384 protein-coding genes, 1 tRNA gene and 16 pseudogenes (2 of these 401 cut by a window edge) are annotated in these 461,373 nt (G+C 71.9%); 194 read left to right on the plus strand and 207 right to left on the minus strand.

The genetic code is table 11. From position 1 onward, the window contains the following. The 4 genes in view from NI25_RS07010 to NI25_RS39350 are tightly spaced (at most 41 nt apart) and all read left to right on the plus strand, a layout consistent with a single transcriptional unit that may run on beyond the window. Positions 1–786 carry the 3' end of a type IV secretory system conjugative DNA transfer family protein gene (locus NI25_RS07010; protein ID WP_061441611.1) on the plus strand. 1,005 nt of this gene lie to the left of the window's left edge, so the window shows 786 of its 1,791 coding nt (coding positions 1,006–1,791); the start codon falls outside the window, past its left edge; its stop codon occupies positions 784–786. Then, on the plus strand, positions 783–1,241 hold the full coding sequence (locus tag NI25_RS07015) for an XF1762 family protein (RefSeq protein WP_107071646.1): 459 nt from the start codon (positions 783–785) through the stop codon (positions 1,239–1,241). The genes NI25_RS07010 and NI25_RS07015 overlap by 4 nt, the downstream gene beginning before the upstream one ends. A 41-nt stretch (positions 1,242–1,282) precedes the next feature. Then, positions 1,283–1,873 carry a hypothetical protein gene (locus NI25_RS38340; RefSeq protein ID WP_233520693.1) on the plus strand — a complete coding sequence of 197 codons (591 nt, stop codon included), beginning with the start codon at positions 1,283–1,285 and terminating at the stop codon, positions 1,871–1,873. Further along, positions 1,870–2,337, plus strand: coding sequence for a hypothetical protein (locus NI25_RS39350; RefSeq protein ID WP_061441612.1), 468 nt, complete (start codon positions 1,870–1,872; stop codon positions 2,335–2,337). Before NI25_RS38340 ends, NI25_RS39350 begins: the two co-directional genes overlap by 4 nt. A 5-nt stretch (positions 2,338–2,342) precedes the next feature. On the opposite strand, the gene NI25_RS07030 is transcribed toward NI25_RS39350, so the two are convergent. After that, a complete protein-coding gene (locus NI25_RS07030) occupies positions 2,343–3,545 on the minus strand; it encodes an IS110 family transposase (protein WP_061441613.1) in 1,203 nt (400 codons plus the stop codon). Positions 3,546–3,761: 216 nt separating this feature from the next. Between NI25_RS07030 and NI25_RS07035 the strand changes: the two genes are divergently transcribed. From NI25_RS07035 to NI25_RS07080, 9 genes and pseudogenes are all read left to right on the plus strand, one after another. Further along, positions 3,762–4,046 (plus strand): hypothetical protein, encoded by a 285-nt coding sequence (locus NI25_RS07035; protein WP_148315106.1) that lies wholly within the window; start codon positions 3,762–3,764, stop codon positions 4,044–4,046. Positions 4,047–4,237: 191 nt separating this feature from the next. Next, a complete protein-coding gene (locus NI25_RS07040) occupies positions 4,238–4,963 on the plus strand; it encodes a DUF317 domain-containing protein (protein WP_228126025.1) in 726 nt (241 codons plus the stop codon). Positions 4,964–5,150: 187 nt separating this feature from the next. Continuing rightward, a complete protein-coding gene (locus NI25_RS07045; protein ID WP_061441615.1) occupies positions 5,151–5,753 on the plus strand; it encodes a hypothetical protein in 603 nt (200 codons plus the stop codon). A gap of 58 nt (positions 5,754–5,811) precedes the next feature. Then, positions 5,812–6,351: a hypothetical protein gene (locus NI25_RS39355; protein WP_061441616.1), complete on the plus strand. Its 540-nt coding sequence runs from the start codon at positions 5,812–5,814 to the stop codon at positions 6,349–6,351. Between the two features lie 92 nt (positions 6,352–6,443). Further along, positions 6,444–7,184 carry a tryptophan synthase subunit alpha gene (trpA, locus tag NI25_RS07055; protein WP_061441617.1) on the plus strand — a complete coding sequence of 247 codons (741 nt, stop codon included), beginning with the start codon at positions 6,444–6,446 and terminating at the stop codon, positions 7,182–7,184. Beyond that, the gene (locus tag NI25_RS07060) at positions 7,177–7,635 is read left to right on the plus strand and encodes a hypothetical protein (RefSeq protein ID WP_061441618.1); all 459 of its coding nucleotides are present in this window, start codon (positions 7,177–7,179) and stop codon (positions 7,633–7,635) included. Before trpA ends, NI25_RS07060 begins: the two co-directional genes overlap by 8 nt. Positions 7,636–7,687: 52 nt before the next feature. Next, positions 7,688–8,275: pseudogene (locus NI25_RS40020) on the plus strand (hypothetical protein); the annotation flags it as partial. 34 nt (positions 8,276–8,309) lie between these two features. Further along, positions 8,310–9,359: a tyrosine-type recombinase/integrase gene (locus tag NI25_RS37280; RefSeq protein WP_078884529.1), complete on the plus strand. Its 1,050-nt coding sequence runs from the start codon at positions 8,310–8,312 to the stop codon at positions 9,357–9,359. Then, positions 9,356–11,536 (plus strand): tyrosine-type recombinase/integrase, encoded by a 2,181-nt coding sequence (locus NI25_RS07080; RefSeq protein WP_233520694.1) that lies wholly within the window; start codon positions 9,356–9,358, stop codon positions 11,534–11,536. Before NI25_RS37280 ends, NI25_RS07080 begins: the two co-directional genes overlap by 4 nt. Before the next feature lie 24 nt (positions 11,537–11,560). Here the strand turns inward: NI25_RS07080 and NI25_RS37285 are convergent, their stop codons facing one another. Both NI25_RS37285 and NI25_RS40735 read right to left on the minus strand, forming a co-directional pair. Then, entirely contained in the window at positions 11,561–11,770 is a 210-nt protein-coding gene (locus tag NI25_RS37285; protein ID WP_078884530.1) for a hypothetical protein, read from the minus strand. A gap of 611 nt (positions 11,771–12,381) precedes the next feature. Then, a complete protein-coding gene (locus tag NI25_RS40735) occupies positions 12,382–12,528 on the minus strand; it encodes a hypothetical protein (RefSeq protein ID WP_194279839.1) in 147 nt (48 codons plus the stop codon). On the opposite strand from NI25_RS40735, the gene NI25_RS07090 reads away from it, so the two are divergent. The 3 genes from NI25_RS07090 (at position 12,529) to NI25_RS07100 (ending at position 16,348) form a co-directional block, all read left to right on the plus strand. Next, a complete protein-coding gene (locus NI25_RS07090; RefSeq protein WP_061441620.1) occupies positions 12,529–13,800 on the plus strand; it encodes a DNA cytosine methyltransferase in 1,272 nt (423 codons plus the stop codon). Then, positions 13,800–14,915 (plus strand): DnaB-like helicase N-terminal domain-containing protein, encoded by a 1,116-nt coding sequence (locus NI25_RS07095; RefSeq protein WP_078884531.1) that lies wholly within the window; start codon positions 13,800–13,802, stop codon positions 14,913–14,915. The genes NI25_RS07090 and NI25_RS07095 overlap by 1 nt, the downstream gene beginning before the upstream one ends. Before the next feature lie 65 nt (positions 14,916–14,980). Further along, a complete protein-coding gene (locus NI25_RS07100) occupies positions 14,981–16,348 on the plus strand; it encodes a DUF317 domain-containing protein (protein WP_061441621.1) in 1,368 nt (455 codons plus the stop codon). 178 nt (positions 16,349–16,526) lie between these two features. On the opposite strand, the gene NI25_RS07105 is transcribed toward NI25_RS07100, so the two are convergent. Together NI25_RS07105 and NI25_RS07110 are read right to left on the minus strand one after the other, a co-directional pair. After that, positions 16,527–17,423, minus strand: a complete 897-nt coding sequence (locus tag NI25_RS07105) for a DUF5655 domain-containing protein (RefSeq protein ID WP_061441622.1) — start codon at positions 17,421–17,423, stop codon at positions 16,527–16,529. Between the two features lie 387 nt (positions 17,424–17,810). Continuing rightward, on the minus strand, positions 17,811–18,419 hold the full coding sequence (locus NI25_RS07110) for a TetR/AcrR family transcriptional regulator (protein WP_061441623.1): 609 nt from the start codon (positions 18,417–18,419) through the stop codon (positions 17,811–17,813). 106 nt (positions 18,420–18,525) lie between these two features. Between NI25_RS07110 and NI25_RS07115 the strand changes: the two genes are divergently transcribed. Continuing rightward, entirely contained in the window at positions 18,526–19,923 is a 1,398-nt protein-coding gene (locus NI25_RS07115) for an MFS transporter (protein WP_061441624.1), read from the plus strand. Between the two features lie 352 nt (positions 19,924–20,275). On the opposite strand, the gene NI25_RS07120 is transcribed toward NI25_RS07115, so the two are convergent. The 10 genes from NI25_RS07120 to NI25_RS40030 all read right to left on the minus strand — a co-directional run bounded on the left by NI25_RS07120 (position 20,276) and on the right by NI25_RS40030 (position 31,077). Next, complete coding sequence (locus NI25_RS07120; RefSeq protein ID WP_061441625.1) at positions 20,276–21,550, minus strand: MFS transporter; 1,275 nt, start codon at positions 21,548–21,550, stop codon at positions 20,276–20,278. A gap of 81 nt (positions 21,551–21,631) precedes the next feature. Beyond that, on the minus strand, positions 21,632–22,162 hold the full coding sequence (locus NI25_RS07125) for a carboxymuconolactone decarboxylase family protein (protein WP_061441626.1): 531 nt from the start codon (positions 22,160–22,162) through the stop codon (positions 21,632–21,634). A gap of 20 nt (positions 22,163–22,182) precedes the next feature. Further along, a complete protein-coding gene (locus tag NI25_RS07130; RefSeq protein WP_061441627.1) occupies positions 22,183–23,043 on the minus strand; it encodes a hypothetical protein in 861 nt (286 codons plus the stop codon). 625 nt (positions 23,044–23,668) lie between these two features. Further along, entirely contained in the window at positions 23,669–25,090 is a 1,422-nt protein-coding gene (locus tag NI25_RS07135; RefSeq protein ID WP_061441628.1) for an NADH-quinone oxidoreductase subunit N, read from the minus strand. Next, entirely contained in the window at positions 25,087–26,592 is a 1,506-nt protein-coding gene (locus tag NI25_RS07140; protein WP_061441629.1) for a complex I subunit 4 family protein, read from the minus strand. The genes NI25_RS07135 and NI25_RS07140 overlap by 4 nt, the downstream gene beginning before the upstream one ends. A 5-nt stretch (positions 26,593–26,597) precedes the next feature. After that, positions 26,598–28,475 (minus strand): NADH-quinone oxidoreductase subunit L, encoded by a 1,878-nt coding sequence (locus NI25_RS07145; RefSeq protein WP_061441630.1) that lies wholly within the window; start codon positions 28,473–28,475, stop codon positions 26,598–26,600. Next, the gene (locus NI25_RS07150; protein WP_061441631.1) at positions 28,472–28,777 is read right to left on the minus strand and encodes an NADH-quinone oxidoreductase subunit NuoK; all 306 of its coding nucleotides are present in this window, start codon (positions 28,775–28,777) and stop codon (positions 28,472–28,474) included. The genes NI25_RS07145 and NI25_RS07150 overlap by 4 nt, the downstream gene beginning before the upstream one ends. Further along, a complete protein-coding gene (locus NI25_RS07155) occupies positions 28,774–29,343 on the minus strand; it encodes an NADH-quinone oxidoreductase subunit J (RefSeq protein ID WP_061441632.1) in 570 nt (189 codons plus the stop codon). The genes NI25_RS07150 and NI25_RS07155 overlap by 4 nt, the downstream gene beginning before the upstream one ends. A 14-nt stretch (positions 29,344–29,357) precedes the next feature. Continuing rightward, positions 29,358–30,287 carry an NADH-quinone oxidoreductase subunit H gene (locus NI25_RS07160; protein ID WP_228126027.1) on the minus strand — a complete coding sequence of 310 codons (930 nt, stop codon included), beginning with the start codon at positions 30,285–30,287 and terminating at the stop codon, positions 29,358–29,360. Next, positions 30,280–31,077, minus strand: a complete 798-nt coding sequence (locus NI25_RS40030) for a hypothetical protein (protein ID WP_228126028.1) — start codon at positions 31,075–31,077, stop codon at positions 30,280–30,282. Before NI25_RS40030 ends, NI25_RS07160 begins: the two co-directional genes overlap by 8 nt. A 6-nt stretch (positions 31,078–31,083) precedes the next feature. On the opposite strand from NI25_RS40030, the gene NI25_RS40035 reads away from it, so the two are divergent. Continuing rightward, complete coding sequence (locus tag NI25_RS40035; protein ID WP_228126029.1) at positions 31,084–31,695, plus strand: hypothetical protein; 612 nt, start codon at positions 31,084–31,086, stop codon at positions 31,693–31,695. Here the strand turns inward: NI25_RS40035 and NI25_RS07170 are convergent. The 3 genes from NI25_RS07170 to NI25_RS07180 all read right to left on the minus strand — a co-directional run bounded on the left by NI25_RS07170 (position 31,659) and on the right by NI25_RS07180 (position 34,725). Then, the gene (locus tag NI25_RS07170; protein WP_061441634.1) at positions 31,659–32,009 is read right to left on the minus strand and encodes an NADH-quinone oxidoreductase subunit A; all 351 of its coding nucleotides are present in this window, start codon (positions 32,007–32,009) and stop codon (positions 31,659–31,661) included. The genes NI25_RS40035 and NI25_RS07170 overlap by 37 nt on opposite strands. A gap of 314 nt (positions 32,010–32,323) precedes the next feature. Beyond that, positions 32,324–33,577, minus strand: a complete 1,254-nt coding sequence (locus tag NI25_RS07175) for an MFS transporter (protein ID WP_061441635.1) — start codon at positions 33,575–33,577, stop codon at positions 32,324–32,326. Next, entirely contained in the window at positions 33,574–34,725 is a 1,152-nt protein-coding gene (locus tag NI25_RS07180) for a PLP-dependent cysteine synthase family protein (protein ID WP_061441636.1), read from the minus strand. Before NI25_RS07180 ends, NI25_RS07175 begins: the two co-directional genes overlap by 4 nt. Positions 34,726–35,556: 831 nt before the next feature. Between NI25_RS07180 and NI25_RS37305 the strand changes: the two genes are divergently transcribed. The 3 genes from NI25_RS37305 (at position 35,557) to NI25_RS07190 (ending at position 37,711) form a co-directional block, all read left to right on the plus strand. Next, positions 35,557–35,958 (plus strand): DUF6153 family protein, encoded by a 402-nt coding sequence (locus NI25_RS37305; protein WP_078884535.1) that lies wholly within the window; start codon positions 35,557–35,559, stop codon positions 35,956–35,958. Between the two features lie 121 nt (positions 35,959–36,079). Beyond that, positions 36,080–36,715 (plus strand): DUF305 domain-containing protein, encoded by a 636-nt coding sequence (locus NI25_RS07185; protein ID WP_061441637.1) that lies wholly within the window; start codon positions 36,080–36,082, stop codon positions 36,713–36,715. Positions 36,716–36,808: 93 nt separating this feature from the next. Further along, positions 36,809–37,711, plus strand: a complete 903-nt coding sequence (locus NI25_RS07190; RefSeq protein ID WP_061441638.1) for a F510_1955 family glycosylhydrolase — start codon at positions 36,809–36,811, stop codon at positions 37,709–37,711. 442 nt (positions 37,712–38,153) lie between these two features. Here NI25_RS07190 and NI25_RS07195 read toward each other — a convergent pair whose 3' ends face one another. From NI25_RS07195 to NI25_RS07210, 4 genes are all read right to left on the minus strand, one after another. Beyond that, positions 38,154–39,593, minus strand: a complete 1,440-nt coding sequence (locus NI25_RS07195) for an MFS transporter (protein ID WP_061441639.1) — start codon at positions 39,591–39,593, stop codon at positions 38,154–38,156. Between the two features lie 835 nt (positions 39,594–40,428). Next, positions 40,429–41,877, minus strand: coding sequence for an MFS transporter (locus NI25_RS07200; protein ID WP_199560842.1), 1,449 nt, complete (start codon positions 41,875–41,877; stop codon positions 40,429–40,431). Positions 41,878–42,307: 430 nt separating this feature from the next. Further along, positions 42,308–44,566, minus strand: coding sequence for a heavy metal translocating P-type ATPase (locus NI25_RS07205; RefSeq protein ID WP_061441641.1), 2,259 nt, complete (start codon positions 44,564–44,566; stop codon positions 42,308–42,310). Between the two features lie 89 nt (positions 44,567–44,655). Beyond that, entirely contained in the window at positions 44,656–44,934 is a 279-nt protein-coding gene (locus NI25_RS07210; protein WP_061441642.1) for a heavy-metal-associated domain-containing protein, read from the minus strand. 176 nt (positions 44,935–45,110) lie between these two features. Between NI25_RS07210 and NI25_RS07215 the strand changes: the two genes are divergently transcribed. Beyond that, complete coding sequence (locus NI25_RS07215; RefSeq protein ID WP_061441643.1) at positions 45,111–46,067, plus strand: hypothetical protein; 957 nt, start codon at positions 45,111–45,113, stop codon at positions 46,065–46,067. Between the two features lie 27 nt (positions 46,068–46,094). Next, the gene (locus tag NI25_RS07220) at positions 46,095–46,376 is read left to right on the plus strand and encodes a metal-sensitive transcriptional regulator (protein WP_061441644.1); all 282 of its coding nucleotides are present in this window, start codon (positions 46,095–46,097) and stop codon (positions 46,374–46,376) included. A 243-nt stretch (positions 46,377–46,619) separates the two neighbouring features. On the opposite strand, the pseudogene NI25_RS07225 reads toward NI25_RS07220, so the two are convergent. Both NI25_RS07225 and NI25_RS37310 read right to left on the minus strand, forming a co-directional pair. Next, positions 46,620–47,827: pseudogene (locus tag NI25_RS07225) on the minus strand (MFS transporter). 7 nt (positions 47,828–47,834) lie between these two features. Then, positions 47,835–47,960 (minus strand): annotated as a pseudogene (locus tag NI25_RS37310) (glyoxalase/bleomycin resistance/dioxygenase family protein); the annotation flags it as partial. 53 nt (positions 47,961–48,013) lie between these two features. Here NI25_RS37310 and NI25_RS07230 point away from each other — a divergent pair. The 3 genes and pseudogenes from NI25_RS07230 (at position 48,014) to NI25_RS07245 (ending at position 50,879) form a co-directional block, all read left to right on the plus strand. Further along, entirely contained in the window at positions 48,014–48,349 is a 336-nt protein-coding gene (locus NI25_RS07230) for an ArsR/SmtB family transcription factor (RefSeq protein WP_061441645.1), read from the plus strand. After that, entirely contained in the window at positions 48,349–49,074 is a 726-nt protein-coding gene (locus NI25_RS07235) for a cation diffusion facilitator family transporter (RefSeq protein ID WP_061441646.1), read from the plus strand. Before NI25_RS07230 ends, NI25_RS07235 begins: the two co-directional genes overlap by 1 nt. Before the next feature lie 306 nt (positions 49,075–49,380). Then, positions 49,381–50,879 (plus strand): annotated as a pseudogene (locus tag NI25_RS07245) (DHA2 family efflux MFS transporter permease subunit). A 196-nt stretch (positions 50,880–51,075) separates the two neighbouring features. Here NI25_RS07245 and NI25_RS07250 read toward each other — a convergent pair. The 5 genes from NI25_RS07250 to NI25_RS07270 form a co-directional block, all read right to left on the minus strand. Further along, positions 51,076–51,612, minus strand: a complete 537-nt coding sequence (locus NI25_RS07250; protein WP_061446800.1) for a DUF4240 domain-containing protein — start codon at positions 51,610–51,612, stop codon at positions 51,076–51,078. A gap of 79 nt (positions 51,613–51,691) precedes the next feature. Next, entirely contained in the window at positions 51,692–53,158 is a 1,467-nt protein-coding gene (locus NI25_RS39360; protein ID WP_153176673.1) for a hypothetical protein, read from the minus strand. Positions 53,159–53,160: 2 nt separating this feature from the next. Next, positions 53,161–53,487, minus strand: a complete 327-nt coding sequence (locus NI25_RS07260) for a helix-turn-helix domain-containing protein (protein ID WP_061441649.1) — start codon at positions 53,485–53,487, stop codon at positions 53,161–53,163. Beyond that, positions 53,487–54,605 (minus strand): tyrosine-type recombinase/integrase, encoded by a 1,119-nt coding sequence (locus NI25_RS07265; RefSeq protein WP_061441650.1) that lies wholly within the window; start codon positions 54,603–54,605, stop codon positions 53,487–53,489. Before NI25_RS07265 ends, NI25_RS07260 begins: the two co-directional genes overlap by 1 nt. Before the next feature lie 307 nt (positions 54,606–54,912). Continuing rightward, on the minus strand, positions 54,913–55,236 hold the full coding sequence (locus NI25_RS07270) for a hypothetical protein (protein WP_228126030.1): 324 nt from the start codon (positions 55,234–55,236) through the stop codon (positions 54,913–54,915). A 110-nt stretch (positions 55,237–55,346) separates the two neighbouring features. Here NI25_RS07270 and NI25_RS07275 point away from each other — a divergent pair, with 110 nt between their 5' ends. Continuing rightward, on the plus strand, positions 55,347–55,664 hold the full coding sequence (locus NI25_RS07275; protein WP_061446802.1) for a hypothetical protein: 318 nt from the start codon (positions 55,347–55,349) through the stop codon (positions 55,662–55,664). On the opposite strand, the gene NI25_RS40040 is transcribed toward NI25_RS07275, so the two are convergent. The 13 genes and pseudogenes from NI25_RS40040 to NI25_RS07335 form a co-directional block, all read right to left on the minus strand. Continuing rightward, positions 55,580–56,119 (minus strand): methyltransferase family protein, encoded by a 540-nt coding sequence (locus tag NI25_RS40040; RefSeq protein WP_309475073.1) that lies wholly within the window; start codon positions 56,117–56,119, stop codon positions 55,580–55,582. The genes NI25_RS07275 and NI25_RS40040 overlap by 85 nt on opposite strands. A gap of 27 nt (positions 56,120–56,146) precedes the next feature. Then, the gene (locus tag NI25_RS40045; RefSeq protein WP_228126032.1) at positions 56,147–56,392 is read right to left on the minus strand and encodes a hypothetical protein; all 246 of its coding nucleotides are present in this window, start codon (positions 56,390–56,392) and stop codon (positions 56,147–56,149) included. Beyond that, on the minus strand, positions 56,389–57,123 hold the full coding sequence (locus NI25_RS07285) for a cation transporter (RefSeq protein ID WP_061441651.1): 735 nt from the start codon (positions 57,121–57,123) through the stop codon (positions 56,389–56,391). The genes NI25_RS40045 and NI25_RS07285 overlap by 4 nt, the downstream gene beginning before the upstream one ends. Beyond that, positions 57,123–57,457: pseudogene (locus NI25_RS07290) on the minus strand (ArsR/SmtB family transcription factor). Before NI25_RS07290 ends, NI25_RS07285 begins: the two are co-directional and overlap by 1 nt. A gap of 100 nt (positions 57,458–57,557) precedes the next feature. Next, positions 57,558–58,217, minus strand: a complete 660-nt coding sequence (locus NI25_RS07295) for an SCO family protein (protein ID WP_061441652.1) — start codon at positions 58,215–58,217, stop codon at positions 57,558–57,560. A gap of 7 nt (positions 58,218–58,224) precedes the next feature. Beyond that, positions 58,225–58,614 carry an ArsR/SmtB family transcription factor gene (locus NI25_RS07300; protein ID WP_228126033.1) on the minus strand — a complete coding sequence of 130 codons (390 nt, stop codon included), beginning with the start codon at positions 58,612–58,614 and terminating at the stop codon, positions 58,225–58,227. Between the two features lie 45 nt (positions 58,615–58,659). Continuing rightward, positions 58,660–59,412, minus strand: a complete 753-nt coding sequence (locus NI25_RS07305; RefSeq protein WP_061441653.1) for a cytochrome c biogenesis CcdA family protein — start codon at positions 59,410–59,412, stop codon at positions 58,660–58,662. A gap of 5 nt (positions 59,413–59,417) precedes the next feature. After that, complete coding sequence (locus tag NI25_RS07310) at positions 59,418–60,023, minus strand: TlpA family protein disulfide reductase (RefSeq protein ID WP_107071648.1); 606 nt, start codon at positions 60,021–60,023, stop codon at positions 59,418–59,420. 48 nt (positions 60,024–60,071) lie between these two features. After that, positions 60,072–60,716, minus strand: coding sequence for a vitamin K epoxide reductase family protein (locus NI25_RS07315; protein WP_078884537.1), 645 nt, complete (start codon positions 60,714–60,716; stop codon positions 60,072–60,074). Continuing rightward, positions 60,713–61,381: a DsbA family protein gene (locus NI25_RS07320; protein WP_061441654.1), complete on the minus strand. Its 669-nt coding sequence runs from the start codon at positions 61,379–61,381 to the stop codon at positions 60,713–60,715. The genes NI25_RS07315 and NI25_RS07320 overlap by 4 nt, the downstream gene beginning before the upstream one ends. 134 nt (positions 61,382–61,515) lie before the next feature. After that, positions 61,516–62,016, minus strand: coding sequence for a signal peptidase II (locus tag NI25_RS07325; protein WP_061441655.1), 501 nt, complete (start codon positions 62,014–62,016; stop codon positions 61,516–61,518). Continuing rightward, entirely contained in the window at positions 62,013–62,726 is a 714-nt protein-coding gene (locus NI25_RS07330; RefSeq protein WP_061441656.1) for a cation transporter, read from the minus strand. Before NI25_RS07330 ends, NI25_RS07325 begins: the two co-directional genes overlap by 4 nt. After that, complete coding sequence (locus NI25_RS07335) at positions 62,723–63,100, minus strand: ArsR/SmtB family transcription factor (RefSeq protein WP_061441657.1); 378 nt, start codon at positions 63,098–63,100, stop codon at positions 62,723–62,725. The genes NI25_RS07330 and NI25_RS07335 overlap by 4 nt, the downstream gene beginning before the upstream one ends. Before the next feature lie 227 nt (positions 63,101–63,327). Between NI25_RS07335 and NI25_RS07340 the strand changes: the two genes are divergently transcribed. The 11 genes from NI25_RS07340 (at position 63,328) to NI25_RS07390 (ending at position 76,001) form a co-directional block, all read left to right on the plus strand. Further along, complete coding sequence (locus NI25_RS07340) at positions 63,328–64,020, plus strand: response regulator transcription factor (protein WP_061441658.1); 693 nt, start codon at positions 63,328–63,330, stop codon at positions 64,018–64,020. A gap of 42 nt (positions 64,021–64,062) precedes the next feature. After that, positions 64,063–65,481 carry a sensor histidine kinase gene (locus tag NI25_RS07345; protein ID WP_061441659.1) on the plus strand — a complete coding sequence of 473 codons (1,419 nt, stop codon included), beginning with the start codon at positions 64,063–64,065 and terminating at the stop codon, positions 65,479–65,481. Positions 65,482–65,669: 188 nt separating this feature from the next. Beyond that, entirely contained in the window at positions 65,670–67,931 is a 2,262-nt protein-coding gene (locus NI25_RS07350) for an MMPL family transporter (protein ID WP_181849655.1), read from the plus strand. 432 nt (positions 67,932–68,363) lie between these two features. Next, complete coding sequence (locus tag NI25_RS07355) at positions 68,364–69,497, plus strand: acyl-CoA dehydrogenase family protein (protein WP_061441661.1); 1,134 nt, start codon at positions 68,364–68,366, stop codon at positions 69,495–69,497. 178 nt (positions 69,498–69,675) lie between these two features. Further along, entirely contained in the window at positions 69,676–70,752 is a 1,077-nt protein-coding gene (locus NI25_RS07360; RefSeq protein ID WP_061441662.1) for an SDR family oxidoreductase, read from the plus strand. Then, on the plus strand, positions 70,749–72,035 hold the full coding sequence (locus NI25_RS07365) for an aspartate aminotransferase family protein (RefSeq protein WP_061441663.1): 1,287 nt from the start codon (positions 70,749–70,751) through the stop codon (positions 72,033–72,035). The genes NI25_RS07360 and NI25_RS07365 overlap by 4 nt, the downstream gene beginning before the upstream one ends. Before the next feature lies 1 nt (position 72,036). Next, positions 72,037–72,531, plus strand: a complete 495-nt coding sequence (locus NI25_RS07370; protein WP_061441664.1) for a type II toxin-antitoxin system RatA family toxin — start codon at positions 72,037–72,039, stop codon at positions 72,529–72,531. After that, entirely contained in the window at positions 72,528–73,058 is a 531-nt protein-coding gene (locus tag NI25_RS07375; RefSeq protein ID WP_199560844.1) for a flavin reductase family protein, read from the plus strand. Before NI25_RS07370 ends, NI25_RS07375 begins: the two co-directional genes overlap by 4 nt. Positions 73,059–73,088: 30 nt before the next feature. Next, positions 73,089–73,931 (plus strand): SDR family oxidoreductase, encoded by an 843-nt coding sequence (locus NI25_RS07380; protein WP_061441665.1) that lies wholly within the window; start codon positions 73,089–73,091, stop codon positions 73,929–73,931. Beyond that, complete coding sequence (locus NI25_RS07385; RefSeq protein ID WP_061441666.1) at positions 73,928–74,587, plus strand: sterol desaturase family protein; 660 nt, start codon at positions 73,928–73,930, stop codon at positions 74,585–74,587. The genes NI25_RS07380 and NI25_RS07385 overlap by 4 nt, the downstream gene beginning before the upstream one ends. Positions 74,588–74,780: 193 nt before the next feature. After that, positions 74,781–76,001: a nitric oxide synthase oxygenase gene (locus NI25_RS07390; RefSeq protein ID WP_078884538.1), complete on the plus strand. Its 1,221-nt coding sequence runs from the start codon at positions 74,781–74,783 to the stop codon at positions 75,999–76,001. Between the two features lie 177 nt (positions 76,002–76,178). On the opposite strand, the gene NI25_RS39365 is transcribed toward NI25_RS07390, so the two are convergent. Together NI25_RS39365 and NI25_RS40050 are read right to left on the minus strand one after the other, a co-directional pair. Beyond that, complete coding sequence (locus tag NI25_RS39365; RefSeq protein ID WP_153176674.1) at positions 76,179–76,346, minus strand: hypothetical protein; 168 nt, start codon at positions 76,344–76,346, stop codon at positions 76,179–76,181. A 319-nt stretch (positions 76,347–76,665) separates the two neighbouring features. Beyond that, positions 76,666–76,902: pseudogene (locus tag NI25_RS40050) on the minus strand (TerD family protein); the annotation flags it as partial. Positions 76,903–77,109: 207 nt separating this feature from the next. Here NI25_RS40050 and NI25_RS07395 point away from each other — a divergent pair. The 4 genes from NI25_RS07395 (at position 77,110) to NI25_RS40055 (ending at position 82,882) form a co-directional block, all read left to right on the plus strand. After that, positions 77,110–77,766: a hypothetical protein gene (locus NI25_RS07395; RefSeq protein ID WP_228126034.1), complete on the plus strand. Its 657-nt coding sequence runs from the start codon at positions 77,110–77,112 to the stop codon at positions 77,764–77,766. Further along, a complete protein-coding gene (locus NI25_RS07400; protein WP_061441668.1) occupies positions 77,753–79,726 on the plus strand; it encodes a hypothetical protein in 1,974 nt (657 codons plus the stop codon). Before NI25_RS07395 ends, NI25_RS07400 begins: the two co-directional genes overlap by 14 nt. Before the next feature lie 31 nt (positions 79,727–79,757). Beyond that, positions 79,758–81,830 (plus strand): hypothetical protein, encoded by a 2,073-nt coding sequence (locus NI25_RS07405; protein ID WP_061441669.1) that lies wholly within the window; start codon positions 79,758–79,760, stop codon positions 81,828–81,830. A 785-nt stretch (positions 81,831–82,615) separates the two neighbouring features. Continuing rightward, on the plus strand, positions 82,616–82,882 hold the full coding sequence (locus NI25_RS40055) for a hypothetical protein (protein WP_228126035.1): 267 nt from the start codon (positions 82,616–82,618) through the stop codon (positions 82,880–82,882). A 51-nt stretch (positions 82,883–82,933) separates the two neighbouring features. On the opposite strand, the gene NI25_RS07415 is transcribed toward NI25_RS40055, so the two are convergent. The 5 genes from NI25_RS07415 to NI25_RS07435 form a co-directional block, all read right to left on the minus strand. Further along, positions 82,934–83,905, minus strand: a complete 972-nt coding sequence (locus NI25_RS07415; RefSeq protein ID WP_181849656.1) for an arsenic resistance protein — start codon at positions 83,903–83,905, stop codon at positions 82,934–82,936. A 137-nt stretch (positions 83,906–84,042) separates the two neighbouring features. Further along, positions 84,043–84,354, minus strand: coding sequence for a hypothetical protein (locus NI25_RS07420; RefSeq protein ID WP_228126036.1), 312 nt, complete (start codon positions 84,352–84,354; stop codon positions 84,043–84,045). Further along, entirely contained in the window at positions 84,351–85,745 is a 1,395-nt protein-coding gene (locus tag NI25_RS40610; RefSeq protein WP_324610067.1) for a heavy metal-responsive transcriptional regulator, read from the minus strand. Before NI25_RS40610 ends, NI25_RS07420 begins: the two co-directional genes overlap by 4 nt. A 318-nt stretch (positions 85,746–86,063) precedes the next feature. Then, on the minus strand, positions 86,064–87,311 hold the full coding sequence (locus NI25_RS07430) for an MFS transporter (RefSeq protein WP_061441672.1): 1,248 nt from the start codon (positions 87,309–87,311) through the stop codon (positions 86,064–86,066). Then, positions 87,308–88,447, minus strand: a complete 1,140-nt coding sequence (locus NI25_RS07435) for a PLP-dependent cysteine synthase family protein (protein WP_061441673.1) — start codon at positions 88,445–88,447, stop codon at positions 87,308–87,310. The genes NI25_RS07430 and NI25_RS07435 overlap by 4 nt, the downstream gene beginning before the upstream one ends. A gap of 1,020 nt (positions 88,448–89,467) precedes the next feature. Here NI25_RS07435 and NI25_RS07440 point away from each other — a divergent pair. Next, positions 89,468–89,866, plus strand: a complete 399-nt coding sequence (locus NI25_RS07440) for a hypothetical protein (protein ID WP_309475074.1) — start codon at positions 89,468–89,470, stop codon at positions 89,864–89,866. 192 nt (positions 89,867–90,058) lie between these two features. Here NI25_RS07440 and NI25_RS07445 read toward each other — a convergent pair whose 3' ends face one another. The 7 genes from NI25_RS07445 to NI25_RS07475 all read right to left on the minus strand — a co-directional run bounded on the left by NI25_RS07445 (position 90,059) and on the right by NI25_RS07475 (position 96,678). Beyond that, positions 90,059–90,799, minus strand: coding sequence for a DUF1775 domain-containing protein (locus tag NI25_RS07445; RefSeq protein ID WP_061441675.1), 741 nt, complete (start codon positions 90,797–90,799; stop codon positions 90,059–90,061). Positions 90,800–91,563: 764 nt separating this feature from the next. Beyond that, complete coding sequence (locus tag NI25_RS07450) at positions 91,564–92,028, minus strand: DUF3093 domain-containing protein (protein ID WP_061446809.1); 465 nt, start codon at positions 92,026–92,028, stop codon at positions 91,564–91,566. A 32-nt stretch (positions 92,029–92,060) separates the two neighbouring features. After that, on the minus strand, positions 92,061–92,585 hold the full coding sequence (locus tag NI25_RS07455; protein ID WP_061441676.1) for a carbonic anhydrase: 525 nt from the start codon (positions 92,583–92,585) through the stop codon (positions 92,061–92,063). Positions 92,586–92,607: 22 nt separating this feature from the next. Then, a complete protein-coding gene (locus tag NI25_RS07460; protein WP_061441677.1) occupies positions 92,608–93,279 on the minus strand; it encodes a DsbA family protein in 672 nt (223 codons plus the stop codon). Then, the gene (locus NI25_RS07465) at positions 93,276–95,318 is read right to left on the minus strand and encodes a cytochrome c oxidase assembly protein (protein WP_148315107.1); all 2,043 of its coding nucleotides are present in this window, start codon (positions 95,316–95,318) and stop codon (positions 93,276–93,278) included. Before NI25_RS07465 ends, NI25_RS07460 begins: the two co-directional genes overlap by 4 nt. Continuing rightward, positions 95,308–95,913 (minus strand): copper resistance CopC family protein, encoded by a 606-nt coding sequence (locus NI25_RS07470; protein WP_061441679.1) that lies wholly within the window; start codon positions 95,911–95,913, stop codon positions 95,308–95,310. Before NI25_RS07470 ends, NI25_RS07465 begins: the two co-directional genes overlap by 11 nt. 87 nt (positions 95,914–96,000) lie before the next feature. Beyond that, positions 96,001–96,678 (minus strand): hypothetical protein, encoded by a 678-nt coding sequence (locus tag NI25_RS07475; protein ID WP_061441680.1) that lies wholly within the window; start codon positions 96,676–96,678, stop codon positions 96,001–96,003. Positions 96,679–96,952: 274 nt separating this feature from the next. Between NI25_RS07475 and NI25_RS07480 the strand changes: the two genes are divergently transcribed. Continuing rightward, complete coding sequence (locus NI25_RS07480) at positions 96,953–97,864, plus strand: cation diffusion facilitator family transporter (RefSeq protein WP_061441681.1); 912 nt, start codon at positions 96,953–96,955, stop codon at positions 97,862–97,864. A gap of 100 nt (positions 97,865–97,964) precedes the next feature. Here NI25_RS07480 and NI25_RS07485 read toward each other — a convergent pair whose 3' ends face one another. Together NI25_RS07485 and NI25_RS07490 are read right to left on the minus strand one after the other, a co-directional pair. Continuing rightward, positions 97,965–98,603, minus strand: a complete 639-nt coding sequence (locus NI25_RS07485) for a DUF305 domain-containing protein (RefSeq protein WP_107071650.1) — start codon at positions 98,601–98,603, stop codon at positions 97,965–97,967. Then, positions 98,600–99,247: a DUF3105 domain-containing protein gene (locus tag NI25_RS07490; protein WP_061441683.1), complete on the minus strand. Its 648-nt coding sequence runs from the start codon at positions 99,245–99,247 to the stop codon at positions 98,600–98,602. Before NI25_RS07490 ends, NI25_RS07485 begins: the two co-directional genes overlap by 4 nt. 672 nt (positions 99,248–99,919) lie before the next feature. On the opposite strand from NI25_RS07490, the gene NI25_RS07495 reads away from it, so the two are divergent. The 3 genes from NI25_RS07495 to NI25_RS07505 are packed head-to-tail and all read left to right on the plus strand — an operon-like array spanning position 99,920 to position 101,624. Next, the gene (locus NI25_RS07495; RefSeq protein ID WP_061441684.1) at positions 99,920–100,255 is read left to right on the plus strand and encodes an ArsR/SmtB family transcription factor; all 336 of its coding nucleotides are present in this window, start codon (positions 99,920–99,922) and stop codon (positions 100,253–100,255) included. Beyond that, positions 100,255–101,013 carry a cation transporter gene (locus tag NI25_RS07500; RefSeq protein WP_061441685.1) on the plus strand — a complete coding sequence of 253 codons (759 nt, stop codon included), beginning with the start codon at positions 100,255–100,257 and terminating at the stop codon, positions 101,011–101,013. Before NI25_RS07495 ends, NI25_RS07500 begins: the two co-directional genes overlap by 1 nt. Continuing rightward, positions 101,010–101,624, plus strand: a complete 615-nt coding sequence (locus NI25_RS07505) for a methyltransferase family protein (RefSeq protein WP_061441686.1) — start codon at positions 101,010–101,012, stop codon at positions 101,622–101,624. Before NI25_RS07500 ends, NI25_RS07505 begins: the two co-directional genes overlap by 4 nt. A gap of 41 nt (positions 101,625–101,665) precedes the next feature. On the opposite strand, the gene NI25_RS07510 is transcribed toward NI25_RS07505, so the two are convergent. From NI25_RS07510 to NI25_RS07520, 3 genes are read right to left on the minus strand one after another with little or no spacing between them, the layout of a single operon-like run. Then, entirely contained in the window at positions 101,666–102,874 is a 1,209-nt protein-coding gene (locus NI25_RS07510; protein WP_061441687.1) for an MFS transporter, read from the minus strand. A gap of 7 nt (positions 102,875–102,881) precedes the next feature. After that, positions 102,882–103,319, minus strand: coding sequence for an ArsI/CadI family heavy metal resistance metalloenzyme (locus NI25_RS07515; protein ID WP_061441688.1), 438 nt, complete (start codon positions 103,317–103,319; stop codon positions 102,882–102,884). Between the two features lie 29 nt (positions 103,320–103,348). Beyond that, positions 103,349–104,725 (minus strand): NAD(P)-binding domain-containing protein, encoded by a 1,377-nt coding sequence (locus NI25_RS07520; RefSeq protein ID WP_181849372.1) that lies wholly within the window; start codon positions 104,723–104,725, stop codon positions 103,349–103,351. Positions 104,726–104,853: 128 nt separating this feature from the next. On the opposite strand from NI25_RS07520, the gene NI25_RS07525 reads away from it, so the two are divergent. Both NI25_RS07525 and NI25_RS07530 read left to right on the plus strand, forming a co-directional pair. Further along, the gene (locus NI25_RS07525) at positions 104,854–105,909 is read left to right on the plus strand and encodes a flavin-containing monooxygenase (protein WP_061441689.1); all 1,056 of its coding nucleotides are present in this window, start codon (positions 104,854–104,856) and stop codon (positions 105,907–105,909) included. Between the two features lie 39 nt (positions 105,910–105,948). Then, positions 105,949–106,320, plus strand: coding sequence for an ArsR/SmtB family transcription factor (locus tag NI25_RS07530; protein WP_061441690.1), 372 nt, complete (start codon positions 105,949–105,951; stop codon positions 106,318–106,320). A 10-nt stretch (positions 106,321–106,330) separates the two neighbouring features. Here the strand turns inward: NI25_RS07530 and NI25_RS07535 are convergent, their stop codons facing one another. Genes NI25_RS07535 through NI25_RS07545 form a run of 4 tightly spaced genes read right to left on the minus strand, consistent with a single transcriptional unit; the run spans position 106,331 to position 109,009 of the window. Beyond that, positions 106,331–107,395 (minus strand): ArsO family NAD(P)H-dependent flavin-containing monooxygenase, encoded by a 1,065-nt coding sequence (locus tag NI25_RS07535; RefSeq protein WP_061441691.1) that lies wholly within the window; start codon positions 107,393–107,395, stop codon positions 106,331–106,333. After that, positions 107,392–107,595: a DUF2180 family protein gene (locus NI25_RS40740; protein WP_078884541.1), complete on the minus strand. Its 204-nt coding sequence runs from the start codon at positions 107,593–107,595 to the stop codon at positions 107,392–107,394. Before NI25_RS40740 ends, NI25_RS07535 begins: the two co-directional genes overlap by 4 nt. Further along, entirely contained in the window at positions 107,595–108,704 is a 1,110-nt protein-coding gene (gene arsB, locus NI25_RS07540; protein ID WP_061441692.1) for an ACR3 family arsenite efflux transporter, read from the minus strand. The genes NI25_RS40740 and arsB overlap by 1 nt, the downstream gene beginning before the upstream one ends. Then, positions 108,701–109,009 carry an ArsR/SmtB family transcription factor gene (locus tag NI25_RS07545; RefSeq protein WP_061441693.1) on the minus strand — a complete coding sequence of 103 codons (309 nt, stop codon included), beginning with the start codon at positions 109,007–109,009 and terminating at the stop codon, positions 108,701–108,703. The genes arsB and NI25_RS07545 overlap by 4 nt, the downstream gene beginning before the upstream one ends. A 92-nt stretch (positions 109,010–109,101) precedes the next feature. Between NI25_RS07545 and NI25_RS07550 the strand changes: the two genes are divergently transcribed. The 6 genes from NI25_RS07550 (at position 109,102) to NI25_RS37330 (ending at position 115,604) form a co-directional block, all read left to right on the plus strand. Next, complete coding sequence (locus tag NI25_RS07550) at positions 109,102–109,515, plus strand: arsenate reductase ArsC (RefSeq protein ID WP_061441694.1); 414 nt, start codon at positions 109,102–109,104, stop codon at positions 109,513–109,515. Continuing rightward, positions 109,512–110,492 (plus strand): thioredoxin-disulfide reductase, encoded by a 981-nt coding sequence (gene trxB / locus NI25_RS07555; RefSeq protein WP_061441695.1) that lies wholly within the window; start codon positions 109,512–109,514, stop codon positions 110,490–110,492. The genes NI25_RS07550 and trxB overlap by 4 nt, the downstream gene beginning before the upstream one ends. A 35-nt stretch (positions 110,493–110,527) precedes the next feature. After that, positions 110,528–110,851 carry a thioredoxin gene (trxA, locus tag NI25_RS07560; protein WP_061441696.1) on the plus strand — a complete coding sequence of 108 codons (324 nt, stop codon included), beginning with the start codon at positions 110,528–110,530 and terminating at the stop codon, positions 110,849–110,851. Positions 110,852–111,294: 443 nt separating this feature from the next. Continuing rightward, positions 111,295–112,278 carry an AAA family ATPase gene (locus tag NI25_RS07565; RefSeq protein WP_061441697.1) on the plus strand — a complete coding sequence of 328 codons (984 nt, stop codon included), beginning with the start codon at positions 111,295–111,297 and terminating at the stop codon, positions 112,276–112,278. Next, positions 112,271–114,919, plus strand: coding sequence for a S8 family peptidase (locus tag NI25_RS07570; RefSeq protein ID WP_078884542.1), 2,649 nt, complete (start codon positions 112,271–112,273; stop codon positions 114,917–114,919). Before NI25_RS07565 ends, NI25_RS07570 begins: the two co-directional genes overlap by 8 nt. Before the next feature lie 409 nt (positions 114,920–115,328). Continuing rightward, on the plus strand, positions 115,329–115,604 hold the full coding sequence (locus tag NI25_RS37330; RefSeq protein ID WP_078884543.1) for a helix-turn-helix domain-containing protein: 276 nt from the start codon (positions 115,329–115,331) through the stop codon (positions 115,602–115,604). A 301-nt stretch (positions 115,605–115,905) separates the two neighbouring features. Here the strand turns inward: NI25_RS37330 and NI25_RS07575 are convergent, their stop codons facing one another. Continuing rightward, the gene (locus tag NI25_RS07575; protein ID WP_061441699.1) at positions 115,906–117,006 is read right to left on the minus strand and encodes an IS110 family transposase; all 1,101 of its coding nucleotides are present in this window, start codon (positions 117,004–117,006) and stop codon (positions 115,906–115,908) included. Between the two features lie 917 nt (positions 117,007–117,923). Here NI25_RS07575 and NI25_RS40745 point away from each other — a divergent pair. Beyond that, positions 117,924–118,126: pseudogene (locus tag NI25_RS40745) on the plus strand (hypothetical protein); the annotation flags it as partial. 391 nt (positions 118,127–118,517) lie between these two features. Continuing rightward, positions 118,518–119,456 carry a DUF1963 domain-containing protein gene (locus NI25_RS07580; protein WP_061441700.1) on the plus strand — a complete coding sequence of 313 codons (939 nt, stop codon included), beginning with the start codon at positions 118,518–118,520 and terminating at the stop codon, positions 119,454–119,456. A gap of 393 nt (positions 119,457–119,849) precedes the next feature. Here the strand turns inward: NI25_RS07580 and NI25_RS07585 are convergent, their stop codons facing one another. From NI25_RS07585 to NI25_RS07600, 5 genes are all read right to left on the minus strand, one after another. Further along, the gene (locus tag NI25_RS07585) at positions 119,850–120,758 is read right to left on the minus strand and encodes a DUF1963 domain-containing protein (protein WP_061441701.1); all 909 of its coding nucleotides are present in this window, start codon (positions 120,756–120,758) and stop codon (positions 119,850–119,852) included. Between the two features lie 335 nt (positions 120,759–121,093). Beyond that, positions 121,094–121,555, minus strand: a complete 462-nt coding sequence (locus NI25_RS40070) for a LamG-like jellyroll fold domain-containing protein (RefSeq protein WP_107071652.1) — start codon at positions 121,553–121,555, stop codon at positions 121,094–121,096. Next, positions 121,534–122,811, minus strand: coding sequence for a serine/threonine-protein kinase (locus NI25_RS07590; protein WP_233520696.1), 1,278 nt, complete (start codon positions 122,809–122,811; stop codon positions 121,534–121,536). The genes NI25_RS40070 and NI25_RS07590 overlap by 22 nt, the downstream gene beginning before the upstream one ends. A 287-nt stretch (positions 122,812–123,098) precedes the next feature. Continuing rightward, entirely contained in the window at positions 123,099–123,434 is a 336-nt protein-coding gene (locus NI25_RS07595; protein ID WP_061441702.1) for a beta/gamma crystallin domain-containing protein, read from the minus strand. A 459-nt stretch (positions 123,435–123,893) separates the two neighbouring features. Beyond that, complete coding sequence (locus NI25_RS07600; RefSeq protein ID WP_061441703.1) at positions 123,894–124,304, minus strand: RidA family protein; 411 nt, start codon at positions 124,302–124,304, stop codon at positions 123,894–123,896. Between the two features lie 79 nt (positions 124,305–124,383). On the opposite strand from NI25_RS07600, the gene NI25_RS07605 reads away from it, so the two are divergent. The 4 genes from NI25_RS07605 to NI25_RS07620 all read left to right on the plus strand — a co-directional run bounded on the left by NI25_RS07605 (position 124,384) and on the right by NI25_RS07620 (position 130,130). Next, positions 124,384–124,755, plus strand: coding sequence for a winged helix-turn-helix transcriptional regulator (locus tag NI25_RS07605; RefSeq protein WP_061441704.1), 372 nt, complete (start codon positions 124,384–124,386; stop codon positions 124,753–124,755). Positions 124,756–125,074: 319 nt separating this feature from the next. Next, positions 125,075–126,013 carry a DUF2071 domain-containing protein gene (locus NI25_RS07610; protein WP_061441705.1) on the plus strand — a complete coding sequence of 313 codons (939 nt, stop codon included), beginning with the start codon at positions 125,075–125,077 and terminating at the stop codon, positions 126,011–126,013. 104 nt (positions 126,014–126,117) lie between these two features. Continuing rightward, complete coding sequence (locus NI25_RS07615; protein WP_107071653.1) at positions 126,118–127,482, plus strand: SWIM zinc finger family protein; 1,365 nt, start codon at positions 126,118–126,120, stop codon at positions 127,480–127,482. Then, positions 127,479–130,130, plus strand: a complete 2,652-nt coding sequence (locus NI25_RS07620) for a DUF6493 family protein (RefSeq protein ID WP_061441706.1) — start codon at positions 127,479–127,481, stop codon at positions 130,128–130,130. Before NI25_RS07615 ends, NI25_RS07620 begins: the two co-directional genes overlap by 4 nt. Before the next feature lie 379 nt (positions 130,131–130,509). Here the strand turns inward: NI25_RS07620 and NI25_RS07630 are convergent, their stop codons facing one another. Next, a complete protein-coding gene (locus NI25_RS07630) occupies positions 130,510–131,271 on the minus strand; it encodes an SDR family NAD(P)-dependent oxidoreductase (protein ID WP_061441708.1) in 762 nt (253 codons plus the stop codon). Next, positions 131,268–131,690, minus strand: coding sequence for a VOC family protein (locus NI25_RS07635; protein WP_061441709.1), 423 nt, complete (start codon positions 131,688–131,690; stop codon positions 131,268–131,270). The genes NI25_RS07630 and NI25_RS07635 overlap by 4 nt, the downstream gene beginning before the upstream one ends. Positions 131,691–131,840: 150 nt before the next feature. Between NI25_RS07635 and NI25_RS07640 the strand changes: the two genes are divergently transcribed. From NI25_RS07640 to NI25_RS07650, 3 genes are all read left to right on the plus strand, one after another. Beyond that, positions 131,841–132,518 (plus strand): GntR family transcriptional regulator, encoded by a 678-nt coding sequence (locus tag NI25_RS07640; protein ID WP_061441710.1) that lies wholly within the window; start codon positions 131,841–131,843, stop codon positions 132,516–132,518. Positions 132,519–132,890: 372 nt separating this feature from the next. Continuing rightward, entirely contained in the window at positions 132,891–133,766 is an 876-nt protein-coding gene (locus tag NI25_RS07645; RefSeq protein WP_061441711.1) for a helix-turn-helix transcriptional regulator, read from the plus strand. Positions 133,767–133,853: 87 nt separating this feature from the next. Next, positions 133,854–134,726, plus strand: a complete 873-nt coding sequence (locus tag NI25_RS07650) for a helix-turn-helix transcriptional regulator (RefSeq protein WP_061441712.1) — start codon at positions 133,854–133,856, stop codon at positions 134,724–134,726. A gap of 191 nt (positions 134,727–134,917) precedes the next feature. Here the strand turns inward: NI25_RS07650 and NI25_RS07655 are convergent, their stop codons facing one another. Then, positions 134,918–135,217: an Atu4866 domain-containing protein gene (locus tag NI25_RS07655; protein ID WP_061441713.1), complete on the minus strand. Its 300-nt coding sequence runs from the start codon at positions 135,215–135,217 to the stop codon at positions 134,918–134,920. Between the two features lie 384 nt (positions 135,218–135,601). Here NI25_RS07655 and NI25_RS07660 point away from each other — a divergent pair, with 384 nt between their 5' ends. The 3 genes from NI25_RS07660 to NI25_RS07670 all read left to right on the plus strand — a co-directional run bounded on the left by NI25_RS07660 (position 135,602) and on the right by NI25_RS07670 (position 139,319). After that, complete coding sequence (locus NI25_RS07660; protein ID WP_061441714.1) at positions 135,602–136,369, plus strand: Atu4866 domain-containing protein; 768 nt, start codon at positions 135,602–135,604, stop codon at positions 136,367–136,369. 211 nt (positions 136,370–136,580) lie between these two features. Continuing rightward, complete coding sequence (locus tag NI25_RS07665) at positions 136,581–137,975, plus strand: amidohydrolase family protein (RefSeq protein ID WP_061441715.1); 1,395 nt, start codon at positions 136,581–136,583, stop codon at positions 137,973–137,975. Between the two features lie 228 nt (positions 137,976–138,203). Beyond that, positions 138,204–139,319 (plus strand): MFS transporter, encoded by a 1,116-nt coding sequence (locus NI25_RS07670; RefSeq protein ID WP_233520697.1) that lies wholly within the window; start codon positions 138,204–138,206, stop codon positions 139,317–139,319. 800 nt (positions 139,320–140,119) lie between these two features. Here NI25_RS07670 and NI25_RS07675 read toward each other — a convergent pair. Then, positions 140,120–141,709, minus strand: a complete 1,590-nt coding sequence (locus NI25_RS07675) for an alpha/beta hydrolase (protein ID WP_061441717.1) — start codon at positions 141,707–141,709, stop codon at positions 140,120–140,122. A 312-nt stretch (positions 141,710–142,021) separates the two neighbouring features. Here NI25_RS07675 and NI25_RS07680 point away from each other — a divergent pair, with 312 nt between their 5' ends. The 3 genes from NI25_RS07680 (at position 142,022) to NI25_RS07690 (ending at position 146,591) form a co-directional block, all read left to right on the plus strand. After that, positions 142,022–144,085: a sensor histidine kinase gene (locus NI25_RS07680; RefSeq protein ID WP_107071654.1), complete on the plus strand. Its 2,064-nt coding sequence runs from the start codon at positions 142,022–142,024 to the stop codon at positions 144,083–144,085. Between the two features lie 140 nt (positions 144,086–144,225). Beyond that, positions 144,226–144,897 (plus strand): response regulator, encoded by a 672-nt coding sequence (locus tag NI25_RS07685; protein WP_061446811.1) that lies wholly within the window; start codon positions 144,226–144,228, stop codon positions 144,895–144,897. Positions 144,898–146,123: 1,226 nt separating this feature from the next. Next, positions 146,124–146,591: a cupin domain-containing protein gene (locus NI25_RS07690; protein ID WP_078884544.1), complete on the plus strand. Its 468-nt coding sequence runs from the start codon at positions 146,124–146,126 to the stop codon at positions 146,589–146,591. A 359-nt stretch (positions 146,592–146,950) separates the two neighbouring features. Here the strand turns inward: NI25_RS07690 and NI25_RS07695 are convergent, their stop codons facing one another. The 3 genes from NI25_RS07695 to NI25_RS38370 form a co-directional block, all read right to left on the minus strand. Next, the gene (locus NI25_RS07695; protein ID WP_061441720.1) at positions 146,951–147,463 is read right to left on the minus strand and encodes a GNAT family N-acetyltransferase; all 513 of its coding nucleotides are present in this window, start codon (positions 147,461–147,463) and stop codon (positions 146,951–146,953) included. 423 nt (positions 147,464–147,886) lie between these two features. Further along, on the minus strand, positions 147,887–148,198 hold the full coding sequence (locus tag NI25_RS07700; protein ID WP_061441721.1) for a hypothetical protein: 312 nt from the start codon (positions 148,196–148,198) through the stop codon (positions 147,887–147,889). 118 nt (positions 148,199–148,316) lie between these two features. After that, a complete protein-coding gene (locus NI25_RS38370) occupies positions 148,317–150,467 on the minus strand; it encodes an ATP-binding protein (RefSeq protein WP_061441722.1) in 2,151 nt (716 codons plus the stop codon). A gap of 304 nt (positions 150,468–150,771) precedes the next feature. On the opposite strand from NI25_RS38370, the gene NI25_RS07710 reads away from it, so the two are divergent. Further along, the gene (locus NI25_RS07710; RefSeq protein WP_061441723.1) at positions 150,772–152,133 is read left to right on the plus strand and encodes a sensor histidine kinase; all 1,362 of its coding nucleotides are present in this window, start codon (positions 150,772–150,774) and stop codon (positions 152,131–152,133) included. Between the two features lies 1 nt (position 152,134). On the opposite strand, the gene NI25_RS07715 is transcribed toward NI25_RS07710, so the two are convergent. Continuing rightward, positions 152,135–154,108, minus strand: a complete 1,974-nt coding sequence (locus tag NI25_RS07715) for an ATP-binding protein (RefSeq protein WP_061441724.1) — start codon at positions 154,106–154,108, stop codon at positions 152,135–152,137. A gap of 410 nt (positions 154,109–154,518) precedes the next feature. Between NI25_RS07715 and NI25_RS07720 the strand changes: the two genes are divergently transcribed. Then, a complete protein-coding gene (locus NI25_RS07720; RefSeq protein ID WP_148315108.1) occupies positions 154,519–155,220 on the plus strand; it encodes a hypothetical protein in 702 nt (233 codons plus the stop codon). Positions 155,221–155,277: 57 nt separating this feature from the next. Here the strand turns inward: NI25_RS07720 and NI25_RS07725 are convergent, their stop codons facing one another. After that, positions 155,278–155,961 (minus strand): response regulator, encoded by a 684-nt coding sequence (locus NI25_RS07725; protein WP_061446812.1) that lies wholly within the window; start codon positions 155,959–155,961, stop codon positions 155,278–155,280. A 527-nt stretch (positions 155,962–156,488) separates the two neighbouring features. Between NI25_RS07725 and NI25_RS07730 the strand changes: the two genes are divergently transcribed. Continuing rightward, a complete protein-coding gene (locus tag NI25_RS07730) occupies positions 156,489–156,914 on the plus strand; it encodes an OsmC family protein (RefSeq protein ID WP_061441726.1) in 426 nt (141 codons plus the stop codon). Positions 156,915–157,610: 696 nt separating this feature from the next. On the opposite strand, the gene NI25_RS07735 is transcribed toward NI25_RS07730, so the two are convergent. Next, the gene (locus NI25_RS07735; RefSeq protein ID WP_061441727.1) at positions 157,611–158,432 is read right to left on the minus strand and encodes an Lrp/AsnC family transcriptional regulator; all 822 of its coding nucleotides are present in this window, start codon (positions 158,430–158,432) and stop codon (positions 157,611–157,613) included. A 203-nt stretch (positions 158,433–158,635) separates the two neighbouring features. On the opposite strand from NI25_RS07735, the gene NI25_RS07740 reads away from it, so the two are divergent. Further along, on the plus strand, positions 158,636–159,871 hold the full coding sequence (locus NI25_RS07740; protein WP_107071657.1) for an IS701 family transposase: 1,236 nt from the start codon (positions 158,636–158,638) through the stop codon (positions 159,869–159,871). A gap of 117 nt (positions 159,872–159,988) precedes the next feature. Next, positions 159,989–160,893 (plus strand): IS5 family transposase gene (locus NI25_RS37335; RefSeq protein WP_420710806.1). Its coding sequence is split into 2 segments (ribosomal slippage): positions 159,989–160,363 and positions 160,366–160,893, totalling 903 coding nucleotides; the frame shifts between segments, so codons are not numbered across the junction. A gap of 18 nt (positions 160,894–160,911) precedes the next feature. Here the strand turns inward: NI25_RS37335 and NI25_RS40075 are convergent. The 5 genes and pseudogenes from NI25_RS40075 to NI25_RS07770 all read right to left on the minus strand — a co-directional run. Then, positions 160,912–161,028, minus strand: a pseudogene (locus NI25_RS40075) (short-chain dehydrogenase); the annotation flags it as partial. A gap of 130 nt (positions 161,029–161,158) precedes the next feature. Further along, on the minus strand, positions 161,159–161,482 hold the full coding sequence (locus NI25_RS07755; RefSeq protein WP_061441728.1) for a putative quinol monooxygenase: 324 nt from the start codon (positions 161,480–161,482) through the stop codon (positions 161,159–161,161). Between the two features lie 66 nt (positions 161,483–161,548). After that, positions 161,549–162,373 carry an alpha/beta fold hydrolase gene (locus tag NI25_RS07760; RefSeq protein ID WP_061441729.1) on the minus strand — a complete coding sequence of 275 codons (825 nt, stop codon included), beginning with the start codon at positions 162,371–162,373 and terminating at the stop codon, positions 161,549–161,551. 160 nt (positions 162,374–162,533) lie between these two features. After that, on the minus strand, positions 162,534–165,317 hold the full coding sequence (locus NI25_RS07765) for an ATP-binding protein (protein ID WP_061441730.1): 2,784 nt from the start codon (positions 165,315–165,317) through the stop codon (positions 162,534–162,536). A gap of 79 nt (positions 165,318–165,396) precedes the next feature. Then, positions 165,397–166,211 (minus strand): annotated as a pseudogene (locus tag NI25_RS07770) (helix-turn-helix transcriptional regulator). A 76-nt stretch (positions 166,212–166,287) separates the two neighbouring features. Between NI25_RS07770 and NI25_RS07775 the strand changes: the two are divergent. Then, a pseudogene (locus NI25_RS07775) lies at positions 166,288–167,000 on the plus strand (SDR family oxidoreductase). A gap of 97 nt (positions 167,001–167,097) precedes the next feature. Here the strand turns inward: NI25_RS07775 and NI25_RS07780 are convergent. The 3 genes from NI25_RS07780 to NI25_RS07790 all read right to left on the minus strand — a co-directional run bounded on the left by NI25_RS07780 (position 167,098) and on the right by NI25_RS07790 (position 170,200). Then, entirely contained in the window at positions 167,098–168,333 is a 1,236-nt protein-coding gene (locus NI25_RS07780) for a low temperature requirement protein A (protein WP_078884547.1), read from the minus strand. Continuing rightward, entirely contained in the window at positions 168,330–168,614 is a 285-nt protein-coding gene (locus tag NI25_RS07785) for a hypothetical protein (protein WP_061441732.1), read from the minus strand. The genes NI25_RS07780 and NI25_RS07785 overlap by 4 nt, the downstream gene beginning before the upstream one ends. A gap of 128 nt (positions 168,615–168,742) precedes the next feature. Beyond that, a complete protein-coding gene (locus tag NI25_RS07790; protein WP_061441733.1) occupies positions 168,743–170,200 on the minus strand; it encodes an aldehyde dehydrogenase family protein in 1,458 nt (485 codons plus the stop codon). 544 nt (positions 170,201–170,744) lie between these two features. Between NI25_RS07790 and NI25_RS40080 the strand changes: the two genes are divergently transcribed. Further along, positions 170,745–171,761: an RHS repeat domain-containing protein gene (locus tag NI25_RS40080; protein ID WP_233520699.1), complete on the plus strand. Its 1,017-nt coding sequence runs from the start codon at positions 170,745–170,747 to the stop codon at positions 171,759–171,761. 600 nt (positions 171,762–172,361) lie between these two features. Here NI25_RS40080 and NI25_RS07800 read toward each other — a convergent pair. The 6 genes from NI25_RS07800 to NI25_RS07825 all read right to left on the minus strand — a co-directional run bounded on the left by NI25_RS07800 (position 172,362) and on the right by NI25_RS07825 (position 179,604). After that, positions 172,362–173,390: an IS110 family transposase gene (locus tag NI25_RS07800; protein ID WP_078884548.1), complete on the minus strand. Its 1,029-nt coding sequence runs from the start codon at positions 173,388–173,390 to the stop codon at positions 172,362–172,364. 1,002 nt (positions 173,391–174,392) lie between these two features. Then, positions 174,393–174,848 carry a hypothetical protein gene (locus NI25_RS07805; RefSeq protein ID WP_199560846.1) on the minus strand — a complete coding sequence of 152 codons (456 nt, stop codon included), beginning with the start codon at positions 174,846–174,848 and terminating at the stop codon, positions 174,393–174,395. Positions 174,849–175,287: 439 nt separating this feature from the next. Further along, complete coding sequence (locus tag NI25_RS07810; RefSeq protein ID WP_061441736.1) at positions 175,288–176,175, minus strand: RNA polymerase sigma-70 factor; 888 nt, start codon at positions 176,173–176,175, stop codon at positions 175,288–175,290. Positions 176,176–176,208: 33 nt separating this feature from the next. Continuing rightward, positions 176,209–177,414 carry an NAD(P)/FAD-dependent oxidoreductase gene (locus NI25_RS07815; protein WP_061441737.1) on the minus strand — a complete coding sequence of 402 codons (1,206 nt, stop codon included), beginning with the start codon at positions 177,412–177,414 and terminating at the stop codon, positions 176,209–176,211. A gap of 178 nt (positions 177,415–177,592) precedes the next feature. Then, complete coding sequence (locus NI25_RS07820) at positions 177,593–178,807, minus strand: glycosyltransferase (RefSeq protein ID WP_061441738.1); 1,215 nt, start codon at positions 178,805–178,807, stop codon at positions 177,593–177,595. Next, positions 178,804–179,604, minus strand: coding sequence for a MerR family transcriptional regulator (locus NI25_RS07825; RefSeq protein ID WP_061441739.1), 801 nt, complete (start codon positions 179,602–179,604; stop codon positions 178,804–178,806). The genes NI25_RS07820 and NI25_RS07825 overlap by 4 nt, the downstream gene beginning before the upstream one ends. 198 nt (positions 179,605–179,802) lie before the next feature. Between NI25_RS07825 and NI25_RS07830 the strand changes: the two genes are divergently transcribed. The 4 genes from NI25_RS07830 (at position 179,803) to NI25_RS07845 (ending at position 183,139) form a co-directional block, all read left to right on the plus strand. Then, positions 179,803–180,240 carry an Rrf2 family transcriptional regulator gene (locus NI25_RS07830; protein ID WP_061441740.1) on the plus strand — a complete coding sequence of 146 codons (438 nt, stop codon included), beginning with the start codon at positions 179,803–179,805 and terminating at the stop codon, positions 180,238–180,240. Positions 180,241–180,360: 120 nt separating this feature from the next. Beyond that, the gene (locus tag NI25_RS07835) at positions 180,361–181,359 is read left to right on the plus strand and encodes a quinone oxidoreductase family protein (RefSeq protein ID WP_061441741.1); all 999 of its coding nucleotides are present in this window, start codon (positions 180,361–180,363) and stop codon (positions 181,357–181,359) included. A gap of 28 nt (positions 181,360–181,387) precedes the next feature. Then, on the plus strand, positions 181,388–181,870 hold the full coding sequence (locus NI25_RS07840) for a GNAT family N-acetyltransferase (protein WP_061441742.1): 483 nt from the start codon (positions 181,388–181,390) through the stop codon (positions 181,868–181,870). Between the two features lie 354 nt (positions 181,871–182,224). Then, on the plus strand, positions 182,225–183,139 hold the full coding sequence (locus tag NI25_RS07845) for an aminoglycoside phosphotransferase family protein (RefSeq protein ID WP_233520700.1): 915 nt from the start codon (positions 182,225–182,227) through the stop codon (positions 183,137–183,139). A 528-nt stretch (positions 183,140–183,667) separates the two neighbouring features. Here NI25_RS07845 and NI25_RS39640 read toward each other — a convergent pair. The 3 genes and pseudogenes from NI25_RS39640 to NI25_RS07855 all read right to left on the minus strand — a co-directional run bounded on the left by NI25_RS39640 (position 183,668) and on the right by NI25_RS07855 (position 185,308). Next, the gene (locus NI25_RS39640) at positions 183,668–184,093 is read right to left on the minus strand and encodes a VOC family protein (protein ID WP_061446818.1); all 426 of its coding nucleotides are present in this window, start codon (positions 184,091–184,093) and stop codon (positions 183,668–183,670) included. Beyond that, a pseudogene (locus NI25_RS39645) lies at positions 184,094–184,396 on the minus strand (transposase); the annotation flags it as partial. A 42-nt stretch (positions 184,397–184,438) separates the two neighbouring features. Beyond that, positions 184,439–185,308: an aldo/keto reductase family oxidoreductase gene (locus NI25_RS07855; RefSeq protein ID WP_061441743.1), complete on the minus strand. Its 870-nt coding sequence runs from the start codon at positions 185,306–185,308 to the stop codon at positions 184,439–184,441. A gap of 129 nt (positions 185,309–185,437) precedes the next feature. Here NI25_RS07855 and NI25_RS07860 point away from each other — a divergent pair, with 129 nt between their 5' ends. After that, on the plus strand, positions 185,438–185,872 hold the full coding sequence (locus NI25_RS07860) for a winged helix-turn-helix transcriptional regulator (protein ID WP_061446819.1): 435 nt from the start codon (positions 185,438–185,440) through the stop codon (positions 185,870–185,872). A 351-nt stretch (positions 185,873–186,223) separates the two neighbouring features. Here NI25_RS07860 and NI25_RS07865 read toward each other — a convergent pair whose 3' ends face one another. After that, a complete protein-coding gene (locus NI25_RS07865) occupies positions 186,224–186,700 on the minus strand; it encodes a hypothetical protein (protein ID WP_061441744.1) in 477 nt (158 codons plus the stop codon). A 361-nt stretch (positions 186,701–187,061) separates the two neighbouring features. Between NI25_RS07865 and NI25_RS07870 the strand changes: the two genes are divergently transcribed. The 8 genes from NI25_RS07870 to NI25_RS07905 all read left to right on the plus strand — a co-directional run bounded on the left by NI25_RS07870 (position 187,062) and on the right by NI25_RS07905 (position 197,936). Then, positions 187,062–187,988 carry a hypothetical protein gene (locus tag NI25_RS07870; protein ID WP_061441745.1) on the plus strand — a complete coding sequence of 309 codons (927 nt, stop codon included), beginning with the start codon at positions 187,062–187,064 and terminating at the stop codon, positions 187,986–187,988. Between the two features lie 16 nt (positions 187,989–188,004). After that, positions 188,005–188,940: a hypothetical protein gene (locus NI25_RS07875; protein ID WP_148315109.1), complete on the plus strand. Its 936-nt coding sequence runs from the start codon at positions 188,005–188,007 to the stop codon at positions 188,938–188,940. A 40-nt stretch (positions 188,941–188,980) separates the two neighbouring features. Continuing rightward, positions 188,981–189,361, plus strand: coding sequence for a hypothetical protein (locus NI25_RS07880; RefSeq protein ID WP_061441747.1), 381 nt, complete (start codon positions 188,981–188,983; stop codon positions 189,359–189,361). A 31-nt stretch (positions 189,362–189,392) separates the two neighbouring features. Beyond that, the gene (locus tag NI25_RS07885; protein WP_061441748.1) at positions 189,393–189,758 is read left to right on the plus strand and encodes a hypothetical protein; all 366 of its coding nucleotides are present in this window, start codon (positions 189,393–189,395) and stop codon (positions 189,756–189,758) included. A 37-nt stretch (positions 189,759–189,795) separates the two neighbouring features. After that, a complete protein-coding gene (locus tag NI25_RS07890; protein ID WP_061441749.1) occupies positions 189,796–191,214 on the plus strand; it encodes a hypothetical protein in 1,419 nt (472 codons plus the stop codon). A 3-nt stretch (positions 191,215–191,217) separates the two neighbouring features. Next, entirely contained in the window at positions 191,218–192,246 is a 1,029-nt protein-coding gene (locus NI25_RS07895; RefSeq protein ID WP_061441750.1) for a polyprenyl synthetase family protein, read from the plus strand. Between the two features lie 86 nt (positions 192,247–192,332). Next, positions 192,333–194,132 carry a hypothetical protein gene (locus NI25_RS07900; protein ID WP_061441751.1) on the plus strand — a complete coding sequence of 600 codons (1,800 nt, stop codon included), beginning with the start codon at positions 192,333–192,335 and terminating at the stop codon, positions 194,130–194,132. 81 nt (positions 194,133–194,213) lie between these two features. Then, positions 194,214–197,936 carry a hypothetical protein gene (locus tag NI25_RS07905; protein WP_061441752.1) on the plus strand — a complete coding sequence of 1,241 codons (3,723 nt, stop codon included), beginning with the start codon at positions 194,214–194,216 and terminating at the stop codon, positions 197,934–197,936. Here NI25_RS07905 and NI25_RS07910 read toward each other — a convergent pair. Next, positions 197,911–198,885 (minus strand): hypothetical protein, encoded by a 975-nt coding sequence (locus NI25_RS07910; protein ID WP_148315110.1) that lies wholly within the window; start codon positions 198,883–198,885, stop codon positions 197,911–197,913. The two genes, NI25_RS07905 and NI25_RS07910, sit on opposite strands and share 26 nt — an antisense overlap. Then, positions 198,882–200,420, minus strand: coding sequence for an FAD-binding oxidoreductase (locus NI25_RS07915; protein WP_061441754.1), 1,539 nt, complete (start codon positions 200,418–200,420; stop codon positions 198,882–198,884). The genes NI25_RS07910 and NI25_RS07915 overlap by 4 nt, the downstream gene beginning before the upstream one ends. A gap of 429 nt (positions 200,421–200,849) precedes the next feature. On the opposite strand from NI25_RS07915, the gene NI25_RS07920 reads away from it, so the two are divergent. The 7 genes from NI25_RS07920 (at position 200,850) to fdh (ending at position 211,467) form a co-directional block, all read left to right on the plus strand. Further along, a complete protein-coding gene (locus tag NI25_RS07920; RefSeq protein WP_061441755.1) occupies positions 200,850–201,323 on the plus strand; it encodes a MarR family winged helix-turn-helix transcriptional regulator in 474 nt (157 codons plus the stop codon). Positions 201,324–201,492: 169 nt separating this feature from the next. Next, positions 201,493–203,085 carry an MFS transporter gene (locus tag NI25_RS07925; RefSeq protein ID WP_061441756.1) on the plus strand — a complete coding sequence of 531 codons (1,593 nt, stop codon included), beginning with the start codon at positions 201,493–201,495 and terminating at the stop codon, positions 203,083–203,085. Positions 203,086–203,529: 444 nt separating this feature from the next. Next, positions 203,530–205,029 (plus strand): hopanoid C-3 methylase HpnR, encoded by a 1,500-nt coding sequence (hpnR, locus tag NI25_RS07930; protein ID WP_061441757.1) that lies wholly within the window; start codon positions 203,530–203,532, stop codon positions 205,027–205,029. Positions 205,030–205,135: 106 nt separating this feature from the next. Then, the gene (locus NI25_RS07935) at positions 205,136–206,194 is read left to right on the plus strand and encodes a 4Fe-4S dicluster domain-containing protein (RefSeq protein ID WP_061441758.1); all 1,059 of its coding nucleotides are present in this window, start codon (positions 205,136–205,138) and stop codon (positions 206,192–206,194) included. Next, positions 206,191–207,234, plus strand: coding sequence for an NrfD/PsrC family molybdoenzyme membrane anchor subunit (gene nrfD / locus NI25_RS07940; protein ID WP_199560850.1), 1,044 nt, complete (start codon positions 206,191–206,193; stop codon positions 207,232–207,234). The genes NI25_RS07935 and nrfD overlap by 4 nt, the downstream gene beginning before the upstream one ends. Before the next feature lie 250 nt (positions 207,235–207,484). Next, a complete protein-coding gene (locus NI25_RS07945) occupies positions 207,485–208,108 on the plus strand; it encodes a hypothetical protein (RefSeq protein WP_061441759.1) in 624 nt (207 codons plus the stop codon). 98 nt (positions 208,109–208,206) lie between these two features. Next, positions 208,207–211,467, plus strand: coding sequence for a formate dehydrogenase (gene fdh, locus NI25_RS07955; RefSeq protein WP_233520701.1), 3,261 nt, complete (start codon positions 208,207–208,209; stop codon positions 211,465–211,467). Positions 211,468–211,476: 9 nt separating this feature from the next. Here fdh and selD read toward each other — a convergent pair whose 3' ends face one another. Beyond that, on the minus strand, positions 211,477–212,502 hold the full coding sequence (selD, locus tag NI25_RS07960; RefSeq protein ID WP_061441762.1) for a selenide, water dikinase SelD: 1,026 nt from the start codon (positions 212,500–212,502) through the stop codon (positions 211,477–211,479). A gap of 88 nt (positions 212,503–212,590) precedes the next feature. On the opposite strand from selD, the gene NI25_RS39225 reads away from it, so the two are divergent. Continuing rightward, positions 212,591–212,683: transfer RNA gene (locus tag NI25_RS39225), tRNA-Sec, on the plus strand. Between the two features lie 83 nt (positions 212,684–212,766). Here NI25_RS39225 and NI25_RS07965 read toward each other — a convergent pair. The 3 genes and pseudogenes from NI25_RS07965 to NI25_RS39650 form a co-directional block, all read right to left on the minus strand. Further along, positions 212,767–214,503 (minus strand): annotated as a pseudogene (locus NI25_RS07965) (GTP-binding protein); the annotation flags it as partial. 5 nt (positions 214,504–214,508) lie between these two features. Next, complete coding sequence (gene selA, locus NI25_RS07970; protein WP_061446821.1) at positions 214,509–215,861, minus strand: L-seryl-tRNA(Sec) selenium transferase; 1,353 nt, start codon at positions 215,859–215,861, stop codon at positions 214,509–214,511. A 162-nt stretch (positions 215,862–216,023) separates the two neighbouring features. Continuing rightward, entirely contained in the window at positions 216,024–216,998 is a 975-nt protein-coding gene (locus NI25_RS39650; protein ID WP_061441764.1) for a DUF6215 domain-containing protein, read from the minus strand. A 226-nt stretch (positions 216,999–217,224) separates the two neighbouring features. On the opposite strand from NI25_RS39650, the gene NI25_RS07980 reads away from it, so the two are divergent. From NI25_RS07980 to NI25_RS07995, 4 genes are all read left to right on the plus strand, one after another. Then, on the plus strand, positions 217,225–218,088 hold the full coding sequence (locus NI25_RS07980) for a TetR/AcrR family transcriptional regulator (RefSeq protein ID WP_061441765.1): 864 nt from the start codon (positions 217,225–217,227) through the stop codon (positions 218,086–218,088). 48 nt (positions 218,089–218,136) lie between these two features. Further along, positions 218,137–219,030, plus strand: coding sequence for a 3-keto-5-aminohexanoate cleavage protein (locus NI25_RS07985; RefSeq protein ID WP_061441766.1), 894 nt, complete (start codon positions 218,137–218,139; stop codon positions 219,028–219,030). A gap of 214 nt (positions 219,031–219,244) precedes the next feature. Next, complete coding sequence (locus NI25_RS07990; protein ID WP_061441767.1) at positions 219,245–220,231, plus strand: 3-hydroxyacyl-CoA dehydrogenase NAD-binding domain-containing protein; 987 nt, start codon at positions 219,245–219,247, stop codon at positions 220,229–220,231. Beyond that, positions 220,228–220,707 carry a thioesterase family protein gene (locus NI25_RS07995; RefSeq protein ID WP_061441768.1) on the plus strand — a complete coding sequence of 160 codons (480 nt, stop codon included), beginning with the start codon at positions 220,228–220,230 and terminating at the stop codon, positions 220,705–220,707. Before NI25_RS07990 ends, NI25_RS07995 begins: the two co-directional genes overlap by 4 nt. 427 nt (positions 220,708–221,134) lie before the next feature. Here NI25_RS07995 and NI25_RS08000 read toward each other — a convergent pair whose 3' ends face one another. The 3 genes from NI25_RS08000 to NI25_RS08010 all read right to left on the minus strand — a co-directional run bounded on the left by NI25_RS08000 (position 221,135) and on the right by NI25_RS08010 (position 224,585). Beyond that, positions 221,135–222,310, minus strand: a complete 1,176-nt coding sequence (locus NI25_RS08000; protein WP_061441769.1) for an enolase C-terminal domain-like protein — start codon at positions 222,308–222,310, stop codon at positions 221,135–221,137. Continuing rightward, positions 222,310–222,489, minus strand: a complete 180-nt coding sequence (locus NI25_RS08005; RefSeq protein ID WP_061441770.1) for a hypothetical protein — start codon at positions 222,487–222,489, stop codon at positions 222,310–222,312. Before NI25_RS08005 ends, NI25_RS08000 begins: the two co-directional genes overlap by 1 nt. A gap of 221 nt (positions 222,490–222,710) precedes the next feature. Further along, a complete protein-coding gene (locus tag NI25_RS08010) occupies positions 222,711–224,585 on the minus strand; it encodes an ABC transporter ATP-binding protein (RefSeq protein WP_061441771.1) in 1,875 nt (624 codons plus the stop codon). 164 nt (positions 224,586–224,749) lie between these two features. Between NI25_RS08010 and NI25_RS08015 the strand changes: the two genes are divergently transcribed. Continuing rightward, positions 224,750–225,418, plus strand: a complete 669-nt coding sequence (locus tag NI25_RS08015; protein WP_061441772.1) for a GntR family transcriptional regulator — start codon at positions 224,750–224,752, stop codon at positions 225,416–225,418. A gap of 1 nt (position 225,419) precedes the next feature. Here the strand turns inward: NI25_RS08015 and NI25_RS08020 are convergent, their stop codons facing one another. The 13 genes from NI25_RS08020 to NI25_RS08080 all read right to left on the minus strand — a co-directional run bounded on the left by NI25_RS08020 (position 225,420) and on the right by NI25_RS08080 (position 242,003). Further along, on the minus strand, positions 225,420–226,421 hold the full coding sequence (locus NI25_RS08020; RefSeq protein WP_061441773.1) for a proline racemase family protein: 1,002 nt from the start codon (positions 226,419–226,421) through the stop codon (positions 225,420–225,422). A 2-nt stretch (positions 226,422–226,423) separates the two neighbouring features. Continuing rightward, positions 226,424–227,320 carry a dihydrodipicolinate synthase family protein gene (locus NI25_RS08025; protein ID WP_061441774.1) on the minus strand — a complete coding sequence of 299 codons (897 nt, stop codon included), beginning with the start codon at positions 227,318–227,320 and terminating at the stop codon, positions 226,424–226,426. After that, complete coding sequence (locus NI25_RS08030; RefSeq protein ID WP_061441775.1) at positions 227,317–228,864, minus strand: NAD(P)/FAD-dependent oxidoreductase; 1,548 nt, start codon at positions 228,862–228,864, stop codon at positions 227,317–227,319. Before NI25_RS08030 ends, NI25_RS08025 begins: the two co-directional genes overlap by 4 nt. After that, complete coding sequence (locus NI25_RS08035; protein ID WP_061441776.1) at positions 228,857–229,111, minus strand: (2Fe-2S)-binding protein; 255 nt, start codon at positions 229,109–229,111, stop codon at positions 228,857–228,859. The genes NI25_RS08030 and NI25_RS08035 overlap by 8 nt, the downstream gene beginning before the upstream one ends. Beyond that, the gene (locus NI25_RS08040) at positions 229,108–230,277 is read right to left on the minus strand and encodes an NAD(P)/FAD-dependent oxidoreductase (protein ID WP_061441777.1); all 1,170 of its coding nucleotides are present in this window, start codon (positions 230,275–230,277) and stop codon (positions 229,108–229,110) included. The genes NI25_RS08035 and NI25_RS08040 overlap by 4 nt, the downstream gene beginning before the upstream one ends. A 128-nt stretch (positions 230,278–230,405) precedes the next feature. Beyond that, the gene (locus NI25_RS40085) at positions 230,406–232,286 is read right to left on the minus strand and encodes an SWIM zinc finger family protein (protein ID WP_420710807.1); all 1,881 of its coding nucleotides are present in this window, start codon (positions 232,284–232,286) and stop codon (positions 230,406–230,408) included. 737 nt (positions 232,287–233,023) lie between these two features. Next, on the minus strand, positions 233,024–236,125 hold the full coding sequence (locus NI25_RS08050; protein ID WP_078884551.1) for a DEAD/DEAH box helicase: 3,102 nt from the start codon (positions 236,123–236,125) through the stop codon (positions 233,024–233,026). A gap of 102 nt (positions 236,126–236,227) precedes the next feature. Further along, positions 236,228–236,809: a hypothetical protein gene (locus NI25_RS08055; protein WP_061441778.1), complete on the minus strand. Its 582-nt coding sequence runs from the start codon at positions 236,807–236,809 to the stop codon at positions 236,228–236,230. Continuing rightward, complete coding sequence (locus NI25_RS08060; RefSeq protein WP_061441779.1) at positions 236,806–237,954, minus strand: ROK family glucokinase; 1,149 nt, start codon at positions 237,952–237,954, stop codon at positions 236,806–236,808. Before NI25_RS08060 ends, NI25_RS08055 begins: the two co-directional genes overlap by 4 nt. A gap of 90 nt (positions 237,955–238,044) precedes the next feature. Next, complete coding sequence (locus NI25_RS08065) at positions 238,045–238,860, minus strand: ATP-binding cassette domain-containing protein (RefSeq protein WP_061441780.1); 816 nt, start codon at positions 238,858–238,860, stop codon at positions 238,045–238,047. Continuing rightward, a complete protein-coding gene (locus NI25_RS08070) occupies positions 238,857–239,897 on the minus strand; it encodes an ABC transporter permease (RefSeq protein WP_061441781.1) in 1,041 nt (346 codons plus the stop codon). The genes NI25_RS08065 and NI25_RS08070 overlap by 4 nt, the downstream gene beginning before the upstream one ends. Further along, positions 239,894–240,898, minus strand: coding sequence for a sugar ABC transporter substrate-binding protein (locus NI25_RS08075; RefSeq protein WP_061441782.1), 1,005 nt, complete (start codon positions 240,896–240,898; stop codon positions 239,894–239,896). The genes NI25_RS08070 and NI25_RS08075 overlap by 4 nt, the downstream gene beginning before the upstream one ends. 367 nt (positions 240,899–241,265) lie before the next feature. After that, positions 241,266–242,003, minus strand: coding sequence for a myo-inositol degradation transcriptional regulator (locus tag NI25_RS08080; RefSeq protein WP_107072027.1), 738 nt, complete (start codon positions 242,001–242,003; stop codon positions 241,266–241,268). A 129-nt stretch (positions 242,004–242,132) separates the two neighbouring features. Between NI25_RS08080 and NI25_RS08085 the strand changes: the two genes are divergently transcribed. Both NI25_RS08085 and NI25_RS40465 read left to right on the plus strand, forming a co-directional pair. Next, the gene (locus NI25_RS08085; RefSeq protein WP_061441784.1) at positions 242,133–243,146 is read left to right on the plus strand and encodes a Gfo/Idh/MocA family oxidoreductase; all 1,014 of its coding nucleotides are present in this window, start codon (positions 242,133–242,135) and stop codon (positions 243,144–243,146) included. Between the two features lie 58 nt (positions 243,147–243,204). Continuing rightward, entirely contained in the window at positions 243,205–243,381 is a 177-nt protein-coding gene (locus tag NI25_RS40465; protein WP_324610068.1) for a transposase, read from the plus strand. 21 nt (positions 243,382–243,402) lie between these two features. Here NI25_RS40465 and NI25_RS08090 read toward each other — a convergent pair whose 3' ends face one another. From NI25_RS08090 to NI25_RS08100, 3 genes are all read right to left on the minus strand, one after another. Then, positions 243,403–243,858, minus strand: a complete 456-nt coding sequence (locus NI25_RS08090) for a VOC family protein (protein ID WP_061441785.1) — start codon at positions 243,856–243,858, stop codon at positions 243,403–243,405. Between the two features lie 129 nt (positions 243,859–243,987). Beyond that, positions 243,988–244,677: a response regulator transcription factor gene (locus NI25_RS08095; RefSeq protein WP_061441786.1), complete on the minus strand. Its 690-nt coding sequence runs from the start codon at positions 244,675–244,677 to the stop codon at positions 243,988–243,990. Positions 244,678–244,732: 55 nt separating this feature from the next. Then, on the minus strand, positions 244,733–245,992 hold the full coding sequence (locus NI25_RS08100; protein WP_061441787.1) for a sensor histidine kinase: 1,260 nt from the start codon (positions 245,990–245,992) through the stop codon (positions 244,733–244,735). 170 nt (positions 245,993–246,162) lie between these two features. On the opposite strand from NI25_RS08100, the gene NI25_RS08105 reads away from it, so the two are divergent. Together NI25_RS08105 and NI25_RS08110 are read left to right on the plus strand one after the other, a co-directional pair. Then, positions 246,163–246,363, plus strand: coding sequence for a hypothetical protein (locus NI25_RS08105; protein WP_061441788.1), 201 nt, complete (start codon positions 246,163–246,165; stop codon positions 246,361–246,363). Between the two features lie 296 nt (positions 246,364–246,659). Next, complete coding sequence (locus NI25_RS08110; protein WP_061441789.1) at positions 246,660–247,049, plus strand: ribonuclease domain-containing protein; 390 nt, start codon at positions 246,660–246,662, stop codon at positions 247,047–247,049. A gap of 358 nt (positions 247,050–247,407) precedes the next feature. Here NI25_RS08110 and NI25_RS37360 read toward each other — a convergent pair whose 3' ends face one another. Both NI25_RS37360 and NI25_RS08120 read right to left on the minus strand, forming a co-directional pair. Continuing rightward, the gene (locus NI25_RS37360; RefSeq protein ID WP_078884552.1) at positions 247,408–249,708 is read right to left on the minus strand and encodes an MFS transporter; all 2,301 of its coding nucleotides are present in this window, start codon (positions 249,706–249,708) and stop codon (positions 247,408–247,410) included. After that, positions 249,705–250,106: a MarR family winged helix-turn-helix transcriptional regulator gene (locus tag NI25_RS08120; RefSeq protein WP_158508436.1), complete on the minus strand. Its 402-nt coding sequence runs from the start codon at positions 250,104–250,106 to the stop codon at positions 249,705–249,707. The genes NI25_RS37360 and NI25_RS08120 overlap by 4 nt, the downstream gene beginning before the upstream one ends. A 357-nt stretch (positions 250,107–250,463) precedes the next feature. Here NI25_RS08120 and NI25_RS08125 point away from each other — a divergent pair, with 357 nt between their 5' ends. Further along, positions 250,464–253,298, plus strand: a complete 2,835-nt coding sequence (locus NI25_RS08125; protein ID WP_148315111.1) for a helix-turn-helix transcriptional regulator — start codon at positions 250,464–250,466, stop codon at positions 253,296–253,298. Positions 253,299–253,389: 91 nt separating this feature from the next. On the opposite strand, the gene NI25_RS08130 is transcribed toward NI25_RS08125, so the two are convergent. The 3 genes from NI25_RS08130 to rfbB are packed head-to-tail and all read right to left on the minus strand — an operon-like array spanning position 253,390 to position 256,496. Continuing rightward, positions 253,390–254,622, minus strand: coding sequence for a macrolide family glycosyltransferase (locus tag NI25_RS08130; protein ID WP_061441792.1), 1,233 nt, complete (start codon positions 254,620–254,622; stop codon positions 253,390–253,392). Between the two features lie 15 nt (positions 254,623–254,637). Beyond that, positions 254,638–255,507 carry a glucose-1-phosphate thymidylyltransferase RfbA gene (rfbA, locus tag NI25_RS08135; protein WP_061441793.1) on the minus strand — a complete coding sequence of 290 codons (870 nt, stop codon included), beginning with the start codon at positions 255,505–255,507 and terminating at the stop codon, positions 254,638–254,640. Positions 255,508–255,527: 20 nt separating this feature from the next. Further along, on the minus strand, positions 255,528–256,496 hold the full coding sequence (rfbB, locus tag NI25_RS08140; RefSeq protein ID WP_061441794.1) for a dTDP-glucose 4,6-dehydratase: 969 nt from the start codon (positions 256,494–256,496) through the stop codon (positions 255,528–255,530). A 367-nt stretch (positions 256,497–256,863) separates the two neighbouring features. Here rfbB and NI25_RS08145 point away from each other — a divergent pair, with 367 nt between their 5' ends. From NI25_RS08145 to NI25_RS08175, 8 genes and pseudogenes are all read left to right on the plus strand, one after another. Beyond that, entirely contained in the window at positions 256,864–257,889 is a 1,026-nt protein-coding gene (locus NI25_RS08145) for a methyltransferase (RefSeq protein WP_148315112.1), read from the plus strand. An 11-nt stretch (positions 257,890–257,900) separates the two neighbouring features. Next, complete coding sequence (locus NI25_RS08150) at positions 257,901–258,734, plus strand: hypothetical protein (RefSeq protein WP_061441796.1); 834 nt, start codon at positions 257,901–257,903, stop codon at positions 258,732–258,734. Positions 258,735–258,827: 93 nt separating this feature from the next. Continuing rightward, entirely contained in the window at positions 258,828–261,071 is a 2,244-nt protein-coding gene (locus NI25_RS08155) for a condensation domain-containing protein (RefSeq protein WP_148315113.1), read from the plus strand. A gap of 250 nt (positions 261,072–261,321) precedes the next feature. After that, positions 261,322–273,702, plus strand: a complete 12,381-nt coding sequence (locus tag NI25_RS38410) for a type I polyketide synthase (RefSeq protein ID WP_148315114.1) — start codon at positions 261,322–261,324, stop codon at positions 273,700–273,702. A 55-nt stretch (positions 273,703–273,757) separates the two neighbouring features. Then, entirely contained in the window at positions 273,758–284,620 is a 10,863-nt protein-coding gene (locus NI25_RS08165) for a type I polyketide synthase (RefSeq protein ID WP_420710808.1), read from the plus strand. A gap of 49 nt (positions 284,621–284,669) precedes the next feature. After that, positions 284,670–292,772 (plus strand): annotated as a pseudogene (locus tag NI25_RS08170) (SDR family NAD(P)-dependent oxidoreductase); the annotation flags it as partial. Between the two features lie 1,482 nt (positions 292,773–294,254). Continuing rightward, a pseudogene (locus NI25_RS40750) lies at positions 294,255–294,479 on the plus strand (acyl carrier protein); the annotation flags it as partial. Positions 294,480–294,520: 41 nt separating this feature from the next. Beyond that, on the plus strand, positions 294,521–295,270 hold the full coding sequence (locus NI25_RS08175) for a thioesterase II family protein (protein WP_061441801.1): 750 nt from the start codon (positions 294,521–294,523) through the stop codon (positions 295,268–295,270). 291 nt (positions 295,271–295,561) lie between these two features. Here NI25_RS08175 and NI25_RS08180 read toward each other — a convergent pair whose 3' ends face one another. The 3 genes from NI25_RS08180 to NI25_RS08190 all read right to left on the minus strand — a co-directional run bounded on the left by NI25_RS08180 (position 295,562) and on the right by NI25_RS08190 (position 299,275). Next, positions 295,562–296,545 (minus strand): aldo/keto reductase, encoded by a 984-nt coding sequence (locus tag NI25_RS08180; protein WP_061441802.1) that lies wholly within the window; start codon positions 296,543–296,545, stop codon positions 295,562–295,564. A 43-nt stretch (positions 296,546–296,588) separates the two neighbouring features. Then, positions 296,589–297,587, minus strand: a complete 999-nt coding sequence (locus NI25_RS08185; RefSeq protein ID WP_061441803.1) for an NAD-dependent epimerase/dehydratase family protein — start codon at positions 297,585–297,587, stop codon at positions 296,589–296,591. A 224-nt stretch (positions 297,588–297,811) separates the two neighbouring features. After that, positions 297,812–299,275 (minus strand): NDP-hexose 2,3-dehydratase family protein, encoded by a 1,464-nt coding sequence (locus tag NI25_RS08190; RefSeq protein WP_233520703.1) that lies wholly within the window; start codon positions 299,273–299,275, stop codon positions 297,812–297,814. A 197-nt stretch (positions 299,276–299,472) separates the two neighbouring features. On the opposite strand from NI25_RS08190, the gene NI25_RS08195 reads away from it, so the two are divergent. Continuing rightward, entirely contained in the window at positions 299,473–299,754 is a 282-nt protein-coding gene (locus NI25_RS08195; protein ID WP_061441804.1) for a hypothetical protein, read from the plus strand. Positions 299,755–299,770: 16 nt separating this feature from the next. Next, positions 299,771–301,195, plus strand: coding sequence for an amidase (locus NI25_RS08200; protein WP_199560851.1), 1,425 nt, complete (start codon positions 299,771–299,773; stop codon positions 301,193–301,195). Between the two features lie 543 nt (positions 301,196–301,738). Here NI25_RS08200 and NI25_RS08205 read toward each other — a convergent pair. Both NI25_RS08205 and NI25_RS08210 read right to left on the minus strand, forming a co-directional pair. Further along, the gene (locus NI25_RS08205) at positions 301,739–303,613 is read right to left on the minus strand and encodes a non-ribosomal peptide synthetase (RefSeq protein ID WP_148315115.1); all 1,875 of its coding nucleotides are present in this window, start codon (positions 303,611–303,613) and stop codon (positions 301,739–301,741) included. Positions 303,614–303,642: 29 nt separating this feature from the next. After that, positions 303,643–304,452, minus strand: a complete 810-nt coding sequence (locus NI25_RS08210; protein ID WP_061441807.1) for a hypothetical protein — start codon at positions 304,450–304,452, stop codon at positions 303,643–303,645. A gap of 269 nt (positions 304,453–304,721) precedes the next feature. Between NI25_RS08210 and NI25_RS08215 the strand changes: the two genes are divergently transcribed. Next, the gene (locus tag NI25_RS08215) at positions 304,722–305,498 is read left to right on the plus strand and encodes an SDR family oxidoreductase (RefSeq protein ID WP_061441808.1); all 777 of its coding nucleotides are present in this window, start codon (positions 304,722–304,724) and stop codon (positions 305,496–305,498) included. Between the two features lie 110 nt (positions 305,499–305,608). Here NI25_RS08215 and alc read toward each other — a convergent pair whose 3' ends face one another. Together alc and allB are read right to left on the minus strand one after the other, a co-directional pair. After that, entirely contained in the window at positions 305,609–306,748 is a 1,140-nt protein-coding gene (gene alc / locus NI25_RS08220; RefSeq protein WP_061441809.1) for an allantoicase, read from the minus strand. A 64-nt stretch (positions 306,749–306,812) separates the two neighbouring features. After that, positions 306,813–308,150 (minus strand): allantoinase AllB, encoded by a 1,338-nt coding sequence (gene allB, locus NI25_RS08225; protein WP_061441810.1) that lies wholly within the window; start codon positions 308,148–308,150, stop codon positions 306,813–306,815. 256 nt (positions 308,151–308,406) lie between these two features. Here allB and allR point away from each other — a divergent pair, with 256 nt between their 5' ends. After that, positions 308,407–309,243 (plus strand): allantoin degradation transcriptional regulator AllR, encoded by an 837-nt coding sequence (gene allR, locus NI25_RS08230; protein WP_061441811.1) that lies wholly within the window; start codon positions 308,407–308,409, stop codon positions 309,241–309,243. Positions 309,244–309,266: 23 nt separating this feature from the next. On the opposite strand, the gene NI25_RS08235 is transcribed toward allR, so the two are convergent. Continuing rightward, entirely contained in the window at positions 309,267–309,581 is a 315-nt protein-coding gene (locus NI25_RS08235; protein ID WP_061441812.1) for a DUF5955 family protein, read from the minus strand. A gap of 162 nt (positions 309,582–309,743) precedes the next feature. On the opposite strand from NI25_RS08235, the gene NI25_RS08240 reads away from it, so the two are divergent. Then, positions 309,744–310,367 (plus strand): nucleotidyltransferase family protein, encoded by a 624-nt coding sequence (locus NI25_RS08240; RefSeq protein WP_061441813.1) that lies wholly within the window; start codon positions 309,744–309,746, stop codon positions 310,365–310,367. Between the two features lie 184 nt (positions 310,368–310,551). Beyond that, positions 310,552–312,174: a malate synthase A gene (gene aceB, locus NI25_RS08245; protein ID WP_061441814.1), complete on the plus strand. Its 1,623-nt coding sequence runs from the start codon at positions 310,552–310,554 to the stop codon at positions 312,172–312,174. Positions 312,175–312,236: 62 nt separating this feature from the next. Here the strand turns inward: aceB and NI25_RS08250 are convergent, their stop codons facing one another. From NI25_RS08250 to NI25_RS08265, 4 genes and pseudogenes are all read right to left on the minus strand, one after another. Continuing rightward, positions 312,237–313,151, minus strand: a complete 915-nt coding sequence (locus NI25_RS08250) for a HipA family kinase (RefSeq protein ID WP_061446824.1) — start codon at positions 313,149–313,151, stop codon at positions 312,237–312,239. 37 nt (positions 313,152–313,188) lie between these two features. After that, positions 313,189–313,374, minus strand: coding sequence for a copper chaperone PCu(A)C (locus NI25_RS08255; RefSeq protein ID WP_061441815.1), 186 nt, complete (start codon positions 313,372–313,374; stop codon positions 313,189–313,191). Beyond that, a complete protein-coding gene (locus NI25_RS08260; RefSeq protein WP_061441816.1) occupies positions 313,371–314,057 on the minus strand; it encodes a maleylpyruvate isomerase family mycothiol-dependent enzyme in 687 nt (228 codons plus the stop codon). The genes NI25_RS08255 and NI25_RS08260 overlap by 4 nt, the downstream gene beginning before the upstream one ends. A 54-nt stretch (positions 314,058–314,111) precedes the next feature. Continuing rightward, positions 314,112–314,599: pseudogene (locus tag NI25_RS08265) on the minus strand (ATP-binding protein). A gap of 149 nt (positions 314,600–314,748) precedes the next feature. On the opposite strand from NI25_RS08265, the gene NI25_RS08270 reads away from it, so the two are divergent. Together NI25_RS08270 and NI25_RS08275 are read left to right on the plus strand one after the other, a co-directional pair. After that, positions 314,749–315,582, plus strand: a complete 834-nt coding sequence (locus NI25_RS08270; RefSeq protein ID WP_061446825.1) for a helix-turn-helix domain-containing protein — start codon at positions 314,749–314,751, stop codon at positions 315,580–315,582. After that, positions 315,579–315,830 (plus strand): DUF397 domain-containing protein, encoded by a 252-nt coding sequence (locus NI25_RS08275; RefSeq protein ID WP_061441817.1) that lies wholly within the window; start codon positions 315,579–315,581, stop codon positions 315,828–315,830. The genes NI25_RS08270 and NI25_RS08275 overlap by 4 nt, the downstream gene beginning before the upstream one ends. A gap of 23 nt (positions 315,831–315,853) precedes the next feature. Here NI25_RS08275 and NI25_RS08280 read toward each other — a convergent pair whose 3' ends face one another. Then, positions 315,854–316,711, minus strand: coding sequence for a helix-turn-helix transcriptional regulator (locus NI25_RS08280; protein WP_078884558.1), 858 nt, complete (start codon positions 316,709–316,711; stop codon positions 315,854–315,856). A 139-nt stretch (positions 316,712–316,850) separates the two neighbouring features. Between NI25_RS08280 and NI25_RS08285 the strand changes: the two genes are divergently transcribed. The 3 genes from NI25_RS08285 to NI25_RS08295 all read left to right on the plus strand — a co-directional run bounded on the left by NI25_RS08285 (position 316,851) and on the right by NI25_RS08295 (position 318,808). After that, positions 316,851–317,117, plus strand: coding sequence for an Atu4866 domain-containing protein (locus NI25_RS08285; RefSeq protein WP_061441818.1), 267 nt, complete (start codon positions 316,851–316,853; stop codon positions 317,115–317,117). A 68-nt stretch (positions 317,118–317,185) separates the two neighbouring features. Next, positions 317,186–317,944: an SDR family NAD(P)-dependent oxidoreductase gene (locus NI25_RS08290; RefSeq protein ID WP_061441819.1), complete on the plus strand. Its 759-nt coding sequence runs from the start codon at positions 317,186–317,188 to the stop codon at positions 317,942–317,944. Between the two features lie 75 nt (positions 317,945–318,019). Beyond that, positions 318,020–318,808, plus strand: coding sequence for an SDR family NAD(P)-dependent oxidoreductase (locus NI25_RS08295; RefSeq protein ID WP_061441820.1), 789 nt, complete (start codon positions 318,020–318,022; stop codon positions 318,806–318,808). A gap of 43 nt (positions 318,809–318,851) precedes the next feature. On the opposite strand, the gene NI25_RS08300 is transcribed toward NI25_RS08295, so the two are convergent. Continuing rightward, complete coding sequence (locus tag NI25_RS08300) at positions 318,852–320,381, minus strand: IucA/IucC family protein (protein ID WP_061441821.1); 1,530 nt, start codon at positions 320,379–320,381, stop codon at positions 318,852–318,854. A 161-nt stretch (positions 320,382–320,542) separates the two neighbouring features. On the opposite strand from NI25_RS08300, the gene NI25_RS08305 reads away from it, so the two are divergent. The 3 genes from NI25_RS08305 (at position 320,543) to NI25_RS08315 (ending at position 324,203) form a co-directional block, all read left to right on the plus strand. Next, positions 320,543–322,069 carry an IucA/IucC family protein gene (locus NI25_RS08305; RefSeq protein WP_061441822.1) on the plus strand — a complete coding sequence of 509 codons (1,527 nt, stop codon included), beginning with the start codon at positions 320,543–320,545 and terminating at the stop codon, positions 322,067–322,069. 62 nt (positions 322,070–322,131) lie between these two features. After that, the gene (locus NI25_RS08310) at positions 322,132–323,397 is read left to right on the plus strand and encodes a VWA domain-containing protein (RefSeq protein ID WP_061441823.1); all 1,266 of its coding nucleotides are present in this window, start codon (positions 322,132–322,134) and stop codon (positions 323,395–323,397) included. Beyond that, positions 323,397–324,203, plus strand: a complete 807-nt coding sequence (locus NI25_RS08315) for a hypothetical protein (RefSeq protein ID WP_061441824.1) — start codon at positions 323,397–323,399, stop codon at positions 324,201–324,203. Before NI25_RS08310 ends, NI25_RS08315 begins: the two co-directional genes overlap by 1 nt. Before the next feature lie 41 nt (positions 324,204–324,244). On the opposite strand, the gene NI25_RS08320 is transcribed toward NI25_RS08315, so the two are convergent. Further along, the gene (locus NI25_RS08320; protein WP_061441825.1) at positions 324,245–324,907 is read right to left on the minus strand and encodes a winged helix-turn-helix transcriptional regulator; all 663 of its coding nucleotides are present in this window, start codon (positions 324,905–324,907) and stop codon (positions 324,245–324,247) included. Between the two features lie 87 nt (positions 324,908–324,994). On the opposite strand from NI25_RS08320, the gene NI25_RS08325 reads away from it, so the two are divergent. The 4 genes from NI25_RS08325 to NI25_RS08340 all read left to right on the plus strand — a co-directional run bounded on the left by NI25_RS08325 (position 324,995) and on the right by NI25_RS08340 (position 328,072). After that, complete coding sequence (locus NI25_RS08325; RefSeq protein ID WP_061441826.1) at positions 324,995–326,203, plus strand: pyridoxal phosphate-dependent aminotransferase; 1,209 nt, start codon at positions 324,995–324,997, stop codon at positions 326,201–326,203. 56 nt (positions 326,204–326,259) lie between these two features. Continuing rightward, entirely contained in the window at positions 326,260–326,859 is a 600-nt protein-coding gene (locus NI25_RS08330) for a histidine phosphatase family protein (protein ID WP_061441827.1), read from the plus strand. 85 nt (positions 326,860–326,944) lie between these two features. Further along, positions 326,945–327,595, plus strand: a complete 651-nt coding sequence (locus tag NI25_RS08335) for a hypothetical protein (protein WP_061441828.1) — start codon at positions 326,945–326,947, stop codon at positions 327,593–327,595. 54 nt (positions 327,596–327,649) lie between these two features. Continuing rightward, positions 327,650–328,072 carry an acyl-CoA thioesterase gene (locus NI25_RS08340; protein ID WP_061441829.1) on the plus strand — a complete coding sequence of 141 codons (423 nt, stop codon included), beginning with the start codon at positions 327,650–327,652 and terminating at the stop codon, positions 328,070–328,072. Between the two features lie 28 nt (positions 328,073–328,100). On the opposite strand, the gene NI25_RS08345 is transcribed toward NI25_RS08340, so the two are convergent. From NI25_RS08345 to NI25_RS08380, 8 genes are all read right to left on the minus strand, one after another. Continuing rightward, positions 328,101–329,489, minus strand: a complete 1,389-nt coding sequence (locus tag NI25_RS08345; RefSeq protein ID WP_061441830.1) for a nucleobase:cation symporter-2 family protein — start codon at positions 329,487–329,489, stop codon at positions 328,101–328,103. 237 nt (positions 329,490–329,726) lie between these two features. Further along, a complete protein-coding gene (locus NI25_RS08350) occupies positions 329,727–331,145 on the minus strand; it encodes an 8-oxoguanine deaminase (RefSeq protein ID WP_061441831.1) in 1,419 nt (472 codons plus the stop codon). 72 nt (positions 331,146–331,217) lie between these two features. After that, positions 331,218–332,678 carry a nucleobase:cation symporter-2 family protein gene (locus NI25_RS08355; protein WP_061441832.1) on the minus strand — a complete coding sequence of 487 codons (1,461 nt, stop codon included), beginning with the start codon at positions 332,676–332,678 and terminating at the stop codon, positions 331,218–331,220. A 64-nt stretch (positions 332,679–332,742) separates the two neighbouring features. After that, the gene (pucL, locus tag NI25_RS08360) at positions 332,743–333,678 is read right to left on the minus strand and encodes a factor-independent urate hydroxylase (RefSeq protein ID WP_061441833.1); all 936 of its coding nucleotides are present in this window, start codon (positions 333,676–333,678) and stop codon (positions 332,743–332,745) included. Between the two features lie 7 nt (positions 333,679–333,685). Next, on the minus strand, positions 333,686–334,087 hold the full coding sequence (uraH, locus tag NI25_RS08365) for a hydroxyisourate hydrolase (protein WP_061441834.1): 402 nt from the start codon (positions 334,085–334,087) through the stop codon (positions 333,686–333,688). Positions 334,088–334,089: 2 nt separating this feature from the next. Then, on the minus strand, positions 334,090–334,599 hold the full coding sequence (gene uraD, locus NI25_RS08370; protein ID WP_061441835.1) for a 2-oxo-4-hydroxy-4-carboxy-5-ureidoimidazoline decarboxylase: 510 nt from the start codon (positions 334,597–334,599) through the stop codon (positions 334,090–334,092). A gap of 149 nt (positions 334,600–334,748) precedes the next feature. Beyond that, complete coding sequence (locus tag NI25_RS08375; protein ID WP_061441836.1) at positions 334,749–335,117, minus strand: helix-turn-helix domain-containing protein; 369 nt, start codon at positions 335,115–335,117, stop codon at positions 334,749–334,751. Continuing rightward, positions 335,114–335,380: a hypothetical protein gene (locus NI25_RS08380; RefSeq protein ID WP_061441837.1), complete on the minus strand. Its 267-nt coding sequence runs from the start codon at positions 335,378–335,380 to the stop codon at positions 335,114–335,116. Before NI25_RS08380 ends, NI25_RS08375 begins: the two co-directional genes overlap by 4 nt. A gap of 141 nt (positions 335,381–335,521) precedes the next feature. Here NI25_RS08380 and NI25_RS08385 point away from each other — a divergent pair, with 141 nt between their 5' ends. The 5 genes from NI25_RS08385 to NI25_RS08405 all read left to right on the plus strand — a co-directional run bounded on the left by NI25_RS08385 (position 335,522) and on the right by NI25_RS08405 (position 340,429). Continuing rightward, positions 335,522–336,361 (plus strand): TIM barrel protein, encoded by an 840-nt coding sequence (locus tag NI25_RS08385; RefSeq protein WP_061441838.1) that lies wholly within the window; start codon positions 335,522–335,524, stop codon positions 336,359–336,361. A 49-nt stretch (positions 336,362–336,410) separates the two neighbouring features. Further along, a complete protein-coding gene (locus tag NI25_RS08390) occupies positions 336,411–337,301 on the plus strand; it encodes a 2-hydroxy-3-oxopropionate reductase (protein WP_061441839.1) in 891 nt (296 codons plus the stop codon). 214 nt (positions 337,302–337,515) lie between these two features. Further along, positions 337,516–338,979, plus strand: a complete 1,464-nt coding sequence (locus NI25_RS08395; protein ID WP_061441840.1) for a catalase — start codon at positions 337,516–337,518, stop codon at positions 338,977–338,979. A 459-nt stretch (positions 338,980–339,438) separates the two neighbouring features. After that, positions 339,439–339,708, plus strand: coding sequence for a hypothetical protein (locus tag NI25_RS08400; protein WP_061441841.1), 270 nt, complete (start codon positions 339,439–339,441; stop codon positions 339,706–339,708). A gap of 67 nt (positions 339,709–339,775) precedes the next feature. Continuing rightward, entirely contained in the window at positions 339,776–340,429 is a 654-nt protein-coding gene (locus NI25_RS08405; protein WP_061441842.1) for a TIGR04222 domain-containing membrane protein, read from the plus strand. Positions 340,430–340,499: 70 nt separating this feature from the next. On the opposite strand, the gene gcl is transcribed toward NI25_RS08405, so the two are convergent. Next, positions 340,500–342,284 (minus strand): glyoxylate carboligase, encoded by a 1,785-nt coding sequence (gene gcl / locus NI25_RS08410; RefSeq protein WP_061441843.1) that lies wholly within the window; start codon positions 342,282–342,284, stop codon positions 340,500–340,502. A gap of 147 nt (positions 342,285–342,431) precedes the next feature. Between gcl and NI25_RS08415 the strand changes: the two genes are divergently transcribed. Beyond that, on the plus strand, positions 342,432–343,118 hold the full coding sequence (locus NI25_RS08415; RefSeq protein WP_061441844.1) for a hypothetical protein: 687 nt from the start codon (positions 342,432–342,434) through the stop codon (positions 343,116–343,118). A 13-nt stretch (positions 343,119–343,131) separates the two neighbouring features. Here the strand turns inward: NI25_RS08415 and lbuL are convergent, their stop codons facing one another. After that, positions 343,132–344,745, minus strand: a complete 1,614-nt coding sequence (gene lbuL, locus NI25_RS08420) for a linear/branched/unsaturated fatty acid:CoA ligase LbuL (protein WP_061441845.1) — start codon at positions 344,743–344,745, stop codon at positions 343,132–343,134. Then, complete coding sequence (gene ibuL, locus NI25_RS08425; protein WP_061441846.1) at positions 344,742–346,418, minus strand: isobutyrate:CoA ligase IbuL; 1,677 nt, start codon at positions 346,416–346,418, stop codon at positions 344,742–344,744. Before ibuL ends, lbuL begins: the two co-directional genes overlap by 4 nt. Positions 346,419–346,551: 133 nt before the next feature. Between ibuL and NI25_RS08430 the strand changes: the two genes are divergently transcribed. Together NI25_RS08430 and NI25_RS08435 are read left to right on the plus strand one after the other, a co-directional pair. Continuing rightward, complete coding sequence (locus tag NI25_RS08430) at positions 346,552–347,400, plus strand: helix-turn-helix transcriptional regulator (protein ID WP_061441847.1); 849 nt, start codon at positions 346,552–346,554, stop codon at positions 347,398–347,400. Positions 347,401–347,594: 194 nt separating this feature from the next. Beyond that, complete coding sequence (locus tag NI25_RS08435; protein ID WP_107071664.1) at positions 347,595–350,426, plus strand: helix-turn-helix transcriptional regulator; 2,832 nt, start codon at positions 347,595–347,597, stop codon at positions 350,424–350,426. Between the two features lie 459 nt (positions 350,427–350,885). Here NI25_RS08435 and NI25_RS08440 read toward each other — a convergent pair whose 3' ends face one another. The 4 genes from NI25_RS08440 to NI25_RS08455 are packed head-to-tail and all read right to left on the minus strand — an operon-like array spanning position 350,886 to position 353,560. Next, a complete protein-coding gene (locus NI25_RS08440; RefSeq protein ID WP_061441849.1) occupies positions 350,886–351,470 on the minus strand; it encodes a hypothetical protein in 585 nt (194 codons plus the stop codon). Continuing rightward, the gene (locus tag NI25_RS08445) at positions 351,467–352,786 is read right to left on the minus strand and encodes a DUF6286 domain-containing Asp23/Gls24 family envelope stress response protein (protein ID WP_061441850.1); all 1,320 of its coding nucleotides are present in this window, start codon (positions 352,784–352,786) and stop codon (positions 351,467–351,469) included. The genes NI25_RS08440 and NI25_RS08445 overlap by 4 nt, the downstream gene beginning before the upstream one ends. Continuing rightward, complete coding sequence (locus NI25_RS08450) at positions 352,783–352,968, minus strand: hypothetical protein (RefSeq protein ID WP_061441851.1); 186 nt, start codon at positions 352,966–352,968, stop codon at positions 352,783–352,785. Before NI25_RS08450 ends, NI25_RS08445 begins: the two co-directional genes overlap by 4 nt. A gap of 55 nt (positions 352,969–353,023) precedes the next feature. Beyond that, on the minus strand, positions 353,024–353,560 hold the full coding sequence (locus tag NI25_RS08455) for an Asp23/Gls24 family envelope stress response protein (RefSeq protein WP_061441852.1): 537 nt from the start codon (positions 353,558–353,560) through the stop codon (positions 353,024–353,026). A 169-nt stretch (positions 353,561–353,729) separates the two neighbouring features. On the opposite strand from NI25_RS08455, the gene NI25_RS08460 reads away from it, so the two are divergent. From NI25_RS08460 to NI25_RS08470, 3 genes are read left to right on the plus strand one after another with little or no spacing between them, the layout of a single operon-like run. Next, positions 353,730–354,272, plus strand: a complete 543-nt coding sequence (locus NI25_RS08460; protein WP_061441853.1) for an RNA polymerase sigma factor — start codon at positions 353,730–353,732, stop codon at positions 354,270–354,272. Then, complete coding sequence (locus tag NI25_RS08465) at positions 354,263–354,973, plus strand: Asp23/Gls24 family envelope stress response protein (RefSeq protein WP_061441854.1); 711 nt, start codon at positions 354,263–354,265, stop codon at positions 354,971–354,973. Before NI25_RS08460 ends, NI25_RS08465 begins: the two co-directional genes overlap by 10 nt. Beyond that, the gene (locus NI25_RS08470) at positions 354,970–355,308 is read left to right on the plus strand and encodes a hypothetical protein (protein ID WP_061441855.1); all 339 of its coding nucleotides are present in this window, start codon (positions 354,970–354,972) and stop codon (positions 355,306–355,308) included. The genes NI25_RS08465 and NI25_RS08470 overlap by 4 nt, the downstream gene beginning before the upstream one ends. 69 nt (positions 355,309–355,377) lie before the next feature. On the opposite strand, the gene NI25_RS08475 is transcribed toward NI25_RS08470, so the two are convergent. Continuing rightward, the gene (locus NI25_RS08475) at positions 355,378–359,193 is read right to left on the minus strand and encodes a hypothetical protein (protein ID WP_078884559.1); all 3,816 of its coding nucleotides are present in this window, start codon (positions 359,191–359,193) and stop codon (positions 355,378–355,380) included. 324 nt (positions 359,194–359,517) lie between these two features. Between NI25_RS08475 and NI25_RS08480 the strand changes: the two genes are divergently transcribed. The 4 genes from NI25_RS08480 to NI25_RS08495 all read left to right on the plus strand — a co-directional run bounded on the left by NI25_RS08480 (position 359,518) and on the right by NI25_RS08495 (position 362,763). After that, on the plus strand, positions 359,518–359,904 hold the full coding sequence (locus NI25_RS08480) for a hypothetical protein (RefSeq protein WP_061441856.1): 387 nt from the start codon (positions 359,518–359,520) through the stop codon (positions 359,902–359,904). Then, a complete protein-coding gene (locus tag NI25_RS08485; RefSeq protein ID WP_061441857.1) occupies positions 359,901–361,262 on the plus strand; it encodes a hypothetical protein in 1,362 nt (453 codons plus the stop codon). The genes NI25_RS08480 and NI25_RS08485 overlap by 4 nt, the downstream gene beginning before the upstream one ends. A gap of 87 nt (positions 361,263–361,349) precedes the next feature. Then, positions 361,350–362,312, plus strand: a complete 963-nt coding sequence (locus tag NI25_RS08490) for a polysaccharide pyruvyl transferase family protein (protein ID WP_061441858.1) — start codon at positions 361,350–361,352, stop codon at positions 362,310–362,312. Between the two features lie 142 nt (positions 362,313–362,454). Continuing rightward, positions 362,455–362,763, plus strand: a complete 309-nt coding sequence (locus NI25_RS08495; RefSeq protein WP_061441859.1) for a DUF3040 domain-containing protein — start codon at positions 362,455–362,457, stop codon at positions 362,761–362,763. A 36-nt stretch (positions 362,764–362,799) separates the two neighbouring features. Here the strand turns inward: NI25_RS08495 and NI25_RS08500 are convergent, their stop codons facing one another. The 12 genes from NI25_RS08500 to NI25_RS08555 form a co-directional block, all read right to left on the minus strand. Then, on the minus strand, positions 362,800–363,696 hold the full coding sequence (locus NI25_RS08500) for a glycosyltransferase family 2 protein (protein WP_061441860.1): 897 nt from the start codon (positions 363,694–363,696) through the stop codon (positions 362,800–362,802). Further along, positions 363,693–364,625, minus strand: coding sequence for a glycosyltransferase family 2 protein (locus NI25_RS08505; RefSeq protein WP_061441861.1), 933 nt, complete (start codon positions 364,623–364,625; stop codon positions 363,693–363,695). The genes NI25_RS08500 and NI25_RS08505 overlap by 4 nt, the downstream gene beginning before the upstream one ends. Continuing rightward, positions 364,622–365,656: a glycosyltransferase family 9 protein gene (locus NI25_RS08510; RefSeq protein WP_061441862.1), complete on the minus strand. Its 1,035-nt coding sequence runs from the start codon at positions 365,654–365,656 to the stop codon at positions 364,622–364,624. Before NI25_RS08510 ends, NI25_RS08505 begins: the two co-directional genes overlap by 4 nt. Before the next feature lie 283 nt (positions 365,657–365,939). Next, positions 365,940–367,319: a D-glycero-beta-D-manno-heptose 1-phosphate adenylyltransferase gene (gene rfaE2, locus NI25_RS08515; RefSeq protein WP_061446828.1), complete on the minus strand. Its 1,380-nt coding sequence runs from the start codon at positions 367,317–367,319 to the stop codon at positions 365,940–365,942. A 5-nt stretch (positions 367,320–367,324) separates the two neighbouring features. Then, positions 367,325–367,957, minus strand: coding sequence for a D-sedoheptulose-7-phosphate isomerase (locus tag NI25_RS08520; protein ID WP_061441863.1), 633 nt, complete (start codon positions 367,955–367,957; stop codon positions 367,325–367,327). Then, a complete protein-coding gene (locus NI25_RS08525; protein ID WP_061441864.1) occupies positions 367,954–369,174 on the minus strand; it encodes a glycosyltransferase family 4 protein in 1,221 nt (406 codons plus the stop codon). The genes NI25_RS08520 and NI25_RS08525 overlap by 4 nt, the downstream gene beginning before the upstream one ends. Next, positions 369,171–370,121 (minus strand): glycosyltransferase, encoded by a 951-nt coding sequence (locus NI25_RS08530; RefSeq protein WP_061441865.1) that lies wholly within the window; start codon positions 370,119–370,121, stop codon positions 369,171–369,173. The genes NI25_RS08525 and NI25_RS08530 overlap by 4 nt, the downstream gene beginning before the upstream one ends. Continuing rightward, positions 370,118–371,125, minus strand: coding sequence for a glycosyltransferase family 9 protein (locus tag NI25_RS08535; RefSeq protein ID WP_061441866.1), 1,008 nt, complete (start codon positions 371,123–371,125; stop codon positions 370,118–370,120). Before NI25_RS08535 ends, NI25_RS08530 begins: the two co-directional genes overlap by 4 nt. Next, entirely contained in the window at positions 371,122–371,802 is a 681-nt protein-coding gene (locus tag NI25_RS08540) for a D-glycero-alpha-D-manno-heptose-1,7-bisphosphate 7-phosphatase (protein WP_061441867.1), read from the minus strand. The genes NI25_RS08535 and NI25_RS08540 overlap by 4 nt, the downstream gene beginning before the upstream one ends. Further along, positions 371,799–372,833: a glycosyltransferase gene (locus NI25_RS08545; RefSeq protein ID WP_061441868.1), complete on the minus strand. Its 1,035-nt coding sequence runs from the start codon at positions 372,831–372,833 to the stop codon at positions 371,799–371,801. Before NI25_RS08545 ends, NI25_RS08540 begins: the two co-directional genes overlap by 4 nt. Then, positions 372,830–374,470, minus strand: coding sequence for a carbamoyltransferase (locus NI25_RS08550; protein ID WP_061441869.1), 1,641 nt, complete (start codon positions 374,468–374,470; stop codon positions 372,830–372,832). The genes NI25_RS08545 and NI25_RS08550 overlap by 4 nt, the downstream gene beginning before the upstream one ends. 120 nt (positions 374,471–374,590) lie before the next feature. Continuing rightward, positions 374,591–375,583: an NAD-dependent epimerase/dehydratase family protein gene (locus NI25_RS08555; RefSeq protein WP_061446829.1), complete on the minus strand. Its 993-nt coding sequence runs from the start codon at positions 375,581–375,583 to the stop codon at positions 374,591–374,593. Between the two features lie 144 nt (positions 375,584–375,727). Here NI25_RS08555 and NI25_RS08560 point away from each other — a divergent pair, with 144 nt between their 5' ends. The 3 genes from NI25_RS08560 (at position 375,728) to NI25_RS08570 (ending at position 377,998) form a co-directional block, all read left to right on the plus strand. Continuing rightward, the gene (locus NI25_RS08560) at positions 375,728–376,552 is read left to right on the plus strand and encodes a polysaccharide deacetylase family protein (RefSeq protein WP_078884560.1); all 825 of its coding nucleotides are present in this window, start codon (positions 375,728–375,730) and stop codon (positions 376,550–376,552) included. 21 nt (positions 376,553–376,573) lie between these two features. After that, positions 376,574–377,014, plus strand: coding sequence for an SRPBCC family protein (locus NI25_RS08565; RefSeq protein WP_061441871.1), 441 nt, complete (start codon positions 376,574–376,576; stop codon positions 377,012–377,014). Between the two features lie 102 nt (positions 377,015–377,116). Next, positions 377,117–377,998 (plus strand): endonuclease/exonuclease/phosphatase family protein, encoded by an 882-nt coding sequence (locus NI25_RS08570; RefSeq protein ID WP_199560853.1) that lies wholly within the window; start codon positions 377,117–377,119, stop codon positions 377,996–377,998. 45 nt (positions 377,999–378,043) lie between these two features. Here NI25_RS08570 and NI25_RS08575 read toward each other — a convergent pair whose 3' ends face one another. The 5 genes from NI25_RS08575 to NI25_RS08595 form a co-directional block, all read right to left on the minus strand. Continuing rightward, complete coding sequence (locus NI25_RS08575) at positions 378,044–379,195, minus strand: XdhC family protein (protein WP_061441873.1); 1,152 nt, start codon at positions 379,193–379,195, stop codon at positions 378,044–378,046. Between the two features lie 78 nt (positions 379,196–379,273). Then, entirely contained in the window at positions 379,274–380,731 is a 1,458-nt protein-coding gene (locus tag NI25_RS08580; protein ID WP_061441874.1) for an NCS2 family permease, read from the minus strand. Between the two features lie 137 nt (positions 380,732–380,868). After that, entirely contained in the window at positions 380,869–383,340 is a 2,472-nt protein-coding gene (locus NI25_RS08585; RefSeq protein ID WP_061441875.1) for a xanthine dehydrogenase family protein molybdopterin-binding subunit, read from the minus strand. Then, positions 383,337–383,939, minus strand: a complete 603-nt coding sequence (locus NI25_RS08590; RefSeq protein WP_061441876.1) for a (2Fe-2S)-binding protein — start codon at positions 383,937–383,939, stop codon at positions 383,337–383,339. Before NI25_RS08590 ends, NI25_RS08585 begins: the two co-directional genes overlap by 4 nt. Then, entirely contained in the window at positions 383,939–384,829 is an 891-nt protein-coding gene (locus NI25_RS08595) for an FAD binding domain-containing protein (RefSeq protein WP_061441877.1), read from the minus strand. The genes NI25_RS08590 and NI25_RS08595 overlap by 1 nt, the downstream gene beginning before the upstream one ends. 306 nt (positions 384,830–385,135) lie before the next feature. Here NI25_RS08595 and NI25_RS08600 point away from each other — a divergent pair, with 306 nt between their 5' ends. Both NI25_RS08600 and NI25_RS08605 read left to right on the plus strand, forming a co-directional pair. Further along, positions 385,136–386,845 (plus strand): PucR family transcriptional regulator, encoded by a 1,710-nt coding sequence (locus NI25_RS08600; RefSeq protein WP_061441878.1) that lies wholly within the window; start codon positions 385,136–385,138, stop codon positions 386,843–386,845. A 172-nt stretch (positions 386,846–387,017) separates the two neighbouring features. Beyond that, a complete protein-coding gene (locus NI25_RS08605) occupies positions 387,018–387,806 on the plus strand; it encodes a hypothetical protein (protein WP_061441879.1) in 789 nt (262 codons plus the stop codon). A gap of 22 nt (positions 387,807–387,828) precedes the next feature. Here NI25_RS08605 and NI25_RS08610 read toward each other — a convergent pair whose 3' ends face one another. The 4 genes from NI25_RS08610 to NI25_RS08625 form a co-directional block, all read right to left on the minus strand. Continuing rightward, on the minus strand, positions 387,829–388,479 hold the full coding sequence (locus NI25_RS08610) for a hypothetical protein (protein ID WP_061441880.1): 651 nt from the start codon (positions 388,477–388,479) through the stop codon (positions 387,829–387,831). 843 nt (positions 388,480–389,322) lie between these two features. Next, positions 389,323–390,147, minus strand: coding sequence for a rod shape-determining protein (locus tag NI25_RS08615; protein WP_061441881.1), 825 nt, complete (start codon positions 390,145–390,147; stop codon positions 389,323–389,325). Next, complete coding sequence (locus NI25_RS08620; protein WP_061441882.1) at positions 390,144–390,524, minus strand: TraR/DksA family transcriptional regulator; 381 nt, start codon at positions 390,522–390,524, stop codon at positions 390,144–390,146. The genes NI25_RS08615 and NI25_RS08620 overlap by 4 nt, the downstream gene beginning before the upstream one ends. A 51-nt stretch (positions 390,525–390,575) precedes the next feature. Next, on the minus strand, positions 390,576–390,902 hold the full coding sequence (locus tag NI25_RS08625) for a TraR/DksA family transcriptional regulator (protein WP_061441883.1): 327 nt from the start codon (positions 390,900–390,902) through the stop codon (positions 390,576–390,578). A gap of 401 nt (positions 390,903–391,303) precedes the next feature. Here NI25_RS08625 and NI25_RS08630 point away from each other — a divergent pair, with 401 nt between their 5' ends. The 4 genes from NI25_RS08630 to secD all read left to right on the plus strand — a co-directional run bounded on the left by NI25_RS08630 (position 391,304) and on the right by secD (position 395,985). Beyond that, positions 391,304–392,251, plus strand: a complete 948-nt coding sequence (locus NI25_RS08630) for a HAMP domain-containing sensor histidine kinase (RefSeq protein WP_061441884.1) — start codon at positions 391,304–391,306, stop codon at positions 392,249–392,251. An 8-nt stretch (positions 392,252–392,259) separates the two neighbouring features. Further along, a complete protein-coding gene (locus tag NI25_RS08635; protein ID WP_107071666.1) occupies positions 392,260–393,024 on the plus strand; it encodes a response regulator in 765 nt (254 codons plus the stop codon). A gap of 104 nt (positions 393,025–393,128) precedes the next feature. Beyond that, positions 393,129–393,518, plus strand: a complete 390-nt coding sequence (locus tag NI25_RS08640; RefSeq protein ID WP_107071667.1) for a hypothetical protein — start codon at positions 393,129–393,131, stop codon at positions 393,516–393,518. A 79-nt stretch (positions 393,519–393,597) separates the two neighbouring features. Continuing rightward, the gene (secD, locus tag NI25_RS08645) at positions 393,598–395,985 is read left to right on the plus strand and encodes a protein translocase subunit SecD (protein WP_061441886.1); all 2,388 of its coding nucleotides are present in this window, start codon (positions 393,598–393,600) and stop codon (positions 395,983–395,985) included. Positions 395,986–396,031: 46 nt separating this feature from the next. Here the strand turns inward: secD and NI25_RS08650 are convergent, their stop codons facing one another. Then, a complete protein-coding gene (locus NI25_RS08650) occupies positions 396,032–396,958 on the minus strand; it encodes a GntR family transcriptional regulator (RefSeq protein WP_061441887.1) in 927 nt (308 codons plus the stop codon). 168 nt (positions 396,959–397,126) lie between these two features. On the opposite strand from NI25_RS08650, the gene NI25_RS08655 reads away from it, so the two are divergent. Then, positions 397,127–397,972 carry a (2Fe-2S)-binding protein gene (locus NI25_RS08655; protein ID WP_061441888.1) on the plus strand — a complete coding sequence of 282 codons (846 nt, stop codon included), beginning with the start codon at positions 397,127–397,129 and terminating at the stop codon, positions 397,970–397,972. Positions 397,973–398,229: 257 nt separating this feature from the next. Beyond that, positions 398,230–399,303 carry a DUF2637 domain-containing protein gene (locus NI25_RS08660; protein WP_061441889.1) on the plus strand — a complete coding sequence of 358 codons (1,074 nt, stop codon included), beginning with the start codon at positions 398,230–398,232 and terminating at the stop codon, positions 399,301–399,303. Between the two features lie 56 nt (positions 399,304–399,359). Here NI25_RS08660 and NI25_RS08665 read toward each other — a convergent pair whose 3' ends face one another. From NI25_RS08665 to NI25_RS39655, 3 genes are all read right to left on the minus strand, one after another. Continuing rightward, positions 399,360–399,785 (minus strand): ATP-binding protein, encoded by a 426-nt coding sequence (locus NI25_RS08665; protein WP_061441890.1) that lies wholly within the window; start codon positions 399,783–399,785, stop codon positions 399,360–399,362. A gap of 146 nt (positions 399,786–399,931) precedes the next feature. After that, on the minus strand, positions 399,932–401,674 hold the full coding sequence (locus NI25_RS08670; protein ID WP_061441891.1) for a pyruvate dehydrogenase: 1,743 nt from the start codon (positions 401,672–401,674) through the stop codon (positions 399,932–399,934). Positions 401,675–401,702: 28 nt separating this feature from the next. After that, on the minus strand, positions 401,703–403,904 hold the full coding sequence (locus NI25_RS39655; protein ID WP_061441892.1) for a protein phosphatase 2C domain-containing protein: 2,202 nt from the start codon (positions 403,902–403,904) through the stop codon (positions 401,703–401,705). A 288-nt stretch (positions 403,905–404,192) separates the two neighbouring features. On the opposite strand from NI25_RS39655, the gene NI25_RS08680 reads away from it, so the two are divergent. Next, positions 404,193–405,170 (plus strand): helix-turn-helix transcriptional regulator, encoded by a 978-nt coding sequence (locus NI25_RS08680; protein ID WP_061441893.1) that lies wholly within the window; start codon positions 404,193–404,195, stop codon positions 405,168–405,170. A gap of 60 nt (positions 405,171–405,230) precedes the next feature. After that, positions 405,231–405,713 carry a DUF456 domain-containing protein gene (locus tag NI25_RS08685; protein WP_061441894.1) on the plus strand — a complete coding sequence of 161 codons (483 nt, stop codon included), beginning with the start codon at positions 405,231–405,233 and terminating at the stop codon, positions 405,711–405,713. Here the strand turns inward: NI25_RS08685 and NI25_RS08690 are convergent. The 5 genes and pseudogenes from NI25_RS08690 to NI25_RS08710 all read right to left on the minus strand — a co-directional run bounded on the left by NI25_RS08690 (position 405,676) and on the right by NI25_RS08710 (position 410,947). Further along, a complete protein-coding gene (locus NI25_RS08690; protein WP_061441895.1) occupies positions 405,676–406,209 on the minus strand; it encodes a methylated-DNA--[protein]-cysteine S-methyltransferase in 534 nt (177 codons plus the stop codon). The genes NI25_RS08685 and NI25_RS08690 overlap by 38 nt on opposite strands. Then, a complete protein-coding gene (locus tag NI25_RS08695; protein ID WP_061441896.1) occupies positions 406,206–407,690 on the minus strand; it encodes an AlkA N-terminal domain-containing protein in 1,485 nt (494 codons plus the stop codon). Before NI25_RS08695 ends, NI25_RS08690 begins: the two co-directional genes overlap by 4 nt. Before the next feature lie 28 nt (positions 407,691–407,718). Next, positions 407,719–408,828: a ribosome small subunit-dependent GTPase A gene (gene rsgA / locus NI25_RS08700; RefSeq protein WP_061441897.1), complete on the minus strand. Its 1,110-nt coding sequence runs from the start codon at positions 408,826–408,828 to the stop codon at positions 407,719–407,721. A gap of 253 nt (positions 408,829–409,081) precedes the next feature. Further along, positions 409,082–409,456 (minus strand): annotated as a pseudogene (locus NI25_RS08705) (ATP-binding cassette domain-containing protein); the annotation flags it as partial. A 171-nt stretch (positions 409,457–409,627) separates the two neighbouring features. Next, a complete protein-coding gene (locus NI25_RS08710) occupies positions 409,628–410,947 on the minus strand; it encodes a radical SAM protein (protein ID WP_061441898.1) in 1,320 nt (439 codons plus the stop codon). A gap of 107 nt (positions 410,948–411,054) precedes the next feature. On the opposite strand from NI25_RS08710, the gene NI25_RS08715 reads away from it, so the two are divergent. Beyond that, positions 411,055–412,311, plus strand: a complete 1,257-nt coding sequence (locus tag NI25_RS08715) for an FAD-binding protein (RefSeq protein ID WP_061441899.1) — start codon at positions 411,055–411,057, stop codon at positions 412,309–412,311. A gap of 1 nt (position 412,312) precedes the next feature. On the opposite strand, the gene NI25_RS08720 is transcribed toward NI25_RS08715, so the two are convergent. The 3 genes from NI25_RS08720 to NI25_RS08730 all read right to left on the minus strand — a co-directional run bounded on the left by NI25_RS08720 (position 412,313) and on the right by NI25_RS08730 (position 415,935). Next, positions 412,313–413,581, minus strand: coding sequence for an MFS transporter (locus tag NI25_RS08720; protein ID WP_061441900.1), 1,269 nt, complete (start codon positions 413,579–413,581; stop codon positions 412,313–412,315). 117 nt (positions 413,582–413,698) lie between these two features. Then, positions 413,699–414,223, minus strand: a complete 525-nt coding sequence (locus NI25_RS08725) for a hypothetical protein (protein ID WP_061441901.1) — start codon at positions 414,221–414,223, stop codon at positions 413,699–413,701. Further along, the gene (locus tag NI25_RS08730; protein WP_061441902.1) at positions 414,220–415,935 is read right to left on the minus strand and encodes a PHP domain-containing protein; all 1,716 of its coding nucleotides are present in this window, start codon (positions 415,933–415,935) and stop codon (positions 414,220–414,222) included. Before NI25_RS08730 ends, NI25_RS08725 begins: the two co-directional genes overlap by 4 nt. Positions 415,936–416,086: 151 nt before the next feature. Here NI25_RS08730 and NI25_RS08735 point away from each other — a divergent pair, with 151 nt between their 5' ends. Further along, a complete protein-coding gene (locus NI25_RS08735; protein ID WP_061441903.1) occupies positions 416,087–416,689 on the plus strand; it encodes a TetR/AcrR family transcriptional regulator in 603 nt (200 codons plus the stop codon). Positions 416,690–416,871: 182 nt separating this feature from the next. On the opposite strand, the gene NI25_RS08740 is transcribed toward NI25_RS08735, so the two are convergent. Both NI25_RS08740 and NI25_RS08745 read right to left on the minus strand, forming a co-directional pair. After that, a complete protein-coding gene (locus NI25_RS08740; RefSeq protein WP_061441904.1) occupies positions 416,872–417,624 on the minus strand; it encodes an isocitrate lyase/PEP mutase family protein in 753 nt (250 codons plus the stop codon). Next, positions 417,621–418,091 (minus strand): hypothetical protein, encoded by a 471-nt coding sequence (locus NI25_RS08745; RefSeq protein WP_061441905.1) that lies wholly within the window; start codon positions 418,089–418,091, stop codon positions 417,621–417,623. Before NI25_RS08745 ends, NI25_RS08740 begins: the two co-directional genes overlap by 4 nt. 107 nt (positions 418,092–418,198) lie before the next feature. Between NI25_RS08745 and NI25_RS08750 the strand changes: the two genes are divergently transcribed. Then, entirely contained in the window at positions 418,199–418,735 is a 537-nt protein-coding gene (locus tag NI25_RS08750; RefSeq protein WP_228953742.1) for a hypothetical protein, read from the plus strand. A 16-nt stretch (positions 418,736–418,751) separates the two neighbouring features. On the opposite strand, the gene NI25_RS08755 is transcribed toward NI25_RS08750, so the two are convergent. The 3 genes from NI25_RS08755 to NI25_RS08765 are packed head-to-tail and all read right to left on the minus strand — an operon-like array spanning position 418,752 to position 421,404. Further along, positions 418,752–419,411: a response regulator gene (locus NI25_RS08755; protein ID WP_061441906.1), complete on the minus strand. Its 660-nt coding sequence runs from the start codon at positions 419,409–419,411 to the stop codon at positions 418,752–418,754. Further along, positions 419,408–420,565 (minus strand): sensor histidine kinase, encoded by a 1,158-nt coding sequence (locus NI25_RS08760; protein ID WP_061441907.1) that lies wholly within the window; start codon positions 420,563–420,565, stop codon positions 419,408–419,410. Before NI25_RS08760 ends, NI25_RS08755 begins: the two co-directional genes overlap by 4 nt. Beyond that, positions 420,562–421,404 (minus strand): CPBP family intramembrane glutamic endopeptidase, encoded by an 843-nt coding sequence (locus NI25_RS08765; RefSeq protein ID WP_061441908.1) that lies wholly within the window; start codon positions 421,402–421,404, stop codon positions 420,562–420,564. The genes NI25_RS08760 and NI25_RS08765 overlap by 4 nt, the downstream gene beginning before the upstream one ends. A gap of 164 nt (positions 421,405–421,568) precedes the next feature. Here NI25_RS08765 and mmuM point away from each other — a divergent pair, with 164 nt between their 5' ends. The 7 genes from mmuM (at position 421,569) to dacB (ending at position 428,667) form a co-directional block, all read left to right on the plus strand. Next, on the plus strand, positions 421,569–422,513 hold the full coding sequence (gene mmuM, locus NI25_RS08770; protein ID WP_061441909.1) for a homocysteine S-methyltransferase: 945 nt from the start codon (positions 421,569–421,571) through the stop codon (positions 422,511–422,513). Between the two features lie 73 nt (positions 422,514–422,586). Next, positions 422,587–423,555 (plus strand): DUF4129 domain-containing protein, encoded by a 969-nt coding sequence (locus NI25_RS08775; protein WP_061446832.1) that lies wholly within the window; start codon positions 422,587–422,589, stop codon positions 423,553–423,555. Further along, positions 423,552–424,148, plus strand: a complete 597-nt coding sequence (locus NI25_RS08780) for a hypothetical protein (RefSeq protein ID WP_061441910.1) — start codon at positions 423,552–423,554, stop codon at positions 424,146–424,148. The genes NI25_RS08775 and NI25_RS08780 overlap by 4 nt, the downstream gene beginning before the upstream one ends. Beyond that, a complete protein-coding gene (locus NI25_RS08785) occupies positions 424,145–425,143 on the plus strand; it encodes an AAA family ATPase (protein ID WP_061441911.1) in 999 nt (332 codons plus the stop codon). The genes NI25_RS08780 and NI25_RS08785 overlap by 4 nt, the downstream gene beginning before the upstream one ends. A gap of 160 nt (positions 425,144–425,303) precedes the next feature. Continuing rightward, the gene (locus tag NI25_RS08790; protein ID WP_233520704.1) at positions 425,304–426,503 is read left to right on the plus strand and encodes a DUF58 domain-containing protein; all 1,200 of its coding nucleotides are present in this window, start codon (positions 425,304–425,306) and stop codon (positions 426,501–426,503) included. Beyond that, positions 426,500–427,120: a hypothetical protein gene (locus tag NI25_RS08795; protein WP_061441912.1), complete on the plus strand. Its 621-nt coding sequence runs from the start codon at positions 426,500–426,502 to the stop codon at positions 427,118–427,120. Before NI25_RS08790 ends, NI25_RS08795 begins: the two co-directional genes overlap by 4 nt. A gap of 191 nt (positions 427,121–427,311) precedes the next feature. After that, positions 427,312–428,667, plus strand: a complete 1,356-nt coding sequence (gene dacB, locus NI25_RS08800; RefSeq protein ID WP_061441913.1) for a D-alanyl-D-alanine carboxypeptidase/D-alanyl-D-alanine-endopeptidase — start codon at positions 427,312–427,314, stop codon at positions 428,665–428,667. Positions 428,668–428,957: 290 nt separating this feature from the next. On the opposite strand, the gene NI25_RS08810 is transcribed toward dacB, so the two are convergent. After that, positions 428,958–430,469 (minus strand): carboxylesterase/lipase family protein, encoded by a 1,512-nt coding sequence (locus NI25_RS08810; protein ID WP_061441914.1) that lies wholly within the window; start codon positions 430,467–430,469, stop codon positions 428,958–428,960. A 165-nt stretch (positions 430,470–430,634) separates the two neighbouring features. On the opposite strand from NI25_RS08810, the gene NI25_RS08815 reads away from it, so the two are divergent. Continuing rightward, on the plus strand, positions 430,635–430,949 hold the full coding sequence (locus NI25_RS08815; RefSeq protein WP_061441915.1) for an STAS domain-containing protein: 315 nt from the start codon (positions 430,635–430,637) through the stop codon (positions 430,947–430,949). Positions 430,950–430,978: 29 nt separating this feature from the next. Here NI25_RS08815 and NI25_RS08820 read toward each other — a convergent pair whose 3' ends face one another. Further along, entirely contained in the window at positions 430,979–431,632 is a 654-nt protein-coding gene (locus NI25_RS08820) for a hypothetical protein (protein WP_061441916.1), read from the minus strand. Between the two features lie 1,312 nt (positions 431,633–432,944). On the opposite strand from NI25_RS08820, the gene NI25_RS08825 reads away from it, so the two are divergent. Beyond that, a complete protein-coding gene (locus NI25_RS08825; RefSeq protein WP_061441917.1) occupies positions 432,945–433,220 on the plus strand; it encodes a hypothetical protein in 276 nt (91 codons plus the stop codon). A 127-nt stretch (positions 433,221–433,347) separates the two neighbouring features. Here NI25_RS08825 and NI25_RS08830 read toward each other — a convergent pair whose 3' ends face one another. Continuing rightward, positions 433,348–433,677, minus strand: a complete 330-nt coding sequence (locus tag NI25_RS08830; protein WP_061441918.1) for a hypothetical protein — start codon at positions 433,675–433,677, stop codon at positions 433,348–433,350. Positions 433,678–433,800: 123 nt separating this feature from the next. On the opposite strand from NI25_RS08830, the gene NI25_RS08835 reads away from it, so the two are divergent. Both NI25_RS08835 and NI25_RS08840 read left to right on the plus strand, forming a co-directional pair. Next, positions 433,801–434,205, plus strand: coding sequence for a VOC family protein (locus tag NI25_RS08835; protein WP_107072037.1), 405 nt, complete (start codon positions 433,801–433,803; stop codon positions 434,203–434,205). 87 nt (positions 434,206–434,292) lie between these two features. Next, positions 434,293–435,285, plus strand: a complete 993-nt coding sequence (locus NI25_RS08840; RefSeq protein ID WP_061446833.1) for an alpha/beta hydrolase — start codon at positions 434,293–434,295, stop codon at positions 435,283–435,285. Here NI25_RS08840 and NI25_RS08845 read toward each other — a convergent pair. The 5 genes from NI25_RS08845 to NI25_RS08865 form a co-directional block, all read right to left on the minus strand. After that, positions 435,282–435,992, minus strand: coding sequence for a helix-turn-helix transcriptional regulator (locus NI25_RS08845; protein ID WP_061441920.1), 711 nt, complete (start codon positions 435,990–435,992; stop codon positions 435,282–435,284). The two genes, NI25_RS08840 and NI25_RS08845, sit on opposite strands and share 4 nt — an antisense overlap. A gap of 125 nt (positions 435,993–436,117) precedes the next feature. After that, positions 436,118–437,050: an AraC family transcriptional regulator gene (locus NI25_RS08850; protein WP_061441921.1), complete on the minus strand. Its 933-nt coding sequence runs from the start codon at positions 437,048–437,050 to the stop codon at positions 436,118–436,120. A 33-nt stretch (positions 437,051–437,083) separates the two neighbouring features. Then, positions 437,084–437,863 carry a copper homeostasis protein CutC gene (locus NI25_RS08855; protein WP_061441922.1) on the minus strand — a complete coding sequence of 260 codons (780 nt, stop codon included), beginning with the start codon at positions 437,861–437,863 and terminating at the stop codon, positions 437,084–437,086. Then, complete coding sequence (locus NI25_RS08860) at positions 437,860–439,395, minus strand: M81 family metallopeptidase (RefSeq protein WP_061441923.1); 1,536 nt, start codon at positions 439,393–439,395, stop codon at positions 437,860–437,862. Before NI25_RS08860 ends, NI25_RS08855 begins: the two co-directional genes overlap by 4 nt. A 112-nt stretch (positions 439,396–439,507) precedes the next feature. After that, positions 439,508–440,731, minus strand: coding sequence for an ROK family protein (locus tag NI25_RS08865; protein WP_061441924.1), 1,224 nt, complete (start codon positions 440,729–440,731; stop codon positions 439,508–439,510). Positions 440,732–440,941: 210 nt separating this feature from the next. Between NI25_RS08865 and NI25_RS08870 the strand changes: the two genes are divergently transcribed. The 5 genes from NI25_RS08870 to NI25_RS08890 all read left to right on the plus strand — a co-directional run bounded on the left by NI25_RS08870 (position 440,942) and on the right by NI25_RS08890 (position 447,308). Further along, positions 440,942–442,750: a peptide ABC transporter substrate-binding protein gene (locus tag NI25_RS08870; RefSeq protein ID WP_061441925.1), complete on the plus strand. Its 1,809-nt coding sequence runs from the start codon at positions 440,942–440,944 to the stop codon at positions 442,748–442,750. Positions 442,751–442,814: 64 nt separating this feature from the next. Continuing rightward, entirely contained in the window at positions 442,815–443,774 is a 960-nt protein-coding gene (locus NI25_RS08875) for an ABC transporter permease (RefSeq protein WP_061441926.1), read from the plus strand. Continuing rightward, the gene (locus NI25_RS08880) at positions 443,771–444,664 is read left to right on the plus strand and encodes an ABC transporter permease (protein ID WP_061441927.1); all 894 of its coding nucleotides are present in this window, start codon (positions 443,771–443,773) and stop codon (positions 444,662–444,664) included. The genes NI25_RS08875 and NI25_RS08880 overlap by 4 nt, the downstream gene beginning before the upstream one ends. Then, positions 444,661–446,385 (plus strand): dipeptide ABC transporter ATP-binding protein, encoded by a 1,725-nt coding sequence (locus NI25_RS08885; protein ID WP_061441928.1) that lies wholly within the window; start codon positions 444,661–444,663, stop codon positions 446,383–446,385. The genes NI25_RS08880 and NI25_RS08885 overlap by 4 nt, the downstream gene beginning before the upstream one ends. Further along, entirely contained in the window at positions 446,382–447,308 is a 927-nt protein-coding gene (locus tag NI25_RS08890) for an ROK family protein (protein ID WP_061441929.1), read from the plus strand. The genes NI25_RS08885 and NI25_RS08890 overlap by 4 nt, the downstream gene beginning before the upstream one ends. Positions 447,309–447,339: 31 nt before the next feature. Here NI25_RS08890 and NI25_RS08895 read toward each other — a convergent pair whose 3' ends face one another. After that, a complete protein-coding gene (locus NI25_RS08895) occupies positions 447,340–448,512 on the minus strand; it encodes a YihY/virulence factor BrkB family protein (protein WP_199560856.1) in 1,173 nt (390 codons plus the stop codon). A 100-nt stretch (positions 448,513–448,612) separates the two neighbouring features. Between NI25_RS08895 and NI25_RS08900 the strand changes: the two genes are divergently transcribed. From NI25_RS08900 to NI25_RS08955, 13 genes are all read left to right on the plus strand, one after another. Further along, the gene (locus NI25_RS08900; RefSeq protein WP_061441930.1) at positions 448,613–450,256 is read left to right on the plus strand and encodes an acyl-CoA dehydrogenase family protein; all 1,644 of its coding nucleotides are present in this window, start codon (positions 448,613–448,615) and stop codon (positions 450,254–450,256) included. Between the two features lie 242 nt (positions 450,257–450,498). Beyond that, positions 450,499–451,788, plus strand: coding sequence for a GAF domain-containing protein (locus tag NI25_RS08905; protein WP_061441931.1), 1,290 nt, complete (start codon positions 450,499–450,501; stop codon positions 451,786–451,788). 232 nt (positions 451,789–452,020) lie between these two features. Then, the gene (locus NI25_RS08910) at positions 452,021–453,334 is read left to right on the plus strand and encodes a hypothetical protein (RefSeq protein ID WP_061441932.1); all 1,314 of its coding nucleotides are present in this window, start codon (positions 452,021–452,023) and stop codon (positions 453,332–453,334) included. Between the two features lie 84 nt (positions 453,335–453,418). Next, the gene (locus tag NI25_RS08915; RefSeq protein WP_061441933.1) at positions 453,419–453,991 is read left to right on the plus strand and encodes a GNAT family N-acetyltransferase; all 573 of its coding nucleotides are present in this window, start codon (positions 453,419–453,421) and stop codon (positions 453,989–453,991) included. 148 nt (positions 453,992–454,139) lie between these two features. Then, a complete protein-coding gene (locus tag NI25_RS40615; RefSeq protein WP_309475039.1) occupies positions 454,140–454,223 on the plus strand; it encodes a putative leader peptide in 84 nt (27 codons plus the stop codon). A 150-nt stretch (positions 454,224–454,373) separates the two neighbouring features. Further along, positions 454,374–456,071 (plus strand): nitrite/sulfite reductase, encoded by a 1,698-nt coding sequence (locus tag NI25_RS08920; RefSeq protein WP_061441934.1) that lies wholly within the window; start codon positions 454,374–454,376, stop codon positions 456,069–456,071. Continuing rightward, positions 456,068–456,247, plus strand: a complete 180-nt coding sequence (locus NI25_RS08925) for a hypothetical protein (protein ID WP_061441935.1) — start codon at positions 456,068–456,070, stop codon at positions 456,245–456,247. Before NI25_RS08920 ends, NI25_RS08925 begins: the two co-directional genes overlap by 4 nt. Then, a complete protein-coding gene (locus tag NI25_RS08930; RefSeq protein WP_061441936.1) occupies positions 456,244–456,954 on the plus strand; it encodes a phosphoadenylyl-sulfate reductase in 711 nt (236 codons plus the stop codon). The genes NI25_RS08925 and NI25_RS08930 overlap by 4 nt, the downstream gene beginning before the upstream one ends. Position 456,955: 1 nt before the next feature. Further along, positions 456,956–457,564: an adenylyl-sulfate kinase gene (gene cysC / locus NI25_RS08935; RefSeq protein WP_078884563.1), complete on the plus strand. Its 609-nt coding sequence runs from the start codon at positions 456,956–456,958 to the stop codon at positions 457,562–457,564. After that, positions 457,561–458,499 (plus strand): sulfate adenylyltransferase subunit CysD, encoded by a 939-nt coding sequence (gene cysD, locus NI25_RS08940; RefSeq protein WP_061441938.1) that lies wholly within the window; start codon positions 457,561–457,563, stop codon positions 458,497–458,499. Before cysC ends, cysD begins: the two co-directional genes overlap by 4 nt. A 2-nt stretch (positions 458,500–458,501) precedes the next feature. Next, the gene (locus NI25_RS08945) at positions 458,502–459,857 is read left to right on the plus strand and encodes a sulfate adenylyltransferase subunit 1 (RefSeq protein ID WP_061441939.1); all 1,356 of its coding nucleotides are present in this window, start codon (positions 458,502–458,504) and stop codon (positions 459,855–459,857) included. Between the two features lie 233 nt (positions 459,858–460,090). After that, a complete protein-coding gene (locus NI25_RS08950) occupies positions 460,091–461,194 on the plus strand; it encodes an aliphatic sulfonate ABC transporter substrate-binding protein (RefSeq protein ID WP_061441940.1) in 1,104 nt (367 codons plus the stop codon). Positions 461,195–461,227: 33 nt separating this feature from the next. Continuing rightward, on the plus strand, positions 461,228–461,373 hold the 5' end (the start) of the coding sequence (locus tag NI25_RS08955; protein ID WP_061441941.1) for an ABC transporter ATP-binding protein. Its footprint extends 649 nt past the window's final position; the window shows 146 of its 795 coding nt (coding positions 1–146); its start codon is at positions 461,228–461,230; its stop codon lies beyond the right edge, outside the window.

A 461,373-nucleotide genomic window follows, 5' to 3' on the forward strand; every position in this document is an offset into this window, starting at 1 on the left:
GACGGCATCTACGAGACTGCCCGCCAGTACGCCGCCGCCCTGCTGAACAACGAGATCGCCGCCTGGGTCACCCCGCAGAAGGACGTTCCCGAGTTCCGCCCGTCGGAGTTCGTCACCTCCACCGACACGCTGTACCTGCTGAGCAAGGACGGGGGAGGCGGGGCCTCGGCACTGATCGCCGCGTGCGCGGACTCCGTCATGCGCGCGGCCACCGCCCAGGCCGAACGCGCCGGCGGACGCCTGGACCCGCCCATGCTGGCGATCCTCGACGAGGCCGCCAACGTGTGCAAGATCAGCGACCTGCCGGACCTGTACTCCCACCTCGGCTCCCGCGGAATCATCCCGATCACCATCCTCCAGTCCTACCGCCAGGGCCAGAAGGTCTGGGGAGACGCGGGCATGGACGCCATGTGGTCCGCCTCGACCGTCAAGGTCATCGGCTCCGGCATCGACGACCCCGACTTCGCCGACAAGCTCTCCCGCCTGATCGGCGACCACGACGTCGAGACCACATCGACCTCGCACTCGGAGTCCGGCAAGAGCACGTCGGTGTCGATGCGGCAGGAACGGATCCTGCCCGCCGACGCGATCCGAGCCCTGCCCAAGGGCACCGCCCTGTGCTTCGCCACCGGCATGCGCGCCGCCATGCTCGACCTGCGACCGTGGTACCGAGAGCCAGGAGCCGGGGAACTGTCCGCGGCGTCCGCCCGCGCGTCGAAGGCGATCACGGCTCGCGCCGTCGCGAAGCACGCGCCGACACAGTCCGACTTCGGGACGGCCGCGTGAGCGACATACCGCTGCACCTGGTGCCGGTCCGCTCCCGTGAGGCGAAGGACTTCGTGCGCACCTGGCACCGTCACCACCCGCCGCCCGCAGGACAGATCTTCGCGGTCGGCGCCGCCGACGAGAGGGGCACGCTGCGCGCCGTGGCCATCGTCGGCAGGCCGGTGGCCCGGCACCTGGACGACGGCGCCACCCTCGAAGTCACCCGGACCGCCACCGACGGCACCCGCAACGCCAACTCACTGCTCTACGGGGCCGCGTGGCGGGCGGCGAAAGCCCTCGGCTACCGACGACTGGTCACCTACACGCAGGACGGCGAGAGCGGCGCATCCCTGCGCGGCGCCGGGTGGCGCGTGATCGCCAGCCGGCCGCCCCGCGCCGGATGGCACACCCCGTCCCGCCCACGAGCCGGCCACGGCAACGACCACGTCACCCGCCTGCTGTGGGAAGCCCTGTGACCGAGCCCGTTCCTGCACAGCAACGGACCGAACATCTCACCTTGCCCCGTACCGCCCCGCGTCCTCCCGGAGTTGTCCTGCACACCGTTGACCTGACCGAACACACCCGCCTTCTCGGCGAGGTGGCCCCCGCCCTGAAGGAGCTGTCCGTGGAGGCGGCACGCATCCGGGAGGGCGAGATCGCCAAGCCCGTCCGAGAGATCGCACCCCTGAGCCTGCGGGTGCACGAGCTGGCGATGAAGTGCACGCGGCAGGTGCACGACCTGTCGGTCAGCCAGTACCCCGCAATGAAGGACGGGGCCGACAACCTGGCGCTCCTCGCCGGCGCCTGCTCCCAGATCTCACTGGCCGCCACCCTGTGCAACCTCGCCATCCATCACCGCACCGAAATCCTGCTGTACGAGGACGCCGATCCCACCCCGGCGACCAGTCGTGATCAGCTTCGCCGTGCCGGTGTCGAGATGCAGCAAGCGGCCACCACTTATCGCGCCGTAGCGCGACGGCTCTCCCGACGCCTCGCCTCATTCTCGGCGCGCGCTGAAGACCGGCAACTCATCGCCGAGGCCCAAAGGCCCAGCCCGCAGAAGGCGCCCTCCACACCGCCCGTGCTCGCTGCCCGGCGCCGCGTATGACGACGCCGCCCGAGGACTTCCTGTTCGACGTGGCCGCCCCGCCGACGCCGGTTGAACGCCTGCTGCTGCTCGCAGACCAGTACGTGCAGCACAACGACATGCTCGACCGTCTCCTGCGGGCCCATCCGCCATCCGAGCCCAACGCCCACGCCGCCTCCGCCCAGCGACTCGCTTCTGCGACCCGCACCGCCCTCAAAGCGGTCACCGACGTACGCCTCTTCCGCAGTCCCGACCTGTCGGACGCAGTGGTCCGCCTTGAGCAGCTCGCCTTCCTGAGCAGTGCCTCCGCGGACCAGCAGCTCCCGATGGCACGCACTCTGACCGCCTTGGCACCCGAAGCCGCGATGGGCTGCGCCAACACCCTCGCCTACGAAATCCGACGCCGCGGGGGGACGGCAGCAGGCGACGGTCCGGAGCACACCCTGACCGCCGCTCACCACACCGCCCTGTGGGAGTCTCAATGACGAAGTCAAGCCGCCTGCGTGACTGGCGGGGCGGTCGTGAACATTCGTCCGTCACGAAGTAATGCCCACAACACGCTCGCTCGTCGGCGAGCCAGGGCGATGATGGCTTGGACGTGCTTGCACCCCTCGCCACGCTTCTTGAGGTAGAAGTCCCGATTAGGGCCCTCGCGGATGATGCTGGTCTGCGCGGACAGGTAGAACACCCTTCGCAGACGGCGGCTGTAACGCTTGGGCCGGTGCAGGTTCCCAGTCCGCCGGCCGGAGTCGCGTGGCACAGGTACAAGTCCGGCCGCTGACGCCAGGTGACCAGCGTCCGCGTAGGCGGTCAGGTCACCTGCCGCCACGACGAACTCGGCCCCGAGCATGGGCCCCATGCCGGGCAGCGACTCGATGATCTCCGCTTGTGGATGGCTGCGGAAGGTCTCGCGGATACGCTTCTCGATGCGCTTGAGCCGCTCATCCAGGGCCAGGATCTGTTCGGCTAGGTCAGCGACGATTTGGGCGGCGACCTCCTCGCCGGGCAGCGCGGTCTGCTGGGTCCGGGCAGCCTCGAGAGCAGTGACCGCGACGGCGTCAGCGCTGCGCACGCCCCGGTTGGCCAGCCAGGCCGTGAGCCGGGCTCGGCCGCGGCGGCGGATCGCGGCGGGGGTCTGGTAGCCGGTCAACAGCACCAGGGCACCTTTGTGAGCCGAGTAGTCGAAAGACCGTTCCAGAGCGGGAAAGACGCCGGTCAGGACATCGCGGAGACGGTTGATCATTCTCACCCTGTCTGCAACCAGGTCAGAGCGATGGGCGGTCAACAGGGCTAGTTCGGCCGCCAGTTGGGCGGGCACATCGATGGTCGCAAAGTCCCGGCGGTGCCGGGCGGTCTCGGCGATGATGTAGGCGTCACGGGCATCGGTTTTCGCCTCGCCCCGGTAGGCCCCGGCCATCCGGTTGACCGTGCGGCCGGGAACGTAGACGGCCTGCTGGCCGTGCGCCGCGAGCAGGGCCAGAAGTAGCGCGGAGGCCGTGCCGGAGATGTCAACCGCCCAGCGGACCTCATCCGCCAGGTCCAGGATCTCGCCGAGCGCGCTCAGGATCGCCGACTCGTCATTGTCGACCTTCTTCGACCACAAGGTCGCCCCGGTCTCGTCGACTGCCGCAGTCCAGTGGTGGCCCTTACCCGCGTCGATGCCGGCCCAGACGCAGGCCCGTCGCTTGCTCACTTGCCCCTCCTCGTTCCACACGGCATGCCGTCGGCCCGAGGAACACCCCGCTGTCATCTCCGTAATCAGCGACCGAAGCGCACATCTCAATCAGCAGCCAGGGCGCCCCGGAGGGCCGGGCGGCCACTCCCACAGAGCCACTGCAGACAAGAACGCCTGTGCCACACCCAGCCCTCCCGGGCCACCCAACAACTTACGGAGATCGCCTGCGGGAACGTGGTGGTCACCAGCTCCCTGGGACGGCAAAGCATCCACTACCGCGACGAGCGCGTGCTCCTGGGCACACTGCGGGCGTTGGAGGCAAAGGGGCTCGCGGAGCGCGTTCCGCAGTCCGCGCCTGCCGCCTATGTGGGCGGCCCGCTCCAGGACCGAGTCCGCCTCACTCCCGCCGGCACCACCGCGCTGGCCACAGCCATCAGCATCCCGCCCACTCGCAGGGCGCCCGGCACGACGCCCGCGCCCGCACCCACCGCTGCGAAGACGGCCGCCCGCAGCCGTTAACTGACCCATCGGAGCCCACAGCAGCCTATGACCTCGCACAACCGCGCCCAACACCCGGATCCACCCCGCGCCCGGGTGGACGGATACGAGGCCCCGCCCGCACGCGTCCCAGACGTCTCCTGCACACCGGCACCGACGCGCTGCACCCGATCAGTCCTGGCCCACTGCCGCCTGCGGTACAAGGCCCGGCGGTGAGGCCCTTCGGGCCCCAGGACCGGGTCCTGGTCTCCCCGCGCTATCTGGCGGGAGCGGGCATCGACCGGCTCGCCGATGCGATCGGCCCGCTGGTCCACCTCTTCGGCTGGCAGAGCGAGCACGATCGCGCAAGCGGACGCATCAGCGTCCACAGCCCCGACGGCAGCCTGTTCGTCAACTTCAACTCCCGGCATACCCACGGCCACTGGTGGTCCCTCGCGCACCACGAGCCGTACTGGGAAGCCCGCTTCACCCGGCAGACCCCGATCGAGGCCATCGCCGCCGTCACCCAGGCTCTGCCCCAGCTGCTCGGCGACGACCGGCACATCGACCGGATCCCGCTCACCACCACCCCCCTCGCGCAGATCGCCGAACTGAACCACTGGCACCGCGAGGACGACACGTTCACCTCGCCCGACGGCCACTGCCACCTGCAGCACACTCCGGCGGAAGACACCCCGTGGCGCTTCCGGCACCACGTGTACGACGGCTTCGACACCCACTGGGACGCCTCCTTCACCCAGGACACCCCCGAGCGGCTCGTCGCCCAGTTCTTCACCCACCTCGCGACGACCACCCCGGTCGAGCGCACCTTCCGTGACGTCCCCTACCTCGTGCAGAACCTGGACGACGCGCTCATCACCCCCGTGCACCGAGCCGCCGTGAACCCACACGTCCACCACGCCGGCGCCCAGCTCGGCCGCGTCGTACACCGCCGCTGACACCGGCCTCACCGAAACCCGTCATCCCCAGCTGAACGAGCCGACTGGGCCGGCCGAGCACCTCCTGCTCCTCGCCGGCTACTTCACCCGGCACAACGCCGCCCTGACTCGGCTGCACGTACCCGTCCGTTGCCGCGAGCGCACTGCCATTCCTCCCGGCCTGCACTTCCGAATCCCTTGGACCACCGTGTCACTCCTGGACATCCCCGACGTATTCATCGGGTCCACCGACGACGGCCACACCTTCGTCATCCTCAACCGCCCCATCCGCGACGCCGACCGGCTGCTCACCGACGCCGGCTTCCTCCCTCGTGAACACCACGGCCGCAGGCTCCACCTGCTGCCTCCAGGCATCGCGCAGGACGTACACGAGCGCGCCGGCGTGGCGATGTACGGGCTCTTGGCCCACACCCACGACCTCGTCGACCTTTCCTGGACCACCCGCTGGAGTCCCGACCAGCCGGCAGGCGGCCCAGACCTGCACTTCCAGGTCAGGGACGGCACGGTTGCCGTGACTGCCTCGACCACCGCCGCCCGGTTGCTGCTGGAGCAACACGGCTTCGTCCCCACAGCAGACGGCGCGTCCTACCGCACTCGGGACGGGCTGGACGAGCGCCAACTGCTCAGCGCCGTCACCGCTGCCGAGGCACACGCGTACACCCACGGTCTCAGCGCGCGTGTCCACCTGGGCATCCCCACACCAGCCGACATCCCCGCCAGCACCCGCCGCCGCTCAGCTCCCGCCACCGGTCCACGAATCACACCATCAGCCCCTCGCCGCACCCGCTGACCACCCCAACGCATCCGGCACCGCCATCCGAGGAGCTTCCACGTCCGACACCCCCACCGTGCATGATCTCGCCCGTGCCCTCGCCGACCAGCTCCACCCCGGTGCCGCTCCCCGGGACGTGACCGTCAGCTTCGGCGCCCGCCGGCAAGCCCCCATCGAGTACCGCAGCCGCGGTCGGGGCGGACCCGTGACGGTCTACGCCCAAGCACTGCACGCCGCCCTCTACGGCCTTCCCACGCCCGGCGAGTCGCTGCCCACCGCCCTGGACGCGCTTCTGCAAGCCACACACACCGCGACCGTCCCGGAACAGAAAACCGCCGTCCTGCGGCAGGTCGCCGAGCAGCTGCGCAACGCCGCCGAGATCATCCAGCGCTACCAGTACCGAGCCCAGTGGGACCGGTTCCCCACCGATGTTGCCGAGCAGCTCGCTACTGCTCACGACCAGGCCCGGCAGATCGCCCAGGCCCTCGACCGCGTGGCCCCCGCCTTCGGCCACCAGCCCACCACGAACACCACGCCCCGTGCCCGGGCCGCCCACGGCCAGAGCGCCACCACCCTCGTAACCTCCTCGCCTTCACCGGCCCCACGCCACCGCTGACCTGCCGCGACAGCGCCCTCCGAGAAAGACATCTCCTGGCCACCACCGACTCCCTCCAAGCTCTCCTCGCCCAACCCCGCTGCGCGCTCGGCGTGTTCGTCCCCGCCGGACTGCATCCGGCCCGCGCCGAGCGCCGTCAGCTCGACCAGATCGCCCGAGCCGGCGCCGACCTGTTCGAGATCGGCCTCGCCCACCATGACGCCGGCCTCGACGGGCCCATCATCCAAGCCGCCTACCGCCGCGCCCTGAGCCGCGGAAACGTCCTCGCCCGCGCCCTGCGCGCGGTCGAGCACGCCGCTGGCCTTCGGCCGACCGTCGTTATGACCTACTGGGATCCAGTCCACCGGCACGGCCCCGAACGCCTGGCCCGGCTGCTCGCTGACGCGGGTGCCGCCGGGGCAATGGTCGTCGACCTGCCCGACGACCAGGCAGAGCGCTGGCAGGCCGCAGCGAAGGCCACGAACCTCTCCACCCCACGCCTCGTCCCGCGCCACCTCGCCGACACCGGTCTCGCCACCGTGGCCGCCGGTGCGTCGGGATGGCTCTACGCACCCGCCAGCACCGGCCCCACCGGCTACCGCGGCCCGCTCGACGTGCCCGCGCTCGCCGACTTCACGACACGCCTGCGTGCCGCGAGTCCCCTGCCCGTCGTGTCGGGCGTGGGGATCTCCACCCCGGCCCTCGCGGAACGCGTGGCGCCACTGGTGGACGCCGTCGTCATCGGCACCCCCGTCGTCCGCGCCCTGATGGCCTCCCCCGAGCAGGCCCCAGTGCTCACCACCGCGTTCGCCCACGCCCTGTACCCGTACGCCACCACGGAGACCCGTGCCTGACTCCGCCGACCCGGCCCCGGTCCTCGCCCGCATCTCGTCCGATGCGGCCTCGCTGCACCAGGCCCTGTATTTCCTGCCCGCCGAACGAGGCGCATCCGCATCCACACTGGCCGCGCGCCTCACTGACGCCCAGGACCTCGCCGGCACCGCTTTGCGGCTGTTTCTCACCCTCAGCCGCCAGACGACGCGGCCCTCCCCTCCGGACCTGCTGCTCCTTCACCGCGTCGCGCAGATCGCCAAGGCCGCCCAGGACGCCGCCGCCGAACTGACGGCTGCTCTTGCCCGCGCCGTGGAGAACCAGCGCCGCCAGGCCGCCGCCACATCACGGCGGGTGGTTCTGATCGGGCCGACACCGCAGCAGTTCATCGAGTCGGCCACCGACCTCGTCGACCGCATCCCCGCCCTCTGCGACGCCGTATCCCGCGACCGGCCGCAATCCCCCTGCCGCTGACGCGACCGCGATTCGAGCACTCCCTCCCCTTTCCCTAAACCCAGGACAGACCATTTCAGATCAGCCCCGATTCCGCGCCCTCTCCCTCGGTGCGGGAGTTCAATCCAGCACGCTCCTTGCCCTGTCAGCCGAGGGCATTCTCCCCAGGGTCGACTATGCGATTTTCGCCGACACCGGATGGGAACCCGAAGCGGTTTATGCACACCTTGACCGCCTGGAAGAAGAGATAGCCGCCCCCGCCGGGATACCCGTACTGCGCGTGTCGGCCGGAAATATCCGAGACGACGCCCTGAACCCGGATCACCGGTTCGCCTCCATGCCGCTCCACATCCTCAATCAGGACGGGCGACCTGGGATGACCCGGCGGCAGTGCACCGGCGAATATAAGGTCAAGCCAATCAAGCAGAAGGTCCGCGAACTGCTCGGCTACCCCTATCCGGCACGCATCCCGAAGGGCGTTTTCGTCGAGCAGTGGGTAGGAATCTCCACGGATGAATTCCACCGCGCGAAGGACGCGGACGTCAAGTACATGCGTAACCGGCATCCCCTTCTGGACATGTCCTGGAGCAGGGCCGACTGTGCACGCTACCTGACTTCCCTCGGTCTTGCCGATACCCCGAAGTCGAGTTGCCTGGGATGCCTTATGTGGAATCGGAGGGGTCTAACCTGCAGTCATGGCCCCGATACCGTGGGGCAAGTTCCCCACAGTTGCAGAGCATCAACTGGCCCGCCGCTGGTTGCAGTTCACAGCCAACATCGGTCGAGCACCCAACACGATCGACGCGTACGGGCGGGCGGTCGAGGACCACCTGCGGTTCTGCGAAGCGCAAGGCACGGACCCGCTGCTCGCCCGCGCAGACACCGTCGCCGCCTGGATCAGAGACATGCTGGACCGGCCACCACGCCAGCGGTCGAGAAGCCTGCCTCTGCCTCGGACCGAGACAGGTTTGGCGAACGCAACCATCCAGCAGCGCCTGGTCGCGGTCCGATCCTTCTACGAGTACCTGGTGGAGGATGGCCTGCGTGAGCAGAACCCGGTTCGCCAAGGGCAGGCAGGCCGTGGCGGCCGCAGACCCCGCCAGGGCCTCGTACGGCATATCGAGCAGGCTCCCTGGATCCCCAACGAGGATGTCTGGCAGCGGATCCTGACCGCCTGCGCTACGGGATCACTGCGTAATCGGCTGATGGTCACGCTCGCCTACGACGGTGCTCTGCGTCGCGAGGAGCTTGTCCAGCTCGACGTCGAGGACTTCGAGCCCGCCCACCGTCTGATCCATCTGCGGGCGGAGACCACCAAGTCCCAAAGGGCCCGGGAGGTGGCCTTCGGTATCACCTCGTCGCAGCTGTTTGTGGCCTACCTCCGTGAACGCCGCGCCCGGTTCGGCCGTATCGACGGGCCGCTGTTCCGGTCGACGTCCAACCGCAACTACGGTGCCCCGCTGGGCGCTTCCAGCTGGTCGAAGGCCGTCGAAGGCATCGCTCGACGCGCTGAGGCCGCCCGGCTGTCCACCCACACTTTCCGGCACCTGCGGCTGACCGACCTGGCCCGTGCCGACTGGACCATCGACCAGATCGCTCAGTACGCCGGCCACCGCGATCTGGCGACCACCATGCGCTACATCCACCTGTCCGGCCGCGAGCTGGCCGCCCGTTTCCACCGCGCGAACACCACGATTAACGCCGACCGTGAACGACTGCTCGCCTCACTGCTGGAGGAGCGATGAACCCAGCCGACCGCCGCCAAGCACCGGCCGCGCCGATAGAGCCCCAGGCCCTGCTCGACCTGATGCGGCCCGTCGACGACGCCGTACGGGAGTGGCCCCGAAAGTCGGGCCGCACTGCACGCACCCACGTCTTCGACGCCGTCCGCACCCGCGGCCTCTCCTACCAGTCGTGGGACGAAGCCACCTGGGCGGAGGTCTCACGCACGGCCGGACCGGCTCGTCTGCACATCATCGCCCTTGGGCACTCCCTCGGCGGGCATCACCGACTGCATCACACCGCCGGGATCAACCAGTTGCGAAGGCTGGCGGACCTGGTTTTCGGCTCCGGAGCCACGGAGCCCGCACTGCGTGAGGTCGAGCAGACGCTGAGTTCTTGGCAGACCTCTGCGCACCTGCTGGAGTGGCAGGTCGGCAACGCGGTCCTCGATGCCCTCCTCAGCGCTGGAAGTCCTCGCCTGGAAGACCTCACCGACACACTGGTGCGCCAGTTGGTGGCCGAGTACGACAAGGTCGACGGCCTGCACAGCCGACGCCGCGGTCTGATCAAGCTCTCCCGGGTGCTCGCGAGCAAGGGCATCATCCCCGCCCCACTGCACAGCAACGAGAACAAGGCCGGGCCCCGTTCCGACATGCTCTCCACCGTCCCGCCGCAGTGGGCCGAGTGGGCCCTTCGCTGGCGGAAGTACTCCACGCACGAGCCCGGCACCATCCGCTCGATGTTCTCCGTCATCCTCATCGCCGGACGCTGGGCCGCGGAAAAGCACCCCGATGTCCTCACCCCGGACCAGTGGACCAGGGACATGGCAGCCGAGTACGTCGCCGACACGATGCAGGCCACTGTCGGCCAGTGGGCGGGGCACAACCGCAACCGCAGCCGTTTCGGCCAGCCCATCTCCGCCGCCGGGCGGGCCATGCGCATCGACAGCATCCGAGGCTTCTTCTGCGACCTCATCGAATGGGAATGGATCAAACCGCGCTTCGACCCGCGCCGCGCGATGAGCATGCCCCTGTCCCTGCGCGCCCAGATGGGCCCGAATCCGAGGATCATCGACGATGCGTCATGGGCGAAGCTCATGGCCGCTGGGCTGACCCTGAACGCCGAGGACCTCAAGCCCTACGGCTCCGGCCGGGCCCGCAAGGCCGGCTGGAAGGCCACCTACTACCCCGTCGAGATGGTCCGCGCGATGGTCGGCGTCTGGCTCTTCGGCGGCTGCCGCATCGACGAGATCCGCCGCCTCGAACTGGACTGCGTCACCTGGGACGAAGGCACCGACGACACCACCGGACAGCCCTTCACCATCTGCCTCCTACACATCCCGCAGAACAAGACATCCCGTCCATTCAACAAGCCGGTCGACCCAGTCGTCGGCCAGCTCATCGACGCCTGGAAGATGATCCGGCCGCCTCAGCCCGACCTCATCGACCGCAAGACTGGGCAGAAGCGACAGCACCTGTTCTGCCACCGCGGCCAGCTCGTCGGCAAGGAGTACCTCAACCACAACATCCTTCCCGCCCTCTGCCGCAAGGCCGGCATTCCGCAGACCGACTCCCGCGGCGCGCTGACCAGTCACCGGGCCCGCGCCACGATCGCGACCCAACTCCTGAACGCACGCGATCCGTTAACCCTCAACGACCTGCAGCAATGGCTCGGCCACAAACACCCCGCCAGCACCCGCTACTACGCCGCGATCCTGCAGCGCACCCTCACCGCCGCCTACAAGAAGGCCGACTACTTCGCCCGCAACGTGCGCACCATCCAGGTCCTGATCGACCGCGAGTCCATCCTCACCGGCGCCGCCGCCGGCGGAGAACAGCCCTGGAAGTACTACGACCTGGGCGAGGGCTACTGCAGCTACGACTTCTTCGCGAAGTGCCCCCACCGGCTGGCCTGCGCGCGCTGTCCGTTCTACGTCCCCAAGCAGTCCAGCCGCGGACAGCTCCTGGCCGTCAAGGACGGCATCGACCAGATGCTTGAACAACTCGACCTGACCGACGACGAACGCGAAGCCCTCGAAGGAGACCGCGAAGCCGTTACTGCTCTCGCCAAACGGCTCGCGGACACCCCCACCCCTGCCGGCCCCACCCCCAGGGAACTCGGCACGGACGACACCTTCATCCCCCTCACCCAGCTCATGCAGAGAATCTCCCCCGACAAAGGCGACGAAGACTCCCCCTGACCGCCACCCGCACCACCGAATCCGTCATCGCGATCCATCAATACCTGCGGACGGCGGACGCTGATCCTCCGGCCCTGGGCCGTGATCAGAGTGGGAGCCGCGGGCTTCATCCACGACGCGGCGCCACGACCGAATCACATCGGGAATCTGGTCGAGCAGGCCCTTCAAGGCGAACAGAAAGGCGGACATAACGCCAGCCGCGCCCAGAATGCCTAGGACGATCTGCAGCTCCACGCTCGGGTCCCTCCCTTGGATGGAGGGTGGCCGAGCTGAGCGCAAACCGCATGCAGGATGGCAGGTGTCTCAGGTCGACCACCCTGAACACGGTGATCAACTGAGGCCCTGCCGACGTACAGGCCGCGTGTGAAGTTGTTGCGATTGACGCAGCGCCAACTTCCGTGGCAACCACGCCCGAAAGGGACGTCGGACCCATTCCCGTCGCAGCCAGCCCAGCTGGCCGTGCCCTACGGACTCTAGCCGCAAGTTCCCCCGACTGTCTGCTCCACCGCCGCTTCCGCCGTCAGACAGCGCGATCCCGCGGCGTCACGCCCCAGAACAAGCGATCACAGCCACGAGCCTTCATGCCCCCACACACAGACGAAGCAGCCCCTCAACCCGACCAGAAAGGTCTCAACCCTGTCTCGATTCTCAATAACTTGTCCGTTCCATGGAAATGCGCAGTGGCGGCATATCAGGGACACATCTCCGTCCGAGTGGGCGGACGTCGTCGAATTCGACGCGGCCATCCGGCAGGGCAATGCCCGTGCCAACGCCACCGGCAACAGACTGCTCGGCGAGGCGTTCCTGCACCGCTCCCGCGTCCCGCTCAGCGAAGCCCCCATCGATCACGTCACCGCCGCCGAGCGGGCCGCCCTGCGGATCAGCGCGGAGGAGGCCGACGTCCTGGAGAACGGTGTCGAAGACGGCTGCTCGCCCTGGGCGTGCCGGGGCGACGCCGACGCGCTGACGCAGGACGACTTCGGGCTGGCCACGTGATACTCGACCTCTTCGCGGGGCCGGGCGGCTGGAGCAGGGCGCTGCACGTCCTGGGCGTGCGCGACGTCGGCCTGGAATGGGACCCGTGGGCATGTAAGACCCGTGCTGCGGCGGGTCAGTTGACCATCCGGTGCGACGTGGCGAGGTATCCGGTATGGCCGTTCGTCGGCCGCACCCGCGGTGTGATCGCTTCGCCGCCGTGTCAGGCGTGGAGCATGGCCGGCAAGCGCCTCGGCCTGGTCGACCAGCCGCTGGTGCACGCGGCGGTCGAGGATCTGGCCGCCGGTCGCGATACCCGCGAGCGCCTCCTCGCCGCCTGCTGTGACGAGCGCTCCCTGCTCGCCGCCGAGCCGATGCGCTACCTGTACGCGCTGCACGCGGTCGGCGAGCCCGACTGGGTGGCCATGGAGGAGGTACCGGACGTGCTGCCCTTGTGGAAGCAGTACGCGGCCGTCCTGCGCGGGTGGGGGTTCTCCGTCTGGTGCGGGATCCTCAACGCCGCCGACTTCGGCGTCCCGCAGACCAGGAAGCGGGCAATCCTTCTGGCCTCCCGCGTCCGCACGGCGCAGCCGCCCACGCCCACGCACGCCCAGCTCGGCGAGCCGGAATCGCTGTTCGGTCCGGGCCGTGCCCGCTGGGTCAGCATGGCCGAAGCTCTGGGGTGGGGCGCGACCGACCGGCCCGTCCCTACCGTCTGTGCAGGAGGTGGGCCTGGCGGCGGCCCCGAGCCGTTCCCGTCGGGCTCTCGCAAGACGCTGTCCGACGCGCGGGAGCGCGGCACCTGGATGCCGCGGCCGGACGGGGTGGTTCTGCAGTCCCGCCGGGAAGGCGCGGGGTGGGCGGCCCGGCACGGCATGCGCGAGAATCGTGCGGCCGACGCTCCGGCGCCCACGTTCACCGCCGAGGCGCACCGCTGGTCCTGGTCCCTGCGCAGCAACAACCAGGCCAACGCCACCGTCCGGTCCATCCAGGAGCCGGCTGGCACGCTGTTCTTCGGGCACCGCGCCAACGAGTGCACCTGGGTCGCCGAACCCGCCACACCCTCGGCCACGGACACCGATGCGCCGGCCGTTCCCGAACCGATCCGGATCACCGCCCGCGAGGCGGGCCTCCTGCAGACCTTTCCCGCCGACTACCCCTGGGCCGGCAACAAGGGCCAGCAGTTCTCCCAGATCGGCAACGCCGTTCCCCCGCTGCTCGCCGGCCACCTCCTCGCCCCGCACCTCGGCGTCACCCTCGACCCCGACGACTTCGCCCTCGCCGCCTGATGCCCCACACCCCCGAACCCGACGAAGACGACCTTGACGCCGTCCCACCGCCCCAGCCGGTGTTCCACGTCGAGCAGGCCCTCCTGGGGGCTCTCCTCCTCGACCCGCACCGCCTGGACGACGTGAACGGCATCGCCGCCGACTCGTTCTCCACCGCCGCGCACGCCGCCCTGTATGCCGCGATCAGTACCCTGCCGCGGCCCGATCCCGCCGAGCACGCGAAGAACACCACGTGGCTCGACCGCGTACTCGCTACCGCCCTGGAGGAGGCGCGCGGACTGACCGCTTCCTACCTGCACGCCCTCGTTCAGGTCTGCCCCTGGCCCCGCCACGCCCCCGCGTACGCCCGGATGGTCGAGGCCGAGCACGCCCGCCGTCGCCTGCTGACGGCCGCCGAACGCCTCGTCCACACCGTCCACGACGCCTCCGTCCCGCACCCTGTCCAGACAGCGCTCGCCGAGGCGGATGCACTTGCCGCGGTCGTGGACGACATCGCGAACCGCTTCCCCCCGCGCTCCGGTGTCCTTCCCCGCACCCCGGCACCTCCTCCCACCGCCGCCGACGACACCGAGGCGGTCGAGGAGGAGCAGCTCCTGCTCGCGACCGCCACCGCCCGCCCGGACGACATCGACGCCGTCCGGTGGCTGCTCCCCGACGACCTCACCCTGCCCCTGCACGCCGGCCTGTGGCAGTGCCTGACCACCCTCGCCCGCCGCGACGAGCCCATCGACCCCGTCACCGTCCTGTGGGAAGCCCAGCAGCGCGGCCTGCTCGACTACGGCCGTGAACCAGGCGAGGTCCTGCGCATGCTGGCCGAACCCGCCGGATCCGTCGAGCACTGGGCCGAACGCGCCCTGCGGCGCTCCCTGCTGGCAACGGCCGAACACACCGGACGGCGCGTCGAGGCGTACGCCGGCGACTCGGCGAACACCCCCTTCCAGCTCGTCGCCGGGGCCCGTCGCGCTCTCGCTGACATCGCCGCCGTCCGCACCCGCTGGCAGCACGCCGCCGGAGCCACTCCGCCGCAGCAGCGGCGAGCGGCCCCTGCCACCCGCGCCGGCCCGCCGACCACCACGGCCGCACACGCCGCCCGGCCCACACGAGCAACCCGATAACTCCCGATTACGCCGGTGGCCGGGCCCGCGAGTCCGGCCACCGGCAGAACGGATGAGACCCCCACGTGACTGCCTCCATCGACGCCCATGTCCGCCTCGACACCCACCCCACTCACCCGAGCGCCGTGCAAGCCCACCTGACCGGCACCCAGGCCCACGTCGCCTCCACGGCTCTGGAGGCTGCCGGCTGGAGTGCCGCCGCCACAAACGTCCTGGTCCTGGCCCGCATCGATCACGAGGAGCCCTACTGGGCCGCCGACGCCGCCCAGCACCTGACCGCCGAAGGCATCACCGTCGAGATCACCCCACGGCTCCAGGAGGCCATCGACGAGGAATGGACCTGGCCGAACTACCCGATGCCCTGGTGCACGCGCAGCGAAATCCGCGAGGTCTCCAACCAGGCGCAGAAGATCCACGACGACATCCGCAACGGCCACCTCCTGATACACGCCCACGCCCACGACGGCCACACCACCGTCGCGGTCGGCACATACCTCCACCAGGGCGGCAAGACCGTCTACCTCCACGGCGAGGACCATCTGCGTCAGATCGCCGACACCTTCGACTCACCCGCGGAAGCACTGGTGGCCTTCGAGAACGCCCACGCGGCCGAAATGCGCCCCGGCCCAGCGCCCCTGACCGACACCGAACGCGCCGCCACCGCAGCGCGTTCCGTCTTCGACATCACCACAGCCAAGCCCGAACCGCCCCGCCCCCAGCTGGAGGCCGTCCCTATCTACCTGGCCGATGCCGACGACCACGACGCCCTCCTCGACACCTTCCTCGACACGCACGGCGAGTTCGAAAAGTGGCGCACCTGGTCCGATGAAACGACCCACGCCATCCACGAAACGCAGACCCTGCGCATCGAACGCGTCCACGAAACCCAGGCCCGCGAGACCGCCTGGACCGTAGCCGCCTACGAAACGCCTGTCTCCGACCGCATGTGGCACCTCACCGCGAGCGGCGCCACCCCCGCCCCAGTACTGCAGAATCTGCTGAACCACCTCGCCGACGGAGACGGCTGGGACACGGTCATCGGCGTCCCAGTGGGCGAGAGGACGGTCACCACAGCCACGCAGCCGCTCACTGAGGCCGGGTGGAAGCACACCCTGACAGGGCACGGGATCCGGTGGACGTCCCCCGACGGGCAGGCAGGCGTCCGGTTTGACCCACTGACCGCGCAGGCCCCCCAGAGCCCAGCCACCTGGACCATCTGGGCCGGCCCCGACCCGGACCGGCCCACCTGGGCCATCACCGCGTCCCCGCACACCCCGAGTTCGCTACTGGCCGACCTCTCCGAAACTCTCGCCCACGAGACCGGCACACGCCAGCCCCAGCCGGGCCGCCGCGATCACAGGACCCGCCTCGCAGCCAGTGCGCCGGCGGCTCCGGCGGTCACGGCCGGCCGACCCGCCAGCCGTTCACGCTGATCATCACCCCCGCACGAGCGGGGCAACATAGCTTGGGATCGCCGGTTGGCCAAACCGGCGATCCCACGCACCATAGATAGTCCACCGCCACGCCCTGCCCGCACGTCGAGAGGCTCCTCCCACGACCGCAGACACCACACGTAGCGCAGCCCGTCACGAGGCCGGGAGCGCCGGGCGATCACGCCGCCGCGTAGCTCGCCCGGAACAAGTCCTGCGCCCGCTCCACGTCCCTCAGCGTACGGAGCTGGACCTCCAGATCACCCGTGCCGTGGTGACCGAGACCGGACACGTCCCGAGTGAAGCCCGGAACAAGATCGACGTTCTTCGGATCGACCTTCAGATAGACCAGCAGCTTGCTTCGCTGCGGCGGGCACAGGCAGGCAAAGTTGCGCAGCCGCTGATACGCCCGGTAGGTCTTGCGCTCCACCCGGTTCACACCATCCCCGAGCCCGAGCAGGACCTCGTCGACCGCACCCGCCAACTCGCGCATCGCCGCGCCCTGGACATCAGCCGCCGACTGGGCAACCGCCTGGCGCCGTGCCCGACGGGCCACCTGCACGCCGCCGCTCACGGAGGCCACGGTCTCAAGCCCGAGCAGGTCCCTGCCGAAGAGTCGGTAGCGAACCAGGTCGATCGACCTCCGGTGCTCGCGCACGGCATGCACGTCGTAGCGGGTGAAGTCGCCGGCGATGCAGATCAGGCGTGGTCCGCTCCACAGGACCTGGGACGCGGCCGTCACCCCGAGCCGGTCGCGGACCAGGTGCTCGAACTCCGCCCGGTGGTCCATCAGCCAGGCCAGGTAGAACAGGCCCTGGTTGATGACGCCGGCGTCCGTGCCGCGCTTGTACTCAATGATGACCGGCGATCCGTTCTCGTCCAGCCCGAGCGAGTCGATCCGGCCCCCGTGGGCGGGCCCCGTGCTGTACTCGCTCGCCAGGAAGCGGACGCCCAGCAGCGTCTCCATGTGCGCCTCGACGAGAGCCTGCACATCGGCCTCGATCTCAGCAAGACGCGGCATGACCTCCGTCATGCCGCTGTTCGTCGTGTCCGTGCGGAACAGCTTCAGGCCCGACACCTTCCCCTCCTCGGCTCGGTGATCACCAACGCCGACGGGGTGCGGGATTGTTTCCGCGAGAGCCTTCGGGGGCGTGAAGATAGTGTGAGACCCTACGTACTGCTCGACCAGGGAGCTCGCGCCCCCCGGTGACCGGGAATCCACGATTCCCCCATGTGTCCCCCGCGACCTGGGGGACAGCTCCCGGAAGCTGCGTTTACGCAGGTCAGCCCCCGTAGCTCAGCGGATAGAGCACGTGCCTTCTAAGCGCCTGCTCGACGGCAACGGCTCACCGCGTACACCTGCAGAGTGTGAGCTGTAGAGAAAGGTGGGCCGTCGGTCGTCCAGTAAGCCGTGCTCGGCCGAGCTGCTGTCGTCGCCGTTGCCGCAGCAGGATGCCAGGAAGCGTCACGTGCCCGCACCGGGTTCGGGCACCGGCCTGCCCGGCGGGGTGAAGGCGGCCAGCACCGTGGCGGTGATGTGGCCGGCGGCATGCTCGGAGGTGAGACGGCCCGCACGGATCTCGTCGGCGGCACTGTGCATGACCGAGTGCAGGACGTTGACCAGCCACGCGATCGGCAGGTCGGTGCGGAAGACCCCCTCAGAACGGCCACGGGCGATGAGCGTCTCGACCCGGGCGGCCGGGCCGCTGTGCAGCTCGCGGATGCGACCAGGAGGCAGTTCCCTCTGGGCAGCGACCAACAGCGCACGCGCCTGGTCCACCAGACGCCAGCTGGCCTCGACATAGCGCGCCAGCGCGAGCAGCGGATCACCGGCCAGATCGACCGCGTCCAGTGCCTGATTGCCCCGGTCCACTGCGCGGCTCATCGCCGCATCGACGACCTCCGCCCGGGAGGCGAAGTGCGCGTACAGCGTCACCCGGCCCACGCCCGCGGCGCGCGCGATCTCGCTGAGGCTCGCCTCCGGGTTCTGTCCCAGGCACTCGGCCGCGGCCTTGACGATCGCGTCGATGCTCCGCAGGGCGTCGGCGCGTTTGACGGTGCTTCTACTGCCCATGCCCCACACCCTACCGGAATAAGTCGAACATAACTGTTTGGCTTAGGCGGGCTGCAGGTCTAACCTGAACAGCACTGTACGGATTATCCGTCGAGAGGTGAGCGTCATGAGTGACACGGAAACCGCGAGCACACACACGCCGCAGACACCCCATCCACGGCGCTGGCCGGTCCTCGGCCTGCTGGGACTGGCCCAGCTGATGCTCATCCTCGACATCACCGTGGTCGCCATCGCACTGCCCCACATGGGCACCGAACTGGACCTGGACCGCGCCGCCCTGACCTGGGTGGTCAGCGGCTACGCCCTCACCTTCGGCAGCCTGATGCTGCTCGGCGGCCGGGCCGCCGACCTGTTTGGCGCCAAGCGCGTCGTCCTGGCAGGGCTCACCCTGTTCACCGCCGCGTCCCTGGCCGCCGGACTGGCCACCGGCGCTCCCCTGCTGCTGGCCGCCCGGATCGCCCAGGGCGCGGGCGCCGCGATGCTCTCGCCGGCGGCCCTGTCGGTCGTGGTGAGACTGTTCGACGGCGACGAACGCAACAAGGCACTGGGTATCTGGTCGGCGCTCGGCGGCGGCGGCGCCGCCCTCGGCGTGCTGCTGGGCGGGCTGATCACCGCCGGGCCCGGCTGGGCCTGGGTCTTCTTCATCAACGTCCCCGTCGGCCTGGCCGTACTCGCCGCACTCGCCCGGATCCTGCCCACCCTGCCCAAGGCGGCCGCCGACTCCCTCGACGTGCCCGGCGCCGCCCTCGTCGCCGCGGCCACCGGTGCTCTCATCTACGCCCTGATCCGTGCCGGCGACCACGGCTGGCTCGACGCCCTCACCCTCGCCCTGTTCGCCGCCTCGGCAGCCGCATGCGCAGCTTTCACCGCCTGGCAGCGCCGGACGGCGGCACCGCTGATGGACCTTCGCCTGCTCAGCCGGCGCCCGGTACTGGCGGGCATCTTCATCATCGCGGTGGCCACGGCCCTGATGGTGGGTGTCTTCTTCCTCGGCTCCTTCTACCTGCAGAACCACCAGGGCCATGGCGCCTTGATGACCGGGGTGCTGTTCCTGCCGGTGGCGCTGGTGACCATGGCTGCCGCCACTACGGCCGGCCGCGTGATCGGCCGCCTCGGGGCCCGACTGCTGGCAACGGCGGCCCTGGTCCTCGCGGCCGCCGGATTCCTCGTCCCAGTCCTCTGGTCCGGCACCGCCGCCATGGTCACCGGCGTGAGTATCGCCGCGGCCGGTCTGGGCACCCTGTTCGTGGTCGCCTCGGCCACCGCCCTAGGCAGCGTCGCCCCACACGAGGCCGGGGTGGCCTCAGGAATCATCAGCACCTTCCACGAGTTCGGCGCCTCCACAGGCGCCGCCGCCGTATCCAGCGCCGCAGCCGCCAGCATCGCCACCCACACCCCCTCCGCCGCCGCGACCGGGTTCGACAACGCCTTCCTCGTCGCCACAGGCATCGCCGCGGCCTCCGCCCTCATCTCCCTGTGGCTGATCCCAGTCCAAATGGCCTGAGCCGAGCAGAATGCGGCTGCCAACCCGCGGCGGCCCCGACCTGCCCGCGACGGCTGCGGAGGTTGGGGGTGGAGTGGGCGTAGCCAGCACGGCACGGCCTCGCCGCCGAAGGCGCCGGCCACCTCCACCATCGTGGTGCCAGCCACCATCCCGGGCGTGCTCATTAGCCGGGGCGCAGGGTGCCCGGCCCAGTGCGACGTCGTTGAACACGGCATCGCATGCATGCACGCCCGCCCCCGCGGAGTACCCGAGTGAGCCCCGGACCGCCTGGCGGCCCGGGGCGTGAAGCCTGTCGGTACACGAGACACTGGTCAGCCCGGTGATCACAGCCCACGGCCGGGTCTGCGGCACTTCACGCGGCCTTGGCCAGGGCGGACCGTTCTTTGCTGGGCACATGGCGGGCGGGAGTCGAGAGTCTCGTCATGGTTCCTCGTCCGTCGTGGCGCGGCCACAGGAGGAGGGCACCGATCGCTCCCGCTCCGGCAAGGATCGCGAGGACGGACCAGGCGAGGGGGAGGCCCGCGTTCGTTCCGAGCCACCCCGCGATGGGATAGGTGATCAGCCAGGCCAGGTGCGACAGAGAGAATTGGGCGGCGAATGCCTCGGGGATCGCGTTCCGTCCGACGGAGGCACGCAGGACCTTGCCGGTCGGAGTGATGATCAGCGCCATGCCGACACCGATCGCGGTCCAGGTGATCGCCGTACCGGTCCATGTGGCGAGCCCAGTCACGACGAGCGTCACCGCGGCACCCGTGGCGCCGACGAGGACTCCGGCGCCGGTCATCATGACGGTGCGGGCGGAGACCCGGTCGAGGACGCGGGGCAGTACGAGGGCGGCCAGGAGGGTTCCGGTGCCGGAGGCGGCGAGCATCCAGGCGACGTCCGGCTGCGAGCCGCCGAGCCGGTCGCGGACGTGGTTGACAGTGTTGACGACGACGATCGACCCTGCCGCCGCAACCACGAGATTGAGTGCCATGAGGCCGCGCAGTCGAGGCGTGCGGAGGAAGGTCCTGATCCCCGCTGCCGCCTTGTCCCACGCCTTGGTGTGGGTACTGGGGCGGGCGTCGGGGACGCGTGCCGACAGGACGAGCAGGCCGGAGACGAGGAAGCCGGCGGAGGTTCCCAGGAACAGTCGGTCGAAGCTCATGAACGTCAGGGCGACGGCCGCCAGCACGGGGCTGAGCAGGCTCTCCATGGTGGAGGCGACTTGGGAGGCGGACAGGGCACGCGTGTAGGCGGACTCGTCGGTGACGATGTCGGGGATGACGGCTTGGAATGTCGGGGTGAAGGCCGCGGAGGCGGTCTGGAGCAGGCCAATCAGGACGTAGACGTGCCAGACCTCGGTGACCAGCGGCAGTACCAGGACCACCGCACCGCGGACCACGTCGAGGAGGACCAGGAGCGTTCTTCTGGGAAGCCGGTCGACGTACGCGGCGGCCAGGGGCGCGATGACCACGTACATGACCATCTTGATGGTGAGGGCCGTACCGAGGACCATGCCGGCGTGCGGACCGGCGAGGTCGTAGGCGAGCAGGCCGAGGGCCACTGTGGTCAGCCCGGTGCCGAACAGGGCGATGACCTGGGCACTGAACAGGCGGCGATAGTCGCGGAGGGCGAACAGACGCATGGCGTTTTCCTTCCGTGTCCATGCGGCGGGGCACGGCTCCGGAGCGGAGGCCGTGCCCCGCGGGTACAGGCGGGCAGGTCTCTAGGCACGGGCGGCGCTTTCCGGGGTGAGGCCGGCGAGCAGGTTGAAGGCGCCGGTGAGGATGTTGAGTGCGACGACGCCGACGACGTCGGCGATCGCGCGGTCGCTGTAGCCGTGCTCGCGCAGGGCGGTGACCTGGTCGTCGGTGATCGACGCCGGCTCGCGGTAGATCTGGGGGGCGAGGGTAATGACCGCGGCGATCGCGGGGTCGGCCGAGGTGCCCGCGCGGGCTCGCTCGATCTCCTCCTCGTCCACGCACAGGGCGCGGGCGGCGCTGACGTGCGCGTCGAGGCACAGTCCGCAGCCCTGCTGGGCCTGGACGGCGATCGAGACGCGTTCGCTGATCCGGCGGTTCAGCTTGGCGCGGCCCATGGCCCGGCTGAGTTGGAGGTAGCCGCCGAGCACGGCCGGGGAGTGCGCCATCGTGGCGACCATGTCACCGACTTGGCCGTGGCGGGAGACCAGGTCGGCGAGGAGATCGCGGGAGGCGCCAACCGCCGTGTCGGGTGTGAGGCGGGTCAGGCGGGGCATGACGCTCCTTCTGCTTATGGTCAGTGGTGGGCGTGGTGTGTGTGGTGGCCGTGGTCGTGGCCCGCGTGCCCGGGTGCGGTGACCGAGTTGACCGACGTGACCGCGGCGGGCTCGGTGGTCCGCACGGTGAACTCGGCGGTCCGGACGATGTCGGCGTGCTGGAAGTCCAGGTACAGCCGGTAGGTGCCGGCCGTGGGCGCTACGGCCATGAAGGAGATGCCGGGTCCCGGCGCGGTGGTGCCGTCACCGGGCTCGCCCTCCGGGTGGACGTGGAGGTAGCCCAGGTCGCCGACCCGCAGCGCGACCAGGTGCCCGTACGCGGCCAGGTAGGGCTGCAGATCGGTGACGGGGCGGCCGTTCCGGCTGACGGTGAGGGTCAGCTCGCTCGCCTCGCCGGGCACGAGCGTGCCGTCGAGCGCGACGGTGTACTCGCCGATCCGCGCGATGCCGGTGGCCTCGGGGAGCGGCTGTGGGGCGTACGGCCCGGCGACCGCGGCGTCGATCCCGAGCGTCAGGGTGCCGTCGTGGCCGACCGGGTGGATGTCGGCGAAGAACCTCCAGTCCCCCGGTTCCAGGGTCAGTTCGGTGCTCCAGGTGCCCTTCTCGTCCCGCACGGGGTGGACGTGCTGGAATCCGGCCGTGTCGCGCCGTACGGCGATGAAGTGCAGTTCCTTCTCGTGCTCAGGCACGAACTCGGTCACCGCCCGCCCGTCGGGGCCGATCACCCGGAAGCTGACCGGCTGCACGCCGGCGGCGAGGATCGTCGAGTCGAGCTCGAGGGTGTACCCGTTCTCGGAGACCGACAGCCCACCGGGCTGGGCCCCGCCGTGGACACCGTGGACACCGTGGCTGGTGTGGCCGTGGCCAGCGTGATTCGTCATGGCATCTCCCATGGTTGTGATGCGCCTTCGGGCGTTGTCCGTTCAGGACGTTGATCGCAACCATATACCCCCCCGGGGTATTCCGGTACCTCGATGATTGAAATCTCGCGAGAGGGCTTCGAGGCGGATCTGCCAGATGCACCCACCCACCTGTCCCGGCGCCGTGACGCCAGCGTGCCGGCACGGCTGGCTCTGCGGTGACTCCCGCGAACGGCAGCAGAACGACAGGGCACCTGGTGACGCGCGGCAGAGAAACTGGCGCCGCCTACGCGAACGCGGTCCATGCAGGGGGCAGGCGGGCAGCACCCGGTGCTCGGACGACTTCGACGCATCGAGGGATGGGCGAGAGGCCAGGCAGGAGAATGGTGGAAGAGGGCACTCACTGGAGAGGAAAGTCTCCGGAGAAGACGCCCGCGTCGGCATCGAAGGCCACTTCCCGGTCCGTCTGAGGGCTCGCCGGGTCCTTCTCATCGAGGGAAGGTCTGCCCGGCGGCAGCGCAGTCGGCAGCGCTATCGGCGGGACGACAGGCTCCTCTTTCCGCACCCAGCCGTGGCGGCGCAGCGGCCGGTGTCCCCTGTCTGCAACCTCAGGGAGATGCCGACTTACGAAGGAGGCGCGGTTGCTTCAGGGCAGCAGCGGTCCTTCGGCGATGGTGAGTACGGCTTGTCCGGCGATGCCGAGTGTGAGGGAAAGGGTGCCCGCTAGGTGAGCGGTGGCAGCGGACCAGCGTCGTGGGCCGGTCTGCGTATCGGTGGGTGCCGTGCCGGTGGTGAGGAACAGGGGGCCGAGCCAGCGCAGGTAGTAGAAGAGCGAGGCGACGGTGTTGGCGACGGCGAGGGCGGCGAGCCAGGTGTAGCCGCCGTCGATGGTCGCGCTGAAGATCTCCAGTTTGCCGAGGAAGACGCCGGTAGGCGGCGTGCCGACCAGGCCCAGGAGACAGACGACGAGCACGGCCGCGAGGTCGGGGCGGCGGCGGGCGAGGCCGCGGTAGTCGGTGAGGGCACGGGCCCGCGGAAGTGTCGCAACGACCGCGAAGGCGCCGAGGTTGGTGACGGCGTAGGCGGCCAGGTAGAGCAGCAGGCTCCGCTGAACGGTGCCGCTGCGGGTGGTGACGGCCAGGGCCATGAGCAGGTAGCCGACCTGACTGATCGTGGAGTAGGCGAGCAGGCGTTTGACGGAGGTCTGGAAGAACGCCGCGAGATTGCCCAGGGTCATGGTGACCGCGGCGAGAATCGCGAGAAGCAGCGGCCAGTTGACGTCGCTGTCGGCGAGTGCCTGTTGCAGCAGCCGGTAACCGGCGATCAGACCACCGACTTTGGGCAGGGTGGTGACGTACGCGGCGACGGGTGCCGGCGCCCCGTCGGTGACGTCGGGCACCCAGAAGTGGGCCGGTACGGCGCCGATCTTGAAGAGCAGGCCGGCGAGGACGCCGACGAGTCCGACGGCGACGAGTCCGTAGGGCGCGGAGGGCAGGGTCTTGGCGAGTTCGCTGTAGTGGGTGGCGTGGCCGGCGCCGTAGAGGAGCGCGGTGCCGGCGAGCATGGTGATGCCCAGCAGGGCGCCCATAAGGTAGTACTTCAGGGCGGCTTCGGTGCCGGGGGCGTCCTTCGCGAACCCGGCGAGTGCGTAGGCGGGGACGCTGGCCAGCAGGTAGGCGGCGAAGAGCATCAGCAGGTCGTTCGCGCCGGTGAGGGCGAGGGTGCCGGCGCCGGTCATCAGGAGCAGCACCCAGTACTCGGCCTCGCGTTTGTGGCGCCGTACGGTCTCCACCGACATGCAGATGATCAGCAGCAGAGCGACGAGCACGATGAGCCGCCCGGTGTCGGTGGCGGCGTCGACGGCGAACGCGGCGGCGAAGACGGTCTGTTCGCGGTCGGTGACCATGGTGACGGCGGTGGCCGTCAGGCCGGTCGCGCAGGCGGCCGCGGCGAGTACGGCCACGAGCCACTGACGGCGGCGGGGCAGCCAGGAGCCGGCCAGGAGGCCGATGACGGCGGCGCCGAGGAGGGCGATTTCGGGGATGAGGGCGGCCAGGTTCTCGTTCACCGTGCGACCAGGCCCGTCAGGGTGCGGCTGGCGGGTTCGATGACGTCCAGCAGCCAGCGCGGTGCGATGCCGATCACCAGGGCCACCGCGAGCAGCGGCACCGTGGACAGCGCCTCGGCCTTTCTCAAGTCGCGGACAATGCCGGTGGGGATGGTTTCGGGAAGGCGCGGGGTACCGAGGAACATGCGCCGCAGTGCGGTCAGGAACAGGGCGGCGGTGATGAGGATGCCGGTCACGGCGATGGCGGTGGCAATGGCGTGGGAGGCCAGGCTGCCGGTGAAGATCTGGAATTCGGCGATGAAGCCGGAAAAGCCTGGAATGCCGAGGCTGGCGAACGCGGCGACGGCGGTGACCGCCGCGAAGCGCGGGGCATGCGCGGCCAGGCCGGAGTACGAGTCCATCGTGTATGTGCGTCCGCGGTCGTAGAGCACCCCGGCGAGCAGGAACAGAGCGGCGGTGATCAGTCCGTGGCTGACCATCTGGGTGACGGCTCCGGTCACCGCCAGGGTGCGCGCCTGGGCGTCGCTGCCCGCGAGTGTCCCGGCGGCACCGACGGCCAGGACGACGTAGCCCATGTGGTTGACCGACGTGTAGGCGATCATGCGTTTGAAGTCCGTCTGCGCCAACGCCACCAAGGCCCCGTAGACGACGGACACGGCGCCGACGATCACGATGACGAGCGCGTAGTGGCGCCAGCTGCCGGGCAGCAGGGGCATGGCGATGCGGACGAACCCGTAGGTGCCCATCTTCAGCAGGACTCCGGCGAGGATCGCCGAGCCGGTGGCGGGGGCGTCGGTGTGGGCGGGCGGCAGCCAGGTGTGGAAGGGCACGGTCGGCGTTTTGACCGCGAGACCGACGCCGATGGCCAGCAGTACGAGGCCCGCGTACAGGCCGCGTCCGGCGAGCGGGTTCGCGCGGGTGAGGTCGACGATGTCGAAGGTGTGCGGGTCGGCCGCCAGGTAGAGGCCGATGAAGCCGAGGAGGAGGGCGAGCGAGCCGACGAAGGTGTACAGGAAGAACTTCAGCGCCGCGGCCCGGGCTCGTTCGCCGTGTCCCCATCCCGCGATGACGAAGAACATGCCGACGATCGACAGGTCGAAGAAGACGAAGAACAGAATGAGGTCGAGGGCGACGAACAGACCGATGCTGACGGTCTGCAGGAACAGGAAGAGGCAGACGTAGGAGCGTACGCGCCGCGTCTCGCGCAGGGAGTGGACCGCGACGGCCAGGAACAGCAGGCAGGTCAGGGCGACCAGGGGCAGGGACAGTCCGTCGACGCCCACGTGGTAGCCGACTCCCGCGCTGGGGATCCAGCGCACCCGCTGCTCGTACTGCATCCCGCCGTCGGTGTCGTAGCCGGTCCACACGCCGACGACCAGGGCCAGGTCCACGGCAGCGGTGGTGATCCACACCCATACGTACGCCCGCTCGGGGAGAGTGCGCGGCAGGAGCAGCAGTACCGCGCACACCAGCAGCGGCAGGAACGTGACGACGGTCAGCACAGGGGTTACCTCACCAACAGGATGATCAGGACCAGTACGGCGAAGCCCGCGGCGGCCTGGGCGTAGTACTGATGCAGCAGTCCGGTCTGCGGGCGGCGCGCCCACCGGCCCAGGCTCCGCGCACCGGTCGCAACGGCACGGACTCCGGCGTCGATGCCGCCGTCGTCCAGACGGCGTGCGAGCCGGGCCGCCGCGAGGCCGCCCCGGGCGGTCTGCCGTACGGCGCCGTCGACGACCCGATCGTCGAAGTCGGCCAGCGTGCGCGCGAGGCCCAGCACCGGGCGGACCACGACGAGCCGCGCGGCCCGCTCCAGGTACAGCCACCCGTGAGTCCATCGGACGGCCGCGCGCGACAGCCCTGCGGATGCAGGGCGGGAAGCCCACCGCCAGGCCAGGCCGACGGCGGCGAGCGCCACGGCGGCGGACAGTCCGAGTTCCCACGGCTCGGGGGACGGTTCGCCCTGGGCGCCGACCAGCCCCTTCAGCCAGGACGCCGGTCCCGGCAAGGCCAGTACTCCCAGTACCGCCGCGGCGAAGGTGAGGGCGAGGAGCGGGGCGGGTGTCGAACCGGCGACGCGACGGGTGCCGCGCTCCTCGGTGTCGTATCCGAGTTCCGCGTCGGCAGGGAGGGGACGGGTGACGTACCAGACGGCTTTGACGCTGTACACGGCGGCGACGGCAGCCGCCGCGAGGCCCACCGCGTACAGCGCGGTCGACTCGGTGCGGGCGGCGGCGAGGACCTCGTCCTTGGCCGCCCACAGGGACAGGGGCGGCAACCCGGCCAGGGTGAGCGCGCCCACCGCGAAGGCCACGCCGACCAGTGGGTGGACGCGGGCCGCCCCACGCAGTGCCGGCAGTTGCTTGGTGCCCAGCGCGGTCAGCCAGGCGCCCGCGGCGAGGAACAGAGCCGACTTGGTGGCGGCATGGGAGACGAGCTGGGTGGTGCCCGCGGCGACGCCGCCGCTGCCCGCGGCCAGCACCATGAAGCCGATCTGGGCGGAGGTGGAGGCCGCGAGGAGCTGCTTGAGGTCGGTCTGGGCCACCGCGACCAGCCCCAGGACGAGGGCGGTGGCCGCGCCGGTCCAGGCGACCAGCGGCCCGGCCCAGGCCGTGGCGTCCAGCAGCGAGACGAGTCGCAGCAGCAGGTAAGCGCCCGCGGCGACCATGGTCGCCGAGTGCAGCAGCGCCGAGACCGGGCTCGGACCCTGCATGGCGCGCGACAGCCAGAACGAGAACGGCAGTGCCGCAGACTTGCCGAGGGCGGCCACCACCACGCCCGCGGTGATCACGTGCAGCCAGGGCGCGTCCGCGTCCGGGAGAGCGTCCAGGCGCAGCGAGCCGATGCCGCCGGCCATCGCGGCGCCGGCTGCCAGGTACAGGCCGAGGTCGGCGGCGCGGGTGGTGAGGAACGCGACGTCGGCGGCCTCCGCCCGCTCCGGCTGCCGCCACCAGTAGCCGATCAGTGCCCAGCTGGTGGCCCCCATCACTTCCCAGGCCATCAGCAGCAGCGGCAGGGTGGTCGCCGTGACGGTGACGAGCATGGCGCCGGCGAAGAGCAGCATGAGCCCGAAGAAGCGGCCCCGGTTCTCGTGGGCGGCGAACTCGCCCACGGCGAAGGCCAGCACGGCGGTGGTGACCGCGGCGACGGTGACCACCATCACCGCGGACAGGCCGTCCACCGCCAGTCCCGCCTCCATCCCGGCGAACAGCGGCGCGCTCGCTTTCGGCCGGGTCAGCGCGGCGGCGACCGCCGCACCGAGCGTGGCGACAGCGGCCGCCACACCGGCGGCGGGGACCAGGCCGCCTCGGCGGGGTCCCGTGAGGGCGAGGACCGCTCCCCCGCCCAGGGGGAGAGCGATGAGCAGCCAGAGCACCGCGCTCATCCCTTCAGGTCCTCGGCCATGTCGGTCATGTCGACCTGGCGGGCGCGGTAGATGGCGGTGGTGACGGCGAAGCCCATGGCCATCTCCACGGCCATCGCCACCACGGCCGCCACGATCACGACCTGGCCGCTGCCGGCGGCGGGGGCGAGGAAGTACCAGAAGTCGGCGGCGGCGACGATGACGCCGCCGATCATCAGCTCGATCCCCATCATGATCATGACGATGGACTGCTGGGAGAGGGCACCGAACAGGCCGGTGCAGAAGAGCCCGGCCGCGAGGACCAGCAGGAGTTCGAACGTCATCGGCCCACTCCCCCGCCGGCCGAGTCGTTCGCAGGCCGCTGATCGAGGTCGTCTCCGAAACGGTCGTACCGGCCGCGGCGGGTGGCGAGGACGGTGGCACCCACCATGGTGGCCAGGAGTACGAATCCGAGCGTGACCATGGTCAGCATCTGGTCGCCCATCAACGACATCCCGACCTGGAACGTGGTGTCCTCGAGCCGCGCTCCCGTGCGGTCGGGCCACGGCACCAGGAAGATCCCCACGACCAGGGCGGCGAACACGAGGCCGCTGATGACCAGTGAGCCGCGCTTGTTGTGCAGCATCGACATCGGCATCAGACCGGCCGGATTCATCATGTACGCGATCATGAAAACCGCCATGATCACCATCTCCATGACCATCATCAGCACGATCACCACGCCGAGATACGGCAGCCGCAGCACGGTCACCACCCCGCCCACGCACACCAGGGAGCCCAGGAGGGCGAACGTGACCCGAGCCATGGAGTTCAAGGTGAAGACCAGGACGCCGCCGACCAGGGCGAGCACGCCCAGTACCCACAGCAGCACCGTGCTCGTCGTGCCCATGACGCGTTCCTTTCCTAACGGGTGAGACTGACCAGGGCCGGCACCAGGGCCTGGAGGACGGACAGCGGCAGGAGCACCACCCAGGCCAGTTCGACGTACCGGTCGGCGCGGAGCATGGGCAGCCGCCGCAGCGTCCACACCAGCACCGCCAGTACCAGCAGGGTCTTGACCAACGACCAGGCCCAGGCGGGCAGCCCCGGCCCGGCGCCGCCGCCCAGGAACAGCGGCACCGCCATCGCGGCCCCGGCCGCCAGCCACAGCCACCGCCCTGCCTGCAGCAGCAGCCGGTCCACCCCGCTCGTCTCCCCCAGTACGCCGTCGGCGACGTCCCGCCCGAGCGGATACGCGAACGGTCCCAGGAAGCTGAAGGCCAGAACTCCTGCCAGGTAGAGGACGAAGGCGAACGGCATCCACACCGCGTACCACAAGCCGTGCTGGGCGCCGACGATGTCGGTCACCCGCAGGGACTCGGCGCCCGTGGCGGCCGAGATCAGCGCGAACATCAGCGGCAGCTCGTAAGCCAGGCCCAAGGCGAGGAAGCGGTAGCCGCCGACCAGGGAGAAGGCGGCGTTCGGACCCCAGCCGGCCAGCCACAGCCCGGCCCAGGTCAGCACCTCCATGGCGTTGAACCACACCACCCCGACCGACAGATCGGCGACGACGCGGTTGCCGAACGGGATGACCAGCGTGGCCAGTACCGCGGCCACCGGGACGGTGATCACACCCGCCCGCCACAGCAACCGATCCGGTGCGGGCAACCGCCGCGGCTGCGCCAGCAGCGCCCGCGGCACGGCGAGAAGCGGCCGCACCGCAGTATGGGCGGTGATCCGACGGCCCGCGTTCCGGGCGTCCAGTGCCGCGTCGGCCGCCACTGCCAGCACCGCGAAGACGAGCAGCATCGCCGGGGCGGCCGGCAGCGCCCACCACGTCCCCGCCTCAGCCACGGGCCACCTCCAGCCGACACGCGGTCAGTTCGTCCGGGTCCGGGTCGAGGCTGGCGACGACGAGACGGGCCGCGCCCAGTTCGGCCCCCACCAACAGGCGGGGAAGCAGCTTCACCAGGGCGGCCGACGGCGGGCGTTCGGCGTCCCACCGACCGCGCGGGCTCTCCTGCGCCACCGGATTGAGCGGGGCGGTCGCGTCCAGCTGCCGTACGGCGTCCATGACCTCGGTGAGCCATTGGCGGTAGCGGGCCGGTACATCCCCGCCGGCCGCCCGTACGGCGGGACCGGTGACACTTGCGGCTCGTGCGTCGGCCGCGCTCAGCAGACCGACGCCTCGCGTCAGCCAGTACAGGGTGCGTGACCGCCCGACCCGCCGGGTGAAGCGCTCCGCCCGGGGCAGGATCGCCGAGGCGGGCGCCTCCTCCAGCAGGTCGTCGCGCAGCCGCCGGGCCGTCACCGCCTCGGCGGGCCAGCCGGCCACCGACAGCAGTCGGCCCAGGCTGTCCAGGTGCGCCGCGGCCCGCCGCCGGGCCGCCTCCCCCACGCACACCGGCTCGCCCGTGGTGGCTCGCAGCCACGGCCGGCTCCAGAAGGGGTCGGCTGGTCCGCCGGCGGGCGGATCGTCGAGGTCGGCACGTTGGACGACGTCGCCCTGAAGCACCACGCGAAGGGTCAGGCCGGCGGGCCAGTCGGCCAGAAAGGGCCCCAACGGCACGTGCAGGCGGTCCAGCGTCAGACCGTCGCGGTCCTCCCCCGGTTCGGCCATGGCCAGTCCGCCCGGCATCTCCATGCCACCATGCCCATGACCGTGACCGGTGTGTCCGTGACCGTCGTGACCATGACGGGCGTGGTCGTCATCGCCGTCCCCGTGACCGGTGCCGCCATGACCGGCGTGCTCACCGCCGTGGCCACTGGCCTCCGGGCCATCGTCGTGATGCCGCGCGTGTGCGCCGCCTTCGAAGCCGCGATCGTCTTTCGCGTGATCGGCTCGCACCGATTCCGCGTCGTGCTTTCCGGGCTCTCCGTGCCCGTGCTCTCCCGCGGTGCGGTCGGCCCCGCCCCGGTCGCCCTCTGGTGTGGCCAACCGAGCGCGGCCGGCTTCGAGGACCGATGCCACCTCGTCGGCCGTCACGGCTCGCACGCGCACGCGCGGCCGCGGCATGTCCTGCCACAACCGTTCCAGCGCCGGACCCAGCCGCGAGCAGTCAGGACCCGCCACCAGCATCAAGTCGGCTCCGGCCGGGGTCGACGCCGACGGCCAGTCCCGGGACCGCAGTTCCTTCTCGGCGGCCAGCCGCACCGGCGTACCGCCCGGCGTGGTCACCAGCAGGACGCGTGGCCGGGCGGCCGCTGCGCGGGTCAGGGCGGCGGTCAGGCCCACCGCAGTGCTCCTTCCCGCCATGCGTAGATCACACCCGTGAGCAGGACGGCGAGGAAGACGAACATCTCGATCACCGCACTGGGTCCCATCGCGGAGATCACCAGTGTCCACGGGTACATGAAGACCATCTCCATGTCGAAGGCGAGGAAGAGCATCGTCACCGTGTACCAGCGCATGTGGAAACGGCTGACCGCGTGTTCCGTCGGCTCCAGTCCCGATCCGAACGGCTGCGCGGGCAGCGGACCGGACGAGAGCCGAAGCGCCCAGGCCGCTCCGTATGCTCCGGCCACCGCCAGCAGGGCCAGCCCCAGCAAGGACAGCGCGGCGGTGAAGCCACTCACCGGATGCCACCACCCAGGAGGTCCCTCCCACGCCCCGCGACTTGTACGTCGAGGCGCCCGTCGGCGGGCGCTGTCCCGCCCGCACTCCGCGTCGAACCCATCTGTCGCTCCGTTCCCGCTGTGCCGGAAGCGTTGGGTACCCCCCGGAGGCATACGCAGTCCCGGAGGGCACGAGTCGTACGGCGGCGTGGGCCCCGAAGCCGCAGTCGGCACGCTCCACCGCCCGGCGTCGAGTGCTACGGCCACGGTGCCGGACGTCCACACACCGCGCGAGGCGGCCGGGTCCATCGGTGCCCCGAGGGGGTGTCCGTGCGTCAGGCGGGGGCGAGTGGCGCCTCTGCCCGCGCGATCAGGCGCTCGCTGCGGGCCAGGGCGGCGACGGATGCCGCGCAGGCCAGTCCGGTCGCGGCCAGGGAGCACCAGGTCAGCCAGAGGGCGTCCTCGTGTTCGGCGAAGTCCCACAGGGCTCCGGTGGTGAGGTTGCCGAGGGTGATGCCGAGGCCCGAGACGGTGTTGTACAGCCCGTAATGGGTCGCCACGAGCCGGTTGCCGGAGAGCGTGACGACGGTGTCCATTTCGAAGGGGTAGACGACGGCACCGCCGACAGCCAGGAGGACCACGGCCAGGACCAGGGCGGTCAGTACGGCGGCCGGGGCCTCAGGTGGTGCCAGGGCGAGCGGCACGAAGGCCGCCCCCATGGCGGTCAGTCCGCGGACGAGGGCCTGAGCGGGCGTCCAGCGTCGCTTCGCCCAGCCGGTAAGCCGCAATTGCCCCACCACGGCGACGGCAGCCGAGACGACGAAGAGTCCGCTGGTCACCCAGGTCCCCTTGTCCCCGAGGACGTCGGCTGCGGCCAGGGGCAGTGCCAGGTAGACCTGAAATGTGAGGACGTACGAGCCGGTCATCGCGAGGGCGAAGAGCAGGAAGGGCCGGTTGGCCACGACCGTGCGCCACTGCGCCAGTACATTGCCCGGCGTCGCGCCGGGTGCCTCGCCACGGCGGGCGGGCAGGGCACGCCATTGCAGGACGGTCAGCAGGGTGAAGATCGCGGCAGCGACTGTGCAGACGAGCCGGAAGTCGGCAGCCAGCAGGGCCAGGCCCACCAGCGGGCCGAGGACCATTCCGGCCTGGTAGTAGACGTTGAAGGTGGCGAAGGCGTCCACGCGTCGTTCGCCGGCTTCGGCGGCCAGGTAGGCGCGTACGGCAGGGTTGAACAAGGCGCCCGCGAAGCCGGTGGCCGCTGACGCGGCAATCAGGGCCGGGAGGTTGTCGACCCAGCCGAGCAGGCCGAAGCCGACGGTGCGGAGCAGGCAGCCAGCCATGATGGGGGCCTTGTAGCCGTAGCGGTCGGCGATGGTGCCTCCGATGAGGAACATGCCCTGCTGGGAGAAGTTGCGTACGCCCAGGACGAGTCCGACGGCCCATGCCGCCAGCCCGAGCCCGCCGGCCAGGTGGGCTGCCAGATAGGGCATGAGCATGTAGAAGGCGAGGTTGATGGCGAACTGGTTGGCCATCAACAGTCGGACCGGGGCTGGGAACGAGTGGGTCTGCTGCCACAGGTGCTTCATCGTGCGACTCCTACGGTCTCGTCTCCCGCTCCCTGGGCGTCGGCGGTGGCCAGGGGGTCGATGACGTGGGTGCATCGCGTCCAGCGGGTCACCACCCGCTCGTCCGGCCGGGCGATCTCCTCCGGATCGTCGGCGGGCGGGGCGTCGAGCAGTCCGTGCTCTTGGCAGTAGGCGTCGTCGAAGACCGTGCCGATGTAGCGCTGCGGGCCATCAGGGAAGATGGCGACGATCCGGTTCGCGGCGGGCAGGGTGCGAGCCGCCCATCGGGCGACGAGGGCGACCGCGCCGACACTCCATCCCCCGGTTGTGTAGTGATCACGGGCCAGCCTGCGTGCCGACCACACCGCTTCCGGTGCGGCGACCCAGTGGACCTCGTCGAACAGGTGGTAGGCGACGTTGCGTGGGTGGATGCTGCTGCCCAGGCCCCGCATCAGACGGGGTGCGGCGGGCTGGCCGAAGATGGTCGAGCCGCAGGTGTCCACACCGATGACCCGCAGGTGGGGGAAGAGCCCACGCAGGACGGAGGCGATCCCGGCGGAGTGGCCGCCCGTGCCGACGGACACGACGAGGGTGTCGATCCGGCCGAGCTGGTCGACGAGTTCGTGGGCGAGCGGAGCGTAGGCGGTCACGTTATCCGGGTTGTTGTACTGGTCGGGGCACCATGCGCCGGGATGGGCGGTGAGCAGCTCTTGCACCCGGTGCAGGCGGGCGCGCTGCCAGCCTCCACAGGCGTGCGGGGTGTCGACGCGGTCCACGGTGGCCCCGTACGCCGTGAGGAGTCCTGTCATCAGGGGTTCCATGCCGGGGTCGGTGACGACGGTGACCGGGTGGCCGTAGGTCGCGCCGGCGAGGGCAAGGCCGAGGCCGAGCGTGCCGGAGGAGGACTCGACGATGCGTGCGCCGGGCAGGAGCTGTCCCCGCTCGCGGGCTGCACGGACCATGTGCAGGGCGGTGCGGTCCTTGATGCCGCCCGGGTTGTGGCCCTCGATCTTGGCCCAGAAGCCGCGCCCCGGGAGAGTGAAGGGGGCTCCGATCCGGAGGACAGGTGTGTTGCCGACCAGTCCGGCGGGAGTGTGCGTCAGTCGCTCGGTTTCGGGGAGAGGCTTCGCGGGCGCGGCCAGGACAGACGTGCAGGTCAGGTGATTCATGGCGTGGTTCTCCGGCAGCCGGTGTCTGAACAGCGACGGGCCGCGTGTAGAGGGGGCGGAGGTGATCGGTTGCTGAGCCGCGGCCGGATACGGGGCCGCGGTGCTTGGTCGATCAGGTCCGCCACACGCCGAGACGGGACCGCGTATGTCCGGTGGACGAGCAACCCGGGTCGAGAGCCGATGCCTGCGCGCCGGGCCGTGTGGGCGACGGCTGGGTGCCCTGCTCGACGCGGAGAACATGGAGGGCCGGGCCGTCAGCAAGGGGGATGTCGCGGGAGGGCTGCACCGTGGGCTCGTCCAGATCACAGCAGTGCGACTGGTGGTCATGCGGCGGCGCGCTCTGCAGCGACGCCATCCCGTCGTCGGCCGGTCCCGGCGTATGTCCACAGAAGGCTCCCGCGCTGTGCGCGGCGTCTGCCCGTGCCGTCCCGGCCGTCACCGGTCCGTGAGCGCAGGCCAGCAGGTGCACCAGCACGGCGAGCAGCACGACCAGCGGCGCCGCGGTGCGCGCCGGGGGCCGAGTGCTCGGTAGTACTGACCAGGCAGACATCAGGACGGACTGTAATGAATCGCATGCGCAAGGTCATTGTGGGCGGATCTACCGTTCGACGGTTCTGCTGGCGTGCGCCAGGGCCGGACACGGCTGGGACGTCCGCGAATGCGACGTGCAGCGGCCTTGACTGCCCGTAAATGCCGGTTCCGCTGACCACCGGATCGGGTGAACGTCAGCACCAACTGGTCGAGAGACGGGCACGGAGGCGTACGAGTGAGGACGGCCGCCGGTCGCGCCGTCACATCTGCGCTTTCGCGAAGGGCCCGTACGATGGGTGCGTGACCAGGAGTACTCGATCAAGCAGCCGCCCTGCCGGGCGGCTGTTCGTGCTGCTGGTGATGGCGGTACTGGCCGGAGTGCTGGGCATGCACGGCCTCGCCCCCGGTGCGACAGTGGCGGTGCAGGCGGCTACCGGCCACGAGATGGTGATGGTCCCTGCGGACGGCGTGCCTCACGCGGGCGGGGGATGCACGCACACGGATGGCGGTTCGAGTCATCTCGATCATGCCGATGGGACGTGTGCGGCGGCCGGCATCGGTTCGGCGTACACGCCGCCCGCGCTGACCGGCACCCTGCTGAACGCGCCTGCGACCCCCGCGCCCGCTGCCGCGTTCCCAGGGGCATCGCATGGTGGCCGAGCACCGCCCGACCTGTCGGAACTGCAGCTCCTGCGCATATAGAGCGGCCCGCTCGGCTCCCGTGCGCCCGGCCCTGCCGGTGACGGGTGCCGTGCTTCCGCACGCTCTACATCCGTTCCCACCGCGTGCCGCGAAACGGCGCGCGTCAAGGAGTTGCACCACCATGATCCGCAAGCGTTCCCTCATGCGCCGTACTGCCGCCGTAGCCGCCGCAGGCGCGGCAGCACTGGTCCTGGCCGCCTGTGGCGGCAACGGTGACGATGACGGCTCGGCTGGACACGGCGGCCACGCCGCCACCGCTTCCTCGTCCGCCCCGGCGTCGGCGTCGCAGGGGCAGCACAACGCTGCCGATGTGGCCTTCGCGAAGGGGATGATCCCCCACCACCGCCAGGCCGTCGAGATGGCCGACCTGGCGCCCGACCGTGCGCAGTCGGCCGAGGTGAAAAAGCTCGCCGCCGACATCAAGAAGGCCCAGGACCCGGAGATCAAGACGCTCTCCGGGTGGCTGACGTCGTGGGGCGAGGACGTGCCCGCCGAGGGTGCCATGGACCACTCCATGCACGACATGGGCGGCATGATGACGGCCGAGGAGATGACCGAGCTCGAGAACGCCTCGGGCAAGGCGTTCGACACCGCCTTCATGGAAATGATGATCAAGCACCACGAAGGCGCGGTCGACATGGCGAAGACCGAGCAGGCCGACGGCGCCTACGGACCGGCCAAGAAGATGGCCGGAGAGATCATCGACTCGCAGAGCGCGGAGATCGAGCAGATGAACCAACTGCTCGGCAAGGGCTGATCACAGCACGCCGGGGCGGGTGGACACCGAAGGCGTCCACCCGCCCCGGTCTCCCTCCCCTCGTCTCCCTTCTCGCTGCCTGGACCTCACACCATGACTCGCATACCGCTGCCCCGTCCGCGTGCCCTGTTCCTGCTCGCGGCCGCCGGCCTGCTCCTCGCCTCGTGTTCCGCCACCGACACCACCACCGAATCCGGCAAGGAAGGGGCGCTTCCCGATCCGGGCACCGGACACCTGCACGGCCTGGGCGTCGACCCGGCCGACGGCACGGTCTATGCCGCCGGCCACCACGGCGTTTTTCGCCTGGAGGACGGGAGCGCGATCCGGGTCGCCGACCGCTACCAGGACACCATGGGTTTCACCGTGACCGGCCCGTCCACGTTCTTGGCCAGCGGTCATCCCGGCCCTGCGGATACCGGCACTCGACCAGCTCACCTGGGCCTGATCCGGAGCACGGACGCTGGCCGCACCTGGCAGGCTCTCTCCGCCGAAGGTGAGGCCGACTTCCACGCCTTGGAGGAGGCCGGTGATTCGCTGTACGGGTTCGACAGCCAGAGCAAAAGGGTGTGGGCCAGTACCGACGGGGGCCGCTCCTGGGACAAGGGCGCGAAGGTATCGGCGCTCGACCTCGCTTCCCATCCGAGCAGCGCGGCCACCGTGTGGGCGGCCACCGGCACGGGGCTGTCCCGCAGTGACGACGGTGCACGGACCTTCCACCCCGTCCCCTCGACGCCCGACCTGGTCGCGGTGGAGGAACCGGATCCGGGCAAGCTGCTGGCGCTCACGGCCGACGGCCGGGTCGTCGCCAGCCTCGATGGGCGGACATGGGCGGAGCAGGGCCGCTTGCCCGCGGGCGGAGAGGGCAGGGTGCTGACCGCGGTGACCACGCAGCACCTTCTGGCAGCAGACAGCGCGGACGCCGTCTACGAGTCGGTCGATAGCGGGCGAACCTGGATGTCCCTGCATCGCCCGGCAACGGATGCCGATCGCACCTAGCGGAGTCACCATTCGGGGAGCCATCGGTGCGATTCCGGCCCACCCCGCCCAGGTTCGGCCGGGCAGGTCCGGCGTATGTCGTTGACGATGGTGGTCGCCGTGCTGGACCGGCCCGTGCCAGGGCAGCGTTTAGGGGCGGCCGCTTCGGGCGTGATGGCGGGCACATGCGTCCGCGCAGGACGGACGGCCGAGACTCTGGTGGGAGAGATGGGACGCGAGGGCCTGAAGCAGCGCGACGACCGTCATCTTGACGACGGGGTGTCCAGCTGCCCGGCGCATCGTGACGGTCCACGACGGTGTGGCCATGGGTGAAGTCCCTCCTGGGATTGCTTGCCGGTCATGGGTGTGGTGACAGGCGCCGGCGGTCCGCCAGTTCCGGGAACAGGGATCTGACGGACCGCCGGCCGCGACATCGCTCCTTGGCGGCTTCACAGTCCACGGCTCACACCTCTGCCTTCTCACCCAGCGCGCTGGGCTGCTCCGCACTGGCGGCGGCCACGTCCTTCTCGGTGCGCATCACGAGGAGCGTGATGAGACCGCCGACGGCGGCGATGGCGGCGGCCGCGGTGAACGCCGCGCTGAAGCCGTCGGTCAGGGCAGGCAGGTCACCGAGTCGGCCTGCGCCCTGGGATGTGGCCAGGGCGGTGAGAGCGGCCAGGCCGAGGGCCGAACCGATCTGGTAGGTGGTGTTGACGATGCCGGAGGCCAGGCCCGCCTGCTCGGCCGGGGCGCCGGACATGGCCGCCATCATCGCCGGGATGTACGCCAGCGACATGCCGAGGGCGGCCACCAGCGAGGCGGGCAGGACGTCGACGACGAAGGAGCCGCTCGGCTCGACGGCCGACAGCCACAGCAGGCCGGCCGCGAGGACGAGCAGGCCGCCGCCGATCAGCGGCTTGGCACCGAGGCGGGCCAGCAGCCGCGCGGTGATGGCGGTCATGAAGACCATGAGGAGCACGGTCATCGGCAGCAGCGCCGCGCCGGAGGCGAAAGCACCGTAGCCGAGGACCTGCTGCAGGTAGAGGTTGAGGAAGTACCACATGGGAATCCACGCGGCGCCCAGCAGTGCCATGGCCAGGTTGGCCGAGCCGAGCCTCGGCACGCGCCAGATACCCAGCGGCATCAGAGGTCGGCGCATCGTCTTCTGCAGTACGAAGAAGAGCGCCAGCAGAGCGGCGGCGCCGACGAGTTCGAGCACGGTCTGGGTGGCTCCCCAGCCGATCTCCGGTGCGCGGACCACGGCGAAGACTGCGAGGGCGAGGCCGGCCGTGACGGCGGCGGCACCGAGCACGTCGATCGCTCCGCGGCGGGGGGCCACGGCAGGGAGCAGCTTGGTCGCGGCCAGCGTGGCGGCGCCGATGGGGATGTAGATGATGAACACCCAGGGCCAGCTGAGCCATTCGGTGAAGACCCCGCCGAGGAAGACGCCCGCGGTGCCACCGGCCGGGGCCGCCGCACCGTAGAGGGCCATGGCCTTGCCGAGCTCCTTCGGGTCGTGGGCGAACAGCGTCATCAGCAGGGTCATCGCGGCGGGGGCGATCAGCGCGCCGCCGACGCCCTGGACGGCTCGGCCGGCGACTTCCACCCACGCGGTCTGAGCGGCTGCGGCGACGATCGATCCGCCGATGAGCACGGTCCAGCCGACGGTGAACACCCGGCGTGCGCCGAGCAGGTCGGACAGGCGGCCGCCGAGGAGCAGGAGACCGCCGAAGGCGATGACGTAGGCGTTGAACACCCATTGCAGGTCGCCCTGAGAGAAGCCGAGGTCCTTCTGCATCTCGGGGAGTGCGACCCCGATGATCGAGGTGTCCATGATCACCATGAACTGGGCGGTGGCGAGCACGGCGAGCGCCCACCAGCGCTTGGGACTGACAGTTGGCATTGCCTTCCCCTCTTCAGATACGGAGCTTCATACCCCCTGGGGGTACCTGGCAGGGAACATAACATACCCCCTAGGGGTATGTAAGAAGTCTGCGTAACCCTGTGGAGGCAGTCGTGGCGACAGCCCCCGCCCCGCTGCTCATTGAGGAGGGCTCAGCCTGCAGGCGCGGTACCCGAGGGCGGCCGCAGCCCGCCCAGCCCTGCGTAGCCGGAAGGAGGTAACCGGATGAGCGGGGCCGTCCCGAGAGCCCTGCCGCTTCGCGGCCCATGCCGACGACCCTCGGCCCGCGCGGGTTAGGTCGCTCGGATACCTCCAGGAGCTGCTCCTGGCGAGCCCTGTCCACGGCAGATCACGAAGCGCCGGACCCACGAGGCTGCCGTGTACAGGGTCAGCCGGGTGGTGAAGAAGTCGAGGACCCGATCACGGGAGCCAGTACCGGCAGAATGGGGCCAAGCCGCGTGGACGCCGTACACCGTGATGGTGCCGCCCAGTCCCATGTCGCACAGCGCAGCTCGAGATGATCCAGCCGGGCGCCGACATCGTCGGTGTGCTGGGTCCAGGTGTGACGGGCGGAGTCGGTACACGTCGAGCAGCCGTGATCGCGGACGTCCGGCAGGATGACGGAGGAGCCGTCTGCGAGTAGGCGGGCGAGCGGCAGCAGGCTGCAGCGGTCCGGGTCGCCGCAGTGCAGCAGGACCAGCCCCCTTTCCTTGCCCCCGTGTCGTGGTGTGCAGTCGGCAGTCGTCACTGCACGCGTTCGGACACACCGGCCAAGCCCGCGCACCGAGCCTTTCTGATCACTTCAGAGCGACTCCGGCGCGCGGGCAGTGTTCGGTCAGTTTCCTTGCGCGGTGCTCGTGCCTGCCGGCTCAGACGTGTCCTGTTCTGTGGCCGGGCGGGCGCTGAGGGTGGTGAGGGCGAGGAGGCCGGCGGCGAGGAGGACGCCCGCGGCGACGGTCAGGGCCGTGCCGTATCCGGCGACCAGTGCCTCGCCGGTGCCCAGCGCGGCCTTCTCCGGCCGCGCGGTGACGGTGGCGGCGACCCCGGCGAGCACGGCCAGGCCGAGGGCGACACCGATCTGCTGGGCGGAGTTGAGCAGGGCCGAGGCGATCCCGGCCTTGTCCGCGTCGACGCGGTAGACCGCGGCCTGGGTCAGGGCGAGCACGCCGAGACCGAAACCGAGCGCGAGGACGAACATCGCCGGCGCCAGGTGCAGCCAGTAGTCCGTGTCGACGGTGATCGTGGAGAACCAGAACGCGGCCAGCGCGCTCAGCAGCGCCCCGAGCGCGGCGACGGAGCGGGGGGCGGTCTTCAGCAGGAGCTTCGGGGCGGCTCCGGCTCCGAGCACGAGCCCGGCGGCGAACGGCAGCCACGCCGCCCCGGTGCGAAGGGGGCTGAACTGCTGCACCTGCTGGAGGTAGAGGGTGACGACGTAGAACGTGCCCATCGGGCCGATGGCCAGCAGCAGCATGGTCAGGTAGGCGCCGGAGCGGTTGCGGTCCCTGAACAGGCTCAGCGGCACCAGAGGGCTGCCGCTGCGGGCCTGGGTGAGGACGAACGCGACGAGCAGCACGGCGGCCGCCGCCAGGAGGACCAGCGCGACCGGGTCGGTGAAGCCGTCCTCGCCGAACCTCGTGATCGCGTAGACGAGCGCGACCATTCCGCCGGTGCCCAGCACCGCACCCACCGCGCCGACCCGGCCGGAGTGACGCCCGGCAGCGAGCAGAGTGCGGCTGCCGAGAAGAACAAGCAGGCCGAACGGGATGTTGATGAAGAACACCCACCGCCAGTCGAGGAGGTCGGTCAGCACACCGCCGAGGAGCAGTCCGACCACGATCCCGAGCGCGGACATCGCCCCGTAGAGGGACAGCGCCAGGTCACGCAGCTTGCGGTCGGGGAACGTGGTCGCGATCAGCGCCAGCGCGTTCGGGGCGGTCAGCGCCGCTCCGACGCCCTGCACGGCACGGGCGACGATCAGCATGGTGACGTTCTGCCCCAGCCCGCCCGCCAGGGACGCGATCACGAAGACCGCGATCCCGAGCTGCAGGGTGCGGCGGCGCCCCCACAGATCGCCGATCCGGCCACCGAGCAGGAGCAGCGCTCCGAACGCGAGGATGTAGGCGTTGACCACCCAGGGCAGGTGCTCCGCCGTCACGCCGAACTCACGCTGGATGCTCGGCAGCGCGATGTTCACGATCGAATCGTCGAGCACCAGCATCAGCTGGGCGGTCGCGATGACCAGCAGCGGAATCATCCCGGCCCGCTGCCTCGTCGTCGTTGTCACGTCGTCTCCTTCATTCGGTGCCCGCAAGTCTTCGGCTCCGGGTCAGCTTCACGAGGCCGAAACCACCGTCGACCTCGACCTCAGATACCCCCCTCGGGTATAAGAACATACCGGAGGGGGGTATTCCAATCCGAGGGTGATGCAACGACGACCAGGCCCGACAAAGACGGCATGCGCCCTGAGCTCCCCACGCAAAGGGTGTCTGTTGCTCAGTCCTGACGAAACCCGAGCTGTGGGGACTCCGGTCGTCGAGTGGGCGCCGCATGCCGGCTGGGGTACCGGCAGGCCGTTCACCCGCCCGGAACAGCTGCGCACGCGGTCTCTCTCGTGAGTCATAACGGCAGCCCTCCCAGAGAGAGCACCGTGACGGACAACGAGGGGCGGCCCCAGTGGCCCGCCCCTCGTCCGCGCTGTGGAGGGGAAGCGGTTGTCAGTCCGCGGCCCTGAATCCGCGCAGTCGCAGGCTGTTGCCGACGACGAAGACGGAGGAGAAGGCCATGGCCGCCCCCGCGATCATCGGGTTGAGGAGTCCGGCGGCGGCGAGCGGCAGCGCGGCGATGTTGTAGGCGAAGGCCCAGAAGAGGTTGGACCTGATCGTGCCGAGGGTCTTGCGGGCCAGCCGGATGGCGTCGGCGGCGGCGCGCAGGTCGCCCCGGACGAGGGTGAGGTCGCCGGCCTCGATGGCGGCGTCGGTGCCGGTGCCCATGGCCAGGCCGAGGTCGGCCTGGGCGAGGGCGGCGGCGTCGTTGACCCCGTCGCCGACCATCGCGACCGAACGGCCCTCGTCCTGGAGGCGCTTGACGACGTCGACCTTGTCCTCGGGCATGACCTCGGCGATGACGTGCTCCGGGTCGATGCCGACCTCGCGGGCGACGGAGGCGGCCACGGCCTGGTTGTCGCCGGTCAGCAGGACCGGGGTGAGGCCCAGGGCGCGCAGCCGGGTGATGGCCTCGGCGCTGGTGTCCTTGACGGCGTCGGCGACCTCGAGGACCGCCCTGGCCTCGCCGTCCCAGGCGACGGCGATCGCGGTGCGGCCGGCCGTCTCCGCGTCGGCCTTGGCGCGGGCCAGGCCGACGGGCAGCTCCATGGCCCACTCGGCGAGCAGCTGCTCGCGGCCGACGAGGACGGCGTGGCCGTCGACGACGCCCTGGACGCCGAGGCCGGGGACGTTGGCGAAGTCCTCCGGAGCGGGCAGGGTGCCGACGCGGTCGGCTGCGCCCGTGGCCACGGCCTGTGCGATCGGGTGCTCGGAGGAGTGCTCCAGCGCGCCCGCCAGGCGCAGTACCTCGGTCTCCTCGGTGCCGGCGGCGGTGTGCACGGCGAGCAGGGTCATGCGGCCGGTGGTGACGGTGCCGGTCTTGTCCAGGACGATGGTGTCGACCCTGCGAGTGGACTCCAGGACCTCGGGGCCCTTGATGAGGATGCCGAGCTGGGCGCCGCGCCCGGTGCCGACCATCAGCGCGGTCGGCGTGGCCAGACCCAGGGCGCAGGGGCAGGCGATGATCAGGACCGCGACGGCGGCGGTGAAGGCGGCCGTGATGCCGGCGCCGTTGCCCAGCCAGAAGCCGAGGGTGCCCAGCGCGAGGGCGATGACGACCGGGACGAAGATGCCGGAGATGCGGTCGGCGAGCCGCTGGGCGGCGGCCTTGCCGTTCTGCGCGTCCTCGACCAGCCTCGCCATCCGCGCCAGCTGCGTGTCGGCGCCGACCCGGGTGGCCTCGACCACCAGCCGGCCCCCGGCGTTCAGGGTGGCCCCGGTGACCGCGTCGCCCACGCCGACCTCGACCGGCACCGACTCGCCGGTGAGCATCGAGGCGTCCACCGCCGAGGCGCCCTCCACGACCGTGCCGTCGGTGGCGACCTTCTCGCCGGGACGCACCAGGAAGCGGTCGCCGACCTTCAGCTCACCGACCGGGATCAGCTCCTCACGGCCCTCCCGGAGCACGGTGACGTCCTTCGCCCCCAGCTCCAGCAGGGCCTTCAGCGCGGCACCGGCCTTGCGCTTGGAGCGGGCCTCGAAGTAGCGGCCGGCCAGGATGAACGCCGTCACCCCGGCGGCGGCCTCCAGGTAGATGTTCCCCGAACCGTCACCGCGGGCGATGGTCAGCTCGAAGGGGTGCGTCATGCCCGGCGTGCCCGCACTGCCGAGGAACAGCGCCCACAGCGACCACAGGAACGCCGCCGACGTACCGACCGAGATCAGCGTGTCCATGGTCGCCGCGCCGTGCCGGGCGTTGGTGAACGCGGCCCGGTGGAACGGCCAGGCGGCGTAGGTGACCACGGGCGCCGCCAGGGTCAGCGACAGCCACTGCCAGTACTCGAACTGCAACGCCGGCACCATCGCCATCGCGATGACCGGAACGGCCAGCAGCACCGCGGTCACCAGCCGCTGCCGCAGCGGCCGCAGCCCGTCCGTCTCCTCGGCCCCCGCCGCCCCCGGCGCCTCATCGGCCCGTACCGGCTCGGGCTCGCGGGCGGTGTACCCGGTGGCCTCGACCGTGGCGATCAGCTCCGGGACGGACACCCCGTCCGTGAAGCTGACCCTGGCCTTCTCCGTCGCGTAGTTGACGGTCGCGGTGACCCCCTCCATCCGGTTCAGCTTCTTCTCGATCCGGGCGGCGCACGACGCGCAGGTCATCCCGCCGATGGCGAGTTCCACCTCGGCTGTGTCGGGGACCGTGGTAGCCATCACTACTCCTTGGGCTGATCAAGGCAAAGGGAAAGTCAGGGAGGGAAGAGGCCGGGCCCGCGAGTGGGCCCGGCCGAGGTGTGGGTCCTTCAGGCCGCGCGGCCGGTGAGCTCGTAGCCGGCGTCGTCGATGACCTTGGCCAGCAGCGCGTCGTCGGGTTCGTCCGCCGTGGTGACGGTGACCTGGCCGGATTCGAGGTCGACGTCGACCGCCTGTACACCGTCCAGCGCGCCGATCTCCTTGGTGAGCGTGGCCTTGCAGTGCCCGCAGGTCATCCCGGACACGTTGTAGACGGTGGTGGTGCCCGCAGTAGCCGTCGCCGTGGTGGTGCCGGTGGAGCAGCTTCCGTCAGGAGTGCAGCAGGACATGGTTCCTCCTAGATGAGTTGTGTACCCCCAGGGGGTACGCTGTCGCACACCCCACTAGATATACCCCCTCGGGGTACCCTTGGCAAACGTCGACGGGCTACTTGCCAATACCCCCCTGGGGTATATAGTCGGCGCCAGGTCCAGCAGGAACGGCACCACCGAGGAGAGGGCACGTCATGAACACCGGCGTAAAGATCACTGTGTTCGCTACCGCGCTAGCGGCCACCTTCGGCACTGCTTACGGTGTCGGCGGGGTAATCGGCCCCGTCGGCGGAGGCTCGGAACCGGCGGCTCACGCGGAGCACGACCGCTTGGCACCGTCCAGCCACAGCGGACACACGGAGGCAGCTCCCGCGGGCCTGCAGGTCTCCGAGGCGGGATACACCCTGGACCTCAAGACCTCTCGCGTGACCGCAGGCGCGAAGAACGAACTTCGCTTTGCCATCCGCGACCAGGACGGACGGCAGGTGACCTCCTACCGGCGCGAGCACGGAAAGGAACTCCACCTCATCCTCGCCTCACGCGACCTGGTCACTTACCGCCACCTGCACCCCACGCGGGCAGCCGACGGCACCTGGAGCACCCCTGTCGACCTGCCCGCCGCCGGCACCTACCGCGTCTTCGCCGACTTCACACCCGCCGCCGAGGGCGCCACCAACCTCACCCTGGGCGCGGACCTCGCGGCCTCCGGCACCTACCAGGCACCGCCTCTGCCCGAACCTGCCGCCACCACCACGATCGACGGCTACACGGTCACTCTGAAAGGCGACCTGCGCCCCGGCAAGGCGAGCGAGTTGACCCTCGGCGTCAGCCGTGACGGCCGGCCGGTCACCGACCTGGAGCCCTACCTGGGCGCCTACGGTCACCTGGTCGCCCTGCGCTCAGGAGACCTCGCCTACCTCCACGTCCACCCGAACGGCGAGCCCGGCGACGGCGCCACCAAGGCTGGCCCCGAGGTCTCTTTCACCGCCAGCGCACCCAGTGCCGGAACGTACCGCCTGTTCCTCGACTTCCAGCACAACGGCACCGTGCGGACCGCGGCATTCACCGCCCACACCGGACAATCCGCACCCGACGATGCCCTGGAGCCGACGAAAGGCGAAGAGCACGCCGAGAGCAACCACCAGCACTGACCCATCGAAAGAAGTAGGGAGAGGCCCGTGGCCAGTTACAGCAACCGAAAAGAAGACGTACTCAAGCGACTGCGGCGAATCGAAGGACAAGTCCGAGGACTGCAGAGGCTGGTGGAAGAGGACACCTACTGCATCGACGTCCTCACCCAGGTCTCCGCCACCACACGCGCCCTGCAGTCCTTCGCCCTGCAGATGCTCGACGAACACATGGACACCTGCGTACGCACCGCCGTAGCGGACGGCAGCGGCAACGGCGACATCAAGCTGAAGGAAGCCAGCGACGCCATCGCCCGCCTCGTGCGCTCCTGACGAATCGGGAGGAGGGCAGGTTCACTACCCGCTCCAGGTCCGGCGTTAAGAGTGCCCCAGGTTGCGGTGAAGGCGGCGGCCATGGCGATGATGACCAGGAGCACGAAGAGGTGACTGTACCCACTGAGTGGCACGGTGAGCACTGCTCCGGCGAAGGGAGCCACAGCAACCACCATGGCTGCCTGGGCCGCGAGCAGCGTGAACGAGCACTCCGTGCAGAGCGCCCCCGTCCCCAAGCACCGATCAGCGCCTGCTGGAAGCCGCTGCCAGTAGACCGGCGCCCAGGGACATCCCCGTGAGGACCCAGAAGAGGGCGGGATACCCGCCGAGGGCTGCCGCGAGGGCGGCGCCGGCGAAGGGGGCGAGGGCGCCGGCGATCGTGACCGGTGCGGCGAGGAGGCCGGACAGCGTGCCGTTGTGGGTGGCGCCCCAGCGTTCGGTGATGGCGGTGGCCTGGAGCAGGGTGACGTTTCCCCTGACCATGCCGGCGATGACGGACAGTAGGACCAGGAGCGGGTATGGGCCAGGGGTCATCGCGAGGGACTCGGTGGTTGCGCCGCCGGCCACGATCAGGGCGACCGTGCGTGTGGTGACCGAGGTATGGCGCACCAGGGCGGAGTAGTGAGCACGGCCGAGCGTCTGGCCTGCGCCGCCCAGCCCGAGGGCCCACGCGGCTGCCGTGGGACTCATGCCTCGCTCGGTCAGCAGTGGGACGAGTGCGATGACGACGGCGAACGTGGCGAAGCCGTTGAGAGTGAGCGCGGCTGCCAGCGTCAGGAACGGGCGGCTGCGGGTGACCGTTTTGCTGTCGCCGGCGTGTTGCTTGGTGTGGGTGGGCAGGGGCGGCCATGGGGCGCGCAGCGCCAGGGCGTGTGCGGGGGCGGTGACGAGCGCGAGGATCAGGGCGAGGAGTGCGTAGGTGTGTCGCCAGCTGAGGTGCTCGGCCAGCGCGGCCGTGAGAGGTGCGAAGACCGTCGAGGCTAGGCCGCCGGCCAATGTGACCACGGTGAGCGCGCGGACTCGGTCCTCGCCCCACCAACGGGTGACTGCGGCGAAGGCGGGCTGGTAGAAGGTCGCTGCCATGGCCAGGCCCGCCAGCAGCCAGGCAGCCGTGAATACGGCCAGGTTGGGGGCGTAGGCGAGGGCGAGCACGGCGGTGACGCCGAGAATCGAGCCCACGGTCATGACCGTGCGTGGACCACGGCGGTCGAGGATGCGGCCGACGGGTATGCCTGCGAGTGCAGAAACGATCAGTGCGGCTGAGAAGGCACCGGTGGTGGCGGTGGTCGACTAGCCGGTGTCGGCGGTGATCCGCGGGTTCAGGACGGGGAAGGCGTAGTAGACGATTCCCCAGCTGGTGTCTGGGTGGCGCACAGGGCGGGCAGGGCGGCGCGAGGCCGTGACCGGTCCCCTGTTCCGGTCACGGCCTCACTGGTGGGCAGGTGGGTCATCGGCGGATCAGCAGCATCCGGCGGCGTCAGGGCCGGCGCTCTGCTTGGTCAGGGTGTCGGCGTCTCCCTTGACCACGTAGACCTCCCAGGGCTCCTGGCCGGGGCCGTGGACCCAGACCTTGTCCTGCAAGGCACCCCATCTGTTCAGGCTTTCTTGAATTCAGGTTCCTGTGTATTGTCAGTGGCGTGCTGAATCTCGCCCAAGACATCAAGGTGCTGGCACGGTTCGGCCGTGCCCTGGCTGACCCGATCCGCTGCCGGCTGCTGCTCGCCCTGCGATCGGCTCCTGCTTACCCGTCCGACCTGGCGGATGCACTGGGTATTTCCCGGACCCGGCTTTCGAATCACCTGGCGTGTCTGCGCGATTGCGGGCTGGTCGTGGCGCTGCCCGAGGGCCGCCGCACGCGGTACGAGCTCGCCGACCCCCGCCTGGGGCATGCGCTGGACGACCTGCGCAGCGCTGTGGTGGCTGTCGCTGAGGATGGCTCGTGCCCGGATGCCGCAGAGAAGGGCTGCTGCTGATGGCGGCGGAGATCTCTCTCGGTCCGGCTCCGGCCCGCCGGGACGCCCTGGCACGGCGCATACGGTTCCTGGTCGCAGCGACGATCGCGTACAACGTGATCGAGGCGATCGTCGCCATCACAGCGGGATCGATCGCATCGTCCTCCGCTCTGGTCGGCTTCGGCCTGGACTCGGTGATCGAGGTGTCGTCGGCTGCCGCGGTCGCCTGGCAGTTTTCCGCTCGTGAGCACGACGTGCGCGAGGCACGGGAGAGGAGGGCACTGCGGATCATCGCAGTGTCGTTCTTCGCCCTGGCCGCCTTCGTATCGGTGGACGCGATCCGGTCCCTGGTCGGCAGCAGGGAAGCCGAGTCGTCACTGACCGGTATCGTGCTGGCCGCCGTGTCCCTGGCCGTCATGCCGTTCCTGTCCGCCGCACAGCGCCGAGCCGGCCGGGAACTCGGGTCGGCGTCGGCTGTCGCGGACTCCAAGCAGACGCTGCTGTGCACCTATCTGTCGGCGGTCCTGCTGGTGGGCCTGGTAGCCAACGCAGCGTTCGGCTGGCCCTGGGCGGACCCGATAGCGGCTCTGGTGATCGCGGGGGTCGCTGTCAAGGAAGGGCGGGAGGCGTGGCGAGGGGACGGTTGCTGTGCCCCGGACGGGCTGAGCACACTCAAGGCGGGCACTGACCCCGCCGAGCGGGCGGATACCTGCGGCTGCGCCCCGGGGTGCACCTGCTGCAACTGACCTGCTGTCCGATGGCTGGAGCACCCTGCCGTCGTACAACTTCACAAGGGGGAAGCGACTATCGGCCCCCTGAGCGCACGCACCAGCTCAGGGGGCTTGCTTCAGTGCGCCCAGAGCGCCGCGGGCCACCACGGTCCCTACCGATCAGTGGCAGTACGGCCGGACCGGCATCCGGCACCCATTCGACTTCTGTTTGCGCCCTGCTGAGGAGCATCCATGGCAATGCCCGGCATCACCGCAACTGATCCATCAGCACCGTTGGCACGCAGACGCTGGCTCGCGCTGGCCGCACCCGTCTTCGGTCTGATGATCGTCGGTCTGGACGCGACGATCCTCACGGTCGCGCTGCCGACACTGGCTACTGATCTCGAAGCGACGACCACCGAGTTGCAGTGGTTCACCGACGGATACACCCTTCCCTTCGCCGGTCTGCTCCTGCCGCTCGGCGTCCTGGGCGACCGGATCGGCCGACGCCTGGTGCTGATCGGTGGCCTGCTGCTGTTCGGCGTGGGCTCGGCGATGGTCATGGCGGTCGACAGCCCCGACGGGCTGATCGTCGCCCGTGTGGTCATGGGGGCGGGTGCCGCCGCCATCACCCCGCTGGCCCTCGGAATGGTTCCGTTGATGTCCCTCCCGAGGAGCGGTCGAAGGCGATGGCGATCGCCACCGGCGGGTTCGCCCTGGGCCTTCCGCTCGGTCCACTGGCCGGCGGATGGCTGCTGAGCAACTTCTGGTGGGGGTCGATCTTCCTCATCAGCATCCCGGTCGTGGTTCTGGCCGTCATCTGGATCATGCTGTTCGTCCCGGAGTCCCGTGACCCGCACGCGAAGCGTCTCGACCTCATCGGTGCTGCTCTGTCGCTCGTGGGTGTCTCGGCGTTCGTGTACGGCGTCATCGAGATCCCGAACGCCGGCTGGAGCGACCCCACGGTCCTGGTGACCATGGTGGGCGGCCTGGCTCTGCTGGGGTTGCTGCTGGTGTGGCTGCGCCGAGCTTCCAATCCACTGGTGGATCTCAGGTTCTTCCGCAACGCCCGCTTCACCTGGTCCAGCGTCGCGATCTCCTCAGTGATGCTCATCTTGTTCGGCGTGCTGTTCGTGGTACCGCAGTTCCTGCAGCAGGTGCAGGGCAAGGACGCCATGAACACCGGCCTGCACCTGCTGCCGATGATCGGCGCCCTGGTCATCGCTGCCGGCGTCGGCGGCCGACTGGTGGGCAAGATCGGGGCCAAGGTGATCGTCACTGCCGGCATGGTGCTGTGGATGGCCGGGCTGGGACTGCTGTCCACAGTGGATCCCGACACCGACTTCATGGTCACCGGGACGGCACTGGCCATCATGGGTCTGGCCCTGGGCTTCACCATGCCCACCACGTTGGACGCGATCCTCGGTTCCCTGCCGACCGACCAGGTGGGTGCCGGATCCGCGCTCGCCAACAGCATGCGGCAAATCGGTGCTTCGGTGGGTGTCGCCGTACTGGGGAGCGCGTTGAACTCCGCCTACCGCAACGGGGTCGACGATGACATTTCAGCCAGCCTGCCGCAGCAGGCACAGGAGGCGGTCAGGGACAACGTGGCCGGTGCACTCCAGGTCGCGGAGAAGCTCCCGGCCGCGCCCGCCGGCTCTCTCGCGGACTCCGCACGGGACGCCTTCGTGGCTGGCATGTCGACCGTGTCGCTAATCTGTGCCGGCCTCGCCGCCGTCACGGCGGTGGTGGTGGCCGTCCTGCTCCCGGCTCGCGACAGACAACCACTGGCGGCCGACAAGGCTGAAGAAGGGGCACAGGCCAAGATCGCCAGCCTGTAGAACTCCTGGCCCGGCCCGTGTCGGGAAGGCCAGGCCGGGCGCGGTAGCCGGCCTCGGGACTGGTAGGCCCACATGTTGAGGTGTCGCGTATGCGTCAGCCGAGACGTGCTCATGGGCTGATGAAGTGACAGGCAGTGACGCTCCGGGAGCTCGCTCTCCGCTGTTTGACTTTCTCTTGTGACTTGAGAGCTTCCGCTTACTCCAGATGGAGAGCTGCCAAGCGGGGCAGTCGACGAGTCATCTCGTCGTGGTCATCGAAATCGAAGTTCCAGGTGGGGTCCAGCTCCCGGTAGCGGATGGTGGGTGAGCTCGGGGGGAGCTGATCACCGGTCGCCGAGATGTGTGCGTTCCAGGCGATGCCCAGCATGTCCTCACCCTCCAGGTCGACGCCGTTGGCTGCGGAGGATTGAACGATGGGCAGTTCTGCCAGGGCATCGGGGTCAGCGACTACGCGCTCGAAGGTTTCACGGCCCTGCGCGATCAGCCAGCCGCGGAAGTAGTCGAAGCCGTCGTCTGAGCACCCACCGTTGACGATGTAAGCAGCGGCCCACAGAGGATTGGTGTAGGAGTCAACCATCAGGTCCCACAGAGCCTGCTCAGCTGCGACGATCTCCTCGACCGGTCGGAAGGCCAGCAGCGAGGTCGCCTCGCGAGCGACCGCTTCGCCGTCGTTCGGGTTGGATGCCTGATCGCGGGCTGCCTCGATGAGCTGCCAGAACTGCTGCTTGTTCATGGAGGCAGAGCATGCCACCCGGTACTGACATCGGGCCGAGGGGCGAGCTTGGCCCATCAGAGCAGCCACGTCGCTCCTGTCAGCGTGTGTGGTCGCCGGGTGCATATCGGCTCCAGGTTCCTCCGGCTTCGGTGACCAGGCGGGTGGCGGTCTTGTCGTGGTAGCCGAGTGCCTTCGCGATGACGGGTGCCGGGGCTTGGAGGACGAGCTGGCGGATCGCGGAGGTCCTGCCTCGTTGCGGCGGGACGCCGATCTTTCGGAGGTGGTCTTGGAGGCTGACTGGGTTCATAGGCTGCCCGGGCTGACGGCCGGGGAAGAGCCACTGCGAGCTCCTGCTGCTGGCGTAGGGCAGATGTTGCCGGGACTGCATGTAGGCCCGCATAAGGTCGGCGACAGGTTCGGGCAGCGGGGACGGCGGGTCTCCCAGTCGGACGGTGCCGATGGCCTCGTCGTCGGTGATGTCGTCGATGGTGAGGCGGACGATACGGCTGACGGGCTGCGCGTAGAGGAGAACGAGCGCGGCGGCGACCCGGGCCCGCAGGGACAGGGAATCGTCGTTGAGGACCCGGCGGAGGATCGCGAGCCGGCGGTGCTGGTGCAACGGTTCCGGGTCCTGGGTGATGACCGCGGGCGGGAGCGTGAGGCGGGGCATCCTGCCGGTCTTGATGCACCACCGCAGGAATGACTGCGAGGGGCGGCGGGTGGCCAGGCTTTCGGTGTGCCAGGCGTCGATGTCGGCCTGCTGGCACTGCCCGATTACGCGTCCTCGGTCGGCGAGCCATCCGAGGAAGGCGCCGGCCTGGGTAACTTCTTGCTTGGTGTGGTTGGTCTGGGATCGTCCCAGCGGCCCCTTCTCCGCCTTCGTCCGCAGGCGCCGCATCTGGTGCCAGGTGGCGAAGTGGCGGAGAAGCTGACGGTGACCGGGATCCTCGATGGTGGCGAGCCGTTCGGTCAGCCAGCGCTGGTAGAGCAGGAGCTGCCGGTCGACTCGCGGGAGGACGGCACTGTCCATCAGCAGGTCACGCAGGTGAGTGACGGTCCGCCAGGGGGTTTCCTGGTGCAGCCCGTCATGGGAGAGCGGGATGCTGCCGGTGGCCAGGCCCCGCAGGAGGCGGACAACGTTGGGGTTGCGCAGCCAGATGAGCCGGCTCTTGGGCCGGTCCATCTCCAGCAGGACCTTGACCAGCGGCAGGAACGCCGGGGCGACGCGGCCGGTGCCGTCGTCGAGGAGGCGGGCGAGCGTGTCGGCGAGGGTGCAGTGTTCGCAGAGGCGTCCGCCAAGCAGCAGCCCCTCGGAGCCGCAGCGATCGCAGAAGAAGTCGCGGACGATGCCCGCGCAGTCGCGGCAGACCGGTGCGCCGTCGGTGTCCCGACCGGGCAGCAGCCGGTCGGTGTCGCAGGAGGGGCAGCGGCCACGGACTCGCATCGCGCGGTCGTAACAGGTCCGGCAGATCGGACCGTCCGACCACTCGGCGGACTTCGAGGCGCGGCGGCCGCAGCGTGCGCAGTCGCGGATCATCCACCGCTCGTACTCCTCGGGCGTCACCGTCACCCCTCGGGCGTCAGCCGGACCCGTGTGGGTCGGCGGGCAGCCAGGTTGATCGGCGCCTCTTCGCCAGCGGCGCGGCGAACCGGAAGGTTTTGGGCCGAGGTGGCGATCAGGTCGGTGGGCGTGCAGTCGAGGATGTCACAGAGGGTGGCCAGCACCGGCAGGGACAGCCGTTCCGGGGTCCCGGAGACCAGGCGGTGGACCTGTGAGGAGGACAGGGTGATGCCGCGTTCGGTCAGGTGCGGCATGAGCTCAGCGACGGTGAACATGCCGCGGGCGGCCATCAGCTCACGCAGGCGCCACCGGTAGCTGATCTGGCGTGGCATCAGGAGGTCCTTCCCGGCCGCAGAGCAGCCTCGATGGTGGCGTCCAGGACGCGCCGCAGGGAGCGGGTGCGGAAGTCGGAGGAGACGCAGGTGTAGATCGCGGTGGTGGAGGCATGGTCGTGCCCGACCTGCTGCTGGACGAACAGCGGGTCATGGCCGTCCTCGATCAGATGCGTGATGTAGGACCTGCGCAGTGAGTGGAACTCCAGCGCGGGGTCCAAGCCGACGGCGTCCCGGTAGGCCGCGAATCGGGAGTCCAGACGCTGGACCCCGACCCGCGGCCCACGCTCGGACGGCCAGAGGGCCCGACTTGGCGAATGCCGCATCCCGGGCCGCACCTCACTGATCCATTCCTCGATCGTGCCGGGTGTCCACTGCCAGACGGTCAGCACGCTGCGGCGCTTCGGAGGCGACCCCTTCTTGGCCTTGCCGTAGCGGACCAGCAGGGTGCCGTACTCGCCGAACTCCCGGCCCTCCGGATTGCGTCCGAAGTCGGTGAGGTCGAGCATCCGGGTCTCGTTGCGTCGCAGACCGTAGGCGTACGCGACCTTGAACAGGGCGGCGTCCCGGAAGGCCGGCAGCCAGCCCTTGCGGCCCTTGCCGCGAACACGCAGGACCTCCTCGTCGGCGTGGTCGAAGAACGCTTCCAGCTCGGGCCGGGTGAAGGCACGTCGTTCCGGCTCGCCCTCGGCTTCGTCGGCGTGCGTCGCGGCGTTCCAGTCGTAGACCACCTGGACTGGGTGGGTACCGAAGTGCCGCAGGCACTCGTCGCTCCAGCCGTAGGCTGGGTTGGTCAGGAAGTCGCAGAACTGGCGCACGGAACCCTGGTAGTTGCGCAGGGTAGACCGGACGCATCCGTGCACGGCCCGCAGATCAGCCGACCATTCGTCGACGTGCTGCGGCGTCCACTGCCACGGCATCGCGTCGGCATGCCGGACGAAGGCGCGGACCGTACGTTCCTGGTCATCGACGTACCCCGGCGAGAGGTTCCGGGCGAGCTGCTGGTTGCGCCAGCCTTTGATCATCGCCTCGAAGACCTGCTCGTCCGGTCGCAGCAACGGCAGGCCGTCGATCAGGTGCAGCCGAGCAGAGCCTGGAACGTGACCGTCCCCACCCATCCGCCATCACTCTCCGTCCATCGCATCTGACGCGAGAATTTCGCATCAGATGCGACTCGGGGGCGTCTTCGCAGTTCAATCGCTCGATGGAGTGAGACATGCAGTTGTCTGCCGACAAGACCGCTACCGTGGCTCCGAGGCCAACGGCCCTGCTGGGACCGCATCTGTGCAGTGTCCGGCCAGCATTCAGGGCGAGTGTCGCCTATTCGCATCCGATGCAATTGGCGTCGGTAGGAACAACGGAACAGCCATTGGCGCCAAGCACTTGATCTTGGCGGTCCGCCGTTCCTTGGGTGGGTGGTGATGGTCAGCGGGCGGATTCTGGCTGGTCCGCCGCACGCGGGCCAGGGAGTTCGCTGGCCTGGAGGACGGCGAAGTCGGCGTGGGCCTGCTCGATGGCTTCGGGGTACGCCTCGCGCTTGGCGTGTTCGGCGAGTGCCCAGTAGATGCTCGCGACGGAGGGGTTCTGTCCCTTGCGTTTGCCGATGGGGGTGATCAGGTCGGGCTGGATCTGCTCGACGGACTCCCCGCCCGCGCGGCGCCGGAGCACGGTGTGGAGCATGTCGTCGGTGATGGCCAGGGACCGGCCGCCGTGCTTGCCCTTGCGGGCGGCGATGTCGAGCCCCTCCAAGGTGGACTCGCGGATGTTCTCCCGTTCGCGGCAAAGAATGCGAACAGCAGCTTGCCCGGGCCGGTGGGGTCGTAGATGCCGGGCAGGTGGCGGTGCGCGATCCTGGAGGCATGGAGATCGAGGTTCTGGTCGTGCCTGACTGCCCGAACGAGAAGGTGGCCGCCGACCGGCTGCGGCAGGCGCTGGATGAGGTCGGGCTGCGCGAGGTGGGGTTTACCGTGCGGGTGGTCGCTGACCAGGCGGAGGCGGAGCGGATTGCCTTCACCGGTTCGCCGACCATCTGGATCGGGGGATGCGACCCGTTCGCCCAGGCGGGCCGGGAGCCGGGGCTGGCGTGCCGGGTCTACCGGACGCCGGACGGCCTGGCTGGCGCTCCGGGGCTCGACGAACTGCGGCAGGCGCTGAGGGCTGCCGCAGCTTCTGGCTGATCCGCTCCGTCTGGGTGGGCGCGGGCTCCGGGAGGGCGTTGCGGTACAGAAAGTGCCGCTGAGATAGATCTTGCTCGACCGGGGCACTGCCGAGCGCGCGGGCGGTTAGTTGCATCAGTCCGGTTGGGCGGTGAGGCTGCCGCTTCTGGGGAGGAAGCGTCCGGTGCGGGCGGTGTAGGCCGATACGCGGGGCCATGCATGGCCTTGAGGTAGGGCTCCTCGACGACGCGGACCTGGAGCTGGATGGCGGTGATCAGGCAGGCCAGGGCGAGGAGGGAGACCCAGTTCGGGACCATCAGGGCCAGGCCGAGCGCGGTGATGGCCATGGCGGTGAAGACGGGGTTGCGGGCGTGCGCGAAGAGGCCGCCGGTGACCAGCGTCGTGCGTTCGTCCGTGTTCACGCCCACGCGCCAGGAGGCGCCCATGCTCGTCTGCGCGGTCAGGGTGGCCGCCATTCCTGCCAGTGTGATCACCAGTCCGGATCACTGCACGGCGGCGTGGCCGGCGGTGGGCAGTCCGGTGAGCGCGGCCACGGGAGCGGCGGTGCCGCCGAGCAGGGCGGTCACAAACAGCACGCCGGCCCACCAGGAGGCTTCGTCCGGGCGACCGGAGATGCCGCGGAAGCCCGCGTCGCCGGTGCGGCGGCGCTGCACGGCAGCGCGGACGCCGAAGGCGAAACCCGCCCACCCCAGGTAGAGGGCGAGTGCCGTCCAGACCCAGCCGCTCACCGCTTCGCCTCGGGTGCGGGCGCGCAGCAGGCGCATCCCGGACTGCAGATGCCGCACGCGTCCGCCTCGACGTCCAAAGAGGCGGTGGCAGCGGCGTTCGGGGCGCAGCAGCCCTTGCCCTGCCAGGCGTCGCGGCCTTCCTTGACGGCGATCGCGGCGATGACGAGGGCGGCGATGGGGTCGGCCCAGGACCAGCCGAGGGTCGCGTTGAGGACCAGGCCGACCAGGAGCACCGCGGACAGGTAGGTGCACAGCAGGGTCTGCTTGGAGTCGGCGACCGCGGACGCGGAGCCGAGTTCGCGGCCGGCCTTGCGCTGGGCGTACGAGAGGAACGGCATGATCGCCAACGACAGAGCGGCGATGATGATGCCCGGGGTCGAGGAGTCCGCCTCGCCGGTGCCGGTGAGCGCGCGGACGGCGTCGAAGGTGACGTACGCAGCGAGCGCGAAGAAGGAGACGGCGATGATCCGCAGGGTACGCTGCTCGCGCGCTTCACGGACGGCGTGGTCGGAGGCGGAGAACTGCCAGGCGACGGCGGCGGAGGAGGAGACCTCGATGATCGAGTCGAGGCCGAAGCCGATCAGGGCGGTGGAGGAGGCGATCGTGCCGGCGGTGAGGGCGACGACCGCCTCGATCACGTTGTAGGTGATGGTCGCGGCGACCAGCAGCCGTATCCGCTTGGCGAGCACTTCGCGGCGGGCCGGGGACGGCCCGAGGGATATCGCGGTCATCAGCAGTAGCCCTTCTCGTCGGCGTCTACGCAGGTGCAGTCGGTCTCGACGGCCACCACGGCGGTGCGCAGGTCGTCCAGGGCATGGCCGAGGCGTTCGGCGGCGAGCCCGTAGCGGGTACGGCGCCCGTCCGGGACGGTGACGACCAGGCCGCAGTCCCACAGACAGGCCAGATGGTTCGACAGCCGCGTACGCGAGATCCCGAGGGTGTCGGCGAGGTCGGCGGGATAGGCGAGGGCTCGCGCAGGGCGAGCAGGATGCGGCAGCGGATCGGGGCGGCGAGCGCGCGGCCGAAGCGGGCCAGCACCTCGATGTCGGAAGCAACAGTCAGCACACCGACGATACAAGAGATCCTGAATTCAAGGAAACCTGTATCGCCGTGGTCGTCGGTACGGCTCACCGCCAGGGGTGGCCGGCGGGTACGCGTGGCCGGGCTAGGCGTTCTTGACCAGCAGCGGCAGATCGTGGGCGAAGTCGTCGACCGTCGTGCCGCTCGTGTACACGACCCGGCCCTTGTCGTCGCCGGGGGTGAAGGCGATGACCTGGGTACCGTGGTCGGAGGTGACGGTGCCGTCGTGGTGCTTTGTGGGGTCCTCGACCGAGATGCCGACGCTGAGCGCGGCCTTCTTGACCTTGGCCAGGTCGCCGGACAGGCCGGTGAAGTTCGGCCCGAAGGACTTCAGCCACTTCCCCAGACTTTCGGGGGTGTCGCGCTCGGGGTCGGTGGTGACGAAGACGACCTCGACGCTGTCGCGCACGCTCTGAGGCTGCCCTGCCAGGGCGGTGGAGATGTCGCCCATGGTGGTGGGGCACACGTCGGGGCAGTTGGTGTAGCCGAAAAAGACCAGGGTGGCCTTGCCGGCGGTCTGCTTGCGCAGGTCGTAGGGCTTGCCGGTGGTGTCGGTCAGCACCAGGTCGGGCTTGGCGAAGCCGGGGTCGACGGCGGTGCCGCGGTAGGGGGAGTCGCTCTTGGCGGAGATCGCGGTGGGCTTGTCGGCGGCTTCGTGGTGGGCGCCGGAGGTGCCGCAGCCGGCCAGGAGGGCCGCGGCGGTGAGCGCGGTGGCGGACAGGCGGAGGGCGCGGGCGTGGTGCATGGCGGTGTCAGGTCCGATTCGTGGCGGGGCTGGCGGTCGGGGCGGGATCGAGAACGGCGTGGGTCAGGGCGCGGCCGCGGTCGGTGAGCGTGTACATCACCAGCCGTCCCTGGCGGCGTGAGGCGGCAAGGCCCGCCTGGCGCAGCTGGCGCAGGTGGTGGGAGACGAGGTTCTGGGCCTGGCCGATGACCCAGGCCAGGTCGCACACGCACAGCTCGCCGGCCTCGGCCAGGGCGGCGGCCACCTTCAGGCGGGTGGGGTCGGCCAGGGCCTTGGCGGCCGCGGCGGCCGTCTCCAGGCCGGGCAGGGGTGGCATGCGGCTGCGAATGGCCTCGGCCACCGGCAGGTCCAGGCACAGCAGGTCACAGGAGTCGTCCTGCTCCTCGCTCACGTTCACGTCTCAGTCCTTCATTCGGTCGATTCAGTGCCGCGGCGGGCGGGGTCAGATGCCGACGGTGAAGCCGGCAGTCCAGGACTGCATCTGGCTGATCATCTGGCTCCAGACGCCGGTGACCATCAGCAGGCCGGTGGCGATCATCATGCCTCCGCCGACGCGCATCACCCACTGGTAGTGGGCCTTGACCCAGGCGAAGAACCCCATGGCCTTGCGGAAGGCGAGCCCTGCGGCCAGGAACGGGATGCCCAGCCCCGCGCAGTACGCCACGGTCAGCGCCGCGCCGCGAGAGGCGCTGGCCTCGCTGAAGGCGAGGGCCTGCACGGCGGCCAGGGTGGGGCCGATGCACGGCGTCCAGCCCAGCCCGAACAGCACGCCCAGCAGGGGTGCACCGGCCAGCCCGGCGGCCGGCCGGTGGTGCAGCCGCCACTCCCGGCGGATCCCCGGCAGCGCGCCCATGAACGACAGGCCCATCACGATGGTCACCGCGCCCAGCACGCGGATGAGGATGTCCTGGTGTTCCAGCAGCGTGTTGCCGGCGTAGCCGAACGCGGCGCCGAACGAGACGAACACAGCCGTGAACCCCGCCAGGAACAGCACGGTCCCGGCCACGATCCGGCCGCGGCGGGCGTCGGCCAAGTCGGCGCCGGTGATCCCGGTGACGTACGAAAGGTAGCCGGGCACCAGGGGCAGCACGCACGGGGAGAAAAAGGACACCAGCCCGGCGAGGGCGGCGATGGGGATGGCCAGCAGCACCGAGCCGCCCAGCACAGTGCCCTCCAGGTCCACGGCCAGCAGCATTCCGGTCACCCTTCCTTCACGACCGGGTCGATCAGGGAACGCAGTTCCGCCTCGGACAGCGCCTTCAGCGCCCGGGCGGCGATACGGCCCTCGCGGTCGATCACCAGCGTGGTGGGGATCGACGACGGCGGCAGGGTGCCCTTGAACTTCAGCAGCTGCCGCCCGTCAGGGTCGAACAGGCTGGGATAGGTGACGTTGAACGTCTCCTCGAAGCTCCGGGCCGCCTCGCGGGTGGCGTCGCGGGTGTTGATCCCCAGGAACACCACGCCCTGATCGCGCAGGTCGGCGTAGACCTCCTGCAGGTGCGGCGCCTCGGCCCGGCAGGGCGCGCACCACGAGCCCCACACGTTGATCACCACGATCTTGCCGCGGAAGTCCGACAGGGCGAGACCTTCACCGGTGAGGGTCTCGCCGCTGATGTCGGATGCCGCCTTGCGTTCGGCCGGGTCCAGGTGGGTCAGCTGCTGGTCAGCGGATGATGCCGCTGATTCAGAGGCAGGGTCGCCCTGGCCGCAGCCGGAGGCGGCGAAGGCGACGGCCAGGGCGGTGCCGACGAGGGCGGCCCGCCGGGATATCCGGGGACCGCTCGATGTGGTCGAGAACGGGGGCATCACAAATCCTTCGACAGTGCACACCAGAGACAGAACGGGGCCTGGGGGTCAGAGCAGGCTGGTCCAGTAGAGCCAGAACCGCTGAAGGATCAGCACGGCGATGATCAGGTACCAGGCGGTGAGGACCACACCGTGGTAGTCGGCTACCGCGCTCGCCCCACGGCGCACCGCTGCGGGCACGGGCAGGTGCTCGCGGGTGACGGCGTGCAGGGTGGTGTACCAGAAGAGAGGGATCATCACCGTCCACACGGCCATGCAGTACGGGCACAACGCGCCGATCCGGTACAGACTCTGGAAGATCAGCCAGTGGACGAACACCACACCGAACACGACCCCGGTTTGAAGGCCCCACCACATCCAGCGCGGCCAGACCGCCCCGGTCCACAGCACCACCCCCAGCGCCGTGACAACGGCGAAGCCGGCGATGCCCAGCAACGGGTTGGGGAAGCCGAACACCTCCGCCTGCGGCGTGCTCATCACCGACCCGCAGCTGAGAACCGGGTTGATGCTGCAGGAAGGGCTGTAGGAGGGGTCCTTCAGCAGAGCGATCTTCTCGACCGTCAGCGTGAACGCGGCCAGCAGGCCGATCGCGCCGGCGATCGTGAGGACCAGGGCTACCAGACGCTGCCCCACCGGCACCGTCGGCTGCACGCCCAGGGCCGGGGATGCGGTGGATGTCGTGATGGCGGTCACTTGGCCAGTTCCGCCTCGATGGCGGCCCTGAAGTCCGCCTCCGACTGGATCTGCGGCCTGTGGTCGTTGATGAAGAACGTCGGCGTGCCCTGCACCCCGAGCGCGAGACCGTCCTGACGGTCCTTGTCCACCCGCTTCGCGGTGGCCGGGTCCTTCCAGTCCGCCTCGAACTTCTTCATGTCCAGCCCCAGCTCCTTCGCGAAACCGCGGAAGGTCTCCTCGTGTGAGACCTGCTGGTCACCCCAGCTCTCCTGGGTCTCGTACATCTTCTGGTACATCGCCTCCAGCTTGCCCTGCTTGGAGGCGGCCTCCACCGCGCGGGCGGCCAGCTCGGCGTTCTTGTGGGTGGGGATCGGGAAGTACCGCATCACGAACGTCACCCGGCCCTCGTACTCCTTGCGCAGCCTCTCCACGACGGGGAAGGCGGCCCGGCACGACTCGCACTCCAGGTCCAGGAACTCCACGACCGTGACCTTGCCGTCCTTCGCGGTCGACAGCCGGTGGCTGTCGGGGCGGACCAGCACGGAGGCATCGGCCACCTTGCCCTCGCCGCTGTCCGACGCCTGCGCAGGCGCATCCGGCATGCGGTTGGCCGCCAGCAGGGCAGCAACGATCGCCGCGACGATGGCGACCAGCGCCAGGGAGATCTTCAGGTTCTTCGTCATGAGCCTTCAACCAAGGAGGCGGGCAGGAACACGGACACGCACGCCTCCCCCTCCGACACGCACACACGGCCGACGACGCATCGACACACTAACGGACGTTGATATGTCGATCGGCGCCGCCCTCGGCCGTGCCGCTACTGCTCGGCGGACACGGGCCGCTCGTCGCGCCAGGAGAGGGCGACGATCAGCAGGCCGCCGCAGACGATGAAGATGTCGGCGAGGTTGAAGGTGGGCCACCAGCCGGTGTGCAGGTAGTCGGTAACCTGCCCGTCCAGGCCCCGGTCGATGAGGTTGGCGCAGGCGCCGCCGAGGATCGCGGCGAGCGCGATGCCCCACGGCCGGCGGGCGGCCGGTGCGGTGCGCCACAGCGCGACGGCCACGGCGGTGGTGATCAACGCGGTGACGGCGATGACGATCCAGGCGGGGGCGTCGGCGGCGAAGGAGAACGCGACGCCGGGGTTGAAGGCGAGCTCCAGGTCGAGCGGGCCGCCCTCGACCGGGGTGCCCGGCAGGGCACGCTCGGCCCACGCCTTGAGGCCCAGGTCCACGACGGCGAGGACAGCGGCCAGGGCCAGCAGCCCCATCCGGCGCCTGAGAGCGCCGGACCGGGCCGCGGCCGTAGTGGGTGCGGTCACTTGCAGCCGTCCGAGCAGGAGCCGCCGGCCGCGGAGGCGGGCTTGCCGTCGTCTTCGTCATCGCAGCCGTCGTCGCAGACCAGTTCACCCTCCCAGGCTTCCTTGCCCTCCATGATCGCGAAGGCGGCGATGACGAATCCGGCGACCGGGTCGAGCCAGGTCCAGCCAAACGCGGCGAACGCGAGCAGGCCGGCGAAGGTGGACACGCTCAGCCAGGCGCACAACTTGGTCTCGGCGGCGTCCGCGACGACCAGGCGGGAGTTCATCTCCAGGCCGGCCTTCCGCTTGGCGCGCGCCAGCCACGGCATGATCACGATGGACAGGCCGGTCAGGACGATGCCGACCAGCGAGGTGTCGGGCTTCGCGCCGCCGACCAGGTCGCGGATGCCTTCGACGGTGACGTAGGCGGCGAGCGCGAAGAACGTGAGCGCGATGAATTTCAGCGCCCGGCGTTCCTTGGCCTCGTCCGGCTCACCGCCCTTGATCTCCGCCAGCAGCCGCACCAGGACCACCACGGCGGCGGCGACCTCGATACCGGAGTCGATGCCGAAGCCGATCAGCGACACCGCACTGGCGACCGCGCCGGCGGAGATGGCGATGATGCCCTCGATGACGTTGTAGCCGATGGTGAACTTGGCGTAACCGACCGCGCGGTGAGCGGCCGGGCTGGCCACATCCGGGACGGTCGCGGCGGCGGGGGAGGCGCTCATCGGGTGGACTCCTCGGTGGCAGAGGGGATGCCGTAGGTGGGGCAAAGGTCGACTGCCTCGCCGGTGGCGGCGAGCAACTGCTCGGCGGCGGCCAGCAGGTCCAACAGTTCCGGGCGTGCCAGAGAGTGCAGCGATGCGCGTCCGACGGGACGGGATACGACCAGCCCGCACTCTCGCAGGCAGGACAGGTGGGCCGAGACGGTGGACTGTGCGAGCCCCACGCAGGTGACGAGGTCGGTGACGCGCGCCTCTCCCTCGGCCAGCCGCCGCAGGATGGCCAGGCGGGCCGGATCGCCGAGTGACCGGAAGAGAGCCACTGCCGCTGTTGGCGCGGCGCAGGGATCCGCCGCCAGGGATGTCTCCGTCTGTTTCATCAGTCACTCTCCGTTATCGCAATGGCCGTCGCCGTCTCGAAACGCTGGCGAGGGGCGCTATTCATCGTCTGGAGCCGATGATAGCGTGCGAAGTCGATGCGGAAGGTTCCGCTCGATGACCTTTACGGTTACCGATCGGTTTCATCCATCTGTTCCGATTACATCGTTAGCATCCGATGTTGGAGCGGTCGTCAGGGGGACGACTTCGCTGCAATGGGGGTGCAGAGATGCAGGTGCTCGTGGTGGAGGACGACACGCGGATCGCCGAGGCGCTGACGGAGGCACTGCAGCGGTTCGGGCATGACGTCGACTGGGTCGGCAGCGGTGCCGAGGCACTCAAGGCGGCACCGTCCACCGAGTTCGTCCTGCTGGACCTGGGGCTGCCGGACCTGGACGGGCAGGAGGTGTGCCGGCGCGTACGGGAGGCGTCGGCCGTGCCGATCATCGCGGTGACGGCCCGGTCCGAGGAACTCGACCGGGTCCTGGTGCTTCAGGCCGGCGCCGACGACTACCTGGTCAAGCCTTACAGCATGCGTGAGTTGCTGGCGCGGATGGAGGCGGTCGCCCGGCGGGTGCACGCGCCCGCCGCTGTGCAGGCGTCTGGTGGGGGGAATGCAGGTGAGCTCTGCGCGTTCGGGCCGTTGCTCGTGGACATGCGCACCCGTCAGGTGCAGATGGACGGGGAACTGGTGCAGCTGACGCGCCGTGAGTTCGATCTGCTGGCTGCTCTTCTCGCGGACGCCGGTGCGGTGCGCGGCAGGGAGGAGCTGATCAGCGAGGTGTGGGATCCGAACTGGCACGGCTCCACCCGCACGCTCGACGTCCACGTCGGCTCGCTGAGGACCAAGCTCGGCGGCCGCGAGTGGATCCAGTCGGTGCGGGGTGTGGGCTTTCGTCTGGTCGTGCCCGACCAGCGCTGACCAGGCACCGATGTGGCAGGACGATGAAGGGGGAATGCTGGCGTGCGGCGTCACCTGGTGGCCGCGTTGGTCGCCTTACCAGTCGCGGTGGTCACCGTCCTGGGGCTGCCACTGGCTCTGCAGCGCAGCGACGAGGCGCTGCGGGAACTCGCACACGCGCGGGCGACCGAAGCCCGACAGCTGTCGTCCGCGGCGGTGCAGGCGCTCTCACATGGTGAACGGGAGGTGCTGCGGCAGCGGATCGCTGACTACCAGGACCGTACGGGCGGCCGCGCACACGTCTTCAACGCCCGGGGGCGGTCGGTGGACGGGGCATTGTGCCTGCTGTCACCTGACGAACTCGCGCAGCAGAACGTGGTGCGGGCGGCGTTGCAGGGGCAGTTCACCGACTCCTCCGACCGGCGGGTCGCCAAGGCCGCCGAGGAGCTGATCGTGGCGGTGCCGGTCATCCATGGGGGCATGCTGGTCGGCGTCGTGGTGGTGTGTTCAGCCCTGGACGATCTGCAGCTGAAGCAGTGGACGATCTGGGCCGTGGTCGCTGTGATCGCAGCCCTGGCCCTGGCGGCGAGCGGCTTTCTGGCGGAGCCGCTGGCCCGATGGATTCTGCGGCCCGTGCGCTATCTGGAGGCGGCAGCCCGCCGGTTCGCCGCCGGGGACCACGATGCCCGGGTGCCGGTCCATCTGGGCCCGCCGGACCTGCGGGTGCTCGCGGAGACCTTCAACCACCTGGCCGAGCAGGTGCAGCACCAGGTCACCGTGCAGAAGTCGTTCGTCTCGGACGCCTCGCACCAGCTCAGGTCCCCGCTGGTGGCGCTGCGGCTGCGCCTAGAGAAACTGGAGCCTCATATCGCGCCGGACGGAAGCCGGGGTCTGGAGCAGGCACTGGGCGAGGTGGACCGGATGACCGGCATCCTCAACGCACTGCTGCTCCTGGCCCGGGCGGAGTCCGGTGCCCAGGCCGTCGAGTGTGTGGATGTGCGGGCGGTCGCCGAAGAACGGGTGGCGTCCTGGCGGCTGGTGGCCGAGCCCAGGAACATCACCGTGACCATCGACGGCGAGGGGGACCTTGTGGCATCGGCCGTCGCCGGCACGGTCGACCAGGTCCTGGATGTGTTCCTCGACAACGCCCTGCGCATGGCTCCGCCCGGGTCAACAGTCCAGGTGCGCCTGGTCGAGGACACGGCGATGGTGGCGGTGCAGTGCATCGATGCCGGCCCCGGTATGCGTCCTGACGAGCGGGCCCGTGCCTGCGACCGCTTCTGGCGCGGGGCCAGGGCCGCCGGAGAGGGATCCGGCCTGGGACTGGCCATCGCTGCCAGTCTCGCCCGGGCGAACAACGGTCACGTCCTGCTCCAGGAGGGTCCTGGCGGGGGGCTGCACGCCGAGTTGCGCCTGCCGGCACGGGGACCCGCACGAGCCGAGCGCCGCCCCGGCGCCCTCCTGCAAAAGAGCCGGGGGTGATCTCGGCACCACTTCTGCATGTCTCTTGCATCTGCACTGCCGGACTGCTGCAGCAGGCGTTCTTACGCTGACGCCCGGCACTGCCCTGCACGGTGCGCCTACCCGGGGCCCACGTTTTCCGGCCCCCTATTTCCTTTCCTGCGCGCCCCACCGGGCCGCTCCCTTTGTCTCACCTCCAAGGAGGAGGCGTGGGTTCCCAGCCCTCTGTCCGCAGCCAGACGCCGTCGACAACCGCACCGCCGGTTGTCCCGAAGGGATTGGCCGCGCTGGGCCGCTGGCTGGCACGGCGCCGGCTGCTGGTCCTGCTGGTCGCTTTGGCAGCGCTGGTCGTTGCTGTTCCGTTCGGCTCCGATGTGGAAAGCCGCCTGTCGGAAGGCGGCATCACCGTTCCGGCTTCGGAGTCGGCCCGCGCCGACGAACTGCTCAATACCCGCTTCGAAGGCGGCTCCCCGCACCTGGTGTTCATCGCCGCCGCCGATACCAGCATCGACGGCCCGGAGGTCAGCAGGGAGGGGGCCGCGCTGACCGAGCGCCTGGCCGGGGAGCGGGGTGTGGTGCAGGCGGCGTCCTACTGGACTCTGGACAAGGCGCCCACGCTCCGCTCGAAAGACGGCCGCACCGGACTGGTCATGGTGCGGCTGGCCGGTGACGAGGACGAGGTCCGCAAGACCGCGGCCAGGATCGTGCCCGAGGTGGTGGGCGAACAGGGCCCGCTGAAGATGACCGCAACCGGCGTCACCGCTGTCCGTATGGAGATCGAGAAGCGCAGCGAGGAAGACCTCACCAAGGCCGAGCTGCTGTCCGGCCCGCTGGTACTGATCATCCTGCTGCTCGTGTTCGGCAGTGTCGTCGCCGCGAGCACTCCCCTCGCGGTCGGCATTCTCGCCGTGATCGGCTCGTTCGTCATCCTGCGGCTGCTCGACATGGTCGTGCAGGTGTCGGTGTTCTCCGTCAACATCACCACCGCGCTGGGCCTGGGTCTGGCCATCGACTACAGCCTCTTCATCGTCACCCGATACCGCGAGGAACTCGCCCATGGCCGCACCGTTCACGAGGCGATCGGCGAATCCGTACGCACCGCCGGACGGACCGTGTTGTTCTCCGCCCTGACGGTCGCCCTGTCCCTGTCGGCCATGCTCGTCTTCCCCATGTACCACCTGCGGTCCTTCGCCTACTCCGGGATCGCCGTGGTGATCCTCGCCGCGCTCGGCTCCGTCATCGTGTTGCCCGCGCTGCTGGCCGTACTGGGCCACCGCATCGACGCCCTCAACGTCCGGCGCCTCTTCCGCCGCAACGCCAAGACGGCCGCGGCCCGTACCGACACGGCAGGGTTCTGGCACAAACTGGCCATGGCCGTCATGCGCCGGCCGCTGCCGTTCGCGCTGACGATCGCAGCCGTCCTCGTGGCGCTCGGCCTGCCGTTCATGCGGGCCGAGTTCGGCGACAGCGACGACCGGGTGCTGCCCGCCAGCTCGCCCGCCTACCAGGGCGCCCAGGTGTTGCGCGAGGAGTTCGACAACCGGGAGGGCTCCCCGCTGAACGTGGTGCTGCCCGACATCGACCCGGCGTCGTCGTCCGCCAAGGTGGCCGACTACGCCAAGCAGCTGTCCACCGTGCCCGGCATCACCCGGGTCGACGCTGTGACCGGCTCCTACAGCGAAGGCGCCCAGACCGCTCCGCCCGGCCCGGCCTCCGAGCGGTTCAAGGCCGACCAGGGCACCTGGCTGTCGGTGGTCTCCGACACCGAGCCCTATTCCGAGCGAGGCATGGACCTCGTTAAGACGGTGCGCGCGCAGCCCGCACCGGACACCGTGCTCGTCGGCGGACAGGCCGCGCTGCTGGTGGACTCCAAGGCCACTCTCGCGGACAAGCTGCCCTGGGCGCTCGGCATCATCGCGCTGTCCACCATGGTGCTGCTGTTCCTGTTCACCGGCAGCCTCCTCATCCCGCTCAAGGCCATCGTGCTGAACCTGCTCAGCCTCACCGCGACGTTCGGTGCGATGGTGTACGTCTTCCAGGACGGGCACCTGCGCTGGCTGGTCGGCGACTTCACCGTCACCGGCATGCTCGACATCGACACCCCGATCCTGATGTTCTGCGTCGCCTTCGGCCTGTCCATGGACTACGAGGTCTTCCTCCTGTCGAGAATCAAGGAGGAGTACCACCGCACCGGCGACAACGTCTCCGCCGTCGCCTGGGGCCTGGAGCGCACCGGCCGGCTGGTCACCGCAGCCGCCGCCCTGGTCGCCACCGTCCTGCTCGCCTTCGCCACCTCCTCGCTGACCCCGCTCAAGCTCCTCGGCGTCGGCCTGGCGCTCGCCGTGATCGTCGACGCCACCCTGGTGCGCGGCATCCTCGTCCCGGCGTTCATGCGCCTGGCCGGCCGCGCGAACTGGTGGGCGCCGCGGCCGCTCGCCCGTCTGCATCAAAAGATCGGCCTCGACGACTGAGAGACAACTCGGCGGGGGTGGAGGGCACAACGTCTTCCACCCCCGCCCTCGTCTTGGCGGGCCGCACCGCTCCCGTCACGCCCCGCTCCACAACGCCCCGTGATCACCCATCAGCCACGTGAGGCGGGCTCTCTCACACGGGCACGAGTCGCGCACTGGCCGTGAGCACCGGCAAATGCCCCGGGACTGACCCGCCAGGCGCCGCGCGGGACGGGTGCAGGCTTGGCGGCCGCAAGCGTCACCTGCCGTGCAGAACCACACCAAAGAGATCATGTCGAACTCATGAGCGGAACCTGGGGGTCCGTTGCAGAGGTGCTGCATCTGCGGCTCATAACGTGGGCTGTGCCGCTGGGGCGTTCGACCGAGAACAGTTCGCATGACGTCGCGAGCGGCCAGATACGTGTTGAGCTACCAGGTGGGGGGACCCGGTCCATGCGGTTTCTGCAGCGTGAACGTACCGTCGTCGAGGAAGTGCTGCCCGGTCTCGACCAGCGTCTGACCGCGCTGCCGCTGGCCAAGCTCGAGGCCGCCGACAGCCCTGGTGTCAAGCTGTTTTGTGACGCCGGCGGCCCCGGACTGCTGGTGCCCGCCGAGCACGGCGGCCGCGGTGCGGACCTGCTGACCGCTCTGCGGGTGCAGCGGGCGATCGGCTCCCGCTCTCCCTCCCTGGCCGTGGCGACCACCATGCACCATTTCTCCGCGGCCTCCCTGGTCGAGGCGGCGGCCACCAGCAGCGGAATGGAATGGATGCTGCTGGCCGCCATCGCCAAGGACAATCTGCTCCTCGCCTCCGGCTTCGCCGAGGGACGCACCGGCCAGGGCATCCTCAACCCCTCTCTGACCGCCCGCACCGACGGCGACAAGGTGTTCCTGAGCGGGTCGAAGAAGCCGTGCAGCCTCGCCCGCTCCATGAATCTGCTCACCGCGTCCCTGCCCCTGCCCGGCCCGGACGGTCACGATCAGCTGGCCATCGCCCTGATCCCCGCTGACGCTCCCGGGGTGTCCGTCAAACCGTTCTGGGGCAGCCCGATCCTGGCCGGAGCCGAAAGCGACGAGGTGGTTCTGGACGACGTCGAGGTGCCGGCCGAGCTGCTGGTACGTACGGACGTCACCGCCGACGGCCGCCTGGACCAGCTGCAGACCGTCGGGTTCGTGTGGTTCGAAGGGCTCATGACGGCCAGCTACCTCGGAGCCGCCTCCGCCCTGGTCGAGCGTGTCCTCGGCGACACCCGCGCGAGCGCGGCTGTCGCCGCCGAGGCGGTGACCTGCGTCGAGTCCGTCGCCCTCGCCCTGGAGGGGCTCGCCGCAGACGCGACAACGGCCGGCGTCACCCAGGACACGCTGTCACGGTCCCTGATGTGCCGGTACGCCGCCCAGGACGCGATCAACCGGGTGCTGTCGCTGAGCGTGGAGGCACTGGGCGGTATGGCGTTCATCGGCTCGGGGGACGTCGCCTACCTGAACTCCGCCTGCCGGGCGCTGGCCTTCCACCCCCCATCCCGCTCCCGCATGGCCGCCCCGCTGACCGAGTACTTCACCGGCGACGCCCCGCTGCGCATCCCCTAGGCGTCCGGACACCCCTGCACTACGAGCGGCCTCTCGTGCCGCGTCCTGGCCTTCACCCGCTCACGGTCCCCGGCCGCCGGCTTCCCGGTGCCGCGACCGCTTCGGCCATGCCCTCGAACGGCTGCCGCCTGCCCTCGACTCCTGTACGCCCGCTGACCTGTCCGTGAGGTGCTCGACCGTGCCCAGTCATCCCACCGTTCTTCTCACCGGCGCGTCCGGTGTCGTGGGCAGCGCGCTGCTGCCCCAGCTGTCCGACTGCCACACCATCGCCCTGACCCACCGCACTGCGGCGGCCGGCGCCGACGAGCAGCTGGCCGGTGACCTGACCGTCCCCCGGCTCGGCCTGGACGCCGGCGCCTACCGGCGTCTGGCCACACGCGTGGACGTGATCGTTCACTGCGCCGCCGTCACCGGCTTCTCCAGCGGCCCCGAGGCCACCCACGCGCTCAACGAGGCCGGCACCCGGCAGATCGTGCAGCTGGCCGCCGACGCGGACGCCGTGCTGCACCACGTGTCCACGGCGTTCGTGGACCGGACCGACCTGACCCGGGCGCAGCTCGGTCAGGACCACGGGGATGCCACCGCGCGGCCGGAGGACTACCTGGACTCCAAGCGTGCCGGCGAGGACGTCGTGCGGTCGTCGGGCGTCCCCGCAGTGATCATCCGCCCGTCGGTGGTGATCGGGGACGCGGTCACCGGAGCGATCTCCGCGTTCCAGGGCATGCACGGTATCATCCACGGCCTGCTGCGCGGCCTGCTCCCGCTGGTTCCGGTGCCCGCCGAATCGCCGATCGACTTCATACCGCAGGACGTGGTCGCCGCCACCATCGCCGCTCTGATCCGCCAGGGGCGGCGGGACGGCGACATCTGGGTCACCGCGGGCACCAGTGCGCTGAGCACCCAGCGCACCCTTGAGGTCATCGGCGACACCGCGGACGAGCTCGGCCTTGCCGCGGCGCGGCCGCGCATGGTCGGCCCCGAGATGGTCGACCGTCTCATCCGTCCGGTGTTCATCGCGAACCTGCACCCCAGGGCGCGTCGCCGGTTCGACGACATGCTCGCCATGACGGCGCTGTTCGCTCACGGTCACGTCTTTCCCACCAGCCTGGGCCAGCTCCCCGGTATCCCGGCGGCCCCCAGCGGAAGCGAACTCGAAGACGCGTTGCGGGCATCGGTCGCCTACATGGCCCGCACCAAGGGCATGGTCCGCCGAGTGGCGGAGCCGGTGCTCGCAGGTGAGCAGGTGCCGGCATGAGCGAGCTGACACTTACCGCCACCGGCACTGCCGATGCGTCGGCCGGCGAGGTGCTGGGCATCTACCGCCGCCACCTGAGCAAGGGACGGGCGCGACTGGCGTCCCTGACCGGCGCCGCCATGGAGGTCGCCTCCGAGGGCAGCCGCGTGTGGGACGCGGATGCCAAGGAGTACCTGGACTGCGGCGGCTACGGGGTCTTCCTCCTCGGCCACCGCCACCCCCGGGTGGTGGAGGCCGTCATCGAGCAGATTCACCGCCACCCGATGGCCACCCGGCTGCTCCTGGAGCCGGCCGCAGCGAGGGCAGCGGCCGCGCTCGCCGCCGTCACACCCCCCGGCCTGGAGCGGGTTCACTTCGTCAACTCCGGCGCCGAGGCCACCGAGACCGCGATCAAACTGGCCCGCGCCCACGGCAAGCACCGGCTGATCTCCGCAACCGGCGGCTACCACGGCAAAACCACCGGCGCGCTCGCCGTCACGGCCAAGCCCTTCTACCAGGACCCGTTCCGGCCGCTCCTGCCGGCCGAGCACGTCCCCTACGGCGACGCCGAGGCCCTGGAGCGGACGCTCGCCGACGGGGAGCCTGCCTGCGTCATCCTCGAACCCATGCAGGGCGAGGGCGGCGCGGTCCTGCCCCCGCCCGGCTACCTCACGCAGGTGCAGCGGCTGTGCGCCGAGCACGGGGCGATGTTCGTCCTGGACGAGATCCAGACCGGTCTGGGCCGCCTGGGAACCTGGTGGGGCGCCGATACGGAAGGGCTGCGGCCGGATGTGCTGCTGGTCGGCAAGAACCTCAGCGGCGGTGTGATCCCGGTCGCCGCCGCGGTCGCCACCGCGCAGGCGTACGCGCCGTTCGACAAGGACCCCTTCCTGCACACCTCCACCTTCGCCGCCTCCCCGGTGGCGATGGCGGCCGCTGCGGCCGCCGTCACCGCGATCCGCGACGAGAACCTGGTGGAGCGGGCCCACGCCCTGGGCGAAGACCTGCTGGAGCGCATCCAGTCGGCCCTGGCCCCCCTGCACGGCAACGCGGTGGTGGACATCCGCGGCCGCGGCCTGCTCCTGGGCATCGAGATGCGCGACGAAGGCACCGCCGGAGAACTCGTCCTGCACCTGCTGGAGGAGGGGCTGCTGGTCAACCACTCCCTCAACGCCCACCGGGTCGTGCGCCTGACCCCGCCGGCAGTGCTCACCCCGTCCGACCTGGACTGGATCACCCGCGCCTTCACCTCCGCAGCCACCGCACTGGCCCGCACCACCGCTTCCACGAAGGGGACACGCTGACATGCCCGAGGTGACCCTCGACGCCCTCATACCCGACACGACCGCCCCGGCCGTCTTCGAGCGGCTGCGGGACTTCGCCGCCTACCCGAAGTACACCGACGCCGTCCGCGAGGTGACCGTCACCGACACCGGTGGCGACACCCTGGACTCGGACTGGTCGGTGAACTTCCGCAACGGCATCCTGTGCTGGTCCGAACGCGACCGCATCGACGCCGCCAACCTGACCATCGAATTCACCCAGACCGACGGCGACTTCGACCAGTTCGACGGCACGTGGACCGTGCACAGCCACGACGACAACGCGGTCAGCGTACGGTTCACCGCCCGCTTCGACCTCGGCATGCCCAGCCTCGCCGCCATCATCGACCCGATCGCCTGCCAGGCCCTGACCGAGGCCATCAGCCTCATCCTGCGCGGCCTGCTCGGCGAGCACATCACCCTCACCACACCCGAGGCCGAACCCGTCGGCGCCTCAGCGGCAGCGGACGCACCGTGACCGGCGCCCTCAGTACCGCCGCCCTCCCTCCCCAGACCACCGCATCGCCGGTGACGGAGCGGGGGTTCAAGGACGTCCTCGCACACTTGCCCTCCGGCGTCACCGTGCTGACCACCAGCGGACCCGACGGCGCGGGCGCGGCGGGCATGACGGCGAGCGCCGTGTGCTCCCTGTCCCTCGATCCACCGATGATCCTGGCCTGCGCGGCCAACCACAGCCGCACACTGGCCCGAATCCGCACCACCGGGGTGCTGGCCGTCAACGTGCTGCGGGAGGACCAGGTCCCTCTCGCACGGCGGTTCGCCGACCCGCACCTCGACCAGGACGCCCGCTTCGCGGCCACCGCCCACCGCCTGGAGGACGGCCTGCCCGTCCTCCACGACGCGCTGGCCTGGCTGACCTGCACCGTTCAGGCCGCCCATCCCGGCGGCGACCACACCATCCTCACCGCCGAAGTCCGCCGGCTCGGCCTGGGCGGCGGGCACCCGCTGCTCTGGCACAACCGCACCTTCCGCATCCTCGCCTGACCGACCGCGACTCTTCTGGAGGCTTCCGCCGTGCCCAGGGACATCAGTAACAAGACCGTCGCCATCACCGGCGGCAGCCGCGGCATCGGCCGTGCCACCGCCGAGCAGTTCATCGCCGCCGGCGCCACAGTGGCCATCGGCGCCCGCAACCACGACTACGCCGCCAAGGTCGCCGCCGACATCGGCGCCCGCGCCTACCCGCTGGACGTCACCGACCCCGTCAGCGTCCAGGCGTTCTGGAACGCGGCCGAGGCCGACCTCGGCGCGATCGACATCTTCGTCAACAACGCCGGCGAGATGATCGTCGGCCCCTTCGAGAAGGAGTCCGCCGAGGACACCGCCCACCAGCTCGGCGTCAACCTCCTCGGCACCCTCAACGGCATGAAGACCGCCATCGGCCCGATGCGCCGACGCGGGCACGGCCACATCATCAACATGGTCTCCGCCGTCGGCATGATCGGCCTGCCCGGCTGCGCCACCTACTCCGCCGCCAAGCACGGCGTCGTCGGCCTGTCCGAGGGCGTACGCGCCGAGCTGCGCGGTTCCGGCGTGGACCTGTCCATCATCCTGCCCATCCCCGCCCAGACGGAGCTGACCTCCGGCGTCGGCAAGGGCCGGTTCGTGCCGCTGCTCACCCCCGACGACATCGCCAAATCCGTGCTGCGCACCGCCCGCCGCCCCGTCTACAACCGATACGTGCCCGGCTGGACCAACCCCGTCACCCGCTCCCTGTTCCTGCTGCCGCAGCCGTGGCGGGACGCGATGGGCCGCTTCCTCAAGGCCGACCAGCTGCTGCGCACCACCGACTACCAGGCCCGCATCGCCTACGAGACACGGGTGAAGGCCCCCACCGCGGAAGGAGCCGGGGCGTGACCTCCCAAACACCCGCCCGCCCCAGTAACTACAAGGGCGCCGTCCGGCGCGGCAACGCACCCGCCGTCGTCGGCTGGCGCTGGCTGGACCACCTCATCCACGTCCACCCGGTCACCACCGTCGCCCTGTTCACCCCGGTGATCGCCGCCTGCGTCTGGTACTCCCTCGGCGAGACCGACGGCTGGGCGCTCCTCGGATGGGCGGCCGCGGGCTACGTGACGTGGACACTGTCGGAGTACTGGGGCCACCGCATCGTGCTGCACTACGAGCCCGAAAAGGGCTTCGGCGCGCGCCTGCACTACATCCTGCACGGCATTCACCACGACTACCCCACCGACCCGCGCCGCTCCATCCTCAGCCCACTGCTGAGCATCCCGATGGTCGCCGGAACGATCTACCTGGCCTCCGGGCTCGGCTCACTGCCGCTAACCTTCGGCGCCGGCTACACCTTCGGCTACCTCACCTACGACCTGTTCCACCTCTACCTGCACCTCGCCACCCCCAAGAGCCGGCTCATGCGGCACCTGCGCTCGCTCCACATGCGCCACCACTTCCGCGACGACACCAAGGGCTTCGGCATCTCCGCCCCCTACTGGGACGAGCTGTTCGGAACCTCCATCGCCCGCCAGCCCCGGTCAAACGACCTGGCCACCTGAGCCCACCCCACACCGCCGGTCCAACGACACGGCCCCCTGACCGGCGCGGGCACCCTCGCGACGAACGGCTAACCCCCGAAGTCGTCGATGCCTCCGCGCGGGTGCCCGCGCCCACCGTCGCGCCACAGTTGACCCGGCACCAGCCCGCCGCCATGGACCACTGCCGGAGCCGAACGCCACCCGCGAGGAACCCATGAACTCCGAAACGCTTCTGGCTCGCATCTACACCCTCGACCCGCCCGCCGAAACCGCACTGCCGGCCCCTCGCCCCGCACCGGCCGGTCAGCCCCACCCCGCCGAAGCGGACGGGGACGAAGCGGAGGAGTTCGTACGCCTCCACCACGAAGAGCACCCCGACCAGCCCCTCCCGCTCACCACACGGCTGCAGCAGATACGCACACAGATCAACGAGACCGGCACCTACACCCACACCACCGACGAACTCGTCTTCGGAGCCCGTGTCGCCTGGCGCAACTCCAGCCGGTGCATCGGCCGCCTGTACTGGAAGAGCCTGCGCGTCCTGGACCGCCGCCAGGCCACCACCGCCGAAGACATCCACCAGCACCTGTGCGACCACCTGCGCCAGGCCACCAACGGCGGCCGCATCCGCCCCGTCATCTCCATCTTCGCCCCCGACACACCTGAGAGCCGGGCCCCCCGGGTGTGGAACGACCAGCTCATCCGCTACGCCGGCCACCGACAGGACAACGGCCACATCGTCGGCGACCCGACCTACGCCGACTTCACCGACACCGTCAAGCGCCTGGGCTGGCAGGCCCCCGGCGGCCCCTGGGACGTGCTGCCCTGGGTCATCGAAACCGCCCAGGACAAGCCCCAGCTGTTCGACGTCCCCCCGGACCTCGTCCTGGAAGTCCATCTCACCCACCCCGACCACCCCGACTTCGCCGACCTCGGGCTGCGCTGGCACGCCGTACCGGCGATCTCCAACATGCGGCTGCGCATCGGCGGCATCAACTACCCCCTCGCACCCTTCAACGGCTGGTACATGGGCACCGAGATCGGCGCCCGCAACCTCGTCGACACCGACCGTTACAACCTGCTGCCCGTCATCGCCGAACACCTCGGCCTCGACACCAGCAGCGACACCACCCTGTGGCGCGACCGCGCCCTGGTCGAACTCAACGTCGCCGTCCTGCACTCCTTCTCCCGGGCCGGCGTCAAGATCAGCGACCACCACACCGAGTCCCGGCACTTCATGACCCACCTCGCCAAAGAAGAGAAGCAGGGCCGCGCCGTACCCGCCGACTGGAGCTGGATCGTGCCCCCCGTCTCCGGCGGCATCACCCCGGTCTTCCACCGCTACTACGACCAGGCCGACCAGCGCCCCAACTTCTACCTCGACGACGACGCCAAGGCCCGCGGTAAGGGCGGATGCCCCTTCGGCCACGGCTGAGCAGCGCGGTGGACCACACCCACCAGTTCCGTCGCGGATACGCGGACGCCTCGGCCCGGAGGCGGCCCGTGAGCAGGCCGTGCGGCTCACCGCGTCGACGGGCAGGCGAAGGACTTCTTCCAGCCGGCCGGCAGTGGTCAGGCGGACTTCCACAGTCATGGTCACTCTCCTGCCGGCCTAGACATGGGTACGGCGGCGCGGGGTGTCACGGAAGCGGCAGCGTTGCTGCTCGCACATCCGCGGCACCCAGCACATCTGCCACGTCAGCTCGACGCGGCCGATGTCGGCGATGGTCTGCTTAGTGCTCCAGCCCTTCGCGACGCCGTCCAGCGCCTGCCGGTACATCTGGGTGATCTTGGCGTTCTGGCGGATGATCGGGCTCTCCCGCGGGCGCAGTCCGACGCCCTGTCCAGGAATCCACCCAGATCCACCGGGGCGCCCTCGGCCGCGGGTGCGCTCTGCTAGCCGGCGCGGCAGCAGAGGCCGGAGCCGGGCTGGTCGGGCAGTCGGCAGTGATGGCAGTCGGCCCCGTCCAGGGCACAGAACGCGGCGATCGAGACCGGTGGCGTGAGGGACGACGATCCGCCGCACCCCGTATGTCTCCTCCAGCCGTAGCGCATAGGCGGCCGTGCTCACCCCGAGGGGGGCGCCGGCGACGAGCGGGACGGCAGTTCGTTTGCAGGCGGCCCTCTAGGCAGAGCTGGTCGGCCATGCGAGCCCAGCGCAGGGCGGGGTCGGATCCCTGCTTGTCGCGTCGGATGGAAAGGACCTGCTGACCAAGTCCACCGCCGAGTCCGAGACAGACCTGAAGAATGAGACGTCCCCGGCTCTCAACCACTTCCAGGACGCGGACGTCGCCCTGGCACAGTGCCACGTCGTCGATTCCGTTACGGACCGGGACGGCCATCGGCGCACCGTAGATGATGTCCGCAGCGAGCAGTTGTTGGTCGGCCTCGAGTAGCAGCCTTGGTTTCGGGCCTGAAGGCAGATAACTGTTGGGTTCAGAACAGGGACGATTGCGGTCACTCGTGGCTAATCTTGCCTGGTGGATCAAGAGTTACGGAGAGCTGTCCCCGAAGCACCGGTCACCAGCCGAGAGCAGGATGCGGTGCGCATCCTACTGCTCATCGATGGCGCATGCGAGCCAGCCAACGATGCAGAGCGGGCTGATCCCGGTCTCGTGGACGCCGTGGGTGTTGTCCGAACGCAGGTGCGGTTGCAGAAGTTGGACTTCTGGCTGCGCAATCCCGACTACCTCGCTGATGAACTGCTGACGGAGTACGAGCAGAGCGGGGAGGAGCCGCTGCTGTCGCTGGCCGCGTCAATCCTGAGTTCTGAGGAACCCGAAGTACGACGATATCCGATGCTGCGTCACCACTTCGGAGCTTACGAGCCGCTGGACAATGCGCTGGCCGTACTGCGCAGCGCCGGTCTGGTGGCTCGGCGCCGCCGGGGCACGGTCGACCGGGTACGCCAGCACGACTACTTTCTGCTGGAGGCCGGTCGGACGATCGCCCGTGAAGTGATCCAGCAGGCTCCCGTATTCAGCTACTACGTCGAGCGCGTTCAGCTCGTCGTCGCACTGGCCGACGGCCTGGGGGGAAGCCAGCTGAAGCGGCGGCAGTATCTGCAGCGCGAGTATGCCGAGGCAGCCCGGGGCGAGCGGATTGGCTCGGTCAGCACCCGGGCGCGGGAGCGCCTGGCGCGACTGCGTACGCAGAGGGGACAGGACGGGATTCGGGTGGGGGACCATGGACAGGGATGACGTGCTGCTGGAGACGCGGATAGCTGAGCGGGCAGCCGTGAGCGTTGAGGATGTACGCGATGCGTTCGCCGCCCACGGCGTTCCCCTGGTGACACCGCCGGCCCGGTCCCGCACTCTGCGGCTGCACCGGCTGCGCATCGCCGGGCAGCGGACGGGATCGGTCTATCCCGGTCCCTTCGATACATCGCTGCGGTTTTCCGAGGGACTGACCGGACTGGTGGCGTCCAATCTACGGGGCAAGACCTCGGTGCTGGAGCTTGTGACGTGGTGCCTGCGGGGTTCGCCGAGGGACCTGATGGCCGAAGCGCATTGGTTGCGCGAGGTGGATCTGGACGTCGAGATAGCCGGGCAGGCGGTGGGGATCCGGCTGGATCTGGCCGAGGAGGAGATCACTTCAGCGGTCGTCCTGGCCGGTCCCGCCATCGAGGCCCTGGAGTTGGTGCGCGCTCCGGACGCCGACCACGAGATCATCCCCCTTCTGCGGGCGTTAAGCTCGGCAAGCTTCGCGGAGCAGATGCAGGCGCTGATGATGGACCGCCTGGATCTGCATCCGCTGGTGAACAGCTACAAGCAGACCGGTACGCAGACCCACGGTTGGCCGGTCTACTTCGGGGCGGTCTACCTGCCTGCGGGGCGGGACAAGGCGCTGCTGGGTGAGCACACGATGAGCGGGCTGCCCGGCCGTCTGTTGCAGGTGTTCTTGGATCTGCCCTCCGCAGCCGCGCTCACGCGCGTGAAGACTGCGGCCGATGTGCTCGCGGCCAGACACAAAGCCGCACAGGCGGCGGATACGGAGGCGCGGGGCAAGCGGGACGAGGAGCGCCATCGAATCGCCAAGAACCTGGAGCGGGCCCAGGAGCGCCTGTCCGCCATAGCCGACACTGAGGGCGGCTGGGAGGAGTCACTGCCCGAGGTGGCTTCCCACGTGGTGCAGTTGGCGCGTGCTGTCGCGGACACGCACGAGACGTGGGATGAGCTGATGCAGGCGCACCGACGGGCCCGGGCCCAGCGCCAGCATGACGCGAAGCTCGCCAATGATGTCATCGAGAGTGCCACTGCCCGCCAGCTCTTCCACGGGCTGGATCCCACGGCGTGTCCGCGCTGCGATCAGGTGATCGCAGCCGATCGCAGGCGCCAGGAGCGCGAGGCTCAGTCTTGTGCGGTGTGCTCACGGCCCGTGACGGGTGACGATAACCTTCCCGAAGAGGTCATCGCCGAGGCCAGGCAGCGGCTGCGGGACAGCACCGCCGCGGAGAAGATGGCCAAGGACGCACTGGAGGCGGCAGAGGTCGAGCTGGACCGGCTGTCGGGCGAGCTCACCTGGGCTCAGGCCCGGCTGCGACGTGCGGAATCCGCAGTGCAGGCGCCGGCCCGCCTCATCGCACGCGAAGAGGTGCTGCGGCTGGAGGGCGCGCTCAGCGTCTTCCCGGAGCTGCCCGCTTTGGTCATCGACGCAGACGAGACAAAGGCCCTGAAGGTCTTCCGTGCAGCGGCCAAGGTTTTGGAGAAGGACCACGAGGTGGCAGCCCAGGCGCTCTTTGCCGATCTGAACCGGGAGATCGCTCAGCTCGGCCGACGATTCGGCATCGACGCACTGGAATCGGTGAAGATCGACCGTGCCGCCCATCTGGACATCACCAAGGGCGGCGGGCGCACCAAACCCTTCGGCGCCCAGAGCCCCGGCGAGCGACTGCGGCTGCGAATCGCGGTGGTCATCGCTTTGCTGCGGGTGGGCGCCGCGCACGCCGTTTCGACGCACCCGGGCCTGTTGCTGATCGACAGCCCGAAAGCGGAGGAGGTCCAGGACCTCGACATCCGCAGGTTGCTGGGAGAGCTGGCCCAATTGGCTTCGGAGAACCATCTGCAGGTGTTGATCACTACCAGGGACTTCGACCTGGTGCACGACGTACTGCCCGCCGAGAACATCATCGAAGCCCGCGACGGCAAACCACTGTGGTGAAGGCTTCACACTGGCGGAAGGGGGATGGAGCATGACACTGCTCGCCGAGCGCCTCAGCGCCCTGGCCACCGCCGGGCACGCCTTCATCACATTTGAGGACCTCGGCCTGCCGGCCGAGACGCTGCACGAGCAGGTGCGAACCGTCGCGGCCGGCCCGCTGGCCCCGCTCCTGGCCGAGGCCGTTGCCCACGCCTGCGATGCTGCGGACGCGGCCTGGACTCAGGCCGCTGCCGCCTTTCCCACTGGGCTCGCACAGCAGAGCAGCGTCCTGGCCCTCACCTCGTCGCTGGAGACTTTGCTTGGCAGCACCGCCGCCGTCAAGGCGCTGGCGAAGCCCCTCAACGGGGCACTTCTGGATGGTCTTGCCGAGCAGGTCGACCGCGGTCCACTGCTGGCTGCTGCACGGCTGGAAGGCGCGGTCAGGCTCGCCGCCTGCGAAGCGGTCCGCCCCTACCAGGTATGGGAGGTTCTGGAAGAACTGCCCGTGCAGGGGCCGGAAGACTTCCTGGAGCGTCTCCCGCGCATCCTGGGCGTTGTCCTGGACTGCTGGGCGCAGCAGGAAGCCCGCGTCTCGGCCGCAGCGCGCGGACTGCTGCAGCATCTGTCCGTCGACGAGGTGGCCGATGTCGACGCGCTGTTCGAACTGGGGTGTGACCGCTTACGCACCGCGCTGTCCGCCACCGACCTGACTGAGGTCAGCAGGCAGGTCGTGGAAGCCCGCTCGCTGTTCGCAGCAGCCGAGGCCGCCGAGGAAGCCCGCGATGACGCTGCCGCCTACCTGGCCGCGTGCGATGCCCTCCTGGGTTTCACCGCGCACGACACCGCCCGGATTACACAGGCCGCCGACCGTATCGAACAGGCACTGGAGCGTCGCCGGGCATGGCTGCACGGCACGCACCAGCCTGCTTGGCTCCAGCCGCGGCAGTCGGCCGAAGTCGCTTGGTCCCACCTTCTAGTCCAGTTGAAGGCTGCGGCGGAACTCTTCGCCGCCGAAGTATGGATGGACTCCTGGCACGCCGTGGACGCAGTCCTCACCGCCTACCGCGCCGCCCGCACCATCCAACCGCTTGGAGAGGGAAGTGACGCCCCCGGTCTGGCCGTCCTGGTGGAGCCCGCTGTCGAGGATGGCTTCCTGCGCAAGGAAGCGTTCCTCAGCGCACTGAGGCATGCCGCTGCGCGGCCGCAGGACTTCCCCGGTTGCCACTTCGACACCGACGCCGCGACCGCTGTCCTCGCCCGGCTCGACGCCCGGGAAGCCCGTAGCCCATCCGTCGGTGACTCAAGCGACGCAGACGACGAGGACTCAGACGCCCGAGCCGCGGACGAACGCTTGCACCGCATCGCGCCTACCGTGGCTCGCCGACTCCCGGCGAAGGAGGCTCTGCACCTGGCTGGGCTGTCTGACACCACTCTTGCGGCCGTCGAGGGCATTGCCTACGACAGTGACCTCGCACGCCTCAAAGCCGACGACCCGGTCATCATGCCCTTGCTCGACGGTTTCCTGACACTCCTGTCCCAGCATGAGCAGTTCGCCGGACAAGTCCGGCAGACGTTCAGCGCTCTGCTCACCCAAACCCTGCTGTTCCTCAAATCCCGTACCGATCTGGAACGCACGCACATCTTCGGCGCTGGAAAGCGAGACGACCCGCCCTACGACTACCGTCGCAAACCGGAAAAGGGCCAGCGGGACGCCAACGAAGGGGACCTGCAACGCGACTTCCACCAATGGCTGCTCACCGGCCCCTTGCACAACGTCGTTCAGGTAGAGACGAACAATGTCGGCATGGGACGCGCCGACGTCATGGTCCATTTCGGCCCCCTGCGCTATCTCACTGAGATGAAGCAAGACAGCGACAGCAACAGCCGCACCCACATCGAAGGTAGATACCTCACTCAGGAAGCCGAATACACCAACACCAACGCACCCTTCGGCCAGCTCCTCGTCCTGGACCTCACGCCGAAGACCACCAGCAGCGGAACGCTGCGCATCAATGAACTGGCGTGGCTGGCCACCCACCGTCCCCGCGACGCCACCATCGACCGTTGCATACTGGCCGGCATCGTCACTGGTAACCGCATCACCCCCTCCGCCTACTCCCGCTAGACCAGCCATGGGCTTGCCTTGAATCTGCACCCCCACCCAGGAGACCGGCAAAGCGGTGGGCGCGCCACAGAGGGAGCGTCCTTCCCATCGCTGCGAGTACTCGCTGACTTCGGCTGCCGCCAGAGGGGCCCTCTACGAAGAGCGAGGCAACATAGCCCCGAATCGCCGGTTAGCCAAACCGGCAATGACGCGGAGTATTGACGGTTGCCCCCGCTCACCTGTGCGTGCGACGTCCGTAGGCCCGGGTTGATTTCCCACCCATTTGTGACCGGCGACGACAGACGGCCTCCTGACCCGCTCAGGAGACCAGCCGTCCGTCGCCGTGATCACCCTGACCGGCCTGGACCCGAGTCGCCTACCCACCTGGAGGAGCTCTACGAGAGCCTCCGCACCCAAGAGGGCGTCTCCCTGGAATGGATCATCGCCCCGACGGGCCGAAGGCTGACCCGGACCTCATACCCCGGGGTATCACGAAGGACCGTCGGGTCACCGCGGTTGCCCGCCCAGGGGCCCGGCCCTGCCCCTGCCCGCAACACCACGTTGAACTACGTCAGCGCCCCGCGCGTCGCGTTCGTCAACGATGACGACCGAAACCCGCCTTTCTCGCTGGCCATACGCAACGAGCACGCCATCACCACCGGTCTGCGCTGGGTCGCAGGTCGGTCGGCCGGCTGGGATCCCGTCTCCGGGAGTCTGAGGACCTGAATGTGCCCGACTCCCGTCGGACGTCACGCGCCGGGAGCCGTCTGGACGCATCGGGCGGACCCCGAGGACAGGGCCACTGCATGTTGCTGACCGACACACGCCTCGCCCAGGCCGTCGACCACGGTGGTCTTCACAAGGCGTTCCTGATGGGTGTCTGCGCGCGAGCGGCCGGCGAACTGCTCAGCGACGTCGTGTATCACCGAAGGGTCCACGAAGGGCAGTGGACGGCCGACGACACCTACCGTGACCAGGTCGAGTTCGATGCGCGCCGACACGCGTGGTTGAAGGGGTGGGCGGAGCGCGAGCTTCAGGCCGAGGCGCCGCTCCTCGGTTCGGCGGGTCGGTAGGTCGAGATCCCGGGACAGCAGTCCGGGATGCCTGCTGCTGCGGGCGGTTCGTCAGCGTGCGGCGGGCTCGGCTGCAACGGGCTCGCGGGCGGGGACGAGACGGGGAACGAGGCGGACGTAGGCGACCATGCCGAGGACTTCGACGAGGGTCTGTGTGACTACGACGACCGCGGCGGCCTCCAATCCGGCGGGCAGCGCGAGGGCCAGGGGGAGAACGACGAGGGAGTTGCGGGTCGCGCCGGTGAACACGATCGCCCGTCCGCCGGGGGCGTCGAGTCGGAAGAGTCGAGCGACGGCCTTCCCGGCGAACGCCATGACGACGAGGAACGCGGCGTAGAAGGGGATGACGGCGGCGACGTCGGTGAGGCTGTCGCCGAGCTTGGGAACCTGGGAGGCGACCACGGTGATCAGGGTCGCGGCCATCAGCGGCACCATCGTCGTGGTCGCCGCGTCGGAGACCTTCTGGCCGACCGGGCGGCGTGCGGCCCACGCCTGCAGCGTCCAGGCCAGCACGAGGGGGACGACGATCAGGACCAGGAAGGCTTCGACGAACGGGCCGATCTCGACGATGTCGGCCAGGTCGGAGCCCATGAACAGGTACAGGAAGCCGGGCAGCAGCAGCATCTGCGTGACCAGGAGGAGCGGGGTGGCAGCGAGCAGGCGGCGACTGGAGCCTCCGGCAAGGCCGGAGAAGACGATCACGTAGTCGACGCACGGGCACAACAGCACCAGCAGGACCCCGACGCGTACGGCCTGGTCGGCGGGCAGGAACGTGAACAACGCCGCGACGATGAGCGGCACCACCACGAAGTTCACCACCAGGGCGGCGGACAGGAACCGGCCGTCGCGCAGCGAGCGCAGCAGTTCGGCGGCCGGGACCTGGAGGAAGGTGACGACCAGCAGCGCGCCGAGGACCGGGTTGATCGCGTGTTCCAGGCCGGGGCCCGCGGCCGGGGCCAGCCAGCCGAGCAGTCCTCCGGCGGCCATCGCCGCGAGGTAGATCGCGACCTGGTGGTGTTCCATCCGCTCGACCAGGCCCTGCGGTCCCTGCTGCGACACTCTGACTGCTCCCTTGAAACTCGTACCGGCCGCCGGTGGCGGCCACTGGCTCATCCTCACAGGTCACGCCGTCGGCCCGGCCACCGGCCAGGGGCCTTACGTCAGCGCGGCGCCGCGCTGTCCCTCGGCGGGGCCCCGACGGTGGGCATGCCCAGGTCGGCCGGCGCCGGGGTGGTGCGGCAGGCATCCCGCTTCCGGCGCCGCCGTACGACGGCGAAACCCACGGCCGCCGCTACTGCCAGCACAGCAAGCACTGGCATCCACAGGGCGCCGATCACGGAGGTGACGCCGATGCCGCCGAGCACGGCCAGCAGGGGGCCCGCGCAGCAGACCGCACAGGCGGCGACGGCCGCTGCCCCCGTACCGAGGACGCCCCAGGGGCCGGACGAGCGGGAGGACGGCGTGGTGGTCATGCGGGGACTCCGAACAGGTCGGCCAGCATCGCGGCGGCGCTCTCGGGCGCGCGCACGTCCAGCTGGAGGGCGGCGGGGGTCAGGTGCAGGGTGAAGTCGAAGAACGCACAGCAGTCCTGCTCGGCCGCGGCCAACGCCGCGATTTGTCCGGCGAGGTCGGCGTCCGGTGGGAAGGACAGTCGCACCCCGTCCTCGATGTCCTCGCGCTGTTCGGTCTTCGCGACCAGGGTCCGCCACTGCTCGGTGCGCTCGCCCAGCTCGGCGCCGCCCAGCGTGCAGGCCACCGGGGCATCCCGCCACGCCTCGTCTGCCGGTCCGGGTGCGGGGCGGGTGGGTGAGAGGGTCACCGGCACGGGCCCGGCCGCCGGGGCCGTGGTCGTGGTGCAGCCGCAGTCCGGTCCGCATGCGCCCTCCGGTGCCGGCCCGGACAGGGCGGTATGGACGTCTGCCAGGCGGGCGGAGAAGGCCCGCAGCTCGGCGACCCTGCCGTCGGTGTCCTGGATCCGGCTCGCGATCAGTGGCAGCATCCGGGCCCGTACCGAGGCGCAAACTCCTTCTTCCCGGACGTCCAACAGGTCGCGGATCTCCTCCAGGGCCAGGCCCAGGAGCTTGGCCGAGGAGATGAAGGACAGCCGCTCCACCGCGTCCTCCCCGTAGATGCGGTAACCCGAAGGAGTCCGCTCGGCCGGCAGCAGCCCGGCGTCCTCGTAGAAGCGCAGCGTGGTGGCGGGAACACCGCAGCGTTCCGCCAGCTGCGAGATCCGGTAGGTCCTCATGCCCTCGACGGTAAACCTTCGACCCGGCTTGAAGGTCAAGCCGTCCGGTCCCCCGTCTGCTCGGACAGCAGGGGTGGCTCGGTGCCGCGACGGGTCAGCTGCAGGAGCCGAACGGGGCCGAGGTCTACGTGGGCAGCCGCCGCACGGTGCCGCCTTCGAGCTGTCGGCGTAGCCGCTCCAGATCTCCCCGGCCCACGACACGTCGCCCAGGCCGAGATAGGCGATGCCGACAGGCACGATGCCGCAGTAGGCGGCGAACAGGAGTCGGTGCGCGGCCAGGGTGATAGGCGTCGGATACAGGGCGTCCTTGAGCTGCCGCACATGCACCGTCGCCAACTTGTTCGCCGGTGAGCACCCCGCCGGCAGGCCGAACTCCTCGGCGCCTTCCCGTACCAAGAGCCAGGCGACGTTCTCCCGGGACAGTCCACCGTCGGCCGGGTGGCAGTCGGCGGCAGCCAGGTTCCTCGCCTCCCGGTGCACTGACCATGCCTGAGCCACCACCGATCGCAGCGCATCCAGCAACCGCTGCCACTCGCCCTCGGTGCAGGGCTGGATCGGGGTGGACTTCGGGACGTCCGCACGCGGCTCCGCCTTCATCGCCCCGGCACCTCTCATCCTGGCGGCTCCTCGAAGCCTGAACACGCGTGCCGAAGCAGGCGCCCTCGCCCGCCGTTGCCCCTCCTGGCGCAGCGCACCGGCGGAAGCCGCCGAGGCTTCCGCCGGTGTGGTGTGGGGAGGGATCGTCCAGACCGACAATGCCCCTGGAGGGCTGCGAATGGCTGGCCACGCGGTCACCTTCCAGGCCCACCCGTATACCCCGCCCAATACAGAGCGTGAGTATTTGTGCCGACCAGCACAGCTCCTGCCTCACTCACGCGAGAAGCCTCTTCGCCGATACTCGTCGGCCATCGGATCGCGCTTCGCGCCGTCGTCTCAGGCCACTACTGCTGGCTGCCTGGCGATAAGGCGCCCCGTTCTGGCCAAGGCTGCGACTGCTGCAGCGCAGACCAGCCCCGTAGCTGTCAGAGTCACCCAGGTCAGCCACAGGGCGTCATGCCGCTGGGCGAAGTCCCAGAGCGCGCCGGTGACCAGGTTTCCGATGGTGATGCCGAGCCCCGACACCGTGTTGTAGAGGCCGTAGTGGGTGGCCACCAGACGCTCGCCCGAGAGATTGACGATGGTGTCCATCTCGAACGGATAGACCACCGCGGATCCGACCGCGAGCAACACCACCGCCAGAACCAAGGACGCGAGCACAGCCGTGGAGGAGTCTCCCGGGGCTAGAGCCAGCGGAAGAAAGGCCAACCCCATGGCCGACAGTCCGCGCACCAGCGCCTCGCTGGGCTGCCATCGGTTCTTCGCCCAGCCGGTAAGACGCAGTTGCCCAATGACCGCGACCGCTGCCGAGACGACGAAGAGGCCGCTCGTGACCTGCGTGCCGTGTGTGCCTAGGGCGTCGGCCGCCGCCAGCGGCAGGGCCAGGTAGACCTGGAAGGTCAGCACGTACGAGCCGATCATCGCGGTGGCGAAGAGCAGGAACGGGCGGTTGGTCACGACCGTTCGCCACTGCTCGAGCACGCCGTTCTGGTCACTGGTCGTCGGGCTGGCGTGGCGGGGAGGCAGCGCGCGCCATTGCAGCACGCTCAGCGCTGTGAAGATTGCTGCTGCTGTCGTGCAGACGAGGCGGAAGTCGGTGGCCAGCAGGGCGAGTCCGGCAATCGGTCCGAGGAGCATGCCCGCCTGGTAGTAGACGTTGAAGGTCGCGAAGGCGTCCACGCGCCTCTCTCCGGCTTCGGCGGCGAGGTAGGCGCGGACGGCTGGGTTGAACAGGGCGCCGGCGAAGCCGGTGGCGGCTGAGGCGGCGATGAGGGCGGGCAGGTTGTCGACCCAGCCGAGCAGACCGAAGCCGACCGTTCGAAGCAGGCAGCCTGCCAGGATCGGGGCCTTGTAGCCATAGCGGTCAGCGAAGGTACCGCCGATCAGGAACATGCCCTGCTGGGAGAAGTTGCGCACGCCTAGTACGAGCCCCACCGCCCAGGCGGCCAGGCCGAGTCCGCCGGAGAGGTGGGCAGCGAGATACGGCATGAGCATGTAGAAGGCGAGGTTGATGGCGAACTGGTTCGCCATCAACAGACGTACCGCGGACGGGAAGGATTGAGTCTGACGCCAGAGGTGCTTCATCCGGTGACTCCTGCGACCTTCTGATCCGTGCCGGTGACGAGCGGGTCGATGACCGTGGTGCAGCGGGTCCAGCGGTCCACAACGCAGTCGCCCGGACGTGCGAGTTCGTCAGGAGCGCCGGTGGGCGGGTGCCCCAGAAGGCGGTGGTCGCGGCAGTACGTATCGTTGAAGATGGTTCCTACGTAGCGTTGCGGGCCGTCGGGAAAGACAGCCACGATGCGTTCCTCGGCGGGCAAGCTTCGGGCCAGCCACCGGGCGACCAGTGCCACGGCACCGACGCTCCATCCGCCGGTGGCGTAGTGGTCGCGGGCCAGGCGTCGGGCAGCCCACGCGGCCTCGGGGGCGGCCACCCAGTGCACTTCGTCGAAGAGGTCGTAGGCGACGTTGCGGGGGTAGATGCTGCTGCCCAGTCCGCGCATCAGGCGGTGCGCGGCCGGCTGGCCGAAGATCGTGGAGCCCGTGGTGTCCACGCCGACAACCCGGAGCTGGGGGAAGAAGGCACGCAGCACTGAGGCGATGCCGGCGGAGTGGCCACCGGTGCCGACGGAGACGACCAGGGTGTCGATCCGGCCGAGCTGGGCGACGAGTTCATGCGCGAGACCCGAGTACGCCGCGACGTTGTCGGGGTTGTGGTACTGGTCGGGACACCAGGCGTCCGGATGAGTGGCGAGCAGCTCCTCGACACGGTCGCGGCGGGCCTGCTGCCAGCCGCCGACGGGATGCGGTACGTCGACGAGGTCGACGGTGGCACCGTACGCCGTGAGCAGGCCGGTCATCAGCGGTTCCATGCCGAGGTCGGTGACCACGGTGACCGGATGGCCGAAGGTGGCGCCGGCCAGGGCCAGACCCAGGCCGAGGGTGCCCGAGGTGGACTCCACGATCCGCGCCCCGGGGAGCAAGGCACCGCGTTCTCGGGCCGCTCGCACCATGTGAAGAGCGGTTCGGTCCTTGATGCCGCCGGGATTGTGACCTTCGAGCTTGGCCCAGAAGCCGCGTCCAGCAGCGGCGAACGGCTCACCGATCCACAGAACGGGCGTGTCACCAACGAGCCCGGCGGGGGTGTGCATCGGGCGTTTGGCGACAGCCAGCAGCTGGGCCGGGCAAGCGGGAAGGGCAGTTGGAGCGAGGGATTTCATGGCGTGCTTCTCCTGTCACCGGCCCTGTAGTTCGGCAGCCGGTGTACGTGGGGGAAAGAGGCGAAACTGATCCGTTGCCGTCCCTCTACACGTCGAGGGAACGGCAGAAGCGTCGATCAGGTCCGGCACACGCCAAGGACGGCCAGTCTGCGGCCCGCCACGGAATCACGCGCACCTTGGAACGGTGGCGCGGAATTCGGCGAATCAGGGTGCGGCTGTGCTGGTACGTAGTCTGCGGGCTGCGCATGGTGTACCGCGGGGACGGCCAGTTCGATGCCACGCGAAGGCTGTGCCACCGTCGTCTCGTTCGCATCCCAGCAGTGCGTGGGGTGTTGATTGGCAGGCTCGGTTTGCAGGTACGTGGGGTCCTGCTGCTCCGCCGTTGTCGCGCGGCTGGCGGTGGCAGCCAGCGGTGTGTCGACGCGTGTCGCTGCGGAGAACGCCGGGCCGTGGGAACAGATCAAGACGTGCACGAGCGCAGTGAGCACCAGGAGAACCACCGCTCCGACCAGTGAGTCGGAGCGGGAGCGCTTCAACGCCGCACCCGTCACCATGGACACTGAAGGTAGTGCACTGACTACATAAAGTTCTCATCAGTGATGGCGGACCACACGCCGCGCGTCTCACCAGTTTCACGCCAATCGCCCAGCCAGCAGCGGAGGGCGCCGAAGCCGACAGCGTTCGGTGCACCAGCGGCTGCCGCTGTCGTCATCACCGAATCGGGTGACGAACACGTCCGTTCAGCTCTCCCGTGTACCAGTCCCGAGTACGGCTCTCCGCCGTACGACTCGGCAGTTCAGCCGTCGCCCTATCGGTCTCGGACGAAGCCGCCCGCGACTGAACGCAGCGGTGCCATTCACACGTACTCCTTGCAGACCACGTCTGCCCCTCGTCCCCGGGCGGGCGCGACTGATCCAGGGAGACGCCTTGCTACGGCAGCTACCATCCGCACCCGTAACCCGTCCCCTCCCCGCCGCTCGTGGGATGCCGCGGGCCGCGGTGATCGGAATCCTTGCGCTGATGCCGCTGGTCGGTGCCTGCAGCGGGGGCGAGGACGACCCTGCATCGCAGGGCAAGCAAGCGGTCGCAGCCGCCCCTGCGGCCGGTGTCGTGGCACCGGCGAAGGTCGAGATGATCGCCGGTCTCACCGGCTGCAAGGCCAACATCCGCGTCGAAGCGGAGCAGTTGCGCGAGGGGTTGTGTCACACCAAGCAGGGTGACTACCTCATCACCACGTTCCCCGAGGACAGGTACCAGCAAGCGTGGCTCAGCACGGCCAGCATGTACGGGGGCAAGTACCTCGTCGGCAAGCGCTGGGTCGTCGCTGCCAAGCCGAAGGCGCTCGAACGGTTCCGGGAAAAGCTCGGCGGGACCATCCGGCAGTTACGGGGTGTGGGTCCGACCCCGAAGGCGTCGTAGCAGCCCTGTTCCCGCACTCGAGGTATACCTAGGCGCCTCGTTCGAACCGGCGGCGTGTCCCGCAGATGGCCCCGAACGTGCAGGCGGTGATGCGTCCTCCGGACGCATCACCTACCCAGCTCTTCGTGACCACTGCCACCGGGGAAGACGGCTCGTCAGGCTGCTGCTACGCCCCGCCCCAGTGGCCACCAGTCAGCTCTGGCTGCCGGGGGTCCGGCGCCTCATGAGCCACCAGGCCCCTCCGCCGAGAACGGCCAAGGCCACGACGATGCCGCCAATGACGAGGCCCGTCGAGCTGTCCTCGTCCTTCTCGTCAGCGGCGGTCTCGGTGGTGTCCGCGGACGCCGTGGGAGACGACGGCGTCGTGGTGGACGGTGTGGGGCTGGGGGTCTCGGGAGCCCTGGGACTCGGGCTGATCGGCGTAGCGCCCGGGGCGGCCGCCTTCAGTTCGAGGACGGGAGCGGGCTGCTCCGACTCCTCGCCTCCCTTGGACAACTCGATCCAGCGGGAGATCTTGCCGTCGCTGTAGGTCTCGATCGTCTTGAAGGCGAGGCTCTCGGCATCCGGCAGCTGGCGGACCTTGATCTGGTACTCGGCATCGACGCCCATCTTCAAGGTGGGGCCGCCGAGGGTGTAGCCGTCGTCGCCGGCCTTCAGCTTCCAGCCCTTGGGCGCTTCGCCCAGTGTCACGTCACCGGGGGCGATGCCATCGGGCAGAACGACACGCAGCTGGGTGAAACCGGCCGAGTCGGATTCGGCTTCGGAGACAAAGGTGAGCGTGACGTTCTCGGCGAGCGCCTGCGGGTTGTCCGCCTCGACCTCCGAGTGCGCGGCGGCGGTTCCGGTCAGGGCGAGGGCAGCCGTCAGGGTGAAGGCGCTGACCACACCGAGCCGACGAGTGACGCGGCCGAAGCCGTGAGGGGATGAAGACACGGGTGAACTCCTTGCTGGTGAGTCCGGGTCGGCCGAGGCCGGGCCCGGAGAGAGGACGAGAAGAGACGTGCTCTCTCCTCGGAGGTCCTCTCCGCACCAGTGCGTGTGCCAGGATCCGGGCCCACACCCTCCCCGGGTTGAGGAACCGGCCGACGAGCCGCGGCAAGGGCAGCTGCTCAGCTTGGGAGCCACCGGTCAGGTACGACACCAGGCCGGCCGGGAAGATCACCGCGACGGCCGCGGCTCTCATGATCCGGCCGGCGGACAGGGCGGCGACAACCGCCCTGTCGGCCCGCTGTAGAAGCCAGGCCGCCACCAGCGCCGCGCATGTATGAGCCGTGGTCATGACGACCCCGGCGTGGTGCCAGGCATGCCCGTCTCCTGTGGTCACTCCGGCGGCGCCGGCGTGAGCGGTGTGGACGGCCGCTGCTCGAACGCTGCCGTCTTCCGCGGCCAACGCGGTGTGCAGCACGGCCTGTGCCGCAAGGGTGCAGCTCATGACCGTCGTCAGAACCATCGGACGACGGGCGAAGGGCCACACGAGCACGAACTGAGCGGCCGCGAGAGCGGTCATCAGACGCCACGGGACCGGGCCTTCGACCACCGCGTGATGACCGAGAGCCGCGAGCAGGCTGCCGACGAGTGCGAACAGCCCAGCGCGGACGGACGCCTCCGTGCGACCCGTCCACAGGTCCGCGGCGTCGCGACTCGTCACCCGATCACCCGGCACAGCCGCCGATACTCCTCCCTTCCGCGTGCTCGTGTCAGGCGGATCCGCGGATCGCCTCAGCCAGCAGCTCGGGTGCTCGGGTGGAGATGTAGACGTACGGGGTGGGGTCCTCCGGGTCGACCACCTCGACCCGGACGGCGGTGGTGATGTAGCCGCGCAGGGCCATGAAGGCCCGTAGGTCCGCCTTGTACGTCCGCCACGCCCTTGCCTCCTCGCCGACGAGGACCTCGGGCTCGCCCAGCGCGTTCAGGGGAATGCGGGCGTCTCCGACAACGAGTAGGTCGGTGGTGACCCTGACCCGCAGGGAGCCCTGCGAGCTGACGTAGGCGCCGGCCAGGCCGGCGCCCGCGGTCCAGGCGATGAGGGCGGCGATCAGGCCGAAGGGCATGAAGACCAGAGCCATGGAGAAGCCGAACAGGGCGGCGATGACCCACCAGGTCTTGGGAGCGGTGAGGCGTTCGTCGTAGGTGAGGTTCTTGCTGGCGGTCACTGCGGTCACCTTGTCGTATACGTCGGGCGCTGTGGGCCTGTTCACAGCGGGAGGAACACGCTCGTGCGGGCGTCGTACTGGGAGGTGGAGCCGGTGTCGACCTCGTAGTACCAGGCATGCAGGCGCAGGGAGCGATCGGCGAGCCGCGGTGTGACACAGGGGTAGTCGCTCAGCTGGTCCAGCTGTGTCAGCGTGTGCCAGTGGCCGGCGGCTGCGATCGCGGACGGTTCGTCGTCACCCGCCACCGCGTCGTCGACGGCCTCGCAACGCGAGTGGCCGCACACGATGATGTCGGTGACCTTCAGGTCACGCACGGCGTGTTCGACGGTCCGTGTCTCGGCGGTGTGCTTCCAGGGGTCGTACGGCGGGATCAGGCCGCCCTGGTTGCGCAGTTCGTAGAGGTCGCCCGGTCGACTGGCGGTGAGCAGGGCCGGGACGAGCCGGGCGTCCGAGCAAGTGATGAACATCGCGCGGGGCCTGCGCACTTGCGCGTGCTCTGTGAGGTCCAGGCTGTGAGCGGCCGCGCGGGCCCGGAACACGCGAGCCTGATCGATCAGGTACTCCATGAGCTGCGGCCTCCCTCCCTGATCAGTCGGACAGTCGCTCATCGATGAGGGCCTTGAACTGCTCGTAGGAGGCGGGGTTGGGGATCTTGCGGCCGTCGAGGAAGAAGGTGGGCGTGCCCTGGACTCCCAGTCCGAGGCCGTCGCGCTGGTCGGCCTGGACACGTGCCGCGGTCTTCGGGTCGGCCAGGTCCGCGTCGAACTTCTTCATGTCGAGGCCGAGTTCCTCGGCGTAACCGCGGAAGACGTCCTCCTTCGACTCCTGGGCCTCGCCCCATTCCTTCTGGGTGGTGAAGAGCTTGGTGTACATCTCCTCGAACTTGCCCTGCCGAGCTGCCGCTTCCACGGTGCGGGCGGAGAGTTCGCCGTTGCGGTGGCCGGGCATCGGGAAGTAGCGGGCGACGAAGGTGACCCGGTCTCCATACTCCTCACGGAGCTTCTCGACGACCGGGAAGTAGGCGCCGCACGCCTCGCACTCGAAGTCCAGGAACTCCACGAGGGTCAGTTCGCTGTTGGCCGGGTCGGTGAGCCGGTGGCTGGATTCCCGTACCGGCATGGCCTCGGCGGCCGGCTGGACGTCCAGGCCGCCGTTTCCGCGCCGGTTGTCGGGAGAGAGCAGCAGGTAGGAGCCGATCGCGGCGGCGAAGCCCGCCACGAGCACGGCGGCGACGATCAGGTGCTTGGTCAGCCTCTTCATGTTTCCTTCTTCGCGGTCTCGGGTGCGGCCGTGCGCCGGTCACGGGCGTGGAGGCCAGCCAGGTAGGCGTTGTAGGCGGCGAGGGGGTCGTTGCCGTCGCCGCGTTCGATCTGGCGGTCCACGCGGCGGGCTTCGCGCAGGTCCGCCCGGATCCACTGGATCGCCAGGATGATCGTGGTGATCAGAACGGGGATGTCACCGGTGGCCCAGGCGATGGCACCGGCGTCGTACTGGTCGTCCATCGGCTCCTCGACCCAGGGCCGGTCGAGCAGGGACCACCAGCCCTCTCCGATCAGGGCGCTGGAGCTCATCAGCGAGATGCTGAACCAGGAGTGGAACGGCATCGTGAGGATCAGCACGAACAGGCGGCCCAGGTGGGGCGGGCGGCGCGGCCCGGGGTCGACGCCGATGATCACCCAGAAGAAGAGCAGGCCGACCGCGAGGAAGTGCACCATCATGAACAGGTGTCCGAGGTGGCTGCCCATCAGCGTCTCGAAGAGCGAGGTGTAGTAGACGACGAAGGCGCTGCCGATGAACAGCAGGCTCGCCACCACCGGGTTCGAAAGGAGCCGCACGTAGCGGCTGTGCAGCAGCTTGAGCAGCATCTCGCGGGGCCCGTCCGGCTCCCCCTTGGGCGCGGCAGGAAAGGCGCGGAGGGCAAGGGTGGCGGGGGCGCCCAGCACGAGCAGGATGGGCACGGTCATCGCAAGGATCATGTGCTGGCCCATGTGCACGCTGAACAGCACCTTGCCGTACACCGCCAGGCCGCTCATCGTCGTCAGCACGGTGACCGCCAGGCCCAGCAGCCAGGAGATCGTCCGTCCGACGGGCCATCGGTCGCCGCGGGCGCGCAGCTTGCGCACACCGTTCAGGTACAGCAGCGCGGCAGCTGCCGTGCCGAAGGCGAACAGCGGGTCGAAGTGCCATTGGGTGAACAATGGCGTCCAGGGGAAGTCGCCAAGTTCGGGCGGCATGGGAAAGCCCAGCAGTTCCTCGGTCGGGGAGACCGAGGTGTCGGGGCCGGGTGCCAGGGTGCGCGACAGGCCGACGGCGAGTCCCATCGCCGCCGCCATGAGCAGCAGTTCACCGATCGCGAGCTGGACAAACGCTCGCCGTCTGCCGGTTCGCAGCGTCGGCAGGGTGCGGCGGCGGTGCCACCAGCCGATGCCGCCCAGCGCGGCGAGGGCCACCGTCTTGGCGATGACCATCAGCCCGTACGCGCTGGTGAAGAGGGTCTCCGGGGAAGGCAGCCGGACCACGGCGTTGACGATTCCGGAGGCCGCGACCGCGAGCAGGGCCCAGGCGGCGAGCGGGCTGAAGCGGCGGGCCGCGTCCGCCGCCTCCTCCTCGCGCCTGGCGGCCACGACCAGGACGAAGAGGAGTCCGCCGACCCAGACCGCGATGCCCAGCAGGTGCAGGGCCAGGCTGGTGACCGCGGCGTCGTGATTGCCGGAGGCCGCCGAGTGCCCGCTGAACGCCGGCGGCAGCAGCCCCGCCAGGGCCACGACGAACGCCAGACGGGCCCAGCGAGCCGTCGTGACTCCCACGCAGAAGGTCGCGGTCGCCGCCCCTGCACCGATCATGAGCGCGTACGAGCGTCCCTGCGCGTCCGTGGCGACGAAGTCCGCCAGCATCGCTGCGGACAGGACATTGCCGACCGGTTGCGCGAAGAGGTCGGCCAGTGTGAACACCATGGCCAGGGCCGCCGCGACAGTCCACGACGCGGCCGCCGCACCGGCCCACGTCAGGTAGCGGAGCTGGGTCGCCGTGAGTCTGCGGCCACCTGGCAGAAGCACGACCACAAGCAGCAGCGCGCCCACGGTGGCCACCGCTCCGACGTCCGTGAGGGTCCGTGCCACCGGCAGCCCCCATACGGTGACCGTGCCCGCATCCGGCAGACCGGGGACCGAGGTGCTTGCTCCTCCCCCGGCCTGCACCATGGCCAGGGCCACAGCGACCGCGCAGACCGTCGCACCGGCCAGCACGAGGGGAAGCCGGGACAGGCGCCGTACCCCGCCCGGCTTTGCCTCAGTCGCCACGGCCGGCCCGCCGCCGACGGCGTACCGCGAAGACGGTTGCACCGGCAGCCACCGCCAGGGCGCCCCCAGTGGCCAGGACAGGCGCGCTCACGCCGGAGGACGCGGGCTCGGCGGTCTGCGCCGACGCGGAAGCCGTCGGCGCCGCGGCACCCGAGGACGGTGCAGGTCCCCCCGTCGCCGGTGCCGAGGGCTGCGCAGTGTCAGTCGGTTTGACGGTGAAGGTGTACGAACCGGAGACCGGGTGGCCGTCGGCGGACACCACGCGGTAGCCCACGGTGTAGCCGCCGGCAGGCGCGTCCGTCCGCAGGGCGAGCGTCACGGTCTTGCCGTCGACCTGTGGGTTGCCGGTGGCGACGGACGAGCCGTCGGCGCCGGTCACGGCTACCTTGGCGTACTTCTCGGTCATTTCGTCGGTGAACGTGAGCGTGGCGCGGGGCGGCAGCCCGGCCAGCACGGCATTCGCTGCAGGGCTGCCGCTCTCCAGTTCCGTGTGGGCAGCGGCCTGCGGAGCCGTGACCGCCAGGGCCGCGAGGGCGGCCGGTACGACGAGGACGCGTGCCGCCGCGCGCGCGGCACGCCGGTTGATGACAGGCATGATGTGGGACTTTCTGTCGTCCCCCGGCGAGGCGAACCGCCGGGACAGGAGGAGCCGGCCCGCCGGGCGGTCCCCGTGTCACACCCGTCAGGGCAGGACCAGGCCGCCGATCAGCATCGGCCGGAAGGAAGCGAAGGGGGCACACTGGCCCGAAGGCGGCGCACGACCCTCCCCACGTCGGGCCAGGACGACAGACCGCAAGGGTGACGTGCTCACACAGGCGGCGACCTGCGGCCCCGAGCCGTGCACACGGCCGAGTACGGTCCAGACGAACAGCAGCAGCCTGCGAACGACGGCCACCAGCGACTTGCTCTGCCACAGCAGCCGCTCGGTGACCCCGAGCAGGCGGGCGGCGATGATCACGGTGACCAGATGTCCGGCCATCAGCACACCTGTCGGCGGCCCGCCATCGGCACCGTGCTCGACCAGGGCGGACAACCCGAGTGGCGCCTCCTGCCGTCCCGTCCCCGTCATCGCCTGGCAGGCACCCGGCAATGAGTAGGCAAGGTGCGAGGCAATCTGTGCGGCCAGCAGGACGCCGATCACCTGGGCGTCGGTGAGTCGGCGCCGCGTCAACAGGACCGCGCCGGGCACCGCCACCACAGCGACCGCCGCGGCGATGACCCACCGTGGCGCGTGGCACTGGTTCAGTGCGTGTCCGGCCAGCGGCAGCAGGACACACAGCACGGCCAGCGCCCCGGCCCGCAGGCCGCGCAGCGCACCGGACGCCGGGGAGGCGGAGCCGGTGGCGGAGAGCGGTCGCATAGGCGGGCCTTCGGAGAACGAGTCGTTCGGTCAGTGGGCGCCGGGACGGCAGCGCCCGGCGCGTCATCAATTGTCGCTGGAAGCGTACTCACCCTCGCTGAGCCGCCTCGCCTCCGGGTCGTCCCTGTCTCCGCATCATGCACGATCTCCACGTTTCCGCAGGTCAGCGTGTTGCTATCGGAGATGACAACGGTCACCGATGCAGCCTTTGCCCCTTTGGTCCAGCCTGTGCTTCCCTGCGGGTGACAGCGCCGGAACGGGAGGGGAAACGATCATGGGCGGGCACAGTCACAACCATGGGGTGGGCGAGCACGCGGCGGGACGGCACCGATGGCGACTCGCCGTGTCCTTCGGGCTGGTCGGTTCGTACTTCGTCGTCGAACTGGCCTACGGGCTGCTGTCGGGTTCGCTGGCGCTGTTGTCGGACGCCGGGCATATGGCAGCGGACGTGGTGGCGCTGGGGGCGGCACTGGTCGCCACGCGCATAGCCCCCCGGCCCGACACCACCGGCCGCCGCACCTACGGCTCCTACCGGGCGGAGGTGTTCGCCTCCCTACTGTCCGTGCTGCTCATGTCCGGCGTCTCGGTGTACGTGGTCGTCGAAGCCGTGGGCCGCATCGGAGCCTCAGCCGAAATCGCCCCCGGTCCCATGCTGGTCGTGGGCGGCATCGGTCTAGCCGTCAACCTTGTGGCGCTGTTTCTTCTGCGCTCCGGCGCGTCCGAGAGCCTGAACGTCAAGGGTGCCTACCTGGAGGTCGTGGCCGACACCGCCGGATCAGTCGGCGTGATCCTGGCGGGCTGGCTGGTCGCCGCGACCGGCCAGCCGCTGTGGGACACCCTGGTCGCCCTCGCCATCGGCGGCTTCGTCGCCGTGCGCGCCGTAGCACTGGGCCGCGAGGTCTTCGCCGTGCTCGGGCAGCACGCCCCGGCGGGTGTGGACCCGGCGACCGTGGCCGACGACCTGGCGGCCGTCAACGGCGTCAAGGACGTCCACGACCTGCACCTATGGACACTCACCTCCGGCATGCACGTGGCCACCGCCCACCTGGTGACCGCCGACCCCGCCGAGGGGCACGCGGTCCTGGACCAGGCCCGCGACCTGCTGCGCGACCGTCACGGCGTCGCCCACGCGACACTCCAGGTCGAGCCGGTCGATCACACGGGATGCGAAAAGGTCGGCTGGTAGGTCCAGCCCCGGGGCGCCTGACCCGCTTCCGCGTCTTCACCCGCTTCCGGCAACTCGCCGGCGTGATGCCCGGCCAGGGCCGTCCCTAGCCGGGCATCACTCAGGCCCCTGCTGTCGCACCCCGCTGGGCGAGCATGTCGGCCATCAGGTCGATCTCGGCCTGCTGCCCATCGACCATGGTTCGGGCCAGCCGTACGAGTGTGCCGTCGTCGGCCATTCTCACCGCACCTCGGGCCATGTCGACACCGCCCCGATGATGGGCGGTCATCAGCCGCAGGTACAGCACCTCGGCATCCTCACCCTCAGCCTCGCGCAACTGATCCAGCTGCGTGTTCGTGGCCATGCCGGGCATGAGCGAGCCATCCTTCGCCTCGTGCATCGAGCCGTGCCCCATCCAGGCCATCGGCGCGTCGGCGGACGACTTGTTCAGCCCCCATGTCTCCAGCCGGCCGAGCAGCATGCCCCGCTGGTTGGCCTGGGTGTTGATGATGTCGTAGGCGAGCCTGCGCACGTCCTCGTCGTCGGTGCGGTCGCGGACGATGAACGACATCTCCACGGCTTGCTGATGGTGGACCGCCATGTCCCGCGCGAAGCCGGCCTCGACGGAACGCTCGCCCGGTGAGGCGGCGTTGGCCGTGCCCTCCGTCGTGCGCCACCACACGGCGAGACCGACGAGGACGGCCACGAGCATGGCGACGACGACTGCAACGGGCAGGCGGCGGGTAGCCGCGCCGGTCATGCGGAGGTCCCTCCCGTGCAAGCCGCACCCGGCTCGGGGGTCTGCACGCCCTGCACATACTTGTCAAGGAACTTCCCCACACGCGGGTCGTCCGCGGAGTCGACGCTCAGTTGCTTGCCCCAGGCCGACAGCATTATCGGCGAGGACTGGTCGGCGTAGGGACTCATCAGCGTGTAGGGAGTCTTCGCGACGCGGTCCTTGAGCGTCTTCACGTCCTTGTCCCCGGCCTTGTCGTTGTACGTGACCCAGACCGCGCCGTGCTCCAGGGAATGCACGGCGTTCGTCTCACCGATCTCCTTGTCGTAGACGTCGCCGTTGCAGTTCATCCAGGCTTGGTTGTGGTCACCGCCGACGGCCGGAGACATCTTGTAGTCGACCGGGGTGGTGACGTGGTTGCGGCCCAGGTCCTTGAAACTCTTCTCGCCCGCCACCGGCTTGGCGGCGGCCGCCGCTTCCGCCTCGTCCCGCTTGTTCGTCCGGTCGATGAAGTACCAGCTCGCGCCTACCACTCCGACCACGACAAGCGCGCTGCAGGTCCAGGTGATGATGCGGTTGCGCCGCTCTCGCGCCGCCTCGGCGCGGCGCATCTCCTCCAACTTCGCGCGACGGGTGGCGCGCTGTTCCTTGGCTCGGGAAGATCCCATGGCATGTCCTTGTCCTCACCGCGGACACAGGGAGCGGTGATGCGATTCAGGCAGTGAATATGACCTGCACACCCGGAGAGCCGGGGGCAGAGAGGCCGACAGGCACGGCGCCGACGGGGGCCGCGCGGTGGGCTTCCTAGGTCAGCTGAATCTGCAATTGGTGGAGACCCGGGGCTAGGACCAGGACCTCCGGTGCTGCGCGAGCCGGCGGTGAGTCCGACGTGAAGGCAGGGCCGGCGATGGCCGTCACTCGATGAGACGGAGCGGGCAAGGAAGAAGTAGGGCCCGTCACGGCCTCGGCGGCCGGGCGGCAGTGGGCGTCATCGGGCGCGTGTTCCCGGTCAGGACAATCATGGTCGGCGATCGTCCGTGCCGCAGCGGGGGAACCGTCTACGCCGACGAGAGCAGAGACTGCGGACGCCCGGGGGGCCGGGCCGTCGGTGTGCGCGCACACCGGCAGGACCCACGCCAGAACAGCGAACAGAGCGCCCCAGCGCAGCAGTCGAAGCGGGGCCACTCGGCTGGCCGCGCCTCGGAAGTCCCCATGCCGGTTACTCACGGCCCGATCGTAGCCAAGGCACGCGGCCCTCGGGGAGCAGGAGATCGAGAACGATTCAGAGACGGCTACAGTTCAGGCTTTCCTGAATCCACAGTCTTCTGTATCGTCAAAACATGCTGTCCATCGCCACCGACATCGACGCCCTGGCACGCTTCGGCCGCGCGCTCGCCGACCCGATCCGCTGTCGCATCCTGCTCGCCCTGAGCAAAGCGCCCGCCCATCCGGCCGACTTGGCCGAGCAACTGGAGATCTCGCGCACCCGGCTCTCAAACCACCTCGCGTGCCTGCGCGACTGCGGCATCGTCGTCGCCGTGCCCGAAGGCCGACGGGTGCGCTACGAACTGGCCGACCCGCGCCTCGGCCATGCCCTGGACGACCTGCGCGGCGCGGTCCTGGCCGTCGAGGCCGACCGCACCTGCCTGGAGGCCGACCAGAAGGGCTGCTGCTGATGGCCACGGCAATATCCCTCGGGCCGGCTCCCGAGCGCCGTGCCCGCCTGACCCGACGAGTACGGCTATTGGTCAGCGCCACCATCGTCTACAACGTCATTGAGGCGATCGTCGCGATCACTGCGGGCAGCCTTGCCTCCTCGACGGCCCTGATCGGCTTCGGGCTTGACTCCGTCGTCGAGGTCTCCTCCGCCGCGGCCGTCGCCTGGCAATTCTCCGCCGCCGACCACACCGTGCGCGAGGCACGCGAGAAGACCGCGCTGCGCATCATCGCCGTCTCCTTCTTCGCGCTCGCCGCCTATGTCACCGTTGATTCCGTTCGAGCCCTCACCGGCACGGGTGAGGCCGAGCATTCCACGCCCGGTATCGTGCTCGCCGCTCTCTCGCTGATCATCATGCCGTTCCTCTCCAGCGCCCAGCGCCGCGCCGGACGCGAACTGGGGCCGGCCTCAGCCGTCGCCGACTCGAAGCAGACTCTGCTGTGCACGTATCTCTCGGGCGTTCTGCTGACCGGGTTGCTCGCCAACTCCCTGCTCGGATGGTCCTGGGCGGACCCGATCGCGGCTCTCGTCATCGCCGCCGTAGCGGTCAAGGAAGGCCGGGAGGCGTGGCGTGGAGACGACTGCTGCGCGGTTCCGGCCGGCGCTCTTCCAAAGGCGGGTCCTGACGGGGCTGCCATACGCACGACGCCTGATGGGTGCGGCTGCGGTCCGGGCTACGCCTGCTGCGGAACTCAGGAGGAGGCGAGCGGCGGATGACCGGTTGGGCGTGGGCGGCACTCGGCCTGTACCTGGTATGGCTGGTGGCGGCGTTCGGCGTCCGCTCGCTGGTTCAGCGCCGCCTGACGGGCGACACCGGTTTCCGCGGCCTGTCCGGAAGTGCTGGATCAGCGGCCTGGTGGGCGGGGGTGCTCTTCGTGGTCGCGCTGCTCGGCGCCGTCGCCGCACCCCTTGCGGCCCTTGCCGGCCTGCCGGGTGTCGTCGAGGACGCTTCGGTGGTGTACGGCGTCGGCACGGCGATCACCATCGTCGGCATCCTGGGCACCCTGGTCGCGCAGAGGGCGATGGGTACTTCGTGGCGCGTCGGCGTGGACGCCGACGAGCGCACCGAACTCGTCACAAACGGGGCCTTCGCGTACGTGCGCAATCCCATCTTCACCGCGATGGCCTTCACCGGCCTCGGACTGACCCTCATGGTGCCCAACGCTGTCGCGCTGATCGCGCTTGCGGCACTGGCCGTTGCTGTCGAACTGCAGGTGCGGGTCGTCGAGGAGCCCTACCTCCGCCGCACCCACGGCGACGCCTACGTCTCCTACGCACGGCGGAGCGGGCGCTTCGTTCCGAAGGTCGGACTCATCAACCCGAAGTGAACGAGCAACTCCGTGCAGAGCGCCCCCGTCCCAAGCACCGATCAGCGCCTGCTGGAAACCGCCGCCAACAGGCCGGCACCCAGTGATACTCCCGCCAGGACCCAGAAGAGGGCGGGATACCCGCCGAGGGCTGCCGCGAGGGCGGCGCCGGCGAAGGGGGCGAGGGCGCCGGCGATCGTGACCGGTGCGGCGAGGAGACCGGACAGCGTGCCGTAGTGGGTGGCGCCCCAGCGTTCGGTGACCGCGGTGGCCTGGAGCAGCGTGAGGTTTCCCCTGACCATGCCGGCGATGACGGACAGTAGGACCAGGAGCGGGTACGGGCCAGGCGTCACCGCGAGGGACTCGGTGGTTGCGCCGCCGGCCACGATCAGGGCGACCGTGCGTGTGGTGACCGAGGTGCGGCGCACCAGGGCGGAGTAGAGAGCACGGCCGAGCGTCTGGCCTGCGCCGCCCAGCCCGAGGGCCCACGCGGCTGCCGTGGCACTCATGCCTCGCTCGGTCAGCAGTGGGACGAGTGCGATGACGACGGCGAACGTGGCGAAGCCGTTGAGAGTGAGCGCGGCTGCCAGCGTCAGGAACGGGCGGCTGCGAGCGACCGTTTTGCTGTCGCCGGCGTGTTGCTTGGTGTGGGTGGGCAGGGGCGGCCATGGGGCACGCAGCGCCAGGGCGTGTGCGGGGACGGTGACGAGCGCGAGGATCAGGGCGAGGAGTGCGTAGGTGTGTCGCCAGCTGAGGTGCTCGGCCAGCGCGGCCGTGAGAGGTGCGAAGACCGTCGAGGCCAGGCCGCCGGCCAATGTGACCACGGTGAGCGCGCGGACTCGGTCCTCGCCCCACCAGCGGGCGACGGCGGCGAAGGCGGGCTGGTAGAAGGTCGCTGCCATGGCCAGGCCCGCCAGCAGCCAGGCAGCCGTGAATACGGCCAGGTTGGGGGCGTAGGCGAGGGCGAGCACGGCGGTGACGCCGAGAATCGAGCCCACGGTCATGACCGTACGGGGACCACGGCGGTCGAGGATGCGGCCGACGGGTATGCCTGCGAGTGCAGAAACGATCAGTGCGGCTGAGAAGGCACCGGTGGTGGTGGTGGCCGACCAGCCGGTGTCGGCGGTGATCCGCGGGTTCAGGACGGGGAAGGCGTAGTAGACGATTCCCCAGCTGGTGATCTGGGTGGCGCACAGGGCCGGCAGGGCGGCGCGAGGCCGTGACCGGTCCCCTCTTCCGGTCACGGCCTCACTGGTGGGCAGGTGGGTCATCGGCGGATCAGCAGCATCCGGCGGCGTCAGCCGCTTCCTCGGCGTCGGCAGGGCCAGCGCTCTGCTTGGTCAGGGTGTCGGCGTCGCCCTTGACCACGTAGACCTCCCAGGGCTCCTGGCCGGGGCCGTGGACCCAGACCTTGTCCTGCAGGGCGTAGCAGCAGGCCGTGTCGCTCTCCTCGGCCGTCACCAGCCCCGCTGCGCTCAGCCGGGTGGTGGCCGCGTGGACGGCTTGCGTGCTGCCGACCTCGACACCGAGGTGGTCCATGCGGGTCGCCGCGTCCGCCTCGCCTTCGATCAGGACGAGCTTGAGCGGGGGCTCGGTGATGGCGAAGTTGGCGTAGCCGTCGCGGAGTTTGGCGGGCTCGACACCGAAGAGTTTCGTGTAGAAGGCGACGGACGCGGAGAGATCCGGTACTCGTAGGGCGAGTTGCACGCGGGACATGGTGAACCTCCTGGGGACGGGTCGGTGTGTCAGCAGCCGCCGGAGGCGGCCGGGGCACCGACACCGATCTGCAGGGTGGCGGGGGCGGCGCAGCAACCTCCGCCTTCGCCGCTCTGCTCGGCTTCCCGCTCGTCGAACAGGCCAGCGCCGCCGCATACGCCGGTCTCCGGCAGGGTCAGCTCGACGCGTTCAGCGGCCTCGTGGTCTCCGGCGAGGGCGGCCGTAATGGAGCGGACCTGCTCGTAGCCGGTCATGGCGAGGAAGGTTGGGGCGCGGCCGTAGGACTTCATGCCGACCAGGTAGACGTCCTGCTCCGGGTGGGAGAGCTCCTTGACGCCGTGCGGGTAGACGGTGCCGCAGGAGTGGACGTTCGGGTCGATCAGCGGGGCGAGTGCGGTCGGGGCCTGGAGGCGCTCGTCGAGGCCGAGACGGAGCTCGGAGACGAAGGAGAGGTCGGGGCGGAAGCCGGTCAGGACGATGACCTCGTCGACCGGGTCCAGACGGCGGCCGTCCTCGGCGACCAGGACCAGCCGGTCGCCGTCCCGTTCGACCGCTTCCGTACGGAAACCGGTGACGGCGCTCGCGTGCCCCTTCTCCACCGCCGCCTTGGCACGCAGGCCGAGTGCGCCGCGGGCCGGGAGCTGGTCGGCCTCGCCGCCGCCGTACGTGGCCTCGCCGATGCCCCGGCGCAGGATCCAGACCGCGTGCGTGTCCGCCTCTTCCCCGGCCAGGTCGGCGAGCAAGGCGAGGGCGGTGAAGGCGGAGGCACCGGAGCCGACGACCGCCGTGCGCTTGCCGGCGTAGCGGCCTCGGACGGCCGGGTCCGTCAGGTCGGGGACGCGGTAGGTGATGTGCTCGGCCGTCTTCTTCTCGCCGAGGGCGGGGATGCCGTTTGCGCCCATCGGGCTGGGCACGGACCAGGTGCCGGAGGCGTCGATGACGGCGCGGGCGGTGATCCGCTCCTCGCCGCCGTCCGCCGTCTCAATGTGCACGGTGAAGGGCTGCTCCTCGCGGCCGGAGTCGACGATCCGGTCGCGGCCGGCGCGGGCCACGCCCGTGACGGTGGCTCCGTAGCGGACCTTGTCGCCGAGGACGTCGGCGAGCGGCTGGAGGTAGCGCTCGGCCCAGTCGCCGCCGGTCGGGTACGTCGCCCCTTCGGGGCGGACCCAGCCGGTCGGGGCGAGCAGCTTCTCGGCGGCCGGGTCGGTGACCTCGGCCCAGGTCGAGAACAGGCGGACGTGCGCCCACTCGCGCACGGCGGTGGCAGCGGAGTGGCCGGCCTCCAGCACCAGGGGCTCGATGCCGCGCTCGACGAGGTGCGCGGCTGCGGCCAGGCCGACGGGGCCGGCGCCGATGACCACGACGGGCTGCTGGTGGTCGGTGGTGGACACGCTGGTGTTGGACACGGCGACGACACTCCCTTTTGCTTCGACATCTGTCGATCCCTTGCGAGATCAGCATGACACCTGATTCGATGGACGTCAACATAGACATTCATCGAAACCGCAGATCTGAGTAACCCGAGGGAGTAGGCATGGAACACGTCGACGTGGTGGTCATCGGTGGAGGTCAGTCCGGACTGGCCGCCGCGCACGCCCTGCGCGAGCAGGGTCTGGCACCGGTGATCCTGGAGGTGTCCGAGCAGCCGGCGGGGTCGTGGCCGCGCTACTACGACAGCCTCACCCTCTTCTCCCCCGCGGCCCGCAGCTCCCTGCCGGGTCTGCCGTTCGGCGGCGACCCGGACCGTTACCCGCACCGGGACGAGGTCGTCGCCTACCTGCTGCGTTACGCCGAACGCCTGGACGCCGACGTCCGCACCGGCACGCGCGTGCAGGAGGTGAGCATGAGCGACGGAGCCTTCAGCCTCACCCTGGAAACCGGCGACCGTATGACGGCCCGGGGTGTCGTGGCCGCCTCCGGAACCTTCGGCCGGCCTCACCGTCCTGCTCTCCCTGGGCTGGACGACTTCACGGGCACCGTGCTACACACCGCCGAGTACAGGAGGCCAGAGCCACTAGCCGGGCAGCGGGTGGTGGTCGTCGGGGCCGGCAACTCGGCGACGCAGATCGCCGCCGAGCTGGCCGCACACGCCCGGGTGACGCTCGCGGCCCGGCATCCGGTGCGGTTCGCCCGGCAGCGCCCGCTGGGCCGGGACCTGCACTGGTGGCTGCAGCGGACAGGGCTCGACACCCTGCCGGTGGGCAGGTTCCTGCGCACGCCGCCGACACAGTTGGTGATCGACGACGGCCGCTACCGTGCCGCGGTCGCAGCCGGCGCCCCCGACCTGCGCCCGGTGTTCAGCGCGATCGACGGCACGAAGGCGACATGGACCGACGGCGCCACCGAGGAGATCGACACGATCGTCCTGGCCACCGGCTATCGACCCGACCTCGGCTATCTGCGCCCGCTCGGCGCCCTCGACGCCGACGGCCACCCGCGCCACCGGGAGGGGCTGTCGACCACCCATCCCGGACTGGCGTACGTCGGCCTGGAATGGCAGCGCAGCCTCTCCTCGAACACCCTGCGCGGGGTCGGCAGGGACGCCGCCCGGGTCGTCCGGCGCCTCATCGCCCACCTCGGCGCCCGCTGACTCTGGCCGCTCTAGTTCGACGTGTGTCAACATAGACGTATGTCGAACGTCAGGGCACTGCCGCTTCTGGACCGATCCGAGGCCCCCGCCGCCGCGGTGGTGCCGTGCTGCCCGCCACTGAGCGAGCGCCCCTTCACCGCCGAGGAGGCCGAGCGGACCGCCCGCATGTTCAAGGCCCTCGGCGACCCGGTGCGGCTGCGGCTGTTCTCGGCCGTCGCCTCCCACGAGGGCGGCGAGGCGTGCGTGTGCGACATCTCCGACGTCGGCGTCTCCCAGCCGACCGTCTCCCACCACCTGAAGAAGCTCAAGGAAGCCGGCCTGCTCACGTCCGAGCGGCGCGGCACCTGGGTCTACTACCGGGTCGAGCCGTCGGTGCTGGCGGCGATGGGACAGCTGCTGGCCGTTCGGTAGCGCACGCGGATCACCTTTCGCTGTCGAGAAGCCCGGCGATTTCCCGCGCCGCGTCGCGGGCCGGCCGTCCGACGCCGATGAGCGTGGCGGAGGCGGGGCCCGTCCAGTCTCCGTATCCGAGGAGGTGCAGCCGCGGGTCCGCCACTGCGCGCGTGCCCTGGGTGGGGATGTGGCCGCGCGGGCCGCGCAGGCCGAGGGGGGACAGGTGTGAGAGGGCAGGTCGGAAGCCGGTGCACCAGATCACCGCGTCGGCGGGCGCGCGCGTGCCGTCGGCCCAGGCGACGCCATCGCGGTCGAGGCGGGTGAACATGGGCGACGCTTTGAGCCGCCCGGCGTCACGGGCCTCGCGCACGGGCGGTACGGCGACGATGTCCCCCAGCGAGGCGACGCCGCCGGTGTCAGTGCGGCCCTCGTCGAGGGCGCGGCGTCGGGCGGTGGCCGCGTCGAACAGGGCGCGGCCGTCGATGTCGTCGGCGAGGTACCGGGGCGGACGCTGGGTCACCCAGGTCAGTTCGGTGTCGTGGACGAGGTCGGCGGCGATCTGCGCGCCGGAGTTGCCGCCCCCGACGACGATCACGCGTTGGCCCGCGAAGTCCTGCGGTCCGCGGTAGGAGACGGTGTGCAGCTGCCTGCCCCCGAAGTCCCCGCGGCCGGGGACGGCGGGGAGGAAGGGACGCCACCACGTACCGGTCGCGCTGATCACCGCACGGGCGTGCCACGCGCCGGACTCGGTCTCCACTCGCAGCAGCCGTCCGTCCTCGTGCACGCCGATCACCCGGACCGGTCGCTGCACGGGGAGGTCGTACCGCTTCTCGTAGTCGCTCAGGTAGTCCACCACGTGCCCGGCCTCCGGGTACTCCTGACCCGGCTGCGGTGGCATGAGGCACCCCGGGAGCGAGGAGAAGGCGGCCGGGGAGAACAGGTGGAGCGAGTCCCAGGTGTGCTGCCAGGCACCGCCCGGGGTGGCCTGGGCGTCGAGGACGACGAAGTCCAGGCCCTGGCGGCGCAGGTGGTAGCCGGCGGCGAGCCCTGCCTGGCCGCCGCCGATCACCACTACGTCGGTGTGCTGTGTCATGCCGCCTGTGCCGCCGCACACGTGGTGCACCGGATGGTGCGCGCCGCCGTGACCTCAGCGGGTCGTCCGAGGAGGGGTCCTCCCCGCACGCCGCGCGGGGTGACGCGCGTGTGCTCGTGGCAGACGGCGGCTCCGCAGCCGTGGCAGACGCCGACGGCCGTGCTGGTCGTTCCCTGTGCGCGGCAGTCCAGGCAGTGCATCAGTGGCCCCTGCCCTCAGTGGTCAGAGCGGACGGGGCGAACTTCTTGCGCCAGGCCAGGGACACGTAGACGAGGCCGATCAGTACGGGCACCTCGATGAGCGGTCCCACGACGCCGGAGAGGGCCTGGCCGGAGGTGACGCCGAAGGTGGCGATGGCGACGGCGATGGCCAGCTCGAAATTGTTGCCCGCGGCGGTGAAGGCGAGGGTGGCCGTGCGGTCGTAGGCGAGACCGATCGCCTTGCCCAGCAGGAAGGTCCCGGCCCACATCACGGCGAAGTACACCAGCAGCGGCAGCGCGATGCGGGCGACGTCGAAGGGCTGCGAGGTGATGGTCCTGCCCTGCAGGGCGAAGAGGATGACGATCGTGAACAGCAGGCCGTAGAGCGCCCACGGGCCGATCTTCGGCAGGAACTTGGACTCGTACTTCTCTCGGCCGAGCTTCTTCTCGCCGATGCGGCGGGTGAGGAACCCGGCGAGCAGTGGGACGCCGAGGAAGATGACGACGTTGAGGGCGATCTTCCACATGGAGATGTCCAGGTGCTCGCCGTCGCCGAGGCCCAGCCAGCCGGGCAGCAGGTCGAGGTAGAACCAGCCGAGCAGGCCGAACGCCAGGACCTGGAAGACCGAGTTCAGCGCGACGAGTACGGCCGCGGCCTCACGGTCGCCGCAGGCGAGGTCGTTCCAGATGATGACCATCGCGATGCAGCGGGCGAGCCCGACGATGATCAGGCCGGTGCGGTACTCGGGCAGGTCCGGCAGGAAGATCCACGCGAGCGCGAACATCACCGCCGGTCCGACGATCCAGTTGATCACCAGCGACGAGGCCATGAGCCTGCGGTCGCCTGTGACGGCGTCGAGCTTGTCGTAACGGACCTTGGCCAGGACCGGATACATCATGATCAGCAGGCCGATGGCGATCGGCAGGGAGATGCCGCCGATCTCGACCTTGGCGAGGGCGTCGTTCAGGCCCGGGATGGCTCGGCCCAGGCCGAGGCCGACGGCCATGGCGATGAGGATCCAGACGGCGAGGAAGCGGTCGAGCGTCGACAGCTTCGCGACGACGGAGGACTCCTCGGTGGTCGTCGCGGGCGCTTCGGTGCGGGTCACGGACAGGCCCTCTTGTTCTCGGCGGCGGTGCGGGCGGACTCGGCCAGGTCGGCGAACTGGCCGGCGAGCGAGGCGATGACGTCCGGGCGGACCTTGTAGTACGTGTAACGGCCGCACGGCTCCGTCTCGACGACACCGGCCTCGCGCAGCACTCTCAAGTGGTTGGAGAGGTTGGTCTGCCGGGCACCCGTCTCCTCCACGAGGTGGGTGGTGCACAGCGTCTCTTTGGCGAGCAGGGTCACGATCTGCAACCTGAGCGGGTCCGCCAGAACCCGGATCAGGTCAGTGTCGACTGACGTCATCATGTACTGATACTCTCACATCAGTGGTGGCTGACACCACCGGGTGCTGACGTCACGTGCGCCTGATGTCGTCGCGAGACAAGAGAGACCTCCTGATGTCCGACAAGCCCTCCGTGCTGTTCGTCTGTGTCCACAACGCTGGCCGCTCGCAGATGGCCGCCGCGTGGCTGACCCACCTGGCCGGGGACCGCGTCGAGGTCCGTTCCGCCGGCTCCAACCCGGGCGAGAACGTCAACCCCGCCGCCGTGGAAGCGATGCGCGAGGTCGGCATCGACATCTCCGCCGAGGTGCCCAAGATGCTGACCGTGGACGCGGTCAAGGAGTCCGACGTCTGTATCACCATGGGCTGCGGCGACACCTGCCCGGTCTTCCCCGGCAAGCGGTACCTGGACTGGCAGCTGGAGGACCCGGCGGGCCAGGGCGTCGAGGCCGTCCGCCCCATCCGCGACGAGATCAAGGTGCTGGTCGAGGGCCTGATCAAGGAGATCGCCCCGGAGCCGCAGGCATGAGCACCACCGCGGACATACGCAACGTCATCATCATCGGGTCGGGGCCGGCGGGTTACACCGCCGCGCTCTACACCGCCCGCGCCAGTCTGAACCCCCTCGTCTTCGGCGGCGCGATCTTCGTCGGCGGCTCGCTCACGACCACGACCGAGGTCGAGAACTTCCCCGGCTTTCCCGACGGGGTCCAGGGTCCCGAGCTCATGGAGAACATGCGGGCCCAGGCCGAGAGGTTCGGCGCCGAGATGATCGACGACGACATCGTCGCCGTCGACCTGACCGGTGACATCAAGACCGTCACCGACACCGCCGGTACCGTCCACCGCGCGAAGACGGTGATCGTCGCCACGGGTTCCGGCTACCGCAAGCTCGGCCCGCCCAAGGAGGACGAGCTGTCCGGGCGGGGTGTGTCCTGGTGCGCGACCTGCGACGGCTTCTTCTTCCGGGACCGGGACATCGTGGTCGTCGGCGGCGGCGACACCGCCATGGAGGAGGCCACCTTCCTCACCCGCTTCGCCCGGTCGGTGACCGTCGTGCACCGGCGCTCCACTCTGCGTGCCTCCCAGGTCATGCAGAACCGCGCTTTCTCCGACGACAAGATCTCCTTCGCCTTCGACAGCGAGGTCGCCGCGCTCCACGAGGAGAACGGCATGCTGGCCGGCATGACGCTGCGCGACACCCTGACCGGCGAGACGCGTGAGCTGGCCGCGACCGGCCTGTTCATCGCCATCGGCCACGACCCGCGCACCGAGCTCTTCAAGGGCCAGCTGGACCTCGACTCCGAGGGGTACCTGAAGGTCGAGTCGCCCTCGACGCGCACGAACGTCCCGGGCGTCTTCGGCGCCGGCGACGTCGTCGACCACACCTACCGCCAGGCCATCACTGCGGCCGGCTCCGGCTGCGCCGCGGCGCTCGACGCCGAGCGGTATCTCGCGGCCCTGTCCGACGCGCCCGTGCCCGCCGAGGTCGTCGCGGTCGCCTGACGGCAGCCCGTTCCACCCCGTACGAGGAGACCCACATGGCCCTCAAGAACGTCACCGACGACTCCTTCGACCAGGACGTCCTCCAGAGCGACAAGCCCGTGCTCGTCGATTTCTGGGCAGCCTGGTGCGGCCCGTGCCGCCAGCTCGCCCCCTCCCTGGAGGCGATCGCGGCCGAGCACGGCGACGCGATCGAGATCGTGAAGCTCAACATCGACGAGAACCCGGACACCGCCGCCAAGTACGGCGTGATGTCCATCCCGACGATGAACGTCTACAAGGGCGGCGAAGTCGTCCAGACGATCGTCGGCGCCAAGCCGAAGGCCGCGCTGGAGCGTGAGCTGGCCGACCACCTTGGCTGAACGGCGAAGGCAAGGAGTCTGCCTCGTCGAGGACCAGCCCCGTGCGACGCACGGCGGCTCTGACTCGCCCGGTACGGCGGCTGCATCCGGTCGAGACCTACGGCGGCACGGAAGAAGCGGCGCCCAGTAGGCACAGCCGCCGGGTCGAGGACCGCGCGCACCTTGTTCAGACCGTCGTAGTTTCACCGAGTTTATTCACCGGCTACCGGATGAAGGCGACACCGTTTTCTCGGTCGGGAAGCTCCACGTCGGTCATGATCTTCAGGTAGTGGCCCGCGGCCGCTTGTCGGACTCGGCGTCTTTCTGGGCTCTCAGACAACCGGCCGATCCCGGCAGCAACCGGTCCGCCCGGGCCGTACGATGCAGACGCTGGTGCTTCCACCGGCTCCTGGGTACAGATCCAGCGGTCCTCATTGACAGCGGCAGGGAAGGGTGACAGGCGTATGGCAGCGAACGCCGACCACCTGAAGGCCCTGGTGCGCGCGCACGCCTCAGCGGACGACGATCTTTTCTACAGCGTCGCCTTGCAGGTGGCGGCAAAGTCGGCGCGCCAGGGCCAGGGGAAGTTCGCTGTGGAGCTGAGGGAACTCGTCGAGGCCGCCCGAACAAAGCAGAGCAGAACTGGTGGCCGCGCTGCCACTCCAGTAGTGCAGCCCCGGGGCGAGCTGTCGAGTCTACTGACCGCGGGCTATCCCGACATCCAGCTCGACGACATGACCCTTGACTCGGAACTACGCGCATCGCTGGACCGGGTGCTGCACGAACAGCGGCAACGCGCCCGTCTGGAGCGTTTCGGTTTCACCCCCGTGCACCGGATCCTGCTGTCCGGCCCCCCAGGAACCGGCAAGAGCATGACCGCCGCCGCCCTAGCCGGTGAGCTGAAGCTGCCGTTGTTCACCATCCGTCTAGACGGGTTGATCAGCCGGTTCATGGGTGAGACTGCGGCCAAGCTCCGCCTGGTCTTCGACGCCGTCGCCCAGACGAGAGCGGTATACCTCTTCGATGAGTTCGACGCTCTGGGGGCGGAGCGGGCCGCGGGCAACGACGTCGGTGAAGCCCGGAGAATCCTGAACTCGTTCCTGCTGTTCCTGGACGAAGCCCCCTCGGAAAGCCTGGTCGTGGCGGGTACCAATCATCACCAGCTTCTGGACCGGGCGCTGTTCCGCCGCTTCGACATGATCGCCACCTATGGTCCGCCTACCGCCGAAGAAGCCGTGCAGGTGATACAGCGACGGCTAGCCGGAATGGACACAGGGACAGTACGGTGGGACGCCGTGACAGACAGTGCATGCGGGTTGAGCCATGCGGAGCTGGTCAAAGCGGCAGAAGCCGCCGCCAAGCGGGCCATCCTGACCGACCGGGACGTGGTGGACGAACAGCTGCTGCTGGCAGCGCTGGCCGAGCGGCACGCGTCCCACCATGCCTGAGCCCACCCCTCCCGCGAGAGCGACGCCGCACCTGGTGGTGCCCTGGCGGGCCACGACGCTGACACCGCGCTCCGAGCCTGCTGGCGGGGGCGGGCCGAGCTTGGTCCGGCGCGAAGACCGCCATGGGCATGTCGCTGCGCTGGTGGGCGGCCTGGAGACGGCCGAACGGGAGTCGGCACAGCTCGCCCAGGAGATACCCGCCGCCTTCCAGCCGGACGGTTTTGCGGTGCGGATCGAGGCGGCCCCTGACCACCTTCTGGTGCTGGAGCGTCTGGACGGCTCGGGCCTGACCCTTATGAGCAGCCACCCGCAGACAGACGACGGTCCGCAGGATGCTGTGGTGTGGATCCCCTTCCACAAGGTCGCCTCGTTCACGCAGCGGATCAATGCCTTCACCGAAGACACCGACGCAGGTAACCCCAAGCAGGCCCCGCTGGTGGCCAACATGGAGCAGATCCGCCGAGCGCTGCTGGAGCACCTCTGGCAGGAGCGGCAGGGCCTGCCACCTTTGGACGAGGAGCGATGGTGGGAGCTGTGGTTCGATCCACGGATCTCGCCGACGGATCCGGTCACCGCCTTGAAAGCGCTGGCCGCCGAGCGACAGTGGCGCATCAGCGAACGGGCGATCCATGTGGGCGAGCGTCTCGTCGCGCATGTCGCGACGACCGGCGAAGAGCTAACGGTGCTGCTGGCTACGAACGCCTGTCCTGCCGAGATCCGCAGGCCGACCTTCGCCGAGGGCCTGTACGCCGTCGACCGCGCGTTTCGCGTGGACCTCGTCGAAGAGCTCGCCGAGCGCATACAGCCGGCGGATCCACAGGCCCCAGCGGTGTGCATCCTGGACACGGGCATAGCCCAGGAGCACGCGCTACTCAAGCCCGCGCTGCACGAGCGCGCCTACACAGTACTGCCGGGCAGTACGCCGGCCGATCGCACCGGGCACGGTACACAGATGGCCGGACTCGCTCTCTTCGGTGACTTCGCTGCCGCACTTGAGTCAAACGGCCCGGTAGTTCTCGGCCACGGCCTGGAGTCCGTGAAGATTCTTGACGACAACCACACACCGGCCACGTCCCCACGGACCTGCGCCGAGACCACCGCGAACGCAGTAGCGACCGCCGAGATCGGCAACGGGGGTCCCATTCCGTCCGGCCGGGTCTTCTCCATGGCTGTCACCCGGCAGTCCGGCCACGGTGAGAACGGCGTCGACGGAACGGCGACCTTGTGGTCGGCCACCCTGGACGCTCTAGCGGCTGGTACGGACGTAAACGTGCGGGACGACCGCATCGAACTCATCGGAGCGCCGGAGCCGGACGCATCACGGCTGATCATCGTCAGCGCCGGCAACATTCGCGGCGCCGTGCCCCAGCAAATGCGCACCGAGGAGGGGGCACTCGACCCTCTGCTGCTCTCCGACCTGTCGCGCATCGAGGAACCCGCCCAGGCACACAACGTTCTCACCGTCGGCGCCTGCACGCACCTGGACGCCGTCCCCAACATCCCCGTATTCCGCGGGTACCGACCGCTGGTCGCCCCAGGCAGCCTTTCACCGTTCAGCCGGACCTCGGTGGCACTCACCAACGCAGCTGTCACCAAGCCCGACATCGTCCTGGAGGGTGGCAACTTGCTCGTCGCCCCGGACGACAGCTACCTGGATGAGCATGAACTGGTAAGCGTGGCGACCACCCACCACGATCCCGCGAGGCAGTTGGCCTGGACGAACGCCACGAGCGCCGCCACCGCTCAGGCGGCTGCACTGGCCGCAACGGCGATGAGCGCCTACCCCGGACTGCGGCCGGAAGCGGTCCGCGCGCTCCTGGTACACGAAGCCCAGTGGACCCCGGCCATGGTCGAGCAGGGCCTGTTCAAGAGGACCGGAACCCCCAAACTGGCCAAGGGCGAGATCATGCGGCAGGTGATCCGCCGCTACGGCTGGGGTGTGCCCACCGCCGAGCGCATCCGCAGCAGCGCCGCCAACGCCGTCACGATGATCGTTCAAGACGCCCTGGTGCCCCTCAAACGACTCAAGGGCGGGCAGGTCCGACTGGCCGAACTCAAGCTCCATGAGCTGCCGTGGCCGCTTGAACAGTTGCGTGAACTGGCCGACACACCCGTGGACCTGCGCGTGACCCTCGCGTACATGATCGAACCCAACCCCGGCCGGCGCGGCATGCTCGGCCGCTACAGCTACGCCTCACACGGCCTTCGCTTCGCCATCAAGGGCCCCACCGAGTCCAGTGACGCCTTCCAACGCAGACTGGCCGAACATGCCGAACACGAGAGCGACGGACTCGGCAACCCGAAGGCATTCGAGTCTGACATACGCTGGCTGGTCGGCCCCCGGTTCCGCAACCTCGGCTCCCTGCATGCGGATATCTGGCGCGGAACAGCCACCGAACTCGCCGACTGTGGCGCCCTCGCGGTCTATCCCGTCGGCGGTTGGTGGAAGGCAAACAAACGGAGCGACCGGATCGGCCTGCCCGTCAGCTACGCCCTTCTGATCTCACTGCGCACCCCAGAGGTCACCACAGACCTGTACACCCCTATTGCTACTCAGCTCGGCGTGCCCATCGAGGTCGCCCCGGCCATCCAAACTGAAACCACCGACGGCATCCCAATTCAGATGGAGTTCGGTTGGTGAGTCATCCGGGCTGGCCTGTGAGTCCGACAGCAGGCGCGAACTTGTCGTAGCAGACCGTCCGAGTTCCACCGCTAATACCGCCGAGCCGCAGCCTGGCACGAGTCGCGAGCTCCGACCCGGCCGCCGAGGCGCTGGAAACAGGCGTGTTCGCGTTGCATCCCGGCCGACTGATGCCGTCCGTCGCAGTGCTGAGGAGTATCGCGATGTCCTGAACGCTGGCCGCTCCGCCCAGCGTTGTGCTTCACACCATTAGACGGGGCCTCTATTGGGATGCGGGGCAACATAGCTCCGAATCGCCGGTTAGCCAAACCGGCAATGGCGCGGATTCTTGGTGGTAGCCGCGACCACCCGCGGCGGGGGCCCTCCGTACACACGGACGACACCCGCCGCCAAGACCGAAGAAGCTGGAATGCCCACGGAGATCGACGGGACACTGAGTCCTCGCTACAGCCCTACCTACATCAGCGCCACCTGGGACGGAACGGGAAGCGTGGAGGATGCATCAAGGGCGCTAGGATTCTCACGAGCAAAGGGCTACGAGCTGGTCCGCAGCGGACGCTTTCCGTGCCGCGTGCTACGCATCGGCCGTAAGACGCGCGTCGTCACGGCGTCCCTGCTCCGTGTGCTCGAGAGCGGAAATCCGGAGTACAACGACGCCCGCAGCGGGTGCCACCCGACGCACTAGACAAGTCACGACGAGGTCCCGCCGGATCCCCGGTGGGGCCTCGTCGTCTCACGTCGCTGTCACGCGTCTGTCACCAACTACACCGACGTCTTCGGACCGCAAGGCCCTGACCTGCTGTTACGCACACACCGTGGACTGACGTGGACGCCCACGGACAGTCTCTACAACCTGTGCCACGTGGTACCCAGTGAGGGACCCAGGATCAGGACCGGGGCGTCTTCTGGCCCGTCAAAGCGGTATTGCAGGGTGTTCGGTGGTGTCTCACTCACGCCCCAGACCCTCTCACGTCTCACGGACGCCCCTATAACGCAGGGGTGTGGGAAACCGGTCTGACCAGGTTGAAGACCTCTCGGGCTGTATATCGCTTGAGGCATCGGACGATCTCACGTCGGGTCTTGCCCTCCTGGGTGCGGCGTTCGTAATACGCCTGGGTGCGCGGGTCGTGGCGCAGGCGGGTGAAGACAATGCGGTGCAGGGCGGCGTTGGCCTGCCGGTCGCCGCCGTAGTTGAGCCGGCGCGTTCTCCGACGCCCGGAGGAGTACTCGATGGGGCTGACTCCGCAAAGGGCAGCAAAGGACGCCTCCGTGTTCAGCCGCTCGGGATTGTCCCCCATAGTGATCAGGAGAGTGACGGCGCTGTCCGGACCGATGCCTACCGGCACGAGCAGCTGTGGAGCGTGACGTTCGACGAGCCGGGTCAGGCGTTGGTTGAGCTCATTGATCTGTCCGGTGAGCTGTTCGATGCGTTCGGCGAGCATGCGCAGCGTCATGTGGGTGGCCTGGGCCACCGCGTCCTCGTCTCCCCCACCACCATCGTGCGGGCCGAGGCGCGCACAGGTGCGGAACAGCTCGGCGTTGCCGAGGCTCGACATGCGTTCCCGCAGGGCGGGGTCGGCGATGACCAGGACGGCCTTGAGCTGGTTGATCGCCTGGGTGCGGGCCTTGACCGCGGAGTCCTTGGCGAGTTTGTAGATCCGGGCGCTGTGCACCGGACCGTCGCCGGATTTCGCCCGAGCTCGGGCGCGACCGCTGAGCACGGCTCGCGCTGCGGCCTGGGCATCGAGCGGGTCCGACTTGCCGAGCAGCCGGCGGGCCGAGCGGTCGGGCCGGTTCACTTCGAACACCTGAATCTGCTGAGCGAGCAGATAACGGGACAGGCCCGCGCCGAAGGTGCCGGTGCCCTCCACGCCGGCCTGGCGCACCGTCCCCCGCTTGCGGGCCCAGACAAGCAGTTGTCGGTAGCCGGCCGCAGTCGCGGGAAAGGACTCGGTTCCCAGGACCTTCCCGAGCGGGGAGATCACGGCGGCGACATGCACCTCGCCGTGCGTGTCCACGCCCAGGACGACCTCGCGCCGACCGAGAGGATCCGTGCTCGAGGAGGTGCTGCATTGTCGGGTCTTCATGGTGGTCGTCCTCCCACGTGATGACGTGCTGGCTGGGCGGATGGCACCGGCCTGCTCGGGCGGTCTGAACCGTGATGGCGCCTGATCGTGGCAAGGCCCCTATTGGGACACGCCCTGTGGCTCGGTGGCAGGCAGCATCCCGCGACGACAGTCGACAGGTCCGTGACTGGACACTTCGGTCATAGATCTCACGAGTCAGACCCCGTCCGGGATGTCGCTGCACAACCGTCCCATCGAACCCGGCACAGCGGCATGACTCGATCATTGCCGGATGGCTTCGCCCGAACCGATGCTCAATCTGATTAGGCGGATTGACAAGGCGTTGCCTTTCGTCCACTCCTGACCGGTATTGACGGGGAGGCGTCACGCAAGGAGGTAGTGACCTCACCGGCTACGGCAGCGGCCCCACTCCGTAATCAGCACCCCGATGGGGCCCATTCACCGCAAGGGGGCTCCTGGTTCTGGATCGACTGCGGACCCACCCACAAAAGGCGTCTGTACCTGTTGCGACCAGGCCGCTGCCCTCGTCTCGAATAGGGCACCGCCATCAGAAGGCAGCGGCGCCACACTGAGGGTCACGTCCGCTGGAGTGGTGTATCGACGGCCACTCGGTGATCTCGTGCGAGGCTATGCGGTGAGTTCGGTAGGCACGGCCGGGTCGTCGGTTTCTGACTCGATCGGGCCAGGACCGCACCGACGAGCCGGATGACGGCGGTGCGGTCGGAGAAGATGCCGACCACGTCGGTGCGGCTGGGGGCACCTCCCGCGGCGCAGCCGTGGGGGAGGATCTCCTCGTGTGCCGTTCCTGCGGGTTGTTCAACCAGATCTGTCGCTAGATCTGAAGGCCAGCAGGTCGTGCCGGGCGGCGCCCAAGTACGCACCCAAGGGCGATCCGGTCCAGGTCGAGGACCACCACTTATCTGCGCAAGTTGTGCACTATGGACATCCTCGCGAGGCGTTGGGCGACGTCCGCAGATCCTCGATCGGCAACACGGTCCGCGAGATCCGCCCCCTGCTCGCCGAAGCCGGACTCCTCCCGTCCCCGGCCAGTACCCGCTACCGATCCGCCGCTGATCTCCTCACCGCAGCACAAAACGAAGGCGCCACCCCGACAGGTTGATTCCTTACGGCTTCAGTGGGTGCGGCAGCGCTGTCAGGAGGCGCCAGGCAGGACCGCGTCGATCGCGTCCACCAGGCCGGCACGGGCGCTGGAGGCGACGAGTTGGACGCCGGACAGGCTGCGGGTGATCGTGCTGCCGCGGCCCGGATGTGGTGGGCATGATGAGACGGCCGGTTCGGCTGCTGCGCCCTCCTCCGCGGCCAGGTCCGCTTTGAGTGCCGCAATTCCTCGCCTGGTACGCCGATGGCACGGCCCTACTGGCCGACTGCCCAGCTGCCCGGATGCCAGCCGGCCGAGAGCATGCCGACGGCACCGGAAAGGTGCCTCGCACGCGGTCCGCTGACGAAGCCCGAGCGCATGGCATGTCAGTGGCAGGTGTGAGGATGACGGTATGTCATACACAGACGAGTTCCGGACTTTCGCCCGTGAACACGGCGTCTCCGACGACGCCATCACCCGCATCATGTGGTGCATGCAGCCGTCCGTACACCTGGACATGGTCGATCCGGCGGCTGTCGGCCCTCACGACATCGTGGTCGGTCACACCGGCGGCCTGCCCGAGCTGCCCACCAGTGTTCCCTGGGAGGGCGGGGAAGTCTATGTCGCCGGCCTGGACCTGGCCGCGATACCGGAGCAGCCCTTGTCCCTCAATTTTCCCCGTGAGGGACACCTGTTGTTCTTCACGAATGTCGGCTACGAGGACGACGAGTCCGCACCGGTGGTGTACGTACCGCCAGGCACCGAGACGACCGTACGACCCGCACCCGCGGGCGTCTCGGTCATTGCCCCGTACAACACGTGGACGACACAGGTCCTTAAGCGCCGGACACTGGTCTACCGCCCCGGTACATCATGGGACTCCCTGGGCTGGGCATGGGCTCCCGAGCACCAGTACGACCATCCCCGGGCTTTGATGCCTGACCTCGATGACGTCCACGAGGACGACAGGGAGACGCTCCGTCCGCTTCTGGAGGCGATCACGGAGTACGCCGAGCGAGTCGGGAGTATCCCCTTCGTGCATCGGACCTGCACCCTGCGGGGGGAGTTTTTGAGTCCTCGGGACTACTGGTGCCAGTACGGCAGGGAGTTCTTGGAGCGGTGCGAAGAAGCTGTGGTCACGCTGAGGGATACCCCGGAGAGGTTCGACGAGCTGTATGCCGAGGGTCTGGAGAAAGCGTGGTGGAAGGAGGGCGGCCCCTGGCTGAACCTCCTGGAGTTCGGCGAGTCCGAGCTGTTCGACACCGGCGACGGGGAGGTGAGTTGGATCATCCGCCGTGAGGACCTTCTGGCGCAGCGCTTCGACCGCGTCATGCAGTCCTATTACTGCTGAACATTCCCTCTTCTCCCTGCGACGCCGGGCGGGTGTCGGAGCCGTGCGCCCAGGTCGGAGGCTCAGTTTGCGCAGCCGACCGACCCGCATCACTGTTCAATCTCGCCGACTGTCCGACGGCCGCCGTCGAGGCCCTACTCGGCACCGGCGTCCGCGTCGGCGCTGTGCTCATCATCCGCCTGGCGAGCATCGCTGCCGACCGCTCTTCGACCGCTCTTGGTGCCGGAGCGCGGGGCGGCCGTCGACGGACCGGTGGTTCGTGCGTCGGCCACCCCGGACCGGGAGATGCCGACGGCGGAGCGCGTCGGCGTAGGTCTGTCCGAACGTGACACACCAGCGACGGACCGTCTCATGCGAGGCGATCGCGCGGGGCGTGTGCGCGAGCCGCCGGGGTCAGCCCAGCCAGTGGTGCTCGACCTTGTCGAACCGTCTGGCGTGGAGGTTGTCGCGGCTGATCAACCAGCTGATGTCGCCGTCCATCCAGTTGTACTGCAGCGACTCCATGTTGAAGGTCGCGAGGTGCAGCAGCGGTTGTTGGGGCAGCTCCCGCCACGCCCGGTCGTACACCTCGTCGAACCGCTCCGGGTCGTCCCGGAGTGCGAGGACCGCTTCCTCCCGCAGACGCTGGAACGCCTCGGTGGCGTAGTCCCAGCTGTCGTGGACGTTCCGCTGCACTCCCCGCAGTTTGTCGGTGCTGTTGTTCATGGCCGGCCGGACGCCGACCTTGGCGGCGTACTCCTCGACGGCGGCCTCCAGCCGAGCGTGCCACTCGGCCTCCTCGTCCTCCACCTCGTCCCAGATGCCCCCGTACTCCTCGCCGATCAGCCAGGCGTGGGCGTCCCAGGCGTCGTCGCGGGAGGCCACCATGGTCCTGCGCTCCAGCACCATGTGGGAGGACCCGAACCGCAGGTCCAGTGCGCTCGGGACGGGCACCGGGGCCACAGCCGTCTCGGTCCCGGGCGGTATGTAGAGCGCCTTGCCGCCGCCCGCGTCCGACCAGGTGAACAGCAGGAGATGCCCCTCCCGGGGCAGCCCGTCGTCGAACAGCGTCCGGGGCACCGCCGCGAGGTCGAAGGAGGCGACGAAGACGTCGCCCATGTCCCACTCCATGTCCAGGGGCAGCTCCGGCGCCCCTCCGATGTAACCGATCACCCGGTCATCGGGCCGGACACTCCCCGGGGTCTTCCAGTCGAAGTACACCGCCGGCTCCATGCTCCACAGCAGGCGGGTGATGGCGTCGTCGGAGACCCCGTGCCGCCGGGCGAAGGCCCGGAAGGCGCTGCTGCGGGACGTCTGCCCCACAGGATCTCCGGAGGGGCCGACGGTGCTGGTCCAGTTGTCCACGAAGTCGCTTTCTGATGAGGGATCGGTGACCGGCACCGTGCGGGCGGGCCCGATGCCTGATCAACACGGTAAGGCACCCCTCCGACAACGTCCTTGTAGCCAACTGCCAGCGGCCCTACGGCTCTCCACACACCGCGTCCCCTTCGGCCATCGCCGCCCGTAGCCGAGGTCCGCTGTCCCACCAGCCGACCGCGGACCTGCATCAGCACCGCCGCTGTGAACGCCGAGTCCCACCGCGAACAGCTGGCAGTGCCCCCTGCTCTCCGAGCCGGCCATTCGGGCTGTCGGGCGGGTCATGGCTGAAGCAGGCCGACGATCTCCCCCTCGGTGAGGGCACGGTCGAAGACCGTGACGTCCTTGATGCTGCCCGGGAAGTGATCGACCGGCCTCCTGCCGTAACGGCCCCGGCCGATGACGAAGGGCCCCTCGGACCAGATCAGGATCCTGTCACGGATCGCGCCCTCCTGGACGCCGTTCACGAAGAGGCGCAACTCACCGGCGACGCTGTCGCAGACACCGGTCAGGTGGGTCCACGCACCGGCGACCGGTACGGACATCGACGTGACGCGCAGGTCCGGGCGGGCGAAGGCCCAGCGGCCCTCGTCGGAGGAGTACTGGAGGTAGAAGCCGCTGGTTTCCTCGCCGTCCTGGCTGACCGCGGTGACGAAGTGGGGAGGGATCACACCGAGCCGGACCCACGCACCGACGGTGAAGCTGCCGCGTGCCGTGTCGATCACCGCGCCTTCGGTGGCCACTTCGCTGCTGAACCCGTTGAACTCGGCGCCCTCACCGTGGCGCGTTGCCCATCTGACCGCCGTGGCCGTGGCGTGGTGGCGTCCGTCGCCCGCGTTCCTGAACATTCGTCGAGCCGCCAGGCCGCGACGGGGCGAGGCACCGCCGGCACCGAACCGGGGCCGGGCACGGCTCCCGCGGAGACCGGCGAGTACCCGGACGCCGGACCGAACCCGGATGCGGGAACCCCTTCCTCCGCGTGGACGTCGGTGGCCGGAGCCATCACATCGCGACGAAGGGACCGGCGGGGGTCGCCCGGCGCGGACGCCCGCCCGCCGGACGACCCCGGCGGGGAGAGCGGCGCCCCGGCGTACTGGGTGAACATTTCCGCGAGGGTGGCGGGCCGCGTGGGCCCACCGGTCTCTCCGGCGGTGGCCGGCCGGCCGGCTGCCGGCATACGCGGGGCCCAAGGAGCGGCCGGGGCCACCCGGCGGAGAATCTGCTGCGGAGTGGGGCGCAGTGCCGGTTCCTTGGCCAGGCAGTCGGCCAGCAGGGCGCGCAGCTCGGGGTCCGGGACGCCCTGAAGGTCCGGGGGCTCGTAGGCCACGCGGTAGAGCATGGCGGGCGCCGATCCCACGCCGAACGGGCCGGTCCCGGTGGCGGCGAAGGCGAGCACCGCGCCCAGGGAGAAGACGTCGCTGGCCGCGGTGATCTCGCCGCCGGCTACCTGCTCGGGGGACATGAAGCCCGCCGAGCCGATGGTGGCCCCGGTCCTGGTGAGGGCGGTGGCGTCGAGCGCGCGGGCGATGCCGAAGTCGATGACGCGCGGGCCGTCGTCGGTGAGCAGCACGTTGGAGGGCTTGAGGTCGCGGTGCACCAGGCCGGCCCGGTGGATGGAGACCAGGGCCTCGGCCAGCCCCGCGGCCAGAGCGGCCAGCGTCACCGGGGGCAGGACCCCCTGTTCGACGACCGCCTGGTGGAGCGAGGGGCCGGGGATGTAGCTGGAGACCATCCAGGGCTGTTCGGCCTCCGTGTCGGCGTCGATCACGGGGGCGGTGAAAGCTCCCCCGACCAGACGCGACACCTCCACCTCGCGTCGGAACCGGTCCCGGAACTCCGGCTCGTGCACCAGCGACGCGTGCACCACCTTGATCGCCACGGACCGGCCGCTCGGCGAACGCCCCAGGAAGACCCGCCCCATGCCGCCTTCACCCAGTCGACCCACCACCCGGTAGTCACCCAGGGAGTCCGGATCTTCCTGTTCCAACGGCTGCACCACGACGAACTCCTCCCGTACACACGCATCGGACCGACGCAGCTTACGGGAGCGCAGTCTTGCCGGCGGCCGGGCAACTGCCGTATCGCGATGCGTCGTTAAGGACGCAGGCCATCGTTGGAACAGCTATCGGTCGGCCGTGGGGAGGTGCCAGAAGGTACGAGGTGTACCTCCGGTAGCGCTGTGGGGGTAGGCGGGCATGCCCCGGGCCGCGTGGGGACGCTGCCGGTGCGTCACGGAGCATGCCGTACACCGAAAGGGCCTGTGTGGCCCGGCACTTTCGCGGTGGGTCAGTAGATCTGGAGGGCGTGAAGCGTCGCGTTGAGTCCTTCGGTGTCGACCAGGGTGGACCACTTGTTCATGGTGACTGCTCGAGCGCCCAGGAACATCGCGACGTTGTTGTCGCCGGAGGTGACCTTCGTGACGTCGGGAAGCTGAAGGGTCACAGTGCCCCCGTTGGCGAAGCACATGGTCTGTGCACCGCCGTCGTACCAGACTTTGACGAAGTCGGTCCTGTCGCCGCAGTCGGTCTGGTTGATCGCGGCAGCCGGAAAGGCCGGAAGGAGAGCCGTCAGGGCTGCCGCCGCCATCACGGTGACGGCGATGCGCGAAGTGGAACGCTTCATGACTATTGATCCTTTTCCCATAAGGTGCGGCCACGGTGTGCCGCTCTGATGACGACCGCCTCGTACAGGGAGGGGTCGTCTTGTCCTGATCATTCGTGGGGAATGCGCCGGTCTTCGCATGCCGCAGCGGGGCGGCATCTCGGTGGGGCGTTCCGACAGCCCCTGCACGTGAGCCACGAGTTGGCGTGCCCGCACCGGTTCACGTACTGGTCCGCTTCGCACCAGGCGGCCCCGGTAGCGGTTACTCCCTTTCAGGGCTGGAACGGCGGACAGCTGCGTCGCGCCGTGTGCCCTCGGGCAGCGAAAGCGTCGGTCGGGCGGGTGTTCCCGCGCTGAACCGGGATGGTCGGGTCGGGCGTCCTCGCTCGGCTGGGATATGCGAAGCCCTTCCACAAGCGCGTCGGTAGAGAGCTGAGTTCTGGACCTGCCACAGGTGGGCGGGCCTGTGCAAGCGGTCGGTCAGTCGACGAGGGCGGTGGCTTCGATTTCGACGAGGACGCCGGGGTCGAAGAGGCAGTCGACGCCGATGAGTGACGCCGGGGGGAGGGGCTGGGGCAGCCCGATCTCGTCCGCGACGCTTTCGACGCCCGCCATGAAGGCGCCCATCTTCTCCGGCTTCCACTGGGTGACGTAGACGGTCAGTCGGACCACGTCGTCGAACGTCGCGCCGGCCCCGGCGAGACCGCGTGCGGTGTTCCGCAGCGCCTGCGCGACCTGCCCGGAGAGATCTCCCGGCGCGACGGGGGTCCCGTCCGCGAGGCTGGAAGTCTGCCCGCTGACGTGGACGTGTCTGCTGCCGGTGCCGACGGCGACGTGATGGTAAGGCGCGGGCTGCAGCAAGCCCTCGGGGGTGAAACGTTGGACGGACATGGTGGTCTCCTTCCGGTGACGGACCTCGTATACCTTTGATACCTAGGAGTCACAGGACACTTCAACGAGACCAGGTTTCATGACCGATACCGCCTCTTCCCACGACGACGAACTGAGCATCCCGGCGCCGCACCGCGAACTGCTCGACCAAGTGCTGGACAAGTGGTCCTTGAGCGTGCTCAGCGAGCTGTGCGAGGGACCGCGCCGGTTCAACGAGCTGCGCCGTGCCATCCCCTCGGTCACACAGAAGTCGCTGACTGCCACCCTGCGCAGACTGGAGCGCAACGGCATCATCGAGCGCGAGGTCGTGAGCTCCAGGCCGGTCGCAGTGGAGTACCGGGTCGCTCCGCTGGGGAAGACCATGCGCCCGCCCGTCGATGTCCTCCTGGACTGGGTACGGACGTACATGCCCCAGATCGAAAAGGCACGGGAGTCCTTCGACGCCAGGTGACATGCGGAGCGGGAAGGCCGCCCGCGCTTCGCGACACGTTTCTGCCTTCATCGGCGGGGCGTAATCCTTTGGACCTACCCGCCGGGTCCGTTGTCGGGAGACAGGTGACCGGCAGCTCCCAGGAGACCGGCAATCGGCTGAGGGCCCAGTCGACCGACGACAACGTCGGCAGGCGGACCCGTATCGGATTGCTCACCGCGGACGGCCACTGGCAGGCGCGGGCTCCGGCTCACGAACGTGGCCCGAGTACTGGGGTGAGACCGCATGCCACGTCCCTGGCGGCCGAAGCCGGATTCGCCGCGGTTGCCATACTGCCTTCATGTTCACGCTCCTCGTGCTCGGCTCCGTCCTGTCGGTCGGCCTGGCCGCTTGGGCCGCCGAGCGTTCATTGCGTCGCACGCGCCGGCAGACCAGGTACGGGCGGTACGCACCGTGGGTTCATCCGCGAGGCCGGCTCGCCGCACCGCTGAACTGGGTGGCCGACAGCCGACTGCTGCGGAGGCTGTGTGAGCGCATCCCCTCAATGGTCTTTGTCAGCAACGTGACCGACGTTGTCTACGTCAACTACGTGGTCGATGCTCACCGCATCGCGCCCCTGGTCCCGCCCGGCCTGGAACTGCAGCGTCTCGGCGAGAGCGGCGACCAGGCGATGGTGACCTTCCTGAGTTACCGACATGGGCACCTGGGGCCTGCGCTGCTCGGCCGGTGGCGGCGGCTCCTGCCCTCCCCGTTGCAGAGCAACTGGCGAATCTACGTGCGCCACCCCCGCACAGGTTCCCTGGGCGTCTACTTCCTCAGTACCGCTGTCGATCGCACGGTGCACGCCCTCGGTGCGCGCATGGTCGCCGAGGGGTTGCCCATGCACGTTCTTGATCGAGCTTCGGTACTCGTTGCGCAGGGCGATCGGATCGATCTTCTTCTGGCTCCGGGGCGCGGTACCGCACCGGACGCCGAGGCCCACCTCGTTCCGCTGCCCGAGTGGCCGACGGATGGACCCTGGCGACGCGCTTTTCCCGACTACGGGAGGATGCTCGCCTACTGCGTGCCTCAGGACCGTGCGCTCTCGGTTCAACCGTGGCACGGACAGGTGACCCGGCAGGAGATCTCTCTCGGTATCCCACTCGATTCCTGCACAGCTCTTTCCGGGCCGGTCGTGTCCGCAGCGGCCAGTGCTCTTGTCGGAAACGCCGAACCGTTCGCTTTCCTGGTACCGCGTGTGAGGTTCTTTCTCGAGAGTGAAGAACGCGATCCACTCTGAATCGGGGCAAAGGCGGACCCGGACCGGTGGGCTCTCTTCGTTCGAGTGCCGGCCGCGAGGGCTTGATCAGGGCATTGTCGGTGGTCGCCTCTAGTGTCTCCTCCATGACGCGATCATCGGGGGCCCTCGCCTATGCGCGTTCCTCCGCGTTCGAAGCCTCGGCGGACGGAAGCCTCTTGGGGCTGGAGACCTCCCGAGGCGCGACGCCCTCCGGCTTCCAGGACCATCCCCGGTTCTTCTCGGGTTTCCTCACCAGTCCCCAGGCAGCCGCCGCCGGCCTGCTCTCGGTGGCCGACATCGCCGCCGCCCGCCACTACCGGCCTCGCCTACCGGCTTGGCTGGACCCGGTGGTGACCGGCAACGGCGACCGGCTCCGCTTCGAGTCGTTCTCCGGCTGCTGCGGTGTCTACGCACGGCTCGACGTGCTGGCAGACGCACTCGACGGAGGAGAGATCGGGCACGGCACCAGCAACTTCGACGTCAACAACCCGTTACGTGAGGCGCTCACGCGCGTCGGCCCACGCGATCCGGTCCATCTGCGGGTGGGGCCGGACGAGTTTGCGGTGACCGCACTGGGCGGCGCGGTGGTGGAGAAGAAGGTGCCCCTGCCCGACCGGTGGTTGCGCGGCTTCGCGGAGGCGCAGGCGATCGCCGCCAAGTTCGACCTGCGTGCCGAACTGCCCGCGTCCGAAGCAGTCCGATTCCTGCGGTCATTTCCTCGCAGCGGTGGAAGAGAACCGCGCGGCCCCGTTTGGTTCGTGCCGGCCCGGCAGGGACTCAGGCCCACGACGTGTCCCGCACCAGGAGCGGTGTGCCTGCCCGGACCGGAGCGGCTGGCCGCGTTTCACCGTGTGCTGCGGCACGCCACCGCGCTGCGTGTCTACGGTCCCGCGGGGGACGGCAGGGCGGCCACCGCGAGTGCCTGGGAAGCGGTTCTGCCGGGCATGCGCCTGACACTCACTCTCTCCCCGGACCCCGCAAGGGGTTTCTCCGGCGAGGGCGGCGTACTGGAGGCACTGGCCGACGACGAGACCGTCCAGGACGCGGAACTGGTGGCCGTGCTGCTGGCGTGGGAACCGCGGATCGACGTGAGCGCTCTGGCCGCGGCCTGCGGACTGACCACCGCGCGGGTCCGGTCGGCGCTGACGCGCCTGGCGACCTCCGGCCGGGTGGGTTACGACACGGCCGAAGCCGCCTATTTCCACCGGCAGCTCCCCTACGATTCCGGTCTCGCCGAGCGTCACAACCCGAGGCTGCGGCATGCCCGTGCCCTGCTGTCGGCCAATGCTGTGACGCTGGACGGCGCGATGGGCACCCTCACGGCCGAGGACGGCCACACCCACCGGGTGCGCGAGGACGCCGGCGTCCTGAGGTGCAGTTGCCTGTGGTGGGCGAGATACCGGGGCGGACGCGGCCCCTGCAAGCACGCGCTGGCGGTACGGATGGCACGACGGGAGAGGAACAGTTGAGCAAGCTGATCGAAGCGGTGCGCCGCGGACGAATCGACGACGTGGTGACGATCGTGAACGGCATGACAGCCGCCGAACGGCGCGGGGAACTGCCGGCACTGAAGGCGTTGCGCAAGGAGTTCCGCGACGCCTGGGTGACGCCGCAGCTCCAAGCGGCCTCTCCTGCGCTGCTGGTGGCGGGCCTCGCCTGCCAGAGCGGAGCGGCGGCCGTCGCGTCCTGGCTCACAGCTTCCGGCTGGGAGCGCATGTGGGTGGCGGAGAAGAGATTCCTCCCCATGCTCGAGGAGCGCCCCGCCGAATGGCTGACGGAGCTGGCGCACCGGATCTCCGACCGCAGGCCCTCCACGGACATCCGGTATCACCTTCTCGAAGCGATCGTGCAGGCGGCCCGATGCCCGATGCCGGTGACCGACGCCTCCGTGCACGCGTGGATACGCAACATCTACGGCAACAGCTGGAACACCGACGTGATCGCCGAGCGGCTGAGACAGTCGCCCTACCTCACGCCCATGGTGGCCGGCCTCTTCACGGCAGGGGGGACCGGCCAGGCGCTGAACAGCGGTCACTCCAACAAGGACAACCCCTGGCTTCTCGCTCTCGCGCGGCTCACCGCGGAAGGCACACTCGACCGCGCCACCATGGTCGACGGATGTCTGGGGCGGCTGTTGCGCGGCGGCACGGCAGTGGACCAGCGGGTGTTCCACCGGCTGCTGCTCGACCTCGACCTGTCCGCCGAGGAGCACGCCGGCCATGCCGCCGACTGGCGGGCCCTGGCCGCCGACGCGCTCCAGCCCGTCGCCGTCCACGCCCAGTCCGTCCTCGCCGAACTCGCCCTGACCGGCTCCCTGCCGACGCATGACCTGGCCGACATGACGCGAGCGGTGCTCACCCGGCCGGAGAAGAACCTGGTCCGAGCTCAACTGAAACTGCTGGACACAGTGGCCACCCGCGACACCGCCACAGCCGACGCACTGCTCCCGGCCGCGTCCCACGCCCTCACCCACGAGGACACCGAAGCCCAGGAACGGGCCCTGAAGCTGATCGAGCGGCACGGGACACATCTGACCGACGCCGCCTCGCGTGAAGAGATCCTCACCTCGGCCGCGCCCATCGCCCCCGGCCTGCGCACCCGAGTGGTCGAAGCCCTGGGAACCGGAGCGGAAGAAGCTCTGCACGCGGCCGGCGAGGACACGCTGCCGCCCGTTCCGTCCCCGGTCGCGCTCGCGTCGCCGCCGGCCTCAGCGACGGAGACGGCCGAGGAGACCGGCGCGCTGCTGGCCTCCCACGGCATCCTGCCCGTCGCCGACTTCGAACGGACCCTGGACGGACTGGTGCGCTGGGCCCATGAGGATCGAGCAGCACTGCTGGAAGCGCTCGAGCCGACAGCGGCGACGCGGTGGTGGTCCCGCACCTGCCGCCGGCCTCTCCCCGACGACTCGGTCCCCTCCGCCTTCGCCCCCTCCCATGTCCGCTTCACCCCGCGACTCGCCCTCGACCTGGTCCTCGCCGGCCTCCACCAGCGGATCACACCGCGCACCGCGAAGGCAGTGCTCGACGGCGGGGGCGCGCATGCCGGATGCCTCCCGGACGGCCCCTTCCGGGCCCGCTTCTGGGAGATCGCCCACAGGTTGCTCACCGATCCGCAGCCGTTCCTGCTGTCGACGCCAAGCTGGGACAACGGGCTGCTGGAGCCAGGAGAACTGACCGACCGGCTGAAGACGTACCAGCGGCTGGGCGCCCACGTCGGAGCGTGCGACTTCGCACAGGCCCTGCTGCGGGTGCGCACCACGGACCGGGCGGCCGCCGAGGCCGCCGCCGAGCGGGCCGCACTGCTGGGCACCCCGGAGGGGCAGCGGCTCGCCGACTGGCTGCGGACCGGCGGCCTCACCGGCACGGTCCTGCACCGCACGGTGACGGACCAGACGACACCGGTCGTCCGGTCCGGCGAGATCACCGCCTTGCACATGTTCCCACTCGCTTTCCGTGAGCTGGGGAGTCCGGCACTCGGTTCCCACCACCGGTGCTGGTGCGCCGCCACCACGGCCGTCCAGCAGACCCACTGGCCCGCCCTCCTGCCGGAGCACCCCGAGCTCATAGCCCTGCGGCTGATACAGCACGTCCTGCCCTGCGCCCAGTACCCCGAGAAAGATCCGGACGTCTGCTCCGTCCTGCCCTTGCTCGCGCAGTCACCCGGCGCGAGCGGGCCCGCGACATCCCTGGTGGTGGCCGGCGGGCTCGGCGTCCAGCGCCAGGAGGACAGAATCGCCGCGGTCGACGCACTGCTGCTGCTGGCGGCACAGAAGAAGCTGGATCCCGGTGCGCTCGCCACCGACCTCGGTGCGCTGATGCTCATCGGGATCGTCACTCCGAGCCGCCTGGCGGAGTCCCTGGGAACGGCCGCGTCCACCGGCGCGTACCGCACCGTCTGGACCGTGCTGCGTGACGCGCTGCCACCGCTCCTGTCCAAAGACCTCTCCCCCGCCGAGTCCCGCGGCCTCGGCGAACTGCTCACCGTCGCCGCCGAGTGCGCCGAACGCACCGGAGCCCAGGGCGTAATACCCGGACTCGACCCGATAGCCGACCGGCGGGGCAGCTCACGGCTGGTGAGCCAGGCCCGTCGCCTACGCGCAGCACTTGCCGGCACGTAGGTCCGAAGAGGCGCATCCGCCCGGGGGATCCCGCAGCAGGGGCACGTGGTGCGGCAGGGACGGTCCGATGCCGGCCGGCTCGAGCGGGAGGTGATCGGCCTCGGCGGCACGGAGTGCGGCCGAGGCCGGCGCCAGGACCTCCGAGCGCGACAACTCCTGTCGCTCGGGCAGCGGTCATGCCGAGTCGGTCGAGGGCGACGACGGCGGGGTGAGTCAGGCTGCGTTCGCCGTGGGGCCCGTACCGCCGCGATCGACGAGCTCGGCCATCTTCGTTCTCAGCGGTCCCAGCTTCCCCCGCACTGTCACCTCCAGGCCGAGCTGCTGCCCTGCGTGGGCGGGGCCCCACACGCGCGCCGTTCTTCTCTCGCGCGGTTGGGTGTCACGTGCGCAGGTGAGACGCGCCGTTGAGGTCGACGATGGTTCCCGAGGCCCATGCCGCGGCCGGGGAGGCGAGGAAATGCACCGTGGCGGCGACCTCTTCCGGGGTGCCGACGCGCCCGAAGGGGCTCTCCACGCGCAGACGTTCTCCTTCCGGGCCGGACAACTTCCCCGTCTGCCGTTCGGTGGCCACGAACCCGGGCGCGACGGAGGTGACCGCGATGCCGTGCGGAGCCAGGGCCACGGCCAGTGACTGACCGAGGGCGTGCAGGGCGGCCTTGGTGGCGCCGTAGGCGGGGAAATCGGGTTCGCCCCGGAACGCGCCGCGCGAGCCGATGTTCACGATCGCCCCGCCGGTGCCCCGGTTGACGAGGTGGTGGGCTGTGGCCCAGCACAAGTCGGCCGCGCCCAGCAGGTTGACGTCGACCATCCGCCGCCAGACCTGCTGCCAGTGCTCCAGCGGGGTCTCGGCGATGGGGTGCCGGGTGTCCGCCGCGGGTGCCACGGCCGCGTTGTTCACCAGCACGTCCACGGCACCGAGCGCGGCCACCGCCTCGGCCACGGTCCGCTCGGCCGCACCTGGCTCGCCCAGGTCGGCCTGCAGCAGTGTGTGCCCGGTGCCGGGAAGCTCGCGCACCGTCCGTTCGGCGTCCGCACGGCGACCGGCGTACTGCACCGCGACCCGGTCACCGCCGGCGGCGAAGGCCCTCGCGACGGCGCGGCCGATGCCCCGCGATCCACCGGTGACGAGCACGCCCCTCATCGGGCGAACACCATCGACTCGTCACGGAAGGACTTGAACTCCAGGGCGTTGCCCGCGGGGTCGCGGAAGAACATGGTCCACTGTTCGCCGGGTTCACCGGGAAAGCGGCGATGCGGCTCGATGTCGAAGCGTACCCCCGCGGCTCGCAACCGCTCGGCGAACTGGTGGAAGGACTGTTCGGGCAGCAGGAGACCGTAGTGCGGGATCGGCACCCGGTGCTGTCCCACCACGCTGGTACCCGCCGGCTGCGGCACGGTCGGCACCAGGTGGGTCACCAACTGGTGGCCTTCGAGATTCCAGTCCACCCAGTGGTCGGCGCTGCGCCCCTCGGGCAGACCTAGCACCTGTCCGTAAAAGCCGCGGGCGGCGACCAGGTCGTCGACCGGGACGGCCAGGTGGAAAGCGGGTCGGCGTGGCATCGGGGTCCCCTCTGGTGGAGTCGGCGACCAGGGCAGCCTGACCCACCCGATCTTTCAATGTCAACATTAGGACAAGAGTCGGCTGGAAGCCCGGGGCGAGTCGCCTGGCCGGTCTGGTGGTTGCGATTGTCCGGATGTCAACATGGCGGCATGTCATCTGCACTGCCGAAGGCCGCCCGGCGCGGGCTGGCCGACGAAGCCGCCGACCTGGTGCGCGCCGCGATCTTCTCGGGTCACTTCCCGCCCGGAGCCCCACTGCGCGAAGTGGAGTTGGCCGAACGCCTCGGGGTCAGCCGTGGCTCGGTCCGGGAAGGACTGGCCCGGCTGGAGCACGAGGGGTTGGTGCGTGGCGGCTGGCACCGCGGCACCACCGTCATCAGGGTGACGGCCGAGGACGCGCAGGAGGTCTACGCGCTGCGGGCCGCGTTGGACCGCCTGGCCGCGACCACCGCGCGGCGAGCCGCGACCGCGGAGCAGCTGTCCGCGCTGGATCGGCTGGTGGCCGAGATGGCGGCCGAGATCGCCGAGGGCGGTGACGCCCCCCGGCTGGTGGCGCTGGACATCGCCTTCCACGACCAGATCTACGCCGCGGCCGGGAACGGCAGGCTCACCTCCGCCTGGGAGGCGATCCGCTCTCAGGTGCACCTGTTCCAGCTGCGCCGCGTCGACGTGGCCTACGACCACTACCGCGCACGCGTGGTCGACGAGCATCGCGAGCTGGCCGCTCTCCTGCGCTCCGGCGACATCCGGACGCTGGCCCGCCGGGCCGAAGAGCATGTGGAATCCGCACGGCGCAGTCTGCTGGCCGGTCTGCCGACCGCACCGTGACGTCAGGCACCACGTCAGGCACCGAGGCGTCCGGCCGTACCTGAGCGTGCCCCGTACGCGCCAGGCAGCCGGAAAGCGGCGAGTGGCTGTGGGTGGGCTCCGGTTCCGGTTCCGGTTCCTCACCACGTCGTACCGGCTCGGACCTCCCGGCGCAGGGCGGGACGGGCCAGGCAGACGCATGCCAAGACAGTGCTGAGGAGTCGCGGCGCTTCACCTGCGACGGGTGGGAAGCACTCGGCCTGTGCCGCCCTCGGAGAGCGAGGCCGTCGTCGGCTCGAACAGGGTGTGACTGTCCGGGGTGTGCTGTTCCCAGGGTAAGCGCACCCTCCCTCGCCCCTACGGCAGTGCGTCGCACCGCTCTAGCCTCGACGTATGGACAGAGAGAAGGAGCTCGTCGACAACACGCTGGGTGGTTTCCTCCGGGCGCGGCGCGCCCGCCTGCGCCCCTGCGACGTGGGGATTCCCACCTCCGGTCGTCGCAGGGTGCCCGGTCTGCGACGTGAGGAGGTGGCCGCCCTCGCGGGGGTGAGTTCCGACTACTACACGCGTCTCGAACAGGGCCGCGAGCGGCATCCGTCCCGGCAGATCCTCGAGGCCGTGGGGCGGGCACTGCAGCTGGACGGCGAAGCGATGGCCCACCTGCACCGCGTGGCCGGCCCGACCACCCGCCGGACACGCCGAGCACCGCGCGTGGAACGAGTCGCCCCGCACCTCAGGCGTCTCCTCGACACGTGGCGTGACACGCCTGCCTTCGTCATGAGCCCCGTACTGGACATCCTGGCCCGTAACCGGCTCGCGAGCGTTCTTCACGCCGACTTCACTCACAGTGACAACCTGTTGCGCATGACGTTCCTGGACCCGGTCGCGCGGCGGTTTCACCGGGACTGGGACCGTGCGGCCGAGTCGACGGTGGCCACATTGCGCCGTGCGGCCGGCATCGATCCCGAGGATCCGCGCCTGAACCAGGTCGTAGGCGAGCTGTCCCTGAGAAGTGCGGACTTCTCCACGCTGTGGGCGCGGCATGACGTGCGCGCCAAGACGCGGGAGGCGAAACGCTTCCACCATGCTCAGGTCGGTGACCTCGAACTGCACTTCGAGTCCTTCACCGTCAACAGCGCCCCGACGCAGCAGCTCGTCGTCTATCAAGCCGAACCAGGCACGGCGTCCGCCGACGCACTGTCCCTGCTCGGCTCCCTCAGTGCCGGCGCAGTGGCCGAGGAGCCGGCGGCCGGCGCCGCGCTCGACTGAGTCGCCGCCGTTCGGGGCCGGGTCCACCGGCCAGGCCCGCACGAGAGGGACGAAGGACGGGCCCGGCCTCTCCGTTAGGTTGGAGCAATGAGCGACACCACTCCCTTGGGAGACTTTCTGAGAGCACGGCGCGAAGCCCTCAAGCCGCAGGACGTGGGGCTTCCGGAGCACGGGCGCCGGCGGGTGCCGGGGCTGCGCCGTGAGGAGGTCGCCATGCTCGCCGGGGTGAGCGCCGACTACTACATGCGCCTGGAACAGGGACGGGAGTCCAGCCCGTCCCCGCAGGTGATCGACGCGGTCGCCGCCGCCCTCCGCCTCAGTGACGAGGCACACGACCATCTGCGCAGGCTCACCAGGGCGCCCCAGGAACGTCGCGGTGCTCCGGCCGGACACGACAGGGTTCACCCCCACCTTCTGCGGCTGATCGACGGCTGGCCCGACACCCCCGCCTTTGTCCTGGGCCCGGCCCTGGACATCCTGGCGCGCAATGCGCTCGCCGCGGCCCTGCACAGCGGATTCCAACGGTTCGACAACCTGGCTCGCATGGTCTTCCTCGACCCGGCGGGACGTGCCTTCTACAGGGATTGGGACGATTCTGCCCACTCGTGCGTGGCCGAACTGCGTGCGGCCTTCGGACACGACCCCGAGTCCCCGCGGATCACCGAGGTCGTCGACACGCTCCGCGGGAGGAGTCCCGAGTTCGCCGGGCTGTGGGCACGGCACGAGGTCAGGAGCAAGACGCAGCAGGAGAAGTACCTGTCGCATCCCGAGGTGGGTGCTCTGGAGATCCAGTTCTCGGCCTTCACTGTCGGGGGAGCCCCGCATCAGCAGCTGGTCGTCTACCAGGCAGAGCCAGCGAGCGCCACCGCGGCCGCCTTCGCCGTGCTCCGGTCCGGTGCCGGCGAAGAGGCGTCGGTAGAGGTGGTGCGCGAGGTTTCGCTGTCGTCCGGCAACAGCTGACTGCTGTGTGGCCCCGCCTGTGAAAGGGTCCTGCACGAGAAGGAAGGCTCGCCGGCCGGCGACGAACCCTCACTGTGGCATCTGGACGTGTTCGGGCCGGTGAGGGCAACCGTGCCTCGTACCGTCGGCCGCCCGTTCCCGGCGTCGCCGCCCGGAACCGACGGCCCCACGGGAAACCAGGATCAGGTCCCTCAGCCGCGCGACCCCGTACCTTCCCGCCGGACGCGCTGATCGCCCTCACGGTAGAGCACCAGATGCTCGTGGAAGAGAACGCCGTCACGAACGTCCCCCGTGGCGGTGAAACCTGTGTCGTCGACGTAGTCGATGTGGTTGCCGCTGACGGTGTACCGGCCGGTGTAGGCACTCCGGCGCCGTCCGCGGGCCTCGTCGTAGCGGCCGTTCGGCAGTAGTTCCTGGCGGATGAATCCGTCCGCGGTCACCCACATCCCGACGTACGGGTGCGGAGCGCGAGGCGTGTCGTTGCTGGTCATGGCTTCACTCTCGGCCCCATGACGGAAGGTGGCCAGGCCGCCGCGTCCCCGGGTACGGGCTTCCTGGGAGCCGTGCACCCATGATCGCGGAACGGAGCGGGAGTGACGTGCCGGGGCGGACAGATTCCCCGGACGCTCTGCGCCGGGCCTGTGCCGTGCCCGTCATCTCCCTGCCGGCCATGGTGCCGGCCCCTTCCGCTCTCCTCCGGCCGGGCATGGGTGGGTGCCGTGCACCCGGGTGCACGGCGGCCTGGTTCCGCTTGTCCGGCCGGACGAACCTGGTGGTCGTGCGGCTGCCATGACGCCGAGCAGCCGCGACCCGCCCGTGAGGAAGCCCGCGTCGTTCGCCGGGCGGACCGAAGAGCCGAACCCCTGAGGAAAACGATGACCACCAACGACACCCACGCCCACACCGGCGCCCTGAGCTGGCACCCGGAGGCGCTCGCCGAGATCCTCTCGAACGAGGGGGGCCGCCCCGTCCTGTTCACCAACGCCCGGATCGTGACGATGGACCCGCTGATCGGGACCATGACCGGTGCCGACATCCTGTTCGTCGGCGACCTGATCGTCGGCGTCGGCCCCGGCATCATCACCGCGGCACAGGACGACAACGCCATCGTCGTCGACTGCACGGGCACGACCATCGTCCCCGCCGTAGTGGACACCGTCGCCCTGGCCGGCGGCCGCGGCCGGCGCTCGGAGTACGTCGCGACGCTGACGCCCGGCAACAACACCGACTTCCTGGTGGTACCCGACGAACTCGCCGCCGACGTGCCGAGCGCGGTGGCCACCCTCGTGTCCCACCCGGAGCAGGTCCGCGCACTGGTCGCGGCCGGCCGTCCCGTCCGGTGGTCGGGCACCGAAATCTCCGGCGGGCCCACAACCCCCCAGGCCGGCATCCCCGCCGCTCCGGACCTGACCGGCAGCCCGCGGCTCGGCGTCTGGATCGACCGGCAGGACTTCCTGCACCAGGAACTCACCGCGGACGGCCGTTACGACGAGACACGGGGCGGCCGCCCCCACGCCTACCAGGGGCGGTTCTGGATCGACGGCGACCGCATCGACTACCTGGACGACCTCGGCTTCTGGGCCTACGGAGAGTTCAGGGGCGACGAGCTGCACCACGCCGGCTACGTCATGAAGCTGGGCTGAACCGCCCGGCCGGCAACGGCCGAGCCGCCCGCACACACGGCGACAACACCGGGTCCGGACCGTGCCTCCGCAGCCTTTCGGTCCTGGACGCACGACGCCCGGGTGAACGGCGCCCTGGCTGCCGGGGCCGGCCCCGCCAGAACCGGAAACCGGGCTGCCGGGCGTTCCCGGCAGCCCTCCCCCTCCCCGAAGTACTGAAAGCAGCTTTTCCATGACCCACGTCAACGGCACCGCCGCCACGGCCGCCCTCGAACAGCTCCGCCGTCGCCCCGCGGCCGAACGGCGCATCCTGTTCACCGGCGCGACCGTCGTCACCATGGACGCCGACCTCGGTGTCCTGCCCAACGCCGACCTGCTCGTCGAGGGCGACACCATCACCGCCGTCGGTCCCGGTCTCGAGGCCGGTGACGCCGTGGTCGTCGACGCCACCGGCGCCGTCCTCAGTCCCGGCTTCGTCGACACCCACCGGCACGCCTGGGAGGCCCAGCTGCGCCGGATCATGCCGGACGTCGACGACCTCGGCGCCTACGTCATGTCCACCCTGGCCGGCTACGCCACGGTCTACCGGCCCCAGGACATGTACACCGGCACCAAGCTCGCCGCCCTCACCGCGATCGACAGCGGCATCACCACCATGCTCGACTTCTCCCACAACTCCCGCACCCCCGCACACTCCGACGCCGCCGTCGAGGCTCTCCGCGACACCGGCATCCGCGGTGTGCACGCCTCCATGGGCCCGCACTTCGGTGACTGGGACAAGCAGTGGCCCGGCGACCTGACACGCCTCAGGGAGAAGTACTTCCACAGTGACGACCAACTGCTGACCCTGCGCCTGGCGACGCTCGCCACCGACGAGATCGCCGGCCCGGCCCTCGCCTACGGCCCCGAACTCGCCCGCGTCGCCAAGGACCTGGGCATCGGGGTGAGCGTGGACGCGGTCTTCGGCACAGCCTCCTCCGAGGTGATCCTGAACTGGGCGAAGGACGGCATCCTCGGCAGCGACGTCACCCTCATCCACGCCACCGGACTGACCCCCGAAGCATGGAAGGCGATGGGGGAAAGCGGCACCACCGTGGCCCTCGCCCCCACCTCCGACGCCCAGATCGGCCTGGAGACCGCGATCCCCGCCGTCGACGAGGCTTTGTCCGTCGGCATCCGTCCCGGGCTCAGCATCGACGTCGAAGTCGCCCTGGCCAGCGACATGTTCACCCAGATGCGGGCCCTGCACGCCATCCAGCGGATGCGGGCCGTCAACGCCGCCCACGGCACCGGCCGGCAGCCGGTCCGCATCACCACCCACGACGTCCTGGACTTCGCCACCCTCCAGGGCGCCCGCACCAACGGCCTCGCCGGCGTCACCGGCTCACTCACCCCCGGCAAGAAGGCCGACCTGCTGGTCATCCAGGCCGAGGACCTCAACAACATGCCGCTCAACGACCCGATCGGCACCCTCGTACTGGGCTCCGACGCCCGCAATATCAGCACCGTCCTCATCAACGGCGAGCCCCGCAAGTGGGACGGACAGGTCCTCGACGTCGACCTGCCCGCCCTGCGCAGCGAGGTCCACGCCTCGCGCGAGTACGTGCTGAACACCCACGCAGCCTGATCATCCCGTCACCGCCCCCGGCCGGCCCCTCGCCGGCCGGGGCCGACCCGGTCCCCGGCGCCTGCCATCGGCCGGTCATGCCGCACACGGGGCCACCAGACGTTCTTTCGGAGTCCCATGTCCCACCCCACCAGTGCACTCGATCACACAACCGGGAGCGGAACGCCCGGTCGGCCACCAGGCTGGGCCCCGGCCGCCAGGACCACAGCACTGCTCACCACGCTGGGCATGCTGATGGTCGGTCAGATGTACACCGTCCTGGCACTGCTGCACCCCATGGCCACCGAGTTCGGCACCACACCCGGTCAGGTCACGTGGACGGCGACGGCATTCGGATTCGCCTACGCAGCCGGGTTCCTCTTCGCCGGCCCGCTCTGCGACCGTTACGGACCACGCGCCGTGATCACCGTGGGGCTCGCGGCCGCCACGGCGTCCACCGCGGCGGTCAGCGCGGTCTCCGACCTTCCCACCGCCGTCGTGCTGCGCAGCCTGCAGGGACTGACCGCCGCGACCTTCGCCCCTGCCGCGCTCTCCTACGTCGTCCGGCACATCGCGCCTCGACACCGCGGCACCTCCCTCACCTGCATCACCAGTGGCATGCTCGCCGCCGCCGTCGTTGTTCAGGTCGGCGCGCAGGCTGTTGCGGCCGGAATCGGCTGGCGTGCGGTCTTCTGGATCAGTGCCGTGCTGATGGCCCTGAACCTGTTCCCGGTGCGCCGGGTCCTGCGACCCACTCCGCGTGGAGGCACCGACGGCGGACTGCTGCAGGCGTTCGCGGCGATGCCGCGGCTGTTGCGACAGCCGCGGCTGGGCGCCCTGTGCCTGTCCACCGTCGCCCTGATGACGGCTTTCGTCTCCCTCTACACGGCGGTGGCCATCGCGGGCCCACCGGCCGTCACCGGCGATGCCACCGCGATCCTCGCCCTGCGGGCCAGCGCGCTCCCCGCCCTGATCGCCGTACCCCTGCTGGTCCCCGTGCTCGGGCGGCTGCCCGCGCCCCTGCGCGCGGCCCTCGCCTTCACTCTGGCCTCTCTCACCGTCGCCACCGGTTCCTTCCTCGGCGGTCACACGGCGCTGCTCGCCCTGGCCCTGCTGCTGTTCGTGGCCGCCGTCGCGGTAGCGGCGCCCGCGGTCGTCGAGACCATCAACGCCAACGCCCCGCAGGCACGTGGTGCGGCGGTCGCCCTCTACGGGTGCAGCATGTTCATCGGCGCCAGCCTCGGCCCACAGCTCGCCGGTGCGCTCACGGGACTGGGCTTCGACGGCATTCTGCTCGTCGTCGCCGGGGTGCTCCTTCTGGGCGCCTCCCTGATCCTGCCGGCCATGCGCCACTCCACCCCGTGACCCCCGCCATCGGCCCGGCACACAACGCATCGGCCCCCGCAAGGACCTCCCCCGACAGCCGTACGCCGACCGCTGCTCCCCCGGCGTACCACGGGCCCGCCCGCGAGAGCCGGAACCGCCGCCGGCCGAACGCCCCGGGCTCGGCAGCGGAGTCCGTCCGGTGCGGATGCCGGCCATCGAGGCGCATCGGACGGAGCAGAAGCGTTGTCCGGGCCGGCAGCGGAAACGGTCTGCCGGAACCCGGGGGCGACAACCTCCGGCCCGGTGCCCTCCTCAGCGCTGCTCAGAGACCCGTCCGTGACGAGGCCGTCGTCCTTCGTACGAGGGGCGGTTCCCGGACCCGCCGCCTCACCGGACCGGATACCGCCCCTGGACGGTGCCCTCGGGGTCCGAACCCGGGGGTACCGCACCCAGCCGGGTCTCCGTCCGAGCCCCGGCTGTCAGCGGCACCGATGTAGTGGTCGGACCGCCGTGTCGCACGGGATGGTCAACGGTGAGCGGACACTGTCCGCGCTGTGCCATCCGCCCCCAAGCGTTCAGCGCCTACGGAACCTCGGCAGGGGCGCGCCCACAGCACGAGGAGCACCGGGGCGGGTGGGACGTCGTGGCCGCCGGGGGACCGCGCCGGGCTCCAGGCGGCCGGGTCCCTGAGCCGTGCGGGCGGCGGCCCGCCGGACGCAGACCTTGGTGATCCGTCGGGCCTGAGGCCGGGCGGGTCCACGGCACCGTCCACGCCGGCGGGCAGCGGACCTGCCCGCCGCTGGGGACGGTGGCTCCGGGAAGCCGCGGGGACGCCGACGTCACGAGCAGACGGTGTCGTTCGCCGGGACCGTCCCGTCGAGCAGATACGCGTCGACCAGCTCGGTCAGGCAGTCGTTGACGGCGTAGGTGCCGTGCCCCTCGCCGTCCACGGTGAGGTGGACGCCGACCTTCTCTCCCAGTTCGTCCGCCATCTTCTTGGCACCCTCGTAGGGAGTGGCCGGATCACCGGTGTTGCCGATGACGAGGACTGGGTTCGCGCCGTCGGCCGACACCTCGACGCTGGGTGCGTGGCCGTCAGCGGGCCAGCCGGTGCACTGGAGCAGCCCCCAGGCCATCCAGTCGCCGAACACCGAAGATGCCGTGCGGAATCGGGGCAGGTGACGGTGTACGTCCTCAAGGGTGAAGCGGTCCTTGTAGTCCGCGCAGTTCACCGCGGTGTTGGCTGCGTTGATGTTGGCGTATCCGTCGTCGTCGATCCGTTCGTTGAGGAGGTCGGAGAGCAGCAGCAGTGCGCTGCCGTCGCCGTCCATGGCGGCCTCCAGTCCGCCCCTGAGCAGCAGCCAGCTCTCCTGGTCGTAGAGGGCGGCGGCGATGCCGTTGAGGGCGTGGCTCTGGGTCAGGGGACGCCCGAACTCCGTGGGCAGGGGGTCGGTGTCCAGGCGCTCGACCAGCGCGATGATGTCCTTCTCGCCCTGCTGCGGGTTCGTGCCTTCGAAGAAGCAGGAGTCCTGCCGTGCGCAGTCCTCCAGGAAGTTGCGCAGTGCGCCCTGGAACCCCTTCGCCTGGCCGAGGGCGCCGTTCAGGGCGTCCTCGGTGGGGTCGACCACGGCGTCGAAGACGAAGCGCCCGACACGCTTCGGGAAGAGATGTGCGTAGACGCCGCCGAGCTGTGTGCCGTAGGAGATGCCGAAGTAGTTGAGTTTCTCGTCGCCCAGGACGTGGCGCATCAGGTCGAGGTCACGTGCGGCCTCCTGGGTGCCGACGTGATCCAGCACCGCGCCCGACTCGCTCTGGCAGGCCCGGGCGAACGCGCGTACCCCACGCTCGCGGGCCTTCTCCTCCGTGGCGTCGTCAGGGGTGGCGTCCGCGGCCAGCCAGGCGTCCATGGCCTTCGTGTCCAGACAGTGCACGCCGGCACTGTCCCCGACCCCGCGAGGGTCGAAACTGACCAGGTCATAGCGCTTGTGAAGCGTCATGTACTCGTCGCCGGCGGCGAGGGGGAGGGTGAGCACCCCGGAGCCGCCGGGGCCGCCGAAGTTGAAGACCAGGGACCCGAGGCGCTTCTCGCCGGAGTCCGGGGACGCCTTCGCCCGGATCAGGGCCAGATCGATGGTTTCGCCATCGGGGTCCGCGTAGTCCAGCGGAGCCTTCATGGTGCTGCACTGCCACGTCGTTCCGTCCGGCAGCTTCTCGGGCCTGTCTCCGCCGCCCTGGGCCGTGGACGGAGCGGAACACGCGCTCCACTTCAGTTCCTGCTCGCTGAGAGCGGTGGGCACCGCGGGTATCGCGGCATCGCCGCGAGCGTCGTCGGCGGTCTCGGGGTTGCAGGCTGTCACCGCGGTGGCCGCCAGCACGGCGAGCGACGCCAGGGCGACAGCGGTCCGGGACATGCGAGGTTGTGCGGGCATGCTTGTGCCGGTCTCCAGTTGGTGTGGGTGATACGGGCGCAGTGGACGGCCGCTCACACGAAGTCGTGGTGGTGGGCGTACCGGTCGGTGCGTGTGCCCTGGAAGGACCTGATCCCCCCGGAGGCTCGACGCGACGACGCGATCCATGTGCCGATCCTTTCGCGCTGAACGTGCCGCCCCGTCGCCCGCCGGAAGGATCGTCGCCTAGTCCGCGGGACATAGAGCGGTGGCGCGACCGCAGGGCCGGCACCGCGTGACCCCTTGAACCCCGCGGTGTCGGGGAGGGCGACGCCCGGCCATACACTTGCGCCAATGGGGAAAGGACGTCGGGTCAGGCCACTGCCGGTACTGTTCATGGGAGCGCAACTGCTGCTGTGGTTCAGCGTCGTTGCGTCTTCGAAGGAGCCGCCGGACACCGTTGAGTGGATCACCGCCTTCTGTGCCACGGCGCTCGCTGTGGTGGCGCTCGATCGGCGTCACCGGGCACCGCTCGCCGCCCTGGGCGTCATCGTCGCGGTGTCCGTGGTGGGACAGATCCTGGCGCCACCCGACCTGCTGGGCCTGGTACCGGGGCCGGCGGTCATGGTGGCGCTGTTCACCGTCACCGTTCTGTGCAGCTGGCCCGTCGGCCTGGGCGCGACCGCGGCTGTCGCCGTCGTCCAGCTCCTGCAGGCGGCCGCACGGCACGGCGTCGGCGGTCTTCTCCTCTCCGACTGGCTCACTGGTGTCGGCCCTTTTCTGCTGGTGTCCGCTCTCGGCACCGGCCGCCGGCACTGGCTGCGGGAACGGCAGGCCACGGCGGAGCGGCTGGCCGGTGCCGAGCAGCAGCAGGCGCAGGCCGCCGAGGCGGAACGGGAACGGCTGGCCGGTGAGTTGCACGACATCAGCGCGCACCACCTCACCTCCGTCGTGGTATCCGTCGAGGCCGCCCGCAGGCTCGGTGACAGCAGGCCCGACCTGGCCGCGGAGGCACTCGCGTTCGCGCGCCGCACCGCACGGGAGACCCAGTCCGCACTGCGGCGTCTCGTAGCGGTCATGCAGGTGGACGACCCACCGGCTCCCCAGGCGATGACCGCTCCGATCGAGACGCTGATCGCCGGATTCGGCAGGCTGGGCCGCCCCGTCTCCGTCTCCCTGCCCGCTGATCTCACCGGACCCGCGGCGGAAGCGGCCCACGGCATCATCCGGGAGGCCCTGACCAACGCCCTTCGCTACGCGCCGGGCGCCGCGGTCAGCGTGCGGGTGCAACGGGCCGGGGACACTTTGCATCTGACCGTCGACAACGGCAGGCCGCCCGGCGGCACGGACACCGGCACGGCGGGGATCGGCTCCGGCCGGGGGGTGGAAGGAATGCACCGGCGTGCCGCCGTCCTCGGCGGGAGGCTGTCCGCGGGACCCCGCCCCGACGGAGGCTGGCGCGTACACGCCGTGCTCCCCGACGCCGCGTCCGGCCCTCGGCCGAGCCCAGGACGTCGGCGCGACTTTCCTCGCGAACAGCGGATCGCGGACAGGGCGGTCTTCGGCTCGGCCGCCGCGGTGGCGTCGGGCGTCGCCCTGACGAAGGCGGAGGACGCCGGCTACGGGGCCGGCACCTGCCTGCTGCTCGTGTCGGTGCTGACCCTCCACGCACTGCCGTTGCTGTGGCGCCGCCACGCGCCCTGGGCGGTCCTGGCGGTGACCGGGGCCGCCGCCCTCCTGTGGCCGGTTCTGCTCCGCGGTGGTGCGCTGCCGCCGTCCTCCGCGATCTGCTTCCTCGGCGGCGGCATCGTCGCACCGGCCGCGGTCTACGCGGTCGCGGCGTACGGCCGGGTCCTGAGAACCGCGCCCGTGCCCTCCGGCCGACACGTCCCGCCGCCGACGGCGCATCCACTGACATCTCCGGCGGGCTCACGGCTGTCGTTTCTGTCCGTGCCCGCCGCGGTTCTCCCGTCGGCGATCTCCTTCACGTCCGCCTTCGCCGCCGACGGGACGCTGCTCGGAGACCCGGCCGGGCCTTTTCTCGTGCTGTTTCTCGCCTGCTGGACGCTGTTCCTGTCCGGCCTGGGATGCACGGCCGCCTGGGGGGCGGGATGGCTGATGCACAGGCGTCGCAGGCGGGAACTGGGCCGGGAGGACACGGCCCTCACCACTGTGCTGTCGAGCACGAGGGCCATGGTCCACGGCGAACGGCAGCGAGTCGCCGTCGGTCTGCGGGAGACGGTGCTCCGGCAGACGGACCGGATGATCTCCTCGGCTGAGGAGGGCAGCCTGGAGCAGGTGGCCGCGGCTACGCGGGCGACACTGAGCGCCATGCGCCAGTTGCTCGGAAGCCTGGACGCCGGCAGAGCGCCGAAAGCGCCTCGAAGAGCCGTCGTGACGAACACCCCTCGCATGTAGAAGTGTCCGTGCCGACAGGTCGGCGACTGCGTGGCGGCCTCTGGATGCGCACGCCGACCTGGTGGGTCCCGCGCACCGCCTCCATGGGAGGATGCGGCGCAGACAGTGGCCCGGGTGCGGGCGAAGAGAGGAGCAGGACCATCGGTATCCGTGTGCTGGTCGTGGACGATCAGGCGATCGTCCGCGCGGGTTTCGTGGCGATCCTGACGGCCGAAACCGACATGACCGTGGTCGGCGAGGCAGCGGACGGTGACGCGGCTGTGGCGATGTCGGCACAGCTCGCGCCCGACCTGGTGCTCATGGACATCCGCATGCCGGGTATGGACGGACTGACGGCGACCCGGCTGATCACCAATCACGGTAGCGGCGCCCGGGTTCTGGTGCTGACCACGTTCGACCTCGACGCCTATGTCTACGAGGCTCTGCGCGCCGGGGCCTCCGGCTTTCTGCTCAAGGATTCCGAGCCGGAGGACCTCCTGGCCGCGATACGGGTGGTCGCCTCCGGTGACGGCGTCCTCGCGCCCGCGGTCACGGGGCGTCTGATAGCAGCCTTCGCTCAGGGGGCCTCCTTCGCTCCGGAGATCACAGGGGCGCTGGACAGCCTCACCAACCGCGAACGCGAGATCCTCGTCCTCGTCGCCACGGGCCTGAGCAACGCGGAGATCGGCGCGCGTCTGGAAGTAGCCGTGGGAACGGTGAAGGTGCACGTGAGCTCAGTGCTCACCAAGCTGGGCCTACGGGATCGTGTGCAGGCGACCATTTTCGCCTACGAGAGTGGGCTGGTCCGCCCGTCGGTGACGCCGGCTCTCTGAGCGGCCCTCCGCTTGCCTGCACCAGGGCGATCAGAGGGAGAGTTGGCCGCGAAGTCGGCAGGCGCTATCGCGGACCCGCGGTGGACTGCGCCGCCGCTGCCCTGCGCGGGCCGACTCCGCCCAGTCTTCTTCGCCTGCCGTCCAGGACCCCGAAAGCAAGGCCGCCCAGCGCGGACGGGCCAGGCCCCGGAACAGTCACCGCCGGGCCTTTGTCCGCTCCCCGTGCGCTGCTACTCGGCAGGTACGACCACGAAGACCACCGGCAGCGAAGGTCACGAAACCCGCACGGGTCGTTCCGTGATCTCACTGCGACGATCCGTGCCGTCGAGACACGGGGTTCGCGGACGGACGAGACGGCGCGTTGCTCCTGCCGGTGATCGACGAGTCGCGCCACATCAGTTACTGAAGCAATGCGAAGGTCACCTGTACGGCATCTTCCATGCATGATTCCTGGCTTCTCCTGCCCATGAAGCTCCCCTCACGCCCTTCGCGGAAGTGAACCTCGCCGGCGGTCGAGACAATCGACACTGCTGGGAGTGCGTCGTTCGACGGTCGGCGAGACGGCCGCCGACCCTGCGAATCATTCCTCACAAGAGGGACACAAGGTGCCATGTTGCTGTCACTCGTCCAGCCGCCGTATCGCGGCATCGTGTGCTCGGATATGTCCCGCAGCTCCGACGAGAGGCTCGATACACGAGGAGGATGGGACCCACCGTGCCTGCACCCACCGTCTGGGAAGGAACCCGCTTGAGGGCGAACGCGCCGTCGCCTTCGTCTTCTTCGGCATCGACGAGCAGACGAGCGGCAGCAGGGCTCCCGAGGAGCTGACCGCGGCCGCCCGCTTCTGCCGCCCCTTCATGCTGTTGGCGGACGGACCCACCGAGGCGCGAACTACCCGGCCCCAACGGCGGGCAGACGATCCTTCCGGCGACTCCTGGGAGACCACACGCTCCGCAGTCGTCGACGCAACGGGCCGATCCGGCGGGCCGCCGTCACTGCCCCGGCGACACCCCCGCGACACCCTCGAGAACGCCACGCCCTCCACGAGCGGCGCTGTTCTCGCCACCCGTCCGGCGAGCATCTTCGCCGGCCGCTCTTCGACCGTTCCCGGCACCGGATGGGCGCGAGGTGGCGGTTGACGGCCCGTGGTCCGGGCACAGGCCACGTCTCTTCCCACAAGCCAGGCGCACCACAGCGCTCCCCGCACCCGCAAGAAAGTACGAACCATGTCTTTGCCCCCACTGCACATACCGCCGGACGGTGGATCCCCTGTGTTCCTCGTAGGAGACACCTACACCACCTTGCTCAGCGCCGCTGACACCGGCGGTGAACTGGCCCTGGCCGAGGCCGTCGTTCCGGCCGATGCCGGCCCCCCGCCGCACACCCACCATGGCGAGTCCGAGACGTTCGTTCTTCTTGAGGGAACACTTCGTGTGACCGCCGGTGACGAGCAGTTCGACGTCGAACCCGGAGGGGTTGTGTACGTCCCCCAGGGCGTTCGTCACTCCTTCAAGAACACCAGCCCGGACCACCCCGCCCGCATGTACTTCCTCTATGTGCCTGGCGGCATGGACGGCATGTTCCAGGAGATCGGCCGCCCCGGTGTCCGGGGCCAGGTCGGCCCTCCCCTCGACCCGGCCGATGTGGTCGCCATGGGCGAGGTTGCCGAGAAGTACGGCTACACCCTCGGCTGAACGACCGCCCCTCCGCGACGCCGCCGCAACCGCCGTACCCGGTGCTTGGGCGGACGTTCACCAGACGCATACCGGTCACCGGCCACGGTGCGCCGAGATGGCGTCCCACTGTGTGCAACGCCAGTGCGTTAAGGGTTCGTGCGCCCTGTCGAGAAGGCGGGACCTCTGGTAGTTCGCATGGTGTCGAAACCTTTGCGAGTGTCCCGGAGGTTCCGTTGCCGCAGAATCCTGTCAGCGTCAGGTCCGGTGCGACAGCCCTCGACGTGTATGCGCCCGGCCATCTGGGCGAGTTGACCGAGATCATCGATCCCGAGCTGATCGGTGCGGTCCTGGAGGACAGCGGTGCCCGGCAGCAGCGGCTACGGCTGCTCGACGGGGACGGTGAGGTCGGCGGTCGAGCGGTGAACGGCGGGCCGGGAGGCGCCGAGCGTCCTCAGGATTCTCAGCATGCGCACGTTGTCCAAGCCGGTCATGACACTCATGGAGCAGCAGCCGAAGGTGCGGGCCTGCTCCCGGGCGTACTGCGCCAGCGTGGTGCCCAGGCCACGGCTCTGCCACGGATCCTCGATCATGATGCCGAGTTCGGCGGTGCTGGGCTCGGTCGTGCGGACCAGGTTGGTGGTCGCGATGAGTCGCTGTGGGTCGTCCTCCGGGTGGGTGACCCAGGTGAGGCCCAGGCCGGGGCGGGTCAGGTGGTGGAACTCGCCCCGGCGCAGGGAACGCCGGGCGGCCTGGTAGCGCGCGAAGCGCGTCTCGAGCGAACAGCGGTTTTGCAGCGCGTTCACCGCGTCGAAGTCAGCGAGCGTAGCGGGACGGGTGAGGGTGCGGGTCCCGGTGTGAGGCAGACGGGGGCGATGGGGTGTGGTGGTCATCGGGGCGGGGGCGGCATAGTGGTCCTCGGCTTATGAAGTCAGGGAAGGCGGGGGCAGGGCACGGTGCAGGAGTGCGGCAACCGCCGACAGCCGTTGCGGGGCCACCGACCGGGGCTCGTCACCGTCATTTGCGGTGTCGTCCCCCATGGCAGGATCCCGGCCCCTTGGAAGGGGGTCATTCCCGTGCGGGCCCGGCCGGAGCGGGAGGCTGTCGTCCATGACGAAGCTGACCGTCGAAGCATGGGGCTGAACAGCCGTGTCGGCGACGCTGCCGAACGACACGGAGTGTTCGGAACACGCGCCCCGCGCCCCGCTCACCGACACGACCTCTCGGTCCGGGGCCGCAGCAGCGTTCCGAACTCAGGGGAACGGAACCCCGGACCGTCACAGATCAAGGTTCACCAGACTACGGGAGAGGGACACTCACGCGTCGGGGTCCTGGTGGTAGGCGTGACGGTCGGTGTGTGGGCCTCGGGAGGACGTGAGGAACCGGAGGGCCGACGCGACGAGCACGGTGATCAGAAGGGCGACGCTGAGCAGGAAGGTCCATTCGACCCACGCACCGCCGGACCGCCCCTTCTCGAACGCTGAGAACAGCCGTGCGCCCACGGGGTAGGAGATCATGCAGACGATGACGAGGGGCCAGAAGGACAACACCTTGAGAGGCTTGGTCCACGCGGTGAGGGCAAGGGCCACAACAGCGATCAGGGCGACGAGAACATGCATGCGATCCATGAGCCGATCCTTTCGCGCGGAATCCGCTGCGATCTCGGCCACCAGGAGGAATCGCACCTAGTCCGCGAAGCATAGACCCGCACGAGGGTGCCGCCCTTCCGCCTGCCGCCCTCGTGCGTCAGCGCTCCACGCGGCTCTGTTCCCGGTCGCCCACGGAGGAGGTGTACCCGTCCGGCACACCGGACGGGTACACCTCCTCATGCCACAGACGAGCCGAGACGCGCTCGACCGCAGTCCTGAGATGACGGCGGTAGGTGCTCAGAGACACTCCCAGTCGTTCGGCCGCTGCCCGGTGCGTGGCCGTCCCTTCGACGAACGCGGTCACCGCGGCCTGGTGCGGTCCGTGCCCGCCTTGCTCCTCGGCCAGCTCGTAGACGGCCTGTTGGAGCACGGACGCCAGGTCTGCACCGCCTACGGCAGCCACCCGGCTACGCCGCAACGGATTCAGCGCGAGCTCCGACGGCCGCCGCAACGCACGCAGTGCCGCGTGCACGGCGTCGGCGAACTCCTGCTCGGACAGGACCCCTGTCCGCGTCCGCGCCTCGTCCGTGCGGACGAGGCCGGTACCGTTCACGCGATGGCAGGGGTCGCGGCCGTCGCCCTCACCCGACACGGAGTGCAGCAGCCCCCGCAGCCAGTCGGAAGCGGGGAAGACCCGCACGTCACGGGCGAACAGACGCTGGAGAACGCCACCGACGCCCCAGCGGTGCTCCGTGGGAAGCAGCCCGTGCCGGCGCAGCGCCCCGTCCCAGACGCCGTCGTCCCGGAGCACGAAGAACACCCAGGCCGGTCCGCCGGTCCGCACGGTCTCCGCGACGAGGCCCCGCAGCGACAGCGCCATGGCCGATGAGGCGTCCCGTCGCTCTTGCGGGCCGGCGTGGAAGCGGGCCACCGAGATCCGCTCGTTCGCCCGCAGTGGCCCGTGCCGCCGGACGTGGTCCCAGACGGCGGCGACCACGGGATCTGCTGTCTCCCCTTCGTACGCCGTCAGCCGCAGCCAGGCCGAACAGGCTCGCGGTGGGCCGTACGGGAGCGGCCGCCGGACCCTGAACGCCTCCGGCTGGTGATGCAGCCAGAACCGTGCGTTCTTCACAGATTCCGGCCCCTCGCAGTCCTCGATCAGGCCGAGCACGGTGGCCTCGTCCACAGGCTTGCACGCCTCGTCCTCGTGGCTGTCCCGCGCGGCCCCCTCATGGGCGGGTGGCAGCACCGTGATGTCCCGGTACAGGCGGTGCAGGGCTCCCGCAGCGTCCAGGGCGCGGTCGAAAGGCACGGTGCGTATCTGCTCCACCAGGTGGTCGTGCAGGCGCTCGTGCAGAGCGGCGAACCCATCGGGGTCGTTCCATCTGGCGTCGTGCTCGACCGTGTTGCGTACCGCCTCGTCCAGCAGCAGGCCGCACCCGACGGCCGTCACCCAGGGCTGCGCTCGCAGCCACGCGAACGACCGGGCCGCCGCGCCGGCGCCGAGTTCGGCGCGCAGCAACTCCTCCGTGACGGTACCTGCCCGGGCGGTCACCTGCAGAGCCCGTCGGTGCTGCTCGGTGGGAAGACTGCCGACGAGACGGTGGAACAGGACCGCGGTCAGCCGTCGGGAGACGCCCCCGTCCATGGACCACCCCGCTTCCCCACCGGTGCGGGCGGTGGCCGCGACCAGGGACAGAGCCAGGGGATTGCCGCCCGCGAACTCCCGCACGGGGACGTGCAGGGGCGGCGGCACGTCCTGGTCGCCCAGGACCTTGGTGGTCTCCTCCGCGTTCAGCGCGGGCAGCTTCACGGACCGGGCGCAGGCGGCCCAGCCGGGATCGGTTCTCCAGCCGAGCTGCGGCGGGGTTCTTGACGCCATGACCACGACCGCATCACTCGGTACGTCGGGCAGGAAGCTCTCGCGCAGCCACGCCTCCAGCCCGGTGCACCGCTCCAGGCTGTCGACCAACAGGACGGGTGCGGGATCGTCAAGGACGTCACGGAACGCATCCAGGCGACCGCAGGCGTCCGCCGGTGTCCTCGCACCGTCCACCCACACCACCGTCCTGCCGGCGGCGGTCGCGTCCAAGGACAGGCGGTGCAGCAGGGCGGACTTACCGATACCGCCGGGCCCGTGCACGAAGAGGACGGGACGGGCTTCGGCTTCTCCCGCCAGTGCCGCTCGGAACGCGTCCCGCTCGGCCGCCCTGCCGACGAAGGCCCGGGCACGTGCGGCGTCCACGTGCTCGCCGAGCAGACCGCCACCACAGGAGCCGGCGGGGTCCGTGGCGTTGCTGCCGCTCACTGGGTCGGCTCGGGTAGGGACTGGTCCCGGACTCACCGGAACTCCTCTGCGAAGGGATCGGTCAACCCCTCCAGTCCAACCGTCCCGGTCGTCCGCGAGCTCCGCCTTCGAGTGGAACTCGCGGATCGGCCGACCGGACGAGGTCGCTCTCCTGCTCGTCCTGGAGAACGAGTACGTGCACCCGGACGCTTCTGCACAGACATCCGGACTGTCCGTGCTCGCGCTGACCCACGGACGAGGGGTAAGCCGTCTTCCGGTGTCCCGGCGGGCCGCTGTCGGTCGGCGCGGTCTACCGTGGACCGTCATGAGCTCACTGAACTCGTGGCCGCGCCGCCGTCTGCCCCCCGCCCTGACCGACCTGGCCCTGGGCGTTCTCCTGACAGGCTGGTGCCTGGCCCTGCCGTCCCTGGTCCCTGCGAGCGAGGCCCTGCACAACGCGCCGGGCGGCTGGTGGGTCGCGCTCATCCTGGTCTGCGGTGCGCCCATTACCGTTCATCACCGGTTCCCGCTGGCGAGCCTCGTGGTTGTCGCGGTCGCCTGCAGCATCCTTCAGGCGCTGCGTTACGTGCCCCACCTGGTGGGGCCGCAGGGGACCGCGATCAGCCCCACCTACCTGTGCGCCGCGACTGCCCTGTTCCTGACCGCCGTGCGGACCGAACACCGCACCGCCGCTCTTGTGGCGCTCCTCCACGTTCCGGCGCTGTCCGTGACGGAAGCCGTGCTGGCGCCCGCGGGTCACTGGCTTGCCGCGGGCGCGACCGAGGCGGTGCTGACGGCCGCGGCCTGGTCCCTCGGCCGGCTGGTACGAACCCGGACCGCTATGCAGGATCAGGCGCTGGAGCGCGCCAAGGCACTGGAGGGTGAACAGCTCGCCAAAGCCCGTGCCGCCGTCATGGAGGAACGCGCGCGCATCGCCCGGGAACTGCACGACATCGTCGCCCACAACGTCAGCCTCATGGTCGTGCAGACCATCGCCGCCGACCGGGTCCAGGCCCGCGACCCGGAGAAGGCCCACGAACTGCACCGCACCATCGAGGAGACCGGCCGGGCCACCGTCGCCGAGCTACGGCAACTGCTGGACGTGCTCCGCACCGACGACGAGGACGACACCGACCCCAGCAAGCAGCCGCCGCAGCCCACCATCGACGCCATCCCGGCGCTGCTGGAGTCGGTACGTGCCGCCGGTCTCCAGGTCCACTGCGCCATCAGCGGGGAACCGGGCGACCTGTCGGCCGGCTCGCAACTGGCGGTCTACCGGATCGTGCAGGAAGCCCTCACCAACACGCTCAAGCACGCGGGCCGCACCCGCACCGCCGTCACGCTGGCGTGGGAGCACGACCGTCGCAGGCTCTCCTTGAGGATCTGCGACGCGGGCCCCGGCGAGCAGGCCGCGCCTTCACCGGCCCACGTCTTCGACCGGGGGGCGGGGCACGGGCTGGTCGGGATCCGGGAACGGGTCGCGGCCATGGGCGGCACACTGCACACCGGTCACCGGCCCGGAGGCGGTTACTGTGTGCATGCCGCCCTCCCCCTTCCGTCCGTGTACGGCCCGCCCCCGCCGGACGACCGGAGCTCCTGCGTCCTCGCCGATCCCGTTGGCCACGAGGACGGCACCGGGTCCCACGACAACGAGGCCGGGACCGCCCTCGCTCTCCCGGTCACCTGAGTCAACGCCGCGACCGGTCCGCGGGTGACAGCAGCGGGGTTCCGGACAGCTCGTGCTCCCACATGATCCGCGTGATCCGGCGTGTCGCCCACGCCAGGTGGCGGCGGTAGGTGCTGAAGGGAAGCCCCAGGCGCCGAGCGGCGGCCGCCTGCGTCGAGGCCCCTTCGACGTAGGCGGCGGTCGCCGCCCGGTAGCCCTTGTCACCACCGCGCTCGAGCGGCAGGCTGCCGATCGCGCTGGTGACCACGTCCTTGAGACCCATGCCGTGCGCCAGGACGAGACGACTGCGCTGGAGCGGGTTGAGCGCCAGCTCACGTGGCCGGCGCAAGGCTCGCAGAGCGGCCTTCGCGGCGACGGCGAACTCCTCCTCGCCCAGCACCAGGATCTCCGCCGCCGTGCGCGGATCCTTCCCGGAGCGGGCTGGACCAGGAGCGGCGCCGGTGAGCAAGGGAGCGTTCGCCGCACCCCCCAACACCGCGGGCAGGGCACGCCGGTCGCAGGCGAAGAGACGGTGACGGTGGCCGTCGACGGTCACCGTGCCGGCCGTCGGCTCCATGGCGTGGTGGCGCAGATGAGAGTCCCAGAAGCCGTCGTCGCGCAGGACGGCGAACGCCCAGGCCAGTCTGTCGTCGCGGATGATCTCCCCCACCATGCGCCCGAGGGACGCGTCCATCACGGGGGAGGGACGGTGATCGCCGTACTCGCCGACGTGGAACCGCGCCAGCGCGATGTGCTCGCCGGCCCGCACCGGACCGTGCTTCCTGGTGTGCGCCCAGGCGGCGGCGACGACCGGGTCCTCCGCCTCCCCTTCGAAGGGCGTGAGCCTCAACCACGCCGAACCTCCGACGTCATCCTCACCGGGCCCGAGGCGGCGCAGATGGACGTTCTCGGGCTGCTCGCGTAGCCAGTGCGCGGCTATGCGCGCCGACTCCGGTCCCTCCTGGCGGCGTATCCGGCGGATCAGCGTCGCCTCGTGCCCGACCGCGCGGGGCAGCTCTTCGGCCCGGCCGCCCGACGGCCGGCCGTGCGCATCTGCCAGAAAGCGCCCGGAGCGGTGGAGGAAGCGCAGGTCCCCCACTGTCTCGAGGACGCGGGAAGCGGGTCCGAGCCGCGTCCGTTCGAGCAGGTGGCCCCGGATCCTCCGGTGCAGTTCTGCGAATCCGGCCGGATCACGCCAGCGCAGATCGGCTCTCAGCGCCTCGCGTACGACGGCGTGGGGTGCCACACCGAGCCGGGTGGTCTGGACGAACGGCTGGTCGCGCAGCCAGAGGAAGAGATCCTCACCCTGGTCACCGAGGACCGCCCGCAGCAACGCCACCGAAGTGACGCGGGCCTGGGCGCACACGTCCAGGGCTGCCTGGTGAGCCTCGTCGGGCGGGGTACCGACGAGCCGGCGCAGCAGAGTGGCGACGGCGTCCTGGCCCAGCGCAGGATCCGCGCAATCGGCACCGCCCCCGATCTCCGTGCGCACCGCCGCCTCCGCGGCCAGGGCGAGAGCCAGGGGGTGCCCTCCGGTGAACTCCGTCAGGGCGTCGTGCAGGTGAGGGAGCACGCCTCGCTGCCGGAGGAACGCCGCTGCGTCGGGGTTGCTCAGACCGCCGAGGGACAGTACACGCAGCAGCCCCGTCCAGCCCGGGTCGGCCGGCCAGTGAGGGTCAGGCTCGTGGCGGCTCGCCACGACGGCCACGGTGCCCCAGGGGAGGCGGGGCAGGCACTCCTCACGCAACCAGCCCTCCAAGGACCGGCAGTGCTCGAAGGAATCGACGAGCAGAACGGCTCCAGGCTCCCGCGTGACGGGACGTACGGCACGCGTGAACGCATCGGCGGTCGCCGGCGTGGTCCGCCCGTCGACCCGTACGACGGTGCGGCCTGCGGCACGGGCCTCCAGCGCGAACCGGCGCAAGAGCATCGACTTGCCCGTGCCCTCCGGACCGTGCAGGTAGAGAACGCAGGCGGCGTCGGATGCGCCGTGCAACGCTGCGCGGAAGGAATGGAGCTCATCCCTGCGTCCAAGGAATGAACGCTCCCGGACTCGTTCCAACCGCCGGCCCAGGCTGCCGCCGCGCGTGCTCACTCACTCCGCCTCTCCGTCTCGCCCGACGCGCCCGGGCCGCTGACCGCGACAGCGCGGAGCGCGGCCGCGACGGGAGTACTCCGAGAGGAGCATATGCGTCCGTGGATCACCACGGGCGGCCGCCCACGAGGGGTGGAGAGTTCGTCGCCCCTGCACCCTCGGCGGCCGCCGTTGAGCACAGGTGAGCACATGACGACCACCGCTTGAGCAGCCGGTGGCGCGCGGGAGTGCTGACCATGGGACGGTCCCCGCCACACGAGTACCCCCCCCCGGCCCCCGCCCCCATGCCCATGCCCATGCCCACAACTGGAATGTCCTCCTCCTGCCCCGTCGATGTCGTCCTCTCGCTGCGCCGGGAGAAGACAGCCCGTCTGCTGCGCACCATGCGCCCGTACCACGTGCTGCCGGCCCTGTCCCACTCATGGGGCTCCGCACCGGCCTACATGTCGCTGCTGCGCAGGCCCGACGGGCTGGCCGTCCTCGATGTGTCCGAGGACGGTGGAACGGACCGACTCGAGCAGCGCGTGCGCGTGCTCAGCACGATCTCCTCGGTCGTGGTGCTGGCGCCCCGGGACGTGGACGTGGTCGCCACGCTGCGTGCGGGGGCCGTCAACGTGCTCCCCCGGGACACCCCTCCCAGGGAGTTGGCCGGTCGGATCGTCGCCGAACGTAGGTGGATCGATCTCTCTTCGAGGCGTCAACGCCTGCAGGTACCAGTCCGGAGCCGTCCGCAGGTCGTGCCTCACCAGGCTTCTCAGCAGGTGTTGTTGGAACTTCTGAGCCTGCCTACCCGTCAGTGGTGTTGTCACGATCTGGGACTACTGCTCGGCACCGCCGGGGAGCCGGTGCGCAAACGGGCGCTGCAAGCCCGTGTGATGCGGCTGAACGGACGTCTGACGCCGTACGGGGTCTCTGTCGACGCCGTACATCGGTGGGGCCGGACCAGGTACACGGGTATGCGCGAGGCCGTGCCGTACGAAGTGCCGCCCGAGCAGTTGCCGTTGCGCCTCTGATCTCGCGCCCCGCGCTGACGACTCGTTCGTGGGAGGCCGTCAGGGAGGAGCAGCCTGTCAGCGGACGGTGGAAGCGTGCCCGACCGGTGTGACCAGGCCGGCGTCGTAGGCCAGGATCACCGCTTGCACCCGGTCACGCAGGTGGTACTTCTCCAGGATATGAGCGATGTGTGTCCTGACCGTGTTCTTGCTGACGTCCAACTCCTGAGCGATCTCCTCGTTGGACAGCCCCCGACTCAGCGCACGCAACACGTCGACCTCGCGGACCGTGAGATGCTCCAGCCGCCTGGACGCGGCCCCGACGGCCGGCTGAGGCAGACGGGCGAAGCGGTCCAGAAGCCGCCGAGTGACACGGGGGGACAGGACCGCGTCACCGGCGGCCACCATCCTTACAGCCTCCACCAGAGACTGTGCGGGCCCGTCCTTGAGCAGGAAACCAACGGCCCCAGCCCTGAGAGCGTCCAGGACGTGCCGATCCAGGTCGAAGGTGGTCAACATCACGACCTGGGCTTCCGCACCGGACTCCACGATGCGCCGGGTGGCCTCGACACCGTCCGTGCCGGGCATGCGGACGTCCATCAGGACGACGTCCGGCCGCACGGCGAAGACCTGCTCAACAGCGGAGTCGCCGTCGGACGCCTCGCCGACAACGGCGATGTCCGGTTCGCATTCGAGGATGAGACGGAAACCGGTGCGGATCATCTGCTGGTCGTCGACCAGCAGAACGCGGACGGACTCCATGGAAGAGGCTTCCTTCGTGCGGTGCACCGGCGTGCGGTGCGGGTGAAACGGGCGGCCGTCGACTGCCGCCCCGAGCAATGCGCCGATGACGAGCATGTGTACCGGCTCTCGATGACGACAGATCACGATATCTGCACGGGTCGTCCGGGACGCGCTGGGTCGATGCGTGCAGCGTGACGCAGCCGACGTGGAGAGACGAGATGGCACGCTGCTCCGGCCTGGCGACTGATCAAGCCGACCCGAGAGGGTTGCTCCAGCAACTGAGGAATCATCTGTCGGAGCTCTTACCCTTCGCCTTACTGCCTCACATGCCCCTACAGCATGCAGTACACGCTTACGCAGAAGTAAACCACGATCAACTTCGTGAAGCGTGCCGTCCGGGTGATGGGCTGCGTTCGCGGGCGGTGCTGACATCGCACGACCGCCGGTATCGCCGTGGGACATCGTGCCGCCGTGCCACGTCCTCCTGTGATCCGATGGGCTCGCTGCCCCGATCAGGGGCCGAAGGCTCAACGAAGGGAACCACCGTGGCAACCACGCGCTCCGCACACACCGTCTGGGAAGGCAACCTGCTCGAGGGCAACGGTGTCGTCACCTTCGACTCGTCCGGCATCGGCGGGCAGCCGGTGTCGTGGCCGTCGCGCGCCGAGCAGGCGAACGGCAGGACCAGCCCGGAGGAGCTGATCGCCGCCGCCCACTCCAGCTGCTTCTCCATGGCGCTGTCGCACGGCCTGGCCGGCGCCGGCACCCCGCCCACCAAGCTCACCACCTCCGCCGACGTCACCTTCCAGCCCGGCGAGGGCATCAAGGGCATCCACCTAACCGTGGAGGGCACCGTCCCCGGCCTCAACAACGACACCTTTGTCGCCGCCGCCGAGGACGCCAAGAAGAACTGCCCGGTCAGCCAGGCCCTGACCGGCACGACCATCACCTTGACCGCGAAACTGGCCTGAAACAGGGGCGGGGACCGGCCACATGGCGTGTCGGGACGGAGCCGGTTCTGTAACGGAACTGCGGTGCAGTCCCCCAGAGGTCTGACTCACGCACCCGCTGAAGACGCGTAGTGGCGATTCGAAGTGGGCAGGCCACGGCGTTGCCACCGGAGGCGGCGCGGCCTCGCCGGCCTGCCACCCTCACGGGCGGCGGGCCGGCCCCGTCTTATCGTCCCTTGTGTGCTCGGCGCAGGGGACGTGCCGTCTTCCGGCCGTATGCTCGTGCCGAGGTCGTCCAGCGGGCCCGTCGGCGGTCATCACCACGATCGCAGCCGTCACCGTGGCCGACGCGACCGGCAGCATGACCACACGCGGCCGGCCCAGCGGCCCACGACGCGGCCGGCGTCAACGGGCTCGACATCCTGCCTGCCCTCGCGGCAATCACTGCTGACGTCGTCCAGCCAGTAAGCATCCGTCAGTTGAGCGAACGTCACACCATCTCCGTCGTCTCCCAGAAGGCTCATACCTGAGACAACGACGCACCCCCACATGGGCTATCGCCTTCCACGACTCGGCTGCAAGACCGTAATCACTCGACTCGCCGAGACCGTCGCGGAGGCAACGATGACTCGGAGCCGGCAGCAGCCGCTCGTTTCCCGCAAGCCTTTCTTGTGAAGGGACGGACAGCCGCTGCGAAGCCACGACGAGGATAGGCGGTTACCTCAGCGGTGTGCCCCTACCGCGCAGTCGTCGGAGCAAGGCGTCCTCGTCGGCGGCGACAGCGCCTGGGTCCCAGCCCTCCAGTGGAACGGCGCCCACGCGCCGCCCGGCGGGGTCCAGCAGGTGACCGGCGAGCTTGACCGGCCACAAGGTGACCGCGCGATCGTCGACGGTGAGTCCTGGGAAGGGTGCGGTGAGCTGCGACTCGAAGACGTGGATGTCGTCGACGGACCGCAGCCAGGCAGCGAACAACAGATTGTGCGGGCCGGTGAGGGAGGCGACCAGCCGCACCTCGCGCAGCCCGGAGACATACGCAGCGATCCGTGCGGTGTCCTTCGGCGGAGCCGAGCACCACAGACTCACGCTCACCGGCCAGCCGGACAGGCCGCGTGCCACCTCGCAGTGTTCCAGGCGGCGCAGGCGGTGCCGTACCGTCGTCGGGCTCAGTCCGGTGCTCCGTGCCAGTCCGGCGACCGACTGACGCGGTTCGTCAGCCAGGGCCCGCACCAGTGCCTGATCCTCACGTCGCACAGGTGAGCTCCCCGCCCCGGGCGCGGCGGTGCTCGCTGTCCGCGCGAGCCGCGGCCGAGCCGACGTACGGTCCAGCCGCCACCGGCTGCCGTCCATGTGCAGAGCGGTCGCGATCTGGGTCCGGCTCGCCGCGGCCCCGGGCCGTGCCCCCACGCGCATCCCGGTGTAGCGGGCCAGCTCGGCCAGACCGCCGAACACGCACGTCAACACGAGCCCTCGGGCCCCGGTGACGTGCTCGACGCTGAACACATGCGGTTCGCCGGCGAGTTCGACCGCGACGTCGTGCACCCGCCTGGAGCGCAGTCCACTTCCACGAAGGCGACAATCAACGGCGCCCCCTCCAGGCTGACGGGGTAGCAGCTGAACCACGCGTGCCCCGCTGTGGCGAGCCGGGCCCAGCGTCGCGCCGCAGTCGAGGGGTCGACACCTAGTACTCCAGTCAGAAATCGTTGCCTGAGCTGGTCGGTTTCGTTGTGCTGGTCATGGTGGGGATGGATGAAGCCGGCTTGTGGACTGCGGAGTTGGAGTCGGTGTTCGCGCGGGTTGCGGGCCGGTTCTCGAGGGTGGATCTGCGGTGGCGGATGCGGGACTACGTGCGGGGTCTGCTGGCTCCGGTGGAGCGGAAGAACGGCTGGCAGCTCGCCGAGTACGCGGGTCACCGCGGGCCAGCAGGCATCCAGCATCTGCTGAACGGTGCGGCCTGGGACGTCGATGCGGTCCGGGACGACCTGCAGCAGTACGTCGCCGAGCGCCTCGGCACCCCGGACGGGGTCCTGATCGTGGACGACACCGGCTTCCCCAAGAAGGGCACCACGTCCGCTGGGGTGCAAAGGCAGTACTCGGGTACGGCCGGCCGGACAGAGAACTGCCAGATCGGAGTCTTCGCCGCCTATGCCTCGGCCAAGGGCAGAGCGCTGGTGGACCGGGAGCTGTATCTGCCGAAGTCCTGGACCTCGGATGCGGACCGGTGCCGGGCGGCGAAGGTTCCTGACAGTCGCGGTTTTGCGACCAAGGGCGAGCTGGCCCGCGCGATGATCCTGCGGGCGCTGGCCTCACGCCTGCCGGTCGCCTGGGTGACGGGCGACTGCGCCTACGGACAGGAATGGCGCATGCGCCGCACCCTGGAAGAAGCCGGGGTCGGCTACGTCCTGGCCGTGCCGAAGTCACAGCAACTGCACGCTCCCTTCGGCCGTATCGACCAGGCCGTCGCTGATGCCCCCGGCGAGGCATGGGAACGCCACTCCTGCGGCGACGGTGCCAAAGGCCCGCGCCTCTACGACTGGGCCGCCGCACGCCTGCCGGCGATCGGCGCCTTCGACGGCGACCGGCCCACCCACGAGCGGTGGGTACTGGGCCGCCGCAGCCTGGCCCGCCCGGACGAGATCGCCTACTACCTCGCCTACGCCCCCAACGGCACCAGCGTTGCTGACCTGGTCCGAATCGCCGGCTCGCGCTGGGCGATCGAGGAAGCCTTCCAAGCCGCCAAGAACGAATGCGGCCTCGACCAGTACGAGGTCCGCCGCTATCCGGGCTGGTATCGCCACATCACCCTGGCCATGCTCGCCCACGCGTTTCTGTCTGTCGTCGCGGCCCAGACCACCGAAAGGGGGGCCGCAGAAACGACCCCACCAGCACCATCCGCTTCACAGTGGCAGAGATCCGCAGACTCCTGGAAACTCTTCTGCCCCGCCCCACACCCCGCACCGGAGCAGTCATCCACGCCCTGAACTGGTCCCTCTGGCGCAGACAACACCAAGCGACCGCCCGCCGCTGCCACTACCGAAGAAGAACCAGCTCAGGCAACGATTTCTGACTGGAGTACTAGGCAGTTTCGTTTGGATCAGCTGGTCGTTGGTCCGGTTGTGCCGTTGACTGATGCGCAGTGGGCGCGGATCGAGCCGTTGCTCCCGGACCGGACGCCGAAGCGGGGTGGCCGCTGGCGTGACCATCGTGAGGTGATCGACGCGATCGCCTACAAGTTCCGGACTGGCACGCAGTGGGTCCACCTACCGGAGAAGTACGGCAACTGGCGGGGCGTCTACAACCGCCTGCGGATGTGGGCCGTGGACGGCACGTGGGAGCGGGTGTTCACTGCCCTGGTGGCCCAGGCCGACACGGACGAGGACGTCAGCTGGGCCGTGTCGGTGGACTCCACCATCGTGCGGGCTCACCAGCACGCTGCCGGGGCCCGCAAAAAGGGGCCCCGGCCGGCGAGCCGGACGACCACGCCATCGGCCGGTCCCGCGGCGGACTGACCACGAAGATCCACCTCGCGGCCGACGGCCGGTGCTGGCCGCTGGCGTTCCACCTCACCACCGGTCAGGCCGGTGACGCACCCGCCTTCACCGAGGTCCTGGCCCACCTGCGCGTTCCCCGCCCACGAGGCCGGCCCCGCACCAGGCCGGACCTGGCCCTGGCCCTGGCCCTGGCCCTGGCCCTGGCCCTGGCCCTGGCCCTGGCCGACAAGGCGTACTCCTCCCGCGCGATCCGCGACCACCTGCGCCGACGCGGCATCCGGGCAGTGATCCCCGTCCCCGCAGACCAGCGCGGACACCGGCTACGTCGGGGCAGCCGCGGCGGCAGGCCACCGGCCTTCGACCGTGAGACCTACAAGCAGCGCAACACCGTCGAGCGGTGCATCAACCGCCTGAAGCAGTGGCGTGGTATCGCCACTCGCTACGAGAAGACCGCGACCATCTACCTCGCCGGACTCCACATTGCGGGCATCTTCCTCTGGTCCGCCCGATGATCCAAACGAAACTGCCTAGCGTCCGTTTCCGGCGTCCCGGGCGCCGATCCAGCCCCTCTGGCCCGCCTGTACGAGTCGGCGCGTGATCTCGTGGCCGAGGCCCCTGTTGCCGCCGGTGATCAATGTGGTGGTCACGTCGTGTCCCTCCTGTGCGTGTCGTCGGAGCGGGTGCTCCCGGTAAGCGGTCACCGGGAGCACCCAGGGGATTGGTTCCGCGGCGGTGTACTCCGTCGGCGTCGATCCCGACGTCGGCCGGCGCCCTGCTCTAGTGGGCGGGGCGGAACGGGCGCAGCAGGCGGATGCCGTCCTCGATGGATCCGTCGATGAGTTCGAGCATCTGCGGGACAAGTTCCTGCATCCGGGGCGCGGCGAGGTGGGCGTCGAGGTGGGCGCGGGTCTCCCAGCGTTCGTAGATGACGAATTCGCCGGGTCGGCCCTCGACTTCGTGGGCTTCGTAGTCGATGTTGCCGGGGTCGTTGCGCGAGGGGGTGACGGCGGCGGTGATGAACGCCTTGAGGTCGTCCTCCCTGCCCGCCTTCGCCTTCGCGTCCCAGACGACGGTCACGTAGCCGGTGGGTGTTGCGGTCATGGTGATTCCTTCTCTGTTCCGTGTTGTGTTCCGTGCTGACGGGCTGTGTGTCGGTACCGGGCCGGGTCAGCTCTCGATGAAGTCGAGGAGGTCGGCGTTGACGGTGTCGGCATTGACGGTGCACATGCCGTGCGACAGCCCCGGGTAGACCTTCAGTCGTGCGTTCTTGACCAACGTGACCGCCATCTCAGCGGAGTTGGCGATCGGGACGATCTGGTCGTCGTCGCCGTGCATGATGAGCGTGGGCACATCGATCGCCCGGAGGTCGTCGGTGAAGTCGGTCTCCGAGAACGCCTTGATCCCCTCGTGGTGCGCCTGCGCGCTGCCGGTCATTCCCTGGCGCCACCAGTTCTGGATGACGCCCTGGGAGATGTCCGCGCCCGGGCGGTTGAACCCGTAGAACGGCCCGGAGGCGAGGTCGAGGTAGAACTGGGAGCGGTTGGTGGCCACGGCCTCGCGGAAGCCGTCGAAGACCTCGACCGGCAGCCCTCCCGGGTTCGATTCCGTCTGGACCATGAGCGGCGGGACCGCTCCGACGAGGACGGCCTTGGCGACCCGCCCGGCACCGTGCCTGGCGACGTACCGGGCGACCTCTCCCCCACCGGTGGAGTGACCGACGTGGACGACGTCGCGCAGGCCGAGGTGCTCCACCACGGCGGCGGCGTCCGCCGCGTAGTGGTCCATGTCGTGCCCGTGGCCGACCTGGGCGGAACGCCCGTGCCCTCGGCGGTCGTGGGCGATGACACGGTAGCCCCGCTGGACGAGGAACAGCATCTGCGCGTCCCAGTCGTCCGAGCTCAACGGCCAGCCGTGGTGGAACATGACCGGCCGGCCCGAGCCCCAGTCCTTGTAGAAGATCTCGGTTCCGTCGCCGGCGGTGACGAACGGCATGGTCTGCTCCTCGTGGTCTCGCCCGGGTACCGGGCGGATTCGCTGTCTCCACGAGAATGGCTCGGACACCGTACCGACAGCCTCCGTCAGCTGACTGACATCCGGCCGACGGCTCGCTTACGTCAGTACCGGGGCAGTGCTGGGACCCGACCGGTCGCTCTCACAGCCGGGTGGCCGAAGGCTCGGGAGGCAGCGCCTCCAGAGCGTCGCGGAGCTCGGCCCGCGACGTGATCCCCAGCTTCGGGAACACACGGTAGAGATGCGACGACACGGTCCGCGGCGAAAGGAACAGACGCGACGCGATCTGCGGGTTGGACAGCCCCGTCGCCGCCAGCCTGGCGACCTCCAGCTCCTGCGGGGTGAGGGCCTCACCGGCCTTGCCCCGGCCGGTCCGCGTCATGCCGGTGGCGCGAAGCTCCGCAGCGGCCCGGGCCTCCCAGGAACGGGCCCCGAGCTCCTCGAAGCGGCCGCGGGCGGCGGCCAGCTGCACCCGGGCGTCACGGTTGAGTCCTCGCCGCCGAAGCGCTTCGCCGTACGCCAGATGAGCACGGCCCACCTCGAAGGGCCACTGCTCGACGCCTGGCAGTCCGAGCGCCTCCTCGAAGCACCGGGCCATGTCCTCGGCAGCCGATGTCATCGCCGTGACCGTGGCCGAGCTCAGCGCGAGCCGCGACGAGAGGCGGCCGACACCGGCGTCGCGCAGGGCGTCAGCGTGCCGTCGCGCCTCCGCGTGCCGCCCGGTGCGCACGGCGGCCTCGACGAGGTCCGGCGCGGACCACACGGCCTCGGGGTTGAACGCCGGCAGCACACCCGGGGCGCAGATCGCCGTGGCGTGCCGGAAGGCCGTCTCGAAGTCGGCGACGCCCAGGGCCGCCCGGGCCGCCGCATGGTGGGCGCAGTTCTCCAGCCGCCGCAGTCCCCTGGGCCCTGACCACTCCCAGACGGCCTCGCAGTGGCGGCGGCATGTGTCGAGGTCGCCGTGCTGGGCCGCGGCCATCGCGGCGACGTAGTGCCCCACCTGGGCGAACAGGTGGTACCCCGTCTCCTCGGACAGGGCGATGAGTTCGTCCGCGGCGTCAGCCGACGCCTGCCACCGGCCGGCGTGCACGTCGTCCAGGGCGACGAACATCAGGGCCGGCATGCTCGAGCCCACCGCGCCGCCGTCGCGTATGACCCGGGACACGGCCTCGCGACAGCCCGGGAGCCGGTCGAGGTACGAGGCGGTCAGGGCGGTGCGGATGACCACGTCGGCGTCACTCTGGTCCTTCAGCCGCGAGATCTCCTCGTCCAGGCGGCGCAGCATGCCGTCGGTGACGGAGCCGAGGTCGTGGTGGACGCGCCCCAGCGACGCCGCGGCGGCGGGCGCCGCCTCGGGGAACCGGTCGAGCACATCGACCAGAGGCTGCCAGTGCTCGGGCCGGCCCGAGTACTGGCTGGCGAGGGTGAGGGTGAACAGCGCGGTCTCCAGCTCGCCGGACGGCGGACCGGGCGTCACCGGCGCCTGCCCGACCGCTTCCGTCAGCAGCGCGTGGGCGGTGTCGGCGTCGCCTTCCGTGACGAGCACGAGGAAGCCGGCCGTCGCGGCGGCCGAGAGCGACCGGGCCGCCGGATCGCCCTTGACCTCACGCATGATCTCGTGGCTGACCTCGAGATGGCCCGCGACCCAGGCGGCGGCGTAGGCGGCCTGCGACAGGCGGCGCCTGCGGTCCGCGCGGTCGGTACTCAGCTCGGCCGCGCGCCGCAGCCTCGCGATCGCGCCGTCGGCGTCACCGCGCCGCAGGCTGCTGCGAGCCGCCGACTCCACGACGGCGGCGACCGCCTCGTCGGGCGCTGTCGTCGCTCTCGCGAGGTGATCACCGCGGTGCTCGGGCTGGTCGGCCAGCGCGTCGGCCAGCCGGCGGTGGGCGCCGCGCCGCTGTTCGCCGGTGGAACCGTCGACCACCGCGGACCTGACCAGCGGATGCCTGAAGCGCAGCGCGCGGCCGTTCTCCGTGACCATGACCAGGTGGTCACGCTCCGCGGGAGCGAGTTCCTCGAGGCTGCCCGGCCCGCCGGCCGCCTCGAGGACGCCGATGTCGCCGGAGCCCTCGAGAGCCGCAAGTAGCAGTACCTCGCGCGTTTTCCGCGGCAGTCGTCCGACGCGGGCGCCGTACAGGGCGCGCACGTCCCGCCCCGGGCCGCTCGCCTGCCCCGCCCCTGGGCCGTGCTGGTCGCCGGACGTCCCGGTGGAACCGGCGAACTCGAGCAGCGCCAGGGGATTTCCCTGTGCCTCGTGGGCCACGGTCGACAGGACCCGGCGGGGAAGGTGGGCGAAGCGCCGGGACAGCAGCCGCAGGGCGTCCGCGTCGTCCAGCGGTGCGACGTCGAGCTCCGGCAGTCCGGTGGACGGGAAGGGCGCGACGGACTCCGCCCGCTGGGCTCCGAGCAGCCCGATGCGGCGGCCCCCCAGTCTTCTGGCGACGAAACCCACCGCGGCCTGGCTCGCCTGGTCGACGACGTGCAGGTCGTCGACCACGAGGAGCAGCGGCTGGTCCTTCGCGGCCTCGTCGAACAGGGACAGTGCCGCGTTCAGGACGGCGATCCGGCTCGGCGCGGGACCGGCGCCGAGACCGAGGGCGACCTCGAGGGCCTCCCGCAGGGGACGCGGCAGACGACCGAGCTCGTCCGGCAGCGAGCCGACGAGCTGATGGAGTCCCGCGAAGCTGATGTCCGTCTCGTACTCGACACCGCTCCCGCGGACGACCCGTACCCCCTTCGCCACCGCCACTTCGGCGGTCGCGTCGAGGAGCGCCGTCTTCCCCACGCCCGGATCACCAGTGAGCAGCAGGACCGCTCCGTCCGTCCCGGCCGTGTCCAGGAACGCCGCGAGCTCGGCGAGCTCGCCCTCCCGGCCGACCAGCCCGGTCAGACCGACACCCGTGCCTGTATGTGACTTCGCCCACATCCGCCGCGTCCCTCGCCGTACCTCGCGAGGCGATCGAACCACCAGCCACGCGCTTGACCAGCGATTGTCGCACTTCGCCTCAGGTTGCCTGCCCGGCCAGCCTGCGCAGGGCCCGCACGACGGGTGATCCGGGGTCGGCCGTCATCAGGACGACCTCCTGGTCGTCCTCGGGCACGAGCAGGACGTCGCAGTTCACCCGCAGCCTGCCGGACCTCCGGATGGTCCAGGGTCTTGGTGCGGTGCCCGGGGGCGTGGACCGAATGTGTCTGCCAGATCTGCCGGAACTCCTCACTGCCGTCGTGCAGTTCGGCCAGCAGGGCGGCCAGCCGCGGGTCGTGCGGGTAGCGGTCGGCGGCCCGGCGCAGCCGCGCCACCGCGATGTGCCCGAATTCCTCGGCGCCGGAGCTCTCGTACATCCGTCCCTGGTCCAGGAAGCGGCGCGGGCCAGGTTCGTCGTCCCGTCTCCGAGGTCGGCGCCGAGCAGTGCCTGGGCCAGGGGGTTCCAGGCGACGACGTGGTACGCCGCGTCGGTGACGACGGCACCGGTCTCCGGCAGCCGGTCCAGCATCCGGGCCACGTGCGGGCGCACCCGCCGCACGGCGCTGGTGCCGGGCGGCGCGCTCGAACCCGCCAGCCGGAACAGGTGGCTGCGTTCGGCCGGCGTGAGCCGCAGCGCGCGGGCCAGCGCGTCCAGGATCCGGGCCCGACGGCCGCGGTCCCCGCGCTTGCTCCAGCCGCGTGTAGTAGTCGACCGACATATGGACGAGCTCCGCCACCTCTTCGCGGCGCAGGCCCGGTGTGCGGCGGGCGGTGCCCGTCTCCGTCAGGCCGATCTCGTGCGGACGCAGGGCCGCCCGGCGGTCGCAGGTAGCGGGCCAGCTCCTGCCGTGCCATACCGCCTCCTGTCCTCCCCCTGCCTGGTACGGACTGTCCCTGGCCTGGCGCCCGCGACCAGGGAAGCGTGGTTGCCATGAACGAACGCACAGCTCTGGTCACCGGTGCCAACAAGGGCATCGGCAAGCATATTGCCCGGCTGCTCGCCGCCGAGGGCCTCACCGTGTACGTGGGCTCGCGCGACCCCGGGCGCGGGCGGCGGGCCGTCGAGGAGATCGGCGCCGGGCCCGCATGCTGGTCCTCGACGTGAGTGATCCCGAAGGCATAGCCCAGGCCGCGGCTCAGGTGGACCGCTTGGACGTGCTGGTCAACAATGCCGGCGTCTCCTTGTCACTCGACCCGCCGGCCGGCACCGGCGTCGAGGAGTTCCGGCGCACGTACGAGACCAATGTGTTCGGGGTGGTGGCGGTGACCAATGCCTTCCTGCCCGCCCTGCGCCGGTCGCCGCGCCCGCGTATCGTCAACGTCTCCAGCGGCACGGCGTCGCTGACCTGGAGTACGAACCCCAACCCTCAGTTCGCCCCGGGAACGGCGGCGCCGCGGCCTACCGGTCGTCCAAGGCCGCCCTCAACGCCCTCACCGTCCTGTACGCCCAGACGCTGGCCGACGACGGCTTCAAGGTGAACGCGCTCGCTCCCGGCCTGCGGGCCACTGATCTCACTCCCGGGGCCGCCGCTGCCGGCGGCGACCCGGCCGAGGCCGCCCGGGGTGCCCTCCGCCTGGCCCTGCTGCCGGACGACGGCCCCACCGGCGGGTTCTTCTCCTGGGACGGATCCCGTGCCCTGGTGAGGAGTCGGGGGAGGCGTCGGGGACGGGTGCACCGGGCGCTCCGCACGGGCGCCGTCGTACGCCGTGCCGGCCGGGTTCCCGGGGCGGCGAGGGGCGTTCACGGAACTGCCACCGCGGCGCCTTCCCCGCCCGTCCCGAGCCCCGGGCTCGCCCCGAGCGCCGTCAGCGTCACCCCGGCCGCCACTGCCAGCGCCGCCACCAGCCCCGCCGCGAGCACCGCCCAGTGGCCCAGGAACGTGCAGACGACCACCAGCAGCGCCGTGACCGGCAGTACCGACTGTTGGGCGATCCCCACCTTGTAGAAGCGCGAGTGCAGCGCCCACACCGTGAGCAGGAAAAGCGCTGTCGGCAGCGTCACCGCCGCCGACAGCGGTGAAAGGTACGCCTTGCCCACCGCCTGCTCCACCGCCACCTCCAGGCCGGCCCCGATCGCGGCACCGGAGACGAGGATCAGGTAATGGCCGTAGCCCCAGAGGAAGGACTGCCGGTTGGAGCGGAGGTGCCCGTGGATGGGGACCGCGAAGTACACCCACCAGGCGGCGAAGATGATCAGCAGTCCGCCGGCGGCGATGGGCAGCAACTCACCCAGGGCCTCGTGCTCGTCGATCCCCGACTTCACGGCGACGGTGGCCGCCGCGATGGTTTCGCCGAGCACGATGAGCGTCAGCAGCCCGTACCGTTCGGCGATGTGGCGGGGGTGCCAGGGCGTGGGGCGGGCCCGCTCCGCGTACAGCGGTGCGGCCATCTCCAGCAGCGCCATCACCAGGAAGACCCACGGCCGGCCGGCCTCCGGCAGGGCCAGCAGCCCCAGCCAGCCGATCTGGCACAGGCCGACGGCGTACCGCAGCGCCGTCGTCCGCTCGGGGCCCTGGCTCGACCGCGCCACGCGCAGCCACTGCACCGTCATGGCGAACCGCATGATCACGTAGCCCAGGACGACGACCAGGTAGGCGTGTTCCTCGAACGCCTGGGAGACGCCCGCCGTCAGGACGAGCACGCCGGCCATCTGGATCAGCGTGACGATCCGGTACAGCACGTCGTCGTTGTCGTAGGCCGAGGCGAACCACGTGAAGTTCATCCATGCCCACCAGATGGCGAAGAAGATCATCAGGTAGGTGAGGATCCCCTCACCCACGTGTCCCTCGACCATGGCGTGCACCAGCTGGGCGCCCGCCTGGGCCATGGCCACGATGAAACACAGGTCGAAGAAGAGTTCCAGTGAGGACACGCCGCGGTGGGTCTCGTCGCGGCCTCGCGCCGTGAGCCTGCGCAGTGGTCCGTGGCGTGCGGGCGCCTCGGGGCACGCCGGCGGCTGAGCCGGGCTGCTGGTCATCTGGTGAGCCACGCCCCGAAATGCCGCTGCAGTCGGGGATTGATCTGCCAGACCATCGCCGCTGCCGCCGCCGGGACGAGTACGGCGAGTCGCACCGGCAGGTACAGATCCTCCAGAACGGGGTTCGTGGCCAGGCCCATCAGGACGATGGTGGGGTAAATACCGCACACGGTGAGGAGCCACAGCTTCCAACGCCGGACGGCGGCCGGAACGGCGGCCGCGACGGCGGGGCGTCCCGCATCGTCGGCATCGTGGGCGTGAGAAACAGTTCGTTGGTTCATGGAACACTCCAAGTCGCGATCCTGCGGGCGTTTTGCTTCCATCGGTTCCCGCGCGACCGAGGTGATGGGGGCGCTGTGTGAGGGGCCGCCCGGCGCCCAGGCGGGCGCCGGGCCAGGTGATGATCCGATCAGTGAGCGGACTGCGTGTGGTCCTGCTCCACGTACACCTTGAGGGCCTGGAACTCCTCGATCGCTCGCGGGCCGCACAGGTAGCCGTAGCCGCTTCCCTTGACGCCGCCCTCCTCGAAGTCCTCGCTGATGGCTCCCCAGGTGTTGATCCACACGGTGCCGGTGCGGATGCGCCGGGCGATCCGGCGGGCCTTCATCGAGTCCGAGCTGAACACCGAGGCGGCCAGACCGTAGATGGTGGCGTTCGCCTTGGTCACGGCGTCGTCCTCGTCGTCGAAGACCTCGAACGTCTGGACCGGACCGAAGACCTCTTCCTGCACGATCCGGACGTCGGTGCGGTCCACCTCGATCAGGCTCGGCCGGTAGAACGCCCCGGCGGCCAGCGGGCCATCGGTGACCACACCGCCGCGCAGCAGCACCGTGCCGTACGAGGCGGCTTCCTCGACGATCGCGTCCACCCGCTGGGCGGACGCCCGGTCGATCACCGGGCCGAGCTGGGCCTTCTCGTCGTCGCCCGAGCCCAGCCGCACCTGCGCGAGGGCGTCGGTGAGCCGGGTACGCACCTGGTCGGCGATGTCCCGGTGGACCAGGACACGGGAGCCGGTGCAGCAGAACTGTCCGTTCATCAGCACCAGCGACTGCACGACGGTCGGGATCACCATGTCCAAATCGGCGTCGGGAAGGATCACCATCGGCGCCTTGCCGCCCAGTTCCAGACCGAGCCGCTTGAGCGTGGTGGAGGCCGCGGCCGCGATACTGCGTCCGACCGGCGTACTGCCGGTGTAGTTGATGACGGCGACCTTGTCCGAGGAGACCAGGAACGGGGCCCCGGTGTTGCCGGCTTCGGTGAACACGCTGACCACGCCCGCCGGGATCTCCGGGACCGATGCCAGGACCTGCGCGAAGAGCTCGTTGGTCAGCGCCGTCTGGGCCGGAAGCTTGACCACGGCGGTGCAGCCGGCGGCCAGCGCCGGGCCCAGGGCCCGCACGGTCAGCATGACGGGGGAGTTCCAGGGGGAGATGATCCCGGCGACACCGAGCGGCTCGGGCACCGAGTGGGTGTACTGGCCGGGTGCCGTCTCGGCGGCGCGCCCGGCGGTCTGGGTGCGCGCGGACGCCGCCGCGTACCGCAGCCACCCGACCGCACCGCTGACCTCCCACTTGGTCTCGCCCAGCAGCTTGCCGTTCTCCCGGGACAACATGGCCGCAACCTCGGGTATCCGGGCCTCGAGGGCGTCGGCCAGCCGGCTGAGCGCGGTCGCCCGAAACGAGGGAGTGCGCGCCCACTCGGTGGTCTCGAACGCGGCGGCGGCGGCGTCCACGGCGGCCGACGCCTCCGCCTCACCACCGTCGTAGAACGAGCCGACGACGGTGCCGTCGGCCGGGTTGATCGATTCCAGAACCGAGCCGGAGCCGGTCCACTGTCCGTTGATCCAGTGCTGCGCAATGGTGTTCATGGTCTGCTCCTCGTGGTCTCACCCGGGTGCCGGGCGGATTCGATGTCTCCACGAGAATGGCTCGCCCGCCGTGCCGACAGCCTCCGTCAGCTGACTGACATCCGGCCGACGGCTCGCTTACGTCAGTACGGGGGCAGTACTGAGACCCGACCGGTGGCTCTCAGCGGACGTTGAGTCCACTTCGGGTGGGACCCAGATACGCGTCAAAGGGGCAATGAGTTGATCTTGAAGCCCTGACGGGCAGCCTGAGTGCCCCGGAGAGGCCACAGCCTCGTACGAGTGTGATGCTCTGGCCTTTGCTCCCCTGGGTGGGCACAGTCCCGGTAGCGTGCCGCCGACCACGCGATGTGAAGGACAGGACCGCGGTGGCGAAGCGGTGGGTCCGGTACATGATGCCGGTGATGGTCGATGTCGACTGCGACGACCACAAGGTGACCCGGTGGTCACGCTCCCGGACGAGGTCCGCGAGGACCGCGACGACATGAGGCGCTTCCTCATTTGCGACTCGGGGTTCATCCGCCGGAACGGCGACGAGTAGCCCCAAGTGCACGCGTTCGTGTGGGCGAGCCTCGTTGGGAGGCATCCGCAGTTCCGGGCTAGCGGGCCGGTGAACTGGCTGGAGACCTCAGTGTGGGAGGAACGCTTCGACCTGACTGAGGCGGACGACCGGTACGCGGAGACCGACCCGTACGATCTGCGGCTGGCCACCGAATACGACAGCGCCTGGGCCATCAAGCAGTCCTTCCGCTACGACCCCCTCGGCCAGCCCACCTCCGCCAAGACCGGCACAGGCACTCTCTTCTACTACCACCACGACATCCAGGGCTCACCGGTCGACGTCACCAACAGCACCGGCACCCTCTACCAGCGCTGGGCCTACAACCCGTTCGGCACCCGGGTCCTGGGCACCGTCACCGGCGGTGCCCCCGCCAGCCCTCCCTCCTGCACCGGCGCCCGCTACGAAACCACCACCGGCAATCTCGACCTCTACGCCCGTCAGTACGACACCACCACCGGCCGCTTCACCCGGCCCGCCCCGGCCACCCGCGCCCAGACCACGCCGTACATATCGCCCTACGCCTACGCCTACGCCCACAACGCCCCCACCCTGCTCACCGACCCCAGCGAACTGGCCCCCGACGACCCGAACGACGGGGAGTCCGAAGTGCGTCGAACTCGGTTCCCCGTAGTAACGTCCCCCGCCCGGCTCGGCCGCGGCTCTGCGCCATCCCGTCAGGCCGCCGATTCCGACGAGGGCGATCTGCTGGGTCAGTTCTTCGGCAGCTTCGGCGTACAGGTCGGCGAGGGCGTCGCAGCCCTGCTGGCGCAGCATGGATTCGGCGCGGTAGAGGCGGTAGGCGGGGCGGACGGGGAGGTGCTTGTCGGCGAAGGCGCCGGCGCCGCCGTTCTCGCCTGTGAATGCGTCGTGCAGGCTCCCGGCACGGACGAAGGGCGACTTGAAGACGTCGAAGAACGCATCCCCCGAGGATGCCCGCTTCTTGCCCTCTTGGGCGCGCGTTCGCAGTACGCCTGGGTGCGCGGGTCGGGGCGTGCCCGGTGAAGACGATGCGGTGCAGGGCGGCGTTGGTCCGCGGTCGCCGCCGCGGTTGAGCCGGCGCGTACTACTTCAGCCGAAGGACTACTCGATGGGGCCAACTCCACACAGGGCGGCAAAGGACGCCTCGGTGTTCAGCCGCTCGGAACGGCGTCCGTCATGGCTGCGATCGCAAATGCAGCGTCCCCGAGGGTAGCGTTGGAAAACAAACTGCATGACGAGCCGAACGCGTCACGCGTGCACGCATAGTCAGCTTCACGGCGATGCTCCACCGGAGCGCTCCAGTGAGGCTTCGTCTCACGGCTCCGGGCAGAGGCCCGCCAAAGATGCTCCCCGGCGGGGCCTCGGTCTATCACCGGCGCTGTCACGCGTCTGTCACCAACTACGCCGACGCCACCGGACCGCAAAGCGCTGACCTGCTACAACGCACACACCACGGACTGGCGTGGACGCCCATAGACGGTCTCTACAACCTGTGCCATGTGGTACCCAGTGAGGGACCCAGGATCAGGACCGGGGCGTCTTCTGGCCCGTCAAAGCGGTATTGCAGGGTGTTCGGTGGTGTCTCACTCACGCCCCAGACCCTCTCACGTCTCACGGACGCCCCTATAACGCAGGGGTGTGGGAAACCGGTCTGACCAGGTTGAAGACCTCTCGGGCTGTATATCGCTTGAGGCATCGGATGATCTCACGTCGGGTCTTGCCCTCCTGGGTGCGGCGTTCGTAATACGCCTGGGTGCGCGGGTCGTGGCGCAGGCGGGTGAAGACAATACGGTGCAGGGCGGCGTTGGCCTGCCGGTCGCCGCCGTAGTTGAGCCGACGCGTTCTCCGACGCCCGGAGGAGTACTCGATGGGGCTGACTCCGCAAAGGGCAGCAAAGGACGCCTCCGTGTTCAGCCGCTCGGGATTGTTCCCCATGGTGATCAGGAGAGTGGCGGCACTGTCCGGACCGATGCCTACCGGCACGAGCAGCTGTGGGGCGTGACGTTCGACGAGCCGGGTCAGGCGTTGGTTGAGCTCATTGATCTGTTCGGTGAGCTGTTCGATGCGTTCGGCGAGCATGCGCAGCGTCATGTGGGTGGCCTGGGCTACCGCGTCCTCGTCTCCCCCTCCGGCGGTAGCCCCGAGGGCCGCGCAGGTGCGGAACAGCTCGGCGTTGCCCAGGCTGGACAGCCGTTCCCGGAGGGCGGGGTCGGCGATGACCAGGACGGCCTTGAGCTGGTTTATCGCCTGGGTGCGGGCCTTGACCGCGGAGTCCTTGGCAAGTTTGTAGATCCGGGCGCTGTGCACCGGACCGTCGCCGGATTTCGCCCGGGCCCGGGCGCGACCACTGAGCACGGCGCGTGCGGCAGCCTGCGCATCGAGCGGGTCCGACTTCCCCAGCAGACGGCGGGCCGTGCGGTCGGGCCGATTCACTTCAAACACCTGGACGTGCTGGGCCAGCAGGTAGCGGGACAGACCCGCACCGAAGGTGCCGGTGCCCTCCACGCCGGCCCGGTGCACCGTGCCCCGCTTGCGGGCCCAAACGAGCAGCTGACGGTAGCCGGCCGCCGTCGCCGGGAAGGACTCGGTGCCCAGGATCTTTCCCAGCGGAGAGATCACGGCCGCGACATGGACTTCGCCGTGCGTGTCCACGCCCAGGACGACCTCGCGCCGAACGGGAGGATCCGTGCTCGAGAAAGTGCTGCGTAGTCGGGTCGTCATGATGGTTCGCCTCCCGCTATGTGAGATGCAGGGTGGATGGCACCGGCCTGCTCGGGCGGTCTGAACCGTGATGGCGCCTGATCGGCAAGGCCCCTATAGGGACACGCCCTCTGGCTCGGTGGCAGGCAGCATCCCGCAACGATGGCCGACATGCCTGTGACTGGACACTTCGGTCAAAAATCTCACGAGTCAGACCCCGTCCGGGATGGCGCTGCACAACCGTCCCATCGATGCCGGTACAGCGGCATGACTCGTTCATTTCCGGATGGCTTCGGCCGAATCGGTACTCAACCTGATTGGGCGAGCCGACAAGGCGGTGACTTTCGCACGCACTTGACTGGTACTGACGGGGAGTCGTCACAGAAGGCGGGCGAACGGGACGGGAGGCTGTCGCATAGTCACTGCTCCAGGCTCGAGGTCTTACTGCTTACCGTGCACGAGTCGCCGGAAGCTGTGGGCCCGACCTGGCGGTATGGATACCCTGCGCGTCTGGCGAATCCGGGTCACCCGGTGGGTTTGACTGTGTGACCGACGACAGCGATCCCGAGTCCGATGACGACGGGTATCCATGAGACGAAGGCCAAGCTGGAGACCGCGACCAGTATGCCGGTTCCCCAAAGCCTGGGGTTACGTACTGTTCTGGCGAGCCATCGTCCAGGCATCCGATTGCAGATCAGGGCGTAGGTACCAACCCCTGCACCGGTCACGCCCAGAACCGCCACGACAATGAGCCCGAGCGTCAAGAGTCCACCGAAGGCCATCGCCATCCTTTCGCCTGCTGCAAAGCTACTCGTCAGGTGAGCGCTCGGCGACCAGCCCGTCATCCACGGCGTCCGTACCGCTCACAACGGTCTCCCGGCCTCGATCCACCCGCCGCGGCAGTCATCAACTTCCGATCCGGCGAGGGAGTTACACCGGCCCCCGTGCACTCCCTCAGCTTTCCGCGCTTCGGCCGATATCGCGGAGCATACGCCGGACGAGAAAACGGTGGCCGCCGGAACCGATGACGAGCCCTCGGTAAAGCGCCCCGGGCAATTTGGGAAAAAGGGCGTGTGAACGTGCGCTGAGCAGTGTTCCGTCCGGGTGGTCCGCCAGCGAGAAGGTGAGCGCGTACTGCGAAAAACGGTGCCTGCCCACGAGGATGAGGCGCTTCCCGCGCACGCTTTCGGCCACCGCGAACCCGGGAATGGTCGAGCCTTGCAGCGGCAGTGTGCCGGTGACGCTACGCGGCTCGGCGCCCACGAGATGGGCGAATCCGCTGCTGACCCCCAGATGGGTCCGGGCGATCCAGGTGGTGAGTGCATCCCAGGTATCCGGCGCGGGTGCCACAACACGTACCTGGTGCTCATCGATGAAGGGGAGTCCGGACGTGGGGTCGGTCGGTTCCATAGGGATGCTTCGTCCTCCGCGGCGCGCTCGGGTCGGGCCTCACAGGGTCCCAGCAGATCGTCCGCCGCGAGGAGACATTCATCAGAGGCGGGCGGGCACACCATCGTCACCAGGGCCGCGCGAACTGGCGCATCGTCCTCTACACGGACGACTTCGTCGTCCTGGTCGACGGCAGCCCCGACGACGTCACCCGTCTGTGCGGGGCCATCGCCGACGTACTGCACACTCTCGGGCTGAGGTGTCATCGCCGGACACCGGCTTCGACCGCTCTCACAGGTGTGCCCATACCGGGGTCGATGCCGCCGGCCGAGCAGATGAACAAAGCTTTGCGCTCCGGGGGCATGTCCAGGAGCGCAAAGCCATGCGGCAAGGCGAGCATTGCGTGTTCCATCAGGCCGTGTTGTGAAACATGAGGGGAATCTGATCCGCCACCGCACGCTCACCGCAGGGTGAGCGGGGTCTGGGATGCGATGCGAGACAGTTTCTCAGGGTTGCGGACGAAGTAGAGGCCGGTGATGCGGCCGGCCTCTACGCGGGCCGCCATGATGCCGTCCAGGTGGACGACCAGCGCGGGGCTGCCGTTGACCACGGTGGGGCCAAAGGCGATCGAAAACGAGTTCTTGTCGAGGCCGCCGGCCAAGGGGCGGGCCACCTTGCCGGCGCCGACGACCGGCCGCAGCGCAGCGTGCTTCACACCACCGCCGTCGCTCATGTACCCCACTTCGGGCGCGAGCACGTCGAGCAGGCCCTGCAGGTCCCCGCTCTCCAGTGCTCGCTGGAACGACTGCAGGGCCGCCCGCGCCTCGTTCTGGGAGACCACCTCGCGCGGGCGCCGGGCGTCCACGTGCCGGCGGGCCCGGTGCGCGATCTGGCGGACGGCTGCCGGGGTCTTGTCGACCGCCGCCGCGATCTCGTCGTAGCCGACGTCGAAGACTTCGCGGAGCACGAAGACGGCCCGCTCGGTCGGTGACAACGTCTCCAGGACGAGCATCACCGCCATCGACACGCTCTCGGCGAGTTCGACGTCCTGGGCCACGTCCGGCGTAGTCAGCAGCGGCTCCGGCAGCCACGGGCCCACGTACGACTCCTTGCGCCGCGACATCGTGCGCAGCCGGTTGAGTGCCTGCCGGGTCGTGATCCGGACCAGGTAGGCGCGCTGGTCGCGCACCTGCTCCAGGTCGACCTCGGCCCACCGCAGCCAGGTCTCCTGCAGGACGTCCTCGGCGTCGGCCACCGAGCCGAGCATCTCGTACGCCACGGTGAAGAGCAGATTGCGGTGGGCGACGAATGCCGCGGTCGCCCGGTCAATGGCGTGGTCATCACTCATGTCTTGATCGTTTCCCCCTCGACCGGCCGGGACCTAGGAAACCCGTTCGGCGACGACCGGCGCCTCGGCGCGCATGGCCTCCAGCGCCTTCTTGCGCCCGGCGCCTCCCTTCATGCGGTGCAGGCTGTATCCACCGGGCTTGTGCGCCTCATCGGCCAGGTGCTTCAGGATGCCCCTGCACACCGTCTCCTTCATCTTCGCGCCGAGGCGACCGCCGATGTGGAACCACACCGCGACGTCGGACCTGTTGCCGAACTGGAAGATGCCGGTGCCCCGGCCCAGGCTGAGGCACTGCGCCCCGAACGACTGGTTGAGGGTCTCGGGCTGCTCCCCCGCCAATCGGCTGAGCACCGTGTCGGCGCCCCGCGCACCCAGCGGCATCGCAGCCTGGCAGCTCATCCGCAGCGGCAGGCCCGACGGCGCCGCCGAGTCCCCGGCCGCGACGATGCGCTCGTCGTCCACGCTCGTGAGCGTCTCGTCCGTGAGCAGCCGGCCCAGGACATCGACGCTCAGCCCACTGCGCGCGGCCAGGTCGGGCACGCCGAACCCGGCGGTCCAGACGGTCACCGCGCTCCGCAGCTCCCGGCCGTCGGCGAGCCGCACCGCGTCACACGTCACCGCCGTCACCTTCGCGTCGGGGCCTTCCAGGACCGTCACTCCGAGCGCTGCAAGCCGCCCGGCCACCGAACGCCGCCCCCGCCGGTGCAGGTACGGGCCGAGCACCCCACCGCAGACCAGCGTCACGCTGCGGCCCTGCTCCGCAAGTTCGGCGGCGGTCTCGATGCCCGTCGGACCGGCTCCGACCACCGTCACTGCGGCCGATGGGGGCGTGGCATCGAGGACCGGCACCAACCGCTGTACCTCCTCCAGACCGGCGATCGGGTAGGCGAACTCGGCCGCCCCGGGCACCCGCGGGTCGGCACTGCCACTGCCCACCGCGTAGACCAGGTAGTCGTAGCCGACCGCGCCACCGCTCGCCAGCTCCACACCGCGGCCCGCCGCATCGATCCGCGTCACGCTGTCGACCACCAGCCGAACGCCCTCCGCCAGGACCTCCCGATAGTCGACAACGGCGGAGTCTGTCCCGCCCACCAACTGGTGAAGGCGGACCCGGTGGACGAAGACCGGGCGCGGGTTGATCAACGTCACGGTCACATCGCCGCGCTGCGTCAGGCGATTGGCCGCCATGACGCCGGCGTAACCGCCGCCGATCACCACCACATCGGAATGCTCAGCCATGATGTCTCCCTCGTTTCGAGCGGGTTCGAGCGGTTCGACCACCCGACACCGCCCCACCGGTCCCTGTGACAGGGGGTGAGTCAGATCACTTCACAGGCGTGCCCGTCTGAGCGGACGCGGCCCACGGGGGCCCAGGCTCCTCGCTGGACGCGGGACGAGCGCGAGGGACCGATTGGCGTCATCCGTCGGTCAGTTGCTGGATGGCCTTGAGCGTCTTCCCTGCTCCGTTTTCGGTCGCCATGTGTTGTGCCGCTTGTGCTGCGGCTCGACTGTGTGTCTGCTGCTTCACCACTTGGTGAAGGGAGTCGGCGAGCCGTTCGGCAGTGAGGGACCGGAAGGGGATGGGGTCGGTGGCGGCGCCGAGGGCCGCGAGTCGCCCGGCCCAGAACGGCTGGTCCGCGGTCACCGGGACGGTGACGGCGGGTACTCCGGCGCGTAGCGCGGCGGCGGAGGTGCCGGCGCCGGCGTGGTGGACCACCGCGGCCAGCCGTGGGAACAGCAGGGCGTGCGGTACGTCCCCGATGGTGAGTACGTCGTCGCCGTCGGCGGCGAGTTGGGCGCTGCCTGCCTGGAGGATGCCGCGCAGTCCGGCGCGGTGCAAGGCTTGCACGGCGATCTCGCTCAGTCGTTCCCCGTCGCCGGAGGCCATGCTGCCGAAGCCGACGAGGACGGGCCGGGGTCCGGCGGACAGGAAGTCCTCGAGTTCGGAGGGCAGCCGGGCGGCCGGATCGTGGTGGGGCCACCAGTTGCCCACGACGTCCAGGCCGGGGCGCCAGTCGGAGGGACGGGGCACCAGGGCCGTGCTGAAGCCGTGCAGGATCGGCCAGTTCGCCTGTTCCTGCCGTCGGCGCACCTCGGAAGGGGAGGCCGGAGGGAGAGCGAGGCGGTGGCGCAGCTGTGCGACGGCCTGTGTGTAGACGCGGTCGACCATCCTCAGTGCGAAGCGTCCGGTGGCCCGGTTGGCGAGTCGGCCCAGTGAGCGGGAGCCGGTGACGACAGGTGGGAAGTCGCCGGTCGGCGCGGTGGGCTGGAGGTACACGCCGAGGCTCGGTGTGCCCGTGGCCTCGGTGAGGTGCCAGCCGAGGGGAGCCGTGGTGGTCGACAGCAGGAGCAGGTCCGTGCCTTTGTCCACCGCGTCGGCGAAACCCTGACCCAGGTCGGTGATGAAGGCTGCGGCGGCCTGCATCAGGTCACGTTTGCCCGTGACACCGCCATGCACCCGTGTGTCGGCGGGCAGACTGCGAGACTCCAGCCCTGCCTCGCGTGCGAGGGGGGCGAAGGTGTCGGTGGCGGCGAGGGCGACGTCGTATCCGGCCCGGCTCAGTTCGGCGCCCAGGCCCGTGTAGGGCGCGACGTCGCCGCGCGATCCGGCTGCGGCGATCATGATCCTCATCGGTTCTCCTCGGAATCGGTGCCGTCACCTGCGTGGCGGGCCGCGTTGGCGTAGACCGCCTTACGCGTGTAGGCGGCCAGGCCCGGGCGTTGCTGCGAGGGCGGTACGACCAGAGCGAAGGCGCGCGGGTCGGCGACGAAGTCGTCCGCGATGCGCCGGTGCATGTCGGGCGGGCAGGAGGTGAACCAGCGTGCGATGTGCAAGCGGTGCTCCTCGGCGAGGTCCATGGCCCGCTCGCCGCAGCTCGGCTCCCCCTCGTCGAAGGCGGCGAGCAGCTCCGCGCGCCAGGCGGCGGCTTCGCCCATGAGCCGGCGCCAGTCCTCCTTGGTGTGGGCGTCCGCGCGCGCCATCGCCTCGCGCTGTCCTTCCGAGTGCGCCCACTTCAGCTCCGCCTCGGTGGCGTAACTCAGGTCGAAGGCGACCTCGCCGAACACCTCGAAACGTTCCTCAGGAGTCAGCGGCATCCCGGTTTTCTGGACCTCGATGGCCCGTTCCGCCACCTCCGCCAGCCGCTGCAGCCTGGCGATCTCCTCGTGCAGCTGCCGCTGCCGGGCCCGGAGCCGCTCCAGGGGGTTCGCGTGGGGATCCTTGAAGATCGCGGCGATTTCGTCGAGAGGGAAGCCGAGCTCGCGGTAGAAGAGGATCTGCTGGAGACGGACCAGGTCGGCCTCGCTGTAGAGCCGGTATCCGGCGTGGCTGCGGTCACTGGGCGAGAGCAGTCCCGCCTTGTCGTAGTGGTGCAGTGTCCGCACCGTCACGCCGGCCATGGCCGCGACCTGCCCCACGGAGTAGCTCATCCACCTGCCCTTTCGTCGGCACACAGCCTCAAGCCTGACGTAGGGGGAGGGTCAAGTCGCGCTCGGCCGGACATGGCGAGGGCCGCGTGTACAGGGGTGGCCGCGTGTCGTGGCCTCGCGTGGCAGGCGTGATCGCTCATCTCCACCACACCCTCCGCTGCAACTGTTATTGTTACAGCGAGGAGCAAGGGGGATGAGGTGAGCGCGAACAGCAGGATGACGGTCGCCGTCCATGTGCTGACCTGGATGGCCCTGGTGCACGATCGTGGACGCGACGTGGTCACCTCGGACCAGATCGCCACGAGCGTGGCCACGAACCCGGTCGTGATCCGGCGTAGCCTCGCGGATCTGCGGGAGGCGGGGCTGGTGACGGTGCGGCACGGTGCGGGGGCCGGCTGGACGCTGGCTCGCGCCGCGGAGTCCATCACCATGCTCGACGTCTTCCGCGCGGTGCACGACGAGCCTCTCTTCGCCCTGCATCGCGGCGAACCGAACCAGGCGTGCCCCATCGGGCGTGGCATTCGGCCCGCGCTGCGCGACGTCTACGCCGACGCGGAGGAGGCCGTTCGCCGGGAGCTAGCGAGGGTCACGATCGCGGACGTCCTGCGGGAAACCCTGGCCACCCGCTCCGGCTGAGCCGGCAACCCAGTGCGGCCTGATTCGCTCTCACCCTTAGTTGTAACAGAACCTGTTTCATTGACGGCCTCCGGCGTCCCGGGGGGGGTCGTGGCATCTCACGTACGGAGGTGAAACGCCATGCTGGCGATCGAGTACCGACGCCACGGCGGCTACGAGGAACTGCAACTCGTGGAGCGCCCCGCCGAACAGGCCACCGGCGGCCGGGCGTCGATCAGGCTCTCCTACGCCGAAGTGAGCCCCGCCGACGACACCATCAGGGCGGGCCGGATGGATGCTTCCCTGCACCGGGCGCCGCCCCTCGTACCCGGCGGCGGCGGAGTGGGTCGGATCACCGACCCCGGGGCCACCGGCCTGGCGGAGGGCACGCGCGTGGTGGTCGGCGGCGGTGGTCTCGGCTGGCGCACCGACGGCACCTGGCGCGAGCAACTGACCGCGGAAGCGAAGCAGTTGATACCGATCCCCGACTCAGTGAGCGACGAGGCCGCCTGTGCCCTGTTCGCCGGTGCCGGATACAGCACCGCCTACCTCGTACTGACCCGGGTGGCCGGGCTCAAGGCCGGCCACACCGTGCTGGCACCCGGCATCGGCGGCTCTGTCGGCATGGGCACCGTGGAGGTGGCCCGCGAGCTCGGCGCGTCCCTGGTCCTGACCACCGCGAGCCGTACCGACAAGGCGGAACAGGCGCGCGCCGCCGGTCACCGGCACGTGATCGACCTGTCCCGCGAATCGCTGGCCGACGGCGTCACACGCCTCACCGACGGAAGGGGCGCCGACGTCGTGGTCGACGGCGTCGCCGGTCCGCTGCTCGGTGACTGCATCGCCTCCCTCGCACACGGAGGTGCCTACGTCGGTGTCGGATACGCCGGCGGCATCCAAGGGACGGTGAACATGACCGACTTGATATGGAAGAACACCACCGTCCGCGGCTACACGTTCACGACGACCCCGCCCGATGTTGCCCGGGCCGCCCGAGTGACCCTGCTGGAGTGGCTGGCCGCGGGCCGCATCAACCCCGTCGTCGCTCGCGTGCTGCCACTGGAACAGGCGGCCGAGGCGCAACGTCACCTGATCGAGGACCGGCCCTTCGGCCGCGTCCTGCTCAGCATGGACCGTTGAAACAGGCCGAACAGGAGAGATCAGGAACATGCAACCCCGCGAGGCCGTCACGGCCGACATACCGGAACTGATCCGGCTGCGCGCAGTCGCGCTGGAGGGCCTGGGCATGAATCCCGGGCCGGCCGACACACCGTGGCGGCGCATCGCCCACGGCTGGTTCGAGGAGCGCATCAACCACCGCGACGACTGCGTCTGTCTGGTCGTCGGGGGCGAACCCGGTGAACCGCTCCTCGCCTGCGGCATGGCCTGGATCACCTACCATCTGCCCAGTACGCGCTGGCCCGACGGACGCCGCGGCTACCTCGACGGCATCGTGACCGACGTCCCCGCCCGCGGCCAAGGCCACGCACGCCGCATCGTGGACGCACTGGTCGGCCACCTCCACACGGCGGGCATCCACTACATCCAACTGCACGCCAGTAACGCCGGAAAGCCGGTCTACGAAGCCGCGGGCTTCGTCCCGGGCAGTTACCCGAGCATGGACCTCGTCACGGCTCCGCCCGCCGGATGAGGGACTGCCCAGTCTTTCGAGCAAGTCGGCGACTGGGTCCGCGTGAACGCCCCCGGCTCAGTCTGCGGTGGCCGTCCGGGCGGCCACGACCTCGGGACATGGCAGGAGTTGACGGCTCCGCGCGCCTTAGGGCGCCGCCTCGACGCCCGTCGAACGATCCCGGCGAGGGCCCCGTCCACCTGATCTCACGCGCCTGAGCCGCAGAACACCCACGTACCAGGAGGCAACCGTGCCCGCCGAGGATGCTGGTAGGTCCGGCTGTCTGAAATTCCACGACGAGTGCCACCTGGTGGCTGTTGTGGGACGGGCAAGGGCTGTGGCCTTTAGGATGCGCGCAAATCGCATCCACCACCCGTGGGGGACAAGTTGAGAGAGCTGGTCTGCGTCGCACCAGAGGTCCGGGACCGGTTCGTCGTCCGATTCGGAGCCGAGGTGCTGGCCTGGTGTGATGAGTTGCCCGCTCTCGTGGACGGACTCGCTGCCCGCTGGGATCTGGCGCTTGTCGCGGCGGGTGGAGGGGGCACCTCGCGCGTGTTCCGCTGCTTCAAGCGGGACACCGGCACCTCGGCGTGGCTGAAACTCACGCCGGATCCCGGGATCGCCCGGGAGGAAGCCGAAGCACTGCGGGCCTGGGCGCAGACGCCGTCGGTCGTCACGCTGCTGGCACAAGACCTGGCCGCCGGGGCCCTGCTCCTGGAGGACGTGGAGCCGGGAGTGCAGGTGAGCCGGCGTGCATGGACTCTGACCGAGGTCGCGGCGCTGCTGCGCGACCTGCGGGCCTGTGCTCCCGCGCCGGGTCAGCATTCGGTACTGCGGCACCTCTCACACCGCGTCGGCTTCGTGTTCGACTTGACCGACCGCAGGCTGGCAGCGCGCGAGGCAAACGATCCGGCTGCCTCGAAGGTGCTTCGGCGGGCGCGGGCGGCAGCCCTGGAACTGGCAGACACCGGGCCTGTGGGACTCGTGCATGGTGATCTCCATCCGGCCAACGTGCTGTCTGGTCCCGGGGACCGTCTGGTGGCGATCGATCCGAGACCGACGTGGGGCGACCCGGATTTCGACGCTGTGGACTGGGCGCTTGAAGGAGTCGCAGAAGCAGCGGTGCTGGAGGAAAGGATCGAGGAGCTGGCGGCGCTTGTTCCCGGCATGTCTCCTCATCGCGTGCTGGGTTGGTGCCGAGCCCTGGCCGCCCTCGTGGCAGTCCCCAGAAGGTGTGCGGGGCGGGACGACGCAGAGACTCGGTTCCTCATGGCTCTGGCTGACGGCTGAGTGCTCCGTCGGCCTCGACGGATCTCGTGTCAAGGCTCCGGCGTCGGCGGCGGAGCGAGTGGGGATTCATGGGCGGCTGGCTGTCTCGGCGGCGTAGGCGTTGTCCTGTCCGTCGATGCGCCGCCAGGAGTCGGCGGTGTTCTGGTGGTCGCCGAGTAGTCGGCTGACCATGAGGGCGGGCAGTCGGGTGCCGGCTCCACGAGGGCAGTGTCGCGGGCCGTGACCCGGAGAGCCGCAAGGTGCTCCGCACGTACCTGTGCGGTCCGTGTCGCGAGCTGGTGGTCGAGGCCGGCGAGTTGTTCGTCGCGCGCGCAGGGCGCCGCCCGGGACGAGGTGCGTGCGGAGATTGTCGACCACCTCGGCCGGCCGCGTGCCGTCCAGTGGTGCAGGTGGGTGGCTGTGCCGCACTCGCTGCACGGCCGCCTGCGGGCCGGGTGCCGGCGCCGGCGGACCGTGGTCGGGCTCAGCCGTTCCGGGCGCTCGACCACTTGCCGGTAGACCTGGCTCGCCGGCACGTTGTGGACCAGATCAGCTCACCTCCCCTGGCGGTGAGCTGATCGCGACGAGCTCGATTTCGAAGCCGTCGGTGTTCTCCAGGTAGGCCGCGTAGTGCTGTGTGCCGCCGGCGTGCGGGTGCAGCTCGGGGAACATCAGGCTCCAGCCGTGCCGGGCCGCGTCGGAGGCCAGCTTGTCGACAGTAGTGGCGTTCTCGACGTGGAAGGCCAGGTGGTTCAGCCCGGGTCGACGGCGGTCATGCCGGTCGGCCGTAAGGGCCGGGGACCGCTCGAGGACGAGGTAGGTCGGTCCGAGCCGCCAACTGCGGCCGGTGTCCCAGCTCTGCGAGACGGCGTAACCCAGCGTCTGAAGCAGCCAGCCGAGCGAGGCGAGGGCGCGATCGAGATCGGGAACCCAGATTTCGACGTGGTGCAGTGCCCCGTGTGTCGGCCGGTTCATGCGGCCACCGCCTCCTCGCACTCGGCCGGAACGCCCGCCGGTGATCGCGCGCCGACGTTCCTGAGCAGACTCGACGAGCTTGAACACCATAGCCGGGGCGGCGGCCGGACTGCCGACCCCGCGGGTGTCCTCGGTGCGGAGCTTGACCATGGAGAACGTGGACTCGATCGGGTTCGTGGTCCGCAGGTGAATCCAGCGCTCGGCTGAGAAATCGTAGAACGCCAGCAACCCATCGTCGTCTTCGGTGAATTTCGCGGCGGCCTTCGGGAACTTGGCCCGGTGCGTCTTCGCGAACGCGTTCATCAGCACCGACCGCCGGAATGCGGCGGGTGCGCCGCGTGCTGGTCAGTGGCCGATGGTGTCCAGTTCGGCCACATCGTCACTGGAGAGGGAGAGCCCGGCGCCGGCGATGTTCTCGCGCAGGTGCGCGGTCGAGGAGGTGCCGGGGATGAGGAGGATGTTCGGCGAGCGCTGCATCAGCCAGGCCAGCGCGACGGACATGGGCGTCGCTCCCAGCCGGTCCGCGACCCGCGACAGGGCCCTGGACTGCAGCGGCGTGAAACCTCCCAGGGGGAAGAACGGCACGTAGGCGATGTTCTCGGCGGCGAGGTGGTCCACCAGGTCGTCGTCGTGGCGGTGGGCGAGGTTGTACATGTTCTGCACGCACACGACCGGGGCGATGCGGCGCGCCTGCTCGACCTGTTCCGCGGTGACGTTGCTGACGCCGAGGTGGCGGATGAGTCCTTCTTGCTGAAGGCCTGCGAGCGTCTCGAACGCTTCGGTGATCGAGCCGGGCCCGGGCCCCTGGGCGTCACCCATGCGCATGTTGACCAGGTCGAGCCTCTCGACTCCGAGGGACTGGAGGTTGTCCTGGACCTGCTTGCGCAGGTCCTCGGGGCGCCGGGCCGTGGGCCATCCGCCCTGGGCGTCGCGGGTCGCTCCCACCTTCGTGGCGATGAACAGCGACTCCGGGTAGGGATGCAGCGCTTCACGAATCAGTTCGTTCGTGATGCGCGGTCCGTAGGCCTCGCTGGTGTCGATGTGGGTGATCCCGAGACCGACCGCCTCGCGCAGTACCGCCAGAGATCCCTCGCGGTCGGCGGGCGGGCCCATGACCCACGGGCCGGCGAGCTGCATCGCCCCGTACCCGAACCGGGTTACCGGAACGTCGCCCAGCATCCGCGTGCCGCCGGGAAGAGCAGTGGGTGTGTTCATCGTGGCGCCTTTCACCTCTTACCAGGGATGGTGTTTCCGTCCCCCTTGCACCATTCTTGGAGAGGAACTTCCCGCTGGGAAGTAGGCACTCTTAAGTGCGTAACACCCCTGAAGTGAGAGGTGAGCTCGGTGGCGACGACGAAGGCCGACGGAAAAGCCCAGGCCAAGGCCGAGTACAACGCGTTCCTGGCGGTGTGCCCCAGCCGTCAGCTCCTCGACCGGATCTCGAACAAATGGGTTGTCCTGATCCTGTGCGCACTGGGCGGCGACACCCTCGAACCCCCCGGTGCGCCGCACACCCCCAAGGCGATGCGCTACTCCGAACTGGCCCGGCTGCTGAACGGTGTCAGCCAGAAGATGCTGACCCAGACCCTGCGCGCCCTCGAACGCGACGGCCTGCTCACCCGCACCGTGACACCCACAGTCCCCGTCACCGTCACCTACGAGCTGACCGACCTGGGCCGCTCACTCCACCACCTGACACGCGATCTCAGGCAGTGGGCGCAGACCCACATGGACGCCGTCCTCACCCACCGCGAGAGCTACGACGCACGAACCTCCTGACCATCAGAAGGTGCTCGTACCGCTGGAGACGTGGGGTGGTTCTCGCTGATCAGGGGGTGGCGGGTGAGGCGTGCCGTGGCTTGTGCCTGTCCGTCCCATGACGCCCGGTCTTCGCAGCCGAGTGCTTACCGTCGGAAGGAAGCGGAGCATCGTCACCGACACGCTCGGGCTCCTGCTCGCGCTGTTGGTCACCCCGGCGATCTGCACCTCCGCGAGGAGCGCATCGTCGCGCCCTCGTTCGGCTTCACCAGATGTTGTCTCAGTGTCGCGTCGGCCGACTTCCACGTTCTGTTGATCGCTCCTCCCACCAAGCAGGGTTCTCTCCTGCGTGATCTTCGAGGTCGGCGTGTGCTACCCCATGACCGCGCGGGCCGCGTCCAGAAACGCCAGCCGGTTGCCCTCCAAGTAGTCGCGCACGCTCTCGCCCTCGGGCAGGCCGTCCCACACCGTCCGGTTGAGGTCGAGGAAATACGCGCGTGCCGCGTCGTGCACGGGCAGGGGGAACTGGATGCGGATGAGACGCTCCGCGACCCACAGCTTGTTCATGACGTCCCGGGTCGTGAGGAACCAGTCGTCGGTGTCCTCCCATTCGGAAGGCCGGCTGAAGGCGGAGCGTTCGGCCTCTGCTCCCACCTCGACGAACCGTTCCAGCAGCGCCAGCCGTTCCCCGCGCCGGGCCTCCGACAAGGCGATCTGCTGCCGTTGTCGTTCAGCGCGTTCCGCTGAGAGTTGAGTCCTGTGCTGGACGAGGTAGGACAACGAGCCGCCGAGGACAACGCCGCCCAGCGATATGAGGGACACCCAGACCTGACCTGACATGGCGGTCATCGTGCCATGCCGTCGAACTTGAGACGATCTCACTGCGGCTGGTTGTGATTACGGCGTCCGGGCCGTCCTGGAGGCCTGCTCACCGCACGTGCTGCCGGCGGCTCGGCAGCACGAAGTCTTCTCGTCGTCGGTTGTCAGCGCTCCGCGTTGTCGCCCTCCCCGCCTTGCATCTGCACCCTCCCCCAGCCCGGCTTCGCTCGCGCGTGAGGGGGCGGCGCATGCGCGGCCGGCCGGACCGGCTCCTCGACTCCACTCGTGAGCGCACAACCCGGCTCGCACGGGGCCGGGCCACGCCTCCCCGGTTGAGTGAAAGGCACGAGAACGGGCAGGTGAAGGAGGATTTGCCTGCCAAGATCCCCGTATGGGAACTCCCACACTCGACCTCGCCGTCGGAGTAGCCTCCGCCTCCCTGGACAACGGGCTCAAGCAGCTGCACACCGGTCACCGGGACCTGCTGAGAGGTGACCGCAGCGAGGTCGTCTCCGGCGTCCAGTACTCCCTGTCCTGGGACCTCCGGGAACCCCCGAGGATCTCCTTGGGCGCTCCCGACCCCGCTCGCTGGGAGAAGACCTGGAAACAGGCGGGCGTGAGCGCGCTGCCCTCCTCCGGGCTGGTCCAGTTGGTGATGCCGGAGCTGTGGCTCCGTTGGGCCCCGGAGCGCGGTGCGCCCCGTGAGCTGAGCTGCAGCGTGGCGGTGCCCGCACGGCTGCTGGCCGCCGACGGCGCGCTCCGGGTCGAGTTGCTCGGGGTGTGGATGGAGACTCCCCCGGCCGACGGCAACGACCGGACGCTCCTGCGGCGGGTCCTCGTGCCCAGACTCCTCAAACTGGGCGGGGACCTGCTGAAGCGTCTCGGGCTGTCCGCCGAGCGGATCTTCGGCCGGTCCGTGGACCTCACGCTCGTCCTGGTGGACGTCACCGACCGGCACCTGGTCGTCGCCGCCGCGTCGCAGCCGGGCTCCGGCTCGGCGTCAGCCCTCGACTGGCCGTCGGACAAGGAGGTCTTCTGTCTGGCCAGCCCGGCGCTGGTGAAGACGCTCGTCGGTGCGGCCGCGCAGCGGGAGGCGGACAAGCGCGCACGCGTCGTCGACGCCAAGGAGACGGTGGCGGGGGTGGCCGAGGCCACGCTCCAGGCGTATTTCCACGGACTCAGGAATCTGCGTGTCGACGCCCGTGACCCGGCCCGGCTCACCGCCGGTGTGGACATCGCCTGGAAGGGCGGCGTCACGATCTTCCCCATCGCCCCCGGCGTGGGCTGTGCGCTCGTCGAGGCCACCCAGAACATGTGACGAGGAGCAAGCCCGCGTGACCCGATGCGATCTCGTGGTGGCCCTGGGACAGGACACCCTCAACGACCGTCTGCGCAGCTCAGCGTCCCGTCCCGGCGTGCGCGACACCCTCCTGAACGGCACGCTCCAGGTGCCCTCCGGCGACCGGAGCATCCCGCTCGACTGGGCTCTCGGCGAGCCGCCGGTGCTGTCACTGCACGAACCCACCGACGACGAGTGGCGCGCGGCGATCGGACCGCGCGGCGTCCCGCCCGCCCGGGTGCCGGGCGCGTTCACCGTACTGCTCCCCCGGCTGACCGTCAGCGGCCCGGGCGTCAAGCGGGCCACCCGCAGGGTGAAGCTCCTGTGCACGCTCGCCGCACGGTCCGGGACGCTCGACTTCACCCCGCTGGGTGCCGAACTCGACCTGCGGCACGTCCCGGACCCCAGCGACCGTGCCGTCTACCGGCACATCGTGGTGCCCAGGGCACTGCGGGCCGCGCTGGTTCTGCTGGGCCGTACCGCGCTGCCCCGCATCGACGTGGCGGGACTCTCCTTCGGCGACTTCGCCCTCACCGCCGGAGCCGGCATGGTGGTCGGCGCCGCGAACACCGCCGACCGGCCTCCCGCCCCGGCTCCCGATCCGGCCGCCCTGTTCCCCCGGGCCCCCGCCTTCGAGGTGCTGCTGTCGCGCGCCGCCCTCGAACGCGCGGCCCGCGCCGCCGTGGCCGGTCTGGCCGGCCGCTCCGACAGTGCCCGCGGAAGCTCGAGTTTCGGCATCGGGCGGGCCCAGTACGAGGGCCGTGTGCAGGTGAACGCCGCCACCGCCCGCGTCGCCGGCGATCCGCTGGAGCTGGACGTCGACATCTCCCTGTCCGTACACGCCGAAGCCGGGATCGACCTCTTCCGGGACATCGGGGAGGCCCTGAACCACGCCGCGGAGGGCATCGGCCGCGCTCTGGCCAGCTACTGACGGTACGTCCACTCCTCCCACCCGCCCCTCATGGAGTCACATGTCCGACATCGGCATCTCCTACGACGCCTCCGTCCTCCCCGAACCGCTGCGGGTACGCGTCCGGTTGCACCTGTCGGGCACCGCGGTCCGGGCGACGCTGGAAGACGTCCCCGGTTTCGTCGTCACCCTCCGCCCGGTCGGCAACGTCGGCGAGCAGATCCTCTCCGGTGTCGCCTGGCCCGTCGCCCAGACCCTCGGCTTCCTGCTGCCCCAGGTCGGCCACGGGCTTCTCGAGGGCCAGTCCTTCGACCTGCTGCCGCTGCCCGCGCCACCGCCCCTGCACCTGAACGGCCAGACCCTCACCCCCGTCCTGGACAACCCCACCCTGAGCAGCCGCGACGGCATGCTCAGGTTCACGGCCTCGCCCCGCCTGGCCTGACCCACGCTCCCCCACAGAACAGGACCCGCAGATGGCGCTCATGGACTTCACGACCCTCACCGAGCCCGATCCGCCGGAGGTCACCGTCCGGGCCGACGCCGTGTCCGACGAGAAGCTGACCCTGAGACTGACGGACCTGACCCTGACCGACGTCTCCTTCCTCCCGTCGAGCGCGGCCGCCGTCCCCGTCGGGATCGTGTCCATGCTCCTGTCGAAACCCGCCGCCTCGGCCGTCAGGCAGTTCTTCGAAGACCGGACCCTCGACCTGCCCATCGATCAGCTGCTGCGCACCTCGTTCCCCGCCGGTGACACCGAGGTGAAGGTGCGGCTCGACCGGCCCGAACTGGGGTCCCACAAAGGGATGCTCATGATCAGCGGCACCGTCTCCGTCTCCTGACCCTTCCCGCCCGCACCTTCCCAGGAGCCCTCTCCGCATGAACGACCCGCAGCTCTCCCCGGACGGCGGGCCCTCCGCCGCCGAACCGCTCCGCCTTGCCGACACACCGGGCTACCCCCTGGCCCGCGGTGTGGACACGACCGACATCGACACCGTTCCCTACGACACCGGCGCGCTGAGCATCCGCTTCGGCGACCTGGCCCTGCGGCCCCTGGAAGCACCCGTGCCGGTGGCCACCGAAGTCCTCGGAGAGATCACCAAGGTCACGTACCGCATCCCGGCCCTGTCACTGACCGGACGTTACGCGCTCGACGCGCGGCCGGACGAGATCAGCGCGATCGACGCCGGCGGCAACCCCTTCCGGCCACTGACCGCGGAGCAGCGGCAACCGACGTTCCCGGCGGCCCCCGCCACACACACTCCGCCCGACCAACAGACCCAGGAACGGTGGCACGGGCGGGCCCGCGCGCACCGCGACGCCCTGATGAGGACGGAGAACGGCAGGAGGCTGCTGGTCGAGTACGGGACTCACAACGACACGTACTGCGAGGTCTTCGCCGGTGACGACTTCGCCAGCAAGACACTGAGGCAGATCTGGCAAAAGGGCGGCACCACCCGCCGTATGGGAGAGCACACCTACTCCGTCACCGACCCCGACGTTCCTCCCGGTGAACAGCGACCGGTCAACGAGTGGACCGACCCCGCCGATCCCGACGTCACCTTCAACACCCATGCCTGGCGGCAGCGGACCGCTCTGGTGTCGGCTCTTGTCTCGAAAGCCGACTGGGCGAAGGAGGACGAAGACGAAGAGAGCAGCGAGCGCTACGGGGAGGCGGCGCTGGCTGCCGAGCGGTTCAGCAAAGAAGTCCAGCGGATGGGGGACGGCGGCAACCATGTGGCGCCTCTGACCCAGAGGGAGATCTACCGGACCGTGGAGGAGCACTCGGGAACTGTCCCGCCGCCGCCCCCGGAGGCCATGGCGCGCTACCGGCCGCCCGCCGCTGCCGAGGACCTCGGGCCGGAGGGGCGCCCCGGCGACTTTGCCGGACCGGCAGCGGAGGGCTGGGTGGAACTGACCGCGCAGGACCACGCGGTCATCGACAGCTTCCACCGGGCCCGGTACCAGCAACAGGCCGCCGAAGCGGATCCGGCCGACAACACATTGCACCTGGGGCGGCTCTCGGCCCGGCTCGAGGACGTCCGGATCACCCTCATTCTCCCGGCCGGGCCAGGCACCCCTCCCACCGACCTCGAGCACATCGAGGTCGCCCTGCCGGAGTTCGGCCTCGAAGTGCAGGACGAGCACTGGGAGGGGAACGCCGGTGAAGTGGCCAAGGAGCGCCTCGCCGGGATGACGTTCCTCCTCGGGCTGCTGCGCGATTCCATGTCCGAGACGCTGCGCTACGGCGCCCTCACTGGCATGCCCGGATTCGCGGCCCCCGCGGCAGAGGACTGACCGGTGCTCATCCTCGACAGCCGCACGACCCCCGAGGACGCGGCGTGTACCGTCTGGGCGGAGTTGCCGGCCGAAGACCTGGTGCGCTACGAAGCGATTCTGGAAGAGGCCCTGGAAGCCCAGCGGGAGTACCTCAGCGAAGCCGAGTACACCATCTACCGGCGGGGCAAGAGGCTGCGCCCGGCGATCCTGCTGCTGGCCGCACGCATGGTGCACGGACCGGCCCCGCTGCCGGCCAAAGTGGTCCAGGGCGCCGTCTCGCTGGAGATGCTGCACGTCGCCACCCTCATTCACGACGACGTGGTGGACGACTCCATGCTGCGCAGGGGAATGCCGTCCGTGAACGCGGCCCGCGGCCCGGGGACCGCGGTGATCGTCGGTGATCTGCAGTTCGTCCAGGCCGTGCGCGGTTTCGTGGACGCCATCGACCGCGACAGCGACATGGCACTGGTCAAGCTGGTGCTGGACAGCGCGTTCGACACCTGCCGCGGCGAGTTGGACGAACTGCGCACCGACCTCTCCCAGGAGCCTGCCGTACTGGTGCAGCGCTACTGGGAGACCGCGGACCGCAAGACGGCCGTCCTCTTCGGACTGGCGGCCGAGTCCGGCGTCGTCCTGGCCGATGGACACAGCAGCGACGCTCGCCGGGCCGGCTTCTTCGGACGCGGACTCGGCCGCGCCTTCCAGGTCATGGACGACCTGTTCGACCTCTCCCGGGCCGAGGACGCGTCCGGCAAACCGTGCGGAGTGGACCTGCTGCGCGGCCGTGCCTCCCTGCCACTGATCTACGCCATGGCGGAACTGGGACCGGCCCACCGGGTCACCCGGACGATGCGCGGCGATCCCGCCGACCCCGCGGCCCTGGCCCGGGTCCTGGCCCAGGTCCGTGCCACCGGCGCCTTCGCCCGGGCCTACGCGGACGCCCGCGAGCGGGCACTCGACGCCCTGGAATTCCTGCGCCCCTTCCCCGACAACCGGTACCGCAGGGCGCTCCACGACCTGACCCTGCACGTGGTGGACCGGTCCCCCTGAGCGGAGCACGGCCACCCCGCCCCGCCCGCGCCCGGACCGGCCGTCCGGTGACGCCACGTACCCCGAGCCCGTCACAGGGAGACACCATGGGAACCACCCTGATCAACTTCGTCTACGCCACGATGAAGAAGCGGCTGAACAATCCCCGCAGCCGTTACTGGCTGCCGGCCGTACTCAAACAGGTGACCACCCCGGACGGAGGCACCCTGACGCCGCTTCGGGTGGCGGAGTGGGACGTCGGCACGATCGGGGGCCGGCACGGAACGACGGTGAGCGGCCTCATCGCGGAAAACTGGTGGTTCGCCGTCGGGTCGGCCCACAGGCGTGCCCGCAAGGTCAAGGCTCAGTTGGAGAGGGACGGGAAGGAAGTACCACCCGACCTCAGGGATCTCCCCGGGAACCTCGATGCCTTCACCCCCCGTCCGAGCGCGGCGAACCCCTTTCCTTCGCTGTCCTTCTCCTCCGTCGAGATCCACCACCTCCCCAACGCCTCCGTGGGAGACCTCACCGGTCTCACCAGGACCGCGGACGGCTACCGGGGGACGGTCCGTATCACGCTGGGGGCTTACGACACCGGCGAGTGGGAGGGCAAGGGCCTGATCAGGATTACCTGCGGCTACCTGCTGCGCCAGGAAGTCGTCGCCGCGGACGACCCCGGGGACGACTCGACCGGCCCCCTGCCGCCGACGACGGCAGTGGTACGGGGCCTGGAGGGCGTCAGCTGGCCGAAACAGGTGGTGGAAGGGCGCGGAACGGTCGCACTCACCGCCCATGACCTGACGTTCGACGTCCGGACCACCCTGCACGTCTCGGGCAGCGGTTCCGGCCGCGTCCTGACGGCCCGGGTGGACTCCGTCGACGTCGCGGCCGACAGCGCCCTCTCCTTCTCGGTGGCCGAGGAGGACCTGACCATCGAGGACGAGTGGGCCAGTTCCAGAATGGTCAACGGCTGGAAGCGGGCGGCCATCGACGCGATCGAAAGTGACCAAGCCGCCAAGGAACTCAAGGCCGCCATGGAGACCGCCCTGTCGGCCCCCGCGCAGCGCGACGAGTTCTCCCGCGCCGTCACCGGCCAACTGGCCGCCGTACTCGACGGAGTGCTGGGCCCCGTACCGGCCGGCGCCCTGCCCGTCGGCGGGTCGGGCACCGGACCCGGGCCGGTGGAGCAGTACCTGTTCGACCGGGTTCGGCACGCGGTGAACTCCCCCGCCTCCTCCTTCTATCCACCGGCCGTCATCCACTCCTTGGACGACCCGGGGCTCGTCCCCTACCGGATCCCCCTCCTCGACCTGGGCCCGCAGTCGATCGAGGACATCGAGCTGAGTGCCGTCCGTCTCCACGACGTCACCGTGCACGGCCTCCCCAACCTGCTGATCCCGCCGGAGGACGCGCGGCTGACAGACGACGGCATCGACCTGACGCTGAGGCTAGGCCGTATCGCCGGCCGGCCCGAAATCCCGGGAACTCGCGGGCCGGACGGCTCGCCGCACCGCGTGCCCGAGCCGCCGCTGGTCCTCACCGGCCGCTTCGAGGCGGTGTTCCCCCCGAGCGGCGAGGACGAGGACGATGTCCTGCGAGGGGACGTCACGGCGTCGCTCACGCGGCCCTCGGTACCGGCGGGTCTGGTCTTCAGCGGTCCCGACGCCGACGCCCTGGAGATCTCCCTGCGCTCGCTCGACCTGGAACTCGCCCCCGAGGAACTGACGGTGGAGGTGACCACCGGCGACCTCTTCCGGGAAGTGATCCGCAGCCTGTTCGACTCCACCGAGGTCAAGACGGTCCTGCTCCGGGGAATCCGCGCACGGACGGCCGCCCGAAAGGACGAGATCGCCGCGGGGCTGTCCGCCGCCGCACGCGACATCATCGCCGCCCAACTCACGCAGTAGCACCCACCCGGGCCGACGTGCGGCCTGCGCCCCTCTCCTTCCGCCCCGCCGCATCCGGCGGCAGAACCTCCGGGACCCCCCATGCACGTACAGGAACTGGACGCCCTCCTCGCCCGACGCACCACGGACCGCACCATCAGCCTCAGCAGCGACGACTTCGGCTCCGCCGCCGCGCCCCTGGTGACCGAGTGGCTCGGTGGCACCCTCACGGTCACAGCGGTGCGGCGCGACACCCGCCCCGACGGGACCGTCGTCCTGGACGGAACCACCAGCCTTCTCGGAGTGAAGGACCGGCCGGTCACCGGCATCGAGATCGGTCTCGACCCCGCAGATCAGCGGCCCTCGCTCTACCTCCCCTTCACGCTCCCCACCTCGTGGAACTTCGCCGCCTCCTTCCCGGAGACCGAGGAGAGCGATCTGGCCCGGCTCGGTTTCGCCGCGGAACCGGAGCTGCTCCTCAGTTCCACCGTCCGGTCGGCGGCCGACGGGCGCCCCGCCCTGCTCCCGGGCCTGACCTTCCACGGCGCCGCGGTGACGCCATCGGACGCGGCGGAGTGGCTCGGCGAGTTGATCTCCGTCGCCCCCGGCTCCCTCACACTCACCGGCCCCGTCACCCGCACGCCGGGGCCCAAGGACAAACGCCGTGCCGACATCGCGCTGACCTCGCCTGCGCGGGGCGCCGGAGTGCTGGGGGCGTCCTTCCGCGTGTGGGCCGGCTCCCGCACCACCACCGCCGCCGACGGCACCACCACCGTGTCCTACCCGGTGCGCCTGCGTGCCGACCTCGCCCTCGCCCCGGGCACGACGGCGACCGTCGGAACACCGCTGCCCTCGGGGACCGAGAAGGTGACCCTCACCGCGGACGTACTGCCGGACGAACCCCAGCCCGCAGCCGCCTTGGCCTCCTGGGACGGCAGCGGGAGCGCGCTGCGGCACCTGACCGACCAGGGGTTCGGGCTGGGCGACAGCGTGCTCCTCACCGAGCTGAGCCTCGTCATCGACCCGGACAAGCTCGGTGACGGACTGAAGGAGGCGGTGACCGAGGTCACCGTCAAGGCCAGTGCCAGGCCCACGGTCGCCTGGACGGTGGCGGAGTCCGTCGCGGTGACCGAGGTGGGCGCCGAGCTGACCGTCACCCGCCCGCTGACGCGCAAGCGCGGCGCCACCGTGAGCGGATACGGCACCTTCACCGTCACCCCCGCGCTCCACATGACCGCCAGTGCGCTCATTCCACCCGGCACCTTCCGGCTGGCCCAGCGCGAGGACACCACCGCGAAACTCGCCGACGTGCTCGCGGGCCTCCTGCCCTCCGTGCCGGCCGGCATCACCGACCTGACGCTGAGCGAGTTCAGCGGCTCCGCCACCCCCAGAACCGGCGAGTACTCCCTCGCCGCCAAGGTCGCCACCTCGTGGACCCTGTCGCTGGGAGCGGCCGAGGTGGAACTGACCGGGGGCAAACTGAAGCTCGAACGGAAGAAGAAAGAAGAGAAGGAAGAGAAGAAAGAGAAGGAAGAGGAGGGGAAGGAAGGGGGAGGAGAGCAGGGGGAGGCTCAGGAGAACGAGGAAGGGAACGAGGCGGAGAAGGAGGGAGGGACGGAGGAAGCCGCGGCGGAACCGGCGGATGGCCCGGAGTCCTCTCACACGGTCACGGGTACGGTGTCGGCCACGGCGAAGCTCGGCCCCGTCGGCGGCGACGAGACCGTCGACTTCACCGCCACCTGGACCCTCCCCAAGACGTTCGCCCTGGAGGGCACCTTCCCCGAGCTCGAACTGACCGATCTCCTCGAGCACCTGTCCTGCCCGCTGGAACTGCCCGGCGGGACTCCGGCCGTCGTCCTCAAGAAGTCCAAGGCCACGTTGCGCGCCGGCAAGGCCATGGCCGGGCAACCCGCCTCGGAGGTGCACTACGAGTTCGGCCTGTCCTCGGACGTCGCGTTCGGGACCCGCACGCAGCACGTCCTGGCCCTGACCGGGAAGGCGGGCAGGTCCACCGAAGGCACCTTCTTCGCCGCGGCCCTCTGGCAGCGGGACTGGTCGTGGTCGCCCAAGGACGTCGAGGGCTGGGGTGACGTCCTCGGTGTCCTGGACGACCTCACCTTCAGTAAATCGGGCCTGGCCGTCTGCACCGCGGACGGCGTCACCCTGGACGCCGACGCGAAGCTGCCCGACACGCTCCCCAAGACGCTGGACCGCGGGCTGACCTTCTTCACCGAGGTCGGCTACGGGGAGCCGCTCGCCTTCCTGCGGCAGATCTTCCCGGACACCGAGGGCATCCGCCTGCGGGCCCGGCTCGCCCGCTCCATCGCCGACTCGGAGTTCACCGCCCTCATCGGCGAGGAGGACACCGGTACCGGGTTCGGCGCCCTCCGCCTGACCATCGTGCCCAAGAAGCGGAAGATCGAGCTCTCCACCAGCTTCCTCCTCGACCTCTCGACCTTCGGGTCGCCGTCCGGGACCAGTCTGCGATTCGTCGCCGCGGGTTCGGCGGAGAAGACGGACCTCGGCTGGTCCCTGGGCCTCGGCCTCGTCCTGAGGGCGGAGGAGGCCGACGGTCCGGCCCTGCCCGGGCAACCGACTCCCGGACAGCTGTCCGTGGTCGCCCTCGACCGGCCCGGGCACATCCTGCTGCCGGCCACGGACCCCGCTCTCGCCCCGGCCGCCCTCCCGGCCGCCGGCGGACCGACGCCCACGGACCCACCGGCTGTTCCGGCCTCGAAGCAACGGTCCGTCTGGCGGAACGCCTTCGGGATCGAAGGCTTCAACATCGCGTACTTCTACCTGGAGATGCGCTATGACACCGACGGGTTCAAGCTGGGCGGCGGCGGCTCCGTCGACATCGGACCGGCCTCCCTCGAACTGGCGGTGCACGGCCGGGTGAGCCCGCCGTCGGTCAGTGCCTTCTACTTCTCCTTGACGGGGGCCTCCCCCGAGCGCGGGGTGACCATCCTCGACCTGGTCAGGATCGTCACCCCGAATCCGGCGCCCGCCCTGCGCCCGCTGGACTCGGTGGTCGTCCGGGGAATCACCCTGTGCGCCGTCGCCGACCCGGACGGCTGGACCAACAGGGCGACCGGGCAGCGCTGGGCACCGGGCTTCTACGCCAGGGGCGACATCGCCTTCGGCACCAACACCTGGCAGTTCCAGGTGTGCATCCGGCCCATCGGCCTGTACATCAGCAGCCAGGTGGAGAAGCCCATCGAACTGGGTGGCGTCTTCAAGTTCGCCGGCAGGGACGGCGTCAAGGGCCCGCAGTTCCTGCTCGACACCGGAGACGTCACGGAGGGCCGGATTCCGGACCGGATCTTCCATCTCTCCGGCAGTCTCTCCCTTCTCGGCCACCAGGTCCTCGCCGTCGAGGCGGAGCTGGGAGAGGGCGGGTTCGCCTTCGATCTCGCCGTGAATATCGTCGCCGTCCGGGTGGAGGTCCACTGCCGTCTCAACGAACGGGGACTGAAGGCCCGGGCCGGTGTCGACCTCGGCTTCGACATCAGGCTGCCCCGCGACGCCCAGATCGCCGGGATCCCCCTGGGCGCCGGCCTGCTGATCGGGGTGCACGTGGGGGGCGAGATCGAGATCGACGTCACCACGGGGGCGATGGTCCGGCTCAGCGGCCGGTTCTCGCTGCGGGCCCTGGACACCACTCTCGTGTCCGCCGACGCGGAACTGAGCTTCGGCATCCAGTCCTGGGACGACGTGGTCGGCGTCCTGGAGCGGGACCCGGCCCGGGTCCTGGAGAAGGTGGCCACCGACGTCTGGGAGACCGCCAGGAACTGCGCCGTCAAAACGGCCGTCGCCATGATGTGAGCACCCCCGCCCGGGCGGTCAGCAGTTCGGTGGCCACCCCCTCCTCCCCGGCCGCCCCGGCCCGGCCGGCCGCGGCGGCCAGCAGGCGAGCGGCCCGGGCGAGCACCCGCTCCACGGCCTCCGCGCACCCGGCGGCCTCGGAGCCGTCCCACGGCGCGGCTCCGAGGCCGTACCCGGAAGCATCGTCGCGGCCGGCGCGGCGGGCCCGCTCGTCCCACTGGGCCCGCCCGGCCGCGGACAGTTCCCACCACACGGCCGAGCGGGTCCCCGCGACGGCGTCGCGGTGCACGTCCGCCGCATCGTCCACCAGCCGCCACGCCACGGCGAAGTCCTCCACCAGCGACGGCCACCCGGCCCCCGCCCGGCCGCCGGTCTCCAGCAGCCGGGGCAGCAGGGTCCACAGCGCGGCCTGCTCACGGGCGGTGGAGCAGTAGGAGTCCAGGTCGGCGTGCGGCCGCTGGACATGCGTGGCACACAGATACCGCTCGGTGTGCCGGGTGACCAGACCGGGGTCCGCGCCCCAGGCGGCACACAGCGCCGCCGCGTCCTGCTCCAGACACCGCCACAGCTCGGTCCGCAGCTGCAACGCCGCCAGGTCCGGGGCGAGTTGCCGGTCCGTCAGGTGGTCGTCCCACAAATGGAGCAGCAGCGCGGCGGCGTGCAGGCGCTCGGCGCCCGGATGGCCGGCGGCGGGCACCCAGTGCAGGAAGGACCACACCGGCGCGGGGAACAGCACGAACAGGTCTCCCCGGTCGGCGGTACGGGTCCGGCCGTGCCGGCGCAGCAGGGCGGTGACGCCGTCGGCCAGGGGTCGCGGCATCCGGTCCACGACCTCCAGCACCCGGCCGTGCAGGCGGCGCCGGAGCGCCGACACCTCCGGCGTTTCCAGCACCGCCCCGAAGCCCGGTGGCGGTGGGACGACGGAGGCCGGGGGAAGGGTCCCGCTCACCGGCCTGCTCCCCGGCGGGGCCGGGCCCGCAGGACACCCCGCGGGTCGAGGGCCGAGGCGACCTGGTCGAGCAGCAGCCGGCTCCCCGCGTTTCCGGCGTCCCCCAAGTCGTCGCCGATGACCGGCCGGTGGGGGTGGACGCCGATGCGCGCGCACCTGCGCACCAGTTCCCGGCGGCACTCCAGCGCCCGTGCGTCGGCTCCCGGCTCGTCCCGGTCCCAGAAGAGGCCGGTGACGCAGCGCAGGTCCCGCGCGCCGAGGCGGAGGGCGAGACAGGGTTCCATGCCGCGGTCCGTCATGATCCGTTCCACCAGTCGCAGTACGGCGTCGGTCCGGGCGCCCGACATCGGAAGCTGAGGAGTGAACCAGAGGACTCCGCAACGGTCCCGGTCGGGGTCCCGTTCCCGACCGGCCGGAACGTAGAGCGGACCGCCGGGTTTGTGCCGGTAGGCACTCGCCAGACCGGGGGCGCCGTCGTGGCGCGCCGCCCCTTCCGGCAGACCTGGAGCACCCGGGGCGGCGACGGACCCGGTCACGTCATCGGTGTCCCAGTGGTCGGCGTACGGAGCGAAGGCGCGCAGCACGGATTCGTAGATCAGGTCCAGCATCCTGGGGTCGTCGGCCCACAGCTCGGCGTGCCCGGTCCACGGGCCGTCGAGGTGCTCGGGCAAGCGGCTTCGCGGCGCGGGCAGCAACTGCGCCGCCAGCCGGGCCCGGTTCCACAGGCTCACGGCCACACCGCCCGGTGCCCGTTGCAGCAGTCGCCGGGCGGCATCGACGACGCCGGGGAGGAGTCGCCCGTCGGGGACCCGGAAGACCACGGACCGGGTCACCCGCGGCCGCGGGTGCAGCCACAGCTCGGCGGCGACGACGACGCCGGGACCGCCTTGCAGGAAGAGCCCGGTGAGCCCGGGACCCGGGCCGGGGCCGGTCGACAGCCGGCTGCCGTCGGGCCGTACCACCTCCAGCCGCCGCAGGTGGGAGGCCATGTCCTGGTAGGGCCCCCGCCCCAGGCCGCGCTGGAGCGCGTTGGCCAGGACGGATGTGCTCGGTCCCGCTCCGGTGGACGGAGGCAGCAGCTGCGACGAGCGCTGCCCCAGGGCCTCGGCCAGCTGCCCGAAGGTGACACCCGGCTCCACGGTGACCAGGCCGAGCTGCTCGTCGTGGCCGAGGATCCGGTCCAGTCGGGCCAGCCGCAGCACGACGGTGCGCTCGTCCGGCGGGCAGCCGGACCCGTATCCCCAGTTCCGGCCGGTGCTGACCGGGTGGACACGGACGCCGTGGCGGTGGGCGATCCGCAAGCAGTCCCGCGTCTGTCCCGCGTCGGCGGGACACAGGACCGCCTGCGGCAGCGGTGCCGGGAACGTACACTGCCCGGCGGTCGCCCGGTCCTCCGGCGCGGTCAGCACGTGCGCCTCGCCGAGCACCCTGCGCCATGCCGCCACCACAGCGGAGGGCAACTCCGTCGCGGGCTGCCCGGCGGACGCGTCGACCGGAGTCGTGCCCTGCCGGGCGGCGTCCGGATTCCCGGTCATCGTCACCCCCTCTCCGGCCGGCGGGGAGTCCAGTCGCCTCCTGCGCCCGGCTCCTTCCCACCATGGCATCCCCCGGTCCGCCGTCGGCCCGGGACCACTCGGACGAGGGACCCCCGGTGCGGGGAAGGATCCGGTCGCGCCCGCCGTCCGGGACGCGCTCCCCAACCGGAGAACCCGTCGGGTTGTCGGGCCGGGCGGCCCGCACGGAGTCGTCGTTGCCATCAGGACGCGGAGCCCGGCGAGCGGCAGCGGCCCGGAGCCGGGCGGCGTGCTGGAGCGGGGCCCGGGTCACGGTGCGGCGGGGAGGCCGGAGGTCCAGGCCGTGGCCGTAAGAGGGCCCGGCTCGTCGCACACGGCGAGTGTTCGCGTGTCACTTGCGAGCAGGTAGGTATTTTGACATAGCTATATTTCTGGACCTACAGTGCCCGCGTGCCCGAGACCAGTGCGTCCGCCCAGGACATCGACCGCGTAGCCGCCGGGCTCGCGGCGTGCCTGCCCGCGCTGACCCGGGCCATGGAGCGGCGGATCGCCCCGGAGTTTCCGCATCCGAAGCCGCCGGAGGCGCAGCTCGCGCTCCTGCGTCATGTCGAGGCCAATGACGGCGTCACCGTTCGCCGAGCGGCAGAGGCTCTGCTGATGAAGCCCAACAACGTCAGCGCCTTGGTCACGCAGTTGACCGCACAGGGGCTGTTGGAGCGCCGGCCGGACCCGGAGGACAAGCGCATCGCGCATCTGCACCTGACCGCGACCTCACGGCGGCAGCTCATGAAGGTCCAGCGCCTCATGAGCGACCAGGTCGCCCGGGCTCTGCGCACCATGACCGACGGCGAACTCGACGCCCTCGGCTCGGCACTGTCCTCGCTGCAGGATCTGAACGAGCGCCTTCACCCGGTCGTCGGCTGATCGCGCGTACAGGCCCAGCCCGTACGCGACGGCGGCGGATGCCCGTTTGCGTCTTCTCTCCCAGCCGTGTCCGGCCGCACCGCGCCGGAAACGGCCGGCCGTTCTGCGCGGACCCGCACAGCCGTCCGCCGCCACCCGCCCCTCTGCCTGATCAAGGACTCACGCTCTCATGTCCCCCGAAGTCTTGAACTCCCCGGTTCCGGCTGCCCCTTCGGCGCCCACGGCCGAACCGCGCGGCCGCCGGGCCAACCCCTGGCTGACCCTCGTCGCCGTCGCCTTCGGCCTGTTCATGGTCGGCCTGGACGGCTCGGTCGTCTCGATCGCCAACCCGGAGATCGGCCGCGACCTGAACGCCTCCACCGCCGGCCTCCAGTGGGTCACCAACGCCTACCTGCTCGCCCTCGCCGCCGCGCTCATCCTGGGCGGCAAGCTCGGCGACCGCTTCGGCCGCCGCACCTTCTACCTCGTCGGCGTCGCCGGCTTCACCCTGGCCTCCGTCGCCATCGGCCTGGCGGGATCCATCGAGGGCGTCATAGTCTTCCGCGCCTTCCAGGGCTTCTTCGGGGCACTGCTGATGCCCAACACCCTCGGCATGCTGCGTGCCGTCTTCCCGCCCAGGAAGTTCGGCATGGCCGTGGGCGTCTGGGCCATGGTGTCGTCGGTCTCGACGGCGCTCGGACCGATCGTGGGCGGTCTCCTCGTCGAGCACGTCAACTGGGAATCGGTCTTCTACATCAACGCCCCCATCGGCGTGATCGCGCTCGTCTTCAGCATCGCGGTCCTGCCGCAGAGCAAGAACACCACGGCGGCGCAGGAGAAGTTCGACATCCCCGGCGTCGTCCTGCTCGCGCTCGGCCTGCTCGCCGTCGTCTTCGGCGTCGTCAAGGGGGAGACATGGGGCTGGACCTCGGCCGGCACCCTGGGCGTCATGGGCGCGGGTGTCGTGGTCCTGCTGCTCTTCGGCTGGTACGAGACCCGCGTGACGCATCCGCTCCTGCCCATGCGCCTGTTCCGTAACCCGGCACTCACCATCGGCACCGTCATCACCGCCCTGAACTTCTTCGTCCTCCTCGGCGTGATCTTCTTCGTGATGCTGTACCTGCAGAACGTCCGGGGCTTCACCCCGGTCGAGGCCGGCGTGCGCACCCTGCCGCTCAGCCTCGCCTCCGTGGTCGCCTCCCCGCTGGGCGCAGCCCTCACCGAGAGGTTCGGCCCGCGCCTGACGATGCCGCTCGGCATGGCTCTCCAGGCCGTTGCCTGCTTCACGATGCTCGGCTGGGGCGTGCACTCCTCGTACACCGTGATGTGGCCCCCGTTCATCGCGCTGGGACTGGGCGTCGGCATGGTGATGGCCTCCTCCTCCGACGCCGTCGTCGGCAACGCGCCGGTCAAGGACGGCGGCGTCGCGGGCGGCCTCCAGGCCACCGCCCTCCAGGTCGGTGGCGCGCTCGGCACGTCCGTTCTGATCTCCCTCATCAGCAGTCGAGTCGGCTCGACCCTGAGTGGGGAGCTGATCTCCTCCGGCGTGCCCGCCGAAGGGGCCCGCGGCCTGGCGGAGGCGAAGGACGCGGTGGCCATGGGCGTCGCCCCGGTCTCCGGCGACATGCCCGCCTCGTTCCAGTCGGCGGTCGTCGAGGGCAGCCACCAGGCGTTCATGAACGGCGTCCACGGCGCCGTGCTGGTCTCCGGTGTCCTGTGCGCGCTCGGCGCCCTGCTCGCCGTGGCGGGCGTACGGCGCAGTCCCGAGACGGCCGGTCACTGAGGCGTGACGGCTCTGCCCGGCCGAGGCGGGTGGGCGCACCGTGAGGACGGGAACTCCTCAACGCCTCGCCGGGCCACGGGTGGCCCCGCCACCCCGGTGGGGCGGCGGGGCCGCACCACAGGGGGTTGGTGCCGCCGCAGGTGCGGTCGGCGGTGATCTCCTCTCCCGGCGCGAGAGCGCGGACGGCGTGGATGTCCACGTTCAGGGCGTCGGTGTTCTTGCGGTGGCGCGCGTCGGGCCGGGGCGAGTGGCCTCGGCGGTCTTCTGCCCGTCGTGGCGCCGGGCGGGGCTGCCCGCGGGGCCACCCCTGCGGGCACTCTCCTGCGACCAAGCGGCGGTATGCCGGGTACGCGGCGCCCGTCCGGCGGGAGGCCAGTGGGGAGACTCTTCCTTCCCGCTTCCGCGGAGCCCGGCTCCCTCGGGCTCCGGTCGACGAGGTGACCCATGCGCCTGCTGCTCGTCCATCCCAGCGCCCTGATGTACTCCGAGATCTTCCTGCGGCTGGAGCCCCTCGGCCTGGAACGGGTGGCCGGCGCCGCCCGGGAGGCGGGCCACGAGGTACGCGTCGTGGATCTCCAGGTGCTGCCGGTGGCGCGGCTGCGCGACGAGGTGCGGTCGTTCCGGCCCGAGGCCGTCGGCTTCTCCCTGAACTACCTGGCGAACATCCCGGAGGCGATCGATCTGGCCGCGAAGGTGAAGCGGGAGGTTCCCGGCTGCTTCGTCTTCTTCGGCGGGCACAGCGTCTCCTTCGTCGCCGAGGAGGTGCTGGCACAGTCGGCGGGCGCGGTGGACGCGGTGGTCCGCGGGGAGGGCGAACCGGCGATCGCCCCGCTGCTCGAGGCGGTCCGCGACGGCGGCGTGGACGGCGTCCCCGGCATCGTCACCGCCGCCGGGCGGGGGCCCGCGCCGCTGATGCTGCACGGCATCGACACGCCGCTGCCGGCCCGCGACCTGATGCGCAACCGCCGCCGCTACTTCATCGGCGAACTGGACCCGTGCGCGTCCGTGGAGTTCACGCGCGGCTGTCCCTGGGACTGCTCGTTCTGCTCCGCCTGGACCTTCTACGGCCGCAGCTATCGCAAGGCCTCCCCCGAAGCGGCGGCCGAGGACCTCGCGCGGATCCGCGAGCCCAACGTGTTCATCGTGGACGACGTGGCCTTCATCCGGCCCGAGCACGGCAACGCGATCGCCGACGAGGTGGAGCGGCGCGGCATCCGCAAGCAGTACTACCTGGAGACGCGCAGCGACGTGCTGCTGCGCCACCCCGAGGTCTTCGAGCGGTGGGCGAGGCTGGGCCTGCGCTACATGTTCCTGGGCATGGAGGCCATCGACGCCGAGGGCCTCGACCTGTTCCGCAAGCGGATCAGCCCGGACGAGAACGTCCGCGCCCTGGAGGCGGCCCGCCGCATGGGCATCCAGGTCGCCATCAACCTGATCGTCGATCCCGCGTGGGACGAGGAGCGGTTCCGGGTGGTGCGGGAGTTCGCCCTCTCGGTGCCGGAGATCGTCCACTTCACGGTGATGACGCCCTACCCGGGCACGGAGATCTGGCACACCGAGTCCCGTCGGCTCACCACCCGCGACTACCGGCTCTTCGACATCCAGCACGCCGTGGTCCCCACCACGCTGCCCCTGGAGCGGTTCTACGAGGAACTGGTGCGCACCCAGGCCGTGATCAACCGCAAGCACCTGGGCCTGCGCACCGCCTTCGGAGCGGCCCGCATCCTCGGCCGGAACCTGCTGCACGGGCAGACCAACTTCGCCCGGATGCTGTGGAAGTTCAACCAGGTCTACAATCCGCGCCGGCAACTGGCCGACCACGCCCGTCCGGTCCGCTACGAGCTGCCCCTGCCCGAGCGGCTCGACGTCGGTGACCGCCGCCGGCTGTACGTGCACACCCGCGGCGGTGCCAAGGGCACACCCGCGCGTGGGGCGGCCGACTGACGGGGCGAGTGCCGGTGCGTCCCCCCGTCGCCGTTTGGCCGGGCGCCGTCGGGGCACCCAGGCCCCGGCCGGTCCGACGACGGCGCATGGGCGAGGAGGCCCGGACATGACGGACGACACCGAGACTCCGGTCCCCGGAGCGGGCGGGAACCTGCTGTCCGGGCCGCAGCCGGAGCCGACGCGTGCCGCCGGCTACCCGGACGCCCCGCCCCGCGTGGGCTTCTTCACGGACACCTCCGTGTGCATCGGCTGCAAGGCGTGCGAGGTGGCGTGCAAGGAGTGGAACGCGATCCCGGAGGACGGCCTGGAACTGACCGGCATGTCCTACGACAACACCCAGGGGCTCGGCGCGGACACCTGGCGGCACGTGGCCTTCATCGAACAGCGCAAGCCACTGGGCGGGCAGGAACCCGGCGTCGGCCACGAGTCCGTCGACGTCTTCGCGGCGGCCGGCGCGCTGGGCACCTCCCCGTCCTCGCCGGGCCCGGGCGCGACCGCGCCCGCACCCGGCGACCGGCCCGCCGACGCACCCGGTGACGGACCGGCGGCCGCGGCACCCGCCGGGGAGATCTCCCCCGTGGCGCCGGAGGGCCGCACCGAGCTGCGCTGGCTGATGTCCTCCGACGTGTGCAAGCACTGCACCCACGCCGCCTGCCTGGACGTCTGTCCCACGGGTTCGCTGTTCCGCACCGAGTTCGGCACGGTCGTGGTCCAGGAGGACATCTGCAACGGCTGCGGCTACTGCGTGCCCGCCTGCCCGTACGGCGTCATCGACCAGCGCCCCGACGACGGCCGGGTCTGGAAGTGCACCCTGTGCTACGACCGGCTCGGCGTCGGCATGGAACCCGCCTGCGCCAAGGCCTGCCCGACCGACTCCATCCAGTTCGGCCCGCTGGACGAGCTGCGCGAGCGGGCCGCGGCCCGGGTCGCCCAGCTGCACTCCGCGGGTGTCACGGACGCCCGCCTCTACGGCGAGGACCCGGGCGACGGGGTCGGCGGCGACGGCGCCTTCTTCCTGCTGCTGGACGAACCGGAGGTGTACGGCCTGCCGCCCGGCCCGGTCGTCACCACCCGCGACCTGCCCGCGATGTGGCGGCACGCGGCGACGGCCGCCGTCTCGCTCGTCGCGCTCGCCGCCGTCAGCTTCGCGAGGAGGCCGCGATGAGCGGTTCCGACGTCACCCGGGACGGCGTGGAGGGTGCCCGCCCCGGACGGGACGCCCTCACCGGCACCCACGCCGGGCGCCGCCGCCGGCGCCGGGGCCGGGGCGAGCGGGCGATGGTGCCGGACGCCGAGTTCTCCTCGTACTACGGCAGGCCGATCCTGAACAGGCCGACGTGGAAGCCCCTGGACATCGCGGGTTACCTGTACCTCGGCGGGCTGGCGGGTGCCTCCTCGCTGCTGGCCGCGGGCGCGCACGCCACCGGCCAGCCCGCACTCGCGCGGACGGCCAAGCTGGGCGCGGCGGGCGCCGTCTCGCTGTCACTGGCCGCCCTGGTGCACGACCTGGGCCGCCCCGAACGCTTCCTGAACATGCTCCGTGTGTTCAAGCCCACCTCCCCGATGAGCGTGGGCTCGTGGCTGCTGGCCGGTTACGCGCCGCTGACCGTCGCCGCGGCCGCCGCCGACGTCGCCGGCAGGTACCGCCTGGTGGGCGCGGCGGCCACCGCGTCCGCCGCCGTGCTGGGTCCGGCGGTCGCCACCTACACCGCCGTGCTGGTCTCCGACACGGCCGTGCCGTCCTGGCACGACGGGCACCGCGAGCTGCCGTACGTCTTCGCCGGGTCCGGGGCCACCGCCGCCGCCGGGCTCGCCCTGGTGTGCGCGCCGGTCGCTGAGACGGGCCCCGCGAGGCGCACGGCCGCGCTGGGCGCCGCTCTCGAACTCGGATCGTTCCGGGTGATGAAGCGGCGCATGGGGCTGACCGCCGAGCCGTTCGAACGCGGCAGGGCCCGGACGCTGCTCCGGGCGGCCGAGACGCTCACCTCCGTGGGCGCCGCGCTCGGGGCGTGGCCCGGCGGGCGCAACCGGGCGGTCGCCGCGGTCGCGGGTGCGGCCCTCCTCGCCGGTTCGGCCGCGCTGCGCTTCGGCGTCTTCCACGCGGGAGTCGCCTCGGCGGAGGATCCCAAGTACACGGTGCTGCCCCAGCGGGAGCGGCTGGCGGCCGGGGCACGGGAGCCCGGCGGCGCTCCCCCGGCGTCCTGAGTCAGCCGCCCGCGCCCAGCCGCCGGGCCGGGCCGGCCGTCGAGTCGGCGGCACGGTCGGCGGGCGGTCCCCTCTCCGGGACGTGTCGGGCGGATGCCAGGCGGGCTCCACCGACCGGCCGGACGGCCCACGAGCGGACACACCGCGGGGTGCGGTGTTCCGGTACCGGTGTCCGGGCAGGTTTGGGACGCGCGCCCCGGCGCACTCCTTTCGGCAGGTCGGTGAAGCGCCGCAGGAGAGGCAGGCGAGCATGACGCACTCGGCCGGGGAAGGCCGGGTCCGCAGCCGGACCGGGCTCGTCCTGTCCGCCCTTCTGACCGGCGGGACCCTGCTCGTGACGGGCTCGGCGTGCTCCCAGCCTCCGCCGGCACGGTCGCCCGAGGTACTGCCCCAGGTGGAAGCCCCTTACGACCTGGCCGTCGGCAAGGCCCTCGACGAGGTGCCCCGCAGCGAGTTCGTCTCCCTGAGCCTGCGGCCGTCGGACGTGCGGCCCACCTGGCTGGTCCGGGTCGCCCACGGCAACGGGGCGGTGCGTCTGGTCCGCGTCTCGGCCACGGACGGCCGGCTCCTGGGCACGTCCGTCCCGGCCGGGCAGACGGCCGGGACGGAGAAGCGCACGGCCGAGCTGGTCGACGCCGCCCGGGTGCTGCCGAAGGAGGCGGTCGACAAGGTGAAGCGGCCGGACTTCGGGAAGGTGAGCGGCATCGCGCTGCACAAGGGGTCGCGTGGGCAGCCCGTCTGGTCGGTCACCGTCGCCCTCGTCGAGCCGGTCCGGGAGCGTGTGTACGAGGTCGACGCGGTGACGTCCGAGGTGCTGAGCAGCCTCACCGCGGGAGCGGTCGGGGGCTCGAAGACTCCCGACGACCACGGATGATTGACCGGGATCGCGCGGGGCACTCGCACCGCGACCACCGCGACCACCGCGACCGGACACGGCGGGCGACGACGGGACACGGCCGGAAGGACAGGGTGATGGGCGTACGCACCTGGATCGACTCCTGGCCGGTCTACCGCCAGCTGAAGGGGACCGACCCCCTGGGCCGCGGGGCCGCCGCCAAGAGCGGGGCCACCGCGCGTCTCACCCCGCGCGTCGCCTCCGCCGACCGGGTCGTCAAGTCGGTCTGTCCCTACTGCGCGGTCGGCTGCGGACAGAACGTCTACGTCGAGGACGGCCGCGTCACCCAGATCGAGGGCGACCCCGACTCCCCCATCTCCCGCGGCCGTCTGTGCCCCAAGGGCTCGGCCAGCCTGCAGCTCACCACGGGCGGTGCCCGCGAGCACCACGTCCTGTACCGCCGTCCGCACGGCACCGAGTGGGAGCGGCTGGACCTGGACACGGCGATGGACATGATCGCCGACCGGGTGATCGAGGCGCGGCGCTCCGGCTGGCAGTGGGAGGTCGACGAGACCCGCACCCGGCGCACCCTCGGTGTCGCGAGCCTCGGCGGGGCGACACTGGACAACGAGGAGAACTACCTGATCAAGAAGCTGTTCACCGCCCTGGGCGCGGTGCAGATCGAGAATCAGGCGCGTGTTTGACACTCCTCCACCGTTCCCAGTCTGGGAACCTCGTTCGGCCGCGGCGGCGCGACCACCTTCCAGCAGGACCTGCAGCACTCCGACTGCATCGTCATCCAGGGCTCGAACATGGCCGAGTGCCATCCGGTCGGGTTCCAGTGGGTGATGGAGGCCAAGGCCCGCGGCGCGAAGGTGATCCACGTCGACCCGCGTTTCACCCGCACCAGCGCCCTGGCCGACGTCCACGTGCCCCTGCGCGCGGGGTCGGACATCGCCTTCCTCGGCGGGATCATCAACCACGTCCTGCGGACCGGGAGCTACTTCCGCGACTACGTGGTCGCCTACACCAACGGGCCGGTCGTCCTGCGGGAGGACTTCCGTGACACGGAGGACCTCGACGGCGTCTTCTCCGGCCTCGATGCCGGCAGCCGCAGCTACGACAACAGCAGCTGGCAGTACAAGGGCACGGAGATGCAGGCGGCCTCGGGCCAGCGCGACCAGGAGTACGGCAAGCGGACCAGGGACGGCAGCAGTGTGACGGAGGCCGCCCGCGGCGAGTCGCACGGTTCGGGCGGTCCCGACATCGGTGAGGGGGAGCCGGAGCGGGACGAGACCATGTCCCACCCGCGCTGCGTCTTCCAGGTGCTCAAGCGGCACTACGCCCGCTACACCCCCGAGGTGGTCGAGCAGGTCTGCGGCGTGCCGCAAGACCTCTTCCGCCAGGTGTGCGAGCTGGTGACGCAGAACTCGGGGCGGGAGCGGACGACGGCGTTCGCGTACGCGGTCGGCTGGACCCAGCACACGGTGGGCGTGCAGTACATCCGGGCCGCCTCGGTCCTGCAGAGTCTGCTGGGCAACATCGGCCGGCCGGGCGGCGGCATCCTGGCCCTGCGCGGCCACGCCTCCATCCAGGGTTCCACGGACATCCCGACGCTGTTCAACCTGCTGCCGGGCTACATCCCCATGCCGCACGCCCATCAGCAGCAGGACCTCGACACCTTCGTCGAGGCGGAGGCGGCCCGCAAGGGCTACTGGGGCAACATGCGCTCCTACCTCGTCAGTCTCCTCAAGGCGTACTGGGGTGAGGCGGCCACCGACGGCAACGACTTCTGCTTCGACTACCTCCCGCGGCTGACCGGCTCGCACTCCACCTACGAGACGGTCATGGCCCAGCTGGACGGCGTCTGCAAGGGCTACTTCCTGATGGGCGAGAACCCCGCCGTCGGCTCCGCCAACGCCAAACTGCAGCGGCTGGGCATGGCCAACCTCGACTGGCTGGTGGTCCGGGACTTCTCCCTCATCGAGTCGGCCACCTGGTGGAAGGACGGCCCGGAGATCGAGACGGGCGAGATGCGCACGGAGGACATCGGCACGGAGGTGTTCTTCCTGCCGGCCGCCGCGCACACCGAGAAGGACGGCAGCTTCACCAACACCCAGCGTCTGCTGCAGTGGCACCACCAGGCCGTGCCGCCGCCCGGCGAGGCCCGCAGCGACCTCTGGTTCACCTTCCACCTCGGCCGGATCATCCGGGAGAAGCTCGCCGCGTCCACCGACGAGATGGACCGGCCGCTCCTGGACCTGACCTGGGGCTATCCCACGAAGGGCGAGCACGCCGAGCCGGACGCGGAGGCCGTCCTCGCCGAGATCAACGGCCACGACTCCGACGGCAGCCCGCTGTCGTCGTACGAGGAGTTGAAGGACGACGGGTCGACGGTCTGCGGCTGCTGGATCTACTGCGGGGTCCACGCGGACGGGGTCAACCAGGCGGCCCGCCGCAAGCCGGGCCGGGAGCAGGACTGGGTGGCGAAGGAGTGGGGCTGGGCCTGGCCGGCCAACCGGCGCATCCTCTACAACCGCGCCTCGGCGGACCCGGACGGCCGGCCGTGGAGCGAGCGCAAGGCCCTGGTGTGGTGGGACGCGGACGAGGGCTCCTGGACCGGCCACGACGTGCCCGACTTCAAGCCCGACAAGGCCCCCGACCACGAGCCGCCCCCGGACGCGGAGGGCCCCGCGGCGCTCTCGGGCCAGGACCCCTTCATCATGCAGGCGGACGGCAAGGCGTGGCTGTACGTGCCCTCCGGCCTCACCGACGGCCCGCTGCCCACCCACTACGAGCCGCAGGACTCGCCGTTCCCGAACCTGCTGTACGCGCAACAGCGCAACCCCGTGCGCCACTTGCTGCCGCCGCACCCGGACAACCGCTACCAGCCCAGCGGCACCGAGCCCGGCTCGGAGGTCTTCCCGTACGTCGCCACCACCTACCGGCTCACCGAGCACCACACCGCGGGCGGCATGTCCCGGTGGCAGCCCTATCTCGCGGAGCTCCAGCCGGAGTTCTTCTGCGAGGTCTCCCCCGAGCTGGCCGCCTCGCGCGGGCTGGAGCACACCGGCTGGGCGACGATCGTCAGCGCCCGTGGCGTGGTCGAGGCCCGGGTCCTGGTCACCGACCGCATGGCCCCCCTCACCGTGCAGGGCCGTCGGCTGCACCAGGTGGGCCTGCCGTACCACTGGGGTCCCAACGGCTACGCGACCGGTGACGCCGCGAACGAGCTGCTGCACCTGTCGTTGGATCCGAACAGCCACATCCAGGAGGCCAAGGCGTTCGCGGTGGACATCAGGGCGGGCCGCCGCCCCAGGGGGACCGCCGCCCTGGAGCTGGTGCGGGAGTACCGGGCCAGGGCCGGCATCGACGAGGGCACCGGCACCGAGCCGTAGGACTCCGGATCACCGCAGGACGACGGAGTGGGCGCCCCTCGGCACCAGTTCCCCGACGACGGGGGCGCCCGGCACCTCGCCGGCCACCAGCAGCCCGCCGGAGGTCTGCGCGTCGGCGAGCAGCAGCCGGGTGTCGGCGTCCGTGTGACCGAAGTCGGTGAACGGGGCCACCCAGTCCAGGTTGCGCCGGGTGCCGCCGCTGACGTACCCGTCCCGGACGGCTTCCCGGGCTCCGTCCAGGTAGGGCACGGCGGCGGTGTCGAGTACGGCGGTGACCCCGGAGGCGCGGGCGAGCTTGTGCAGGTGGCCGAGGAGGCCGAAGCCCGTGACGTCGGTGGCGCAGGTGGCCCCGGCCGCCAGGGCCGCCGCGGACGCGTCCCGGTTCAGCGCCACCATGGTGGCCACGGCCTGCTCGAAGCGCTCGCCGGTGGCCTTGTGCCGGTTGTTGAGGACGCCGAGGCCGAGGGGCTTGGTGAGCGACAGCGGCAGTCCGGGGCGGCCCGTGTCGTTGCGCAGCAGCCGCTCCGGGTCCGCGACGCCGGTGACGGCCATGCCGTACTTGGGTTCCGGGTCGTCGACGCTGTGTCCGCCGCCCACGTGGCAGCCGGCCTCGGCGGCGACGTCCAGCCCGCCGCGCAGCACCTCGCGCGCGAGGCCGAACGGCAGCACGTCGCGGGGCCAGGCCAGCAGGTTGACGGCGACGAGCGGCCGGCCGCCCATCGCGTAGACGTCGGAGAGGGCGTTGGCCGCGGCGATGCGGCCCCAGTCGTAGGCGTCGTCGACGACCGGCGTGAAGAAGTCCGCCGTGGACACCACCGCCTGGGCCGGGGCGCCGCCCGGCGCGGGCAGGGTGACCACCGCGGCGTCGTCGCCCGTGGCGAGCCCCACCAGCAGGGAGGTGTCCGCCGGGGAGACACCGGGGCGCGCCAGCCCGCCGAGCACATCCTCCAGTTCACCCGGCGGAATCTTGCAGGCGCAGCCGCCGCCGTGCGCGAACTGCGTGAGCCGTACGGGTGTCTCGCGGACGACGGTCATGGCTGGTCCCTCCGGTGGGTGAGGCGGGTGAGGCGGATCGGTTCGGTCGGGCTGGGGATACGGCGCTCCTGTAGCCTGAGCGGGCGGTGGAGGCGTGTGGGTGCCTGGTGGCCCTCCCGGTCTTCAAAACCGAGGTGCCCAAGGATCTCGGGCAGGCGGGTTCGATTCCCGTCCGCCTCCGTTCCCCGCGCTCTCCCGGCAGCGCCGGCGCCGGTCGTCCACGCGCTCGGTGTGTCCCTGCCGGTCCAGCAGCTCCAGCAGGGGTACGGCCACCCGGCGCGTGGTGTCGAGGGCCCGGCGCGCCTCGCTCAGCGTGAACGGCTGGGGCAGCGACCGCAGTACGGCGGCGGCACCGGCGTCCGCGCCGGGCAGCAGCACGACGCCGTCGGCGACCCGGAGCAGTGCGCCGGCCGCGACGGCGGCGGCCAGGGCCTTGTGGACCAGCCCCAGTTCGGCCAGCCGGCCGGCCTCGGGGGCGCGGAACGGTGACCGGCGCAGTTCCTCTCCCAGGGTGTCGACGGCCTGTTGGACCGACGGCGGCAGCGACGGCCGGGGGTCGCCGGGGCCGTGGAGACGCCCTTGACGGTGGCTCAGTACGCTCTCGCCCGGCGTGTCGACGAGGGCCTGGACGAGGGCGCGGTCCGGCAGGCCGAGCAGGCGCCTGGCCGCCTCGGTGGGCAGCCCCGGGTCCAGCGGGTGCCGCTCGGCGTGTCGCGCCACCTCCGCCGCCAGGCGGTCGCGCAGTCGGGCCCAGTGGGCGGGGTCGGCCAGCCAGTCGCCGGTGACGGGCGGGCCCGGAGGGGCGATGCCCATGGCCTCCAGGTCGGGCCGGCGGACGAGCCGTCGCCGCCGCAGTTCCGCCGCACCGTCCGGCCGGCCGGTCATGGCCGTCAGCTCCTGCGCCCTGGTCCTGCCCGCCCCGCGCCGTGTCAGCGGCGGCGGGGACACGTCCAGCACGGTCAGTCCGCAGGGGGCGCGCCGTCCGCCGGGTTCCCGCAGGACGGCGCGGTCGCCGACCCGCAGCGGGAGCCCACGGGTGAGGCTCAGCCTGGCGGTGTCCTCGCCCAGCGGCCGCACGGTCACCGGCACGGCGGCGGTGCCGATGTGCAGGGTGACCGTCCTGGGAAGCTCCGCCACCGGAGTCCCGTGCACCCGGACGTCGGTCACGGTGGTGTGCGGCCAGCGGCCCGGGGTGAGCAGCACCTCGCCCCGCCCGAGCGCGGCGTCGGCGCCGCCGTGGACGTTGACGGCCACCCGTGCCACGCCGCTGACGGACGTCCGCTCCTCGTGCAGGCACTGCAGTCCGCGCACCCGCAGCGCACCCGTGCTGTCTCCCGTCACCAGCCGGTCGCCGACGCGCAGGGTGCCCGCCCCCAGGGTGCCGGTGACGACGGTGCCGTGGCCGCGCACGGTGAAGGCGCGGTCCAGCCACAGCCGTACGTCGGCGTCGGCCGGCGAGTCGGGCAGCGCGGCGCCCAACCGGGCCAGTTCGCCGCGCAGTTCCTTCAGTCCCGTGCCCGTCACCGCGCTGACCGCGACGGACGGTACGGTGCCGAGCGAGGTGGCGGCCAGCCGCTCGACGGCGTCCGCCCGTACGGGTGCCGGGTCGGCCAGGTCGCTGCGGGTCACGGCGAGCACGGCGTGCCGGACGCCGAGCGCGTGCAGGATCTCCAGGTGTTCCTGGGACTGCTGCTGCCATCCCTGGTCGGCGGCGACCACGAAGAGCACGCCCGGCACCGGGCCGACGCCCGCCAGCATGGTGGCGACGAACCGCTCGTGGCCGGGTACGTCGACGAAGGCGAGGTGTTCGCCGCCGGCGCCGCCCACAGCGCCCGGTGCGTCCGGTGCGTCCGGCTCCAGCCGGGTCCAGACGAAGCCGAGGTCGAGCGTCAGGCCGCGGCGCCGCTCCTCCTCGTAGCGGTCGGGCTCCATGCCCGTCAGCGCCCGTACGAGGGCGGACTTGCCGTGGTCGACGTGCCCGGCGGTGGCCAGTACCCGCATGTTCCCTACCTCTCGCCCGCCCGTACGCGGCGCACGGCGTCGGCCAGCCGCCGGTCGTCCTCGGCCGGCACCGACCCCAGGTCCAGCAGGCACCGTCCGCCGTCCAGCCGTCCGACCACGGGAACGCGCCCTTCGCGCAGCGCGGTGGCGTACGACGCGGGCAGGGAGAGCGCGGCGCTCGGCAGCGTCACGCCGGGTGCCCCGCCCCCGCCCACGGTGGCCAGGCTGCCGACCGCCCGAGCGTCGACGCCGTCGGCCCGCAGCCCGGTGGCCAGCAGCTCGGCCCGTCGGGACACATGCTCGGGGTCGGCGTCCAGCGCCTGTTCGGTCGGCGTCTTCGGACCGGTCAGCGTGGCCTCCAGCGCGGCCAGGGTCAGTTTGTCGACGCGCAGCGCCCGGGCGAGCGGATGCCGGGACAGGGCGCGGACCAGGTCCTCCCGGCCGAGGACGAGTCCGCACTGGGGCCCGCCGAGCAGCTTGTCCCCGCTGGCGGTGACGAGGGAGGCTCCGGCCTCCAGCTGGCTCCGGGCGTCCGGTTCCTCCGGCAGGCGCGGATGGGGGGCCAGCAGCCCCGATCCGATGTCGGCGACCACCGGGACGCCGAGCGGCGCCAGTTCGGAGACGTCGGCGGCGCGGGTGAAGCCGGTGATGCGGAAGTTGGAGGGGTGCACCTTCAGGACGAAGCCCGTCTCGGGGCCCACGGCCCCGGCGTAGTCCTGGACGGTCGTGCGGTTGGTCGTGCCCACCTCGCGCAGCCGGGCCCCGGTGGACACCAGGAGGTCGGGCAGCCGGAAGCCGTCCCCGATCTCCACCATCTCCCCGCGGCTGACCACGATCTCCTTGCCGGCGGCCAGAGCGGTGGCGGCGAGGACCAGCGCGGCGGCGCCGTTGTTGACGACGTGCACGGCGGCCGCCGACGGCACGCGGGCCCGCAGGGCGGCCAGCGCGGTACGGCCCCGGCGGGCCCGGACACCGGTCTTCAGGTCCAGTTCGACGTCGGTGGGGCCTGCGGCGTCCTGAACCGCCTGCCGGGCCGCGGCGGACAGCGGTGCCCGGCCGAGGTTCGTGTGGAGCAGCACCCCGGTCGCGTTGATCACCGGGCGGAGGCCGCTCGCCGTCCGCGGCAGGAGGGCGACCGCCGCGTCGGCCACCGCGTCCGGGGGAACGGCGCCCTCTCTGGCCTGCTGCTGTGCGCGGCGCACCGCCGACTTGACCCGCTCCGCGCCGAGCCGGCCGGTCGCCTCGAGGAGGCGGGGGTCGCGCAGGAGGGCGTCGGTGCGCGGGATCCGCCGCCGTGCGTCCGGCACGGCGTGCGCCGGTTCGCCGGACCCGACGGCGCCGCCCGGGTCCGCCGCCACGCTCTCGCCGCACCGCTCGGCCGCGCCCCGCTGTTCCACGTGTGTCCTCCGCTCCGGCTCCCGCACTGCCCGGGAACATGCATCGTTCCCCCAGTGCCCCTTGCGGGGGCCGGGACACGCCGAACGGAGGCGAGGGCCTACCGGCCGAGGGGTGCCGTCACGTCACACTGCCCGCTCGGGGATCGCCGGGAGGACCTTCTCGGTGATGCCGAGGAGGACGTCGTCGTCCGGGAACGCTCCGGACGTGCTCCACACGGTGATCTCGTAGTAGCCGCCGCCGTCCTTCGCGTCGAGGGCCACGGCCAGCGTTCTGGCCAGGGGGCCCTGCTCGACCGGTCCGCCGGATCCGCCGAAGCCGATCTCGATCTGCATGGTGTGGTCCGAGAAGAGGACCGCGGGCCGGCCGAGAACCTCGAGCTTCCTGACGTCGATCTCGTTCCCGTACTCCATCAGTTTCACGTACTGGGCGATGGAGAGGTGGTTGTAGGTGACCGAGACGCTCACCGTGTAGGTGTCGAACTCGATCCGGGCCTCCGGCTGGGCGACCTTCCCGTCGGTCAGGGCGGCGGTGCCGCTGGAGGCGGACGCGCCGGTCGCGGTCTCCGTCGGCGTTCCGAGGAGCCGGGCCAGATCGGGCGTGTTGAGCGCTTCGCACAGCTCGGCGCCGGTGACCGCCCCGGACGTCTTCCGGTAGGCGCTCGGCAGCTCCGTCTCCTGCCCGCCCGGACACGAGACGGCGTGTGGCGTGCCGTGGGCCTCGGAGGGCAGCAGCCTGGGCCCCAGCCACACCGCGGCCCCGAGTGCGGCGAACACCGCGACGGCCGCGAACGCCTGGCCCCACGCGTTGGGTTCCTTCTCCCGTACGGCAGGGGTGGCCGGGGCGGGAGGACGCCGCACCGCCGCCTGGGGCTGCGGCTGCGTCGCGGCGGGGTCCGCACGGCGGGCGCGCAGGGCCCTGACCACGATGTGGACGCGCACCGCGGTGGCCACCAGGAACACCGCGCCGATCCCGGCCGGAACCCAGTCCTTCTCGACGGCGGCGAGGTACAGGATGCGTAGGCCGAGCACCGACCCGACCACGATGAGCAGGGGCTCGCGGACCCAGAAGGGCAGGAGACGGACGAGGAAACCGAGCATGCGGCGATCTCACCAGGGCAAGATCACGTCGGCCGTGATGGAAGCCACAATTCCGGCCCGGTACTCAACCGTGATGAAACGGGCTCACGACCACCGGCCTGTCGGACCCCCAAAACGTTGCGCCCCTGACTGATGCGCCAGTCAGGGGCGCAATGTTGCTGGTAGCAGCGTCTTCGAGGTGACAAGCGGTTGTGTTTTCCGCAACGGCACCCTAGGGTCGTGGCCCGTGGAAACCGACGACGTCTCCGGCGGCGCACCCGGCGCCGGCACCGCCACCCGTGTCCGCGAGGTCATCGCCGCCGCGGGCGTCAGCCAGCGCGAGTTCGCGCGCCGTGTCGTGATGGATCCGTCCAAGCTGTCGCGTTCGCTGAGCGGCACCCGCCGCTTCACGGCCGCGGAGCTGGCGCGGATCGCCGACGAGGGCCGCGTCGACGCGGGCTGGCTGCTCGGCACCCGGCCGCGCGAGAAGGCCGCGTCGCCGGCCGCCGGTGTCGAGGGCGGGCGACCGCTGCAGATCGTCCGCGAGACGGTCCGGCTGATCGCGGAGCACGGTTTCCACGCGGTGCGGGTGGCCGACATCGCCCGCGCCTGCGCCACCAGCAGCGCCGCGATCCACTACCACTTCCCCGGCCGGGCCGAACTCCTCGAGGCGGCCGTGCGCTGGTGCATGGACGAGGACACCGCGCGCCGCGCCGCCCTGCTCGCCGAGGCGGACGACGCGGCGGCGGAGCTGCGTCAGCTCATCGCCCTGCAGACCCCGCGCACCGCGCAGCAGCGCCGCCAGTGGGCGGTGTGGCTCGACCTGTGGGCCGAGGCCGCGCGCTCCACGGCGGTGGGCCGGCTGCACTCCGAGTACTACCGGCAGTGGCGGGAGACCGTCGCCGACGTCGTACGCCGGGGCGTCGCGCAGGGCGTGTTCCGCGCGGACGTCGATCCGCAGGCGGCTGCGCTGACGCTGACCGCGCTGATCGACGGCCTGGCGACGCAGGTCCTTTCGGTGGGCGGGCCGTCGGCCGACGCTGCCGCGGACGCGATGCACGCGGCGCTGACCGCCCACGTCACCCACACGATCCTGACCGCGCAGCCCTGAGCGGCAGGACTCCGCAGCCCTGAGCGGCAACACATCGGGAGGCCCCGCATGCCCATGACCGAGAACGTCATCATCACCTGTGCGCTCACCGGCGCCGGCGACACCGTCCGCAAGAGCCCCCACGTTCCCGTCACCCCGGAGCAGATAGCGCGGAACGCGGTGGAGGCGGCCGACGCCGGAGCGGCGGTCGTCCACATCCACGTGCGCGACCCGGAGACCGGCGACCCGTCCCGCGACCCGAAGCTGTACCGGGAGGTCGTCGAGCGCGTCAAGGAGACCGGCACCGACGTCGTCATCAACCTCACCGCCGGCATGGGCGGCGACCTGGTCATCGACCCGGACGACCCGCTCACCCACCTCCCCGGCACGGACCTCGTCGGCGGCCTGGACCGCCTCCCGCACGTCGAGGACCTGCTGCCCGACATCTGCACGCTGGACTGCGGCTCGCTCAACTTCGGCGACGGCTCGAACCTGTACGTCTCGACGCCCGACATGCTGCGCGCCGGTGCCCGGCGCATCCAGGAGCTGGGCGTACGGCCGGAGCTGGAGATCTTCGACACGGGTCAGCTCTGGTTCGCCAAGCAGTTGCTGGCCGAGGGCCTGCTCGACGATCCGACGGTGTTCCAGCTGTGCATGGGCATCCCGTGGGGCGCGCCCGCGGATCCCGGGGTGCTCCAGTCGATGGTCAACATGCTGCCGGACGGGGCGCGCTGGGCGAGCTTCGCGCTCGGCCGGATGCAGATGCCGTGGGTCGCGCAGTCGATCCTGCTCGGCGGGCACGTCCGGGTGGGCCTGGAGGACAACCTCTACCTCGGCAAGGGCAACAAGGCGACCAACGCCCAGCTCGTCGAGCGGGCCGTGCGCATCACCGAGTCGATCGGCGCACGTGTCGCGACGCCGGACGAGGCCCGCGCCACCCTCGGCCTCAAGCCGCGCAACTAGGAGGTCTCGTTTGAACCTTGCCGGGGACGCGGGGTCTGGCACGCACATCTGCGGCGCTGTCGTCACTCGCCGACGCTCCGCGTCGACTCCCTCCTCCGCCGTGCAACTGCACGCACCAGACCCGCTCGGGCCGGCCACAAGGCACCGCTGCCTGGAGTCGGCCTGATCCGAACGACACCCTCTAGCCCGCCGCGACGACGAAGGACTCCCACCCATGAACACACCCGAGACGACCGCGCCCCGGACCACCGCACCCGAGAACGTCCGTCGCGTCGCCTGCGTCGGCGCCGGGGTCATCGGCGGCGGCTGGGTCGCGCACTTCCTGGCACGCGGCTACGACGTGACCGCCTGGGACCCCGCGCCCGACGCCGGGCGCAAGCTGCGCCGTCTGGTGGACGCGGCCTGGCCGGCGCTCACCTCGCTCGGTCTCGCCGAGGGCGCCTCGGCCGATCGGCTGACCGTGACCGACACCCTCGAACAGGCCGTGGCCGACGCCGAGTTCGTGCAGGAAAGCGCACCCGAGAAGCTCGATCTCAAGCGGGACCTGCTGGCCCGCCTGGACGCGGCGACACCGCCCGGCGTGGTCATCGCCTCCTCCACCTCCGGCTATCCGATGACGGACATGCAGACGTCGGCCGCGGACCCGTCGCGCCTGGTCGTCGGGCACCCGTTCAACCCGCCCTACCTCATCCCGCTCGTCGAGGTGGTCGGCGGCGAGCGCACCGACGCGGAGGCGGTGGCCTGGGCCGCCCGCTTCTACGAGGTGGCGGGCAAGTCCGTCATCACGATGGACAACGAGGTGCCGGGCTTCATAGCGAACCGCCTCCAGGAGGCCCTGTGGCGGGAGGCACTGCACATGGTCGCGTCCGGCGAGGCGACGGTCCGCGACATCGACCTGTCGATCACCGAGGGCCCCGGGCTGCGCTGGGCGGTGATGGGGCCGATGCTGACGTTCGCGCTCGCGGGCGGCGAGGGCGGCATGGCGCACATGCTGGACCACTTCGGCCCGTCCCTGAAGTCGCCGTGGACGCGCCTGGAAGCACCGGAGCTGGACAAGGAGTTGTACGACGCCGTGGTGGCGGGGTGCGACGAGGCGGCGGACGGCCGGTCCATCGCGGACCTGGTGGCCGAACGCGACCGGGGCGTCATCGACGTACTGCGCGCCACCGGCCGCCTCGGCCGCGAAGGGGGTGCCCGATGACGACGCTCCCGCTGTTCCGCAGCACCGTCCGCGCGGAGTGGATCGACTACAACGGCCACATGAGCGAGGCCTTCTACGTCCTCGTCTTCGGCCACGCCACCGACGCGCTGATGATCGAGACGGGCCTGGACTCCGGCTACCGCGAGTCCACGGGCTGCTCCCTCTACACGGTGGAGTCCCACATCCGCTATCTCCGGGACGTCCCCGAGGGCGCCCATCTCGCCGTCCGCACGCGCGTGTTGGGCGCGGCGGCCCGCAAGGCGCGGTTCGTGCACGAGATGTACGTGGTGTCCGCACCGGGGTCGGATCCGGCGCCCGGCGCGGCCCCGGTGGCGACGACCGAACTGCTCGCGGTCCACGTCGACCGGCACGCGGGCCGGGCCGCCGAGTTCCCGGAGCCGGTCCGGCGCCGCTTCACGGAGCTGACCGAGCCGGCCCCGGAATGGGCCGGCCGCTCCATCGCCGCCGTGGTCTGACGCGCGCCGGGGCCGGGCCTCGTGCCTGGCCCCGGCGCCGCGAGGTCGTCGGACACGGGCCGGTTCAGGAGCGTGCCGCGCGGACGCCGAGCGCGGTGACGGCCGCGGCCGGGGCCACGGAGGCCGGGACGCGCAGGGCGCGGGTGCGCCACGGCGGAGCCGGACGGGCCGGGGCGGCGTTCACGGCACCGTCGGACGTGGCGCGAGGCCGGAAGTTCGACGCGTCCTGCGCGTACAGGCCGAGTGAGCCGGTGCCGAAGCCGACCTCGCCGCCGACCGCCTTGCGCGGGGCGCGTCCGGTCTTCCGACGTCGATGGTCTGCCGGGCACGCGGTGGTCCGGCGGCCCCGGGGCGGTCTTGACGGGTACGTCGCGCGTCGCCTTGGCCATCGGGTGCCGGATCTCCTCGGCGTGGTGCGGGGGCTGGGTCAGGACGGTCGCGTGCCATGGACGCGGTAGGGCTCCGCGTCGGCCCACTTGACGTCGAGACCGAGTCCCGGCCGGCCGGTGTCGGGGCGCAGGGCGCCGCCCTCGGGCGACAGGGTGCCGTCGAACAGCAGGTGCTCGACGCGCAGGTGGTCGTGGAAGTACTCCAGGTGCCGCAGTCGGCGCACGGCGCAGAAGGCGTGGGCGGAGACCGCCGGGGCGCAGTGCGCGGACAGGTCGAGGTGCCGGACGGCCGAGAGTCCGGCGATCTCCAGTACGCCGGTGATGCCGCCGCAGCGGGTGACGTCGGCCTGGAGGCAGTCGACGGCCGGGCCGGCGGGGCCCTCGGTGAGGTTGGCGAAGTCCTGGGCGGTGAAGGCGTACTCCCCCGCGGTGATCTCCAGCCGCGCCGGTCCCCGCTCGCGCAGCATCCGCAGCCCTTCCAGGTCCGCGGAGCTGACGGGTTCCTCGAACCAGCGCACGTCCCACTCGTCGTGGAACCGCCGCGCCCAGTACAGGGCGTCCTTGCGGCCGAGGGCGCCGTTGGCGTCGGTGAACAGTTCCGGTGCGGTGCCGATCGCCTCGCGTACGGCGGTGAGGCGTTCGGCGTCGTGCTCGGGCCGGCGCGAGGTCTTCAGCTTCACGCGGGGGATGCCCTGGGCGACCCAGCCGGTGAGCTGGTCGGTGAGCCGGTCCAGGGAGTAGTTGGTGAAGCCGCCGCTGCCGTAGACGGGCACCCGGTCGTGGTGGGCGGGCAGCAGGTGGACCAGGGGCAGGTCCAGCAGCCGTGCCTTGAGGTCCCACAGCGCCACGTCGACGGCGGACAGGGCCATCGCCCCGGCGCCGGGACGGCCCGCGTTGCGCATCCGCGCGGCCATCCGACGGCTCAGCGCCGCCGGCGAGGCCACGCTCGCGCCCTCGATCACCGGGGCCAGCTTCGACTGCGCGAACACGGCGGACGAGACGTCGCCGTACGTGTAGCCGATGCCGGTCCGGCCGCCGGCGTGCACCCGGACCAGGACGAGCGTCGTGGAGTCCCACTCCAGAGTGCCGTCCTCCTCCTTGCCGTCGGGGCCGTCGGTGGGCACCTCGAAGGCGTGCACGTCGACCGCCTCGACCGTGCACGCGTCCAACGGCGTGGAGCCGCCCGCCTGTGACGGTGCCGAGCCGCCGCGCATCAGCGGCGTCCCGGGAGGTGCGCGGCGTACTCGGTGCGCTGCCGGCGTACGCCCTGGGCGGCGATGCCGACGCGCTCCGCACCGAGCAGTCCGTCGATGCCGTCACCCGGACAGCCGTACACCCGCTTGACGCCCCACTCGGCCAGACGCTGGAGGACGACGTCGGGGACTGGGGTCATGGGGCTCTCCAGGGCAGGCGGGTAGAACACTCATGGAGTGCCTTCCCCGAGCGCGGGCAAACCGGACGGCGGTCACTCATTGGGTCGAGTCCGGCACACGTCGGCCGGGGTACGGCCTCCGGCCGGCGCGGCGAGCGCCACGGTCCGTCCGTGCCGGGGCGCTCCCGGTCCCGTCCCGGCCGGTCGGGCGTCGGGTTGACGGTGCGCACCCCGAGCGCCCGTCACACCACCGGCAGCGGTTCGGCCGGTCCGTGCGGGTCGCCGGGGCCGGCCTCCGGGGCCCGGTGTCCGGCGGGCGTGTCGGTGCTCTCGCCGAGGAAGCCGCCCGACTGGTGCTGCCACAGCCGGGCGTAGGCGCCGTCCGTCGCGAGCAGCTTCTCGTGACTGCCCTGCTCGACGACGCTGCCGCGGTCGAGGACGACGAGGCGGTCCATTCCGGCGACGGTGCTCAGCCGGTGGGCGACCACCAGGGCCGTACGTCCGTCCATCAGCCGCCACAGGGCGTCCTGGACGAGGATCTCGCTCTCCGAGTCCAGCGCGCTGGTCGCCTCGTCGAGCAGGAGGATCGGGGCGTCGCGCAGGATGGCCCGGGCGAGGGCGACGCGCTGGCGCTGGCCGCCCGACAGTTTCACGCCCCGCTCCCCCACCAGCGTGGCGAAGCCGTCGGGCAACTGGTGGGCGAACTCGCTGACGTGGGCGGCCGCGGCGGCCGCGTGGATCTCCGCGTCGGTGGCGCCGGGCCGGGCGAAGGCGATGTTGTCCCGCAGGCTGCGGTGGAACATGGCGGGTTCCTGCGGGACGTAGGCGATCAGTGAGCGCAGGTCGGTCTGGCGCAGCCGGCTGATGTCCTGGCCGCCGATCAGGATGCGGCCGCGGTCGACGTCCGACATCCGCAGCAGGAGCCGGGTGAGCGTGGTCTTGCCGCCTCCGGACCTGCCGACGAGGCCGATCCGCGCACCCGCGGGCACGTCCAGGTCGAGTCCCCGGAAGATCGGCTCGGCGCCCGCGTGGGCGAACGTGACCGCCTCGAAGCGGACGCCGGTGTCCTTGGGCGCGAGCGGCTCGGGCTCGTCGGCGTCCAGCACCGTGGGCGGGTCGAGGAGCAGCTCCGTGAACTGCGCGGCCTCGGTCATCGAGCTCTCCAGCCGCCGGTAGATCTGGTTGAACTCGAACATGATCTGGGTGGCGTTCGAGTAGTAGGTGAAGGCGACGACGACCTCCTCCACACCCTGGCCCGGGCCGCCGAGGGCGAGGGCGACCACCAGCCCCAGCACGTTGGTCAGGACGGACATGGGGGCGATCAGGGTGTCGACGCGGAGGTTGCCGTAGTCCCACGACTTCAGCGTGAGGCGCCGGGACTCCGCGACCCGGCTGCGGTGTTCGGCCCCTTCCCGGCGTTCGGCCGCGAACGCCCGGACGGTCTCCATGTTCATGAGGCTGTCGGCGACATGGCCGGAGACCCGGGCGATCGCCGCCTCCCGGTCGTTGACCAGCCGTTGCCTGCGCCGGATCAGCGGGGTCGCGGCCGCGACGGTCAGCGCGATCATCACGAGCAGGCCGACGACCAGCATCGGTTCGTAGCTCCACAGCACCACGGCCCCGAACAGCAGGGGGACGAGGCTGCCCACGATGCGGTACGTCAGCGTGTCGACGAAGTCCTCGAAGCGCTTGCCGTAGCTGAGCACCCGTTTGGTCAGGGAACCGGCGAAGTTGTCGTGGAAGAACGCGGCGTCCTTGGCGAGGAGTTCGTCCATCCCGCTCACGTAGAGGTGCTCCATGCCGAGGGCCTCGACGCGGTTCAGGCAGTGCTGTCCGATCCGCCAGACGGCCTCGGCGAGCAGCAGCGTCACACCGAAGCCCAGCACGTACGGCAGTGCCGGGCCGAGGGCGAGTCCGCCGCCGTCGGCCGCCTGCCCGGCCAACTTGGCGATCAGCAGCGGCGCGACGTAGCGGATGCCGATGTTGCCGACGGCCGGCAGCAGCAGCGCGGGCAGGGCGAGTCGTCGTTGTCGCAGCAGTTCCCGGCCGTAGTGGCGCAGCGCCAGGACGACCGCGCTCCTGCCCGGTGCCGGCCCTCGCGTGTCTGTGGTCCCCATCACACTCCCGGTGGTTCGGAAGTCGGAAGTCTCCCGTCGGACCAGGGGCGCAGTCCAGGCACTTACCGCGGACCGTCGATAACCGGACACTGTGCGGCCCGCCTTGGGCGCAACGTGACATTGTATGGTGAGGCGCCATTGGCCGGCCGGACGCAGGAGCACGGATGCCGCATCTCAAGTCCCGGGCGATCGCCGTCCAGACCCATCTGCGCGACCAGGTCGCCGACGCGCTCCGGGCCGCCCTCATCGCCGGCGATCTGCGCCCCGGTGTCGTCTACTCCGCCCCCTCCCTGGCCGCCGAACTCGGCGTCTCCGCCACTCCGGTGCGCGAGGCCATGCTGGACCTGGCCAGGGAGGGTCTGGTGGAGGCGGTGCGCAACAAGGGGTTTCGCATCACGGAGATGACCGAGCGGGACCTGGACGAGTTCACCGAACTGCGGACCCTGATCGAGGTTCCCACCGTGGGACGCGTCGCCGCGACCGCGACCGTCGAGGAACTGGAGGCCCTCCGGCCGCTGGCGCGGCAGATCGTCACCGCGGCCCGGGAGCACGACGTCCTCGAGTACCTCGAAGCCGACCACCGCTTCCACCTCGCGCTGCTGGGCCTGGCCGGCAACCGGCATCTCGTGGAGGTGGTCGCCGACCTGCGCAAGCGTTCCCGCCTGTTCGGGCTGGGCAGCCTCAACGAGTCGGGGCGGCTGGTCGCTTCGGCCCAGGAGCACGTCGACCTGCTGGACCTGATGGTGGCCGGCCGCGGCGCCGAGGCCGAGGAGTGCATGCGCCGCCATCTCGCGCACGTCCGCACGCTGTGGGCGGACGGCACCGCACCGTAGCTCAGAGGGTGAACCCGGCCGGGTAGGGGTCCGCGGGGTCGAGCAGGTACTGCGCGGTGCCGGTGATCCAGGCGCGGCCGGTGACGGCAGGCAGGACGGCCGGGCGGTCGCCGACGGTCGTCTCGCCGAGGATCCGGCCGACGAACCGGGAGCCGATGAACGACTCGTTGACGAAGTCACGGCCGGCCGGCAGCAGGCCGCGGGCGTGCAACTGCGCCATCCGGGCGCTGGTGCCCGTGCCGCAGGGCGACCTGTCGAACCATCCCGGATGGATCGCCATGGCGTGCCGTGAGTGCTCCGCGGTGGATCCGGGGGCCTCGAGGTAGACGTGGTGGCACACGTCGATCTCCGGATTCTCCGGGTGGGACACCGGGTTCTGCTTGTTGATCGCGTCCATGACGGCCAGTCCCGCGTCGAGCAGCCGCTGTTTGTGCGCCCGTTCGAAGGGGATGCCGAGGTCGTCGGTGCGGACGAAGGCGTAGAAGTTGCCGCCGTAGGCGATGTCGTAGCGCACCTGTCCGTGGCCGGGGACGTCGACGACCTGGTCGAGTGCGTGGCAGTACGACGCCACGTTCTCCAGGGTGACCGACTCGGCGTGGCCGTCGCGTACCCTCACCCGGGCCGTGACGAGTCCGGCGGGTGTGTCGAGCCGTACCAGGGTCTCCGGTTCGGCCACCTCCACCATGCCGGTCTCGACGAGGACCGTGGCGACACCGATGGTCCCGTGCCCGCACATCGGCAGGCAGCCGGAGACCTCGATGAAGAGCACGCCGTAGTCGGCGTCCGGACGGGTGGGCGGTTGCAGGATCGCCCCGGACATCGAGGCGTGCCCGCGTGGTTCGCACATGAGCAGGGTGCGCAGGTGGTCGCGTTCCGCGACGAAGCGCTGCCGCCGCTCGGACATCGTCGCGCCGGGCAGGACGCCCACCCCGCCGGTGATCACGCGGGTGGGCATGCCCTCGGTGTGCGAGTCGACGGCGTGGTAGCAGACCGTCGAGCGCATCCTCAGTTCACCCCCGCGTCGATCAGGGCCTGGGTGGCGGCGCGTACGACGGCCTCCGTCTGAGGAGCCAGCGGCTGCCGCGGCGGGCGGCACGCACCACCGCGGCGGCCGGTCATCTCCTGGCCGAGCTTGACGGCTTGGACGAACTCCGTCTTGCTGTCCCACCGCAGCACCGGGTGCAGCCGGCGGTAGAGCGGCAGTGCCGTCTCCAGGTCGCCCGCGACCGACGCCTCGTACAGGGCGAGGCAGGCCCGGGGGAAGACCTGCGGGTACCCGGCGACCCAGCCCTTGGCGCCGGCCAGCGCGACCTCCAGCACGGTGTCGTCGGTGCCGATCATGAGGTCGAGGCCGGGTGCCAGCTCGGCGATCTCGTAGCACCGCCGGACGTCGCCGGAGAACTCCTTGACGCCGACGATGAACCCTTCGGCGTGCAGCTTGGCCAGCAGGTCGGGGCGCAGGTCCACCTTGGTGTCGACGGGGTTGTTGTACGCCGTGACGGGCAGGCCCACCGAGGCCACCGTCTCGAAGTGCTCCAGCACGGCCCGGTCGTCGGCGCGGTAGGTGTTGGGCGGCAGGCACATCACCGCCTGGCAGCCCGCGTCCTTGGCGAACTGCGCGTGCCGCCTGGCCTCCCCGCCGCCGTAGGCGCCGACGCCGGGCATGACGGTGAACCCGGGGGGCGCGTGGGCGACGGCGGTCTCGACGACGCGGTCGCGCTCCTCGTACGTGAGGGTCTGGTACTCGCCGAGCGACCCGTTGGGCGCGACGCCGTGCATCCCCTGCTCGGCGAGGTGGGCGACGCTCTCCCCGTAGGCGCCGAAGTCGACCGAGAGATCGTCGTGGAACGGCAGGCTGGTCGCGACGATGACGCCGTGCCAGGGCTTGCGGGTCTCGCTCATGAACACTCCTTGTCGGTTGCGCCGTTGACCGTGGGTGCCGGCGAAGTCGTGGGGGCCTGGGGCGTCGGAGGGGCCTCGGTTGTCGTGGGGGCCTGGGGCGTCGTGGTGGTCCGGGGCGGGGTTCCTTCGTCGAGGTCCGCGAGGGCTCCGAGGGTGACGGGCGTCGCGACGAGCCGTTCCGCCGGTTCGTAGGCCCGCTCCCGCGCCGTGAGGCAGTGCACGGCGGGACCGCACATCCGGCCCTGGCACCAGCCCATGCCGGCCCGGGTCAGCTGCTTGACCTGCCGGTGGTCGTGGGCACCGTCCGCGCGGGCGGTCCGGACCGCTCCGGCGGTCACCTCCTCGCAGCGGCACACGACGGTCTCGTCGGTGAGCCACGAGGACCATGCGGGAGGGATCGGGTGGGCCAGCGGCATCGCCCGGGCGAAGGCGCGTTGCCGGGCCACCGCCGAACGCACCGCCGCCAGGCGCCCGTTCATCCCTCCGTGGCCGGCACCGGCAGCGGAGTCGGTGAGGACCGACTGCGCGGCCAGTCGGCCCTCGTTCACGGCGAGCGCCGCCCCGCCCACACCGCAGGTCTCCCCGGCGGTGTAGAGGCCGGGGACGGTGGTGCGCTGACCCGCGTCGACGGCGGCCACCGCGTTGCCGTCCGCGGAGTCCGCGAGGGCGCAGCCGAGGGGGACGAGCAGGTCGAGCTGGGGCGCGAAGCCCCAGCCGACGCCGACGGTGTCGACCTCGACGCGTCGTTCGGTTCCCGGGCGGGGGCGGCCGTCCGGCGTCAGCGAGGCGATGCGCACCGACGTCAAGCGTTCGCCGCCTTCCGCCGCGACGATCGCCGTGCGGGGGTACACCGGGACGCGGTGGCGGGCGAGCGCGGCGGCGTATCCGGCTCCCTCGGCCCACTTGGCGGGGTTGCGCAGCAGCGGACCGGGACGGCGCAGCCATGCGCTCGGGTGGGCTGCCTCGCAGACCGCGACGACCTCGACGCCGCGCGCGGCGAGACCGGCGGCGACCGGCAGCAGGAACGGGCCGGTGCCGCCGAGGGCCACGCGGGTCCCGGCCGCCACACCGCCGCCCTTGAGCAGCGCCTGCAGGCCGCCGGCGGTCAGGACCCCGGGCAGGTCCCAGCCGGGGAAGGGCAGTTGGCGGTCGTAGGCGCCGGTGGCCACGAGGAGCCTCGGCGTGCGCAGGACGCCCGCGGTCTCCCGCGGCGCGGCGCGGCGGTCGACCACGTGGACCGCGAATCCGTCGCCCTCGCGGACGGCGGACCAGGCGTGGTGTTCCAGGCGCAGGTCGAGCCGGCCCGCCGCCCGGTGCGCCGTCAGCACCCGGCACAGGGCACGGTATGCACGCAGTCCGTGGTGCAGGTCGTCGGTCCGGACGGCCGCTCGCGCGTGCTCCGGCGGGTGCCGCCAGTACTGTCCGCCGAGAGCGGTCCCGGAGTCCACCAGTACGACGCGCAGTCCGCCGGCCAGCGCGGCGGCGGTCGCGGCCATGCCCGCCGGGCCCGCGCCCACGACGACGAGGTCCGCCGGCTCACTCATCGTCGTCCTCCCTCGTCGTGACGGTCATGCCGGGCCGGGCCGGCACCAGGCAGGCGCGCTGCCCGCCGGTTCCGTCGACCGCGACGAGGCAGTCGAAGCAGACGCCGATGCCGCAGAAGACGCCCCGGGGGCGGCGTCCGACGCGGGTGGTGCGCCAGGCGACCCGGCCCGCCGCGACGAGGGCCGCGGCGACGGTCTGTCCCTCGACGAAGGGCAGGGGGTCGCCGTCGACGACGATCTCGCTCACTGGGGCGCACCTCCGCAGCTGAGGAAGCGGTCGGGGAGAAGACCGGTGTGCGCGGCCGGGTCGGCGCCGCGCCAGGGGTGGCCGAGCAGGTGGGCCGTCACCAGCGCGCCGGTCGCGGGGGCGAGGCCGATGCCCGCGCCCTCGTGACCGCAGGCGTGGACGACGCCCGGCACGCGCGGGTCGGGGCCGACGACCGGCAGGTGATCGGGGCAGTACGGCCGGAAGCCGCGGTAGGTGCGCATCAGATGGACTCCGCGCAGGAAGGGGAAGAGCCGGCACGCCTGCGCGGCGAGCCGCGCGACCACGGCGGGGTTCATCGTGGTGTCGAAGCCGACGCGTTCCCTGCTGGCGCCGATGAGGATCGTGCCGCCGCGCGTGCCCTCGACGACGCACGAGGTCTCCAGCCCGGCGTCGGACGAAGCGACGCCCGCGACGTAGTCCGCGGAGTAGACCTTGTGCCGGACCCTCGGCGGCAGCGGTTCCGTCACCAGGACGAAGCCGCGGCGCGGCAGCACCTCGACGGGCGCTCCGAGCCGGCGTCCGACCTCGCCGCCCCAGGTCCCGGCGGCGTTGACGACGGCGTCGGCGGGCAGCACGTCACCGGCGCTCGTGCGGATGCCGGTGATCCGGCCGCGGTCCCCGGCGGTCACGGCGCCGACGACCTCGCCGGTGCGGAAGCGGGCGCCGTGCCGTACGGCGGCCCGCAGCAGCGCGGCCGCCGCCAGCACCGGCTGCACCTGCGCGTCCTGCGGGTAGTGGACACCGCCGGGGAGCCCGGGCGCGAGGCGGGGTTCGAGGTCCCGCACCCGGTCGACCGGCTCGACGCGGACACCGGCCGCCTCCTGGCGGGCGGCGAACTCGCCGAGCGCGGCCAGGCCTTCGGCGGTGCTCGCGACGACCAGGCCGCCCTTGGGTTCGAGTTCGAGGGAGGCGGGACCGAGTTCCCTCCCCGCCTCGTCCCACAGGGTGCGGCTCAGCCGGGCCAGGGCGAGCTCGGGGCCGGGTTCCTTGTCGGAGAGGAGGACGTTGCCCTCACCGCGGCTCGTCGTCCCGGCGCCCACCGGGCCGCGGTCGACGACCGTGACGTCCATGCCCGCCGAGGCGGCGTGGAAGGCGCAGGCGGCTCCGACGACTCCCGCGCCCACGACGACGATCTTCAGGGTCAACGGCCCTCCTCCGAGCGCCACGAGCCAACGGCGTCGATCACCAGCGGCCATGCTGTGCAATGTCACATGCCATGAGTGAGGCTATACATCCGGCCGGTGGAAGACAACGCCCCCTGCGTGCCCGGGAGTCAGAGGTCGACTCGGGTGCCCAGGCCGGTCAGGGCGCCGACCGGGTCGAGGTCGGGGGTGCCGCGCGGCCACCAGTCCTCGCGGCCGGGCTCGGACTCGTAGGCGTACCAGAGGCCTGCCCGGCCGAGTCTGAGCTGGACATGGCCCCGTGGATGGGTGAGGCGGTTGCGCCAGGGGCGGAAGGCGGGGAGGTCGGCGGCGAGCAGCAGGGGGCGGGCGCGGTCGAAACGGCCGGCCGGCGGGTCCCAGGGCTCCTCCAGGACGTCGAGGCCCTCGGGTCCGCCCTGCCGCCAGGCGGCGACGGCCCGCGCCAGCTCCGCCGTGTCGCGTCCGGTGGCCGAGGCGAGGGAGGCGTAGAGCGCGCGGGTGCCCGCGGTGAGGCCGGAGCCCGGACGCGCCGCCGCCAGGCGGACGGCGTCCTGCCACAGCGTCAGCCCGCCGACCGGATCGCGCCCGGTGGTGAGCAGTGCGTGGGCGCGGGCGGCGGCGTCGGTGGCGAGCTGGTCCAGCGCGAAGGGGTCGGGGCCGCCCGGGGCGGCCGGGTAGGCAGGCGGCTGTTCCGGGTGCGGGGGCGCCGGCAGCGGTGCGGGCAGGGGCGGCGGGACGCGCCGGGCAAGGGCTTCCCCGGCGCGGACGCCGGGCAGGGGCGCCGGTCCGCGCTCCTGGGCGGCGCGGGCCGCGCGGGCGGCGTTGCGCCGGGACAGGGCGTCGAGGAGCGCGCGTTCGCCCCGGCCGCGCAGCAGGAGGAGCACGAAGGGGTCGGCGTCGAGCAGACGGGCCGTCTGGTAGCACAGGGCGGCGGCGTGTTTGCAGGGGTGCCCGGAGTCGGGGCAACTGCACTGCGGGGTGAGGTCGCCGGGACCGGGGAGCAGCGGAACGCCGCGGTCCGCCAGGTCGGCCAGGGAATGGGGCAGTTGCTTGTCGAGGAGGGCGGCGATGTGCCCGGGCCGTTCGACGGCGGCGTCGAGGAACCGGTCCCAGTCGGCGTCGCCGAGCGTCCGCAGCCGCACCTGCACGCGGTACGGCCGGGCGCGGCTGCCCTGTACGTAGGCGAGAACCAGCCCGGGGGTCACGGTGATGGCGTCCACGTGCCCCCGCTCGGCGTATCCGCGCCCGCGCTCCAGCCGCGCGGGGTCCAGGGCACCCTCTTCCAGCGCGGTCACCCACGCCTTCCCCCACCAGGTCCCGGCGAGTCCCTCGTCCGCGGCCTTCCGGGGCGGGAGCGCGGGGAACGTGCGCCGCAGTTCGCCGTCCCGGTCCCGGGCCGCCATCGAGCGGGGGGCACGGGGTCGCGCGGGCGGCGCGGGGCGGGCGGCGTCCCGGTCGCGCACCGCAGACGGCTGCTCCGGGCTCCTCGGCCGCTCCGGCCGCACGCGCGCGGGTGCCGAGTCCTCGGGGCGCGGCCCGCGCCCAACGCGAGGAGAGGTTCCGGCGGGCACGACGCCGGGCCCGGCGGCCGGGCCGGCGCCGAGGGACGGGGCGGTCTCGGGGGACGGGGCGGGCTCGGGGGACGGGGCGGGCTCGGGGGACGGAGCAGGCTCGGGGGACGGAGCAGGCTCGGGGGACGAGGCCGCCGCCCGTTCCTCCCCGGAAGCCGCCGAGCCGGACCCGGTGACGGGACCCACACCGGACGACGGGACCACCTCCGGGCGCGAGGCCGCCGCCCGCTCCCCAGAAGCCGCCGAACCGGACCCGGTGACGGGACCCACACCGGAAGACGAGCCCGACTCCGAGTACGAGGCCGCCGCCCGTTCCTCCCCAGAAGCCGCAGAACCGGACCCGCTGACGGGACCCACACCGGACGACGGGACCACCTCCGGGCGCGAGGCCGCCGCCCGCTCCCCAGAAGCCGCCGAACCGGACCCGCTGGCGGGACCCACACCGGAAGACGAGCCCGACTCCGAGTACGAGGAGGCCGTCGCCCGCGCTTCGCGGGAGGGCGGACCGGCGTGCTCATCGGGGGGCAGGCCCTCTTCGGCCTCCCCGGCCGACGAGGTCTCCTCGACCGGGTCCGCCTCCGGGGGCAGTCGGAAGGCGTCCGCGACGAAGTCCCGTACGGCGCGTGCGCGGGCGTCGGCGGTGTCCGTGCCGCCCGCCCTCCGCCGACGGCCGGACGGACGGGGCGCCCGCCGGGCGGGCGCGGCGCCCTCGGACGCCGCGTCCGCCTGCGCCTGCCGGCGTGCCGCCCGCAACGCCTCGCGCGCCACGTCCGCCGGACGGCTGTCGCCCCCGTCCACGGCAGCGGAGCGGGCGGCTTCCTCGGGGTCGGGCGGCGTGGTCACGTCGTCGGACCGGTCCGCTCCGGGTCCCCGCCGTGCCGACTCCGCCGGGTCCGCCGCACCGGGCGGACGCCCCGAACTCGAGGCGGCCCCGGGGTCATGCGCCCCCGCGTGCCGTGCCCTGCGCAGTGCGGCGCGGGCCGTGTCCCCGGGGCGTGGGCCGGTGGGCTCACCGGGCTTCCCGCCCGGGGCGTCCTCGGGGCCCGGGGCGGGCGCCGACGGTGCGGGAGGCGCCGGCGCCGGTGACGCCGGCCCGCGCTCCCCGTCCGCGCCCGTTCCCTCGCCTCGCTCGCGTGCCTCCCGCAGGGCGCGGCGGGCCTCGTCGGCGGGCCCGGGGGTCATGACGGCCTCCTCAGGGAGACGAGGTCGGACAGTTCACGTGCCGTCAGTTCGGTGAGGGCCGACTCCCCGGAGCCGAGGATCGCGTCGGCCAGGGCCCGCTTGGACTGGAGCATCTCGGCGATGCGGTCCTCGACCGTGCCCTCGGTGATGAGCCGGTGGACCTGGACCGGCTGGGTCTGGCCGATGCGGTAGGCGCGGTCGGTCGCCTGTTCCTCCACGGCCGGGTTCCACCAGCGGTCGAAGTGCACGACATGGCCGGCGCGGGTGAGGTTCAGGCCGGTGCCGGCGGCCTTCAGCGACAGGACGAGGACGGGGCTCGCCCCGCTCTGGAAGCGGTCCACCATCCGCTCGCGCTCCGGCACCGGCGTACCGCCGTGCAGCAGGTCGACGGGGACCGCGCGGGCGGCGAGGTGGGCGGTGATGAGGCGGGCCATGCCGACGTACTGCGTGAAGACCAGGGCCGAGCCGTCCTCCGCGAGCACCGTGTCCAGCAGCTCGTCCAGCAGGGCGAGTTTGCCCGAGCGTGCGGTCATCCGGTCGGCCCCGCCCGGCGGGTGCTCCTCCTTCAGGAACAGCGCGGGGTGGTCGCAGATCTGTTTCAACGAGGTCAGCAGCTTGAGGACGAGGCCGCGGCGGCCCATGCCCTCGGCCTCCTCGATGGCGAGCATCGACTCGCGCACCACCGCCTCGTAGAGCGCGGCCTGTTCGCGGGTGAGGGGGACGGGGTGGTCCGTCTCGGTCTTCGGCGGTAGCTCGGGGACGATGCCCGGGTCGGATTTCCTGCGGCGCAGCAGGAAGGGGCGGACGAGGCGGGCGAGGCGCTCCGCCGCCTGGTCGTCCTCGCCGTTCTCCACCGCGCGCGCGTGCCGGGCGCGGAAGGACTTCAGGGGGCCGAGCAGGCCGGGGGTGGTCCAGTCGAGCAGCGCCCACAGCTCGGAGAGGTTGTTCTCCACGGGGGTGCCGGTCAGCGCCACCCGTGCCGGGGACGGAATCGTGCGCAGGGCCTTCGCCGTCGCCGAGTACGGGTTCTTCACGTGCTGGGCCTCGTCCGCGACGACCATGCCCCAGGGCTGCTCGGCCAGGGTCGTGGCGGCGGACCGCATCGTGCCGTAGGTGGTGAGGACGAAGCCGCCGGTCAGGTCGTCGAGGGTGCGGTCGGGGCCGTGGAAGCGGCGGACGGGGACGCCGGGCGCGAACCGCTCGATCTCCCGCTGCCAGTTGCCCAGGAGGGAGGCCGGGCAGACGACGAGGGTCGGTTCGGTGCGGGCCCGCTTCAGGTGGAGGGCGATGACGGTGACGGTCTTGCCGAGGCCCATGTCGTCGGCGAGGCAGCCGCCGAGGCCGAGTGAGGTCATGAGGTCGAGCCAGCCCAGACCGCGCAGTTGGTAGTCGCGGAGGGTGGCGTGCAGGCCGGGCGGTGGCGCGGCGGGCCGCACACCGGCCGTGAGCCGGTCGCGCAGGGCGGCCAGCGCGCCGACGGGCACCACGTCGACCGTTTCGCCGTCGGCCTCGGCGCTGCCGGTGAGGGCGACGGAGAGGGCGTCGACGGGGTCGAGCAGGCCGAGGTCGCGTTTGCGGGCGCGGCGGACGAGCGAGGGGTCGACCAGCACCCACCGGTCGCGGAGCCGGACGACCGGCCGGTGGGCCTCCGCCAGGGCGTCCATCTCGGCCTCGGTGAGCGGGTCGCCGCCGATCGCGAGCTGCCAGCGGAACTGGAGCAGGTCCTCGCTCTCGAAGAAGCCCGTGCCGTCGGTCGCCGAACCGGGCGCGGTCCTGATCACGGCGGTCGCGGTGAGGTCCTGGGCCAGGTCGCGGGGCCAGTGCACGGCGACGCCCGCGGCGGCGAGCCGGCCGGCCGCCACGCCCAGCAGGTCGCTGACCTCCTCCTCGGACAGGGCGAGGACGTCGGGGACGTCCTGTTCGGTGAGGCGGTCCAGCGGCGGCCAGACCCGCGCCGCGCGGCGCACCGCGAGGGCGGCGTCCACGCGCGCGCGGGCGCCGAAGGACGCGTCGGCCGCCCCCGCCCACAGGTCCGCGGCGTCGGCCACGAGCGTGGGGTCGGCGAGGCTGTGCACCTGGACGATCGCCGCGCCCGCGTTGCGCACGCCGGCGCTGCCGCCGCCCTCAGTGCCCGGGCCCCCGTCCGTGTCGCCGTCGAACAGGTCGTACGCCGACAGGTCCAGGCGGAGCGAGATCCGCACGCCCGCGTCCATGCCCGCGGCGACCTCGGCGGCCCAGTCGTGGGCGTCGGGCAGGTGCTGGGGCTCGCGGGCGGCGAACGGGCGGCCCGAGGCGTGGGACGCGGCCGGAGTGCGCGGGAGGGTGTCGGCGACCGCGTCGAGGAAGGCGCGGATCAGCGCTTCCGGCTCCGGGAGCCGGATCGGTCCCGGGCCTTCGAGGGGGACCGCGTGGCCCTCGGGGGGCAGGGCGGCGGCCACGGCCCGCAGGTGCGCGATGTCGTCGGGGTCGAGCGGGCCGGCCCGCCAGGCGTCGTGCCCGGTCGCGGTCAGGCCGGGCAGCAGCCGTCCGCGCGCGGTGAGGCGCAGGGCGTGCAGGGCCGCCGCGCCCCAGCAGGCCGTGGCGGGGTGCGCGGCCGGGTCGTGCCGGGCGCGCACCAGGAGGGGCAGCGCCTCGGCGAGCGGCAGGAACACCGCGGGTGTGGTCCTGCGGCGCACCCCGGCGCCGTGCGGCCGCACGACGGTCAGCTCCTCGGCTCGGCCGCCCGGCCGCGCTCCGTCGCCGGTGACCGCCGCGGTCTCCGCGCCGTGTCCCGCCTCCGTGTCCCCGGCCGGACCGCTCCCGGGATTCTCCCCGGCGGCAGCTGCCCCGGGCGCCGGGGCGGCGCCGCCGTCGGCGTCGTACGCCCGGACCGGGCCGGTGAGGGGCCCGCCGTCGGGGTCCCAGAAGGCGATCCGGCCCTCGCGCGGCAGGGCGGCGGGCAGGAAGACGGCCGCGAGCCGGGCGGGGACGGACGCCGCCGCCTCCTCGTGCCGCGCCGTCCCCCTGTGGCGCGGCGCCTCCCCCGGCTCCGCCGTCCGCTCCCCCGCTCGCCCGGGAGCCGTCGTGTCCGTCGTGTCCGTCACGGCCGTGTCGCCCATACGTCCTGTCACCTCCCGCCCGTCGGCCCGATCAGATGTCTTCGACTCTACGGGCGGGGTCTGACAATCGGCTCCGGCAGCCGCCGCCGGGCCGGTGCGACCCTACGGAACGGTGTGCGAGACGACGTAGACCATCGGGTAGTCCGGGTTTTCCATGTTCACGACGACGTCCTGGGTCGGCGCCGGGTTCTCCTGCTGGTTGACCACGCCCCACCAGGAGCCGGACCCGCCGAACTCCCAGCCGGTGACCCGCTGGGCGCGGTCGCTGATCGCGATCTTGTCCTTCCTCAGCGCGTCCCGGTCGACACCCAGGCCGGCGAGGAAGACGTCGAGGCCCGCGTTCGTGGTCTCGAACTGGACGTAGAGCCGGCTGGTCTTCCAGTTGTTCGTCTCGTAGTACGCGACCTCGTCGGACGGGACCGGGACGGGCACCTCGTAGATGCGCCGCTGCAGCTTGGACGGCCAGCCCTCGGTCATGCCGGTCGCCGCGTACTTCGCCTCCTTGTCCCGGCCGCTGTCCCGGCTCTGGCTGGCGGAGATCGCGAGGTAGCCGGCCGGGACGCCGATGAGCAGCACGATGATGAGCAGCGTGAGCGCACGGCGGCGGATCATGTGCCGGCGGTCCTCGGCCGGCGGTCCGGGCTCCTGCGGGGACGCCGCCTGCTGCGGCAGGGTCTCCGTCACAGCGACTCCCGGGACGAGCGGCGGGCCTCGGCGTACCGTTCGTAGCGCTCGTACCGCTCCACCCGGCGCCGCTTGGCCCGGCGGAACCTGCGGGCGACCAGCCGGGCCAGGTCGGCGGCGCCCACCATGCCGGCCTCGGGACCGAGCTGGGCGCGGACGATGCGGGCCTCGGGGCGGTAGCCGCGACCGGTGAGCTGACGCTTGAAGGCGTCGCGCGCGGGGCCGATCAGCAGGTCGTCGGCGGCGCTGACCCCGCCGCCGATCACGAAGCAGGACGGGTCGAGGGCCGCGGCGAGGTTGGCGATGCCGACGCCGAGCCACTGCCCGATGTCCTGGAGCAGCTCGACGCACATCGCGTCGCCCTCGCGGGCCAGCTCGGTGATCATCGGACCGGTGATGTCGCCGATGCTGCCCTTGACGTGCTCGATGATCCCGTACGCCACCGGCGAGTCGGCGGCGGCCAGCTCGCGGGCCTCTCTGACCAGGGCGTTCCCCGAGCTGTACTGCTCCCAGCAGCCGCGGTTGCCGCACGGGCAGCGGTGGCCGCCGGGGACGACCTGCATGTGCCCGAACTCGCCGGCGACGCCGTACTTGCCGCGCTTGACCTGGCCGTCCTCCAGGATCGCGCCGCCGATGCCGGTGCCCAGGGTGATCATGACCAGGTGGTCCTCGCCGCGGCCGGCGCCGAACCGCCACTCGGCCCAGGCGGCGGAGTTGGCGTCGTTGTCCACCAGGACGGGGACGGCCAGGCGGCCGGCGAGGCGGTCGCGCAGCGGTTCGTTGCGCCAGGACAGGTGGGGGGCGAACAGGACGCGGTTGCGGTCGGCGTCGACCCAGCCGGCCGCGCCGATGCCGACGGCGTGCACGTCGTGACGGTCGGAGAGGTCCAGGACGAGTTCGACGATCGTGTCCTCGACGACCTTCGGGCTCTTGGACTTGTCCGGGGTCTCCGTGCGGAGCTTCTCCAGGATGTTGCCGTCCGCGTCGACGACGCCCGCCATGACTTTCGTGCCGCCGATGTCGATGCCGACCGTGGGCACGCGGGGTGCCGTGAGGTGCGAGCGGCGTTCCCTCGTGCCCACGGTGCGCAGGACCGGGGCGCGGCGGGATCCGATGGGGGCGGTGAAGTCGCGGTAGGTGCTCATCGGGTGCGATTGTGCCGCACGGGTGTGCCGTGTGCCGAATGGACAGGGGGTGGGTGGAGCGGTTCGCTGCCGGGCGCGGGTGCGTCGTGGCTACTCGCGCCGTTCCCCGCGCCCCTGGGGCCGTTGCAGCTCATGGCGCAGGTCGTCCAGTTCGTTTCCGCCCGCCATCTGGCGTGTCAGCTCGTCCAGCGTGATGGCGTCGCGCTCGTGGTTGCCGACCATCGTGCCGCGCTTCAGGAGGACGAAGCGGTCGCCCACCAGGTACGCGTGGTGCGGGTTGTGAGTGATGAGGACGACACCGAGGCCCTGGTCGCGGGCCGCCGCCACGTACTTCAGGACGACGCCCGACTGCTTGACGCCCAGCGCTGCCGTCGGCTCGTCCAGCACCAGCACCTTCGCGCCGAAGTACACCGCGCGGGCGATCGCCACACACTGGCGCTCGCCGCCGGAGAGGGTGCCGATGGGCTGGTCGACGTCGCGCAGGTCGATGCCCATGCGCAGCAGCTCCGCGTGGGTGGTGCGGCGCATGTGCTCGACGTCCATGCGCTTGAACGGGCCGACGCCCTTGCGCGGCTCGGAGCCGAGGAAGAAGTTGCGCCAGACCGGCATGAGCGGGACGACGGCGAGGTCCTGGTAGACGGTGGCGATGCCGCGGTCCAGGGCCTCGCGCGGGGAGGAGAGGCGGGTCTCCTCGCCGTCCAGGGTCAGTGTGCCGCCGTCGTGCTGGTGCAACCCGGCGATGATCTTGATGAGGGTGGACTTGCCCGCGCCGTTGTCGCCCAGGACGCAGGTGATCTCCCCGGCGCGGACCTCCAGGGACACGCCTTCGAGGGCGCGGACGTTGCCGTAGTTCTTGCTGACGCCGGACAGCTCGACGAGCGCCGTACGGCTTTCGGTCTGCGTCACTTGGTGGCCTCCGCGCGCTTGCGGACCCAGGCGTTGAGCAGGGTCGCGAGGAGCAGCATCGCTCCGAGGAAGAACTTGAACCAGTCGGGGTTCCACTCGGCGAAGACGATGCCCTTGCTGGTCATGCCGAAGATGAACGCGCCGACCGCCGAACCGACGGCGCTGCCGTAGCCGCCGGTGATGAGGCAGCCGCCGATGACGGCCGCGATGATGTAGATCAGCTCGTTGCCGACGCCCTCGCCGGACTGGACGACGTCGTAGGAGAAGAGCAGGTGCTGGCCGGAGATCCAGGCGCCGAGGCCGACGCCCATGTAGAGGCCGATCTTGGTCTTGGTGACCGGGACGCCCACCGCGCGGGCGGCGTCCTTGTTGCCGCCGACCGCGAAGATCCAGTTGCCGGCGCGGGTGCGCAGCAGGATCCAGCTGGCGACGGCGACCAGGGCCAGCCACCACAGGATGGTCACCTTGAAGCCGACGCCGCCGACGGTGATCGTGGAGGCGAAGACGTCGTGGGCGGAGGGGAAGCCCTCCATGTCGGCGATCGACTTGGTGGAGACGGTGCCGTCGATGAGCTTGGTGAAGCCCAGGTTCAGGCCGGTCAGCATGAGGAACGTGCCGAGCGTGATGATGAAGCTGGGGAGTTTCGTGCGGGTGAGCATGAAGCCGTTGAAGGCGCCGATCGCCAGGGTGACCAGCAGCGACACGCCGACGCCGACCCAGACGTTGGCGGTCATCTGGTAGCTGAACATCGACGACACCAGCGCCGAGGAGGTGACCATGACGCCCGCGGACAGGTCGAACTCGCCGCCGATCATCAGCAGGGCCACCGGTACGGCCATGATGCCGATCGTCGAGGCGGCGTAGAGCACCGTGCTGAGGCTGGAGGCGCGCAGGAAGCTGTCGGCGAAGAACGCGAAGAAGACGAAGACGGCGACCGCGCCGACGACGGAGCCCAGCTCGGGCCGCCCCAGGAGTTTCCGCAGCGCGGAGGTGTGCAGCAGCCGTTCGTCGGCCTCCTTCACCTGCGTGGCGTTCATCGCGTGCCCCGCTTCGTGTAGTCGGCCAGAGCGGCCGCGTCGTCCTTGGTGATGATCTGCGGTCCGGTGAGCACCGGGCGGCCGCCGCCGAGGACGTCGGCGTTGTACTTGTAGAGCCACAGCAGGTCGACGGCCTCGTAGCCCTGGAGGTAGGGCTGCTGGTCGACGGCGAAGCCGAGGGTGCCGTCCTCGAGTCCGGCGGCCACCTTGGCGTTGAGGTCGAAGGTGTCGATCTCGGCCTTGCTGCCGGCGCCCTGCTTGGCCTTGACCGCGGTGTCGGCGTAGGGGGCGCCGAGGGTGACCACGGCGTCGACGGACTTGTCGGTCTGGAGCTTGGCCTCGATGGCGGACTGCACGTCGGGCATGCTGGTGCCGTTGACGTAGAGCCGCTGGACCTTGCCGTCGAAGCTCTTCTCGACGCCGTCGCAGCGCTGCTCGTGGCCGACGTTGCCCTGCTCGTGGAGCACGCAGATCGCCTGCTCGCGGCCCCGCTCGTTCAGTTCCTCGCCCACGGCCTCGCCGGCGATGGTCTCGTCCTGGCCGACGTGGGTGAGGGCGCCGAACTCCTTGGACTCCTCGGAGCCGGAGTTCACCGTGATCACGGGGATGCCCGCCTTGTGCGCGCGGGCGAGGGCGGACTTCATCGCGTCGGGCTTGGCGAGGGTGACGATGATGCCGTCGACCTTCTTGTCGATGGCCGCGTTCACGAGCTGGGCCTGCTGCTGTGCCTCGTCGTCGTGGGAGTACAGGAAGTTGATGTTGTCCTTGACGGCGGCCTGCTCGGCGCCGCTCTGGACGATGTCCCAGAAGGTGTCGCCGTCGCCCGAGTGGGTGATCATCGCGAAGGTCCAGCGGGGGGTGTTCACCGCCGCCCTGCCCTCGGCCGACGCGGCCTTGCGGGCGTCCTCGGCGCGCTTGCCGCCGGTGCTGCTGCAGCCGGCCAGGGACACCGTCAGTGCCCCGGCCAGCGCGATGCCCACCCATGTCCGAAACCGTGCCACGAGGCCGTGCCCTTCTTGCTGTGCCGTGCTGTGCCGTGCTGTGCGTGCGAGGCCTTCCAGGCCCCGGCCGCCCGGGTGCTGGAAATCCCAAACGCCCCATTGTCCGACACACAAGCGGAGCACGTGCCTCCGGGGATCGGCCGACGGTCACATTGTCCGGACATTGCGACGAACCCGCACGACGGGAGCCGCCTCCGGCCAGCGCTGTTCAGGACCGGCCGGTACGGCTCGGGCCGGCCGGTACGGGTCAGGACCGGCCGGTACGGCTCGGGGCCGGCCCGTACGGGTCAGGCCCGGCCGGTACGGCTCGGGGCCGGCCCGTACGGGTCAGGCCCGGCCGGTACGGGTCAGGGCCGGCCCGTACGGGTCAGGACCGTACGAGCAGCTGGAACTCGAAGGAGTAGCGGGACGGCCGGTAGGTGTGGGTGCCGAACTCGACCGCCCGCCCCGTGTCGTCGAACGTGGTGCGCTCCATGGTGAGCAGCGGCGCGCCCGCGTCCTCGCCGAGCCGCTCGGCCTCGCCGTCGGTGGCGGCGCGGGCGCCGATGGTCTGCCGGGCGCTGTGCAGGGTGATCCCGGCGGCGCGCATCAGCCGGTAGAGGCCGGTGGCCTCGAGCTGCCCGGTGTCCAGGTCGAGGAGGCCGGGCGGCAGGTAGTTGCACATGTACGCCATCGGCTCCCCGTGCGTCAGCCGCAGCCGTTCGACGCGGTGCACGTCGCTCTCCTCGGCCACGCCGAGCGCGGCGGCGACCTCGGCGGCCGCGGGGACGACGGTGTTGACCAGGACCTTCGTGGCCGGACGCTGTCCCGCCGCCTCCAGGTCGTCGAAGAGGCTGCTGAGCTCCAGCGGGCGCCGGACCTTGCTGTGCACGACCTGGGTGCCGACTCCCCGGCGGCGCACGAGCAGGCCCTTGTCGACGAGCGACTGGATGGCCTGGCGGACGGTGGGACGGGACAGACCGAGCCGGGCGGCCAGCTCGATCTCGTTGCCGAGCAGACTGCCGGGGGTCAGCGCACCGTGCTCGATCGACGCCTCCAGCTGCTGCGACAGCTGGAAGTACAGCGGCACGGGGCTGCTGCGATCCACGCTGAGTTCCAGCGCCACGGTGGGGTCCACTTCTGGTTTCGGCACGGGCCGAGCGTAGCTCTGTGCGCAGGTGACGGGAAGTTGTGCGGTCCGATTGTCCTGACATACGCATTGACACGGTGTGGGCTGTGAGCCCACTTTGATTCCATGCGCATCGGGGTCATCGGTACGGGCCGTATCGGCACCGTGCACGCCAACACGCTCAGCCGCCACCGCGACGTCGGGTCCCTGATTCTCACGGACGCCGACATCGCGCGGGCCCAGGAGCTGGCCCACCGGCTGGGCGAGACGGCGGCACCGGGAGTGGACGAGATCTTCCAGTGGGGCGTGGACGCGGTGGTGATCACCACGGCGACGCCGGCCCACGCGGAACTGATCGGCCGGGCGGCCCGTTCGGGGCTCCCGGTGTTCTGCGAGAAGCCCATCGCGCTGGACCTGCCGGGGACGTTGCAGGCGATCGCTGAGGTGGAGGCCGCCGGGACGATCCTCCAGATGGGCTTCCAGCGCCGCTTCGACACCGGTTACGCGGGGGCCCGGGAGGCGGTGCGCTCGGGGCGGCTCGGCCGGCTGCACACCGTACGGGCCGTGACCAGCGACCAGGCGCCGCCGCCCGCCGATTACCTGCCGCAGTCCGGCGGGCTCTACCGGGACACGCTCATCCACGACTTCGACGTGCTGCGCTGGGTGACCGGCCGGGAGGTCGCCGACGTGTACGCCGCCGGGTCCGACGCCGGTCCGCCGATGTTCCGCACGGCGGACGACGTGGACACCGGTGCCGCTCTGCTCACGCTGGACGACGGGACGCTGGCCACGGCGACGGCGACGCGGCTGAACGGGGCGGGGTACGACGTCCGCATGGAGCTGGCCGGGGAGCTGGACCAGATCGTCGTGGGCCTGGACGACCGTACGCCGATCGCGTCCACCGAGCCGACCGGACCGCCGGCCGCGGACAAGCCGTGGACCGGCTTCGTGGAGCGCTTCGGCCCCGCCTACGAGGCGGAGCTGAATACGTTCGTGCAGGTCGTACGCGGTGAGCGGGCCAACCCGTGCGACGGGCGCGAGGCCCTGCAGGCCCTGCGGATCGCCGAGGCCTGCGACATCTCCCGCCGCGAGCGCAGACCCGTGCGGCTGACGGAGATCCCCGAGGCACTCACCGGGTGACGCTCCTCCGGTACGCGTCTCGCGCCCGTCGCCCGCGCTCCTAGGCCGTGTATCGGGAGTGGATCCCGGGTTGTGCCGGGTCCGGACCGGTGTGCCAGGGCGGGGCGTGCCCATCGAGTACGGGCCGCGGGGACGGATCTACGACCTGTTCCGCCGATGGCAGCGGGACGGCACCTGGCACCGGATCCTCACCCGGCTCCAAGCCCTGGCCGATGCCGTGAACGAGTGGCCGTGACCAGCACCATCGCAACGGCCCTCAGACGACGTCGAACTCGTTGCCCTCGGGATCCCGCATGGCTGCGGCGTAGAGCCCCATATCTGGCTCGTCCTTGATCCTCAGCACGGTGGCACCGGCTTCGACCAGCTGGTCCACAGCGTCACTGACCCGCCGAGCGCGGACGTCCAGGGGGACGTCACGGCCACCACCGACCTTCAGGTCGAAGTGCCACCGGTTCTTGGCGGTCTTCGGCTCCGGAACCTGCTGGAACCACACGCGCGGTCCGTGACCCGCCGGATCGACGATCGACTCCGGAATGTCGCCGGCCCCCGCCGGCAGCTCTTCCGCGGGCACCCCCATCGCCTCCCAGTAGGCGCGCCACGTGGTGTGCCCGTCCGGCGCGGGCTCGGGCACATAGCCGAGGGCCCGGGCCCAGAACGCCACCATTCTCTGTGGATCGGAGCAGTCGATCGTCAGCTGCACTGTCATCTCCATGCCTGGAGCCTCTCAGACAGGTCTGACAGACGATCCCTTCTCACAACAGGCCCTATGGCCTGTCCGGCGGATCATGCCCCAGACGACGAGTTGCCGTGCCTGTCCTGCGACCTGATCCGCCGGACAGGCCTAGCGGCCGTCGTCCAGGAACTCGTCCAGGAGTCCCGCGTCGTACGTCAGCAGGGCGATCTGCACCCGGTTGTCCAGGTTCAGCTTGGCCAGGATGCGCGAGACGTGGGCCTTGACGGTGGCGACGCTCATGAAGAGGTGGGTCGCGACGTCGGCGTTGGCCAGGCCGCGGCCGACGGCGACGGCGACCTCGCGCTCGCGGTCGTTGAGCGCGTCCAGGCGTGCACGCGCGCGTGCGTGGCGGGCATGGCGTGTGCCGGGGGCGGTGCCGGCCGCCTGCTCCATCAGCCGCCGGGTGACGGCGGGTGACAGGACGGGGTCACCGGCCGCGACCCTGCGCACCGCGCCGAGGATCTCGGCGGGCGGCGTGTCCTTGAGGACGAACCCGGCGGCGCCGGCACGCAGGGCGCGCAGCACCTGTTCGTCCGCGTGGAAGGTGGTGAGCACGACGACCTGGGGCGCGTCCGCGCGGGCGCGCAGCCGCTCGGTCGCCGTGAGACCGTCGACCACCGGCATCCGGATGTCCATGAGGACGACGTCGGGGCGGGTCCGGTCGACGAGTGCCGCGACCTCGTCGCCGTCGGAGGCCTCGCCGACGATCTCCACGTCCTCGGCGCCGCCCAGCATGAGGGCCAACCCGGCCCGCACGAGCGGGTCGTCGTCGACGAGGAGCAGTCTGATCGCAGTCATGAGGCATACGTAATCACGGTCGCCCGGGGCCGTTCGTCCGCGTCTCGCCGACGTCTCAGTCCCACGGCAGCCGGGCCCGTACTTCGAAGCCGCCGCCGGGTGTCGGGCCGTGCTCCAGGGTGCCGCCGGCGAGTGTGGCCCGCTCGGTCAGCCCGATCAGGCCCTGCCCGGAGCCGGGCACGCGGGGCACCTCGCCGCGGGGCGGGGCGTTGCGCACCGACAGGGCGAGACCGTCGCCCGGCGCTCCGGCGACCAAGACGGTGACCTCGGTGCCGGGGGCGTGCTTGCGCGCGTTGGTCAGCGCCTCCTGGGCGATGCGGTACGCGGTGCGGCCGATGGAGGCGGGGACCGCCGCGGGGTCGGGGACGCGGTCCGCGAGGGTGACCTCCATGCCGGCCTCGCGGGACTCGGCGACCAGCGCGTCGAGTGCGGCGAGCGTCGGCTGGGGGCGGCCCGCGTCGTCGGCGTCCGCCGCCCGCAGGACGCCGATGATCTGCCGCAGGTCCTGGAGGGCCTCGTGCGCGCTCTCCCGGATGACGCCCGCCGCCCGCGCGATCTCCTCCCGGGGCGCGTCGGGCCGGAACTCCAGGGCGCCGGCGTGCACGCTGAGCAGCGTCAGCCGGTGGGCCAGGACGTCGTGCATCTCGCGGGCGATGGCCTCCCTGGCCAGCCGCTGCGCCTGTTCGGCCCGCAGCCGTGCCTCGGCCTCGGCGTGCCGGGCGCGGTCGCGCAGGCTCAGCAGGAGCTGGCGCTTGGAGCGGACGAGCAGGCCCCAGCCGAGCACCGTGACGCCGAGCAGCAGGGCGATGACGAGGGAGGCGAGGAAGGGCAGCCCCGGTTCCGGGCGCATCCAGTAGTACAGGGGCGCCACGGCGAGGCTCGCGCCGCCGATCCAGGCCACGTACCGGAAGGGCCGGTGCACGGCGAGCGTGAACAGGGAGACGAGGACCGCGCCGCCCGCGATGGCGGAGACGAGGGAGACGGGCAGCATCGCGACGGCCAGCCCGGTCGGCCACCGGCGGCGGAGCCAGACGGCGGCGCAGGCCAGGGCGCCGATCACCTGGTCCGCGACGGCCATGGCCGGTGACAGGTCCGGCTCCTGGTCCAGCACGTCGGCGGACATCAGGCCGATGCCGACCGCGAGCAGGAAGCAGGCGAAGTCGACGGCCCAGTCGCGTGCGGTGCGCCGGGGTCGGCCGCCGGGCCGCCGCGGCTGCGGGTACAGGTCCTCGACCAGCGCCGCCGGCAGTACCCAGCGCCGCTTCGCGAAGGCCGGGGGCACCGTGGCCTGTTTGTCACCGTTCACGGTCGACAAATCTATGCGGGGCCGGTGGCCGGGACGGCCGGCCGGGAGGGGCCGTCGACCAAAGTCGCGCGACCGGCGACTTTCGGCGAGCCGGGGTCCGTGCGACGACGCCTTCCGTCGGGCGGGGCTCGCCCCGCGGCCGATGTGCGTGGGGGGACCGCGGGGCGAGAGTCGGGATCATGAAGAAACTGCTGGAGTTCCTGGGGTTCGTCACCGTGCTGCAGGGCGTGATGGGCCTGGTGCACGAGTTCGCCGAATGGAACGTGGGTCTGGTGCGGCGGATCGCTTTCCTCGACGGCTACGAGGTCTACGCGAGCGTGGCCCTGCTCGCCCTCGGCGGCGCGCTGTTCGCCGCCGCCGAGAGCCGCAAGTCCGGGTGAGCCGGGGCCGGGTGGCTTCGTGGGCCTGGGTGCCGCCCCCGCCGCCGGGCTTTCCGCAGTCGTCGTTGCACCTGGTTCGAGTCGGGCACCATGCACCCCTGAACTGCACACCAGTGGGGGCGGGCCGGCTCTTCTTCCGCAGGCGAGCAGGAGCGCACCCGGCAGTACAGTCGTCTGTGAAGACCGCGTGTCCACACTCGACCGCGAGTTAACTCCGCACCAACTCGTTGAAGTTGACGGGAAAATCTCCAAGTTGTCATTGACATGCCACTGTCTACGCGCGTCATCATGAGGGCATGAGATTCCCCCCACGAATCACTCGCATCGGCGCCGCAGCCGCCCTACTGTCCGCGCTCCTCGTCGGAGCCACCGTAGCCACCGCCTCCCCGGCGGCCGCCGCGGTGGGCAGCATCTGCTACAGCGACCTGCCCTCCCAGGCGTACGACACCCTCGAACTGATCGAGCAGGGTGGCCCCTTCCCGTACTCGCAGGACGGCACCGTCTTCCAGAACCGGGAAGGCGTCCTGCCGAGCCAGTCCTCTGGCTACTATCACGAGTACACGGTGATCACCCCGGGCTCCTCCACGCGCGGTGCTCGGCGCATCGTCACCGGTGAGGAGAACCAGGAGGACTACTACACGGCCGACCACTACGAGTCCTTCGACCTGGTCGACTACGGCTGCTGAGTCCCCCTCCCCCACGGATCGGTCCGAGGAACGGTGCGACGTGGTGCGCTCCCGGGCCGGTGATGCAAGCCCACCTTGCCGGAAGGCCTCCGTCACGCTGTGAGGCGGGCCCGTGGGACAGGTGCACGGCTCGGCCTCGACGGTATGCAAGCGCCGCAGAACTCCTCGCCCCGCGTACCCCCCACGGCACACATGGGGCGCGGGGCGAGGCACGTCCTGCGGCAGCCCGGCCAGGTCGGCTTCGGGACGTCCCGTCTTCACGTCGTTTCCCCGGCGCGACCGGACGGACCCGCGGTCCTGCCGTCTGCTGTGGATGGCCCGTGACGGTCGCGTGCGGGGGCTGACAGGAGTCGGTGGCTCAGGATTCGTGGGAGGGAGCGTCTTCGCGGCGGTCCAGATGGATGTTGTGCTGGTTGATCGCCTCGGAGATGGTGAGTCGGCTCACCGTCGGCGGATGGCCGGCGGTGATCAGGATGTAACTGCCGACCGGTAGGTCCGCGAACCGGAAGCTGCCGTCCTCCTTGGTGGTGGCGGTCAGCCCTGTGCCGGAGCCGTCCGTGAGTGTGAGCCGCACGTCGTGCACCGGGGTGCGCTCGCTGTCGCTGACCACCCCGCTCAGGCTGCCGAGACGGGTGTGCGAGGCGAGTTCCACCGTCACCGTCATCTGCCGTGCCTCGCCGATCTGGATGTCGAGGGCCGCCGGCCGGTAGCCGTCGTGGTGGACCACGAGGACGTACGGGCTGTACGCGAGCCCGTCGATGACGAACGAACCGTCTTCGTCCGTCGACAGGGAACGGACGAGGCGGCCGTTCACGTCGGTCAATATGACGGACGCGCCCTTGAGGGGCATCCCGTCCGCCTCGTCCTGTGCGATGCCGACGACCACACCCTCGTCCTGGAAGGTGACCGTGTGCTCAATGGCCGAAGCGCCCGCAGTGAGGGCGAGCGGCGTAGCGGTCGAACGGTGGGAACGAGAGCGGGCGATGAGAATGTACGGCCCGTCTCCGGGTGCCCGCAGCGCATAGGCGCCGTCGCCGTCAGCGGTCGCCCGGGCGACCTCGCGGCCGTCGTGGGTGACCAGAGTGAGCGCCGCTTCGGAGACCGGAACGTCCTCGGCCCACACGACACGGCCACGGATCAGAATGGCGTCGGTGCCGGGCGCACCGTCGGCGTCGGCGTCGGCGGTGCCCTGCCGCACCTTGCGAGGATCGGCGTTGATCATGATCGTGCAGGCGACCGTGCCGATGAGCAGAATGCCGCTGACCCACCACGCGGCGGCCGCGCTGCCGTGCACGATGGACCTGACGAGGAGTTCACCCTGGGCACCCTGGCCCTTGTGGTCGGCGTAATAGGAGGCCGCCGCGTCGGCTGCGAGGGTGTTGCTCAGCGCGAGTCCGATGGCGCCGCCGACCTGCCGGGCCGTCGTCTGGAAGGCGGACACCGCGCCCGAGTCGCGTTCGGCCACCCCTGCCAGAGAGGCGTGTGTGGTGGGGGAATAGCTCAGGCCCATGCCGATGCCCAGCAGGAGCCAAGCCGGCAGCACCCCGAAGAGATAGGAACTGTCCTCGGAGAGCGTGGTGAACATCCATACTCCGGCCGCGGTGAAGGCGAGACCGGGCCCGACCAGCCAACGCGTCGGAACCCGCCCCATGACGCGCGCGACGACCTGCGTCGCGGTCACCATGACGGCACCGACCATCGGCAGGAACGCGAATCCCGCTTTGAGCGGCTTGTAGTGCATGACGATCTGCAGGTGGTACGTGGCGAACAGCGAGATGCCCATCATGCCGAAGTTGAGCAACGCGGCCCCGAGGAAGGACCCCGCACGGGTGCGTTCGGCGACCACACGCAGCGGCAGCAGCGGCTGCCGGATGCGGGTCTGGGAGAGCAGGAATGCGCCGATCAGGACGACGGACGCGGCCAACAGCCCGGCCACCAGCGGGGAGTCCCAGCCGCGATCCGGTGCCTCGGACAGTGCGTAGACAAGGGCGAGCGGGCCCAGACAGCCGAGGACCGCACCGATCGCGTCGAGGCTGACGTCACGGTGACCCCGGTCGCGTGGCAGGGTGGCGATGCCCAGGGCGGTCACGGCGACGGCGATCGGCACGTTCACATAAAGACACCAGCGCCAGCCCGCGTATTCGGTGAGCACACCGCCGACGATCAGTCCGATGGCGGCTCCGCTGCCGACGACGCCGCTGAAGAGGCCGAAAGCCTTGGCCCGTTCCTTGGTGCTGGTGAAGGTCGTGGTCAGCAAGGACACCGTGGCCGGCGAGAGGATGGCGGCGAAGACACCTTGCAGCGCCCGGGCGGTGATGAGCGTTTCGGTGTTGGGTGCGGCACCGCCGAGCGCGGAGACCACGGCGAAGCCGACCAGGCCCACGAGAAAGGTCCGGCCGCGGCCGAAACGGTCGGCGAGCCGGCCGCCGATCAGGAGTAGTCCTCCGAAGGCCAGCGCGTACGCGGTGACCATCCACTGCCGGTTGGTGTCGGACATGTGGAGCGACTGCTGGACGGAGGGCAGCGCGATCTGGACGATCGTGCCGTCGAGCATCACCATCAACTGGGCGGTGGCGATGACAGCGAGCACGTACCAGCGGTTGCGGTGGTTGCGCTCGGCGGCCGCCTGCTCGTCCGCCGTCACAGCGCCTGCGCTCATGCCTGGGGCCCCTTCTCGCTCCTGGGTGCCGGGCGGAGCTTGTTGAGCAGGCGCGCGAACTCCACGCGTTCGTCGCGGGTCAGACCGTTGACGAGTTCGTCGGCGAGGGCCTGCCTGCCCCACTCGATCTCCTGCATCAGCGCGTTGCCCTTGTCGGTGACGCTGACCAGGACAGCGCGACGATCATCCGGGTCCGGGGCCCGCTGGACGAGGCCGCGGCGCTCGAGTCCGTCGACGAGGGCAGTGACGGTGCGCGGGGCCACATCGAAATTCTGGGCGAGCGTGCTCATGCGTTGGGGGGCTCCCCGCTCGTACAGGTCGGTCAGCAGGCTGGCCTGGGAGAAGGGGACCTGATTGTTGGCGAACACGGTCCCGGCGTGGCGCAGAAGCGGAGACACCGTCTCCGTCAGAGCTGCAACGAGCTCGGAAGCCGTGACCTCGGGATCTCGAGCCACGGACACCTCCATAGTGAGTCATGGAACATCTTGAGTGCATGCTCAATATGTCAGTTGGCTCATCGACTGGCAAGCGGGGCGGCCTCCGCGGGCGCCGAACGGATACTTTGCGGTCGAATTTCGTACATGTCGAGATTCAGCAACTTCCATACCCTTTGCATTCTCGCGATGAACTTTTTACGTTGGCTTGAATGGTTGTATGCTTCAATCGATTGAGTCGCGGTGAATGCGTGAAGAAATGTGGGCGAGTGTGCCGACATTTGACCGTGGCGCAAACTGAAACGACGGGGGTTGTTTTCGTTGGATTTGCTCATCGAAAGGAAGGATGAGATATCCGCCCTGCGCGGGCTGATCTCAGACGGGAGAGCCGGAAACGGCAGAATCGCCGTCGTCAGTGGCGCGACGGGCAGCGGCAAGACCGCCCTGCTGCGGGAGGCGGCCGAGTGCGCGGTCGAACAGGGTTCGGTCGCCGTCAACGTCACCTGCTCACCGCTGGAGCGGGACGTGCCGCTGGCTGTGGTGCGTCAGCTCTTCGACGCCCTTCCGCTCGGACCCCAACCTGCCAGGCAGGTCACCGACATGCTGACAGAAGGCGTGCAGGCGGGCCTGGGTGAGATCGCCACGACCATCACGCCGGCGCACGCCAGGGTCGCCGAGGGGCTGTGGGGCCTGTTGGTCGCCTTCTCTGAACGCATCCCCGTCGTCGTTCTCATCGATGATGTGCGGAATTCCGATGCGCTTTCGCTGGTGTACTTGCTCTATTTCATTCGGCGGGTGCGCTCGGCATGCATAGCCATGGTGCTGTCAGACACAGATGACCCGCAGCCGCGCTTCCCCCTCTTCCGGGCTGAAATCATGCGCCTCCCGGAGTTGAGTCATATTCGCACAGCGGCGCTCAGTCCGACGGGTGTCACCGAATTGTTGGCGAGCCGCCTGGGGCCGGATAAGGCCGTCCTTCTCGGAGCTGAATTCCATGATGTCAGCGGTGGAAGTCCGTTGCTGCTGAAAACTTTGCTGCGCGATCTGGCTGACTCGGCGTCAACGCCCCCGGAGCAGCGGGCACCGGTGGCCGGGGAACACTTCGCGCAGGCCGTGGTCTCCTGCCTGCGCCGATCGGGACCCACGACGCTGGTGGCCGCGCAGTGGGTGGCGCTCCTCGGCGACAGCACCTGCAAGGAACTACTGGCGGAGTGTCTCGGCACCAGCCCGGAGTCTGCCCACCGTTTACTGCGAATGCTTGACACCATCGGCGTGACCCGGGCAGGACGATTCCGCCACCCTGCGGCCAGAGTCGCGATCATGGACGGCATCGCGGAACAGAACCGTGCGGAAATGAAGTTCCGCGTGGCCCGCATGCTCTACGACACGGGGGCGCCCGCCACCCAGGTGGCCGGTCACCTCCTCGGTCAGGTGGGGCAGCAGGCCGGGCTGTGCACCGAGCAGGCGGCATGGGCGGTCTCGGTGCTCCGGGAAGCAGCGGACCGGGCTCTCACGGACAATCGGGTCGAGCAGGCCATCGCCTGGCTGCGGCAGGCCCACCGGCTCTGCACCGACAAGGCGGAGCGGGGCGCCGTCCTCTTTCACCTGGCCCGCATCCAGTGGCGGCACAGTCCGACGGCGGCCCTGCGTTGCCTCGACCAGGTGACCAAGCCGTTCGTGCACGAGCGGTTCGGGACGCCGTACACCCTGTTGCTCATCCGCTACCTGCTGCGCAGCGGGCGGCACCAGGAGGCGCAGAAGATCCTGCACCGGCTGCACCGCGACGCGGACTCGCTCCCCGACGAGGTGTGCGCCGAACTCCGGCTGCTGGAGATGTGGCTGGCGGTCTCCTTCCCCGCGGTGGCCGAGCACTTCCCGTACGACCACAGTCTGGTGGTACGACGCAGCGGTCCGGTCACCGGACGGGACGAACTGCAATGGCAAGCCGCCAGATTGCTCGTCGGAGTGCTGGGCGGTGGCGTGGACAGCGGATTCATCAGCGAGGCGGAGCAGGCCCTGCGTCTGTACCAAGTGGCCGAGGCCACCCTCGAACCGCTGGTGATGGGGCTGTCCGCGCTGATCTTCGCGGACCGCCTCGCCGGCGCCGGTGCGTGGTGCGCCTCACTGATGGACGATGTCGAGACTCTCGACGCCCCCGCCTGGCGCGCCGCCCTGTCGGCGCTACGCGCGGAGATCGCGGTACGCCAGGGCGACCTGAAGGGCGCCGTCCGGCTCGCCGGGCAAGCACTCGACGACATCGATGCGGAAGGATGGGGGGTGGAGATCGGCGTCCCCCTCTCCACCATGGTGCTCGCCCACGTGGCGATGGGGCGGACCGAGGAGGCCAACGCCCTGCTCCAACTGCCGGCGGCCGGTCCCATGCACGAGAGCCGTTACGGCCTGCAGTACCGCTACGCGCGTGCCCATCACCATCTCGCCGCCGACCGCCCCCACGCCGCCCTGCGGGACTTCCTCGACTGCGGCACCCTGATGCGGCGGTGGAACCTCGACGCTCCGGGCCTCGCCCTGTGGCGGGTGGGAGCAGCCGAGGCTCTGCTGCTCCTGGGGGAACAGGCGCGAGCCAAGTCCCTGATGGACGAGCAGTGGGCACTGCTGGCCGGTAACCGCACCACCCGCAGTGCCGGCATGGCTCTGCGGGTGTGTGCCGCCGTCACCCGGCCGGACCGGCGGCCGGCGCTGCTGAGACAGTCCGCGGAGATCCTTCAGGGCTGCGGCGACCGCTACGAACTGGCCAAAACGATGGCGGACCTCGCCCACGCGCACGAGGCCCTCGGTGAGAGCGCGCGAGCACGGCACGCCTCACGCAAGGCGCTGCGGCTCGCGCAGGCGTGCGGTGCCGCGGGGATCGTCGCACGATGCCTCCCCACGCCGGGTGCGGAGCCGGTGGCCGAGACGGGCCGGCGGCCGGAGGCGAGTGCCGCCCCCCAGAGCGAGGGGATCAACGAGCTGAGCAGGGCCGAGAGCAAGGTGGCCGCTCTGGCGTCGATGGGGTACTCGAACCGGGAGATCAGCGACCGCCTGCACGTCACCATCAGCACGGTGGAGCAACACCTCACCCGGGTCTACCGGAAGCTGCGTGTCAACAGCCGCGAGGACTTGCCGACGGCCAGCCTTCAGCCCGTGGTCTCCTACTGAGCGGCCCGTTCACAGCCGACGGGAGGCAAGAAGGGCGTGAGGGGAACACCGGCCGGTGTTCCCCTCACGCCCTTCTTGCTCCGTGCCGCCGTCAGCCGGCGCCGAGGCGTTCCAGGACGTCCGCGGCACGCGTGGTGCCGCCCGCCTCCCGGATGCGCTCGCGCAGACCGGCCACGCTCGCGTGCACCTCCTGGTCATCCGCCACGGAACCCACGGCGTCCAGCAGTGCCTCGGCCGTCGGGTCCTTGCCGCCAGGCACCTCGGTGCCCAGGCCCAGCGCGACCGCCCGGCGCGCCACCATCTGCTGCTCCCGGGCCTGTGCCGCCAGGACCAGTGGCGTGCCGCAGGACAGGGCCTCCATCACACTGCCCATGCCGGCCTGGCAGACGAACACTCGCGCATGCGGCAGCACGGCGAAGTGCGGCAGCCACCGGTGCACCTCCACATGGGCGGGCAGCGGCCCGAGTTCGGCGGGATCGACCCCCGCGCGGCCCACCGTCAGCACCGCGTGCCAGGGGCTGTCCGCGAAGGCCTTCACGCACATGCGGAAGAACTCGGGGCGGTTGCCGTAGGAGGTGCCGAGCGAGACCAGCACGACGGATCTGCCGTCCGAGGGCTGCTGCCACGCGGCGGACGGCGGGGACGGGTCCAGACAGGGCCCGACGAAGACATGTCGCTCGTCGAAGGAGTCGCCGCCCGGCTGGAAGTCGCGCGGGAAGAAGGCCATGCGCGGACCCTGGAAGCCGGTCACGAAGTCCAGCGGCGAGACGTCCGCCGCCCCGTGCGCGGCCAGCAGCGCGGTCAGGTCCTCGCGAAACCGGCGCACGGCCGGCCGCTCGGCCGCACCGTCCTGCGGGGAGCCCCGCAGCATGGCCGCGAGGGAGAACCCCGGGTTGCTGGTGCGCTGGGGCAGGAAGACCGGGGAGAACTCCAATGCGGGCAGCTGCCACAGCCGTGTCAGCAGGCGGCCGGCCGGATTCATCGTCGTGTCGTACGCCACCACGTCCGGCCGTGCGTCGCCGAAGCGGTCCACGACCGTCGGCAGCAGCGCCGAGGACTCGGCGATCGCCGCCGTCAGCGCGAGCGGGAGCCAGTCGGGGGAGTCGCCGGGCGCGGCCCCGGCGAAGTCGGGCAGGGCCGGGCGGTACAGCACGGTCTCGGCACCCGTCGCGCCGACCTCGGCGGCGAACGGCTCGGTCGTGGCGTACGAGACCCGGTGGCCGCGCCGCACCAGCTCGGCGGCGACGGGCAGCGTGGGCCGTACATGTCCGTGGGCGGGAGCGGCGAAGAAGAGATAGTGGCGCGCGGGGTGCGGTTCGGTCACGTGGACTCCTCGGATTCAGGTACCGGCCAGGTCGATCACGTACCGGCCGTACTCGGTGCTCATGCCGGTCCGCCGACCGATCTCGAACAGCTGGTCGGCATCGATGAAGCCCATGCGGTACGCCACCTCCTCGATGCAGGCGATGCGTATGCCCTGGCGCTTCTCGATGAGCTGCACGAACGTCGCCGCGTCGAGCAGGCTGTCGTGCGTGCCGGTGTCGAACCAGGCGCTGCCGCGGCCCAGGTTGACCAGGCGGGCCCGGCCGGCCTTCAGGTACAGGGCGTTGAGGTCGGTGATCTCCAGCTCGCCGCGGGCCGAGGGAGCCAGTCCACGTACCAGGTCCACGGCGTCGTTGTCGTAGAAGTACAGGCCGGTCACCGCCAGGTTCGACCGGGGCTTCTCCGGCTTCTCCTCCAGCGAGAGCAGCGTTCCGTCGGCGTCCGTGACGGCGATGCCGTACCGCTCGGGGTCGGCTACCGGGTAGCCGAACAGGGTGCAGCCGTCGAGCCGTTGCCGCTCGCCCTGGAGCATGGCGGGCAGCTGGTGGCTGTAGAAGATGTTGTCGCCGAGGATGAGGGCGATGGTGTCGTCCCCCGCGAAGTGCCGGCCGATGCGCAGGGCGTCGGCGAGGCCGTCGGGGCTCGGCTGCTCGGCGTAGGAGATCTCCAGGCCCAGCCATCGGCCGTCGCCGAGCAGATCGCGGTAGGAGCCGAGGAACCCCGGCGAGCTGATGATCAGGATCTCCCGGATGCCCGCGTGCATCAGCACGGACAGGGGGTAGTAGATCATCGGCTTGTTGTAGACCGGCAGGAGCTGCTTCGAGGCGACGCGGGTGACGGGCCTCAGCCGCGTGCCGGATCCCCCTGCCAGGACGATTCCACGCATGATGTCCTTCCGGCTCCGCGTCAGGGCAGCAGTGGCTTCCACCAGGAGGTGTTCTCCCGGTACCAGGCGACGGTCGCCCGCAGGCCCTCGGCGAACGGGACGCCGGGCCGGTATCCCAGAGCGCGGAGTTTCGAGTCGTCAAGTGAGTAGCGCCGGTCGTGGCCCAGCCGGTCGGGGACCCGCTCGACCCTGTCGGCACCGTGGCCGAATTCCTCCAGCAGCAGCCGCGCCAGCTCCGCATTGGTCAGTTCTGTGCCGCCGCCGATGTGATACACCTCGCCCGGTTTACCCTTTTCCAGGACCAGGCGGATACCGGCGCAGTGGTCGTCCACGTGCAGCCAGTCGCGGACATTTCCGCCGTCGCCGTACAGCGGCACTCTGTGCCCTTCCATGAGCAGGGTCACAAAGCGTGGGATGACTTTCTCCGGGAATTGATGGGGGCCGTAGTTGTTGGAACACCGGGTAATGCAGACGTGCATTCCGTACGTGCGGGCGTAGGCCAGCGCCAGATGGTCGGCGCCCGCCTTGGCCGCGGCGTACGGCGAGTTCGGGGAGAGCGCGGACTCCTCGGTCCACGATCCGGTGTCGATCGACCCGTACACCTCGTCCGTGGAGATCTGCACGAACCGCTTGACCCCCGCCTGACGTGCGGCTTCGAGGAGCGTGTGAGTCCCCAGGACGTTCGTTCGCACGAACACCGACGGGCCGTCGATGGAGCGGTCCACATGGGTCTCCGCCGCGAAATTGAGCACGATGTCGTGGCCCGGCAGCACCTCGGCGAGCAGTTTCGCGTCGGCGATGTCGCCCCGGACGAACGTGAAGCGCGGATGGTCTGCGACCGGGCTGAGATTCTCCGTGTTCCCGGCGTACGTCAGCGCGTCGAAAGCCGTTATCTCCATCTCCGGGAAGGCGGGCCCGGATTGCGTGAGGGAGCTTCGGACGAAAGCCGATCCGATGAAACCGGCTGCTCCGGTCACTAGGGCACGCATTGGTTTCTCCCTGGTTGCCCGAACAATTGGGCGTCACTGTAATGGGAGGCCGAGCAGTGGTCCATACCCCTTATCCGGAACCGCGCAGGACTCACTTGGCTAGGGGGATTTAAGGGTTCAGTTCGGGTGGGGGGTGCTCCGTAGGTTCTGTCCGAGGCGAGCCACGAAACCGCCGCTGCAAGGCGGGACGGCGATCCCGGCCCGTACCGGCCGACATGTGGCCCTGGAGCACTCGCGAGGATCTCGCGGACGCTCCGGCACGGTCGTGGGGACGTGGCGCGGGACCGAGGTTCCCGCCACGTCGCCCGCTGTGGTGGCCGGCCGCCTCACCGGTGCAGGGCCGTAGGAACCAGACGAAGGGACGACAGTGGAAGTCAGCCTCATGGGCCTGGCGGGAATGGGCTGGATCGCGAAGTCGCTGACCGCCGCCGCGGAACTCGGCCTCGCCGACCACCTCGACGGCACGCCGATGACCGCGGAGGAACTCGCCAAGCAGACCGGGACCCATCCCGAGACGCTCGAGGCGCTGTTGCGGATCCTGTCCGCGCTCGGCGTCTTCCGCCGCGACGACGCCGGCGTGTACCGCAACTCCGCGCTGTCCGACCAGCTCCGCGACGACCACCCGCAGTCGATGCGGCACTACGTGATGCTCTCCGGCGGCCTGTACGCCGACACGTTCACCGCCGTCACCCACACCCTGCGCACCGGCGAGTCCGCCTTCCGTCACCTGCACGGCACCCGCATCTACGAGTACCTCGAGCAGCGGCCCGCCGAGGCGGACCTGTACGACAAGGCCATGGCCGACCTGGCCCGGCCCGTCGCCGCGGCCCTCGCCGGGACCTACGACTTCGGCGCCGTCCGCAGTGTGCTCGACGTCGGCGGCAACAGCGGAGAGCTGCTCAAGGGGCTGCTCACCGCCCACCCGCACCTGACCGGTACGTGCCTGGACCGGCCGGACGTCTGTGCCCGCGCCACCGCTGAACTGGCCGCCTCCGGCCGCGAGGACCTCGCGGAACGGCTCGCCTACCAGCCGGGTGACTTCCTCCAGGAGGTGCCCGCCGGCTCCGACCTGTACACCGTCAAGAACGTGCTGCACAACTGGAACCACGAGCACAGCGTCGTGATCCTCGGCCGCATCAGGGAGGCCATGGAGCGCACCGACGCCGGCCGGCCCGCCGACCGGCGGGCCCGGCTGCTGGTCATCGAGCCACTGATCGAGACCGACCTCGACTGGATGCGCGTGCTGTTCCAGATGGTCGTCTGCGAGGACGGCACCCGAGGCCGCACCGATGAGATCCAGCGGGCCCAGATCGCCGAGGCCGGCCTCGATGTACTCGACACGCTCCGCCTCTCCACAGGTCACACCGCCCACATCTGCGCCGCCGCTCACTGAAGGAGCCACCCGTGACCGTGGAGCAGCCCCTGCTGACCACCGCACCGCCCGCCTGGAAGGTCCTCAACGAGGGCAGCGGCGCCGAACCCGTCGTGCTGGCCGTCGACTTCGCCGTCTCCGGGCGCCCCGAATCCACGTTCAGCGACCTCGGCCGCCTCCTCGCCCGGGGCATCCCGCTGTGGGAGACCCGGCAGCCGGAACCGGAGCAGGCCCGCGCCTTCGACGGCGAGGACTTCGCGTCGTACTGGGTGCGGGGCGTGCGCGACACCGGCCGCCCCGTGTGCGCCGTGCTCGGCTACTGCGTCGGCGGCCTGTACGCGGCCCGCGTCGCGCAGCTCCTCGCGGCGGAGCAGGACGAGGCACCGGCCGTTGTCCTGTTCGACCCCGAGCCGCCCCACCGCGCCGGCATGGTCGCGGACTTCCGGGCCGCCGTGGCACGGTTGTCCTCCGTGCTCAGCCCGGAGGAGTCCGCGCTGGCGGGTCAGGCCGCCGACGAGGCGGCCCAGCAGAGCGCCGGCATCGCCGCGCTCGGCGCCGCGCTCACCGGGCTCTTCACCGACATCGCCGGCGCCGCCTTCGCCCGGGCGGGGCTGCCCGCCGGACTGGCCGACGAACTCAGCGGTGCCTACGAGGCGTTCGTCGCCTACATCGCGGCGGCCGCCGCGTTCGACCCGGCCGTGTCGTGGGCCGGCGCCACCGCGCTGGCCACTCCCGCGGCCGACCCGCACGCCCGGTACGCCAGGCGTCTCATCCCCGTCGACGCGGCCCACGACGACATCCTGCGAAGCCCTCTCACCGCGGACGTCCTCACCGGCCTGCTCGGCCGGTCCCGTCCGCAGGGCTAGAGCCCCCATTCAACGACCAGACCGGGCCCGCACCCGGCAGGCGCCGAGCCGGCCGACCGTGACCATCGACCACCAGCGAAAGGGTGACCCACCGTGCAGTCAGCCGAGAAGGCGATGCCGGCCGACGGCGCCGCAGCAGCCCTGCTTGCCACACTGACCCAGAAGCGGCGGCTGGACGCGGCAACGCCCAAGGAGAGCGCGCTGTGGTTGCTGGACCGGCTGCTGCCCGAGGCCGGCGTCAACAACGTCCCTCTCGCCGTCCGCGTCGACGGACGGCTCGACATCGCCGCGCTCCAGGCCGCCGTCGACGCCCTGGTACGCCGTCACGAGGTGCTGCGCACGGTCTACCTCGACCGGCAGGCGGGCCTCGTCCGCGAGGTGCTCGGCGAGGACACCCCCGGCCCGCGCGTCAAGGTCCACGACACCGTCGCCGGCGTACCGGAGAAGGCGCTGCGGGAGTTCGCCGCGACCCCCATCCGGTGTGACGGCCGGCTGATGCTGCGCGCGGCAGTCTTTCGGGGACCGGACGCCGACACCCTCGCCGTGGTGGTCCACCACCTCGTCTTCGACGCCGCCTCCGTGCCGGTCCTGATCGCCGAACTCGCCGCCGCCTACGACGCCCGCGCCACGGGCCGCGACCTGCCCGACGAGCTGCGCACCCCCGTCGCGGCACTGCGGGACCCCGCGCCCCGCGAGGAGAGCCTCGCCTACTGGCGCACCGCGCTCGACGGCTTCGACCCGGCCGGTCTCGACCTGGACTGCGCGCGTCCCGCACCGGCCCGGGCCACCCTGGTGGGCGACACCGTCCTGCACGTCCTGGACGACGAGACCCGGGACCTGGTGCGCGGGCTTCAGCGCACCCAGCGGGCACCCGAGGCCGTCATCCTCTTCACCGCTTTCTGCCTGCTGCTCGCGGCGCACGGCGCCGGCCCCGACCTCGTCGTCGGATCCCCCGTCAACATCCGGCCCCCCGAGGCGCAGTCCGCGATCGGCTACCACGTCAACACCCTGCCGCTACGCCTGACCATCGACCCCGGCCGCGGGTTTCGCGACCTGGTGAAGGAGGCGCGCACCGCCTTCTTCGGCGCGCTCGCCCACAGCGACACACCGGTGGACGCCATCGCCCACGAGATCGCGCGCGAGCCGGTGTCCTGGCGCGACACCCTCTTCCAGCACATGTTCAACTACGTGCCCGCGGAGTCCGCCGGGGCCCTCACCCTCGGCGGGACCCCGGCCCGGGCACTGCACGTCGAGACCGGATTCAGCAAGTTCGACCTGGAGCTGTTCGTCCAGTCCGGCGCCGACCACATCGGCCTGCGCGTCCTGTACTGCTCCGAGGTGCTCGACCGGGCCGACGCCCAGGCCCTGGCCCACCGCTACGCGACCCTCCTGCACACCGTCGCCGCCGATCCCGACCGGCCCGTCGGCGAGCTGGACGTGTGGAGCGCCGAGGACCGCGCGCTGCCCGGTCCGGGCACGGCACGGTCGGTACCGGACACCGCGGTCGAGGCCGACCGCGACCTCGACGCGTTCCGCACCTCCCCCGGCGGTCCGGCGTTCGGTCTCGCGGACGCGGCGGCCCGCTGCGCGGCCGCCGGCGGCTACCCGTACGTCGTTCACCCGCTGGACGCCCGGCACGTCGCCGTCGTCGGGCGGGCCGGCAACCGGCTCCCGGCCGGAGTGCGCGGCGAGGTGTGCCTCGTACGACCCGACAGGGCCACCCACGTGGCCACCGGCTGGACCGGCAGCCTGCGCCGCGACGGCGCGCTGGAACTGTACGGCCACGCCGAGCGCGTCGCCCTGCTGCACGGCCGGGCGGTGCACCCCGAAAGGGTGGAGGCCGCGCTGCTGGCGCATCCTGAGGTCACCCGGGCGGCGTTGGTCGTCACGGACGGGACAGCACTCGCGTTCGTCACCGCGGACGAGCGGCCCGGTCTCGCGGACGACGTCGCCGGACACGCCGCCCGGCTGTTGCCGCGCGCGGCGCAGCCGGCCCGGGTGATCCGCACCGACACGCTGCCACCGCGCCCCGACCACGGCTGGCACACGGCGGCGCTGCTGGCGCTCGCCGCGGCCGAGCCGGAGAGCGGGCAGGACGACGCCGACGGGCTGGTGGCCGAGCTGCGCGAGCTGTGGCGCGACCTTCTCCACCTCGCGGAACCCGCCGACGCCGACGCCAACTTCTTCTCACTCGGCGGGCATTCGCTGCTCGCCGCCCAGCTGGTGCAGCGCGTCGACGACGTGACGGGGACGCGGATCAAGCTGGCCGACCTGTTCGACCATCCGACGCCGCGCAGCCTCGCGCGGCATCTGCGGGCACCGCGTGCCGACAGCTGAGCGGCCGATCGCCGGCCCCATCGCCGGCCGGCCCGAAGACCTCTCGACCGACCGACCACTCCTGAGCGCCACGCAAGTGGCGGGGCCTCCGCCGTTTCCCCCGACGGCGGGGGCCCAGCGGCCGTCAGCGGTGCGGCGGACGGGCCACCCCCGGATCCGTGCGTGACCGGACCGGGCGCCCGGCCGCCGTACCGCTGACGGGCCGTCTGTGCCGCAGACCTTTGAAGAGAACGACGACGGGAGCAAGAACGTGTCCGAACACCGTGGCAGCGCAGGCGGCTCCGCACTGTTCCCCCGGACCGGGACCGTGCTGCCCTGGGTCCTGACCGGTCCCGGCGCCGCCGCCGTGCGGGCCCGTTCCGAGGCTCTGCGTACGCATCTGCGCGCGAGCACCGCATGGTCGCCGACCGGTGTCGGACAGGCCCTCCTCGCCGGGGCTGGAGCCGGGGCGGACACCCACCGGACCGTCGTACTCGCCGGGGACCGCGCGCAGACCCTCGACGCGCTCGCCGCGCTGTCCGCCGGCGCCGACCACCCGGCGGTGTTCACCGGCACCCGCGCGGATGCCTCCCCGGCGGGGCCGGTGTTCGTCTTCCCAGGGCAGGGCTCCCAGTGGACCGGCATGGCCCGCGAACTCCTCGACGCCGCACCGGTGTTCGCCCGCAAGCTGCACGACTGCGCCGACGCGTTCGCCCCCTACCTGGGCCACTCCCTGCTGGACTCCGTGACGGGCGCGGCCGGTGGACCCGAGCTGCTCGGCGCCGACGTGGTGCAGCCCGCGCTGTTCGCGGTCATGGTGGCGCTGACCGACCTGTGGAGCGCGGCCGGGGTCGCCCCCGGCGCCGTGCTCGGGCACAGCCTCGGTGAGCTGGCCGCCGCGCATGTCGCCGGGGCGCTGTCCCTGGACGACAGCGCCCGGGTCGTGGCCCGCTGGAGCCAGGCGCAGGCCACCCTCGCCGGGCGCGGCGACATGGTGTCGGTGCTGCTGCCCGCCGACGAACTCGCCGACCTGCTCGACCGGCGCTGGCCGGGCAGGCTGGTCGTCGCCGTGGAGAACAGCCCCGGCTCGGCCGTGGCCTCCGGTGACCTGGACGCCGCGGTGGAACTCGTGGCCCACCTCGCCGCCGAGGGCATCCACGCCCGGCGCGTCGACGTGGGACTCGCCGCGCACTCCCCGCACATCGACGCGATCCTCACCCGCATCCACGCGGACATCGCCCCCATCCGCGCCCACACCCCCCGCATCCCCGTCTACTCCGCGCTGCACGGCGGAGCGCTGGACGGCACGCCCATGGACGCCGCCTACTGGTGCCGCAACCTGCGCTCCACCGTCCGCTTCGCCGACGCCACCCGCGCGGCGCTGGAAGCCGGGCACACCACGCTCGTCGAGGTCAGCCCGCACCCGGTGCTCACCACCGCCATGGAGGTCTCCGCGACCCGGTCGGCCCATGCGGCCACCGTCCTCGGCACCCTGCGGCGCGGTGAGGGCGGTCCATCCCGCTTCCTCGCGTCACTGGCCGAGCTGCACGTGTCCGGCGGTGACGCCGACCTGCGGACCGTCCTGCCCGCCTCCAAAGCCGCAGGACTGCCGGAGGCGGTCCTCGCCGCCGGGCCGCACGGGGAGTCCGCCGACGGCGACTGCCCGCGCGAGGTTCTGCGCGACCGCCTGGCGCCGCTCGACCCGGCCGAACGCCGCGCCCAACTGCTGACCGTGGTGCGGGAGTCCGCCGCCGCGGCACTCGACGGCGACGGCCAGGGCTCCATCGACGGCCGGCGCACCTTCCGGGACCTCGGCATCACCTCGCTTGCCGCCGTCGGCATCCGCGACCGGCTGCACTCCGCGACCGGGCTGCGGCTCTCCCCGACCGTCGTCTTCGACCACCCCACGCCGGACGCGCTCGCCGCCCATCTGGACGCCGAACTGTTCGGCACCGGTGCCGACGCCGAGCCCGCCCCGGCCGCCGGGGCCCGGGCAGTGCCGCACGACGAACCCATGGCGATCGTCGGCATGGCGTGCCGCTACCCGGGTGGCGTGGGCACCCCCGCCGACCTGTGGCGCACGGTCCTCGCCGGCGTCGATGCGGTCGGCCCGCTGCCCGCGGACCGCGGCTGGAACATCGCCGACGGCTACGACCCCGAACTGGCCGGCCCCGGCCGGTTCTCCCAGCGCGAGGGCGGATTCCTCCACGACGCCGCCGAGTTCGACGCGGAGTTCTTCGGGATCTCGCCGCGCGAGGCGCTCGCCATGGACCCGCAGCAGCGGCTCGCCCTGGAGTCCGCCTGGGAGGCGATCGAGGACGCCGGACTCGACGCGCACTCCCTCAAGGGCTCCCGCACCGGTGTGTTCCTCGGCCTCATCACCCAGGACTACGGCCCTCGCGCCGGCGAGCCCACCGCGCAGGCCGGCGCCGTCGAGGGGCACCTGTTCCTCGGTTCCACCGGCAGCGTCGCCTCCGGCCGCCTCTCTTACACGCTCGGCCTGCAGGGGCCGTCGCTGACCATCGACACCGCCTGCTCCTCGTCGCTGGTCGCGCTGCACGAGGCGTGCCAGGCGCTGCGCACCGGTGACTGTGACATGGCGCTGACCGGCGGTGTCACCGTGATGCCGAGCACCGGCATGCTCGTCGAGTTCTCCCGCCAGCGGGGCCTGTCCCCCGACGGGCGCTGCAAGGCGTTCTCCGCGTCCGCCGACGGCTTCGGTCTGGCCGAGGGCGTGGGCATGCTCGTCGTCGAGCGGCTGTCGGACGCGCGGCGTCTGGGTCACCGGGTGCTGGCGGTGGTGCGGGGCAGCGCGGTCAATCAGGACGGTGCGTCGAACGGGCTGAGCGCGCCGAGTGGTCCCGCTCAGCAGCGGGTGATCCGGCAGGCACTGGTGAACGCCGGGGTGCAGGCCTCCCAGGTGGACGTGGTGGAGGCGCACGGCACGGGCACCCGGCTCGGCGACCCGATCGAGGCGCAGGCACTCCTCGCGACCTACGGACAGAGCCGGCCGGCCGAACGGCCCTTGTGGCTGGGCTCGTTGAAGTCCAACATCGGGCACGCACAGGCGGCAGCCGGTGTCGGCGGCGTGATCAAGATGGTGATGGCACTGCGCGAGGGCGTCCTGCCGCGCACCCTGCACGCGGACGAACCGTCCCCTCACATCGACTGGACGGCGGGGAACGTACGGCTGCTCACCGAGGAACGGGAGTGGCCCGAGACCGGGCATCCCCGCCGGGCCGCGGTGTCGTCGTTCGGCGTGAGCGGCACCAACGCCCACGTGATCCTTGAAGCCGCCCCCGGGACCGGCGGTGCGCCCGAAGTGTCCGACGGCGTCCTCGGCAGCACGCCCGAAACCGTGCCGTGGGTACTGTCCGCCGCGTCCGCCGATGCCCTGCGCGCGCAGGCCGAGCGACTGCGCGGACACCTGGCCGAGCGGCCCGGACCGGCCTCCGCCGACGTGGCGTTCGGCCTCGCGACGAGGCGTACGGCGCTCGAGCACCGGGCCGTCGCCGTGGGCGCCGACCGCGGCGAACTCCTCGACGCCCTGGACGCGTTGAGCGCCGGACGCCCCGCTCCCCAAGCCGTGCTGGGTGACGCGGCCGCCCATTCCCGCCGTCCCGTTTTCGTGTTTCCGGGGCAGGGGTCGCAGTGGGTGGGGATGGCGGTGGAGTTGTTGGACTCCTCGCCGGTGTTCGCGGAGTCGATGGCAGCGTGCCGGGAGGCGCTGACGGAGTTCGTGGAATGGGACCTGCTTCAGGTCCTGCACTCCGAGGACCCGTCGGCGCTGGAGGCTGTGGACGTGGTGCAGCCGGTGCTGTGGGCGGTGATGGTGTCCCTGGCCGCGCTCTGGCGGGCCTGCGGGGTACAGCCTGCCGCAGTGGTGGGCCACTCCCAGGGTGAGATCGCGGCCGCGGTGGTGGCCGGCGGCCTGTCGCTGCGCGACGGCGCACGAGTGGTCGCCCTGCGCAGCGCGGTGATCGGCCGCCTGCTGGCAGGCAAGGGCGGCATGGCCTCCGTGGCCCTGCCATCCGACGCGGTACGGGAACGACTGACACCCTGGGAAGGACGCCTGTCCCTGGCAGCCGTCAACGGCCCGTCGTCAAGTGTGGTCTGCGGACACCTCGACGCACTGGACGCATTCGTGAACGCACTCGAACACGACGGAGTCAGAGTGCGGCGCATCGCCGTCGACTACGCCTCACACTCGGTCTTCGTGGAACAGGCGGAGGAAGAACTCCGCGACGTCCTGGCGGACGTCTCCCCCCTGCCGGGCACGGTGCCCTTCTACTCCACCGTCACCGGCGCAGTCCACGACACCACCGGACTCGACGCCGGGTACTGGTACCGCAACCTGCGGCAGACAGTGCGCTTCGAGGAAACCGTACGCGAGTTGACACGCCGCGGCTTCGACGCCTTCATCGAGGTCAGCGCCCACCCGGTACTCACAGTCGGCGTCCAGGAGACTCTGGAAGCCGCCGGCACCCGCCCTGCCGTCTGCGGAACACTGCGCCGGGGCGAGGGCGGTGCGCGACGGCTGCTCACCTCACTCGGCCAAGCATGGGTCGCAGGCGTCGCAGTCGACTGGTCCCGGCTCGTGCCGGCCGGACACACGGTGGAACTGCCGACCTACGCGTTCCAGCACCAGCGCTACTGGCTCGACAACACCACCGGCAGCGGTGTCGATGTCGGGGCGGCCGGGCTGGGCGCCGCCCGCCATCCGCTGCTCGGAGCGGCCGTCGCCCTCGCGGGCAACGGCGGCACCGTCCTGACCGGAAGGCTCTCCCTCGCCACGCACCTCTGGCTTGCCGATCACGCCGTACGTGGTGTCGTCCTCGTGCCCGGCACCGGCCTGGTCGAGCTCGCTGTCCGTGCGGGCGACGAGGTCGGCTGCGGACGCGTGGAGGAACTCACGCTCCAGGCTCCGCTCGTCCTGCCGCCCGAGGGCGCGGTGCAGGTCCAGGTCGTCGTCGGCGCCGCCGATGACGCCGGGGTGCGCAGCGTGGACATCTACTCGCGGCCGGAGGAGCCGGGCGTGGACGGGCCGTGGACGCTGCACGGGACGGGCACGGTGATGCCCGGCGCCGGTGAACCGGCCGACGGCCGGGCCGACCTCACCGTCTGGCCGCCCCGGGACGCCCAAGTCCTCGACACCGACGGCTTCTACGAGACGATGGCCGGGCGCGGTTACGAGTACGGCCCCGCGTTCCAGGGCCTGCGCCGCGTCTGGCGTCGTGGGGACGAGGTGTTCGCCGAGGTCGCCCTTCCCGAGGAAATCGCGGGTTCCGCCGGGGAGTTCGGGCTGCACCCCGCGCTGGCCGACGCGGGGCTCCAGGCCGGGCTGCTCACGCTCTTCGCCCCCGCGGACGACGGTGCCCCCGGGAACCGGCTGCCGTTCTCGTGGCGCGGGGTCGCCCTGCACGCCGTGGGCGCGACCACCCTGCGCGTGCGCATGGCCCCGGTCGCCGGTGATCCGACGACGGTGACGCTCGACGTGGGGGACGCCTCCGGGGCGCCGGTGGCCTCGGTGGACGTCCTGACGACGCGTGAGGTGTCCGAGGCGCAGCTCGCGGCCGCGGCTCCTGGGGCCGACGACTCGCTGTTCCGGGTCGAGTGGGTTGCCACGGCCGGTGGTGGCTCGGCCGAGGCCGCGTCCTGGGCGGTGCTGGGGAACTCGCCTCTGGGTGACGGTGGTCTCGCGTTCGCGGACGCGGATGCGCTGGTCGCGTCGTCGGCGGACCTTCCCGATACCGTGGTGCTGGAGTGCCCGGCGGGTGAGGGCGCAGGTGCGGTGCCGGAGGCCGTACGGGCGCGGCTCGCCGAGGTGCTGGGCGTGGTCCAACGGTGGGTTGCCGACGAGCGGCTGGCGTCCTCACAACTGGTCGTGGTGACGCGGGGCGCGGTGGGCGTGTGCGCCGGTGAGACCGTGGATGTGCGGGTCGCGCCGGTGTGGGGTCTGGTGCGTGCGGCACAGGCCGAGCACCCGGACCGGTTCGTGCTGGCGGATCTTCCCGTGGGTGCCGGTGCGCGGGAGCTGGCCGCCGGGCTGGCCTCCCGTGAGCCGCAGTGGGCCGTGCGGGACGGTGTCGTGCGCGTCCCGCGTCTGGTGCGGGCGCAGGCTCCGGCCGGTGAGGCGCCGGGCTTCGGGGACGGTCCGGTGCTCGTCACCGGCGCCTCCGGGGTGCTCGGCGGTATCGTCGCCCGGCACCTGGTCTCGGCGCACGGCGTGCGGGAGCTGGTGCTCGTCAGCCGGCGCGGCCCGGCGGCCGACGGCATGGAGCGGCTGGAGGCGGAGCTGGTCGCCCTCGGCGCGACCGTCGAGAGCATCGCCTGCGACGTGGCCGACCGCGACGCCCTGGCCCGCGTGCTCACCGGCCGTCGGCTGACCGGCGTGGTGCACGCGGCCGGTGTGCTGGACGACGGTGTGCTGGAGTCCCTGGACGAGGCCCGGTTCGACACCGTGCTGCGGCCCAAGGTCGACGCCGCCTCGCATCTGCACGAGCTGACCCGCGACCACGAGCTGTCGGCGTTCGTGCTGTTCTCGGCCGGCGCCGGCACCCTCGGCAACGCCGGCCAGGCCGCCTACGCGGCCGCCAACGTCTTCCTCGACGCCCTCGCCCAGGCCCGCCGCGCCGAGGGCCTGCCCGGTCTGTCGCTGGCGTGGGGCCTGTGGGCCGAGACCAGCGCGATGACCGGTCGGCTCGGCGAGACCGACCTGAACCGGCTCGCCCGGCTCGGCGTCGCCGCCATGGAGACCGGGCAGGCCCTCGCCCTTCTCGACGCGGCCGCCCGCACCGACGAGCCGCACCTGCTCCCCGTACGGCTGGATCTCGCGGCCCTGCGGCGGCGCGCGGCGGTCTCCGGGGTGCCGGCGCTGCTGAGTGCCCTGGTCCCGCAGCGTGTGCGCCGACAGGCGACCGGTACGGGTGCTGGTGCCGCGTCGGCCGACGGCGGCGACCTCGGCGGGCGGCTCGCCGCACTGCCCGCGGACCGGCGCGAGGAGTTCCTGCTCGACCTGGTCCGCGGCGAGGTCGCGGCCGTCCTCGGCCACACCACCCCCGACGCGGTCGAACCCGAACGCGCCTTCAAGGACCTCGGTTTCGACTCCCTCACCGCCGTCGAACTACGCAACCGGCTCGGCGCCGCCACCGGGCTGCGCCTGCCCGCGACCCTCGTCTTCGACCACCCGAACGCCGCCGCCGTCGTCCGCCTGCTGTGGTCCGAACGCGGCGGCGTCAGCCCGGCCGGTGACGCCCCGGCGGCCCGCCCGAGTACGCCGGCCGCCGCCGACGAGCCCATGGCGATCATTGGCATGAGCTGCCGTTTCCCCGGCGACGTGGCGTCCCCGGAGGACCTGTGGCGGCTGGTCGCCGAGGGCCGTGACGCGATCGACGTGATGCCCGGCGACCGCGGCTGGGACGTCGACGCCCTCTACGACCCGACCCCGGGCGTCCCCGGACGGATCTACTCCCGTGAGGGAGGTTTCCTGCGGAACGCGGCCGAGTTCGACCCGGCGTTCTTCGGGATCTCGCCACGTGAGGCGCTGGCGATGGATCCGCAGCAGCGGCTGCTGCTGGAGACGTCGTGGGAGGCGTTCGAGCGCGCGGGCATCGACCCGGCCACCCTGCGCGGCAGCCGGACAGGCGTCTTCGCGGGCGTCATGTACCACGACTACGGCGCCCGGCTCGGCGCGGGCACCGTGCCCGAGGACGTCGAAGGGTACGTCGGCAACGGCAGCGCCGGCAGCATCGCGACCGGCCGCATCGCCTACACCCTCGGCCTGGAGGGCCCGGCGGTCACCGTCGACACCGCCTGCTCGTCCTCCCTCGTGGCGATGCACCTCGCCATGCAGGCGATCCGGCAGGGCGAGTGCTCGCTCGCGCTGGTCGGCGGCGTCACCGTCATGTCGTCGATCGAGATGTTCCTCGAGTTCAGCCGTCAGCGCGCCGTCTCGCCCGACGCCCGCTGCAAGGCGTTCGGCGCGGGCGCGGACGGTGCCGGCTTCAGCGAGGGCGCGGGGATGCTGCTGGTGGAGCGGCTGTCCGACGCCCAGCGCCTGGGTCACCCGATCCTGGCGGTCGTCCGGGGCAGCGCCGTCAACCAGGACGGCGCGTCGAACGGTCTGACAGCGCCCAACGGGCCGTCCCAGCAGCGGGTGATCCGGCAGGCGCTCGCCACCGCGGGACTGGAGGCCGGGCAGGTCGACGCGGTGGAGGCCCACGGTACGGGTACGACTCTGGGCGACCCCATCGAGGCGCAGGCCCTGCTGGAGACCTACGGGCAGGAGCGTCCCGAGGAACGGCCGTTGTGGCTGGGGTCGTTGAAGTCCAACATCGGGCACGCCCAGGCGGCAGCCGGTGTCGGCGGTGTGATCAAGATGGTGATGGCACTGCGCGAGGGCGTCCTGCCGCGCACCCTGCACGCGGACGAACCGTCCCCGCACATCGACTGGACGGCAGGGAACGTACGGCTGCTCACCGAGTCGCGCGAGTGGCCCGAGACCGGGCAGCCCCGCCGCGCCGGTATCTCCAGCTTCGGCGCCAGCGGCACCAACGCCCACCTCATCCTGGAGCAGGCCCCGGCACGCCCCGCCGAGGACACCCCGGAGGAGCCTTCCCTGCCGCTCGTCCCGTGGCTGGTCAGTGCCAAGTCGGAAACAGCCCTGCGGGCGCAGGCGGAGCGGTTGCGGTCGTACGTCGCCGAGCGGCCCGGACTACGCCCGCTGGATGTGGCCTTCTCGCTTGCGACGACGCGAGGGGTGCTGGAACACCGTGCCGTGGTGGTGGGCACGGACCTCAGTGAACTCGCCGAGGGCCTGGGCGCGTTGACGGAGACGGCGACCGCCGTCCCGGGCCGTACCGCCTTCCTGTTCACGGGGCAGGGGGCTCAGCGGGTCGGAATGGGCCGGGAGCTGTATGACGCCTTCCCCGCGTTCCGCAACGCGCTGGACGAGGTGTGCACGGTACTGGACCCCTTGCTGCCGCGCCCATCGCGTGAGGTGATGTGGGACGGGGACACACAGACCCTGTCCCGGACCGAGTTCACCCAGCCGGCGCTGTTCGCCCTCGAGGTGGCACTGTTCCGGCTGCTGGAATCATGGGGGATCCGCCCGGACGCAGTGGCCGGACACTCGATCGGAGAGATCGCCGCCGCACACGTGACCGGCGTGCTCTCCCTCACCGACGCCTGTGTACTGGTCGCCGCCCGCGGCCGGCTGATGCAGGCACTGCCCGGCAACGGCGCAATGATCGCCGTACAGGCAACCGAGGACGAAGTCCTGCCCCTGCTGGAAGGGATCACCGGCCGGGCGGACATCGCCGCCGTCAACGCACCCCAAGCCGTGGTGATCTCCGGAGCCGAGACCGAGGTCGAACAGATTGCCGGGATTCTCACGGCCCAGGGCAGGCGAGTGAAGCAGCTGACCGTGAGCCACGCGTTCCACTCCCCCCTGATGGAACCCATGCTGAACGACTTCCGGACCGTCGTCGAAAAACTGTCCTTCCGGGAACCGTCCCTGCCCTTCGTCTCCACCGTCACCGGAACCACCATAGGAACCGAGATCACCGAGCCCGCATACTGGGTACGGCACGTGCGCCAGACCGTCCGCTTCACCGACGCGCTGCGCGCCCTCCACGACCTCGGCGTACGGAAGTTCGTCGAGATCGGCCCCGACACGGTACTGACCGGACTCGTCGAGCAAACCCTCCAGACACACGCCGTGCCCGTCCTGCGCCGGGACCGCGCCGAAGTACGAGCGGCAGTCGAGGCGGTGGGCGCCTTCTTCACGCGGGGTGGTTCGGTCGACTGGCCGGCAATGCTGGCCGGTGGGCGGCGAGTGGATCTGCCGACGTACGCCTTCCAGCACGAACGGTACTGGCTGGACGCCCCCGTCAACGTCGGTGACGTCACGGCGCTGGGTCTCCAGCGGGCCGAGCACCCGTTGCTCGGCGCGGCGGTGGAGCTGGCCGGGTCCGACCGGATGGTCTTCGCGGGGCGTCTTTCGGCAGCCTCGCAGGGCTGGCTGGCCGATCACGCGGTCCACGGCACCGTCCTCATCCCCGGCACCGCACTGGTCGAGCTGGCGCTGGCGGCCGGTGACCGGATGGGGTGCGGCCGGCTGGAGGAGCTGACGCTCCAGGCGCCGCTGGTCCTGCCGGAGACCGGTGCCGTGCAGCTCCAGGTGTCCGTGGGGGAGCCGGACGCGGAGGGCCGCCGTACCGTCGAGATCCACTCGCGCCTCGAGCGGCACGCGGCTGAGGCGGCCTGGGCCTGCAACGCGCTCGGCGCCCTCACCGAGGCCGCCGCGCACCCCGCCCCGGCCGCACTCGGCGAAGTATGGCCCCCGCAGGACGCCTCGGCCGTCGAGGTGGGCGCCTTCTACGACGGCCTGGCCGACCGGGGCTACGAGTACGGCCCCGTCTTCCAGGGTCTGCGCCGAGCCTGGCGGCGCGGCGACGAGGTGTTCGCCGAGGTGGCCCTGCCCGAGGAGGCCGCGAACGCGGCCGGAGCTTTCGGGGTGCATCCTGCGCTGCTCGATGCCGCCCTGCACGCCATGAACTTCGCCTCTGTGACCGGGGGTTCGGGAACGCCGCTGCCGTTCGCCTGGACCGGAGTCACCCTGCACGCGGTCGGTGCCGCGGTTCTGCGGGTGCGGATCGCACCGGACGACGCGCGCGGTGCCGTCGGCGTGGAGCTGTTCGACCAGACCGGATTGCCGGTCGCGTCGGTGGAGTCGCTGGCGCTGCGCGAGGTGAGCCCGGAGCAGTTGGCGGTCGCGGACGATCCCGACTCGTTGTTCGAGGTCGAGTGGGTTTCCGCCGCCGACGGTGGCTCGGCCGAGGCCGGGGCCGTCTCTTGGGCGGTGCTGGGGGACGGCCCTCTTGCCGAGGGTGGAGAGGTGTTCGCGGATGTGGATGCCTTGGTCGCGTCGTCGGAGGATCTTCCCGGCACGGTGGTGTTGGAGTGTCCGGCGGTGGAGGGTGTTCCGGTGCCGGATGCCGTACGGGCCCGGCTCACCGGTGTGCTGGATGTGGTGCAGCGGTGGGTCGCTGATGAGCGGCTGGCGTCCTCCCGGCTGGTCGTGGTGACCCGGGGTGCCGTGGCCGTGTCGGCGGATGAGCCGGTGGACGTGCGGGTCGCCCCGGTGTGGGGTCTGGTGCGCGCGGCACAGGCCGAGCATCCGGGGAGGTTCGTGCTGGCGGATCTCCCCACGGGGGCCGGCAGCGAGGCGCTGGCCGCCGGACTGGCCTGCGATGAGCCGCAGTGGGCCGTACGCGACGGCGCCGTACGCGTCCCACGACTGGCCCGTGCGCAGGCTGCGGTCTCCGGTGTCCCGGCATTCGGAGACGGTCCGGTGCTGGTCACCGGGGCATCCGGTGCGCTGGGCGGTGTCGTCGCCCGGCACCTGGTGTCAGTGCACGGTGTACGGGAGCTGGTACTGCTCAGCCGACGCGGACTCGCCGCCGACGGCATGGACGCACTCCGCGACGAACTCACCCACCAAGGCGCATCCGTAGAAGTGCTGGCATGCGATGCAGCCAACCGCACCGCCCTGGCGCAGGCGCTGGACGGCCGTGAGCTGACCGCCGTAATCCATGCGGCGGGTGTTGTAGACGACGGGGTGCTGGAAGCGTTGGACGCCTCCCGCCTCGACACGGTGCTGCGACCGAAAATGGATGCGGCATGGAACCTGCACGAACTCACCCGCGACATGGACCTGACCGCCTTCGTCCTGTTCTCCTCGGCCGCCGGCGTCCTCGGCAACGCGGGCCAGGCCAACTACGCGGCGGCGAACGTCTTCCTGGACGCCCTCGCCCAAACCCGACGCGCCGAAGGCCTCCCCGGACTGTCCCTGGCCTGGGGTCTGTGGGCCGGAACGAGCGCGATGACCGCCGGGCTGGGTGAGACCGACCGTCACCGGATCGCGCGGCTCGGCGCGGAAGCACTGAGCGAGGCCGAGGGCCTCGCCCTGCTCGACCGAGCACTCGGCGAGGACGCCCCGGGCCTCCTCGTCCCGGTGCGACTCAACCTCGCTGCTCTGCAAGGTCGTTCCCAGCTCGTCCCCGCCGTGCTGCGCGCGCTGGTGCCCGTCAGGGCGCGGCGGCAGGCGGCGGCCCCAGCGGCGGCGGGCTCAAGCGGCGGGCTGGTCGAGCGGCTGGCGGCGATGAGCGAGAGCCGACGGGCGGCGCATCTGCTGGACCTGGTGCGTACGGAGGTCGCCGGGGTGCTGGGACACCGTTCCGCCGCGACGGTCGAACCGGAGCGTGCCTTCAAAGACCTCGGGTTCGACTCGCTCACGGCGGTGGAACTGCGCAACCGGCTTCACGCGGCCACCGGTCTGAAGCCGGCCGCCACGGTCGTCTTCGATCATCCGACCTCCGCCGACCTGGCCCGTCATCTGCGCACGCAAATCCCGGACCTGCCGGCGGCGGGCCCGGAGGGCCTGCTCGGCGAACTCGACCGGATCGAGCAGATGCTGACCGACGTCGACCCGACCGACCAGAGGAGCGCCGACATCCAGCGGCGCCTCACCACCCTGCTCGCCCGCTTCGAGGAGGCGGCGCGGCCGGTGGAGGCCGCGCGGGTCGCCGACAAGATCGACGCGGCGACCGACGACGAGATCTTCGCCTTCATCGACAACGAACTCGGCTGAACGCCGTACCCCCTCCAGCCCGATCGTCTCCGACGACGACTCGAATGGTGACTGACTGATGTCCAACGAGCAGAAGCTGCGTGACTACCTCAAGCGGGTGACGACCGACCTGGCCGAGACCCGGCGCCGTCTCGGACAGGCCGAGGCCGCACGGCACGAACCCATCGCGATCGTCGGGATGGCGTGCCGCTACCCGGGTGGTGTCGAGTCTCCGGAGGACCTGTGGGAGCTGGTCGCCGAGGGCCGTGACGCGATCGACGTGATGCCCGGCGACCGCGGCTGGGACATCGACGCCCTCTACGACCCGGACCCGTCGAGCACCGGCAAGACGTACTCCCGTGAGGGCGGTTTCCTGCGGAACGCGGCCGAGTTCGACCCGGCGTTCTTCGGGATTTCGCCGCGTGAGGCGCTGGCGATGGATCCGCAGCAGCGGCTGCTGCTGGAGACGTCGTGGGAGGCGTTCGAGCGCGCGGGCATCGACCCGGCCACCCTGCGCGGCAGCCGTACGGGCGTCTTCGCGGGCGTCATGTACCACGACTACGGCGCCCGGCTCGGCGCGGGCACCGTGCCCGAGGACGTCGAAGGGTACGTCGGCAACGGCAGCGCCGGCAGCATCGCGACCGGCCGCATCGCCTACACCCTCGGCCTGGAGGGCCCGGCGGTCACCGTCGACACCGCCTGCTCGTCCTCCCTGGTCGCGCTGCACCTCGCCATCCAGGCACTGCGTCAGGCGGAGTGCAGCCTGGCCCTCGCGGGCGGTGTCACGGTGATGGCTACGCCGGACACGTTCGTCGAGTTCAGTCGGCAGCGGGGGCTGGCGGCGGATGGTCGGTGCAAGGCCTTCGGGGCGGGTGCGGACGGCACGGGGTGGGCCGAGGGCGCGGGCATGCTGCTCGTGGAGCGGCTGTCCGACGCCCAGCGCCTGGGGCACCCAATTCTGGCCGTCGTCCGGGGCAGCGCGGTCAATCAGGACGGCGCGTCGAACGGTCTGACAGCGCCCAACGGGCCGTCCCAGCAGCGGGTGATCCGGCAGGCACTGGCCACCGCGGGTCTTGGTCCGACCGACATTGATGCGGTGGAGGGGCACGGCACGGGCACGTCGCTGGGTGACCCGATCGAGGTGCAGGCACTCCAGGCGACCTACGGGCAGGAACGCCCCACCGAACGGCCGCTGTGGCTGGGCTCGTTGAAATCCAACATCGGACACACCCAGGCAGCAGCCGGCGTCGGCGGCGTGATCAAGATGGTCATGGCACTGCGCGAGGGCATCCTGCCGCGCACCCTGCACGCAGACGAACCGTCGCACCAGGTCGACTGGACAGCGGGCGCGGTACGACTGCTCACCGAACAGTCCACCTGGCCGGACACGGGTCGGCCACGGCGGGCAGCGGTGTCGTCCTTCGGCGTCAGCGGCACCAACGCCCACGTGATCATCGAACAGCCCCCCACACCTGCCAAGCCGACCGAGCCGACCGACACCGATCCCGAGGCGTACTCGGACTCCGAGGCGGACAGCGACGGAACGCCCGTCGTCCGCCCCGCCCTGCTCCCCTGGCCGGTATCCGCGCGCGGCGCCGACGCGGTGCGGGCCCAAGCGGCCCGGCTGCACGCGCACCTGCTCGCCCGCCCCGACCTCACCGCCGCCGACGTCGCGTTCTCGCTCGGCACCACCCGTGCCGCACTCCCCCACCGTTTCATCGCGCTCGGCACCGACCGCGCCGAACTCATCGACGCCCTCGCACGGTTCGCCGAAGAACGCGAGAGCGCGGCCGACGGCGTGACGGGCACGGCGACGCCGGGTGCGACGGCGTTCCTGTTCTCCGGGCAGGGCTCGCAGTGGGCCGGCATGGGGCGCGAACTCCACGCCCGGTTCCCGCGGTTCCGGCAGGCCCTCGACGCGGTGTGCGCCGTACTCGACCCGCTGCTCGAACGGCCGCTGCGCGAGGTGATGCTCACCGCGCCGGGCACCACGCAGGCCGAGGCGCTCGACACCACCGGCTGCACCCAGCCCGCCGTCTTCGCCCTGGAGGTCGCCCTCTTCCGGCTCCTTGAGTCGTGGGGCATACGGCCCGACCTACTCGCCGGACACTCCATCGGCGAGATCGCCGCTGCCCATGTCTCCGGGATCCTCTCCCTGGAGGACGCCTGCACACTGGTCGCCGCGCGCGGCGGGCTCATGCAGCGACTTCCGTCCGGTGGCACCATGGTCGCCGTCGAGGCAAGCCCCGACGAAGTCCTGCCACTGCTCGCCGGACACGAGCACGAGGTCGGCCTGGCCGCCGTCAACGCGCCTGGCGCGGTGGTCCTCTCCGGCGCGGACACGGCCGTACGGGAGATCGTCGCCCTCCTCACGGAACGCGGCCGCCGCACGAAGCGGCTCCGGGTCAGCCACGCCTTCCACTCGCCGCTGATGGAGCCGATGCTCGACGAGTTCCGGCGCACCCTGGCACGGGTCACCTTCCACGAGCCGGGCATCCCGATCGTGTCGACCGTCACCGGCGCCACCGACCCGGAGGAGATGCGGACGGCCGACTACTGGGTCACCCACGTCCGCGCCACCGTCCGTTTCGCCGACGCCGTCACCGCCCTCCACGCGCAGGGCGTCGGTCGCTGGGTCGAGGTCGGCCCGTCGGCGACATTGCTGCCGGTGATCCAGCAGACCCTGGACGTGATGGACGGACCGGACGGGTCGGCGGGTCCGGAGGGTGACGGTGGGGCCGACGTGGTCGCCCCCGTGGGTTCGGACGTCGTCGTCTCCGTGCTCCGCCGCGCCGAACCGGAGGAGAGGGCTCTGCTCACGGCCGTGTCCCGGCTGCACGCGGCCGGTACCTCCGTCGACTGGGCGGCCGTCCTCGAAGGGCTCGGCACGCAACGGGTGGACCTGCCCACCTACGCCTTCCAGCGGCAGCGGTACTGGCTCGACGTCCCCGCCGGCACCGGCGACATGAGTGCGGTCGGACTCGGTGCCGCCCACCATCCGCTGCTCGGCGCGTCCGTTGCCCTTGCCGAGGGCGACGGCGTCCTGCTCACCGGTCAGCTGTCCCCGGCGGTCCAGCCCTGGCTGGCCGACCACACCGTGGGCGGGGCGACGCTCGTGCCGGGCACGGCCCTGGTGGAGCTGGCGCTACGCGCCGGTGACGAGGTCGGCTGCGGTCGCGTCGACGACCTCACCCTCGAAGCGCCACTGGTCCTGCTGCCCGAGGGCGCGGTGCAGGTCCAGGTCACCGTCGGCGCACCCGACGAACGCGGGGCGCGCCCCGTCCACGTGTACTCACGGCCGCAGCCCGACCCGCAGCACCCCCGGAGCACCGATACCGGCTGGAGCCGCCACGCCACCGGCCTCCTCACTCCGGGCACACCCGCCCCGACCCCCTCGGACGACTTCACCGCCTGGCCCCCGCGCGCCGCCGAACCGGTGGGCGTCGAAGGCTTCTACGAGGACCTCGCGGACCGCGGATACGAGTACGGCCCCGCCTTCCAGGGCCTGCTGCGCGCCTGGCGACGCGGAGAGGAACTCTTCGCCGAGGTCGCACTGGCCGAACAGCAGGCGTCCGGCGTCGGCGGGTTCGGTCTGCACCCGGCTCTCCTCGACGCCGCCCTCCACCCGATCGGCCTGACCTCCCTCGTCGCCGACGGCGCCACCCGGCTGCCGTTCGCCTGGTCCGGCGTCTCCTTGTACGCCGTCGGTGCCACCGCGCTGCGGGTACGGATCGCACCGACCGGCCCCGACAGCTTCTCCGTGACCGCGGCGGACCCGACGGGAGCGCCGGTGGCCGCCGTCGAGTCGTTGAACGTGCGGGAGGTGTCGCGTGAGCAGGTGATCGCGGCGATGGGACCGGCTGCTGCGGGGGGCGGCGCCGACTCGTTGTTCGAGGTCGAGTGGGTTTCCGTCGCCGACGGTGGCTCGGCCGAGGCCGGGGCCGTCTCTTGGGCGGTGCTGGGGGACGGCCCTCTGGCCGAGGGCGGAGAGGTGTTCGCGGATGTGGATGCCTTGGTCGCGTCGTCGGAGGATCTTCCCGGCACGGTGGTGTTGGAGTGTCCGGCGGTGGAGGGTGTTCCGGTGCCGGATGCCGTACGGGCCCGGCTCACCGGTGTGCTGGATGTGGTGCAGCGGTGGGTTGCTGATGAGCGGCTGGCGTCCTCCCGGCTGGTCGTGGTGACCCGGGGCGCGGTGGCCGTGTCGGCGGATGAGCCGGTGGACGTGCGGGTCGCGCCGGTGTGGGGTCTGGTGCGCGCGACACAGGCCGAGCACCCGGGGAGGTTCGTGCTGGCGGATCTCCCCACGGGGGCCGGCAGCGAAACGCTGGCCGCCGGACTGGCCTGCGATGAGCCGCAGTGGGCCGTACGCGACGGCGCCATACGCGTCCCACGACTGGCCCGTGCGCAGGCTGCGGTCTCCGGTGTCCCGGCATTCGGAGACGGTCCGGTGCTGGTCACCGGGGCATCCGGCGCGCTGGGCGGTGTCGTCGCCCGGCACCTGGTGTCAGTGCACGGTGTACGGAAGCTGGTACTGCTCAGCCGACGCGGACTCGCCGCCGACGGCATGCACGCACTCCGCGACGAACTCACCCACCAGGGCGCATCCGTAGAAGTGCTGGCATGCGATGCAGCCGACCGCACCGCCCTGGCGCAGGCCCTCAGCGGCCATCGGCTGACCGCCGTGATCCATGCGGCCGGAGTCCTCGACGACGGTGTCCTGGAAGCGTTGGACGCCTCCCGCCTCGACACGGTGCTGCGACCGAAAATGGATGCGGCATGGAACCTGCACGAACTCACCCGCGACATGGACCTGACCGCCTTCGTCCTGTTCTCCTCGGCCGCCGGCGTCCTCGGCAACGCGGGCCAGGCCAACTACGCGGCGGCAAACGTCTTCCTGGACGCCCTCGCCCAAACCCGCCGCACCGAAGGCCTCCCCGGACTGTCCCTCGCCTGGGGCTTGTGGGCCGGGGCGAGCGCGATGACCGCCGGGCTGGGCGAGACCGACCGTCACCGGATCGCGCGGCTCGGCGCGGAAGCACTGAGCGAGGCCGAGGGCCTTGCCCTGCTCGACCGAGCACTCGGCGAGGACGCCCCCGGCCTCCTCGTCCCGGTGCGACTCAGCCGTCCGGCGCTGCGTGCCCAGGCCCAGGCGGGCACCCTGCCCATGCTGATGAGGGCGCTGGTCCCGGGGACGGTACGACGTCAGGCCGCGGCCGGGGCTGCGGGTGTGGTAGCGGGCGGGGGCGCGCTGACCGACCATCTGATCGGCCTGTCGCCGGCCGAACGAGAGGAGCACGTCCAGGGCTTGGTCCGCCGCGAGGTCGCGGGCGTCCTCGGCCACGCCACGCCGGACGCCATCCAGGCCACGCAGTCCTTCAAGGAGCTGGGCTTCGACTCGTTGACCGCCGTGGACCTGCGGAACCGTCTCACCGCGGCGACGGGCCTTCGCCTGCCCGCCACGCTCATCTTCGACCACCCGACGTCCGCCGCCCTAGCCGACCGCGTCCTGAAAGACCTCGTCGACGACAGTGCCGAAACGCCCGCGGATTCCGCCCGCCCAGTCGTCATGGCCTCCAGCGAGCCGGTGGCGATTGTGGGGATGGGGTGTCGTTTTCCGGGGGGTGTGGTTTCTCCGGAGGGATTGTGGGAGGTGGTGTTGTCGGGGGCGGATGTGATTTCCGAGTTCCCGGCAGACCGTGGCTGGGACGTGGAGGGCTTGTACGACCCTGATCCGGATCGTCCTGGGAAGACGTACGGGCGTCGGGGTGGTTTCGTGGACGCGGTGGCGGATTTCGATGCGGGATTCTTCGGGATTTCGCCGCGTGAGGCGCTGGCGATGGATCCGCAGCAGCGGCTGCTGCTGGAGACGTCGTGGGAGGCGTTCGAGCGCGCCGGCATCGACCCGGCCACCCTGCGCGGCAGCCGGACGGGCGTCTTCGCGGGGGTGATGTACCACGATTACGCGTCGCGTCTGCGGGAGGTGCCGGGGCATCTCGAGGGCCTGATGGGGACGGGTAATGCGACGAGTGTGATCGCGGGCCGTCTGTCCTACACGTTCGGGCTTGAGGGCCCTTCGGTGAGTGTGGACACCGCCTGCTCGTCGTCGCTGGTGGCTCTGCACCTTGCGGTGCAGGCACTGCGCGCCGGTGAGTGCGAGATGGCACTCGCGGGTGGTGTCACGGTGATGGCGACGCCGGAGGCGTTCATCAACTTCAGCCGGCAGCGGGGGCTCGCGGCGGACGGTCGGTGCAAGGCCTTCGGGGCGGGTGCGGACGGCACCGGGTGGGCCGAGGGCGCGGGCATGCTGCTCGTGGAGCGGCTGTCCGACGCCCAGCGCCTGGGGCACCCGATCCTGGCGGTCGTCCGGGGCAGCGCGGTCAATCAGGACGGTGCGTCGAATGGTCTGACAGCGCCCAACGGGCCGTCCCAGCAGCGGGTGATCCGGCAGGCGCTCGCCACCGCGGGACTGGAGGCCGGGCAGGTCGACGCGGTGGAGGCCCACGGCACGGGCACGGCTCTGGGCGACCCCATCGAGGCGCAGGCCCTGATGGAGACCTACGGGCAGGAGCGTCCCGAGGAACGGCCGTTGTGGCTGGGGTCGTTGAAGTCCAACATCGGGCACGCCCAGGCGGCAGCCGGTGTCGGCGGTGTGATCAAGATGGTGATGGCACTGCGCGAGGGCATCCTGCCGCGCACCCTGCACGCAGACGAACCGTCGCACCAGGTCGACTGGACGGCGGGCCAGGTGCGGCTGCTCACCGAGGAACGGGAGTGGCCCGAGACCGGGAATCCGCGCCGGGCAGCGGTGTCGTCCTTCGGGTTCAGCGGCACCAACGCCCACGTGATCATCGAACAGCCCCCCACACCTGCCAAGCCGGCCGAGCCGACCGACACCGGACCCTGGGACGGGAGTGTCGTGCCGTGGGTGATCTCGGGCGCATCCCCGCAAGCCCTGCGAGCGCAGGCGGAGCAACTACGGTCGTACGTCGCCGAACGGCCCGAACTACGCCCGGTGGATGTGGCGTTCTCCCTCGCCACCACTCGGAGCGTTCTGGAACACCGGGCCGTCGTCGTCGGCGCCGACCACGACGACTTCCTCACCGCTCTCGGCACCCCGACGGAGACCACCGATACCCCGACCGGCCGTACCGCCTTTCTGTTCACGGGGCAGGGGGCTCAGCGGCTGGGGATGGGCCGGGAGCTGTATGACGCCTTCCCCGCGTTCCGCAACGCGCTGGACGAGGTGTGCACGGTACTGGACCCCTTGCTGCCGCGCCCGTCGCGTGAGGTGATGTGGGACGGGGACGCACAGACCCTGTCCCAAACCGAGTTCACCCAGCCGGCACTGTTCGCCCTCGAGGTGGCACTGTTCCGGCTGCTGGAATCATGGGGGATCCGCCCAGACGCAGTGGCCGGACACTCGATCGGAGAGATCGCCGCCGCACACGTGACCGGCGTGCTCTCCCTCACCGACGCCTGTGTACTGGTCGCCGCCCGCGGCCGGCTGATGCAGGCACTGCCCGGCAACGGCGCAATGATCGCCGTACAGGCATCCGAAGACGAAGTCCTGCCCCTCCTGGAGAAGGCCGCCGGCCGGGCGGACATCGCCGCAGTCAACGCACCCCAAGCCGTGGTGATCTCCGGAGCCGAGACCGAGGTCGAACAAATCGCTGCTGCCCTGGACGCCCAGGGCAGGCGAGTGAAGCGGCTGACCGTGAGCCACGCGTTCCACTCCCCCCTGATGGAACCCATGCTGGAGGACTTCCGGACCGTCGTCGAAGGACTGTCCTTCCGGGAACCGTCCCTGCCATTCGTCTCCACCGTCACCGGAACCACCGTGTCGGACGAGATGGCCTCCGCCGACTACTGGGTCTCCCACGTCCGTGCAACCGTCCGCTTCGCCAACGGGCTGCGCGCCCTGCACGGGCTCGGCGTGCGGAAGTTCGTCGAAATCGGCCCCGACACGGTACTGACCGGACTCGTCGAGCAAACCCTCCAGACGGAAGCCATGGCCGTCCTGCGCCGGGACCGCACCGAAGTACAAGCGGCAGCCGAGGCGGTGGGCCGGCTGCACCTGGCCGGGACTCCCGTCGACTGGCCGGCAGTGCTGCCCGGCGCACGGCCTGTCGAACTGCCCACATACGCCTTCCAGCACGAACGGTATTGGCTGGAGGAAACGGCCGGCGTCGGTGATGTCACCGCGGCGGGGCTGCAAGGGGCGGGGCATCCACTGCTCGGGGCCGCGGTGGAGCTGGCCGGGTCCGACCGGACGGTGTTCTCGGGCAGGCTGTCGGTCGCCTCGCACGGGTGGCTGGCGGATCACACCGTGGGCGGTGTGGTGCTGGTGCCGGGCGCGGCACTGGTAGAGCTGGCGCTGCGCACCGGGGACGAGGTGGGCTGCGGCCGGCTGGAGGAGCTGACGCTTCAGGCGCCGCTGGTCCTGCCGGAGGCCGGTGCCGTGCAGCTCCAGGTGTCCGTGGGGGAGGCAGACGCCGAGGGCCGCCGTACCGTCGAGATCCACTCCCGTCCCCACGACCTGGCGGGTGCCGCGACCGCCGAGTGGACCGCGCACGCGGACGGAGTCCTGGCGGTGGCCGACGCCGCTCCCGACAAGTACGACGCGCCCTGGCCACCCGCCCGGGCCACGTCGGTCGAGGTCTCCGACGTGTACGACACGCTCGCCGACAAGGGCCTGGTCTACGGCCCGGTGTTCCGCGGACTGCGGGCGGCGTGGCGGCGCGGCGACGAGGTGTTCGCCGAGGTGGCCCTGCCCGAGGAGGCCGCGAACGCGGCCGACGCGTTCGGGCTGCACCCTGCGCTGCTCGATGCCGCCCTGCACGCGATCGGGCTGCTGCAACTCGCCGACGGCGAGGGAATGCGGCTGCCGTTCGCGTGGTCCGGGGTGTCCCTGCAGGCCGTTGGTGCGATGGCTCTGCGGGTGCGCATCGCGCCGGACGGACGCGGGGGCGCGACCGTGGACCTCTTCGACGAGGCCGGACTGCCGGTCGCCCAGGTCGAGTCGTTGAGTCTGCGGGAGGTATCGCGGGAACAGATGGCCGCGGCGGCTTCGGCAGCGAGGGACGAGTCGCTCTTCCAAGTGGACTGGGTGCCGGCGGCGGGCGGCTCGAGTGTGGCCGTCTCTTGGGCGGTGCTGGGGGACGGCCCTCTTGCCGAGGGTGGAGAGGTGTTCGCGGATGTGGATGCCTTGGTCGCGTCGTCGGAGGATCTTCCCGGCACGGTGGTGTTGGAGTGCCCGGCGGTGGAGGGTGCTCCGGTGCCGGATGCCGTACGGAACCGGCTGGCTGACGTACTCGATCTGGTGCAGCGGTGGGTCGCTGATGAGCGGCTGGCGTCCTCCCGGCTGGTCGTGGTGACCCGGGGTGCCGTGGCCGTGTCGGCGGATGAGCCGGTGGACATGCGGGTCGCCCCGGTGTGGGGCCTGGTACGCGCGGCACAGGCCGAGCACCCGGGGAGGTTCGTGCTGGCGGATCTCCCCAACGGGGCCGGCAGCGAGGCGCTGGCCGCCGGACTGGCCTGCGATGAGCCGCAGTGGGCCGTACGCGACGGCGCCGTACGCGTCCCACGACTGATGCGGGCCCAGGACTCGGCCGATGAGGCTTCGGGGTTCGGAGACGGTCCGGTGCTGGTCACTGGGGCATCCGGTGCGCTGGGCGGTGTCGTCGCCCGGCACCTGGTGTCGGTGCACGGTGTACGGGAGCTGCTGCTGCTCAGCCGACGCGGACTCGCCGCCGACGGCATGGACGCACTCCGCGACGAACTCACCCACCAGGGCGCATCCGTAGAAGTGCTGGCATGCGATGCAGCCAACCGCACCGCCCTGGCGCAGGCCCTCAGCGGCCATCGGCTGACCGCCGTAATCCATGCGGCGGGTGTTGTAGACGACGGGGTGCTGGAAGCGTTGGACGCCTCCCGCCTCGACACGGTGCTGCGACCGAAAATGGATGCGGCATGGAACCTGCACGAACTCACCCGCGACATGGACCTGACCGCCTTCGTGCTGTTCTCCTCGGCCGCCGGCGTCCTCGGCAACGCGGGCCAGGCCAACTACGCGGCGGCAAACGTCTTCCTGGACGCCCTCGCCCAGACCCGCCGCACCGAAGGCCTCCCCGGACTGTCCCTCGCCTGGGGTCTGTGGGCCGGGGCGAGCGCGATGACCGCCGGGCTGGGCGAGACCGACCGTCACCGGATCGCGCGGCTCGGCGCGGAAGCACTGAGCGAGACCGACGGCCTCGCCCTGCTCGACAAGGCGGTCGCCGACGACGGAGACGGCCTGCTGGTCCCCGTACGGCTCAACCTGCCCGCCCTCCGTGCGCTCGCGGACTCCGGGCGGCTGCCCGCCCTGCTCAGCGGACTCGTACGCACCCGGCCCCGGCGTGCGGCTGAGACGAAGGCGGGCAGCGGCGTCGGTCTGCTTGAACGACTCGCGGGCATGAACGAGGCCGAAGCCGAACGACACCTGGCCCACCTGGTGCGCAGCGAAGTCGCCGCCGTCCTCGGACACGCGTCGCCGGACGCCGTCGGCCCGAAGAGGTCGTTCACCGAGCTGGGCTTCGACTCGCTGACCGCGGTGGAACTACGCAACCGCCTCGCCGCGGCGACGGGCCTGCGCCTGCCCGCCACGCTCATCTTCGACTACCCGAACTCCACCGTGCTCGCCGAACGGATCCGGCTGGAAATCGTGCCGGAAGGGGCGGCCGCCGCAGAGCAGGACGACCCCGAAGAGAAGGCCTTTCGGGAGGCCGTCTCCGCCATCCCCATGTCCCGATTCCGCGAGGCCGGCCTGCTGGACCTGGTACTGCGACTCGCCGGTCCGAAGCGACAACAAGAGACCGCCACGGGAGGGGAAGAGACCGAATCCATCGACGAGATGGACGTCGACGACCTGATTCGTATGGCACTCGACGGAAAAGACTCCTGACCCACCTCGTATTCCGGAGCACATCATGGCAACGCCCAACGAAAAGGTCGTCGAAGCACTTCGCGCCTCACTCAAGGAGACGGAGCTTCTGCGCCAGCAGAACAACGCCTTGCGCGCCGCCTCCAGCGAGCCGGTGGCGATTGTGGGGATGGGGTGTCGTTTTCCGGGGGGTGTGGTTTCTCCGGAGGGATTGTGGGAGGTGGTGTTGTCGGGGGCGGATGTGATTTCCGAGTTCCCGGCAGACCGTGGCTGGGACGTGGAGGGCTTGTACGACCCTGATCCGGATCGTCCTGGGAAGACGTACGGGCGTCGGGGTGGTTTCGTGGACGCGGTGGCGGATTTCGATGCGGGATTCTTCGGGATTTCGCCGCGTGAGGCGCTGGCGATGGATCCGCAGCAGCGGCTGCTGCTGGAGACGTCGTGGGAGGCGTTCGAGCGCGCCGGCATCGACCCGGCCACCCTGCGCGGCAGCCGGACGGGCGTCTTCGCGGGGGTGATGTACCACGATTACGCGTCGCGTCTGCGGGAGGTGCCGGGGCATCTCGAGGGCCTGATGGGGACGGGTAATGCGACGAGTGTGATCGCGGGCCGTCTGTCCTACACGTTCGGGCTTGAGGGCCCTTCGGTGAGTGTGGACACGGCGTGTTCGTCGTCGCTGGTGGCTCTGCACCTTGCGGTGCAGGCACTGCGCGCCGGTGAGTGCGAGATGGCGCTCGCGGGTGGTGTGACGGTGATGGCGACGCCGGAGGCGTTCATCAACTTCAGCCGGCAGCGGGGGCTCGCGGCGGACGGTCGGTGCAAGGCCTTCGGCGCGGGTGCGGACGGCACCGGGTGGGCCGAGGGTGCGGGCATGCTGCTCGTGGAGCGGCTGTCGGATGCGGAGCGGCTGGGCCACCGGGTGATTGCGGTGGTGCGGGGCAGCGCCGTCAATCAGGACGGCGCGTCGAATGGCCTCACAGCGCCCAACGGCCCCTCTCAGCAGCGGGTGATCCGACAGGCGCTCGCCACCGCGGGACTGGAGGCCGGGCAGGTCGACGCGGTGGAGGCCCACGGCACGGGCACGGCTCTGGGCGACCCCATCGAGGCGCAGGCCCTGATGGAGACCTACGGGCAGGAGCGTCCCGAGGAACGGCCGTTGTGGCTGGGCTCGTTGAAGTCCAACATCGGACACGCCCAGGCGGCAGCCGGCGTCGGCGGTGTGATCAAGATGGTGATGGCACTGCGCGAGGGCATCCTGCCGCGCACCCTGCACGCGGACGAACCGTCGCACCAGGTCGACTGGACGGCGGGGAACGTACGGCTGCTCACCGAGTCGCGCGAGTGGCCCGAGACCGGGAATCCGCGCCGGGCAGCGGTGTCGTCCTTCGGGTTCAGCGGCACCAACGCCCACGTGATCATCGAACAGCCCCCCACACCTGCCAAGCCGGCCGAGCCGACCGACACCGGACCCTGGGACGGGAGTGTCGTGCCGTGGGTGATCTCGGGCGCATCCCCGCAAGCCCTGCGAGCGCAGGCGGAGCAACTACGGTCGTACGTCGCCGAACGGCCCGAACTACGCCCGGTGGATGTGGCGTTCTCCCTCGCCACCACTCGGAGCGTTCTGGAACACCGGGCCGTCGTCGTCGGCGCCAACCACGACGACCTCCTGGACGCCCTGGGTGAGTTGTCCCTCACCGGGCCCGTGGTAGAGGGCATGTCCGCCTTCCTGTTCACGGGGCAGGGGGCTCAGCGGCTGGGGATGGGCCGGGAGCTGTATGACGCCTTCCCCGCGTTCCGCAACGCGCTGGACGAGGTGTGCACGGTACTGGATCCCCTGCTGCCGCGCCCGTCGCGTGAGGTGATGTGGGACGGAGACGCACAGACCCTGTCCCGGACCGAGTTCACCCAGCCGGCGCTGTTCGCCCTCGAGGTGGCACTGTTCCGGCTGCTGGAATCATGGGGGATCCGCCCGGACGCAGTGGCCGGACACTCGATCGGGGAGATCGCCGCCGCACACGTGACCGGTGTGCTCTCCCTGACCGACGCCTGTGTACTGGTCGCCGCCCGCGGCCGGCTGATGCAGGCACTGCCCGGCAACGGCGCAATGGTCGCCGTGCAGGCATCCGAGGACGAAGTCCTGCCCCTGCTGGAAGGGATCACCGGCCGGGCGGACATCGCCGCGGTCAACGCTCCCCAAGCCGTGGTGATCTCCGGAGCCGAGACCGAGGTCGAACAGATTGCCGGGATTCTCACGGCCCAGGGCAGGCAAGTGAAGCGGCTGACCGTGAGCCACGCGTTCCACTCCCCCCTGATGGAACCGATGCTGAACGACTTCCGGACCGTCGTCGAAGGACTGTCCTTCCGGGAACCGTCCCTGCCCTTCGTCTCCACCGTCACCGGAACCACCATAGGAACCGAGATCACCGAGCCCGCATACTGGGTACGGCACGTGCGCCAGACCGTCCGCTTCACCGACGCGCTGCGCGCCCTCCACGACCTCGGCGTACGGAAGTTCGTCGAGATCGGCCCCGACACGGTACTGACCGGACTCGTCGAGCAAACCCTCCAGACGGAAGCCGTGCCCGTCCTGCGCCGGGACCGCACCGAAGTACAAGCGGCAGTCGAGGCGGCCGGCGCCTTCTTCACGCGGGGCGGTTCGGTCGACTGGCCGGCAATGCTGGCCGGTGGGCGGCGAGTGGATCTGCCGACATACGCCTTCCAGCACGAACGGTACTGGCTGGACGCCCCCGTCAACGTCGGTGACGTCACGGCCGTCGGTCTGAGCGCGGCGCGCCATCCGCTGCTGGGCGGTGCCATCACGCTTGCCGACCGCTCGGGCGTGCTGCTCACCGGGCGGCTCTCGCTGGCGACCCATGCTTGGCTGGCGGATCACGCGGTCCATGGCACCGTCCTCGTGCCCGGCACCGCCCTGGTCGAGCTGGCGCTGAGGGCCGGTGAGGAGGTCGGCTGCGACACCGTCGAGGAACTGACCCTCCAGGCGCCGCTGGTGCTCCCGGCGACCGGTGCCCGCGCCGTCCAGGTGCAGATCGTCGTCGGTGAACCGGACGCGCGGAACCTGCGCCCGGTCGACGTGTACGCCCGCGTCGAGGACGACACGGTCGACGCCCCGTGGACCTGTCAGGCCACCGGCCTCATCGCCCCCGGCACCGGGACGCCGGATGAGGCCGCCGACTTCGCCGTCTGGCCGCCGCGCGACGCGGAACCGGTCGACATCGGTGGCTTCTACGATGCGATGGCCGACCGCGGCTACGACTACGGGCCTGTCTTCCGGGGCCTGCGCAGCGCCTGGCGGCGCGGCGACGAGGTGTTCGCCGAGATCGCGCTGCCGGAGGAAGCGGCCAGCACGGCCCGGGAGTTCGGGGTGCACCCCGCTCTGCTGGACTCCGCCCTGCACGCCGCGGCAGCGGCCGGCGAGCAGGGTGACGGTGCCCGTGTCCCCTTCTCGTGGCGCCGCGTCGCGCTGTACGCAGCGGGCGCCACAGCCCTTCGGGTGCACCTCACCTCAGCCGGGGAGACCCTCGCCCTCCGAGCGGCGGACACGGAGGGCCAGTTGGTGGCCTCCGTGGAGTCGTTGGCGCTGCGCGAGGTGAGCCCGGAGCAGTTGGCGGTCGCGGACGATGCCGACTCGTTGTTCGAGGTCGAGTGGGTTTCCGCCGCCGACGGTGGCTCGGCCGAGGCCGGGGCCGTCTCTTGGGCGGTGCTGGGGGACGGCCCTCTGGCCGAGGGCGGAGAGGTGTTCGCGGATGTGGAGGAGCTGCTGGCTTCCGGATCCGCTGTTCCCGGCACGGTGGTGTTGGAGTGCCCGGCGGTGGAGGATGTTCCGGTGCCGGATGCCGTACGGAACCGGCTCACCGGTGTGCTGGATGTGGTGCAGCGGTGGGTCGCTGATGAGCGGCTGGCGTCCTCCCGGCTGGTCGTGGTGACCCGGGGCGCGGTGGCCGTGTCGGCGGATGAGCCGGTGGACGTGCGGGTCGCCCCGGTGTGGGGTCTGGTGCGCGCGGCACAGGCCGAGCACCCGGGGCGGTTCGTGCTGGCGGATCTCCCCACGGGGGCCGACGGCGAGGCGCTGGCCGCCGGACTGGCCTGCGATGAGCCGCAGTGGGCCGTACGCGACGGCGCCGTACGCGTCCCACGACTCGTTGGAGCCCGCACGGCAGGCACCGCCGCCACCGACGCCCCGGCCGCCTACGGGCAGGGCCCTGTCCTCGTCACCGGCGCCACCGGCGCTCTCGGCAGGCTCGTCGCCCGGCACCTGGTGTCAGTGCACGGTGTACGGGAGCTGGTACTGCTCAGCCGACGCGGACTCGCCGCCGACGGCATGGACGCACTCCGCGACGAACTCACCCACCAAGGCGCATCCGTAGAAGTGCTGGCATGCGATGCAGCCAACCGCACCGCCCTGGCGCAGGCGCTGGACGGCCGTGAGCTGACCGCCGTAATCCATGCGGCCGGAGTCCTCGACGACGGTGTCCTGGAAGCGTTGGACGCCTCCCGCCTCGACACGGTGCTGCGACCGAAAATGGATGCGGCATGGAACCTGCACGAACTCACCCGCGACATGGACCTGACCGCCTTCGTCCTGTTCTCCTCGGCCGCCGGCGTCCTCGGCAACGCGGGCCAGGCCAACTACGCGGCGGCAAACGTCTTCCTGGACGCCCTCGCCCAAACCCGACGCACCGAAGGCCTCCCCGGACTGTCCCTCGCCTGGGGCTTGTGGGCCGACGACAGTGCCATGACCGCCGGGCTCACCGAAGCGGACGTGCGACGGCTGTCGCGTTCGGGGGCCGGTGCGCTGTCGGCAGAGGAGGGGGTCGCACTCCTCGACACCGCCGCCACGGCTGACCACCACGGCCTGCTGATCCCCGTACGCCTCGACCTCGCCGCCCTCCGCACCGCCGACGCCGCACCCGAGCGGGTGCCGCAGATGCTGCGCGGACTCCTGCCCACCCCGGCCCGAAGCCGGCGCAGGGCCGCAGGCGCCGCGACCGGCACGGCAGCCGACGGCGGCGAACTCGCGTGCACGCTTGCCGCGTTGGACGCCCCGGCGCGCGCGGCACACGTACTGGACCTGATCCGGTCGGCCGTCGCGACGGTGCTCGGGCACGCCTCTCCGGACGCGGTCGAGCCCGAGAAGTCGTTCCGCGACCTCGGCTTCGACTCGCTGACCGCGGTGGACCTGCGCAACCGGCTCACCGCCACCACCGGTCTGCGTCTGCCCGCCACCCTCGTCTTCGACTACCCGACGTCCGCCGCCCTGGCCGAGCACGTGATGACACAGGTCGTCGGCGAGGCCGACCACGTCACCACCCTCGTGCCCGCCGGGGCCGGCGCCGACGATCCCATCGTGATCGTGGGCATGGGCTGCCGCTATCCCGGTGACGTCATGACGCCCGAGAACCTGTGGGACCTCGTCCTGTCCGGCGGCGACGCCGTGTCCGGGTTCCCCTCCGACCGCGGCTGGGATCTGGAGAACGTCTACCACCCCGACCCCGACCACCCCGGCACCACGTACTCACGCGAGGGCGGGTTCCTGCACCGCGCCGCCGAGTTCGACGCGGAGTTCTTCGGGATCTCGCCGCGTGAGGCGCTGGCGATGGATCCGCAGCAGCGGCTGCTGCTGGAGACGTCGTGGGAGGCGTTCGAGCGCGCGGGCATCGACCCGGCCACCCTGCGCGGCAGCCGTACGGGCGTCTTCGCGGGCGTCATGTACCACGACTACGGCGCCCGGCTGCGGGAGGTGCCCGGCCACATGGAGGGGCTGCTGGGCACCGGCACAGCCGCCAGCGTGGTCTCCGGCCGACTGTCGTACACCTTCGGCCTGGAGGGCCCGGCGGTGACCGTCGACACCGCCTGCTCGTCGTCGCTGGTGGCTCTGCACCTTGCGGTGCAGGCACTGCGCGCCGGCGAGTGCGAGATGGCACTCGCAGGTGGCGTGACGGTGATGGCGACGCCCGGCGCGTTCATCAACTTCAGCCGGCACCGCGGCCTGTCGCCCGACGGTCGGTGCAAGGCCTTCGGGGCGGGTGCGGACGGCACCGGGTGGGCCGAGGGCGCGGGCATGCTGCTCGTGGAGCGGCTGTCCGACGCCCAGCGCCTGGGGCACCCGATCCTGGCCGTCGTCCGGGGCAGCGCCGTCAACCAGGACGGCGCGTCCAATGGCCTCACAGCGCCCAACGGGCCGTCCCAGCAGCGGGTGATCCGACAGGCGCTCGCCACCGCGGGTCTTGGCCCGACCGACATCGATGCGGTGGAGGGACACGGCACGGGCACGTCGCTGGGTGACCCGATCGAGGTGCAGGCACTCCAGGCGACCTACGGGCAGGAACGCCCCACCGAACGGCCGCTGTGGCTGGGCTCGTTGAAGTCCAACATCGGACACACCCAGGCAGCAGCCGGCGTCGGCGGTGTGATCAAGATGGTCATGGCACTGCGCGAGGGCATCCTGCCGCGCACCCTGCACGCAGACGAACCGTCGCACCAGGTCGACTGGACAGCGGGCGCGGTACGACTGCTCACCGAACAGTCCACCTGGCCGGACACGGGTCGGCCACGGCGGGCAGCGGTGTCGTCCTTCGGGTTCAGCGGCACCAACGCCCACGTGATCATCGAACAGCCCCCCGCACCTGCCAAGCCGGCCGAGCCGACCGACACCAGTCCCTGGGACGGGGGTGTCGTGCCGTGGGTAATCTCGGGCGCATCCCCGCAAGCCCTGCGGGCACAGGCAGAGCAGCTACGGTCGTACGTCGCCGAGCGGCCCGAACTACGCCCGGTCGACGTGGCGTTCTCCCTGGCCACGACGCGAGGGGTGCTGGAACACCGTGCCGTGGTGGTGGGCACGGACCTCAGTGAACTCGCCGAGGGCCTGGGCGCGTTGACGGAGACGGCGACCGCCGTCCCGGGCCGTACCGCCTTCCTGTTCACGGGGCAGGGGGCTCAGCGGGTCGGAATGGGCCGGGAGCTGTATGACGCCTTCCCCGCGTTCCGCAACGCGCTGGACGAGGTGTGCACGGTACTGGATCCGTTGCTGCCGCGCCCGTCGCGTGAGGTGATGTGGGACGGAGACGCACAGACCCTGTCCCGGACCGAGTTCACCCAGCCGGCGCTGTTCGCCCTCGAGGTGGCACTGTTCCGGCTGCTGGAATCATGGGGGATCCGCCCGGACGCAGTGGCCGGACACTCGATCGGGGAGATCGCCGCCGCACACGTGACCGGCGTGCTCTCCCTCACCGACGCCTGTGTACTGGTCGCCGCCCGCGGCCGGCTGATGCAGGCACTGCCCGGCAACGGCGCAATGATCGCCGTACAGGCAACCGAGGACGAAGTCCTGCCCCTGCTGGAAGGGATCACCGGCCGGGCGGACATCGCCGCCGTCAACGCACCCCAAGCCGTGGTGATCTCCGGAGCCGAGACCGAGGTCGAACAGATTGCCGGGATTCTCACGGCCCAGGGCAGGCGAGTGAAGCGGCTGACCGTGAGCCACGCGTTCCACTCCCCCCTGATGGAACCGATGCTGAACGACTTCCGGACCGTCGTCGAAGGACTGTCCTTCCGGGAACCGTCCCTGCCGTTCGTCTCCACCGTCACCGGAACCACGGCAGGAGCCGAGATCACCGAGCCCGCGTACTGGGTACGGCACGTGCGCCAGACCGTCCGCTTCACCGACGGACTGCGCGCCCTCCACGACCTCGGCGTACGGAAGTTCGTCGAGATCGGCCCCGACACGGTACTGACCGGACTCGTCGAGCAAACCCTCCAGACACACGCCGTGCCCGTCCTGCGCCGGGACCGCACCGAAGTACAAGCGGCAGTCGAGGCGGTGGGCCGGCTGCACCTGGCCGGGATCCCCGTCGACTGGCCGGCAGTGCTGCCCGGCGCGCGGCCTGTCGAACTGCCCACATACGCCTTCCAGCACGAGCGGTACTGGCTGGACCCGGAGGAACTGGAGGCGGCCGACGACACGGTCGCCCCCACCGGCGCCGAGGTACCGGACCCCGACACCCGCTTCTGGGGGGCAGTGGCCGACGAGGACCTGGGCTCGCTGGTGGCTCTGCTCGGGATCGACGGCGAAGCGGGCGGCGCGCAGGAACGCGCGGCGGTCGAGGCGGCGTTGCCGGTCCTCGCGTCGTGGCTGGGGCGTCGGCGGGCCGCCGCTCGCGTGTCGCACTACCGTGTCGGCTGGACCCCCGTGGCCCTGCGTCCGGACGGCGCCACGGCACGGCTGCGGGGCATCTGGCTGCTGACCGTACCGGCGCGGATCGGCGCCGACGATGCCCTGGTGAGGCGCCTCGCCTCGGCTCTGGGGGGCGCGGGGGCCGACGTACGGGTCGTCGTCGTCGGTGCCCCGGGGGCGGACTCGTACGACGACCTCGTCGCCGAAGTGTCGTCCCTGACGGCGGACGGCGGTGAGCTCGCGGGTGTCCTGTCGCTGCTCGGCCTCATTTCGACGGACGGTCCCGGGGATGCCCGGGAGGCGGCCGTCGGCACGCTGGCGCTGCTGCGTGCCCTGTCCGGGGCCGCTGCGTCCGTGCCCGTGTGGTCCCTGACCTCGGGGGCCGTGTCGACGGGCGGCTCGGAGCGGGTGAGCGCTCCCGCCCAGGCCGTGCTGTGGGGCCTCGGCCGACTGCTCGCGGAGGACACCGAAGTGCGCTGGGCCGGTGTCGTCGACGTACCCGTCCCATGCGGTGACCGTGTGCTGAGGCGGCTGGCCGAGGTGCTGGCGACCCCGGCCGAGGAGACCGAGGTGGCCGTGCGTGACGCGGGTGTGTTCGCCCGGCGGCTCCTCAAGGCGACCGGTGCGGCCGACGGCCCCACCCGGCCCACCGCACTCGTGCCGCGCGGCACGCTCCTGGTGAGCGGCGGCAACGACATCTGGCGGGACCGCGTGGCCCGTCGTCTGCTCGCCTCCGGTGCGGCGCACGTCCTGGTGGCCACCGCGCCGGACGAGCCGCAACCTGCGGGCACGCCGGGGCCCGCCGTGGCCGGGGTCAGCCGAGTCGTCTGCGACGTCTCCGACGGCCCCGCGCTGGCCCACCTCGCCGCATCGCTGCCCGCCGGGCCCGACGGGCGTCCTCTGACGGGCGTGGTGCACGCGCCGCGCGCCACCGCGTCCGACGGCCCGCTGGACAAGGCGCTCGACGAGGTCCTGAGCGCCGGACTCCCCGCTCTGACCGGCCTTTCCAGCACCGCGGGCCCGATCGCCCTGTTCCTCGCCGTGGACGTGGACGACCTGGTCGGCGCCCCGGGCACCGGTGCCGTGGCGGCCCTGACCGGCTGGTGGGAGGCCGCGGCCCGGGAACGGGCCGCCGACCGGGCGCAGGTACGTCTGATCGCCGCCGACCCCGACGCACTCGACCTCGCCGTGCTGGAACGGGCCATGGAACGGGCGGACGGGCTGCTGGTCGTCACGGGGCGGGACTGGGCGCAGTACGCCGGCACGCACGCGGACACCCGCGGCAGGCGCCTGCTGGAGGGCGTCCCCGAGGCGCGGGCGGCGCTGGCCGCGGCGGCCCCGGCCGGGGAGGCGGGGAAGTCCGGCCTGCTGGCCGGGGTCGACGGACCCGAGTCGCTGCGCCGTGTCCTCGCCGCACGGGACGCCGACCACAAGCTGGAGACACTGGTGGAGCTGGTGCGCGGTCAGGTCGCCGTCGTTCTCGGGCACGCGTCGGCCGACGCCGTGTCCGCCGACGGCGACTTCATGGACCTGGGGTTCGCCTCGCTCACCGCGGTGGAGTTCGGGCACCGCCTCGCCGCGATCACCGGGCTGAAACTGCCCACCACCCTGATCTACGACCACCTCAACCCGGTCGAACTCGCCGAGTACCTCGCGGACGAACTCGCCCCCGAACTCACCGCCGCCTGACGGCGCCGACCCCTTTTTGAACCGACAGAAAGCAGGACCCTATGACCTCCGCAGTGGACACCGGCGTCTGGATACGCCGTTACCGGCCCGCCCCCGACGCGGGAGTCCGCTTGCTGTGCCTGCCGCACGCCGGCGGCGCGGCCAGCTACTACGTGCCCGTGGCCGCCGCGCTCGCGCCCGCCGCCGACGTGCTCGCCGTGCAGTACCCGGGGCGTCAGGACCGCCGCTCGGAGGAACCGCTCGGAGACCTGCGGGAGTTGGCGGACCGGGTCGCCGAAGCGGTGGATGACGGCGACGAGCGGCCCCTCGCGGTGTTCGGGCACAGCATGGGTGCTCTCCTCGGCTACGAGGTGGCGCTCCGGCTGGAGGAGGCCGGACGCGGCCCGGTGCGGCTGTTCGCGTCGGGGCGGCGCGCGCCGAGCGCGGTCCGGCCCAGCGAGGACATGCACAAGCGCACCGACAGCGCCCTGCTGGACGGGGTGCGCCGGCTCAGCGGCACCGACGCGCAGGTGTTCGAGGACGAGGAGCTGGTGCGGATGGTGCTGCCCGCGATCCGCGCCGACTACCGCGCCGTGGAGACCTACGAGCCGCGTCCCGGCGACCGGGTGCGCTGCCCGGTGACCGTGCTGACGGGCGACGAGGACCCGATGGCGACGGTGGAGGAGGCCCGCGCCTGGTCCGCCCACACCGAGGGTCCCACCGACCTGCATGTCTTCCCCGGGGGGCACTTCTATCTCAACGACCGCGCGGCGGACGTACTCACCGTCGTCCGGGCCCACTTGGGGCTGTGACACGCCGACGGGGCCGGTGCGTCAGGCGCTGGCGGCCGGGCGGTGTGACGCCGTGCAGCGGCCCAGGAGCCGTTCGGGGGTACGCGGGCCCCGCCGACCGTGGTGCGCCCGCCCCGGTCGCCGGCAACGGCGTCGCGGCCCTTCGACGTTGAGCGGTGCGCCGGGAACTGCCGGCTCTCGTCGGGGCCGCCGCCGCGCAGAGCACCATCGCGCAGCGGCCGTCACCATGCGGACGGCGGCCGGGGGTTTTCCTTCCCCGGCCGCCGGCGCCCGCGTTGGCGTCCGTACCGCCTACGTCGTGATCCACGCCTCCGGCGCCTCCGCGCGCGGCCCCGGGAACAACTCGTCGAGCCGGGTCAGAGCCTCGTGCGGCAGGGTGAGGTCCAACGCGGCGACCGCGCTGTCCAGCTGCTCCACACTGCGCGGGCCGATGACGGGAGCGGTCACCCCCGGACGCGACAGCACCCAGGCGAGGCCGACCTGAGCAGGGTGCTCGCCCAGCTCACGGCAGAGCTCTTCGTACGTTTCGATACGGCCGCGGTGCTCCTCCAGAGCCGGCACAGCCCGCCCCTGCGCCGACTTGACCGCGCTCCCCTCGCGCAGCTTGGCGAGGACCCCGCCGAGTAGTCCGCCGTGCAGTGGCGACCACGGAAGCACGGCCATGCCATAGGCGCGGGCGGCGGGGATGAGTTCCAGCTCGGGCAGGCGGGTGACCAGGTTGTACGCGCACTGCTCGGAGACCAGGCCGAGGAAGTGCCGCCGGCCGGCCGCCTCCTGGGCCATGGCCACGTGCCAGCCCGCGAAGTTGGACGAGCCCACGTACAGCACCTTTCCCTGGCTCACCAGCAGGTCCAGTGCCTGCCAGATCTCGTCCCAGGGCGCCGTGCGGTCCACGTGGTGCAACTGGAAGAGGTCGATGCGGTCGGTCTGCAGTCGGCGCAGGGACGCCTCGCAGGACGCGACGATGTGTCGGGCCGACAGACCGCTTTCGTTGGGCGCGCCGGACATCTCGTGGCCGACCTTGGTGGCCAGCACGGTCCGGTCCCGGCAGGACGGGTCCTTGGCGAACCAGCGGCCGATCGTCTCCTCCGTATAGCCCTTGTGCACGCGCCAGCCGTACATGTTGGCGGTGTCGACGAAGTTGAGGCCCAGGTCGAGGGCGCGGTTCAGGATGCCGTGTCCGTCCTTCTCGTCCACCCGTCCGCCGAAGTTGACCGTTCCCACGCACAATCTGCTGATCTTCAGTGCGGTGCGGCCCAGACGTGTGTAGTGCATACGTCTCTCTCCTGATTCCTTGCTCGGTGGGTCCGAAGGCCGGTCAACTGGTAGTGGCCGCTTGGTACCTCGTCCGGCGGTACCACCGCGCGGTCTCCTCCAGCCCGTCCCGCAGGGCGGTCGGCTCGAAGTCGATCAGCTCGTCCATCCGGCTGACGTCCAGGGTTCGCGTGCCAGGGCCGGTGGGCTTGGCCGGGACGAGCCGGATGGACTCGGGGCCGCCGAGCACCGACGACAGCAGCTTGGCCAGGCCGAGGATCGAGATCTCCTCGCGGGTCCCGATGTTGAGGGTGTGGTGCCGGTTCGACTCCACCATGCGCAGGGTGGCACGCACGACGTCGCGGACGTGGACGAAGGTGCGCGTCTGGCTGCCGTCGCCCCAGATCTCGATGTCCTCGCCGCGGGCGATGCGGTTCATCAGCCTGGGGACGACCCGGCTGACGGATGCGTCGAAGTCGTCCCGCGGGCCGTAGACGTTCGTCGGTCTGGGCACGAAGATCCGCATGCCGTACTGCGTGCGGCAGAACTCTGCCAGCATCTCGGTGTAGATCTTCGCCAGCGCATAGCCGTTCTGCGTGGAAACCGGATATCGGCGGTAGTCGTCGTCCTCGCGGGCCGGACTCGGCGCGAGTTCCGAGTAGATCTCCGCCGACCCCATCATGACGACGTCGCCGACGTCGTAGGCCCGGGCGACCCTGAGAACGTTTGACGCCATCCGCATGTTCGCGTCGAGTATCAGCGCCGGGTTGCGTTTCTTGAATTCCGCATTCCCGTACAGGGCGGCGCAGTGCACGATGAGGTCGACTGGCGGCGTGAGGGAGCGGAGCGCGGCGGACAGCCCGGTGTAATCCAGAAGGTCGAGCGAAAGAAGCCGGGCGCGGTTCGCCGATGGCAGAACCTCCGGCATTTCCGGCTTTTCACCGCGGTGGACACACACTACACAGGCGCCGTATTCCAGAAGCTGTTCGACGAAATGCGAGCCGATGAAGCCGAGGCCGCCGGTGACGACGACCCTCTTCCCTGCCCAGTGTTTCTCAGACATTTCCGCCCTCCAGGTGCGCTGCCGTTTCCACCTGGCTGCCCCACGGACAGTAGGCAGTAGCCGTCCTCGGATATTCGGGGTGCGGCAGGCCGGGTAAGCGGCGGCGAGTACAGAGATTCGTCAACCATGTACGGGTTGTGTCAGTCGGCGCGGGAACGGCGGCCGGTTCGGCCGGCTCCGCCGGCTCTCCGGCGCCGACGGTCGGCCCCCTGGCGTGCCGCCGGTCATGACGGCCGCGCCACGGAACGCAGGCACGCGAGCAGGGTCCGCGCCTGGACGTTGACGCTCAGCCCGGCGCTGGTGAGCCGTTCCAGCTGACGCACGCTCAGCCAGGCGTACCCGGGCGGCGGCGGCTCGGCGGCGAGGGCGCCGTCGGGCTCGACGAGGAGGTAACGGCTGACGGCGTTGCGGAACCGGCCGCCCTCCTCGGCGTGCACGGCGTTGTAGCGGATCCGGGCGGGCGGCGCGGCCAACACCTCGTCGAGGTAGCGGGGACGCCTGTCCTCGGGGTAGTTGGCGGGGACGCACTGGACAGTGGGCGCCACCTCGACCACCAGGGGCAGGCCGCCCTCCATGCGGGCGTGCGCCAGGACGTGCGGTACGCCGTCGAATTCGTGCAGCAGAAAGGCGGCTACGCCCTCGCCGTGCGGTTCGATCAGCGGCTGCGTCCAGCTCGGCACCTCACGGTTGCCGGCTTCTACGGCGACCGCGACGACATCGAAGAAGCGCCCGTCCTCGCGGGTGATCTCGCGCTCGGTGCGTGCCCAGCCGGGCAGCCCGGTCAGCGGGACCAGCTCGATCGTCCAGTCCTGCGTGGAGCGGTGCTCGGTGAGCCAGCTCAGGACCTCCGCGTCCGGGGTGAGCGCCAGTCGGCTGTCCGGCAGCTCCGCGCAAGGGGGCAAGCTGGACAGCACGGTGCGGGAGTCCATGTTGACCGTGTTGTCCCGGCGGAGCAGTTCGTAGAGCTGACCGAGGGTGAGCCAGCAGAAGTCGGGGTGCGGGGGCACCTCGTCGCGGGTCTCGACGATCATGTTGCGGTTGTGCTTGCGGTAGAACCACGAGCCGTGCTCGGACTGCAGCACGTCCGCCAGGATCCGGCCCTGGCGCGGCCCGGCGAAGTACTCCACGTATCTGACGGGCGCGCCGCGGTGCACGCGCGTGTAGTTGCTACGGGTCGCCTGCACGGTCGGCGACAGTTGCAGCAGGTTCGGATTCCCGGGTTCCATCTTCGCCTGCATCAGAAAATGCAGAACACCGTCGATTTCCTTCGCCAGGATTCCGAGAATGCCGACCTCGGGTTGCCGGATGATCGGTTGGTGCCATTCAGGGAAGAACCCGGCCGAGGTGCGGACCCGCAGTCCTTCCACGGTGAAGAATCTTCCGGACTGGTGGACCAGGTTTCCGGTCGGCTGACGGAAATTCCAGCCCTTCAGTTCGGCGAAATCGATCCGCCGCACCCGGAAGGCGTGTTCGCGTCCGCGGTCGGCCAGCCAGCCGGCGAAGTCCGCGGTGGCCAGCCCTGCGCCCCGCTCGGTCACCCGCGCCGACTGGGCTAGAAGATCCGTGGTCCGCCGGTCCCAGCGCGGACCGGTCCGCGAGCCGGTCCGTGAGCCGGTCCGCAGGTCGCCCGCGAGTGCCACCGCCCCGTTCTGCGCGGCGGAGTCCATCGTCGCTGCACGTGTCGTCACTTCCGACACCGTACGGACGCCGGGCCCCCCTATTGGCCCCCTAATCTCCCCTGTCAGAAAGCAGCGGACCGGAATTGTTCGGGAGTTGTCCGGGGCCCGGCGTTCGGCAATCTTCTGCGAGGGCCGCGGGCTTGCTAGTTTGCCGGACGGAATCGACCCGACTAGGCCGCATCCGGCTGAGACGGCAGGAAAACGAATTGTCGAACGAAACGCAGAGTGCGCAGAGTACGCACGGCGGGCAAGGTCCGCGGGTCTCGCAGGGCGCGGGCGCGGGCGCGGGGACGCCCGGCGGCGCGGCGGACGACGCCGCCTTCGCCGTCGCTGTGCTCGCCGACGCGGCCCGGCTCACGGTGGCGGAGGAACGGTGGGCGGATCTCGAGGCGCGGCGCGGCCGGCTCCTCGGCGCCGGCCGGGCGCTGGAGGTACTCGACCTGGACGGGCAGCGGCTGCACCCCGCGTTCCGCCTCGAATGGAAGTGACAGGGACGTGAACCCGATGACAGAGATCGAGACCGTCACCGAAACGGCTGCCCCGGGCCACGAGATGAGCGCGGTGGAGGCGGCGGCCCGCATCGCCGACGGCGGGCTGAGCCCCGTCGACCTGGCCCAGCAGGTCCTCGCCCGCATCCGCGAGGAAGACCCCCGGGTGGGCGCGTACACCGTCGTCCTGGAGGAGTCGGTCCTCGAGGAGGCCGAGCGGGCCTCCGCACGTATAGCCCGGGAGGGCCCGCGCGGCCCGCTGGACGGGGTGCCCGTGTCGGTCAAGGACCTGTTCGACGTGGCGGGCACGCCCACCTGGGCCGGTTCGGCCGCGCTGTGCCGGGCCGGCGGGACCCCGGCCGCCGCCGACGCCCCGGTGGTGGCGCGACTGCGGTCGGCGGGGGCGCTCGTCCTCGGCAAGACGCGGATGGACGAGTTCGCGTTCGGCACCGTCACCCCGGGCACGCGCAACCCGCGCTGCCCCGAACGCTCCGCCGGCGGCTCCAGCGGCGGCGCCGCCGCGGCCGTCGCGGCCGGCATGGGCCCCCTGGCCCTCGGTACCGACACCGGCGGCTCGGTGCGCATCCCGGCCGCCATGTGCGGGGTGGTCGGGCTGAAGCCCACGTACGGGGTGCTGCCGGGTGAGGGCGTGGCCCCGCTGTCCTGGTCGCTGGACACACCCGGCGTGCTGTCGCGCAGCGTGGCCGATGCGGCCCTGGCTTTCTCGGTACTGACCGGAACGGGCGCCGATGCGCACTTGGAGCCGTGGTCGGTGCCGGAGCCCGCCTCGGCGGAGGGGCTGACGCTCGCCGTCCCGGACGACGCGCTGTTCTCACGCTGCTCCCCCGACGTGGCGGAGCGTGTCGCCGCCGGGGTGGACCTGCTCGCCGCCGCGGGCGCACGCATCGTGCGGGTGAGCCTTCCGATGGCCGACCTTGTGTCACCCGCTGTCGCGCTGATCATGGCCGCGGAGGCCAGCGCCCACCACCGCCGTGCCCTGCGGGACGGCACCGCGCTGCATCCGACGACCCGCGACCGGCTGGAGGAGGGCGCGCTGGTCCCGGCCCGCGACTACATCGACGCGCTGCGCACCCGGCAGCTCCTGCACGCCAAGTGGCAGGAGGCGTTCGAGGGCATCGACGCGTTCGTCCTGCCGACGGTCGCCATCCCCCCGGTCGCGCACGGCGAGTTCTTCCTGCCGCAGCCCGACGGCGGCATGGACGTCGTGCCCGTCGCCAGCACCCGCTTCGCCCACCCGGCGAGCCTGACGGGCCTGCCCGCCCTCTCCGTGCCCTGCGGCTCCCCCGAGGACGGCCTCCCGGTCGGCCTGCAGTTCATGGGCCGCCCCCACGGCGAACAGACCCTCCTGCGGCTCGGCCGCCTCTACGAGTCCCTGAGCGGCGGCCCCTGGCCGGTGGCCGAGGTGCCGGCCGGAGGCTGAACGGACTCCCGGGCGAACGGGATCGCGGGTCGTCGGCCCGTCCGCCCGGGTCGGTTGTTGTTCGTCTTCGTGTGCGGCGGCGGTCCGGCCCGCCGTGGATGCCGTGACGACGTAGGTTTGCCGGTACCGACGCCGGTGGCCTCGCGGGACCGGCCCGTGACCGTCCCGGAGGGCGTGCCGGGAGAGGTGTTCCAGCGCCCCTGGACTTCCTGCTGCCCAAGGATCCCACGGCGCGTGGTCGGGGCCGGGCGGGGACTGCACGCCCCGACACGGAGGACGGCACCCTCCTCGTGCTGGTCCATCCGCGGAGGGGCGGTGTGTGGACGCCGCCGGAGTTCCACGGCTCGGCGGACCCGACGGGCTCACCAGGTTCGGCGGGCTCACCAGGACCGACGGGGACGCCCGACCCGCCAGGCCCAGGCCCAGGCCCAGGCGCAGGCGCAGGCCCACGGGCATCGCCTACCCCGTCCCTCTGCCCTCGGCGTAAGGCTCTGCCCCGCCTTCTCCCGCCGCATCCACCCGTCCCCGCGTCCCCCGGCGGTCTCAGAGCTGGTCGGCGGCGAACGCGGCCAGGGCCTCAGCCGTGCGGTGTTCGAAGACGTCCTGGAGGCGCAGGGTCAGGCCCTCCTCGCGGGCGGCGGCGACGAGGCGGATGGCGCCCATGCTGTCCCCTCCGCGCAGGAAGAAGTCGTCCTCGGGCCCGATCCCGTTGATGTCGGCGTCCCCGAGACCGAGGACGTCCGCGAACAGTCGGCACAGCAGCTTCTCGCCCGGCGTGGAGGGCTCGCGCCCGCGCCCCGCCGGTGCGCCGAAGTCGGGGGCCGGCAGGGCGGAGCGGTCGAGCTTGCCGTTGGGGGAAAGAGGAAGGGCGTCGAGGACGACGACGGCGGACGGCACCATGTAGGCGGCCAGCGACTCGGCGGCGTACGCCCGCAGTTCCTCCCCTGCGCAGCCCTCGCCGACCGCGTAGGCGACGAGGCGCTGGGCGCCCGGGCTGTCCTCACGGAGCAGCACGGCGCACTGCGCGACACAGGCGTGGCCCAGCAGCACCTGCTCGACCTCGCTCAACTCCAGTCGCTGCCCGTGCAGTTTCACCTGGTCGTCGGCGCGGCCCACGAAAACGAGGGTGCCGTCGGGGGACTGCCGTACGAGGTCGCCGGTGCGGTACATGCGCGCGCCGTCCGGCTGCCAGGGGTCGGGGACGAAGAGTTCGGCGGTGAGGTCGGGCCGGCCGAGATAGCCACGGGCGACTCCCGCTCCCGCCAGGTGGAGTTCACCGGTCTCGCCAGGTGCGCACGGCTCGCCCTGCTCGTCGAGAACGTAGGCGCGCGTGTTGGGCACGGGCCGTCGGCCGATGGTCGGCGAGGGGTGTTCAGCGAGCGGGGCGACGAACGCGTCGACGGTGCACTCACTGGGTCCGTACAGGTTGAGCGCGAGCAGCTGCGGCAGGGCGCGCAGCCGGTCCCACTGGACGGGCCCGATGGCCTCGCCGCCAAGCGCGAGCACCCCGGGCCGGTGGGGCAGACCGGTGTCGAACAGACCGCCGCGGTCGAGCTGTTCGGCGAAGGTGGGGGTGGTCTCCACGACGTCGATGCGGTGCTCGGTGATGTGCGGGACCAGCAGGGCCGGATCCCGGCGGACGTTGTCATCGACGAGGTGCAGTTCGTGCCCCTCGAACAGCCACAGCACCGGGTCCCAGGCCGCGTCGAACGACAGCGCGGCGGTGTGCGCGACGCGCAGCCGCTCCCGTCCGAGGTTCCGGGTCGCGGGCCCGAAGAACAGTTCGCGGTGCGCGACGATCAGGTTCATCAGGGAGCGGTGCTCGACCACCACGCCCTTGGGGCGCCCGGTCGAGCCCGACGTGAACAGCACGTACGCGGCGTCGTGCGGCCTGAGCGGCCGGGTGCGCTCGGCGTCCTCGACGGGGTCGGAGGACAGGGCGTCCGTCGCCGCGGCGCTGCCCGGATCGTCCAGGCACAGCGCGGGCACGCCCGGCGCGAGCCGCGCTGCGAGATCTCGGGTGGTGAGCAGCAGGCGGGGGCGCGCGTCGGCGAGCATGCCGGTGATGCGCCGGTGCGGGTAGCCGCTGTCCACGGGCACGTAGGTGGCGCCGGCGGTGAGGACGGCGAGCAGCGCGACGACCGAGTCGGCGGTGCGCGGCAGCAGTACGGCGACCAGGTCCTCGGCGCCGACGCCCTCCGCCAGCAGCCGGCGGGCCAGCCGCTGCACGCGGGCGTGCAGCGCGCCGTAGGTGTACGTCGCGTCGGGCGCGACCAGGGCCGTGGCGTCGGCACACCCGTTGGCCACGGCGCTGAGCAGGTCGGGCAGCGGAGTGCCGGGGACGGGCCGCACGGGCCCGGTCAACGCGTGCGCCGCGACGTCGGCCGTACCCGGCGGGCGGGCGTCCTCGCTTGCCATGGTGTCGTCCTCGCGGTCCGGGGCGGGCGTCACTTCAGGAGGGCGGAGACGGCCGCGGCCACCTCGGCGGTCGCCAACAGGTCGACGTGCGCGATGTCGGGGAAGGGGATCTCCTTTGCGACCAGCCGGCCTGCCTCGCCGCTGCCCGCGGAGGTCACGGCGGTCGCGGTGGACCAGGCGCCGACCAACGCCTCGGGCTCCTGCGCCGCGATCTGGCTGGAGCCGCACACGAAGGACACGTACGTGGTGAAGCCGCCGAGGAACTCCGCCGTACGCTCGTCGTCCAGCCCGGCGCGACGGCACGCGGGCTCGCCGTACTCGCGAAACCACCGGCTCAGCTCGGCGCCCAGGGCGGTGAGGTCATCGGCCTGCTCGCGTGCCTGCTCGCCGCGCTGCCGCGCCGCAGCGGATTCCTCGGCGCTCAGCTCCGGCAGGAAGCGTTCCATGATCTGCTGGTACTGCCAGTAGAGGAAGAACTCCTGCGGGATGTCCGGGTCGAAGAAGACCACGTCCGGCATCTCGCCCTGCAACGCCCCGATACGGTGTGCCAGGACGGCCGCGTACGGACTGGCGGCGCAGAATCCCATCACCGCGCGCACCGGACGCCCGCTCGCCTCGACCCCGGCCATCCAGCGGTCGATCCATTCGGCGCCGGACAGTGTGGTACCTGAGGCCAACGGCGGCGGCAGCGTCTCCCAAAGGGCGTACGGAATGTCGAGCCGCTCGGCGAGATCCGTGAAACCGGCTTCCCGCCGTCCCGTACCGGGAAAGTCGACGGCGAGAACGATGCCGTCCGCCGTCCCGTCGGACCGGACTGCCCAGGACCCGCTCCCCCTCATGATGTGCCTGCCTCCCCGAGAGCCGCTGAAACGCTCGTCAACCGCGTTCGAACGCAGACTTTAGGCGCGCCGCACCCGCGGACAAACCCCAATCAGCCCCCTAGTCGCCCCTGTGGCGGCGGGACATGGTGTGACTCGGACCGGCCGATCGCGCCGCCCCTGGCACTGCTCGGTGCCAGGGCCGTCCAGTAGGACACGGACGGCGCACCGCTCAGGTCGACGTCCGTTCACCGCCAGCACGGGCCCGGCGGCCCGGCTGGGATGGACCCATGAACACGAACACGCACACGAACCCATTGGCCCCCGCCACCGCTCCCCTGTCCGGCCGCACCGCCCTGGTGACCGGCGGCAGCCGGGGCATCGGCGCGGCGACGGCCCTGCGGCTGGCCCGGGAGGGCGCGGACGTGGCCCTCACCTACGTCAACGGCAAGGACGCGGCGGAGGACGTCGTACGGGCCGTCGAGGCCCTGGGACGCCGAGCGGTGGCCCTGCGGGCCGACTCCGCCGACGCGGACGAGGCGGCGGGGGCGGTCGAGCGGGCCGCCACGGCGCTCGGCGGCGGTCTCGACGTGCTGGTCAACAACGTGGGCCTCGGCCTGCTCGGCCCGCTGGAGAGCCTGGCCCTCGCCGACGTCGACCGGCTGCTGGCCGTGAACGTCCGCGGTGTCTTCCTGGCCTCCCAGGCGGCCGCGGCCCGCATGGGCGAGGGCGGGCGGATCATCACCGTCGGCACCTGCATGACCCAGCGGGTGCCGGGACCCGGCGGGACGCTGTACGCGATGAGCAAGTCGGCGCTGATCGGGCTGACCAGGGCTCTGGCGAGGGAGCTGGGGCCGCGCGGGATCACGGCGAACATCGTGCACCCGGGACCGATCGACACCGACATGAACCCGGCGGACGGTCCCTACGCGGACGGACAGGCGGCCATGACGGCGCTGGGCCGCTTCGGCACGGCGGACGAGGTGGCCTCGACGGTGGCGTTCCTGGCGACCGCCTCGTACGTCACGGGCGCGGAGTACGCGGTGGACGGCGGCCACGCCGCGTAACGCCACCGACGCACGCGCGGGGCGCACCGGTGCTGTCCTGCCGGTGCGCCCCGCGGGTCTGTGCCGGGCGGGTCTGTGCCGGGCGGCGGGTCAGCCGCCCGGTTCCCGGGTCAGCCGCCCAGTTCCTGGTGGCGGGCGGCGAGATGGGCGGCGCCGTCCTCCGTCAGGGTGCCGAACAGGCGCAGGCGGGAGATGCCGCCGTCGGGGAAGATGTCCACGCGCGCGTGCGTGCCGACGGCCGCCTCCGGCAGGACGAAGCGGTGGTTGGTGTCGGGCTGCATCCGGGTGCGCGGGAGCACCTCGCGCCACACGCCGCCCTCGTCGTCTCCGCCGTCCCTGACGGAGACGGACGCCCAGCCGGCGCTGTTGCCCTTCAGGTAGGCCGTGTCGATCTCGATCGCGCGGATCTGGGAGCGGTCCACCAGGCGGTACTGGATCCAGTCGTTGCCCCGGTCGCGGCGGCGGCGGGTCTCCCAGCCGTCGTCCATCTTGCGGGAGCGGCCCGGCTGGATGGTGTTGGTGGCCGGCGAGTAGAAGAGGTTGGAAGCGTCCTCGACCTGTCCGCCGTTCTCCAGGGCGACGACGTCGAAGGTGCCGAGGGCGGCGAGCCACGCCGGGTCGGGCACGACCTCGCCGTGGACGCGCAGGCGGGCGATGCCGCCGTCGGGGTGCTGCTTGAGGCGCAGGTGGGTGAAGCGCTGCTCGGCCGAGACGGCGAAGCCGTTGGCGGCGTGGCCGCCGACCGGGGTGCGCGGGACGAGGGTCGTCCACTTCACGTCGTCGGCGAGCAGTTCCTCCGGGGAGGGGGAGCCGGCGACCGAGGCGCCCTCGACGGAGACGGCCTGCGGGTAGTTGCCGCGGAAGTGGGCGGTGTCGACGACGATGCCGCGGATCACGCCCGGCGCGCCGAGGCGGATCAGCGCCCAGTCGTGGTCCTCCTCGGTGGGCCACGGGTGCTCGGCGGAGACGCCGCGGCGCCGGCGGGTCTCCCAGCCGTCCATGACCTTGCCCTTGTGCCCGAAGTGCTCCGGGTCGAACTCGGCGGGCTCGGGCACCAGCAGGTTCTCGCGCTGGGCGAAGAACTCGTCGTTGGCGGCGACGACACCCGCGCCGAGCTGCCGGTCGGCAAGGTTGGCGTACTGGGTGAAGGGAAGGTCGGCGGTGCGGTAGTCCGCGTACGGGTCGCCGCCTCCGTAGGGCTTGGCATCGCCGGTGAAGCTGGCCAACGAGGGGGTCTGCTGGGCCGTCACGGTGATCAGGTGTTCCTTTCGGGGCTGTTCGGGAGGGACTCGGTTCAAGGGGTGGCCGGGCACGTCAGGCCCGGTCGAGGAGCTGTCCCTTCGGGTCGGTGAACGCGCCGTCCGCCACGACGCGCGTTCCGCGCAGCCAGGTGGACTTCACGACGCCGTACAGGGTCTTGCCCGCGTACGCGGTGACGCGGTTGCGGTGCTGGAGGGCGGCCGGGTCGACGGTGAAGGTCTCGTCGGGGGCGAGGACGGCGAAGTCGGCGTCGTGGCCGGCCGCGATGGCGCCCTTGCGCGCGTCGAGCCCCACCAGGGCGGCCGTGCGCGTCGACATCCAGCGGACGATGTCCTCCAGGCCGTGGCCGCGCTCGCGGGCCGCGGTCCACATGGCCGGCAGGCTGAGCTGGAGACCGGCGATGCCGCCCCAGGCGGTCGCGAAGTCCTCGGTCTTGAGGTCGGCCGTGGACGGCGAGTGGTCGGTGACGACGCAGTCGATGGTGCCGTCGACGAGCGCCTGCCAGAGCAGGTCCTGGTTGGCGGCCTCGCGGATGGGCGGGCAGCACTTGAACTCGCTGGCGCCGTCGGGCACTTCCTCGGCGGTGAGGGTGAGGTAGTGCGGGCAGGTCTCGACCGTCACCTGCACGCCGTCGGCGCGGGCCTCGGCTATCAGCGGCAGGGCGTCGCTGGAGGACAGGTGGAGCACGTGCACGCGCGCGTTGAACCGCTTGGCCTGCGCGAGGAGGGTCGCGATGGCGGTGTCCTCGGCGTCGCGCGGGCGGCTGGCGAGGAAGTGGGTGTACTTGGGGCCGCCCTGCTGCGGGGCGGCGGCCAGGTGGTGCGGGTCCTCGGCGTGCACGATCAGCAGGCCGTCGAAGGCGGCGATCTCCGCCAGCGACCGGGCGAGCTGCTCCTGGTCGAGGTGCGGGAACTCCTCCACTCCCGACGGCGACAGGAAGGCCTTGAAGCCGAAGACGCCGGCCTCGTGCAGCGGACGCAGGTCCTTGACGTTGTCCGGCAGGGCACCGCCCCAGAAGCCGACGTCGATGTGGGCCTTGTCGGCGGCGACCTCGCGCTTGGTGCGCAGGTTGTCGACCGTGGTGGTCGGCGGGATGGAGTTGAGCGGCATGTCCACGAGGGTGGTGATGCCGCCGGCCGCCGCGGCGCGGGTGGCGGTCCAGAAGCCCTCCCACTCGGTGCGGCCCGGGTCGTTCACGTGCACGTGAGTGTCGACCAGGCCGGGCAGGACGACGTGATCGCCGACGTCCTCCAGCCGGGCGCCCGCCGGGACGGGGGCGTCGTACGGCAGCACGGCCGTGATCTTCTCCCCGGTGACCGCGATGGACGCGGCGCGGGTCCCCTCGGGAGTGATGACGCGCGTCGAGCGCAGCACCAGTTCGGCTTCGGACACCCGGATCCCCTTCTCTGCCTGTGCTTGTCTGCCTCTGCCCGTCGAATTTCAACGTTCTGTTGAAGGAGTCTTCACTCCCCCTTCGAGGCCGTCAAGAGGCACCCTTTGTGATGGCATGCCCAATGACCCCGCTCTGGACGTTTCCACAAAGCGGAATTAGAATTCCAGCAAGCAGAACGTAGCTACGTACAAGCCGGTAGTCAACCGGGTGCCGGGTACGCTTCTTTCCTCCCGCCAGCCCCGAAAGGAACGTGCCGTGCCGACGTCCAACGCCAGCACCACCGACTCCGCCAGGTCCGCCACCGGTGGCGTCCAGTCCCTGGAGCGCGCCTTCGACCTGCTCGAACGGATGGCGGATGCGGGGGGCGAGGTCGGCCTGAGCGAGCTCTCGGCGAGCAGCGGGCTGCCGCTGCCGACCATCCACCGCCTGATGCGCACCCTCGTGGCCTGCGGTTACGTACGCCAGCAGCCCAACCGCCGGTACGCACTCGGCCCCCGCCTGATCCGCCTCGGCGAGTCCGCCTCCCGGCTGCTCGGCACCTGGGCGCGCCCGCACCTGGCCCGCCTGGTCGAGGAGACCGGCGAGACGGCGAACATGGCCCTGCTCGACGGCGACGAGATCGTGTACGTCGCCCAGGTGCCGTCCAAGCACTCGATGCGCATGTTCACCGAGGTGGGCCGGCGCGTGCTGCCGCACTCCACGGGCGTCGGCAAGGCACTGCTCGCGGACTTCCCGGCGGACGAGGTGCGGGCCCTGCTGGGCCGTACCGGCATGCCCGCCGCGACCGAGAAGACGATCACCACACCGGACGGCTTCATCGCCGCACTGGAGGACGTACGGCGCCAGGGCTACGCGATCGACGACAACGAGCAGGAGATCGGCGTGCGCTGCCTGGCCGTCTCCGTGCCGGACTCCCCCACCGCCGCGGCCATCTCGATCTCCGGCCCGGCGGGCCGGGTCACCGAGGCCGCGACCGACCGGATCGTGCCCCTGCTCCAGCAGGTGGCGGCGGAGCTGTCGGAGGCCCTGCTGACCTCGAACGGCTCGGCGAACGGCTCGGCGAACGGCTCGAACGGCACCCCGGTCGCCTGAGGCGCCCTTCCCCTAGACGGGACTCAGCGGCGCGGCGGGTCCCCGAACAGTTCCACGGCGTGACGGACCTCCGTCAGCCCCGGCTTGAGGGCGCTGACGGAGCCGATCGCGCCGGCTATCAGCAGCAGGGAGCGGCGCAGGCGGGGCGCCTCGGGGACGCCGTGACCCGCCATCGCGGCGAGGGCGGCCAGTTCGTCCTCCGCGATTGCGCGGTCCGGGAAATCGGCGGGCAGCGCGGCGAGTTGACGGCGCAGCCGCGACACGGCGGTCCGCAGCGCCACCACCCTCACGTCTTCGTCGCCGACGGTCACGTGCCTCTGCCCCAAGCTCCGCAACACAGCCCTCCCCGCCCTCCCCCTGGCACTCCGTTGTGCGCGGGCCAGTAAACGCCACCCCGTGCCGGGCGCGCCACCACGCGGACCGAAATTCAGTCTCCGGAAATTCTCCGGAAATCCCGCGCACGCCGGGGCGTTTGGCGGGCCGTCAGGTATGCAGGACGCATGACCGACAACGAGGCGCAGGCAGAAGACCAGGTGGGCGGCCCGGTGGCGGGGCTGCTGCTGGCCGCCGGGGGCGGCCGGCGGCTCGGCGGCCGCCCCAAGGCACTGCTGGAACACCGCGGACACCTACTCGTCGAACATGCGACCGGCATGCTGCGCGCGGCGGGCTGCGCCCGCGTGCACGTCGTCCTCGGAGCGCGCGCGGAGGACGTACGCGCGCGGGCGGCGCTCGACGGCTGCGTCCTCGTGGACAACCCCGACTGGGAACAGAGCATGGGCTCGTCCCTGCGGGCGGGGCTCCGCTCACTGACGGAGACCGGGGCGCGGGCGGCACTGGTCGCCCTGGTGGACCAGCCCGGCATCGGCGCGGAGGCGATGGCCCGGGTGTGCGCCGGGTACCGGGACGAGACGTCGCTGGCCTCGGCGGCGTACGCGGGCGTGCGCGGGCATCCCGTGCTGCTCGGTGCCGCGCACTGGGCGGGGATCGCGGCGACCGCCACCGGCGACCGGGGTGCGCGCGCCTATCTCAGGGAACACGAGGCGGAGATCGCCCTCGTCGAGTGCGGGGACGTGGCCCGGCCGTACGACATCGACACCGAGGCGGACCTGAGCCACCTTGAGTGAGTGAGGTGGCACCCAGCGCCACCTTCCCTCGACCCGGAGAATCTCGACATCAACAAACCATTGAAGTTCCACGATGAGGAAACTACTATCCACTGACCAGAAGCACTCCGCTGCACGGCGAGTGCGTAATGCCCCATACGCACCCTCTGGCACCCGGTGCCACCGCTGAAGGAAGTGACAGCTCATGTCCGCACCAGCGCCGTCCACGCTGGCCATCGTCGACGCCGAGCCCCTGCCCAGGCAGGAGGAGGTCCTCACCGATGCGGCGCTCGCCTTCGTGGCCGAGCTGCACCGGCGGTTCACGCCCCGGCGTGACGAGCTCCTCGCCCGCCGTGCGGAGCGCCGCGCCGAGATCGCCCGCACCTCCACGCTCGACTTCCTCCCGGAGACCGCCGCCGTCCGCGCGGACGACTCCTGGAAGGTGGCCCCCGCTCCGGCCGCGCTGCAGGACCGCCGCGTCGAGATCACCGGCCCCACCGACCGCAAGATGACCATCAACGCCCTCAACTCGGGCGCGAAGGTCTGGCTCGCGGACTTCGAGGACGCCTCCGCGCCGACCTGGGAGAACGTGGTCCTCGGCCAGCTCAACCTGACCTCGGCCTACACCCGCACCATCGACTTCACCGACGAGCGCACCGGCAAGTCGTACGCCCTGCGCCCGGACGCCGAACTGGCGACGGTCGTCATGCGCCCGCGCGGCTGGCACCTGGACGAGCGCCACCTCCAGGTCGACGGCCGCCCGGTCCCCGGCGCCCTGGTCGACTTCGGCCTGTACTTCTTCCACAACGCGCAGCGTCTGCTGGACCTCGGCAAGGGCCCGTACTTCTACCTCCCGAAGACGGAGTCCCACCTGGAGGCACGCCTGTGGAACGAGGTGTTCGTCTTCGCGCAGGACTACGTCGGCATCCCGCAGGGCACCGTCCGCGCCACCGTCCTGATCGAGACGATCACGGCCGCGTACGAGATGGAGGAGATCCTCTACGAACTGCGCGACCACGCCTCCGGCCTGAACGCCGGCCGCTGGGACTACCTGTTCTCCATCGTCAAGAACTTCCGTGACGGCGGCGCCAAGTTCGTCCTGCCGGACCGCAACGCGGTGACGATGACCGCCCCGTTCATGCGGGCGTACACCGAACTCCTCGTCCGCACCTGCCACAAGCGCGGCGCGCACGCGATCGGCGGCATGGCGGCGTTCATCCCGTCCCGCCGGGACGCGGAGGTCAACAAGGTGGCCTTCGAGAAGGTCCGCGCCGACAAGGACCGCGAGGCCGGCGACGGCTTCGACGGCTCCTGGGTCGCCCACCCGGACCTGGTCCCGATCGCCATGGAGTCCTTCGACAAGGTTCTCGGCGACAAGCCCAACCAGAAGGACCGCCTGCGCGAGGACGTCGACGTCAAGGCCGCCGACCTGATCGCGATCGACTCCCTGGACGCCAAGCCGACCTACGCGGGCCTGGTCAACGCCGTCCAGGTCGGCATCCGCTACATCGAGGCGTGGCTGCGCGGTCTCGGCGCGGTCGCCATCTTCAACCTGATGGAGGACGCGGCCACCGCCGAGATCTCCCGCTCGCAGATCTGGCAGTGGATCAACGCGGAGGTCGTCCTCGACAACGGCGAGCAGGTCACCGCCGACCTGGCCCGCAAGGTCGCCGCCGAGGAACTGGCGAACATCCGCGCCGAGATCGGCGACGAGGCCTTCGCGGCCGGCAACTGGCAGCAGGCCCACGACCTGCTGCTCACGGTGTCGCTCGACGAGGACTACGCCGACTTCCTGACGCTGCCGGCGTACGAGCAGCTGAAGGGCTGACGACGCCCGCACACGCCTGTGCCCCTGGTGCCGAGGACTGGCACCAGGGGCACAGGCGTGTGTCAGCCGAGGTGAACCGACCAGTCCTGCTCGGCGGGCGGCTTGCCGTGCAGGTCGGGGACGCGCTTGAGCCAGTCGGGCCGGCCCCGCTGCGTGCGCGCCGCGCGGGCGGCGTTCTCGGCGGCGAGCTCCTCGCGGCTCGGGAAACCGGTGGGCAGCCACCGGTCGGAGGCCCGTACGCGCGCGTGCAGGTAGTCCACGTAGGCGGCACGCACCGCGTCCGGCGTGCCGAGGTCGCCCTCGCAGGTCAGCCACGCCTCGGGGACCCGTCCCACCACCTCGCCCAACAGCTCCCGCGTCACCCTCGGCGCCAGCTCGGCGTCGGCGGCCGGGAGGTCGGGCGCGCAGTGACCGAGGGCGTGGTGGCGGAAGTCGTAGGCCTTCTCGGGCGGCGAGGCGCCCCAGCGGTGGTGGAAGACGAGCGCCGCGCCGTGGTCGATGAGCCACAGGCGCGGCGGCACGGTGCCGAGGGTGGGCCAGACCATGAGGTTGGAGCTGTGCACGGTCCGGTCGACGTTCACGGTGAGCGCGTCGAGCCAGACGACGCGCCCGGCTTCCCGCGGATCCACCGGGAACACGTCGGCGACCTCGGGCGTGAAGTCGGCGCCGCCCGAGAGGTAGTCCATGCCGAGGTTGAGCCCCGCGCTGGCGTGCAGCAGGTCCCGCACCTCCTGGTGCGGCTCGGCGTCGGCGATCGCCGGGTCGAAGTGCGCGAGCACCAGTTCCGGCATCCGCAGCCCCAGCTCCCGGGCCAGCTCCCCCACGATCACCTCGGCGACCAGCGCCTTGCGGCCCTGGGCGGAGCCGGTGAACTTCAGGACGTACGTCCCGAGGTCGTCGGCCTCGACGACGGCGGGCACGGAGCCGCCGGAGTGCAGGGGTTCGACGTAGCGGGTGGCCACGACCTCTTTCAACATCGCCTCGGGCATGAGGTGAGCATAATGACCGGTGTTCCTATCCCGTCGGTGACGGACTCTCGTCGTAGACCGGGACCTGTGACTGGACGGTGAAGGTGACCGGTCCGGCGTCCTCGAACCTCATCGTGAACTTCATGAAGTCGCCGCCTCGTACCGTCTCCCGCACCTCCCGCAGCACGAGGTGGGTCTTGCCCCGCTCCAGCCGCGTCTTCCCGCCGTTCATCCGCGGGAGCCGTGCTCGTCGTCGTGCCGACAGCGAGCGCGGAGGAGTTCCACCCCGTCGCCTTCCAGGCCGTCGCAGTACGTCGCGCGTCCGGTCATGGCCATCACCAGGGCCAGGGTGGGGCCGGACACCACGGGCCCGGAGCCGGTCGTGAACGTGCCGTCGTCCGCGGCGAGTCGCAACCCCGCGACGCGCTTCTTGGCGACCACCACCATGTCCGAGCCCTGGTAGTACTCGGCCACCCGGGTGACGACGTCGATCGGGTAGGCGTGACGGATGCCCAGCGGACGCCGTATGTCCTCTCCGTGGACGAGCGTCTCGCCCAGCATGGCGATGGCGGGCAGCGGCGGCTTGGTCGTGCTCGGGACGATGTGCCGGAACCGCGCGAGGGTCTCGGCCGGATCCGCGCCGAGCTGCTCCGCCAGCCGCACGGCCACCTGCTTGTCGAAGTCGAACCGGCAGCGGATCACCCCGGCCAGCCAGCGTACGGTGTTGAGGCTCGCACCCGCCGTGAGATGCGCCAGCACCTCGCGCACCGACAGACCGGCGCACAGCGACGGTGTCGCCCACTGCGCCTCGGTCAGTTCCGCGAGATCGGCGGCCAGCGCCGCCCGCTCCGTACGGATCGAGGCCCAGACGCCACTCCCGTGGCCGCGTTCCGCGGTCAGCTCCGGATCGGTCATGCGGAGGGTCTCCTGTTCGTCGGCGTGCGATGGTGGTGGTCGTGGAGGAGACTCTCATCCCCGCGCGAAGTCATCGCCCGCGAGGGATCTTTCGCCACGAGGCACCAGATGCAGCTCCGCGCGGACCGTTTTGCCGACGGGTACGCGGTCGAACACGCCCCACCGGTCCGCCAGCGCGTCCACGAGCAGCAGCCCGCGTCCGTGCTCGGCCTCCGGCGCCGCGGTGGCCGTGGCCTCCGGCTCACTCGGCCGCCGCTCCCCGCGGCTGTCGGACACGTCGATCCGCAGCGTGTACGCGTCGAGCCGCAGCAGCACCTCGATGTCCCGCCCCGCACCCTCCCGTGCGTCACGGCGTTCGCCGCCAGCTCCGCGACGAGCAGCGCGGCCGTGTCGGACACCGTCGAGCCGTACGGAACTCCCCACGCGTCCAGGCGGTGCAGGGCGAGATGGCGGGCCAGTCGTGCACCGCGCGGGGTCGAGCTGAACCGCTGGACGAACACACGCGCGGTGACGGGGAGCCGGGGGGCGGAGGCTGGTCTCATGCCGCCCATCCCACCTGCGGCGACGCCGTCCCGCCAGATCACGGACCGGTACGCAGGGTGATCGTACGGGTGCGGACGGTGGACAGTAGGAGTAACCGTCCGTGAGCATGGGCCCGTTGAGTGGGCATGACGGGTGGGAGGTGTCCCGGATGACGGACGGTACGGGCGGCGCGGGTGAGCCGGAGGCCTCGGACAGCCTCAAGGCGTTCGGCGAGGTCGTCAAGGCGTTCCGCAAACGGGCGGGGCTGACCCAGGAGGAGTTCGCACCGCGGGTGCGGTACTCGGTGCCGACGGTGGCGTCCATCGAGCAGGGGCGGAGGTTCCCTCCGGTCGACTTCGTGGAGCGCGCGGAGCAGACCCTCGACGCCTTCGGCGCGCTGCGGGGTGCGGCACGGCACCTGTCGCGGCAACCGGGGCTGGCGAGCTGGTTCCGGCAGTGGGCGCGGTTCGAGGCGGAGGCGGTGAGTCTGTATACGTATGAATGCCGCCTCATTCCGGGCCTGTTGCAGACCGAGGCGTACGCGCGCACGCTGTTCACGAACCAACTTCCGCCACTGGGTGACGATCAGATCGAGGCGCAGTGGGTGGCACGAGCAGAACGACAGCGCTTGTTGAGGGAGCGGCCGAACACGGCGTTCAGCTTCATTCTGGAGGAGCACTTGTTCCTGCGGCGCATGGGCGGGGCGGAGGTCACGCGGGAGCTGATCGACCACGTTCTGGGGCTGGCCGAGCTGCGAAACGTGGAGGTACAGGTGATGCCCTTGGTGCGCAACGCCCACGCCGGGTTGGATGGCCCGATGCAACTCCTGGAGACGCCCGACGCACGCTGGTTCGCGTACAACGAAGGACAGCGCGGGGGCATGTTCGTCCCCGAGCGGAAGGAGGTCAGCGTCCTCCAGATGAGGTATGCCAGGATGCGGTCACAGGCTCTCTCCCTCGACGACTCCCTGAGCCTGTTGCAGCGGATGCGAGGAGCCTCATGAGCACTATGGAACTGGTCTGGTTCAAAAGCTCGTACAGCAGCGGCGGCGACGGCGACTGCGTCGAGGTGGCCCTGTCCTGGCACAAATCCAGCTACAGCAGCAGCGGTGACGGCGACTGCGTCGAGGTCGCCTCCTGCCCCGGCACGGTCCACGTCCGTGACTCCAAGGTGCCGCACGGGGACCGGCTCGCCGTGTCGCCGGAGGCATGGATCCGCTTCCTCACGTACACGACCACGACACGCGTCTGACACCGCCGCGCGCCCGCCCCGGCCTACTGCCGCCGAGCCTCACGGCGGGGGTCGGGGCGGTGCCGGGTGGAGTGGAGGGAACCGAGCAGGTCGAGGGACTGGGCGCTGGGGCTGCCCGGTTCGGCGTGGTAGATGACGAGCTGCTGGCCGGGCGCCTCGCGTACGTCGAACGCCTGGTAGGTCAGGGTCAGGGGGCCGACGTCCGGGTGGAGGAGGTGCTTGGCGTCCTGGGTCTTGCCGCGCACGGTGTGCGCGTTCCAGAGGCGGGTGAAGTCCGCGCTGTGCTCGGTGAGGGTGCGGACGACGTCGCGCAGCCGGGGGTGGTCCGGGTCGAATCCGGTCGCCTCGCGGAGATTGGCGACGGTGGCCTGGGCCGCCCGGTCCCAGTCCGGGTAGAAGCTGCGGCCCGCGGGGTCGAGGAACGTCATACGGGCCAGGTTGTCCGCCGGGTCGAACGGGGCGTAGAGGGCGTCGGCCAGGGCGTTGGTGGCGAGGAGGTCCAGGGTCCGGCTCATGACGAACGCCGGGGTGTTCGCGTAGCCGTCCATCAGTTGTCGCAGCGCCGGGCTGACCCGCTCGGCGGCGTGGCCTGAGGGCCGGTCGTTCGGCGTGGCGCCGGCCAGCCGGAACAGGTGGGCGCGGGCGTCCGCGTCGAGGCGCAGCGCGCGGCTGAGCGCGTCGACCACCTGGGGTGAGGGGTTGCGCTCGCGGCCCTGTTCCATGCGGGTGTAGTAGTCGGCGTTCACTCCGGCCAGGACGGCGACCTCCTCGCGGCGCAGTCCGGCGACCCGACGGGCTCCGTAGCTCGCCATGCCGACGTCCTCCGGCCGCAGGCCGGCGCGGCGGGTGCGCAGGAACTCTCCCAAGTGGTTGTCGTCCATGTCTTCAGGCTAGGCGGCGGCCCGGCGTGCTGCCTGGGTGTGCCGCACCCAGGCAGCACACGTCCTGGTCGGCCGCCGCCGACCTGCGCAGACTCGGTGGACGTGAAGGACCGACAGCGTTCGAGGAGAGGAGTCCGCCATGGCCGGGACCGTTGAGGGCGACCACGTCGACGTGGTCGGGATGTGGGTGACCGCGGACGGTCACATCCGTCAGGAGCTGCTGCCGGACGGCCGCTACGACGAGGCCCGCGGCGGGCGGCGCAGCGCGTACACCGGCCGGTACACCGTGACCGGCAGCCACCTGGACTACGTCGACGACACCGGGTTCACCGCCACGGGCGACATCCGGGACGGAGTGCTCTACCACGAGCACCTCGTGCTCTACCGGGAGCAGCGGTCGTCGTAGCGCGGACCGGGCCGCCGACGGCGGCAAGCGGCAACAAGAAGTAGCAACGAGCAGCAAGGACCGGATCCATGAACGGACAAAGGCTTGACGGCAAGGTCGCGCTGATCACCGGCGCGACGGGCGGCCTCGGCGCGGCGACCGCCGAACTCTTCGCCCGCGAAGGCGCCCGGCTGGTGATCACCGATGTCGCCGAGGGCCCCCTGCGGGAGCTGTCCCACCGGATCGAGGCGAGCGGCACGGAGGTCGTGGCCGCCCGTCTCGACGTCTCCTCCGCGCGGGAGTGGGAGGACGTGATCGCCCTCGTGCGCGACCGGTTCGGCACGCTGGACGTGCTCGTGAACATCGCCGGCATCCTGGACTGGCCGGGTGTCGAGGACACGCGGGAAGAGGCGTGGGACCGTGTCATCGACGTGAACCAGAAGGGCACCTGGCTCGGCATGAGGGCGGCGATGCCGCTCCTGCGGGCGAGCGGCAACGCGTCGGTGATCAATACGTCGTCCGTCCTCGGCCTGGTCGGCAGCGGTGCGGCCGCGGCCTACCAGGCGTCCAAGGGGGCCGTGCGCCTGCTGAGCAAGACCGCCGCGGTCGAGTACGCCCGGCAGGGCGTCCGGGTCAATTCGGTGCACCCCGGGGTGATCGCCACGCCGATGATCCAGGACCTCCTGGACGAGCAGGGCGACCAGCAGCCGGACATCCGGCGCACCCCCATGCGCCGAGCCGGCCGCGCCGACGAGATCGCCCCCGCGATCCTCTTCCTGGCCTGCGACGACTCCTCGTTCGTGACCGGCTCGGAGCTGGTGGTCGACGGCGGACTCACCGCGCACTGAACAGTCCGCAGTACCGCGCTCCGGGTGCCACCACCGGCGCCCGACCGCACCCTCACCTTCTCCAGGGACCGCACCATGACATCCGCACCCATGTCCGTCGGGGCATCCACGGCCGCCGCCGCATCCGCCGAGTTCTCCGGGAAGACCGCCGTCGTCACCGGGGCCGCGCGCGGCGTGGGCAGAGCGACCGTGGCTCTGCTCCACGCCCGCGGCGCCCGCGTCGTCGCCGTCGACCTGCGCCCCGACATCACCGCGCTGCCCCACGCGTACCCCGGCGTACTCACGGTGCGCGGCGACGTCACCGAGGAGGAGACCGCCGTCCGCGCGGTGCGCTGCGCACAGGACGCCTGCGGAGGACTCGACATCCTCGTGAACAACGCCGGACGCACCCTGAACAAACCCGTCACCGAGACCACCGCCGAGGACTGGGACGCCGTGATGGCCGTCAACGCCCGCGGGGCCTTCTTCTGCGCCCGCGAGGCCTTCCGCGCCATGAAGGACCGCGGCGGCGGCGCCATCGTCAGCACCGGCTCCTACACCAGCACCGTCGCCCTGCCCGAAGGCGCCGCCTACAGTGCGTCGAAGGGCGCTCTGGCCCAGCTCACCAAGGTGCTCGCCGTCGAGGGCGGTCCCGTGGGCATCCGCGCCAACCTGGTGGCCGCGGGCGTCGTCGAAACCGACTTCCTCGACACGATCCGCCCCGACAGCCGTGCGTATCTGAGGTCCTTCGCCGGCGCACAGCCCCTGGGCCGGGTCGCGCAGCCCGAAGAGATCGCCGAGGTCCTGTGCTTCCTCGCGTCACCGCGCTCCAGCTTCGTCACCGGAGCCGTGGTCGCCGCCGACGGCGGCTTCACCGCGGTGTGACGCCGGCCCGGCCCCCGGGGGGTGCGGACCGGGACCGGGCCGCTCACGCCCCTCGCAGCGGGTTGGGCAGCGGCCGGTAGCGGGCGTCGGCGCCGTCCGCGCCGGTCCAGCGCAGCAGGAGGTTGGTCTTGGCGGGGAGGGACGGGGCTGCGAGCAGGGCCGGGATCTCGGGGAGGTCGTGGCGGGCCAGGGCGCGGCGGACGGCGGGCCAGGGGTCGAGGCCGGGGTGGTGTTCGGTGAGGGCGGCGGCGATCTCGTACAGGTGGTTGACGACCAGGCAGTAGACCAGGCGCTCCCAGCCGGCCGCCCTGGGCGTGTCCGGCAGCAGTTTGACGCCCTCCGCGTCCCGGAAGAGGGCCTGTACGGGGGTGCCCGCGGCGTCCACCGCCACCAGCGTGTTCTGGAGGTGCGCCTCCAGGACGACGCCGTCGTCGGCGAAGGCGGTGAGGACGGGCGGGACGACGGCGGCGAGGTACGCCTCCCACCAGGCCGCCGGGTCCGTGGTGGCCGCCAGCGGGCTGCCGGGGAAGCCCTCCACGAGCGCGGCGGCCAGGAGCGGGGTCGCGCCGGGCAGGAGGTGGTCGCGCACTCCGTCGCGGACGACCACGGCCAGTTCCTCGAAGGCGAAGTCCACGGTGCGGTGGCCGCGGTCGCCGAGCCACGCGGCGGGAGGTCCGAGGGAGGCGAAGGCCTCGGTGACCGCCGTGTCGGTGCGGCGCAGCCGCATCAGGTCGTGGCGCCACAGGCGGCGGATGTCGTTGGTGACGCGCACGTCCAGGCTGAACTTCAGGAACAGGTCCCGTCCCGGCAGGTACTCGGGTGCGTACACGGTGCGGATCGCGGCCGTCGGCCAGACGAAGCAGCCGGTCGTGCCCACCCTGACGAGGCGGCCGTCGGCGAAGGCGGGGGCGAGGGCCGGTGCCGTCAGCTCCAGTTGCCAGGGATGGGCGGGCAGCAGGCGGTAGCCGGGCGGGGCCTTGCCGAGGGCGTCCAGGGCGGCGGTGTCGCCCTCGTCGACGACGGTGTCCTCCCGTGCGGCGAGCAGCGTCAGGGGGAAGCGGGCGTACGCCTCGGGCGCGTACGGCAGCCAGCCTGCGTGCGGGCCGCCGCCGCGCGCCTTGGGGGCCGGGTGATGGGTGTGACCGGTGAGCAAGGACTGCTCGGAGCGGAGGTAGGGGTCCGCGGGCGGGGTGGCACGCGCGCGTGCCCTCAGCAGCGCCGCCACCGCGTCGCGGCTGTCGGTCATCTCGGTGGGCAGTTCGTGATTGGGCACACCGGTGTGCCGGCGCAGTGCCTCGGCGACCAGCTTCACCAGTTCGGCGTGGTCGACGCGGTGCCAGCCGTCCGCGGTGCGGACCTCCGGTTCGGCGGGGCGACGCCCTCGCCGCACCCGCAGCAGTCTGCCGCCGGGCAGCCGGTAGACGGGGCGGGGGCCGGGGTGCGGCAGCGGTTCGGCCACCTCGCGCAGCAGGCAGTTGAGCAGCGGTACGGCCGCGTGGGCGTCGGCGCGTCGCGCCACGTCGTCCCGGGAGTCGGCGCCGGCGGGCGGGGGCAGGAGATCCACGCGTTCCACTCGTTCCCTACGGTCGGTCGATGGCGGAGAGGAGGACGGAGACGATCAGGGCGATCAGTATGTCTCTCGTCGTGCCTCTGGTCGTGTCGCTCGTCAATGGCCTCGCCCGCCTTCCGCCGAGACGTTCCACCGTGCCCTACCCGCACCCGAGGAGCCTGCCCGTGCATCGTCCCCCCAGTGCGGCGACCGAGGTCGCCGAGGAGCTGGCGGCCGTCCGTCCCGATCTGGTCGCCCGGTTCACGGCCGAGCTGCCCGGCGCCCGCGCGGCCGTGCTGTCCCGGCTGTGGCGCGCCCTCGCCTTCGAACCGCTGCCGTGGATCGAGGGCCGGGACCGGGCCGGGGACGGGCTCGTCCTGCGGCTGCGGGACGGCCGCCGGCTGACCGGTCCGGCCGCCGATCCGTACCGCACGGACGCGTACGTCTCGGTCGTACGGCTGGACGAGGTCGCGTACGACGACCCGGAGCGGCTGATGACCGACCTCGCCGTACCCCCCTCCACGGGCTATGCCGCCGAACTCGGGCACAGCGCGGCGTCGTTGGCGCTGTCCCGCGCGGCGCAGCGCCGGGCGGTGGCGCAGGGGGTGCCGAAGAATCACCCGGACGAGTGGCCGGGCAGCGACTGGGGGTGGGAGCGGAGAGTGGTCGACGGGCATCCGTACCACCCCGGCTGCCGTGCGCGGCCGGGCTTCTCGGTGGCGGAGCAGCTCGCGTACGGGCCGGAGCACGGACCGGTGGTGGGGCTGGGTCTCGTGCCGGTCGCGGCGGCGGAGTCCCTGGTGACGGGGGTGTGGCCGCGGGAGCTGCGGGACGGGGCGCGGGTGCTGGTCCCGGTGCATCCGTGGCAGGCGGCCCATGTGCTCAAGGTGCCCTGCGAGCCGGGTCTCGACGGGCATCCGCTGATGTCCCTGCGGACCCTCGCCGTACCCGGCGGCCCACACGTCAAGACCGCGCTGAGCGCCCGGCTGACCTCCTCGGTGCGGGACATCTCGGTCGCCTCGGTCGCCGCGTCGGCGGATCTGTCGTCGCTCGGGGAGGAGCTGGCGGCGCGCACGGACGGCCTGCTCCACGTGACCCGCACCCTGGGTGCGGCCACCGCCCACTCCCCCGACCTGGCCGCCGTACTGCGCGAGTCGCCGCAGGGGTACGCCGGTCCGGGTGAGCGCGTCGTCCCGGTGGCCGCACTGGCGACCACCGAACTGCCCGGCTCCCCGGCGTGGTTGGCGGCCTTCGCCCGTCTCGCCCTCACCGTCGGGCTGCGCGCACTGGAGCTGGGCGTGGCCCTGGAGGCACACGGTCAGAACCTGCTGGTCGTGCTGTCCGCGACGGGCGTCCCCCTGCGCCTGGTCTACCGCGACCTGGCCGACATACGGGTCTCGCCCGGCCGCCTGGCGCGGCACGGCATCGACGCCACCGGTCTGCCCACGCGCGTGCTGAGCGACGAACCGTCCTTGCTGCGCCGGAAGTTGTTCGGATCCCTGGTGGGCGGCGCGCTGGCGGCGACGGCCGGCTCGGGTGCGGCGCTGGGCAAGGCCCTGGAGGCGGTGGTGCCCGAACTGCCGGGCACCGAGGACCTCGTGGCGCTGCGCGAGAGGCCCCTGCCGGTGAAAGCGCTGACGCTGATGCGGACTTCATCGGAAAGGCCGGGGGATCTGTGGACGGAGCTGCCCAACCCCCTGCGGTGCGGGTGACGCCGGGGCATCGGCGCGGTCTCGTTTTGGAGCGCGGCACCACTGATCAATAGGATCCGCCGATGATCACAAGAACACGGCTGGCGGCGGGTGCCTGTGCCCTGCTCGCCGCGCTGGCGGCCGGGATGGCGTTCCCGGCCGGGGCGGTCGCCGGTGAACCCACGGGTGAGGACGCGCCGAAGGTCGATCTCGTGCTCGACGTCAGCGGGTCGATGCGGACCCGGGACATCGACGGCGGCACGCGCATGGCCGCTGCGAAGCAGGCGTTCAACGAGGTGCTCGACGCGACGCCGGAGGAGGTGCAGCTCGGCATCCGCACGCTGGGCGCCGACTACCCGGGCGACGACCGCAAGACCGGCTGCAAGGACACCGCGCAGCTCTACCCGGTCGGCCCGCTGGACCGCACCGAGGCGAAGACGGCGGTGGCGACCCTCTCGCCCACCGGCTGGACGCCGATCGGCCCCGCGCTGCTGAAGGCGGCCGACGACCTCGACGGCGGCAACGGATCCAAGCGGATCGTGCTGATCAGCGACGGTGAGGACACCTGCGCCCCGCTCGACCCGTGCGAGGTGGCCCGCGAGATCGCCGCCAAGGGCATCGGGCTGACCATCGACACGCTGGGTCTGGTCCCCAACACCAAGATGCGGCAGCAGCTCAGCTGCATCGCCGAGGCGACCGGCGGCACGTACACGTCGGTGGAGCACACCGACGAACTGACCGACAAGGTCAACCAGTTGGTGGACCGGGCGGCTGACCCGGTGGTGACGCCGGTCGCCACCGAGGGCGCGGACGCGTGCGCGAAGGCACCGACGCTCAAGTCGGGGCTGTACACCGACCGCGAGGAGTTCGGGCAGCAGCGCTGGTACCGGGTGGACGTGGAACCGGGCCAGGAGCTGCGCGCCTCCGTGAGCGTGGGCGCCGACCGGGCCGTGAACCCGTCCTACGGGGTGCTGCTGCGGGCGGTGACCGTGCACGGCCGCGAGATCGTGCGCGGGGAGGCGGCGGGCAACGGCCGCACCGACGTGCTCTCTACGGGGCTGCGCTACCCGAAGCAGGAGAGCGACGAGGAGGACGCCCCGGCCGAGGCCGTGTGCCTCCAGGTCACCAACTCCTTCTCCGCCGCCTCCGGCGTGAAGACCACGCCCGGTCTGCCGCTGGAGCTGACCGTCGACGTCGTGGACGGCCCGGGCGACTCGGACGACGTGGCCGCCTTCGGCCTCGGGCGCGGCTGGTGGCTGCTCGGCCTGCTGGTGCTGGCCGGCTTCCTCGCCGGTCTGGTGTGGGGCTGGCTCTCGCGCTGGCGGTTCGCGATCTGGAGGACCAACTGATGCGATTCACCCGAGCGTTGAGCGCGGCCGTGATGCTGCTCGGCCTCGCCGCGGCTCCCGCGGCGGCCGACTCCTCCCCCTCCGCGAGCCCTTCGGGAAACGGTGACGCGCCGACCACGGCGGGCACCTCCTTCCGTACGGCGGCCGAGTTCGAGCAGGGGCAGGTCGCCACGGCGAGCGGTGCCGCGGGCGACTACCTGTACTGGTCGTTCCCGGCCGACGCAGGGCAGCGGTCCACCGTGAAGGCCACGGTGAAGCTGCCCGAGACGCACGCCGCCCAGACCTGGCGCATCGACGTGTACGACGGTCTGCGCCGCCGTCAGGCCTGCCAGTGGGGAGCCCAGACCCGCACCGCGGCCGCGGGCACCTCCTCCCTGGAGCTGGCCTGCGTCCTGCGCACCGTGCGCGCCTGGTCCGAGCCGTGGGCCAACGACCCGCTGCCGGGCACGTACTACCTCCGGCTGACGGCGGTGAACGTGCCGACCTCCGATCTCGGCGTGCCGGTCTCGGCCGAGGTCCGGGTGGACTCCAAGGACATCGGCGGCGCCGCGGCGGTGGACGGTTCGCTGGCCGAGCCGCTGGTGCCGGGCGTCGCGGTGACCTCCGGCGCCGACCAGGGCGGCGAGGACGAGAAGAGCGCCGTACTGTCCGCCATCGAGCCGGAGGACGGCTGGTCGTCGGGCTGGTGGTCGGACCGCTGGGTGTGGAGCGGGATCGGGGCCGTACTGGCCGCGCTCGCGGGCATCGGCGGTTACGCGCTGACCCGGGGTTCGGGACGGCCGTCCCGGGTGCCGCCCGGGGCTTGACCGGTTGTCAGGAGGCCCGCCCCCGGCGGGCCTCCTGCCGTTCACCCCTCCCGCAGCGCCTTGGCCGCCGCGCCGTCGCCGGTGACCTCGACGCGGCCTTCGCGCACCGCGTCCCGCAGGCCGGTCTCCCCGCGGCCGAGGGCCGCGCAGGTCACGGCGTCCAGCACGAGCCGGGCGTCCGGCGTGCCGGGCGCCGGCCCGTCGCCGTACACGCGGGCGCCCTCCTCCTCGGCGCCGGCGATGGCGTCGGCGTACAGGTGGAAGTCTCCCTCCTCCAGCCGGACTTCGACGACTCCCTCCGCCGCCCCGGCCTCCCGCAGAGCCCGCAACAGGGGCAGTGCGAACCAGTGCGCCCGTACAGCGTCCGTGGGCCGCCGCTCCCCCAGCTCGCCCGCTCCCCACGCGCCGAGCGCCTCCAGCACCGGCAGCAGGGCCCGCCCGCGCGCGGTGAGTTCGTAGACGTACGCCGCGCCGGGCGGGGGCAGCCGGCGCCGTGTCGTGAGCCCGTCGCGCTCCATGTCCTTCAGCCGTGAGGCGAGCACGTCCGTGCTGACGCCGGGCAGATCGGCGTGCAGGTCGGTGTAGCGCCGCGGGCCGGCGAGCAGCTCCCGGACGATCAGCAGGGTCCAGCGGTCGCCGACGGCGTCGAGGGCGCGAGCGGCGGAACAGTACTGGTCGTAGCTACGGCGAGCGCGTGGTGACATGCGACGCAGTGTAGACAAGTTGTTGGACTTTCCAAGCTGCTACTTGGTAAAACCAAGCAACACCAGATTCCGGAGGGGAAGCCGCGCATGGAGTTCCGGCAGTCGAACAAGCTCAGCGAGGTCTGTTACGAGATCCGCGGCCCGGTCATCGAGCACGCCGACGCCCTGGAGGAGGCGGGCCACAGCGTCCTGCGTCTGAACACCGGCAACCCGGCCCTCTTCGGCTTCGAGGCGCCGGAGGAGATCGTCCAGGACATGATCCGGATGCTGCCGCGGGCGCACGGCTACACGGACTCGCGCGGCATCCTCTCCGCCCGCCGGGCCGTCGCCCAGCGCTACCAGGCCCTCGGCCTCGAGGTCGACGTGGACGACGTCTACCTGGGCAACGGCGTGTCCGAGCTGATCTCCATGGCCGTACAGGCCCTCCTGGAGGACGGCGACGAGGTGCTGATCCCCGCCCCCGACTTCCCCCTCTGGACGGCGGTGACCACCCTCGCGGGCGGCAAGGCGGTGCACTACCTCTGCGACGAGCAGGCGGAGTGGTACCCGGACCTGGCCGACATGGAGTCGAAGATCACCGACCGCACCAAGGCGGTCGTCATCATCAACCCCAACAACCCCACCGGTGCCGTCTACCCCAAGGAGATCGTCGAGGGCATCCTCGACCTCGCCCGCCGGCACGGCCTGATGGTCCTCGCCGACGAGATCTACGACCAGATCCTGTACGACGACGCCGTGCACCACTCGACCGCGTCCCTCGCCCCCGACCTGGTGGTGCTGACCTTCTGCGGCCTGTCCAAGACCTACCGGGTGGCGGGCTTCCGCTCCGGCTGGCTCGTGGTGACGGGGCCGAAGCAGCACGCGAAGGACTACCTGGAGGGCCTGACGATGCTGGCCTCCATGCGCCTGTGCGCCAACGCCCCCGCCCAGTACGCCATCCAGGCCGCGCTCGGCGGCCGCCAGTCCATCCGCGAACTGACGGCGCCCGGCGGGCGGCTGCGCGAACAGCGGGACGTGGCCTGGGAGAAGCTCAACGAGATCCCCGGCGTCTCCTGCGTCCGCCCCAAGGGCGCCCTGTACGCCTTCCCGCGCATCGACCCGGCCGTCCACAGGATCCACGACGACGAACGCTTCGTCCTCGACCTGCTGCTCAGGGAGAAGATCCAGGTGGTGCAGGGCACGGGCTTCAACTGGCCCTCCCCCGACCACTTCCGCATCCTCACCCTCCCCCGCGCGGAGGACCTGGAGGCGGCGATCGGCCGGATCGGACGGTTCCTGAGCGGGTACCGGCAGTAGGCGGCGGACACCACCGGGAAGCGGCCGGGACGACGGACCCGCCGTAGCCTGGAGGCATGGGTGATCTTTTTCTGGTCCGGCACGGTGAGACCGAGTGGTCGCGGTCCGGGCGGCACACCGGGCTGACGGACGTCCCGCTGACCGAGAAGGGGCGGGAGCAGGCGCGGAGCCTGGTGCCGTTGATCCGGTCGCACCGGATCGGGGCGGCCTTCGCCAGCCCCTTCCAGCGGGCCCGGGAGACGGCCGAACTGATCGGGCTGCACGAGTTGCGCGTCGACCCGGACCTGCACGAGTGGGACTACGGCGGCTACGAGGGGATCACGACCGTCGAGATCCACCGGAGCCGGCCGGACTGGTTCCTCTTCACCGACGGGGTCGCGCCCGGGCCGCCGGACCACCCCGGGGAGACGCCCGAGCAGGTGGGCGAGCGGGCCGACCGGGTGCTGGCCCGCGTGGAGGCCGCCTTCGCCGACACCGAGGGGTGCGTGGTGCTGGTGGCGCACGGACACTTCCTGCGCGTGCTCACCGCCCGGCACCTGGGCCTTCCCGCGTCCCACGGCGCCCTGTTCCAGCTCGGCACGGGCACGCTGTGCCGGCTGGGTACCGAGCACGGGCGGCCGGTGATCGCCGCCTGGAATGTCAGACCTCCGTCGTAGTCTGCAAAGTCTTCGAAGCCTTCGATGACTTCGATGACTTCGAAGCTGTCGAAGGCTTGACCGACGGGTCGGAAGGAGGGACGCCGTGGCGCCGTCGCCCACCGCCGCGCAGCGGCGTGTCATCGCGGCCGCCGATCCCGTCACCGGGCGCCTGAAGGGGACCCCGGCCCAGCTCGCGGCGCTGGTGAAGCGGGGGCTCGCGTTTCGGCACCCGCGGCCGCCGCACGATCACTTCCTGACGCCGGCCGGGCACCGGATACGGGAGGCGGCCGACGAGTCCGACGCGATGGCGGCGGCGCCCGGGGCGCCCGCCGCACCGGACATCGGAGGCGTGTTCGCCGCGCGGGTCGGCGGGGAGGAGCCCGCGCCCGGCGACTCGGGGCCCGCACGGCTGCGAGAGGTGCGCGGTGCCTGGCAGGGGCTGCTGGAGCTGCGCCGGATGACGCACCCCGACGGGAGCACCGACCGGCCGTGCGGGTGGGAGCGGTCGCACCTGGTGCGGGCCGCCGCGCTCGCCCTGGAGGCGGCGGGTCATCGTCCGGCGGGTCCGGACGGCGGGGACGGGTACCGGGTGCGGGCCACGCCCCAGCCCGAGGCCGTCGCCGTGTACGAGCCGGACGGCACCGCGCTGCGGGCCTGCGCGGCGACGCTGGAGCGGGCCGGCTGGCAGACCGGGGAGCACACCGAGCCGCGCACGCGGACCCGTTATCTGCTGGCCTCCCCGCGGAAGGTGTGACGCCCGCATGTCAGGATCGGTCCGTCCGTACAGGTGCGAAGAGAGGCAGCAGCGGTGAGCGAGCCGTTTTCCGTCCCGGTGACCGTCCGCGGGTACGAGACCGACACCCAGGGCCATCTGAACCAGTCCGTGTACCTGAACTACGCGGAGCACGCCCGCTGGTCGCTGCTCCAGGCGGCCGGGATCAGCCAGGCCGAGCTGGTCGCGAGCGGGGTCGGCCCGGTGGCCCTGGAGACGACCATCCGGTTCCGGCGTGAGCTGCTCGCCGGTGACGAGGTGACGGTGAGCTGCGCGTTCGAGTGGGGCGAGGGCAAGACGTTCCGGATCCGGCAGGTCGTCACCAAGACCGACGGCACCGTCGCCGCCGAGATCGACGCCGTGGGCGGGTTGATGGACCTGAGCGAGCGCAGGCTGGTGGCGGACCCGCGGCAGCGCTTCAAGGAACTGGCGGCGGAGCCGGAGCTGTTCGGGCTGTAGCCCCCGCCCCGCCACCCGGTCCCCGGCGTTACGGCATCGCCGCCGCCCGGGAGGACTCGGTGATCTCGTCGCCCGCTTCCATGGGGTGGGTGACGTCCTCCGCGTCGCGTTCCCGGCCGCCGATGTGGTTGAAGACGAGGTTGAGCAGGACGGCGGCCACACAGCCGGTCGAGATGCCGGAGTCGAGGATGATGCGCGCGTTCTCCGGGAAGGAGTGGTAGAACTCCGGCGCCGCGATCGGGATGATGCCGACGGCCAGGGAGACCGCCACGATCAGGACGTTGTTGTCCTTGTCCAGGCTCGCCCGGACCAGGGTCTGGATGCCGCTGGCCGCGACCGAGCCGAAGAGGACCACGCCGGCGCCGCCGAGGACCGGACGCGGGACGACGGCGATGAGCGAGGCGGCCATCGGGCACAGGCCCATCAGGACCAGGAAGCCGCCGCCGACCGCGACGACGTAGCGGCTGCGGATCTTCGTCATCGCGACCAGACCGATGTTCTGGGCGAAGGCGCTGCACATGAAGCCGTTGAAGACCGGGCTGAGGGCGGAGCCCAGGGTGTCGGCGCGCAGGCCGGCCGCGATGGTCTTCTCGTCCGCCGGGCGCTCCACGATCTCGCCGAGGGCGAGCATGTCGGCGGTGGACTCGGTCATCGAGACCACCATCACCACGCACATGGACAGGATCGCGGCGATCTGGAACTGCGGGGCGCCGAAGTGGAAGGGGGTGGGGAAGCCGACCACGTCCGCGTCCGCGACCGGGCCGAAGTCCGTGACGCCGAAGGGGATCGCGATGACCGTACCGGCGATCAGGCCGAGCAGTACGGCGATCTGCTTGACGAAACCGCGGGTGAAGCGGCGCAGCAGCAGCACGATGACGAGGGTGATGGCGGCCAGGCCGAGGTTGGTCGCCGAGCCGAAGTCGTCGGCCGTGGGACTCGGGCCCTGCGCCCAGCCGAAGGCGACCGGCAGCAGGGATATGCCGATCAGCGTGATCACGGTGCCGGTGACGACCGGCGGGAAGAAGCGGATCGCCTTGCAGAAGACGGGGGCGGCGAGGAAGCCCAGGAGTCCGGCGACGATGACCGCGCCGAAGATGATCGGCAGCGCGTCGGACTTGTCGTCGGTGGAGGCGACGACCGCGGTCATGGGGGCGACGCCCGCGAAGGTGACGCCGTTGACGAAGGGCAGCCGGGCACCGATCTTCCAGATGCCCAGGGTTTGGAGGAAGGTCGCCAGGCCCGCGGTGAACAGGCAGGCGCCGGTGAGGAAGGTCAGCTCGGCGGCGCTCAGGCCGATGGCCGCGCCGACGATCAGGGGCGGGGCGACGACCCCGGCGTACATGGCGGCCACGTGTTGCAGGCCGGTCGTCGCCATTTTCAGTGGCGGGAGTTTCTCGTCAACAGGGTGGTCGGCCACGGCGGCGTTCCTCCGGTCGGTTACACGTCGGCTCTGACGTGGGTGTCATGGAGGTGGAACAGGTGGTCGTGCGGGACCCGGACGGGCCGTTCGGGGAAACGGGAGACCTATCCGGGGCGTGCGCGCAGGGGCGCACGCCCCGGAGTCGGTCACCGCGGACCCCGCTCGGGTCCGCGGTTACCGGCCGGGAGCCGTCCCTCCCGGCCGGAGATCAAGTGGTGTTCTGTTGTGCGGGGTTCAGCCCCGGCCGGCGGTGATCCGTGCCAGGCGTCGTGCCTCGTCGCGGGTGGAGCGGGCCACGGCGTCCTCGTCGACCGTGAGCAGCCTGCCGTCCTCGACGATCTGGCGGCCGTTCACGAACGACGCCGTGACCGGTGCGGGGGCGCCGAAGACCAGGGCGGTCACCGGGTCGGCGATGGAGGAGTGGGCGAGGGTGTCCATCCGCCACAGCACCAGGTCGGCGAGCTTGCCCGCCTCCAGGGAGCCGGTCTCGGCACCCCGGCCGAGGACCCGGGCGCCGCCGTGGGTGCCCAGGCGCAGCGCCGTGCGGGCGTTCAGCGCGGCCTCGCGGTGGGCGCCGAGGCGGTTGACCAGCAGGGCGCCCCGGAGCTCGGTGTGGAGTTCGCCGGACTCGTTGGAGGCGGTGCCGTCGACGCCGAGGCCGACCGGGACGCCGGCGGCGAGCAGGTCGGGGATCCGGGCGATGCCGGCGGCCAGGCGGGCGTTGGAGGAGGGGCAGTGGGCGACGCCGGTGCCGGTGCGGGCGAAGGCGGCGATGTCGGAGTCGTTCATGTGGACGCAGTGCGCCATCCACACGTCGTCGCCGAGCCAGCCGGTGGACTCGAAGTAGTCGGTGGGGCCCATGCCGAACAGTTCGTGGCAGAACTTCTCCTCCTCCACGGTCTCCGAGCCGTGGGTGTGCAGCCGCACGCCGAGCCGGCGGGCCAGCTCCGCGCCCTGGCGCATCAGTTCGGTGGAGACGGAGAAGGGTGAGCAGGGGGCCACGGCGATCTGGGTCATCGCGTCGAAGGAGGGGTCGTGGTGCTCCCGGACGGTGGCCTCGGTGGCGGCGAGCGCGTCGTCCAGGCTCTCGACCGCGAAGTCCGGCGGCAGTCCGCCGTCGGACTCGCCTCGGTCCATGGAGCCGCGGGCGAGGGTGAAGCGGACGCCCATGTCGCGGGCGGCGCGGATGATCGCGCCGGACAGGTCGCCGGCGCCGCGCGGATGGATGTAGTGGTGGTCCGCGGCAGTGGTGACGCCGCCGCGGGCCATCATCGCCAGCGAGCCCCGGGCGGCGGCGTGGGCCATCGGCTCGTCCAGGCGCGCCCAGGTCGGGTACAGGGCGACCAGCCAGTCGAAGAGGTTGTGGTCGGTGGCCAGGCCCCGGGTGAGCCACTGGTAGAAGTGGTGGTGGGTGTTGACCAGCCCGGGCGTGACCAGGTGTCCGGTCGCGTCGATCCGGCGCACGACGTTCTCCAGGTCCTCGGGTGCCCGCCCGGCGCCGACCGCCTCGATCCGGTTGCCGGCGAGGACGACGTGGCCCGAGGCGTACTCGGTGCCGTCCGCGTCGACGGTCGCGATGGCGCAGTTCTCGATGACGATGCGCTCGGGCGCCGTGGGGACGGCGGCGCGATCGGCTGCCGCTGATGCTGCCATGCTGCTTCCTTCTCTCTCGGTGCGGCCCGTGGGCGGGGAGTCGAGTACCCACGGGGAGGGCACGGCAGGACCCTAGGAGGATTCGAGTGCCGGGGCCGCGCTGCGGCTCCGGGTGCCGAGGTGGTGGAAGAACAGGTTGAGGACGACCGCGACGATCGCCCCGGCGCTGATGCCGGAGCCCAGTACGGTCTGGGCCCAGGCGGGGAACTCGGCGTAGAAGGTCGGCGCTGCCAGCGGGATGATGCCCGCGCCGAGCGCCACCGCGACCAGGATGATGTTGGAGCTGTCGTCGAGGCCGGCCTCGGACAGCGTACGGATGCCGCTGACCGCGATCGAGCCGAAGAGCACGATGCCCGCGCCGCCGAGCACCGGCATCGGGACCAGCGACACGACCGCGCCGAGGACCGGGAAGGCACCGAGGACGAGCAGGGTCGCGCCGGCGACGGCGACGACGTAGCGGCTGCGCACCCGGGTGAGGGAGACGACGCCGACGTTCTGCGCGAAGGCGGAGGTGGGGAAGCCGCCGAAGACGGGGCCGATCAGGGTGGCGAGGCCGTCGGTGCGCAGGCCGCGGGTGATGACCTTGGCGTCGGCGCGGCGGTCGCAGATCTCGCCGAGGGCGAGCATGCCGGCGGACGACTCCGTCATCAGGACCAGCATCACGATGCACAGGGACAGGATGGCGGCGGGCTGGAACTCGGGGGCGCCGAAGGCGAAGGGGGTGGGCAGGGCGGCGACGGGCGCGGAGTCGAGGGCACCGAAGTCGGCCATGCCGAAGGGGATGGCGACCAGGGTGCCGATCAACAGGCCGAAAAGCAGTGCCACTTGCTTGACGAAGCCCTTGCCGAAGCGCTGGATGACGAGGATGACGGCGAGGGTGAAGGCGGCGAGCGCGAGGTTGCGCATCGAGCCGAAGTCGGCGGCGGTCTTGTCGCCGCCCTGGGCCCAGCCGACCGGGACCGGCATCAGCGTGACGCCGATGAGGGTGATGACGACGCCCGTGACCAGGGGCGGGAAGAAGCGCAGGAGCCGGCCGAAGAAGGGGCCGACGGCGAGGCAGAAGACGCCGGCGACCATCACCGCGCCGTAGACGGCGGGGAGTCGGCTGCCGTCGGTGTTGGTCTCGACGATGGCGAGGATGGGCGCGATGCCGGCCGAGGAGGCGGCGTTGACGAACGGCAGGCGGTTGCCGACGAAGCCCTTGACGCCGAGGGTCTGGAGCAGGGTGGCGACGCCCGCGATGAGCAGCGAGGCGGCGATCAGCCGGGTGCGGCCCTCCAGGTCGAGTCCGCAGGCCTGGCCGATGATGAGCGGAGGAGTGACGACGCCCGCGTACATGGCGGCGATGTGCTGGAGCGCGGCGGGGACGAGCCGCGAGGGGTGGAGCTTCTCGTCCACCGGGTGCACGGACGTGACGGCGTCCTCGGTGTGCACCGGCGGGGTGGTGCCGGGGCCGGTGGCCGGGGTGGAGTCCGGGCCGGTGGCCGCGGTCGAACCCGGGCCTGTGGCGGGCCCTTTCGCAGGCAGTGCCATGGTGTTTCCTCCGGTGTGGCGCGCCACCCGCCCCGGGGGCGGGGCGGGTGGCGCGCGTCCCGCGTCAGAGGTTGGTCATGTCGACCGGGATGAGTTGCTCGGCGCCGTCGCGCAGGATGGTGGCCTCGATCAGGCCGTACGGGCGGTCGGCGGCGTAGTACACGGCGCCGTCCTTGGCCTCGTTGTCGATCCCGAAGGGCGACAGGTCCGAGCGGAAGTGGTGCTTGTTGGGCATCGAGAAGCGGATCTCGTCGACCTCGTCGCGGGAGTTGAGCACCCGCACACCCATCTCGAAGAGGGTCTGCTGGAGCGAGTACGAGTAGGTCTCGGCGAACGCCTGGAGCGCGTGCTTGCGCACCCCGTTGTAGGAACGGTCCCAGTCGGGGGCGTGCGAGTCGATGCCGTCCCAGTTGTGCCGCCACCAGGTGGAGACGGTGGTGGCGAGGATGCGGTCGTGGTCCTCCTGGAGGGTCGTGTACTTGTCCTTGAGGAACCCGAAGAACTCGGAGTTGGTCGAGTTCAGGACGGTCAGGTCCTTGAACCCGGAGAGCACCTGGATGCCGTGGCCGTCATAGGTGATCTGCGCGACGCGGGTCTCCTGGCCGGTGCGGACGAAGGAGTGCGCGATCTCCTCCGAGCCGACGAAGCGGGCGCCGCCCTTGGAGGTCTCGATCCGCTCCCAGCCGTACTCCTCGATGCGGATGCGGGCCCGGTGGATCGGCTCGTTGTTGTCCACGAAGTGGCGGGCGAGCTTGACGCCGAGGTCCTCGGCGCTCTCGATCCCGTGCTCCTTGGCGAAGGCGAACACCGTGTTCTTGGTGGTGTCGGTCGGCAGGACGTTGGCGTTGGAACCGCTGCGGTGGACCTCCTCCATGTCGCCGGACAGGGCGACGGAGACGTTCAGGTCCTTGATGTGGTGCGTGTCGCCGTCACGCGTGATCTTGACGACGCGGTTCTCCGCCTTGCCGTACTGGTTCTGTCCCAGGACGAAACGGGTCATGATTCGGTCAGCTCCCTCGGTAAACGGAGTAGCCGAACGGGTTGAGCAGCAGCGGAACGTGGTAGTGCTCGCCGGGTACCACCGCGAAGGTGATGGTGACCTCGGGGAAGAACACGGGCCGGCCGTTCTCGCTGTCCCGGAGCGCGGGGGCGTCCTGCTGGGCCGCGGCTTGTTTCTTGGCGAAGTACGTCTCGGTGTCGAAGTCGAGCCGTACGTGGGTGGTGCCCTCCGGCAGGGCCGGGAGGTCCTTGCACCGGCCGTCGGCGTCGGTCGCGGAACCGCCGAGCGCCTGCCAGTCCGCGTCGCGGCCCGTACGGGCGGCGAGTCGGACGGCGACGTTCCCAGCGGGGCGGCCGACGCTGGTGTCCAGGATGTGCGTGGACACGGAGGCGGTGGTGCTGGTGCTCATGGTCAGGCGTCCTGTTCGACGAGTCGGTTCAGGCGGATGCGGTTGATCTTCCCCAGTTCGGTGCGGACGATCTCCCGCTCCTGCTCGGGCGAGTTGCCGATCCGCTCCAGAGCCGCGTCCCGCATCTGCTCGCCGGTCCGGCCGGTGGCGCAGATGAGGAAGACGTGGCCGAACTTCTCCTGGTAGGCCAGGTTCAGTTCGAGCATCTCCGCCTTGAGGTCCTCGCCGGCACCGGCCATGCCCGCCTGTTCGCGGGAGGAGGCCGGATCACCCGGCTTGGGACGGCCGATCGGCGGATGCCCGGCCATCGCCTCGGCGAGGTCCTCGGCGCTCAGCCGGGCCATGGCGGCGTCGCTGGCGGCGTACAGGTCCTCGGGGGTGGCGAAGGGGCGGGCGGCGAGCAGGTGCCGGGCCCACGCCGTGGAGGCGCACGCCTCGTGGAGTTCGGCGCGTGCCGAGGACTCCTCGAGAGCGTTGAGACGGGCCAGGCCCGACGCGGAAGTGGACGTCACGGGAGCCTCCGTGGCCTTGTGCTGAGCGGGCGTGCCGATAGCTAACGCCCTCGGAAACAAGCCGTCAACACTTTGTTGAAAATTCGGGGTCAGAAAAGCCGCCGCCCGGTGACCGGACGGCGGCTCGCGATGCGGGGGGACCGTGCAGGTCAGGTGCCCTTCTCGCGGTTGAGGTAGTTGTAGACGGTGAAGCGGCTGACGCCGAGGGCGCCCGCGACGGTCTCCACGCCGTGCCGTACGGCGAAGGCGCCGCGCGCCTCCAGGGCCCGGACGACCTCCTGCTTGGCCCGGCGGTCGAGGTCGGCCAGCGGCCGCCCCTGCCGGCGCTCCATGGCGGCTAGGATGTGGTCCAGGGAGTCGGCGAGCTGGGGCAGGCGCACGGCGACGACCTCGGCGCCCTCCCAGGAGAGCACCACGTCCTCCCGGCCGGCTTCGTCCGGCGGCAGCATCTCGCCGCCCATGGCGTCGACCAGCGGCTTGACGGCCGCGATGAACGGCTCCTCGGCCGGGCCGGTCACCGCTCGCCCTCCCCGGCGCCGGGCTCGTCGACCACGTTGACCTGGAGGGAGATCCGGGTGGCACCGGCCTCCAGGGAGCGGCGCAGGAGCGCGTCCACGGCGGTCAGCACCCGGTCGGCGCCGCCTTCGGCGGTGTTGCCGAACGGGCCGACGTCGACCGCGTCCAGCTCGGCGGCCTCGACGACCTCCCGGGCCACCACCGCGTGGTCGGGGGCCTCGTCCAGGTCGAAGGGTTCGGTCGTGAACTCCACTCTCAATCGCACCCGGTCAACCTAACGCGGGGTGACCGCTTTGCGCCGCCCCCTCTTGACAAGGGGCACACCCCACCGGCAATCTTCCATTACGCAGAAACGAACTTCCGTAATGCGGAACATCGATCGAAACGGAAGGGAGCGCGGCACCCGATGGGCTTCGCAGATCAGCGCTTCAACGTCAACCTGTCGATCCTCTTCACGGAACTCCCGCTCCTGGAGCGCCCCGCGGCCGCCGCCGCGGCCGGCTTCACCGCGGTCGAGCTGTGGTGGCCCTGGATCGACTCGCCCACCCCCGAGCAGTCCGAGCTCGACGCCCTCAGGGCGGCGATCGAGGACGCCGGCGTCCAGCTCACCGGCCTGAACTTCTACGCGGGGCGGCTGCCCGGGCCCGACCGGGGCGCGCTGTCGATCCCCGGCGAGGAGTCCGACCGCTTCCGCGCCAACATCGACGTGGCCGCCGACTTCGCCCAGTCGCTGGGCTGCACGGCGCTCAACGCCCTGTACGGCAACCGCGTCGAGGGCGTGGACCCGGCCGAGCAGGACAGGCTCGCGCTGGAGAACCTGGTGCTCGCCGCCCGCGCCGCCGACCGGATCGGCGCGATCCTGCTCGTCGAGGCGCTCAACAAGCCCGAGTCGCCGCTGTACCCGCTGGTGTCGGCACCGGCCGCGATCGAGGTCGTGGACAAGGTCAACGAGGCCACCGGGCTGGGCAACGCCAAGTTCCTCATGGACCTCTACCACCTGTCCATGAACGGCGAGGACCTGCCGCAGGTGATCGACGCGTACGCCGCGAAGACCGGTCACGTCCAGATCGCCGACAACCCGGGCCGCGGCGCCCCCGGCACGGGCTCCCTCCCGCTGGAGGACCTGCTCGACCGCCTCGGGAAGGCCGGATACGACGGCTGGGTCGGCCTGGAGTACAAGCCCGGCGACGACCCCAGCGCGCAGTCCTTCTCCTGGCTGCCGGCCGGGGCCCGCGCGGCCCGCTGAGCGCCGCCCCGCAGGAATTCTCCACAGATTTTTCAGAGAGGTACCCATCATGAGCACGCTCCCCAAGGTCGCCTGGATCGGTCTCGGCATCATGGGCTCCCCCATGTCCGAGAACCTGATCAAGGCCGGATACCAGGTCACCGGCTTCACGCTGGAGCAGGAGAAGCTGGACCGCCTGTCCGCCGCCGGCGGCACCGCGGCCGGCTCGATCGCCGAGGCCGTGCGCGACGCCGACGTGATCGTCACCATGGTGCCGGCGTCGCCGCAGGTCGAGGCCATCGCCTACGGCCCCGACGGCATCCTGGAGAACGCGAAGTCCGGCGCGCTGCTGGTCGACATGTCCTCGATCACCCCGCAGACCTCCGTCGACCTCGCGAAGGCCGCCGAGAACAAGGGCATCCGCGTCCTGGACGCCCCCGTCTCCGGTGGCGAGGCCGGCGCGATCGAGGCCGTGCTGTCCATCATGGTCGGCGGTGAGCAGGCCGACTTCGACGAGGCCAAGCCGCTGCTCGAGGCGCTCGGCAAGACCATCGTGCTGTGCGGTCCGCACGGCTCGGGCCAGACGGTGAAGGCCGCCAACCAGCTGATCGTCGCGGTGAACATCCAGGCGTGCGCCGAGGCCGTGGTCTTCCTGGAGAAGTCCGGCGTGGACCTGAAGGCCGCCCTGGACGTCCTCAACGGCGGTCTGGCCGGCTCGACGGTGCTGACGCGGAAGAAGGACAACTTCCTCGGCCGCGACTTCAAGCCGGGCTTCCGCATCGACCTGCACCACAAGGACATGGGCATCGTCACCGACGCCGCCCGCAACGTGGGCGCCGCGCTGCCGGTGGGCGCCGTGGTGGCCCAGCTGGTCGCGTCGCTGCGCGCCCAGGGCGACGGCGGCCTGGACCACTCCGCCCTGCTGCGGGCCGTGGAGCGCCTGTCCGGCTCCCAGGTCTGACCGTCGCAGCACCCTCATGGCCTCCGGGCGGCGCCGCCGCTGACACCTGTCCTGTCGCGCCCGAGCGGCGGCGCCGCCCGGAACCCACTTCAACAAACTGTTGACGTGCCACTGTCCCAAATCTAGGCTCCACGAAGCGGAAACCTGTTTCCATAAACCGTTCCACTGAACGGTTCCGCTGAACCCTCGTCTGCAAGGCCACGGAAGGTCCACGATGTCGCAGCGCGTGCTCACCACCGAGTCCGGCGCCCCGGTCGCCGACAACCAGAACTCCGCTTCCGCCGGCATCGGCGGCCCCCTCCTGATCCAGGACCAGCACCTCATCGAGAAGCTCGCCCGCTTCAACCGCGAGCGCATCCCGGAGCGCGTGGTGCACGCCCGCGGCTCCGGCGCCTACGGCCGCTTCGAGGTGACCGACGACGTCACCGACTACACGCACGCCGACTTCCTGAACACGGTCGGCAAGCGCACCGAGGTCTTCCTGCGCTTCTCCACCGTGGCCGACTCCCTCGGCGGCGCGGACGCGGTCCGCGACCCCCGCGGCTTCGCGGTGAAGTTCTACACCGAGGAGGGCAACTACGACCTCGTCGGCAACAACACCCCAGTGTTCTTCATCAAGGACCCGATCAAGTTCCCCGACTTCATCCACTCGCAGAAGCGCGACCCGTTCACGGGCCGTCAGGAGCCGGACAACGTCTTCGACTTCTGGGCGCACTCCCCCGAGGCCACGCACCAGATCACCTGGCTGATGGGCGACCGCGGCATCCCGGCGTCGTACCGCCACATGGACGGCTTCGGCTCGCACACCTACCAGTGGACGAACGCCAAGGGCGAGTCCTTCTTCGTCAAGTACCACTTCAAGACCGACCAGGGCATCCGCTGCCTGACCGCCGACGAGGCCGCGAAGCTGGCCGGCGAGGACCCGACCTCGCACCAGACGGACCTGGTGCAGGCGATCGAGCGGGGCGTGTACCCGTCCTGGACGCTGCACGTCCAGCTGATGCCGGTGGCCGAGGCGGCGAACTACCGCTTCAACCCGTTCGACGTGACCAAGGTGTGGCCGCACGCCGACTACCCGCTCAAGCGGGTGGGCCGCCTGGTCCTCGACCGCAACCCGGACAACGTCTTCGCGGAGGTCGAGCAGGCCGCGTTCTCCCCGAACAACTTCGTCCCGGGCATCGGCCCCTCCCCCGACAAGATGCTCCAGGGCCGCCTGTTCGCCTACGCGGACGCGCACCGCTACCGCCTGGGCGTCAACCACACCCAGCTCGCGGTGAACGCCCCGAAGGCCGTGCCCGGCGGCGCCGCCAACTACGGCCGCGACGGCCTGATGGCGTCCAACCCCCAGGGCCGGTACGCCAAGAACTACGAGCCGAACTCCTACGACGGCCCGGCCGAGACCGGCCGCCCGCTCGCGGCCCCGCTGCCCGTGTCCGGCCACACCGGCACCCACGAGGCGCCGCTGCACACCAAGGACGACCACTTCGTGCAGGCCGGCGCGCTGTACCGGCTGATGAGCGAGGACGAGAAGCAGCGCCTGGTGGCGAACATCGCCGGCGGCCTGTCCCAGGTCTCCCGCAACGACGTCGTGGAGAAGAACCTCGCGCACTTCCACGCGGCCGACCCGGACTACGGCAAGCGCGTGGAGGAGGCGGTCCGCGCCCTGCGCGAGGACTGATCGACAAGCTCGCGCACGGAACCCGGCGGGGAGGCCGGGGCCGTGTGCGCGGCCCGCGCAGGCACCGAAGCGGCCCGGATGAGGGGTGACCGCCAGGTGCCGGCGCGGGCAGGGCGAGGACCGCGGCGGCCAGCGAGCCAGTGCGGTGGTGAAGGGCGGGAACGCTTCTCCTACGACCTGAGGGGAGGAGCCGTTCCGGCCCGTCGCACCGCCGCGGTCCCGGCCAACCCCGCCTCTCGTGACCGAGAGGCCCCGCACACTCCGTCCGGCGGCGCGAACGACCTGTCGCGCCCAGCCTCGCGCCGCCGGACGGGTTCCACGTGAAGATCCCCTCACCGGAGGAACGCCTCACCGAGAACCTTCACCGGCCGGGAAGCGCCGGATGCGGACGGTCCCGCATCCGGCGCTTCCCGGCGTTCACCGGGTGCGGATTGCCCCTGCGCGCAGCAGCCTGGAGGCATGGCAACGGCACACCCACCCGAGCACCCGCACATCGTCGTCCACTCCCCCGCCCTGGACGGCTCCCGCCGGGTCACCTCCGGCGACGAGACCCTGGGCGTCGCCTCGCACATCGACGACGTCGCCGAACTGCTGCGCCTGGCCGACCTCTACGTCACCGACGTCGAGGACAGCGACCTGGTCGAGTGGCAGGGCGGCGGCCCGGAGGACTGGCCGGGGCTGCACGAGCACCACGAGCACCACGAGCACCACGAGCACCGCGGTGGCTGAGCGGGCGTAGGAGTCCCCCGCAGCGGGCACAACCCCGGCACGGCACGGGGCGCACGGGGGTGGGGTCGTGGACGGTGGCACGGAGATCGGGTGGGAGCCGCACCAGATAGCTCTGCTGGGAGGCGGACCGCCGGCCGCCGTCACGGTGGCGCTGGTCGCCCTGCACCTGCTGGGCGCCGTCGAGAACGGGCCGCGCAGGACGCTGTGCGCGGCAGGACCCGAGCCGGAGGGCCTGGGCCCGTTCGAGGGGACGGTGCTCGACTGCCTGCACGAACCGCTCACCGCTCGCGAACTGGTCCGGCACCCGGACGTGCGTCTGGCCCTGGCCCTGACCCGCATCCCGCTCGCGGAGGAAGGGCTGCTGGGCCGCCCGTGGCTGAGACCGACCCGCAGCGCACGCCGGCGCGTGGAGTTCTGGCGGGAGCGGCACCCCCTGCCTGCGGTCCGACACGGGCTGACGGACGAGGACACACTGCTCGCGGTCGCCCTGCACGGCGATGCCGCGCTGCGCCTGCTCCTGCCCCGCTTCGCCCTGCGGACCGGGCTGACGGCCCCGGGCGCACCGGCCGACGGCGTCCGCTTCTCCTTGGGCCGCGGCGGGTTCCTGAGGTGGCGCGACGCGTACGAGGACTCGGTCTCGGGCGACTGGGGCGGCGCGAGCCACGGGGATCACGCGGGCGGCTGCGGCTCCGGGGGCGGCGGCGGTGGCGGCCCGGACTGAGTGCGCGCACGCGAGAGCGGCCCGCCCCTCGGGGGACGGGCCGCTCTCGGTTCTCCGGGGTCCGAAGGGGTCAGGCCTTCAGGGGCTTGATCGCGGTCGGGGCGTGGCCCGGCTCGGTCGCCAGCTCCTCGAACTCCATGACGTTGGAGATGTCGTTCGTGCCCGACATGGAGATGTTGGTGACGCGCTCCAGGATCGCCTCGACGACGACCGGCACCCGGTGCTCGGCGGCCAGCTTCTTGGCCTGCTCCAGGGCCGTGCCCAGCTCGTTCGGGTCGGTCACCCGGATCGCCTTGCAGCCCAGCCCCTCGGCGACCTTGACGTGGTCGACGCCGTAGACGCCCAGTTCGGGCGAGTTGACGTTCTCGAACTCCAGGTTGACCTGGAAGTCGATGTCGAAGGCCCGCTGCGCCTGGCGGATCAGGCCCAGGTACGAGTTGTTGACCAGGACGTGGACGTAGGGGATCTTGTGCTGCGCGCCGACGGCCAGCTCCTCCAGCATGAACTGGAAGTCGTAGTCGCCGGAGAGCGCCACGACCTGGGCGTCCGGGTCGGCCTTGGCGACGCCGAGGGCGGCCGGGACGGTCCAGCCGAGTGGTCCTGCCTGGCCGCAGTTGATCCAGTGCCGCGGGCGGTAGACGTGCAGCATCTGGGCGCCGGCGATCTGGGAGAGGCCGATGGTGGAGACGTACCGGGTCTCCGGGCCGAAGGCCTTGTTCATCTCCTCGTAGACGCGCTGCGGCTTGATCGGGATGTCGTCGAAGTGCGTACGGCGCTGGAGGGTGGCCTTGCGCTCCTGCGCGGAGGCGGCCCACGCGGAGCGGTCGGGCAGCTTCCCGGCCGCCTTCAGCTCGCGCGCGACCTCGACGAACAGCTCCAGGGCGGCCTTCGCGTCGGAGGCGATGCCGTAGTCCGGGGCGAAGATCTTGCCGATCTGGGTCGGCTCGACGTCGACGTGGACGAACTTCCGGCCGGCCGTGTAGACGTCCAGCTTGCCGGTGTGGCGGTTGGCCCAGCGGTTGCCGATGCCGAGGACGAAGTCCGACTCGAGGAAGGTCGCGTTGCCGTAGCGGTGCGAGGTCTGCAGGCCGACCATGCCGGCGTTCAGCTCGTGGTCGTCGGGGACGATGCCCCAGCCCATCAGGGTCGGCACGACGGGGGTGCCGGTCAGCTCGGCGAACTCCACCAGCAGGTCGGCCGCGTCGGCGTTGATGACACCGCCGCCGGCCACGATCAGCGGGCGCTCGGACGCGTTGAGCAGGCCGATCGCCTTCTCGATCTGGGCGCGGGTGGCGGCGGGCCGGTAGACCGGGAGCGGCTCGTAGGTCTCCGGGTCGAACTCGATCTCGGTGGTCTGGACGTCGATGGGCAGGTCGATCAGGACCGGACCGGGGCGGCCGGAGCGCATCAGGTGGAACGCCTGCTGGAAGACGCCGGGGACCTGCGCGGCCTCCAGGACGGTGACCGCCATCTTGGTCACCGGCTTGGCGATGGAGGCGATGTCGACGGCCTGGAAGTCTTCCTTGTGGATCACCGCGGTCGGCGCCTGGCCGGTGATGCACAGGATCGGGATCGAGTCGCCGGTCGCCGAGTACAGGCCGGTGATCATGTCGGTGCCGGCCGGGCCCGAGGTACCGATGCAGACGCCGATGTTCCCGGGGTGGGTGCGGGTGTAGCCCTCGGCCATGTGCGAGGCGCCCTCGACGTGGCGGGCGAGGGTGTGCTGGACACCGCCGGACGCCTTGAGCGCCGCGTAGAAGGGGTTGATCGCCGCGCCCGGCACACCGAACGCGTCGGTGACGCCCTCGCGCTTGAGAATCTCAACTGCCGCTCGGGCAGCGGTCATACGAGCCATCGAGTACTCCTGCTCCGGCTGTCGGATTCACACTCCCGTCGCGCCCCGCGGTGAGCTTCTTCCGTAGCAACTTCCGTATAGCGAAATTTGTTTTCTACGATCTGGAAGTAATGTAAGTGGGCAGCCGGGGGCCGTCAAGAGAGGACGATGGGGGTCATGTCCGAGACCATCTCGGTGTGCTGCACCGCCTGCGGGCGCCGGCACCGCTACACGGCACCGTCGTACCCCTGCGCCTGCGGGGCGCCCGTGGCCCCGGAGCTGGACCCGCGCGGGGCCGTGACCGCGGTCACCCACCGGACGTGGGACGAGGAGTGGGTCGGGGTGCGCTGCGCGGCCTGCGGGGCACAGAGCCGGTGGCCGCGGCCGGAGCTGGGCTGCCCCTGTGGGACGGTGCTGTGCGTGCCGGTGGACCCGGCGGCGACGGGCCGGGCCGGGCGCACCCCCGGTTCACGGGTCCCGGCGCACCGGGCCGTCCCGATCCGCACCGCCCGCGACGCGGTCACCGCGGCCGTGCTCTACCTGCGCGGTCTGGGCCACCGGGACGTGCGCCGCGCCGACCAGCGGCCCCTGTCCGGCATCGGGCTGGCCGCGCCCGGCATCGTCGTCCAGGTGGATCCCACGGCGGGCGCGGCCTCGGTGCGGGACGTGGAGTGCCTGTGGCTGACGGCCATGGCGGAGTCGGCGCGGGGTGTCTACTTCTCGCTCGCCGGGTACGCCGAGGACGCCCGCGCCCGCGCCGACCTGCTGGACGTCCCGCTCTTCGTGCTGGACCCGACCGGAATGCCGCGTCCGGTCAACGCGCCGGCCGTGGCGCTGGACGCCACGGCCGGCTGACCCGACGGGCCCGCTACGGGCGGGCGTACCGCTCCCGCAGCTCCACCTTGCGCACCTTCCCCGAGACGGTCATCGGGAAGGAGTCGAGGAGCTGGAGCCGGCTGGGCACCTTGTAGTGCGCGAGCTGCCCGTCGCAGTACGCGCGCAGTTCCTCCAGCGTGAGCGGGTCGCCGGCGTCGCGCGGGACGACGCAGGCCAGCACCTCCTCGCCGTAGCGCTCGTGCGGTACGCCGACGACCTGGACGTCCGCGATCTTCGGGTGGGCGTACAGGAACTCCTCGACCTCGCGCGGGTAGATGTTCTCGCCGCCCCGGATGATCATGTCCTTGATGCGGCCGACGATCTCCACGTACCCGTCCTCGCGCATCACCGCGAGGTCCCCGGTGTGCATCCAGCGGCCGGGGTCGATGGACTCGGCGGTCTTCTCGGGCTCCTCCCAGTAGCCGAGCATCACGCTGTAGCCGCGGGTGCGCAGTTCGCCCGCGTCGCCGCGCGGCAGGGTCACTCCGGTGACCGGGTCGACGACCTTGACCTCGATGTGGGGCAGGACGCGGCCCACGGTGCCGGTGCGGTGTTCGAGGTCGTCGTCCATGCGGGTCTGCAGCGAGACCGGGGAGGTCTCGGTCATCCCGTAGCAGATGGAGACCTGCTCCATGTGCATCTCGGCGACCACCCGCTTCATCACCTCCACCGGGCACGGGGAGCCCGCCATGATGCCGGTGCGCAGGGAGGTGAGGTCGTAGGAGGCGAAGTCCGGGAGGTTCAGCTCCGCGATGAACATGGTCGGGACGCCGTACAGGGACGTGCACCGCTCCCGCTGCACCGCCTCCAGCGTGGCCGCCGGCTCGAAGGACGGGGCGGGGATGACGATGCAGGCCCCGTGGGAGGTGGCGCCGAGATTCCCCATGACCATGCCGAAGCAGTGGTAGAAGGGCACCGGCAGGCACACCCGGTCCTGCTCCGTGTAGCCGACCGTGCGGCCCACCCAGTAGCCGTTGTTGAGGATGTTGTGGTGGGAGAGGGTGGCGCCCTTGGGGAAGCCGGTGGTGCCGGAGGTGTACTGGATGTTGACCGGGTCGTCGCAGCTCAGCTCGGCGGCGAGGGCGTCGGCCCGTTCCCGCGGCACCGACGCGGCGCCCGCGGTGAACTCGTCCCAGGACGGGTCGCCGATGTAGACGGTCTCGCGCAGCGCGGGGCACCGGCCGCGGACCTGGTCCACGATCGCCCGGTAGTCGCTGCTCTTGTGGGCGAGCGAGGCGACGAGCAGGGTGATGCCGGACTGCTTGAGGACGTACTCCAGTTCGTGGGCCCGGTAGGCCGGGTTGACGTTGACCATGATGACGCCGATGCGGGCGGTGGCGTACTGGACCAGGACCCACTCGGGGCAGTTGACCGCCCAGATGCCGACCCGGTCCCCCTTGGTGACGCCCTTGGCGAGCAGGCCCCGGGCCGCCTCGTCGACGGCGGCGCCGAACTCGGCGTAGGTCCAGCGCCGTCCGGAGGGGACGTCGACGAGGGCCTCGCGGTCCGGGTGGGCGGCGATGGCGCGGTCGAGGTTGGCGCCGATGGTGTCGCCGAGGAGCGGGGTGGTGCTGGTGCCGTGGGCGTAGGAGAGGGTGGTGGTCACCGGAAGTCCTCCTCGCGGTACTCGTTCGCGGAGCCGGCCGCCGTGGCCTCGCGCAGTTCGATGCGGCGGATCTTGCCGGAGACGGTCTTGGGCAGCTCGCCGAACTCCAGGCGGCGCAGCCGCTTGTAGGGGGCGAGGGTCTGGCGGGAGTGCTCGAAGAGCACCTTGGCGGTGTCCGGGCCGGGCTCCCACCCGGCCGCCAGCACGATGTACGCCTTCGGCACGGCGAGGCGCAGCTCGTCCGGGGCGGGCACGACCGCGGCCTCGGCGACCGCCTCGTGCTCCAGCAGCGCGCTCTCCAGCTCGAAGGGGCTGATCTTGTAGTCGGAGGCCTTGAACACGTCGTCGGCCCGGCCCACGTAGGTGAGGTAGCCGTCCTCGTCCCGGGCGCCGATGTCACCGGTGCGGTAGTAGCCGCCGGCCATCGCCTCGGCCGTGCGGTCGGGGTCGCCGTGGTAGCCGGTCATCAGGCCCACGGGGCGGTCGGACAGGTCCAGGGCGATCTCGCCCTCGTCGGCGCCGGGCGCGCCGGTGACCGGGTCGATCAGTTCGACGCGGTAGCCGGGGCTGGGGCGGCCCATCGAGCCGGTCTTGAGGACCTGGCCGGGGCTGTTGGAGACCTGGACGGCGGTCTCGGTCTGCCCGAAGCCGTCGCGGATGGTCCGCCCCCACAGGCGCCGGACCTGCTCGATCACCTCGGGGTTGAGCGGCTCACCTGCGGCGACGACCTCGCGCGGCGGCGTGGCGAGCCGGCTGAGGTCGGCCTGGATGAGCATGCGCCACACCGTCGGCGGGGCGCAGAAGGTGGTGACCCCGGCCCGGTCCATCTCGGACATCAGCCGGGTCGCGTCGAACCGCGTGTAGTTGTACAGGAAGACGGTCGCCTCGGCGTTCCACGGCGCGAACAGGTTGGACCAGGCGTGCTTGGCCCAGCCGGGCGAGGAGATGTTCAGGTGCACGTCGCCGGGCCTCAGCCCGATCCAGTACATGGTCGCCAGGTGGCCGACGGGGTACGACACGTGGGTGTGCTCGACCAGCTTGGGGCGGGCGGTGGTGCCGGAGGTGAAGTACAGCATCAGCGGGTCGTCGGCGGCGGTGGGCCCGTCCGGGGTGAAGGCGTCCGGCGCCCCGTACACCTCCCCGTAGGGCCGCCAGCCCGGTCCCGTCGTGCCGTCGCCGACCGCGACGCGCGTGTAGTCGCCGGGCACGTCGTCGAACTTGCCGGTGTCCTCGGCGCGCACGATCACGTGCTTCACCCGGCCGCGGTCGACGCGGTCGCGCAGGTCGGCGGGGCCGAGCAGCGTCGTGGCCGGGATGACGACCGCGCGCAGCTTCATCGCGGCGAGCGCGGTCTCCCACAGCTCCACCTGGTTGCCGAGCATCACGAGGATGCGGTCCTCCGGGCCGACGCCCCACTCGCGCAGGCGGTTCGCCACCCGGTTGGAGCGGGCCGACATCTCGGCGAAGGAGACCCGGACCTCGCGGCCGTCCTCCTCGACGATGTGCAGCGCGGGACGGTCGTTGCCCTCGGCGATGACGTCGAACCAGTCCAGCGCCCAGTTGAAGTTCCCGGGCCGGGGCCACCGGAACCCCTCGTAGGCGGCGGTGTAGTCCTCGCGGTGTTCCAGCAGGAAGTCCCGTGCGCTGCGGAACTGCTCCGTGGCCGTCGTCATCTGTCCTCCTCGGTGCCGGACCTTGCCGGGCGGCTCCGTGTCATCGTCTAATCCGTGATGTGGGTCTCACTACCCCCGAACGGGGGTGTGCGTCCCGGGACCAGCACGGCGGTCGAGAAGGAGGACGGGACGAGTGGCGGTGGACGCGGCCGGGACGGCTCAGATCCGCAGCGCGCTGGTGCGGCTGCGGCGCACGACCGGGCTGCCCGTCGCCTTCGGCGGGCTGGTGGAGTCCGGACGGCGCCAGGTGCGCATCAGCGAGCTGAGCGGCACGGCCACCACCGCGCTCAGCGCCCTGGCGGTGACGGCCGGCAACGGGCTCGGCGGCCGGGCGGTGGCGCTGTCGCGGCCGTGCGCCGTCACCGACTACTCCGTCTCCCGGCAGATCAGCCACGAGTACGACCTGCCCGTCGCCGCCGAGGGCCTGCGCTCGGTCCTCGCGGTGCCGGTGGTCGTACGGCGCCGGGTGCGCGGCGTGCTGTACGGCGCGCTGCGCACGGCCCAGCCGCTGGGCGACCGCACGCTGGGCGCGGCCGTCGCGGCGGCGCGGGACGCGGAGCAGGCGCTGGTGCTGCGGGACGAGGCGGACGAACTGCTGGCGGCGGCCTCGCCCCCGCCGGCTCAGGCGCCCGCGCACGATCCGGCGGGCGGCGCGGCCTGGGAGCAGGTGCGGGAGGCGCACGCGGCGCTGCGCGCGCTGGCCCCGCGGATCGCGGACCCGGCGCTGCGGGACGAACTCCTGCGCGCGTGCGGCCTGCTGGCGGCCGGGGACGGGCCCGCCCCGGGGCCCCGGCTGGCGCCGCGCGAGGTGGACGTGCTGGCCTGCGTGGCCGCGGGCGCGACGAACGGGGCGGTGGCCGAGCGGCTCGGGGTGGGTCCGGAGACCGTCAAGAGCTATCTGCGCTCGGCGATGCGCAAGCTGGGCGCCCGCACCCGCACGGAGGCCGTCGCGGCGGCCCGCCGGACGGGGTGGCTGCCGTAGGACGCGGTGGCCGGCGCGGCGCGCGGGCCGGGGTACGGGCGACCCTGCGCGTCCGGGCCGGCCGGGATTTCCCGCGTGATTGCTTTCGGCGCTTCGGAGTTTTGTTATTCGGCTCACCCGGCCGTCCCTCCGTAATGCAATGCCCCGGTGCCTAATATTGGCCCGGACACGACATACGGAGGGGAGCGGTCACCGTGCCACGGGACTTCGCGGAGGCTGCCGGCCGCCGCTCCGACCTGGTCATCGGGCGGGAGGACTCGTTCGGCGCGGCGCGTGAGCAACTCACCCGGGGCGGCAGTGTGTTGCTGTACGGTCCCGCCGGAATTGGAAAGTCGACGGTCCTGCGCACCCTGGCCGCGGAATACTCCGGCACGGCGCACACCGTGTTGCGCTGCTCGGCCACCGAGTCCGAATCCCACCTCCCCTTCCTCGCCCTCGCCGACCTGCTCGGCACGGTCCTCGACGAGGTCTCCCCCGCCCTGCCCGCCGCGCAGCGCACCGCACTGGAGTCGGCGCTCACCGGCCGCGGCGAGTCCACCCTCCAGCGCGACGGCCTCGCACTGCGCCTGGCCGTCCTGTCCGCGCTGCGCGCCCTCGCCGCCGCGGGTCCGGTTCTCGTCGTCGCCGACGACCTCCAGTGGCTGGATGCGGCCAGCGCGGAACTCCTCGGCTTCGCCGCCCGCCGCCTGGGCGACACGCCGGTACGGCTGCTGTGCGCGGTGCGCACCGAGGGACCGGAGACCGGGGACGCGGAGTACGACCGCCACCTGCGCGCCTCCCCGCCGGACACCCGGGCGGTACGCCTGGGGCCGCTGACCCGCGCCCAGGTGTCGGCGCTGCTCGACGAACGCGGCTACACGGGCCTGCACCGCTCCACCGTCCGCGACATCCACCGCACCAGCGGCGGCAATCCGCTCTTCGCCCTGGAGCTGGGCCGGGCCCTGGCCGAGAGCCCCGCCGCGCCGCGCCCGGGCGAGCCGCTGCCGGTGCCGACCTCGCTGCGCGCCCTGGTCCTGTCCCGCCTGGAGATGCTCTCCGACGAGGCCCGCCGCACCCTCCTGGTGGCCAGCGCCGGCGCCCGCCCCACCCCGGCCCTGCTGCACGCGGCCGGCCGGGAGAACGCCGAGGCGGAGACCGCGCAGGCGGCGGCGCTGGGGCTGCTGGCGCCCGACCCCGAGGGCCCGACCGTGCGGTTCGCGCATCCGCTGATCTCGGCCGCCCTGTACGCCGAGGCCCCGGCGTCGGAACGGCGGGCCGCGCACGCGGCGTTGTCCACGGCGGCCTCCGACCCGATCGAGCGTGCCCGGCACCTGGCGCTGGCCACCACCGGCACCGACCCGCAGGTGGCGGGCCGGCTCGCGGAGGCGGCCGCGTTGGCCCGGGACCGCGGGGCGCCGTCGGTGGCCGCCTCGCTGGGGCTGCTCGCCGCCCGCCACACCCCGGCGGACGGCGACCCCGGCCCGGACGAGCGCCGGCTCACGGCGGCCGAGGACGCCATCACGGCCGGTGAGCCGGACCTCGCCCGGGACATCGCCCGCGAGGTGCTGACCCGGGCCACCGCTGCCGGCGAGCGGGTGCGGGCGTGGATGGTGGTGATCGAGGCGGCCGGACAGGCCCTCGGCGAGGTCGACGCCGTCTTCCCGCAGGCGCTGGCCGACGCGGGTGACGACCCGAGGCTGCTCGCCCTGGTCCACTACCAGCTCGCCTGGCGCTCCCTGGTGGTGCAGGGCGACTTCGCGAAGGGCCGGGAGGACGCCGCGCACGCGGCCCGGCTGGCGGCGCGGGGCGGGGACCGGCGCACCGAGCTGCTGGCGCTCGCGTTCCAGGCGCAGTCGGAGACGCTGATGGGCCACCCGGACGCCGCGGCGACCATCCGGCGGGCGCTCGAGGAGCCGCAGGACCCGCGGGTGGCCTGCCATCACAACGGGGCGGGCTCCTCCCGGTTCCGGTGGCTGGTGATCAACGACCGGCTGGCCGAGGCGCGGACCGCCGTCACCGTGCTGCTGCGCGAGGTGCGTCGGCGCGGCATGGCCGAGAGCGAGGTGCACTACCTGCGTTTCCTCTCGGAGACCGAACTGCATTCCGGCCACTGCGGCCGCGCCCTCGAACTGTCCCGGGAGAGCCTGACCCTGGCGCGCGACGCGGGCATCGGGGAGGGCGCGGGCGTGATGCAGGCAGCGCTCGCCGAGGCAGCGGGCGGCGACCCGGACCGGGCCCTGGAGCTGGCACGGGAGGCGGTGCGGCGGACGGAGGAGGACGGCGACGTCGTCTACCTGTCGCGGGCCCTGGCGGCGCTCGGGCACGCGCACCTGGTGGCGGGCGACGCGGTGGCGGCCGTACGGGCGCTGCGCCGGGTGCGGGAGCTGGAGGCCGGGGCGGGCATCACCGACCCGGCGCGCGGCCGCTGGCAGGGCGACCTCGCGGAGGCGTTGGTGCGCACCGGGCAGCCGGCCGAGGCGATGGACGTCATCGAGGTCACCCGGACGCACGCGCTGCGGCTCGGGCGCGGGAGCGTGCTCGCCGTCCTCGACCGCTCCGAGGCGCTGGTGCGGGCGGCGCGGGGCGAACACCGGGCGGCCGTGACCCGGCTGACGTCGACGCGGGAGCGGCTGGCCGGGCTGGGGTTCGGCCTCGAGGAGGCCCGGGCGGTGTTCGCGCTGGCCGAGTTGCACGCCGAACGTCCGGGACGGGCCCCGGAGCCGGCGTCGTACGACGAGGCGGCACGGCTGTTCCGGCGGTGCCGGGCGCTGCCCTGGCTGCGGCGGGTGGAGGCGGCCGTCGCGGCGCGGGCGGCCGGTCCGGCCCCGGCGCCCGCCGCCGAGCCGGACGGTCTGGCGGGGCTCGCCTCGATGGAACGCCAGGTCGCCGCGCTCGTCATGGAGGGCGCGACCAACCGGGAGATCGCGTCGCGGCTGTTCGTCAGCGTCAAGACGGTCGAGGCGACGCTGACCCGGGTCTACCGCAAGCTGGGGATCCGCTCCCGCGTCGACATCGTCCGGCTGGCGGCGGGCCGGCGCCCCGACTGAGACGAACCGTCCCGGCGGCCGTCGGGTTTACCGGCGGTAAACCGAGGGTTTTCCCTGCCCGCCGCCCCTAGGGGGTTCCCTCATTGGGTGGTCCGGACCGCCGGTTCTAGCGTGAACACGTGCCGCTCGCCCGGGCATACGGGGGTCTGTCCCGAGACCCCCGTCCCGCCCCCCACGCCCGGGCGACCCCCCACCGGCGACCACCCGAGGAGACTCATGTCCGGGCTCACCCGCTCCAGACCGACCGCCGCCACGGCCGTCGTCGGCGCCATGGACACCTGCCGGGGCGAGAGCGGCGGACCCCTGCTTGCCGGGGGCGCCCCGGCAGGTTCACCGATCTCCTGAGCAACCCTCAGGTGCAGACCAGGGGGCGTTGCGGGCCTCCACGAGCGGCCCGCAACGCTCCCTCTCCATGTCCGCCGCCCCCTTGTCGTGCCCGTCGTTCATCGTGCCCGTCGTTCATCGTGCCCGTCGTTCGCGGGTGGTCCGGACGCTCATGCGGACTCGGGCCGCCAGCGGGTGCGGTGCCAGGCAGGAGCGGGCCTCGTCGAGGGCGCCGTGGGTGAGCCGTCGCAGGACGGGCCCCGGTTCGGCTCCGGGTTCGAGCAGCACCCGTACCCGGGCCCGGGACCGCTTCTTCCCGGCGGGCAGGGTGACGTGGGCGCGGTCGACGCCCGCGGTCGCCTGCGCACGCCGGGCGACGGTGCCGGCCAGCGCGCGGGAGCGCAGGGTGAGGGACGAACCGGCCAGCGGCAGCCGGCGCCCGCCGCCGCGGCGGAACTGGGCCAGGAACCAGGTGAGGCACAGCAGCAGTGCGAGCGCCGTGCCCGCGACGACGACCGGAGTCCACCAGCCCTGCCCGCGCAGGTCGGCCAGGCGGGCCCGGTCGAGCAGCACCGTCCCCGCCTCCGGCGCGGGCCACCACCCGGGCAGCCGCGCGGTGACCGCGTCCGAGGTGAGCGCCAGCCATGCGCCGCCGGCCGCAAGGACCGCCCCGGTCAGCGCGAGCAGCGTGCGGTTCAGCGCGTTGCGCAGGGGATTCACGAGTCGCTCTCCTTCGGTACGGGCCGCCCGGCCGGGCGCTCGCCGGTGTCCGGTCCGTCCCCGGAGGCGGGCGCGGGCGGGTCCGCCGCCGGCGGGCGGTCGTCCGGCGCCGGCCGGACCGGGGCCGCAGGTAGGGGAGCCGTCTCGTCGCCGGAGGTCTTCGGACCGGCTCCCCGCACCGGGCCGTCCGCCGCGGGCGGCTTCCGCTCCCCCGCCCCCGACGCGAGCGGCACTCCGTCCGCCAGTTCCGTGCCGGGTGGGCGCCAGTGCGGGTCCGGGCGGAGGCTGATGCGGGGGGTGAGGCGACGGGACAGGCCCAGGGTGGCGAGGGCGGTGTCGGTCGCGGCGCGGAGGGTGGCGCGGGTCGTGGTGCGGTCGCCGAAGGACAGGCGGGCCCGCACCCGTACGCGGCTCCGGCCGCAGCGCACGCGGACGTGGCTCACACCGGGGACGGCCGACGCGGCGTCCCGCACCAGTTCCGCCGCGGCGGCGCGGTCCAGGACCGCCCGTTGGCCGGGATGGCCCGGTACCGGTGCCATGGGCAGGACGCCGCGCAGTCCCGGGGTGAGGGCGAGGCAGAGCAGCCAGAGGCCCAGCGCGGCGGCGACGGCCCCGCCCGCCACGACGGCGGTGTCCCCGGGACCGTGCGTCGACAGCCAGTCGACGGCCTCGGTGCGCGGGCCCGCGGGGCGCCGGCCGGCGAGGTGCACCGACAGGATGTCGTACAGGACGAACGCGCACGCTGCCGCCGCCGTCAGGGCCACGAGCGCCGCCGGGATCCGACGCGCGGACCACGGGCGCCGCCGGGTCGCCCGGCCGCCGGACCGGGTGCTCCCGTGGGCCGGGGGCGGCTGCGGGGCCGCCCGGTCCGGGGACAGGGACTGGACGCGGACGGTGGCCTCCCGCACGGTGAGGCCGCTCAGCTCGGCCACCCGGTCCGCCATCCGGCCGCGGACCTTCTCCCCGGCCTGGCCGAGCACCGCCGGGTACGGGAGCCGCACGTCGACCGAGACGTCGGCGCGGCGCCCGTGCACCACCGCCGAGCCGTGGGTCACCCGGGCCCGCCGTCCGGCGAGGTCGGTCTCGGCGGCGGCCCGTTCCGCGATCCGGCGCACGGCGCGGTCGGCGACGACGGTGCGGCCCCGCTCGGCCGGTGCCGGGCGGGCGGGGTCCCCGGCGGCCGGTGCCTGACGGGCGGGGTCCCCGGCGGCCGGTGCCTGACGGGCGGGGGCCCCGGCGCTCGGTGCCGTAGGGGCCCGGGTCCCGGCGGCCGCTGCCGTACCGGCACCTCCCGCAGCGGCCGGGGTGCCCGTCACCGGGGCCTCCGGTCGCCGGCGGTCAGGAACTCGCGCCAGTCCGTGCCGTTGTCCGCCAGGCGCCCCAGCACCGCGCCGACCGCACCCAGGGCGGCCACCAGCAGGAACGCGCCGAAGCCGCCGAACCACCCGGCGAAGGCCAGCGCCATGCCCACCAGCATGCCGATCATCGCTCTGCTCATCACTCGCCTCCGCCTCGAAACCTGCTTCGCATCCCGCGCCGCGCTCCCCGCGCGGTCACTCCACGCGTGCCTCCGCCGGGCGCTCCTGGTCCTCCTCGTCGGGCAGGTGGACGTCGTTGACCGTGATGTTGACCTCGACGACCTCCAGTCCGGAGATCCGCTCGACCGCGTCGATGACGTTCTCCCGGACGTCCCGGGCGAGGTCGGCGATGGGCACGCCGTACTCGACGACGAGGTCCAGGTCGATCGCGGTCTGCCGTTCGCCGACCTCGACCTTGACGCCGCGGCCCACGTTGGGCCGGCCGCCGGGCACCCGGTCGCGGACCGCGCCGATGGTGCGGGACAGGCCGCCGCCCATGTCGTACACACCGGGGATCTCGCGCGCCGCCATGCCCGCGATCTTGACCACCACGACGTCGGCGATGGACGTGCGGCCCCGGGTGGCGGCGGGTTCGGTGGCGCCGGCGGTGCCGCCGCTCACGGTCGTCGCGCCGCCCTGCGCGCCCCGGCCGGTGCCGCCGGCCGTGCCCGTCGTGCCGTTCTTCTTCTCGGACTTCGTCTCGATGGTGGCCGTCTGCGGTGCGGTCGTCATGGTGTCCTCCGTCAGCCGTCGGTCGTTCGGTGTTCTGGAGGTTCGACACGGACGGCCGCCCGGCGTTACGCCACCGCGGGATTTTTTTCCGGGTGTGCTCGCCTAACGCCGTGGGCAGCCGATGTGTCCCACGAGGGGAACGGTGTGAGTGAAGTGGAGAGGAGCGCGCGTGCCGGGTGACGACGGACTGCTCGCGGTGCGGGCCGCCGAGGGCGACGAGGACGCCTTCGAGGTGCTCGTGCGGCGGCACGCGCCGGGGCTGCTGCGGCTCGCGGCGAGCATGCTGGGCAGCCCCGCGGAGGCGGAGGACGCGGTGCAGGACGCCTTCGTCAGCGCCTGGCGCCGGCTCCCCGAGTTCCGCGGGCAGTCGGCGTTCGGCACCTGGATGCACCGCATCGTCGTCAACCGGTGCCTCAACATGCTGCGTTCGCGGCGTCCGGTGGCGGACCTCGACAGCGTGCCCGAGCCGCAGGCGCCGGACCACGCCGTCTCCCCCTCCCGGGCCGCCGAGTCGCACGCCGCCGCGGTGGCGCTGGGGCGGTCGCTGGCCGAGCTCTCCCCGGAGCAGCGGGTGTGCTGGGTGCTCAGGGAGCTGGAGGGCCAGTCGTACGAGACGATCGCGGAGACGGTCGGGATCAGCCCGGAGGCTGCCCGCGGCCGGGTGTTCCGTGCACGACGCTGCCTGACGGAGGCGATGACGGCATGGCGATGAACAGCGACGCGGAACTGCCCGGGCCCGGCGCCGGACCCGGATCCGGCGGCGCGGAGGAGTCCGCCGACGACGAACGGCTGGCCTGCGGGCGGCTGCTCTCCGAGGTGTGGGAGGCCCGGGAGGGCGGCTCGGACGACCCGGACACGGACCGGGACCGGGCCCCGGACCGGGACCCGCACCTGCGCACCTGCCCGCACTGCGCGGCGGCCGTACGGCAACTGGACCTGCTCGGCGTCGCGGTGCGCGAGGCGGGCGGCGGCCGGGAGTCGGAGTGGGACGCGGGGGCGCTGACCGAACGGGTCATGGACGTCGTACGGCTGGAGCTGCGGCCCGGCCGGCCGCTGCCGCTCGGGGAGCGCGAGGAGGACCTGTGGGTGCGGGAGGCGATGGCCGCCAAGGCGTTGCGGGCCGCCGCCGAGACCGTGCCGGGGGTGCGGGCGGGCTCGTGCCGGATCCGTCCCGCCGAGTCCGGCGGCTCTCCCTCGCGGGGGCCCGTCCGGGTGCGGCTGGAGGTCGTCGTACCGCTCACGCCGCGGCTGCGCGACCTCGCGGAGGAGGTCCGGCGGCGGGTGCGCGGGGCGGCGGACGACGCCCTGGGACTGCCGGTGGACCACGTGGACGTACACATCACCGACGTGACGGAACCGGCCGGGGCGGACCCGGACGACCCGGCCGGCACGGAAGAAGGGAACCAGCCGTGACCGCTGCCGCCACCGGCCGTGACGCGCTCGCCGGCACCGTCGCACGGGTCGCCGCCGGCGTGCCGGGCGTCGCCTTCCTGCGGCCCGGCCTCGTGGACCTGTTCCGCTCCTCCGCGCGCACCGCACCGCAGGGGGCCGAGGGGCGGACGCCCGCGGGTGTGCGGGTGAGCCGGGCCTCCGGGGCGGGGCCGTGGGAGGTGGACGTGCAGATCGTCGTCCGCCGCGGCCACCACGCCCTGACCGTCGCCCGCGCGGTCCGCGACGCGGTGGGCGCCGCGCTGACCGAGTCGGCGCCCGGAGCGCAGGTGACGGTCACCGTGGCCAACGCGGTGTGAGTGACCGGCGCGGTGCGGGAGTGGGCCGGCGCCGCGTGAGGGTGGCCGTTCGTGTCCCGTTCGGCGGGGTCAGCAGGTGGGGCGGTAGGGCAGGTGGGGCAGCAGTTCGCTCCAGCGGGCGGGGGTGAGGTCGCCGCCGGTGCGGGTGCAGACGCGGCTGAGCGCGCGGTCCGTGTCCAGGGTCCAGATTCTGGCGGTGAGGTCGTTGCCCACCGAGGCCAGGGTGTCGCCGTCCGGCGCGAAGGCGACCGACGTGACGGTGTCCAGGTGGCCGGTGAGCGCGGTGCCGAAGGCGTCGGCACGGGCGGGGTCGGCCACGTTCCACAGCCGTACCGCGTGGTCCTCGCCGCCGGTGGCGAGGGTGCGGCCGTCCGGGGAGTAGGCGACGGAGGTGACACCGCCACGGTGGCCGGTCAGCTCGCCTCCCAGGGGGCGGGCCCGGCCGGGGTCGGTGACGTCCCAGAGCCGTACCGTGCGGTCCCGGCCGCCGGTGGCGAGGACGTGGCCCTCGGGGGCGAAGGCCACCGCGTTGACCCAGTCCCCGTGGGCGGTGATGGGCTCGCCGACGGGCCGGGGCCGGTCGCGGTCGCCCACGTCCCACAGCCGGGCCGTCTTGTCCTGGCTGCCGGTGGCGAGGGTGTGCCCGTCCGGGGAGAAGGCCACGGCGCCGACCCAGTCGGTGTGGCCGGTCAGGGGCGTGCCCACGGGGCGCACGTGGTCCGGGTCGCGCACGTCCCACAGGCGGACCCGCTCGTCGACGCCGCCGGTGGCGAGGGTGCGGCCGTCCGGGGAGAAGGCGACGGCGAGGACGCCGCCCGGGTGGGCGTCCGGGACGGTGGCCGCGGGGACGGGCCGGGCCGGGTCGGAGACGTCCCACAGCCGCAGGGTGCCGTCCTCGTCGCCGGACGCGACGGTGCGGCCGCCGGGCGCGAAGACCGTGGTCAGGACGGGGGCCTCGTGGCCGGCGAGAGGGCGGGGCAGCGGGCGTGGCGGCCCCGGCCGGCGGACGTCCCAGAGCCGGACCAGGGCGTCGTCGGTGCTGGCGGCGGCGAGCAGTCGGCCTCGGGGGTCGTACGCCACGGAGGTGAGCGGGTTGGTGAAGTCGGTCAGGACGCCGTCCGGCAGGTGCCACAGGCGGACGCTGTGGTCGGCGCCGGTGGTGGCGAGGGTGCGGCCGTCCGGGCCGTAGGCCAGGTCCCACAGACCCTCGGTGTGCCCGGTCAGGGGCTCGCCGATGCGGTGCGGGTAGGCGGGGTCGGCCACGTTCCACAGGATGACCGTGTCGTCCTGTGCGGCGCTGGCCAGGGTGTGGCCGTCCGGGCTGAACTCCACGGACCACACGGCGGCGGTGTGCGCGGTCAGCGGTTCGCCCAGGGCGCGCAGGTCCCCCGTCCCCCGCACCTCCCACAGGCGGACCGTGTCGTCGTAGCCGGCGGTGGCGAGGGTGTCGCCGTCCGGGGAGAACGCCACCGACCAGACCGCCGCGCCGTGCGCGTGCCGGGGTTCGCCGAGCGGGGCGGGCCCGTCGGCGCCGTCCGGGCGCCACAGCCGTACGGTTCCGGTGTGCCCGGCCGTGGCCAGGGTGCGGCCGTCCGGGGAGAAGGCGACGTCGCGGACGCTGCGGGCGTCGGCGCGGGCCGGTGCGCCGACCGGTGCGGGCCGGGCCGGGTCGCCCAGGTCCCACAGGCGCAGGGTGCCGTCGTCGCCGACGGTGGCGAGCGTGCGGCCGTCGGGGGCGAAGGCGACGGAGGTGACGGACTTGCCCGCGTGGCTGACCAGGGGCTCGCCCAGGGGCCGGGGCCGGCCGCGGTCCCGGGTGTCCCACAGCCGGATGCCGCCGTCGTGCCCGGCCGCCACCAGCACGGTGCCGTCCGGGGAGTACGCCACCGCGCCCACCGGCCCCCCGGCGATCCGCAGCGGCTTCCCGAGCCGCCGACCGGATCCGGCCGTGTCCCACAGCCGTACGGTGCCGTCGTGGCCGCCGCTGACGAGGGTGCGGCCGTCCGGGGCGAAGGCCACGGCGCTGCCGATGTCGTCGTGTCCGGGCAGCCGGGTGGAGAGCACCCGGCCCGCGTCCGTGGTGAGCGCGGTGCGCAGTTCGGGGGTGGTGCGCATGCCGAGCGCGGCGACGTCGAGCCGGGCGGAGAGGGCGGCGTTGGTCTCCCGCAGCCGGTCGGCCTCGGCGGTGATCCGGCCGAAGACGGCGTCGTCCCGCTCGGACTGGGCGGCGGCCCGTGCCCGGAGCGCGACGACGGCGGTGCCCGACGCGACGACGACCAGCAGGGCGAGGACGGCCGACAGCCCGCGCCGCAGCCACACCGCGCGACGCCGCCGGTGGATCGACGCGGCCAGGAACTCGCGCTCCGGCGGGGTCAGTTCCCCGGGCGCCGGTCCCCCGCTCGCGTGGTCGTGGCCGAGATCGCGGCCGAAGGCCTCCCGGGCGGCGGCCAGCCGTGAGCCCGCGTAGAGCGCGGCGTTCTCCCGGCCGAGGGCCTGCCAGGTGCGGGCGGCCTCGGAGAGCGCGCGGTGGACGCGGAGCCGGTCGCGTTCGGCGTCGATCCAGCCGCGCAGTCGCGGCCACGCGGTGATGAGGGCCTCGTGGGCGAGTTCGACGGTGCCGTCGTCGAGGGTGAGCAGCCGGGCGGCGACGAGCCGGTCGAGCACGGCGCGGGTGCCGTCGGCGTCGCCGAGGTCGAGTTCCGCGTGCTCGGCGGGGCGCCGGGTGTCGGGGGTGCCGTCGCCCGGGGCGACCAGCCGCAGCAGGATCCGCCGGGCCAGGTCGGCCTGGGGCGCGGTCAGTTCGCCGTACACCTCCTCGGCGGTGCGGACGACGGCGCCGCGCAGTCCCCCGGCGGCCTCGTATCCGGTGACGGTCAGGGCGCGGCCGGTGCGGTGCCGCCACGTCTCCAGCAACGCGTGCGACATCAGCGGGAGTCCGCCGGGCGCGTCCACGACCTCGTCGACCAGGCGTGCGGTCAGGGCGCGTTCGACGACCAGTGAGGCCGCGGCGGCCGGGCGGACGACGGCCTCCCGCAGCTCCTCCCGGCTCATCGGGCCGGCCAGCAGGGTCGCGTCCTGCAACGCGGCGGTGAGGCCCGGGTGTTCGGCGCAGCGCCCGAGGAAGTCGGCGCGTACGGCGACCACCACGCGCAGCCGGCTGTCGGCTGCGGTGGCGGTGAGGAGGCGGTCGATGAAGGCGTTCCGTTCGGCCGGGTCGGCGCAGAGGGTGTACAGCTCCTCGAACTGGTCGACGAGCAGCCAGGTGTCCGCGTCCGTGTCCGGCACGGGGTCCAGACGGCCCGCGTGGGTGGTCATCGGTGCGGCGCCGGGCGTGAGGATGCGTACGGCCGCCGGCGCGGCGGGAGCGTCGGCGCCCGCGTCCGGGGCGGGCGTGCGCAGGCGCGGGATCAGGCCGGCCCGCAGCAGGGAGGACTTGCCGCTGCCCGAGGGGCCGAAGACGGCGGTGAAACGGTGCCCGCGGGTCAGTGACTCCAGTCGGTCGACCAGCCGGTCGCGGCCGAAGAACAGGGCGGCGTCGTCCGGTTCGTAGCGGGTCAGGCCCCGGTAGGGCGGGCGGGTCTCCTCGGCGGCGGCGGCGAGTGCGGCGGCCTCCGCGCTCGCCGTCCGCCAGCGCCGCTCCCACTCCGCCGGGTCGCCGCCGCAGACGTCCACGTAGGCGAGGGTCACCGCGAGGGTGGGCAGCTGCCGTCCGGCCGCCGCCTGCGACAGGGCCGTCACCGAGAACGGGACCTTGTCCGCCATCGTCCGGTACGTCGGGCGCCCCACCGACTCCCTCAGGGCACGGAGTTCGGCGGCGAACCGCTGCACCGGTCCGGCCGCGGGGTCCAGCCGTCGCTCCCGGCGCCCCGCTCCGTTTCCGCCCACGTGTGCCCCGCCCCGCCGTCGCTCTCGGTCCCCGCCCGGACGCCCACGGTAGGGAGGCGCGGGAGCGGGCGGCAAGCTCGGGGCTGCTCATCGGGGCGTGGCGCACGGGGAGTTCACGGCGCCTTCACGCGAGGTCCGCAGCTTCCGGCCGGCTCCGCGGCGGATTCCGCATTGTTCAGTGCCGGGCGCGGGCTGCTGAACAACGGTGCGCGGCGGTGGAATCGGTGTCCGGGGGAGTGCGGGGCGGCACGACCGGCTCCGTCGCGGTCGCGCCACCCCGCACCCGTTCCCCCTGCCCGCGAAGCACGTGAAGGAAGTGATCCGATGACCACCGAGGCGACCCGTCGGCCGCGGAGCGTGACGCTGGCGGTGGTGCTGGTGATGCTGGGAGCACTGACGGCGGCGACCACGGCGACCGGCCCGCAGGGGCCGGCCACGCTGGTGCTCCTGCTGCTGGCGGTCTGCTTCTGGTTCGCGGTCCGGGCGGGCCGCGGCCGGCGCACCGCCCGGACCGCGACGAGCGGTCTGACCGCGGTGCTCTTCGTCGTCGCCACGCCGTTCGCCCTCGACGATCCGCTGTACGGCGGCACCACGCTGTTCCTGGCCGCACTGCTGGCCGTCCCGGGCGTGGTCCTGCTGTACCGGCCGGCCGCCGAGGCGTACGTACGGGCCCGCAGCGGGGAGGAGATCGACGAGGAGTCCGCGGTATGACCGGGCCGCGCGAGCCCGATCCGCTCGCCGTGGCCGTGGGCAACGCCTCGCTGCTGGGGGCGGGTTACCTGCTGCTGGGCCGCCGGGCCCTGTTCTGGGCCGCCGCGGTGGTCACGGCCTCGCTGCTGTGGCTGACGTACGCCACCGCCGAGACCTGGTGCGAACTGCTGGTGGTGCTGTGGTGGGCGGCGGTCGTCGCGCACGGCCGGTGGCTGGCGCGGCGGCACCCGGCGGCGGCGCCGCGGCGCGGACAGCGGGTGCTCGCCCTCGCCCTCACCGTGCCGGTGCTCGCGGCCGCGGGGTGGGTGCGGTACGACGCGTACGGGATCGAGGACCGCGTCACCGACGCCCGCGCGGACGGGAGTTGCCGGGCCGCGGTGGACGCCCAGGAGAAGGCGGGGTTCCGGCACCGGCTGGTCGCCGCGCCGGTGGCCGCCCGGGGCGACACGGTGGTGGAGGCGTGCGAGCGCCTGGACGCGGCGGCGGGCTATCTGAGCGGCGGGCTGACCGGCGACCTGGACATGCTGGAGGCCGCCTTCGAGCGGCTCGGCGCGGTGCTCGGCGAGCCCGGCAACGAGCGGACGGTCGAGGCGACCCTGGACCGCTACCTCGGGCGGCTGCCCACCGACGACGGCTGCCGGAACGTACGCATCGCGGACTGGCTGCGCGACCGGAGGACCGGCCCGAAGGACCTGACCGGCCCCGCCTCGGCCACCGCGGCCCGGATCGCCCCGGGGGCACTCGCGGAGTGCGGTGACGCCCTGATGACCGACGAGGAGTGGGCCGACGCCCGGGAGGTCTACCAGCGGCTGCTCGACGAGCATCCGGGTGCCGGCCGGGCGGACGACGCCCGCGAGGGGATCAGGAAGGCGGGGCTGGCGCTCGAACTGATCCAGGTCCGGAATCTGCTCGACGAGGCGGACGGCATGGACTCCGGATACTGCCGGAACCCGGCGAAGTACTCGGCGGCCCCCGCCTACCGCAAGGGCCGGAGCGGTGCCGTCTTCGTCGGCCACACCGGATACACGGACAAGCTGCCGGAGGAGTGGCGGTCCGACACGCCCGATGCCGCGCTGGTGGTGTGCGCGGACGAGACGCAGGCGGGGGACGTCGTCGAGACCTGCCGGTACCGGGACCACAAGGGCCGCATCGGCAGTGTCCGGTTCAACAAACTGGCGGTCCGGGTGAAGGCCTACGCGCTGCGGACCGGGAAGCTCGTGACCGACCGCACGGTGCAGATCGGCGGCGAGAGCTGCCCCGCCACCCTCGGGTACTTCGGCTCGCTGCCGTCCCGGATGGCCGTCACGCCCTCGGACGCGGACGTGCGCGACGCCTTCGGGCCGGTGGTCGGGCGCTGACCGGACGCCGTTGGCCGCCGCACCGGGGGTTGCCGGGGCGCCGGCGGGGCACCCGGGGGCACTGTGTACGAACCGGACAGAACCCTGGTGACCGGCTGGTTCAGCTTCCTGCACGGGGAGGCGACGGCCGGGGACGTGCTGGCCCTGGCACGGGTGGAGCAGGTGCTGCGGGACGCGGGGGCGGCGTACGACGTCGTGTGGAGCCCGGGGTTCCGCGCCGACGGCACGCACTTCGCGGACGTGGACCCGGCGGCGTACTCGCGGCTGGTGTTCGTGTGCGGGCCGGTGCACGAGGCGCAGGTCGAGGAGTTGCACCGGCGGTTCGCGCACTGTGTGCGGATCGCCGTAGGCGTCTCCGTGGTCGACGCGGACTCCCCGGCCGTCACCGGCTTCCACCGGGTGCTGGCCCGGGACGGCGCCGGAGACGGTCCGGGGCTGGATCTCGCGGCCCGTGCTCCGGCGCTCCCCGAGGTGCCCGTGGTCGGGGTGGTGCTCACCCACGGGCAGCAGGAGTACGGGGGGCGGCGCCGGCACGAGGAGGTCGCGGCAGTGCTGACGCGCTGGCTGGCCGGCCGGGACTGTGCCCGGCTCGAGCTGGAGACGCGGCTCGACGCGCACGACTGGCGGCTGTGCGGCACGCCGGCCCAGCTCGAGGCCGTGCTGTCCCGGCTCGATCTGGTCGTCACCGACCGGCTGCACGGGCTGGTCCTGGCGCTGCGGGCCGGTGTTCCGGCGCTGGCGGTGGATCCGGTGGTGGGCGGTGCGAAGGTGACGGCGCAGGCCCGGGCGTGTGGGTGGCCGGCGCTGGTGCCCGCCGAGCGGCTCACGGGGGTCTCGGCGGACGCGTCGCCGGAGGGTTCGGCGGAAGTCCCCGCGGGGGTCACGGCGGAGGGGATGCTCGAGCGCTGGTGGGACTGGTGCCTGGCCGACGGGCGGGCGCAAGCGGCGCGCATCGGCGCGGGGTTCCGCGCGGCGGAGTCGGTGCCGGACGCGGCGGACGGGTTGGCGGCGGCGTTGCGGGAGGCGTCGGAGACCGCGGCGGAGCGATGAGCGGACGGGCGGACGGGGTGGCGGCGGCATTGCGGAAGGCGTCGGAGACCGCGGCGGAGCGATGAGCGGACGGGCGGACGGTTGGTCACGGGCTGCGCGGGCACTCGACGACGGTCGGTCCGCCCCCCCGGGAGGAAACATCGTGTCCATCGGCCGGCTCCCCGATCACGAGCAACGCATACTCGACGAGGTCGAACGGGCCCTGCGCCGCGATCGCCGCCTCGACCGGCGCCTGCGCACGCTGCGGTTCCGCCGCTGCCCGGACCTCACCCGTCTGGCGGCCTACCGCCCGCGCACCCCGACCGTGCTCCTGCTGCTCGTCGTGGCGGTGACGCTGATGGTCGTGGGCATCGTCACGTCCGCGCCCGGCGTGATCTGGGCGTTCGCCGGTGTGTGGCCGGTGGCGCTGTTCGCACTGTTCCGGCTGCTGTGCCGCTGGACGGAGGGTTAGCCGGCCCACCGTTCGCGCGCTCCCCGTCCGGGGGGGTCAGCCGGTGTAGCTGCGGGCCGTCGAGTCGCGCTGGGCTGGTTCCAGTGAGCGGAGCCGGGCCTCGACCTCCGGCGGCAGCACCCGGCGTTCGCGCAGCACCCACGGCAGCGCGGCCGTCGCCTGTGCGAAGGCGCGCAGGGACGCGGTGTCGCGGGGGACGGTGCGGGCCAGGTGGAGGGTGCGCCGCAGGGCGGGGCCGACCGGGCGGCGCAGCCAGGTGAACCACAGGGTGTTGCGGATGCCCTGCGCCCGGCGCACCGTCGAGTCCCGTACCCGTGACGGGTGGTGATGGATCGTCAGGTGGTCGGCGTACGTCAGCCACCAGCCGTCGGCGGCCAGGTCGGCCGCGAGCAGCTCCTCCTCGCCGCCCAGCCACAGCCGCGGGTGGAAGCCGCCCGCGGCGCGGAAGGCGTCGGTGCGCAGGACGGTCGCGGCGGCCAGGAAGGAGCCGAGCGCCGGTCCGGGGAGCCAGTCGGGGCGGGGTACGGGCGAGTCGCGCAACTCCTCGACGATCGGGTCCTCGGTGCCGTCCGGTTCGACCAGGATGCGCGCGGTGACCGTGCCGACCGCCGGGTACCGGTCGAGCAGGTCCGCGGCCCCGGCCAGGGAGCCGGGCGCCCACCAGGAGTCGTCGTCGCAGAAGGCGACGTAGGGGGTGTCGACCTGGCGGATCGCCAGGTTGCGGCCGACGGCGCCGAGGTTGCGGCCGGGCTGGAGGAGCCGTACGCCGGGATGGTGGCGGGCGACGGCGGCGGCCGTGCCGTCGGTGGAGCCGTTGTCGGTGACGATCACCGGGGGCTGCTCGGGGAGTTCGGCGAGCCGGTCCAGGGTGCGCAGGAGTTCGGGGCACCGGTTGTGGGTGATGACGACGACGGTGGTCCGGGGGTCCGTCATGAGGCGGCCGCTCCGTCGAGGAGGCGGGCGGCCCGTTCCACGTGCGGGGGCAGGGGCCTGCGGGCGCGCAGGGCGGCGGGCAGGCGGGTGAGCGTCTCGCGCAGGGCGTGCCGGGCGTGCGGGTCGCGGCGCGCGTCGGCGGCCAGGGCACGGGTGCGGGCCAGCGCGTACGGGAGGGGGCGGCGCAGCCAGGCGGTGAGGAGTTCGTTGCGCCGTACGACGGCCGGGCGGCCGGTACGGGGGCGCGGGTCCGGGTGGTGGTGGGCGACCACGTCGGGGCAGTGTGTGACGCCCCAGCCGCGGGCCGCGAGGTCGTAGGCGAGCAGGGTTTCCTCGGCGCCGAAGAAGAGCAGCGGATGGTAGCCGCCCGCGTCGAGGTAGGCGGTGCGGCGGGCTACGGCGGCGCAGCCGAGGAAGCCGAGCACCTGGGTGCCGGGGAGGTCGGTGGCCGTACCGAGCGGGGAGTCGGCGAGCAGGTCGTTGAGGGGGTCGGCGGCGTCGGCGGCACCGACGAGGGTGCGGGCGGAGAGCAGGCCGAGCCGGGGGTGTTCGTCGAAGTGCCGGGCGGCGGCGCTGAGGGCGCCGGGGGCCCACCAGGAGTCGTCGTCGCTGAACGCGACGTACGGGGTGTCCAGGGCGCGGACCCCGTGGGTGCGGGCGAGGGCGCCGCGGTTGACCGGCATGGTGAGGACGCGGACCTGGGGATAGTCGCGGGCCAGCATGGCGCGGGTGCCGTCGGTGGAGGCGTTGTCGACGACGAGGATCTCGGGTCGCTCGGGCAGGGCGAGCAGGTTCCGTACGGTGACGGCGAGGCTCGCGCGTCGGTTGCGGGTGGCGATGACGATGCCGACGGGGGCGGGTCGCGCGGGGTCGCCGGGGTGGGGTCGTTCTCGGGTGGCCGTCGGGCCGTGGTGCGCGGCGTGGTTCATGGTGCCTCTTCCGGGGTGTCCGGGGGGTGCGGGGCGTCCTGGGCGTCGAGGGTGTCCAGCGCGTCCAGGGCTTCGAGCACGGCGTCGGGGCCGATCCGCAGCAGCGCGGGGTCGGTCTCGCGGCCGTGCGGGTCGCCGTCCGGGCCCGGGTGCCACAGGGCGCGGTGCCGGGGGTGGGGCGGCGGGCCCCAGCGGCTGGGCGGGACAGGGCCGAAGAGGGTGACGGAGGGCGTGGCGTGGGCGACGGCGAGATGGGCGATGCCGGTGTCGCCGCTGACGACGGCGCGGGCGCCGGCGACGAGGGCGGAGAGCCGGTCGTGAGGCAGGCCGCCGCCGAACACGTCGGTGTCGGGCAGGTCGGCGAGTTTGGCCAACCGGGCCACCAGGTCCGCCTCGTCCGCTCCCCCGGTGACCACGACCCGGCGCCCGCGTGCGCGCAGCGGCTCGGCGACGGCCGCGTACCGCTCCACGGGCCAGCAGCGTGAGGGGGCGCCGGCGCCGGGGTGCAGGACGACGGCGCCGGGAGCGGGGGACGGTGTCTGCGGGCGCGGCAGCCGGAGGTCGGTGGGGTCGGCGGCGATGCCGTAGGCGCGCAGCAGCCGGCACCACCTCTCCCGCTCGTGCTCCTCGGCGTACCAGACCGGGCCGTCCACCTCGGGGGTCTCGGGGTGTGCGAACGCCAGCAGCCTGCCCGGGCGCAGGCGGGCCAGGAGGCGGTGGCTGGGCGGCCCGTTGCCGTGCAGGTCGACGGCGACGTCGGGGGGCGGCCCGGTCCAGTCGAGGGTGCGCGGGACGGCCCGCCCGGGTTCGGCGGCGGGCAGCACCCGGTCCACGGCGCCGGTCTCGGCGGCCACGGGGGCCAGCTCGGCGGGGCAGGCCAGCACCAGTTCGTGCCCGGGGTACGCCCGCCGCAACGCCCGCAGCGCGGGCACCCCGGCCAGCAGATCCCCGAGCCCGAGGGCGCGCAGGACGAGTACGCGGGGTGCGCCTGCGCCCTCGCGCCGGGCCGCTTCCGGGCCGGTCCGGCCCATCCCTGCGGGCGGCGGGTGCACCGGGTCCCCGGTGACGGGCCCGCCGGCCGACCCCGAAGACGCGAGGCCGCCCTCCCGGACACTGTGGATTCCCTGCCTCATCGTGCCCCCTCAACGCCGACCGCCCGGCCCAGCGGCGGCCGGCCGTGCAGCGTGGTCCTCGACCGTGCGCCACGGCCGGCCCCTCCCGTCCCCGGCGACCGGAGCACGCGCCCGGACGCCGACAGGACCGCAGCCGACGCCCGCACCGGCCCGGCGCCTGCGTGGGACCGTTCCCCGGGCGTCATCGGGCTCCCTCCGCCGCGCGGGCCAGCAGGGCCGTGGAGGAGCGGCCGTCGAGGTAGGGCAGGAGGACCGCCTGGCCGCCCCACTCCTGGAGGAGCGCGGCCTCGGGGAGGTCGGCGCCGGCGTAGTCGCCGCCCTTGACCCAGACGTCGGGGCGCAGGTCGCCGAGGAGGCGTTCGGGGGTGTCCTCGTCGAAGACGGCGACCGCGTCGACGCAGGCGAGGGCGCGCAGGACGCGGACGCGGTCGGCGAGCGGGTTGACGGGGCGGCCGCCGCCCTTGCGGCGCCGGACGGAGGCGTCGGAGTTGACGCAGACCACCAGGCAGTCGCCGAGCCGGCGGGCGGCCTGGAGGAGGCCGACGTGCCCGGCGTGCAGGAGGTCGAAGCAGCCGCCGGCCGCGACGACCGTGCCGTGTTCGGCGCGGATCCGGGCGGCCAGGACGCGGGGGTCGTCGGTGTCGGGGAGCGCGGCGAGCGCCCGGTCGGAGCCGGCCGGCGGTACGGCGGCCGCGCCGCCCGCCGCGACGAACGCCGTGGCGGCGCTCACCGCGCCCTCGACGGCCTCCCCCACCAGCGCCCCGTCGGCGAGCAGCCCGGCCGCGGTGGCCGCGAACCGGTCCCCCGCCCCGCAGGAGTCGCCGTGGTGGGCGGCGGGCGCCGGCACGAGGAGGGGGTGTTCGCCGTACGACAGGAGGGCGCCGCGCGAGCCGAGGGTCACCGTCACCGCGGCCACCCGCCAGTCCCGCACGAGGGCGGCGGCGTTGAGCGCCGCGGCGCGCAGACCGCCCGGGCGGGCCTCGGACGGTGCGAAGCCGCGGGCCTCCTTCTCGGCGGGGGTCACGAGGCGGGTGCCGGGGACCGGCGGGCCCCCGCGCGGGTGGGGGTCCCAGACCAGTGGCGGACGGGCGGCGAGCGCGTCGCGCAGGGCGTCGGCCGCGCCCCGGCCGTAGTCGGAGACCAGGACGGCCCGGGCGGAGCGCAGCACGTCGCGGGCCTCGTCCGTGGCCTCGCGGACCCGGCCGCCGCCCCGGTCGAGGCGGACGACGGGACGGTCCTGGGCGAGGACGCGGGTCTTCTCCGGCACCGTGCCGGTCAGCGGCAGCGGGACCAGGTTCAGCCAGGGTTCGAGCAGTTCGCGCAGGGCGCGGCCGGCCGGGTCGTCGCCGACGCCCGTGATCAGCGTGACCTCGCGGCCGTCGCGGGCGGCGAGGTACGCGGCGAGGGCGGCGCCGCCGGGGCGGATCCGCTCGGCGCACTCCGAGACGACCGGGACCGGCGCGTCCGGGGCGAGCCGGTCGGCGGAACCGGTCAGGTCCCGGTCGAGCAGGGCGTCGCCGACGACGACCAGCGGGGTCCTCCTGTCAGCCTTGGCGGCCATGCCCGTCACCTCCGCTTCCGCTGGGCCGCGCGCCCGGCACCGCGGGCGGTCCGTGCGCCGCGTGCCCCCCGCTCCAGGGCCGCGTCGAAGGCCGCGCAGATCATGTGGACGGCGACCAGGTGGATCTCCTGGACGGTGGCCGTCGACGGTGCCTCGACGCACAGGGACTCGTCGCTGCCCGCCATGAGCGGGTTGGGCGCGCAGCCGGTGAGCGCCCACACCCGTACGCCGGCCGCGCGGGCCGCGTCGGCCGCGGAGAGCAGATTGGCGCTGGCCCCGGAGGTGGACAGCAGCATCAGGACGTCGCCCTCGCGGCCGTGGGCGCGGACCTGGCGGGCGAACACCTCGTCGACGCCGTAGTCGTTGGCGATGGCGGTGGTGGACGAGGTGTCGGCGTGCAGGGCGATCGCGGAGAACGGCGGGCGGTCGTCGCGGTAGCGGCCGACGAGTTCGGCGGTCAGGTGCTGGGCCTGGGCCGCGCTGCCGCCGTTGCCCGCGGCGAGCAGCCGGCCTCCGCCGCTGAGCACGGCCGCGAGGCGGTCGCCCCAGCGCTGGGTGACGTGCGCGGAGGCGCGGAACGCGCCCAGTGCTTCCAGGAGTTCGTCGCAGTGCCCGACGACGGGCGGGTGCACGGTCATGACGCCACCTCCGTGGACACGGCGTGTTCGGAGCAGGTCAGGCGGTACACCTGTTCCGCGCCGTCGGCGACGCGCGCCCAGGTGTAGTGCCGCAGGACGCGTTCGCGGCCGTTCCTGCCGTACTGGCGGCGCAGCCGCTCGTCGGCGAGGAGTTCGCGGGCGGCCTCGGCCACGGCCTCGGGGTCCTGCGGGGCGACCAGGCGGCCGGTGACGCCGTCGGCGACGGAGTCGCGGTGGCCGCCGACGTCGGTGGCGAGGACGGGCACGCCGCACGCCATGGCCTCCAGCGGCACGATGCCGAACGGCTCGTACACCGGCGTGCACAGCACCAGGTCGGAGCTGCGGAGCAGGGCGGGCATGTCGTCCGGGTCGACGGCGCCGAGCAGCCTGACCCGGTCGGCGACGCCGGCGCGGCGGGCTACGGCGGTCAGCCGCTGGGCCTCGGGTTCGGCCTCGACGGCGCCGGCGGGCGGGCCCCCGGCGATGAGGAGTTCGGTGTCGGGGATGTGGGCCAGGGCGCGGACGGCCAGGTCGTACCCCTTGCGGGGGACGAGCCTGCCGCAGGCGAGCAGCCGGTGCGGCAGGCGTCGTTCGGGGGTGCGGCCGGTGTCGGCGGCGGGGTGGAAGTGCTCGGCGTCCACGCCGCAGGGCACCACGGAGACCTGGCGGGGCGGGACGCCCATGTCGCCGAGTTCGACGACCTCGTCGGTGCAGGTGGCCAGGACCCGTGCGCAGCCGCGGCCGAGCTGCCGTTCGATGCCGATGCGCTCGTAGGGGCTGGTGTCCCGCATGCCCTGGTGGCGGCGCTTGACGGTGCCGAGGGCGTGGAAGGTCTGCACGAGGGGGATGCCGTGCGGGGCCACGCCGATCTGCGAGGCCATGCCGGACATCCAGAAGTGGGCGTGCACGACGTCGGGCCGCTCCCGGGCCCAGGCGCGGGCCAGGTGGGCGCCGAAGGCGGGCATGTGCGGGAACAGTTCGTCCTTGGGGACCGACACGGGTGGTCCGGCCGGTACGTGTTCGACGACCGCGCCGCCGGGCAGGGGCACCCGGTCGGGCAGTCCGGTGGCGTCCCGGCGGGTGTAGACCGTGACGTCGTGGCCGCGCGCCGCCAACTCCTCCGCGAGACGGGCCACGTAGACGTTCTGTCCACCGGCGTCGACGCCGCCGAGCGCGGCGAGCGGGCTCGCGTGCTCGGACACCATGGCGATCCTCATCGGGTCACCTCCTTGAGCAGCCGCTCCCAGTCGTCCAGGAAGCGGGACAGCCCGTAGTGGGCGAGGGCCGCCGCACGGGCCCCGTCGCCGACCGTCCGCGCGTGCAGCGGGTCGGCGAGGAAGTCGCGTACGGCGTCGGTCAGTACGTCGATGCGGTTGGAGACCACTCCGGCGCCGGGGGGCACGGCCTCGGCGACCTCGGTGGTGGCGAGGGCGACCACGGGCATGCCCAGGTGCATGGCCTCCAGCAGGGACAGGCCGAGGGAGGTCCAGCGGACGGGGTGGACGTAGACGCGGCGGCGGGCCAGTTCGGTGTGCAGGTCGCTCTGGGGGACGTCCCGGGTGCGGCAGCGCCCGGGGTCGAGGCCGAGGTGCTCCGCGAGGCCTTCGGTGCGCATGCCGAACACGTCGAGCGGGGCGGCCCGGGAGAAGACGGGGAGCAGGTCCGTCCCGGTCGTACGCCCGCGCCGGATCGGCTCGTTGACGACGACGGCGGCACGCTCCAGTTCGCCGGTCCAGCGGTGGCCGGGGTCGACGATGCCGTGCTCGATGACGGTGCTGTCGGCCGGCCCCGCGTCCCACATCAGCCGGTTGAAGTGGGTGACGTGGACGAGGGTGACGCCCGGGATGCCGGCGGCCGGGTGGCGGGTGCGGGGCACGTCGCCGTCGGGGGCGTTGTGCTCCAGGTAGACCAGCGGCGGGCGGCGGCCCAGCCAGCGGTCGACGAGGTCGAGTTCGTGCGGGCGCTGGAGGATCACGAGGTCGATGTGCTCGTCCCGCAGCCGCTCCGGCGGTACTTCGACGACGGAGCCGGGCCAGTCCCAGGTGCGGGCGCGGCCGAGGCCGTCGGGTCCGCGGTCGGGGGTGACGGGGACGAGGTAGGTGTGCGGGCCCTGCACGAAGGCCGTGGTCCACGACCCGTGCACGTGCCAGATCAGGATCCTCATGTCTCCCCCATCGGTTTCTCGGCGGCCGTCAGCTTTTCGACGGCGGCGGCCACGTCGGTGGCCGTGACGGTGTTCAGGCAGGGGTGCCCGGGGACGGGGCAGTCCCGGGCCCTGCTGTCGGCGCAGGGCGCGTCCTGGTCGCCCAGCAGCACGTAGGGGACGCCGTAGGGCCGCCAGCGTTCGGCGGGTACGACGGGGGCGAACAGGGAGACGACGGGGGTGCCGACGGCCGCGGCGAGGTGGGCGGGCGCGGTGTTGCCGGTGACGACGACGGAGGCGCCCGCGAGGACGGCGGCCAGTTCGGGGGCGTCGGTGCGACCGCCCAGATCGGTGCCGTGCCGGCCGGCGACGTGGGCGGTGAGGTCGCGCTCGCCGGGTCCCCCGGTGACCAGGACCCGGTGTCCGGCGGCGGCGAGTTCGCGTACGGCCTCGGCGGCGCGTTCGGGGCTCCAGGCGCGGGCGGGGACACTGGCGCCGGGGTGCAGGACGACGTAGGGGCCGGGGCCGGTGAGGGTGTCGGCGGGCGGCGGGGTGTGCACGCGCAGCCGTCCGTCGTCGGGGCGGGGGAACCCGGCCGCCTCGGCGAGGTCGAGCGCGGCCTCGGCCTCGTGGGCGTGCGGGGCGCGTTGGTGACGCAGGTCGAGGAGCGATCCCGGGTAGTCCACGCTGTCCGCCGCGATGTACCGGACGCCGGCCAGGCGCAGCACCAGGGCGGTGGGCAGCGGGGACTGGTGGAAGGAGGTGAGGATCAGCGCGGTGTCGGCGTCGATGCGTGCGACGAGCGCGTCGATGTCCTCGCGGCTGACGTCGGGCGGCGCGAACCCGCCCCAGGGCGCCTCCCACACCAGCACCTCGTCGACGCCGGGCAGGAGCCGGGCGGCGGGCGCGCCGCGTGCCCCGCAGAGCATGGTGACGTGGTCGGCCCGCGCGGCGACGGCCCGTACGGCGGGGCCGGCGAGCAGGACGTCGCCGAAGCTGTCGAGCCGGGTGACGAGCGCCTTCATGCCGGCCTCCCGCTGCCTTCGCCGCGCGCGCGTGCCGTGCCGGCGGCGGGCGCGGTGCGCGACCGGGTCTGCGCTGCGCCGTCCGCGCCCCGGGCGGTGTACGCCGCCGGGGCGGGCCGCTCGCCGGCGGGGACGCGTCCGCCGGGCGGGCCGTCGAGGACGGTGCGTACGGCGGTGAGGAGGTCCGGGGCGACGTGGGGTGCGGCGGCCGTCTCCTCGGGGCGGGTGCGGTCGTTGGGGACGAGGATGCCGTGGGCGCCGGCGCGTTCGGCGGCCTCCATGTCCGCGCCGATGTCGCCGACCACGACGCAGTCGGCGGGGCCGGCGCACAGGCGTCCGGCGGCCCACAGGACCATGCCGGGCTGCGGCTTGCGGCAGTGGCAGCCGTCGTCGGGGCCGTGCGGGCAGACGGCCCAGACGTCGAAGGGGCCGATCAGCTCGTCGATGCGGCGGTTGACGCGCCGGACGTCGCCGTCGCCGATCAGGCCGCGGGCCACGCCGGACTGGTTGGTGACGACGCCGACGCGGACGCCGTGTTCGCGCAGCAGGGCCACCGCCTCGCGGGCGCCTTCGACGGGGCGGACCCGGTCCGGGTCGCCGTTGTAGGGGACGTCGTGGACGAGGGTGCCGTCGCGGTCGAAGAGGACGGCCTTCACGGGGCTGCCTGCGGCGCTCATGCGGCCACCTCCCGCCAGGCGGGGGCGGCGCGGTGGCGCCACAGTCCGCTGAGCCGGTGCCAGGTCGCGGCGGGCGGGATGAGCGCGCTGGTGACCAGCATGGTCGTGACCTCGTGCCGGGTACGCGGTCCCGGCGCGATGCGGGCCCAGGCGAACTCGGCGGTGCCCGCGGCCCAGCCGGCCCCGGCCACTGCGGCGGCCCGGGGGCGTCCGGCCAGTGCCAGGGCGAGGGCTGCCGCCCCGGCGGCGGTGATCGCCGCGTGGCGCCGGATCCGGCCCCGGGGCGCGACCGCCTTGGCCCACCAGTCGGGGCCGTGCAGCCGCCGCATCAGGGCGTCGTCGGCGTTGCCGCGCTGCTGCTTCAGGGAGACCCAGCGTGCGGCGGGGCGTACGGGGTGCCGGGTGGTGCGACGGCCGCGCCGGATGCGCCAGCCCGCGTCGAGGACGCGCAGCGCGAGGTCGGCGTCCTCGCGGAAGGCGCGGGTGAAGCGTTCGTCGAAGCCGCCGACCTGTTTGAGCACGTCGGTGCGGTAGGCCATGTCGGCGGTGATCCACCTGGCCCGGGCGAGACCGGCGGTGACGCGCTCCCAGTCGGTGGGGCGGCGCTCGCCGGGCAGCGGCACGGCGATCACGCCCTGCACGGCGCCGGTGTCGGGGGCCGCCTCGGCGAGGTCCTGGATCAGCTGGTCGCACCAGTGGGGGCCGACCTGGACGTCGTCGTCGAGGAAGGCGGTCCAGGGGGAAGTGACCGCGCGGCAGCCCGTGTTGCGGGCGGCGGCGGGACCGCGCCCTCCGCTGCGCAGCACCACCGTGCGCTCGCGCAGATCGCCGAGGACGGTCAGGGCGTGTTCCAGCGCGCCCGGGTCGGCGTCGGGGTCCGGCCGGTCGTCGACGAGGACGATCTCGTCGGGGCCGGGTCCGTGCGCGGCGACCAGCGCGGCCAGGCAGTCGGCCAGCGTGTCGCGCACCAGGGTGGGGACGACGACGGCGTACCCGGTGCGCGGGCTGCCGGTCCCGGGGGCGGTGCTCATGCGAACGCCCGTCCCCGGCGCACCGCGAAGGGGCCGATGGCCAGCAGGTCCACGGGTGCCGAGCCGAAGCACTCCAGCGCGTCGCGCGGGTCGTCGACCATGGGCCGCCCGGCGGTGTTGAGGCTGGTGTTGACGACGACGGGCAGCCCGGTGCGCCGTTCGAAGGCGGCCAGCATGCGTGCGACGAGCGGCTCGCGGCGTTCCTCGACGGTCTGGATGCGGGCGGTGCCGTCGACGTGGACGACGGCCGGGATGCGGTCGCGCCAGTCGGGGGCGACGTCGTGCACGAAGAGCATGTACGGGCTGGGGACCGGCCCGGTGAAGATGTCGGCGGCGCGGTCGGCGAGCACCATCGGCGCGACGGGGCGGAACTCCTCGCGGCCCTTGACGTGGTTGAGGCGCTCGAGGTTCTCCGCGCGGCCGGGGTGGGCCATCAGGGAGCGGTGTCCGAGGGCGCGCGGCCCGAACTCGCTGCGGCCCTGGAACCAGGCGACGACGCCGTCCCGGGCCAGTTCCTCGGCGACGGTCTCGGCGATGTCGTCCGGCTCCTCGTAGGGGACGGCGGCCGTCTCCAGCCAGGCGCGGATCTCGTCGTCGCTCCAGCCGCGGCCGAGGTCGGCGCCGGGCATCGGCTCGGGCGCGGCGCCCTCCTGGGCGGCGGCCACGTGCAGGGCGCCGCCGAGGGCGGTTCCGGCGTCGCCGGCGGCGGGCTGGACCCACACGTGCCGGTACGGGCCGCGGGCGGCGATCTTCGAGTTGGCGACGCAGTTCAGCGCGACGCCGCCCGCCATGGTCAGGGCCTCGCCCCCGGCCTCGCCGTGCAGCCAGTGGACGAGTTCGAGGAGGAGTTCCTCCAGTACGGCCTGGGTGCTCGCGGCGAGGTCGGCGTGGTCCTTCGTCCAGTCCTCGCCCTTGGCGCGCGGCGGGGCGAGGGCCGCCCAGTCGACGCCGTGGGCGCGGAAGCCGCCGTCGCCGGTGGCGTGGATGTGCTCACGGAGCCGGTCTAGGTGGCGGGGGGTGCCGTAGGAGGCGAGGGCCATCACCTTGTACTCGTCGCTGCTGCGCAGGAAGCCGAGGTGCTCGGTCAGTTCCTCGTAGACGAGGCCGAGCGAGTGCGGCAGTGCCTGCGTGGCGAGGACGTCGAGCTTGCCGTCGCGGTAGCGGCCCGCCAGGTGGGAGGCGGACTCGCCGCGGCCGTCGAGGACGAGGACGTCGTTGTCGGGGTGCGGCGAGGCCGGTCCGGCGGAGGCGGCGTGCGCCACGTGGTGCGGGACGAAGACGACCTGGTCGGGGTCGAGCCCGGGCAGCGCCTCGGCGAGGAACTCGGGGGCCCGGCGGGCGTACTCGAGCCGCAGCGGGTCCCAGGGGTCGTCCAGGCCCAGGTCGCGGGCGGGCCGGGCGAGCTTGGGGTCGAAGGAGTAGGCGACGGCGTCCAGCTCCCCCGGCCGCACCCCGGCGTGCTCCAGGCACCACCGCGCCGACAGCTCCGGGACCTCCCAGGCGGAGAAGGGCACCGGGCGCTTGCCGTGCTTGCGCCGGCTGAACCGCTCCTCCTCGGCGGCCGCGACCGTCCGGCCGTCGACGACGAGCGCGGCGGCCGGGTCGTGGAACAGGGCGTTGATACCAAGGATGCGCATGGGGCGGACTCCTCTCTCGGCGTCGCGGGTGCCGCGGGGCAGTTGCCTCAAACACTTGGAGACAGGTCACTTCCGGAGAAAAGCGAATGCATCACCCTAAGTGACCGTTTCGGACCCGGGTCAGGCGGCGACGGCGTGCGCGAACCAGCCGATGGTGCGCTCCAGCCCCTCGCTCCAGCTCACGACCGGCCGCCAGCCCAGCCGCTCCCGGGCCAGGGAGGTGTCCGGCTTGCGCCGGCCGGGGTCGTCCACGGGACGCTCGACGAAGCGGATGCGGGAGCCGGAGCCGGTGAGTTCGACGACCCGGCGGGCCAGCTCCAGCATGGTGATCTCGTCGGTGCCGCCGATGTTCATCGGCCCGGTCTCCCCGGACGCGGCGAGGGCCAGGACGCCGGCCACGGTGTCGTCGACGTAGCACAGGGAGCGGGTCTGGCCGCCGTCGCCGGCGACGGTGAGCGGCATGCCGTCGAGCGCCTGTGCGATGAAGGTGGGCACGGCCCGGCCGTCGCCGGTGCGCATGCGGGGGCCGTAGGTGTTGAAGATGCGGACGATGGCGGCGTCGGTGCCGTGCACCTGGCGGTGCGCGGTGACCAGGGCCTCGGCGAAGCGCTTGGACTCGTCGTAGACGCTGCGCGGGCCGACGGGGTTGACGTTGCCCCAGTACGTCTCGCGCTGCGGGTGCTCCAGCGGGTCGCCGTAGACCTCGGAGGTGGAGGCGAGCAGGAAGCGGGCACCGTCGGCGTGGGCCCGCTCCAGGGCGTTGCGGGTGCCGGTGCTGCCGACGTCGAGGGTCTCCAGGGGCAGCCGCAGGTAGTCGGCGGGCGAGGCGGGGCAGGCGAAGTGCAGGACCAGGTCGAACCGGCCGGGCAGGCGGCGCAGGGCCGCCGGATCGGTCGCGTCGGCCCGGACGAACCGGAAACCGCGCCGCCGCTCCAGGTCGGCCACGTTGGCGCGGGAGCCGGTGGCCAGGTTGTCGAGGCAGACGACGTCGGTACCGGCGTCGAGCAGGCGGCCGCACAGGTGCGACCCCACGAACCCGGCTCCGCCGGTCACCAGGGCCCGGCGCCAGACGCGTCCGCTCACGGGGCTCACGCTCACGGGGGTCTCGCTCACGGGGGTCTCGCTCACGGGGTCCTCCTCACTCTCACCGTCACGTGCGTGTCGGCTGAGTAACCCGATGCAGACCACCGCTATCCCGAACAGACATTCGAGGAGGCACTATGAACCGCGTATATACTCGCAGCGTATAGTCCTCACATGCCTTCTCTGACCAGGAAGATGACGAAACGGGGGACCGGGTTGCGTGCGCTCGCGACCTTCGCCGCAGCCGCCTCACTGACCCTCGCGCTCAGCGGCTGCACGAAGCTGGAGACCGTCTCCCCCAGCTCCGTCCGGAACGCCGCCGCCGACGCCCGGGCCGATGGCAAGGCCGCTGCGGACGGCACCCAGGCCCGGGCGGCCGGGCTCGGCACCGTCGACTGCGCGCACACCAAGTGCATCGCGCTGACCTTCGACGCCGGACCGAGCGAGAACTCCGCCCGGCTGCTCGACATACTCAAGGAGAAGCAGGTCCCGGCGACGTTCTTCCTGCTCGGCAAGCGCCACATCGACACCTATCCCGGACTTGTCAGGCGCATGGCCGACGAGGGCCACGAGGTGGCCAGCCACACCTGGACCCACAAGATCCTCACGGACGCGAAGCCGGAGGAGATACGCGAGGAGCTGGAGCGTCCGAACAAGGAGATAGAGCGCCTGACGGGCAAGCGCCCCACGCTGATGCGCCCGCCGCAGGGCCGCACGGACGACACGGTGCACGACATCTGCCGGGAGCTGGGTCTCGCGGAGGTGCTGTGGAGCGTGACCGCCAAGGACTACAAGACGAACGACTCCGACCTGATCACCGAACGGGTCCTGGACCAGTCGTCGCGGGACGGCATCATCCTGCTGCACGACATCTACGACGGCACCGTGCCGGCCGTGCCCGGCATCATCGACGCGCTCAAGAAGCGCGGCTACGTCTTCGTGACGGTCCCCCAGCTGCTGGCCCCCGGGAAGGCGGAACCGGGCAAGGTCTACCGCTGACGGACGTGCCACGATCGTCCGGTGGCCGTCTTCTCGCTCGAACGCACCGTCCCGCTCACCCCGGACGAGGCCTGGCGCCGGCTCACCCGGTGGGAGCGGCACGGCGACACCGTGCCGCTGACCCGGGTCACCGCCGGCCCGCCCGGCCCCACCCGCCGGGGCACGCTGGTCGTGGCCCGCACGGGTGCCGGACCGCTCGCCTTCGCCGACCCGATGGAGGTGACGGCCTGGCAGCCGCCGCGCGAGGACGCGACCGGCCGGTGCCGGTTGGAGAAGCGCGGCCGGGTGGTCCGGGGCTGGGCGGAGATCGAGGTGTCGGCGGGGCCCGGCGGGCGGGCGCGGGTGGTGTGGCGCGAGGAGCTGGACGTCCGGCTCGTCCCGTCCTTCCTCGACGGCCTCCTGGCCGCCTCGGGGCGTCTCGTCTTCGGCCGCACGGTCGACCACCTGCTGCGGGACCCGTGAACCAGCGGCACGCGTGAACCAACGGTTGCGGGCCGGATACGGGACGCGGACGAGATCGCGCCGCGCGCCTCGCGGACGCCGTTTCCCGCGTACCGTGCCGGCATGTCTCTCACAGCGCGCACCCTCACCCAACTGTCCCTCGCAGGTGCTTTGTTGACGCTGGCCGTGGCGGCCCCGCCCGCCTCCGCCGGCGACCGGGGCCACGCGGTCCCGTTGCGCGTCGCCACCTACAACATCCACGCCGGGGCGGGCTCGGACGGCGTCTTCGACCTCGACCGGCAGGCCGCCGCGCTGCGCGCCCTGGACGCGGACGTGATCGGCCTCCAGGAGGTCGACGTGCACTGGGGAGCCCGCAGCCAGGGGCTCGACGTGGCCGGGGAACTGGCCGAGCGGCTCGGCATGCGGGTGGCGTTCGCGCCGATCTACAGCCTCGACCCGGTGACGGCCGGGGAACCCCGGCGCGAGTACGGCGTGGCGGTGCTGTCCCGCTTCCCGGTCCGCTCCGCGACGAACCACGAGATCACCCGCCTGTCCACGCAGGACGAGAACCCGGTGCCGGCCCCCGCACCCGGCTTCGGCGAGGTGACGCTCAAGGTGCGCGGCGTGCCGGTGCAGGTGTTCGTGACCCACCTCGACTACCGCGCGGACCCGGCGGTGCGCGAGGCCCAGGTCGCCGACACCCGGCGGATCATGGCCCGGGAGCGGGCGGAACTGCCGGGCGCCCGCCAGTTCCTGCTCGGCGACTTCAACGCCGAGCCCTCGGCACCCGAGCTGGCGCCGCTGTGGAAGGAGCTGCGCGACGCGGGAGCGGGGACCCCGGACACGTATCCGGCCGAGGCGCCGGTGAAGCGGATCGACTACGTGGCCGTGGGCGAGGGCGTACGGGTGCGCGGCGTCGCCGTACCGGAGGAGCCCACGGCCTCGGACCACCGGCCGGTGGTGGCGGAGGTGTCCCTGGCGAGGAGGGGACCGGGCCGGGACTGAGTCCGGCGGCTCCGCGAAGCCCCTGGCCGGTGCCGGGTACGGGGACTACGCCACCGAGCCGACGCGCCCCGCCGGGGTCGCCGGGCCGTCGTGGTGGATGGGGGTGTGGGCGCCGGTCAGGGCGGCGCCCGTGCCGCCGTGACGGACCGCGACGATCTCGGCGGCGATGGACAGGGCCGTCTCCTCCGGGGTGCGGGCGCCGAGGTCCAGGCCGATCGGCGACCTGAGGCGGGCCAGCTCCAGGTCGCTCACGCCGGCCTCGCGCAGCCGGGCCTGCCGGTCCAGGTGGGTGCGGCGGGAGCCCATCGCGCCGACGTACGCCACCGGGAGGCGCAGCGCCAGCCGGAGCAGCGGGATGTCGAACTTGGCGTCGTGGGTCAGGACGCACAGCACCGTGCGCGCGTCGACCTCGGTGCGCGCCAGGTACTCGTGGGGCCACTCGGCGACCACCTCGTCCGCGTCCGGGAAGCGGGCCGGGGTGGCGAAGACGGGGCGGGCGTCGCACACCGTCACGTGGTGGCCGAGGAACTTGCCGGCCCGCGCCAGCGCCGAGGCGAAGTCGATCGCACCGAAGACGATCATGCGGGGTGCCGGGACGGAGGACTCGATCAGCAGGGTGAGCGGTGCTCCGCAGCGCGAGCCCTGCTCACCGATCCGCAGGGTGCCGGTGCGGCCGGCGTCCAGGAAGGCGCCGGCCTCGGCGGCCGCCGTGCGGTCCAGTTCGGGGTGGCCGCCGAAGCCGCCGGTGCGCGAGCCGTCCGCCCGGACGACCAGCGCGCGGCCCAGCAGCCGCGCCGGGCCGCTCACGACGCGTGCCACGGCCGCCGTCTCTCCGCGCGCGGCGGCGGCCAGGGCCGTGGTCAGGGCCGGACGGACGGGGTCGCCCGCCCGTACCGGGGCCACGAGGACGTCGATGACCCCGCCGCAGGTCAGGCCCACGGCGAAGGCGTCCTCGTCGCTGTACCCGAAGCGCTCCAGGACGGTTTCGCCGTCCCGGAGGGCCTGCCGGCACAGCTCGTACACGGCTCCCTCCACGCATCCGCCGGAGACCGAGCCGACCACCGTGCCGCCGGCGTCCACCGCGAGGGCGGCGCCGGTCGGCCGGGGGGCGCTGCCGCCGACGGCCACCACGGTCGCCACGGCGAAGTCGCGTCCCTGCTCGACCCACCGGTGGAGCTCCTCGGCGATGTCCAGCATCTGTCGGTCCTCCTCGGTCCTTCCGGTCCTCCCGGCCTCCTTGGACAACGGGTACGTGAAGGGTTCCCGTCGTGGCGGCTAGTGCACGCCCATCCAGCTCTCGATCGGGTTGAGGGCGAAGTAGACGATGAAGATCAGCGTCAGGCCCCACATGAACGCCCCGATCTCCCGCGCCTTGCCCTGCGCGACCTTGATGGCGACGTAGGAGATGACTCCGGCGGCGACACCGGCCGTGATGGAGTACGTGAACGGCATCAGGACGACGGTCAGGAAGACCGGGATCGCGGTGGCCCGGTCGGCCCAGTCCACGTGCCGGGCGTTCATCATCATCATGGCGCCGATGACCACCAGGGCCGCCGAGGCGACCTCCTGGGGCACGATCGCCGTGATCGGCGTGAAGAAGAGACAGGCCGCGAAGAACAGGCCGGTGACGACCGAGGCGAGCCCGGTGCGGGCCCCCTCGCCGACGCCGGTCGCGGACTCGACGAAGACGGTCTGGCCGGAGCCGCCCGCCACACCGCCGATGGCACCGCCGGCGCCGTCGATGAACAGCGCCTTCGACAGACCCGGCATCCGGCCCTTGTCGTCGGCGAGCTTGGCCTCGGTGCCGACGCCGATGATGGTGGCCATCGCGTCGAAGAAACCGGCGAGCACCAGCGTGAAGACGATCATGCCGACGGTCATCGCGCCGACCTCGCCCCAGCCGCCGAACTCCAGGCTGCCGAAGAGCGAGAAGTCCGGCATGGAGACCGCGCTGCCGTGCAGCTCGGGGGCGCCGTTGGCCCACTGCTTGGGGTCGATGACCCCGGAGGCGTTCAGGATCGCGGCGACGACGGTGCCGGTGACGATGCCGATCAGGATGGCGCCGGGCATGTTGCGGGCCTGGAGCATGAAGATCAGCAGCAGGGTGCCGGCGAAGAGCAGGACCGGCCAGCCGGCGAGTTCCCCGGCCGGGCCGAGGGTGAGCGGGGTCGCCTTTCCGGCGTGCACGAAGCCGCCCTTGACCAGGCCGATGATGGCGATGAACAGGCCGATGCCCATGGTGATGCCGTGCTTGAGGGCGAGCGGGATCGCGTTCATGATCATCTCGCGGAGCCCGGTGACCACGAGCAGCATGATCACCACGCCGTACATCACACACATGCCCATGGCCTGCGGCCAGGTCATCTGCGGGACGACCTGCCCGGCGATCACCCCGGACACCGAGAGCCCGGCGGCCAGGGCCAGCGGCACCTTGCCGACGAAGCCCATCAGGAGGGTGGTGACCGCCGCGGCGAGCGCCGTCGCGGTGATCAGGGCCTTCTGGCCCAGGGTGTCCCCCGCCGCGTCCTTGCCGGACAGGATCACGGGGTTGAGGAGGACGATGTACGCCATCGCCATGAAGGTGGTGATGCCGCCGCGCACCTCACGCGCGACCGTGGATCCCCGGTGGGATATGTGAAAGTACCGGTCGAGCCAAGACCGTCCGCCGGGGACGCGGGAACCCGCGCCCGCGTCCTCGGCGGTGATCTTGGGCTCCACTGACTGCTGGGTCATGGGGCCGTCTCCCAAGGTTCATAGGTGCACCCGGCCGGCCGCTGGGGCGGCCGCGGGATTTGGGATATGCACGACCCGGGGGACGGCCCGAGACGAACGCATGTGGTGGTGCTGGTACTGGTGACACTGGTGGTGCTTCAAGTACCGCGAGCGGAGCGGGACTTGGCCGATGCTCCGGGCGGCGCGGAGGATGTGACGTTCCGTGCGCCGCCCGGAGGGTCCTGGGACGCCGTGCCGGTGAGGTGTTCCGGTCGTACCGGCGTGCGGTCGAGCGCCAGCCCGGTCGCGTCCCTGACGGCCGCGAGGACCGCCGGGGTGGACGACAGGGTGGGTGCCTCGCCGACCCCGCGCAGCCCGTAGGGCGCGTGGTCGTCGGCGAGTTCGAGCACGTCGACCGGTAGGGCCGGCGTGTCGAGAATCGTGGGGAGGAGATAGTCCGTGAAGGACGGGTTCCCGACCTTCGCGGTCACGGGATCGACGACGATCTCCTCCATCACCGCGATGCCCAGGCCCTGGACGGTGCCGCCCTGGATCTGGCCGACCACGGAGAGCGGGTTCAGCGCCTTGCCGACGTCCTGGGCGCAGGCCAGTTCGATCACCTTGACCAGGCCCAGTTCGGTGTCGACCTCGACGACGGCGCGGTGCGCGGCGAAGGAGTACTGGACGTGGCCGTTGCCCTGGCCGGTGCGCGGGTCGAATGGTTCGGTCGGCCGGTGCCGCCACTCCTCCTCGGCCTCGACCGCCTCGTCCTCCAGCACGTCGGCGAGGTCGGCGAGGACCTCGCCGCCGTCGGTGACGACCTTGCCGCCCTCCAGGAGGAGTTCGGCGGTGGCCCAGGCGGGGTGGTGGGAGCCGAGCTTGCGGCGGCCGGTCTCCAGGACCCGCTCGCGCACCAGCTCGCAGGCGTGCTTGACGGCGCCGCCGGTGACGTAGGTCTGCCGGGAGGCCGAGGTGGAGCCGGCCGAGCCCACCCGGGTGTCGGCGGGCCGGATGACGACCTCGGCGACGCCCAGTTCGGTGCGGGCGATCTGCGCGTGGACGGTGACGCCGCCCTGGCCGACCTCCGCCATCGCGGTGTGCACGGTGACGAGGGGCCGGCCGCCGGCGACCTCCAGGCGGACCCGGGCGGTGGAGTAGTCGTCGAAGCCCTCGGAGAAGCCGACGTTCTTGATGCCGACCGCGTAGCCGACGCCCCGTACGACGCCCTCGCCGTGGGTGGTGTTGGACAGACCGCCGGGCAGCTGCCGTACGTCGGCGCCCCGGCTGGACTCCCACTGGCGCTCCGGCGGCATCGGCATCGCCTTGACGCGGCGCAGGAGTTCGGCGACCGGCGCCGGGGAGTCGACGGGCTGCCCCGTGGGCATCGGCGTGCCCTGCTCCATGGCGTTGATCCGGCGGAACTCCACGGGGTCCAGGCCGAGTTCCTTCGCCACCTTGTCCATCTGCGCCTCGTAGGCGAAACACGCCTGGACCGCGCCGAAACCGCGCATCGCGCCGCAGGGCGGGTTGTTGGAGTAGAGGGCGAGGGCCTCGATGTCCACGTCCTCGCACACGTACGGTCCCACCGAGAGCGAGGCGGCGTTGCCCACGACCGCCGGGGAGGCGGAGGCGTAGGCGCCGCCGTCCAGGACGATGCGGCACTTGACGTGGGTGAGCCGGCCGTCCCGGGTGGCGCCGTGCTCGTAGTGGAGCCGGGCCGGGTGACGGTGGACGTGGCCGAAGAAGGACTCGAAGCGGTTGTAGACGATCTTGACGGGTTTGCCGGTGCGCAGGGCGAGGAGGCACGCGTGGATCTGCATCGACAGGTCCTCGCGCCCGCCGAAGGCGCCGCCGACGCCGGACAGCGTCATCCGCACCTTGTCCTCGGGCAGGCCGAGCACGGGGGCGATCTGGCGCAGGTCGGAGTGGAGCCACTGGGTGGCGACGTAGAGGTCGACGCCGCCGTCCTCGCCGGGCACCGCGAGACCCGACTCGGGGCCGAGGAAGGCCTGGTCCTGCATGCCGAAGTGGTAGTCGCCCGTGACGATCACGTCGGCACGCCCGGCCGCCGCGCCCGCGTCGCCGCGCACGATCGGCTGGCGGTGCACGATGTTGGGGTGCGGAACGTGGGGGGCGTGGCGGTCGGTGCGGTGCTCGTGGACGAGGACCGCGTCGGGGGCGGTCGCCGAGGCCTCGTCGGTGACAAGGGGCAGCTCGCGGTACTCCACCTTGATCTTGGCGGCGGCGCGGCGCGCGGTCTCCGGGTGGTCGGCGGCGACGATCGCGACCGGCTCGCCGTGGTGGCGGACCTTGCCGTGGGCGAGGACCGGGGTGTCCCGGATCTCCAGTCCGTAGTGGCGCACGTCGGTGGGCAGGTCGTCGTAGGTCATGACGGCGTACACGCCGGGGGTGGCGAGCGCCTCGCCCGTGTCGACGGAGACGATCTCGGCGTGCGCGACGGTGGAGCGCAGGATCTGGCCCCAGAGCATGTCCTCGTGCCACATGTCGGACGCGTACGCGAACTCGCCGGTGACCTTGAGGACGCCGTCCGGGCGGAGCGTGGACTCGCCGATGCCGCCCTTGGTGCGGGAGCCCTGGGTGAGGCCGGTGGGTGCGCCGGTGGCGGTCATGTCGTGGCCCCCTCCGAGCGGCGGGCCGCGGCGAGGCGGACCGCGTCCATGATCTTCTCGTAGCCGGTGCAGCGGCACAGGTTGCCCGACAGCGCCTCGCGGATGTCCTCGTCGGCCGGGTCCGGGTTGCGCTCCAGCATCTCGTCGGCGGCGACCAGCAGTCCGGGCGTGCAGAAGCCGCACTGGACCGCGCCGGCGTCGAGGAACGCCTGCTGGATCGGCGCCAGTTCGATGTTCTCGCCGGTCTGCGAGTCGGTGCCCCCGGCCTGCCACCGCCGTGCCGCGTCGAGCGAGGCGCTCTCCCCCGCGCGGGCTTCGGGAGCACCGGGGGTCCGGCCCGCGGCGCGCTGCCGGGCGTACTCGGCCAGGCCCTCGACGGTGACGACCTCTCGGCCCTCGGCCTGTCCGGCCGCGACCAGGCAGGAGCAGACCGGCACGCCGTCCAGGCGGACCGTGCAGGAGCCGCACTCGCCCTGTTCGCAGGCGTTCTTGGAGCCGGGCAGGCCCATCCGCTCGCGCAGCACGTACAGGAGGGACTCGCCCTCCCACACGTCGTCGGCCTCCTGCGGGCGCCCGTTGACGGTGAGGTTGACGCGCATCACGCGGCTCCTTCCGTGGTGCGGCGGGCGCCGCGGTACGACTCCCAGGTCCAGGTGAGGGTCCGCCGGGCCATGACGCCGACCGCGTGGCGGCGGTAGGCGGCGGTGCCGCGGACGTCGTCGATCGGGTCGCAGGCGGCGGCGCACAGGTCCGCGAACCGCTTGACGGCCGACGGGGTGATGATCTTGCCGTTGTCCCAGAAGCCGCCCTCCTCGAGCGCCGCGTTCAGGAACTCCTCGGCGGCCGTCGCCCGGATCGGGGTCGGCGCGGCCGAGCCGATGCCGGTGCGGACGGTGCGCGTGCCGGGGTGCAGGGCGAGGCCGAAGGCGCACACGGCGATGACCATGGCGTTGCGGGTGCCGACCTTGGAGAACTGCTGCGGTCCGCCGGCCCTCTTGACGTGCACGGCGCGGATCAGCTCGTCGGGCTCCAGCGCGTTGCGCTTCACGCCGGTGTAGAAGGCGTCGATGGGGATCAGGCGCCTGCCGCGCACCGACTCGGCCTCGACCTCGGCACCGGCGGCGAGCAGCGCCGGGTGGGCGTCGCCGGCCGGGGAGGCGGTGCCGAGGTTCCCGCCCACGCCGCCGCGGTTGCGGATCTGCGGGGAGGCGACCGTGTGCGAGGCGAGGGCGAGTCCCGGCAGGTCGGTGCTCAGGTGCTCCATGATCCCGGTGTAGGGCACGCTGGCACCGAGGCGTACGGAGTCCGCGCCGACCTCCCACTCGGTCAGGTCGGCGATGCGGTTCAGGTCCATGAGGTACTCGGGCCTGCGGTGATCGAAGTTGATCTCGACCATCACGTCGGTACCGCCCGCGATCGGCACAGCGGTGGGGTGCTCGGCCTTCGCGGCGAGCGCCTCCTCCCAGCTTGCGGGGCGAAGGAAGTCCATGACCGGCTCTCCTCCTCGTCTGACCGGGGGCGGTGGGGATGATCGGGGGCGTACGGATCGAGCCACGTGCGGGTGCGGAAGGCCCGGCTCGTTCATGTGCTGTTCACGTGGAATGGACTCAGTACACCGTCGTGTGCTCCACCAGGGTCAGTCGCAGAAGCCATGAAGGAGTTGGCTGGCCAGGGCGGGCATCTTGTAGATTCGTATGAACGGAGGTGCTCAGAAGCCTCCCTGTTCTTCTCCGGAATCGGGCGACACAGCCGCGTGACCTGGAACACTTCGAGACAAAGAACGGCGGCGACGAGAATGCGGCTGCGCGCACTGCTGGACACCGACGCGCTGGGCCTCAAGCTGCTCGGCGGCGAGGACGAGCTGGACCGCACGGTCCGCGGCGTGATGACCACCGACCTGCGTGACCCCAGCCGCTACCTCTCGGGCGGCGAACTGGTGCTCACCGGCCTCGCCTGGCGCCGGGGCCCCGCCGACTCCGAGCCGTTCGTACGTCTCCTGGTGCAGGCCCAGGTGGCCGCGCTGGCCGCCGGAGAGGCGGAGCTGGGGAACGTGCCGGAGGACCTGGTGGTGGCCTGCGCGCGGCACCGGCTGCCGCTGTTCGCGGTGCACGAGTCGGTGGCGTTCGCGACGATCACCGAGCACGTCGTGCGCCAGGTCTCCGGCGAGCGGGCCGGGGACCTGGCCGCCGTGGTGGACCGGCACCGCCGGATGATGACCTCGGGACCGGCGGGCGGCGGACCCGACGTGGTCCTGGACCTGCTCGGCTCCGACCTCGACCTGCGCGCCTGGGTGCTCTCCCCCACCGGCCGGCAGGTCGCCGGTCCCAAGGAGGCGGAGCCCGCGCTCTCCACCGAGGTGTGCGCCAAGCTGGCGGCCGAGCACCTCGCGGCCACCCGTACGGGCCGGCGCGCGCCGCACCGGGTGTCCGTGGGCTCCACGACGTACAGCCTCTTCCCGGTGCGGGCCCGGGGACAGCTCCCGGCGACGACCGCGGGGACGCGGGTCTCGCCGGGGGCGACGTCGGGCCGGGAGGTGCGCGAGACGGTGCTGTCCGACTGGCTCCTCGTGGTGGAGGCGGACGCCGGGGACTGGGCCGAGGAGCGCCTCGACCTGCTGTACGGCGTCACCCAGCTGATCGCGGTCGAGCGGGACCGGCGGGACGCGGCGCGCACGGTGCGGCGGCGGCTCGCCCAGGAGGTCCTGGAGCTGGTGCAGACGGGCGCGGCGCCCGCCGAGATCGCGGCCCGGCTCCGGGTGGCGGCGCCGGTGCTGCTGCCCGGCCTCGGCGCGGCACCGCACTGGCAGGTCGTGGTGGCCCGGGTGGAGTGGGCGGACGGCGACGAGCAGACCGGCCGGGTCGCGCAGACCCTGCTGGAGGAGATCCTCGTCGACCCGCACGCCACCGGACCCGAGCAGTCGGACCGCATCGCCGTGGCGCACACCGGCGAGGAGGCGGTCGCCCTCGTCCCGCTGCCGGCGGTCTCCACCGAGCACGACGGCTCCGAGGCCGGGGTCCTCGCGGAGACGCTCCTCCAGTCCGTACGGGAACCGCTGTCGGCCGGTCTCGACGGCGACGGGCGGGTCACGCTCGGTGTCAGCGCGGCCGTGCACTCGGCGGAGGGTCTGCGCGGGGCACTGGAGGAGGCCCGGCACGCGCGCCGGGTCGCCGCGGCGCGCCCCGGCCGGGTCTGCGCGGCCGGCCACCAGGAACTGGCCTCGCACGTGCTGCTGCTCCCCTTCGTCCCCGACGACGTGCGGCGCGCCTTCACCGCCCGGCTGCTCGACCCGCTGCGGGACTACGACCGCCGCCACCGTGCCGAGCTGATCCCGACGCTGGAGGCGTTCCTCGACAGCGACGGTTCCTGGACGCGCTGCGCGAACCGGCTGCACCTGCACGTCAACACGCTGCGCTACCGCGTCGGACGGATCGAGCAGTTGACGGGGCGTGACCTGTCGCGGCTGGAGGACAAGCTCGACTTCTTCCTGGCGCTGCGGATGAGCTGAGGCCCGGGCCGCGCGGAGGCCGAGGAGGGGCCCGACGCGCTCCCAAACCTCGGCGGCGGGAAGTCCACGACTTTGTGAAAAGTTTCACCCACCCCCTTGGCCGGGCCGCCGTATCCGTGCTGAGATGCGGCCACCACTCGAGAGCTCGATGGCGTGCTAAGGGGAGGGCGACGTGGCGCATTCCGCCATGGCTGGTTCTGGCTGGGGAACGACCGAAGGTGACGATCCGCTCCAGACCGCGGTATGGCGGTTGCGCTCGCGCGGCTGCTGGGCCGACGCGGCGTCCCTGCTGGAGCCGGTCACCGCGGACACCGCCTTGCAGCGGACCGCGCTGCTGGTGGAGCGGTGTCTGTACACGGAGCAGGGCTGGGCCGAGGCCGAGGACGCGCTGCGCACGGCGGAGGCTCTCGCCCACAGCGACGACGAACGCGGAGCCGCCGCCTGTGAACGGGGGCAGCTCGCGTACGCCGCCACCGTGCACGGGGTGCGCGACCGGGCCGACGAGGCGCGGGCCGCGCTGGGCCGGGCGGCGGCGCTGATCGCGCCGGGCGCGAAGGGGCGGCCGCTGCTCGACTTCCGGCGCGGGCTGCTCGCGGAGAACCTGACCAGGTCTCCGCAGGCCGCCCGCGCGGCGTACCGGCGCGCGCACGCGGGCGCGACGGCGCACTCCGAGCCGCTGCTGCTGTCCTTCACCTGGCGGCACCTGGCGGGTCTGGCCCTGCGCGAGGGGGAGCTGACCGAGGCGCGGCACGGCTTCGCCGAGTCGCTGCGCATCCGGGAGGAGCTGGGGTACCTCGTCGGTACGGCGCCTGCGCTGGCCTCGCTCGCCGACGCCGAGTCGGAGCCGGAGGCGTCCCGGCTTCGGGAGGAGGCGCGGCGGCTGTTCCGGCTGCTCGGCGGGGTGCCGACGTGGCTGGCCCGGCAGCTGGCACCGCCGGCGGCGGACGCGGCGACGGCCTGAGGGTGCCGGAGGGGATCGGGCGTCACGGGAATCTGCTCCAGCGCGGGGCCGTGTTGGCCCAGGCCGCGTCCCACTGGGCGAGGTTGCGCCGGTGCAGCACGAGGCCCGTGGCGGCGTGGACCGCGAGGCCGGTGATGACGACGCCGAGGAAGGCGAGGATCGCCCAGCCCATGGTGCGGCTGCGGATCTGCTCCGCGGTCAGCGGCGGCTCGGTGATACGGCCCTCGTCGTCGACCCAGACCAGGACGGTGCTGTCCGCAGGCAGCCCCGGTTCCACCTCGGTCGTCGCGGTCCTGCTCACCCCGTCGGGGCCGGTGTAGCGGACCGGGACCGGGTAGCGGGTCTCCCGCGCCTCGTCCGATCCCGGCTCGGGGTGGCGCGGGGCGTCGTGGGTCAGGACGGCGGGTCGGTGGTCCCGGGTCCGCTCCTCGTGCTCGGCGGTGCTCCGGTAGTGCCGGTAGGCGCTGTCGCCGACGCCGAACATCGCCGCCGGGGCGGCCACCAGCACGGCGAGCACGAGCCCGAGCGAGACCCAGGCCCGCAGCCGGTCACTCGGCCTCCGCAGCGGGTTGCGCCGCCACCGCCAGAACAGGAGGTACGGGTGCCGCACGGGCTCGGGTCCGGGCTCGGGAACGGCGGGTGGCGGCTGGGCGGGAGGAATCTCTCCGGCCACGGTGTGTCTCCTTCCTGGTACGGGGCGGTCTGCCGACCTGGTACGGGGCGGTCTGCCGGGTCGGGGGCGCGGCGGAACCCGCACACGAGATGCGGGGCACGGCCGACGCCGGGGCGGGCGCCGGCCGTGCGAGCGGGGGGTGGTGCGGTCGGGGGACGGGGACAGTGCGGGCGGGGGACGCAGGTGCGAGGGACGGAGGCCGGGTGGCGGGACGGGGCACCGCGGGCGACGGGACGGAGGTGCGGTCGGTGCGGCGGCGGGTGGGCCGGGGTCAGCGGTACCGGAGCCGCCGACCCGGCGACGACCCGGAGCCCCGGCGGCGCGCCCGACGGTCCGGCCGCCCGGTACCGGCGCCTGGCCGGACACCGGGCAGGTGCCCGCCCGCCCGGATGGCCGACACCGGGAAACCCGGCCTCTGCTTGGCGTACCGGCGGCCGGACCGGCGCCGACCGGCCTCCGACCGGCGCCGGACGCCGTGCGGCGGCCGGGACGGGCGGCCCCGTCCCGCCGGGTGGCCGACCGCGCCGCCCGGCCCGTGGTCCGGCGTACCGGCGGCAGGACCACGCCCACCGGCCTGCCCGGCATTCGGCACCGGACATCTCTCGGCACCCGGAGTCGGCGGCGCTCGCCCGCCGGACCACCGGCGCCCGAAAGCCCGGATCCTGCTCCGGTGCCGGGCTCCAAGCCCCGGCACCGAACTGCGGAAGACGGGATGGGCCGGACGGGACGGACGGGCGGGACGGGACGGACGGGACGGGACGGACGGGACGGGACGGAGGTGGCCGGGGACTGGGTGCCGGGCGGCTCCGCAGGGGGCGGCCGAGAGGCCGGGTGGGTGCCGGCTCAGTGCGGGTGGCCCTCCGGTGGGTCCGTGCCCGTGGCGGACGGGTGCGTGTGCGCGGCGCCCAGGAGTTTGGCGGCGCCGCGCACCGCGGCCGTGTGCGGAGCCGGCACCGCGCGCAGCGGTACGTGCAGCCGGTCGGCGAGCCGGCAGGTGATCTCGGGGCGCAGCGCTCCCCCGCCCGCCAGCAGCGGCCCCCGGCCCAGCGCGTCGACGGTGAGGGACGTGTCGTCCTGCCGCAGCATCGAGGTCGTCATGTCGGCCAGCGCCTCCCCGATCCGCGAGGGCGGAGTCGCGTCGTCGATGTCCCCCGTGCCCAGCGCCGTGCGGCGCGCGTCGAAGACGGCACCGTCGACCAGGAGCACCACCTCCGTGAGATGGGCACCGATGTCCATGACGAGCAGCGGCCGGGTCAGGTCGGCGCCCGCCGCGAGGGCCACCGCCCGCGCGCTGGGAACGGTCAGCACGCTGCGCGGGCGCAGCACCTCCACCGCCGTACGGGCCTCGGTGCGGTAGGCCAGCCCGTCCAGGACCGGCGCGGTCACCACGACCACCGGACGCGCGAAGCGGGGCAGCCGGTGGCCCAGCAGCCGGTCGAGCATCCGGGCCGTGCCCTGGGTGTCGACGATGGAGCCGCGCTGGATGGGGTACACCGCGCCGGCCCCGGGGAAGGTCACCGTCGGCACGTCGAGGATCATGCCGCGCCCGGCGACCCAGGCGCGAGTACGGGCGCTGCCCATGTCGAGGGCGACACCGCTGCACTGCCGGCACAGCGGCCAGGGCCGGTGCCGGGACAGCGCGGCGCGGGGCCGCCGGAGCACGGTCATCGTCCGGCCTCCCGCACCTGCTGGCAGCGGGCGCAGTAGCGGGCCTGCGGCACGATCATCAGCCGGTCGCGGTCGATGGTGCGCCGGCACAGATGGCATCGGCCGTACCGGCCCTCGGCCATGCGGTCGAGGGCCGCCTCTACGTCGGCGAGGACCATGCGCGCGGAGGCCGCCAGCTTGACCCGGACCTCGGTCTGCGCGGCGGACCGCCGCCGGATCAGCTCGTCGGTACGGGACGGGACCGCCGCCATCTGCCGCAGCTGGTCCTCGCGGAACAGCCGCTGCTCCTGGAGGTTCTCCCGGAGCGCGGCGAGGTCCTCGGGCGACAGGGGCGACAGACGCGTGTCGCGGTCGTCGATGATCTGGTTGTTCACCACTTCACCCCTTGGGCAGGGCGGGAGGGACGAGTACGGGACGGAAGGGCGCGGTCAGGCGGCGGCGCGGCGCTGGCAGGCGACGCAGTACCGCGTGTAGGGAAGGATCTCCAGGCGCTCTCCCGGTACGGGCTTGCCGCAGCCCAGGCAGGTGCCGTAGGTGCCTTCCTCCACCCGGGTGAAGGCCTCGTCGATCTCCTTGAGCACGCGCTCGATCGCGGCCTGCTGCGCGGACATGAGCTGGTCGTCCGCCTGGCCGCTCTCGCCGAGGGCCTGCAGCTGGGTCATCCGGGTGTTGCGGGCGTGTTCGAGACGCTGGCGCGCCTCGTGAGCGGTCAGCCGCTCGGGGCGGGGTTCGATGCGGGAGGCGTCGAGCGACACGGTGAAAGGTCCTTTTCTCGGAAGGTTCTGCGGGTTCTCGGAAGGTTCTGCGTGATCGCGAGGGTTCTGACGGTTCGCGAAGGTTCTGCGGGTATGCCGAGTGCCGGGCCGATCGGACCCGGTCATCCTCAACCCTGGCCGGGCGGCCCGGGGAAACCCATCGGGCGCAGGACCCATTTGCACGGGGGCGCGGAATCCACACGCCGGTGCGCCGGGGCGGCCGTATGGGTGCGCGGCGAGCCGGAAATGGGGGTCGGAGCCCATCGACCGGACGGGTCCGCGAGGCGCACTCTGGTCGCTTGCTCGGTCGCTACCTGGGCCGCAGCTCCCACCGAGGGTGCGCGATGACCGACAGTAGAGGCGTACCAGTCGACACGTCGCTGAAGGAGGCGTAACCCCCGGTGTCCCTGTTCTGGCGGATCTTCGGGCTCAACGCGGTGGTGCTGGGCTTCGCCACGGCGCTCCTGCTGTGGGCTCCGGTGACCGTCTCCGTGCCGATCCTGCTGACCGAGGCCGTCGTCCTCGTGCTCGGCATGGGCGTCATGCTGGTGGCCAACGGCGCGCTGCTGCGCTGGGGCCTGGCGCCGCTGGAGCGGCTCACCAGGCTGATGACCACCGTCGACCTGCTGCGTCCCGGGCAGCGGCTGCCGGTCGCCGGCGGCGGTGAGGTCCCCGAGCTGATCCGCACCTTCAACGCCATGCTGGACCGCCTGGAGACCGAGCGGGCCACGAGCAGTGCCCGCGTCCTGCTCGCCCAGGAGGCGGAGCGGCGCCGTATCGCGCAGGAGCTGCACGACGAGGTCGGGCAGAGCATGACGGCGATCCTGCTGGTCCTGGGGCGTGCCGCGGACGACGCCGACGAGCCGCTGCGCGACGAGCTGCACCAGGCGCAGGAGATCACCCGGGAGAGCCTGGACGAGGTCCGCCGCCTGGTGCGCCGGCTGCGGCCCGGCGTCCTGGACGACCTCGGCCTGATCAGCGCGCTGTCCTCGCTCACGCACGACTTCGCCACCCACACCGGCCTGCGGGTGGTGCGCCGTTTCGACGCCGATCTGCCGGTCCTGGACCACGAGACCGAACTGGTCCTCTACCGGGTGGCGCAGGAGAGCCTGACCAACGCCGCCCGCCACGCGGACGCCGAACGGCTGGAGGTGGGCCTGGCCCGCGCCGACGGCGCGGTGACCCTGACCGTCGCCGACGACGGCCGGGGCATCGAGGCCGCGCACGAGGGCGCCGGCATCCGCGGCATGCGTGAACGGGCCCTGCTCATCGGGGCCGCCCTCGACATCACGTCGGCGCCCGGCGCCGGCACCCGTATCCGGCTCACCGCACCCCTTCCCAGGAAGTAGCTCCGACCATGCCCGACCCGTCCCTGCCCGAGCCGTCCGCGTCCGACCGCACCACCGCGTCCGCGACGTCCGCGGACGGCCCGTCCCAGACGTCCGCGGACGGCCCGCCCCAGGCGTCCGCCCCGGCGAAGATCCGCATCCTGCTCGCCGACGACCACGCGCTGGTACGCCGCGGTGTGCGCCTCATCCTCGACCGCGAGCCGGACCTCGAGGTGGTCGCCGAGGCCGGGGACGGCGCGGAGGCCATCGACATGGCGCGGGCCCACGAGGCCGACCTCGCGGTGCTGGACATCGCGATGCCCCGCCTCACCGGTCTGCAGGCGGCCCGCGAGCTGGCGGCGCTCAAGCCGGGACTGCGCATCCTGATGCTGACGATGCACGACAACGAGCAGTACCTGTTCCAGGCGCTGAAGTCGGGTGCCTGCGGATACGTGCTCAAGTCGGTCGCCGACCGGGACCTCGTCGCCGCCTGCCGGGCCGCGATGCGGGACGAGCCCTTCCTGTACCCGGGCGCCGTGACGGCGCTCATCCGCAACTACCTCGACCGGGTACGGCACGGCGAGGAGACCTCCGACCACATCCTCACCCCGCGCGAGGAGGAGGTCCTCAAGCTGGTCGCCGAGGGCCACTCCTCGAAGGAGATCGCCGAGATGCTCTTCATCAGCATCAAGACCGTCCAGCGGCACCGGGCGAACCTGCTGCAGAAGCTCGGCCTGCGCGACCGCCTGGAGCTGACCCGGTACGCCATCCGGGCCGGGCTCATCGAGCCCTGACGCTCCCACGAACCGCCCGTGGCTCTGGCCGCCCACTCCCCGGCCGGAGCCCCGGGCTCCCCCGCCCGCCAGGCACGCTCATCCACCACGAAAGGGGACGGTGCATGCGACGACGGCTCGCGAGCGTGCTCACCGTCCTGCTGACCGTCCTGCTGCCTCTGGTCCCGGCCTGGCCCGCGGCCGGTGCGCACGCCGGTCCGAGCGGCCCCCTCGCGGCGGCCGCCGCCACGGCCGTGCCGCACCCGGCCCTCGACCTCCACGCCGACGACGGCTGCACGCCGGTCTGCGCCGCCCAGCCCCGGGCCCGGCACGACCAGCCGGCCGGTCGTCCCGCGGCACCGGACCAGCACCCGGTGACCACCCCGTACCCCGGGGGCGGCGCCGCCCCCGGCGGCCACGCACGGACGTCGTCCGATCCCGGCCCGGTGCCGGTCTCCCCCGGACGCGCGAGCCACGACAGCGGCCGGGCGCCGCCCGTCTCCTCCGGCACCTGAGACACCACTTCTTCCTTTCACCTTCTTCCGCCGCGGCCGCGCTCGGCCGCCGCCGCGGCGTGCCCGCCGGAGGCCCGTCTTGAAACGCTCCCGTCCCCCTTCCCGCACCCGTTCGCGCTCGCGTTCCCGCTCCCTGAACGTCCGCGCGCTCCTCGCGCTCGCCGTGCTGGCCGCGTCCGTCGCCATCGCCCTGACCATGCCGGTCCGTCTCGGGCTCGACCTGCGCGGCGGCACCCAGATCGTGCTGGAGACCAAGTCCACCGAGACCACCAAGGCCGACCGCGAGGCCACCGACCGCACCGTGGAGGTGCTGCGCGGCCGCATCGACGCGCTCGGTGTCGCCGAGCCGACCATCGTCCGCTCCGGCGAGAACCGGGTCGTCGTCGAGCTGCCGGGCGTACAGGACCCGAAGAAGGCCGCCGACGTGCTCGGCCGCACCGCGCAGCTCACCGTCCACTCGGTGCTCGGCCCGGCGGAGAACCCCGCCGACGGTGCCGACGGCAAGACCGAGGCCGCCGAGGACGGCGAGCGGGTGCTGCCGGACGAGTCCGGGCAGTCCCTGCGGCTGAAGGCCGCCACGCTCACCGGACAGGACGTCAAGGGCGCCGACGCCCGCTTCGACCAGCAGAACGGCGCCGGCTGGACCGTCACCGTCGACTTCAAGGACTCCGGCAGCGACCGCTGGGCCCAGGTGACCGGCGAGGCGGCCTGCAACCCGGCCGGTGACCCCAAGCGCCGGGTCGCCATCGTGCTCGACGACAAGATCATCTCCTCGCCTCAGGTAGACCCCTCCGTGTCCTGCGGGGCGGGCATCACCGGCGGCTCCACGCAGATCACCGGATCCTTCGACGACGCCGAGGCGCGCGAACTGGCCCTGCTCATCAAGGGCGGCGCCCTGCCCGTGCCGGTCGAGACCATCGAGCAGCGCACCATCGGTGCCACCCTGGGCGACGAGGCCATCAACGCCGGCGCCTGGGCCGCCGTCATCGGCACCGCGCTGACCGCGCTGTTCATCATCGTCGTCTACCGCCTGATGGGCGCCCTGGCGACCGTGGCCCTGCTCTGCTACGGCCTGATCTCCTACGCCGCCCTGGCCGCCGTCGGCGCGACGCTGACCCTGCCGGGACTGGCCGGTTTCGTGCTGGCGATCGGCATGGCGGTGGACGCCAACGTCCTGGTCTTCGAACGGGCCCGCGAGGAACAGGCGGCCCGGACCCGCCCGAGTACCCGCTCGGCGCTGACCGCCGGTTTCCGCAGTGCCTTCAGCGCGATCGCCGATTCCAACATCACCACGCTGATCGCCGCCGCCCTGCTGTTCTTCCTGGCCTCCGGCCCGGTCAAGGGCTTCGGCGTCACGCTCGGCATCGGTGTGCTGGCCTCGATGGTCAGCGCCCTGGTGATCACCCGGGTGCTGGCCGAGTTCGCCGCGAGCCGCCCCGCGGTCTTCCGCCGCCCCGGCATCACCGGCATCTCGACCACCGGGCCGGTCCGGGACGCGCTGCTGCGCCGCAACCCGTTCCTGATGAGCCGGCCGCGCCGCTGGCTGGCGGCGTCCCTGATCGTCATGGTGGTGGCGGGCTCCGGCATCCTGGTGCGCGGCCTGAACTTCGGCATCGAGTTCACCGGCGGCCGGCTCATCGAGTACTCCACCGCGAACCAGGTCGATCCCGACCGGGCCCGGGACGCTCTCGCCGACGCGGGCTTCCCGCGCGCCGTCGTCCAGTCCTCCGGGGACGGCGATCTCACGGTGCGCACGGAGGAGCTGACCGACGACGAGGCGGCGACCGTCACCAAGGCCGTCGCCGAACTGGGCGGCGAGACGGAGAAGGTCCGCGACGAGCTGATCGGTCCGAGCCTCGGCGAGGAGCTGCGCCGGGACGCCCTGATCGCCCTCGGCCTCGCCCTGGCCGCCCAGCTGGCCTACCTCGCGGTCCGCTTCCGCCTGCTGTTCGGCACGGCTGCGGTCAGTGCGCTCGCGCACGACGTGGTCATCCTGGTCGGTGTGTTCGCCTGGCTGGGCAAGCCGATCGACGGGGTGTTCCTGGCCGCGCTGCTGACCGTGATCGGCTACTCGGTGAACGACTCGGTGGTCCTCTTCGACCGCGTCCGGGAGTTGCTGGGCAAGGAGCGGAAGGCGCCGTTCGGCCGGCTCACCAACGACGCGATCCTGCAGACCCTGCCGCGCACGGTCAACACCGGCATGGGCGCGGTGCTCATCCTGGCCTCGCTGGCGGTCCTGGCCGACGACTCGCTCACCGACTTCGCGCTCGCGCTGCTGATCGGCGTGGGGGTCGGGACGTACTCCTCGGTCTTCACCGCCTCTCCGCTGGCCATCGAGATGCACGACCGCGGCACCGGGTCCCGCTCCGCGCGCCGCGGGGGCGGCAAGGGGCGCGGCGCGGGAAGGGCCGGGACGACCGACAAGCAGGTGCCCGCGAGCCGCGCCGAACGGCAGGAGGTCCTCTAGGGGGTCCGGACGGACACGTGCCCGCCCCCGCGCTCAGGGGGCGGGCTCAGAGTCCCAGGGCCCAGGAGTCCCGGAGCGCGCCCGTGAAGTGCTGCCCGATCAGGGCCCGCACCACGTCCGGGTCGCCGGCGATCAGCGCGTCGAGGAGCGCGGTGTGCTCGTGCGCGTCGGCGACCAGGTCGGCGCGCCCGCGCGCGGCGGGCGCACCGGCCGGCGGCCACTGGGAGCGGCGGTGCACGTCACCGGCGATCCGGACGAGCTCCTCGTTGCCGGCCAGCGCGAGCACCGCGCGGTGGAAGGCGCGGTCGGCCTCGGCGTAGCCGGCCGGGCAGCCGGAGGAGGCGGCGCGGACGGTGGCCTCGGCGAGCGGGCGCAGCTCCGCCCAGCGCTCGGCGGGCACCGTACGGGCCAGGCGGAGCCACACCGGGGCTTCCAGGAGTGCCCGGACCTCGGCCAGCTCGGCCAGTTCGCGGTCGCCGCGTTCTACGACGCGGAAGCCGCGGTTGGGGACGACCTCGACGGCGCCCTCCAGGGCCAGTTGCTGCATGGCCTCCCGCACGGGTGTGGCCGAGACGCCGAACCGCTCCCCGAGCACGGGCGCCGAGTAGACCTCGCCGGGCCGCAGCTCGCCGGTGACCAGCGCGGCGCGCAGGGCGTCGAGGACCTGCCCGCGCACGGAGGAACGCTGGACGAGGGCGCGCGGGCGGGGCGCGGAGGGTCCGGGTACGGACGGTCCGGGAACGAACGGCCCCGGTGCGGGCGGTTCACCGTGGGTGTGCTCGCCGCGCGCCGAGCCGTCCGGCTCCCCGGCGCCGCGCGTCCGGCCCCGGTCCTGGCTTGCGTCCCGGCTCTGGCCCCGGTCGCGGCTGAGGCTCCGGGCCGCGTCCGCCGCCGAGGGCTGCACCGGAATCCGCACCGCCGCGGCCGCCGTACCCGCACCGGGCCCTGCGGCGCCCTGCGCGCTGTGCTTCACGGGTCCTCCTGCGGGACGTGTCGGTACTTGAGGTCATTACGGCGGGTTGTCACCTGTCCGTCAAGCACGATAGGCGCAGGGGCCGCCACTTCAAATCCCGGGCACCTTGGGTAAGGTAAGGCTTACCTCTAAGCAGCCCGTTGTTCCGACGTGGATCGGTGGTCCCGCATGCCTGTCGCCCGTACGGCCTTCACGGACGCCTACGCGCGCCTGTCCGAGGTCCTCCCCGGGCTGGGCGTCACCGAACTGGACGCGGCCGAGGCGGTCCCGGCCGGCGACGGCTGGTTCACGGCCGCCTCGCTCGCCTCGGACGGGGCGGAGCTGGCGGCGTTCCTCGCCCAGGACGAGGCGCAGGTGCTGCGGGACTACGGGCAGCGGGCCCGGCCGGACGTGATCGCGAGCTTCGGCCTGCACCGGTACGCGTGGCCGGCCTGTCTGCTGATCACCGTGCCGTGGTTCCTGCACCGCCGGGTGCCGCGCCTGCCGGCGTCCCACGTGGCCTACGACCGCACGGCCGCCGGGCTCCCCCTGGGCCGGATGGCGGTGCGCGCCGCCTCCTTCGCCTGTCTGCCGGGCGATCCGGCCGCCGCCCTGCCGGGCGCCCGGGTGGTCGCCGACGAGGAGGCACTGCGCGCCGAGGTGCGGGCGGCGGTGGCCGAGCACATCGAACCGGTCCTGGCCGGATTCGGCCCCCGGATGCGGCGGCGCGGACGCGCCCTGTGGGGCATGGCGACCGACGAGGTCGTCGAGGGCCTGTGGTACGTCGCCCACCTGCTCGGCGAGCAGGAGCGGGCTCGGCACGAGCTGGAACTGCTGCTGCCGGGCGCCACCAAGCCGTACGTCGGCGACGCGGCGTTCCGTGAGCTGAAGGGGCCGGACGGCACGCCGCTGCACACCCGGGACCGGGCGAGCTGCTGCATGTTCTACACCCTGCGCCCTGAGGACACCTGCGCCACCTGCCCGCGCACCTGCGACGCGGACCGCGTCGAGAAGCTGCTCGCCGCAGCCGGCTGATCCACCGTCGGCTAAGATCATCGGCGTTGTTTCACAACTCCCCCACCCGCCACGGGAACTTTCCGCGGAACCACCCGTACGGGTAGTCTTATTCGAACTCAACTCCCGCCCCTCACGCGGCAGTTCGAGCAGAACGCCGCCCTGGGGGCTCCCTCTGCACTTCCTTGGCGGCCTCTTGCCCCGAAACCCCCTGAGGGCCGCCGGGTTTGGGCCACCATGGCGGGCGTTACGCCCTATCCCACTGCAAGGGACCCCAGATGAGATTGACCGACATATCGCTGAACTGGCTGCTTCCGGGCGCCGTGCTGCTCCTGGGCATGCTGGCGGCGGTGGCGGTGCTCGCGCGCGGCAAGCGTTCCTCGGGGAAGGACGCGGGCGCGGACGACTCGTGGGAGCGGATGGAGGAGCGCCGCCGGCGCAAGGAGGCGCTCTACGGCACCTTCTCCTACGTCCTGCTCTTCTGCTGTGCCGCGGTCGCCGCGGCGCTCTCCTTCCACGGTCTGGTCGGCTTCGGCGAGCAGAACCTCGGTCTGAGCGGCGGCTGGCAGTACCTGGTCCCGTTCGGGCTCGACGGCGCGGCGATGTTCTGCTCCGTCCTCGCGGTGCGCGAGGCCAGCCACGGTGACGCGGCGCTCGGCTCGCGGATACTCGTGTGGGCCTTCGCCTTCGCCGCGGCCTGGTTCAACTGGGTGCACGCGCCCCGCGGTCTGGGCCACGCGGGCGCCCCGCACTTCTTCGCGGGCATGTCCCTGTCGGCGGCGGTGCTGTTCGACCGGGCGCTGAAGCAGACCCGCCGGGCCGCCCTGCGCGAGCAGGGCCTGGTGCCGCGTCCGCTGCCGCAGATCCGCATGGTCCGCTGGCTGCGCGCGCCCCGGGAGACGTACCGCGCCTGGTCGCTGATGCTCCTGGAGGGCGTGCGCAGCCTGGACGAGGCGGTCGAGGAGGTGCGCGACGACCGGCGCCAGAAGGAGGAGAAGAAGCTGCGGCGGCGCGAGCAGGAGCGGCTGGAGCGGGCGCAGCTCAAGGCGATCAGCCGGGGCCACGGCCACCGCGGCTTCCCGGGCCGCGGCGGCCGCCAGGTCGAGGTCGAGGTGCAGCAGGTCGAGCGCGGCTCGGAACGCGCCACCGCGGAGCCTGCCATATCGCCCCCGGAGCAGTTGCCCGCGGCAAGCCGGCGTCCCTCCCTGCAGCCCGTGCGGAGCGGGTCTGAGCAGATGAGGGTGGAGACCGTCGAGACCGTGGACCTCACCGCGGAGGACGACACGCAGGCCCTGCCCCGCCTGGACTCCCTGGAGCGCAAGCTCAAGGACCTGGAGCAGCAGTTCGGCTAGGGCCGGTCCGAACGGCACCGTGGTGACGGCCTGGGGCGTCGGGGCATCCCGGCGCCTCAGGCCGCTTCCGCGCCCGCTTCCCCGCCCGGTTCCGCGCCCAGCTCGAACCAGACCGACTTGCCCGCCTCACAGGGCCGTACGCCCCAGTCGTCGGCGAGCGACTCGACCAGGAACAGGCCTCTGCCGTTCGTGCTCCCCTCCTGCGGGGCGCGCGGTCTGGGCTGCCGGCCGCGGCCGGTGAAGTCCCGCACCTCGACCCGCAGGGCACGCGGCCCGACCGTCGCGGTCAGGACCGCGCCCTCCTCGGTGTGGACGAGCGCGTTGGTGACCAGCTCGCTGGTGAGCAGCTCCGCGACCTCCGACTGTCCGGGGCCGCCCCAGTGCCGCAGCAGCTCACGCAGGGCCCGCCGGGCCTCCGGCACCGCCCGCAGATCGGCCCGGCCGAGCCGCCGCCTGAGCTGTGACACCGCCTCCTCCTTCATGTCCCCCGTCGGCGCGCTGATGTCGCTTCCCCCTGTCTGTCCCGTCCGTCCCGTCCGTCCCGTCCGGGTCGAACATCTTCACGGGGAAAGCCTTGCCCGTTCGGGCCCCCGGCAGTCATCGAGTTTCGGGCGGGCGGTCCGATCGGTCACGGCCGGGGAACGTTGCGCAGGTTGGAGCGGGCCATCTGGAGCATGCGGCCGACGCCGCCGTCCAGGACGATCTTCGAGGCGGACAGGGCGAAGCCGGTGACCATGTCGGCGCTGATCTTCGGCGGGATGGACAGGGCGTTGGGGTCGGTGACGACGTCGACGAGGGCGGGGCCCTTGTGCTTGAACGCCGCCTTCAGCGCCCCCGCCAGGTCCTTGGGCTTCTCCACCCGTACGCCGAAGGCGCCGCAGGCCTCGGCGACGGCGGCGAAGTCGGGGTTCTTGTTGGCCACGCCGTGCGAGGGCAGACCGGCGACCAGCATCTCCAACTCGACCATGCCCAGCGAGGAGTTGTTGAAGAGGACGACCTTGACCGGCAGGTCGTGCTGGACGAGCGTGAGGAAGTCGCCCATCAGCATGGTGAACCCGCCGTCGCCGGACATCGACACGACCTGCCGGCGCCGGTCGGTGAACTGGGCGCCGATCGCCATCGGCAGCGCGTTCGCCATCGAGCCGTGGGAGAAGGAACCGATGATGCGGCGCCGGCCGTTGGGCGAGATGTAGCGCGCCGCCCACACGTTGCACATCCCGGTGTCGACGGTGAACACGGCGTCGTCGTCGGCCATTTCGTCGAGCACGGCGGCGACGTACTCGGGGTGGATCGGGACGTGCTTGTCGACCTTGCGGGTGTAGGCCTTGACGACGCCCTCCAGCGCGTCCGCGTGCTTCTTCAGCATCCGGTCGAGGAAGCGGCGGCTCTTCTTCTCCTTCACCCGCGGGATCAGGCAGCGCAGCGTCTCCCGGGCGTCGCCCCACACCGCGAGGTCCAGCTTGGAGCGCCGGCCCAGGTGCTCGGGCCGGACGTCGATCTGGGCGATCTTCACGTCGTCCGGCAGGAACGCGTTGTACGGGAAGTCGGTGCCGATCAGCAGCAGCAGGTCGCACTCGTGGGTGGCCTCGTAGGCGGCGCCGTAGCCGAGCAGTCCGCTCATGCCGACGTCGTACGGGTTGTCGTACTGGATGAACTCCTTGCCCCGCAGCGCGTGCCCCACCGGGGCCTTGAGCTTCCCGGCGAACTCCATCACCTCGGCGTGCGCGCCCGCGGTGCCGCTGCCGCAGAACAGGGTGACCTTGTCGGCGTCGTCGATCATGCGCACCAGCCGGTCGATCTCCTCGTCGCCGGGCCGGACGCTGGGCCGGGAGGTGACCAGTGCCGTCTCCGCGGCCTTCTCCGGGGCGGGCTCGTCCGCGATGTCGCCGGGCAGCGAGACGACGCTGACGCCGCCCTGGCCGACGGCGTGCTGGATGGCGGTCTGCAGCAGCCGGGGCATCTGCTTCGGGCTGGAGATCAGCTCGCTGTAGTGGCTGCACTCGCGGAACAGCTGGTCGGGGTGGGTCTCCTGGAAGAAGCCCAGGCCGATCTCGCTGGACGGGATCTGCGAGGCCAGGGCGAGGACGGGTGCCATGGAGCGGTGGGCGTCGTAGAGCCCGTTGATGAGGTGGAGGTTGCCGGGACCGCAGGAGCCCGCGCACGCGGCCAGCTTCCCGGTGATCTGCGCCTCCGCGCCGGCGGCGAAGGCGGCGGTCTCCTCGTGCCGGACGTGCACCCATTCGATGCCGGAGTGGCGGCGCACGGCGTCCACGATCGGGTTGAGGCTGTCCCCGACGACTCCGTAGAGGCGCTCCACCCCGGCGCGGGTGAGGATGTCGACGAACTGTTCCGCGACGTTCTGTTTGGCCATGGGTCCAGCTATGCCACAGCGAGCGGTCTCACGCCTCCCAAACGGCGGCGGCCGTACGGTCGTCCGCGTATCCCTTGACCCGGACGCGGCCGTCGGCGAGGAACTCCCCGAGTCCGGGCGCCGGGCGGCCCGTCCATCTGCGGGCGAGGAGTTCGCCCAGCCCGGGCTCGTTCAGCAGCGGCTCGGCCAGGCCCGCGGTGCACATCAGAAGCACGTCACCCGGGCGGGCTACGGAGGCCCGGAAGCGGAAGGGCTCGCGGGGCGGCTCGGCGGGCGGGCCGTCGTACGGGCCCGGGGGCGTGGTGACGCCGAGGTCCATGGTGAGCCGGTCGCCGTCGGGCGTCTCGCCGGGCGCGTCGTTGAGCGTGCCGCCGGGGGCGCTCCCGGGCGTCCCCCGGGGCGCGGAGCCGAAGCCGAGGACGGGCTCACCGGTGACGTCGCCGACGTCCGGCTCCATGTCCTGCCACTCGCCGTCGCGCAGCCGGAGCAGTCCGCCCGCGCCGACCCCGAAGAACACCCGGGTGCGGCACCCGGGGTCGGCGGGCAGCAGCAGGCAGCGCAGGGTGGCCGCGTACTCGTGCGGCTCGAGGCCCTGTTCGGCGGCCCCGGCGCGGAGCCGGCCGAGGCTTCGGTCGGTGAGGCGGTGGAGGCCGGACTTGAGGTCGCCGCGCCGGGCGGCCCGCAGGTCCTCGGCGAGCCGCGCGTGACTGCGCCCGACGGCCCGCCCGATCCACCGGCACACCTCGGCCGCCGCCCGGTGGGCCCCGGCGGTGGCGCGGGCGCCGGTCGCCATCGCCACCAGGACCAGCGCCTGCTCGCCGGCGCCGAACCGGGCGACGAGCAGCGCGTCGCGCCGCGGCTCGCCCCGGTACCGCGCGGAGTCCCCGCGTACGGAGACGGCTCGCAGCGTGCACGTCCCGTACCGGGCGCCTTCCAGCACGGTGTCGGGGACCAGCCCGTCGAGACCGTCGGGATCGGCGGGCGGCAACGCGGTGGGCTCGGCGTCGTAGGTGGGCGGCCCGCTGCCGACGTAGTCGCGGTCGGCGCCGTCCGGTTCGGTCGGCCGCGAGGGGAGGAACGCCGGGGGGAGCGGGGGCAGGCCGGACGCGGTCCGGGGCGGCGGGACGGCGGCCGGGGGTTCCGTGAGGTCGGCGGCTCCGGTGCCCGAGGTGGTGAGCCCGCGCGGTTCACCCCCTCGGCCCCGGCCGCCGGATGCCGGGGCCGGCGGTACCGGGGCCGGAGGCTCTGCGACGCCGGGCACCTGCGGGGCCGCTGCGGGCGGCGTGGTGCCGGGCCTCTGGTTCCCCGGCAGGGCCCCGGTGCCGGACCGTTCGTCTCCCGCGGGGAGGTCCACCGGGCCGCTGGGGGTCGCGGGCGGGGGCTCCCACGGGGCCCCGGGGCGGGGCCGGGCCGGAGGACGCGGGTCGGCGATGCCGCCCGGGCCGGCGTCCGCGTCCCGTCGCGCCGGATCCGCGGGGGGCAGCGGCCCGCCGCCCCCCGGAAGCCCGCCATCACCCCGGAGCGGACCCGCCGGATCCACTGACCCGCTGTCCCGCAAGGCATCGCCGCCGGCATGCGGCACAGGCGCGGAACCCGGCCCTCGCACCCCACGCGGAGCATCGTCACCGCCCTCCGACGGCCCCGCAGGGTGCGGCGGCCCCCCGCCCCCCGGAAGCCCGCCATCACCCCGGGGCGGACCCGCCGGATCCACTGACCCGCTGTCCCGCAAGGCATCGCCGCCGGCATGCGGCACAGGCGCGGAACCCGGCCCTCGCACCCCACGCAGAGCATCGTCACCGCCCTCCGACGGCCCCGCAGGGGGCAGCGGCCCGGCACGCGTGGCATCGTCACCCGCGCCCGTCGAGTCCGTCGGACGCGGCGGCCCACCGGCACGCGAAGGCTCGTCACCGGTCCGCCGCGGCCCGTCGGCGCCGGCCGGGCCCCCGCTGCGGGGGCCGGGGATGTCCGGGGGGTTCGCCGGGGACGCCCACCACGGGGACCGGGGTCCGGGCGGGACGGGGTCCGGGGGCGGGGCCGCCGGGGCCTCGGTGTCGGCGGCCGGACGGCGGGCCACCGTGCCGGACGCCGAGGCGAAGCGGTCGTCCAGGGAATCGGGGGCGGCCGTGGGGCCGGTGTCGTCGGCGGAGTCGTCGTACAGCTGACCCCACCAGTCGTCCTCAGGACCGGTGGGACCGGTGGGACCGGTGGGCCTTCCCCCCTGCTGACTCATGCTCCCGATTGTCCACCGAGGGAGCCGGATGAGAACGGGGCATCGGAAAATCCGGGCCGTCCGGCGCGCGCCGGACGGCGTGTCGGGGGACGCGTCGAACGCTTCTCCGAGGTGGGGTGGCCGAGCGGCCCCACCCCCCACGGGAGGACCGCCCGGCGACGCCACCTTGGCAGAGTGACCGGCGGTACGGCGATGATGTCCGCGGGCGGGTTTACGCCGTGGCCGTTTTCCGCCATGGACGTCCCCGCGGCTGGTGATGATCATGGGTCCGGGGAGGGGCGACGCCTGATGCTGGGAGTGCTGGGGCTGGAGGACACGCAGGAGGCGGCGTACCGGGTGCTGGTGTCGGTGGGCGCCGCCGACGTCCCCGATCTGGCGCGGCGGCTGGCCCTCGGCGAGCAGGACACCGAGCGCGCGCTGCGCCGGCTGGAGCAGCACGGGCTCGCCGCCCAGTCCTCGGCCCGCCCGGGACGCTGGGTCGCGGCCCCGCCGGGCGTCGCGCTGGGCGCCCTGCTCACCCAGCAGCGGCACGAGCTGGACCGGGCGGAGCTGGCGGCGGCGCTGCTCGCGGAGGAGTACCGGGCGGCGGCGGCCGAGCCCGCCGTGCACGACCTGGTGGAGGTGGTGACCGGCGCCGGGGCCGTCGCCCGGCGCTTCCTCCAGCTGCAGCTCGGCGCGAGCGACGAGGTCTGCGCGCTGGTCACCGACCGGCCGGTCGCCGTGACCGGCATGGAGAACGACGCGGAGGAGCAGGCCACCGGGCGAGGAGTTCGTTACCGCGTGGTGGTCGAGCGGTCGGTGCTCGACCTGCCGACCGGCATCACCGAGCTGACCGCCGCGCTGGGCCGCGACGAGCAGGTCCGGGTCGTGGACCGGGTGCCGACCAAGCTGGTCGTCGCCGACCGTTCCCTCGCCCTGGTGCCGCTCACCGCGCACTCCTCGGAGCCCGCCGCGCTGGTCGTGCACGCCAGCGGCCTGCTCGAACTCCTGTCGGGCCTCTTCGAGGCGGTGTGGCAGGACGCCCTGCGGCTGGGTGCCTCCGGCGTCACGGAGCACGGCCCGGACGGCCCCGACGGCACCGACCTGGAGATCCTCTCCCTGCTGCTCGCCGGTCTGACCGACGCGAGCGTCGCCAAGCAGCTCGACCTGGGCCTGCGGACCGTACAGCGGCGGGTGAAGCGCCTGATGGAGCTGACCGGTGTCACCACCCGGCTCCAGCTGGGCTGGCACGCCTACGAACGGGGCTGGGTGGCCCGAAAGCACTGAGGCCCCCGCCCGCCACGCCGGTCTTCTGCGGACCTGGCCGGACTCCGGCACCCTGGACAGATGGGAGCGTGGGACCTCCTGCTGGCCGGCCTGGTCATCCTGCTCGGGCTGTGCGGCGTCCTGCTCCCCGGCGTGCCCGGGTCGTGGCTGGTGTGGGCCGGGGTTCTGTGGTGGGCGCTGAAGGACCCGCAGCCGCTCGCGTGGGCCGTCCTCGTCGGCGCCACCGTCGTCCTGCTGCTGTCCCGGGCGGTGCGCTGGGCGCTGCCGCACCGCAGGAGACGCCGGGACGAGGCCATGCGGCGGCTGACGGCGTACGGGGGCGCGGGCGCCGTCCTCGGTTTCGTGGTCGTCCCCGTACTGGGCGCGATCCCCGGCTTCCTGGGCGGTGTCTACCTCGCCGAGCGACTGCGGCTCGGGCGCCACGGCGAGGCGATGGCCTCGCTGCGCACCGCGATGCGCCACGGCGGCGCCGACCTGCTGACGGAGCTGTTCGCGTGCCTGCTGATCACCGGGGCGTGGCTGGGAGCGGTGCTGGCCGGCTGACCGGGGCGCCCTCCAGCGTCAGCAGCCGCGTCTTGCGCTCCAGGCCGCCCGCGTACCCGGTCAGGGAGCCGTCGGCGCCGATCACCCGGTGGCAGGGGCGCAGGATCAGCAGCGGGTTGGCGCCGATCGCGCCCCCGACGGCGCGTACCGCGGGCCGCGAGGCCCCGATGCGCGCGGCGATCTCGCCGTACGTGGTCGTCGTCCCGTAGGGGACGTCGTCCAGGGCCGCCCACACGCGCTCCCGGAAGGCGGTGCCCTCGGCGCGCAGCGGGAGCCGGAACCCGGTCAGCTCGCCGGCGAAGTAGGCGCCGAGCTGCTCCTCGGCCGCCCGGAACGGCCCGGCGTCGTGCCGCCAGCCGTCCCGGACGGTGCGGCCGCCCTTCTGCCCGGGCACGGACAGGGAGGTGATCGCCCCGTCGTGGCCGGCGGCGGTCAGCAGCAGCCGTCCGACGGGGCTTTCGATCTCGTGCCAACAGGTGGCGGCGGCGGTGGTCATCGGTCGTTCTCCCACTCTCCTGCTGCGCGCAGGTGGTTCAGTGCGTACGAGCGCCAGGGGCGCCAGGTGTCGGGGACGGCGGGACCGGGCGGGGCGACGTCCGGGTCGCCGAGGGCACGGGTGCGCACGACGGCGACGGTACGGGCGTCGAGGCCGGGCACGGCGAGCAGGGCGCGCTCGGCCTCGTCCCGGTCGGCGCCCGGATCGAGGCGTACGGCGCCGTCGGCGAGGGCGGCGGCGAGCGCGCCCGGGGCGCCGCCGGGCGCGGCCTCGGCGAGGACGGCCGGTTCGGGGAAGAGGTGGGTGAGGGTGCCGCAGGGCGCGTCGAGTGCCTTGCCGTACCGCTGGACGAGCCGCTCGGCCTCCGCGCGCCCCACCAGGGCCCGCACCGCGAGTTCGTCGGGGTCGGCGGTGCCCGGTGAGCGCAGCCCGGGGCGGGCGGCGACCAGGGGGGCGAGCCGGGGGTCGGCGCCGAGCCGCTCGTCGACGGCGTACGGGTCGGCGTCGAGGTCGAACAGGCGCCGCAGCCGCTGTACGGAGGTGGTGAGGTCGCGCGGGTCGGTGAGGTGGAGGCGGGCTTCCAGCCAGCCGCCGCTGCCGGTCCGGCCGGCGCGGTCCGGCCGCCCCGGCCGCTCCTGGACGGCGACGATCCCGGTGCCGTACGGCAGGCGCAGGGTGCGCCGGTAGACGCGGCGGCCGGGTGCGCCGCTCACCTCCTCGATCCCGGCGACGGCCTCCCGCTGGAGCAGGTCGAAGACGGGGCCGGGCTGGTAGGGCCCGCGGTGGGCGAGGCGCAGCGGGATGCCGGCGGAGGGAGTGGCCGTGCGCCGGGCGGCGCGGTCGCGGGCCGGGGCGGCGGCGCGCAGTTCGCTCGGGGTGGCCGCGTACACGGCCCGGATGGTGTCGTTGAACTGCCGCACGCTGGCGAACCCGGAAGCGAACGCGATCTCGGTGACCGGCAGACCGGTGGTCTGCAGCAGGACCCGCGCGGTGTGCGCCCGCTGGGCGCGGGCGAGGGCGACGGGCCCCGCGCCGACCTCGGCGGTGAGCTGGCGCTGCACCTGGCGGGCGCTGTAGCCGAGCCGGACGGCGAGTCCGGCGACGCCCTCGCGGTCGACGACGCCGTCGCCGATCAGCCGCATGGCCCGGCCCACGACGTCGGCCCGGACGTTCCAGTCGGCGGAGCCCGGCACGGCGTCGGGACGGCACCGCCGACAGGCCCGGAAGCCCGAGCCCTGCGCGGCGGCGGCCGTCGGGAAGAACCGCACGTTGTGCCGCTTCGGCGTGACCGCGGGGCAGCTGGGCCGGCAGTAGATGCCGGTCGTCTCGACGGCGAAGAAGAACGCGCCGTCGAACCGGGCGTCCCGGCTCCGCACGGCCTCGTACCGGCCGTCCTCGTGTGTCTTCTCGTACTCCGCTGTCCGTGTCACGCAGTCCAGTCTCCGCCAGACCGGCGGACCGGACTGGCGGAAATCGGACATCACGGTGGAGCCGTGGCGGCCGAGCGGGCTACCGCAGGCCGCCGCGCTTGGCCTCCATCGCCGCCTTGCCGATGGCACCCCGGCGCTTGAACTCCTTGCGGATCTCGGCCCGCAGGCGGGCGTCGGTCTTGGCGACGATGCGCTGGTTCTCCCGCACGAGCTTGCGGTAGCTCTCCAGCCGCCGCTCGGGCAGTTCCCCGCCGTCGATGGCGGCGAGGACGGCACAGCCCGGCTCGGACTCGTGGGCGCAGTCGTGGAACCGGCACCCCTCGGCCAGCTCCTCGATCTCGGCGAACACCTGCCCGACCCCGCCGCCCGCGTCGAAGAGCCCGACGCCCCGCAGACCGGGGGTGTCGATCAGCACTCCCCCGCCGGGCAGGGCGAGGAGGTTGCGCGTGGTGGTGGTGTGCCGGCCCTTGCCGTCGATGTCGCGGACGGCCTGCACCCCCATGACGTCCTCGCCGATCAGCGCGTTGGCGAGGGTGGACTTGCCGGCGCCGGACTGCCCGAGCAGCACGGCCGTGCCGCCGGAGACGACCGCGGCGAGGACGTCGAGCCCTTCGCCCTGCTCGGCGCTGACGGACAGCACCGGCACACCGGGCGCGGCGGTCTCCACGTCCTGGACGAGGTACGCCAGGGTCGCCGGGTCGGGCACGAGGTCGGCCTTGGTGAGGACGACCAGGGGCTGTGCCCCGGACTCCCAGGCGAGGGCGAGGAACCGTTCGATCCGGGCGAGGTCCAGCTCGGCCGCGAGCGACACGGCGACGACGGCGTGGTCGACGTTGGCCGCGAGGATCTGCCCCTCGGACCGCTTGGACGAGGTGGAGCGCACGAAGGCGGTACGGCGCGGCAGATACGTGCGTACGTAGCGCGGGGTGCCGCCCTCGGGGTCGACGGCGACCCAGTCGCCGGTGCAGACCACGCGCAGCGGGTCGTTGGGGGTGACGAACGCGGTGTCGGCCCGCACGACGCCGTCCGCGGTGACGACGTCGCACTGGCCGCGGTCGACGCGGAGGACCCGGCCGGGCAGCAGGCCTTCGGCGGCGTGCGGCGCGAACGCGTCGGCCCAGTCGGCGTCCCAGCCGTAGGAGGTCAGGGCGGAGGAAGGCAGGGCGGAGGAAGCGGAGTGGGAAGTCAAGGGTGACCCTTCACAAGGGCGGCCCCGGCGGCGCGTGCACGGACGCGCGGAAGGAAGTGGTGTCAGCCGGTGGCCACGGAGGTGGACTTGATGATCCGGAATCGGGCAGCGCCCGGCGCGGCGACAGTCATCGGTCAACACCTCCCGGTCATGCACGGCAGACGGCGGCGGTACGGAGCCTCCGCAGGAACGACCACGACCTTAGCCGCCGCCCCGGCGACGCACCAGCGGTTTTTCTGCGAGGCCGTCTCGGCGCGGTCCGTCCCGGGACCGACGGTCCCATGACCTTCGTCAGTACCGACGGCTGCCGGAAGTAATTAGCGCCGTTGGTACGGGCGAGGGCCCGTAGATGGGCGCGTGCGCTGCGGCCGGGGTGCACGGCCTTGGCGTCCAGCAGGGCACCGATCTCGCGCAGCGGGTAGACCAGTTCGGCGTACGGCCGGCCGCCGACGAGCGCCCGGCCGGAGGTGGGACGGTCCAGGCCCATGATCATCCGCATGGTGGTGGACTTGCCCGCACCGTTGGGCCCGAGGAACCCGGTGACCCTGCCCGCCCCGATGGTGAGGGACAGGTTGCCCACGGCGGTCTGATCGCCGTACCTCTTGGTCAGCCCCTGCAGGGTGATCATGGATGACTACTCCCAGCCGTTCCAGCTTCTCCGTCTCACCGAGAAACTAGGCTCTGGCCGGGCACGAACACATCAGTCCAAAGGAAGGCGTTCACCCTTACTTCGGTCAGACGTCCACCGAGACCTTGGGCAACCGCCCGTTGCCGAACGTGTCACACCTCCACGAGCGCGTCACACCTCCACGGGCGCGTCCGCCGGCAGGCTGTCCATGAAGGAGCTGACCGAGAAGACCGCGTTGCCGGCGCCGGGAGGGCCGTAGCCGGGGGGCGAGGAGAGGCCGAAGTCCTCCATGGTCTGGCGGTAGGCCTGGAGCAGCCGGATGTGGTACTCCAGCGGGGCGCCGTCGGGGTTGGTCTTGCCGAGCGGGGTGGTGGGCTCGGGGCACCAGGTGGTGAAGCGGGGCGTGATGCCGTGCGACATGAAGAAGCGCAGGCCCTCGGTGGTGGACGCGATGGCCTCGTCGACCGTCTTGAAGCCGAAGGGCTCGGCCATCTCCACGCCCGCGACGAAGTTGGGGATGACGTTGCGGGCGCCGAAGACCTCGGTGGAGTCGAGGATGCGGCGGTGCCACTCGTCGCGGCCGACGTAGCGCTCCTTGCCGGGGCAGTACATCTTGAACAGGTACTCGTCCCACACCTCGAAGTTGGGGTGGTAGATCTGCACGCCGTAGTCCTTGAAGCGCTGGACGTCCGGCTTGGGCAGGGCCTGGGCGACGACCTTGCCGATCCAGCGGCCGGGGAAGTGCTCCTCGATGGCCTTGGCGTACCTCCCGTAGAAGTCGGCCTCGTCGAGACCCTGGACCTTCGACGTGATCGCGCCGCCGGTGAGCGTGTACGCGGTGGAGATCTTGGCGGTGTCGTACTTGTCGATGATCTCCAGCGCCTCGAGGACCTCGTCGACGTCCTTGACGCCGGTGTACGGCCGCCCGGCCGCCTTGTGCTGGCGCCAGTTGTGGTTGATGTCGCAGTACTGGCACTCCTCCTTGGCGCCGAAGTACTGGCAGACGCGGAACGCGGTCAGGTAGATCAGGTAGCCCCACTGAATGGTCGGGGCCACCTCCATGACCGACTTCCCGTTGGAGAGCTTGTGCCGGTAGTACTCGGGCATGGGCGGCACACCGACGTCGGCGATCCGCTTCCCGTCCAGGTAGAGGCCGAGGACCCCGTCCTCGTTCGCGGCGACCCGGTAGGGCGAGGCCGGGTTCACGCGCACCGAGACGACGGTGCGGCGCAGGTCGTAGGGGCCGCCGGTGAGGATGATCTCCTCGGGCGGGCGGCGCAGGGCGGCCTCGCCCAGCTCGGGCAGGGTGCCGTGGTCGAAGGAGAAGATGAAGTACGACTTCGGCTTCACCTCGCCGCCCTCGTTGTCGCTCAGCGCCGAGGGGTCGAAGGCGACGCCGCCCCGCAGGAGGTCCTCCTTGAAGACGGCCTCGCGCGGTACGTTCGGGAACCGCTCCATCAGATCCTCGACCAGCGCGGTACGGCTGTCCATCCCGTGTCTCCTCCCAGCTCCGGCGTTCGACTTCTCACGGTATGCCCCCGCGGGAGCGGCTTCCCTCCCGGGTCCCCTCCCGGGCGCGCCGGGTAGGTTTCCACGGTATGAGCGACATCACGGTGACCAACTGGGCCGGCAACATCACGTACACGGCCAAGGAACTGCTCCGGCCGCACTCCCTGGACGCGCTGCGGGCCCTGGTGGCGGACAGCGCCAGGATCCGGGTGCTGGGCAGCGGGCACTCCTTCAACGAGATCGCCGAGCCGGGCGACGGGGGCGTCCTGCTGTCGCTGGCCGGCCTGCCGTCCGAGGTGGAGGTGGACACGGCCGCCCGTACGGTGCGGGTCGGCGGCGGTGTGCGGTACGCGGAGCTGGCCCGGCTGGTGCACGCGCGGGGGCTCGCGCTGCCGAACATGGCCTCGCTGCCGCACATCTCGGTCGCCGGCTCCGTGGCGACCGGCACGCACGGCTCCGGGGTGGGCAACGGTCCGCTGGCCTCGGTGGTGCGCGAGGTGGAGCTGGTCACCGCGGACGGTTCGGCCGTGGTGCTCGCGCGGGGCGACGAGCGGTTCGGCGGCGCGGTGACCTCGCTGGGCGCGCTGGGCGTGGTGACCTCGCTCACCCTCGACCTCGAGCCGGCCTACGAGGTCGAGCAGCACGTCTTCACCGAGCTGCCGCTGGCCGGTCTGGACCCGGCGACGTTCGAGACGGTGATGGCGGCGGCGTACAGCGTGAGCCTGTTCACGGACTGGCGGGCACCGGGGTTCCGCCAGGTGTGGCTCAAGCGCCGCACCGACCAGCCGCTGCCCGGCTTCCCGTACGCCGCTGCGGCCGTCGAGAAGATGCATCCGGTGCCGGGCATGCCCGCGGTCAACTGCACGGAGCAGTTCGGGGTGCCGGGGCCCTGGCACGAGCGGTTGCCGCACTTCCGCGCCGAGTTCACGCCCAGCAGCGGGGCCGAGCTGCAGTCGGAGTACCTGATGCCCCGGGAGCACGCCGTGGCCGCGCTGCACGCGATGGACGCGATACGCGACGTGCTCGCGCCGGTGCTGCAGACCTGCGAGATCCGCACGGTCGCCGCCGACGAGCAGTGGCTGAGCCCGTCCTACGGCCGGGACACCGTGGCGGCGCACTTCACCTGGGTCGAGGACACGGCGGCGGTGCTGCCGGTGGTGCGGCGGCTGGAGGAGGCGCTCGCGCCCTTCGCGGCCCGCCCGCACTGGGGGAAGGTGTTCACGACCCCGGCGGACCGGCTGGGCGCGCTGTACCCGCGGCTGGGCGACTTCCGGGCACTGGCCGGGACGCTCGACCCGTCCGGGAAGTTCACCAACGCGTTCGTACGCGGGGTGCTGGCCGGCTGAGTCAGGCCCGCCCCGCCCCGCGGACCGGGGTGAACAGCGCGGCCACCGCGATCAGGACGCAGCAGCCTCCGGCCACCAGGGCGACCGGTGTGGTGCCGCGCTCCTCCGCCGCCCAGGTGAGCACGGCCGCGCCGAGGGGAGCGGCCGAGTACTGGAGGGTCCAGTAGGCGGAGGTGACCCGGCCGAGCAGGTGTTCCGGGGTCACCTCCTGCCGCAGGGACATCGAGCAGGTGCCCGCCATGCCGACGCAGGCCAGGAAGGCGGCGCTGAGCACGGCGACGGCGGGCACGTCACGGGCCCACCCCAGGCCCGCGAACGCCAGACCGCACACGGCCACCGCGCCGGTCCAGGTCCGTCCGAAGCCGAGCAGCCGCCGAGCCCGGGCCACCAGCAGCGCACCCGCGACGGTGCCGAGGGCGCCGGCCGCCATGACGGTGCCGACCGTTCCGTCGTCGTGGCCGAGGTCGTGCTTGAGGTGGTAGATCACCAGGTCGTTCAGACCGAGGGTGAGGAAGCTGAAGCAGCACAGCAGGACGGTGAGCGCGCGCAGCACCGGGTGCCGGCGCAGGAAGGCTGCGCCGGTGCGCAGGTCCTGCCACAGTCCTGGGCGTTCGCCCGTCTCCCGGTCGTCGGCGGGGCGGGGCCGGAAACGGACCAGGGCCACGAGGGCGGCCGAGACGCCGAAACTGGCCGCGTCCACACCGACGGCTGCGGCCGGGCCCGACCAGGCGGCCACCACTCCGGCGCACAGCGGCCCGAGGACACCGGCCGCGGCGGCGGTGGCGTTGAGCCGTCCGTTGGCCTCGGTGAGCTGTTCGGTGCCGACCAGGGAGCGCACGACGGTGACGTAACCGACCGCGAAGAACATGCCGACGGCCTCGCACAGGGGCAGGACGGCGTAGAGGAGCCAGACCTGCGGGCCGAGCAGCCACACCAGCGGGATCAGCCCGTACAGGGCCGTCCGTACGAGATCGCAGCCGATGAGCAGCCTGCGGCGGTCCACCCGGTCGACCACGGTCCCGGCGAACACGGCGGCGAGGACGGCCGCCGCGCCGCCGGCGGCGGTCAGCAGTCCCATCCGCGCGATCGACCCGGTCGCCTCCAGCACCAGCAGCGGCAGGGCGATCAGCGCGAAGGAGTCGCCGAGGACGGAGAGGGTCTGCGCGGCCCAGAAGACGCCGAAGTCCCGCTGCCGCCGCAGCGGGCGGCTCTCCCCGGCCCCGGCGGAACTCCCGGCCACGCGCCCCGCGTCGCGTGCCTCATGGGTCACCGGTCCGTCACCGGCCGCCGTCGCCGCTCCATGCCGGTCGCCTCCCCGTCGTCCGCTGCCAGGCCGGCGACCACCCTACGGAGCGGTCACGGTCCGCGCAGCAGGGTTTCGGACCCGTCAGTGGTCGGCGCAACAGGGGGTAGGGTCGGGGTCCTCGAACGGCACCAGGGTGCCGCCGACCGCGGGCATGGCGGCCAGGACCAGGCGGCCGTCCTGCCAGTGCGGACGGACGTGGTCGCGGGTGACCAGCCGGGTGTCCGGGGCGGGCTCGTCCGGTGTGCCGAGGACGGTCACCCGGTCGATCGCGGAGCGAGCCAGCAGGTCGGCGAGCGTCAGGGTGCCGGTGAGGGCGGACGCGCCGGGGAAGAGGACGGCACGGCCCCTCTCGTCCCAGGCGCCGTCGCGGACCTCGTACCCCCGGGCGGTGAGCCGGTCCCGGGCGGTGCACAGGACCGGCTCGGCCTCGGCGGCGAGGGACAGTGCGATCCGGGGGCGGCCGTCCCGCACCAGGTGCGTGCAGCCGAAGACACCCTCGGGGAGGGCGAGTCCGGCCGCCAGCGCCTGGAGCAGGTGGTCCGCCTCACGCAGGGTCGTCGCGTCGGTGTCGACGCCGAGGACGTACGGCGCGGCGGTCGCGGTCACGACGGCAGGACCCACACCGGGTTGGAGTAGAACCACAGGTCGCGCCACGGGTCGGCGTCGCCGACGACGTCGATGGCGGGGCCCGCCGGGTCGACCTTGGCGCCCAGTGCGCCGACGGCGGAGCGGTTGCCGTCGGTGCCGCGGGTGCGGAGGTACACGGGGCGGTCGACGCGGCCGAGGTCGTAGGTCAGGCGGACGGTGCCGGTGTCCTTGTTCACCTCGTAGGACTTGACGACCCGGGCGGACGGCGCGGTGAAGGTGTCCTTGTCGGCGGCCGGTCCGGTCACATCGCCCTGGATGACGTCCACACGGGCCAGCTTGGGGACGAAGCCCGCCCAGTTGGGGCCGCCGGCCAGCGCGACGTCGACGGACAGGGTGACCCGGGTGCCCTTGCGGACGTGCAGGGCGCCGCCGAGGGTGGCCCAGCGGCCGCCGCCCGAGACGCGGACGTCGAGGCCGCTGACGAGCTGGCCGTGGTCGACCCAGAGGCGGCCGGCACGGATGCCGTCCATGACGGCGGCGTAGGAGAAGCCGTCGGAACCGACGTGGGTGCGGCTGTACTGGCCGGGCCAGAAGTCGTTCTGGGTGATGTCGATCTGTCCGGCGTAGACCGGGTCGTCGTAGCGGCCGTTGGCGTTGAAGTCGCCGCCGCCGCGGGCGCCGGTGTCGGCGTAGACCTGGTGGGAGTCGGAGTTGGCGGTGATCCACCAGGGGCGGCCCTCGGCGATGAGGCTGTCCCACAGGCCGCCGACGGTGGCGGTCATCCAGTCGAAGCCGCCCCAGGTGCGGTAGCTCTCCAGGGGGTAACCGGGAAAGGAGTTGGCGCTCGGGCTGCCGTCGTAGATGCCGCGGGCGCCGCCGGGGCCGAGGGGCTTGGGCAGGCCGCCGGCCTGGTGGCCCGGGGCGCCCTCGAAGCCGACCGCGATCTGGTGGCCGCGGGAGGTGGCGTCGCGCCAGGCGCGGATCTCGTGCGGGGAGTCGATGCCCTTGCGCGCCGGGTGGTTGGCGAGCATCAGGGCGTCCTTCACCTTGCGCCGCTTGACCTGGTCGGCGAGGAAGGAGAGTCCGGCGATGGCGAGGGCCTCGTTGGCGGGGGTGGAGTCGGTGGCGCCCTTGACGCCGCCGTCGTAGTCGGTCTCGAACTGCTTGAGGACGGAGACCTCGTGCTTGCCGGGGTGGACGAAGACGGTGCCGTGCTCGGCGGCCGGGATGTTCCACTCCAGGCCCTGGAAGACGAGGGTGTCCTCGTGGGCGTCGCGGGCCTCGCGGATGTCCGGGTTGACCTTCTCCACGCCGATCCTGGCGTGGGTGGCGCTGCCGTGGTCGGTGATGACCAGCCAGTCCATGCCGTGCCGGGCGCCCTGGCGGACCTGGTCGACGACGCGGTACTTGCCGTCGCTGCTGTACTGGGTGTGGATGTGGTGGTCGCCGGCCAGCCAGAGGAAGCCCTTCCTGCGGCGGCCGTTGCTCGCCGCCCCCGCGGGGGCGGCGGTGGCAGGGGTGCTCTGGGCGAGGACGGTGCCGGCGGCCAGTCCGGCGCCGAGCAGACCGGCGCGGCGCAGCAGGCCGCGGCGCGACTGCTGTTCGGGGCTCAGGGCCTCGTCGGGGACGCTGGTGTCGAAGGCGGCGGGCAGGGCCGGCGCGGTGTCGTGCTCGTGGTCGTGCGGATGCCCGTGGTGGTGACCGTGGGTGTGTCCGTGTCCGTGGCCCATGCCTGTTCCTCCCGAAGACCGCCGCCGTGCGCGGCTCCGAGGAGAATCGACGCGGAAGGTGAACGTTGAACGACTTGCGGGTGATCCGCGACTGCCGCCCTTCCTGACCTAGCATGAAACCTAGGAATCCTAGGTTTCAGGAAGGTGGCGCATGCCCCGAGTGGGTCTTACCACCGACCGCGTCGTCGCCGCGGCCGCCGACCTCGCCGACGCGTCCGGGCTCGAGGCGGTCACCGTCTCCGCGCTCGCCCGGCACTTCGGGGTGAAGGACGCCAGCCTTTACACGCACGTGCGCAATCTCCAGGACCTGCGCGTCCGGGTCGCGTTGCTGGCCGGCGGCGAGCTGATCGAGGAGATCGCGCAGGCGGTGGCCGGCCGGGCCGGGAAGGAGGCGCTGGCCGCCTTCGCGGGCGCCTACCGGGCGTACGCCCTGCGCCACCCCGGCCGTTACGCCGCCACCCAGATCCGTGTCGAGCAGGCTCTGGTGGCCGGCTCCCCCGCCCTGCGCCGCACCGCCGAGATCACCTACGGCATGCTGCGCGCCTACGGCCTGACCGAACCCGACCTCACCGACGCCGTACGCCTGCTGCGCGCCACCTTCCACGGGTACTGCGCGCTGGAGGCCTCCGGGGGCTTCGGTGCCCCGCGCGACGTGCGGGTGTCCTGGGACAGGGCGGTCGACGCCCTGCACGTGGCACTGGAGAACTGGCCGCGGGCGGACGCAACCGAGGGGGGCGAGGGGACCCGCGGCTAGGGCCGGTCCGGCGGATCACGCCCCAGACGCGGGGCCCGGCACGCGCGTCCGCGGCGTTGTCGTCGGTGCCGACGCTCCGCGTCGACGCCCTCCTCCGCCTTGCGGCTGCACGCACCAGACCCCGCTCACCGGCGTCGACGAGGTGCCGTGCCTGTCCTGCGACCTGACCCGCCGGACCGGCCCTAGTCGGCCAGCCCCCGGACCTCGTCGTACGTCGGCGTCGGACCGCCCGGCTCCCGGCCCGCCCGGAGGTCCGCGGCCGCCTCCAGGGCGGCGCCCAGTGCGCGCCGGTAGAGCAGCGAGCCGAGGCTGACCCGGCCGACGCCGAGGTCGGCGAGGTGCGCGAGGGCGGGTCCGGCGGGCGTGTACAGGACGTTGAGGGGGACGTCGAAGCGGGCGGTGAGGGACGCGATGCGGGCCGGGTCGGTGAGGCCGGGGACGAAGACGCCGTCGGCGCCGGCCTCGCGGTAGGCCTCCAGGCGCCGCAGGGTGTCGGACCAGTCGCCGTCGCCCGACCAGTACGTGTCCGTACGCGCGTTGACGAAGAGACCGGGGGCGGCCCCGCGGACCGCGGCGATCTTCGCGGCGTGCCGGTCGGCGGACCCGAGGGCGTCCTCCAGGTTGATGCCCACGGCGCCGACCGCCGACAGTTGCCGCGCCAGCTCCCCCACCTCGTCGGGATCGTCGCTGAACCCGCCCTCCGCGTCGACCGAGAGCAGGAAGGGGGCCGAGCCGAGGGTGAGGGCCAGCCGCAGGGTCTCGTCGCGGGTCGCCGAGGCCCCGTCGGGCAGCCCGGCCGACGCCGCGACGCCGAGGCTGGTCGTGCCGACGGCGCAGAAGCCGTGCCCGGCGAGGGCGAGCGCGGATGCGTGGTCCCAGGCGCACGGCAGGAGCAGGGGCTCACCGGGCCGGTGGAGTTCGGCGAACGCGGTCACGACAGGTCACCCACCGCGTCGGCGTAGTACACGGATTCCGTCAGGTGGGCGGCGAGTTCACGAAAGCTCCAGCCGTCGCCGGGCGAGTGGTCGAGCTGTTCGTCGGTGAGCGCGTCGAGGCGGCTGGCCCAGATCCGGGCGAGCCGGGTCAGGCGGCTGCGGGCCTCGTCGAGGTCCTCTTCGGTGAAGCGTGCGCGGTCGGCGTCCGTGGTGACCGCGGAGGCGTGCCAGTGGTCGGGCTGCGTCGCCTGCCCCGCCAACCGGGCCTCCAGCTCCGCGAGATGGTCGATCATGTGGTCGGCCACCCGGCGGATCGCCTTGTGCGGGGTGTAGACGCGGCCGTCGACGTGTGCGGGCCGCCCGTCCCAGCGGGTCCAGGTGGCGGCCAGGGCGAGGACGCGGTCGGCCATGCCGGTGACGGCGGCGGCGGGCGTGAGGGGGGTCGCGGCGGTTCGCGTGTCGTTCATGTCCCGCACGCTATGGGCCGGTTGGTTCGGCGTCGGCCGAAGTGTTCCGGGCGAAGCCGGGTACCCGAACGGCACCGTTCTTCCACTTCTTCCCCATGCGAGGTGACATGGCAAGCGCAGAAAGAAGCGAAGACCGTACGCGGCCGCGGTGGCGGGACAGCCTGTGGGGCATCGGGGTGATCGCCCTGGTCGTTGGCGCCGGGGTGAGACTGGGCCTGCACGGTCTGTCGGCGTGGCCGTCGGCCCTCGTGGGCACGGTGCCGGCCGCCGCTTGCATCGTGTGGCTGGTGCGCCGCCGGCGTGTGCGCGACGCCGGAAGGGCGGGTGCGGAGCCGGAGGACGTGCCCGCCATGGAGCGGCAGATCCTCAAGGGCGGGCCGGCACCCCGGGACCCGGAGCGGCGGCGGGCGATGGCGGCGTTCGTCGACTCGCGCCAGGAGCGGCTGCGGCGCCACCGCTGGTGGGCGTTCCCCGTACTGGCCCTCATCTTCTTCGGCACGTCGGCCCTGTGGTACATCTCCGGCTCGGTCGGCGCCGGGACGATGATGCTCGTCCTCGGGGCCGTGTTCCTGACCTGGCTGGCCTGGTACAACGCGCGTTTCGACCGGCGCTTGTCGCAGATGCGCGGCCGGTTGCAGGGCTGAGCGGCCGGTGGGGGCGTCAGGTCACCAGCCCGTGCCGGTAGGCGAAGACGACCGCCTGGACGCGGTCGCGGAGGCCGAGCTTGGTGAGGATGCGGGAGACGAAGGTCTTGACGGTCTCGGGGCTGATCACGAGGGTCGCGGCGATCTCACTGTTGGAGAGCCCGTCCGCGATCAGGCGCAGGACCTCCGTCTCCCGGGGGGTGAGCGGTATGTCCCGGGTGGTGCCCTCGGCGGGGCGGATCCGGGCCGCGTAGCGGCCCACGAGGCGGCGGGTCACGTCGGGGTCGAGCAGCGCCGCGCCCATGGCCACGGTGCGGATGCCGTGCAGCAGCCGGTCCGGAGGCGCGTCCTTGAGCAGGAAGCCGCTCGCGCCCGCGCGCAGCGCCTCGTAGACGTACTCGTCGAGGTTGAACGTGGTGACCACGAGCACCTTGACGGGGTGCTCCACCCCGGCGCCGGCCAGCAGGCGGGTCGCCTCGAGACCGTCGAGCACCGGCATGCGGATGTCCATCACCACGACGTCCGGCCGCAGTTCGCGGGCCAGGTCCACCCCGGTCCGCCCGTCTCCGCACTCGCCGACCACCTCCAGGTCGGGCTGGGCGTCGACGATGGTCGTCAGACCGGTGCGGATCAGTGCCTGGTCGTCGCAGATCACGACCCGGACCGGCGCGCTCATGCCGTGCTCCCCCCGGGTATCCGGGCCCGGACGACGAAGCCGCCGCCCGCCGGGCGGTCCGTGCTGAACTCGCCGCCGAGGACGTCGACGCGTTCCCGCAGACCGGCCAGCCCCCGCCCGCTGCCGCCGGGGGACGCGGCCCCCGTGCCGGAACCGTCCGTGCCCACTTCCACCGTGATCTCTCTTTCTCCGTGGCGCACCAGAACGGAGGTCCTGGCGCCGTGGTCGTACTTGAGGGCGTTGGTCAGGGCCTCCTGCACGACGCGGTAGGCCACGAGGTCGGAGCTGCCGGTGGCCGCCGCGGGGGTGCCCTCCTCGGTGAACTCCACCGGCTGCCCGGCCCGGCGCGTCTGCTCGACCAGGGTGAGCACCCGGCCGACGGGCGGCGTCCTGGGCTCGGCGGTGCCGTGGTCGGGGTTGAGGAGGTCGAGCAGGTGCCGCAGGTCGGTGATGGCGCGGCGGCCGGTGTCGCTGACGGCGGCCAGTGTCTCGTCGAGCCGGTCCGGCGCGGCGGTCAGGTAACGGGCCGCCTCGGACTGGACGACCATCGCCGTCACGTGATGGGTCACGACGTCGTGCAACTCGCGGGCGATGCGGGCGCGTTCGGCGTTGCGGGCGTCCTCGGCGACCCGGGCTCGGCGTTCGGCCTCGGCGGCGCGCGCGGAGCGCATCCAGGCGCCGATGCCCCATGCCAGGGCGAGGACCAGGTAGAACGTCACGTACTCGACCAGCGTTTCGTCGCCGCCGCGCGCGTTCAGCCCGATGGCCATGGCCACGTACGCCAGGGTGGCGGCGACCTGCGTGGCGCGCCGGTACTTCTCCTGGTGGGAGCCCGCGTTGATCAGCACGATGGGGAGCGCGGCGCCCGCGAACAGGTGGTAGCCGCGCAGCTGGTCGAGGGCGAAGCCGAGCGAGACCAGGGTGAGGCAGACGAGTGTCCACCGCCGGCGCACGGCCAGGGGAACGGACTGCAGGACGGCCGCCACCCCGGCCAGCGCGTCGGCGGGACGGGTCGGCAGGCCGCCGATCTCCGTGCCCTGACCGCGCAGCTCCGGCAGGAGCGAGGCGACGAGGAGCAGCACTCCGAGCGGGAGGTCCCGGACCGTGACGTCCAGCCGGCGCCACAGCTCCAGGACCCGTCGGCGATCGATCACCGGGGAAGTGTAGCGGCGGAGCCGGCACCCGCGGCGCGGCGCCGGGCACCGAACGGCACGACGTTCCCGCGCCGGTGCGCCAGCCACAGGAACACCAGCGTGAGCAGGGCCCCGAAGCCCACCGAGTACACGCTGCCCTCCGGGCCGAAGTCGCCGCCGGTGAGCAGCTTGGGACCCGACATCGTGGCGTCCAGCAGGCCCTCGCTGTCGCCGTTGCCGGAGACGACGGTGCTGAAGACGCCGCCCGCGGCGAAGTTCCAGCCGAAGTGCACGCCGATCGTCAGCCACAGGTTGCGGGTGGCGGCGTAGGCGGCGGCGAGCATGAACCCGGCCTCGATGGCGATGGCGACGGCGCCCCACAGGGTGGCGTCCTCGTTGAGCAGGTGCGAGAGCCCGAACACGAGACCGGTCAGGCCCAGCGCGAGGTAGGTGCCGATGTGCTCCTCGATGATCCGGAACAGCACCCCGCGGTAGACGACCTCCTCCGTCGCGGCGGCTCCGGCCATGAAGCCGACCAGCCCGATCGCGCCCTGTACCGAGCCGAGCCCGTCGACCTCGTAGTGCCCGGAGGTGAGGAGGTTCACGATGACCGCCGAGAACATCCCGGCACCGATCAGCGTTCCCCAGCCGAACTTGGCTCCGGCGCCCTCCAGGGCCACGTCCAGGGCCTGCCGGCGCTCGGTCCGCCGCACCACCCACCCGTACACGAACAGCACCAGCGCGGCCGCCGTGAGTCCGACGACCAGGGTGAGCCAGTCGTTGTCCTTCACCGCCTGGATGGCGGCGCCGCCGATGGCGTAGGCCGCCAGTACGGCCAGGAACTGCCAGACAAACCTCACGGGAACTCCTTGGTCGGGCCCGTGACTTCGGCGCCTCGGGCTATGACACCGGACGCTACGGATCCGGCGGCCGGAGATCGTCACCTCACGGTGGACACCTGGCCGTAGCTCGCACGGGGGACGAGGCGCCGGAGCCCGGGCGGGCACGTCGTAGCCTCGGACACATGACCAGCGACTCCGCCGACGACTCCCCCGACGGCGCTTGCGCCCGCTCCTTCGCCGGCGCCCTCGCCGCAGGCCCGCTCGTGCTCGACGGCGGGCTGTCCAACCAGCTGGAGGCGGCCGGGCACGACCTGGGCGACGCCCTGTGGTCGGCCCGGCTGCTCGCCGACGATCCCGAGGCGATCACGCGGGCCCATCTCGCCTACGTCGAGGCAGGCGCGGACGTGGTGATCACCTCCAGCTACCAGGCCACCTTCGAGGGCTTCGCCCGGCACGGCATCGGGCGGGAGCGGGCCGCCGAACTGCTCGCGCTCAGCGTGGAGTCGGCGCGGGAGGCGGCCCGCCGGGCGCAGGCCTCCCGTCCGCTGTGGGTGGCGGCGTCGGCGGGCCCGTACGGGGCGATGCTCGCGGACGGTTCCGAGTACCGGGGGCGGTACGGCCTCGACGTGGCCGAACTGGAGCGCTTCCACCGGCCCCGTCTGGAGGTCCTGGCCGCCGCCCGGCCGGACGTCCTCGCGCTGGAGACGGTCCCGGACACCGACGAGGCGGTCGCGCTGCTGCGGGCGGTGCGCGACCTGGGCGTGCCCGCCTGGCTGTCGTACACCGTCGCCGGGGACCGTACGCGTGCGGGTCAGCCGCTGGAGGAGGCGTTCGCCCTGGCCGCCGACGCGGAGGAGGTGATCGCGGTGGGCGTCAACTGCTGTGCCCCCGGGGACGTGTCCGGCGCGGTGGAGACGGCCGCCCGGGTCACCGGGAAGCCGGTCGTCGCCTATCCCAACAGCGGCGAGCGGTGGGACGCGGAGTCCCGCTCCTGGCGTGGGCGTTCGCTGTTCGCGGCCGGGCTGGTGCGGGAGTGGCGGGAGCGCGGGGCCCGGGTGATCGGCGGCTGCTGCCGGGTGGGCCCGGAGGCGGTCACGTCGATCGCGCGGGTGCTGTCCCGGGAGTGACCGGTGGACGTGTGCCAAGATGGCCGTGAACAGGCGTTCGGAGGGCGACGGGTTCGGCGGAGGGGCGCACGGCGTGGCACACGGGGGGCGGACCGGACACCGCGCGGTGCCGGGGGCGGTGGTCGCCGTCGGAGTCGTCGGCGCCCTGGCCGTCGCCGCGCTCGCGCTGCGGCCCGCGGAGGGGCTGCTGCACTCCGGCCGGGGGCCGCTCGGCCAGTGGGGCATCGTGGCGATCGGGGCGTCCGCCGCCTGGACGATCGGGGTCTGGACGGCCGTCCGGCGCCTGCGTCCCCGTTTCGGCGCCGACCGCATGGGACTGGCGCCGGTCGAGGAGCGGCTGCGGGACGCCGCCGCGCCCCTGCTGCTCTCCGCGACGGGCGTCATCGGCGTACTGGCCCTGGTCCTGCACCGGTTCTCCACCGGCGACGGCACGCCCGGCCCGCCGCCGCCCCTCGCGACCGAACCGGCCCCCGAGCCGACGTTCGCCACTCCCCCGCCCCAGGAGCGCCCGCGCGGTTCGGGGGACCATTCCTCCCTGCCGCTGCACCTGGTGCTCCTCGTGCTGGCCGCGGTCGTGGCCGTGCTCGCCGTGGTGGCCGTCGTGCGGCGGCTGCGACGGTTCCGGCTGAGTCTGCCCCAGCGTCCGGGTCCGTTGGGGAGCACCGCACCGCAGGGCGACGACGCGCGACTGCTGCTGTCCGCCGTGCACTCGGGCCGCCGCGCCCTGGCCGGCACCGACGACGACGCCCGGGCCGCCGTCATCGCCTGCTACGCCGCGATGGAGGACGCCCTCGCGGCGTCCGGTGTGCGGCGGCAGGCCTCCGACAGTCCGTCCGACCTGCTCACCCGCGCCGCCGACGCGGGCTTCGCCCCGGGCCCGGCCGGGCCGCGCCTCACCGCCCTGTTCCGCGAGGCCCGTTACTCCTCGCACCCGATGGACGGCTCGCACCGGACGGCCGCGGCCGCCGCCCTGGAGGAGATCGCGACCCTGCTCGGGGACCGGGCACCGGACCCGGCCCGGGACGGGGAGGCCAAGCGGTGAACCGGTTTCCGCAGGACGGCCCGGGGCAGGACATGCTGTCGCTGCCCCGGCTCGGGCTGCTGGGCGGCGCGGTCGCCGGCACGGGCCTGCTGCTCGTCCTGCTCCTCGACGGACCCGAGGCCGCCGGTGCGCTGGTGGCGCTGCTCGCGGCCGTGGCCGTGCTCGTCGCCCGGTACGTCACCGGGGCGGGCGCGGTCGACTCCGCGTACCGGGACGAGGTGCGGCTGTTGCGGACGCGGGCTCCGGGCATGGGCGAGTGGTGGCGCAACGTGAAGACCTCCACCGGACCCGACGGCGCCCTGTACTACCGCGCGGTGCTCCGGATCGAACTGCGCCGTCTGTACTCCGCCGCGCTCGCCGAGCACCACCACGTGTCCCTGGAGCACCAGCCCGAGCGCGCCGCCGAGTTGGTCGGTCCCGAGCTGTGGCCGTGGCTGGGTCCCGTGCCGCCGGGCACCGGCCCGGAGGGCGAGGTGCCCGTCGACGTACTGCGCCGCCTCGTCGACCGGCTGGAAGCCCTCGGCGCGCCCCGCACCCGCAGCCCCCTCCCCCGTCCCCGCACATCCCGTACCGGTAAGGACCAAGCGACGTGACGACTCCCTCCACGCCCCCGCTCCGCACCGCCGAGCAGGTCGGCGAGCAGGCCGGTGCCGTACTGCGCGAGATCGGCCGTGCCGTCGTCGGCAAGCAGGACGCCCTCGAGCAGGTGATGCTGGCCGTGCTGGCGGGCGGCCACGTCCTCGTCGAGGACCTGCCGGGTCTCGGCAAGACGCTCCTCGCCCGCTCCTTCGCCACCACGCTCGGCCTGGACTTCCGCCGCATCCAGTTCACGCCCGACCTGCTGCCCTCCGACGTCACCGGGACGCCGCTGTACGACCAGCGCACCGGCGAGATGGTGTTCCACCCGGGCCCGGTCTTCACCCACCTCCTGCTCGCCGACGAGATCAACCGGACGCCGCCCAAGACGCAGGCCGCGCTGCTGGAGGCGATGGCCGAGTCGCAGGTGACCGTGGACGGCGAGACCCGGCCGCTCGCCGACCCGTTCCTGGTGATCGCGACCGCCAACCCGGTGGAGTACGAGGGCACCTACTCGCTGCCCGAGGCCCAGCTCGACCGGTTCCAGTTGCGGGTGCGGATGGGGTACCTGACCGCCTCCGAGGAGCTGGCGATGCTGCGGGCCCGCGTCGACCGGGCCGCGCCCGAGGCCGTGCTCGAACGGCTCGCGGGGCCACAGGACGTGCTGGCGTGGCGGGCCGTCGTCGAGCGGGTGGAGATCGACGACGACCTGCTGGAGTACGCCGTCGCGCTCGTCGGCGCGACCCGCGACCACCCCCGGATCAGCATCGGCTCCTCGCCGCGCGGCGGACTCGCCCTGGTCCAGCTCGCCCGCGCCCGCGCCGTGCTGGACGGCCGCGACTACGTCGTCCCCGAGGACGTCAAGGACCTCGCGGTGCCCGCGCTGGCCCATCGGGTGTCGCTGCGGCCGGAGTTGTGGGTGAGCGGGATCTCCACGGACGACGTGCTGCGCGAGCTGGTCGACGGCGTCGGTACGCCGACGACGCGGCGTACGGCCGCCGTGTCGTCGTGACCCCGTCCGCGCCGGAGGCGGTACCGGCCCCGCAGCCCCGGCCGAACGCGCTGGTGGACCGCGCTCTGGAGGGCCGCACCGCGCCGGCGCCCCCGCCGTCCCGGCCGCCCGGGGGCCGCGTCCGGGCGAGCGGACCCTGCGCCTGCTGACCGTGGCCGCCGTGGCGCTGGCCGCCGCCCTGCTCACCGGCCGGGGCTGGCTGCTCGCGCTCGCGGCGGCGCCGCTGGTTCTGCTCGCGCTGGCGCTGCCCCGCACCCCCGCCCGCCGCGTCGAGACCTCGGTGACCGTCGAGTCGAGACGCTGCTTCGAGGGCGACACGGTCACCGTCCGCGTCGAGGTGGCCCACGACGGCGACGCCGTACGCCTCGACCCGGGCGTCACGCTCGGCCCCGGCCTGCGCCTCGACGAGGTGGCCGTCGGCCGGTCCTCGGTGACGCTGCGTCATACGGCGCTGACCTGGGGCCGCTGGTCGCTCGGCCCGGTGGACCTGGACGTGTACGACTGTGGCGGCACCGTGCGCCGCACCGTGCGGGTCGATGTCCCCGAGGTGTCGGTGTTCCCGCACGCCGCGCAGACGAGGTTCACCCCGATCCCGGTACGGCTGCCGCAGCGGCTCGGCGAGCACGCCTCGCCGCAGCCCGGGGAGGGCGTCGAGGTCGTCGGGGTGGGGCCCTGGGTCCCCGGGGAGCGGCAGCGGCGCATCCACTGGCCGTCCACGACCCGGCGCGACGCCGTGCAGTTGCACCGGTTCGCGGCCGAGCGGGCCGCCGACACGGTGATGCTGCTCGACGCGTTCGGGGACGTCGTCGACCCGGTGACCGGGCTGTCCTCCCTGGACGAGACCGTGCGCGCCGCCGCCGGGCTCACCCGGGCCTATCTGCGCACCCACGACCGGGTGGGGGTCGTCTCGACCGGCGGCACCACCCGCTGGCTGACGCCGGGCACCGGGGACGCGGCGTTCTACCGCATCGTCGAGAGCGTCCTCGACGTCCGCAAGAACCGCACCTTCGGCGGCGACGGGCTGGAGCGGGTCCCGCCGCCCGCGCTGCCGGAGGGTGCCCTGGTGTACGTGTTCACCCCGCTCAGCGACGCACGGATCCTGACGGTGCTGCGGGACGTCCAGGCCCGCGGGCGCCGTCCGGTCGTCGTGGAGATCCCGAGCGGCGACCCTCGGGTGGAACCCGGGGACGAGGCGGGGGAGCTGGGCCTGCGGCTGTGGCGGGCGGAGCGCGACGCGATGCGGTTCGCCCTGCGGGACAGCGGGGTGCCGGTGCTCCAACACACGGCGGGCGAGTCCTTGGATCTGGCGCTGGCGCCGCTTCTGTCGGGGCGGGTCGGGGGAAGGGGACGCGCGGGATGACGACCGGGACGACGACGCGGTGGACGCGGGCCGGGCTCCGGGAGTACCTGGGGTACTGGATCGGCACCGTGCCGGTGCGGGTGATCGCGGTGGCGGCCGTCGTGCTGGCGTGGCGGCCGTGGGCCGCGGTGGGCACGGCGGGGGAAGCGGTGCCGCTCGTCGGCGCGATCGCCTTCGCGGCGTGGGCGGCGCCCTCGCTGGACCGGCGCCCGTCGGTGGCGGCCGGCTGGTCCGCCCGGCTGCTGCGCCACCGGACGACGCTGGTCGCGGCGGGCGTGGTGGTGATCGCGGCGTTCGGCGACCCGGCCTGGTGGGAGGCCGGCTGCCTGGTCGTACTGCTGGTCGCCTACCTGGTGACGAGTGAGACGTGGCCGTGGCGGTGGGGACGCGGGACCGCACGTGTGGGGGCCGAGGCGCTGGCGGCCTGCGCGGGAGCGGGCGTCGTGGCGGCCGCCGCCGCGGTGCCGGTGAGCGGGACCGGCTCCGGGCTCGGACGGCTGATCGCCGCCGGGGCGGTCGTGGCCCTGGCGGTGACCGGTGGCTGGACGGTGCGGGCCCGGTGGCGCGGCGACGCCCCGGGATCCGATGCCCCGGAATCCGGTGTCCCGGCGCCCTGAAGGGCAGCGGGATTGCCCGTCGGGTGCCGGGAAAGGCCCCTTCACAAAAGCTTCGGGGCAGCCGTCCCCAATTCGGTCGCAGGACTTTCACACCCCGTCAATTTCCGTCCCGGCCCTGCATATGGCGGCTGGTAGCGTGCCCAGCGCTTCACCCCCACAGAACGAAGTAACCGATCTTTGGATTTCACTTCATGACTGGTACGCCAGACGAAACCCCCACGACCACATTCACCCCCGGCGGACGGCGCAGGCACCGCAAAGCGAGAGTGAGCCGCGTCGGCGCACGCCGGGCCCTCGTGCTCGCGATGGCCGTGCCCGTGGCCTCCGCCACGCTGGCCGGGACCTCCGCCTTCGCCGCCGACGGCAACGCCCCGCAGCAGCAGGGCATCTCGGCCGACGACCTCGCCGCCGACGACGCGCAGCTGGTCAAGAACCTCAACGAGCGCCTCGCCGACGAGCGTCTGGGCACCGACGTGAGCGGTGTCGTGCTCGACGCCGACTCGGACACCGCCCTGTGGGACCACAACGGCTCCACCGCCCTCATGCCGGCCTCGAACGCCAAGCTCGCCACGGCCACCACCGCCCTGACGCTGCTGGGCGCCAACCACGAGTTCACCACCAAGGTCGTGTACGGCGAGGGCACCCTCACCCTCGTCGGCGGCGGTGACCGCACCCTCACGAGCGAGGACGTCGCCGCGCTGGCCAAGACCGCCGCCGACGGCCTCAGGGCGGCCGGCCGCACCGACGTCCAGGTCCGGGTGGACGACAGCCTGTTCGCCGCCCCGAGTCTCGCCGAGGGCTGGAACGAGGGCTACTACCCCACCGAGGTCGCCCCGGTCCGTTCCCTCGTCGTGGACGGCGCCGCCGTGCAGGACACGTCGATCGACGCGGGCGAGGTCTTCGCGAAGAAGCTCGCCGAACAGGGCGTCACCGTCACGGGCGAGGTGTCCCGCACGACGGTGAAGCAGTCCGACGTCCCGGTGGCGCAGCACAGGTCGGCGCCGCTGTCGGACATCGTCAAGAAGATGCTCAAGACCAGCGACAACAACATCGCCGAGACCCTGCTCCGCATGTCGGCCGTGGAGCTGGGCCGGCCGGGCACCTTCGAGGCCGGCACCGCGCTGGTCCGCCAGGTGCTCAGCTCGTACGGCATCTCCCTCGACAACTTCGAGATGCACGACGGCAGCGGCCTCTCCCGCGCCGACCGCATCCCGGCCGCGACGCTCGCGCAGCTCCTCGACGCGATCACGGAGTCGCCCGCCCTGGGCTCGATCCTGGAGGGCCTGCCGGTCTCCGGCGAGGCCGGTGCCAGCCTCGGCCCGGAGTGGGGGCGCTTCGACGACCCCAACTCCGAGTGCGCGGTCGGCAAGGTGCACGCCAAGACCGGCACGCTGACGGGCGCCATCGCCCTGAGCGGCGTCACGCGGACCGACGACGGCGACTGGCGGATCTTCTCCTTCATCGAGAACAACTCGACGGCCGACCCGAGCGACATCAAGGACGCCATGGACGGCCTCGCCGCGACCGTGAACGGCTGCTGGGCCTGACGGGTCGCACCTGACGGAGCGTGGAGATCCGGTGAAGGCCCCCGAGGGCAGACGGGTGTGCCCCGTCAGTCCGCCGGGACGACGCACTCGAACCACACGGCCCTGCCGGGCTCCCGCTCCGTCACGCCCCGCTTGTCCGCCGGCTCCGACACCAGCAGCAGCCCGCACCCGCCCTCGCCCGCACGGAGACACGACGGGGCAGCCAACTCATCGCCGCTCCCGACGAGGTGACCGTCCTCACGCGGAGGAGTGCGATGCTGCGGTCGCAGGCCAAGGCCCGCAGGGACACGTCACCGTCGCACCGGACGCCTGGGCCGCGCTCCCCGGGGCGGCCCGGTGACGTCGGCCTTCCACAGGTCGTACTCGGCGTCCAGCGGGCCGTAGGCCGTGTGCGGGACGCCGTCTCCGAAGACCCGTACGGGATGCGCGGCGTCCCACGCCTCCCACCCGGGGTCGCCGGACTCCGCGAACCTCACCCACGCCCCGTGCATCGCGTCGGCCAGCTCCTGCGGCGCCCCCTCGCCCGCGAGCCTGCGTGCGTCGGGGCCGTCACCGGAGTCGAAGACGAAGCCCAGCTCCAGGGCGTGGCAGGCACCGAGGCCGGGGCGGTTCGACGGCCAGGCGAACTCGTAGACGTACGTGGATCCGGGCCGCGTGTCGGCCAGGCGGTGCATCGGGATGCGGAGCAGGTGGTCGGTGACCAGCTGGCCCACGATCTCGGCGGTCCCCGCGTCGGGGCGCGCCGCACGGTAGCCGCGGACGACCTCGTTGCCGCAGTGGCAGCGGGCTCGGGCGCCCGCGAGGGCGACCGCGCCGAGGCGGTCGACGCGTTCGACGAGGCCGCCGGGGACGAGCCAGAGCCGGTACTCGTCGCGGGTCCAGCCCATCATGAGGTCGACGCCGGGTGCCGCGTCGCCGCCGACGAGCGCCTCCAGCGGGTCGCGGGGCAGCACGTCGCCGTCGACGACGAGGCCGAAGCCGGGGCCGCCGAGTACGGGGCTGCTGAAGCGCCCCACCTCGGCCTGGGCGCGCAGGAGCTGCTCGCGGTCGGCGGCGGCGAAGGCCTCGGCGGTGGCGGGGATCTTCAGGCGGGAGGCCATGCGCCGGACCATGCGCCGCACCTTGTCGCGGTCACTGGCCTCGGGTGCGCCGCTCTGGAGCACGGCGCGCCGGAACAGCCCCTGGGCCGCGGGCGCGGCGAGGAGCGCGCCGGTGCTGATGGCGCCCGCGGACTGACCGGCGAGGGTGACCCGGTCGGGGTCGCCGCCGAAGGCCGCGATGGAGTCCCGCACCCACTGGAGCGCGGCGATCTGGTCACGCAGGCCGGCGTTCGCGGGGGCGTCCGGAAACAGGCCGTAGCCCTCCACACCCAGCCGGTAGTTGATCGACACGCAGACCACGCCGTCCCGGGCGAAGGTACTGCCGTCGTAGACCGGTACGGCGGAGGAACCCCTGGTCAGCGCGCCGCCGTGCAGCCAGACCAGGACCGGCAGGCGGGCGCCGGGGCCGGGCTCGGGGGTCCAGACGTTGAGGTTGAGGCAGTCGTCGCCGGGGATCGCCGGGTCGGACAGATACCGGGCGAAGGCCTCGGAATACGGCGGTTTCGGGGCCGTGGGGCCGAACGAGCCAGCGTCGCGGACGCCGTCCCAGGGCTCGGGGGGCACGGGCGGGCGGAAGCGGCCCGGCCCGAAGGGGGGCGCAGCGTAGGGGATGCCGCGGAAGACGGCGACACCGTGCTCGTACCTGCCGCGTACCGCCCCGTGCACCGTCCTGACCACGGGGTTCGTCTGGCCCGACCACATACGCCCACCAGCCCTTCGCCGCACTCTCGTACCGCTCAAGACACAGCGCCGCACCGGCCGGATCTATTCCGGGCCGCCCCTGTCGTCGCGAACGGGGGGACAATGGAGGGCACGGACGCCATGCAAGCGACGAGCGACGAGCGACGAGCGACCGAGGAGGCTGCCGTGACGGACGCACCCGTAAGGATCGCCGAGGCCGACGGGCGGCACGCGGTGCTGGCCTTCTCCGGGACCCTGGACGCGCCCGCGCTGGGCGTGCTGGAGGAACTGCTCCTCGACCCGCGGCTGCGGGAGCCCGGAGCCTGGACCCTGGAGATGAGCGGTCTGGACCACATCGACCTGGCCTGCGCCTACGCGCTGCTGCGTACGGTGACGCGCACGCCGGAGCCGGTCACCCTCACCGTCCAGGGGGCCCGCCCGGCCGTCCACCGGACCCTGCGGCAGGCCGGTCTGGACACGGTGGCAGCCTTCACGGCATAACCCGGTCGCTTGGTCGCCGGGTCGCCGGGTCAGCCGCCCACGTCCACGTGGTTGTCGGGGGCCCCGTCGCCATACCGGGGCAGGTCGCCGCGCTCGACCGGAGAGGCGGGCGCGGGGTCGGCGGAGGGCGGGAGGCGGTCGGTCTCGGCGTCGTCGGGGCGGTGGGCGGCCAGGGCGGCGGCGTGCAGGACGTCGCGCGGTACGGCGTCCTTCTCGGCGGAGACGCGCACGACGTGGCCTTCCTCGGACAGCGCGTACTCGTGCCGTCCGGCACCGGTGCGGTACCAGGCGTCCCCGTCGCGCTCGCAGGTGGTGTGCTCGCCGGACATGTCGCCGACGGGCTGCTCGGGGCAGGTGTCGGCGGTGATGGTGCCCCGGTCGACGGCGAGCCGCAGCAGCGCGTTGGTCTCGCCGTCGACCCAGGTGGCGGAGAAGCCGTCGTCGCCGAGGACGCCGACGGACTGCTGGGCGAGCGTGAAGCCGGGGGCCTCGGTGACGTAGACCAGCTCGGGGGCCACGCCCATCGCCCGGGCGCGGGAGGCGACTTCGCGGGTGCCGGGGGCCGCGGCCGGACCGGCCGCGGAGGCGGAGGGACCGGAGTCGCCCGCCTTCTCGGAGCCGCAGGCGGTGAGCAGCAGCGGGGCCAGCACCAGCACCGGCAGGACACGCGCATGACGAATCATGCGGCCATCCTGCCGTACGGGCGTTCCCCCGGAGGGCCGCTCACGCCGCCTCTCTCCACCCGGCCGCGGGCCGAGCAGCCTGTGCGGCATCCATGTGCTCCCGGGCATGAGACTCTGCCGGACGCGCGGCCGAAGCGACGCCGAACGGATGACGGGAACACCTGGGGCTGAGGCAAGGCCCTTTACGAGGCCGGGCGTTGCGCCGAGGCGGAAGTCCGAGGCCCGGGCCGTGAGTCGATCGCGGCCACGCGACGACGCGTACGGAGCCGTGGCGCTGAACTTCGCCGCGATCGCGACGGGTGCCCAAGGCCGCCACACCGAGGCTCTCGCCACCCATGACGAAGCACTGCCGTTCGGGCGTCTTCGTGGCGGGCTTGGCCGTTGAGGCTCTCACCGAGGCACGGTGCGCCGAAAAGCCGCACCGCCCGTTTCCCGACCACCAGCGCCTTCCGGAAACGGGCGCCGTCGAACTGACCCTCGCCACTGCCCTGTTCGGGTTGCGACGCGTTCCCGAGGCCCGTCGCCAGTCCGCAGCCGCTCACGGTGCCTGCCTGGCCTCCTTCGGCCCGGGCCACCGCCGCACCGTCGAAGCCCGAACACCGCTCGAGCGCATCGTCGGCGCTCGACCGTAGGCCGCGGCCCCCGCCGGCTCACAAGTCGGGGCGCGGGGCAGCCCGTTGAGGATGGTGACCCTTCGGTGAAGTACGCCGCGGATGTCCGGTTCAGAGGGCGAAGTGGCTGTTTTTGTAGGACATGTGTTTCCATTGCGCCGCTCAAAGATCATTTGCGGCCTGACCCGCCGGGGGGAACGACATCGGCGGGTCGTGTGCCGAGACCATGGAAAGTACGCACATGAGAACCACCCGGCGTGCCTCGGGCATAGCCATGCCGGCCGCCACCGCCGTGCTCCTGGCCACGCCCGACGTCGCCGTCGCGGCCGGTGGACCAGTTTCGGGGACACCGAGGCGGAGCGCGCCGTCCCCGGGCTTCTGGAGGCGGTCGACCGGCTCAGGACACACCCGGTCACCGGAGCCGAGAGCCTCGACGCGGCACAGACCCAGTGGAAGGGCGGCCTGCCCGCACCGCGGCTGTCCGGCCACACCGCCACTTACGAGCACCGACCTCAAGGTGGGCCGGCCCGGTGACAAGGAGGGCACGACCAAGCGCGTCGTGACGTCGGCGCATCGCAAGGCGGTCGCGGCCCTGCTGGGCATCCCGGCTCTGAAGAAGGCATGCAAGTTCTGATCATGGAGGACCAGTAATTGCGATAGCGGCGATCGTCGCGGACATCGTCCTGATCCTGACGCACCGCGTGCGCGCCGTGCCGGACCCGGCGCAGTACGCGCCGTGGCCGTACATGGCCGTGGGACTCGCGGGATGCGCGGCGGGCTGGCTCGTCGTCGGCCGGCCGGAGGCGGCCTGGGACGACCTTTTCCTGGCGCTGGTCTGCGGCGTGGTCGTCACCTCCGAGGCCGCGCACGGGGCCCGGGCCCTGTCCGGGCGACCCTGGGTGGGCTGGGCGACGGCCCTGGTGAGTGGAGCGGCGGCGGCCACCTGGCTCCTGCCGGACCCTCTGCCCTTCACCTGACACCCCACGCCCGGCCATACGGCTGTACCGCCGGACAAGCCCGCACGGCGGTGGCCCGCCACGGAGCACTCTGTGGCCGGCCGCCGCAGGCAGGGGCTCGGGGTTGCGGGGGTGTCGACGAAGCGGTCTAGGGCTGGTGGGCGGCGGCGTCCTTCGTCAACTTCACGGCCTGGCGCAGGCTGAGGCCGGGGGCCGACTCGCGCAGGGCCTTGACCGCCCGGACGGAGTCGACGGGGCCCTCGTGCCCGGCCGCGGTCAGGCGTTCGTGCACCCAGCGGGCGAGCAGTGCGTCGTCGGGCTCCGCGGCGGCCTGCTCGACCAGGGCGGCGGCGCGCTCCAGTCCGGGCCGTTCCTCCGGCGTCGCCTCGGCGAGCGCCTGACGGACGCGGTGGGCGACTACGTCCGTGTCGCGCAGGACGAGGACGTTGAGTTCCGGTGGGGCGAGTCGTCCGAACATGCGGCCATGATCGACCGGACTCCCCGTGCCGTTCAACGGACTTGAGCAGCATCTGAGGCGCGCGGCCGCCGGGTGTCCGTTTTCTTCAAGACCGGGCCCGCGCGCCCCGCCTACGGTGAGCCCATGACCGCACGATTCGACGCCATCGGCCTCATCGTCTCCGACATGGCCGCCTCCGTGACCTTCTACCGCCGGCTCGGCTTCGCCTTCCCCGAGGGCTCCGAAGGACAGCCGCACGCCGAGGCCGGACTGCCGGGCGGCATCCGGCTGCTCCTGGACACCGAGGACTCCGTCCGTTCCTTCACGCCCGGCTGGCAGCCGCCGGCCGGTGGCGGGCGGCACTCCCTCGCCCTGCTGTGCGACACGCCCGCGGAAGTGGACGCCTGCTACGCGGAGCTGACGGGCGCCGGCTGCAAGGGCGAGCGCGAGCCCTGGGACGCCCCCTGGGGACAGCGGTACGCCGTCGTCAACGACCCGGACGGCCACGGTGTCGACCTGTTCGCACCGCTGCCGGAGGGACCTGCTTGACCTCAACGGAACGTGCGGGGTGGTTCTGGGACCACCCCGGTGGGGGTGCTGGACCGCTGGTGGGCCGAACGGGCCGTTCATAGCGTCGTGTTCATGAGGAACGACACGAACGAAGAAGGAAAAGGGGCCACCCGGCGGACGGCGCTGCGCGGGCTGGGACTCGCCGCCGGAGGCATGGCGCTGGCCACCGGGCCCGGAGCCTCGGCGGCCTCGGCGACCCCACGTCGCGGGCTCGCGACCTACGTGCTGGTGCACGGCACCCACAGCGCCGGCGCGTTCTGGATGCCGATCGCGCGGGACCTGGTGCTGCGGGGCCACCGCGTCGTCATGGTGGACCAGCCGCGGCACGGCGCGGAGGCATTCGTGGCCGAGTCCTACCAGCGGCAGGACCTCGCGGCGATGGCGGTCGAGCCGTCCCCGCTGAAGCACCTCGGGCTGGACGACTACGAGGCGCGCGTCACGGGCATCGTGCGGCAGGCCGCACGCAGCGGCCCGGTGGTGCTGGTCGGGCACAGCCTGGGCGGCGTGTCGGTCAGCCGTGTCGCCGACGCCGTCCCGCACCTGCTGCACCACATCTGCTACATGGCGGCCTTCTGCCCCAGCCGCCTCCTGCCCACGGCGGACGCCTGCACGGCGGCACCCGAGAACGCGAACGCCGTCAGCCCGGCGGAGCTGACCGTGGGCGACCCTGACCGGCTCGGGGTGTTGCGGCTGAACTTCCGCACGGGTGTCAGCGGTGAGCTGGCCCTCCTGAAGGAGATGATCTGCGCGGACTACCCCGACGCCGACTTCCGCCGGATCCTGTCCGGCATGCAGACCGACGAGCCCGTCGCCGCCTACGCGGGCCGGGCGGTCGGCCGGCCCGGGCGCTGGGGACGCGTTCCCCGCACATACCTGCGTTTCGGCAAGGACCGTACGATCGCCACCGCGCTCCAGGACCGCATGATCGCGGAAGCCGACGCGTCCACACCCGGCAACAGGTTCCGCGTGCACGACTTCCCCGACGCGTCACACGTCGGCCCCCTGGATCCCACCCCGGTCGCGGACGTCCTGGACAGGCTCGCAGAGCAGAGGAACTAGTTCCGTTCCGCTGGCCGGCCCCCCTGGCCACGCAGCAGCTCACCGGAGGTCACACCCGCCAGCTCGCGCACGTCCCGCGCCAGATGGGCCTGGTCCGCGTAACCGGTGCGGGCGGCCGTCTCGGCGAGGGGTGTGCCGTCCCTCGCCAGGGCGAGAGCGCGTTGCAGCCGCCGTACGCGGGCCAGCGTCTTGGGGCCGTAGCCGAAGGCGGCCAGCGAGCGGCGGTGCAGTGTGCGGGCTCCGATGCCGAGGGCGTCGGCGGTGGCGGCGACCGGGCGGCCCGCGTCGAGGGCGGCGACGACCCGGACCAGCAGGGGATCGGGCGGCCCGGTCTCGGCGGCGCGGAACAGCGCGACGTCCTCCAGGCCGGTCGCCGGGTCGGGGGCCGCGTTCACCCGGGCGGTGAGGTGCCGTGCGCGGGCGGCGGGCCAGAGGTCGGTGAGGTCCACGCGCCGGTCGCGCAGTGCGTCGGCGGGGACGCCGAGGAGGGCGGGGGCGGTGCCGGGGTAGAAACGGACGCCGGCCCAGGGGCCCGGGGCGCCCTCGTTCACGTAGGCGCGGGTGTCCGGGCCTGCGACCAGCAGCCGTCCGTCGTGCCAGAGCAGGTCCATGCAGCCGTCGGGCAGGATGCGCCCGGGGCCGGACCCGGTCGGGGTGCTGGTCCACACCACCGCGCCGGCCAACCGGGACACCCGTTCCGTGTACACGCGTGCCAGGTTACGCCGCCGCCTGCAGGCAGCCGCCCCAGCTGCGGGCAGTCGCGCCGCTGGGGGGGCACGGGTGGGCGTGGCACCCCGCAACGCCGGGCAACGCCCCCTGGCCCGCACCAGGGTCACGCCCCGTTCCGGTACTCCTGCGGGCTGACCCCGTACACCCGCTTGAAGGCCGCGGACAGCGCGAACGCGCTGCCGTAGCCGACCCGGCGGGCGATCGCGCCGAGGGTGTCCTCGCCGTCGCGCAGCCGGTCGGCGGCCAGGGCGAGGCGCCATCCGGTGAGGTAGCCCATGGGCGGTTCGCCGACCAGGTCGGTGAACCGCCGGGCCAGCGCGGCACGGGAGACGCCGGTCTCGGCGGCGAGCGACGCGACGGTCCACGGGTGTGCCGGGTCGTCCTGGAGCAGCCGCAGTGCCCGGCCGACGACCGGGTCACCCAGGGCCCGGTACCAGGCGGGGGCATCGGCCGACGGACCGGCGAACCAGGCCCGGAGCGCGGCGATGACCAGCAGGTCCAGGAGCCGGTCCAGGACCACCTCCTGGCCCGGCTCGTCCCGCGCGACCTCCGTCATCAGCAGGGGGGTGAGGGGGTTGTCCCAGTCCTCGGAGGTGAGGGACAGCAGCGGGGGCAGCGCGTCGAGGAGGCGGCCACCGATCTCGCCGCGGACCAGGTAGGTACCGATGAGGAGGACCGCCTCGCCGTCGGGGCGGTCGCCCCAGGTGCGTACGCCGAGGTCCATCGAGCCGTTGAGGGGGCGTCCGTCGGGGTAACTGCACGCGCCGCCCGGCAGGATCACCGCCTGCGGGGTGGTGGCGGGGTCGTCGGCGCAGACGTACGGGTCGGGACCGCGCGCGATGGCGAGGTCCCCGGTGCGCAGCCGCAGCCGCTCCCCCGTGTCCGGCACGATCCAGCCGTCGCCGCGGACCATCACCATCACGGTCAGCGGCGCCCGGTCCTCGACGCGCACGGCCCAGGGCGGGTCGAAACAGGCGCGGATCATGAAGGCGCCACGGGCCCGGGGGCCCTCCAGCAGTCCGGCGAGTGCGTCCACGGTGCCAGTGTCCCGGTTCGGCCCGCGGGCCGTTCACCCAGGGGCGTGGCCCTCTGCGTCGGCCGCCGCGTCCAGCGCCCGCCGCGCCGCCGCGACGACGGCGCCGTCGGTGACGAAGTGGGTGTCGTCCTCGGCGGAGGTGCCGCCGGCGCCGAGGGGCACCCAGCCGGCCGCGCGCCGGGGCGTCGCCCGGGTCTTGGCCGACAGGTGCACCGAGCCGGCGCCCGCCGTCAGCAGACCGGCGATGTCACCCGGCCGCACCCCGCCCCCCGCGGCCACGTCGATGCCGGGGGCCGCGGCGGCCATCGCGGTGAGCGCGGCACCTCCCTCGATCGCGGTGGGCGCGCCACCGGAGGTCAGGACCCGGGTGATGCCGAGTCCCGGCAGCGCCGCGACGGCGGCCACCGGATCGCTCGCCTGGTCCACCGCCCGGTGCAGCGTGACCTGCGCGGCGGGATCGGTGTCCCGGGCGGCGCCGGCGAGCGTCGCGAGGGCGTGCGTGTCGAGGGCGCCGTCCGGGGTCAGCGCCCCGACGACGACGCCGCGGGCGCCGGCGCGCAGGGCGGCGCGCACCTCCGCGGCCATCAGGGCGACCTCCTCGCCGTCGTACACGAAGTCGCCGGGGCGGCAGCGGACGAGGACGTGGACGGGCGGCCCGGCCTCGACGGCCGCCTCGACGGCCGGGGTCGAGGGGGTCAGGCCGCCCAGTTCGAGTCCGGTGCACAGTTCGACGCGGTCCGCGCCGTGCTCGCGGGCGGTGCGGGCACCGGCCGGGGAGACGACGGCGATCTCCAGACCGGGGCGGGTGCTCATTCGTCGGCCCCGGTCAGCGGCTGGTCCGCGGCGGGGATCAGGCGGGCGGACAGGTCCGGGTCGGCCATGGCGGGGTCGAAGGGGAACATGGGGCGGCGGATGCGATGGTGGCCGAGGCGGACGAGGTCCTGGTCCACGCCGCCCGGGGTGAGGGCCATCTTCCAGTCGGCGGCCATCGCGAACAGCTCGGGTTCCAGGTAGCCGATCTTCACGACGACGACGTCGGCGCCGCGCGGGTCGAGGTCCAGGTCGGTGAAGTCGTGCTCGTGGTGGTAGGGCTTGCGCAGCTCGGTGAGGATCACGTACGCACTGCCGACGCGTATCACCACCTCGATCCTGGCGTCGCGGTCCCCGAGCCGGACGGCGTGCACGACGCCGGTGAGGGTGACCGGGCCGGCGTGCCGGTCGTCGACCTCGGCGCCCGCCGTCACCGTCACCGTGGCCCCGACGCCCGCCTCGGCGGCGTGCCGGACGGCCTCGGGTCCCGGCACCGAGGCGTACAGGACGGTCGGCCCGTCCTCCTTCTGGAACTCGGGGCGGGCCAGCAGCCGCGTCAGGCCCCAGGTGACGTCGCCGGCGCCGCCCGCGGTCGGGTTGTCGCCGGTGTCGCTGACGTAGTACGGGCGTCGCTCGCCGGCCAGGGCCTCGTCGAGGATGTCGTCGAAGGTGCCGGTGGGGGCGACGAAGTCGAAGTCGTGGCGGGCGTCCCAGAAGCCGCGGGCCAGCTTTTCGGCGCCCGCGGAGACGGCCTGCTCGTCGTGGCCGGTGACGACGACCGCGGCCCGGTTGCGGGGTTCGTCGGCCCAGGCGTAGCCGACCCAGATCGCCGCGTCGATCACGCCCTCCCGGGCCTCGACCTCGGGAACGGCCGCGTACACGCTCTTCGCCGGCTCGATCCGGGTGGAGGTCTGCTCGCCGGCCAGCAGGACGGGGACGGGCACCCATGCCTTCAGCGGGCGGGGGGCGCCGGAGGCCAGGTGGGTCAGGAGGTTGCGGACGGCGCGTTCCTTGGTCTCCATGTGGTCCTCGTGCGGAGCCATCCGGTAGCAGGTGATCAGGTCGCTGCGGTGGACCAGGGCGCGGGAGACGTTGCCGTGCAGGTCCATGGAGGTGGAGACGATCACGTCGTCGCCGACGACGGCGCGCACCTTCTCCAGGAGCAGTGCCTCGGCGTCGTCGAGGCCCTCGACGGTCATGGCTCCGTGGATGTCGAACCAGAGGCCGTCCAGCGCGGGCAGTGCGGCGAGCCGGGTGAGGAGTTCCCCGGTGAGTTCCTCCCAGGCGGCGGCGGTGACGGTGCCGCCGGGCAGCGACTTGCCGACCAGGGCTCCGTGCCAGTCGGCCGCCTCGCGCAGTTCCTCGCCGACGGCGAGGAAGGGGTAGCGGTCCAGTACCTCCTGGCCGCGTGAGGGGTGGAAGGCGGGGGCCTGGGTGCGGGCGGGCGAGAAGGTGGACGACTCGATGCCGAGTCCGGCGATGGCGACGACGGGACGGCGGGAGGGGGCGGAGGCGGGGGTGCTGGGGTGCGACATGGCTCCTCGTTCGTGCGGGCGGTGCGGGTGATGCAGGTGATGCAGGTGATGCAGGTGATGCAGGTGATGCAGGTGATACGGCGGTGCGGGTGGTGCGGCGGTGCGGGATCGCTCAGGCGGTGGTGGGGGTCTGGAACCGGTCCGGGTCCAGCTGGGCTCCGCCGACCTCGCGCAGGGCCTGGGCGAGCGCCCGCTGGAGGGCGAACTGTCCGGCGCCCAGGAGGCCCGCGTCGGCGCCGAGGACGGCGCGTTCGATGGCGAGGTGTTCGGTGACCAGCGGGTGGCAGCTCTCGTAGAGCTGGCTGCGGACGGCGGCGACGAAGGGTTCGACGGTGGAGAGGATGCCGCCCAGGTAGACGGCGTCCGGGTTGAAGAAGTTGACGTTCGCCGCGAGCACCTGGCCGAGGTAGTCCCCGGCCCTGCGCACCGCCCGGTTGGCCTCCGGGTGCGCGTCGGTGGCCAGCCGCACCACGTCCTCGGCCGTGCTGACGTCGACGCCCTCGTCGCGCAGCACCCGGACGAGGGCGGCACCGGAGGCGACCGTCTCCAGGCAGTCGGTGTTGCCGCAGGAACAGGGCATGCGGTCGCCGTGGGCGATGCGGATGTGGGTGATCTCCCCGGCCGCTCCCGTGCCGCCGCGGTAGAGCCGGCCGTCGACGAGGGCGGCGGCGCCGATCGCGGTGCCCGTCTTCACCATGATCACCTGCTGGTGGCGTCCCTTGCGGGCGGTGTGCTCGCCGACGGCCATGCAGTTGGCGTCGTTGTCGGCGACGGCGGGGACGGCGAAGCGCTCCCGGAGCCAGGACTCGACGGGGAAGCGGTTCCAGCCCGGCATGCGGGAGGGCTGCACGACGCGTCCCGTGGCGGTGTCGACCGGGCCGGGGAGGGAGAGGCCGACGCCGCGCAGCCGTGATCTGCCGTGGCGTTCGACCAGCTCGTCCAGGATGGCGGCGAGCCCGGACAGGGCCGCCTGCGGGCCGTCGGCGATCACCAGCGGCACGGTGGAGACGTCGCTGAGCTCGCCGCCCGGCAGGACGACGCCGACGCGGGCGTGCCGGCCGCCCAGGTCGGCGGCGACGGCGAACTCGTCCTGGCCGCCGAGTCTGAGCACCTTGCGCGGGCGCCCACCGGTGGAGGACTGGGTTCCTTCCTCGGCGACGAGACCGTGCTCGACGAGCTGGGCCACGGCCACCGAGACGCTGGAGGCGGCGGCGCCGAGCAGCTCGGCGAGCTGGGCCCGGGAGGTCGCCCGGCCGGAGGCGACGAGTTCGAGGGCGCGCGCCGCCAGCGCCGAGGTGCCCGCCGTCCGCCGGCCCCGCGTACTTATTTCATTCATGTACGTGCTTACTTCCCCATGGTCGGTCCGATGCAGACAGTACGCCTGAAACGCCGTTCCGGGAATGGTGATTAACCCAGTAAATCGCGGCGGGCACCGCGTCGGGACTTTTTTCAGAAACGGAGATACTTAGTTGTTACCCAACTTTGTTTGTACCCGCGCCGAGGCAGGCGTTAGCTGACCTCCACGCCATTCACCTGGAGGAGATACATGTCCCCTGCTCGCACAGCGTCACGCCGACGCCGGGCGCTCGTCGCCGGCGCATGCGCGGCCGTGGGTGTGCTGCTCAGCGGCTGCACGGGCGGTGTCTCCGCCCCCTCGGGCTCGAAGAACGAGATCAATTACGCGCTCCCGGCGAACTTCACACCCAACTGGATCGTTCCGATCGGAACACCCGGACACCTGAACACCAACAACTCCTCCATATCCCAGGTGATGTGGGAGCCCCTGATCGCCTACGACGGCTCCAGCGGCGAGATCGGCTGGAACAAGGACAACTCGCTGGCGACGGAGGCGGAGTTCGCCGCGGACAACAAGAGCGTCACCATCACCCTCGGCGACCGCCACTGGAGCGACGGCGAGCAGGTCACCTCCCGGGACGTCGAGTTCTGGTTCAACCTGGTCCGGGCGAACAAGAAGTCGTGGGCCAGCTACAGCCCGGGCAAGGCCCCGGACGTCTGGACCTCCTTCAAGACCCTCGACGACCGGCACTTCACGCTCGACTTCGACCGCGCCTACAACCGGCAGTGGATGCTCGCCAACGAGCTGAGCATGATCCGCCCGATGCCGCAGCACGTGTGGGACAGGACCGGCGACTCGGGCACGGTCTCCGACCTCGACCGCACCCCGGCCGGCGCCAAGAAGGTCTGGACGTACCTGATCGACGCCGGCAAGAAGATCTCCCACTACGCGAGCGACCCGCTGTGGAAGACGGTCAGCGGCCCGTACCGGCTCAAGTCCTTCTCCACCTCCGGCCGGGTCGAGCTGATCGAGAACGAGAAGTACGACGGCGGGGGCGCGGCCCACGTGAAGCAGATCAACCTGCTCTCCTTCACCACCGTGGCCGCCGAGGAGAACGCGCTGCGGGCCGGCACCGTCGACTACGGCTACATCAGGGCCTCCGACCTCGGGATCAAGAAGTCCTTCACGGACCTCGGCTACCACGTCGAGCGGTGGTCCGGCTGGGCCGTCACCTACATGCCGTACAACTTCAACAACCCCGAGATGGGCGCGGTCTTCCGGCAGTTGTACGCCCGGCAGGCCATCCAGATGTCCGTCGACCAGAAGACCCTGTCCGAGGTGCTCTACAACGGCACCGCGGTACCCACCTACGGCCCCGTCCCGCAGGGCCAGCCGTCGGCCTTCCTGTCGGACGAGCAGAAGGCGGAGCCGTACCCGTTCTCCAACTCCGAGGCGCGCAGGCTGCTGACGGACCACGGCTGGACCGAGCAGGACGGCACCATGGTGTGCACCTCACCGGGGACCGGCGAGGGGCACTGCGGCGAAGGCGTCGAGAAGGGCACCGAGTTCAGGATGCGGGTGCTCGCCCAGTCCGGCTCCACGGAGACGGACAACATGATGAGCGCCCTGCAGTCCTCCTTCGAGGAGACCGGCATCGACTTCGAGATCAAGACCGCCCCGGTCAACTCGGTCCTCTCGCAGACCGGGCAGTGCGAGGAGGACGACCCCGCCTGCAAGTGGCAGCTCTCCTTCTTCGGCAGCGCGGGCAGCTGGTACTTCCCCGCCTACCCCAGCGGCGACGCGCTCTTCGCCAGCGGCGGCGGCTCCAACTTCGGCAACTACTCCAACCCCGAAGTGGACGAGCTGATCGACCGCACCACCACCTCCTCGTCCTCCGACGCCATGCTCGCCTACAGCAAGGCCCTCGCCGAGGACCTGCCCGTGATCTGGCTCCCCGAGCCCGACTACCAGGTCTCCGTGATCAGGAACGGGCTCGGCGGATTCGCCCAGGACTCCCTCGCCAACTTCCACCCCGCCATGTGGGCGTGGACCGAGTGAGCCCGGGCCCGGCCCCGTTCACCCGCAGCCGCCCCGTCCTCCCCACCCAGTCACCCGGAAACCCATGAGCACATACTCCTTCCTGATCAGGCGCGTCCTGCAGGCGCTGGCGGTGGTCCTCCTCGTGACCGTCGTGGTGTTCTGCCTGCTGCACGCCCTCCCCGGGGGTCCCGCCCGCGGCATCCTCGGCCCGCAGGCCACCGCCTCGCAGATCGCCGCCTTCAACCACGAACAGGGGCTCGACAGGCCGCTGCCGGTCCAGTACCTGTACTTCCTGAACCAGCTGGTCCACGGCGATCTCGGCATGTCGTACACCCTCAACGAACCCGTCTCCCAGCTGATCACCGAGCGGCTGCCGAAAACGCTGCTGCTGACCGTCCTGTCGGCCGTCATCGGGCTGCTGTTCGCGGTGCCGCTCGGCGTGTGGCAGGCCGTCCGCCGCAACAAGCCGGTCGACTACGTCATCACCACGCTCAGCTTCGTCGCCTACTCCACCCCCGTGTACTTCCTCGGGCTGATCCTGGTCCTCGTCTTCAGCCAGGTCCTGCCCTGGTTCCCGGCCCAGGCGCCGCAGGGCAACGATGTCGCCGACATCCTCGCCCAGCCCCAGGGCCTGGTGCTGCCGGTGGTGGCCGGCGCGGCCACGATGGTCGCCGTCTTCAGCCGCTACATGCGCTCTGCCACGCTGGAGAACCTCACCGAGGACTACGTGCGCACGGCGCGGGCCGGCGGCTCCCGCCCCCGGGCCATCCTGACGCGGCACGTCTTCCGCAACTCGCTGACCCCCGTGGTGGCCATGCTCGGCTACTACGTCCCGGTCCTCTTCGGCGGCGCCCTGGTGGTGGAGCAGCTCTTCAACTACCCCGGGATGGGCCTGCTCTTCTGGACCGCCGCCCAGTCCTCCGACTACCCCGTGCTGCTGGGCTGCGTCCTGGTCATCTCGGTCGCCACGGTGACCGGCACCCTCCTGGCCGACATCCTGCAGCGCGTCATCGACCCCCGAGTGAAGGCAGGTCGGTCATGAGTTCCCTCACCTCCCTGGACGGTCTCGCGGCGACTCCCCCGCGCGCCGCCTCCGGCACCCGGCTCGCGGTCCGCCGCTTCCTGCGCAACCGCCTCGCCGTGGTGGGGCTCGGCGTCGTGGTCTTCTTCGTGCTGTTCTGCTTCGTGGGCCCCCTGGTCTACGAGACCGACCAGACCCACACGCTGCTCCAGCAGGTCAACCAGTCGCCCGGCGGCGCCCACTGGCTCGGCACCGACGCGGTCGGCCACGACGAGCTGGGCAGGCTGATGTACGGCGGCAAGGTCTCGCTGATCGTCGGCCTGTCGGCCGGTGTCCTCGCCACGGTCATCGGCACCCTGTGGGGCGCCGCGGCCGGCTACGCGGGCGGCTGGATCGACGCGGTCATGATGCGTGTGGTGGACGCGGGCATCGCCATTCCCGCCCTGTTCATCCTGCTGGTGGTCTCCGCGATCACCACCCCCGACCTGACCGGCCTCGTCCTCATCCTCGGTCTCATCTCCTGGCTCGTGCCCTCGCGCCTGGTGCGGGCCGAGACCCTGACCCTGAAGAACCGGGACTTCGTCCTCACCCTCCGCGCGATCGGCGGCTCGCACGGGCGGGCCATCGTCCGGCACATCCTGCCGAACTCGGTGTCGACCGTCATCGTGGCGGCCACCTTCCAGATCGCCGACGCGATCCTGCTGGTGGCGTACGTCTCCTACCTCGGCCTGGGCGTGCAGCCCCCGGCCACCGACTGGGGCGGCATGCTCTCGACCGGAATGACCGCCGCCTACTCGGGCCACTGGTGGCTGATCGTGCCGCCCGGCCTCGCCATCATCCTGGTGGTGTGGGCGTTCAACGCGATCGGAGACGGGCTCCGGGACGCATTCGACGTGAGGGGGCGCGCATGAGCGCCGTTCGACGCCCGGCCGCGCCCGCCGCCGGGGACCACATTCTCGACCTCGACGACCTGGGCGTCGTCTTCACCACGGAGACCGGCACGGTGCAGGCCGTGCGCGGCGTGTCCCTGCACGTCGCACCCGGCGAGACGCTCGCCCTGGTCGGCGAGTCGGGCTCGGGCAAGTCCACCGTCGCGCTGGCCGCGATGGGACTGCTCGCCGGCAACGCCCGGGCCACCGGACGGGCCGTCGTCGACGGCACCGACGTCGTCGGCGCCGACGAGGAGCGGCTGTCCCGGCTGCGCGGATCGACCGTCTCCATGGTGTTCCAGGAGCCGGCCACCGCCCTCGACCCGCTCACCCGGGTCGGCAAGCAGATAGCCGAGGTGATCCGCAACCACCACCGCGACGTCTCCGCGGCGGACGCCGCCGCGCGCGCCGTCGAACTGCTGCGCCGGGTCGGCATCCCCGAGCCCGAGCAGCGGGCCCGCTCCTACCCGTTCCAGCTCTCCGGCGGCCAGCGCCAGCGCGTCGTCATCGCCATGGCCATCGCCAACGACCCGGCGCTGCTCATCGCCGACGAGCCCACCACCGCGCTCGACGTGACCGTGCAGGCCGAGATCCTCGACCTGCTGCGGCGGCTGGCGGCCGAGACCGGCACGGGTGTCCTGCTGGTCACCCACAACATGGGGGTCGTCGCGGACTTCGCCGACCGGGTCGCGGTGATGTACCAGGGCGCCGTCGTGGAGACCGGGCCGGTCGAGGACGTACTGCTGCGCCCCTCGCACGACTACACCAAGCGGCTGCTGTCCGCCGTGCCGCGGCTCTCGGTGGCGGAGCCGGGCGAGGGCCGGGCGGACGAACGGGACGCGACGCCCCCCGAGGCCTCGGGGGCACCCGCGGTGGAGCTGACGGACGTCTCGGTGGTCTTCGGCCGCGGGAAGCACGCGGTCCACGCCCTGAAGGGCGTGTCCTTCGCCGTGCACCCCGCAGAGACCCTCGGCCTGGTCGGCGAGTCGGGCTCCGGCAAGTCCACCGCCTCCCGGGTGGCGCTCGGCCTGATCACCCCGACGGCCGGCTCCGTCACCCTGTTCGGCGCCGACCTGGCCCGCACCCGTGCGCGGGCCCGGCGGGCGCTGCGGGCCGGCATCGGCGTCGTCCTCCAGGACCCGGTCGCCTCGCTCGACCCCCGGATGACGGTCGGCGAATGCGTCGCGGAACCGCTGCGGGTGCACCGCCGGAGACTGTCCGGCAGGGAACGGGAGGCCCTGGTCGCCGAGGTCCTCGACCGGGTCCGGCTGCCTCGGGAGGTGGCCCGGCGGGCGCCGCGCGAACTGTCCGGCGGCCAGCGCCAGCGGGTGAGCCTCGCGCGCGCCCTGGTCCTCGAGCCGCGGCTGCTGGTGGCGGACGAACCCACCAGCGCGCTGGACGTGAGTGTGCAGGAGGCGGTCCTCGAAGTGATCCGCGAGCTGCAGGGGGAGCTGGGCTTCGCCTGTCTGTTCGTCTCCCACGACCTGGCCGTCGTACAGCAGTTCGCGCGCCGGGTGGTCGTGATGCGGGCGGGGCGGGCCGAGGAGCAGGGGCTCACGTCGGCCACGCTGCGGCACCCGGAGACCGACTACACCCGGCGCCTGCTGGCGGCGGTGCCCGTGCCCGACCCCGTGGTCCAGCGCGGCCGCAGGGCGGAGCGGCTGGCGACGCTCGCCGCCGGGCGGACGGAGGAGCGGGCGTGAGCGGTGCCGACGCCCCGGTCTTCGCCGGGGTCGACATCGGGGGCACCACCACGCAGGTGGTGCTCTGCGATGCGGAACTGAGGGTGCTCGACCGCGCGGAGGTGGCCACTCCGGCCCGTTCCGGCGGCCGGGCGATGATCGACGCGGTACTCGACGCGCTCGCCGTCGTACGGGCGCGCACGCCCGGCCGGACGGCCGCCGTCGGGGTGGGCGCGGCCGGGGTGGTCGACGCCGCCTCCGGGCACGTCCTGGTGGCGAGCGACTCGTTCACCGACTGGGCCGGCTTCCCCGTGGCCGCCGCCCTGCGCGACGCGCTGGGCGTCCCCGCCTTCCTCGACAACGACGTCAACGCGTTCCTGCGCGGCGAGATCGCGTGCGGTGCGGCGGCGGGCGAGGAGGACGTCCTCGGCATGACCCTGGGCACCGGCGTCGGCGGGGCGTTGTGGACGGGCGGCGAGCTGCGTGCCGGAGCCCACGGTGCGGCCGGCGAGATCGGCCACATCCCCGGCTTCGGCGACCTGCCGTGCACCTGCGGCGGCCGCGGCCACCTGGAGACGCTGGCCTCGGCCCGGTCCCTTCGGGCCCGCTACGGCGAGCGCACCGGGCGGGAGCTGACCGCCCGCGAGGTGGCCGAGGCGGCCCGGGACGGGGACGCCGACGCCCACGCCGTGTACGCGGCGGCGGGTGCCGGCATCGCCCGCGCGATCGTGATGACCGCGGGCCTCGTCGACATCGGCACGGTCGTGATCGGGGGCGGTGTCAGCGGCGCCTGGCCGCTGCTCGAACCGCTGATCCGGGAGCGGCTGGCCGCCGAGCCGCCGATCAGCGGCCACCCCGTCAAGCTGCTGCGGGCGTCCCTGGGGGCCGACGCGGTACCGCTGGGCGCGGCGGCGCGGGCACGGCACGAGCTGGCCGCACGCTGATCCCGCGCCGCGCCCGCCCCGGCCCGGCGTACTAGGAGGCCTCGGGCTTGTCGTGGCCGTGGCCGTCGTCGTGGTGGCCGTGGCTGTGGTTGTGGTGCGCGGGCGGCGGGTTCTTCCCGTGGGTGCGCAGGCGGGCCGTGACGTCCTCGGGGGGCAAAAAGCGGGACCAGCGTTCCGGGAACTCGGAGGGCATGTCGGGGTCGCCCTCGCCGTTCGCGGAGGTCCGGGCCACGTACTCGGCGACCTGGGCCTGGCGCAGCCGCTCGTTGGCCTCGCGGGCCGCGGCGGTCGCGGCGGCCGGCCAGACCCGGTCGATGGCCGCGTTGACCGCCGCGCCGACGAGCACCGCGAACGCGGACACGCCGATCCACAGCAGCACGGCGACGGGCGCGGCCAGGGAGCCGTAGATGGTGGGGCCCTCGACGGTGCTGGTGAGGTAGATGCGCAGCAGGAAGCTGCCCAGCACCCACATGGCGAGGGCCACCAGCGCGCCGGGGACGTCCTCGATCCACGGGGAGCGGACGGGGACGGAGACGTGGTACAGCGTGGTCAGGAAGGCCACGGAAAGGATGATGACGACGGGCCAGTACAGGACCTGGACGACCGTCGTCGACCACGGCACGATGCGCACCACGGCGTCCGGTCCCGCCACCATCAGCGGCAGCGCGACCGACCCGATGAGCAGGGCCACGATGAAGAGGAGGAAGGCCATCAGGCGGGTGCGGACGATGCCCCGGACGCCGTCGAGGCCGTACATCACGGTGATCGTGTCGATGAAGACGTTCACCGCGCGGGAGCCCGACCACAGGGCGAACAGGAAGCCGATGGAGATGACGTCCGGCCGGCCGCCCTTCATCACGTCGTCCAGGATCGGCTCGGTGATCTGCTTGACGCCCTTCTCGGAGAGCACCGCGCGGGAGGCGTCCAGGATGTTGTTCCGCAGGCTCTCGGTGGTGTCGGCGCCGATCCAGGAGTCGACGTAGCCGAGCAGCCCGAGGAGGCTCAGCAGCAGGGGCGGAACCGAGAGCAGGGTGAAGAACGCGGCCTCGGCGGCCAGGCCGAGGATGCGGTACTCCATGCACGAGTTGACCGTGTCCTTGAGCAGCAGCCAGGCGGTCCTGCGTTTGGAGACGTTCCGGTACAGAACCCGGGCGCGGTGGAGCCGGCCCGAGGGCCGTTCGGGGGAGTCACTTGCTGGCTGCACGCCCTAAAGGTATCCGGCGCGGCGGCCGGCACTCATCCGCGGACGCCCGGTGATCCCGTACCGGGCCCGCCGGGGTCGCGCGCGCGGTAGGTTCACGTCCATGGCAGGCAGTACCCACACCGTGACGAATCAGGCGCCGCCGCTGACCGGCTACGACGTCTTCACCGCCGACCGGGCCCTGACGGAGGCGGTCGAGCGGCATCTGCCGGCGGAGCTGCGGGAGGAGGCGCTGGCCGAGCTGTCGGGGACGGGTCGCGGCTGCGGGGCGCTCCAGACCCAGGAGTGGGGGGCGCAGGCCAACGCGAGTCCTCCGGTGCTGCGCACCCACGACCGGTACGGGCACCGCGTCGACGAGGTCGACTTCCACCCCGCCTGGCACCGGCTGCTCGGCAAGGGCGTCTCGGCGGGCCTGACCGACGCCTGGTCGCGTCCGGGCGGGCACGTGCGGCGTGCGGCCGGGTTCCTGATGTGGACGCAGGTGGAGGCGGGGAACTGCTGTCCGCTGTCGATGACGCACGCGGCGGTGCCCGCCCTGCGCGCCGACCCCGAACTGGCCGCCGAGTGGGTGCCGCGGCTGACCTCCCGGGTCTACGACCGGGAGCTGCGGCCGGCCCGCCTGAAGGCCGGGGTGCTGTTCGGGATGGGCATGACGGAGAAGCAGGGCGGCAGCGACGTACGGGCGAACACCACGTCGGCGCGGCCGCTGGCCGAGGCCGGGACGTACGCGCTGACCGGGCACAAGTGGTTCTGCTCGGCGCCCATGTCGGACGGCTTCCTGGTGCTGGCCCGGGCGCCCGGGGGGCTGACCTGCTTCCTGGTGCCGCGCGTCCTGGCGGACGGCACCCGCAACGTCTTCCTGATCCAGCGGCTCAAGGACAAGCTGGGCAACCGGTCCAACGCCTCGGCGGAGGTCGAGTTCGCCGGGACGTGGGCGCGCCGGGTCGGCGAGGAGGGGCGCGGGGTGGCCACCGTCATCGAGATGGTGGCGGCGACCCGGCTCGACTGCGTGCTGGGCTCGGCGGGGCTGATGCGGCAGGCGGTGGCGCAGGCGGTGCACCACTGCGGATACCGCGAGGCGTTCGGCGGGAAGCTGGCCGACAAGCCGCTGATGCGCAACGTGCTCGCGGACCTCGCGGTCGAGTCGGAGGCGGCGACCGTCCTCGGGATGCGGCTGGCGGCCGCCTACGACGCCGCCGGGGCCGGGGACGAGCGGGAACGGGCGCTGCTGCGGCTCGCGGTGCCGGCGGCCAAGTACTGGGTGACCAAGCGCTGCGCGCCGGTCGCGGTGGAGGCGGCCGAGTGCCTGGGCGGCAACGGGTACGTCGAGGAGTCCGGGCTGCCCCGGCTGGTGCGCGAGTCGCCGCTGAACTCGGTCTGGGAGGGCGCCGGCAACGTGCAGGCGCTGGACGTGCTGCGGGCGCTGGGGCGCGAACCGGCGGCGCTGGACGCGTATCTGACGGAGGTGGGCGCGGCGCGCGGGGCCGATCACCGGCTGGACGCGGCGATCCGGGACCTGCTGACGGAGCTGGCCGACCTCGCGGCCGCCGAGGGACGGGCGCGGCTCCTGGCGGAGCGGCTGGCGCTGGTGCTGCAGGGCGCGCTGCTGGTGCGGTACGCGCCGCCGGAGGTGGCCGACGCGTTCTGCGCCTCGCGACTGGGCGGCGACGGGGGTGCGGCATTCGGCACGCTGCCGCCGACGCTGGACCTCGCGGCGGTGGTGGATCGGGCGCGGCCCGTGGTCTGATTCCGGCCGCGTGGCGCGGGGGTGGTGCTGCGCCGACACGGCACCACCCCCGCCACACGGGCCTGTTCAGGCCGCGTACGCCGCTCGGGACGGCGCGGTTCAAGTTTGGACACCCGCGGGACCGTCCACCAGGGTTGCAGGGGGTTGCAACTTGCGGTCGGCTGTGTGCGGACTGTGCCCGTCCGGCGTGGGCAACCGGTCAGTATGAGACGAACAATCGGCTTCCGGAAGGACGAGGTCCCGTGGCGCTCTCGCCCATGGACGTGACGCAGTTCGCCGCCGTCGACACGGCGCGTGCGGCGCGGATGCTCAGCGAGGTCCGCTCCGCGAGACTCTCGGGCGGGCGGGCGCCGGTGGCGCCGCGGCCGGTGATCGAGCAGTCCTGGGACCGGATGCTGCGCAGCGGCGTCGATCCGGAGCACGACTTCCGCTCCGGGCTGCTGGCGCCGGAGGAGGTGCGGCGGCGGCGCGAGGCCTCCCCGCTGCGGCACGTCCTGCCGGTGCTGCGGGAGGCGCTGCTGTCGGTGGCCGACGTGGCGCACCACATCATGGTGGTCGCGGACGAGGACGGCCGGGTGCTGTGGCGGGAGGGGAGCGCGCGGGTGCTGCGCCGGGCCGACGGGCTCGGGTTCGAACTCGGGGCGGACTGGCGGGAGGAGGTGGTCGGCACCAACGGCCTGGGGACTCCGGCGGTGACCCGGCGGCCCGTACAGGTCTTCGCCTCCGAGCACTTCGTGCGGTCCCAGGCGACCTGGACCTGTGCCGGGGCGCCGATCACCGACCCGCGCAGCGGACGGCTGCTCGGGGTGGTCGACGTGAGCGGGCCGCTGGAGACGATGCATCCGGCCACGCTGGCCTGGGTGGACTCGGTGGCCAAGCTGGCGGAGGCCCGGCTGCGGGAACTGCACACGCAGTCGCTGGAGCGGTTGCGGGCGGTGGCCGCGCCGGTGCTGGCCCGGCTGGAGGGGCGGGCGCTGGTGGCGGACCGGGACGGCTGGACGGCGGCGGTGACGGGGATGCCGTACCTGGAGCGGGTGGTGCTGCCCAAGTCGCCGGAGGCGGGAGCGCGGTGGCTGCCGGCGTTCGGGGCGTGCACGGTGGAGCCGCTGGCGGAGGGCTGGCTGGTGCGGGCGGCGGCGGGGCCGGTGCCCCAGGGCACCGTCCGGATCGTGCTGGACCTCGGCCACCCGCGCCGGTGGTCGGTGCGGGTGCTGGGCGGCGCGGAGGACTGGGCGCGGGAACTGAGCCCACGGCACGCGGAGTTGCTGTACCTGCTGGCGGTGCACCGGGGTGGGCGCAGCGCCGCCGGACTGGCCGAGGACATGTTCGGCGACCCGGCCCGCACGGTGACGGTACGGGCGGAGATGTCGCGGGTACGGAGGTACCTCGGGGCCTACCTGGAGCACCGGCCGTATCGTTTCTGCGACGACGCGGAGGTCGAGGTCCTGCTCCCGGCCGACCCGCGCGACCTGCTCCCCCACTCCACGGCACCGGCGGTGGCCGAGGCACGGGCGACGGCGACGGTGCCGTGACCGGAGCCCGCGGCGCCGGCGCAGGGCGGGACGGTGGAATCCCGCCTCGTACCGCCCCCGACGAGGAAGACGACCCGGATGGCCGTAAAGACGGGTTGATTCCGCATATTTGCATCGTCTGCGTCCACCGGGCGGTCCGTCTGTCGTAGCATCCTCTACGGACCGCCTCATCCGCTCCTCGGTCAACGCGTCCACCGTCGAGCACAGTTGGTCCGGTGTCCGTGGAGGTTGTATGAAGCAGCGCGGCAGACACCGCCGGCGCAGACGGGGCAGGGCGCTGCGCGCGGCCCTGACCGGCGCTGCGCTCGCGCTGACCGGCGCGGCCACACTGATCAGCGCCTCGCAGGCCACGGTCGCCGACGACCCCGGCACCCTCGAGCCCCTCACCTCCGCCGCCGACACCGCGGCGCTGCGGCTGACCGAGCACCGGGTGCCGGCGGCCTGGCTGGACCGGCTCTCCGCCGCGATGGGCGACCCGGTGGGCGTCGGCACCGTCCTCGACTCCGCCGACCGCACCCTGCGCGACGCCGACGACTGCACGGCCGGGGAGCGGGAGGCGCTGCCGGTCTCCCCCGCCGCCACCCGCGCCTACTGCTGGGACGAGGCCGACACCGACGGCTGGCGTCCCGGCGCCGTCACCACCTCCGGGGACGCCGAGGAGGACGGCCGCTGGGGCGGCCACCGCGTCATCGTCTCCGCCTGGTCCCGCGACGACGGCACACCCCAGGGCGGTCTCGCCCGGGTCTCCTTCGTCAACGCCGACGACCCCGGGCGGCTCGGCTACACCTCGGCACTCCTCGCCGTCCCGGTCGACGGCGGTCACGACTACCGCGGCCTCGCCTCCCCCGTCACCGGCATGGTCTGGTACCGCGACAAGCTCCTGGTCACCGCGGCAGCCGGGGACCGCGACGCGCTGTACGTGTACGACGTGCAGCGCGTCCAGCGCGCCACCACCTCGGCGGACGCCGTCGGCCGGGTGCCCGGCGGCTGGGCGGCGGGCGGCCACCGGTACGTGCTGCCCGCCATCGCCTCCTACCGGCTCCCCGACCTCGACGGCGCCGCCCGCCCCGGCGCGATCTCCCTGGACCGCGGCACCACTCCCGACAGCCTGGTCGCGAGCGAGCACGTGGACGCGGACGGCGACCGGCCCACCCGGCTGTGGCGCTACGCCCTGCGCGCCGGCACCGACCCCGAGCGCGGCGGGCTGCCCGTCACGGACTCCGCCGGGCACGTGAACGCGGTGGAGGCGTACGAGACCGGGGCGGCCGAGGTCGGCGGCGTACTGTCGTACCGTCCGCCCGGCGCGACACGGACCGACTGGTACCTGGGACGCGCGGCCGGCGGGCAGGACGGACGCGGCACCCTCTGGCGCCAGGACACGGAGGGCGCGCGGGCGTCGGAATGCGGCGCGGACCGGTCGCAGCAGTGCTGGAGCGGGCCGGCGGGTTCGCTGTCGTACTCGGCGCCGACCGGCGAGGTCTGGTCCCAGTCCGGCCGGATGCTGTTCGCGCTGCCGATGGCGTCGATCGAGGACGCGCTCGACTGACGCGCCGTCGCCGTCGCCCGCGTCGCACCGGCCCGCCCGGGCGGGGATCGACAGACCCGCGGAGCGGATGATTCCCTGACCGGCATGACCAACATCGCCGTGACCACGTGGTCCCTGGAGCAGACGGCGCCGACCGATCTGCTGCCGGCCGCCGCCCCGGAGGGGGACGTCCGGATCGTCCGCTCCGAGGTGCCCTCCCCCGAGTTCAGCCGCTTCCTGTACGCCTCGGTCGGCGGCGACATCCGCTGGACGGACCGGCTCGGCTGGAGCTACGCCCGCTGGCGGGAGCACCTGGAGCGGCCGGGCGTGGAGACCTGGGTCGCCTACGACCGCGGCACGCCCGCCGGATACGTGGAGCTGACCCCGGGGGACGACGGCGTGGTGGAGATCGAGTACTTCGGCCTGATCAAGGCCTTCCGCGGCCGGCGCATCGGGGGCCACCTCCTCTCGTACGGCACCGCCCGCGCCTGGGACCTCGCGGAGCGCTGGCCGGGGCTGGCCACCACGAAGCGGGTCTGGCTGCACACCTGCAGCAAGGACGGCGAGTACGCCATGGACAACTACCAGCGCCGCGGCTTCCGGCTGTTCGACACGAAGGTGGAGGAAGAGGCGGACGTGGCCACTCCGGGTCCGTGGCCCGGGGCCTTCCCCGCCTGACCTGCACCGACACGTCTGTTTTCGGCCGTCTGCCCGGTCGGCACCGCGTATGTGACCAACGACACCCTTGTCTCGCACAATGAGACAAGGGTGTCCACATTTCGGATTAAGCTGGACCTGGTCCAGATCGCCATGCCAGTCTTCCGACATGCCTGGAACTGGAATTGCCTTGGTGAGTCGGCGCCACGTCGACCTCGGCCGCATGTCCAGCGCCATCTGTCCGGGCCGCTGAGAGTACCCTCCAGCACCTCCGGAACCCCCGCATTCACCCCGCTCCCGCGCAATGACGCGCACGCGTGTCTCACGTACGCCCACGTAGTGCCATGCGCCATGCGCGCAGGTCAGAGCCGCTTTCCGCCTGTTCTCAAAGGACGTGTCAACCATGGCCGCCACTCCGCCGAAGCCTGCTGCCGCGAGCCCCCGCCGCAAGGTGAGCCGTCACCGCGGCGAGGGCCAGTGGGCGGCCGGGCACTTCACCCCGCTCAACGGCGCCGAGCAGTTCAAGAAGGACGACGACGGTCTCAACGTGCGGACACGTATTGAGACGATCTACTCCAAGCGCGGCTTCGACTCCATCGACCCCAACGACCTGCGCGGACGCTTCCGCTGGTGGGGCCTGTACACCCAGCGCCGCCCCGGCATCGACGGCGGCCGCACCGGTCTGCTGGAGCCGGAGGAGCTCGAGGACCAGTACTTCATGATGCGCGTCCGCATCACCGGCGGGCGGCTCACCACCGAGCAGCTGCGGACCATCGGCGAGCTCTCCGAGACCTACGCTCGCGGCACCGCCGACATCACCGACCGGCAGAACATCCAGTTCCACTGGGTCCGCATCGAGGACGTGCCCACGATCTGGGAACGGCTGGAAGCCGTCGGCCTGTCCACCACCGAGGCGTGCGGCGACTGCCCGCGCGGCATGCTCGGTTCCCCGGTGGCCGGCGTCGCCGAGGACGAGATCATCGACGGCACGGCCGCCCTGGACGAGATCGCCCGCCGCTACCTCGGCGACCCGCGCTTCTCCAACCTGCCGCGCAAGTACAAGACGGCGGTCTCCGGTTCCCCGCTGCTGGACGTCGCCCACGAGATCAACGACATCTCCTTCGTGGGCGTGGTCCACCCCGAGCACGGTCCCGGCTTCGACCTGTGGGTCGGCGGCGGTCTGTCCACCAACCCCAAGTTCGGTGTGCGGCTGGGCGCCTGGGTGCCCGAGTCCGAGGTCCCGGACGTGTGGGAGGGCGTCACCTCGATCTTCCGCGACCACGGCTACCGGCGGCTGCGCAACCGCGCGCGCCTGAAGTTCCTCGTCGCCGACTGGGGCCCGGAGAAGTTCCGCCAGGTGCTCGAGGACGACTACCTGGGCCGCAAGCTGATCGACGGCCCGGCACCCGAGATGCCCGCGCAGCAGTGGCGCGACCACATCGGTGTGCACCGCCAGAAGGACGGCCGCTTCTACGTCGGCTTCGCCCCGCGCGTGGGACGCATGGACGGTTCCGTGCTCACCAAGGTCGCCGAGCTGGCCGAGAACCACGGCTCGGGCCGGGTCTCCACCACCGTCGAGCAGAAGATGATCGTCCTCGACGTGCCCGGCGACCGGGTCGACTCGCTCGTGGAGTCCCTGGAGGCGCTCGACCTGCGGGTCAAGCCGTCGCCGTTCCGGCGCGGCACGATGGCCTGCACCGGCATCGAGTTCTGCAAGCTCGCCATCGTCGAGACCAAGGAGCGCGGCAGCGACCTGATGGACGAACTCGAGCGCCGGATGCCCGAGTTCGACGAGCCCATCACCATCAACATCAACGGCTGCCCGAACGCCTGCGCCCGCATCCAGACCGCGGACATCGGCCTCAAGGGCCAGCTGATGACCGACGCCGAGGGCCGTCAGGTCGGCGGCTACCAGGTGCACCTGGGCGGCGCCCTCGGCCTGGAGCCGAGCTTCGGCCGCAAGGTGCGCGGACTGAAGGTGACCTCCGACGACCTGCCCGACTACATCGAGCGCGTCCTCAGGCGCTTCCAGGCCGAGCGCGAGGACGGCGAGCGCTTCGCCGCCTGGGCGGCCCGGGCCTCCGAGGAGGCCCTGTCGTGAGCGAGCGCGCCGCGCCCTTCTACTGCCCCTACTGCGGCGACGAGGACCTGCGTCCCGGTGAGCAGGGCCACGGCGCCTGGGAATGCGGGGCGTGCAACCGCGCATTCCAGTTGAAGTTCCTCGGGCTGCTGGCCCGGGGCCTTCAGCCCGACTCCACGGGAGGGGAACCGACATGACCGCGGTTCAGGAAGAACGTACGACCGAGGACCTCAGGGCGCTGGCCGAGCGGGCGGGCCGTGAACTGGAGGACGCCACGGCGCTGGAGATCCTCCGGTGGGCGGCCGAGACCTTCGGCAACCGGTTCTGCGTGACCTCCTCCATGGAGGACGCGGTCGTCGCCCACCTCGCCTCCCGCGCCCTGCCGGGCGTGGACGTGGTGTTCCTCGACACCGGCTACCACTTCCCCGAGACCATCGGCACCCGCGACGCGGTCGAGGCCGTCATGGACGTGAACGTCATCACGCTCACCCCGCGCCAGACGGTCGCCGAGCAGGACGCCGAGTACGGCCCGAGGCTGCACGACCGCGACCCCGACCTGTGCTGCGCGCTGCGCAAGGTGAAGCCGCTGGAGGAGGGCCTGAAGGGCTACCAGGCCTGGGCGACCGGGCTGCGCCGCGACGAGTCGGAGACCCGGGCGAACACGCCGGTCGTCGGCTGGGACGAGAAGCGGGGCAAGGTGAAGATCTCCCCCATCGCCAAGTGGTCACAGGAAGATGTGCAAACGTACGTCACCGAGCACGGCGTCCTCACCAACCCGCTGCTGATGGACGGCTATGCCTCCGTGGGCTGCGCGCCCTGCACCCGCCGTGTGCTGGAGGGCGAGGACGCCCGCGCCGGACGCTGGGCGGGCCGCTCGAAGACCGAGTGCGGACTGCACGGCTGACATGACGACCGCCAAGGGACCGACGGCCACCGGGCCGACGACCACCGGACCATCGAGATCCAGGGAGAACCACGTGACGACCGGAGCCACCGTCTGGCTCACGGGGCTGCCCAGCGCCGGCAAGACCACCATCGCCCGCGAGCTGGCCGACCGTCTGCGGGAGGAGGGCCGGCGCGTCGAGCTGCTCGACGGCGACGAGATCCGCGAGTTCCTCTCGGCCGGCCTCGGCTTCGACCGCGCGGACCGGCACACCAACGTGCAGCGCATCGGCTTCGTCGCCGAACTGCTCGCCCGCAACGGCGTCACGGCACTGGTCCCGGTGATCGCGCCGTACGCGGACAGCCGCGAGGCGGTCCGCGAGCGCCACGAGGCGAACGGCACGGCGTACGTCGAGGTGCACGTGGCCACCCCCGTCGAGGTGTGCTCGGTGCGCGACGTGAAGGGCCTGTACGCCAAGCAGGCCGCGGGCGAGCTGACCGGCCTCACCGGGGTGGACGACCCCTACGAGGAGCCCGTCAAGCCCGACCTGCGCATCGAGTCGCAGGACCAGACCGTCCAGGAGTCCGCCGCGGCGGTCCACGCCCTGCTCACCGAAAGGGGACTGGCATGACGACGACCGCCGAAGCGGCGCGGGAGGGTACGGCCGGCCCGTACGCCCTCTCCCACCTCGACGCGCTCGAATCCGAGGCCGTGCACATCTTCCGCGAGGTGGCGGGCGAGTTCGAGCGGCCGGTGATCCTCTTCTCCGGCGGCAAGGACTCGATCCTGATGCTGCACCTGGCGCTGAAGGCGTTCGCCCCGGCGGCCGTGCCGTTCTCCCTGCTGCACGTCGACACCGGGCACAACTTCCCGGAGGTCCTGGAGTACCGCGACCGCACGGTGGCCAGGCACGGGCTGCGGCTGCACGTCGCCTCCGTGCAGGACTACATCGACCGCGGGGTGCTCAAGGAGCGCCCGGACGGCACCCGCAACCCGCTGCAGACGCTGCCGCTGACCGAGAAGATCCAGGCGGAGAAGTTCGACGCCGTCTTCGGCGGCGGGCGCCGCGACGAGGAGAAGGCGCGGGCCAAGGAGCGGGTGTTCTCGCTGCGGGACGAGTTCTCCCAGTGGGACCCGCGCCGCCAGCGCCCCGAGCTGTGGAACCTGTACAACGGCCGGCACGCCCCCGGCGAGCACGTCCGCGTCTTCCCGCTGTCCAACTGGACGGAGCTGGACGTGTGGCAGTACATCGCCCGCGAGGGCATCGAACTGCCGCAGATCTACTACGCCCACGAGCGCGAGGTCTTCGCCCGCTCCGGCATGTGGCTGACGGCCGGTGAGTGGGGCGGTCCGAAGGACGGCGAGACGATCGAGAAGCGGCGCGTCCGCTACCGCACCGTCGGCGACATGTCCTGCACCGGCGCCGTCGACTCCGACGCCGACACCATCGAGAAGGTCATCGCCGAGATCGCCGTCACCCGGCTCACCGAACGCGGCGCCACCCGCGCCGACGACAAGATGTCCGAGGCCGCGATGGAAGACCGCAAGCGCGAGGGGTACTTCTAGACATGACCAGCACCACTGAACCCGCCGAGCCGCTGTCGGTCTGGCAGCTGTCGGAGACGACCCTGCTGCGGTTCGCCACCGCCGGCTCGGTCGACGACGGCAAGTCCACGCTGGTCGGCCGCCTCCTGCACGACTCCAAGTCGGTCCTCACCGACCAGCTCGAGGCCGTCGAGCGGGCCTCCGCGAGCCGCGGCCAGGACGCCCCGGACCTCGCACTGCTCACCGACGGCCTCAGGGCCGAGCGCGAGCAGGGGATCACCATCGACGTGGCCTACCGCTACTTCGCCACCCCGCGCCGCCGGTTCATCCTGGCCGACACCCCCGGGCACGTGCAGTACACGCGGAACATGGTCACCGGCGCCTCCACCGCCGAGCTGACGGTGATCCTGGTCGACGCCCGCAACGGCGTCGTCGAGCAGACCCGCCGGCACGCCGCGATCGCCGCCCTGCTGCGCGTCCCGCACGTCGTCCTCGCCGTCAACAAGATGGACCTGGTCGACTACCAGGAGTCCGTGTTCGCGGCCATCGCCGAGGAGTTCACGGCGTACGCCACCGAACTGGGCGTCCCCGAGGTCACCGCGATCCCCATCTCGGCGCTCGAGGGCGACAACGTGGTGGAGCCGTCGGCGGTCATGGACTGGTACGGCGGCCCGACGGTGCTCGAACACCTGGAGACCGTCCCGGTCAGTCACGACCTGGCGCACTGCCACGCCCGGCTTCCCGTGCAGTACGTGATCCGCCCGCGCACCGCCGAGCACCCCGACTACCGCGGCTACGCGGGCCAGATCGCCGCCGGCACCTTCCGCGTGGGCGACGAGGTCACCGTGCTGCCCTCGGGCCGCACCTCGAAGGTGTCCGGCATCGACCTGCTCGGCAAGCCCGTCGAGGCCGCCTGGACGCCGCAGTCGGTGACGCTGCTCCTCGAGGACGACATCGACATCTCCCGCGGCGACCTGATCGTGCCCCGCGAGGACGCCCCGGCCACCAGCCAGGACGTCGAGGCCACCGTCTGCCACGTCGCCGACGCGCCGCTCACCGTGGGCCACCGGGTGCTGCTCAAGCACGGCACCCGCACCGTCAAGGCGATCGTCAAGGACATCCCGGCCCGGCTCACGCTGGACGACCTGTCCCTGCACCCGCACCCCGGGCAGCTCGTCGCCAACGACATCGGCCGGGTGAAGATCCGCACCGCCGAGCCGCTGCCCGCCGACTCCTACGCCGACTCGCGGCGCACCGGCTCGTTCATCCTGATCGACCCGTCCGACGGCACCACGCTCACCGCCGGCATGGCCGGCGAGTCCTTCGCCGCGCCGGAGCCCGTGAAGGCTGCGGCTGACGACGACGGGTGGGATTTCTGAGCATGGGCTCCCCCGACTTCTACTCCACGTTCGCCAAGGAGGGCGGCCGCGTCGGCAGCGGCGCCGAGGGCAGCGGACAGGGCGGAGTGGCGCGATGTGCGCGGTGACGTACGCGCACCGCTCGCGCGCCCTCACCCCCCACAGCCGAAGACCTGCCGACCTCCCGGCCACGACCTGACACCTCGGACGAACCGACAGGCGTGCGTGCCGGACCAACGAGAGGAACCCCTCCCGTGCCTGCCACCTCCGCCCTGCGCCGCACACTGGCGGTCATAGCCGCCCTGCCCCTCCTGACGCTGGCCGCCTGCGGCTACGGCTCGCAGGCGAAGGACGACGACACCGCGAAGATCGCCGCGGGCGCCGAGAAGATCGACGGTCTCGACTCCGTCCGGATCGGGTACTTCGGCAACATCACGCACGCCACGCCCCTGGTCGCCCACCAGAAGGGCTTCTTCCAGAAGGCGCTGGGCGGCACCGAGGCCAAGTACGCGGTCTTCAACGCGGGTCCGTCCGAGATCGAGGCGCTGAACTCGGGATCCATCGACATCGGCTGGATCGGCCCCTCCCCGGCGATCAACGGGTACACCAAGTCAGGCGGCAAGAACCTGCGCATCATCGGCGGTTCGGCCTCGGGCGGCGTGAAGCTGGTGGTGAACCCGGACAGGATCAAGTCCCTGAAGGACGTCAAGGGCAAGCGCATCGCCACCCCGCAACTGGGCAACACGCAGGACGTGGCCTTCCTCAACTGGGTCGCCGAGCAGGGCTGGAAGGTCGACGCGCAGAGCGGCAAGGGCGACGTGACGGTCGTCCGCAGTGACAACAAGGTGACCCCGAACGCCTACAAGTCCGGTTCCGTCGACGGCGCGTGGGTGCCGGAGCCGACCGCGTCCCGGCTGGTCGCCGAGGGCGGCAAGGTACTGCTCGACGAGTCGACGCTGTGGCCGGACGAGAAGTTCGTGATCACGAACATCATCGTGTCGCAGAAGTTCCTCGAGGAGCACCCCAAGGCCGTGGAGGCGGTTCTCGGGGCGTCGGTCGACACCAACGAGTGGATCACCGCCCACCCGGACGAGGCGAAGGCCGCGGCCAACGCCCAGCTGGAGGAGGACTCCGGCAAGGCGCTGCCCGCCGACGTGCTGGACCCGGCCTGGGAGTCGATCAAACTCACCGACGACCCGCTGGCCGCCACCCTCGACGCCGAGGCCGAGCACGCCGTGAAGGCCGGTCTGCTGGAGCGGCCCGACCTGAACGGCATCTACGACCTCACGCTGCTGAACAAGGTCCTCAAGGCCAAGGGCAAGCCCGCGGTCGACGACGCCGGGCTCGGCGTCGAGTAAAGCCCGGATCCGACCACCCAGGAGGTGACGACCATGGCCACGACCACGACCCTCGCCAAGGCCGCCCACGGCACCGAGCCGGCCGCGTACGCCGCCCGGATCGAGCACGTCTCGAAGTCCTTCGCGGGCCCCGCCGGGCAGCAGCTCGTCCTGGACGACATCACCCTCGATGTCGCACC

It is taken from the genome of Streptomyces sp. CCM_MD2014 (assembly GCF_000772045.1).
In the GTDB taxonomy this organism is placed as follows: Bacteria; Actinomycetota; Actinomycetes; order Streptomycetales; family Streptomycetaceae; genus Streptomyces; species Streptomyces salinarius.

Coding starts and splice junctions, on each gene's coding strand:
- NI25_RS08910 (WP_061441932.1), top strand. CDS start 452,021: ATGAAGCAGCGCGGCAGACACCGCCGGCGCAGACGGGGCAGGGCGCTG.
- uraH (WP_061441834.1), bottom strand. CDS start 334,087: ATGAGCACCAGCACCACCGCCTCCGTGTCCACGCACATCCTGGACACC.
- NI25_RS07655 (WP_061441713.1), bottom strand. CDS start 135,217: ATGACCAGCAACGACACGCCTCGCGCTCCGCACCCGTACGTCGGGATG.
- NI25_RS07475 (WP_061441680.1), bottom strand. CDS start 96,678: ATGCGACCGCTCTCCGCCACCGGCTCCGCCTCCCCGGCGTCCGGTGCG.
- NI25_RS07900 (WP_061441751.1), top strand. CDS start 192,333: ATGGGAACCACCCTGATCAACTTCGTCTACGCCACGATGAAGAAGCGG.
- NI25_RS08575 (WP_061441873.1), bottom strand. CDS start 379,195: ATGCTGGACATCGCCGAGGAGCTCCACCGGTGGGTCGAGCAGGGACGC.
- NI25_RS08570 (WP_199560853.1), top strand. CDS start 377,117: ATGTCTCTCACAGCGCGCACCCTCACCCAACTGTCCCTCGCAGGTGCT.
- NI25_RS08105 (WP_061441788.1), top strand. CDS start 246,163: ATGAAGAAACTGCTGGAGTTCCTGGGGTTCGTCACCGTGCTGCAGGGC.
- NI25_RS08395 (WP_061441840.1), top strand. CDS start 337,516: ATGTCGCAGCGCGTGCTCACCACCGAGTCCGGCGCCCCGGTCGCCGAC.
- NI25_RS07840 (WP_061441742.1), top strand. CDS start 181,388: ATGCAACCCCGCGAGGCCGTCACGGCCGACATACCGGAACTGATCCGG.
- NI25_RS07310 (WP_107071648.1), bottom strand. CDS start 60,023: ATGCCCCCGTTCTCGACCACATCGAGCGGTCCCCGGATATCCCGGCGG.
- NI25_RS07785 (WP_061441732.1), bottom strand. CDS start 168,614: ATGAACCAACGAACTGTTTCTCACGCCCACGATGCCGACGATGCGGGA.
- NI25_RS07095 (WP_078884531.1), top strand. CDS start 13,800: ATGCCCCACACCCCCGAACCCGACGAAGACGACCTTGACGCCGTCCCA.
- NI25_RS07330 (WP_061441656.1), bottom strand. CDS start 62,726: ATGAGCGCCTCCCCCGCCGCCGCGACCGTCCCGGATGTGGCCAGCCCG.
- NI25_RS08550 (WP_061441869.1), bottom strand. CDS start 374,470: ATGCGCATCCTTGGTATCAACGCCCTGTTCCACGACCCGGCCGCCGCG.
- NI25_RS07535 (WP_061441691.1), bottom strand. CDS start 107,395: ATGACACAGCACACCGACGTAGTGGTGATCGGCGGCGGCCAGGCAGGG.
- NI25_RS07855 (WP_061441743.1), bottom strand. CDS start 185,308: ATGAACACACCCACTGCTCTTCCCGGCGGCACGCGGATGCTGGGCGAC.
- NI25_RS07405 (WP_061441669.1), top strand. CDS start 79,758: ATGACACTGCTCGCCGAGCGCCTCAGCGCCCTGGCCACCGCCGGGCAC.
- NI25_RS07185 (WP_061441637.1), top strand. CDS start 36,080: ATGATCCGCAAGCGTTCCCTCATGCGCCGTACTGCCGCCGTAGCCGCC.
- NI25_RS07675 (WP_061441717.1), bottom strand. CDS start 141,709: ATGCCCGCACAACCTCGCATGTCCCGGACCGCTGTCGCCCTGGCGTCG.
- NI25_RS08070 (WP_061441781.1), bottom strand. CDS start 239,897: ATGAACGCCACGCAGGTGAAGGAGGCCGACGAACGGCTGCTGCACACC.
- NI25_RS07370 (WP_061441664.1), top strand. CDS start 72,037: ATGCCCGAGGTGACCCTCGACGCCCTCATACCCGACACGACCGCCCCG.
- NI25_RS07110 (WP_061441623.1), bottom strand. CDS start 18,419: ATGGGCAGTAGAAGCACCGTCAAACGCGCCGACGCCCTGCGGAGCATC.
- NI25_RS08560 (WP_078884560.1), top strand. CDS start 375,728: ATGCCTTCTCTGACCAGGAAGATGACGAAACGGGGGACCGGGTTGCGT.
- NI25_RS08415 (WP_061441844.1), top strand. CDS start 342,432: ATGGGGGTCATGTCCGAGACCATCTCGGTGTGCTGCACCGCCTGCGGG.
- NI25_RS08820 (WP_061441916.1), bottom strand. CDS start 431,632: ATGATTCGTCATGCGCGTGTCCTGCCGGTGCTGGTGCTGGCCCCGCTG.
- NI25_RS08915 (WP_061441933.1), top strand. CDS start 453,419: ATGACCAACATCGCCGTGACCACGTGGTCCCTGGAGCAGACGGCGCCG.
- NI25_RS08810 (WP_061441914.1), bottom strand. CDS start 430,469: ATGTGGTCGGGCCAGACGAACCCCGTGGTCAGGACGGTGCACGGGGCG.
- NI25_RS08750 (WP_228953742.1), top strand. CDS start 418,199: ATGGCAAGCGCAGAAAGAAGCGAAGACCGTACGCGGCCGCGGTGGCGG.
- NI25_RS08480 (WP_061441856.1), top strand. CDS start 359,518: ATGACCACCGAGGCGACCCGTCGGCCGCGGAGCGTGACGCTGGCGGTG.
- NI25_RS07700 (WP_061441721.1), bottom strand. CDS start 148,198: ATGGATCGCATGCATGTTCTCGTCGCCCTGATCGCTGTTGTGGCCCTT.
- NI25_RS37280 (WP_078884529.1), top strand. CDS start 8,310: ATGGCCCCGATACCGTGGGGCAAGTTCCCCACAGTTGCAGAGCATCAA.
- NI25_RS08295 (WP_061441820.1), top strand. CDS start 318,020: ATGACATCCGCACCCATGTCCGTCGGGGCATCCACGGCCGCCGCCGCA.
- NI25_RS07125 (WP_061441626.1), bottom strand. CDS start 22,162: ATGCCCCGCCTGACCCGCCTCACACCCGACACGGCGGTTGGCGCCTCC.
- NI25_RS08255 (WP_061441815.1), bottom strand. CDS start 313,374: ATGAACGGCGGGAAGACGCGGCTGGAGCGGGGCAAGACCCACCTCGTG.
- NI25_RS08900 (WP_061441930.1), top strand. CDS start 448,613: ATGGCAGGCAGTACCCACACCGTGACGAATCAGGCGCCGCCGCTGACC.
- NI25_RS07630 (WP_061441708.1), bottom strand. CDS start 131,271: ATGAGGGGCGTGCTCGTCACCGGTGGATCGCGGGGCATCGGCCGCGCC.
- NI25_RS07790 (WP_061441733.1), bottom strand. CDS start 170,200: ATGAACACCATTGCGCAGCACTGGATCAACGGACAGTGGACCGGCTCC.
- NI25_RS07755 (WP_061441728.1), bottom strand. CDS start 161,482: ATGACCGCAACACCCACCGGCTACGTGACCGTCGTCTGGGACGCGAAG.
- NI25_RS08885 (WP_061441928.1), top strand. CDS start 444,661: ATGAGCGCCGTTCGACGCCCGGCCGCGCCCGCCGCCGGGGACCACATT.
- cysD (WP_061441938.1), top strand. CDS start 457,561: ATGACGACGACCGCCGAAGCGGCGCGGGAGGGTACGGCCGGCCCGTAC.
- NI25_RS08870 (WP_061441925.1), top strand. CDS start 440,942: ATGTCCCCTGCTCGCACAGCGTCACGCCGACGCCGGGCGCTCGTCGCC.
- NI25_RS07570 (WP_078884542.1), top strand. CDS start 112,271: ATGCCTGAGCCCACCCCTCCCGCGAGAGCGACGCCGCACCTGGTGGTG.
- NI25_RS07305 (WP_061441653.1), bottom strand. CDS start 59,412: ATGCTGCTGGCCGTGGACCTGGAGGGCACTGTGCTGGGCGGCTCGGTG.
- rfbA (WP_061441793.1), bottom strand. CDS start 255,507: ATGCGTGGAATCGTCCTGGCAGGGGGATCCGGCACGCGGCTGAGGCCC.
- NI25_RS07545 (WP_061441693.1), bottom strand. CDS start 109,009: ATGATGACGTCAGTCGACACTGACCTGATCCGGGTTCTGGCGGACCCG.
- NI25_RS07210 (WP_061441642.1), bottom strand. CDS start 44,934: ATGTCCTGCTGCACTCCTGACGGAAGCTGCTCCACCGGCACCACCACG.
- NI25_RS07680 (WP_107071654.1), top strand. CDS start 142,022: ATGGGGAAAGGACGTCGGGTCAGGCCACTGCCGGTACTGTTCATGGGA.
- NI25_RS40610 (WP_324610067.1), bottom strand. CDS start 85,745: ATGAGAGGTGCCGGGGCGATGAAGGCGGAGCCGCGTGCGGACGTCCCG.
- NI25_RS07815 (WP_061441737.1), bottom strand. CDS start 177,414: ATGGCTGAGCATTCCGATGTGGTGGTGATCGGCGGCGGTTACGCCGGC.
- NI25_RS08600 (WP_061441878.1), top strand. CDS start 385,136: ATGCGGCTGCGCGCACTGCTGGACACCGACGCGCTGGGCCTCAAGCTG.
- NI25_RS08585 (WP_061441875.1), bottom strand. CDS start 383,340: ATGACCGCCACCGGCGCACCCACCGGCCTCACCCAGGGCTCCCGCACC.
- NI25_RS08240 (WP_061441813.1), top strand. CDS start 309,744: ATGACCGACAACGAGGCGCAGGCAGAAGACCAGGTGGGCGGCCCGGTG.
- NI25_RS08185 (WP_061441803.1), bottom strand. CDS start 297,587: ATGTCTGAGAAACACTGGGCAGGGAAGAGGGTCGTCGTCACCGGCGGC.
- NI25_RS08540 (WP_061441867.1), bottom strand. CDS start 371,802: ATGAGCGCCGCAGGCAGCCCCGTGAAGGCCGTCCTCTTCGACCGCGAC.
- NI25_RS08530 (WP_061441865.1), bottom strand. CDS start 370,121: ATGAGGATCCTGATCTGGCACGTGCACGGGTCGTGGACCACGGCCTTC.
- NI25_RS08715 (WP_061441899.1), top strand. CDS start 411,055: ATGAGCGACATCACGGTGACCAACTGGGCCGGCAACATCACGTACACG.
- NI25_RS07760 (WP_061441729.1), bottom strand. CDS start 162,373: ATGCCGTTCGTCACCGCCGGCGACGGAACCGAGATCTTCTACAAGGAC.
- NI25_RS07080 (WP_233520694.1), top strand. CDS start 9,356: ATGAACCCAGCCGACCGCCGCCAAGCACCGGCCGCGCCGATAGAGCCC.
- NI25_RS07335 (WP_061441657.1), bottom strand. CDS start 63,100: ATGAAACAGACGGAGACATCCCTGGCGGCGGATCCCTGCGCCGCGCCA.
- NI25_RS08880 (WP_061441927.1), top strand. CDS start 443,771: ATGAGTTCCCTCACCTCCCTGGACGGTCTCGCGGCGACTCCCCCGCGC.
- NI25_RS07500 (WP_061441685.1), top strand. CDS start 100,255: ATGGCCACGGCAATATCCCTCGGGCCGGCTCCCGAGCGCCGTGCCCGC.
- NI25_RS07320 (WP_061441654.1), bottom strand. CDS start 61,381: ATGACGAAGAACCTGAAGATCTCCCTGGCGCTGGTCGCCATCGTCGCG.
- NI25_RS08860 (WP_061441923.1), bottom strand. CDS start 439,395: ATGTCGCACCCCAGCACCCCCGCCTCCGCCCCCTCCCGCCGTCCCGTC.
- NI25_RS07640 (WP_061441710.1), top strand. CDS start 131,841: ATGTCATCTGCACTGCCGAAGGCCGCCCGGCGCGGGCTGGCCGACGAA.
- NI25_RS08930 (WP_061441936.1), top strand. CDS start 456,244: ATGACCGCGGTTCAGGAAGAACGTACGACCGAGGACCTCAGGGCGCTG.
- NI25_RS08280 (WP_078884558.1), bottom strand. CDS start 316,711: ATGGACGACAACCACTTGGGAGAGTTCCTGCGCACCCGCCGCGCCGGC.
- NI25_RS08310 (WP_061441823.1), top strand. CDS start 322,132: ATGATCACAAGAACACGGCTGGCGGCGGGTGCCTGTGCCCTGCTCGCC.
- NI25_RS07265 (WP_061441650.1), bottom strand. CDS start 54,605: ATGGGTGGGGACGGTCACGTTCCAGGCTCTGCTCGGCTGCACCTGATC.
- NI25_RS07485 (WP_107071650.1), bottom strand. CDS start 98,603: ATGACCGGCGCGGCTACCCGCCGCCTGCCCGTTGCAGTCGTCGTCGCC.
- NI25_RS08655 (WP_061441888.1), top strand. CDS start 397,127: ATGCCTGTCGCCCGTACGGCCTTCACGGACGCCTACGCGCGCCTGTCC.
- NI25_RS07670 (WP_233520697.1), top strand. CDS start 138,204: ATGCTGATGGTCGGTCAGATGTACACCGTCCTGGCACTGCTGCACCCC.
- NI25_RS08260 (WP_061441816.1), bottom strand. CDS start 314,057: ATGACCGATCCGGAGCTGACCGCGGAACGCGGCCACGGGAGTGGCGTC.
- rfaE2 (WP_061446828.1), bottom strand. CDS start 367,319: ATGGCCGCCAAGGCTGACAGGAGGACCCCGCTGGTCGTCGTCGGCGAC.
- NI25_RS08010 (WP_061441771.1), bottom strand. CDS start 224,585: ATGGGGACCACAGACACGCGAGGGCCGGCACCGGGCAGGAGCGCGGTC.
- NI25_RS07805 (WP_199560846.1), bottom strand. CDS start 174,848: ATGGAACCGACCGACCCCACGTCCGGACTCCCCTTCATCGATGAGCAC.
- NI25_RS08400 (WP_061441841.1), top strand. CDS start 339,439: ATGGCAACGGCACACCCACCCGAGCACCCGCACATCGTCGTCCACTCC.
- NI25_RS08005 (WP_061441770.1), bottom strand. CDS start 222,489: ATGACCCCAGTCCCCGACGTCGTCCTCCAGCGTCTGGCCGAGTGGGGC.
- NI25_RS08695 (WP_061441896.1), bottom strand. CDS start 407,690: ATGTCCGATTTCCGCCAGTCCGGTCCGCCGGTCTGGCGGAGACTGGAC.
- dacB (WP_061441913.1), top strand. CDS start 427,312: ATGACTGGTACGCCAGACGAAACCCCCACGACCACATTCACCCCCGGC.
- NI25_RS08315 (WP_061441824.1), top strand. CDS start 323,397: ATGCGATTCACCCGAGCGTTGAGCGCGGCCGTGATGCTGCTCGGCCTC.
- NI25_RS07865 (WP_061441744.1), bottom strand. CDS start 186,700: ATGACCGCCATGTCAGGTCAGGTCTGGGTGTCCCTCATATCGCTGGGC.
- NI25_RS07460 (WP_061441677.1), bottom strand. CDS start 93,279: ATGAAGAGGCTGACCAAGCACCTGATCGTCGCCGCCGTGCTCGTGGCG.
- NI25_RS08835 (WP_107072037.1), top strand. CDS start 433,801: ATGACCGCACGATTCGACGCCATCGGCCTCATCGTCTCCGACATGGCC.
- NI25_RS07525 (WP_061441689.1), top strand. CDS start 104,854: ATGGAACACGTCGACGTGGTGGTCATCGGTGGAGGTCAGTCCGGACTG.
- NI25_RS07390 (WP_078884538.1), top strand. CDS start 74,781: ATGAACTCCGAAACGCTTCTGGCTCGCATCTACACCCTCGACCCGCCC.
- NI25_RS08205 (WP_148315115.1), bottom strand. CDS start 303,613: ATGGCAAGCGAGGACGCCCGCCCGCCGGGTACGGCCGACGTCGCGGCG.
- NI25_RS08285 (WP_061441818.1), top strand. CDS start 316,851: ATGGCCGGGACCGTTGAGGGCGACCACGTCGACGTGGTCGGGATGTGG.
- NI25_RS07990 (WP_061441767.1), top strand. CDS start 219,245: ATGAACACACCCGAGACGACCGCGCCCCGGACCACCGCACCCGAGAAC.
- NI25_RS07440 (WP_309475074.1), top strand. CDS start 89,468: ATGCCGCTGGTCGGTGCCTGCAGCGGGGGCGAGGACGACCCTGCATCG.
- NI25_RS08865 (WP_061441924.1), bottom strand. CDS start 440,731: ATGAATGAAATAAGTACGCGGGGCCGGCGGACGGCGGGCACCTCGGCG.
- NI25_RS08535 (WP_061441866.1), bottom strand. CDS start 371,125: ATGAAGGCGCTCGTCACCCGGCTCGACAGCTTCGGCGACGTCCTGCTC.
- NI25_RS08390 (WP_061441839.1), top strand. CDS start 336,411: ATGAGCACGCTCCCCAAGGTCGCCTGGATCGGTCTCGGCATCATGGGC.
- NI25_RS40035 (WP_228126029.1), top strand. CDS start 31,084: ATGCCCATGACCGTGACCGGTGTGTCCGTGACCGTCGTGACCATGACG.
- NI25_RS08920 (WP_061441934.1), top strand. CDS start 454,374: ATGGCCGCCACTCCGCCGAAGCCTGCTGCCGCGAGCCCCCGCCGCAAG.
- NI25_RS07835 (WP_061441741.1), top strand. CDS start 180,361: ATGCTGGCGATCGAGTACCGACGCCACGGCGGCTACGAGGAACTGCAA.
- NI25_RS08615 (WP_061441881.1), bottom strand. CDS start 390,147: ATGACCGTGCTCCGGCGGCCCCGCGCCGCGCTGTCCCGGCACCGGCCC.
- NI25_RS40040 (WP_309475073.1), bottom strand. CDS start 56,119: ATGGCGGCCACCCTGACCGCGCAGACGAGCATGGGCGCCTCCTGGCGC.
- NI25_RS08685 (WP_061441894.1), top strand. CDS start 405,231: ATGGGAGCGTGGGACCTCCTGCTGGCCGGCCTGGTCATCCTGCTCGGG.
- NI25_RS07130 (WP_061441627.1), bottom strand. CDS start 23,043: ATGACGAATCACGCTGGCCACGGCCACACCAGCCACGGTGTCCACGGT.
- NI25_RS07235 (WP_061441646.1), top strand. CDS start 48,349: ATGGCGGCGGAGATCTCTCTCGGTCCGGCTCCGGCCCGCCGGGACGCC.
- NI25_RS07565 (WP_061441697.1), top strand. CDS start 111,295: ATGGCAGCGAACGCCGACCACCTGAAGGCCCTGGTGCGCGCGCACGCC.
- NI25_RS08355 (WP_061441832.1), bottom strand. CDS start 332,678: ATGGCACTGCCTGCGAAAGGGCCCGCCACAGGCCCGGGTTCGACCGCG.
- NI25_RS39655 (WP_061441892.1), bottom strand. CDS start 403,904: ATGAGTCAGCAGGGGGGAAGGCCCACCGGTCCCACCGGTCCCACCGGT.
- NI25_RS07660 (WP_061441714.1), top strand. CDS start 135,602: ATGACCACCAACGACACCCACGCCCACACCGGCGCCCTGAGCTGGCAC.
- NI25_RS07355 (WP_061441661.1), top strand. CDS start 68,364: ATGCGGTTTCTGCAGCGTGAACGTACCGTCGTCGAGGAAGTGCTGCCC.
- NI25_RS08710 (WP_061441898.1), bottom strand. CDS start 410,947: ATGGACAGCCGTACCGCGCTGGTCGAGGATCTGATGGAGCGGTTCCCG.
- NI25_RS08050 (WP_078884551.1), bottom strand. CDS start 236,125: ATGGGCGACACGGCCGTGACGGACACGACGGACACGACGGCTCCCGGG.
- NI25_RS37330 (WP_078884543.1), top strand. CDS start 115,329: ATGCCCACGGAGATCGACGGGACACTGAGTCCTCGCTACAGCCCTACC.
- NI25_RS08595 (WP_061441877.1), bottom strand. CDS start 384,829: ATGGACTTCCTTCGCCCCGCAAGCTGGGAGGAGGCGCTCGCCGCGAAG.
- NI25_RS07400 (WP_061441668.1), top strand. CDS start 77,753: ATGGACAGGGATGACGTGCTGCTGGAGACGCGGATAGCTGAGCGGGCA.
- NI25_RS08525 (WP_061441864.1), bottom strand. CDS start 369,174: ATGAGGATCGCCATGGTGTCCGAGCACGCGAGCCCGCTCGCCGCGCTC.
- NI25_RS08175 (WP_061441801.1), top strand. CDS start 294,521: ATGACCTCCGCAGTGGACACCGGCGTCTGGATACGCCGTTACCGGCCC.
- NI25_RS08350 (WP_061441831.1), bottom strand. CDS start 331,145: ATGGCAGCATCAGCGGCAGCCGATCGCGCCGCCGTCCCCACGGCGCCC.
- NI25_RS07145 (WP_061441630.1), bottom strand. CDS start 28,475: ATGAGCGCGGTGCTCTGGCTGCTCATCGCTCTCCCCCTGGGCGGGGGA.
- NI25_RS07820 (WP_061441738.1), bottom strand. CDS start 178,807: ATGAGGATCATGATCGCCGCAGCCGGATCGCGCGGCGACGTCGCGCCC.
- NI25_RS07635 (WP_061441709.1), bottom strand. CDS start 131,690: ATGCCACGCCGACCCGCTTTCCACCTGGCCGTCCCGGTCGACGACCTG.
- NI25_RS40030 (WP_228126028.1), bottom strand. CDS start 31,077: ATGGAGATGCCGGGCGGACTGGCCATGGCCGAACCGGGGGAGGACCGC.
- NI25_RS08465 (WP_061441854.1), top strand. CDS start 354,263: ATGGCGATGAACAGCGACGCGGAACTGCCCGGGCCCGGCGCCGGACCC.
- NI25_RS08670 (WP_061441891.1), bottom strand. CDS start 401,674: ATGGCCAAACAGAACGTCGCGGAACAGTTCGTCGACATCCTCACCCGC.
- NI25_RS07740 (WP_107071657.1), top strand. CDS start 158,636: ATGGATGAAGCCGGCTTGTGGACTGCGGAGTTGGAGTCGGTGTTCGCG.
- NI25_RS08505 (WP_061441861.1), bottom strand. CDS start 364,625: ATGAACCACGCCGCGCACCACGGCCCGACGGCCACCCGAGAACGACCC.
- NI25_RS07195 (WP_061441639.1), bottom strand. CDS start 39,593: ATGCCAACTGTCAGTCCCAAGCGCTGGTGGGCGCTCGCCGTGCTCGCC.
- NI25_RS07665 (WP_061441715.1), top strand. CDS start 136,581: ATGACCCACGTCAACGGCACCGCCGCCACGGCCGCCCTCGAACAGCTC.
- NI25_RS07455 (WP_061441676.1), bottom strand. CDS start 92,585: ATGGAGTACCTGATCGATCAGGCTCGCGTGTTCCGGGCCCGCGCGGCC.
- rfbB (WP_061441794.1), bottom strand. CDS start 256,496: ATGCGTGCCCTAGTGACCGGAGCAGCCGGTTTCATCGGATCGGCTTTC.
- NI25_RS07190 (WP_061441638.1), top strand. CDS start 36,809: ATGACTCGCATACCGCTGCCCCGTCCGCGTGCCCTGTTCCTGCTCGCG.
- NI25_RS08500 (WP_061441860.1), bottom strand. CDS start 363,696: ATGACGGACCCCCGGACCACCGTCGTCGTCATCACCCACAACCGGTGC.
- NI25_RS07285 (WP_061441651.1), bottom strand. CDS start 57,123: ATGACCGCGATATCCCTCGGGCCGTCCCCGGCCCGCCGCGAAGTGCTC.
- NI25_RS08290 (WP_061441819.1), top strand. CDS start 317,186: ATGAACGGACAAAGGCTTGACGGCAAGGTCGCGCTGATCACCGGCGCG.
- NI25_RS08795 (WP_061441912.1), top strand. CDS start 426,500: ATGACGACCGGGACGACGACGCGGTGGACGCGGGCCGGGCTCCGGGAG.
- NI25_RS07420 (WP_228126036.1), bottom strand. CDS start 84,354: ATGACCACCACGCCGTCCTCCCGCTCGTCCGGCCCCTGGGGCGTCCTC.
- NI25_RS07155 (WP_061441632.1), bottom strand. CDS start 29,343: ATGGGCACGACGAGCACGGTGCTGCTGTGGGTACTGGGCGTGCTCGCC.
- NI25_RS07935 (WP_061441758.1), top strand. CDS start 205,136: ATGACGGACGACACCGAGACTCCGGTCCCCGGAGCGGGCGGGAACCTG.
- NI25_RS07650 (WP_061441712.1), top strand. CDS start 133,854: ATGAGCGACACCACTCCCTTGGGAGACTTTCTGAGAGCACGGCGCGAA.
- NI25_RS08590 (WP_061441876.1), bottom strand. CDS start 383,939: ATGCGCGTCAACCTCACCGTCAACGGGCGCCCGCAGGAGGCCGACGAC.
- trxA (WP_061441696.1), top strand. CDS start 110,528: ATGGCCCTCAAGAACGTCACCGACGACTCCTTCGACCAGGACGTCCTC.
- NI25_RS08635 (WP_107071666.1), top strand. CDS start 392,260: ATGCCCGACCCGTCCCTGCCCGAGCCGTCCGCGTCCGACCGCACCACC.
- NI25_RS07365 (WP_061441663.1), top strand. CDS start 70,749: ATGAGCGAGCTGACACTTACCGCCACCGGCACTGCCGATGCGTCGGCC.
- NI25_RS08325 (WP_061441826.1), top strand. CDS start 324,995: ATGGAGTTCCGGCAGTCGAACAAGCTCAGCGAGGTCTGTTACGAGATC.
- NI25_RS08210 (WP_061441807.1), bottom strand. CDS start 304,452: ATGAGGGGGAGCGGGTCCTGGGCAGTCCGGTCCGACGGGACGGCGGAC.
- NI25_RS07435 (WP_061441673.1), bottom strand. CDS start 88,447: ATGAAATCCCTCGCTCCAACTGCCCTTCCCGCTTGCCCGGCCCAGCTG.
- NI25_RS08875 (WP_061441926.1), top strand. CDS start 442,815: ATGAGCACATACTCCTTCCTGATCAGGCGCGTCCTGCAGGCGCTGGCG.
- NI25_RS08830 (WP_061441918.1), bottom strand. CDS start 433,677: ATGTTCGGACGACTCGCCCCACCGGAACTCAACGTCCTCGTCCTGCGC.
- NI25_RS07695 (WP_061441720.1), bottom strand. CDS start 147,463: ATGACCACCACACCCCATCGCCCCCGTCTGCCTCACACCGGGACCCGC.
- NI25_RS39365 (WP_153176674.1), bottom strand. CDS start 76,346: ATGTACCGGCAGGCGCTGGACGGCGTCGCGAAGGGCTGGAGCACTAAG.
- NI25_RS39640 (WP_061446818.1), bottom strand. CDS start 184,093: ATGAACCGGCCGACACACGGGGCACTGCACCACGTCGAAATCTGGGTT.
- NI25_RS07600 (WP_061441703.1), bottom strand. CDS start 124,304: ATGTCCGTCCAACGTTTCACCCCCGAGGGCTTGCTGCAGCCCGCGCCT.
- pucL (WP_061441833.1), bottom strand. CDS start 333,678: ATGACCCGTTTCGTCCTGGGACAGAACCAGTACGGCAAGGCGGAGAAC.
- NI25_RS07510 (WP_061441687.1), bottom strand. CDS start 102,874: ATGACCCACCTGCCCACCAGTGAGGCCGTGACCGGAAGAGGGGACCGG.
- aceB (WP_061441814.1), top strand. CDS start 310,552: ATGTCCGCACCAGCGCCGTCCACGCTGGCCATCGTCGACGCCGAGCCC.
- NI25_RS08520 (WP_061441863.1), bottom strand. CDS start 367,957: ATGACCGTGCACCCGCCCGTCGTCGGGCACTGCGACGAACTCCTGGAA.
- NI25_RS08665 (WP_061441890.1), bottom strand. CDS start 399,785: ATGAAGGAGGAGGCGGTGTCACAGCTCAGGCGGCGGCTCGGCCGGGCC.
- NI25_RS08385 (WP_061441838.1), top strand. CDS start 335,522: ATGGGCTTCGCAGATCAGCGCTTCAACGTCAACCTGTCGATCCTCTTC.
- trxB (WP_061441695.1), top strand. CDS start 109,512: ATGAGCACCACCGCGGACATACGCAACGTCATCATCATCGGGTCGGGG.
- NI25_RS08215 (WP_061441808.1), top strand. CDS start 304,722: ATGAACACGAACACGCACACGAACCCATTGGCCCCCGCCACCGCTCCC.
- NI25_RS07120 (WP_061441625.1), bottom strand. CDS start 21,550: ATGCGTCTGTTCGCCCTCCGCGACTATCGCCGCCTGTTCAGTGCCCAG.
- NI25_RS07710 (WP_061441723.1), top strand. CDS start 150,772: ATGAGCTCACTGAACTCGTGGCCGCGCCGCCGTCTGCCCCCCGCCCTG.
- NI25_RS40055 (WP_228126035.1), top strand. CDS start 82,616: ATGTTGCTGACCGACACACGCCTCGCCCAGGCCGTCGACCACGGTGGT.
- NI25_RS08200 (WP_199560851.1), top strand. CDS start 299,771: ATGACAGAGATCGAGACCGTCACCGAAACGGCTGCCCCGGGCCACGAG.
- NI25_RS08745 (WP_061441905.1), bottom strand. CDS start 418,091: ATGAACGACACGCGAACCGCCGCGACCCCCCTCACGCCCGCCGCCGCC.
- nrfD (WP_199560850.1), top strand. CDS start 206,191: ATGAGCGGTTCCGACGTCACCCGGGACGGCGTGGAGGGTGCCCGCCCC.
- cysC (WP_078884563.1), top strand. CDS start 456,956: ATGACGACCGCCAAGGGACCGACGGCCACCGGGCCGACGACCACCGGA.
- NI25_RS07615 (WP_107071653.1), top strand. CDS start 126,118: ATGACGCGATCATCGGGGGCCCTCGCCTATGCGCGTTCCTCCGCGTTC.
- NI25_RS08110 (WP_061441789.1), top strand. CDS start 246,660: ATGAGATTCCCCCCACGAATCACTCGCATCGGCGCCGCAGCCGCCCTA.
- NI25_RS08945 (WP_061441939.1), top strand. CDS start 458,502: ATGACCAGCACCACTGAACCCGCCGAGCCGCTGTCGGTCTGGCAGCTG.
- NI25_RS07995 (WP_061441768.1), top strand. CDS start 220,228: ATGACGACGCTCCCGCTGTTCCGCAGCACCGTCCGCGCGGAGTGGATC.
- NI25_RS08455 (WP_061441852.1), bottom strand. CDS start 353,560: ATGACGACCGCACCGCAGACGGCCACCATCGAGACGAAGTCCGAGAAG.
- NI25_RS37360 (WP_078884552.1), bottom strand. CDS start 249,708: ATGAGCGCAGGCGCTGTGACGGCGGACGAGCAGGCGGCCGCCGAGCGC.
- NI25_RS07415 (WP_181849656.1), bottom strand. CDS start 83,905: ATGGAACACCACCAGGTCGCGATCTACCTCGCGGCGATGGCCGCCGGA.
- NI25_RS07725 (WP_061446812.1), bottom strand. CDS start 155,961: ATGGAGTCCGTCCGCGTTCTGCTGGTCGACGACCAGCAGATGATCCGC.
- selD (WP_061441762.1), bottom strand. CDS start 212,502: ATGACCGTCGTCCGCGAGACACCCGTACGGCTCACGCAGTTCGCGCAC.
- NI25_RS07530 (WP_061441690.1), top strand. CDS start 105,949: ATGTCGAACGTCAGGGCACTGCCGCTTCTGGACCGATCCGAGGCCCCC.
- NI25_RS07985 (WP_061441766.1), top strand. CDS start 218,137: ATGCCCATGACCGAGAACGTCATCATCACCTGTGCGCTCACCGGCGCC.
- mmuM (WP_061441909.1), top strand. CDS start 421,569: ATGACCAGCGACTCCGCCGACGACTCCCCCGACGGCGCTTGCGCCCGC.
- NI25_RS07870 (WP_061441745.1), top strand. CDS start 187,062: ATGGGAACTCCCACACTCGACCTCGCCGTCGGAGTAGCCTCCGCCTCC.
- NI25_RS08030 (WP_061441775.1), bottom strand. CDS start 228,864: ATGAGTGAGCCGGCGGACCTCGTCGTCGTGGGCGCGGGCCCGGCGGGC.
- NI25_RS07150 (WP_061441631.1), bottom strand. CDS start 28,777: ATGACGTTCGAACTCCTGCTGGTCCTCGCGGCCGGGCTCTTCTGCACC.
- NI25_RS07515 (WP_061441688.1), bottom strand. CDS start 103,319: ATGTCCCGCGTGCAACTCGCCCTACGAGTACCGGATCTCTCCGCGTCC.
- NI25_RS08320 (WP_061441825.1), bottom strand. CDS start 324,907: ATGTCACCACGCGCTCGCCGTAGCTACGACCAGTACTGTTCCGCCGCT.
- NI25_RS07905 (WP_061441752.1), top strand. CDS start 194,214: ATGCACGTACAGGAACTGGACGCCCTCCTCGCCCGACGCACCACGGAC.
- NI25_RS07550 (WP_061441694.1), top strand. CDS start 109,102: ATGTCCGACAAGCCCTCCGTGCTGTTCGTCTGTGTCCACAACGCTGGC.
- NI25_RS08485 (WP_061441857.1), top strand. CDS start 359,901: ATGACCGGGCCGCGCGAGCCCGATCCGCTCGCCGTGGCCGTGGGCAAC.
- NI25_RS07215 (WP_061441643.1), top strand. CDS start 45,111: ATGAACACCGGCGTAAAGATCACTGTGTTCGCTACCGCGCTAGCGGCC.
- NI25_RS08000 (WP_061441769.1), bottom strand. CDS start 222,310: ATGCGCGGCGGCTCGGCACCGTCACAGGCGGGCGGCTCCACGCCGTTG.
- NI25_RS07470 (WP_061441679.1), bottom strand. CDS start 95,913: ATGCCTGTCATCAACCGGCGTGCCGCGCGCGCGGCGGCACGCGTCCTC.
- NI25_RS07205 (WP_061441641.1), bottom strand. CDS start 44,566: ATGGCTACCACGGTCCCCGACACAGCCGAGGTGGAACTCGCCATCGGC.
- NI25_RS07180 (WP_061441636.1), bottom strand. CDS start 34,725: ATGAATCACCTGACCTGCACGTCTGTCCTGGCCGCGCCCGCGAAGCCT.
- NI25_RS07825 (WP_061441739.1), bottom strand. CDS start 179,604: ATGAGCTACTCCGTGGGGCAGGTCGCGGCCATGGCCGGCGTGACGGTG.
- NI25_RS07810 (WP_061441736.1), bottom strand. CDS start 176,175: ATGAGTGATGACCACGCCATTGACCGGGCGACCGCGGCATTCGTCGCC.
- NI25_RS08250 (WP_061446824.1), bottom strand. CDS start 313,151: ATGTTGAAAGAGGTCGTGGCCACCCGCTACGTCGAACCCCTGCACTCC.
- NI25_RS08025 (WP_061441774.1), bottom strand. CDS start 227,320: ATGAGCGAGACCCGCAAGCCCTGGCACGGCGTCATCGTCGCGACCAGC.
- NI25_RS07115 (WP_061441624.1), top strand. CDS start 18,526: ATGAGTGACACGGAAACCGCGAGCACACACACGCCGCAGACACCCCAT.
- NI25_RS08275 (WP_061441817.1), top strand. CDS start 315,579: ATGAGCACTATGGAACTGGTCTGGTTCAAAAGCTCGTACAGCAGCGGC.
- NI25_RS08855 (WP_061441922.1), bottom strand. CDS start 437,863: ATGAGCACCCGCCCCGGTCTGGAGATCGCCGTCGTCTCCCCGGCCGGT.
- NI25_RS07490 (WP_061441683.1), bottom strand. CDS start 99,247: ATGGGATCTTCCCGAGCCAAGGAACAGCGCGCCACCCGTCGCGCGAAG.
- NI25_RS39350 (WP_061441612.1), top strand. CDS start 1,870: ATGACGACGCCGCCCGAGGACTTCCTGTTCGACGTGGCCGCCCCGCCG.
- NI25_RS07340 (WP_061441658.1), top strand. CDS start 63,328: ATGCAGGTGCTCGTGGTGGAGGACGACACGCGGATCGCCGAGGCGCTG.
- NI25_RS07575 (WP_061441699.1), bottom strand. CDS start 117,006: ATGAAGACCCGACAATGCAGCACCTCCTCGAGCACGGATCCTCTCGGT.
- NI25_RS08735 (WP_061441903.1), top strand. CDS start 416,087: ATGCCCCGAGTGGGTCTTACCACCGACCGCGTCGTCGCCGCGGCCGCC.
- NI25_RS08580 (WP_061441874.1), bottom strand. CDS start 380,731: ATGACCCAGCAGTCAGTGGAGCCCAAGATCACCGCCGAGGACGCGGGC.
- NI25_RS07605 (WP_061441704.1), top strand. CDS start 124,384: ATGACCGATACCGCCTCTTCCCACGACGACGAACTGAGCATCCCGGCG.
- NI25_RS08020 (WP_061441773.1), bottom strand. CDS start 226,421: ATGCGCTCGACGGTCTGCTACCACGCCGTCGACTCGCACACCGAGGGC.
- NI25_RS07175 (WP_061441635.1), bottom strand. CDS start 33,577: ATGAAGCACCTGTGGCAGCAGACCCACTCGTTCCCAGCCCCGGTCCGA.
- ibuL (WP_061441846.1), bottom strand. CDS start 346,418: ATGACGACGGCCACGGAGCAGTTCCGCAGCGCACGGGACTTCCTGCTG.
- NI25_RS08545 (WP_061441868.1), bottom strand. CDS start 372,833: ATGAGCACCGCCCCCGGGACCGGCAGCCCGCGCACCGGGTACGCCGTC.
- NI25_RS07890 (WP_061441749.1), top strand. CDS start 189,796: ATGAACGACCCGCAGCTCTCCCCGGACGGCGGGCCCTCCGCCGCCGAA.
- NI25_RS07765 (WP_061441730.1), bottom strand. CDS start 165,317: ATGTGGGCGAAGTCACATACAGGCACGGGTGTCGGTCTGACCGGGCTG.
- NI25_RS07645 (WP_061441711.1), top strand. CDS start 132,891: ATGGACAGAGAGAAGGAGCTCGTCGACAACACGCTGGGTGGTTTCCTC.
- NI25_RS07720 (WP_148315108.1), top strand. CDS start 154,519: ATGTCCTCCTCCTGCCCCGTCGATGTCGTCCTCTCGCTGCGCCGGGAG.
- NI25_RS08690 (WP_061441895.1), bottom strand. CDS start 406,209: ATGACCACCGCCGCCGCCACCTGTTGGCACGAGATCGAAAGCCCCGTC.
- NI25_RS07780 (WP_078884547.1), bottom strand. CDS start 168,333: ATGACCAGCAGCCCGGCTCAGCCGCCGGCGTGCCCCGAGGCGCCCGCA.
- NI25_RS08640 (WP_107071667.1), top strand. CDS start 393,129: ATGCGACGACGGCTCGCGAGCGTGCTCACCGTCCTGCTGACCGTCCTG.
- NI25_RS08330 (WP_061441827.1), top strand. CDS start 326,260: ATGGGTGATCTTTTTCTGGTCCGGCACGGTGAGACCGAGTGGTCGCGG.
- NI25_RS08180 (WP_061441802.1), bottom strand. CDS start 296,545: ATGCACTACACACGTCTGGGCCGCACCGCACTGAAGATCAGCAGATTG.
- NI25_RS08270 (WP_061446825.1), top strand. CDS start 314,749: ATGACGGACGGTACGGGCGGCGCGGGTGAGCCGGAGGCCTCGGACAGC.
- NI25_RS07260 (WP_061441649.1), bottom strand. CDS start 53,487: ATGCCACGCCAGATCAGCTACCGGTGGCGCCTGCGTGAGCTGATGGCC.
- NI25_RS39650 (WP_061441764.1), bottom strand. CDS start 216,998: ATGCTCGGTTTCCTCGTCCGTCTCCTGCCCTTCTGGGTCCGCGAGCCC.
- NI25_RS08085 (WP_061441784.1), top strand. CDS start 242,133: ATGCGCATCGGGGTCATCGGTACGGGCCGTATCGGCACCGTGCACGCC.
- NI25_RS07275 (WP_061446802.1), top strand. CDS start 55,347: ATGGAGATCGAGGTTCTGGTCGTGCCTGACTGCCCGAACGAGAAGGTG.
- NI25_RS07580 (WP_061441700.1), top strand. CDS start 118,518: ATGTCATACACAGACGAGTTCCGGACTTTCGCCCGTGAACACGGCGTC.
- NI25_RS07295 (WP_061441652.1), bottom strand. CDS start 58,217: ATGCACCACGCCCGCGCCCTCCGCCTGTCCGCCACCGCGCTCACCGCC.
- NI25_RS07430 (WP_061441672.1), bottom strand. CDS start 87,311: ATGAAGCACCTCTGGCGTCAGACTCAATCCTTCCCGTCCGCGGTACGT.
- NI25_RS07885 (WP_061441748.1), top strand. CDS start 189,393: ATGGCGCTCATGGACTTCACGACCCTCACCGAGCCCGATCCGCCGGAG.
- NI25_RS07915 (WP_061441754.1), bottom strand. CDS start 200,420: ATGACCGGGAATCCGGACGCCGCCCGGCAGGGCACGACTCCGGTCGAC.
- NI25_RS07690 (WP_078884544.1), top strand. CDS start 146,124: ATGTCTTTGCCCCCACTGCACATACCGCCGGACGGTGGATCCCCTGTG.
- NI25_RS08730 (WP_061441902.1), bottom strand. CDS start 415,935: ATGGGCCACGGACACGGACACACCCACGGTCACCACCACGGGCATCCG.
- NI25_RS08755 (WP_061441906.1), bottom strand. CDS start 419,411: ATGAGCGCGCCGGTCCGGGTCGTGATCTGCGACGACCAGGCACTGATC.
- NI25_RS08015 (WP_061441772.1), top strand. CDS start 224,750: ATGCCGCATCTCAAGTCCCGGGCGATCGCCGTCCAGACCCATCTGCGC.
- NI25_RS07595 (WP_061441702.1), bottom strand. CDS start 123,434: ATGAAGCGTTCCACTTCGCGCATCGCCGTCACCGTGATGGCGGCGGCA.
- NI25_RS07250 (WP_061446800.1), bottom strand. CDS start 51,612: ATGAACAAGCAGCAGTTCTGGCAGCTCATCGAGGCAGCCCGCGATCAG.
- NI25_RS07610 (WP_061441705.1), top strand. CDS start 125,075: ATGTTCACGCTCCTCGTGCTCGGCTCCGTCCTGTCGGTCGGCCTGGCC.
- NI25_RS08450 (WP_061441851.1), bottom strand. CDS start 352,968: ATGAGCAGAGCGATGATCGGCATGCTGGTGGGCATGGCGCTGGCCTTC.
- NI25_RS40740 (WP_078884541.1), bottom strand. CDS start 107,595: ATGCACTGCCTGGACTGCCGCGCACAGGGAACGACCAGCACGGCCGTC.
- NI25_RS07945 (WP_061441759.1), top strand. CDS start 207,485: ATGACGCACTCGGCCGGGGAAGGCCGGGTCCGCAGCCGGACCGGGCTC.
- hpnR (WP_061441757.1), top strand. CDS start 203,530: ATGCGCCTGCTGCTCGTCCATCCCAGCGCCCTGATGTACTCCGAGATC.
- NI25_RS08090 (WP_061441785.1), bottom strand. CDS start 243,858: ATGGAGATGACAGTGCAGCTGACGATCGACTGCTCCGATCCACAGAGA.
- NI25_RS07505 (WP_061441686.1), top strand. CDS start 101,010: ATGACCGGTTGGGCGTGGGCGGCACTCGGCCTGTACCTGGTATGGCTG.
- NI25_RS08660 (WP_061441889.1), top strand. CDS start 398,230: ATGAGATTGACCGACATATCGCTGAACTGGCTGCTTCCGGGCGCCGTG.
- NI25_RS07925 (WP_061441756.1), top strand. CDS start 201,493: ATGTCCCCCGAAGTCTTGAACTCCCCGGTTCCGGCTGCCCCTTCGGCG.
- NI25_RS08680 (WP_061441893.1), top strand. CDS start 404,193: ATGCTGGGAGTGCTGGGGCTGGAGGACACGCAGGAGGCGGCGTACCGG.
- gcl (WP_061441843.1), bottom strand. CDS start 342,284: ATGGCTCGTATGACCGCTGCCCGAGCGGCAGTTGAGATTCTCAAGCGC.
- NI25_RS08095 (WP_061441786.1), bottom strand. CDS start 244,677: ATGACTGCGATCAGACTGCTCCTCGTCGACGACGACCCGCTCGTGCGG.
- NI25_RS07495 (WP_061441684.1), top strand. CDS start 99,920: ATGCTGTCCATCGCCACCGACATCGACGCCCTGGCACGCTTCGGCCGC.
- NI25_RS07880 (WP_061441747.1), top strand. CDS start 188,981: ATGTCCGACATCGGCATCTCCTACGACGCCTCCGTCCTCCCCGAACCG.
- NI25_RS08510 (WP_061441862.1), bottom strand. CDS start 365,656: ATGGGCCGGACCGGCCCGGAAGCGGCCCGGCGCGAGGGCGCAGGCGCA.
- NI25_RS40615 (WP_309475039.1), top strand. CDS start 454,140: ATGCCTGGAACTGGAATTGCCTTGGTGAGTCGGCGCCACGTCGACCTC.
- NI25_RS07480 (WP_061441681.1), top strand. CDS start 96,953: ATGGGCGGGCACAGTCACAACCATGGGGTGGGCGAGCACGCGGCGGGA.
- NI25_RS08060 (WP_061441779.1), bottom strand. CDS start 237,954: ATGAGCACCTACCGCGACTTCACCGCCCCCATCGGATCCCGCCGCGCC.